Origin of the sequence: Mitsuokella jalaludinii (assembly GCF_928722185.1) — a bacterium.
Taxonomy (GTDB): domain Bacteria; phylum Bacillota; class Negativicutes; order Selenomonadales; family Selenomonadaceae; genus Mitsuokella; species Mitsuokella jalaludinii.
Genome location: NZ_CAKMXA010000001.1, coordinates 1,032,643 through 1,494,015, shown reverse-complemented (window position 1 = coordinate 1,494,015; position 461,373 = coordinate 1,032,643). Strand labels below are relative to the sequence as shown.

The window sequence follows — 461,373 nt, the reverse complement described above, 5'->3', positions numbered from 1 at the left end:
GGCATCGCGGCCTCGCTCACGCGCCACTTTGACTTCCTGAACTGATGATTGTCAGAGGAGCTTCCCGATGGGAAGCTCCTTTTTGTATATAGAAAACCCCTGGTTAGACCAGGGGCTCGATAAAGCTTTAGCGATGAGTCTTTAAAGGATTTAATAAACCTCCCTTGAAGTATGAAGTTGCGGTCCGTCAACTGCAACCAATACGACAAAGGAGGTATATCGTAATGAAAGATCACGATGTACATAGTTTATCACATACAAAATGGGAGTGTAAATATCATATTGTATTTGCCCCTAAATACAGAAGAAAGGTCTTTTATGGTCAGAAGCGGTACGAGATTGGTCAAATCTTAAGGGAACTGTGTCGGTGGAAACAGGTGAACTTGTTAGAAGCCGAGGCCTGTCCTGACCACATCCATATTTTAGTTGAGGTACCGCCAAAGATTAGCGTGTCTAATTTTATGGGCTTTTTGAAGGGGAAGAGCAGTTTGATGATTTACGAGAAATGGGGGAATATGAAGTACAAATATAGAAATCGAAGCTTTTGGTGTCGAGGGTACTATGTAAGTACGGTAGGCAAGAACGAAAAGAAAATAACGGAATACATTCAGAACCAGCTGAAGGAAGATTACATGTCGGAACAGTTGGTACTGGATATGACAGACCCGTTTACGGGTAGCCGGAAATAGTAAGCGTATGACGGACCGACAAGCGCTTTTAAGCGCAGCTGGTAAGCAGAGGCCTTATAAGGCCGTAAATATAAAACCCCCGGCTATGCCGGGGGATATTTATTATGGGAAAATCACATAGATATAGATGAAGTTTATAGAAGATGGCTATTGCTATTGACTTTTTGGCGCACAGGCCATAAAATGAAATCATCAATCCCGAGTATTTTTGTAAGGATTACGATCCGAGCATATATCTTAAGTCTTAAAGGAGAGTTTTACATATGGCTGAGAATCTTTTGGAAATCAAGGATCTCCATGCTGGTGTCGAAGGCAAGGAAATCCTCAAGGGCCTGAGTCTGTCGGTAGGCAAGGGGGAGGTGCACGTCATCCTCGGACCGAACGGCTCCGGCAAATCGACGCTGATGAACATCATCATGGGCCATCCGAAGTACGAGGTCACGTCCGGCACGATGTCCTTCGAGGGCGAGGACATCACAGGCCTCAAGACGTTCGAGCGCGCGCGCAAGGGACTGTTCCTCTCGTTCCAGACGCCGGAGGAGATCCCGGGCATCACGGTCGAGAACATGATCCGCACGTCGAAGCAGGCCATCTCTGGCGAGCGCGTCAAGATCGTCCCGTTCCGCCGCCAGCTCAAGGAGACGATGGAAGAGCTCAAGATGAAGCCGGAGTACGCGGAGCGCTACATGAATGTCGGCTTCTCGGGCGGCGAGAAGAAGCGCACGGAGATCCTGCAGCTCCTGATGCTCAACCCGAAGCTCGCACTGCTCGATGAGACGGATTCCGGCCTCGATGTCGATGCCGTGCAGATCGTTTCCGAAGGCGTCGCGAAGTTCCACAACGAGGACAACAGCTGCCTGATCATCACCCACAACACGCGCATCCTCGAGAAGCTCAAGGTCGACAAGGTCCACGTGCTCATCAACGGCGAGATTGTCGAAGAGGGTGGCCCGGAACTCATCGATGACATCAACCGCCGCGGCTTCACGCACATCCTTGACGCCCAGGCAGAAAAGTGAGGCGTGCGATGGCTGAAGAAAAATTTGTACCGAAAAAGAAGACGTACGTCGAGGACATCGAGCGTACGCTCTACGACATCAAGGATGAGGACCACTCCGTCTACAAGACGCAGAGCGGCCTGACGGAAGACATCATCCGCGATATCTCGAAGCGCAAGAACGACCCGCAGTGGATGCTCGACTTCCGCCTCAAGTCCCTCGCGGTCTACAATTCCCTGGCGCTGCCGACCTGGGGCCCGGACCTCTCGGAGCTCAACATGGACGACATCGTCACCTACGTCCAGCCGGATGCCAAGATGACGGGCAACTGGCAGGATGTGCCGACGGACATCAAGAACACGTTCGATCGCCTCGGCATCCCGGAGGCGGAGCAGAAGCAGAGTCTCGCCGGTGTCGGCGCGCAGTACGACTCGGAAGTCGTCTACCACAGCATCCAGGATGACCTCGTCAAGCAGGGCGTCATCTACACGGACATGGAGACGGCCATCCGCGAGCACGAGGATGTCGTCAAGGAGTACTTCATGACGCTCGTGCCGCCGAAGGACCACAAGTTCGCGGCGCTGCACGGTGCCGTCTGGTCTGGCGGCTCCTTCGTCTACGTGCCGGAAGGCGTCCATGTGGAGATCCCGCTGCAGTCGTACTTCCGCCTCAATGCGGCAGGTGCCGGCCAGTTCGAGCACACGCTGATCATCGTCGAGAAGAACGCGAGCCTGCACTTCATCGAGGGCTGCTCCGCACCGAAGTACAACGTCACGAACCTGCACGCTGGCTGCGTCGAGCTCTTCGTCAAGGAGGGCGCGCGCCTGCGTTACTCGACGATCGAGAACTGGTCGCGCAACATGATGAACCTCAACACGAAGCGCGCGCTCGTCGAGAAGGACGGCATCATCGAGTGGGTATCGGGCTCCTTTGGCTCGCATGTCTCGTGCCTCTACCCGTGCAGCATCCTGCACGGCGAGAATGCGCGCTGCGAGTTCACAGGCGTCACGTTCGCCTCGAAGGGCCAGAACCTCGACACGGGTGCCAGCGTCATCCACGCGGCCCCGCACACGTCGGCCAACATTAACACGCGCACGATCTCGAAGGCGGGCGGCATGGCGACGTACCGCAGCGCCGTCAAGGTCACGCGCCGCGCACCGTTTGCGAAGTGCTCGGTCAACTGCGAATCGCTGATGCTCGACAATGCGTCGCGCAGCGACACGCTGCCGGTCATGGACATCGAGGGCGATGAGGCAGATATCGGGCATGAGGCAAAGATTGGCCGCATCAGCGATGAGGCCATCTTCTACCTGACCTCCCGCGGCATCGATGAGGACGAGGCGCGTGCGATGATCGTGCGCGGCTTCGTCGAGCCGATTGCCAAGGAGCTGCCGCTCGAGTACGCCGTAGAGATGAATAACCTGGTCAACATTGAATTAGAAGGGACGATGGGCTGATATGGCAGAGCTTACGACATTCTCCCGGATACCCATGCGTACCTGGCGCTGGCTCGGCGTCAATGAGAGCAGGATTCCGGCTGATATCAATGAACATGTAAAGACGCAGAAGATCCTTGTCGAAGCGGGCAAGGAGGATGAAGTCGTGCTGACGCAGCGCGAGGGCGGCCAGTACGAGCTGCAGGTGCATATCGAGGAGGGCGCGAAGCTCCACCTCGTCAATGCCCAGCTCGTGCCGGACGATGCGCTCTACACCTGCCGCGTCAAGGTATTTGTCGGCAAGGGCGCGACCTTTGCCTACACGGTCGTCGAGGCTGGCGCGCGCCATACGGCGACGGAGCTCCACGTCGACCTCGTCGGTGATGACTCGAAGGCCGACATCTGGGGCCTCTACTTCGGCGATGGCGAGAGCGTCATCGACCTCAACTACGTCATCCGCCAGGGCGGCCGCCGCACGGATGCGAACATGCAGGTGCGCGGCGCCCTGCTCGGCAAGAGCGAGAAGATCTTCCGCGGCACGCTCGACTTCCTCGAGGGCTCGAAGGGCTCGGTCGGCCGCGAGGACGAAGAAGTCGTCCTGCTCTCCCCGAACGTCCGCAACCGCAGCGTGCCGATCATGCTCTCGCATGAGGACGATGTGGACGGCCACCATGCCGTTTCCGTCGGCAAGATGGATGAAGACAAGCTCTTCTACCTCATGAGCCGCGGCCTTGACCTCGCGGAGGCACAGCGCCTCGTCGTCGAGGCCTCGTTCAATCCGGTGCTCGACCGCATCCCGGATGCGGAGCTCAAGGCAGAGATCGATACGTATTTGCAGAGGAGACTTTCAAATGGCTGATGCACAGGAATTCTTGAAGGATTTCCCGCTTCTCAAGATGGAGATGAACGGGAAACAGATTGCTTATCTCGACAACGGCGCGACGACGCAGAAGCCGGAGCAGATCATCAAGGCTATCTGCGGCTACTACGGCGGCTGCAACGCCAATCCGCACCGTGGCGCCTACGCGCTCTCGGTCAAGGCGACGGAGATCTATGAAAATGCGCGTGCGCGCACGGCGAAGTTCATCAATGCGGCCCGCCCCGAGGAGATCATCTTCACCAAGAATGCGACGGAGGCGCTGAACCTCGTCGCCTACAGCTACGGCCTGCACAATGTCAAAGCCGGCGATGAGATTGTCATCTCGATCACGGAGCATCACAGCAACCTCGTGCCGTGGCAGTTCGTTGCCAAGACGACGGGCGCGACGCTCAAGTACATCTATCTGGAGAAAGACGGCAACCTATCGGATGAGGACATCGAGACGAAGATCACGGAGAAGACGAAGATCGTCGCCGTGACGCAGGTCTCAAATGTACTGGGCCTCAAGAACGACGTCAAGAAGATTGTCAAGAAGGCGCACAGCGTCGGCGCTGTCGCCATCGTCGACGGCTCGCAGAGCGTGGCACACATGAAGGTCGATGTCCGCGACCTCGACTGCGACTTCTTTGCGTTCTCCGGCCACAAGATGCTCTCGCCGATGGGCATCGGCGTGCTCTACGGCAAGTACGACATCCTCGACGCGATGCCACCGTTCCTGCGCGGCGGCGACATGATTGAGTACGTCGAGGAGCAGGATACGACGTACGCTGAGCTGCCGGCCAAATTCGAGGCGGGCACGCAGAACGTCGGCGGCGCAGCCGGCCTGACGGCGGCCATCGACTACCTCGAGACGATCACGTTCGACCGCATCGAGGCCATCGAGAAGGACCTCGTCGACTACGCGCTGCCGCAGCTGCGCGAGCTGCCGTACATCGAGCTCTACGGCTGCGATACGACGCGCGACAACAAGACGGGCATCATCGCCTTCAACGTCAAGGACGTCCATCCGCACGATGTGGCGAGCATCCTCGACAGCTACGGCGTCGCAGTCCGCGCCGGCCATCACTGCGCACAGCCGCTGCACCGCTACCTCGGTCAGAACGCGAGCTGCCGCGCCAGCTTCTATCTCTACAACACGCGCGAGGACATCGACCGCTGGATCGATGCACTCAAGAAGGTAAGGGGGGTCCTCGGCTATGGCGCTTGAAGACATCTACACAGAGCTCATCGGCGAGCACAGCCGCAATCCGGAGAACAAGCGTCACCTGCCGCATGCGACGTGCGCGCTCAAGGGCCACAATCCGAGCTGCGGCGATGAGATCACGCTGGAACTCCAGATCGAGGACGGCATCGTCAAGGACGCTTCCTTCACGGGCGTCGGCTGTGCCATCTCGCAGGCCTCGACGGACATCATGATTGACCTGATCCGCGGCCAGAAGGTCGAGAAGGCCAAGGAACTTGCTGAGAAGTTCATCGGCATGATCAAGCGCGAGATCACGGACGAGAGCGAGCTCGAGGAACTCGACGAGGCGCTGGCACTCCAGAACGTCTCGAACATGCCGGCCCGCGTCAAGTGCGCCGTGCTCGCATGGCACACACTCGACAATGCGCTCGAGGATGAGGAGAAGAAGTAAACTTTATCCACAGAAAACTGGGGATATCCATGGAAGGCCTGTGGATATCCCCTGTGTTTTGTGGATAACATGTGGATATATGATTTAGGTGTGTACAGCAGAAAGGAAGAGCATCATGGCAGTAAAAGAGATTTCCCCGTTTGATTTCAACGAGAGCCCGTTCCGCGTCATCGGCAAGGACTGGCTGCTCGTCACGGGCGAGTACGAGGGCAAGTCGAACGGGATGACGGCCTCGTGGGGCGGCCTTGGCATCATGTGGGGCAAGCCGGTGGCCTACATCTTCATCCGTCCGACGCGCTACACGAAGGAATTCGTCGACAAGGCAGACGGCCTGTCTCTGTCGGTATTCCCGGAGGAGTACCGCAAGATGATGAACTACTTCGGCACGGTCTCGGGCCGCGATGAGGACAAGATCAGGAAGGCCGGCCTGACGGTCCGCCACGATAACGGCCGCACGTACTTCGACGAGGCGCGCGTGACGATGCTCTGCCGCAAGCTCTACGCGCAGCCGCTCGCTTCGGAGTTCTTCATCGACAAGAGCTGCGACGAGAAGTGGTACAAGGACGACTACCACACGATGTACGTCGTCGAGATCGAGAAGCTCCTCGTCAAGGAATGAGCCGATGAGTACCGTCCGGAAAAAGGGAGGCCCGGCCTGCTGCAGCTGCCTGTCAAACCAGGAGGCGCCGGTGGCCTCCATCCTGCGCTGCAGCAACCTGACGACGGGCATGGATGACGCAGAGATTGCGGAACTTCTGGCCTCGAGCCAGGTCCGCCGCCACGTGTTTGCGCCAGGCGAGATCGTCTTCCACGACGGCGATCAGCCGCATTCCCTCTACATCCTCCTGCGCGGCGAGGTGCACATCCTCAAGGACACGTTCTCCGGCCGACGCATCTTCATCTCGGAGGTCAACGAGCCGGGCGACATGTTCGGCGAGGTCTACGAAGTGCTCAAGCGTCCCTACGACATCTACGTCGAGGCGGCGAAGGAGACGGAGCTCTTGGAGATCGGCAGCCGCTTCTTCACGCTGAGCAGTCAGGATGAATCGCCCTCGCGCAGCGCGCTGCTCGTCGAGCGCAACCTCATGCGCATCTTCGCGCGCAAGGCCTACTTCATGCACGGCCGCATCAAGGTGCTCGCGAGCGGCAGCCTGCGCGAGAAGATCGTGCGCTACCTGTTCCAGAACATGGACACAGACGGCCACGTCGAGCTCGCCGTCAGCCGCGAGTACCTCGCAGCCTACCTGGCCGTCACGCGCCCGTCGCTATCAAGAGAGCTCTCAGCGATGCAAAAGGATGGCCTGCTCAAAGTAGAGGGCAAGAATCTTCACATCCTCGACCTCGAGCGCTTCGAGGAATACCTCTGAGTCAACGGAATCCATCCGACAGAAAAGCCAGTTCCATGCATGTTTTTTACATGGAACTGGCTTCTTCTTTGTTTTTTACATCGAGCATCGATGCGTGGGGGCCGGAGGGGATGGGCGTGCAACGCTTCGCTGAGGCGTCCTGCTGAATCGATTTTTTTCCCTTAGGAATGAATCCTGCCTAAAGAGCTAAACGCGCTCCGCTTGGACGACGCTCTTTAGACAGGATTCTTGTCGGGAAAAAAATCAATTCTTGACGCAGGACGCCAACGCTCCGCTTTTGCCCGCCCATCCCCTCTGGGCCTGCAAGGCTCGTTTCGACTAGCCTGCAAGCGGGGGCATGTATTTCGCCTGCAGGCGCGGAGCGATTGCCCGCAGGGCTGTGGCCCAAGACATCCCTGCTTAGCACAGTGATGTCGGAACGCCGCGGCAGGCGGCGAAACAGCCTTGATGTGATTCGTGCCATGGGCCACATTCAGCGGCAGCGCCGAAGCCGAAATATATGCCCCCGCGCTACGCTGTTGGATGTGCGCCTCTTAACTCAGCTCAGCAGCAGGCTGTCGCTTGTCAGCTCGCTGCCGGCGGCTTTCTCGAACATGGCGAGCAGGTCCTTGACGGTCAGGTGTGCTTTTTCTTCGCCGCTGACGTCGAAGAGGATGTGTCCGTTGTACATCATGATCAGGCGGTTGCCGAGGCGCAGGGCGTCGCGCATGTTGTGGGTGATCATCAGGGTGGTCAGCTGCTGCTCGCGGACGATGCTCTCGGTCAATCCGAGGACTTTTTCGGCCGTCTTCGGGTCGAGGGCGGCTGTGTGCTCGTCGAGCAGCAGGAGCTTCGGCTTGGCCATCGTGGCCATCAAGAGGGTCAGCGCTTGGCGCTGGCCGCCGGAGAGCAGGCCGACTTTTGACTCGAGGCGGTCCTCAAGGCCGAGCTTGAGCCCTGCGAGGAGTTCGCGGAAGTGCTCGCGGTCCTTTGAGGACGAGCTCCAGCGCAAGGTCGGGCGGCGCCCGCGACGGGCGGCGATGGCGAGGTTTTCTTCGATCATCATGCCGGCCGCTGTGCCCATCATCGGGTCCTGGAAGACGCGGCCGATGAACTTGGCGCGCTTGTGCTCCGGCCACTTCGTGATGTCGGTGCCGGCAATCTCGATGGTGCCCTCGTCGACGGGATAGGTGCCCGCGATGGAGTTCATCAGCGTCGACTTGCCCGCGCCGTTGCCGCCGATGACGGTGACGAAGTCGCCTGCGTCAAGGTGGAGACTCACGTCGTGCAGGGCCAATTTCTCGGTGATCGTGCCGGGGTTGAATGTCTTAGAGATGTGCTTGATGTCGAGCATTATTTCTTCACCGCCTTCCGCAATGCGTTGAAGCGTGCCTGTATGAGTGGCAGCGAGAGCGCGATGGCGACGAGGATGGCCGTGAAGAGCTTGAGGTCATTCGGCGGCATGCCCATCTGCAGGACCGCGGCGATGACGGCGCGGTAGACGATGGAGCCGAGGATGACGGAAATCAGGCAGTTCTTGAAGCTCCTCGTGCCGAAGAGCACCTCGCCGATGATGACGGAGGCGAGACCGATGACAATCGTGCCGACGCCCATGCCGACATCGGCGAAGCCGTTGCTCTGCGCGACGAGGGCGCCGGACATGGCGACGAGGCCGTTCGAGAGCAGCAGGCCGAGCACGACCATGGCGTCGGTGTTGATGCCGTTGGCGCGGATCATGTGCGGGTTATTGCCCGTCGCGCGGACGGCGGCGCCGATCTCCGTGCCGAAGAACCAGTAGTTGAGCACGGCGACGATCAGGACGATGATGGCGCCGATGACGAGCGTCGTCATGCTCTTGTCGAGGCCGGTGAACTGCCAGATCGTGAAGATCGTGTCCTGTTGCAGGAGCGGCAGGTTTGCCTTGCCCATGATGCGCAGGTTGACCGAGTAGAGCGCGATCATCGTCAGGATGCCGGCGAGCAGCGCCGGGATCTTGAGCTTCGTGCAGAGGAAGCCTGTGACGACGCCGCCGAGCATGCCCGCGGCGCAGGCCGCGAGGATTGCCGCGATGGGGTGGTAGCCGGCCGTCAGCAGCGTGGCGGCCGTGGCTGCCCCTAGAGGGAAGCTGCCCTCGACGGTGAGGTCCGCGATGTCGAGCACGCGGAACGTCAGATAGACGCCGATGGCGAGCAGCGCCCAGAGCAGCCCCTGTGAAACAGTGGATATGACTAGATCCATGTTGTTCTCCTTACTTGCAGTGCCTCATCCGGCTCATTCGATGACGTCAGCATCCTTGAGGACATCCTCTGGGAAGGTGATGCCGAGCAGAGCAGCGTTGGCCTTGTTGACCGTGACTTTGAGGTCCTTGGCCATCTCGATCGGCATGGAAGCAGGCTTCTTGCCCTCGAGAATGTCGGCTGCCATGTGGCCCGTCTGGACGCCGAGCTTGTAGTAGTCGATGCCGTAGGTGGCGAGGCCGCCTGCCTTGACCATGTTCGGCTCACCGCAGATGACGGGGACCTTGGCGGCGTTCGTGATGTCGATGAGTGTCGGCATGGCCGAGGCGATGATGTTGTCGGTCGGCTCGTAGAAGGCGTCGACGGAGCCGATGAGGCTCTGCGCTGCCTGCTGGATGTCATTGACCGTGGAGATCGTCGCGACCTTGACCGTCAGGCCCTTTGATTCGGCGTACTCCTTCATGGCCTTGACCTGGACTTCCGAGTTGACTTCGCTCGAGCAGTAGACCGTGCCGATCGTCTTGGCGTCCGGCTTGATCTTCAGCAGCAGGTCAATCTGTTCCTTGACCGGGTTCATGTCGCTCGTGCCGGTGACGTTGCCCTTCGGTTCCTTGTTGGAGGCGACGAGTTTCGCGCCCTCATAATCGGTGATGGCCGTGCCGACGATCGGGATGTCATGCGTGGCGTTGGCCATCGTCTGCGCTGCTGGCGTCGCGATGGCGCAGATCAGGTCCATCTTCGCGCTGACGAAGCGCTGGGCGATGTTCTGGAGGTTCGACTGATCGGCCTGTGCGTTCTGGCGGTCGATCGTGATGTTCTTGCCCTCTTCGAAGCCGCGTTCCTTGAGGCCATCGACAAAGCCCTTGTTGGCGGCGTCGAGCGCATTGTGCTCGACGAGCTGGACAATGCCGATCTTGTAGGTCTTGCCGCTGCCCGAGGAAGACGACTGGTCGCTGGAGCCGCAGCCGGCCATGAGGCCGAGACTCAGCACCGCAGCAGCGCCGAGCGCCAGGAGTTTACAGCGTTTGGATACATTGGATAGTCTCATGAGGAATCCCACCTTTTCTCTGTGAATCTGTACACGCGCGTGCACGATGAATAGACTCTTATATTATACAATGTTACAGATAAAAAATCCATCGTTGTTTGTGCAAGATGGACATATTCATGACATTTATGGTTCGTACCCTCTGGCATGACTTTTGACCTAGGAATCTGAAATGTTCGATGATATAATAGAAGGAGTTTGCACGCGATACGAGCAGAAACGTGCTGCGGGGAGCGGCACAGAATACGGAGGTTTTTGTTTTGCTGGCTACAAGAGAATATCAAGATATCGAGTCGAAGGTGATGCGCGGAGAGCGCCTGACGCGGGAGGACGGCATAAGGCTCTTCCAGTGCCATGACCTCGCCTGGCTCGGCGCCCTGGCCGATCACGTGCGCCGCGAGAAGTGCGGGGACATTGTCTACTATAACGTCAACTGCCATGTCAACTTGACGAATATCTGCACCTCTCACTGCAAGTTCTGCGCTTTTGGCCGCGATGCGGACGAGAAGGGCGCCTATGCGATGACGAAGGCACAGGCCATCGCGGTCGTCGAGGACGCCATGCGCGACCCGAACCTTGCGGGGCTCCACGTCGTCTCGGGACTCCATCCGACCTGGTCGTTCGAGGATTACCTCGGCATCGTGGAGGCGCTGCACGAGCGCTTCCCGAAGCTCTACATGAAGGGCTTCACTGGTGTGGAGATCACGCATTTTGCCGAGATTTCTGGCCTGCCCGTCGAAGAGGTGCTGCGCCAGCTGCGCGACCGCGGCGGCCTGCAGGCCATTGCCGGCGGCGGTGCGGAGATCCTCTCCGACCGCGTGCGCGGCGAGCTCTGCCCCAACAAGGCCACGGCCGACGAATGGCTCACGGTGGCGCGCACGGCGCACAAGCTCGGCATCAAGTCGAATGCGTCGATGCTCTATGGCCACATCGAGACGATGGAGGAGCGCGTCGACCACCTGCTGCGCCTGCGCGAACTGCAGGATGAGACGGGCGGCTTCCAGACGTTCATCTGCTTCCCGTTCCTGCCGAAGCACACGGAGCTCGGCAAAGAGGTCAAGCAGACGAGCATGTGGGATGACCTGCGCACGATGGCCATCTCGCGCCTGATGCTCGACAACTTCAAGAACATCAAGGCGTACTGGGTCATGCTGACGGTGCCAGTCGCGCAGGTCGCACTCGGATTTGGTGCCAATGACATCGACGGCACGGTCCACAAGGAGACAATCCTGCACGATGCGGGCGCGAAGAGCCCGACTGCCCTGAGCGAAGACAGCATCATCCGCATCATCAAGGAGGCGGGGCGCACCCCGGCCGCCTGTGACTGCAATTTCAACATCCTGCGCATCATCGAATGAAAGGAGACGTCATGAAGAACATCGAAGCGGCGCGCGCGAAAGCGGCGGCAGGCGAGCGCCTGACACTCGAGGACGCGCTGGCGCTCTACGAGGACAATGACCTGCTGTTCCTGGCAGACTGCGCGCGCAGAGCCAAGGAAAAAAAGAGCGGCCGATCGGTCTACTACACCGTCAACCGCCACATCAACCTGACGAATATCTGCAGCTCGAACTGCCCGCTCTGCGCCTTCCAGGTGGAGGCGGGCGATGCACGCGGCTTTGTGATGGAGCCCGGTGACATCGAGCGCGTCCTCGAACAGGCAAAAAAGACGCCGAACTTGTCGGAGATCCACATCGTCTCGGCTTTACATCCCGATAAGCCGTTCTCGTATTATCGCGCCGTCGTGCGCCAGGTCAAGGCGGCTCTGCCGCATGTCGATGTCAAAGCCTTTACGCCGGTCGAGATCGTGAACTTTGCCAAGATGACGGGCAAGAGCATCCGCGAGGTCCTGAGCCTGCTCAAGGAGGATGGTCTCGACAGCCTGCCGGGCGGCGGTGCCGAGATCCTTTCGGACCGCGTGCGGGCGATCATCTGCCCGAAGAAGGCGACGACGGATGAGTGGATCGAGACGATGAAGGCGGCGCACAGCCTCGGCATCCGCACGAATGCCTCCATCATGTACGGCCATGTCGAGACGATCGAGGAGCGCCTGCAGCATCTCATCACGATCCGCGAGATCCAGGATGAGACGGGCGGCTTCCAGGCCTTCATGCTCTTCCCGTTCCATCCGGCTCACACGAAGCTCGGCGAGGAGTATCAGCTGCAGCGCGTCGGCTCTTGGGAGGACATGAAGATGATGGCGCTCTCGCGCCTGATCCTCGACAACATCGACCACGTCAAGGCCTTCTGGATCATGCTGACGCTGCCCGTCGCGCAGCTCGCGCTCGGCTTCGGCGCCGACGACCTCGACGGCACGATCGGCGAGGAGAAGATCATCCATGCTGCGGGCGCGCGGACGAAGACGGGCATCACGCGCACGCAGCTCGAGAAGATCATCCGCGAGGCGGGCTACGAGCCCGTCGAGCGCGATACATTCTATCAGCCAATCGGCGGCAGTGAGGTGAGAGCATGAGACTGACAGAACGAGAAGGAGAAGATCTGCTGCGCGAGGGCGACCTCATCGCCCTCGGGCGCGAGGCAGACAAGATCCGCAAGGAGCGCTTCGGCAACACGACGACCTTCATCATTGACCGCAACATCAACTACACGAATGTCTGCGTCAACGAGTGCCGCTTCTGCGCCTTTTTCCGGCGGCAGGGCAGCAAGGACGCCTACCTGCTCTCCCATGAAGAGATTCTCGAGAAGGTCCGGGAGACGGTCGAGGCTGGCGGCACGCAGGTCATGATCCAGGGCGGGCTCTACCCGGAGCTCGGCCTCGCGTATTACGAGAAGATGCTGCGCCTGATCAAGGAGGCGTATCCTTCTATCACCATCCATTCGTTCACGGCGACAGAGATCCAGCACTTCGCGCGCGAGGCGGGGCTCTCCATCCTCGAGACGCTCAAGCGGCTGCAGGCGGCTGGTCTCGACAGCCTGCCGGGCGGCGGCGCGGAGATCCTCGTTGACGAGGTGCGCCGCAAGGTCAGCCCCAAGAAGATCATGACGGACGACTGGCTGCATGTCATGGAATGCGCGCATTCCATCGGCATGGAGAGCACGGCGACGATGGTCATCGGCTTCGGCGAGACGATGGCGCAGCGCATCGAGCACATGGAGAAGGTGCGCCGCCTGCAGGACAAGACGGGCGGCTTCCGCGCCTTCATCACCTGGACGTTCCAGCCGGGGCACACAGAGCTCGGCGGCGAGAAGACCTCGAGCTGGGACTACATGCGCACGCTGGCGCTCTCGCGCCTCTACATGGACAACATCGCGCACATCCAGGGCTCGTGGGTCACGCAGGGCGAGCGCATCGGCCAGCTGACGCTCGGCTTCGGCGCCGACGACGCCGGCAGCATCATGCTCGAAGAGAATGTCGTGCGGGCAGCGGGCACGCGCTACGATATGTCGACCAAGAAGATGGTCCGCCTCATCGAAGGCGCGGGCAGAGAGGCTGCGCAGCGCGATACGGAGTACCGTATCATCAGGCGCTTCTGAGCGGATAACGCGCGTTAGGGGTGGCAAAACTCGATTTGTTTGTGGCGCGGGGCGGGGCATGCATTCCGGCTTCGTCGCGCCGCTGAATGAGCCCTATGGTGCGCCTTGCTGTTGAGGTGAGTCCGCCGCCTACCGCGGCGTTCTGACATCGGCTTTCTAGGCTAGTGCGCCATAGGCCTCAGCCCTTTGGGCTATCGCTCTGCTCCTGCAGGCGGAATGCATGCCCCGCCCTCAGTAACGGCCTGCTATCCGGCTTCGTCGCGCCGCTGAATGAGCCTTATGGTGCGCCTTGCTGTTGAGGCGAGTTTCGCCGCCTACCGCGGCGTTCTGACATCGGCTTTCTAGGCCAGTGCGCGATAGGGCTCAGCCCTTTGGGCTATCGCTCTGCTCCTGCAGGCGGAATGCATGCCCCGCCCTCAGTAACGGCCTGCTATCCGGCTTCGTCGCGCCGCTGAATGAGCCCTATGGTGCGCCTTGCTGTTGAGGCGAGTTTCGCCGCCTACTGTGGCGTTCTGACATTGGATTTCTAGGCCAGTGCGCGATAGGGCTCAGCCCTTCGGGCTATCGCTCTGCTCCTGCAGGCGGAATGCATGCCCCGCCCTCGGTAACGGCCTGCTATCCGGCTTCGTCGCGCTGATGAATGAGCTCTATGGTGCGCCTAGAAAACGGGCTGAGCTTAGGCCAGGGTGGTGTGTGCCGCCTGGAGCCGCGCAGTGACCGCCCGCAGGGCTGGGGCCCGAGGTTCTGCGGCTTCTATTGCCGTGTAAAGCGCCGCGGCAGGCGGCGAAGCAGCTTAGAAGGATACTCTGGCATGGGCCCCATTTAACGGAGCGGCGAAGCCGGCACATACCACCCCGGCCCTTTGCATAATCTGCTCCATTCAACGAATCAATCCAGCGTACTACAAAGAAAGAGAGGCATAATCATGGCAAATGAACAGCAGGCAGTGAACGCAGAGATCCCGCGTGCGGACTACGCCGTCGTCGGCGGCTCGGGCACGCTTTCGAGCAATTTTCCGGCGAACCTGCCCGACGAGGATGTGAAGATCCTCGCGGATAATCTTTATTTCGAGACGCCGTACGGCAGGAGCCCCTCGATGCGCCTCTTCTGCGTTGGCGAGAAGCGCGTGCTGACCGTGCGCATGCACGGCTGGCGCTCTGGCGTGACGCGCGCCGATGCCTCGCGGCAGGTCTTCTGGGTCTTCCGCGAAGCGGGCGTCAAGCGCATCATCTCGGAGGGCGGCGTCGGCACGGTCAACAAGCTCCTCGATTTGCGCGACTTCATCATCCCCGACGATTACCTCGACCTCTCGGTCCGCAAGGATGTCATGCTCGACGGGCGCTACCTGCTCATCATGCGCGATGCACTCTGCCCCGAGATGCGCGAGGCCCTGATTCGGGCGACGAAGAAGCGCTTTGACGGGCGCGTCTTCACGCGCGGCACCTACGCCGTGACGGACGGGCGCCACTTCGAGAGCCCCGCGGAAGTCGCGATGATGAGCGGTCATGCCGACATCGTCGGCCAGAGCATTGCACCCGAGGTCTATCTGGCGCGCGAGATCGGCGCCTGCTATGCCGGCCTCTACTTCACCGTCAATTACGGCGAGGGCATCCGCAAGGCATGGTCGCATCAGGATATGGCGGACATCTTCTACGACGACGCACCGATGATCGGCGAGATTATCCTCGAGACAATCCGCACGGTAGACGCTGACGACCGCCATTGCGAGTGCCTCTCCTTGCGCAAGGAGACACTGCTCAAGGACGTCTACAATGAGGTTTCATCGAAGGGCTGAGACTGCCGCAACAAGAGCATATGAGAAGACGAGCTGTGCATAACTCCGCGATTTTTTCGGAGTTATGCACAGCTCGTCTTGATTTTGTGGATAATTTTGTGGATAAGTCAGGCTTCCTGCGAGGCGGTGTAGAGTGCCTGTATGAACTTCTTGGTGTTGATGTGAACCTTCGAGATCTGCGGTTTCTCGTTTTGCTGGATCATGCGCATAATGCTGCAGACCTCGGCGTAGTCGAAGTAGAACGGGGCGTATTCCTCGAACTTGGGGTTCGTGTAGTCGACGACGCCCATTGAGGCGGTGCTGACCATAGCCTGGAAGACGGCGCGGCGCAGGCGCTGCTCGATAGTCTTGGCTTCTTTCTGGACGTTCTCGGCGGCGTGCTGCTCGGCGACGGCAGTGAAGATAGTCTTGAGCGAGGGGATGGCTGAGCCCTTGTTGTGCGCCTGCAGGTAGGCGATGATCTCGATCAGGTCGTCGTAGCCCGCTGAGCCGGCCACGCCGAGCTCCTTGAGCAGGGAGGCGGCCTTCTGTTGCGGCGTGACCTCCTTCTGTTGCATCATGGCGATGTCCGGGTTCAGCGTCGTCTGCAAGGTGCTCTGCAGGGTGTGGGCAAAGCGCTCGAGGCGGATGTATTCCTCGACGGACCGCATCACGCTGATGATCTCATTGCGGTTCAGGGGCTTCGTGATGTAGGCGTAGATGCCGCTCTCATAGGCTTTGCCGATGAGGTCCTTGCTGTTCACCTGCGAGATCATGATGATCTTGCCGGGGAAGTCCTGGAAGCGGCGCACGGAGGCGATGCCGTCGCAGTCCGGCATGAGCATGTCGATGAGCAGGAGGTCGATGTGGCGCGCGATGAGCTCTGCCGTCGTGATGTTTGCGGCACTCGGCAGCGAGGCGACAACTGTGCCGAGCTCGTAGTCTTCAATAATGTCCTGCAGCATATCGCGGATTGCTTCATCGTCGTCGATGAGCATGATGTTCATGATAGCGGTCCTTTCTGTTGAGATGATGCGGCGCCTGCCTTCTCTACGGCTGGCAGGTTGGCTATTGGGTGCGTCATCAGGCTGTTGAGCGGCAGCGCGATGTGGAACGTCACATTGTCCTTGCCGTCCGATGCCGCCGTGATGCTGCCGCCGAGATGTTCGGCGAGCGACTTGACGTATGTCAGTCCCACGCCGCTCGAGGCGCGGCCGTCACTGTCGTACTTCGTCGTGTAGCCGGGGCGGAAGATCTGGCGCAGGCGGCGCAGCGGGATGGAGCTGCCCGTATTCGTGACCTCGAGGTGGAGGTCACTGCCCATGCGCTTCATGGAGATGGCAATGCTGCCTCTCTCATGGATAGCCTCGATGGCGTTGGCCGTGAGGTTGTTGAGGATGGACAGGATCGTGTAGGCGTGGAGCTCCGGCAGTCTGGCGGACACATCTGTCGAGAATTCGATGCGCTTGTCGAGCTGGCGCGCGTATTTCTTCTGCGCGTGGACGATCAGGCGGCAGATCTCGGCAGGTGACAGGTAGTCGTTGAGCTTGTGCGAGTTGTTCTGGCTCGTCATCTCGCTGAGCGCGGCGTAGATGCGCTGGTTGTCCTTCTTGATGTCGTGGACCTCGCCGGCCACGCGCAGGGCCTCCTGCGTGATGCGCGTGAGTTCTGCTGGGTCGTGCAGGCTGCGCAGGTCCTCGTAGATGCCGTAGCAGTCGTGCGTGGCCGTCTCCGCCTTGTGCAGGGCCTGCCTGAGCTCGAAGACCTCCTCGTAGATGTTCGCGATCATCATCGTCAGGCGATTCTTCTCGTGCAGTTCGTGGGCGAGGTGGATTTCCGTCAGATAGAGCTGCGACAGGAAGAAGAAGCTCAAGATGAAGAAGCAGCGCAAGAAAGCGATGCCCGTGAGGCGCGCGAGCACCGGCACCGTGATGATGGCCGCCTGTGTGCCGAGGAAGAGGTCCATCGTGTAGAGCTCCGCTATGCTCGCAATCACCTCGGCGATGATGGCCCAGAAGGCGATCTTCATGGCCTGCGTCGTGATGGGCGCACGGTTGAGCTTCATGCAGGAGAAGCAGATGGCATAGGTAAAATAGTAGAAAAACGTCGGGATGTGCTGGTAGACGCCCGTCGAGAGGGGCGCACCGCCAATCGCGTCGAGCGCTCCGCGGAACAGGACGACTGCAATGCCGACGGCGAGGCCCGACACAGCCATCGGCACGTTGCGCAGCCAGAGCAGGAAGAGCAGGAACATCGGCGAGCCAAAGCTCACGCGGAACGAGCTGAACTCATTGCCGAATGGATGGATGCGCGGCTCACCGGCCAGCGGCACGATGAGCAGCATGCATATAAAGATGAAGAGTTCCCGGTGTTTACTGATCATGTTGCCTCCTCCTCAGTGAATTATGTATACTGCCCTATAGTGTATCACACGGTTCTTTTTCCTGGCAACAGTTGTACCTATCGAAATGATAAATGGACTGCATCTAAAACACTGATATTATATCACAGCCTTCCCATTTATGTTACAAGTTGTCAGTAAAAAAAAACTATTTACTCGATATTGTAGGATTCTGTCGATTTTGCTAGGCGATACGGTATATTGAATACAGTAATAAAAAGATAAGTCGTATTAATGACACAGGAGGGAATCATATGTCAAAAGAAAACAGCAGTAATTTGCTGCGTGGCCTGATCTGTGTGGCCATCGGAGCAATCATCTGGTTTATCCCAGCGCCTGCTGGGGTAGGCCCGCAGGCATGGGGCCTGCTCGCCGTCTTTGTCGCAACGATCGCCGGCTTCATCCTGCAGCCGCTGCCGCTCGGTGCCATCGCAATCATCGCCTGCGCACTCCTGCCGGTACTCGGCATCATGAAGGCTGGTCAGGCACTCGAAGGTTTCTCGAACGGCACAATCTGGCTGATCGTATCGGCCTTCATGTTTGCCACGGGCTTCATCAAGACGGGCCTCGGCAAGCGCATCGCTTACCTGCTGCTCTCGCGCTTCGGCAAGAACACGCTGAGCGTCGCCTACGTCATGAGCGCAGCAGACTTCATCATCGCACCGTTCACGCCGTCGAACACGGCTCGTGGCGGCGGCATCATTTACCCAATCGTCAACAGTGTCTCCCTTGCCCTCGGCTGTGATGCCAAGAGCGGCAAGAACAAGCGCACGGGCGCTTTCCTGATGTACAGTGCCTATGCAGCTGTCATCACCTCGGCCTGCATTTTCATGACGGGCGCATCGAACAACGTTCTCGCCAACACGCTGACGGAGCAGGCTTTTGGCCAGTCCCTGAGCTGGATGTCCTGGTTTGAGGTCAGCATCATTCCGGGTCTCCTGCTCTCCATCGTCACGCCGTATCTGCTCTACAAGATCATCAAGCCGGAACTCACGGAAACGCCGGAGACGCTGGCTCTCGCCAAGAAGGAACTCGGCGCAATGGGCGCCATGACCGGCAAGGAAAAGGTTCTCTGCGTCATCTTCATCGCCTGCCTCGTCCTCTGGGCAACGGGTAGCATCCATCACATCGATTCTGCTATCGTCGCACTGCTCGGCCTCTCGGCCATGCTCATCACGCATTGCATTGACTGGAGCGACGTCACGAAACAGCATGGCGCATGGGATGTCCTCGTATGGATGGGCGTTCTCGTCAACATGGCTGCTTATCTCTCGAAATTCGGTTTCATGAAATGGTTCGCTGCCACGATGGCAGCAGCTTGCGCCGGCATGTCCTGGATGACGATGCTCATCGTCCTCTGCGTCATCTACACGATGGCACATTACCTGCTGGCCAGCAACAGCGCACACATCGCCGCGATGTTCATCGCCTTCATGACGATTCTCGTCGCAGCAGGTGCTCCGGTCATCCCGACGGCCATCATCCTCGCAATCCTCTGCAACAGTGCATCGTTCCTGACGCACTACGGCTGTGGCGTCACGCCAATCTTCTTCGGCACCGGCTTCATGGGCCAGGGCGAGTGGTGGAAGATCGGCTTCGTCATCACGGTCATGCACATCGTGGTCTGGATGGCTCTCGGCCTGCCAATCATGGGCATCCTCGGCATGATGTAAGGTAATCCCGATATAAGTTCTGATGTAAGTTTTCGTATAAGGTAATCATTGGAGAAAGCATCCGCGTGGTGCTTTCTCTAGATTATCTGTTACAGTGTATACAAAGAAAGACATTTTTCAAAAAAGTACTTGATTGTATTTTGTATACATGATACAATGCAATCAGCAAGCGGGGAGAACGAAGCCCGCTGAACTAAATGATAACAACGTGTACAACGCGAGATGATTTCATTTCAGGCGCCGCCTGGGAAATCAGGCGGGGAAAAGAAAGGAACGTGGAAAACATGAGAAAAGAACATGATTTCATTGGTGAGCTCGAAGTACCGGATGAGGTTTACTACGGTGTTCAGACGATGCGTGCCATCGATAACTTCCACATCACGGGCCAGACGATTGACCCGGATTTCGTTCAGAGCATCGCCCGCGTCAAGAAGGCCGCTGCTATGGCGAACATGGCTACGGGCCGTCTCGACAAGAAGATTGGCGAGGCACTGATTGAAGCTGCTGATGAGATCATCGACGGCAAGCTCCTCGACCAGTTCCCGGTTGACCCAATCCAGGGCGGTGCTGGTACGTCCATCAACATGAACATGAACGAGGTTCTCTGCAACCGCGCACTCGAGATCATCGGTCAGCCGAAAGGCCGTTACGACATCATCTCCCCGAACAACCATGCCAACATGGCACAGTCCACGAATGACTCCTTCCCGACGAGCATCAAGGTCTGCCTGAGCCACAAGGCTAAGAAGCTCACGGCGGCTCTCGACCGCCTCGCTACGGAGCTCGAGAAGAAGTCCGAGGAGTACAAGGATGTCCTCAAGATGGGCCGCACGCACCTGCAGGATGCAGTTCCTATTACGCTCGGCCAGGAGATGGGCATGTACGCATCGGCTGTACGCCGCGGCATCCGTCGCATCAACCACGCTGTAGAAGAGATCCATGTCATGAACATGGGCGGCACGGCTGTCGGCACGGGCCTCAACGCAGAGCCGGCTTACATCAAGAAAGTCGCTGAGACGCTCAGCGAGGTTACGGGTGAGACGTACGTCACGGCTGACAACATGATCGACGCGACGAACAACACGGACGGCTTCTCCGATGTCTCGAGCGCAATGAAGACGACGGCGCTCGTCCTCATCAAGATGGCCAACGATTTCCGCCTCATGGCTTCTGGTCCGCGCTGCGGCCTCAATGAGCTCAAGCTGCCGAAACGTCAGCCGGGTTCTTCCATCATGCCGGGCAAAGTCAATCCGGTCATCGCAGAAGTCCTCGACCAGTCTTGCTATCAGGTCATCGGCAATGACCTCGCAGTCTCGATGGCTGTTGAGAACGGCCAGTTCGAGCTCAACGTCATGGAGCCGGTCATGGCCTTCAACATGTTCAACTCGATGACGTACATGACAAATGCGGTCAACACGTTCGTCGACAAGCTCCTCATCGGCCTCGAGCCGAACCGCGAGCAGTGCCAGAAGTGGCTCGACAACAGCGTCGGCGTTGTCACGGCTCTGCTGCCGCACATCGGCTACGAGAACTCCGCTATGCTGGCTAAGGAAGCCTACAACACGGGCAAGCCGATCCGTCAGGTCATCATGGAGAAGGGCCTCCTCTCCCGCGAGAAGATGGAGCACATCCTCTCCCCGCGCCAGATGACGACGCCGGGCATCGCAGAATAATCGGTGACTGACTTCCTATTCCAATAGAAGATCTGGATCATCCCCATAGATCGAATTTCCCCCTAGAGCAAAAGGGCTCCTGCAAGGCTGATGGCAGGAGCCCTTTTTCGTAAGAATTGTTACACACGCATAGCTGCGGTTGTGCTATGATAGAGGTGTTCCATTCATCTGTAGTTGTGTATATATCTTAAGAGGAGGAATCATCATGAAGGGATATGTTGACAAGTCGGCCTGCATCGGCTGCGGCATGTGTGCGGATACGGCACCAGAGGCTTTCCGCATCGGTGAGGATGGCCTTGCCGAGGGCTATCAGGAGATTCCCGCAGATAGCATCGATAATGCGAAAGAGGCGGAGGCAGATTGCCCCGTCGGAGCCATCCAGGTCAAGTAAAATCCATAAGATCGAGAACAGCCGCCTCAGGGCGGTTGTTTTTTTTCGATGGATTTTCTATAATAAAAAATAATGATGAATCGTCAGGAAACGAGAGGGCAGATGATATGCGGGAACAGAATGAAAAGGCTGTGCAGGCCATGCGGGCCTTTTTGAAGGCGCTTGGCCTGGACCTGGAGCAATGCGGCATGGAGCAGACACCGGAACGGGTGGCGAGGCTCTATGGAGATCTATTCGATGGCCTTGGCAAAGACCCGGCTTCCATTTGGGGAGAGCGCTTCGCCTCGGAGACAAAGGGAATCGTGGCTGTGCGCCACATCCCGTTCTATTCGGTCTGCGAGCATCATCTGCTGCCGTTCTTCGGCGAGGTCAGCCTCGCGTACCTGCCGCACGATGGGCAGGTCGCTGGCTTCAGCAAGTTCGTCAAGCTCGTCGAGTGCTTTGCGCACCGGCCGCAGCTGCAGGAGCGCATGACGGCGCAGTTGGCCGATGCCATCGCGGACGGCCTCGATGCAGAGGGTGTGCTCGTCGTCGTCGAAGCGGAGCAGCTCTGCATGACGATGCGCGACGGCATGGCCCGCGGCACGAAGACCGTCACGTCAGAATGCCTCGGGGCATTCCGCACGGACGCGGTGCTCTGCCAGCAGGCTTGGATGGTACTAGGAGGTAAACAGGATGACAGCACTGCGGAAATACACCTTTCATGATGGCAAGGAATTGGAACTGGGCAAGCGCACGCTCATCATGGGCGTGCTCAACGTGACGCCGGATTCGTTCTCGGACGGCGGCAAGTGGAACACGCATGACAAGGCACTGCGCCATATGGAGGAGATGGTGCGCGATGGTGCGGACATCATCGATATCGGCGCGGAGTCCAGCCGCCCCGGCTTCCAGGCGATGCCGGCCCAGCAGGAGATCGAGCGCCTCATGCCGTTCCTCGAAGCCGTGCTCAAGGAGTGCCCGGTGCCGATCTCTGTCGACACATTCAAGGCCGAGACGGCGCGCGAGGCCGCGAAGGCCGGCTGTCACATGCTCAATGATATCTGGGGGCTGCAGTACAAGGAGGAGCCGAGGGCGATGGCTGAGGTCGCGGCGGAAGCTGGCCTGCCGATTGTCGTCATGCACAATCAGGACGGCAAGGCGTATGCGCGCGACATCATCGAGACGATGAAAGATTTCTTCCGCCGGACGATCGAGATCGCTGACCATGCCGGCGTGCCACGCAATCACCTGATCCTCGATCCGGGCATCGGCTTCGGCAAGACGCCGGAGGGCAATCTGACGGTCCTGCGCCGCCAGCAGGAACTCCTGACGATCGACGGGGTGGAGTATCCGCTGCTCCTCGGCACGAGTCGCAAGAGCTTCATCGGCGCGGCGCTGGGGCTTCCTGTCGACGAGCGCATGGAGGCGACGGGCGCGACGTGTGTCGTCGGCATCATGAAGGGAGCAGGCATCGTGCGCGTCCATGACGTCAAGCCGATTGCGCGCATGTGCCGCATGACGGATGCCATCCTGCAGGCGGACTGAGTGGAGTGAGGTACTAGGATATGGACCGTATCGTATTAGATCACATGGAATTTTACGGCTACCACGGCTGCCTGCCGGAAGAACGCCAGCAGGGGCAGACCTTCTTTGTGGATGCCGTGCTGCATCTTGACCTCCGGGCGGCTGGCGAGCAGGACAACCTCGCGCAGACGGTCAACTACGCGGATGTATTCACGAAGATCCGCAGCATCGTCGAGGGGAAACCGGCAAACCTCATCGAGGCAGTGGCGGAGCGCATCGCCTCGATGGTCCTGCGGGAATACCCGAGCATCGTGCGCGTCGAGGTGACGGTCCACAAGCCGTCCGCGCCGATCCCGGGCCCGTTCCGGGATGTCTCGGTCAGCATCATGAGGGAGCGCGGATGAAGCCTTATACGTGCTATCTGAGCCTCGGGGCCAATCTCGGCGAGCGTGGCGAGACGCTGCGCGAGGCACTGCGCTCCTTGGCAGGGCTCTCGGGGACACATCTCGTGGCTGTCTCTCCGTTCTATGAGACAGCGCCGTGGGGAAAGCTGGATCAGCCAGCCTTCCTCAATGCGGCAGCGGCGGTGGAGACAACTCTTTCTCCGCTCGAGCTGCTCAAAGGCTGCCAGCGCATCGAGCAGCAGCTCGGGCGCGTGCGCCACGAGCACTGGGGAGCGCGCACGATCGATATCGATCTGCTCCACATCCCCGATGTCATGCTCGATGAGCCGGAGCTCAAGCTGCCGCACCCTTACCTGACACAGCGTGCCTTTGTGTTGCAGCCGCTCAAGGACATTGCGCCCGACCTCGTCATTTCGGGTGCGCCTGTGCGAGATTGGTGCCAGTCCATAGGTGACCAGGGTGTCTCGCCCGCAGCGGAGCTCGCCAATCCCTGGCCGCTCCAGATGATTGCCTGCCTGGACGCGCGGCGCGGCATCGGGTATCGCGGTGAGTTGCTCGCACATCTTCCCGAGGATATGAAGCATTTCCGCGCCCTGACCGAGGGAAATGTCGTCATCATGGGGCGCAGGACGATGGAATCGCTGCCGGGAAAAGAGCCGCTGCCCAATCGGACGAACATCGTGCTGTCGCGCACGCTCTCTGCGGCGGAGGGCTTTACCGTCTGCTGCAGCCTGCCGGCCCTTTGGCGGGAGCTCGGGCTTCTGCACCTCAAGGAGCCGCAGCGGTCGTTCTGGTGCATCGGCGGGGCGGAGCTCTATGCGGAGCTGCTTCCCTATGCAAGGGAACTCCACCTGACGCGGCTCAAGCAGTCGTATGAGGCCGATGCGTTCTTTCCGGCGTTCCCGGGTTTTGCGCTCTGCTCGTCGGATGACAGGGGGGCTTGCGCGTTCGAGCACTATGTGGCAGCAGACAGGCTGCTGAAGATGAAGATATAGAAGGAAGTTGTTAGGCGATGGAAATCTTTCACAACGATTGGGCCGAACTGCTCAATCCAGAGCTAGAAAAACCGTATTACCGCAAGCTCAGGCAATTCCTGATCGGGGAGTACCGCACACATCACATCTACCCGGACATGTACTCGATCTTCAATGCGCTTCACTACACGAGCTATGCCGATACGAAGGTGGTCATCCTCGGCCAGGACCCGTATCATGGCCCGGGGCAGGCGCATGGGCTCTCGTTCTCCGTGCTGCCCGGCGTGCAGCCGCCGCCGTCGCTGCTCAACATCTTCAAGGAGCTGGAGACAGACCTCGGCTGCAAGGTTCCGAATAACGGCTGCCTCAAGCCGTGGGCAGATCAGGGTGTACTGCTGCTCAACACGGTGCTGACCGTCCGGGAGCATCAGGCGAATTCACATCACGGGCAGGGCTGGGAAATCTTCACGGACCGCATCATCGAGCTGCTCAATGCGCGCGAGAAGCCGATGGCATTCATACTCTGGGGGACACCGGCCCGCCGCAAGAAGGCGATGATCACGAATCCGCATCACTACATCGTCGAGTCGCCGCACCCGAGCCCGCTGTCGGCTTCACGCGGCTTCTTTGGCAGTCGCCCGTTTTCCAGGGTCAATGACTTCTTGAAGCGCACAGGGCAGGAGCCGATTGACTGGCAGCTGCCGGACATTTGATTTTTCAGGAGAGCTGTCTCCTGTTTTGGAGGGAATATTGTGGGAGCAAAGGTAACGATCAAGGATGTCGCGGAACTGGCCGGCGTCTCGAAAAGCACCGTATCGCGCTATCTCAATCACGGCTACATCAGCCTGGAGAAGCAGCAGAGAGTGCGTGAGGCCATCGAGCAGACGGGGTTCAAGTCGAACTTCTTTGCCAAGCGGCTCAAGACGCAGGAGAGCAAGCTCATCGGTATCGTCCTGCCGCGCATGGATTCCGTGACCGTCGGCAAGCTGCTGTCGGGCATCAACCGCATCTTCGATCCGGCTGGCTACCAGGGGATCCTGCTCGTCAGCCATCTTTCCATCGAGAAAGAGCTCGAGAACATACAGAATCTGCAACAGCAGGGCGTCGATGGCATTCTCGTGGACTCAGTCGGCCTGACTGACAGGCATATTGAACTGGCCAAGACGACATCTGTGCCAATCGTCTACACGGGCCAGTGGAATGAGGCCGTGCCGAGCATCAAGATCGACGACTGGGCCGCCGGGCGCATGGTCGGCGCATATCTGCGGCAGATGGGACATCGTCATGCCGTCTTTGCCGGTGTCACGCAGACCGATAAGGCCGTCGGCGTTGACCGCAGACAGGGCTTCGTCGAGGCGTTCTGTGAGGACCGTCCTGAGGCGCGCGTGGATTTCGTCGAGACGGGCTTTGACTTCTTGTCGGCTTACAACAAGGGGGCAGCCATCCTGGAGCTCGCACCAACCGTCGTGGTCGGCGCGACGGACAACATCAGCCTCGGCGTCCTGCGCTATCTCCACGAGCGCGGCATCCAGGTGCCGGAGCAGATCTCCGTGGTCGGCTTTGGCGGCTACGACGTCGGAGCTGTTGTCTATCCGGCGCTGACAACTGTGGCCTTTGACTACGAGCTGCTGGGCATGAAGGCGGCACAGTACCTTCTGGACCTGCTGGCCCATCACGCGGGCGAGGAGAATATGACACTGCCGCTCTTCTTCGTCGAGCGCGAGAGCGTGCGCAACCTCACGGAAAAATACGAGACAAAGGCTCCAGCTTCGTATCTCGAACTGACCTGATATTGACAATAAAAATGGACTCTGCCATGGCAGAGTCCATTTTGGCTCAAGATAAGAGCAACTTATTTCTTGGTGAAGGTGATATGAGCCCCGACCGAGAGCGTCGGCTGAGACGGGCCCTTGACGATGATCTGGCCTGGCATCGAACCCGTTGCATTGAAGATGATCGTGCAGTGGCCTTCTTCGCGGATGTTGTCGTTGACCGCATCGCCGACTTTCTCGACCGTGTACTTCACGCCGCCCATCAGGAGCTTGTCGCCCTTCTTGATGTCTTCTTCGAGTTTGCCCGGCGTATGCTCGATGACCATGTCCGAGAGATTCGGGCGGATGCCCTCATCGAGCAGGATCGCACTCTTGTTGTTCTCGAGGAACGTGCGCGCGAGATTGCCGATAGCTGTGATCGAAACATCGTATTTAATTTCCATGATTTTCCTCCCTATATATACACAATATCCATCAAACAACGTCATAAACGCCATGAACGTCACAAGTCGATATCAACTATATTATAACATAACCAAACGCCTGTGAAGGGGTAACGGCGCTTTTTGTACCAGGTTTTCAAAAAAACGGAAAAAAATACTTGCCAAGATGCCAAGGATACGCTATAATGATTTCTGTTGACAGCGACTGGCTGAAGACACAGGGGTATCGCCAAGTTGGTAAGGCACGGGTCTCTGAATCCCGCATGCGTTGGTTCGAGTCCAGCTACCCCTGCCATATGGAGATGAGCATCGCGAAAGCGATGCTTTTTTCGTATCATGGTGAATCTCAGCACATCTGAGGCCGCATGCAAATTTTTTAAAAAAAGTTCAAGATAGCGGTTGACAAATGGCTGCGCGTCCTGTAATATAATACAAGTCGCCGCGAGACACCGGCTCAAGCGAGAACATCGCTCCTTGATTGGAAGCGCCTTGCTGGAGCGGATGACTCAGACAAAAAGAAAAATAAAAAAGTTCTTGACAGTCTGAAAGAGATGCGGTACAATAAATGAGTCGCTTGAAGCAAAGCCTTTCAAACGAAAGCGAGCTTCGAAAGACAGAGTTGTTCTTTGAAAACTAAACAATGCAACATGAATCATTTGTGATTCAAGCCAGATGTTTTTAAAACATCGATTGATTATGAACATAAGCAATCGGCAATTTCTTTACTGAACTTTGATTTTTCAAGGTTCAGGCCAAAAAGATTATTAGAGCCAATCAAGGCTTTCCTAAATTTTATGGAGAGTTTGATCCTGGCTCAGGACGAACGCTGGCGGCGTGCTTAACACATGCAAGTCGTACGAGACGATTGAAAGCTTGCTTTTGAAAGTCGAGTGGCAAACGGGTGAGTAACGCGTAGACAACCTGCCGTAAAGATGGGGACAACAGTTCGAAAGGACTGCTAATACCGAATGTTGTAGAGTTTCCGCATGGGAATCCTACTAAAGGTGGCCTCTACTTGTAAGCTATCGCTTTACGATGGGTCTGCGTCTGATTAGCTAGTTGGTGGGGTAACGGCCTACCAAGGCGACGATCAGTAGCCGGTCTGAGAGGATGAACGGCCACATTGGAACTGAGACACGGTCCAGACTCCTACGGGAGGCAGCAGTGGGGAATCTTCCGCAATGGGCGCAAGCCTGACGGAGCAACGCCGCGTGAGTGAAGAAGGGTTTCGACTCGTAAAGCTCTGTTGTCGGGGACGAATGTGGAGATGGTGAATAACCATTTCCAATGACGGTACCTGACGAGGAAGCCACGGCTAACTACGTGCCAGCAGCCGCGGTAATACGTAGGTGGCGAGCGTTGTCCGGAATTATTGGGCGTAAAGGGAGCGCAGGCGGGAAGGTAAGTCTATCTTAAAAGTGCGGGGCTCAACCCCGTGAGGGGATGGAAACTATCTTTCTTGAGTGCAGGAGAGGAAAGCGGAATTCCTAGTGTAGCGGTGAAATGCGTAGATATTAGGAGGAACACCAGTGGCGAAGGCGGCTTTCTGGACTGTAACTGACGCTGAGGCTCGAAAGCGTGGGGAGCGAACAGGATTAGATACCCTGGTAGTCCACGCCGTAAACGATGAATGCTAGGTGTAGGAGGTATCGACCCCTCCTGTGCCGGAGTTAACGCAATAAGCATTCCGCCTGGGGAGTACGGCCGCAAGGCTGAAACTCAAAGGAATTGACGGGGGCCCGCACAAGCGGTGGAGTATGTGGTTTAATTCGACGCAACGCGAAGAACCTTACCAGGGCTTGACATTGAGTGAAAGGGCTAGAGATAGTCCCCTCTCTTCGGAGACACGAAAACAGGTGGTGCATGGCTGTCGTCAGCTCGTGTCGTGAGATGTTGGGTTAAGTCCCGCAACGAGCGCAACCCCTATCCTTTGTTGCCAGCACGCAACGGTGGGAACTCAAAGGAGACTGCCGCGGACAACGCGGAGGAAGGCGGGGATGACGTCAAGTCATCATGCCCCTTATGTCCTGGGCTACACACGTACTACAATGGGATGGACAGAGAGCAGCGAAGCCGCGAGGCCAAGCGAACCCCATAAACCATCTCCCAGTTCGGATTGCAGGCTGCAACCCGCCTACATGAAGTTGGAATCGCTAGTAATCGCAGGTCAGCATACTGCGGTGAATACGTTCCCGGGCCTTGTACACACCGCCCGTCACACCACGGAAGTCATTCACACCCGAAGCCGGCAGGCTAACCGCAAGGAGGCAGCCGTCTAAGGTGGGGGCGATGACTGGGGTGAAGTCGTAACAAGGTAGCCGTATCGGAAGGTGCGGCTGGATCACCTCCTTTCTAAGGAGTAAATGGACGCAAGTCCATGACTCTGGTCGATCATCCGGCTGTTGCATTGTCTAGTTTTGAGAGAACAACCTCTCAAAACCTTATATACCATAATGGGGGCGTAGCTCAGCTGGGAGAGCACCTGCCTTGCAAGCAGGGGGTCAGGAGTTCGATTCTCCTCGTCTCCACCATTATGGGCCTATAGCTCAGCTGGTTAGAGCGCACGCCTGATAAGCGTGAGGTCAGTAGTTCAAGTCCACTTAGGCCCACCATTAAAAAACAAAAATGGTATTTGTACACTGAAAACTACACAGAAGAAATGAAATGTATCGAAATCATCGAGTCGCACGACAGTGTGAACAGAATGGTTAGAACGAACATTTTAGGATTCAAGCATAGACATCATATTTATATGAACCTATGGCATAACAAATAGTTAAGCTACAAAGGGCATATGGTGGATGCCTAGGCGTTCCGAGCCGATGAAGGACGCGATAAGCTGCGAAAAGTCATGGGGAGCCGCAAGTAGGCTTTGATCCATGAATTTCCGAATGGGGCAACCCGATACGAGTCATGTCGTATCATCCATGTGTGACATGGACGGCACACCCGGTGAACTGAAACATCTAAGTAGCCGGAGGAAGAGTAATCAAACGAGATTCCCTCAGTAGCGGCGAGCGAACAGGGAAGAGCCCAAACCGGACGTCTTCGGACGACCGGGGTTGAGGACCAGCATCAAGTCAGTCAGGGATAGTCGAACAATCTGGGAAGATTGAGCACAGACGGTGAAACTCCGGTAGACGAAATCCAGAGCTGATGGGCTGGTATCCAGAGTACCACGAGACACGTGAAACCTTGTGGGAAGCAGGGTGGACCACCATCCAAGGCAAAATACTACGGAACGACCGATAGCGCATAGTACCGTGAGGGAAAGGTGAAAAGAACCGCGGGAGCGGAGTGAAATAGAACCTGAAACCGTATGTCTACAAGCAGTCGAAGCACTTTATATGTGCGACGGCGTGCCTATTGAAGAATGAACCGGCGAGTTAATTTCAGAGGCGAGGTTAAGCGGAAAACGCGGAGCCGAAGCGAGAGCGAGTCTGAATAGGGCGTAAGTCTCTGGGATTAGACCCGAAACCACAGTGATCTATGCATGGCCAGGTTGAAGCTCAGGTAAAAATGAGTGGAGGACCGAACCCGTGAGTGTTGAAAAACTTTGGGATGAGCTGTGCATAGGGGTGAAATGCCAATCGAACGTGGAGATAGCTGGTTCTCCCCGAAATAGCTTTAGGGCTAGCCTCAGGTAACACATGGAGACGGTAGAGCACTGATCGGGTAAGGGAGCGTAAAGCTTACCGAGCCTAGTCAAACTGCGAATGGCTTCATGAGAAGAGCCTGGGAGTCAGAATGCGAGTGATAAGACCCGTATTCAAAAGGGAAACAGCCCAGACCGCCGACTAAGGTCCCGAATGCTGTACTAAGTGGAAAAGGATGTAGGACTTCCAAAACAACCAGGATGTTGGCTCAGAAGCAGCCACCATTCAAAGAGTGCGTAATAGCTCACTGGTCGAGAGGCCCTGCGCCGAAAATATCCGGGGCTCAAGTACAGAACCGAAGTCGCGGCATGCGCAAGCATGGGTAGGGGAGCGTTCCAAGTTGGTTGAAGGCGGACCGTAAGGACAGCTGGACGACTTGGAAGTGAGAATGCTGGTATGAGTAGCGAAACGATCCGTGAGAATCGGATCCACCGAAAGCCTAAGGGATCCTGAGCAACGCTCGTCGACTCAGGGTAAGTCGGGACCTAAGCCGAGGCATAAAGCATAGGCGATGGACAACAGGCGAAAATTCCTGTACTGCATGATGTTGTTTGAGGATGGAGTGACACAGCAAGGAGCTTGAGCGCGCGATTGGAAATGCGCGTCGAAGGCGGTAGGCTGTAGGAGAGGCAAATCCCTCCTGCAAGGCCGAGAACTGATAGATAGGAGCGTACTTCGGTACAATCCAAATTCAAGCGTACTACACTGTCGAGAAAAGCTTCTAACGAGACATCATGTACCCGTACCAAAACCGACACAGGTAGGCGGGGAGAGAATCCTAAGGTGCGCGGGAAAACCCTCGTTAAGGAACTCGGCAAAATGCATCCGTAACTTCGGGAGAAGGATGGCCGGAGCTGGTGAAGACCTTCGCGGTTGGAGCTGGAGCCGGCGGCAGAAGAGAAGCCCAAGCGACTGTTTACCACAAACACAGGTGCCTGCTAAAGAGAAATCTGACGTATAGGTGCTGACACCTGCCCGGTGCTGGAAGGTTAAGAGGAGAGGTTATTCGCAAGAAGAAGCTTTGAATTGAAGCCCCAGTAAACGGCGGCCGTAACTATAACGGTCCTAAGGTAGCGAAATTCCTTGTCGGGTAAGTTCCGACCCGCACGAAAGGTGTAACGACTTGGGCACTGTCTCAACGAGGGACCCGGTGAAATTGAAATACCTGTGAAGATGCAGGTTACCCGCGACTGGACAGAAAGACCCCATGGAGCTTTACTGCAGCCTGACATTGATTTTTGGCATGTAACGTACAGGATAGTTGGGAGACGGAGAAGATAGGCCCCCAGGCTTATCGGAGTCGCTGTTGGGATACCAACCTTTATGTGCTAGGGATCTAACTCGAGAAGTAACGAAGCTGAGGACAGTATCAGGTGGGCAGTTTGACTGGGGCGGTCGCCTCCGAAAGAGTAACGGAGGCGTCCAAAGGTTCCCTCAGCGCGGACAGAAATCGCGCGAAGAGTATAAAGGCAGAAGGGAGCTTGACTGCGAGACATACAGGTCGAGCAGGTACGAAAGTAGGGCTTAGTGATCCGGTGGAATGAGAGTGGAATTGCCATCGCTCAACGGATAAAAGCTACCCTGGGGATAACAGGCTAATCTCTCCCAAGAGTCCATATCGACGGGGAGGTTTGGCACCTCGATGTCGGCTCATCACATCCTGGGGCTGAAGCAGGTCCCAAGGGTTGGGCTGTTCGCCCATTAAAGTGGTACGTGAGCTGGGTTCAGAACGTCGTGAGACAGTTCGGTCCATATCCATCGCGGGCGCAAGATACATGAGGGAGACTGCTCCTAGTACGAGAGGACCGGAGTGGACGGACCGCCGGTGTACCAGTTGTTTCGCCAGAAGCACAGCTGGGTAGCTGCGTCCGGAAGGGATAAACGCTGAAAGCATCTAAGCGTGAAGCCCGTCCCGAGATGAAGTATCTCATAGCACAAGCTAGTAAGACACCTTGAAGAAGACAAGGTTGATAGGGTAGATGTGGGAGTGCCGCAAGGCATGAAGCTGACTACTACTAATATGTCGAGGGCTTAACTAGAGAACTGAAATGTTCTACAAAGTAGTTTCTTCTGTATAGTTTTGAATGTGCAAGCATTCAAATAGAATATCCGGTGATGATGCCTGAAGGGTTCCACCTGTTCCCATACCGAACACAGTAGTTAAGCATTCAGAGGCCGAAAGTACTTGTCTGGAGACGGACTGGGAGGATAGGAAGTTGCCGGTTAAGCAGGAGCTCCGCTGAGGCGGAGCTCTTTTTTGTGCACGACTATATGTTTTGGAGCGGACCTGTGTTAAAATGAAATCGGTCTATTCTTATCGTTCGCTTGTATTGTGAGGAGGATTTTTATGATCGAGGAATTCAAGAAATTCATCATGCGCGGCAATGTCCTGGACATGGCCGTCGGTATCATCATCGGTGCTGCCTTTGGCAAGATCGTCACGTCGTTCGTCAATGACATCCTGATGCCGCCCATCGGCCTTCTGTTCGGTCGCGTGGATTTTTCCAATCTGTTCCTGAACCTTTCGAGCACGCCGGCTGCGACGCTCACCGAAGCGCGTGACGCCGGTCTGCCGGTCATTGCCTACGGCTCGTTCCTCAATGCTGTCGTCGATTTCCTCATCGTTGCATTTGCGATTTTCCTGCTGATCAAGCAGGTCAACCGCCTGATGCCGAAAAAAGAGGCAAAGGCTGCGCGCCTCTGCCCGTACTGCCGTCAGGAAATCGCAGATGATGCGACGCGCTGCCCGCACTGCACGTCCGAACTTCCAGCTGAGGCAAAATAAGAGAATAAGATACGGGACAGCATGAAAAGCGACTGCAACATCCTATAGCGAGGTGTTGCAGCCGCTTTTTATGTTTTGGTTTTGCCTCATTCATCCTCCAGCTTGAGAGTGCGCAGTTTCTCCTGCTGCGCGACGCTGATGGCAATCTTGCCGTGGAGCAGGGTGATGAGCCCGGCATCGCGCAGCTTGCTGACGCCGCGGTTGACCGTCTTGACACTCGTGCCGATATCGTCGGCAATCTGCTGGCGGCTCGTGTGCAGGACGAACTGCTCGGACGGTGCGAGGTCGAGTCGCTTGACGAGGTATTCCTGCAGGCGCTGGATGCTCGGCTGGAATTTGATCTGGCCGTTCTCGTTGGAGGTCGGGTACATCTTGGAGGCGAGCAGCTGGGCGATGGCACAGGCGAAATGGTTGTCGCGGCGCATCCACTTCTTGAACGTGTCGGCCGTCATGGCGATGACTTCACATTCCGTCACGGCTTCGTTGGTGGCCGAGAAGTACTCCTGTCCGGCGAGAACCTCGAGGTCGCCGATGAGGTCGGGGACGGTCTGGTGAGCGAAGGTGTAGCGCTGCCCACTGGCGAATTCATTGCTGACGCGGGTTGTGCCCTTGGTCAGGATGTAGACGTGGTCGGCGCGTTCTCCTTTGCGCACGACGAACTCACCGGGCCGGAAGGTGCGATGGCTGATCTTGGCTCGGATGCTCTCTGGCATGAATTCAATCACTTGTTCCAGCTTCAATGAAATCTCTCCTTTATCTGCATGATGATAGCTTCTTCTCAGTCCTGTTATTCATGGTACTTTTCTCTATTATAGCCTAAAATCGCGCTGGCGAAAACTTTCTGACTCTTTACAAAAAAATATTTGGCCAGCATGGACCCCTGTCCTTTTTATATTGGCTCATTTTCGCTAAACTAGATGTATAAAGTCAAATCAAGATGATTCAGGAGGAAAGAGCATGCAGGCTTTATTCGAGGGGGTCCTTAAGGACCGCCGCTTATGGCAGAGGGAGATTTTGGCGGGCATCACGGCCTTCTTTGCCATCTCATACATCATTGTCGTCAACCCCATCATCCTGGCCGATGCGGGGATGCCCGCGGAACTCTCAGTCTTTGCGACAATCTTCTCGTCCATCATCGGCTGCCTGATCATGGCGTTTGTGGCAGATGCCCCGATTGTCCTGACACCCGGCATGGGCATCAATGCCTTCTTCACCTACACCGTCTGCGTCCAGATGGGGCTCTCCTGGCAGGAGGCCATCGCCATCTCGCTCGTATCCGGCCTGATTTTCGCCTACGTCGCCTGCACGAAGTGGCGCGACCGCATCGCGCATGCTGTGCCCAACTCGCTCAAGTGTGCAATCACGGCTGGCATCGGTCTGTTCCTCGTCGAGATTGGCCTCGAGAAGGCACAGCTGATCCGCTCGGGCGCGAACTCCATCATTGAGCTCGGCTCGCTGACGAACCCGATGGCGCTCTTGGCGCTCTTCGGCCTTGTCCTGAGCCTGGCCCTCTACCTGCGCGGTGTGACGGGGAGTTTCTTCATCGCCATCCTCGTGACGACGGCGGTGGCACAGGTTTTTGGCATTAAGGACCCGACGCCCTTAGACCTCGATTTCGCGCATATCTACGACTACCCGCAGCTCTTGTTGCAGGCAGACTTCCACAATGCGTTGAGCATCCCGTTCCTGCTCTCGGTCTTCTCGATGTCGATGATCATGATCTTTGAGACGATGGGACTGCTCGAAGGCATCCTGCCGGACCGTTCCAAGTTCTCGCGTACGTTCCGCGGCTCGGCCGTGACGACCATCATCTCGAGCCTGCTCGGTACGAGCCCGACTGTCGCAGCGGCAGAGAGCGCAGCCGGCATCGCGAGTGGTGGCCGCACGGGTCTCATGGCCCTCACGGCGGCGGTTCTCTTCGCGGTATCGCTGTTCTTCATCCCGCTGCTCTCGTACGTGCCGCAGGCGGCCATTTCCCCCGTCATCATCATCACGGGTGCGATGATGATGCAGCAGCTCCAGCACATGGACTTTCAGGATTTCTCAGAGTGGTTCCCCGCCTTTCTCGTCGTCGTGCTGATCCCGCTTTCCGGCAGCATCTCGACGGGCCTGGCCTTCGGTTTCACGGCCTACCCGCTCTTGAAGCTCATGAACGGCCGCTCGCGTGAGCTGCATGCCCTGAGCTACGGCCTCGGCTTCTTGTTCCTCATGAACCTCGTCTTCCAGGCGAGCTTCTGATATTTCTGCTATAATAGAGGCAGATATTTCTTTAGGGGGAATGAGATTGAAGCCGGCAGCATTTATCTTTGACATGGATGGCGTCATCATCGACAGCGAGCCCATCCATTCGCGCGTGAAGATGGACACGTTCCATCACTTCGACCTGCCATTTGATGAAGCAGACCTCATCCATTACATGGGGCGCACGAGCGATGAGATTTTCGGCGAGGTCATCGCAAAAGAGGGCCGCAAGGACCTGCGCGTGGAAGACCTCGTGCGCTACAAGCACGAACACTACCTCGAAGTGCTGCAGAGCGGCACGATCGCACCGATTGAAGGAGCGGTGGAGCTCATCCGCCATCTCTACGATGAGGGCATCCCTCTGGCACTGGCGACATCGTCGTGGGAGCGCGTCATGGACACGGTGCTCGATGCCTTCAAGATTCGGTCGTATTTCCGCTCAGTCATCTCGGGCAGTACATTGCCCAAGAGTAAACCGGACCCAGCCATCTACTTGTTGAGCGCCGAACGCCTCGGTGTGCCTCCGAAGGACTGCCTCGTCCTCGAGGATACGGCGGCAGGTGTGCTGGCGGCTAAGCGCGCGGGCATGCGCTGCATCGGCTTCCGAAGCCCGCATTCTGGGGCGCAGGACCTGTCCCTGGCGGATACGGTCGTCAGCCGCCTCAGCGATGTCAACGTATGAACGGACCGATAAGAAAAACAGACCATAAAAAAGCGTCACTTCCGTGTGGGAGTGACGCTTTTTGCGTTCCGAGCGGAGCAGCTCTGACGAGATGTGTTCAGTCAGCTCAGACAATCGGAAAGGAAAGGATCGTGCCGTACTGGATGTAAGCACTGGCATCGGTCGGGTTGCCGTTCAGGATGGCATCGCGGATGGCCGGGATATCCTCTTCTTTGGCATGGATGCGTCCTGCGGCGAGTTCCTCTTCAATCTTGGCGAAGAGAGCCTTGCGGGAGACCTTCAGATCGCGGAAGATCTCTTTGTTGTAGAATACGTTCATGGATTTCTGGCTCTTCTCCTCATCGCAGTTGAAGAAGATAAAGGCGTTCTTCTCTTTCATCGTGATTCCCCCTCAAAAAATAAATATGATGGCAATCCCCTTGATTTTGATGATGGATTGCATGACAGCATAATTATAGCATATTTGAGGAAATTTGTTTAATCGGAGGAAATAAATGGAATATGTTCCAGGAAAGAGATGGCCTTGAACAGGAATTTGACAAGGAGGCGCCGAAATAGTAAAGTAAAGTCGTATGGAATTATCCGAAATCATTAGCAATTCGGCGATATCAATTTATTTCGGGAGGTATACTTCATGGCTACAATCAAAAAGGAATCGTTTGGCAAATTGAGCGATGGCAGAGAGGTAGAGCTCTACACGCTGCGCAATACAAAGGGAACGGAAGTCAAGGTCACGACGTACGGCGCGAGACTTGTGGCATGGAGCGCCTATGGAAAGGACCACAAGCGCACGGATATCGTGCTCGGCTACGCAGATGGCGCTGCCTACGAGAAGGACAATACGAGCATGGGCGGCCTCGTCGGCCGCCATGCCAACCGCATCGCTGGCGGCAAGGTGACGATTGACGGCAAGACGTACCAGCTCGATCTCAACACGGGCTCTCACAATCAGAACCACATCCACGGCGGCTTCCAGGGCTTCCACCAGAAACTCTGGACGGCGGAGGAGACGGACCAGGGCGTGAAGTTCACCTATCATGCAGCCGATGGTGAGGGCGGTTATCCCGGCAATATGACGGTCCATGTCCTCTACTCGCTGTCGAACGACAATGAACTCTCCATCCGCTACGAGGCTGTCTCGGATGCCGATACGGTCTGCAACCTCACGAACCACGCTTACTTCAATCTCAACGGCTTTGCCTCGGGTCCGGTGCTCGACCAGAAGATCCAGATCTTCGCCGACAAGTACACCTGGGCCGATGCTGAATCGCTGCCGGACGGCCGCATCCTCGATGTCGCCGGCACGCCAATGGACCTGCGTCAGCCGACGCGCATCGGTGAGCACATCGACGACGATTTCGATGAGCTCGTCATGGGCCATGGTTATGACCACAACTGGGTCATCCGCGATGAGAAGTCGGTCGTCGAGACGAAGCCGAGCGACCCGAGCTGCCCGATTGACTACGTAGGCGGTGGCCTCAAAAAGGCAGCGTATGCGGAGTCGGATCAGTCGGGCTTCACGCTGACCTGCTACACGACGCAGCCGGGCGTCCAGTTCTACACGGGCAACTACCTCAACGGCGGCCTGCCGGGCAAGGATGGCGTGGAGTTCCAGCGCCGCACGGGCTTCTGCCTCGAGACGCAGTACTTCCCGAATGCCTTTGCTAACCCGAACTTCCCGCAGCCAATCCTCAAGAAGGGCGACACGTGGAAGGCACAGACGGTATACGTCCTCGGCCAGAAGGATTGAGTGACTGAGTATCACCAAAAGACCCGGAAAGGGGGATTTGAGATGAAAGATCGCTACACGATGATTTTCCCAAATTACACGATTGGTGTCGAGGCGTATGAGAAGATCCGCGAGGTCTGCCCGCGCTACGGCAAGAGCGTCGTCGTCATCGGTGGCCGCAAGGGCATCGAGGCGGCACAGGAGAAGATGGTGCGCGCGGTAGAGGGTGTGGGCCTGGAGTTCACGGGCTTCATTCACGCGGGCGGTCAGAGCTCCGACGAGAATATCGAGCGCATCAGCGAGGACTCGGCCGTGCAGGAGGCGGATATGATCTTTGCGGTGGGCGGTGGCAAGGCCATCGATACTGCAAAGGCCGTAGCCCATCGCCAGAACAAGCCGTACTTTACGTTCCCGACGGTCGCGGGCAGCTGCGCCGCAGCGGCCAGTATCGCGACGATCTATACGCCGGATGGGAAGTTCCAGGATTACCTCTACTCGACGATACCGCCGGTCCACGTATTCCTCTGCAGCCGCATCATGGCGCAGGCGCCGGTCGAATACCTGCTGCGCGGCATCGGTGATACAATGGCCAAGTACTACGAGGCAGCCATCGCTTCGCGCGGCCGCAAGCTCCAGCACCGCGACGGCATGGGCATCGCGCTCTCGCGCATGTGCTTAGACCCGCTCTATGCCTATGGCGAGCAGGCCGTTGCCGACAATCGCCGCCACGTCGTCAGCCCGGCGTTCGAGGAAGTCATCCTCGCCATCGTCATGACGAGCGGCCTCGTCTCGAACTTCGCGGCGCCAGAATTCAACGGCCACATCGCGCATCAGCTCTTTGTGGAGCTCGCCAACCTGCCGGCGGCCGAGCAGTGCCGTCAGCACGGCGGCCTCGTCGCCTACGGCATCCTGCTCCTCTTGCTCTGCGATGGGCAGGAGGAGGAGTTCAAGCGCTTCTATGCGTTTTGCCAGAGCATCGGCCTGCCGACCTGCCGCGAGGAGACCTGCGCGAGCGAGGAGGATATCCGGCGCGTCTTCCGCGCGACGGAGAAGAAGCAGGACGTGCGCATCATGCCCTACAAGGTCACGCAGGACATGCTGCATGAGGCTGCTGAGAAGATTGAGGCATATCATAGCAAACAGAAATAGGAGAGGTTGCCCATGAATATTCATGAATACCAGAGTAAGGCGATCCTGCGCTCGTACGGCGTCAATGTCCCCACTGGCAAGCCGGCATTCTCGGTCGAAGAGGCCGTGGAGAATGCCAGAGAGCTCGGCACGGATACCGTCGTCGTCAAGGCACAGATCCATGCGGGCGGCCGCGGCAAGGCCGGCGGCGTCAAGGTTGTCCACTCGCTCGAGGCTGTGGAGAAGGCAGCGGAAGAGCTCCTCGGCAAAGTCCTCATCACGCATCAGACCGGTCCTGCCGGCAAGCGTGTCAACCGCCTGCTCATTGAGGCAGGAGCAGCCATCAAGAAGGAATACTACCTTTCCTTTGTCATTGACCGCCAGACGGCGCGCATCGTCATGATGGGCTCGGAAGAGGGCGGCATGGAGATTGAGAAGGTCGCAGCGGAGATGCCGGACAAGATCCTCAGGGAGTACATCGACCCGGCCGTCGGCCTGCTGCCATTCCAGGCGAACCGCATGGCCTATGGCATGCACTTCCCGCACGATGCCGTGCGCAAGGCCACGAAGCTCATGATGAACCTCTACCGGGCTTTCGTTGGCAAGGACTGCAGCCTTGCGGAGATCAATCCGCTCGTCGTCACGGAAGACGCGGAGGTCATGGCGCTCGACGCCAAGCTCAACTTCGATGACAGCGCGCTCTTCCGTCATCCAGACCTTGAAGAGCTGCGCGATGAGACGGAGGAAGACCCGAAGGAACGCCGTGCGGCCAAGGCCGGCCTCAACTACGTCAACCTCGGCGGCGATGTCGCTTGCATGGTCAACGGCGCCGGCCTGGCGATGGCCACGGTCGACATCATCAAGTACTACGGTGGTGAGCCGGCGAACTTCCTCGATGTCGGCGGCGACTCGACGCCGGAGAAGATCGCGGAGGCCTTCCGCATCATGCTCGACGGCGGACAGGCCAAGGGCATCTTCGTCAACATCTTTGGCGGCATCAACAAGTGCGACCTCGTCGCCGAGGGCATCGTCGATGCGGCCAAGATGATCTCCGAGGATGGGAAATCCCTGCCAGTCCCCGTCGTCGTGCGGTTAGAGGGCACGAATGTGGAGCGCGGCCGCGAGATCCTCCAGGATACGCCGATCGCGAACGTCATCATGGCTCCCACCATGGAAGGCGGCGCAGAAACGATTGTCCGGCTCGTCAAAGAAGCCGACGGCAGAGCATGAGGAGGACGCGAGATGGGAATCTTAGTTCATAAAGACACGAAGGTCATCGTGCAGGGCATCACGGGCAAGGCCGCGGCCTTCCACACGCAGCAGATGATCGACTACGGCACGAAGGTCGTCGGTGGTGTGACGCCCGGCAAGGGCGGTCAGATTGCCTGCGGCGTGCCAGTGTTCAACACAGTGCGCGAGGCAGTGGAGGCGACGGGAGCCACGGCTTCGGTTATCTACGTGCCGGCGCGCTTTGCAGCGGACTCCATCATGGAGGCCGTCGACGCGGACCTCGATGTCGTCGTCTGCATCACCGAGCACATCCCGGTCCAGGATATGATCAAGGTGCGCCGCTATATGGAAGGCCATAAGACGCATCTCATCGGGCCGAACTGCCCGGGCATCCTGACGGCTGACGAGTGCAAGCTCGGCATCATCCCGGGCTACATCCACCGCAAGGGCCATGTCGGCGTCATCTCCCGTTCGGGCACGCTGACGTATGAGGCGACGTTCCAGCTGACGGCCGCTGGCATCGGCCAGACGACGGCCATCGGCATCGGCGGCGACCCCGTCAAGGGAACGGACTTCATCGACGCGCTGAAGCTCTTCAAGGAAGATCCCGAGACGCTCGCCGTGCTCATGATCGGCGAAATCGGCGGCACGGCTGAGGAAGATGCGGCGAAGTGGATTGCGGCGAACATGCCGGACAAGCCTGTGGCTGCATTCATCGCTGGCCGTCAGGCGCCTCCGGGCAAGCGCATGGGCCATGCCGGTGCCATCATATCGGGCGGCAAGGGCACGGCTGATGACAAGATCAAGGCACTGCATGCGGTCGGCATCGAGGTCGCGGACACAGTCGCCCATATCGGCGAGACCGTCGTCAAGACGCTCAAGGAGCGCGGCATCTATGATAAGTGTCATACGTGCTGATTGCATAGGAAAAGAGAGGCAGGCGAGCCTCTCTTTTTTGGTCCACAAGGTTATCCACAGCATCTGGGGAGCAGCAGCGATGCATATTGCGCATGGTAACGATTTATCCACAGTATCCACAGGAAAGTCTGTGCACAATGTGGATAAGTCTGGCGGTTGCAGTGGTTGCATGTTCACGGACAGATGGTTACAATAAGAAGTACAGCAACTTACAGATGGAGGTCTTTTCATGGAAGCATTGACACTCGAACAGGCAAAGAAGATCTTGGCGAAGCACACGACGGAAGCACATCTCTTCACGCATGCGGCGGCGGTCAGCGCCGCGATGGGTGCGATGGCCGACCACTTCGGCGCAGACAAGGAGCACTGGGAGGCCGTCGGCTATCTGCACGACGTCGACTATGAGAAATACCCGGATGAGCACTGCCTGCACGTCCGCGAGCTCCTGGAGCCAGAGGGCGTGCCCGAGGAGGACATCCGCGCCATCATCTCGCACGGCTACGGCATCACGACAGAAGAAGCCAAGCCCGAGACGGACATGGAGAAGAGCCTCTTTGCCGTCGATGAGCTCACAGGCATCGTGCAGGCCTACGCCCTCATGCGCCCGGAAGGGCTCGATGGCATGGCCGTCAAGAGCCTCAAGAAGAAATTCAAGGACAAGCGCTTCGCCGCGAAGTGCAGCCGTGACATCATCAAGCAGGGCTTCGAGATGCTCGGCATGGAGGCAGGCGAGGTCATGCAGTGCTGCATTGACGGCATGCAGGCACATAAAGAAGAGCTGGGCTTCTGAAGATACGGTCCTATACAAGAAAAGCTATGGCGGTGCAGATGCACGAGGCCATAGCTTTTCTTGTATCTGGATTCTCTTGATGAAGGGGCTCAGCGGTGCTGGCGCTTGGCGCCGGGGCCGTCGCTCGCGGTCGAGACATTGGCTTCGTCGAAGGTCTTCATCTCGTTGAGCATGAAGAGTGAGGCCCTGACAATCTGGAGGCCGCAGGCGGCTGTCAGGCCCGGCAGCTGCGCGCCGATGCCGGTGAGTGGGGGCTCGACGGGCAGCAGGAAACTGCGCAGCTCGGGCGCAATCTTCGCGGCGTAGCGCGCGACAATCTGCACGGCCTCGCTGTCGAGTACGATCATGGCGCCGTTGTGGGCGGCAGCGATCATCGCGCCGAGCAGCGAAGAGACGATGCCCTGATAGCGCGGGGGAACATGGCCGAGGAAGTCGTCGCCTCTGAAGCGCAGCGCGCCGCTCTCAGTCAGTAGCGCTTGGCGCAGGGCGCTGCTCATCGCGCCGCAAGGCTCGCCCTCGCCGTCGGTGGCCGAGAGGGCGATGACCTCGTTCATGACGGCATAGCGCTCGCCCTCCTCGCGTCCGAAGTCAAAGGCGGCCGCTGCGCGCTTGCCCGGGGACAGCTGGGCGATGGCGAGACGCGCGCCGATCAGGTCTGCCTGCGCGGCCATCGTCTCTTCCATAGCGGGCGGCACAGAGTCCTGCGCTGTGAAGCAGATCATGGCCATGCGGCTCGTCTCGATATCGGGGCGCTCATTGCCCGAGCAGCCGGCCAGCTCTGCGGCGATCTGCTCGAGGCAGCCGAGGCTGTCAACTGGCTTCGTCAGGTTGTCGATGCGCAGCTTGCAGGCCTCCATGGCCTCCCTGTCGGGCGTGGGCATCGTATTTAGGTAGAAGTCAAAGGTCTTGTCGGTCAGCTTCACTTCTTCCTCGCGCATCTCGCAGTGGTCGCTGGCAAGGCTGTCAGTGCCTGACTCCTCTCGGCGAAGCGCCTGCCAGCTGGCGATCATGCCCTCGAGGATGTTGCTCGCGATGGAGGAGCCGATGGCCTCGCCGAGGCGCAGGTCGAGGTGAAGGATGGGCTGGAGCCCGAGCGATTCGAGCATGAAGCGGTGGGATTTCTCAGAGCCAAAGTGCGAGGCCATCGTGTAGGCGATGGAGGCCGGAGCTAGCTTCTGGGCGAGCAGGGCGGCCGCGCCGCAGTTGGCGCCGTCTAATATGACGAGCTTTCGGTGGAGTGCTGCGCCGAGGATGAGGCCGGCCATGCAGCCAAACTCGAAACCGCCGACCTTGGCGAGGATGTCGATGGCGTCGTCTGGGTCGGGCCGATTGACCTGCAGGGCGCGGCGCACGACCTCGACTTTCTTCTGGAGGCGCGTGTCGGAGATATTCGTACCGCGGCCTGTGACGTCCTCGGGCGATTCCTGGCAGCAGACGGCGGCGATTGCGGCGCTCGCCGTCGTGTTGGCGATGCCCATCTCGCCGGGCAGGAACCAGTCGAAGCCCTGCTCGGCCAGGGACTTCGCGATGAGCAGGCCGACCTTGATGGAGTCAGCGGCCTGCTCACGCGTCATGGCGGGGCCCTCGGCCATGTTTCTCGTGCCGCTGGCGATGCGCGTCGTGAAGAGGCCCGGCAGGTCGTCCGTGTCGGCGGCGATGCCCATGTCGTCGATGAGGAGGTGGGCGCCGGCGTAGGCGGCAAAGGCGTTGGCCGCACCGCCCTGGCGCACTGTGTAGTTGCGAACCATCTCGAGCGTCGTCTCCTGCGGGTAGGCGCTGACGCCCTCCGCCGCGACGCCGTGGTCGGCGCAGCAGATGACGACGGCCTTGCGTGGCGGCTTAGGGTCCATCGTGCCGCTGATGTCGAGCCAGCGCAGGAAGAGGGGCGCGAGCTGGCCGAGGTCCTCTGCCGTAGCTCCCATGCTCGCGAGGTACGCATCGAGGAGCGGGCGCGCCTCGCGCGAGATCGCATGGCCCGGGGCCTCTATCCGGGTCAGGACATCTTCGAGGGAGAGGCCGGCGAGGCGGTCTTGCAACAGATTCATACGCTCGCCTCCTGTGGCACCTGCTTGAGGGAGAGGCCGATGCGGCCGCGCTTCTCGTCGACGCTGATGACCATGACGCGCAGGACCTGGCCGATGGAGACAACTTCGAGCGGGTGCTTGACGCGCCGCTTCGAGAGCTCAGAGATGTGGATGAGGCCGTCGTCGTGCAGGCCGATGTCGACGAAGGCACCGAAGTCCGTGATGTTGCGGACGGTGCCGCGCAGGATGGTGCCCGGCTTGAGGTCGGAGAGCTTGACGATGGCCTGGCGCGTCAGCGGGGTCGGCAGGTCGGCGCGTGGGTCGCGCCCCGGGCTCGCGAGGGCATCGAGGATGTCGTGGACCGTCGGCAGGCCGGCCTGAAGAGATGCGGCGAGCTCGCGCTCGCGGCGCTCATCTAAGAGGCGGCGCTTGGCTTTCATGATGGCGAGTTTATCGGGATCGTTGAGGTCCTTGAGCGCAAAGCCGAGCTTCTGCAGGATCTTCTCGGCAAGCGCGTACGACTCGGGATGGACGGGCGTGTTGTCGAGCGGCGACTTGCCGCCGTGGATGCGCAGGAAGCCTGCGCACTGTGTGAAGGCCGCCGGACCGAGGCGCGGGACTTTCAAGAGCTCGCGCCGGCTCGTGAAGACGCCGTGCTCGTTGCGGTAGGCGATGATGTTCTTGGCTGTCGTCGCATTGATGCCGGCGATGTGGCGCAGCAGGGCGGCAGAGGCCGTGTTGAGGTCGACGCCGACGTGGTTGACGGCCGCCTCGATCGTCGCGTCGAGCGTGCTCGCGAGCTCCTTCTGGTTGACGTCGTGCTGGTACTGGCCGACACCGATGGCCTGCGGGTCGATCTTGACGAGCTCGGCCAGAGGGTCTTGCACGCGGCGCGCAATGGAGACGGCGCCGCGGATGACGACGTCGTACTCGGGCAGTTCTTCCTTGGCGAGCTTGGAGGCCGAGTAGACAGAGGCGCCGGCCTCGTTGGTTATGAGGTAGTGGACATCCCTGAGCTTGTTGTCGCGGATGAGCGCGGCGGCGAACTGCTCCGTCTCGTACGAGGCCGTGCCGTTGCCAATCGAGAGCAGGGTCACGCCGTTCTCCTTGATGGAGCGCAGGACCGCCTCAGCGGCTGCCCTGCGCGCGCGGTCGCTCTGCGTGATCTGCAGGACGCCGTAGTCGAGCACGCGGCCTGTCGGATCGACGACAGCCATCTTGCAGCCGTTGCGGTAGCCGGGATCTAGGCCCATGACCGTGTGCCCGGCGAGCGGCGCCTGCAGCAGCAGTTGGCGCAGGTTGACGCCGAAGAGGTGGATGGCGTGCTTCTCGGCTTTTTCCGTCAGCTCTGCGCGGATCTCGCGTGTCAGGGAAGGAAGCAGCAGGCGCTTGTAGCCGTCCTCAATGGCGATCTGCAGGTGCTCCGACCAGATGGACTTCGGGCGGTGCAGCTGGCGCTCGATGCGCTGGCAGTTTGCCTCGTGGTCTGTCAGCAGCGTGACCTTGAGGCAGCCGAGCTTCTCGCCGCGGTTGATGGCGAGGATGCGGTGCGGCGGCAGGCGGTGGACGGGTTCCTCGTACGACTCGTACATGTGGAAGACCTGGCGGCTTTCCTCAGGGGCGTCTTTGGCAAGCTCCGTCTGCAGGCTGCCCGTCCGCGCGATGTGCTCGCGCATGGACTGGCGGACCTTCGCCTCCTCCATGACGGTCTCTGCGACGATGTCCCGCGCGCCCTGCAGGGCGTCCTCGGCAGTTTTGACCCCCTTGTCTTCCCCGCAGAAGGTGGCCGCGATCGCCTCCGGACTGCCCTGCTGGTCGCTGGCGAGCAGCATGCGGTTCGCCAGTGGCTCGAGGCCGCGTTCGCGGGCAATCTGCGCGCGCGTGCGCTTCTTCTGCTTGTAGGGCAGGTAGAGGTCCTCGAGCTCCTGCAGCTTGCGCGTCTTCTCGATGGACTGGCGCAGCTCGTCTGTCAGCTTGCCCTGCTCCTCAATCTTGGCAAGGACTTCTTCCTGGCGCTTGACGAGGCTGCGCAGGTAGGCGAGGCGCTCTTCGAGCTCTCGTAGCTGCTCGTCCTCGAGCGACCCCGTCGCCTCCTTGCGGTAGCGCGCGATGAACGGCACCGTATTGCCCTCGTCGAGCAGCTTGGCCGCCGCCTCGACCTGGTGCGGCTGTGCCTTGAGCTCAGACGCAATCAGCGGATATATGTCTTTTTCCAGCATGGAAACACCTCTTTCTCTAGGTTCCAGAATCAGTATAATCCAGTATAACACACTTGCTCTGCATCGGCAGGCAGTAGTCTCCTATTGCTACCCTTTCTATCCGTGATAGTGTATAATAAGAATTGGCCTGCTAGCGATTGCAGGCCGTTTACAGGATTTTGATCTAAGATAGGGGAAGAGACATGCAGGTATCGGTACTCGCCAGCGGCAGCAAGGGCAATGCGGTCTATGTAGAGATGGACGGCGTGCGGCTCCTGCTCGACGCGGGCATCAGCGCGACGCGCATCAAGAAGGGGCTCGCAGCCGAGGGCGTCGACGCAGCTTCGCTCGACGGCGTGCTCATCACGCACGAGCACCGCGACCACATCGCGGGCCTCGTGACGCTCTCGAAGTGGTATGAGCTGCCAATCTTCACGCGGCGCGCGACGATCGAGCACATGAGCTGCCGCGCGGCCATCCCCGCGGAGCGCTTCCACGCCATCGAGGGGGCGTTCCGCATCGGGGACCTGACGATTGACCCGTTCAACATCCCGCACGATGCGGCGGACCCCGTGGGCTACCGCATCACGGGCTCCTCGCGCTGCACGCTCGCGACCGATCTCGGCTTCGTGACGGCGAGCGTCCAGGAGGCCATCGACGGAGCTGACGTGCTCGTCCTCGAGGCCAATCACGACCCTGAGGTGCTCAAGCACGGCGACTACCCGTGGGCACTCAAGCGGCGCATTCTGTCGAACCGCGGCCATCTGGCCAATGCCGATGCCGCCTGGGCGCTCGTGCGCATGAAGAAGCGGCCCGCGCATGTCTTTCTCGCACACCTCTCAGAGAAGAACAATACGCCGGAACTCGCCGAGAACACGGTGGAGGAGATCCTGCACCGCCAGGGGCTCGATATCCCCATCTGCATGACGGCACAGGACCGGGCGGTCCACCTTCACTGAGCAGTCAATTGTTGTCTTTGCTTGTCTTTGATGGTAACGGAGGAATCTCAAAATGAAGAGCATTGTTTCGAATTTCAGCCACAAGAACCATAAACGCCTCGCCGTGCTCGTCGCGGCTGCCTTTGTCGTCTCGGCCGTCTCGTACGCCGGCTGCTCGGCCGCTTCGTCGAGCGCTGCGGCAGAGGCCGCGACGGATAGCATCTCGAGTGCGCGCAACACGCCGGCCGTGTACGCGGCCAAGACTGTCGGCCCGGCTGTCGTCGGCATCACCAACAAGGCCGTCGCGCGCGACTGGTTCGACAACCCGATCGAGACGGAGGGCGTCGGCTCGGGCGTCATCTTCAAGAGTGACGGCTACATCGTCACGAACAACCACGTCATCAACGGCGCCAAGGAGCTCATCGTCTCGCTGTCCGATGGCCGTAGCCTCAAGGGCAAGGTCGTTGGCGCGGATGAGGTCACGGACCTCGCCGTCGTCAAGATCGACGCCAAAGACCTGCCGACGGCAACGTTTGCGGACTCCGACCAGATTGTCGTCGGCGAGCCGGCCATCGCCATCGGCAACCCGATGGGCCTCGAGTTCCGGGGCAGCGTGACGAGCGGCGTGGTCAGCGCGCTCAACCGCACGCTCGACAACAGCGACAGCCGCGTCAAGCTCTTGCAGACGGATGCCGCCATCAACCCGGGCAACTCGGGCGGCGCGCTCGTCAATGCCGACGGTGAAGTCATCGGCATCAACAGCGTCAAGCTCGCGGCCAACGGCGTCGAGGGCATGGGCTTCGCCATCCCGAGCAATACCGTCCAGTCGGTCATCAAGGAGCTCATGGACAAGGGCTACGTCGCGCGCCCATACCTCGGCGTCTCGGTCTTTGACCCGGAGACGGCAGCCCGCTACGGCTACTCGCTCGCCATCGACAAGGGCGTCTACGTCTTCAAGCTCGTGCTCGGCGGCCCGAGCGACAAGGCCGGCCTGCAGCGTGGCGACATCATCCTCAAGGCCGACGGCGATGAGGTCAACAGCATCGGAGACCTGCGCGCGAAGGTCAGCGCCCACAAGGTCGGCGACACGATCACGCTGACGATCGACCGCAACAACCATGAGCGCACGGTCGATGTCACGCTCGAAGAGATGCCGCAGGATAAGAAATAAGAAGAGACCAACATGAAGATAACGATTGTCTGCGCCGGCAAGATCAAGGAGAAGTATTTAAGTGCCGGCATCGCAGAGTTCCTCAAGCGGCTCAAGCCATATGCACAGGTGGAGATCCGCGAGATACACGAGGAGAAGATGCCAGAGGATCCGTCGCCTGCGGAGAAGGAGCAGGTGCTCGCGCGAGAGGGCGAGAAGCTTCTGAAGCTCGTGCCGGGCGGCAGTTACCTCTATGTGCTCGACGTCTACGGCGCGCTCAAGTCCTCCGAGCAGCTCGCCGAGGAGATCAATGCGCTCGGCCTGCGCGGCAGGAGCAGCATCACCTTCCTGATCGGCGGGGCCTTCGGTCTCTCGAAGGAAGTGCGCGCAAAAGCTGACGCGCGCATCAGTTTCTCCCCGATGACTTTCACGCACCAGATGGTGCGCCTGCTGCTCGTCGAGCAGATCTACCGCGCGTTCAAAATCAACCGCGGTGAGAAGTACCACTGGTGAAAGGCGGTGACAGTATGAAAGGCTTTTTGTGGTTCTGGAGCGCCGTGTTCTTCTTGTTCGGCTGCGGCAGTATCGACTATCTGCTCAAGAATCCGGACTACGTTTTCCTGCCGGCCGGCATGACGGCCGTCTCTCTCGTCCTCTGCGTCTACTTCGGCTACAAGGCGAAGACGTACAGCGGTCAGGCCATTGACCGCCACCACAAGCTCGAGCTCAAGGAGTATTCAGAGGACGAGGCACAGCTCATCGAGACGAGTTGGCAGAAAGCCGTGGGCGACTACGCGCGCGTCGATGCGGCGCGCAGGACCATCCGCGACGGCGAGCTGCGCGAACAGCTCGCCGTGATGCAGCAGGTTGCTGCGAACCTGCTCGACTACCTCGAGAAGCACCCGAAGGCCATCCCGGCTGCCCGCCGCTTCATCGACACGTACCAGGACAGGGCGGCGCGACTCGCCGAGGAGTACCGCGAGCTCGAGAAGACGGGCCTCGATACGGAGCAGGTCGCCGAGACGCGCGAGAACATCAAAGATACGCTCGCTTCCTTCGACGAGGCGTATGAGAAGGAATTCGAGCGCGTCCTCAGCGACAAGCTGCTCGACATGGACGCCGAGCTTTCCGTCCTGCAGAAGACGATGGCCGCTGACGGCATCGAGAACCTGCCAAGTCATGAGGAGAAGAAGACGGCGGCATCAGTGCAGGAGAATGAGATGGAGAAGACGACCGTCCTCGCGGATGTGCGCCGCTTCTTCGACAAGCAGGAGCCAGTCGTGCACAAGGGAACGGGCCTCCAGAACCGCGGCGGCCGCAAGCATCCGCGCCGCCGCGCCTTCCGCGCGGCCAGCACGTTCCACGTCACGATGCCGGAGGAACTGCGTGGCAGCGTCCTCAAGGACAAGCTCATCATGAGCGCGCTCGCCATCTTCGGCGGCTGCATTGGCGCCCACAAGTTCTATCAGGGCAAGACGAAGTGGGGTATCCTCTACCTGCTCTTCTGGTGGACGGCCATCCCCGGCATCGTCGGCTTCTTCGAGGGCATGCGCTACCTCTTCATGTCGATGGATGATTTCTATGATATGTACTACCAAGGCAACAGGCGGTGATTTTTATGGCAAAGAATATTGATCTTTCGGATCTCATGACGCGCCATCAGGCAGAGCAGGGCACCACGACGAAGGCCATCGTGCCGGAGAAAGTCGAGCGCGAGGTCGAGGCGGCTGTGGATGCGCTCTCACCGGAGGAACTGGAGAAAGTCGAGCAGATCAAGGACAGCATCGACATGACCGACTCCGAGGCTCTCTTGACGTACGGCGCGCCCGCGCAGAAGAAGATTGCGGCGTTCTCCGACAGCGTCCTCGCGCAGGTGCGCACGAAGGACAGCGGCGAGGTCGGCCAATTGCTCGCTAGCCTCGTGACCGAGGTCAAGGAGTACGACGAGAAGAGCCAGGGCGGCTTTCTGCGCAAGGTGCCGATTCTCGGCAGCCTCGTCAGCAAGACGGACAACATCAAGCAGGGCTACGAGAAGCTCTCGGTGCAGGTCGAGCGCATCGCCGGCGCGCTCGAGCAGTCGCGCCTCAAGATGATGAAGGATGTCGTGCTCTTCGACCGCCTCTACGACGAGAACTTTGCCTACTTCAAGGAGCTGCAGCTCTACATCCGGGCCGGTGAGGAGAAGCTCGAGGAGATGCGCACGGAGACACTGCCGAAGCTCCACGCGCAGGCCGCCGCGGCCAACGACCCGATGGCTGTGCAGGTCGTCGCGGACTTCGAGGCGGGCGTCAACCGCTTCGAGAAGAAGCTGCACGACCTCAAGATCAGCAAGACGATCGCCATCCAGACGGCGCCGCAGATCCGCCTGATTCAGAACAACGACAAGGCGCTCATCGACCGCGTGCAAACAGCCATCTACTCGACGATACCGCTCTGGAAGAACCAGCTCGTCATCGCGCTCGGCCTCTCGGCCCAGCAGAAAGTCCTGCGCATGCAGCAGGCCGTCAACAACACGACGAACGAGCTCCTGAAGCGCAATGCAGAGCTGCTCAAGCAGAATTCTATCGAGACGGCGAAGGAAAACGAGCGCAGCATCGTCGATGTCGAGACGGTGCGCGAAGTCAACGAGAAGCTCATCCAGACGATCGAGGACACGGTGCGCATCCAGCAAGAAGGACGCGCTAAGCGCCAGGCCGCCGAGAAAGAGCTCGCCTCCATCGAAGACCGTCTGCGCGAGACACTCTTGCGCCACAGCGGCAGGAGCGGCCAGAGTGAAGCTGGTCAGGCGAAGCCGTGAAAAATGTGGTACAATACAGGGATGAGAAAAAACGAGAGGCGGATTGCCATCAGGCGGTGATCCCGGCTAGTTGGAGTGAACGAATGAGATGAAGATGGATAGACGTGTTTGGCTGCAGAAGCACATCCTGGCGATGGTGTACGTGATGGGCATCCTTTTTGGTGTCATGGTGCTGCGCTACGCCTGGCTGCAGCTCGTAGCGGGAGATGAGCTGTCGGAGCGCATGCGCAGCCAGGTCGGGTACGACCTGGCCATACAGTCCCCGCGCGGCACGATCACCGACCGCAATGGCCGCGAGATGGCCGTGAGCCTCATGACGAAATCGCTGTACATCGACCCGAATCACGTCTCGGACCCCGATGCACTTGCCACAGACCTCGCGCCGCTCATCAACATGCCCGAGCAGGAGATCCTCGATGATATCTCGGCAGGCGGCGGCTTCGTCTGGGTCAAGCGGCGCATGGAGCACGACGAGTACGAGGCTGTGCGCAAGATGGTCCGCGAGAAGTCGTACACGGACTGCGTCGGCTTCCGCGACGAGGCCAAGCGCTACTACCCCAACGACATCCTCGGGGCCAATGTCCTCGGCTTTGTCGGCACGGACGACAAGGGACTCGACGGCATCGAGCAGGGCCTCGACGGTCTGCTGAAGGGAGAGGTCAAGGAGAAGTACCTGACGACGGACCGCCAGAACAGGCCGATCCTCGACTCGATCTTCTCGAGCCAGCGCCAGTACAAGGGCGAGTACTGCAAGAACGTCGAGCTCACGCTCGATGCCGGCATCCAGTTCATCGTCGAGCAGGAGCTCGACCGCGCGATGGCTGAGAACAATCCGCAGGCCATCACCTGCGTCGTCATGAACCCGAAGACGGGCGAGGTCCTCGCGATGGCCTCGCGTCCGTCGTACAACCCGAACAGCTTCTACGACTACTCGCCAGAGGTCTGGAAGAACCGCGCCGTCTCCTTCATCTACGAGCCGGGTTCGACCTTCAAGTCGGTCGTCGCCGCGGCCGCCCTGCAGGAGAAAGTCGTCTCGCCGAACCAGGTCTTCGTCGACCCGGGCTACGTCATGGTTTCGGGCCGCCGCATCCAGAACTGGAGCGGCACGAGCTTCGGCACCGTCACCTTCACCGACGTCGTCAAGCAGTCGCTCAACACGGGCTTTGCGCAGGTCGGCCTGCGCCTCGGCGCGCAGAAGCTCACGGACTACGCCAAGCTCTTCGGCTTCGGAATGCCGACGGGCATCGAGCTGCCGGGCGAGGAGGGCGGCCTGCTCTTCAACCCGGATGACATGCGCGACTCGGACGTCGCGACGATGGCCATCGGCCAGAGTATCGCCGTGACGCCGCTGCAGCTCGTGACGGCCATGTCGGCCATCGCCAACGACGGCGTGCTCTTAAAGCCGCACATCGTCAAGACCATCACGAATGTCGACGGCTCCATCTACGAGGAGAAGGGCACGACAGAGGTGCGCCGCACGATTGAGTCGGCCACCGACAAGACGCTCGTCGGACTGCTCGAGCAGGTCGTCGCGAGCGGCGGCGGCAAGAAGGCAGCCGTCAAGGGCTACCGCATCGCCGGCAAGACGGGCACGGCCCAGAAGATACGCCCCGACGGCTCCGGCTACATGGAAGGCCACTACATCGCCTCGTTCTGCGGCTTCGCTCCCGTCGAGGACCCTCAGCTCACCGTGCTCGTCATGATCGACGACCCCGGCACGGGCAATTACTACGGCGGCCAGATCGCCGCGCCGGTGGCCAGCCGCATCTTCACGCAGCTCTTCCGCTACCTGCACATCGAGCCGTCGAGCGACCCGTTTGCCGGCATGGAGTCGAAGGCGAAGCCCTCGGCTAAGACGCAGAAGTCGTATTCCGGCACCGTGCCCGACGGCAAGGTCGTCGTGCCCGACTTCTCCGGCAAGAGCATGCGCGAAGCCGCCCAGCTTGCCGCCGACCGCGGCCTGAACTGCGACCCCGACGGCTCCGGCTACGCCGTCAGCCAGAGCATCGCCCCGAATACACTGGTCGACAAGGGGACAACCGTGACCGTGCAGTTCAAGTCACAATGACACATGAATCAAAAAAGCTGTTGCAGATGCAACAGCTTTTTTGATGAGCCTACTCAGTGGTAGAGCAGTTCGAGCAGGGCTTTTGTCACGGTGCCGGGCTTGATGGCGTTCATGCAGGCGTTTGACTTGTGGCGGCACTTTGTCTTGCAGCAGGCGGTGCACTCATGGGGGGAGAGGATGAAGTGGTGACCTTTTGTCAGCGGGCCGTAGATGCCCGGATGGGTCGGGCCCCAGAGGGAGAGGGTCGGCAGTCCGACGGCTTCGGCGATGTAGAGCGGGCCGGTGTCGCCGGTCAGCAGCAGGTCGGACTCGCGGAAGATGGCGGCAAGCTCCAGGAGGCTCGTCTGGCCGGCAATCGAGAGGGAGGCGCGGCCTTCCATCTCCTGCTGGGCGCGCTCGATGTAGACTTGGTCGGACGGCGCGCCGGTGAAGACGATCTGGATGTTCTCGGGCAGGTTGGCGAGCGCGCGGCCGAAGAATTCGGGCGGCCAGTTCTTGTCGGGCCATGTCGTGCGCGTGTTGACGAGCAGAAGCGGCTGCTGCGGGTCGTGCAGCGTGACCTTCTTATCCGCGAAGAACGTCTCGGCGAAGCCATCGTAGGTGTCGGGCAGCTTGAGCACGAGGCCGGGCATGAAGTCCTCGGGGCCGATGCCGAGCGGCGCGAGTGCCGTCATGTAGCGGCGTATCTTGTGGCGTTCGGGGATGTCCGGTGCCATCTCGGTCATGAAGAGGAAGTTGCCCTCATGGCGCTCGTGGATGCCGATGCGGCGCGGCGCGCGGCTCATGTGCGTCAGGATGCCCGAGAGGAAGAGCCCCTGGATGTCAAGCGCGATGTCGAATTCGTACTGGTGCAGCAGCGCGGCAGCTTCCTTGAGTGTCTGGCGGACGGTGCGCAGGTCGAGATGCGCTGCCGCCTTGTCGAACGTCCGGCGGTCCCAGACGAGCAGGCGGTCGATGTCGGGGTTGTTCTCGAGCAGGATGCTCGCCGGCGGGCTCACGAACCAGGTCACATGGCAGTCCGGCACGAGCCGCTTGAGGTTGTGGACGACGGCCGTCGAGTGCAGCACGTCGCCGATGGCGCTGAGGCGCACGACGAGGATGCGCGCGCCGTGCGGAAGTTTTTGTTCGTTCATGATGCTCTCTTTTCTGTTCGCAGTGAGTGAAATATGTTAAGATGAAAGGAATGAAATCTACTTTATCTTAGCATAGTTGCGAAGCAGAAGAAAGGCGGGAATACGGTGATCGATGAGGAGCAGATCCGGGCAGTGGCGACGGATGCCGCCTACAAGCGCGGTGTCCGCTATTTCAGGCGCGGCGCCGTCGGGCATCTGGCGCGGCAGGAGGATGGCAGGAGCTACACGGCCGTCGTCGAGGGAACGGAGGCATATCATGTCCGCATCAGCCTGACGGAGGCGGGCGATGAAGTCGAGTCGTTCCACTGCGACTGCCCGGCCGCCGCGCAGTACCTCGGCGCCTGCAAGCATGTCGTCGCCGTGCTCAAGACTGTCCAGCAGCAATCCATGGCTGGCTGTTCCTCTCAGGGAACGGATGCGGGCGGCCGCCGTCTGCTGCAGGGCTTCCAGTTGGCGGCGCAGCTGCCATCCGCTCCGCTGCAGGAGCCCGTCTACCTCGTCCCGCGCCTCTTCGTCGAGAGTGCGCCAGGCAGGGTCGAGAGCTGGCTCGAGTTCCGCATCGGCATGAGCCGCCTCTACGTCGTGCGCAATCTCATGGAGCTCCTGCAGTGCGTGATGGCGGGGGAGGACTACTCGCTTGGCCGCAATAATGTGATACACACGGCATCGCTGCGCTGGGCCGACGTCGTCTCCGAGAGGCTCTGGGCCTTCATGCAGCAGGCGTACCGCGACGAGAAGAGTCTGCTGCGCCACCAGCCGGCGCTCTCTTACATGCACGCGCTGCAGAAGAGCACGGTCTTTGAGCACAAGATGATGCACCTGACGCCGAGCCTGTTCGAGGACTTCCTCGCCATCATGGGGGAGACGTCCATCGAGCTGCACATCGACGGCAGCGAGGCCATCGCGGCCCATCTGCGCGAGGGAAAGCCCGCCATCCATCTGGAGGTCAGCCGCCTCGCTGACAGGAGCGGCCGTATCACGCTGGAGGACGGAGACCTCACGCCGCTCTCGGAGGACTGCCGCATCCTCTACCAGCACGAGGCCATCTACCGGGTGGCGGATGCGTTCGGCCGCGCGCTGCAGCCGCTCTGGCAGGCGTTTGCGCGCGCGACGAGCGTGCAGCTCTCGCATGGCGACATGACGCCGTTCTTCAGCAACATCCTGCCGGCCGTCGAGCAGGTCGCGGACGTCGATGTCGACGCGGGCTTCGAGGAGGAATTCCTGCTCGTGCCGCTCACGGCAGAGCTCTACCTCGACTACGAGGGCGAGGGCATCGCCGTGAAGCCCGTCTTCGTCTACGACCACATCCGATTCAATCCCGTCGTGCAGGCGGCGCCGGAGGCCGATGAGGGTCACCTGCTCGTGCGCGACAGCGAGGCGGAGCAGGCGCTGCTCTCCGTCTTTGCGCGCTATGGCTTCGTGAAGAAGCGCGACCAGTTCGTCCAGCTCGACGAAGAGAAGAGCTACGACTTCCTCACGCAGGGGCTCGAGGAGCTGCCAGAGCGCGTCGAGATCTTCTACGAGGCGAGCTTCGAGCGCCGGCCCGTGCGCCCCATGCCGAAGGTCACGGCCGGCGTCAGTGTCAACGACATGGACCTCCTGGAGGTCACGTTCAACATGAAGGATGTCGACTATCAAGAACTCGTCGACATCCTCGACTCCTACCGCCAGAAGAAGCGCTATCACCGCATGAAGGACAGGAGCTTCGTGACGCTCGGCGACCAGCAGCTGCGCGCCATCGCCTCGCTCGTGGAGAACGCGGGGCTGCGGCAGAAGGACCTGGCGGGCGGCAAGATAGAGCTGCCGCTCTCGGAGGCCATGTACCTCGACGGACTCGCGCGCGAAGACGAGGGCCTGCAGCTCGTGCGCAGCCGCCGCTTCCGCGAGATCGTGCGCGGCATCCGCCAGCCACAGGAGGCCGACTACGAGGTGCCGACTTCGCTGAAGCCCGTGCTGCGCGACTACCAGGTCACAGGCTTCAACTGGCTCTCAGGCCTTGCGGACCATCATCTCGGCGGCATCCTCGCAGATGACATGGGCCTTGGCAAGACACTGCAGGTCATCACCTTCCTGCTTGCCAGGAAAGCGCCCGAGGCGCCGCCCTCGCTCGTCGTCGCGCCGACCTCGCTGCTCTACAACTGGCTCGAGGAGATCGCCCGCTTCGCGCCCGCGCTTCAGGCGGTGGCTGTGGCGGGATCGAAGGCGGAGCGCCGCGCTCTGCTCGAGCAGGCGGGCGGCGTCGACGTCATCGTGACGACGTACGACACGCTCAAGCGCGACGTCGACCTCTACGCGCAGCGCCGCTTCGCCTGCATCTTCCTCGACGAGGCGCAGCACATCAAGAACCCCGCGACGCAGAGTGCGCGCGCCGTCAAGAAACTGTCGGCCGACACCTGCTTTGCGCTGACGGGCACACCCATCGAGAACACGCTGACGGAGCTCTGGTCCATCTTCGACTTCCTGATGCCGGGCTACCTCGGCAGCCAGTCGAAGTTCAAGCAGCGCTTCGAGATCCCCATCGTGCGTGCCGAGGACAAGAAAGCCGCCAAGGTGCTGCGGCAGCGCGTCATGCCCTTCATCCTGCGCCGCATGAAGAAGGATGTCTTAAAGGAGCTGCCCGACAAGGTCGAGCGCAAGCTCGTCGGTGAGATGACGCCGCAGCAGGCGAAAGTCTACCGGGCCTACTTCATGAAGAGCCAGCGCGACTTCCTGCGCGAGGTCAGCCTCGCGAGCCCCGGAGAGCAGCGCATCAAGATTCTCGCCATCCTCACGCGCCTGCGCCAGATTGCCTGCGACCCCTCGCTCTTCCTCGAGAGCTACCACGGCGGCTCAGGCAAGCTCGACATGCTCGAGGAACTCATCGCGGAGGCGCACGAGGGCGGCCATCGCCTGCTGATTTTCTCGCAGTTCACGACGATGCTCTCGCACATCGCCGAGCGCCTGCGAAAGAGGGGGCTCGCGCACTTCTACCTCGACGGCGCAACGCCGGCCCTGACGCGCATGAAGCTCGTGCGGGAGTTCAACAGGGGCGCTGTGCCGGTCTTCCTGATCTCACTCAAGGCGGGCGGCACGGGCCTCAACCTCACGGGCGCCGACATGGTCGTCCACTTCGACCCGTGGTGGAACCCCGCCGTCGAGGACCAGGCGACCGACCGCGCCTACCGCCTCGGCCAGCGCAGCAACGTCCAGGTCTTCAAGCTCATCATGAAGGGGACGGTCGAGGAGAAGATCTACGAGCTGCAGGAAAAGAAGAAGTCCCTGATTGACCAGATGATAAAGCCCGGCGAGAATTTCCTCGCCAAGCTCACCGAAGAGGAGATCCGCGCGCTTTTCCAGGGATGATCGGCCACTTGATGTGTTTTTTTTGGTGCGCATGTGTGATAGAATAAGAAAGAGCATGTAAGAAAGGTGGAGAATCCATGAACATTACGATTGGCAGTGACCACGGCGCTGTGGCACTCAAGGACGAAGTCAAGATGGTCCTGAAAGAGTACGAAGACATCAAGGTGACGGATGTCGGCACCTTCGGCACGGAGTCTGTCGACTACCCGGATATCGCCGAGAAAGTCTGCGCAGATGTGACGAGCGGCAAGGCCGATCTCGGCATCGTGCTCTGCGGCACGGGCATCGGCATCTCAATCGCGGCCAATAAGGTCAAGGGCATCCGCTGCGCCCTCTGCAACGATGTCTACTCGGCCAAGAAGGCGCGCGAGCACAACAACGCCAACGTCCTCGCGATGGGCGGCCGCGTACTCGGCTTCGGCCCGGCAGGCGAGATTGTCCGCGCGTTCGTCGAGAGCTCGTTCGAGGGCGGCCGCCATGCGCGCCGTGTCAACAAGATCATGGCAATCGAGCAGCAGTAAGCTCCCAGCCATCTGTCATCCACACAATAGGGCATGCTGCAAGAGCAGCAGAATAGGAGGAAACCCATGAGCCTGATGGACACCCTGAAACAGTCGGACCCGGAAATTGCGAAAGAGATTGACCTGGAGCTCAATCGCCAACGCACGAAGCTCGAGCTCATCGCGTCGGAGAACATCGTCTCCAAAGCCGTGATGGAAGCACAGGGCAGCGTGCTGACGAATAAATACGCCGAAGGCTACCCCGGCAAGCGCTACTACGGCGGCTGCGAGTACGTCGACGTCGTCGAGCAGCTGGCCATCGACCGTGCGAAGAAGCTCTTCGGCGCAGCCTATGCCAACGTCCAGCCGCATTCCGGCGCACAGGCCAACATGGCTGTGTTCTTCTCCCTCTTGACGCCGGGTGACACGGTCATGGGCATGAACCTCACGGACGGCGGTCACCTGACGCACGGCAGCCCGGTCAACATGAGCGGCAAGTACTTCAAGATCGTGCCGTACGGTGTCGACAAGGAGACGGAGCGCATCGACTACGACGCACTCGAGAAGCAGGCTGAAGAGTGCAAGCCGAAGCTGATCGTCGCCGGCGCCTCCGCCTATGCGCGCATCATCGACTTCCCGCGCCTCGCGGAGATTGCCCATAAGGTCGGCGCTTACCTCATGGTCGACATCGCGCACATCGCCGGCCTCGTCGCCGCCGGCCTCCATCCGAGCCCGGTCCCGTACGCCGACGTCGTCACGACGACGACCCACAAGACGCTGCGCGGCCCGCGCGGCGGCATGATCCTCTGCAAGGATGCGGAATTCGGCAAGCAGTTCAACAAGGCCGTCTTCCCCGGCATCCAGGGCGGACCGCTCATGCACGTCATCGCCGCCAAGGCCGTCGCCCTCGGCGAGGCACTGCGCCCCGAGTTCAAGGAGTACGCAGCGCAGACCATCAAGAACGCCAAGGCACTCGCTGAGACGCTGCAGCAGGACGGCTTCCGCATCGTCTCGGGCGGCACGGACAACCACCTGATGCTCGTCGACCTCACGAGCAAGGACATCACGGGCAAAGAGGCGCAGAACGTCCTCGATGAGGTCAACATCACCTCGAACCGCAATACGATCCCGTTCGAGCCGCGCTCCCCGTTCGTCACGAGCGGCATCCGCCTCGGCAGCCCGGCCCTGACGACGCGCGGCTTCAAGGAAGACGACATGCGCGAAGTCGGCAATATCATCGCGCTCGTCTTGAATGACCCGCAGAACGAAGAAAAGAAAGAGGAGGCACGCCGCCGCGTCGCCGCCCTCTGCGCGAAATATCCGCTCTATGAATAAGCACTGTGAATAACATGTGAACCATATCTGACATGGCCCCGCTCTGCGGGGCTCTGTAATGTGTAGAAAGGGGTATCTTTTATGGCTGAACCAATGAATGTCCACGTCATCGACCACCCGCTGATCCAGCACAAGCTCACGATCATGCGCATGAAAGAGACAGGTACGAAGGACTTCCGCGAGCTGCTCGAGGAGATCTCGATGCTCATGGCCTATGAGATCACGCGCGACTTCCCGCTCAAGGATGTCGAGATCGAGACGCCAATCTGCAAGTGCAAGGAGAAGATGCTTGCGGGCAAGAAAGTTGGCGTCGTGCCGATCCTGCGCGCCGGCCTCGGCATGCTCAACGGCGTCGTCAACATGATCCCGGCGGCCCGCGTCGGCCACGTCGGCATGTACCGCGACCCGAAGACGCTGAAGCCAGTCGAGTACTACTGCAAGCTGCCGGGCGATGTCGCCGAGCGCACGCTCATCGTCGTCGACCCGATGCTCGCCACGGGCGGCAGCTCGTCGGCCGCGCTCTCGCTGCTCAAGGAGAAGGGCGCGAAGCACATCATCCTCATGTGCCTCGTCGCAGCGCCGGAGGGCGTCCGCGTCATCAACCACGACCATCCAGATGTGCCGCTCTACGTCGCAGCCATCGACGAGAAGCTCAACGAGAAGGGCTACATCGTACCAGGGCTCGGCGATGCAGGCGACCGCATCTTTGGCACACTGTAATCAACACGCAAATCAAACGCAAGGGAGAAATCTATTTTGAGTAACTTAGAAGTTGGTATTGTCGGCCTGCCGAATGTCGGCAAGAGCACGCTTTTCAATGCCATCACGAAAGCCGGCGCTGAGGCCGCAAACTTCCCGTTCTGCACGATCGAGCCGAATGTCGGCGTCGTCGCCGTACCGGATCCGCGCCTCAAGGTCCTGCATGAGCTCTACAAGTCGAAGAAGACGACGCCGGCTACCGTGCGCTTCGTCGACATCGCCGGTCTCGTCAAGGGCGCATCCAAGGGCGAGGGCCTCGGCAATAAATTCCTCGAGCACATCCGCCAGGTCGACGCCGTCGCTCATGTCGTGCGCTGCTTTGTCGACCCGAACATCACGCATGTCGAGGGCGGCATCGACCCGCTGCGCGATATCGACATCATCCAGACAGAGCTCTGCCTCGCAGACCTCGAGATCGTCGAGAAGCGCATCATGAAGCTCGCCAAGATCGCGAAGTCCGGCAACAAGGAAGCAAAGGTCGAGGACGAGATCCTGCGCCGCATCAAGGCCGCGCTCGACGAGGGAACGCCGGCGCGCCAGGTCGACCTCTCCGAGGATGACCTCGAGATCATCAAGGAGATGAACCTCCTGACGCTCAAGCCGACGCTCTACGTCACGAACGTCGCCGAGGATGAAGTCGCCACGGCCTACGACGAGAACCCGTACGTCCAGCAGGTCAAGGAATACGCGGCCAAAGAGGGCGCCGAAGTCGTCGCCATCTCGGCAAAAGTCGAGTCGGAAATCGCTGAGCTCGACGAAGAAGAGGCCAAGGCTTTCCTCGAAGACCTCGGCGAGACGGAGAGCGGCCTCGACCGCCTGATCAAGGCAGCCTTCGACCTCCTGGGCCTCCAGACCTTCCTGACGGCCGGCCCGGATGAGTGCCGCGCTTGGACCATCGTCAAGGGCACGACGGCACCGAAAGCCGCCGGCAAGATCCACACGGACTTCGAGCGCGGCTTCATCCGCGCCGAGATCGTCAACTACGACGACCTCATCGCCGCCGGCAGCGTCGCCGCCGCCCGCGAGAAGGGCCAGGTCCGCGTCGAGGGCAAGGACTACGTCATGCAGGATGGCGACGTCGTCAACTTCCGCTTCAACGTGTGATGGATAGGGCGCGGGGCCTAGTTTAGTTCGTTGCGCAGGAGGGGGCCTGTATTTCGGCTTCGTCGCTCCGTTGAATGGTCCCCATGGCTTTGCGGCGCATCGTTGGCGGTTCGCCGCCTGCCGCGGCGTTCTGACATAGTGGACGGATGCTGCTTGGCATTCGGGGACCAGCCCTGCGGGCAGTCACTGCGCTCCTGCAGGCGAAATACAGGCCCCCTCCCTCTTGACTCGACTGGTTTACACAGGAGCGTAGTTGGCGTGTTTTGCGTGGCCCCGCTGCTGTGTGGTAGGTGAGACTGCTGGCCCCCTCGTGCTGCGCACATTGGGGGAGTACCCGGTATCTGACCTCGCAATATGAGAAAAGAAAAAGACTGCCGCGCTTTGCGACAGTCTTTTTGATAACAGTGTTTCAATAGAGCTCGGGGCGGCGGTCGGCGAAGACGTTGATGGTCTCGCGGATGTGGTGGCGCAGGCCAGGGCGCAGGCGGGCGGTCAGGATGGCCTCGCTTTCACCTGCTTCGACGATGGCCTCGCCCCAGGGGTCGAGGATGGCGGAGTGGCCGGCGAGGTGGTTGCCCTGCTCGTCGGTGCCGGCCTCGTTGGCCGCGATGACATAGAGCTGGTTCTCGATGGCGCGGGCGCGCGTGAGGATCTGCCAGTGGCTCAGGCGGCTGGCGGGCCAGGCGGCGGGCAGGAAGAGGACAGAGATGTCCTCGAGTGCGAGCTTGCGGATGAACTCGGGGAAGCGCATGTCATAGCAGACGGCGATGCCGCAGAGCACACCGTCGAGCCGGAAGGTCACGGCATTATCGCCCGCTGCGAAGTCCGCGCTCTCGCCGCTCGGCGTGAAGAGGTGCGCCTTGTCGTATGAGGCGACTTCCGTGCCCGTGCGGTCGAAGATGTAGCACGTGTTGTAGACCTTGCCCTCGCGCCGGTTGGCCACCGTGCCGCCGACGATGTTCACGCCGTTCTTGCGCGCGAGCTCTGCGAGCACGGCGCGCGACTGCTGGCCGTCGAGGTCCGCGTGCACGGCAATCGGCTGCGGGTAGAAGCCGAGCCGCCAGAGCTCGGGCAGCACGAGCACATCCGGCTCCTCGCGCATGGACGCTTCGACCATGCGGCGCAGCGTCTGGATATTTTCATCGGGCCGGGCGAAAGCGACCGGCATCTGCAGGATCGAGATTTTCATAGGAGGCCTCCAAATACCATGATGGAAAAACAACAATATGCCGTCGGTGACATCGTGCGCATGAAGAAAGCGCATCCGTGCGGCTCAAGCGAATGGGAAGTCCTGCGCACCGGCATGGACTTCCGGCTCAAGTGCCAGGGATGCGGCCATCTCGTTATGATGCCGCGCACGAAATTCGAGAAGATGGTCCGCGCCGTCCGCCCGAAAGAGCAGTGAGGGCGCGCCCTGTTACAATTATAGCATGATGCCTGCCGTCGTGGAATTGACATTGTCCAACTGTGCGGAAGAAATGTTGTCAGACTGTATACCGTCGAGGACAGCTTTACAGCGGCAGGAATCTGTGCTACAATCAATCTTGTTCAATGAGGAACCAAAGAGCGCCAGGAATCCTGAGGAAACTTGGACACTCATGCGGTTCTTTTTCTTTGGCCTTGTTTGAACGAGAATCATAATTGTTTTATCCCAAAGGAGGAGTTCTTCATGAAAAAGACTCTCGTATCCGCACTGACGACGGCTCTCGTCGTCGGCGCTGCCAGCACGACGTTTGCTGCTGCTAACCCGTTCTCCGATGTCCCGGCTGACCACTGGGCTTACGACGCTGTATCCCAGCTCGCAGCTGATGGCGTCATCGAAGGCTACGGCGACACGACGTTCCGCGGCAACCAGAACATCACGCGTTATGAGATGGCTCAGATGATCGCAAAGGCTATGGCAAAGAGCGATGTCTCCGCTGCCGACAAGGCCCTGATCGACAAGCTCGCTGCTGAGTTCTCCGATGAGCTCAACAACCTCGGCGTTCGCGTAAGCAACCTCGAGCGCAACGCTGACATGGTCAAGTGGACGGGCGAGGCTCGTTACACCTACACGAGCAAGCGCGATGAGGATACGAACGGCAAGAAGACGAAGGACAACGCCGACAAGCTGCAGTTCCGTCTCTATCCGACGGCTGAGGTCAACAACAACTGGCATGTCAATGCTCGTCTGACGGCTAATACGGATCTTTCCAGCGACAAGGGCGACGATGGCAATGTCAAGCTGACGTATGTTTATGCAGACGGCCAGTATGGCAACTTCAACGTCAAGCTCGGCAAGATGCCGCTGTACTCCGTTGCTGATGATGGTCTCGTACTGGATGACTTCTTCTCCGGTGCTCAGGTCAACTTCGGTAAAGACCTGAAGGCTACGCTCGAAGCTGGCCGTTGGAATCTTGAGGACGCAAACGACAACATTAAGGATGCAGCGAAGAATGATGATGCTGCTAACTATCAGGGCATTGAGCTCAACTATGGTCCGAACAAGCTCCGCCTCGGTGCTTCCTACCGTCACTTCAACAGCGCTGCTTTCACGGTTGCTGACAAGTACAATGATGGTACGTCGAAGTCGGATGATGCCAACATCTGGTCCGTCGGCGCTGGCTACAAGTTCGATCGCAACTGGGATCTCTTCGGTGCTTTCGCCCAGAACACGGAAGCCGACAACTATGACACGGCTCACAACATCCAGCTTTCCTACAAGGGTGCTGAGACGGCCAACAAGGGTACGTGGGGCGCTTATGCTGCTTACCGTTACCTCGGCGAGAACGTCGCTCTTATGCCGACATATTTTACGTTCCAGACGAACACAAAGGGCTGGGAAGTCGGTGCAGATTACGTTCCGTTCAAGAACGTCTACACGGCTATCGAGTACTTCGATGGCAAGGATCTCGCAACGGATCGCGATGCCAACACGCTGTTTGGCCGCGTAAGCTACTTCTTCTGATTTCAGCAGAAGTTACATTTCGCAATCAAAAGACCGTTCCTTCAGGAGCGGTCTTTTTTGCGCGCATAAGATGCAGAAAATTAATAGGATAGATTTGATTGCTAAGATAGAAACATATCCGGGATAATTTGTAATTTGAACAGAATTGTGTTACACTAATAACTAATTGGATGAGGTCATAAAGAAAAGAACTGAGGAAACATGGACACTCATGAACACCTTCTTCGTGAAATCAGCCAAGAATGACCAAATGTTTTATGAAGGAGGAGTTCTTTATGAAGAAGACTCTTGTATCTGCACTGACGACGGCTCTTGTTGTCGGCGCTGCTAGCACGACGTTTGCTGCTGCCAACCCGTTCTCTGATGTACCGGCTGACCATTGGGCTTATGATGCTGTATCCCAGCTCGCAGCTGATGGCGTCATCGAAGGCTACGGCGACACGACGTTCCGCGGCAACCAGAACATCACGCGTTATGAGATGGCTCAGATGATCGCCAAGGCTATGGCCAAGAGCGATGTCTCCGCAGCCGACAAGGCCCTGATCGACAAGCTCGCTGCTGAGTTCTCCGATGAACTCAACAACCTCGGTGTCCGCGTCAGCAACCTCGAGCGCAATGCCGACAACGTCAAGTGGAACGGCCAGGCTCGTTATCGTTACTGGAGTCAGCGCTATGAGAACGAGAAGGGCTCGAAAGACAAGAAAAACACGGATCAGCTCAACTTCCGCCTCGAGCCGAGCGCTGAAGTCAACAACAATTGGCATGTCAAGGCTCGTATCGATGCATTCATGAATCCGAGCAAAGACGAGACGTCGGATCTGACGGTAAAACGCGTTTGGGCACAGGGCGACTACAAGAACTTCCAGGTCAAGCTCGGCAAGATGCCGTTCTTCTCGACGGAGACGGCTGGCATGCTCTTCGATGATCAGTTCTCGGGTGCTCAGGTCACGTTCGGCAACCAGCTCAAGCTCACGGCTGAGGCTGGCCGTTGGAACCTCAACAGCGCCAACAAGCAGTCGAACCTCAACTATGCAGCTGGAAAGACGGACGACGATGCTGCCAACTATCAGGGTATCGCTCTGAACGGCACGGCTGGCAAGCTCTATGGCGGTGCTGCTTATCGTCATTTCAACAGCAACGTCTTCACGCAGACGAAGGGCTTCGAGAAGAACACGGATGAGGCCAACATCTGGTCCGTTGGCGCTGGCTACAAGTTCGACAAGAACTGGAACCTCTACGGCGCTTATGCTAAGAACGAAAAGGCTGAAGCAGATGCTACGGCACATAACATCCAGCTCAACTATAAGGGCGCACAGAAAGCCAACAAGGGTTCCTGGGGTGCTTACACGGCTTACCGTTACATGGGTCAGAACGTTGCCTTTGCTCCGACGTACGAGACGTTCCTCAATGCTGGCGTCAACAACGTCAAGGGCTGGGAAGTCGGCACGGAATACGTTCCGTTCACGAATGTCACGGCTGCCGCTTACTACTTCAACGGCAAGCAGCTGGACAACGACCAGGATGCAGAGCTGCTGTTCGGCCGCGTAAACTTCTGGTTCTGATAAGAAGCTGCAATAGCGACGATTCACTGCCTAGGCGGATCAAAAGCCTTCCACTGGCAAATGTCAGTGGAAGGCTTTTTTGTGCGCGGATTCTCAATGATAGTGATAGTTGAGCCTGTAAACTATTCTAACCAAAGTGTAATGGACTTCTAACAGCAGTGTAATTGTAATTGACTGAGTCAAGTAATATAATGATGGTGTCAAAAGGAAAGGGGCAGGGACCTCAGAGGAAACATGGAGACTCGCGATGCTCCCCGCACTCTTCCCACCAATCCAATTCACTCGATACCTTCTATATATGGTATAGAAGGAAGATGGGAGGAATTCATCATGAAAAAGACTCTTGTATCTGCATTGACGACGGCACTCGTAGTTGGTGCTGCATCCACTACATTTGCCGCAACGAACCCGTTCTCCGATGTACCGGCTGACCACTGGGCATACGATGCCGTATCCCAGCTCGCGGCTGACGGCGTCATCGAGGGCTACGGCGATTCGACATTCAAAGGCAACCAGAACATCACGCGCTATGAGATGGCACAGATGATTGCCAAGGCCATGGCCAAGACGGACGTCTCGGCCTCCGACAAGGCCCTCATTGACAAGCTCGCCGCTGAGTTCTCCGATGAGCTCAACACCCTCGGCGTCCGCGTCAGCAACCTCGAGCGCAATGCCGACAAGGTGAAATGGAACGGCGAGGCCCGCTACACCTACACGAGCACGCGCGACAAATCCAAAGCTGACAGCAAGAGCAACGACGATGAACTGCTGCTGCGCCTCGAGCCGTCGGCTGAGGTCAACAAGAACTGGCATGTCAACGCCCGCCTCGATGCGTCCACGGACCTTGCCAAGGACAGCACCGACCCGAATGGTAAACATGGTGATGAGCAGGACACGGATGTGACGCTGCAGCGCCTCTGGGCAGATGGCCAGTACGGCACGACCAACATCAAGGTCGGCAAGCTGCCGATGCAGCTCGACAGCAACCTGCTCTTCGATGATGAGATCTCCGGCGCCGCCATCACGACGGGCAAGGACCTCAAGGTCACGCTGCAGGCAGGCCGCTTCGACCTCGATGGCGATACAAACAACGATTCCATCAACGCGGCTGCTAAGGCAAAAGATGATACGGCCAATATGCAAAGCGTCGGCTTGCAGTACGGAAAGGAAAAGCTTAGCATCGGCGCTGGCTACCATCATCTGAACAGCGATGCCTTCACGGCGATGGGCAAGAGCTACAAGTCCACGCAGGATGAAGACAATGCCGACATCTGGAGCGCAAACCTCCACTACGCGTTCGACAAGAACGTCGCCCTCGGCGGCGCCTATGCCGAGAACACGAAGGCCGACGACTACAAGAAGGCCGGCACGGTCGAGCTCGACTACAAGGGCGCAGAGCCTGCGAACAAGGGCACCTGGGGCGCCTATGCCGCCTACCGCTACCTCGGCCAGAACGTAGCCCTCGATCCGTCGTACGACGGCGCCTGGGCCGGCACGAAGGGCTGGGAAGTCGGCACGGACTACACACTCTTCAAGAACACCGTCGCAAGCGTCAAGTACTTCAACGGCGAGAACATCGACAACGGCAAGGATGCCGAGAAGCTCTTCGGCCGCGTCGAATTCCACTTCTGATACACGCGAATTCCACTTCTCTCTATATGAATCAAATGAACGAGAGCAGCGTCCCTTTGGGGGCGCTGCTCTCGTTGTGCGTAAACCGCTTGCTCCCACGGATGCTGCTTTGTTGTTATTTTCTAGAGAAGTTTCTACGATAAATTGTTAATTCTTAGAATTTTCTTTAGTAAGCCTATTGCGGAGGGCAGCCGGGTATGGTACACTGAATTTAATCAAAGCGCGTTCAAAAAAGCGACAGCTAGAGGAAACATGGATACTCTGCGTCGCGATTGGATCGGCTTTGAGAAAATCACTTCTTAATCATATAGAAGGAGGAGTTTCTCATGAAGAAGACTCTTGTATCCGCTCTGACGACGGCTCTCGTCGTCGGCGCAGCAAGCACGACGTTTGCAGCTGCAAACCCGTTCTCTGATGTACCGGCTGACCATTGGGCTTACGATGCTGTAACCCAGCTCGCAGCTGACGGCGTCATCGAGGGCTATGGCGACACGACGTTCCGCGGCCAGCAGAACATCACGCGCTATGAGATGGCTCAGATGATCGCCAAGGCTATGGCAAGAACGGATGTTTCGGCATCGGACAAGGCCCTGATCGACAAACTCGCAGCAGAGTTCTCCGATGAGCTGGGCAACCTCGGCGTCCGCGTCAGCAACCTCGAGCGCAATGCCGATATGGTCAAGTGGAACGGCCAGGCTCGTTACCGTTACTGGAGCCAGCGCTATGAGAACGAGAAGGGCTCGAAAGACAAGAAAAACAAGGATCAGCTCAACTTCCGCCTTGAGCCGAGCGCTGAGGTCAACAAGAACTGGCATGTCAAGGCTCGTATCGATGCATTCATGAACCCGAGCAAAGACGAGACGTCAGATCTGACGGTAAAGCGCGTTTGGGCGCAGGGCGACTACAAGAACTTCCAGGTCAAGCTCGGCAAGATGCCGTTCTTCTCCACGGAGACGGCTGGCATGCTCTTCGATGATCAGTTCTCGGGCGCTCAGGTAACGTTCGGCAAGAACCTCAAGGCTACGCTTGAAGCAGGCCGCTGGGATCTCAACAGCGCAAACACGCAGTCGAATCTTCATGATGCGGCTGGTAAGACGGACGACGATGCTGCCAACTATCAGGGCATCGCTCTGAACGGCACGGCTGGCAAGCTCTATGGCGGCGCTGCTTACCGTCATTTCAACAGCAACGTCTTCACGCAGACGAAGGGCTTCGAGAAGAACACGGATGAGGCCAACATCTGGTCCGTTGGCGCTGGCTACAAGTTCGACAAGAACTGGAACCTCTACGGCGCTTATGCTAAGAACGAAAAGGCTGAAGCAGATGCTACGGCACATAACATCCAGCTCAACTATAAGGGCGCACAGAAAGCCAACAAGGGTTCCTGGGGTGCTTACACGGCTTACCGTTACATGGGTCAGAACGTTGCCTTTGCTCCGACGTACGAGACGTTCCTCAATGCTGGCGTCAACAACGTCAAGGGCTGGGAAGTCGGCACGGAATACGTTCCGTTCACGAATGTCACGGCTGCCGCTTACTACTTCAACGGCAAGCAGCTGGACAACGACCAGGATGCAGAGCTGCTGTTCGGCCGCGTAAACTTCTGGTTCTGATAAGAAGCTGCAATAGCGACGATTCACTGCCTAGGCGGATCAAAAGCCTTCCACTGGCAAATGTCAGTGGAAGGCTTTTTTGTGCGCGGATTCTCAATGATAGTGATAGTTGAGCCTGTAAACTATTCTAACCAAAGTGTAATGGACTTCTAACAGCAGTGTAATTGTAATTGACTGAGTCAAGTAATATAATGATGGTGTCAAAAGGAAAGGGGCAGGGACCTCAGAGGAAACATGGAGACTCGCGATGCTCCCCGCACTCTTCCCACCAATCCAATTCACTCGATACCTTCTATATATGGTATAGAAGGAAGATGGGAGGAATTCATCATGAAAAAGACTCTTGTATCTGCATTGACGACGGCACTCGTAGTTGGTGCTGCATCCACTACATTTGCCGCAACGAACCCGTTCTCCGATGTACCGGCTGACCACTGGGCATACGATGCCGTATCCCAGCTCGCGGCTGACGGCGTCATCGAGGGCTACGGCGATTCGACATTCAAAGGCAACCAGAACATCACGCGCTATGAGATGGCACAGATGATTGCCAAGGCCATGGCCAAGACGGACGTCTCGGCCTCCGACAAGGCCCTCATTGACAAGCTCGCCGCTGAGTTCTCCGATGAGCTCAACACCCTCGGCGTCCGCGTCAGCAACCTCGAGCGCAATGCCGACAAGGTGAAATGGAACGGCGAGGCCCGCTACACCTACACGAGCACGCGCGACAAATCCAAAGCTGACAGCAAGAGCAACGACGATGAACTGCTGCTGCGCCTCGAGCCGTCGGCTGAGGTCAACAAGAACTGGCATGTCAACGCCCGCCTCGATGCGTCCACGGACCTTGCCAAGGACAGCACCGACCCGAATGGTAAACATGGTGATGAGCAGGACACGGATGTGACGCTGCAGCGCCTCTGGGCAGATGGCCAGTACGGCACGACCAACATCAAGGTCGGCAAGCTGCCGATGCAGCTCGACAGCAACCTGCTCTTCGATGATGAGATCTCCGGCGCCGCCATCACGACGGGCAAGGACCTCAAGGTCACGCTGCAGGCAGGCCGCTTCGACCTCGATGGCGATACAAACAACGATTCCATCAACGCGGCTGCTAAGGCAAAAGATGATACGGCCAATATGCAAAGCGTCGGCTTGCAGTACGGAAAGGAAAAGCTTAGCATCGGCGCTGGCTACCATCATCTGAACAGCGATGCCTTCACGGCGATGGGCAAGAGCTACAAGTCCACGCAGGATGAAGACAATGCCGACATCTGGAGCGCAAACCTCCACTACGCGTTCGACAAGAACGTCGCCCTCGGCGGCGCCTATGCCGAGAACACGAAGGCCGACGACTACAAGAAGGCCGGCACGGTCGAGCTCGACTACAAGGGCGCAGAGCCTGCGAACAAGGGCACCTGGGGCGCCTATGCCGCCTACCGCTACCTCGGCCAGAACGTAGCCCTCGATCCGTCGTACGACGGCGCCTGGGCCGGCACGAAGGGCTGGGAAGTCGGCACGGACTACACACTCTTCAAGAACACCGTCGCAAGCGTCAAGTACTTCAACGGCGAGAACATCGACAACGGCAAGGATGCCGAGAAGCTCTTCGGCCGCGTCGAATTCCACTTCTGATACACGCGAATTCCACTTCTCTCTATATGAATCAAATGAACGAGAGCAGCGTCCCTTTGGGGGCGCTGCTCTCGTTGTGCGTAAACCGCTTGCTCCCACGGATGCTGCTTTGTTGTTATTTTCTAGAGAAGTTTCTACGATAAATTGTTAATTCTTAGAATTTTCTTTAGTAAGCCTATTGCGGAGGGCAGCCGGGTATGGTACACTGAATTTAATCAAAGCGCGTTCAAAATTTATACTGTCTTTTGTAATCAGAAAATTACCTATAATACAAATAAACGCAAGAATGCATAGGTTTTCGTGATGTTTCCGCAAAATACAAGAGGAATTGATATGGAACAATCTGCTACAATAAAAGTCAGATAAGTCATAACAGCGCGCTTGACCTTCTGTCATCAGGAAGAATCACAAGAATCACATTAGGGGGACTTGCAGATGAAGAATCAAAAGAAAGCAATCGTCTTGGGCCTTACGGCCACAATGCTGATGCCGGTATGCTTTAACGGTGGTACGGCAGAAGCAGCTGCTGCAGATACCGATGTAGCAGCTATGCAGGCAGAGATCAATGATTTGACGGCACGCTTGACCGATTTGGAGAACAGCTTGGCTGCTGCGAAGGAAAAGCAGGAGGCAGCCAAGAGCGAGAAGAAGGCCAAGAAAGAGGCACCGACGATCAAGTGGTCGGGTTCTACAAAGTCTGGTTACATGTATGATGAGGATAAGACCGGTAAGATCAAGGCGGAAGCGAATATTTTAGCAACGACAGTGGTGGATAAGACGTACGATGTTGGTATTGGCTTAAAATTCAAGGCAACGTCGTCTGAGCCGAAGGATGGCTACTCTTCAGAAAAGAACAAGGTCAAATTAACCGACTCCTATGTTGGTCGCTCCTTCGGCCCTGTCTATGTGAGGGCTGGTGTCCAGAAAGTATCTCTTGGTGAAGGCCTCTGGCTCTCTAAATCGAGTGTGAATCAGTTTACGGCTAACTACAAGATGACGCCGCGTGATGCGCTGTATCTCGGCTATGGTCGCGATTCTCAGGATTACTTGGCCAATGATACGAATAAAAGGTACGCCCCACCAACTCGCACGCGTCTGTTGAAATTTGCTCAGTATCAGCATGATTTCTCGAAGGATGCATATGCCGGTCTGTATGTCGGCACGCAGCAGCCAGAGCGTTACTTCGGCATCTATGGTTCGACGCCGATTGTAGGTAAGTTCGGCATTACGGCTGAATATGTACGGAATACTAATAAGGACAAACCTGCATCGGTTCAAAATAAATACGGTGCAGATATTGGTTATGGCTATGAATACTTTGGTGCCGATAAGAACACGCAGGGCTATGTGATCAGCTTGAACTATGGCAAGGCCAAGAAGAAGGGAACTTGGGATATCATTGGACAGTATCTCAATGTCGACCAGAACCTCTTCATGGATGATGGCTACTCGAGTTGGAAAGATTATATTGATGCTGCTGGCTTCAAGGGGTTTGGCTTGATCATGGATTATGCGACGAGCGATCATTCCAAACTCTCGCTGCTGCGTTACTGGGCACATACGAATCCGGATAGTGCCAATGTGGATAAAGATGGCAATTCGCTGGAGAAATCCCCGCACTATTCCACGTATCTGAAGTTCACGACGAAGTTCTAAGAAACGAATCTTTTAAAATCGAACCCACTAAAATCCATGAAGGAGGACGATGTCAGCATGAATTATTCAGGAATCAGCAAAAGAATTGCAGCTCTTACTGTTGCGGCGATGTTGTCGACGGCTGCGGCATTTGCCGCAGAGCCGGCACCAGGCGTGCAGATTCTCAAATACGATCGCCCCGCCGCTGTTTCAGAGATGCCAGCAAATTTCCGCACGGCCCAGAGTCAATATAAGACGGCAAAGGATGGGATCTACCCCTCGCGCGAAGGCCTGGATAATCTGCGCCAGTCCGGTAGCAGCTTCTTCTCCAAGAATGAATTCAAGGAACTCCTGAAGCATGTACCAGCCAAGGATCTTGTCGTCATCGATCTGCGCAATGAATCGCATGGCTACATCAATGATGATGGCATCAGCTGGTATTCGCGCTACAAAACCTTCAACAAAGGTCAATCGGCCAAGGAAATCGATCGCCGCGAGAAGAGCATGCTCGAAACGGCCAAGATGAACCAGAATGTTGATATCGCTACGCTGGACAAGCACAAGGATATTGCTTCGCAGAAGGTCGAACATGTCAATTCGGTACAGACCGAAGAACAGTTCGTCAAATCGATGGGCGTCAAGTACTATCGTGTGCCGGTCATGGACTACTCTGCACCGACCCCGGCAAATGTCGATGAATTCTTGGCCATCTACAAGAAATTGCCGAAAAATGCTTGGATTCATGTTCACTGCGAGGCCGGTGTAGGCCGCACGACGATTTTCCTCTCGCTCATGGATATGATTAAGAACGCCGACAAGCTTTCCTACGACGATATCATGACGCGCGAAGTGCTGCTTGGTGGTCAAGATGTCCGCAAGTCGGCAGAGACAACGAAGGATGCCTATAAGAAAGGGAACTATCCGAAGCGCGCTTTGTTCACGCGTCATTTCTACGAATACGTCAAGGCTAATCCACAGCTCAAGAAAACGTACACGCAGTGGACAAAGGAAAATGGATTTGAATTCTGATCAAAGGTACGGTAAAATTTGATTCGCTACGTATATAAAGCATATGTTTGCTTTAGAAGAGGAGTGAAGATTTCATGATAAGTTTCAAGAAAAAGACATTGCTCTCTGTTGCCGTTGCCGTCATGCTCGGCAGTGCACAGCTGCCGGGAACGTCATGGGCTGCCCAGGCACCAGCTGCCGTCGTGCAGGAGGTCTCCGCTGAGGCACAGGCTCCGGCTGTCGTCAAGAATCCGCCGAAACTTGCGCTGAAGATTGACCGCGCTGACGTCAACCAGCTGCCGCGCAACTTCCGCATGGGCAGCGATAAGTACGTCGGTGTGACGAAGACCGGTATCATGCCGACCCGTAAGGGCATGGACACGATGAATGTCTCGGCCTCCAGCTGTTTCTCCGAGAAAGAGCTGGAAGCAATCCTTAAGAAAGTGCCGGTAAAACCATCGCAGTTCTACGATGTGGATCTGCGCGGAGAATCGCATGGCTACCTCAATGGCACGGCTGTCAGCTGGTTCGCTAACCACGATTGGGGCAATGATGGACGCACAGAAGATATCATCATCCCGCTGGAAAAAGAGCAGCTTGCTTCGCTCAAGGACAGCACGGTCAAATCGATTTATCGCTTTGACGATAAAAAGAACGTGATTCTTTCCCCGGTTTATGTCAACTACAACAAAGTTCGCACCGAGGAAGAGATGGTCAAGCAGCATGGTGCCAATTACTTCCGCCTGACGCTGCAGGATCATTTCCGCCCGGATGATCCCGATGTCGACAAGTTCCTGGAGTTCTACAAATCCCTGCCAAAGGATGCATGGCTGCATTATCACTGCTATGCCGGCATGGGCCGTACGACTATCTTCATGGTCATGCACGATATCCTCAAGAACGCGAAGGATGTCAGCTTCGACGACATCATCCAGCGTCAGAAGCTCATCGGCATTGTCGACCTCAGTGAGATCCCGGATAAGAAAAAGAATTATGGCCGCAAGGCGTATATCGAACGCTATCAGTTCGTCCAGCATTTCTATGATTATGTAAAAGAGAATCCTGACCTCAAGACGCCGTATAGTGTCTGGGCCAAGAAGAACAAGGTCAATTCGTGGGAACCGGATTACAACGGTTACATCTGGCGCCTGGACACGAAGGACCGCAATCAGCTGCCGCGCAACTTCCGCACGATGAATTCGGCCTTCAGGACGGATGTCAATGTCAAGAAGACGGGCAAGGGCTTCACTCCGACGCCGACGCGCAAGGGCCTCGATACGCTCTACATGTCCGGCAGTGCGGAATTCTCCAATGGTGAGCTCCAGGCAATGCTGCCTGTTCTCAAGCAGCAGGCTAAGGGCCCTATCTACATCATGGACCTCCGTCAGGAGACGCATGGTGTTTTCAACGGCAATGCAGTCAGCTGGTATGGCCTGCGCGATTGGGGCAACCTCGGTAAGAACAAGGCAGAGGTCCTCAAGGATGAGAATAGCCGCCTGAACGCAGCAAGAGGTAAGAGCCTTATCGTAGCAGCGCTCGACAAGGACAAGATGCCAATTGACCCGAAACCGGTCAAGATTGAATCCGTCATGACGGAACAGCAGTTGGTCGAGAAGAATGGCCTCCATTACTATCGCATTGCGGCAACGGATCACATCTGGCCGTCGGCTGCGAATATCGATGAGTTCATCAACTTCACGCGTACGATGCCGGCAAATGCTTGGCTGCATTTCCACTGCCAGGCTGGTGCAGGTCGCACGACGGCTTACATGGCTATGTACGATATGATGAAGAACCCGGATGTCTCGCTTGGCGATATCCTCTCGCGTCAGTATCTGCTCGGCGGCAACTACGTTGCTTATGAAATCGCAGAACCGAAGCCGGATCAGTGGAAGGCTGACTACTATCACCAGAAAGCCCATATGGTAGAGAAGTTCTATCAGTATGTCCAGGAGAATCACGCCAATGGGTTCAAGACGAGCTGGAGTCAGTGGCTCGCCGCGCATCAGGATGTCTGATGCTGATGAAGCATATCCTCAAAAACCAACTTTGATTCAGCGGACAGGCCTCTTAGGCCTGTTTGCTGTATATCGCACAATAGAAGGAGGTTTATTATGGCAATCTGGGACAAATCAATCGATCGCAGGGATTTCCTGAAAACGGCTGCAGGCGCTGCTGCTGCATTTGCAGCAGCTTCTATCCTACCCAAGTAGGGATTTGCCGCACCGCGCAACATCGAGACGACGGCCATCAAATTCTCGGAGATGGAGAAATTGTCACCGACTGAGATGGCTAAGCGCTCGCCATTGCGCGAGTATGGCTATAACTGGCTCATGGACAAGGCGAATGGCCTTCAGGATGAGACGGTCAAGAAGGTTGTTTTAGAGGGCTTGAAATCTCCAAAGCCGCTGATCTTGAAGAAATACCCGGATAAGGCGAGCAAGGAAGCCTGCCGCAAGGCACTGCTGGCCGCTGGATATATCAAAGAAGAGAACACGATCGACCAGATTTTCCCCGAAGTCAAGAATAAATTGAATTTCTGGGATGCTGCCGGTGCAGGCTGGGGCGGTCATCACGCGTATCCATGCGGCCTGATCACGCATGTGGCAACGGATCTCCAGACAGGACTGAGCCTGATCGAGAATTACGAGCAATTCTTCGGCTATTCCATGAATCGTGAATTGTTGACGGAAGCGGTGCTGCTGCACGACCTGACTAAACCATGGATCCTGCAGTGGACTTCGGATCACAAGTGCCTGCCGGAGATCAAGATTGCCGGCACGGGCTGCCATCACATCCAGCAGGTCGCAGACTGCATGTACCGCGGCTTGCGTCCGGATGTTGTAGTTGCTGTGGCGGTATCCCATGATCATGCGGGCTGGCCGAGTGAAGAAAAGAAACCGGTCGGCTATATCAAGGCAGCAGCCATCATTGCTGGCAAAGATCCGATCAAAGAAGGCTATCTGGCACCGGACGGTGAGACGCTGCCACTGCCGAGACGTCCGGAATCCTTCTTGGTGCACCTCGGCGATCATGACTTCGTCCTGACCTCGGGCATTTCGTCCTGGACGCAGGAGTACTTGAAGAAAGTCGCTCTGTCGGACTATGGCCTGACAAAGGCGGACCCTGACAGCAGCAAGTTCTACAACCTGCGCAATTACGTCTACTCGCAGGCATCGGATATGCATCTCTATCAGATCCTCGTGGATCAGGGCTATGACGCATTCCGCCAGGCTGTTCTGGATATCGTTATCCCCGGCTGATCAGAAGTTTTCCCCCCCCTCCCTCAAAGATTGTAAAATTGTAAATATGTTTCTCCCAACCTCCTGAACGGAAAATTCCCCCTCCATGTTCAGGAGGTTTTTTAAACTGCAAACTATATACTAAAGTATGTATATAGTTTGCTTTATTCCGGATATCTTGCCATTCCTTCCATATTATGCTATAATTATATTATAGTATAATATGGAGGGGGGGTGAAAATCATGTATCCTGTCCAAGTGATGATTTCTTACTTTACAACTAGTTTTACGGTCATCATGCATATCGGCAGAGAGGTGACGGCTAAACAATATACAGGGGGGGTTACAAGATAGTAAAGGCATATATAAAAAAACAGGCCCAGGAATGGGTGCGTCTTGTTTCATATGGATATAAAGAAGGACAGTGTAGGCATATATTGTCCTTTTTGGCATGTTTGCATTCGTTTGTTATTTCCAATTATTGGTTACCACCTGTCTGCCATTCAGTATGGAATGACAGGAGCATGACCATGTTCGTATGAAATGTGCTGTTTGCGGCAAAGAATTTACCCCCGACCCGTATTACCCAGCGATACTGCGGATATACCTGCAGGAGGTATGCCAATCACCATGGAATCAATGACAACCGTGTCGAAGGGCCTCTTTATGCTCCCGTTATACGGGAATTTACGTGTCTGCGGTGTGGTAAACACGTGCGGGTAACAGATGGCAGAGACTGCCGTACTAAATTCTGTTCACAGCATTGTGAAAAATTATATTGGAAATATTCCAAAAAAGTATCTTCGGTAGTAATGCATCGAGAATTTACCTGCCGGGAATGTGGGAAAATCGTCATCGTTACGACCCCCAAAGACCGGCATCGGGCTTTTTGCTGTGATGATTGCCGGAAACATTGGTTTAACAGAAGTCGTAAGGTTTCGTATAACCGAGAATAGTGTGAGAAACGAATACATACTGAAAGGAGATTATCTATATGAATAAAATATACAAAGTCGTGTGGAATAAAGCAAGAAATTGCTATGTCGTAGCTTCGGAATTTGCTAAAAATCAGGGAAAAGCTTCTTCTGCGAAAAGGATATTGGCAGTATTAGTAGCCGCAGGCAGTATAGGTGGGACGATAAGCGGCGTACAAGCTGCCAATAATATAACTGAAACAAAAACACCGCCTCAAATGATAGGTTATAAACAGAAATGGGATACGGATGTTAAAAATGGAAAATTAGGTACTTCAATTGACGGGTGGCAGTACCAAGGCAATAGTTTACAATTGAATTTTTTAAAGTTTGAAAAATATACGACTCAAAAAGGTGAGAATGGATTAGCTATTCGATTAGGTGCCTATGTCGATGGTATTAATAAAAGTGGCAACCTATACTTTGTTGATACAAATACTAAAACAAGTGTATCTGTAGATGGCAACTTTAATCTTAATACAACTACTGATGATGAAACTAATGTAACAAATTATGGTATCTCCTTGAAGGATAGCGTAACAATTGGTGGAACTCATGCCGTAACTATTAATGGTACTGATGGTACTGTAACCGGTCTTACCAATACTACTTGGAATAAAGACAGCATTACTTCCGGCAGAGCTGCAACTGAAGACCAACTGCAGGCTGTAGCAACCGAAGCAGGTAAACATACCACCTTATCTAACGGCAAAAATACAACAGTGAACCCTGTGACTACTGCTGATGGTCATCTGGAATACAAGGTTGATGTGAACGATGAGCTGAAGGATATCAAATCCATCATCGGCGCAGGTGAAGGCGCAGGCAGCATTAGCTTTGCAAATGATGGCATCAAGTTTAACAACAAGGTTACCATTGACAATACCGGCAAGATTTCCGGCGTAGCAAATGGTATTGCTGATAATGACGCTGTAAACGTAAGCCAGTTGAATAAGGTAAGTGCAGCTGCTAAGACAGAGGTAGTTAAGGGTACCAACATCGCTTCTGTAGTTGCATCAAACGCAACCGACGACGGACACACAGTTTATACCGTAAATGCTAAAGGCACAAGTGTATCTGTAGATGGCAACTTTAATCTTAATACAACTACTGATGATGAAACTAATGTAACAAATTATGGTATCTCCTTGAAGGATAGCGTAACAATTGGTGGAACTCATGCCGTAACTATTAATGGTACTGATGGTACTATAACCGGTCTTACCAATACTACTTGGAATAAAGACAGCATTACTTCCGGCAGAGCTGCAACTGAAGACCAACTGCAGGCTGTAGCAACTGAAGCAGGTAAACATACCACCTTATCTAACGGCAAAAATACAACAGTGAACCCTGTGACTACTGCTGATGGTCATCTGGAATACAAGGTTGATGTGAACGATGAGCTGAAGGATATCAAATCCATCATCGGCGCAGGTGAAGGCGCAGGCAGCATTAGCTTTGCAGATGGCGGCATTAAGCTTAACAACAAGGTTACCATTAACAAGGATGGCAAGATTACTGGCGTAGCAGCAGGTGCAATTACCGAAACCTCTACCGACGCAGTAAACGGTAGCCAACTGCATGCAGTAGCAACCGAAGCAGGTAAACATACCACCTTATCTAACGGCAAAAATACAACAGTGAACCCTGTGACTACTGCTGATGGTCATCTGGAATACAAGGTTGATGTGAACGATGAGCTGAAGGATATCAAATCCATCATCGGCGCAGGTGAAGGCGCAGGCAGCATTAGCTTTGCAGATGGCGGCATTAAGCTTAACAACAAGGTTACCATTAACAAGGATGGCAAGATTACTGGCGTAGCAGCAGGCGTTGAAAAGACCGATGCTGTAAACGTAGGCCAGCTGACGGATTATGTTGCAGCTAACGATACGCATATTAAGAGTGGCAACTATGCAGTTGGCGAAGTAACTGACAGCACTGGCAATAAATCTCAGGGCGTATCTATGGATATTGTTAATAAAGAAGGTAAGGTAACCGGTACTGTAACCATTACCGACGTAGCCAAAGCAAGTGACGTAGGCGAGGTTAATAATATTGACAGCGATATTAAGAACCAAAACGGCAGCCATACTACCGTTGTTGACGCTGTAAACAACCTGAACCAGAAGCTGGACACGAAGGTTGGCGATTTGCAGTACAGCAAGGTAGAAAAAGGTGATATTGCAGATGGCGATAGCACTACTACCGCAATCGGCAAACTGGATCAAAAACTTACCGACGTAGCAGCAACTGCAGCTAAGCACACTAAAGTAGAAGGCAGCAGCAATATTATTGTTACCAACACTGCTAAAGAAGGTGAAGCAGCAAACTATAAGGTAGAGCTGAATAAAGACATAGACGTTGATACTGTAAAAGCAACTACCGTAACCACTGGCCAAACCGTAATGAACAACGATGGCTTGAAGGTTGGTAAAGACGTAAGCGTAACCGCAACTGCTGTAACCGCAGGTCAAACCTCTATCAGCAATGACGGCTTAAAGGTTAATGGCAAGACCTATGTAAGCGATAGTGGTCTGAATGCTAATGACCAAAAGATTACCAATGTAGCAGACGGCAAAGTGGAAAAAGGCTCTACCGATGCCGTTAATGGCGGTCAGCTCTATAACGAAACGAGAGTTGCAAAAGACGGCAACTTCGTCAAAAAGTCTAACACGGCTGGTGAAAACTTGTCGGCTTTGGATAACCAGGTAACGGCCAACACGGAATCTATTTACCATATGAATGGTCGTATTTCTGACCTCGATAACCGTGTCAACAAAGTCGGTGCCGGTGCTGCGGCTTTGGCAGCATTACATCCATTGGATTTTGATCCGGATGCGAAGTGGGACTTTGCGGCAGGCTATGGCAACTACCGCGGCGCCAATGCAGCTGCTGTTGGGGCATACTATCGTCCGAATGAAGACACGATGTTCTCTGTAGGCGGTACCTTTGGTAATGGCGAAAACATGGTTAATGCCGACGTAAGCTTCAAACTAGGTTCCGGAAGCAGTCATGTATCGACTTCTCGTGTAGCGATGGCGAAGGAAATTAAAGAACTGCGCGGTGAATTGGAAGCTATGAAGTCAGCCATGCTCGATGCCAATGCAGGTAAGAAGATAGATACATCCAAACTGCAGCTCTTCCCGGATGTACCGCAGAATCACTGGGCTTACGAATACGTAGCACAGCTGGCCGGCAACGGCATGATCGAAGGCTATCCGGATGGCAACTTTGCCGGAGACCGCCCGATGACGCGGTATGAATTTGCAGCTATCTTGTATCGTGCCATGACAAAAGGCGCTGTCTTGTCCGACAAGATCCTCAGCGAATTCTCGCATGAATTAGAATACTTCACTGTCGATACGATAGCAAAAGACAAAGCAGGCAATCCGACGATTCAGCGTGTTCGCATAGTCAAAGAAAACAAAAATAAATAAGCTCAACGAACCATTAAATAACGGATAGGAAAAAGAACGATGCAAAGAGAAAAATTTTCTCGATGCATCGTTCTTTTTTTGTTGGTTGCTTGTTGCCTGATTCTAATCTTTGATACATATGATATAATACCAGAAGAAATACGAATTAACATGGAAGTGTAAGTGATGAGGTATTCTATAGATTTACTTGTTCAAGGCAGGTGAGATTATAGTGAATAAGGCATACCGATACAGACTCTATCCAACAACTGAACAAAAAATTATGTTTGCCAAGACTTTCGGCTGTGTCCGATTCATCTATAATAAAATGTTGAGTGACCGCCTTGACTATTACAAGGAAACAGGCAAAAAGCTACATAACACGCCTGCGCAGTACAAGGAAGAATTCCCTTGGCTGAAAGAAGTGGATAGTTTAGCCCTTGCCAATGCCCAAATGAACCTGAATAAGGCCTATAATAACTTTTGGAATGATAGCAAGCATTTCGGCAAGCCGCGCTTCAAGTCCAAGAAGAATCGTCGTGCTTCGTATTCCACGAACAACCAGAAAGGCTCTGTCCGAATCGGGGGCCATAAGGTGAAACTGCCGAAAGTCGGTTGGGTGAAATTATGCCAACATCGTCCCTTGCCGGAGAACAGTATCATAAAGACCGTGACCATCAGCAAGACGCCATCCGGAAAGTACTATATCAGTATGCTGGTGGAGTATGAAAACCAAATACTCCCTGTCATACCGAAGACCTTCCTGGGCCTGGATTTTGCGATGCACAGCTTGTATGTGGCTTCCGATGAGGATGAGGCTAAGTATCCCGATTTCCTGCGAAAGGCAGAGAAGAGACTGGCTAAGGCACAGCGGAAGCTATCCCAAAAGCAGAAAGAAAGTCATAACAGAGAAAAACAAAGGCTGCGTGTAGCTATTCTCCATGAGAAAGTGGCCAATCAACGCCGGGATTTCCTGCATAAGAAGGCTCGCTACCTCGCAGACCGCTATGATGTCATTGGCATTGAGGATATCAGCGTCAAAGCGATGGCAAAGCGGAAAAAGGGTGGCAAGTTCAGCTTTGGCAAATCCGTAGCTGACAATGGCTGGAATATGTTCACGAACATGTTGGAATATAAATTGGCTTGGCAAGGCAAAAAGCTTATCAAGATAGACAAGTGGTATCCAAGCAGCCAACTGTGCCATGTTTGCGGATATCAGAACCACGAAACCAAGGACTTATCTGTAAGGGAATGGGATTGCCCTAAATGTGGCAGTCACCATAATCGCGATAAGAACGCTGCCATAAATATCCGAGAAGAAGCCAGGCGGATATCTGCCTGACGTAATCCATAAAATACCGTGGGTCGCACGGGAATCTACGCCTGTGGAGAGATTGTAAGCCGCCGCAACTCTTTGGAGTCCGTGGCGCTGTTCTCGTTGAAGCAGGAAGCTCCCGCCTCTATAGGCGGGAGTACGTTCACTGGCATATCTCTCAGCAGTATCTAATTTGACGAAAAAATTTATATCTGCTATAATAATCTTGTCCGAAGGGAAATCGAAGGAAGAGACTGAGGAAACATGGACACTCATGAGGAATCCTCCGATAGAACTAGGACGTAACGTTTCATTCTATTTTTTGAAGGAGGAGTTCTTTATGAAAAAGACTCTCGTATCCGCTCTGACGACGGCTCTCGTTGTTGGCGCTGCTAGCACGACGTTTGCTGCTGCAAACCCGTTCTCCGATGTACCGGCTGACCATTGGGCTTACGACGCTGTATCCCAGCTCGCAGCTGATGGCGTCATCGAAGGTTATGGCGACACGACGTTCCGTGGCAACCAGAACATCACGCGTTATGAGATGGCTCAGATGATCGCAAAGGCTATGGCTAAGAGCGATGTCTCCGCTGCTGATAAGGCCCTGATCGACAAACTCGCTGCTGAGTTCTCCGATGAGCTCAACAACCTCGGCGTCCGCGTAAGCAACCTCGAGCGCAACGCTGACATGGTTAAGTGGAACGGCAAGGCTGAGTACACGTACTACAGCCATCGCGACAAGGATGCAAACACGAAGACGAACGATGATCAGCTCCTGTTCCGCCTCGAGCCGAGCGCTGAAGTCAACAGCCATTGGCATGTAAATGCACGTCTTGATGCTTCCACGGACCTCGCAAAGGACAGCGACGATGTCGACAGTAAGCATGGTAAGGACAGCTATCAGGATACAGATGTTACGCTCAAACGCGTTTGGGCTCAGGGCAACTACGACAACTTCCAGGTCAAACTCGGTAAGTTCGCTCAGATTGATAGCGACAGCATCTTTGATACCTCGTTCTCCGGCGCTGAAGTCCAGTTCGGCAACAAGGTAACGTTCACGGCTGGTGCTGGCCGCCAGAACATGGACAACGACAGTGACTTCACGCAGAAGTTCAAAGTTGGCGAGAAGACGGCTAACTACCAGTACGCTGGCCTCGGCTATGGCGATGGCAAGTTCGTCGGCGGTGTTGACTACCATCATCTGAATTCTGATACCTTTAACTATGCTGTTAAAGGCAACAACAAGGCAAATGTCGAGGACAACGCTAACATCTGGCTCGCAAAGGCTGCTTATCGCTTCGATAAGACGAATGCCCTGAACGGCTTCTATGCCAACAACACGTCGGCTGATGACTTCGACAAGGCTTGGAGCGCTCAGTACAGCTACAAGGGTGCTGAGGCTGAGAACAAGGGCACTTGGGGTGCTTGGGCAGCTTACCGCTACCTCGGCCAGAACACGGATCTGTTCTCCACGTTCGATGTAATCCTCGCTGGTCAGAAGGGCTGGGAAGTCGGCACGAACTACGCTCCGTTCAAGAACGTTGTTGCAACGCTGCGCTATGGCAACGGTAAGGATCTCCTTACGGACAATAAGATCGAGAACCTCTTCGGCCGTATCGAGATGTTCTTCTAATCCTTCGATTAGCAGATTTTCATCGCAATCAAAAGACCTCCGTTTCGGCGGAGGCCTTTTTTGTTGCCGACATCCATGCTTGACTTTTCGATGGCGTGTAGTAAACTGAAAAGAGAATCTGACTCGGTACGAGAAAAGGGGATATTTCATGCCAAACCGTGCAGCCTGGGCGGAGATCGATCTTCGCGCCCTGAGACATAATTACGAAGAAATCAAGAAGAACATTCGCGGCGGGGCGAAGCTCTGTGCGGTCGTCAAGGCAGACGCCTACGGCCACGGTGCTCTGGCTGTCGCGCGCGTCGCGGTGGAGGCGGGGGCCTCGTATCTCGCGGTGGCGACGCTCGGCGAGGCTATCGAGCTGCGCGAGGCGGGCTTCACGACGCCGATCCTGCTCCTCGGCCTTGTGCTGCCGGACGAGGCGCGCGACATCGTCGACTACGATGTCACGCAGGTCGTCTGTGAGCTGCCGCTCGCAGAGGCCATCTCGCGCGAGGCCGTGCGCCAGCACAAGGTGGCAAAGGTGCACCTCAAGGTCGAGACAGGCATGGGCCGCATCGGCATCCGCCCTGAGGAGATCGGCGCCCTGGCCGCGGCGGTCAAGCAGCTGCCGAACATCGAGATCGAGGGCATGTTCTCCCACTTTGCGATGGCGGACAGCAAGGACAAGACGTACACGAAGGGGCAGCTCGTGAAGTTTGAGCAGGCCTTGAAGGCGGTCGAGGAGGCTGGCGTGACGCTGAAGATCCGCCATATCGCGGAGTCGGCGGCCATCCTCGAGATCCCGGAAGCCCACTACGACATGGTGCGCGCCGGCGTCATCCAGTACGGCATGTGGCCGTCGGACGAGGTCACGCATCCGATTGACATCCGCCCGGTCATGAAGGTCTGCGCCAAGGTCGTCTTTACGAAGAACCTGCATCCGGGCGAGAGCATTGGCTACGGCCGCCAGTTCATCGCCGCGCGCGAGAGCCGCATCGCGACACTGCCAATCGGCTATGCCGACGGCTACATTCGCGCTTACGGCAACGGCGGCTACGTCTCGTTCGGCGGACGCAAGGCGCCGATTGCGGGCCGCGTCTGCATGGACCAGGTCATGGTCGATGTCACGGATCTGCCGGACGTCAAGGAGGGCGACACGGCCGTGCTTTTCGGCGATGAGACGGTCACGGCCGACACGGCGGCCAAGTGGCTCAACACCATCAACTACGAGGTCACCTGCCTGATCTCGCCGCGCGTGCCGCGCGTCTATAAAGGCTGATTGATTGCATAAAAAGAGCATCCCACTGCGGGGATGCTCTTTTTATGTCATGTATGCAGCCGATGGCTTACTCGACCTGGCCCTTCCAGTAGGCGAGGTCGGCGTCATTGAGCGGCAGGTCGATCGTCTGGCCGTCCTTGTAGCTGTAGCGGAAGCGGACGGTCGTGGCCTTCTTGATGTCGTCGAGCGTGGTGGCCGGCAGGAAGACGGAAATCTCGTTCTCTTTCTGGAAGGAGCCAGCGTCCTTTTGCTTGACGGAGGCGATCAGCGGCCACTCCTTGGAGTCGGTCACGAGCGTGACCTTGGAGTCGGCCTTGGCGCCGTCGTAGCGCGTATCCCAGACGGTGAAGTGGGCGCTCGTCGCCGAGCCGTCAGAGCCGCGCAGGCCCGTGAACTCGATGCGCGCATAGGCCGAGAGACTGTCGGCCGTGCGCGTGTCGTGCGCGTGGAAGTAGAGCAGCGTGCCGAGAAAGGCCGCGACGATGATGAGCAGGATGGCGATTGCTTTTTTCATGGATAAATCTCCTTTTGTTCTTGAGTTTTCACTGCAAAAAAGCGATGGCCTCGGCCATCGCTTCTATTTCTTCGGATCTACCTGTGCGAGCTGGAAGTCAGCAATCTTATCGTATCATCCTGTTTCGTCCTTGTCAATGCGTCTTTTTTAGAAGCAAAAGAGAAATTCTTCACCAAATTACCGTAAGTTATCGTAAATAACATGAAATTTTGCAAATTGGTGCTGTGCCTGCCGCAAATGGTCATGTTTCTGTCTTTTTCGCCTGTTTCCCCCATTGTAAAAGCGCGCGAATTATTATATAGTATATCAATAGAAAAGAGGCATCGACTGGCGCGGCGGCTGTTTTCCCGCTGCTTTTCAGCCAGTTCTGCCATAATCTTTTCAGAAGGTATGATATCATTCTTTTATCGGTTGGAAGGGGATTTCAATAAAATGTTTGGTATGTCAATGGATATCGGCATCGACCTTGGCACAGCCAACGTGCTGGTCTATGTGAAGGGCAAGGGCATCGTGCTGCGCGAGCCGTCTGTCGTCGCGGTGGACAAGGACACGAACCGTGTGCTGGCCATCGGCGAGGAGGCGCGCCGCATGATCGGCCGCACGCCGGGCAACATCGTCGCCATCCGCCCGCTGCGCGAGGGCGTCATCGCGGACTACGACATCACGGAGAGCATGCTGCGCCACTTCATCGAGAAGGTCGTCGGCCGCAGTTTCGTCTTCCGCCCGCGCATCATGATCTGCATCCCGTCGGGCTGCACGATGGTCGAGCAGCGCGCGGTGCAGGAAGCTGCTGAGCAGGCCGGCGCGCGCCACACGCAGCTCATCGAGGAGCCGCTGGCGGCGGCACTCGGCGCCGGCCTCGACATCGTGGAGCCGTGCGGCTCGATGATCGTCGACATCGGCGGCGGCACGACGGACATCGCTGTCATCAGCCTCGGCGGCATCGTCAACAGCGAGTCGCTGCGCATCGCCGGCGACAAGTTCGACTCGGACATCATCGCCTATGTCAAGCGCGCGTTCAACCTCATGATCGGCGAGCGCACGGCGGAGGACATCAAGTTCAAGGTCGGCGCTGCGTATCCGGAGGCGCGCGATGAGACGCTCGACATCCGCGGCCGCGATCTCCTGACGGGCCTGCCGAAGACGGTGCAGATCACGACGAAGCAGGTGGCAGAGGCCATTGGCGCTTCTGTCTCGCGCATCGTCGAGTGCGTCAAGAAGGTCCTCGAGGAGACGCCGCCGGAGCTCTCGGCGGACATCATGGACCGCGGCATCATCCTGACGGGCGGCGGCGCGCTGCTCTTCGGCCTCGACGAGCTCATCCGCCGCGAGACGGATATCCCGACGGCACTTGCGGATGACCCGCTCTCCTGCGTCGCACTCGGCTGCGGCAAGGCGCTCGACACGTTCTCGAAGTTCGACGGCAAGGCCATGAACCTCAAGATCGGGAAATAAAGGCTGTGCTTTCCTTCCCCGCATCTGCGCATCTGCGCCGTGCGAGGAAGGTTTTTTATATGGGAAGGGGTACTATGATGAACAGGATTCTTCGGCGCGCGGCCGTGTTTGCGGCTGCGGCGCTGTTTCTGGGGCAGAGCTTCGCGATGGCGGCGGGGCTGACCTCGATGCGCTTCCACAGCGGCAGCGAGCACGACCGCGTGGTCTACGAATTCACGGATTTGCCGGCCTACACGACAGCCGTATCGGCTGACGGCCGCACGCTGACGCTTGACCTCGCCGACACTTCGTACAAGGGCTTTGCGGCCGTGCCGGCCAAGGGCAGCCGCATCGAGTCGATTGCCTACAATAAAAAGGGCAAGCACCTCATCGTGACGATGAAGCTCAAGGCGGGACTCACGTATCAGGTCCGCACGCTCAAGAACCCGACGCGGCTCTTTGTCGATGTCGTGCCGGATACGGCGGTGAGCATGCCTTCGCGCAAGCCTGCTTCGAGTAAGACGACCACCAGCAAGCCATCTTTGGGCAAGCCTGCTTCGGGCAATGCCTCTGGCATGCCGGGGGCCATCGACGGCGACTACGTACAGGAGATCGCGCCGGGCCTTACGGAACACACGTATGTATACTGGGACGACTACGGCAAGATCTCGGCTTGGCTCTTAGAGGCGGACCCCGCGCGCTACCGCCTCGTGCCGGCCCTGGCCAAGGGCAGGATACCGGGGCGTGAAGCGGTCAGCGGCATCGTCGCGAGAGCTGGCGGCATCGCGGGCATCAATGCCTCGTACTTCGCACCGGCAGGCGACATCCTCGGCGTCACGCAGATGAACGGCCAGACGGTCGGCACGACGTACTACACGCGTTCGGCCTTCGGCCTGCGCAAGGATGGCACGCCTGTCTTCGGCAAGATCTCGTATGACGGCATGGTCACGATGGGCGGCGTCAGCGTCAGCGTGGCCGGTGTCGACTGCGAGCGCGGCGCGGACAGTCTCGTCATCTACAATCGCGCTTATGGCGCTTCGACGGGTACGAATGAGTACGGCCGCGAGTACATCGTGCGCGGCGGTCGCGTCACAGACATCCGCCAGAACGATTCGCCGATCCCCGCGGACGGCGTCGTCCTCTCGGTGCACGGCACGGTGGCTGATGAGCTCGCCGGCGTGCAGGTCGGCGACCCCGTATCCATCGAGGAGAATCTCGGCGGCGGCTGGCAGGGGATGGACTTCATCATCGGCTGCGGCCCGCGCCTCGTCGCGAACGGCCGCGTCAATGTGACGGTCGATGAGGAGGACTTTCCGGCTGACATTCGCATCGGCCGCGCGCCGCGCAGCGCTGTCGGCATCACGAAGGACGGCCGCTATCTCTTGGCTGTCGTCGACGGCCGCCAGTCGCACAGCGTCGGCCTGACGCTGACGGACTGGGCGCGGCTGCTCGTGAAGTTCGGCGCGCAGGATGCGCTGAACCTCGACGGCGGCGGCTCGTCCGACCTCGTCGTGAACGGCGAGGTCCAGAACTCTCCGTCGGACGGCCAGGAGCGCCTCGTCGGCGACGCCCTGGTCCTCGTCGCGAAGTGAGACATTGGCAGCAGCTCACATTTCGCAATCGGGAATGCACAGGGCTGGACGAGTATGCTATAATGGAAACTAACAGTATTTTTCCCATTTTATTTGATTCTTGATTTTGCGTTTACGAGGTGAGTACGTTTGCATAGATTCATGAAGAAGGTCATCGCGACGGGCATCGCTGCGATGTGCTTCGCAACGGCTGCTGTGCCAGCCCATGCGATGGACCCCATTCTGCCGTTCCGGGATGTCAAGGGTGGCATGACGGGCACGGCCTATACCGTAGTGGACAGCTCGGGCGAGATCCGCAGCTTCGATGTGGACATCGTGGGCAATATGGACAATGGCAAGGGGTCGTCCCGCATGATCATGGCACGCGCACGCGGCCCCGTGATTGAGCAGGCGGGCGGCATCCTGCAGGGCATGAGCGGCAGCCCCGTCTACGTCAATGGCCGCCTCGTCGGCGCCGTGGCGGCCGGCATCAAGGAGATGACGCCATACACGTTCTTCATCACGCCAATCGAGGACATGATGAAGCTCTGGACGATGCCGGACACGAAGAACAAGACGCGCCTCAAGACGGTCAACATGCACAAGGTCGTCGAGGAGCGCAAGAAGCAGGCGGCTAAGGAGAAGGAAGAGGAGAACAAGAAGGCCGAGACAAGCGGCAATGCCATCCTCAACCGCATCATGGACGTCATCCACGAGGCTGAGGACACGTCCAAGGAGATGAAGGCCAAGCAGGAAGCAGCCGAGAAGGAAACGGCTGAGAAAGAAAAGGCCGAGGCTGAGAAAGCCAAGTCTGCTGCTGTAGAGACGGCGGATCAAGCGGCCGCCAAGGATGCGGCCAAAGCCAAGGAGGCAGCGGATGCGCCTGCCGAGGAGGCCGCGACTGCTGAAGATAAGGCAGCAGTTGACGAGGCGGCCAAAGCGTCCACTCCGGTCAAGGACGCCGCGGCCGCGAAAACGGCTGCGGCAGCTGAGGATAAGGCTCAGGCTAAGGATGAGAAAGCCCTGACGAAGCAGCCCAAGGCTGTCATGTACCTCTCGGGCTTCAGCCAGCCGGGCATCGACTTCCTGCAGAAGAATGTGCCGATCGGTCGTGATGTGACCTTCATGCCGATGGGCATCCGCACGGAAGGCGAGGGCAATACGCTCTACAACGCGAGCCTCAAGCCGGGCAGTGCCGTCGGCGTCGCCATCGTCTACGGCGATTTCGCCGTCGGCGCGACGGGCACGGTCACGGCTGTGGACGGCAAGAAGATCCTCGGCTTCGGCCATCCGTTCCTGCATCGCGGCAACGTCAACTACTTCATGACGGACGCGACGGTCGTCGGCACGATCAGCGGCCAGAGCAATGGCATGAAGATCGCGAATATCGGCAACATCATCGGCCGCATCAGCCAGGACCGCGAGACGGGCATCGCGGGCACGATCGGCGACTTTCCGACAGTCGTGCCGGTCAAGGTCCGCATCAAGGATACGACGCTCGGCCGCACGGATGATTACGGTGCGCGCATCGCCTATGACGAGGACTTCCTGCCAGAGCTCTCGGGCGGCATCGCCTATGCGGCGATGACGAAGACGTCGGACACGCTGGCCGGCAGCACGGCCAATGTCCACTTCACCATCCGCACGAATGCGGCAGAAGGCGGCAAGTTCGAGCGCAGCAACATGTTCTACAACACGGCCGACGTCGGCCAGATCGCGGTCGGCGAGCTCATGCAGGCTATGAGCATCGTCTGCTCGAATACGGAACAGGAGTCGGACATCGTCGACGTCCAGGTCGATGTGCAGATGGAGAACGGCCGCAAGACGGCGACGCTCCTCTCGGCTGTGCCCGACAAGGCGACGGTCAAGCCGGGCGATCTCGTCAAGTTCACGACGACGATCAAGCCGTACCGCCGCGACAAGGAGACGCTGCTCATCCCGTACCGCGTGCCCGTGACGGCACCTGAGGGGCCGCTGACGCTCAACATCCGCGGCGGCGGTGTCGCGCCGATCGCGCAGCTCAAGCTCCTGCAGCAGACGGGCCTCGACCTCATCGCGCAGGAAGACAAGACTGCGACGACGAAGGACAAGCTCCAGGGCCTCAAGCGCACGGGCCGCAATAACGAGATCATCATCGCGCCTGGCGCACAGGCCCAGGTGATGACGCCAGCGCAGCAGCGCAAGGCCGCACGCGAGGCGGCCAAGGCAGCCCGCGAGGCCGCGCAGCAGCGCAAGTTCTCGTTCTCGCTGAACAAGCCGAAGAACGAGAATGCAGGTGAGACGAAATTCACGACGAACTATATCATCGACAATGTCATCCATAGCACCCTGCAGGTCGAGAGAAAGTGACCGCCCCCTATTGTCAGCAGGTGAATATGATGATACACTGGAAAATGATGCTTTAAGCACAGCGGGCGAAGTGGCTGTGCTGCTATAGGAGGAAAAAGGACTTAAATGGAAAAGTTGGTTATACATGGCGGACGCCGGCTGGAGGGCCGCGTCAAGATCAGCGGGGCGAAGAATGCGGTACTGCCGATTATCGCGGCAACTCTTCTCGGACAGGATTCGCCGAGCCTTCTCGACGAAGTGCCGGCGCTTGAAGATGTGCATACGATCACGGAGGTACTGCAGAAACTCGGCGTCAAGGCAGAGTTCCGCAAGGAGACGCATCAGCTGTTTGTCGACAGCACGGTCATCGGCAGCTGCGAGGCGCCGTACGATCTCGTGCGCAAGATGCGCGCCTCCTTCCTGATCATGGGACCGCTGCTCGCTCGCTGCGGACAGGCCAAGATTTCCCTGCCGGGCGGCTGTGCCATCGGCACGCGTCCCATCGACCTCCACCTCAAGGGCTTCGAGGCTCTCGGCGCAGAGATCCGCGTCGGCCACGGCTTCATCGAGGCAGCTGCTCCGGAAGGCCTCAAGGGCGCGAAGATCTACCTCGACTTCCCGAGCGTCGGCGCGACGGAGAATATCATCATGGCGGCTTCCATGGCCGAGGGGCAGACGGTTCTCGAGAATCCGGCCCAGGAGCCGGAGATCGTGGATCTCGCAAATTACCTCAACGTCATGGGCGCGAAGATCCGCGGCGCCGGCACGAATGTCATCAAGATCGACGGTGTGCCGAAGCTCACGGGCCGCGACTACACGATCATCCCGGACCGCATCGAGGCGGGCACCTACATGGTGGCTGCTGCGATGACGCGCGGCGATGTCTACATCGAGAACGCAATCAGCGAGCACCTCAAGCCGGTCATTGCCAAGCTCAAGGAAGCCGGCGTGACGATCGAGGAGGATGTCAACGGCATCCGCGTGACGTGCGACCGCCGCACGAAGTCGGTCGACATCAAGACGATGCCGTATCCGGGCTTCCCGACGGACATGCAGGCCCAGTTCATGGCGATGATGGCCATCTCGGAGGGCACGGGCGTCGTCACGGAGACGGTCTTCGAGAATCGCTTCATGCACGTCGATGAGCTCAAGCGCATGGGCGCGAAGATCAAGATCGACGGCCGCACCTCGATCGTCGAGGGCGTGGAGAAGCTCTATGGCTGCCAGGTCAAGGCAACGGACCTGCGCGCCGGCGCAGCGATGGTCCTCGCGGGCCTCGTCGCGGAGGGTGAGACGCAGGTCGGCTACATCCACCACATCGACCGCGGCTACGACAATCTCGTCGAGAAGCTCGTCGGCCTCGGCGCGGACATCTGCCGCGTCGACCAGTAATCAAACAAGCAAGAGGCTGTTGACAAACGACAGCCCTTTTCTTTTATCTTGGATTCATAGGAGAGTTATCATGAGCATCATCGAAACGCCGCTGCAGCTGCAGCACCTTGCCCTGAAGAACCGGATCATCCGCTCGGCCGTGCACAGTTTCCTCGCAGGGGAAGACGGCTACATGACGGCGGCCGAATACAACATGTATGAGGTACTGGCGAAGAACGGCATCGGCACGATCATCACGGGCCACTGCTGCGTAGACCCGCTGGGCCGCGCCAATCCGGAACAGGTCAACATCTACGAGGACTGCTTTACGGACCAGTTCCGCAAGGCTGTCGCGATTGCCCATGCGCACGATGTGCGCTTCATCCCGCAGATCAACCACGCTGGCCCGCGTGCCATCGACAACGAGGACCTCGTCGACGTCGTCGCGCGCCCGCTCAAGAAGGGCCGCCATGCGCGCGCGCTGACGGTGGAGGAGATCCACCACATCGAGCAGTGCTTCATTGAAGCGGCAAAGCGCCTGCAGCAATCTGGCTGCGACGGCGTCCAGCTCCATGCGGCCCACTCATACCTGCTCTCGCGCTTCCTCGACCCGACGTTCAACCAGCGCGAGGACGCATACGGCGGCACCATCGAGAACCGCTTCCGCATGACGGAGGAGATCATCCGCGGCATCCAAGAGGCCTGCGGCAGGGACTTCCCGGTGCTGCTCAAGGTCAATGTCGACACGAAGGCGGAGGATGCCGAGGGCTATCACCGCGACATGGTCTGGCTGCTGCAGCGCGCGAAGGCACTCGGCGTCGAGCTCGTCGAGTTCTCGGGCGTTGACTTCATCAATCAGCCGAAGACGGCGACGCTCTACTACCTGCCGCAGATCAAGCGCCTGCACGAAGAGGTGCCCGACATGCCGCTGAGCCTCGTCGGCGGCGTGCGCTCGCTCGCGGACATGGAGACGGTCATCGAGGCGGGCATCGCGTGCGTCTCGCTCGGCCGCGCTTTGATTGCCGAGCCGGATTTCGTCACGAAGGAGCTTTCTGGCGGCGAGAAGTCCATCTGCCTCTCGTGCAGCCGTTGCTTCGTGCTGCCGCACATGCACCCCGGCATCCGCTGCGTCTGGGTCTGGAAGAAGGAACGCGCAAAAATGAAAACACTCTGAAAATTACTTCTTTCCTTTACAAGTTGACAACTATATAATCGAGTGCTAAGATACAAACTATCCATTAAGTGTTTATCGCAACGATGCGAGTGACCTTGTCGACGGCATGTATCTTGCCTGAAGACAAACGGGTCCCGTTCGCGAACATTGCGAACGGGATTTATTGTATGCTTTATTTGGGTAGGAAAGAGGGATTCATATGACAGGATTAATGCTTGTCGGTATCGCACTCGTCTGGTTCGCGTGTGCGTACTTATTCTATGGGCGCTGGCTCGCGAAGACTTGGGGCATCGACCCGAAGGCTCCGACGCCGGCTGTCCGCAAGAACGATGGCCAGGATTACTCCCCGGCCTCGCGCTTCACGGTCTTTGCACATCAGTTCTCGTCCATCACGGGCGCAGGCCCTGTGACCGGCCCAATCATCGCAGCGATGTTCGGCTGGCTGCCGGCCTTCCTCTGGATCCTGATCGGCGGCGCGTTCTTCGGCGCAGTCCAGGATTTCACGGCGCTCTACGCATCGGTCAAGAATGAAGGCAAGTCGATGGGCCTGCTGATTGAGCAGTACGTCGGCCGCACGGGACGCCGCCTGTTCCTGCTGTTCAGCTGGCTCTTCACGCTGCTCGTCATCGCAGCCTTTGCCGATATCATCGCGAAGACGTTCAACGGCTTTGGTGCCAATGGCACGCTCAACACGCCGGGCGCACAGGCCGCTACGATTTCCATGCTCTACATCGTCGTCGCTATGGGCTTCGGCATCTTCATCAGCAAGGTCAAGCCGTCCGGCGTCCTGAAGTTCATCGTTGCCGTCGTGCTCGTCATCGCGATGTTCGCGGTCGGCATGCAATTCCCGCTCTACTTCGATGTGCCGACTTGGCGCTACATCGTCTTCGGCTACTGCTTCATCGCAGCTGTCCTGCCGATGTGGCTGCTCATGGAGCCGCGCGATTACCTGAGCTCCTTCCTGCTGCTCGGCATGGTCGCCGGCGGCGTCATCGGTGTCATCGCCGCCAACCCGTCGGTCAATATGCCGGCTTTTGTCGGTTTTGAAGTCAGCGGCAAGCCGCTGTTCCCGATCCTCTTCATCACAATCGCCTGCGGCGCGGTCTCCGGTTTCCACAGCCTCGTATCTTCCGGCACGTCTTCGAAGGCCATCGCCAATGAGAAGGATATGCTGCCAGTAGGCTATGGCGCGATGCTCTGCGAGTGCATGCTCGGCGTCGTCGCGCTGGCCATTGCCTGCGCTGCTGCCTCGAATGGTGTCATGGCACAGGGCACGCCGTTCCAGATCTTTGCCGCCGGCATCAGCACGTTCTTCACGAACATCTTCGGCCTGCCGGCCGGCTTCTCCGCCTGCTTCATCACGATGTGCGTATCGGCACTCGGCATGACGACGATTGACTCCGTCGCCCGCATCGGCCGCATGTCCTTCCAGGAGATGATCAAGCCGAGCGATGGCGTCGAGGCAAGCGGTGCGCAGAAGTTCTTCATGGACAAGTACGTCTCCACGATCCTCACGCTCATCTTCGCCTATGGCCTCTGCCTCGCTGGCTACATGAATATCTGGCCGCTGTTCGGCGCAGCCAACCAGCTGCTCTCCGCACTCGTCCTGATTTCGCTCGCCGTCTTCCTCAAGATGACGAACCGCAAGGGCTGGATGCTCTACGTGCCGATGGTCTTCATGTTCATCGTCACGATGACGGCGCTCGTCATGAGCGTTTACGGCGGCATCATGAAGCTCATGGCCGGCAAGTTCCTCATCGGCGTTGACGGCCTGCAGCTCGTGCTCGCCATCGCCCTGATGACGCTCGCGTGCCTCGTCGTCAAGCACTGCGGCAAGGAGCTCCTCGACAAAGGTCAGGCTGCTCTTGGCAAATGATCGCGTTCGTTTGAACTGACTGTAATTCGATAACCCTGAGTCATAGAAAGCCCCGGCCCCGGATGATTTTCATCCAGGGCCGGGGCTTTTAGCATGTGCGCTTCTTATCTGTTGGCAAGCTTGTAGATGGCGAGGACATCCTTGCGATTGAGCGGGTGGAAGGTGCCGAGCTTCTTCGTGTCACCGGCCGTGGCGAGGTCGGCGAGGCTGTAGAGCTCGCTGTCGTTGAGCTTGGTGCCGAGGAGTTCCGGCAGGCTCACGGGCATGCCGAGGCTCTTGAAGTAGGCGACCATCTTCTCGATGCCCTGGCGGGCGCGCTCTTCCTCTGTGCCCGCGCTTGCCTCGATGCCGAAGATGCGCTCGGCGAACTGCGCAAAGCGGGCCGTGTCATCCTGGTAGACGTACTGGGCCCAGGAGCCCCAGAGCGATGTCAGCGAGGCGCCGTGCGTCGCGTCGAAGCGAGCGCTGAGCTCGTGGCCGAGTTTGTGGACGGAGAAGTCCTTGCCGCGGCTGAGTCCCGTGAAGTCGGAGTGGGAGACGCTGCCGCACCACATGATCTCGCTCATGGCATCGTAGTCCTCGCGGTCCTTGACGGCTGCCCTTGAGGCGTCCATGACGGTCTTGATGAGGTCTTCCGCCACGCGGTCGGTGAAGACGTTGGCCTCCTTGACCTTGGTGAAGTAGCGCTCGAGCGTGTGCATGATGATGTCGGAGACGCCGCAGACGAGCTGCTTCTCGGGGACGGTGAAGGTCAGTTCCGGGTTCATGAAGGCGAGGACCGGGCGGTTGAGCGGCGTGTTCAGGCCGACCTTGCGCATCGTGTCCTCGTTCGTCAGCACGGCGGAGTCGCTCGTCTCACTGCCAGCCGCTGCGAGCGTCAGCACAGAGCCGACGGGCGTCGTCTTCTCGAGCTTGGCGCGGCCACTCCAGAAATCCCAGATATCCGTGCCCGGGTTGGCCACGCCGTGGGCGATGGCCTTGGCCGAGTCGATGACGCTGCCGCCGCCGACAGCGAGGATGAAGTTCGCCCTGAAGGCGAGCGCCTCGCGGATGCCCTCGCGCACGAGCGCGACGCGCGGATTCGGCTGGACGCCGCCGAGGACCTGGAAGGCCAGGCCGCCTGACGTCAGTTGGCACTCGATGCGCGAGAGCAGGCCGCTCCTGACGACGCTGCCGCCTCCGTAGACGATGTAGACGCGGCTTGCGCCGTACGCGCGCAGCTTCTCGGCCACGCGGTCCTCGGCATGGCGGCCGAAGATGATCTCGGTCGGCATCTTGAATTCAAAACTCTGCATAAGAAAACCCCCTGTATATGTCTTGCATGGATTGTGCTCATGTGTACCTCTATTATTGGCGACGGGCAGGGGAAAATCCTGCCGCCCGCCGAAAAGAAGGGGAAATGTCTCCTGGCGGCGAACTATCCAATAGAGGATGTGATAGGAGAGGAAGTTGTACTCGGTTCTATGCACATTTGTCTTGTATACAACCATAAATTTACAATAGAGCTGGATTTTTAGGCAATTATCTGCTATGATGTAAAAGTATATGGCGAAAGAAACATAGTTACTATGCATTATTCACATATGAAGCTGTGATATCTTCAGGAGGGAATACCATGAAGTCAGAGATCACCATCAAGACGGTGCGCTGCAAGGGCTGCGGCATCTGTGCGGCGTTCTGCCCCAAGTCCGTGCTGGCGGTCAGCGAGCTCGGCAAGATACAGGTCGTCAACAAGGAGGCGTGCATCGGCTGCGGCCAGTGTGAGCTGCGCTGCCCCGATTATGCGATTTTTGTGGATAGAGTCAAGGAGGCAGCACAATGAGCAAAGCGAGATTGATGCAGGGCAATGAGGCCTGCGCAGAAGGTGCAATCGCAGCTGGCGTCAACTTCTTCGCCGGCTACCCGATCACGCCGTCCACGGAAATCGCGGAGACGATGGCGCGCCTGTTGCCGAAGCACGGCGGCAAGTTCGTCCAGATGGAAGATGAGATCGCGAGCATGGGCGCCATCCTCGGCGCGTCGCTGGCGGGCAGCAAGGTCATGGATGCGACGAGCGGCCCGGGCTTTTCCCTCAAGCAGGAGCTCATCGGCTACGCGGCCTGCGCGGAGATCCCGTGCGTGCTCGTCGATGTGCAGCGCGTCGGCCCGTCGACGGGCCAGCCGACCTCGCCATCGCAGGGTGATGTCATGCAGGCGCGCTGGGGCACGCACGGCGACCATCCTATCATCGCTCTCGCGCCGTGGAGCGTGCGCGAGACGTACGATGCGACGGTCATGGCCGTCAATTACGCGGAGCGCTTCCGCACGCCTGTCATCCTGCTCATGGACGAGGTCATCGGCCATCTGCGCGAGAAGGTCGAGCTGCCGGAGCATGTAGAGGTCTATCCGCGCCGCAAGCCGAAGAAGTCGCGTGCGGAGGGCTATGAGCCGTTTGCGCCGGATGAGGACCTCGTGCCGAATGTCGCAGACTTCGGCCAGGGCTACCGCATCCACGTGACGGGCCTGATTCACGATGACACGGGCTTCCCGTCCGGCAGCCCGGAGGTCACGGAGGCGTCCATCCGCCGCCTGCACGAGAAGATCGCGCGCGCCGGTGAGGAGATCATCCACACGGAGTCGTACTTCATGGTCGATGCCGAGTATGCCGTCGTCTCGTTCGGCGGCTCGGCGCGCACGGCCTATGAGGCGGTGCGCATGGAGCGCGAGAAGGGCCGCAAGGTCGGCATGCTGCGCCTCATGACCATCTGGCCGTTTGCCGACAAGGCCATTGAGGCGCTCTCGGCCAAGGTCAAGGGCATTCTTGTGGCAGAGCTCAACTACGGGCAGATTGTCCACGAGGTGCGCCGCGCTGCGCACAGTGACTGCAAGGTCACGCTCTGCGGCAAGTACGACATGAAATCATTTGAACCGGCGGACATCACCTCCGCCATCGAGAATATGATTGCAGGAGGTAATGTGTGATGGAACGGAGTTTTGAACAATATTTCCGCCAGAATCATCTGCCGCATCTCTGGTGTCCCGGCTGTGGCAACGGCATCGCGATGAAGTCCATCGTCCAGGCCGTCGAGAAGAAGGGCTGGTCGCAGGACAACACGGTCATCGTCTCGGGCATCGGCTGCTCGTCGCGCGCCTCGGGCTACATGGACTTTGACACATTGCACACGGCGCACGGCCGCGCCATCCCGTTCGCGACGGGCATCAAGCTCGCCAATCCGGACCTCAACGTCATCGTCATCACGGGCGACGGCGACTGCACGGCCATTGGCGGCAATCACTTCATCCACGGCTGCCGCCGCAATGTGGACCTCACGGTCATCATGTTCAACAACAACATCTACGGCATGACGGGCGGCCAGGCTTCGCCGACGACGCCTGTCGGCGCCAAGGCGACGACGGCTCCGTACGGCTCGGTCGACCGCACCTTCGATGCCTGCAAGCTTGCGGAGGCGGCCGGCGCGACGTATGTCGCGCGCTCGACGGCCTTCCACGTCCAGCACATGACGAACATGATTGCCGATGGCCTTGACAACAAGGGCTTCTCGTTCATTGAGGCGATGGTCCAGTGCCCGACGGCCTTTGGCCGCAAGAACCGCATGGGCAGCCCGGCTGACATGCTCAAGTGGATGCGCGACCACGCTGTCATGAAGGCGGCCTGGGACAAGCTGCCAGAGGAGAAGCGCGAGGACAAGTTCCCGATTGGCTGCCTCTACAGCTCGCAGGCCATCGACTACGATGCTGCATACGATCAGGTCATCGAACGCGCAGGGGGTGCTGACAAATGAGGAAACAGCTTAGATTATCCGGTTCGGGCGGACAGGGCGTCATCACGGCGGCCATCATCCTCGCGGCTGCGGCAGTCGACGAGGGCAAGGAAGCCGTCCAGTCGCAGTCATACGGCCCGGAGGCGCGCGGCGGCGCGTCGAAATCCGAGGTCATCATCGACGATGCGCCCATCTACCATCCGCACGTACTCGTGCCGGACCTCGTGCTGGCCATGACGCAGAAAGCGGCCGACAAGTACTGGAAGGACCTCAATCCCGCGGGCCTCCTGGTCCTCGATGAGCAGCTCGTCCCGAATGTGCCCGACTTCCCGCACGTCGTGCGCATCCCCATCACGAAGCTTGCCATCGAGAAAGTCGGCAAGCCGCTCTTTGCAAACATCGTCGCCCTCGGCGCCCTCGTGCGCCTCACGGGCATCGTCTCCTTCGACGCCATCAAGAAAGCCGTCGCCAACCGCGTCCCGCCGCACACCATCGACGCCAACATGAAAGCCCTCGAACTCGGCTGGGAAGCTGCAGCTGCCAAGGCTTGACCTTGATATCGCTTATCATAGAAAAAGGCCAGGACCTCTTTTGGGGTCCTGGCCTTTTTGCTGGTAAAAGTGCAGTCGTTCAGATGAACATATGGCGCATGCAGAGCACGAGGAAGCAGACGACGGCTAGGCCGAAGCTGAAGACCTCGACGCAGCGCACGGGGTAGGCGAAGTGGAGCGGGATGTCGATGACGCGCGGGATGTTGCTGGCGAGCAGGGAGATGGCGATGGAGACGTAGAGCAGGATGTTCGTCAGCGGTGCGACGTGCACTTCGGAAAAGGCGCGCAGCAGCAGGTAGAGGGAAAAGGCGATGAAGAAGTAAGCGATTTTATCTGCGTAGTGAAAGTTCATACGGGACACATCCTTCGGGATACGAGGTTGAGGCAGTGGGTAATATATGGCTGTGAATCGTCCATCACGATTTACGTCATGCGTAAATCACGTGTTATTTCTGCGCGGGCGGCGCAAAGTCCTGCTGCTTCTGCAAAATCGCAGAAGATCGTGCGCGCTCAGCAGCCACGCTGGCCGCGGTAGCGGTGCCAGATGGCAGAGCTCAGGCAGAGCAGCAGGAGGCCGGAGAAGGCGAAGACACAGTGGATGCCGAGGTATGTCGCAATGAGGCCGCCGAGCAGGGGGCCAGCCATGGAGCCTACCTGCTGTGCGGCAAACAGCATGCCGAAGATGCGCCCCTTGTAGGACGGCGGGGTGTTGCTGGCGAGCACGGCGTTGATGGACGGATGGATGCCGCAGAAGAAGAGGCCGCCGACGAACTGCATGACGGCGAACGGCAGGAGGGTATCGGGGATGCCCTGGATGATCATGGAGAGGCCGGCGCCCGCCATGCCGAGGCACATGGCGCGGAAGAAGCCACGCCGCTGTCCGAAGGTTCCCCAGAATGGCGCGGCCATGGCGCCCGCGATACCGCCGAGCGAGAAGACGAGGCCTGCGACGAAGACGATGTTCGGCATGGGGCCTGCGAGCTTGGCGACGTACGTCGTGAGGACCGGCTGCAGGATCAGGATGACCATCTGCACGAGCGTGCCGCAGAGCAGCATGTTGCGTAGCAGCGGCATGCGCCAGGGCGAGACATCCTCTTCGGGTGCCGTTTCCTGATCAGCTGCCTTCTTGGCAGTGGGCGGCTCCTTGATGATGAAGGTGAAGATCAGGAAGTTCATGAAGAGCGCGGCGGCGGCGAGGAAAAAGGAGTAGCGCATGCCGACAGCCTCGGCGAGGACGCCGCCGAGCAGCGGCCCGACGACGCCGCCTGCTGTCAGAGTGCCCTGCATGACGCCGAGGCAGAAGCCGAGCTTCTTCGGCGGCGCGTAGAGCGTCATGATGGCGAGATCCATCGGCCAGAGGCCTGAGGCGAATCCCTGGAAGAGGCGCATGAGCGTGAGCTGCCCCGGCGTCTCGACGATGCCGCCGAGGAAGTAACTGATGGAGAGCAGGAAGCTCGCACGCATGGCCATAATGCGCTTGCCCTTCGTGTCAGCCATGCGCCCCCAGATCGGTGCCATGATGGCGGAGACGAGGAATGAGGCGGAGAAGACGATGCCGGACCAGATGTTGACATCGGCCTCCGAAACGCCGAGTTCCATCGTCAGGTACATTGGCAGGAACGGGATGAGCATGGTGTAACTCGAGGACATGAAGAGGATATTGCACGTGAGAATCGCAAGGACGAGCTTCCAGTTCAAGAAAAGACCTTCTTTCTTCTATCAGGAAAATAACATCTTTCTATTCTATCATGGAGAAAGAAATAAGCAAAGACATTCTGCTGACTTGCATTTTGGGGCCAATGTGGGGATAATAAGACTAGGTTACTTCCATATATGAAGGAGGCGCTACTTATGTCAGTAAAACTTTTTGTGACAGATCTTGATGGGACGCTGCTGCCGAGCGGCAAGGATGTCCCGCGTGAAAATATAGAAGCCGTGCAGAAGGCCGTGCGCGCCGGCGTCATCGTGACGATCGCGACGGGGCGCATGTACCGGGCGGCTCTGCCCGTGGCGGAGGCGCTCGGCGTCGATGTGCCGATCATCACCTACAACGGCGCGCTCATAAAGTCGACGAAGGGCAAGGTCTACCACACGAGCTACCTGAAGCCGGAGGTCATCGAGCAGGTCGTGGATTTCTGCCAAGAGCAGGGCTGGTATCTGCAGTCGTACAGCCGCGATGAACTCTGGGTGCCGGTGCACGATGAACACGCGCAGCGCTATGAACAGGAGCAGAAGGTCGAGGGACACGTCGTCGGCTGGGACGGCCTGCGCGAACACACGCAGGAGGTCTGCAAGCTGCTGACCATTTCAGAGGACGGCCAGGAGACGGAGCGCCGTCTCGCCATCCTCAATGAGCGCTTTGGCGCGGATATCGTTGCGATGCAGTCGAACGCCCGCTACGGCGAGATCGTCAATCACGGCGTCTCGAAAGCAGAGGGGCTGCGTCGGCTTGCCGAGAGGCTTGGCATCGCCATCGAGGATACGATGGCCATCGGCGATTCGTACAACGACCTGCCGATGCTCAAGGCTGCGGGGCACAGCGTGGCGATGGGCAATGCTGTGCCGGAGGTCAAGGCGGTCTGCGACTATGAGACGGGCCGCTGCGAAGAATTCGGCTTCGCCAAGGCCATCTATGATCTGGTACTCGGAGGTGGGACAGATGAGTGAAATGGTAAAAACGGAACAGGCAAAGGAAGAGGGTTTCCGCCTCGTCATCGTGACGGGCATGTCGGGCGGCGGCAAGACGCAGGCGAGCCGCTACCTCGAGGATCTCGGCTACTTCTGCGTGGACAACCTGCCGCCGGTATTCATCCCGAAGTTTGTCGAGCTCTGCAAGCACTCCGGCGGCCATGTCCGCAAGGTCGTGCTCGTCGTCGACACGCGCAGCCGCGAGTTCTTTGACACGTTTGTCCATACGCTCAACGACATGGACAAGGACGATGTGCCCTATGAGATGCTCTTTATGGATGCATCCGACCCGGCCATCATCCGCCGCTACAAGGAGACGCGCCGCCGCCATCCGATGGCGCCGACCTCGCGCATCTCCGAAGGCATCGCGAAGGAGCGCGAGCGCCTGGCACCCGTGCGCGCGAAGGCGACGTACATCATCGACACGTCGGAACTGCGCAAGGTCGACCTGCGCGACAAGATCCACCGGCTGTTCGGCACGTCGGGCGGCGAGCAGATGAGCATCAACGTGCTGTCGTTCGGCTTCAAGTTCGGCATGCCGCTCGATGCAGACATGGTGTTCGACGTGCGCTTCCTGCCGAACCCCTTCTACATCGAATCGATGCGCCACAAGAGCGGCGCTGTGCCGGAGGTCGCGGAGTACATCGCGAAGTGGCCGGTGACAAAGGAGTTCACGCGCCTGCTCGATGAGATGATCGATTTCCTCGTGCCGCAGTACATCAAAGAGGGCAAGAGCCAGTTCGTCATCGCAGTCGGCTGCACGGGCGGCATGCACCGCAGTGTCTACATCGCCAAGCACATCTTCGATCGCCTGACGGCGCAGGGTTACTCGACGCGCCTCGAGCACCGCGACCTTATGAAGAACGATGTGCGTGAGCATGTACGTGAGGAGTGTTGAGCATGCATCTTCTGAAATGGCTCTATCCGGGCATGAAATTCAAGCGATGGCTGCTGCTATTCTCGGTCGGCGTCATGCTCGTCAGCCTCGGACTCGCCCTGGTCTTCAACTACAAGTACCTCGACTTGATCGAGGAGGCGATTTTCCGCGCGGTCTACCTCTGGAAGGGCAGCTACAACTATATGTTCACGACGCTCGTGGGCATTGCCGTCGTTGTCGTGGGCATCGGCCTCATGCTCATCGCGACGCGCTTCGTCATCCGCTCGGTCATCATGGTGCTGCTGCCGGATAATTCCGAGCGCCTCGTCGACATCATCTACGAGAAGCGCCGGCTCGGCAAGGGGCCGAACATCGCCGTCATCGGCGGAGGCCACGGCCTCTCCGTGCTCCTGCGCGGCATCAAGGCGGCGACGTCGAATGTCTCGGCTGTCGTGACGGTCGCCGATGACGGTGGCTCGTCGGGCAGGCTGCGCGAAGACCTCGGCATAATCCCGCCGGGCGACCTGCGCAACTGTCTCGTCGCGCTGGCCGACACGGAGCCGCTGATGGAAAAGCTCTTCCAGTACCGCTTCAAGGGCAAGAGCGAGCTCGCCGGCCATTCTTTCGGCAATCTCTTCATCGCGGCGATGACAGAGGTCACGGGCGATGTCGAGACGGCCCTGCGCGAGTCGTCGAAGGTCCTGGCCGTCAAGGGCGAGGTCTTGCCAGCCTCAAAGGAGCATGTGCGCCTCGACGCCATCATGGACGACGGCTCTGTCGTCGAGGGCGAGTCGCACATCCCGGAGGTCCACAAGCACATCCGCCGCGTCAAGCTCTTCCCACCGCATGTACAGCCAGTGCAGGCGGCACTCGATGCGCTGATGCATGCCGATGTCATCATCCTCGGCCCGGGCAGCCTCTATACGAGTATCATGCCAAATCTGCTCGTCGACGGCGTGGCGGAGACGCTGCGCAAGAGCAAGGCTGTCAAGATCTACATCTGCAATGTCATGACGCAGCCCGGCGAGACGGACGGCTATACGGCCTCAATGCACGCGAAGGCCATCCTCGACCACGGCGGGCAGGGTGTCATCGATTACATGCTCGTCAACAACGCGCCCATCTCGAAGGAGATGCAGGCGTATTACGCCAAGGAAGGCGCTTATCCGGTCGAAGTCGACGAGGAGGCTATCAACGCGCTCGGCATCGGCTTCCTCAAGGCGGACATCATCAATGAGTCGGATGTCATCCGCCATGATCCGCAGAAGCTTTGCCGCAATGTCATGAAGATGGTCGACGGCCTGCGCCCCGGCAATGGCAGCGACCACTATATGCGAAGCAGGCATAATTGAGAGATATCCGAATTAGTGGAATCAATAGATAGGAGGTATGACCTTGCCGTCGTTTTCAACGGAGGTCAAGAATGAGCTGGCCAGGCTGATGTATGAGGATTCCTGCTGCCGAACGGCAGAGCTCGCAGCGCTCCTGCGCATGGGGGCGACCATCACGTTCGGCATGCACCATACCTTTGGCCTCAATTTCACGACAGAGAACGCGGCCGTGGCCCGCAAGGTCCTGCAGCTCCTCAAGAGCGAGGGCGGCAGCATCCGCACGGAGATCACGGTCAGCCGCAACCGCAGGCTCAAGAAGAACAACAGCTACAGCGTCCGCGTCATGCCGGCGCCGCCTGTCGCGACACTCCTCGAGCATCTCGGCTTCCTTCACGATGCGAGCCTCAACATGGATTCCGACATGGGCATCCTGCGGAAAACATGCTGCCGCGCAGCCTATCTGCGCGGCGCCTTTTTGGGCGGGGGCAGTGTCAACCGTCCGGAGGCCAGCTATCATCTGGAGCTCGTCACGGGCAGTTACGGCCTCGGCAATCTGCTCTACACGCTGATGAAGCGCATGGATTTTCCCGTCGGCTTCACGGACCGCAAGGACTCCTACATCGTCTACCTCAAGGAGGGCGATGCGATCATCGACTTCCTGGCCATGCTGCATGCCGACAAGGCGGTGGAAGAGTTTGAGATTGCGCGCAACATCAAGGAAGTCCGCTCACAGGTCAACCGCCTCGTCAACTGTGAGACGGCGAATCTGCAGAAGGCTGTGGATGCGGCTGGCCGCCAGCTCCACGACATTGAAGTGCTGCAGCGGCGGGAGGGCGGCCTCGCCGCTCTGCCGGAACGATTGCGCGAGACGGCCGAGGCGCGTCTTGAAGAGCCCGGTGCGAGCATTGTGGAGCTCGGGGAGATGCTCGGCGTCAGCAAGTCGGGGGTCAATCACCGCTTGCGCAAACTTCATGCATTGGCCGCCGCAGCAGAAAAAGCAGAAGAAAAGGAAGGAGATTGTACGATTTGAGTCGCTTGAAAAAATGGTTACTGGGTCTCGTGTTCCTGCTCCTGGCTGTCGTCCTCTGGCTGGTGTTCTCGCCGGCACCGGATGGCATCCCGGTCCTCGAGTACCACGAAGTTGCGGAATCTGTCGATGAAGATGCCTATGCCTACAATGTGCCTCCCGAGGACTTCCGGCAGCAGCTCGACTATCTCCAGCAGCAGGGTTACACGACCATCTCGATGCTCGACTTCATGAAGGCGAAGCGCGGCAAGATGGAACTGCCGGCAAAGCCCATCATCCTGACGTTTGATGACGGCTATGAGGACAATTACACGGAGATGCTGCCCATCCTCGAGGAATACGGCATGAAGGCGACGGTCTACGTCATCACGAATCAGATCGGTCAGCCTGGCTACCTCACGTGGGATCAGCTGCGCGCGATGCAGGTGCGCGGCATCGAGATCGGCAGCCATACGGCCAACCACAATCCGCTGACCTCGATGGACGCAGCAAGGCGACTCGATGAAGTGCATCTGTCGAAGCTCCTGCTCGAGTGGAACGGCATCCATACGGTCTACGCTTTCTCCTACCCGAACGGCGCGTACGATGAGACCCTGCCGGAGCTGCTGGAGCAGAATGGCTACCTGACAGCCGTGACGGGAGATGCCGGACTCAATACGTTTGAGACGAATCCGTACCTGATGCAGCGCGTCAACATCCCGCATCCGCGCTTCGGCCTCTTCGAATTCAAGCTTCGCCTGTTGAAGGCAGAGGTATTCACGAAGCTCCGCATCCATCAACATTTGGAGAATGAATCATGAGACATTTCCATGCAAGTCAAAGAACAAGAAAGAAGAACACGCACGTGAGACGCAAGAAGAAGATTGCCGCAGGGCTGCTGGCCTGCCTGTTGTCCGGTGTATTCTTTTCGCAGAATGCACTGGCGCGCCATAAGGAAGCCGCGCCCGCACCTGCAGAAATGCAGCAGGCGGTCAAGGCGCTGGCAACTGCTGCCGACGAGAAGGACACAAAAGACACAAAAAACGCGAAGGTGACGAAAAAAGAGAAGAAGGAGCAGGCAAAGCAGAATCCTGCCATCGGCATCCAGCAGAAGGTGGCAGAAATCCTGCGGGAACACGTCGCGCAGAATGCCGGCAAGAAGCCATTCAAGTCGCATGTCATGAAGATGTGGCCCGTCGAATCAAAGGATGAGGGCGGCACGCTGCTCTTTTCGGACAGCCCCGAGTCAGTTACCGAAGACGGCATCCTCTACCAGGATACCGTCAAGGGGGAGGCGCGCATCCTCTACTATCACCTGAACAGCAGCGACTCCGACAAGAAGGTCGCTGTCGTCCTGCAGAGCGCGGACGGCCAGCCTGCTATCGTCCGCGTGACGCGCGGCGGCGCGTGCTACCCGAGCCCTGACTACCTCCACGTCGGCAAGATGACGCAGATGGCGTACTTCGAAGGGGAGGCGCACGGCGATATCTACATCGGCCGCGGCCGCCACCGCCTGTTGCAGGAGAATATGGATACGACCATCCTGCATCCCGGCGACCTCGTCTACGGCGTCTATGACTTTGCCTCAAACCGGCCGATCAAGGTGTCGGTCATCATGTACCCAGCCGATACCGACCCATACGAATTCCTCGAGCAGGCAAGGGTGCTGCCGAAGGACGAGCAGCGCCTGCGCGGCACATTCCAGGGCATGAACCGCACGCTGACTTCATCCAAGGCGTACGACCCCGCGGTGGATGGCACGGTCTACTTCCCACTGGCTGACGACATCCATGACCGCTATCGCACGGGCATCGATGCGACAGACGACAGCGCCGTCACGAACTACGGCAATTACGGTGTGCTCTACAAACTCCAGATCCCCGTCGTAAAGGGCAGCGCTGTCCAGTACTACCTGAGCCCGCTCGGCGGCATTTACGCTGGCGCCATGACGGTGGCGCAGGATGCGGTAAGGCGCCGCATGATCGAGACGCCGTATGAACGGCCGTACTTCGGCGATGCGACACCGCCGGAGTCGGATGCCACCCAGAAGGCACGCGAAGAGGGGCTGGCCATCCTGACGGAGACGACAGAGCTCACTGACCTCGGTGTCTATGAAGGCGGCCCTGTCACCTTTGAGTTCTCGCCGCCAGGCGCATCCAATCTGCCCGTCAACATCATCATGATGCCGGCTGAATGAGCATGAAATCAGGGATTCTCGAGAGAATCCCTGATTTTTTTATCTTTTTTTCAAAAAGAGTGTTGACAAATGGATGGAAACCCTGTAATATATTACAAGTCGCCGCAAGACACCGGCCGATAAGCAGCGAATGCAAGAACATCGTTCCTTGAGTGGAAACGCCTTGCAGGACATGCAGAGTGGCTGTCTTTCAGACAAAAAAGAAAAATAAAAAAGTTCTTGACAGACTGAAAGAGATGCGGTACAATAAATGAGTCGCTTGAAGCAAAGCCTTTCAAACGAAAGCGAGCTTCGAAAGACAGAGTTGTTCTTTGAAAACTAAACAATGCAACATGAATCATTTGTGATTCAAGCCAGATGTTTTTAAAACATCGATTGATTATGAACATAAGCAATCGGCAATTTCTTTACTGAACTTTGATTTTTCAAGGTTCAGGCCAAAAAGATTATTAGAGCCAATCAAGGCTTTCCTAAATTTTATGGAGAGTTTGATCCTGGCTCAGGACGAACGCTGGCGGCGTGCTTAACACATGCAAGTCGTACGAGACGATTGAAAGCTTGCTTTTGAAAGTCGAGTGGCAAACGGGTGAGTAACGCGTAGACAACCTGCCGTAAAGATGGGGACAACAGTTCGAAAGGACTGCTAATACCGAATGTTGTAGAGTTTCCGCATGGGGATCCTACTAAAGGTGGCCTCTACTTGTAAGCTATCGCTTTACGATGGGTCTGCGTCTGATTAGCTAGTTGGTGGGGTAACGGCCTACCAAGGCGACGATCAGTAGCCGGTCTGAGAGGATGAACGGCCACATTGGAACTGAGACACGGTCCAGACTCCTACGGGAGGCAGCAGTGGGGAATCTTCCGCAATGGGCGCAAGCCTGACGGAGCAACGCCGCGTGAGTGAAGAAGGGTTTCGACTCGTAAAGCTCTGTTGTCGGGGACGAATGTGGAGATGGTGAATAACCATTTTCAATGACGGTACCTGACGAGGAAGCCACGGCTAACTACGTGCCAGCAGCCGCGGTAATACGTAGGTGGCGAGCGTTGTCCGGAATTATTGGGCGTAAAGGGAGCGCAGGCGGGAAGGTAAGTCTATCTTAAAAGTGCGGGGCTCAACCCCGTGAGGGGATGGAAACTATCTTTCTTGAGTGCAGGAGAGGAAAGCGGAATTCCTAGTGTAGCGGTGAAATGCGTAGATATTAGGAGGAACACCAGTGGCGAAGGCGGCTTTCTGGACTGTAACTGACGCTGAGGCTCGAAAGCGTGGGGAGCGAACAGGATTAGATACCCTGGTAGTCCACGCCGTAAACGATGAATGCTAGGTGTAGGAGGTATCGACCCCTCCTGTGCCGGAGTTAACGCAATAAGCATTCCGCCTGGGGAGTACGGCCGCAAGGCTGAAACTCAAAGGAATTGACGGGGGCCCGCACAAGCGGTGGAGTATGTGGTTTAATTCGACGCAACGCGAAGAACCTTACCAGGGCTTGACATTGAGTGAAAGGACTAGAGATAGTTCCCTCTCTTCGGAGACACGAAAACAGGTGGTGCATGGCTGTCGTCAGCTCGTGTCGTGAGATGTTGGGTTAAGTCCCGCAACGAGCGCAACCCCTATCCTTTGTTGCCAGCACGTAATGGTGGGAACTCAAAGGAGACTGCCGCGGACAACGCGGAGGAAGGCGGGGATGACGTCAAGTCATCATGCCCCTTATGTCCTGGGCTACACACGTACTACAATGGGATGGACAGAGAGCAGCGAAGCCGCGAGGCCAAGCGAACCCCATAAACCATCTCCCAGTTCGGATTGCAGGCTGCAACCCGCCTGCATGAAGTTGGAATCGCTAGTAATCGCAGGTCAGCATACTGCGGTGAATACGTTCCCGGGCCTTGTACACACCGCCCGTCACACCACGGAAGTCATTCACACCCGAAGCCGGCAGGCTAACCGCAAGGAGGCAGCCGTCTAAGGTGGGGGCGATGACTGGGGTGAAGTCGTAACAAGGTAGCCGTATCGGAAGGTGCGGCTGGATCACCTCCTTTCTAAGGAGAACATCAATCCCGGAAGGGATTGAGAGTTCAGGTCGTTCATCTGGTCTTGCATTGTCTAGTTTTGAGGGAATAACCCTCAATGCACACTGAAAACTACACAGAAGAAATGAAATGTATCGAAATCATCGAGTCGCACGACAGTGTGAACAGAATGGTTAGAACGAACATTTTAGGATTCAAGCATAGACATCATATTTATATGAACCTATGGCATAACAAATAGTTAAGCTACAAAGGGCATATGGTGGATGCCTAGGCGTTCCGAGCCGATGAAGGACGCGATAAGCTGCGAAAAGTCATGGGGAGCCGCAAGTAGGCCTCGATCCATGGATTTCCGAATGGGGCAACCCGATACGAGTCATGTCGTATCATCCATGTGTGACATGGACGGCACACCCGGTGAACTGAAACATCTAAGTAGCCGGAGGAAGAGTAATCAAACGAGATTCCCTCAGTAGCGGCGAGCGAACAGGGAAGAGCCCAAACCGGACGTCTTCGGACGACCGGGGTTGAGGACCAGCATCAAATTAGTCAGGGATAGTCGAACAGTCTGGGAAGGCTGAGCGTAGACGGTGAAACTCCAGTAGACGAAATCCAGAGCTGATGGGCTGGTATCCAGAGTACCACGAGACACGTGAAACCTTGTGGGAAGCAGGGTGGACCACCATCCAAGGCAAAATACTACGGAACGACCGATAGCGCATAGTACCGTGAGGGAAAGGTGAAAAGAACCGCGGGAGCGGAGTGAAATAGAACCTGAAACCGTATGTCTACAAGCAGTCGAAGCACTTTATACGTGCGACGGCGTGCCTATTGAAGAATGAACCGGCGAGTTAATTTCAGAGGCGAGGTTAAGCGGGAGACGCGGAGCCGAAGCGAGAGCGAGTCTGAATAGGGCGGAAGTCTCTGGGATTAGACCCGAAACCACAGTGATCTATGCATGGCCAGGTTGAAGCTCAGGTAAAAATGAGTGGAGGACCGAACCCGTGAGTGTTGAAAAACTTTGGGATGAGCTGTGCATAGGGGTGAAATGCCAATCGAACGTGGAGATAGCTGGTTCTCCCCGAAATAGCTTTAGGGCTAGCCTCAGGTAACACATGGAGACGGTAGAGCACTGATCGGGTAAGGGAGCGTAAAGCTTACCGAGCCTAGTCAAACTGCGAATGGCTTCATGAGAAGAGCCTGGGAGTCAGAATGCGAGTGATAAGACCCGTATTCAAAAGGGAAACAGCCCAGACCGCCGACTAAGGTCCCGAATGCTGTACTAAGTGGAAAAGGATGTAGGACTTCCAAAACAACCAGGATGTTGGCTCAGAAGCAGCCACCATTCAAAGAGTGCGTAATAGCTCACTGGTCGAGAGGCCCTGCGCCGAAAATATCCGGGGCTCAAGTACAGAACCGAAGTCGCGGCATGCGGAGTGTCATCTACAGAGTAACTGAGAGGGCAGATGCGAAGGATTCAGTGTCAGATGCGAGGAAGAGGAGCGAGTCATAGCGGTGGTTATGGCGAGTGACGATGACGACGCAGATGGCAGTGAAGACGAGCAGATGCACTCAGGTGTTCTGTAGATGACACACCCATGGGTAGGGGAGCGTTCCAAGTTGGTTGAAGGCGGACCGTAAGGACAGCTGGACGACTTGGAAGTGAGAATGCTGGTATGAGTAGCGAAACGATCCGTGAGAATCGGATCCACCGAAAGCCTAAGGGATCCTGAGCAACGCTCGTCGACTCAGGGTAAGTCGGGACCTAAGCCGAGGCATAAAGCATAGGCGATGGACAACAGGCGAAAATTCCTGTACTGCATGATGTTGTTTGAGGATGGAGTGACACAGCAAGGAGCTTGAGCGCGCGATTGGAAATGCGCGTCGAAGGCGGTAGGCTGATGTAGAGGTAAATCCCTGCATCAAGGCCGAGAACTGATAGATAGGAGCGTACTTCGGTACAATCCAAATTCAAGCGTACTACACTGTCGAGAAAAGCTTCTAACGAGACATCATGTACCCGTACCAAAACCGACACAGGTAGGCGGGGAGAGAATCCTAAGGTGCGCGGGAAAACCCTCGTTAAGGAACTCGGCAAAATGCATCCGTAACTTCGGGAGAAGGATGGCCGGAGCTGGTGAAGACCTTCACGGTTGGAGCTGGAGCCGGCGGCAGAAGAGAAGCCCAAGCGACTGTTTACCACAAACACAGGTGCCTGCTAAAGAGAAATCTGACGTATAGGTGCTGACACCTGCCCGGTGCTGGAAGGTTAAGAGGAGAGGTTATTCGCAAGAAGAAGCTTTGAATTGAAGCCCCAGTAAACGGCGGCCGTAACTATAACGGTCCTAAGGTAGCGAAATTCCTTGTCGGGTAAGTTCCGACCCGCACGAAAGGTGTAACGACTTGGGCACTGTCTCAACGAGGGACCCGGTGAAATTGAAATACCTGTGAAGATGCAGGTTACCCGCGACTGGACAGAAAGACCCCATGGAGCTTTACTGCAGCCTGACATTGATTTTTGGCATGTAACGTACAGGATAGTTGGGAGACGGAGAAGATAGGCCCCCAGGCTTATCAGAGTCGCTGTTGGGATACCAACCTTTATGTGCTAGGGATCTAACTCGAGAAGTAACGAAGCTGAGGACAGTATCAGGTGGGCAGTTTGACTGGGGCGGTCGCCTCCGAAAGAGTAACGGAGGCGTCCAAAGGTTCCCTCAGCGCGGACAGAAATCGCGCGAAGAGTATAAAGGCAGAAGGGAGCTTGACTGCGAGACATACAGGTCGAGCAGGTACGAAAGTAGGGCTTAGTGATCCGGTGGAATGAGAGTGGAATTGCCATCGCTCAACGGATAAAAGCTACCCTGGGGATAACAGGCTAATCTCTCCCAAGAGTCCATATCGACGGGGAGGTTTGGCACCTCGATGTCGGCTCATCACATCCTGGGGCTGAAGCAGGTCCCAAGGGTTGGGCTGTTCGCCCATTAAAGTGGTACGTGAGCTGGGTTCAGAACGTCGTGAGACAGTTCGGTCCATATCCATCGCGGGCGCAAGATACATGAGGGAGACTGCTCCTAGTACGAGAGGACCGGAGTGGACGGACCGCCGGTGTACCAGTTGTTTCGCCAGAAGCACAGCTGGGTAGCTGCGTCCGGAAGGGATAAACGCTGAAAGCATCTAAGCGTGAAGCCCGTCCCGAGATGAAGTATCTCATAGCACAAGCTAGTAAGACACCTTGAAGAAGACAAGGTTGATAGGGTAGATGTGGAAGTGCCGCAAGGCATGAAGCTGACTACTACTAATATGTCGAGGGCTTAACTAGAGAACTGAAATGTTCGCAGAGTAATTTCTTCTGTATAGTTTTGAATGTGCAAGCATTCAAATAGAATATCCGGTGATGATGCCTGAATGGTTCCACCTGTTCCCATACCGAACACAGTAGTTAAGCATTCAGAGGCCGAAAGTACTTGTCTGGAGACGGACTGGGAGGATAGGAAGTTGCCGGTTAGGCAGGGGCTCCGCTGAGGCGGAGCCCTTTTTTGCACGGCAAGGAGATGAAAAAGATGAAAAATCTTTTTGCCAGTGCTTGACAGGCCAGGAGAATCTCTGTATAATAATGACCTGTGAGTGACACATCAGGATATATAGTTTAATTGCAGCAGTGAATTTTGACGCTCACGTTTGGTTCACTAGCTCAGTTGGCAGAGCACCTGACTTTTAATCAGGGTGTCCCGGGTTCGAATCCCGGGTGAGCCACCAATTCATGATGATCCACGATGTGCATCAATCCTTATTATGGCCCGGTAGTTTAGTTGGTTAGAATGCCGCCCTGTCACGGCGGAGGTCATGGGTTCAAGTCCCATTCGGGTCGCCATCTTGCCTCGGTAGCTCAGTCGGTAGAGCAGGGGACTGAAAATCCCCGTGTCAGTGGTTCGATTCCGCTCTGAGGCACCACTTGACATCATGCCCGCTATGCGGGCTTTTTTCGTATGTATATATCGGAGGTATTCAATGGAGGCCCTTCTCGCTTCGTTTCTCGTGGTCTTCCTGGCAGAGCTTGGGGATAAGACGCAGCTCATTGTCATGGCGTTCACGGCCAAGTACCGCTGGCAATCTGTCTTTGCCGGCATGACGATCGGCATCTTCCTCGTGCATTCGCTGGCTGTAGCTGTGGGCTCTCTGGCAGGACAGCTCATCCCGGTCCATCTCATGACGGTCATCGCATCCTGCTTGTTCATCGGCTTTGGCGTCTGGACGCTGCGCGGTGACGATGAGGAAGAAGAGGAGGCGGCAACGTCGCGCTTCGGTCCGCTGCTGACGGTCGCCATGACGTTCATCGTCGGTGAGATGGGCGACAAGACGCAGTTCGCGGCGATGACGATGGCAGCGCAGTACGATTCTTGGCCAATGGTCCTCTTGGGAGCTGTGGTCGGCATGGTGCTCGCTGACAGTCTCGGCATCCTTGCGGGGGCTTTCCTGCACCGTAAATTGCCGGCCAGGAAGATGCGCTACCTGTCGGCTGGGATCTTCCTATTCTTCGGTGTGTTGGGCCTGCTGCAGAGCGCGTTCCAGGGCGTGTTCGCGTGACCGTTTTCCTTGTATTTTCCAGATTGTGATGTATAATGAGTGTAGTTTGAGATATCGATAAAAAGAAAGGAAGACTTGCAAACATGGAACAGTTTTCGACGATGTTCTTGGAGTTCATTGCCTCGTGGGGGTACTTCGCGATTGCCATCCTCATGGCTGCGGAGAATGCCTGCATCCCGATTCCCAGTGAGCTCATCCTCGGCTTTGCGGGTTATCTGATCTTCTCGGGGCAGCTGACATTTGCAGGCGCCCTGACGGCGGGCATGGTCGGCGGCATGCTCGGCTCGATCTTTGCCTATCTCGTCGGCCATTACGGCGGACGCAGTTTCGTCGACCGCTACGGCCATTACTTCTTCATCAAGAAGTCGCATGTCGATGTCGCGCAGAACTGGTTCGACAAGTACGGCCTCAAGGCTGTCTTCTTCAGCCGCATGCTGCCGGTCGTGCGCACGTTCATCTCGCTGCCGGCAGGCTTTGCGCATGTCGACATGAAGCGCTTCCTCATCCTGACGTTTGCGGGCGCACTGCCTTGGACGGCCCTGATCCTCTACGCCGGCATGATGCTCGGCGAGAGCTGGAAGGTCCTCACGCAGATCGGCCATGAGGCGAGCATTGTCTTCGTCGTGGTCGCCGCCATCGTCATCGGCGCCCTCTACATCCGCCATAAGAAGAGAAAAAACGCGCAGGAAAGCGTTGACGCAGAGTAAACACAAAGAAAGAAAAGCCATCTCCGAGTCCATGCGGCTTGGAGATGGCTTTTTGTTGCGCGCTTCTCAGCGCAGCAGGAAGAAGAGCGCGGGGAAGATGACGGGCAGGAAGGCCGCCGTCGTGATGACGAAGGAGGCGACGGAGAGGTCGGTCGTCAGGTGGTAGAGGCGCGCGGTCAGCACGGCGTTGATGGTCGTCGGGCAGAAGGCGCAGATCAGCAGGGTGCCCTGTACAACGGGGTCGCTGACGAAGAGGTAAATTAGCACGCCGAAGATGGCCGGCGTGATCACGAAGCGCAGGGCGGTCAAGGAGCGCACTTGGCGCTCGTAGCGGCGCACTTGCCCAAAGTCAATGAGGAAGCCGACGGGCAGCATGGCAATCCAGGCGGCGATGTGGACGAGTCCCTGGAAGATGGTGCCGAGCACGGCCGGGCGAGCGATGCCGAAGGCGTTGAACAAGAGCCCCACCGCGATGCCGAGCAGGCTCATCTGATTGAGCGAGAAGAACATCTCGCAGAAGCTCTTGAAGCGGTTCGTCTTGCGGATGGCGTGCGTCTGCTTTATGTAGCAGTACTGGGCCATCGGGAAGATGACGAGCACGAGCATGATGTTCTGGCACGTGCCGATGATCTGCGTGTAGGCGAAGCCCTGCTCGGCATAGAGGATGAAGGCGCAGACGCCACCGAGCGTGCCGATGTTCGAGAGCATGGCACTCGCGACGTAGGCGCCGCGGTCGAGCCAGCTCGCATAATGCCTGGCGAAGAGCAGGCTGCCGATGGCGCCTGGCACGAGGATCAGCAGGAAGCCGAAGAGCAGGACGATCAGCAGGTTCCACGAGATCGGCAGGACCCAGAAACTCAGCAGGGCGAGGATGGTGTAGATGCAGACGACGTTGAAGCGGATGAGCTTGTTGATGGACTCGTCAGAGACGAGATGGCGCTGGTGCAGGTAGTAGCCGACGGCCAGCGGCGCGATGAGGTCGGTCAACACGAAGATCAACCGCAGATTCATAGCGTCCATGTGGTCACTTCTTTCTAGATATCGGATCGATAAATTACGTTATCACATTAATCCTAGCATGTTTGGAAGGGCTTGTAAATCGAGGGGCTTGTGTTATACTTTGCATGAGGCAATGGGGCCTCGGGAATCAGGAGGGTATTGTGCGTAATCTCGTCATTGGATCGTGTCTCTTGTCCCTGGCCGGGAGCATCTGGGGCGGCATGTTCATCGCCGTGCGGCTCGCAATCTTTGTCATCCCGCCGGTGCCGCTTGTCTGGATGCGCTACGGGACGGCGCTGCTGGCCCTGACCATCCTGATGGTCATCACGCATTCGTCCTGGCATATCGACAAGAAGGATTGCAAGCTGCTGCTCTTGTCCGCTCTTTCCGGCCAAGTGCTCTCCATCGTGACGCAGGAGACGGGTACGATGATGACTTCCGCGCAGACGGGCTCGGTCATCACGGCTGCCACGCCCGCGTTCATGGTCGTCTTCGGCTATGTCCTTCTCCATGAAAAACTCACGGCAGGGCGGATCATCTCCGTCGTTCTCGCCACGATCGGCGTTCTATTCATCGTCCTGGATCCGGATAACTTTGAGATTAATCCGCTCGGAGGACTCTCGCTGTTCGTGGCAGCCGTCACATGGGCCTTCATGTCGGTCCTCTTGAAATTCCTTTCGGAGTATCCCGTCATCACGGTGACGTTCTACAGCGTGCTCATCGCCTTCTTGACGCTGACGCCGTACGGCCTTTACTGGCTGCTGACTTCTGCGGATTACGCGGCGATGTCAGCGCCGTCCGTCTGGGGCTCGGTGCTCTACCTCGGCTTCATCTCGACGACGGCCGGTTTCTGTCTCTGGAACAAGGGGCTCCTCTATATGGATGCCTCGCTTGGCGGTCTCTTCATGTTCTTCCAGCCGACCGTCGGGACGTTCCTCGGCTGGCTGCTGCTCGCTGAGCCAGTCACGCTCTACTTCTGGATCGGCTTCACGCTGATCGCAGTCGGTGTCGTGCTCGCGCTGCGCGGAGGCAATACGACGGCTGCCGAGAAGCTCGCGCGCTGTCATCAGGACAGCGGGAAGGCCTCACACCCCGGCGGAGCCTGAATGCGATGGCACTTGAATAATGCTTGCATTCGAGCGCAGCTCGTGGTATACTAATTTAGTCGCTGAAATGCGAAGATGTAACTCTGCTCCTCGTAGTGGGGGAGCCAAAGACCAAAGAGGGAGGTGATTTCGTGAGAAAGTACGAAGTCATATTTATCGTGAAACCGATGGAAGAGGATGCAACGAACGCTGTCATCGAGAAGTTCAGCAACCTGATCCAGAACAACGGTGGTACTATCGATAAAGAAGATCGCTGGGGCAAGAAGCGTCTTGCTTATGAGATCAAGGACTGCACGGAAGGTTTCTACTGCCTGTTCAACGTTACGTGTGAGCCGGCATGCGTTGCTGAGTGCGACCGCGTCATGAAGATTACGGACGAGATCCTCAAGCACATGATCGTCAAATCCGACGAGGAGTGAGCGAGAGACTTGTAGAAGTCTTCAATTTCTTTAAGATGTACTACACCATATGGGTGTCAGGGAGGCATACCTCATGAACAAGGCAATACTGATTGGACGTCTGACTCGTGATCCTGAGGTCCGTTATACGCAGTCTGGTGTGGCTGTATGCACATTCACACTGGCTGTTGACCGCCGTTTCGCTCGCAGAGATGCCAATGATGGCCAGCCAACGGCGGATTTCATTCCCATTGTGACCTGGCGCAAGCTTGCTGAGATCTGTGGTAACAACCTGATCAAAGGCCGCCGCATCTCGGTGGAAGGCCGCATCCAGGTCAGGAACTACGAGGCACAGGACGGTTCGAAGCGTTATGTGACCGAAATCGTAGCAGATGAGATCGAGTTCCTCGATTCGAGAAACTCGGCTTCGCACGAGGGTGGTTTCGGTGGTGCTCCGGCACCGCAGCAGCCGCCGCAGTCCAAACCGACTGATGCTGGCTCGTTTGGTCCGTCTATCCCTGATGAAGAAATCCCATTTTAAGACTGGAGGGGAATTACTTTGATGAGACGTGACAGAGGCAGAAGACCTCGCAGAAAGGTCTGCTCGTTCTGCGTAGACAAGGTCGATCATATCGACTATAAAGACGTTGCAAAACTGCGCCGCTTCGTTACGGAGCGCGGCAAGATTTTACCGCGTCGTATCTCCGGCAACTGCGCTAAGCATCAGCGTCAGGTGACGGTTGCAATCAAACGCGCACGCAATATCGCACTGCTGCCGTTTACTGCAGAATAAGATGATGAAGTGCTGTACCTCGGTACAGCACTTTTTTTGTTGAGTATCCCGTATGGAAAGGGGGAACATCATGCATAGGCGCATCGAGAGTGCCATGACCATGATGACAGATCCACGTCATTTCAAACTGCGCCTCTTCATTGAAGGCAATATCATCGGCATTGCCACGGGCATGGTTATCGCATTGTTCCGCTATCTGCTGGAGCTGTCGGAGGAATACCTGCCCGTGCTCTACCGCTGGCTGCCGGAGCACATCGCCTGGATTCCCGTGTGGTTCCTGCTGCTGGCCATCTGTGGCTGGGTCCTCTACCGCATCGTGCGCAGGGACGGCATGACCTCAGGGTCAGGCATCCCGCAGATCAAGGGCATCCTGCTCGGCGAGATGGACATGAACTGGGCGCGCGTGCTCATCCTGAAGTTCATAGGTGCCGTGCTCGGCATCGGCGCGGGCATGTCGCTCGGCCGTGAGGGCCCGAGCGTCCAGCTCGGCGCCTGTCTCGGCCAGGGCCTCGGCCGTCTCACGCACCGCTCGTACGCAGAGAGCCATTACCTGCTGACGGCCGGCGCAGGTGCGGGCCTCGCGGCTGCCTTCAACGCGCCGCTGGCCGGTGTGATCTTCTGTCTGGAGGAGCTCACCAAGAACTTCTCAGCCTTCGTGCTCATGGGCGCTATCTCGGCGGCCGTCACGGCGACGACGGTCACGCAGTACTTCTTCGGCATGCAGCCTGTCTTCCACATGGGCGTCGTGCCGGTCATCGATACGGGACACATGTACATCCTGCTCATCGTGCTCGGCGCCTTCGTCGGCCTCTTGGGCCTCGCGTTCAACCCGATGCTCACGCGCTCACAGGACTTCTACAAGAAGATGCCGGCGCGCTACCGTCCTCTCGTGCCGCTCTTCTGCGCCGGCGTCCTGGGCTTCTTGCTGCCAGAGATCCTCGGCGGTGGCAGTCGCCTCGTCGATTCGCTCGTCGTGACGGACTACACGCTGGCCTTTCTCGCTCTGCTGCTCTTGGCAAAGTTCCTCTTCACGATGATCTGCTTTGGCTCAGGCGTGCCGGGCGGCATCTTCCTGCCGATGCTCGTGCTCGGTTCGGTCGGCGGCGCTGTCTTCGCCAAGATCGCGATCTTCTTCCATTGGATGCCGGAGCTCTTCGCCGTCAACTGCATCGTCTTCGGCATGGCGGCGTACTTCTCGGCTGTCGTCAAGTCGCCAATCACGGGCAGTGTCCTGATCATGGAGATGACGGGGTCCTTCGAGCACATGCTCGCGCTGATCATCGTCTCGATGACGGCCTACCTCGTCTCGGACCTCACGGGCGGGGAGCCGGTTTACGACATGCTGCTCTCTAAAAGCCTGGCCGTGCGCGATAAGATCGCGCGCCGCATCCGCCACCGCCGCATCCTCCTCGAGGTGTCAGTCGGCGTCAAGTCGGCCCTCGATGGCGCTGTCGTCGCACAGGCCGGCTGGCCGTCTGGCTGCGTGCTCGTCAATGTGCGCCGCGGCCCGCAGGAGCTCGCGCCGCGCGACGAACTCCGCCTGCAGTCAGGCGATGCGCTCTTTGTGCTGACGGATGCCGATGATACGGCGGCCCTTCAGGGCCTGGCCGCCGAGCATCCCGACCGATGAGTCGACTTCATGTGGACAAAACAGCCAAAATCCTGCATAATCTTCCATGTTTGTGATGAGATATGAGAGTTTTTTGCAGAAAGGCTTGATAATTTTTCTCTTATCTAGTACAATAATCGTACAACAAGAACAAACAATAAAAGCAAGTGTTTCATAGGAGTGGTTAATATGTTTTTGGAAGAACGTCAAGACATCATCCTGAGCATGCTGGCACGTGACGGCAAGGTCCGCGTGCGCGACCTCAGTGAGAAGTTCAAGGTCACGGAAGACTGCATCCGCAAGGATCTCGGCGCCCTCGAGAAGAAGGGCAAGCTCAAGCGCACGTACGGCGGTGCGGTCCGCATCCGCGAGAACAGCCACATGGTCGAGGTCAGCAAACACCGCAATACGGATGTCGAGGCGAAGCAGCGCATCGCGCAGGCAGCGGTCAAACTCATCCACGAGAAGGACATGGTCTTCCTCGACATCTCGATGAGCAACCTCGCCATCGCGGAGCTCCTCGTCAAGATGGAGCTCGAGGTCACGGTCGTCACGAACATGATTGATATCCTCGTTGTGCTCGCGCGCAACCCGAAGATCCGCGTCGTCTTCGCTGGCGGCAAGATCAACAAGAGCCGCGACGGCTTCTGGGGCGGTATGACGCTCGACTTCATCTCGCGCCTCAAGCCGGACATCGCCTTCGTCGGTGCAGTCGGCGTCGATGTCAAGGAGAACAGCGTCTCGACGTACGATATCGATGATGGCATCAACAAGGCAGCCATCATCCGCCACAGCAAGAAGGCATACGTCGTCGCAGAGGCGCGCAAGCTCAGCACGGACGGCAACTACAACTACACGACGCTCGACACGCTCTCGGGTCTCATCACCGATTCGGAGCCGGCGGCGGACATCCGCGCTGCGGCGGATTCGTACGGCGTGGAGATCATCCTGCCATGATGATCTCTATGCCCGCATGGCTGTCACGGTTGAATTGGAAAACTCTATATACGGGCATCCTGGAAGGACTGAAGGTATTTGCGTTTTACCTCGCAGTCCTTTCCCTTTTTCGGGGGTTTTTCATCGCCTGGATGGCTCCGTACATGGGCCCGGGCACAGGGGCTCATGATATCTTCCTCGCGCTCTGGCGCGGCTTCCGCCTCTCGATGCAGACGGCCGGTGCCCTGACGCTCGTGAGCTTTGTTCCGGGGCTGCTGCTTCATTTCTGGAAGCCGCGCTGGGGAAGACGGCTCGTGCTCGCCTTGAACGGCGTGCTGCTCTCGGCGCTCTCCATTCTCTTTGTCGCGAGCTTCCCGTTTTACCGCCAGTTCCACGCGAATTTCAACCAGATGCTCTTCACGGGAGCTAACGACGACATCTACGCGCTCTTCATCACGATGGTGCAGCAGTACTACCTGCCGGTGCGTCTGGCGGGAGCCCTGCTGCTCGCCTGCGTCCTTTGGCGCGGGCTGCGCGCGCTGCTTTCCTGCGCGTGGCTCGAGAACTGCACGGACGGGGTGCGCCTGCCCGCATTCGTGCGCTGGCTCGGACGGCTGGCTTTTCTCTGTTTGACATACATTGTCGTACTGCTCGGCATTTTCGGCGGCAGCCTGGGATGGCAGACGTCCGTCAACTGGGAGAATGCCGGCGTCACGAAGGACGACTTCCTCAATGAGGCCATCCTCGACAATGTGCAGGCCATCTACCGCGCCTACAACCTCAATGAGCGCATGCTCGCCTGCAATGGCCTCGACTTCACGACGGAGGACATCCGCAACCTGGCGGCCAAGCTCTCGGGCAAGCCGGCCGATACGGATGACCTTGATGTCTATCTGACGAAAGAGGCACAGGGGCCGCAGATCGAGCGGCCGACACAGGTCATTGTCATCCTGTCGGAGAGCTTTGCTAACTGGCCGCTGCTCGACAAGTACAAGGACATCCCCATCTCGCACGGCATGCGCAGCCTCATCGCCGAGGATGACACGGACTACTGCCCGACGTTCCTGCCGAATGGCGCGAGCACAGTCTCGGCTGTCACGGGTGTCGTGACGGACTTCGCGGACGCCAATCTCTACCTGACGACGATGCCGGAGTCGTTCGCTGCGCCGTATCCGACGGCCAGTGCGCCGCAGATGGAAAAACTCGGCTACGAGACGAATTTCTGGTATGCGGGGCCGTCGACATGGGAGCGCATCGGCGCTTTCACGCAGGCGCAGGGCTTCGAGCACTTCTACAGCCGCGGCGACTTCGGCGATGTGCCGGGCAGCGTCTGGGGCTGTGAGGACGAAGTCCTCTACGAGAAGGTGCTCGATGGCCTCGACCCTGCGACGCCGAGCTTCAATGTGCTCTTGAACGCCTCGAACCACTCGCCGTACGACCTTGACCTTGCGGCCAAGGGCTTCGACAAGGAGGCGGTGCGCGAGGCGCTTCCTGAAGACCATCAGCAGGACGAAGAGCTTCTCAAGGAACTCGGCCACTACTGGTATGCCGACCGCGAGCTCGCGAAGTTCGTCCAGGCGGTCAAGGCAAAGTGCCCGGACAGCCTCATCGTCATCGTCGGCGATCACGGTGACCGCTACAACATCGACAAGACGCCGACGATGTACGAGCGCTACGGCATCCCGTTCATCATCACGGGCAAGGGCATCCACAAGGGCACGCTGCTCCCGGATGCGGCCGGCAGTCAGATCGACATCATGCCGACCATCTACGAGCTCATCGCACCGAAGGGCTTCTCGTACATGGCCGTCGGCTCGAGCCTGACGCGCACGAATCGTCAGGGCGTCAACTACGGCTTCTTCATCACGCGCCATGCCATCGGCAAGGCAGACAACGTGCCGCTCGTGCCGGAGTCTGTCGACGGCACGGAGCCGGTGCTCGACCAGCAGGCGATGGAGGACTACATCAACGGCGTCCGCAGCGTCTCGTGGTGGCGCCCGAAGTACGGTGCCATTCTCGATGAGACGAAGCTTGAGGGGCGCCGCTGAGCCGATGAAGGGAGAAAAAACGATGATTTCACTGAAAGACTGCCAGCTCTGCCCGCGCCGCTGCGGCGTCGACCGCACGCAGCGGGCGGGCTTCTGCAGGGCAGGGGCGAAGGCGCGCATCGCGCTCGTCTCGCTGCACAAGTGGGAGGAGCCATGTCTCACAGGCGCCGATGGGCGCGGTGCGGGCACGGTATTCTTCTCGTACTGCAACCTGCGCTGCTGCTTCTGTCAGAATCACGAGATCTCGCATGAGGGCTTCGGCTATGAAGTCACGGATGAGCGGCTCGCGGCGATTTTCCTCGAGCAGCAGGCGCGCGGTGCGGCGACGCTCGACCTCGTGACGCCGACGCATTACGTGCCGGAGATCCTGCATGCACTCGAGATGGCCAGGGAGCAGGGCTTCCACCTGCCCGTCGTCTACAACTCCGGTGCCTATGAGACAGAGGAGACGATCGAGGCGCTGCGCGGCCAGGTCGACATCTTCCTGCCGGACCTGAAGTACGCCGACGAGGCGAGTGCGCGCGAGTACTCGCTCGCGCCCGATTACTTCGCCGTCGCGACAAAGGCCATCCTGCGCATGTACGATGAGGTCGGCCCGCTGCAGTTTGCGCCGGACGGCCAGCTCAAGAAGGGCGTCATCATCCGCCATCTCGTGCTGCCGGGCCACCGCCACGAGAGCATGCGCGTTCTCGACTGGATCTACAAGACCTTCGGCGATACGGTGCAGATTTCCCTGATGAACCAGTACACGCCAATGTACCGGGCGGCAGAGCACAAGGGCATGAACCGCCGCCTGACGACGTTTGAGTATCAGTCGGTCGTCGACCATGCCCTAACGCTCGGCATCACGCACTGCTACGTGCAGCAGGGCCGCACAGCCGATACGAAATTCGTGCCGCATTTCGACGGCAGCGGCGTCGAGCAGGGCTGACAGACCGCTCTGGCGGTCCTGACTTGGAATAATTTGCGATAGGGGGATCTTTTTGCTCACCGTATTCTTGTTTTGCTTCTCACTCCTGCCGATGGCCTATCTGCGCTACTATCCGTTCCGGGTCATCGCGACGCCGCGCGAGCAGCACATCCTGATTGTCGGCCATCTCATCATCTTTGCGGCTGAGTTCCTGCTCGTCGCAGCGCTCTTCATTTTGGGCTATGCGCCGATGCAAGGCAGCGTCTTCCACAAGTTGTATTTCGTATGCTACTGGCCCCACTTCCTGCTGCTCCTGTTCACGATACGTCCCTTCTGGTTCCGCCACTTCTTCGTGCTCGGATTGCAGGGCATCTACGCGGTCTTCCTCCACACGGCGACGCTCCTGCTGCTCAAACAGCTCTGGGCTCAGACGACCTACTTTGCCAGCCTGTACTTCTTATGCTACCTCGGCCTGCTGCTACTGAGCTTCCCGGGGATGATATGGCTGCTCGGCAAGCTCTTCACGCGAGAGCAACTGCTGAGAGGGAAGCCGACGGCTGCTTTCTGGAAGTACCTCAGCTTTGTGCCGCTGCTCCTCACCTATTATCAGGGGAGCATGGGCTATGCCACCTTGCTCCAGCAGATCCAGGACTTGTCGGATATCCACCTCTACATGCTGGTGAGCCGGGTCATCCTCGTCATCTCCGTGCGCAGCGGCTTCCAGCAGATCCGCTGCATGTTCCAGGCGAAGGAACGTAGCCTGAAGATGCAGGAGCAGCTCCGCGAGATTCACGACTATGCGGATACCATGCAGAAGGAGCAGCAGAAGCTCGCCATCATGCGCCACGACAGCCGCCATCAGCTGCGCATGCTGGCCGAGCTCATCGAGAGCGGCCACTGCGATGAGGCTGAGCGGCAGCTGATGGCCATGAGGAAGGAGGTGGAGAGACGATGAGCTTTGACATGATGACAGTGGGCATCACCGCGGTCTACGTCCTGATCCTGCAGCCCTTCGCGCTCTTGCAGATCTTGCCGTTCCGCCGCTTCCTGACCCGTGTGCAGAAACGGTATATCCTCATTTTCTGGTGCCTGCTCATCGTGCTGGAAGTCGGCCTCGTCACCGCGATTGTCTCATTGGACGTCTTCCCGTCGCGCCAGATTGCCTACTGGCGGCTAGGCTACCTCGTCTGGATTCCCCAGTTCGTGCTGGCCTTCTGCTTCACGCGCCGCTTCTGGGCAGGCCATATCTTCATCGCGGCCTTCCGCATCCTGTTCTCGGGCATCATCTACACGGTCACACGCGCCATCCTTCTGAACCTCTACCCGGACAGGCCGCTGCCGAGTCTCTACTTCGAGCAGATCCTGCTCTACAGCGCGCTGTCTCTTATGGCATTCCCGTTCCTCTTGCGCTTCTTCACCAATATATTCCGTCACTTCGAAGTGGCCTCGACGCGCCGTTACTGGCGCATCATCACACTGATCCCCGTGCTGCTCGCCGCCGAGTCTCTCTACCTGAGCCTGCTCGATTCCCAGGAGAAAATCCTTGACTTGTTGCTGCCGCGCCTCATGCTGCTCCTCGTCATCGTCCTGCTCATGGCCAGCATTCGCAGCGGTCAGCGCGAGGTCTACCGCGAGCTGCAGGTATTCGAAAAAGAACACGAGCTGCAGCAGCAGCTCGTGTCAACGGCGCATTATGTGAAACTGTCAGAGACGTCACGGCAGCGCATGGCTGTCCTCTACGAGAAGAAGCGGCAGCACATCGACCATTTGCTCGAGCTCGTGCGCCATCGCGACCGCGAGGGGACTCTGGCGTACATCGAGGCGCTCGGCGCGCAGTTCAGCCGCACGAAGCTGCCGCAGTACTGCAAGAACACCCTGATCAACGCGGCTCTGACGGTCTACTTTGCACGCGCCAAGGAGCTCTCCATCCCCGTGACGGCCACCATCGACCTGCCGGAAGAGCTCTTTTGCAGCAGTGACCTCTCCATCGTGCTCTCGAACCTCGTAGAGAATGCCCTGATCGCGAGCCAGAAGCAGCCGCCATCGGCGCGCCACATCGTCGTCATGACGATGTGCCCGAACGGCGTCATCAACCTCCTCGTCAAGAACCGCTTTGACAAGGCGGTCGAGTTCGACGAGGAAGACCTGCCCGTGACGCATGTCAAGGGACATGGCCTTGGCATGAAGTCCCTGGCCCGCTTCCGCGACAAGTACGGCGCCACTGTCTTCTGCCAGCAGAAAGAAGGCTGGTTCACGACCTACCTCCAGATACCGCTCCCCGCATCGTCATGACGGCATCATGCCTGCTTCACCGAGAACATGAATTGGAAGTAGAGTTCCTGGAATTCCCGGTACTTGCGCTTGCCAAGCGGAATCTCCTGCCCGGCAATCTCCACGTAGTCCGACTTGATCACGTGGACGGCGGCGAGATTGACGAGGTAGCCCTTGTTCGGCGAGGCGAACTGCCCCGGCGCGATCTTGTCGAGCGCATCCTTCATCTCCTGGCCGGACTTGCGCGTCTCGAGAACCGTGCCGTCTGCCAGGTGGACCCGCAGGATGTGGCCGCTGCTCTCGAAGTAGAGGATCTGTGCGATTTCCTCAATGCAGATGCCGCCGCCCACGAGCCGCAGCACGATTTTGGCGCTGTTGCGCTGGCGGATAAACGAGATGGCCCGGTCCATCGCCTTGTTGAACTGGCTCTGCGTGAAGGGCTTCAGCAGGTAGTCCGTGGCCTTAACCGCAAAGGCGTCCACGGCGAATTCATCGCTCGTCGTCAGGAAGATGATTTCCGTGCTGCTGTTGTACTTGCGTAGCTCGCAGGCGACCTCCGTGCCGAGGATTCCCGGCATGCAAACATCGAGCAGGACGATGTCAAAGACCGCCCCTCGTTCGATTGCATCAACGAAGGAGAAGGATTTATCAAATGTTTCATAGGACACCGTGTCGTGTTTATTTTGGAAATACGTCTCAGATGAGCGTCGGATGGATTGAATCTGGTCCGGCTGATCATCACAGATGGCGATATGCAGCATGGAGTCACATCCTTTCGAATATCTTGTCTTAATTTAAAGTATACTCGCTTTTCTGCGATACGCAAAAAAACGTCCTAAAAGGGCGGTTTTTTGACATAAACAGGCCCTGTCGCATTGCGGCAGGGCCTGTTCTTGTCGGTATATCACTGTTCCGGATTGCCGTCCGGGTCGGTGGAGAGTTTGTACTGGCCGAGCATGGTCGTCAAGTTGTCGCGGTTGAAGCGGTAAGACGTGCTCGTGAAGTCCTGGCCGGGGTCGTAGCGCTCCGACGGGGCGTTGAGGAGGCCGCAGATCGTATCGTAGAGCATGTCATTCGTGAAGTAGCGGCTCTCGTGGCTCCTGAGGGCGGCGGTGCGTCCCGGCAGGGCCGACTGGTACGAAGGCGAGAGGTAGATCCACATCGGGATGCGGACCATGTCGAAGCTGAAGACGTCCGGGTTGTGGGAGATCGTCAGGTTCTCGCCGTGGTCGGAGAAGTAGACCATCGCCTGCAGGTTGAGGTTCTTCTTGGCGTAGTCGAAGACCTGCGAGAGGATGTAGTCGGTGTAGAGTATGCTGTTTGCGTACGATGCTTCTGACGTCATTGTCGAACTGCCCTCTTCGCCCTGGAACTTGTTGAAGCTCTCCGGATAGCGGTTGTTGTAGTAGATGTGGCTGCCCATGATGTGCAGGACGATGAAGTTGTTCTTGTTGGGATCGACCTGCGTCAGGTACGGCAAGAGGGTCTCGTCGTACTTGTCGGAGAAGTTGTAGGAGTCGTCGGTCCACTCTGCGTGGTCGGCCGTCTTGGCGACGAGCGTGATGGCGCTGTCGTACTGGCCGTAGCGTCCCTGGTTGCTGAACCAGTAGGTGTCGTAGCCCGACTTCTTGGCGACGTCGAGGATGGAGGCCGAGTTGAAGAACTCCTTGTCGTTGTACTGGCTCTGCTCCGTTAGGGCGCGTTGCAGGACCGGCACGGTCTGCGACCACGAGGAGTAGGCGTTCTGGAAGAAGAGGAAGTCAGGATTTGCTTTCTGCTGGCTCTGCCACGGCGTGTCGTCGTAGGCGTAGTCATTGGTGAAGGCCTTCATGTAGTTGCGCGAGGCTGATTCGCCGATGACGACGATGACCGTGCCGGGCGATTTTGCTGCGAGTGTCTGTGTTCCCTCGATGGAGAGGCTGGCAAAGCGCTCCTCGTAGTTGAGGCTGTAGGTCTGCGTCTGCTTGACGTAGGTGTCGACGTCGTTCCAGAGGTCGGCAATCGAGGTCTGCGGCACGTACCACCAGAGTGAGACGAGCGAGCCGATGACGAGCAGTGCGAGCGCGCCCATGCGGCCTGCCGTCGAGTCTTCCTGCTCGAGGCGGCGCGCAAAGGCCATGTGGCCGCGCCAGCAGGCGTAGAGGAAGAGCGCGAGCCCCGCGATGATGAAGCAGGCGGGGACGACGCCGACGTTCGACTCGATGAAGTCGATGCTCTCGCGCCAGTTCGTCAGGTAGAGCGCCATCAGCGAGGCGGGCGAGAGGCAGTGCCAGACGATGAAGTAGTAGGCGTACTGGATGAAGGGGATGACGATGCCGAAGAGATTCAGTAGCGCCATGAAGAAGGCGATGATCTTCTCGTGCCCGAGCCGGAAGAGCGCTCCTTCAAGCGCGGTGAGCAAGAGGAAGAGCGAGGTGCCGACGAGGAAGTCGAAGCAGATCTTCGACATGTACCAGTCCTGGTGGTACGTCCAGGTGTAGAGCAGCGGGAAGGCGCTGCACCAGGCGAGCCCTGTGAAGAGGTTCGGCAGGGTAGCCCACGAGAAGAGCGGAACGCGCGTGCCGTACTGCACGAGCACGAGCGCGAGCATGACGGGCAGGAAGACGGGGATGAAGTACTCCGCGCCCATGTCCTGTCCGATGTCGATGTAGAAGGCGATCAGGCAGATGTAGTAGATGCCCGATGCCGTCAGCCAGCGGATGAGACGGTCCTGTCTCTCGGTAGAAAGTTGCATGCGATTACCTCGGTTCCAGGCTGCCTGGGGCAGCCGTCTATATAGCGGATTGAGTCGTTCCTTGATTGTCGAAAAATCCCGCTATATTTTACCTGAAATCGTGTCGTTCGTCAATTTGAGAATGCGCTGTAAACGGTGCTGGAATCTGCAGGAAGAAGCATCAGAGAGTGGTTTTCCGTCTGTCCGCGTGATTTTCGTGATTGCCAGAGGGGCGCTTCTCTGATACAATATATACCTGTCATCAAGAAACGGAACACTATATATAGGGGAGGCGCAGAGGCGCTGCACAAGATGAGCCGAAAGCTCGCGGCGCACGAACCATATGAATCTGAAGACTGTAACGAAACGTTCTGGCCACACCGTGCCATATAATCGCGAAAAGATCTACCACGCCATCGCCGGTGCCAATTCCGACGGCGGCAACACGATGTCGGAAAAGGACATCGACGAGGTGACGAGCCAGGTCGAATGGGACATCAAGGACCGCGACAACGTCAGCGTCGAGGAGATCCAGGATATCGTCGAGCAGGAGCTCATGAAGTACGACTTCTACGACATCGCGAAGAAGTACATCACCTACCGCCAGAAGCATGCGGAGCGCCGCGCGGCGCAGAAGCACCTCATGGAGTCGTACCGCGACATCTTCTTTGCGGACTCGGTCGACTCGGACCTCAAGCGCGACAATGCGAACATCAATACGGATGCCTCGATGGGCATCATGCTCAAGCTCGGCGCCGAGGGCGCGAAGCACTTCGTCGACAATTACGTGCTCGACGAGGAGTACGCTGAGGCAGACCGCGAGAACTACATCCACATCCACGACAAGGACTTCTCGCTGATCACGTTCAACTGCTGCCAGATCGACCTCTTGAAGCTCTTCCACGGCGGCTTCTCGACGGGCCACGGCTTTTTGCGCGAGCCGAACTCGATCCGCGCCTATGCGTCGCTTGCCTGCATCGCCATCCAGTCGAACCAGAATGACATGTTCGGCGGCCAGAGCATCAATGCCTTTGACTACGCGATGGCAGAGGGCGTGCGCAAGTCCTTCCGCAAGGCCATCTTCGATGAGGCACACAAGGCTCTGATTTATCGCTTCGGCATGGATCCGTTCCGCGATTACGGCGCCTTCAAGGCCGTATTCAAGGAACACCTTTCCATGGAGCACTGTCACTTCACGGAAAGCGATGACGATCCGAAGGCCAAGGAGAGCATGGACACGCTCGTCGCAGCACTCGAGGCAACGCTTGCGGATGAGTACCACAAGCCGACGACGGATGTCGTCGTCGATGCGGTCAACATCTATCACCTGGCCTGCGCCGACGTTGTCGAGGAGACGCATCAGGCGATGGAGGCACTCATCCACAACTTCAATACGCTGCACAGCCGCGCTGGCGCACAGGTGCCGTTCTCGTCCATCAACTACGGCATGGACACGTCGCCTGAGGGCCGCCTCGTCATCAGCGAGGTCCTCAACGCCATCTGGGCTGGCCTCGGCTACGGCGAGACGCCGATCTTCCCGATCTCGGTCTTCCAGCTCAAGGCGGGCGTCAACTACAACCCCGGCGATGCGAACTACGACCTCTTCCTCAAGGCGTGCAAGGTCAGCGCCAAGCGGCTGTTCCCGAACTTCGTCAACATCGACGCGCCGTACAATCTGCAGTACTACAAGCCAGGCGACTACAACAGCGTCGTCGCGACGATGGGCTGCCGCACGCGCGTCATGAGCAATGTCAACGGCCCGGAGGAGTCGGGCAGCCGCGGCAACTTCTCGTTCACGACGATCAACCTGCCGAAGCTCGCGCTCGAGGCCAAGGGCGACCTCAAGAAGTTCTGGGAGCTCTACGACCACTACATTGAACTCAGCCACGACTACCTGCTCTCGCGCCTCGCGATCATCGAGCAGAAGCACGTCTACAACTACCCGTTCCTCATGGGGCAGGGCGTCTGGATGGACAGCGAGAAGCTCAAGCCGACGGATTCCATCAAGGAAGTCCTCAAGCACGCTTCGTACTCCATCGGCTTCTGCGGCCTCGCGGAGTGCCTCAAGGCGCTCGTCGGCAAGCATCACGGCGAGAGCGAGGAGGCGCAGGAGCTCGGCCTCAAGATTGTCGGTCACCTGCGCGAGCGCACGGATGCCTACACGGAGGAAGAGCACCGCAACTGGTCGACGTTCGGCACGCCGGCTGAGTCGACGGCGGGCCAGTTCCAGCGCGCGAACCGCAAGAAGTACGGCATCATCCCGGGTGTCACGGACCGCGAGTACATGACGAACTCCAGCCACGTGCCGGTCTACTACCCGATCAAGGCCATCGACAAGATCCGCATCGAGGCGCCGTACCATGCGCTCGAGAATGCCGGCCACATTGCCTACATCGAGATGGACGGCGATCCGTCGAAGAATGTCAAGGCTTTCGAGGCTGTTGTCCGCGCCATGCACGACGCCGACATGGGCTACTTCTCGATCAACCATCCGGTCGACCGCGACCCGGTCTGCGGCTACACGGGCATCATTGAGAACGAGTGCCCGCACTGCCACCGCAAGGAAATCGAGCGCGGCCACATCGTCATCCCGCGCATGAAGACGAGCTGCTGCGAGTGATCCTGCCTGTCGCGATTGTAAACTTGTAACGCGGCGCCTCATGATGTAGAATAGAGACAGATTGTAGTTCACCATGAGGAGGAATCACCATGAAAGTCATTCACACGGATCAGGCGCCGGCAGCTGTCGGCCCGTACAGCCAGGCCATCGAGGCAAATGGTGTGCTCTACTGCTCGGGCCAGATTGCCATCAATCCGGCAGAGGGCAAGATCGTCGCCACGACGATCGAGGGGCAGGCCGAGCAGTGCTGCCGCAATGTCGAGGCCGTGCTCAAGGAAGCCGGCACGGACATGAGCCACGTCGTCAAGACGACGTGCTTCCTCGCGGAGATCGCGGATTTCAAGGCCTTCAACGAAGTCTACGCCAAGCATTTCATCTCCAAGCCGGCCAGGAGCTGCGTGGCGGTCAAGGACCTGCCAGCCGGCGCACTCTGCGAGGTAGAGGTCACGGCCGTCCTCTGAGTCAATCGGCAAGATCGTGATAAAAAAAGAGCTCTGACATTGTCAGAGCTTTTTCTTTTTGGGTTCAACCGAAGAACTGGTAGTAGAGGACGATGAAGAACAGCGCAATCGCGAGGCCGATGCTCGCGGCGCTGGCGCGTTCGACGTAGATGGCTCTCGTCTCGGAGAGTTTGGCGTGGCGGCGCACGTACGTCAGGATCAGGGAGACCGTCAGCAGGACGTACATCGCGCGGTTCATGTTATCAAAATTCCCCCAGCCGAGGAAGCAGACGAAGATGGTCAGTCCGATGAGGATCAGGATCGGATAGTCCTTGCCGACCTTCGGCTCTTTCTTCTTGTCGTCGGGTTTGTTCTTCTCGTAGAGCTTCTTCTGCAGTTTCTTATACTGATTTGCCATGGAGATTCCCTGCCTTTGTGATTTACATATATTCTCTGCCATATTATACCGTTTTGTAAACTTTTTTGCAAAAAGAATTGCAGGCGAGAAGGATGATTGTTAAAATATAAGGTGCAGTCTTATTGCTTTGTGGAAGATTGTAACCTTGTAAAGGTATCGATATCAACCATCAATCGGTACATTGCAGTACATCACATAATAAGAGAAATTCTATGTTTAGGGGGGATTGACGTGATAAGGGAACATCGCAGCAGGGAGAAGCTCGAGGGCTATTATCGCAAGTTCGTAGAAGAGGGGATACTCGACCCGAATGTCCATCCGTGGGTGGCGGAGTCGTGGATGAAGAGCCGGGAGCTCGGCATCGGCACGGAGAAGATGGATGTGTCGCGCAAACTGCCAAAGGAGGAGTTTGCCGCGCTCCAGGCGAAGAACCAGGATGCGATCGACTACCTCAGCGGTATCAGCGAGGACATCCGCGAATTCTTCCAGGAGTACAATCTGTCGCTGCTGCTCATCGATTCGGAATGCCGCGTGCTCAAGAGCTATTCGCTGCCGTTCTATCAGATGACGCCGGGCGAGATCGAGGGCGTGCGCGTCGGCGTCGAGGATGTCGGCACGTCGAGCATCAGCGTGGCTTATGCGCATCAGACGCCGTTCTGGATGTTCGGCCCGGAGATGTGGGTCAAGGAATGCCAGCTCGGCGATGCCTGCTCGGCGCCCATCAAGGTCAATGGAGAGTTCCAGTACATCATCACGCTCGTCTCGATGGAGCAGGTGCCGATGCCGCAGGATGCCATCATCGCGCTGCTCTTGACGATGAAGAACGCGCTCGAGGCACATCTCGCGGAATCGGTCCGCATCAAGGCCGAGGAGGCAATCCTCGACGCGACACCGTTTGCGGTCTATCACGTCATGCCGGGAGGCGAGGTCGCCTATGCCAATAAGCTCGGCCACACGCGCCTTGAGGGCATCGGCGCCAAGCGGCCGGATGACAAGAAGTACACGTCGAACCTCAACGATGTCATCATGAACTATCAGCACACGCCGATCTACAAGGGCTTCAACGGCGTGCCTTCGTACAATAAAGAAGTCACGTGGATCACGCCGAAGAAGACGTATGAGGACATCACGACGGTCGTGCCGCTGGAGCGAGATGCCGATCGCGCCGTCGAGTCGGTCGTCGTCGTCTCGATGCCCATCGAGGACCTGCGCACGCTCGTCGCGCATGCTGCGGGCTACACGGCGAAGTACAGCCTCAACTCGATGGTTGGCGAAGGCACGACGTTTGCGAGCGTCCGCGCGAAGGCCGCCCGCGTGGCCAAGAACAAGCACCACGTGCTGATCCAGGGCGAGGCCGGCACGGGCAAGCAGCGCATGGCGCACGGCATCCATCAGGCGAGCCCGCGCGCGGCGGGCCCGCTCATCACGCTGCGCTGCGGCGATGCGACGCCTGAGATCCTGGAGCAGGAGCTCTTCGGCACCGTCATGGGGCCGGATGCGAGCCACCAGGGCCGCCTGGAACTCGCCTCGGGCGGCACGCTCTTTCTCGATGAGATCGAGAAGATGCCGCGCTCGATTGCCGTCGCGCTGGCGAAAGCACTCAAGGAAGGCAAGACGCACCGCATCGGCGAGACGGTCGAGCGCGACATCGACGTGCGCATCATCGCCGCCTGCGACAGCGACCTCAAGCGCCTGACGGAGCGCGGCCTCTTCGCGCCGGAGCTCTATGACATCGTCTCGAAGAGCGTCGTGCGCGTACCGCCTCTGCGCAGCCGTCGCGAGGACATCCCGAAGCTGGCGGATCACATCGTCGCGGAGCTCGCGGAGCAGCATCAGATGAAGCCGAAGCGCATCCTGCCTGAGACGGATGAGCTTCTCAAGCATTACGACTGGCCGGGCAACATCAAGCAGCTGCAGAGCGTGCTTGAATATGCCTTCTTCAACACGCCGAAAGACACGATTGCACCGGAGAACATCAGCCTCATGGGCGATGTCAAGCCGGACAACAAGTGGAAGGAAGACAAAGAGGTCTTCGTCAAGGCATGGCAGGCCGCTGGCGGCAATGTCAGCCGCCTCGCGAACCTCCTCAATGTCAGCCGCGTGACACTCTACCGCTACCTCAAGAAGTACAACCTCGAGAAGAAATAAGATAAATAGGACAAAGGAGATATATCGTGCGTTTAAGAAGAAAGCCGTGGGTGGATGAAGCCATCCACGAATTCGATGATTTTGTCGTGAGCCGTGACCAGGAGATCGGCGAGGAGAAGAAGGGCAAGTGGGCGGAAATCTTTGGCCGCCAGGCGCCTCTTCATGTCGAGCTCGGCACGGGCAAGGGCGACTTCATCAGCCAGCTGGCTGAGCTCCACCCGGACATCAACTACATCGGCATCGAGATGCAGCAGGATGTGCTCTATTCGGCGGCCAAGAAGATCGCGGAGAAAGAGCTCAAGAATGTGCGCCTGCTTGTCTTTGACATCAACCACATCGAGGACATCTTCGGCGAGGGCGAAGTCGACCGCTTCTACATCAACTTCTGCGACCCGTGGCCGAAGAAGCGCCATGCGAAGCGCCGCCTCACTCACGTCGGCTTCCTCGAGAAGTACCGCCGCCTCTTGAAGAAGCCGGGCGAGCTCCACTTCAAGACGGACAATCGCCCGCTCTTCGATTTCTCGCTCGAGCAGTTTGCGGAGGCGGGCCTCAAGGTCGAGGATGTCTCGTACGACCTGCACGCCGAGAACCGCCCGGACAACATCATGACGGAGTATGAGCGCAAGTTCAGCGGCTTCGGCGAGAAGATCAACCGCTGTGAAGTCATTTTCGAGTAAGGGATGAAGGGGGCATTTCGATGCTGATCCGGAAGACGCCGTGGCGCAACGAATCAGAACCAGTCATCGTCATCATGGCTGTCCTGCTCCTGCTGGGGACCATCAACGTATTCAGCTCGAGCTTCGTCCTCGCGACGACGAGTTACAACAATCCGTATTACTTTCTCATCCGCCATGCCGTCTGGCTCGTCCTGGGCATCTTCGTCTGCTTCGCCTGCAGCCGCATCAACTACCACCGCTGGCAGAGCATCACGAAGTGGCTTCTCATTGCCACGGTCCTCGCTCTGATCCTCGTGCTGGTCATGGGCACGGTCGTCAACGGCGCGCGGCGCTGGCTCTCGTTCGCTGGCTTCAGCGTGCAGCCGGCAGAGTTTGCCAAGCTCACGGGCATCCTGATCGCCTCGCGCTTCCTGACGATGATGATGAAGCGCGAGAAGAAGATCGACCTGCTCAAGGCGCCGCCGTACTGGGTCATCTTCTTCATGGCGGCGCTCGTCGAACTTGAGCCGGACATGGGGACGGCCTGCATCGTCTTCGGTGTGCCGTTCCTCATGGCCTTCCTCGTCGGCATCCCCTGGAAACAGGTGAAGGTGCTGTTCTTCACGGGGATAGCGGGCATCGTCGGCCTGATCGTCTGGCAGCCGTACCGCCTGCTGCGCGTGAAGACGACGTACGACCCGTGGAGTGACGCGCAGGGCGTCGGCTACCAGGCCGTGCAGTCGATGTCGACGATCGGCTCGGGCGGCCTCTGGGGCATGGGCCTCGGCGAGGGCGTCAGCAAGTATGAGTACCTGCCGGAGGCCCACACCGACTTCGCCTTCGCGATCTTCGCGCAGGAGCACGGCTACCTCGGCGTCCTGCTCGTCATCGCCCTGTTCTTCATGCTGGCAATCTGCTGCTACTACATCTCGGCGCGGGCGCGCGACATCTACGGTCAGGTCCTGACGATTGGCATCATGCTGCTCGTCGTCGGCCAGGCCCTCGGCAACCTCTTCATGGTCAGCGGAACCTTCCCAGTCGTCGGCGTACCGCTGCCCTTCATCAGTTACGGCGGCTCTTCGCTGCTCGTCACGATGGCGTCCATGGGCATCTTGCTGAACATCTGTCGCCACGGCTTCCAGCTGCAGCACGATGAGCGGCAGGACGCCCGCAAGGACGTCATCCGGGAAGGCCGCGGGGGAGCGCAGGGGACGCCGCCTCTGCGCCTGGTCAAGTGAGTCTTGTTTTGACCGGGTCTTGCGCGATGTGGTACAATAAGCGGTATAGATTATCCAGCTTGACAGATGCTTTTGAGAGAGGTGCGTGCGTTTGCGAAATCAATGCGTTGTAGTATTTCTTCTGGCCTCCTTTCTCCTGCTCTTCAGCACAACGGAGGCAATGGCTTCAAATATCCTCGTCCGGCAGGGCTCCCGTGGCCCTGCCGTGCGGCAGGTGCAGACGCTGCTCATCGAGCAGGGCTGGCTGACCGGCGCGGCGGACGGCATCTGTGGCAATCAGACTGTCGCGGCCATCAAGTCTTTCCAGAAGGCGAATGGGCTCGATGATGACGGCGTCTGCGGCAATGGCACGTACTCCGTGCTCTCTGGCGGCCAGGAATACCAGCCGTCATCGGATGAGAGCGACGGCACGGTCATGTACGTCAATGCGACGGCCTACAGTGCCGATGACCCGGGCAACTCCGCCTACACGGCGCTCGGCACCCATGTGCGCCACGGCATCATCGCCGTCGACCCGAGCATTATCCCGCTCGGTACGCACGTCTACATCCCGGGCTACGGCGAGGCCGTGGCCGAAGACGTTGGCGGCGCCATCCGCGGCCACCGCATCGATGTGGCCTTCGACTCAAGAGCCGAGGCGCTGGCCTTCGGCCGCCAGGACATCGAGATTTACATACGCGATTAAGACTCGGGAAGAGCGCAGCTTTGGCTGCGCTCTTTTTGTATACACAGAGACTGTAAACAATACCTTTCTTGTGTGAACGTTTTGGCCGGAAATTCCATCTCAATGGTACAAAACCTGAGTGAATGGAAGAAAAGTCCCCTTTAGAAAAACAAAATTCAAGTTTTTGTTCCTTTTCTTTGCACAAAAGTGTTGACTATTGTAACTGTGTAAACTATAATAAGTTCATCGCAATCAAACATTGCTAGGGAGAGAAAAGGGAGGAATTCATATGAATTTCGGCAAGAAAGGTCTGAAACTCGCCAGCGTCCTCATGGGCACGATGCTCATGGGCGGCGTACTCGCAGGCTGCGGCAGCCAGGCTGACAGCAACGAGATCAAGGTCGGTGCGAACTTCGAGATGACGGGCAATGTTGCCAACTACGGTGCAGCAACGCTCGACGGCCTCAAGCTCGCAATCGATGAGATCAACGATGCGGGCGGCGTCGATGGCAAGAAAATCACGCTGGTCACGGCCGACAATAAATCCGAGGCATCAGAGGCCGTCAATGCGGCAACGAAGCTGATCTCGGATGATAAGGTATCCGTCCTCGTCGGCCCGGCTGTCACGGCGAACGTCATTGCTGAGTCGCAGGTCGCTACGGACAACAAGGTCCCCATCATCGCACCGGATGCCACGAGCCCGGACGTCACGGTAGAGAACGGCAAGGTCAAGCCGTTCGTCTTCCGCAGCTGCTTCATCGATCCGCAGCAGGGCACGGTCATGGCGAAGTTTGCTTCCGAGAACCTCAAGGCTAAGACGGCTGTCATCTACGTCGACAACAGCACGGATTACTCGAAGAGCCTCGGCAAGGTCTTCAAGGAGAAGTTCGAGGCAGCCGGCGGCAAGGTCCTCATGGAAGAAGCCTTCCTCGCCAAGGACCAGGACTTCAAGGCAACGCTGACGAAGCTCAAGACGGCTAATGCCGATGTCATCTTCGTCCCGGCTTACTATGAAGAAGTCGGCAAGATCGTCAAGCAGGCCCGCGAGCTCGGCATCACGGCCCCGATCCTCGGCACGGACGGCTGGGATGATTCGAAGGTCACGGATATCGCCGGTGCAGAAGCGCTCAACAACACGTACTTCAGCACGCATTACTCCGACAAGGACGAATCGGTAAAGCCGTTCGTCGAAGCATTCCAGAAGAAGTACGGCCATATGCCGAACGTCTTCGCAGCTCTCGGCTATGATGCCGGCAAGATGCTTGCTGATGCCATCAAGCGCGCAGGCAGCGCAGACCCGGAGAAGATCCAGAAGGCTCTCGAAGAGACGAAGGATCTCAAGGTCGGTACTGGCACGATCACGATGGACAAGAACCACAATCCGATCAAGCAGGCCGTCATCCTGCAGAACAAGGATGGCGATCGCGTGATGGTCGCGAAGATCATGCCGGAAGAGTAAGAAGCGTACACAATAGGCTAGAAGAGAAGGGGCCGCAGGGATGCGGCCTCTTACTATATGGAAGGAGCTCTCTATGGAAGTCTGGCATCAAGTCTTGCAGCAGCTCATCAATGGCATCTCGCTCGGCAGTATCTACGCACTGATCGCGCTAGGCTATACGATGATCTACGGCATCATCAAGCTCATCAACTTCGCCCATGGCGATATCTACATGGTGGGCGCATACATCGGTTTCTTCGCCATCACGCAGGCACACCTGTCTGTCGTGCCGGCACTGCTCATCTCGCTCGTCGTCACAGGATTCTTGGGCATGCTCGTCGAGCGTCTCGCCTACAAGCCGCTGCGCCATGCGCCGCGCATCTCGGTGCTCATCACGGCCATCGGCGTCTCGTTCTTCCTCGAGTACACGACGATGTACTTCGTCTCGCCGACGCCGCGCACGTTCCCGGCGATGTTCGGTGACGTGGCCGTCACGGTCGGCGGCATCGTCATCAACGGCCAGCAGATGCTGATCCTCGGCATCACGGCCGTGCTCATGGTCATCCTGACGTATATCGTCCAGAAGACGAAGACGGGCAAGGCGATGCGCGCTGCCTCCTTTGACACGGAGACGGCGGAACTCATGGGCATCAATTCGGACCGCATCATCTCGATCACGTTCGGCATCGGCTCGGCACTCGCCGCTGTCGCCGGTGTGCTCGTCGGCATCTACTACAACTCGATCGATCCGCTCATGGGCATCATGCCGGGCCTCAAGGCCTTCGTCGCAGCCGTCCTCGGCGGCATCGGCATCCTGCCGGGCGCTGTGGTCGGCGGCCTGATCCTCGGCGTCGTCGAGGCGCTCGTCTCGGGCTTCATCTCGTCGACGTTCCGCGATGCGGCTGCCTTTGCCATCTTGATCCTCGTGTTGCTCGTGCGGCCGGCCGGTATCTTTGGCAAGAACACGAAGGAAAAGGTCTAAGGAGGGGAGCATATGAAATACTTACGCAAGAATGACTGCATCATGCTCGCCTTCTCGGTTGTCCTGTTTGCAGTCCTGCAGGTCCTGATCACGGAGCGCGTCCTGAGTTCCTTCTGGCAGCTCAACCTCCTAATCATCGGCATCAACATCATCCTGGCCGCGAGCCTCAACCTCATCAATGGCTACACGGGCCAGTTCTCGCTCGGCCATGCCGGGTTCATGGCAGTCGGCGCCTATGTCGGCGTCGTGCTGACGGCCAACTTCCACATGCCGTTCGCCGTCGCGCTGATTGCGGGCGGCATCGCGGCCGGTTTTTTGGGCTTCCTCGTCGGCATCCCGACGCTGCGCCTGCGCGGCGACTACCTCGCCATCGCGACGCTGGGCCTCGGCGAGATCATCCGCATCGTCATCATGAACATCCAGTACGTCGGCGGTGCAGCTGGCTTCAAGGGCATCCCGCATCACACGACATTTGCCTGGGTCTTCTTCATCATGCTGTTCACGCTGTTCTTCATCAAGAACTTTGTCAATTCGAATCATGGCCGCGCCTGCCTGGCCATCCGCGAGAATGAGATCGCGGCGGAGTCCATGGGCGTCAACACGACGAAGTACAAAGTCATGGCCTTCACGATTGGCGCAGCGTTTGCCGGTGTGGCAGGCGGCCTCTTCGCGCACTGCTTCTACCTCATCAGCCCGGCGTCCTTCACCTTCATGCAGACGTTCAACTACCTGATCATGGTCGTCATGGGCGGCCTCGGCTCGATCACGGGCTCGATTGCCGGCGCCTTCGTCGTCACCTTCATCTCGGCCGCGCTCGCAAGCTGGCCGGAGTTCCGCATGATCATCTACGCCATCGCGCTGATCCTCTTGATGTTCTACCGTCCGCAGGGCCTCTTCGGCTACATGGAGATCACGAATATGGGCATTTTCCGCCGCATTTTCAAGAAAGGGGAGACGCCTCATGAGTGAGCTTTTACGCACCGAGAATGTCTCGGAGGTATTCGGCGGCCTCAAGGCCGTCACGGATTTTAACATCCATCTGGACCGCGGGGAACTCGTCGGTCTCATCGGCCCGAACGGTGCCGGCAAGACGACGGCCTTCAACATGCTGACGGGCGTCTATCAGCCGACGACGGGCACGATCACGTTTGAGGGCGAGAGCATCGTCGGCCTCAAGCCGTACCAGGTCACGCAGCGCGGCATCGCGCGCACGTTCCAGAACATCCGCCTGTTCTCAGAGCTCACGGTCCTCGAGAACGTCAAGATCGCCTTCCACTACCATGTCAAGTACGGCATCTTGGAGTCCGTCTTCCGCATCGGCCGTTACTTCAAGGAAGAGGAGGCCATCGAGAAAGAGGCGCACAGTCTCTTGAAGATCTTCCACCTCGATGACAAGGCGGATGAGGTGGCCAAGAACCTGCCGTACGGCGCACAGCGCCGTCTGGAGATCGCGCGAGCCCTCGCGGCGAAGCCGAAGCTCCTGCTGCTCGACGAGCCGGCTGCCGGCATGAACCCGCAGGAGACGAAGGAGCTCATGGACATGATCCGCTGGATCCGGCAGGAGTTCGGCCTGACAATCCTCCTGATCGAGCACGACATGAGCCTCGTCATGGGCATCTGCGAGCGCATCTACGTGCTGGAATACGGTGAGATCATCGCGCAAGGAACGCCGGACGAGATCAAGAAGAACCCGGAGGTCATCCGGGCATATCTCGGCGGCGAATGATCAGAATCAGATGTATGGAAAGCAGGTATGTATATGGCAGAACCCATGCTGAAAATCGATAATATAGACGTCTACTACGGCGCCATCCATGCGCTCAAGGGCATCAGCCTCGAAGTCAATGAAGGCGAGATCGTCACGCTCATCGGTGCCAACGGTGCCGGCAAGTCGACGACGCTGCGCACGATCTCAGGCCTCCTGAAGCCAAAGACGGGCAGCATCACCTTCCTGGGGCAGAGCATCGCCGGTGTCCGCGCCCATGAGATCGTCAAGAAGGGCATCTCGCAGGTGCCGGAAGGCCGCCGCGTCTTCGCGGAGATGACGGTCATGGAGAACCTCGACCTCGGCGCCTTCGTGCGCAAGGACAAGGCTGGCATCCAGCAGGACCTCAAACACGTCTTTGAGCTCTTCCCGCGCCTCGAGGAGCGCAAGAACCAGTCGGCCGGCACGCTCTCTGGCGGCGAACAGCAGATGCTCGCCATGGGCCGTGCCCTCATGAGTCGTCCGAAGCTCCTGCTGCTCGACGAGCCCTCGATGGGCCTCGCGCCGCTGCTCATCAAGGAGATCTTCAACATCATCGTCGACATCAACAAGAGCGGCACGACGGTCTTGCTCGTCGAGCAGAACGCCAACATGGCGCTCTCCATCGCAAATCGCGCCTATGTCCTCGAGACGGGGCGCATCACGCTCTCCGGCAAGGCACAGGATCTCGCGGCCAGCGAGGATGTCCGCAAGGCATACCTTGGCGGCTGAGACGCTTTATCCCTTGTATTTGCCTTCGCTGCATAGCAGGAACTCAAAGCTCTGCGGCGAATGTATCCTTATCAAGAAAATTGCAGAGGGGGATTCTGAATGTTTGTAGCAAATCGCATGGCCAAGAACCCAGTGACCGTCACGCCGGACACACCGGTCGATGAGGCGGCCTCCGCCATGAAGAAGGGCCATTTTCGCCGCTTGCCGGTCGTCGAGAACGGCAAGCTCGTCGGGTTCCTGTCCGACAAGGACATCATGCGCGTGGCACCGTCGCCCGCGACGACGCTCTCGCGCTACGAGGCGCGCTCATTGCTCGCCAAGCTCAAGATCAGGGACATCATGAGCAAGGAGGTCATCTCCGTCAATGAGGATGCGACGATCGAGGAAGCGGCGCTCATCATGTACAACAACAAGATCGGCGGCTTGCCGGTCGTCTCGAGCGTCGGCGCCGTCGTCGGCGTCATCACGGAGACGGATATCTTCAAGACGTTCGTCGATGTCATGGGCCTGCAGGAGGGTAAGACGCGCCTGACACTGCTCGTCGACAACAAGGTCGGCGTCGTCTACGATATCGCCGGCATCTTCACGGAGTGCGGTCTGTCCATCGACAGCCTCGTGACCTGCCGTCAGCCTTACGGCAAGTACGAGATCGTCGTGCGTGGCAACATCCCGAACGTCGATGAGATCTCCGAGAAGATCAAGGCAAAGGGTTACGAGATCATCCACACGGCCCGCATCGGCTGAACTTCGATACGATAGATATGACTCAACGAAGAGTCTTCCCACAAGAAGGGAAGACTCTTTTTGTTTCTTGTATACACATATACATTACAGATTTTTAGATAAATGACGAATTTTGTCTTGTCAGTGTATATGTACCATGTTATAATTTTATACATGATATGATTTGTTTTGCATAAAGTGGGAGGCGTTCAATATGAAGTTTCATTCCTTGACCAAAATGCTGACCGTGGGACTCATAGCGGTTATGACAGCAGCGCTCCTGGCCGGCTGTGGTAGTGAGAGCAGCCAGAAGAAATTCCTCAACATCGCGACGGGCGGCACGGCCGGTACGTATTATCCGATCGGCGGTGCGATGGCGGAGATCCTCAACAAGGAAATCCCGGGCATGAATGCGAGTGCACAGTCGACTGGTGCGACGGTCGCGAACATCAACATGCTCAAGGACAATTCCGTCGACCTGGCCATCGTCCAGAACGATATCACCTACTATGCCGTCAATGGAACGGAGATGTTCCAGGACAAGAAGGTCGACAACATCCGCGGCATCGCTTCGCTCTATCCGGAGACGTGCCAGTTCGTCACGCTCGACAAGTCGGGCATCAAGAGCATCAAGGAGCTCAAGGGCAAGCGCGTAGCCGTCGGTGCAGCCGGATCCGGTGCTGAGGCGAATGCCCGCCAGATCCTCGAGGCCTACGGCATCACCTACAACGACATCGATGTCCAGTACCTGTCCTTCGCAGAAGGCGCCAGCGCCCTCAAGGATGGCAACGTCGATGCAGCCTTCCTGACGGCCGGTTATCCGACCTCGTCCGTACAGGATATCGCATCTCAGAACAAGGTACGCCTGCTGCCAATCGATGCCGACAAGGCTGAGGCCCTGATCGCGAAGTATCCGTTCTACACGAAGACGACGATCCCGGCTGGCACGTATGCTGGCTTCGACGAGGACGTCCCGACTATCTCCGTCATGGCCATGCTTGTCGCGACGGACAAGGTAGACGACAAGATGGGCTACGACATCGCGAAGGCCATCTTCACGAACCTCGACCGCCTGCAGGCCGCTCATTCCGTCGGCAAGCTCATCACGAAGGACACGGCCCTCAAGGGCATGTCTCTGCCGATGAACGCCGGTGCTGAGAAGTTCTTCAAAGAGTAATCGAGTAAAAGCGTAATATAATATAAGGAAAGGCCTCTTTCGTCAGCTCATGCATGTGCGGTGTGCGATGGAGGAGGCCTTTTTGATTTTGTCTGGTGGTCTTATGCGTCGTTATCCAATCTGTCTGTGGCTGACCGTGCTCGGCTCAATCATCGCTGTGCTCTCCGTATTCCTGACGCCGTGCTTCGTCGTGCGGGCGCAGGGGGAGCGTGTGGTGATGGTCGAGGCGAGGGCGGGACTGCCCTTTTCCATCCACTTCATCCATTCGGTGCAGAAAACACCGGTGCTCGAGAATCTCGAGATCGACGATGAGAAGGATGGCTTCAATTTGCTCTCGACGAAGTACCAGTCCTTCGGCGTAGGGCTGCCGTTCCTCGCGGAGGAAGGAGACTTCCGCGAGGAAGGGGATTATTACATCTTCGATCACATGGACCGTCACTTCCGGACGCTCTCCCTGCGGACGGGGGTGGGCACGAAGCTCACGCTGACGGTCAATGGGCGGGAGTACCGCCTCTATGAGCGATATGCGCCCGGCACGCGCATCGATCTCTCCATTGTGCCATTTTACCGGGCTCTGCTCGGCTGCTGAATACTTTTCCTTCCCGAGAATAGGGAAGCAGAGAAGCAGAAAGGATGTTTTTTATGACTGAAAAGCTGGATCCAAAATCCGCAGATGACATCTTAAAGAAATACGACAAAGAATCCGACACGATGATGTACAAGGGCGTCATGGCGAAAATCGTCTCCGCCATTGCCATCACGTTCTCCGTCTTCCAGCTCTACACGGCGACGTTCGGCGTGCTCGACGCGCAACTGCAGCGAGCCGTCCATCTGGGCTTCGGCCTGGCGCTCGTCTACCTGCTGTACCCGACGCGCAAGTCGTGGTCGCGCTACAAGGTGCATCCCTTCGATGTGCTGCTCGCCGTTCTCGGCGCTGCGACGCCTGCCTACATCGTGATGGAGTATCAGCATCTCGTGCTGCGCTCGGGCACTGTCTCGGGCATTGACCTCGTCGTCGGCCTGCTGGGCATCCTGCTCGTCATCGAGGCGACGCGCCGCATCGTCGGCCTGCCGATGGTCTGCGTCGTGCTGGCCTTCCTGATCTACGCCTTTGCCGGTCCCTACATGCCGGGCGTCCTCGCGCACCGCGGGCTGACGATCGAGCAGCTCGTCGGCCACCTCTACTTCACGACAGAGGGCATCTTCGGCATCCCGCTCGGCGTCTCGTCGACGTTCATCTTCCTGTTCATCCTGTTCGGCGCTTACCTGGAGTCGACGGGCCTCGGCAAGTTCTTCATCGACCTCGCCAATGCTATCGCCGGCTGGGCCAGCGGCGGCCCGGCGAAAGTCGCCGTGCTGTCGTCCGGCCTCATGGGCACAGTTTCCGGCAGCTCCGTCGCCAACGTCGTCGGCACGGGTTCCCTGACCATCCCGATGATGAAGAAACTCGGCTACCACAAGGATTTCGCCGGAGCCGTTGAGGCGGCTGCCTCGACGGGCGGCCAGCTCATGCCGCCGGTCATGGGCGCTGCGGCCTTCCTCATGGCTGAGTTCGTCGGCGTTCCCTACATCGATATCGTCAAGGCGGCCATCGTGCCGGCCTTCCTCTACTTCGCGGGCATCTGGCTCGGCGTCCACTTCGAGGCGAAGCGCGGCAACCTCAAGGGCATCCCGCGCAGCCAGCTGCCGAAGATCGGCACGATCCTCCGTGAGCGCGGCCATCTGGCCTTGCCGCTCATCGTCATCGTCTACCTGCTCGTCTCTGGCTACACGCCGATGCGCGCAGCGCTCGTCGCCATTGTGCTGTCCATCCTCTGCTCGGCCCTGCGCAAGTCGACGCGCATGAAGCCAATCGAGATCGTCCGCGGCCTCGACCGCGGCGCGCGCAACGTGCTCTCGGTCCTCGTCGCCTGCGCCTCGGCCGGCATCATCATCGGCGTCGTGACGAAGACGGGTGTCGGACTCAAGCTGGCCTCTGGACTCCTGGACCTCTCGGGCGGCCTGCTGCTGCCGACGATGTTCTTCACGATGATCACGGCCATCATTCTCGGCATGGGCGTGCCGACGACGGCCAACTACGTCATCACCTCGACAATCGCCGCTCCGGCGCTCGTGCAGATGGGCGTGCCGGTGCTCTGTGCGCACATGTTCGTCTTCTACTTCGGCATCATCGCCGACGTCACGCCGCCTGTCGCGCTGGCGGCCTTCGCAGGGTCAGGCATCTCTGGCGGCAATCCCCTGAGGACAGGCATCAACGCCTCGAAGCTTGCCATAGCGGCCTTCATCATCCCGTACATGTTCGTCCTGTCGCCGGTGCTGCTGATGATTGAGGGCACGGCCCTTGACCTGCTGCTGACGACATTGACGGCCCTCATCGGCATGGTTGCGCTCTCGTCGGCCCTCATCGGCTACCTGGCCGATGACTGCAGCACGGTGGAGCGCCTCGTGCTCATCGCGGGTGGCCTCATGATGATCAAGCCAGGCTTCCTGACGGACATCGCAGGCTTTGCGCTGTTCGTCGTCATCCTGCTCCTGCAGCTCAAGCGCCGCAAGAGCACTGTGCAGGCCTGAATTGCTTTCTCTTTCAAATCCCATATATGCATCAAAAAAGCTGACACCATGTGTCAGCTTTTTTGATGAAGGGAAGAGGTATTGGTTGTCAGTGGACGGCATGGGCTTTCTTTTCCTGGCATTCCGGGCAGACGCCGAAGAAGTAGAGCTGGTGGTCGGAGAGCGCATAGCCCGTCTCGTCCTTGACCTGCTCGTAGACGCCTTCGGTGTTGAGTGCCGGGACGTCGTCGACGCGGCCGCAGCACGTGCAGCGGATATGCGGGTGGTGGCTCGTGTCGGCATCGTAGCGGAAGGCTTCCTCGCCGACGTTGAGTTCCTGTGCGAGCCCGAGGTCGCAGAGGATGGCGAGCGCTTTGTAGACGGTGGCCAGGCTCATCGTCGGGTAGAGCGGCTGCAGTTCTTTGTAGATCGTATCGGCATTGGGGTGTGCTTTCGTGTGGGAAAGCATGTTGTAGACGGCAAGGCGCTGCGGCGTTACCTTGAAACCGGCTTCGCGCAGACGACTGGTCAATTCAGCAGAAGTCAGCATATCATCACCTATCTCTTTCTATTCCTGTCCCGTCAAGCTGTTTTTAGGGTACAGTAATGGATAATAAATATTTGTAAGATTATTCTACCTGTTATTTAGTGTTTTGTCAACGAGTAATCGTTATTCTTTATGGATGATTCCAGAAAAGAGTTGAGAGCGACTGCCATTTGAAAAAAGTGCTTTACATTTGCGGGAATGTGTGATATCATACTTTATGTTCTTCAACGAACGTAGAAGAACACGGAGAGGTGTCCGAGTGGTCGAAGGTGCTTGACTCGAAATCAAGTGTGGTTAATAGCCACCGTGGGTTCGAATCCCACCCTCTCTGCCATTTGCAAATCAGCCCTTGCAGTCTGCAAGGGCTTTTTCGTTGCCCGCATCAGGGCATAAAAAGAACCAGACCGTCCATAGGGATGATCTGGTTCTTTTTGCTGCCTTATTCTGCTGCCTTGACGACTTCCTTGCCATCGTAGTAACCGCATTCCGGGCAAACGTGATGCGGCATCTTCGGCTCGTGGCACTGCGGGCAGGCAACGTAGCCGGGAGCCGTGAGCTTCCAGTTGGCGCGGCGCTGGTCGCGGCGGGCCTTGGAAGTCTTGCGCTTTGGTACTGCCATTTGATTTTCACCTCCGAGGTATGTGTTCCTTCAGTGAAATCCATGCAATGGGTTGATGCTGGATGGATTCATTTCACGTGAATTATGTGATTTTGACACATATATCTATGATAGCTGTTTTTCTCTCTGATGGCAAGAGAAATTTTCGCTTTCGGTGATTTTTTCTTTCGGCAGGTGAGTTTTCCGTCTTTTTTTGAAAGATATCGGATATTTTCGTGAAAATAGAGGTGTTTTCTTTCTCGCCGCGAATTATAATAGAAAGTAGCATTCCTGTTTTGGCAAGGCCAAGGCAGCAAAAAGAAACGGGTGTGATGAACATGACAGGAAATAGAGAGGTAATCACGGGCAGTGACTTCAAGCGCATGGTATCGGGTGCGTACAGCGAGTTCCTGCTGGAGTATGAGGAAATCAATGCGCTCAAGGGCGCCGGGCACATGCCGGGCACGCACATCCTGCGCACGATGGGGGCGGCCGTCATGCCGCTCTCGCATACGAAGGACGACAGCATCGGCGGGCTGGCCCGCCGCATCGCGACGGCTGCTGTCTTTGGCGCGCGCGGCAGCGCGGGCGTCGTGCTCGCGCAGATGTTCCGCGGGCTCGGCAAGGGGCTCTCGGGCAAGTACAATGCGACGTCGTCGGAGTTCGGCAAAGCGTTCCAGTACGGCATCCTCTACGCGCAGCGCGCGGTGCCGGAGCAGCCGGAGCAGCCGATCATCACGGTGGCCAAGGCCGTGGCCAAGGGCGCTTACCACGCTGTGCGCGCCAACCTGCCAATCTCGGAGATCCTGCAGGCGGCCATCGAGGCGGGCAAACAGGCCTTGACGCAGATCGGACAGGAGGATGCCGGTGCGCGCATCATGTTTACATTCCTGACGGGCTGCCTCAAGGGCCTCGACGGCAATTTCGTCTCGCCGACCATCAGCCTCTCGCTCGGCCTTGAGGCCGGGCAGCCGGGCCTGCCTGATCCGCGTCAGGATCTCGTGCGCCCGTACTGCGTGCGCTTCACGGTCTGCAACACGCGCGTCGACGTGCCGGAGTTTGAGCGTCACCTGCGCGAATACTCGAGCTTTGCGCTCGTCGAGCGCCACGAGAAGGGCATCGAGGTCCACCTGCACACGGACCACGTCGGCAAGGTTGTGGAGCAGGCCATCGGCTGGGGCCCCATCAAGAACCTCCACATCACGAACATGAGCGAAGTGCACGTGCTCAATGCGCACGGCGCCCTGATGCGCGTCGCCCTGCTCGCTGTCGCCGAGAACAAGGTGCAGGCGCGCGAGCTGCAGGAGGCTGGCGTCCACATCATCGTCAGCGGAGGCGAGAGCAACTGCCCATCGGTCGGTGAGCTCGTCAATGCGGCGCACAGTGACCTCGCTTCTTCCTACGTCATGCTGTCGTGGAGCAGGGATTTCCGCCTGGCCTTCCGCCAGGCTAAGCGCCTGCTCGGCAGCCGCGTCGAGCTCGTCCTCTGCCAGGACAAGATGCAGCAGGCCAAGGCCATCAAGGCATTTGACCCGGAGAAGGATGCCGAGGAGAATAGCTGTGCCATGCGGCAGGCAGCGGGGGCCGCAGAAGACTGAATCGATCTCTGTTGGATACAAGCGAATAAAAAGACCTGGGACATCGCTGTCTCAGGTCTTTTTTTGTGTAGCCTGCTGCGCGCTTCAGATGTGCTGCTCCAAGAAGCTGCTGAATTCTGCCTCGGGCATGGGCTTGCCGTAGAGGTAGCCCTGGCCGTGATCGCAGCCGTAGCTGCGCAGCATCTCTTCCTGCTCGCGGGTCTCGATTCCCTCACAGATGACGGTCATGCCGAGTGCGTGGCCGAGGTCGATCATGCGCGCGAGGACGGCCTGCATGCGCTTGGCACCGTTCGCGGCGAGCAGCAGCGAGCGGTCGATTTTCATGACATCGAGCGGGATGGCATTGAGGATCGTGAGATCGGAGTAGCCGCTGCCGAAGTCATCGATGGACAGGCGGAAGCCCATCTCGTGCAACTCGTGCATGACGTGGAGCGCGTGCTCGCGCATCTCCGGCGTGTCGAAGTCAAAGGCTGTCTCGGTGAGTTCGAGCTCGATGTCCTCTGCGCCGTAGTACGTCTTGAGGCGCTGCATGTAGGCGAGGTAATTCTTCTCCTGCATGTGCAGGCGCGACTGGTTGACGGATACGGGCACGATGGGCAGGCCGGTGGTGCGACGCTCTTTCACCGTCTCCATGACGTGGGTCAGCATATAGAAGTCGAGCTGTGTGATGAAGCCGTTGCTCTCGAAGCGCGGGATGAACTGGCCCGGCATCAGGAAGCCGAGCTCGCGGCTGCGCCAGCGCACGAGCGCCTCGGCGCCGATGCACTTTCTCGTCGCGAGGTCGTATTTCGGCTGGTACCAGACCTCGAACTCCTTGCGGGAAAGAGCGCCCTGCTGCAGGCTCTCGATGCGGCTCTGGAACTCGGCTTTCTGCTGCATTTCCGCGTTGTAGAAGCAGATGGGATTCGCTTCGTGCAGGGCGAGGTTGGCGTGGTTCATGGCGTCGGCGACAGAGAGGCCCGGTTTGAGCGGGCAGATGCCGATGTGGAACGCGATGTGTACGACCAGATGGCCGATGCTGATGTATTCATTCAGATGCATCAGGTGTGTAAGGGCTGTCGTGAGCTGCGTCCTGTCGTCGAACGCGTCCATGTGAAGCAGGAAGAAGACTCTGCCGGTGCTCGTGTGCACGGCAGGCAGCTTAGCCCATTCTGTCTTCTGAAGCGTCGCCTCCATGCGGCGCAACAGTTCCACGATGACATCCTGCCCGTACGTCTCGACGAGGATGTCGCGGCGGCTGATGCCGATCTCGACGATGGCGAAATGGCCCTGAGCTTCGTGTCCTTTGAGGTATTTGCTGGCTTCGTACTTGAACCAGTTCCGGTTGTACAGTCCCGTGTAGCGGTCCGTGTCGATGATGTGCTGCATCTGCTTCAGGTGATTGCGGCGCATCCGGGACTGGCGCCAGGTCAGCAGCAGCAGGACGAAGAACAGGAGCAGCAGGCCTGTGATGAAGTACTGCGGGTAAGCGTAGAAGAGTGACTGGAGGCTCCGGCGCTTGTCGAGGCCCTGATCGTAGAAGGACGCGTAGTCGAAAATGCCGGTTGGCCCGATGAAGCGAATCTCCTTGTCGAGGATGGTCAGCAGTTCTGGCTCCATCTGATCGGAGATGCCGATGGCGATGTCCTGCGAGGAGGTGACGATGCCGTCCGTGATGAGCTCTGGGAAATCCCCCTGCCAGATGTTGTACTGCGCGGATTCCTGCCGCAGGAAGGCGATGTCCGCCTGACCGTTGCTGACGGCGCGCAGGCATTCCTCAGCCGTGGCGTAGTGCCGGATCTGGCTCTTCTCATAGCGCTCTAAGAGGACGCGGTCCGTCAGGCGCTTTGATAGGCAGGCGATGCGCGGGCTCTTCGGCGCGCCGTTGCGCCGCGTGATGGTCGTGTAGTAGGACGTCAGGTAGACGGCAGAGAGGTCCATGTTGTGGGCGGCTGCCCAGCCGACATCCCAGTCGGCATTGAGAAGGATCTGAGCGCGGCCCTTGTCGAGGTCTTCCTGTGCGGCTGCATAATCCTGCTCGATGACGAGCGCGAGCTTGATGCCGAGATCCTTCTCGAGCCGGTCGGCGAGCTTCTTCATCGTGCCCTGCAGATTGCCCTCTTTGTCGACGTAGGCGAAGGGAGCTTCGCGCGCGACGACGACGGCTGAGATGACGGGGTGGCTCTTGAGGAAGCGCTGTTCCCTCTCAGTCAGCCGGAGCTCTGCGGAGCCGCGCTGGCCGTAGTAGAGCTGGTAGAGATGGCTGACGAAGTACGGCCGGTTGCCGATGAGCTGGTCGGCCGCGAGGTCGAGTTCCTGCATCAGCGCCTCATCATCCCGCCGCACGGCGAAATAGAGCTGGTTGACGCGGTGCGGCAGCAGCGTGCCATGGACATCTCTGTTGTCAGTGGCGCGTCCCATCATCAGGCGCGAGAAGCGCATGGTCTGCTCGCGCTGCGGCGTCTTGACGATGCCGGAGATGACATCGATCTCGCCGCGCTCCAGGCGGAATCGGCACTCCTCCCAGGTGCCCGGCACGAAGACGACCTCGCGCCCTGCATAGCTGCCGAGCGCCTGCATGAAGTCCGTCTCCATGCCGTAGAAATTGCCGGCCGCATCCTGTGTGATGTCCGTGCCGACATGGTGTATCCCCACGCGCAGGAGCGGCCTCGCCTGCACACTTGATACTGTGAACTGCAGGCTGAGGCCGCAAACGAGGAATGGGATGGAGATGAAAGATGCAAAGAAACGAAACGATCTTTTCTTCAATGTATTCGTATTCCTCCACGATTGTTCTGTTCTAGATCATTGCGCTTTGAAGAGCGCAGGGCTATTATACCATATCAATCGCGGAAAACATAGCAAGAATGTATACAATCGCTGGAAAATTTTAGCCGATGGTGCCGGGCTTGATGTTGACGGTCTCACCGCGCTTGACGGTGACCATCTGCACGAGGCAGCTGCGCGGTCCGACGTTGAAGAGCTCGAAGGCATCCCAGTTGGGCAGCTTCTTCTGGAGCTGCTGCTTGTCGTCGAGCTCCGTGAGGTTCTGCGCGGCGTCACGGCCGTAGCTGTCGAGGATGACGAGGAAGTACTGGCCCTCGGGGATGCCTTCGAACTTGTACTTGCCGGTCTTCTTATCCGTCTCCGTGTGATAGACCGGCGCATCCTTGGGAATCTTGCCGAAGCGGTACCAGTCATCGATTTCCTGCGAGCTGAGCGCATCGTAGTTGAAATCCTTGCCGATCAGCCAGATATCGGCCTGCTTGTCGTGGAACTTGTTCTTGGGGGCTGCGAGGTCCCAGCTGACGCCACCGGCCGATGCATCAGGAGAGGACGCAATCTTCATGCCGCGCTCAGAGCCGTGCGTGTAGACTGCGCCCGTGACCGTCCCGCAGGCGGCGCCAGCAGCAGATGCTGCCTGCGGCGCTGTGAATGCCAGGGCAAGTCCGATGGCCAGAGCGAGATAAGAACGCTTTATTTTCTTCATGGTAATGATTCCTCCATTGTATCGAATCCGATGATGTATCTTTCATTTATTTTACAGCAGGAAGCGCTTTCTTGGCAATCGTCTCAAGGCGGTTCTATCGAGATTCCGTTGCAGATTTACGTGCAGGAATAAAGGAAATCCGCTATAATATAAAGAGATTTTTTTCGTGGAATAGGAGGGGTTCATATGCGGGAAATCACGAAGTGGTTCAATGTCATGATCCAGTCGTGGAATACGATTTTCTTTGGCTTCCTGGCTTTCGGCGGCTTCTATCTGCTGACGAAGGGAAACTTCATCGCAGGGGCAATCCTGCTGCTCATCGGCTTCGGTGGAGCCTGGTTCTGCCTGCGGCAGGCGCAGAAATGGAATGAAGTCAAAAACGAAGATATTCCCGACATCAAGCAGAATATCTGGAAGCGGAAAAAGGAATAAAATTTTTTCTTGAGAAAATGCATATCTTTGACGTATAATAAGAAAAGGAATTTTCACTTATTTTTCGGAAGGAGAGCTTCTATTATGGCAAGAAAAGCAAATTATGAGGAAAAGATTGCAACCCTGCAGGAAAAGATTGCGAAGAAGCAGGAAGAGCTCAAAGGCCTGAAGGCTCAGCTTGAAGAAGTAAAGGCGAAGAAAGCGCAGCAGGACTACAAGGTGCTTGTCGAGTACATGGAACAGAATAACCTGACGGCAGAGGATGTCCTCGGTGCCATCAAGGGCTGATCATTGGGACCTTTGCGGCTCACAGGCGACTGTGAGCCTTTTTTGATGGAATCTTTCTCCTGTGGACGCGACGCATAGCATGTCTGTGCCAGGTTGTGCTATAATGAAAACGAATTGTAAACAATTTTACTGAATCAAAAAAAATTATATCCAATCCCGCCATTTGATTGGACTTCTGTATTGTGAGGAATCTTTATGACACAACATTCTCTGCGCCCGCGCGATGTCAGCGGCATCAAGGAAAAGCGCGAGCCCGTCTACCAGATCTCGACACTGCAATCGCTGATCCTCGGCAACTACTACGGCTGCCTCTACATCGAAGACCTGCTGAAGCACGGTGACACGGGCATCGGCACGTTTCACGCCGTTGCGGGCGAGCTCATCGTCATCGATGGTCACTGCTACCGCATCCTCGCGGACGGCTCGGTCCTTGAGGCGCAGCCGCTCGACACGACGCCTTTTGCGAGTATCGCCTACCTTGAGGAAGGCCATACGATCAAGTTCGGCGCGATGACGACGGCCGAGGCCCTGCGCGAGGCGCTCGATGACAGCATCGAGCTGCTCGGCCCGAACAGCATGTACGTCGTGCGCATCGACGGCTATTTCAACCGCGTGGCGGCGCGCACGGAGCTCTATCAGCACGAGCCCTACAAGCCGTTTGCCAAAGTGCTCGAGACGGATGAGCGCCGCTTTGCCTTCGAGAACATCGAGGGCTCGCTCGTCTGCTTCTACTTCCCGCCGTTCATGGACGGCGTCAACACGCCGGGCTGGCACTTCCACTTCATCAATGCGGCGCGCACCTTGGGCGGCCACGTCTTCGATGTCGACATGGTGCGCGGCACGGCGACGCTCAACAAGACAGACCGCTTCATCCTCGACCTGCCGAGCAATCAGGCCTTCCAGTACGCCGACCTCGCGAACGCCTCGAAGGAGGACATCCACAAGGTCGAGCAGGGCGGCGGCGACTGAGGCGGCATGTCTTGCATAATTCCGGCACCTCTGCTACAATAAAGGTACTATGCGGTTGTAGCTCAGTTGGATAGAGCGTCCGCCTCCTAAGCGGCAGGTCGTGAGTTCGACTCTCACCAATCGCACCATCCTGTCATCGATATCCCATCCTGCTCACAAGTGGGATGGGATTTTTGTATTGTAACAATCGTTACAGAAAAGGGCGCAGGACTTCTGCTATGATAAGGTCAATGAAACGAAAAACCAATGTGTGTTTGATATAAGGAGAGTTGATCATGGAAAATAAGATGTTTTGCTTTCAGTGTCAGGAAACGGCTGGCTGCAAGGGCTGCACGCAGGTAGGCGTCTGCGGCAAGAAGCCGGAAGTCGCAGCGATGCAGGACCTGCTCATCTACGTGACGAAAGGCCTCTCCGCTGTCACGACGCGCCTGCGCGCTGAGGGCAAGCAGGTTGCTCGCGAGGTCAACCACCTCGTGACGAAGAACCTCTTCATCACGATCACGAACGCGAACTTCGACCGCGAGGCCATCATCGAGGCCATCGAGACGACGCTGAAGGTCAAGGCTGAGTGCCTCGCAGCGCTCACGAGCCGTGAGAACCTGCCGGAAGCAGCGCTCTACAGCGACGGCCGCGACGGCTTTGACGAGAAGGCCAAGAAGGTCGGCGTCCTCGCCACGGAGAACGAGGATGTCCGCAGCCTGCGCGAGCTCACGACGTACGGCCTCAAGGGCCTCGCTGCCTATGTCAAGCACGCCAACGTCCTCAATCAGGAGAACGAGGCCATCGATGCATTCATCCAGTCGGCACTCGCGCGCCTGCTCGACGACGGCCAGACGGCTGAGCAGCTGACGGCTCTCGCACTCGAGACGGGCAAGTTCGGCGTCGACGGCATGGCTCTGCTCGATACGGCGAACACGCAGGCTTACGGTAATCCAGAAGTCACGAAGGTTGACCTCGGCGTGCGCCAGAACCCGGGCATCCTGATCTCGGGCCATGATCTGCGCGACCTCGAGATGCTGCTTGAGCAGACGGAAGGCACGGGCGTCGACGTCTACACGCACGGCGAGATGCTGCCGGCTCACTACTATCCGAAGTTCAAGCACTACAAGCACTTCGTCGGCAACTACGGCAATGCTTGGTGGAAGCAGAAGGAAGAGTTCGAAGCGTTCAACGGCCCTGTCGTCCTGACGACGAACTGCCTCGTTCCGCCGAAGGATTCCTACAAGGACCGCATCTTCACGACGGGCGCTGTCGGCTTCCCGGGCTGCCCGCACATCGAGGCAAAGGCTGACGGCACGAAGGACTTCAGCGCTGTCATTGAGATGGCCAAGAAGTGCCAGGCTCCGAAGGAGCTCGAGAAGGGCCAGATTGTCGGCGGTTTCGCACACGAGCAGGTCTTCGCCGTGGCCGACAAGGTTGTCGAGGCCGTCAAGAGCGGTGCCATCAAGAAGTTCGTCGTCATGGCTGGCTGCGATGGCCGCATGAAGAGCCGCGAGTACTACGCAGAGTTCGCCAAGGCTCTGCCGAAGGATACGGTCATCCTGACGGCTGGCTGCGCGAAGTACAAGTACATCAAGATGGACCTCGGCGACATCGGCGGCATCCCGCGCGTCCTCGATGCCGGCCAGTGCAACGACTCCTACAGTCTCGCCCTCATCGCGCTCAAGCTCAAGGAAGTCTTCGGCCTCGATGATATCAACAAGCTGCCGCTCGTCTTCAACATCGCTTGGTACGAGCAAAAGGCCGTCATCGTCCTGCTGGCCCTGCTGCACCTCGGCGTCAAGAACATCCACCTTGGACCGACGCTGCCGGCTTTCCTCTCCCCGAATGTCGCCAAGGTTCTCGTCGAGAACTTCGGCATCGGCGGCATCACGACGGTCGAGGACGACATCAAGACGATGATCGGCTGATAGCCACCCCGACATTTCCTAGCATTCTCTCAAATCCATATACACCATACACCTGCAGAGAGCTGCCATACGGCAGCTCTTTTTGCGTATCGATGTTGCTGATTTTTTTCGGCATTGTATTGTTTTTGACATAGTGATGTTGCTCTTGCAACATCACTATGCGCTTCTCATTGCTATAATACAGATAAATGAAATGATTTATATAATTTAGAGGGAATCAAGAACATTCAGGAGGGAGAGGGATGGGAATCTACGATCTGGACTTGCAGGAGTTGCCTCTCTTCGAGGGGCTCAAGGCCGACGAGGTGGACCAGTTCATCCAGGCGACGGGGGCCAAGGTCAAGCGCTACGGCAAGGAGATGCGCATCCTCAAGGCGTACGAGGCGAACAGCCGCATCGGCATCATCGCGGAGGGCGAAGCGCTCGTCATTGCGGAGGACCGCTTCGGCAATGAGTCGGTCGGGCACCGGTTGGGCCGCGGGGCGCTGTTCGGCTCGACGACGGCCATCCTGCCCGAGTACGCGAACCCGACGGCCATCGAGGCCGTCTCGGATGTCCTCGTGCTCTGGGTGCCCTACACGGCGCTCATCGTGGCCGGGCCGAGGCTCGGCCGCATCCACGGCATCGTCATGCGCAACCTGCTCGTGGCCTTCTGCCGCAAGAACGTGCTGATGATGCAGAAGCTCGAGGTGCTCTCGCAGAAGACGCTGCGCGAGCGGCTGATCCTCTACCTGCTGCAGCAGATGAGCCGCCAGCAGGCAGACTGCGTCAAGGTGCCGGGCCGCGTGCAGCTCGCCAAGGAGCTCGAGTGCAACAGGAGCGCCCTGACGCGCGAGATCGGCCTGATGAAGGAGAAGGGGCTCCTTGAATGCGGCCCGGACTGGATGAAGCTCGACGAGGCGCGGCTTCGCGAGGAGAGGTGAGTGTATGGTCAGCCTGACATTCTCGGATGTGACGAAGCGCTTCGGCGGCCGGACGGTCATCGAAGGCCTTTCGGCCACGCTTGCGGGCGGCACGGTCACGGCGGTGACGGGGGCGAACGGCAGCGGCAAGTCGACGCTCCTGAAGATGGCGGCGAAGCTCTTGCTGCCGGACGCGGGGAAAATCGTGGCCCGGGACGGTGAGCAGGAACTATGCAAGGCGTCGTACCGGTCGAGGCTCGCTATCGTCACGCCGGAATTCCACGCCTACCCGAAGCTCACGGCGCGAGAGAACCTCGATTTCTTCCTGAGCTTTCGCCGCGCAGAGGCCCTCTCGGACGCGCTCTACGAGCAGCTCTTGGAGCGCGTGGGGCTCGCGCCGGGGGCGGTGGATGGCAAGATGGTCGAGCAGTTCTCGACGGGTATGAAGAAGCGGCTGCATTTCGCGATCCTCCTGGCGTCCGAGGCGGATGTCTGGCTACTCGATGAGCCTGGTGCCAATCTCGATGCTGTGGGCCGCTCGATGGTGCGCCGGGAGGCACGCCTCGCAGCTGATGGGGGCAAGCTCGTGCTGCTCGCGACGAATGACAGAGAAGAGGAGGCGGAGGCCGATGCATGCATCTCTCTATCGGGCCGTTGAGGCGGTCTTCCGCAAGGAGGCGCGCATCTCTCTGCGCTCGCGCTCGTCGTGGCTCGTCGTCCTGATGTTCGCGCTGACGACGCTCTCGTGCGTGAGCCTGCTGATGCAGGGCGATGTGCTCTCGCCGCGCCTTGCGGCCGCCATGCTCTGGGTCATCCTGTTCTTCTCGCTGCTCTCAGGCGCGGGCCGCGGCTTTGCCGATGAGGAGCAGGCGGGGACGCTGATGGCGCTTTCGGTCTACGGCAGCTCGCAGGCTGTCCTCTTCGGCAAGGGGCTCTTCATGGCAGTCCTGCTGTTTGCGCTCTCGCTGCTCATCGTGCCCGTCTACCTCGTGCTTATGGATGTCGCGGTCTTTGCCTGGGGCCTGCTCCTCCTGACACTGCTGTCCGGGACGTACGGCATGGCGATGGCGGGCACGCTGCTCTCGGCGCTGATGGCCGGTGCCAGGGCGCAGAACGGCCTGCTCTCCATCCTGATGCTGCCGGTGCTGCTGCCAATCCTGCTGCCGGCCATCGTGCTGACGGCGGGCTGCTTCACGGGCGATGTGAATGGCTCGTACCTCGTCGGCATGTTCCTCTATGACGCGATTATGACGATTGCCGCATCTTTGCTTTTTGACTTCCTCTGGTATGAGGACTGACATGCGGATATACGATAAGGAGTTGATTGGATGAAGTCGTGTGAGAAGGGGCTCTGGGCCCTCATCCTGCTGCTGACGGCAGGCCTTCTGTATGCCGTGTTCTTCCTCGTGCCGCCGGCCGAAGGGCTCGGCAACCTCGTGCGCATCGCGTTCTTTCACATCCCCGTGGCTTGGGTTGCGGTGCTCGCCTTTCTCGTCAGCGCTTGGTATGCTCTGCGCTACCTGCGGCGGCCGGCAGAGCGCTTCGACGCCATCAGCGCGGTGTCCGCGCGTCTCGGGATTATCTTCGTCGTATTCGCGACGCTCAGCGGCGCCGTCTTCTCGAAGCTGACCTGGGGCGCGTACTGGAACTGGGACCCGCGGCAGACGACGATCTTCGTGCTGTTGCTCATCTACGCGGCATACCTGACGCTGCGCTCGGTGATCGCGGACGAGCGGCGCCGCGCGCGCGTCTCGGCCATCTACGCGCTGTTCTCGTTCCTGACCGTCCCGTTCCTCGTCTTCATCATCCCGCGGTTCTACTTCTCGCTGCATCCCGCTCCCGTCCTCAACGGCAGCGGCTCCATCGACATGGACCCCGTCATGCTGCGCGTGCTGCTGGCGTCATTGCTGGATATGACGCTCATCTACATAGCCCTGCTCTGTCATCGCGTGAAATCTGAAAGAGGTGCATCATCATGAAACGCAAGATCCTGCTCGTCGCGCTATTGCTGGCATTCGTCGGCTACGCCGGCTGGAGCTTTGCCGATTCGGTCACGCCGTACGTCGGCATCAAGGAGGCGAAGGCGGCTACATCTTCGAGTGTCCAGGTCAAGGGATTGCTGGCCAAGGATGCACCGGCTCCGCACATGGAGGGCAACGACTTCGTCTTCACACTGCAGGACGAGGAGACGGGCGAGGAACTGCTCGTGCACTACCACGGCACGAAGCCCGACCAGTTCGACGAGGCGCATCACATCGTCGCCATCGGCAAGATGCAGGGCGAGGCATTCTCCTCGGACAAGCTCCTCATCAAGTGCCCGTCGAAGTACGAGCAGCAGAAGTGAAGCGGCCTGCAGGCAATTTCGATGCAACCTGAATGCAATCCATGGGGGATTTATCGTATGATTGGAACAATATCTCTGGCAACATCTCTGTTTTTCGCCTTGTTGGCCGCGATGGCCTACGGCTATGCAATGAAGGTCGAGGAGGAGCAGGACAGGGCTCGGCGCTGGGGCCGGTGGTCGCTCTTGGGCGCGTGCCTGGCAGCTGTCGTCGCCTCTATCTATCTCTGGGCGATGATCCTCGGCGACCACTTCGAGATCGCCTATGTGGCGAGCTACTCGTCGAGAGAACTGCCGCTCATGTACAAGATCTCGGCCTTCTGGGCCGGGCAGCAGGGGTCGCTGCTCCTTTGGCTGCTCATCCACGCGCTGGCCTCGCTGTACCTCTGCGGCAGGGAGCGCATGACGGCGGCGGGGCTCACGGTCTACTCCGCCCTCGAGTCGCTGCTCGTCATCCTCGTGCTGGCCAAGAGCCCCTTCGTGGCCTCGGCGACGGCCGTGCAGGACGGCGTCGGCCTCAATCCTCTGCTGCAGGACCCGTGGATGGCCGTGCACCCGCCGATCATCTTCATCGGCTACGCGCTCTTGGCCGTGCCGTTTGCCTATGCGATGGGCGCTCTGCTCAAGGATGAGGCAAAGGGAAATTGGTTGGAATCGGCGCGCCGCTGGGCGCTGCTCGCCTGGGGCTTCCTCGGCGCCGGCGTCTTCATCGGCGGCTACTGGGCCTACAAGGTGCTCGGCTGGGGCGGCTACTGGGGCTGGGACCCCGTCGAGAACTCCTCGCTCGTGCCGTGGCTGCTCGCGGGGGCGTTTGTCCACGTACTGCACGTCGCCAAAAGGCGGCCTGCGGCGCTGTCCGTTCTGCACCTTTCTGTCATCTTCACGTTCGCGCTCGTCATCTACGGCACGTTCCTGACGCGCAGCGGCATCCTCGGCGATTTCTCGGTCCACTCGTTCAGCGGCACGAGCATCGGCATGACGCTGGCCGTCGTCAATGCCATCGTGCTCATCGGCGGCCTCGTGCTGCTCGCGCTCAAGGCGGGCAAGCTGCCGCAGGGCAAGGTCTACGAAGACTATGCGAGCCGTGAGTTCTGCCTGCTCCTGGGCGCTCTCGTGCTCGTCTTCATCGCCGCCATCATCTTCATCGGCATGTCGATGCCGCTCTTCACGCAGCTCATCGGCAAGCCGGCCGCCGTCGATACGGACTTCTATGTGCGTACGACCATGCCGCTGGCCATCGCTATGTGCCTCGTCATGGCCGTCGGCTCCTGCCTGCGCTACGGGAAGCCGGCGGAGCCGCAGGGCAAGGTCGTGCCTGCCGTACTGGCCGTGCTGGGCTTTGCACTTGCGTTTCTCGCAGGCGTGCGCTCCCCGGGGCTGCTTGTGCTCGCAGCTGTCTCCATTCTGCTCCTCGGCGAGACGCTCATCAGCTGGCGCAGCCATCTGCTGCGCTTTGGCGCGGTGATTGCGCACGGCGGCGTGGCACTCGCGCTCTTCGCGATGGTGCTCTCTGGCGGTGCCAGCCAGTCGCTCTCGCAGAAGTTCAAGACCGGCGCGAGCGCAGAGATCGCCGACCACACGGTCACGTATGAGGGCCAGGCCTTCGCCGAGGATGGCACGATGAAGTACTACTGCTACCGCGTCGACGGCAGCGAGGCGCGCGCCATGACGAAGCTCCACAAGAATGGCGAGGATGCCGCGCGCGAACCGGCCATCGCCCACACGCTCACGGGCGATATCTACATCGCGCCGACACCGCCGAAGGACACGGGCCGCATGGAGCTCCTCCTCAAGCGCGGCCGCATGGAGATGGGCGACATCTTCGCCTACCGCTATGACGACGTCACGATGGAGAACCAGCCGGACGGCACGATGCTCGTGACGGCCACGATTGCCGTGACGGACGGTGAGACGGTCGAGCACGCACAGCCGACCATCATCGCGACACGCGACGGCGGCACCTCGACGCCTGTTCCCGTCTTCGGCGGCCAGAAGCGCATCCGCCTGACGGGCATCTCCGGCAACGACTCGCAGGCGCGCCTCGAGATCCTGCCGTCGGCTGAGGAAGAAGCGCAGATTGCCGTGACGGCCTCCGTCAGCACGAAGCCCTTCATCTACCTGCTCTGGATCGGTGCCATCGCCGCCTCGCTCGGTTGCTTCTTGGCCATGCGCGCCATGCATTCATCAAAGTGAGTTATAGAAAAATAAACAATATTTAGCAAGGCGTTGCTCGGGCAACGCCTTGCTTTTTCTCATCATGATATAATGAGTGCAAATAAGGCAGAGTAAGAAAGCAGGAAGAGAGGAGGGGGAGCAGAGTGGAGTTCAAGGAATTGTTTCAGAAACACACGCTGGCCTGCCTGGCGGGCGGCTTCGTCATCGGCGTGGCGGTCTGCGGCATCGGCTCAGCGGCCATGGCCTTCTCGGGATCGCCGGCCTTCTGCGGGTCGTGCCATGCGATGAAAGGAGAGGCGGCAACCTTTGCGATGTCTTCGCATCGTGCGCTGGAATGCACGGACTGCCACCTGCCACACGACAATGCTGTGCACTACATGTTCGAGAAGGGGCGCACGGGCATGATCGACACGTATCATGAAGTGCTGCGCGACTATCCGGCGAACATAAAGATCTCGTCTGAGGGCAGACAGACGGTTAACGACAACTGCCTGCGCTGCCATCAGACGACGATGGGGAGTGTCCACGCTGACGTCGGTGTCAGTATGGATACTGGCGGCGACTGCCTCAAATGCCACAGCAGTATCGCACATGGCTCGAACCATCTCGAAGGGGGGATAAAAGTTGAGTAGGCTACAGAAGATATTGGCGGGAATCATAGCTGTCTGCGTTGTATTCTTTGGCTTTGTCGTCGTCCGCATCGTCGCGGCACCGAACGACACGAGTGTCAAGCTCGCTAAGATTCCCCAGGACAAACAGCTCGGCAAGGAAGCCTATAAGGAAGCTTATCCGCTCGAGTACAATTCGTTCATGAAGAACAATGACACTTCGCCGTCGCCGACGGGGTACGGCGGTGCCCAGGCGGAGAACTCGCACCTGACGGAACAGCCGGAGATGGTCGAGAACTTCAAGGGCTACAAGTTTGCGCTCCAGTATGATGATGACCGCGGTCACACGTACGCAGGCGAGGACTTCAAGAACACGAAGCGCCTGCCCGGCCAGAAGGGCAACTGCATCACCTGCAAGAGCTCGTACATGTACGATGTCTACTACAAGCAGAGCGGCTGGGATTACGCCTCGAAGCCGATCGACGAAGTCATGGCACCCATTGAGGACGACCAGTGGTTTGGCTGCTCGACGTGCCACGATCCGGAGACGATGGAGTTGCGCGTCTACCAGCAGGGCTTCATCGACTCGATGGCCCGCCGCGGCATCGATGTCAACAACGCTTCGCACAACGACAAGCGCGCTTACGTCTGCGCACAGTGCCACAATGAGTACTACTTCACGAAGGAAGACGGCCGCGTCAACCATCCGTTTGACAACGGGCTCGATGCGGAGTCGGAGTATGAGTTCTATCAGTCCGGTCAGGCTGGTGCCTTCAAGCAGGACTGGATCCATGCAGATTCCAAGGCCCCGATGCTCAAGGCACAGCATCCGGACTTCGAGACTTGGGCGACGAGCGTCCACGCTGACGCCGGTGTCACCTGTGTCGACTGCCATATGCCGTACATGAGAGAGAACGGCCAGAAGTACACCTCGCATTGGATGACGAACCCGCTGAAGACGACGGAAGAGTCGTGCCTCAAGTGCCACGACGAGAGCGCTGAGACGCTCAAGGCGCGCGTCCAGACGATCGGCGACAACACCTTCAAGCTCCAGCGCATCGCTGGCAAGACGGTTGCACAGGCCCACAAGACCATCAAGGCCGCCATGGATGCCGGTGCGACGGATGAACAGCTCGAAGAGCCGCGTCAGCTCGTCCGCGAAGCGCAGTGGTACTGGGATTGGGTCGCCGCTGAAAATGGCATGGGCTTCCACAATCCGGACAAGATCATGCGCACGCTCGGCCTCTCCATCGACAAGGCACATCAGTGCATCGAGAAGACGAACGCCATCATGAAGGGCAGCCTCTGATCCTTACGGCGATACCTCGGATACAACTCCTATCACATATGGGAAAGCCAGCTCGGAAGCGAGCTGGCTTTCTTATTTTTGCATATTTGACTGGTTATGATAGAATAAAAAGAAAGTATCGAATGTAAGTACGTTAGAGATGATAGGAAATGGACAAGATAAAATTCACGGAGATGCCGACGGAACACGAGGCCCGTCTCTACCTGACGACCATCGGCGAAGAGGAGATGCTGCCGGGCGGGAGCTGCGGCCCCAAGGTGCGGCCGTATTATGTGCTGCACTACGTCACGAAGGGATGCGGCAGATTCTTTGTCAACGGCATGGCATACCACCTGCAGGCGGGGCAGGGCTTCTTCATCGCGCCTGACTACGAGACGCGCTATGAGACGGATGGTGATGAGCCCTGGAGGTACATCTGGGTCGGTGCATCTGGTGAGGAGATGAAGCATCTCATGCATGACATCGGGCTCAATCAGGCGAACCCCATCTTCTCGTGCCATCAGGGGGAGCGGCTCATCCGCTGCCTCCACGACATGCTGGAGCACCGCCAGCTGACTTTGACGGACCATTACTATCGCATGAGCACACTCTACCGCTTTATCGCCATCCTCAGTGAAGAGCGTCAGGACCACCGGTCGATAGAGCGCGGCAATTCGTACGCTGCAGATGCCATGACGTATGTGCGCCATCACCTGCACGAACACATGAGCACGGCGGACATCGCCGCGACGATGGGCCTCAACCGCAGCTACCTCAGCAGCCTGTTCCGCAGCAAGACGGGCATGACGCTGCAGAAGTACATCCAGACCTGTCGCATGACGCGGGCCAAGTACCTGCTCGAGAGCACGCATCTCTCAGTCGCGAGCATCGCGGAGTCCTGCGGCTACGAGAAGGGCGAGTCGCTGAGTCGGATCTTTCGCCGCATGTACGGCATCGGCCCGGCCGATTATCGCAAGCTCTTTCTGGCAAGCCAGCAGGAGAAGCGGCGCGCGGCAAAAAATAAAAAATAAAATTGTAAAACGCAAAAAAAAAGAGCCTGCACATCGCATGCTGACTCGAATGAGGGAAAAATATAAGGGGAGATGGATGAGGGGGGAGCTGACCTTACAGCTCATTCAATCCATCTGCTTTATATGGTAGTACGTTTCGAATGAAAGGGCAAGCCAATCTTGTTGGAAGAATCCCCCCATTTGTTGGGTTGGTCACTTCTCTGTGATATTTTTGCGCAGGTAGGTGCCGCTCTTGCCGCCCGTCTTCTTGTCGAGGTGGATGGACTCAATCTCCATGCCCTTGTCGAGCGCCTTGCACATGTCGTAGATGGTCAGGAGTGCGACGCTGACGGAGTGCAGCGCTTCCATCTCGACACCCGTCTGTCCCGTGACCTTGACCGTGGCGCGCGCCTCGACGGCGCATTCTTCGGGCAGCATCGTGAAGTCGACGCTGCACTTCGCAATCGGCAGCGGGTGGCAGAGCGGGATGACAGAGCTCGTGTTCTTGGCCGCCATGATGCCGGCGATGCGGGCCGTGCCGAGTACATCGCCCTTCTTGGCCGTGCCCTGCTCGATGGCCTCGTAGACCGCCTTGTTCACGCGGATGCGCCCCGAGGCGATGGCCGTGCGGCTTGTCTCCTTCTTCTCGCTGACGTCGACCATGATGGCCTGTCCGCTCTCGTCAAAATGTGTGAGTCCGTTCTCGTATGCCATAAAAGATCATCCTTTCTCATTGCGTATTCGCTGTCTAGAATTTTACCATAAAATGCAGAAGTCAGGCTATCCGTTATCAGCAGACAGCCTGACTTTTATCGCGATATCCGTGTATCAGCACTTGATGCCGGAGCCCTTTCTCGCGTAGAAGACGTACGTGATGAGGATCGTCAGCACCGTGAAGGCGATGATGATGTAGAAGGCCGGTGTGACGCTCTGGAAGTTGGTGTACGACCAGCCGAAGATCTTCGGGATCAGGAAAGCGCCGTAGGCGGCAATCGCTGCCGTGAAGCCCGTGACGAGCGAGGCGTGGAACGGGTTGTCGAAGATGTAGGGGATCATGCGGAACGAAGCGCCGTTGATGAAGCCCGTCGTCAGGAAGAGCAGCAGGAACGCGCCGAAGAACAGCGCGAAGGCGTGCGTCTGGATGCCGAAGAGCACGACGATGCTCGCAGCGAGCATGATGAAGAGCGAGACGAGCGTGACTTTGGAGCCGCTGTTGAGGCGGTCGGCGAGCCAGCCGCCGACCGGGCGGATGCCGGCGCCGATGAACGGTCCGAGGAAGGCGGCCATCGAGAAGGAGACTTCCGGGAATTCCTTCGAGACGAGCAGGCCGAGTGCGGCGGAGAAGCCGATGAAGGAGCCGAAGCCGCAGGTGTAGATCCAGCACATGAGCCAGGTGTGCTTATTGCCGAAGATCGAGAGCATGCTCTTCGGGCTCTGCTTCGGCAGCGGCAGATTGTCCATGAACATCCAGATGAGCACGAGCGTCAGGGCTGTCGGCACCGTCCAGAAGTAGCAGACGTTCTGCACGTACATCATGCCGCTTGGCGTCTCGACGCCGGGGCCGAAGAACGAAGAGAGGTTCCAGCCGAGCAGCAGAGGCGCCGTCAGGTAGATCAGCGAGACGCCGAGGTTGCCGATGCCGGCGTTGATGCCGAGCGCAAGGCCTTTATGCGCCTTCGGGAAGAAGAAGCCGATGTTGGCCATCGAGGCGGAGAAGTTTGCGCCGGCGATGCCGATGAAGGAGACGAGCAGGACGAACGTGTCGTAAGACGTCGTCGGATCCTGCAGCGCGCGCCCGAGGCCGAAGAGCGGGAAGAGCAGCAGGGCCGTCGTGATGAAGGCCGAATTGCGGCCGCCGATGAGGCCCGGCAGGTACGTGTAGAAGAGGCGGCCCGTCGCGCCGACGAGACCCGGCAGTGCAGCGAGCGTGAAGAGCTGTTCATCGGAGAAGTGGAAGCCGGCCATGTTGAGCTTGGCGGCAATCGTCGCCCAGAGCGTCCAGACGACGAAGGAGAGCACGAGGGCCCATGTCGAGGTGTAGAGGTTCTGCTTCGCGATCCTCTCGCCGAACTTCTTCCAGAAGACGGGATCCTCCGGGGTCCAGTTCGCTAGGATCTCCTTGCGCGTGGGATTTGCCCCCAATTTTTTTGTCACAGCTGATTCTGCCATACGTTGACTCTCCTTTTCGTTGAATTTGGTATGAAACCTTGCTAAGCAATAAGGAACGATAAACTCTTTGTCACATTATAGAGGAGATACCTCAAATAATCTGTAAAAAAAATCACGCTATATGTAACAAATATCACGGCGCAGGTAAAAACTTTCCCGTATCCTGAACAGGAATACACCATCCGTGTCGCGAATCAATAACGATAAGGGATTTATCTGAGATAGAAAAGGGGAATCGATCTATGGAAGAACGGAAGACGAAGCAGCAGGACCAGATGGAGTCGCTCGTGCGCCATTTCTATGAGATACCGGGCAAGGTCGTCATGCTGCACGACGGCGAATATCTCTTCCACGAAGGGGATATGGCGCGCTACTTCTACATCGTGCGCTCGGGCCAGATCTTCATCACGAAGTACGCGATGTCGGGGCGCGTGCTCTCGCTGCGCCTCGCCTCGCGCGGCAGCATCATCGGCGAGCTGCCGCTTTACGAGAAGGAGCCGGTCTACATCTTCAACGCCGTGGCGCAGAGCGCCGCGGAGGTCTACGCGATCGAGTTCCCCGTGCTGCAGAGCTACCTCGAGAAGAAGCCGGCACTTGCCGTCAGCCTGCTCAAGATCATGGGCGCACACATGCGCAAGCAGCACTCGAAGTTCCGCGACCTCCTGCTCTACGGCAAGAAGGGCGCGCTCTACTCGACGCTCATCCGCCTGGCCAACAGCTACGGCAAGGAGATGGATGGCGGCATCCTCATATCGGTGCCGCTGACGAACCAAGAGCTGGCCAACTACTCGGCGACGGCGCGCGAGAGCCTCAACCGCATGCTCAGCGAGCTTCGCAAGAGCGACATCATCGAGTACCGCGGCCATCTGATCTTCATCAAGGACATCGACTACCTCAAAGAAGCCATCCAGTGTGAGAATTGTGGCAGGGAAATCTGCAACATTGAATGAGCTGAATCCATACTGCTGAGACGCGAAATGCGCCTCGGCAGATTTTTTTTGCGCAAAAGACGGCGGCCGTGATGTTTATCACATGAGTGGGAGATAAAATCGGATAAAATGAGATACAACAGGAGGGTGATGACGTGAGCAATATCTTTACAAAATGGAAGCATCTCATCCCGGTTGAGAAATCGGCGACGGGACATCAGCAGCTCTTTGAAGGCGGCCGTGAATGGGAAGACACCTATCGCGACCGTTGGTCTTTTGACAAGTGCGTTCACTCGACGCACGGTGTCAACTGCACGGGCTCGTGCTGCTGGAACATCTATGTCAAGAACGGGCTCGTGGCCTGGGAGAACCAGGAGCACAATTATCCGGAGACGAGCCCGGACATGCCGGACTTCGAGCCGCGCGGCTGCCCGCGCGGAGCGACGTTCTCGTGGTATCTCTACAATCCGCACCGCATCAAGTATCCGTATCTGCGCGGCGAGCTCGCTGCGCTCTGGCGCGAGGCGCGCAAGGAGCACAAGACGGCTCTTGAAGCCTGGCAGAGCATCGCCAATGATCCCGCCAAGACGAAGCGCTATAAGGAAGCGCGCGGCAAGGGTGGCTTCGTGCGCTCGAGCTGGGATGAAGTATCGGAACTCGTCGCCTCGTCGCTTCTGCACACGGCGATGAAGTACGGCCCGGACCGCAACTTCGCCTTCGCCGTCATCCCGGCGAAGTCCATGCTGTCGTACGCGGCCGGCGCGCGCTTCATGCAGCTCATGGGCGGCGCTTCGCTGTCGTTCTACGACTGGTATGCCGACCTGCCGCCTGCAAGCCCGCAGGTCTGGGGCGACCAGACGGATGTGCCGGAGTCCTCGGACTGGTTCAATGCCGGCTACATCATGACCTGGGGCTCGAACGTGCCGCTGACGCGCACGCCGGATGCCCACTTCTTGGTAGAAGCGCGCTACAAGGGCACGAAGGTCGTCTCGATTGCGCCGGACTACGCGGAGTCGACGGCTGTAGCAGACACGTGGATCTCGCTGAAGGTCGGCAGCGATGCGGCCTTTGCCATGGCGATGGGCCATGTTATCCTCAACGAGTACTACTGGGGTGAGCCGGCCGAGTTCTTCACGGAATACACGCGCCATTACACGGACTTCCCGTTCCTCGTGCAGCTTCAGAAGCGTGCCGATGGCAGCTACGAGTCGGGCCGTTTCCTCAACGGCAAGGACATGGGTCGCACGGACAAGCACGCGGAGTTCAAGCACTATGTCATCGACGAGCTCACGGGCAAGCTCGTCGTGCCGAACGGCACGATGGGCGACCGCTGGGACAACGAGAAGAAGTGGAACCTGCGCGAGGAAGACCGCGATACGGGCGCGAAGATCGTGCCGCAGCTCTCGGTCTTCGGCCAGTTCGACGAGGTCGTCGAGGTCGAGTTCCCGTACTTCGGCAATGAGCGCGAGGAGCGCGTCATCCGCCGCATGGTGCCGGCCAAGCGCGTCAAGACGAAGGCGGGCGAGATCCTCGTCACGACGGTCTACGACCTGACGCTCGCCAACTACGCCGTCGACCGCGGCCTCGGCGGCGCGTGCGCTTCCTCGTACGACGAGGATGTGCCGTACACGCCGAAATGGCAGGAGAAGTACACGGGCGTCCCGGCTGAGACTTGCATCCACACGGCCCGCGAATTCGCCGACAATGCCATCAAGACGCAGGGCAAGACGATGGTCATCATGGGCGGCGGCATCAACCACTGGTTCCACGCCGACGTCGTCTACCGCACGATCCTCAATCTCCTGCTCTTCACGGGCTCGGAGGGCCGCAATGGCGGCGGCTGGGCTCATTACGTCGGCCAGGAGAAGCTGCGTCCGGCAGAGGGCTGGGCGCGCATCATGACGGCCACGGACTGGCAGGCACCGCCGCGCCTGCAGAACTCGACGTCGTTCTACTACTTCGCGACGGACCAGTGGCGCAGCGACGAGGTCGACATGAAGGATCTCGTCTCGCCACTGACGAGCCCGCGCTACCGCCATGCGGCCGACTACAACGTCATGGCCGCTCGCCTCGGCTGGCTGCCGTCTTACCCGACGTTCAACAAGGGCGGCCAGCAGCTGACGGACGAAGCGAAGGCGAAGGGCGAGGACCTCAAGAAGTACGTCGTGCGTTCCCTCAAGGACAAGAGCCTGCAGTTCGCGGCAGAGGACCCGGATGCTCCGGAGAACTTCCCGCGCAACCTCTTCGTCTGGACGGCGAACCTGCTCGGCTCGTCTGCCAAGGGCAACGACTTCTTCAACAAGTACCTGCTCGGCACGGAGCACACGGTCTTTGCCGAGGAAGAGGGCCCGACGCGCCCGACGGAGATCAAGTGGCGCGAGCAGGAGGAGCTCCAGAAGCCGGGCGGCGCTGCCGAGGGCAAGCTCGACCTGCTCATCGACATCGACTTCCGCATGGCGGGCACGGCACTCTACTCCGATGTCGTGCTGCCGACGGCCACGTGGTACGAGAAGGACGATATCTCTTCGACGGACATGCATCCGTTTGTCCATCCGTTCCAGGCCGCTGTCGATCCGCTCTGGGAAGCTAAGAGCGACTGGGATGTCTTCCGCACGCTCGCAGAGGCCGTCTCGAAGGTCGCCAAGGAAGCCGAGCTCAAGCCGTATGAAGACCTCGTCGCCGTGCCGATCGGCCACGACAGCGAGGGCGAGACGGCTCAGCCTGAGGGCCTCGTGCGCGACTGGAGCAAGGGCGAGTGCGAGCCCATCCCGGGCAAGACGATGCCGAATCTCGTGCCGGTCAAGCGCGACTACACGAAGACGTATGAGAAGTGGATCGCGCTCGGACCGAATGTCTCCAAGAAGATGGGATCGCTGACGATGACGTGGGATTCCTCCGATGAGTACGAGGAGATTCGCACGCGCAATGGCGTCATCGAGAACAAGGACTTTGTCTCGTACGGCATGCCGTCCATCTACGACGCACGCCAGGCCGTCGAGGCCGTCATGGGCCTCTCGACGACGACGAACGGCAAGGTGGCCGTCAAGGCCTTCAAGAGCCTCAACGAGAAGACGGGCCTCAAGGGCCTCGAGCATCTGGCCAAGGACCGCGAGAACGAGCGCTTCACGTTCGATGAGATCGCTGCGCAGCCGAAGGAGACGATCACATCGCCGACGTTCACGGGCAGCAACCAGGGGCGCCGCTACACGCCATTCACGACGAACATCGAGGAGCTCGTGCCGTTCCGCACCGTCACGGGCCGCCAGTCCTTCTATCTCGACCACGAGATGATGCGCGAGTACGGCGAGGCCATGGCGACCTTCAAGCCGATCCTCGACTACCGCCCCATCAAGAATCTCTTGGGCGGCACGAAGGAGATCACGCTCAAGTACCTGACGCCGCACAACAAGTGGTCGACGCATTCGATGTACTTCGACAGCCAGCAGCTCTTGACGCTGTTCCGCGGCGGCCAGACGGTCTGGATGAGTGAGAAGGATGCCAAGGAGATCGGCGTGCGCGACAACGACTGGATCGAGCTCTACAACCACAACGGCGTCGTGACGTCCCGCGTGGCCGTCTCGCCGCGCATCCCGCAGGGCACGGTATTCATGCACCATGCCCAGGACCGCCACATCAATGTGCCGGCCTCGAAGATCACGGGCACGCGCAGCGGCACGCACAACACGCCGACGCGCATCCACATGAAGCCGACGCACATGATCGGCGGCTATGGCCAGCTCAGCTATGGCTTCAACTACTACGGCCCGACGGGCAACCAGCGCGACATGTACGTCGTCGCGCGCAAGATGCAGGGGGAGGTTGACTGGCTTGAAGATTAAAGCACAGATTTCCATGGTCATGAATCTTGATAAGTGCATTGGCTGCCATACGTGCTCCATCACTTGCAAGAATGTCTGGACCAACCGCGAAGGCGCGGAATACATGTATTTCAACAATGTCGAGACGAAGCCGGGCATCGGCTATCCGAAGAACTGGGAAGACCAGGAGAAGTGGAAGGGCGGCTGGAAGCTCGGCAAGGATGGCAAGCTCTCGCTGCGCACCGGCTCGAAGCCGGAGCGCCTGCTGAAGCTCTTCTATCATCCGGACCAGCCGGAGATGGACGATTACTACGAGCCGTGGACGTACGACTACGAGACGCTCATCCACTCCAAGCGCCGCAACCATCAGCCGATTGCCCGCCCGCGCTCGCTCATCACGGGTGAGCGCATGGAGATCAAGTGGGGCCCGAACTGGGAGGACGACCTCGCCAACGGCGAGTCGGCCCGCCAGGACGTCAACCTCAAGAAGATCTCGGAGGACATCACGCTCGAGTTCCACGACCTCTTCATGAAGTACCTGCCGCGCGTCTGCAACCACTGCCTGAATCCGGCCTGTGTCGCCGCGTGCCCGTCGGGTGCCATCTACAAGCGCGAGGAGGACGGCGTCGTACTCGTCTCGCAGGATGGCTGCCGCGGCTGGCGCCACTGCGTGCCGGCCTGCCCCTACAAGAAGGTCTACTTCAATTGGAAGACGAACAAGGCCGAGAAGTGCATCTTCTGCTTCCCGCGCCTTGAGAACGGCCTGCCGACCGTCTGCTCCGACACGTGCGTCGGACGCCTGCGCTACATGGGCGTCCTGCTCTATGACATGGACAAGGTCGTCGCCGCCGCTTCGACGCGCGATAAGGGCGAGATCTACCACCAGGTGCTCGATGTCATCGCCGACCCCAATGACCCCGAGGTCATCGAGGCTGCGCGCAGAGAGGGCATCTCGGAAGCGTGGATTAAGGCGGCTCAGGAGTCGCCCGTCTACAAGATCGTCAAGGAATGGCAGCTCGGCCTGCCGCTCCATCCGGAGTTCCGCACGCTGCCGATGGTCTGGTACGTGCCGCCTCTCTCGCCAATCACGCGCCGCATGGAGGCAAACTGCTACCTGCCGGAAGCCGATGAGATGCGCATCCCCATTGCGTACCTCGCTGAGATCCTCGCTGCGGGCAACACGTCTGTCATGACGCGCACCCTGCAGCGCCTCTTGGACATGCGCGCCGTCATGCGCGCCAAGACGACGGGCGACGACCTGCCTTCTCGCCTCGAGTTCGCGCCGGAGGTCTACGAGAAGATGTTCCGCCTGCTCGGCATCGCCAAGTACAAGGACCGCTTCAACATCCCGGCGGGCATACAGGGAAAGAGCCACGCCGAGATGCGCAAGGAGCAGGGCGGCGGCCTCTACACCTGCCCGGGTGGGGGGTGCTGATATGGCTGATGCAGCTGAAATGAAGGATTACCAGAAAGTACTGCTGCTCGCAGCCCATCTCTTCGAGTATCCCGATGCTGCCTGGTGGGCAGACCTAGAGGATTGCCGCAAGGCCCAGCGCGAGATCGAGAATGCTCAGGCCTCTTCAGTCTTCGGCGATTTCCTCGATTTCGTCGAAGAGACGGGGGCGAAGGAGTACGAGGACCTCTACGTGCGGTCCTTCGACTTCTCGCAGAACACGAATCTTTATCTGACGACGCAGGAGCGCACGGATTTCGGCAAGCAGTCGCAGGAGATGCACCACTACAAGGAGCTCTTCCTCGCAAACGGCCTCGACATGCCAAACCAGCTGCCGGATTACCTGCCGGCTCTTCTGGAGCTCTCGGCCGCCCTGCCGCCAGAGCAGGCGGGCAAGGTCCTCGGATCTATCCGCCCGCGCGTCGAGCTCCTGCGCACGCGCTTCATCGAAGCAAAGCTGCCGCATGCCTTCTTGCTCGACATCGTCTTGACAGAAACGGCAGGATTGGAGGTTAAGCCATGAATACATTCTTCTACGGCGTCCTGCCGTACATTGCCCTGACGATCTTCGTCGGCGGCACGATCGTCCGCTACACCGTCTTTGAGCGGGGCTGGACGACGAAGTCCAGTGAGTTTCTCGCCAAGAAGAGCCTCAAGTGGGCGAACCCCGTCTTCCACCTCGGCCTCCTGATGGCCTTTGGCGGCCATTTCATCGGCATCCTCGTGCCGAAGTTCGTCACGGAGGCAGCGGGGACGGATGAAGCGACATATCACATGATTTCGCTCGCGGGCGGCATCCCGGCTGCCGTCCTGTTCCTCGGCGGTTTCCTCTGGCTCATGAAGCGCCGCTTCTTCGGCACGAGCCGCATGAAGGTCAACACGAGCTCGATGGACAAGCTGCTCTATCTCGTACTGCTCCTGACCATCCTCTCGGGCACCGCGGGCACACTCTCAAACATCTCGGCCGGCTTTGATTACCGCGAGAGCATCTCGCCGTGGTTCCGCTCCGTGCTCATGCTCTCGCCGGACGTCAGCCTCATGAAGGATGTCCCCGCCATCTTCCAGTTCCACATGTTCATGTGGATGATGACGGCCATCCTCTTCCCGTTCACGCGTCTCGTGCACTGCCTGAGCCTGCCGTTCGAGTACCTCATGCGCAGCAATATCGTCTACCGCCGCAAGTGATTTTTCTTGCAGATGAAAAGCGAAGTCCAGCCGGGCTTCGCTTTTCGCTTTTCTCGGTGTAAACCTGTGCATCTGGCCTGCATGATGGTATAATGAAGGCATATTTTTGTTAGGAGATGAATATATGGAACATGAGAATACAGAGATGAAGCGGGGGCTCAAGAACCGCCATCTGCAGATGATCGCGCTCGGCGGCGCGATTGGCACAGGTCTCTTTTACGGCTCTGCCTCGACCATCGCGCTCGCGGGGCCTGCGGTGATGCTCTCGTACCTGATCGGCGGCATCGTGATTTTCCTGATCATGCGCATGCTCGGCGAGATGGCCGTCGATGAGCCGGTGTCGGGCTCCTTCAGCCACTACGCGACGAAGTACTGGGGACGCTTCCCGGGCTTCCTCTCGGGGTGGAATTATTGGTTTAACTACGTGCTCGTCTCGATGGCAGAGCTCACGGCTGTCGGCATCTACATGAACTTCTGGTTTCCCGACCTGCCGCAGTGGATTTCTTCACTCGTCTGTCTCGTGGCCATCACAGCGCTGAACCTCGTCAATGTCAAGGCATACGGCGAGGCAGAGTTCTGGATGGCACTCATCAAGATCGCGGCCATCGTCAGCATGATCCTCTTGGGTCTCGGCCTGATCTTCACGAACGGCCAGCCGTTCCCCGATAACTTCAGCAATATCTGGGAAAACGGTGGCTTCCTGCCGAACGGCCTCTGGGGGCTCGCGCTCTCGATTGCTGTCGTCATGTTCTCATTCGGCGGCATCGAGCTCATCGGCATCACGGCCGGTGAGGCCGAAGATCCGGACCACACGATCCCGCGTGCCATCAATCAGGTCATCTGGCGCATCCTGATCTTCTATGTCGGCACGATGATCGTTCTCATGGCCCTCTGGCCGTGGAACAAGGTCGGCATGGAGGCGAGTCCGTTCGTCCAGATCTTCAACAACGTCGGCATCCCGGCCGCCGCGCACATCCTGAACTTTGTCGTGCTGACGGCAGCCATCTCAGTCTACAACTCGGCCATCTACAGCAACAGCCGCATGCTCTACGGCTTGGCGGGCACGGGCGAGGCCCCTTCGTTCTTCCGCAAGCTCTCGCCGCGCGGCGTGCCCGTGCGCGGCATTCTCGTCTCGTCGGGCATCACGCTCATCGTCGTCGCGCTCAACTACTTCCTGCAGGGCCATGTCTTCATGTACCTCATGATGATTGCGACGTGCGCCGCTGTCATCAGTTGGGTGGTCATCTGTGTCACACACCTGAAGTTCCGCCGTTACTGCAGCCTGCACCATAAGGAGACGAAATTTCACGCCATCCTCTACCCGTGGGCGAACTATCTCGCACTGATTTTCCTGGCCGGCGTCATCTTCTTCATGGCCCAGATCCCCGACATGCAGCTCGCCGTGCTGTTCCTGCCAATCTGGCTGCTCGTGCTCTGGATCGGCTACTGCCAGTACAAGCGGCATAGGATTTGACCGCTGCAACATGATGTCAAAAAAAGACTGCTTCGCATGAAGCAGTCTTTTTTATTTGGCGCGCGAATCTGCTGGCCTGCCCTGTTGGGCGGCTCGCCAGGCGCGGCGGAATGTGCCTGGCGGCATGCCGATGATCTGGCGGAAGACGCGGCTGAAGTAGTTGGGGTCATCGAAGCCGACGCGCAGGGCAATCTCGGTCAGGGGCAGGTCAGTATCGATGAGCAGGGTCTGGGCTTTGCCGATGCGCCAGCGGCGCAGGTATTGAAGCGGGGCGTAGTTGGTCGTGTGCTTGAACGCATGGGAGATGTAGTCGCGGCTGGCGTGGAAATGCTGGGCAATGTCGCGGATGGAGAGGTCTTCGGCATAATGCTCTTCGATGTACGAGCGGGCGTGTTCAACCAAGAGGTTTTCTGGCTCAGCAGCTTTGACGGCCCGCTTCGAGATCTGTTGCCATACAAGATGGACGATGGTCTGGGCTGCTGCATTTGCTGCGGGATATCCGTGCGGCTTGGCGAGGCTGTGTTCAATGATGTGATAGAGGGTGCGGAGTTCTTCGGCGATGGACTGGCAGGGAATGCAGGGATGGGTGCCGGGCGGAAGCAGCGCATTGGGGCGCGCGCCGGGGCGCTGGAGTCCTGTGACGGCGATGCAGCAGGCATCCGTGAGTGAATCAAGCATCAGACTTTCATCGTGCATGATTTTACTGTCGTAGACGATGATATCGCCGGGCTGCGTATGGCATATCTCGTTGCCGACGATGTGCGTGCCGTTGCCGGAAAGCATGAAGTTGAGTTCAATGCAGTTCTCGTGCTGATGCATCGTGCGGACGCTGCGGTTCCAATGATAGAAGCCGATGAGGCGTGGTTCCTGCTGGAAGGGGGATGCTTCCTGCTGATCGATGTCGATGGAGACGGGCATGTTTTCCTCCTTTCTGGTCTGTCAGAGTCTTGATCTTGCAAAAAAAGCTCCCATGCAAACATGAAAGGGCAAGGGAGCGGAGGGGGCGGGCTTAATAGAGGCCGTTGCGGCGCAGGATGGGGATGTTGATGTGCTTGTTGAAGAAATTGATCAAAGGTCCCATGCCCAGTGCCATGACGACAGTGCCGATGCCCACGAGACTGCCGAGCAGGAAGCCGATGATGACGGCTGTGCTGTCGAGCAGGATGCGCGCATAGCGGAAGGGCAGGCGTCCGTGCGTCATATCGTCGATGATGCAGCTGAAGGCGTCGTATGGTCCCATGCCGAAGTTCAGGCACATGTAGAGCGAGACACCGAAGCAGGAGACGGCCATGCCGCTCAGCAACAGGATGATGCGGGCAGCGAGATCACTGGCCGGGACTGCGAGGACAGGGGCAAAGATGCTGTAGCTGAAGTCGGATACGGACCCCAGCAGGATGAGGTATAAGAATGTGCCGATGCGCAGGTAGCGACGGCCACAGGTCAGCATCGGGATGAGCAGCAGGACGTTGAAGATCGATACGCAGCTGCCGAAGCTCAGCCCTGTCAGCAGGCTGTAGCCGAGGTTCATGCAGGAATATGGATCGTTGCCGAAAAGGCTCAGGCGCAGCAGACTGGTCGAGCAGGCCATGCAGCTGATTGCTGCGGAAAAGAACGCACCACGCTTCAGCAGAGAGGAGGAAAGACCGGTCTGGCTGTTGCTTTTTACCTCGGCAATGAGCTTCTGATAGAGAATGAGCGGGGATGTCATCATGCTACACTCCTTCTGGGTGCACAGAAAAGATTACGTCTCAACGATGACTCTATCATACCTGTTTTTCTGGAGAAATTCCTTCACAATCTAGCAAAATGTGAAACCCGCAAAGCCTTGTCTTATCGTGTTCTTTGAAATGATTCGCTGTAAAAACTGGACATTCCTGCTTTCTGGCGGGGAGGTACAGAAAAAGCGGACAGGATGAATTCCTGTCCGCTTTGTTGTATATAGAAAACCCCTGGTTAGACCAGGGGCTCGATAAAGCTTTAGCGATGAGTCTTTAAAGGATTTAATAAACCTCCCTTGAAGTATGAAGTTGCGGTCCGTCAACTGCAACCAATACGACAAAGGAGGTATATCGTAATGAAAGATCACGATGTACATAGTTTATCACATACAAAATGGGAGTGTAAATATCATATTGTATTTGCCCCTAAATACAGAAGAAAGGTCTTTTATGGTCAGAAGCGGTACGAGATTGGTCAAATCTTAAGGGAACTGTGTCGGTGGAAACAGGTGAACTTGTTAGAAGCCGAGGCCTGTCCTGACCACATCCATATTTTAGTTGAGGTACCGCCAAAGATTAGCGTGTCTAATTTTATGGGCTTTTTGAAGGGGAAGAGCAGTTTGATGATTTACGAGAAATGGGGGAATATGAAGTACAAATATAGAAATCGAAGCTTTTGGTGTCGAGGGTACTATGTAAGTACGGTAGGCAAGAACGAAAAGAAAATAACGGAATACATTCAGAACCAGCTGAAGGAAGATTACATGTCGGAACAGTTGGTACTGGATATGACAGACCCGTTTACGGGTAGCCGGAAATAGTAAGCGTATGACGGACCGACAAGCGCTTTTAAGCGCAGCTGGTAAGCAGAGGCCTTATAAGGCCGTAAATATAAAACCCCCGGCTATGCCGGGGGATATTTATTCTCGGGGGTGAATATGCCGCTGTACTGAGATCTGAGATGGGATTACTTGGCGCGCAGCTGCGTGTAGAGGTTGACGATCTCCACAGCCATCTCTTTCATGGCCATGCCCGTCATGACGTAATCCTGTGCATGAGAGATCAGGACGTTGAACGGACCCTGGAGTTCGCCGCTGGCTTCTTTTTGCAGCAATTCCTCTGTCTGGAGTTTGTGCGCCTTCAGGAGATGCTCGTCGGCATCCTTGAGGCATTCCTCTGCCTCACCGAAGTTCCCGCGGCGGGCCTGCTTGAGTGCTTCTGCGACCTTCGCGCGACCGTCACCGGCCGCCGAGATGATTGCGAATGCCACATCTTCTGTCTTTGCCATTTATAATTCCTCCTTATTACTTCTTCAGCAGTTCATTCTCGATGCGCTCGCGTGCTGCTGGAGCCCACTCGTTCATCTTCTCGGGGAAGCCGAAGATGGAGACGCAGGCGATGTTGTCGCCGCCGACTTTCGGAGCGTCCGGCTTGAGCTGCTTGTTGGCGAAATCCATCTCGCGCAGTGTCTCGAAGATGCCGTCGAAGTCGACATCGCCCATGCCGAGGTTGAGGTGCTGGTGGACACTGACGTCCTCGCGTCCGCGCTGATTCAGAGAAGGCGGGTTGAGGATGTAGCGGCAGTCGAGCGTCTGGTTGAACGTATCGGCGAACAGGACGTGCGTGAGTTCGTCGCCGGCGTACTTGAGCATATGGCGTACATCGCCCTTGCCCTGATCGTAGAAGAAGCCGTGCGGGGAGGAGTAGACGTAGCCGAGGTTCTTGGAGCGGAAGGACTTGACCATGTCGCAGGCCTCATCGTTGAGTTCGCAGAAATCGTACGGATGCGACTGGATCTCGACGCGCAGGCCCTCGCGCTCGATGATCGGCAGCAGCTCTTCCATGGAGCGGAACCACATGCCGTTGCAGATCTCCTGCTGGTTCGGATCGCCGGAGAGCTCCGTGTTGATGACGGGGACACCCATGTTGACGGCAATCTCAATCATCTTTTTCCAGTTGGCGACGGCCATCTTGCGCTGCTCCTCAGTCGGGCCGGACCAGCGGTAGACGCAGATAAAGGATGAGATCTCGACGCCCGTCTCCTTGAGAGCCTTGCGGTATTCCTCTTCACATTCTTTGGAGAAGAGCGGATGCTTGTAGAAGGGATTGATCCGCGGATGCGGGGACTGCTCAATGTATTTGTAACCCCAGTCAGCAACCTGGTGGACGAGGTCATTGATGCTCATCTGTTTGGACAGTACATCAACATCGAATGCGATTTTCATGGTAAACCCTCCAGTTCATCAAACACGATAAAGTAATATGGATGACCCGCACAGCCTCGCGGGAGGTCTGCGCTGTTTTCTTGCTGTGCTTACAAAATACCATGGCTGAAACGAGTTGTCAAGAATGTTCCGACTACACCGTAACGCTAGTAATGGCGCGGTTTTAGCAGGATTGTACAACTATGGGAGGGGAGCGCTCGACAAGGCGGAGTTCTACAGCAGGATTGTGCAAGTTTCACCTTGAAAATTTTTTTGAAAGAAATTTTCGCGTCAAAACAATAGCGATAGATAATAAGAGAGAAGACAAGATTGTGCTATTTTGGCGCTGAGTCGGCAGTTTTTTGCCCACAACAAAGGCAACATGGTGGAATTATTTGGCGGCGTTTCGCCGTATAATGACAGTGCAAGGTCAAACAGACGACCGGGGACACGACAGGGAAAGAAAGGGAGGATTTATCCATGGCAATCCATATCACAGGCGCACCGTGCTGCTGGGGCGTCGACGATGTCAAGAATCCGTATCTGCCACCTTGGCAGAAGGTGCTCTACGAAGCAGGGCAGGCAGGCTACAAGGCCATCGAGCTTGGCCCGTACGGCTATCTGCCGCTCGACATCGACGTCGTGAGCGAAGAGCTCGCGAAGAACAACATCGGCATCGTGGCGGGCACGATCTTCGATGACCTGTTGGATGAAGGAAACTACGAGAACGTCCTTCATCAGGTCGACGATATCTGCGGCATCATCACGAAACTGCCCAAGCTGCCGACGGAGCCGGGGCAGCGTTATCCGGCGCCATATCTGACAGTCATGGACTGGGGCCACGATGAGCGCGACTACAATGCTGGACACAGCGACAGGGCGCCGCGCCTCAGCGATGAAGACTGGAACCGCATGATGAGCCACATCAAGGGCATCGCCGAAAAGGCGGCTTCGTGGGGCGTCCGGGCCGTCGTTCATCCGCATGCTGGCGGTTACATCGAATTTGCCGATGAGATCGACAAGCTCGCACGCGATATCCCGAAGGAAATTGCAGGTCTCTGCCTCGATACGGGCCATCTGCGGTATTCTGGCATGGATCCGGTCACCTGGCTGCGCAAGTACGCAGACCGTCTCGACTACATCCACTTCAAGGATATCGACGAGAAGGTCTACAACGAGGTCCTTTCGGAGCACATCCGCTTCTTCGAGGGCTGCGGCAAGGGTTCGATGTGCCCGATTGGCACGGGCATGCTCGACTATCCTGCCATCTACAAAGTGTTGACCGAAGAGATTCACTACAATGGCTACATCACCGTCGAGCAGGAGCGCGATCCGCGCAACGTCGCGACGAGCCTGCGCGATGTCAAGGCCAGCTGCGACTACCTGCACAGTCTTGGCTTTGAATGAGCCAATCGGATGGATGACGCAGGCCGGCCTGCGCATGATCCTGACAACTATAGATACTGGCCGGCATCATGAATTTTGGGATGGATTTCAAGAGTTTATTCAGACAAAGGAGCGTTTATCATGATCAATGGTGAAAAAGTACTCGATCACCCGATTCGCTGGGCTATGGTCGGCGGCGGCCGCGGCAGCCAGATCGGCTATATCCACAGGAGCGCCGCCCTGCGCGATCGTTCGTTTGAACTCGTGGCAGGCGCTTTCGATATCAATCCGGAGCGCGGCAAGGACTTCGGCATTCAGCTCGGCGTAGCGCCGGAACGCTGCTACCCGGATTACAAGACGATGCTCATGGAAGAGGCAAAGCGCAGCCCTGAGGACCGCATTGAAGCTGTGACGATTGCCGTGCCGAATGGCCTTCATTATGCGGTCTGCAAGGCTGTGCTCGAAGCCGGTTTTCATGCCGTCTGTGAGAAGCCGCTCTGCTTCACGACGGAGCAGGCAGAGGAACTCGTCCATCTGGCTGACAGCAAAGGGCTCGTCGTCGGTGTGACGTACGGCTATTCCGGCCATCAGCTCATCGAGCAGGCCCGCCAGATGGTCCTGCACGGCGACCTCGGCGAGATCCGCCTCATCAAGATGCAGTTCCCGTTCGGTGCCTACAATACGGCAGTCGAAGAGACGAATGCTGCGGCGCGCTGGCGCATGGACCCCGCTAAGGCTGGCCCGTCCTTCGTGCTCGGCGATGTCGGCACGCATCCTCTCTTCCTCGCTGAGACGATGGTTCCTGATTTCGAGATCGAGAGCCTCATGTGCACGACGAAGTCCTTCATCCCGACGCGCAAGCTTGAAGACAACGCGTTTGTCATCATGAACCTCAAGGGCGGCGCGCAGGCGACGTGCTGGGCTTCGGCCATCAACTGCGGCGCCCTGCACGGCCAGAAAGTCCGCATCGTCGGCTCGAAGGCTTCTGTCGAGTGGTACGACGAGCGCCCAAACCAGCTGACGTACGAGATCGAGGGCGAGCCGGTCCGCATCCTCGAGCGCGGCGGCGCTTACCTCTATCCTTCGGCTCGTGCGGAGGACCGCATCAGCGGCGGCCACACGGAAGGCCTCTTCGATGCGTGGTCGAACCTCTACCGCCGCTTTGCCATCGCCATGGAGAAGGCCAATAAAGGTGAGAAGGCTGACTTCTGGTATCCGGATGTCCATGCTGGTGCCGAAGGCGTCAAGTGGGTCGAGAAGTGCGTGGAATCGGCCAAGAAGGGTGCTGTCTGGGTCAAATACTGATAAAAGTGCCATATCCCCAACAAAAAGAACCGCTCATTCGAGCGGTTTTTTTGTGCATGCCCTCATATCTTGCGATATGCCTTGCGGTAGTCGCGCGGAGACATGCCGGTGATCTTGTGGAAGGCCTTGTTGAAATAGCTGGAGCTGTTGTAGCCCGTGCGGATGGCGATCTCCGTGATGGGCAGTGCCGTGTCGATGAGTAGGGTCTGTGCTTCACCGATGCGGCGGCGCGTGATGTACTGGAGCGGCGCATAGCCGTAGGCGGCCTTGAAGGCATGGGCGAGGTGGAAGCTGCTGATGTGGAATTCTCCGGCGAGTGCTGCAAGCGTGATGGTCTCGTCGTACGATGCATCGAGGCGGCTGCGCACGGCGTCCATGAGATTGTGTTCCTCGGGCGGCAGCACGATGCTGCGGCTCGTCACTTCCATGGTCAGGAGCAGCAGGGCACAGAGCAGGTGATTGATGCTCTCTTCGGGGTGGCAGCCCTTGCCCTGTGCGCCGCGGTACATGAGCTCGAGCAGATGGCAGAAGGCGGGAAAGAGCTCCTCGGTCTTCTGGACGGGAAGCACGTCCTGCGCCAAGAACTGCCCGGCGGGCAGCTCAGGCAGTCTCAGATTGCGGATGGCTCCAGAGTAGATGGAGAGATTGCGATTCGCGGGGGAGGACTCATCGTGCACGACGCCCTGACCGATCAGCAGCAGGTCGCCCTTCTGCGTGTAGTAGCGCTGCCCGTCGATGATATGGATGCCGCTGCCCTCTGTGATCAGGATGAATTCCGCGACATCCTCATGGCGGTGCATCGTGCGCGGCATCGAGGTGTACAGCGTCTCTGCGCGGTAGAGCGTCGTGAGCCGGGGCATGGCCTCGCCTGTGAAGACGGGGCGGTACTTTGTCGAGATGAATGCCATGGAACAACCTTCTTTCTGCAATGTCTTTTCTATAGTCTAGCAAGCTTTTGTGTATTTTTGAAGGAGAATCGACTGGCCGCTTGATTCCAGCAGATATCCGTGCAGAATAATACAAAAGGCAATGAAAGATAACGTTTTCTAAGACGAAACGAGACAGAAACAATGAAGTATTTTTCTGATAATTCATTTATAATATGACTTGTCAAGAAAAAGAGCGATGTTCCTGCGAGGTGGGAACGGCTAACATAATTTGAGAGGAGAAATGTAACATGGCGGAATCATCTCATCGCAAATACCTCAAGCGTGTCACAGTCGTCTCGACGTTCGGTGGCTTGCTCTTCGGTTATGACACCGGCGTCATCAACGGCGCCCTTGCCTTCATGGCCCGTCCGGATCAGTTGAACCTGACTCCGGCAGTGGAGGGCTTCGTGGCCAGTGGCCTGCTCTTCGGTGCGGCCATCGGTTCGTTCTTCGGCGGCCGTCTTTCGGATGCTGAGGGACGCCGCAAGATGCTGCTTTGCCTGGCAGTCATCTTCTTCTTCGCAGCCATCGGCTGCTCGCTGTCACCGACGGCTGGCATCCTCATCGCCTGCCGCTTCGTCCTCGGCCTGGCAGTCGGTGGTGCTTCGGTCACGGTACCTGCCTACCTGGCAGAGATGGCACCGGCCGACAGGCGCGGCCGCATGGTCACCCAGAATGAGCTCATGATCGTCACGGGCCAGCTGCTCGCCTTCATCCTCAACGCTATCCTCGGCGTCACGTTCGGCGAGGTCGGCCACATCTGGCGCTACATGCTCGCACTCGCATCCATCCCGGCTGTCGTGCTCTGGTTCGGCATGCTCGTGATGCCGGAGAGCCCGCGCTGGCTGCTGCTGCAGGGCCGTGTCAGCGATGCGATGCAGGTACTCAAGAAGATCCGCGATGAGCGCATGGCCATCGCAGAGCTCAACGAGATCCAGGACAGCATCGATTCGGAGAAGCATCTCGACAAGGCTGGTTACAAAGACCTGGCAACGCCTTGGATCCGCCGCATCGTCTTCATCGGCATGGGCGTCTCCATCTGCCAGCAGATTTCTGGCGTCAACTCCATCATGTATTACGGCACGCAGATCTTGACGCAGGCCGGCTTCTCGACGGAAGCCGCACTGATCGGCAACATCGCCAACGGCACGATCTCCGTTGCTGCCACGATCTTTGGCATGTGGCTCATGACGCGTCACGGCCGTCGTCCGCTCATCATGACGGGCCAGATCGGCACGATGGCCTGCCTCTGCGCGATCGGCGTTCTCTCGAATCTGCTCGCCGGCACCGAGATCCTGCCGTTCGTCGTCCTTTCGCTGACCGTCACCTTCCTGTTCTTCCAGCAGGGTTTCCTTTCCCCGGTCACCTGGCTGCTGCTCTCGGAGCTCTTCCCGCTGCGCATCCGCGGTATGGGCATGGGCTGCGCCGTCCTCTGCCTCTGGCTGACGAACTTCTGCATCGGCTCGGCCTTCCCGTCGCTGCTCTACTCGTTCGGCCTCTCGGCTACGTTCTTCATCTTTGCGGCCATCGGCCTTCTCGGCCTCGCCTTCGTCTACAAGTTCGTGCCGGAGACGCGTGGCCGCACGCTCGAGCAGATCGAGCATGACTTCCGCCATCACGGTGAGAAGAGCGTTCACTGCGAAGAGAAAGCTTGATCGTTCCATCTGAATCCATTGCGTGTACAGCACCCCCCTTTCCCCGCTCCGGCGGCGGGTAGGGGGTGCTTTTTATTGCAGGATATGTCAAGTCGAATCGAGAAATACTATGGTAAGATATAAATAAAGATTAAGATACGTGACAGCAGGTGGGAAAAATGGGTGTCGTTTACTACAAGCAGAATAAGAATATCCTCGAGCCGCATCTCTCGTGGGAGGGCATGCGCCTCGTCTACGTGAGCTTCAACGACAGCAAGGAGACCTTGACCCCGACGGCGGTCCACTGTCATGAGAACAATCTCGAGCTCCAGTATATATGCGGCGGACGCGGCAACATCCGGATCGGACGGCGCCTCTACGAGGTGCAGAAGGGGGATATCCTCGTCTACAATCAGGGAAAATTCCACGATGAGAGCGCGGACCCGCAGGAGGGCCTGTGGTTCTACAACTGCGGCGTGACGGGGATCTCCCTGCCCGGACAGAGCGAAGGCGTGCTCATCGAGCGGGGCATCTCGCCGCGCCTTCATGCGGGCGAGTTGTCGGAGGAGATCGAGTCTCTGTTCCGTCTCCTTTATATAGAAGTGGATCGCAATCTGCCGAAGAATGATGAGATCACGCAGGCAGTCCTGCGCGCACTCGTCGAGATCATCCTCTACCAGCTGCCGCGGGAAAAGCAGCCGCCGTCCAAGGAGAAGGAACGTCTGCTGATTGACTGCAAGGACTACATCGACTGTCATTTCACGGAAGAGCTGACGGTGGAGAAGCTGGCAGAGCGCTCGCATATGAGTGTCTCGGGCTTTGCGCATCAGTTCAAGAAGATCTTCGGATTCCCGCCCATCCAGTACATCATCCGGCGGCGCATCGGCCAGGCACAGACCTTGCTGATCACGACGGACCTCTCCATCACGGAGGTCAGCGTGCGCGTGGGCTACGACAACATCAGCTACTTCAACAATCAGTTCAAGCGCTTTGCAGGAATGTCGCCACAGAGTTACCGCAAATACAAAGTTGGAGAGCGCCAGTTCAAGAACCTCAATAAACTGGTTCCGCACCTCAACAGCTAGTCTTCAGGAGCGTTTTTGCAGAAACGTGCAAGTCATCGGACTTGCACGTTATTTTTTTGGCGAAAGGGAGCAGGAACGAGAAAGTAATATTCTGAAAACAGAGGTATACTAAAACCATCAAGTGAGAGGAAAACATCCTGAAGAATAAAGAAAAGGAGCATGAATGCGATGAAACTCAGCATGAATCAGGCAACCTGCCTGGAAAAATCCAGTCTTGAAAAGGATCTCGAGCTTTGCGAGAAATACGGCTACGACATGATCGAGCCGCGCACGATGGACGGCATCCCGAACTACCTCAAGAACCACACGATCGATGAACTCGCCGCTTGGTTCAAGAGCCACAAGGTAAAGCCGCTGGCCTTCAATACGCTCTGCTTCTTCAACAACCGCACGCCGGAGGATTACCAGAAAGTCCTGCAGGAGTTGCGCCAGATGTGCGAGTGGGGCAAGAAGATTGGCTGCAAGACGATCATCACGGTGCCGACGGTCGACCTCAAGAAGGTCACGCGCCAGGAAATCCACAAGTCGGCTGTCAAGTGCCTCAAGGAGATGGGCGAGATCGCCGCAGAATACGGCATGCGCATCTCGGTCGAGTTCATCGGCCATCCGGCTGCTTCCATCAACACGTTCGGTGAAGCTTGGTCGGTCATCGAGGACGTCGACATGGACAACGTCGGCATCACGCTCGACTGCTTCCACTTCCATGGCATGGGCTCGAAGCTCGAAGACCTCGCCAAGGCAGATGGCAAGAAGATCTTCATCGTTCACCTCAACGATACGGAGGACTTCCCGATCGGCTCGCTGCTCGATGAGGACCGCGTCTGGCCTGGCGATGGCTGCATCGACCTCGACGCTATCTTCCAGACGCTCAAGAAGATCGGCTGGCAGGAAGATGTCGTCTCGCTCGAGCTCTTCCGTCCGGAATACTACAAGATGGACCCGGAAGATGTCTATCGCATCGGCAAGGAGAAGTCCGAAGCGGTCATCAAGCGCAATTTCTGAGCTGTGTCGTTGAGTCACTGAGTCATTCAGAAGTATCATTTTTAAGATATATGAGGAGGAATCATCATGTTACATGTAGGTGTCATTGGTTGCGGTGGTATGGGCAGAAGCCACATTGATCGTCTGACGAATCGCACGCAGGGTGCAGAGGTTGTCGCCGTTGCGGATATGGTGGACGCACTCGTCGAGAAGGGTGCTGCTATCGCCGGCCCGAACTGCAAGAAGTACAAGAGCGAAGCCGACCTCATCAACGATCCGGCCGTCGATGCCGTCTTCATCGTCACGCCGGGCTTTGCCCACAAAGAAGCACTGCTCATGGCCATCAAGGCTGGCAAGCGCATCTTCTGCGAGAAACCGCTTTGCACGACGGCTGAGGATTGCCTCGAAGTCATCGATGCAGAAGTCAAATCCGGCAAACACCTGATCCAGCTCGGCTTCATGCGCCGCTACGACAAGGGCTACAACGAGGTCAAGGCTGCCCTCGATTCCGGTGAGTACGGCTCGCCGCTGCTGCTGCACTGCACGCACCGCAATCCGGAAGTACCGGACAGCTATACGACGGCCATGGCTGTCCATGATACGGCCATCCATGAGATCGATGTAACGCATTGGCTCGTCAACGACGATTTCGTCTCGGCACAGGTCATCATGCCGAAGGTCACGAAGTATGCGCACACGGAACTCGCTGATCCGCAGCTCATGATCCTGCAGACGAAGAGCGGCATTGTCGTCGAGGACGAAGTCTTCGTCAACTGCAAGTTCGGTTATGACATCAACTGCCAGGTCGTCTGCGAAGATGGCGTCATCGAGATGCCGCAGCCGCTCTATCCGACGTACCGCAAGAACGCACAGATCTCGCAGACGATCGATACGGACTGCTTCGTCCGCTTCTACGGCGCCTATGACGAAGAGGTCCAGAACTGGGTCAACGAGGCAGCTGAAGGCGTCATCGGCGGCCCGAACGCTTGGGACGGCTATCTCGCAGCTATCACGGCAGATGCCCTGGTACGCGCTCAGACGAGCGGCAAGGTCGAGACGATCACTCCGGCCAAGGAGAAACCGGCATTCTACGCCTGATTTCCCGACTACTCTTTCCCACTCCTTGAAAATTCATTTCCCCTTTTACTTGTACTGTTGTTCTCTGTTCCAAGAATCGTTTCTTTGGTCCGTCGCCCGTGAGGGCTGGCGGGCCTTTTCTTTTGGACAGAAGTCAGTGGAAATTTTAGTGCGGTTGTAGTATACTGCAAGTGAGAAATCAATGGAAATCCTTATGTTTACTTTTGAATAACGATTTATGGAGGAATTGAAACATGGAAAAACATATGCTGATCACGATTTCGCGCCAGTTCGGCAGCGGCGGCCGTGAGGTCTCGAAAATCCTGGCCAAGAAACTCGGCGTGCGCCGTTACGACAAGAAGATCGTCGAGATGGCTGCCGACAACATCGAGGAGGGCATGGACCCGAAGGAAGCCGTCGAACTTTCGTACAACACGCCGTCGAACTGCCTCGGCAACCTCGGCGATTACGGCTATGAGCGCGTAGCGCGCCATAACCGCATGTACATCGAGCAGGCCAAGGTCATCCTCGGCGTGGCGGAGAAGGAGAGCGCTGTCTTCCTCGGCCGCTGTGCAGATTACATCCTCAAGGACAAGCCGAATTGCTATTCGTTCTTCATCTATGCAGATGATGACTTCCGCGCACAGCGCGCCAAGACGGACTACAATGGGGCGACGCTTGACCAGCTCAACAAGGAAGAGAAACGCCGCAAGCAGTATTATGAGTTCTACACGGGCCAGACCTGGGGTGCTCCAGAGCACTACGACCTCATGATCAACACCTCGAACATGGCGCTCGAGGATGTAGCAGATTTCATCCTCGACTACATCAAGAAGAACCCGAGAGGCTGAGTAGTCTCTTCTCTCAGAACTGCCGCATCCTGCGGCAGTTTTTTGTGTGAGGACGCGCGGGCCAGCTTCGCTTTTCTTTCGGATTGATACGGAAGTCGGCGCAAAGGGCGGCAAACACAAGCAATAAATTTTGATTATGACAGAGACTTTTCAGAATAAATTTATTTTAGGAGTTTTTGAGGGAAATGGTTTTACTTATGCCGTTAAACAGTGTAGAATAAGGATAGACAGGGGCAAGAAAACCCCTTTGAAACAGGCCGAGACATGATGCTGCAGCGGTTCGGTGCGCGGCGGCATCTGTCTGAATAGATAGTAGGGTACTAAAAGAATAGGTGGGGATTATCACATGTTAAAGAAGACGAAAATTATCTGCACGCAGGGTCCTGCTACGGAGAGACCGGGCGTAGTCGATGCACTGATTGCAAACGGCATGAACTGTGCACGCTTTAACTTCTCCCATGGTGACCACGCAGAGCACCTCAACCGCATCAACATGGTGCGCGAGGCTGCCAAGAAGGCCGGCAAGGTCATTTCCCTGATTCTCGATACGAAGGGACCGGAGATGCGCCTCGGCGAGTTCAAGGACGGCAAGGTCATGCTCGAGAAGGGCAATCAGTTCACGCTGACGTATGAGGACATCCCGGGCGATGAGACGCATGTCTCCGTCAACCACAAAGGACTCTACACGGAAGTCAAGCCGGGTGACACGCTGCTCCTCTCTGATGGCCTCGTAGCACTCAAGGTCGATGAGATCCGCGGCAAGGACATCATCACGACGATCCAGAACAGCGGCAAGATGAGCACGAAGAAGCGCGTCGCTGCTCCGGGCGTATCCCTCGGCCTGCCGCCGATCTCGGAGCAGGATGCGAAGGACATCATCTTCGGCTGCGAGCAGGACCTCGATTTCGTCGCTGCTTCCTTTATCCAGCGTCCGGAGGACGTCCTGGCCATCCGCAAGCTCATCGAGGAGCACAATGGCCACATGGAGATCATGCCGAAGATCGAGAACCTCGAAGGCGTCAAGAACTTCGATGCGATTCTCGAAGTCTCCGACGGCATCATGGTCGCTCGCGGTGACCTCGGCGTTGAGGTTCCGGCCGAGGACGTTCCGCTGATCCAGAAAGAGATCATCCGCAAGTGCAACAAGGCTGGCAAGCCGGTCATCGTCGCTACGCAGATGCTCGACTCCATGGAGCGCAACCCGCGCCCGACGCGCGCTGAGGTCTCCGATGTCGGCAACGCTATCCTCGATGGTACGGATGCCATCATGCTCTCCGGCGAGACGGCTTCCGGCGATTACCCGGTCGAGGCTGTTTCCACGATGAACCGCATCGCTTGCCGCATCGAGGAATCCCTCGAGTACAAGAATCTCTTCGTTGAGCGCGGCTTCGAGCACAGCCAGAGCCGCACGCGCGCCGTCGCACATGCTACGGTACAGATGGCTTACGAGCTCGATGTCCCGGCTATCATCACGCCGACCGACAGCGGCTACACGACGAAGATCGTATCCCGTTACCGTCCGAAAGCAGCTATCGTTGCCTACACGCCGCATGAGAAGGTCGTCCGCCAGCTCAACCTCCGTTGGGGCGTATACCCGATCCTCGGCACGCAGTGGAAGGACGTCGACGAGATGATTGCGAACGCTGTTTCCGCAGCTGTCAAGGACGGCTTCGTGAAGCGCGGCGACACGACGATCATCACGTCCGGCATCAAGCTCCAGAGCAAGACGAGCGTCGGCAACAACACGAACATGATCCGCGTCTACAAGATCTGATTGCAGGATAGCGCATATCCTGGTCTATCTCGTTGACCGAGAAGAGGCCACCGGCAGAGCCGGTGGCCTTTTGTGTCCGCTACGGAGAGATAGGCTGTACAGCTTAAAAAAATTCTACAAAACGATTGAGAATACTGTTACAATGTGATACAATAAAGAAAGAATTGGAATAAATAAAAGGAGGAGTATCTATGGGTTGGCTGGATACGATGACGCCGAAGCCAGGTGGCAGTCGCCATTGCAGCGATGATTACATGTACATGGTACATGGCGCGTATGTCGTGGCTGAAGCAGATGACAAGACCGTTTATTTTTCCGCAAAATATTCAAGTAAGTGCTATAATGGCATTCCTCTCTCCCGCCAGAAAAGCGAGAACTCGTCAGAGATGCGGGGCAACTGAACGCTGCGGGGAAGGGAATGAGGCATACGATGCAGTAACGGACGCACAACGACAAGCATGAAGATGGCTGGAACCTCTGTGTAGCAAAGGTTTCAGCCATTTTTATTGCGGAGGGAATGCATTGTATGGTATGATAAAGGAGTAATTTATTCCGCATTTTTAAGGGGGCCAATCTTTTGCTTACCATTTTAATGATACTCGATGCGATTGTCTGCATCATCCTGATTGCATCGATCCTCGGACAGGAAGCCAAATCCGCCGGCATGGGCGGCATGGGCGGCGGTGCGGATACCGTCTTCTCGAGCAAGGCGCGCGGCATGGACGCGTTGCTCGCTCGCGTGACGGTCGTCTTCGCCATTCTGTTTGCGGTCATCACCATCGTGATTGCACGTATGACGAACTGATATGATGATGATCATCCCCTGCTCTCCGGCAGGGGAAATTTTCTTGCATAGGGGGTGCTTGCCATGATCATGGAAGGGGCAGAGCCCTTTTTCCTCCCGGGAGGCAGCACGGGAGTCCTGCTCGTCCATGGCTTTACGGGGCTGCCAGCGGAGCTCTCGATGATGGGGGAGTACTTGCAGCAGCGGGGTTGCACCGTCCTCGGCGTGCGGCTGGCTGGCCACGGTACGACAGTCGAGGACATGAGCCGCATGACGGCGGAGGACTGGCTCGATTCAGTCCGCGACGGCTATGCCATGCTCAGGGGCTCGTGCGAGCGCATCGTCGTGGCTGGTCATTCGATGGGCGGCCTGCTCGCCCTGCTGCTGGCAGCCGAGAAATCTGGCAGGGATACGGGCCTCGCCGGCGTCATCTCGATGGCGGCGCCCATCTACATCGCAGAAGAGCGCGGCATCGCACAGCTGCCGCCGCGCGAGCTCTGCCGCGGCAAGTTCGTCCCCAAGGCGAGACGGCGCCTCAGGGATGTGCCGCCTGCCGTCAACCACACGTACCGCTTCATGCCCCTCGAGGGCGTCTACGAGATGCTCGCGCTCATCGAGCGCACGAAGGCGGCCCTGCCGGGCCTCAAGCTCCCGGCGCTCATCCTGCACAGCCTCAACGACAGGACGGCGGATGCGGAGAGCGCCATCTACATCCGGGAGAATCTGGGCAGCGCGCAGAAGAGGCTCGTCTGGCTCAAATCGTCGGGCCACCTGATACCGCTCGGCGAAGAGAGGGATATCGTATTCTCGGAGTCGGCCGCTTTTATCGGGGCGCTTGCCGGCGGCGGGGCAGAAGCGGATCGATAGAACAGGCAAAGACCTGATGAGAAGAAACGGATAGACAGATTGTTGGAGAAAAGAGTATGGATTTAAAAGAACGAATTTTAGCGTACATGCATGAAGAGGCGTACCGCCCGCTGCCGGCCGAGGAGCTGGCCGACGGGATGCAGCTGACGCCGGAGGACCTCGTACAGTTCGATGCAGCGCTTGAAGAATTGGAAAAAGAGGGCGCGATCATCAAGAATCGCAGCGACCTCTACGGCATCCCGAGCCGCATGCACCTCGTCGTCGGCCGCCTCTCGATGACGGCCAAGGGCTTTGGCTTCATCATCCCGGATGTGCGCGATTCCGAAGAGGAGACGGATGTCTTCGTGCCGGGCGCAGACCTCAATACAGCCATGCACGGCGACCGCGTCGTCGCCCGCGTGACACCAGCTCAGGAGGAAGGGCGCTCGCGCGAGGGCGAGATCATCCGCATCCTCGAGCGCGCGAACGAGAAGATCGTCGGCACCTTCGAGAGCAGCAAGACGTTCGGCTTCGTGACGCCGGACAACACGAAGCTCAGCCAGGATATTTTCGTGCCCAAGAAGGCCTTCCGCGGCGCGAAGACGGGCAGCAAGGTCGTCGTCGAGATCACGAAGTGGCCGGACCGCCGCCGCAATGCGGAGGGCAAGGTCATCGAGGTGCTCGGCAAGGTCGGCGACCCGGGCGTCGACGTTCTTTCGGTCATGCGCCAGTACGACCTCTCGGAGACGTTCCCCGAGGACGTGCAGGAGGCAGCCGATAACGTGGAGCAGGAGCCCTCGCCGGAGGAGTACAGAGGCCGCCGCGACCGCCGCGACCTGCCGATCGTCACGGTCGATGGCGAGGATTCGAAGGACCTCGATGACGGCGTCTTTGCGCGCCGCAATCCGGACGGTTCCTTCTTCCTCGGCGTCTACATCGCCGATGTCAGCTGGTATGTGCGTGAGAATCAGCCGCTCGACCGCGAGGCACGCGAGCGCGGCACGAGTGTCTATCTCGTCGACCGCGTCATCCCGATGCTGCCGAAGGAGCTCAGCAATGGCATCTGCAGCCTCAACGCCGGCGTCGACCGCCTCGCGATGGCCTGTGAGATGCAGATCTCGCCGGAGGGCGAGGTCACGAGCTACGAGATCGTGCCGACTGTCATCCACGTCTACCGCCGTCTGACCTACAACATTGTCAACAAGGTCCTCGTCGACAAGGCAGAGCCGTTCCTCTCGGACAACCAGGACATCCGCGAGATGCTCGAGACGCTTGAAGCACTGCGCCATGTTCTCAAGGCCAAGCGGCATCGCCGCGGCTCCATTGATTTCGATGTGCCGGAGGTCAAGGTCAAGCTCGACGACAAGGGCCATCCCGTCGCGCTCATCAAGCGCGAGGGCTCGCTGGCGGAGTCCATCATCGAGGAGTGCATGCTGATCGCCAATGAGACGGTGGCGCGTCACATGGACACGAAGCAGCAGCCGTTCATGTACCGCGTGCACGAGCAGCCGTCGGATGAGAAGATCGAGCGCCTCAACAGCCTGCTCGGCGCCTTCGGCCTCTTCGTCCACCAGTCGGAGACGGGTGACATCAAGCCGATGGACGTCCAGCAGGTGCTCGAGAAGGTCAAGGGCAAGCCGGAGGAGCGCATCATCAGCACGGTGGCCCTGCGCTCGATGCAGCAGGCGCGCTACAGCGACATGAGCCTCGGCCACTTCGGCTTGGCCGCGCGTTACTACACGCACTTCACCTCGCCGATTCGCCGCTATCCGGATCTCATCGTGCACCGCCTGCTGCGCGAGACGTTCGCGACGGGCAGCATCCCGGCTGAGCGCCAGGCGAAGCTTCGCACGATGCTGCCGGAGATCGCCGATCACGCTTCGGAGCGCGAGCGCATCGCGATCGAAGCGGAGCGCGAGACGACGGACATGAAGAAGATCGAGTACATGGCGCAGTTCGTCGGCGAGGAGTTCACCGGCATCATCAGCGGTGTCACGGCTTTCGGCATCTTTGTCGAGCTCGACAATGGCGTCGAGGGACTCGTCCACGTCTCGACGATGGTCAACGATTACTACGAGTACCGCGAAGAGCAGTTCGCGATGGTCGGCGAGCGCACGAATAAGGCGTACCGCCTCGGCGATGAGGTCGAAGTCCTGCTCGTGCGCGCGAATGTCGAAGAGCGCAATCTCGACTTCGTGCTCAAGGACAACGGCGCCTATGACCCGCTCGCGATGAGGAATGCCGTGCGCGGCGGCCGCAATAAGGGGCCGAAGCCGGCGAAGACCGACAAGGTCGATAAGAACGACAAGAACGGCAAGGCGGACAAGGGCGGCCGCCAGGAGGTCAAGAAGCGTCCGGCACGCCGTCCCGTCGACGACATCATCGCGGATTTGCCAGCAGCAGAGGGCGAGGAGAAGCCGAAGAAGAAGCGCAGCCACGGCAAGAAGAACCGCGGCGCCTCGGGCGAGAAGCTCTCGCGCCCGGACCATGGCCGCGCCCCGCGCGAGAAGCGTGAGAAACGCGAGCGCGATCACGGCAAGGGCAGGGAGCGTTCCGGTAACCGCCAGGAGCGCCGTGACCGCGAGAACGGCCGCGGGGAGCGCGACTACCATCGCGTCACGGTGACGGGCCTCAACAGCGCCGTCTGGCCGGACCCGCCGGGATACCATGAGCGCAAGCTGCGCGAGGAGGCGCGCGCCGAGAAGGCGAAGGCCGCCCCGAAGCACCGCCCGCGCCCGCACCGCAAGACAGAGGGCGGCACGACGTCCAATAAATAAGACCAATGAAACCACTCAGGTGAGATAAATGGGAAGAAAGAATGCAGGTATCAAGACGGTCTGCGAGAACCGCAAGGCACGCCATGATTACTTCATACACGAGACATACGAAGCCGGCATCGCGCTGCAGGGAACAGAAGTGAAGTCCCTGCGCGCAGGCCGCGCCAACCTCAAGGACAGCTATGCGAGCATCCAGGATGGCGAGCTCTTCGTCGAGAATCTCCACATCAGCCCGTACGACCAGGGCAATATCTTCAACCACGATCCCCTGCGCCGCAGGAAGCTCCTGATGCACAAGGCCGAGATCGTGAAGCTCTTCGCCAAGACCCGTGAGAAGGGCTTCACGCTCGTGCCGCTCAAGATCTACTTCAAGCACGGCCGGGCCAAGATGGAGATTGCACTGGCCTCCGGTAAGCACAACTACGACAAGCGCCAGGACCTCCACGAGAAGGCCGCCAAGCGCGAGATCGAGCGCGCGCTCAAGGATCGCCAGCGCTACTGACAAAAAACTCCTGCCGCTCCGCAATGCGGGGCCGGCAGGAGTTTTTTGTCAGTAGCGCGAATTACTCAGTAAGGAAGTATGTATGTTGAGAAGAGGTGATTATCATGAAAGATATGGGGGAAAAACTTGGTCGCACGCTGGCCATCGCCTTGCTTGTCGGTGCGGGCAGCGTGATCTCGGCGGTCAGCGCTGTGCCAGATTGCTTGCAGGCCGCTGAGGCGGCATCGGCAGCGGCCGAGAGGCAGGAGCATATCCAAGAGGTTGCTGGGAATGCTCTCGTGACAGTGCGCCAGCACAATGTGGCACTCAGGGACTATCAGGGCAGGGAGCTCCATACAGGCAAATACCTTGAACTGGCCGCAAAGCCTGGGGCAAGCTATGCGCTGCGCCGGTCGCTAGCGCGCTGGAATGATGCGGAGTGCACGCGCTGGGCAGGCGACGAGAAGATGCTCAGGAATGCCGTGCACTTCACCGAGGAGAACGGCATCCCGATGTATGCGCCGTATTACATGGGCCATGCCATCGCGGGCTGGGGACGCGTCGACGATGCGGTGCTGAGTTTCTGCACGCGCACGGAGTCCTATACGGGCGGCGCGCATCCGAATCACGCCTATCAGAGCTGGAATTTGGATCTCCGGACGGGCGAGCCCATCACGCTTCGCGATATCGTCACGAGCCGAAGGGCCTTCCTGACGGCTGTGGCGGCGGCGTTTCGCGCGCAGTATCCGGGGCGCGAAGATGAGACATTCCGGCGCACGATCGACGCGCAACTTGAGTCCATCTACCCGTACCTCGACTGGGATCAGTCCACGGTCTGGATCATGTTGCCCGGAGGCGGTATCCGCGTCTACTACAGCGCCTACGAGCTCGCACCGTACGCTGCCGGCGACTTCATCCTGACGCTGATGCCCGAGGGAAATCCGGGGCTCTTCAAGGCGCGCTGATATGCGTGCATGAAAAATGAAAAAATCCCATCCATCAGATAGCAGTATCTGATGGATGGGACTTTTTTTACGGGCTCAGGCCTCGACGGCTTCGCCGCGGGAATCTTCGATCTTGCCCTGGAGGTCGTGGTCGGTCATCGCGCAGACGGCGGAGTCGGACCAGACGTTCTCGGCCGTCTCGATCATGTCGATGATCGTGTAGATCGGCAGGATGACACCCATGAGGCCGAGCGGTGCACCGAGGGAGCTCATGAGCGAGAGCGTCAGGAAGTAGCAGCCCATCGGGACGCCGGCGTTGCCGATGGCGGCGAGGACGGCGACGAAGAGCCACGTGATCATGGTGCCGATCGAGAGGTCAAAGCCGGCGTTCTGCATGACGAACAGCGACGTGACGAGGATGAAGGCTGCGCAGCCGTTCATGTTGATCGTCGTGCAGATCGGCAGGACGAAGCGCGAGACGCGCGGGTTGACCTTGAGGCGCGCTTCAGCAGAGGCTAGCGTGACAGGCAGCGTGCCGGCCGAGCTCTTCGTGAAGAGCGCGACGGCGATGGCCGGTGCCATCTTGCGGAAGACGTAGAGCGGGTTGAGGCCGCGCGCGAGCAGGAAGAGCGGGATGACGATGAAGAACTGGATGACATTGCCGCCGAGCACGACGAGCGTGTACTTGCCGAGCGCGCCGACGATGACGCCGGCTTCGATCTGCGAGGAGAGCTGTGCGGCAAAGGCGAGGATGCCAGCCGGTAGAGCCCAGAGCAGGGCGCGGATCAGCGTGAAGAGGAGTTCCTGCAGGCCGTGGATGCCTTTGAGGAGCACGGCGCGGTTCTCCGTCTTCGGCATGAAGGCGAGCGCGAGGCCGACGGCCGCGGCAATCAGCATGACGGACAGGACATTGCCGGCGAGGAACGGCTGCAGCATGTTGTTCGGGATGACCGAGAGGAAGTGGTCGTAGTAGGAGAGGGAGCCGAGCTTCTGCATCGGGACGTCCGAGGCACCGGCGCCGATGAGGTCAGCCGGCAGATTGCCCGGTGCAATCCAGAGGTAGAGGATGAGGCCGATGGAAGCGGCGGCAATCGTCGTCAGCAGCGTGTAGGTGACGGCATGCGCGAAGATGCGGCCCGTGTCCTTCTTGGCGCCGAGCGCCGAGAGCGTCGTGATGACGGCAAGCGCGATGGTCGGCACGGCGATGAACTGGAACAGGCGCGTGAAGACCGTGGCCACGAAGTTGAAGAGCTCGTTGAGCGCAGGAACCTGCAGCCAGCCGAGGATGGCGCCGACAATCAGAGCGGCGAACCAGAGGATCATCTGCTTGGCCTGCCCGCCCTTGCGCTGGCGCAGGGCCTCGTCCTTTGCGAGGTCGACGGAATCTTTATTGGGATTTGCCATGATATACCTTCTTTCTTTGATGCAATCGTGGATGATGGCTAAGTGCTTGTAAAGCATATATGATTAATATGTGATACATTATAGATGGATTGCGGCGGCCTGTCAAGAGTGAAAATCACCATTTTGGCAATCGTGCCTTTGACAGAGTGGAAATGTCATTGCTATACTGGACCATAGTATCACATGACAGAGAAAAGAGAAAGATAGAAAGAGAGGCGGATGATATGGAAGGACAGGACGAAAACAAGCAGCAGGAGAAAGTGCACAAGCGGCGCATCCACTACAGCGGGCGCTATCCGCGCCACTTCGCGGAGAAATACAAGGAGCTCAACCCGGAGAAGTACGGGGAGGAGATCGCTCACGTGCGCGCCAAGGGGAATACGCCGGCTGGCACGCACATCCCCATCATGGTCGAGGAGATCCTCGCGATTCTCGCGATAAAGCCGGGTGAGCGCGGCTTTGACGCGACGCTCGGCTACGGCGGCCACACGATGGCGATGCTCGAGAAGCTCGAGGGCAGAGGCCACCTCTACGGTGGCGATGTCGATCCGATCGAGTCGGCCAAGACGGAGGCGCGCATCCGCGCGAAGGGCTATGGACCTGAGATCTGGGAACGCCGCCTGATGAACTTCTGCGAGATCGACAAGCTAGTAGAGGAGGCCGGCCCTTTTGACTTCGTGCTAGCCGACCTCGGCGTCTCCTCCATGCAGATTGACAATCCGGAGCGCGGCTTCACCTACAAGTCGGACGGCCCGCTCGACCTGCGCCTCAACCCGCAGGCGGGCATCTCGGCAGCGGACCGCCTGCGCGAGATGACGCAGGCGGAGCTCGTCGGCATGATGCAGGAGAACGCCGATGAGCCGTATGCCGAGGAGATCGCGCGCCAGATTGTCCGCGCAGAGAAGCGTCGGCCCATCCGCACGACGCGGGAGCTCTACGCGGTGATCGAGGCGGCTCTCGAGAAGGTGCGCCTGCAGCGCGGCGCGGACGGCAGGCAGCCTGATCGACGCGACGTCATCCGCAAGAGCAGTGCCCGCGTCTTCCAGGCCCTGCGCATCGATGTCAACCACGAGTACGAAGTCCTCTACGAGTTCATGGAGAAGCTGCCGTTTGCGCTGGCACCGGGCGGGCGCGCCGCCATCCTGACGTTCCACTCGGGCGAGGACCGCATCGTCAAGAAGGCGTTCAAGGCGTTCCACCAGCAGGGCATCTACCAGGACATCGCGCGCGATGTCATCCGGCCAAGCCGCGAGGAGTGCTACAACAACAGCCGCGCGCACTCGACGAAGTTGCGCTGGGCCATCCGCGCCGAGTGAGCCGCGCTTGTGACTGGCTCACGGACTTCGCGCCTGACACTTGCTATACTGGACGGGTAAACGTCCGCATAGCGGACGATGGACGATGATGGAACCGAAAAATGAGATTGAGAAAAGCAAGAAAGAAAGCAAGAAAGGAAGTTCCTGGATGACGATGGAGAAGACAGATCTTTTGGTGATTGGCGCAGGCCCTGCGGGCATCTCAGCAGCGCTCTATGCGAGGCGCGGCGGCCTCTCTGTGACGGTTGTGACAAAGGGCATTGAGACGGGCGGCCTCTCTAAGGCGGAGAAAATCGAGAATTACTACGGCTTTGCTGAGCCTATCTCCGGCAAGGAGCTCCTGCGCCGCGGCGCGGCAGGTGCCAGACGCCTCGGCGTGGAGATCGTCGAGGAGGAGCTCTTGGCGCTCTCCTTCAACGATACGTTCGACGGCTTCAAGGCTGCCTCCCGTCAGCACGAGTGGGAGGCATCGGCCGTCGTTCTCGCTGCCGGTGCTTCGCGCCGCACGCTGCCGATACCGGGGATAGCAGAATTCGAGGGCAAGGGTGTGAGCTACTGCGCCATCTGCGATGCCTTTTTTTACCGCGGCAAGAAAGTCGCCGTCATCGGTTCGGGCGAGTATGCCGTGCATGAAGCACAGGTCTTGCTGCCGCATGCCGAGATGGTTACGCTGCTGACGAACGGCGAGCCGCTGACGGCGGAGGTGCCCGATGATGTGGCAGTATGCGATGGCAAGATCGCAGCCGCGGAAGGCGCGGGGCGCGTCGAGCGCGTGCGCTTTGCAGACGGCGAAGTGCTGCCGCTCGACGGGCTCTTCCTCGCCATCGGCACGGCGGGCAGCTCGGAGCTGGCGCGCAAGATCGGTGCCATGCTCGACGGTGCCGATGTCAAGGTGGACGTGCATCAGGCGACGAATGTGCCGGGCCTCTTTGCGGCAGGTGACTGCACGGGCGGTCTGCTGCAGGTGGCCAAGGCCGTTCATGAGGGGGCCGAGGCCGGTCTCTCCGCGCTGCGCTATGTGCGCAGCAAGCGCAATGCCAAGTGATGGCACATGATGATACGATGGTTTTACGAGAAAGAAGGATGATTTCTTGACGACAAAACGATGGCTCGGTGTCCTGGGCTTCACGATTTTCGGTATCCTGCTCTTCGCGAGCTGGCTGCTTCCGGGGCAGACGGGCTTCTGGTATGGACTCGACAGCTCGGTCTTTTTCTTCTTCAATCATTTGATCGGGCAGAGCCAGGCCCTGCTCTATCTGGTGGCCTTCACGAATCTGCGCCCGTTCGATGCAGTGGCCTTCCTCTTCATGCTGGGAATCTTCTACCACTACTACCGCCAGCAGGATGCCAAGGGCAGGCGCTGGATGCTCTGCATCGGCCTGACGATGCTCGTGACGGCTGTGATCGCGAAGCAGTTCGACATGATGCTCGGCTTTGAGCGGCCGAGCGCGACGAAGTTCTTCACCCTGCAGGGGGTGCCCGTGCTGCGTGTCTCCGAGCTCACGGGCTGGCCGGCCAAGGACTGGTCGAGCACGAGCTTTCCAGGCGACCACGGCATGATGCTCTTGATCTTCACCTTTTACATGCTGCGCTATTTCGGCAAGAAGGCCTTCGCGGCGAGCCTGTTCGTCGTCATCGTCTTCTCGATGCCGCGCATCATGTCGGGGGCACACTGGCTGACGGATGTCGTCGTCGGCTCCGGCTCCATCTGCAGCATCGTCCTGAGCTGGATGCTCCTGACACCGGCATCGGACCGCATCATTGCGCTGTTTGACCGCTATCTGCCGCATCAGGACAAGGCCAAAACGAAAAAATGAATCTTGTTTTCAGCAGTGCAGTCCACGAGGCTGCACTGCTTTTTTGCTGGATACCTATTCTGCTCAGAGGAAATCCTGTGCTATAATGAAAGGAAAGGTTTTGGAAAAGGGTGAACATACTTTGGATCAAAAGTCATATGAGCTGTTGCAGACGAGTATCGTTCAGGGCGCGGACGGACTCGGCCAATATTTAAAGAAGATTCTGAGCAAGCCAATCCTGCTGGTCACGGGGAATGGCAGGGAGTTCTATCCGGAGCGGATTCCCGTGGCGGAATCCATCCGCAAGATCCTCTGCCATATGCCATCTTTTCAAGACGAACAGTATTATTACATACATGACAGGCGCCTGCTCGTGTTGCAGGAAAGCCTGCCGCAGGAGGAGTTGCGCCTCTTCCTCTTCATCAGCCGCACGGCGGCAGAGGACATCGATGAGCTCGTTCAGAAGGTCAGGCCGGCACGCCTGGCGCTGGCGTATTTCCTGCGCAGCCAGATTGACCTCGGGAACGAGATACAGCGTGCCATTGAGGGGATACTGACGGATGCGTTCTCTGGCATACAGTACCGCCTCGAGAATCTGCTGCGTCGGAACGGCATCCATCTCGATGAGAGCCAGGCGTACCGCGTGATGCTCGTCGAGTTCGAGGACCGCTCCGTCTCGGAGATGGAGGTGGACTTCAAGGGGAGCCTCGCGCAGCTCGCGCACCGCTACACAGATGTCATCCTCTGCCCCTTGACCTGGAACGGCAGGGGCCTCGTCATCATGCCGGACGTCGACCGCATCGCCGACCAGGCGCTCTGCGAGCATGCGAAGGTCATGCAGGATCTCCTGCATGACTGGCAGCAGGATTTCTCGAAGCGCCATCAGGTCCGGCTCGACTGCGGGCTCGGCGATCCGCACGTGCTGCCGGAGATCCAGAAGAGCTATCAGGAGGCGCGCCTGGCGCTGTCCTACGGCCGGACGAAGCATGAGCACGGCTTTTTCCGCTGCTACGAGGACTGCGGCATCATCAGCAATATCTTCTCGGGCGGCGTGGAGTCAGCTTTTGCCTTCTGCCGCTCGGCGCTCGGGCGTCTGCTCGACTACGACGGCGAGAATGACGCGGATCTCTTAGTGACGCTCAAACTGCTCTTGGAGACGAACTTCAACTACTCAGCAACGGCAGCCGACCTCTTCATCCACGCCAACACGGTGCGCTACCGCTGCGAGAAGATCGAGCAGCTGCTCATGCTCGACCTCCGTGACCCCGATGTGCGCTTCAATCTCTATGCGGCCTTGCGCGTACAGGAGATCCTCGTCGACATGCACATCCTGCCAGGCGGCTACGTCGGCAGGGTGCACGAGAAGCTGCACAGCAGTGAGGCTGCCACCGGTCATTGAAGCCGCGTAAAGCCATGTGCTTTTGAACTCCGCCATTGCGAAAAAAACGTGGCGACGATATAATGAGAAGAATGACTCTACCTTGACCAGAAGGCCGAGAAGCGTGTGAAGGAGGCAATCGAGATGGGACTGCGATGGGATGCGATTTCGGGTCATGCGGGGCAGAAGGCATCTCTGCGCACGATGCTGCGCGAGGGGCGCCTGCCGCATGCCCTGCTCTTTGCGGGCCCTGACGGCATCGGCAAGCGCATGCTCGGCCATGTGCTCGCTGCGGCCATACTCTGCGACTCGCAGGAAGGCCCCTGCGGCCACTGTGAGTCCTGCCGGGCGATGCAGCTCGGCTCGCATCCCGACTACCTCGAAGTCGTGCCAGAGCAGAATGGCAAATCGGCGGCCCAGATCCGCATCGAGGCCATCCGCTCCATGCAGACGCAGGTTTCACGCTATCCCGTGCTCGCCAAGCAGCGCGTCGTCCTCATCGATGAGGCGGACCGCATGAATGAAGCGGCGCAGAATAGTCTGCTGAAGACGATCGAGGAGCCGGAAGGCCCCGTGACTTTCATCTTGGTCACGAGTGCGCGCAGTGCCCTGCTCGACACAATCCTCTCGCGCTGCATGCCCATGGCCTTCGGCATGCTCACGCCGCAGGAGATGAAGCCGGTGCTGCTGGACCGCGGCGTGCCAGAGCAGGAGGCCGCGGAACTCGCCGCTCTGTCGGATGGCAGCCCCGGGCGAGCCCTGATGCTTCACGAGCACGAAGGCCTGCACCTGCGCGGCGAGGTGCTGGAATTCTTGACGCAGCTGCCGTCCTTCGACATGGAGCGCGTCTGGTCGCTCGCCAGCGATATGGGCGCGCGCGACCGCGAGGCGCTGCGGGAATGGTTCCTGTATCTCAACATGATGCTGCGCGATCTTCTCGTCCTGGCTGAGGACGGAGGCAGCGCGCTCTTGTACCATGCGGATATCCGCGCGAAGCTCCTGGAGCTCCTGCCGCGCTATCCGGAGGACATTGTCTTCGCGCTGCTCGGAGAGCTGCGCGAGGTGCAGAAGCGCCTGCAGGCCAATGTCAATCTGCGCCTTCTGATGGAAGGCTTCTTGATCCGTGCGCGCGATATCGCGCTGCGCACGCTTTGATATATTTAGGAGGAACATATTGGAGACAATCATCGGAGTCCGCTTCAGGACAGCGGGCAAGATCTATCATTTCAGCCCCGGGCAGCTCACGATTGCCAAGGGACAGCATGTCATCGTCGAGACGGCGAGGGGCATGGAGTGCGGGCGCGTCGTCACGGGTCCCGAGGAAATCGAGCCGGCACCGGATGCCCCGCCGCTCAAGGTCATCCAGCGCATCGCGAATGCGCACGACCTGCAGCGCGTCGAGGACAACCGCAAGCATGAGAAAGAGGCGCGCGTCATCTGCAAGAAGAAGATCCGCGAGCACGGCCTTCCCATGAAACTCGTCTCGGTTGAGTACACGTTCGACCTCAACAAGATTATCTTTTACTTCACGGCGGACGGTCGCATTGACTTCCGCGACCTCGTCAAGGACCTTGCCTCTGTCTTCCGCACGCGCATCGAGCTGCGCCAGATCGGCGTGCGCGATGAGGCCAAGATGATGGGCGGCATCGGCTGCTGCGGGCGGCCGCTCTGCTGCGCGACTTTCCTAGGGGATTTCGAGCCTGTGTCCATCCGCATGGCTAAGGAGCAGAATCTCTCACTAAACCCGACGAAGATCTCGGGCATCTGCGGCCGCCTCATGTGCTGCCTCAAATACGAAAGCGACTGCTACTGCGGCCAGTGCCCGAAGCAGGTGAAGAAAATCCAACCGCCGCAGCAGGGCGGCCGCGTCGTCACGGTGGATGGGGAAGGCAAGGTCATCTCTCTCAACCAGCAGCGGCGCACGGCGACCATCCTGCTCGACAATAGCCGCACGGTTGTCGCTGCGTGGGAAGATGTCATCGAGCAGGAAGTCGAAGTCGAGAGCGCGGAGCAAAAGGCGCCTGAGGTCAAGCGGGAGCCGCGCGAAGAACGCCGCCCGTCGAAACGCGAGCGCATGGGCAGCCGCCGCCCCCGCGAGGGACGCGAGCACGGCAGCCGCAGCGGTCGCAACGGCAGCAATGGTAATGGCAGCAACGGAAGCAGCGAGCAGGCAAGAGAGCACAGCTCGCGCAGCCGCCGCAGCCGTCGCCCGCGCGAGAACCGCAGCGCTGAGCGCCAGAGCCGGCCGCACAATGCGCGCCGTCCGAGAGCGCCGCGCGAGAAGCAGGAGAGCGGGCAGCCGAAGGAGCAGGCCCGTCAGGATGCGAAGTCATGAGAGAGGCAGTGCTTCGCGAGCACGAGCGGCTCGATGACCTCATGAGGAGTGGCCGCAAGATCATCCAGGACACGCGGGAATTCTGTTTCTCGCTCGACGCGGTCCTCCTTGCGCATTTCCCGCACTACCGCTCACGCCAGCGCGTGCTGGAGCTCGGCACGGGCACGGGCGTCATCCCGCTCCTCATCGCCGATGAGGTTGCACACGTCGAAGCCGTGGAGATCAGCCCCGTCATGGCGGAGCTCGCGGCGCGCAATGTCTACATGAATGAGCTCGAGGCGCGCATCTCGGTCCGGCAGGGCGACTACCGCGAGATCCGCACGCTCTATCCCGCCGAATCCTTCGACACCGTGCTGGCCAATCCGCCGTACCGCCCCGTGGCGCACGGGCAGGTCAACAAGATGAGCGGCGTCGCGCGCGCACGCCATGAGTTCACGGCGCGGCTTGTGGACGTCGTGCGGGCTGCGCGCTACGCGCTGAAGTTCGGCGGCCGCTTCGCGATGGTCCATTTGCCAGAGCGCCTCGGCGAGATCATCGTGGCCATGCACGAGAATCAGATGGAGCCCAAGCGGCTGCGCATGGTGCAGCCGAAGGAGGGCCGGGCGCCGAACATGATGCTCATCGAAGCCGTTGTCGGCGCGGCCCCTGGAGGGCTCAAGGTCATGCCGCCGCTCATCGTGCATCGGGAAGACGGCAGCTATACGGAGGAGATCCTTGCCATCTACGGCATGCAGGATGCAGGAGAAAACAAATGAAGGAACAACAGGAAGAGAAGCGGGGCGCTGCCGCAGGCACCCTCTACCTCTGCGCGACACCAATCGGCAATCTCGAGGACATGACGTACCGCGCTGTGCGCATGCTCGGCGAGGTCGAGCTCATTGCGGCGGAGGACACGCGTCACACGCGCCAGCTTCTCACGCATTTCGACATCCACACGAAGCTCACGAGCTATCACGAGCACAATAAATTCACGAAGGGGCCGGAGCTCGTGGAATGGCTGCTGCAGGGCCACGACCTGATCTGCGTCAGCGACGCGGGCCTGCCAGGCATCTGCGACCCGGGGAGCCATCTCGCCATGCTCGCCATCGAGGCGGGCATCCGCGTCTCGCCACTTCCGGGCTGCAATGCGGGGCTTTCAGCCCTGATCTGCTCGGGGCTTGACACGACGCGTTTCACTTTCGTCGGCTTCCTGCCCAAGACGGCCAAGAAGCAGAAGGAAGTCCTAGCAGAGGTCAAAGATCACCGTGAGACGCTGATCTTCTACGAGGCGCCACACCACCTGCGCGCGACACTGCGCCAGCTCATAGCTGCCCTCGGGGGCGCACGCCGTGCTGCATTCGGTCGTGAGCTCACGAAGCGCTTCGAGGAGTTCCACCGCGGCACGCTGCAGGAACTCGCAGACTATTACGACGCGCAGGAGCCGCGCGGCGAGTACGTCCTGATCGTCGAGGGCTTCTCCGGCGAGGAGACTGAACCTGAGGTGCAGCAGAAGGACCCCGTCGCGCTCTGCCGCGAGCTCATGGCGGCAGGGCTCGGCAAGAAAGACGCCATGCGCGAGACGGCAAAGACGCTTGGCATTGCGCGTCGCGATGTCTACAACGCTTTGCTGCAGGCGGATTCGTGAGAGCGATTGGATCTGTACGGAAGACCAGGCTGCGACCTGGTCTTTTCTTTTTGATAGAAACAATTCCAGAAAACGTTTACAATAATACTTGACAATACAGCTTAGACGCGGTAAACTAGAGACAACAAGAAAAAAGAAGGTGCAAATCGGCGGGTAATCAGGTTTGCGCCATCTTTTAGGGGCTATAAGAAAACGTTTACCGAATCATATCGATCGGAGACGTACAGAGCCAAAGCAGACGAAGAGTCAAACTAAGGCGATGGAGGGTTACAAAAATGGAAATCTTAGCGACGATGAAACAGGAATTTGCAAAGCAGTTCGGCGGGGAAGCGGAGCGCAGCTACTTCTCCCCAGGCCGCGTCAATCTGATTGGCGAGCATACGGACTACAATGGCGGTCATGTTTTCCCGTGCGCCATCTCGCTCGGCACGTACGCTGTCGTCGCAGACCGCAAGGACATGACGACGCGCATCTACTCGATGAACCTTGCCGACAAGGGCATCATCGAGTTCCCGATGACGGGCCTCTCTTATGACACTGCCAAGGATTGGGCAAACTACCCGATGGGCGTCGTCGATGTATTCGAGAAGGCCGGCCACAAGGCCACGCACGGCTTCGACATCCTGATCTACGGCACACTGCCGGCAGGCGCTGGCCTTTCTTCTTCGGCTTCGCTCGAGGTGCTGACGTCGGTCATCCTCAATGAGGCATTCGGCTTCGGACTCGACATGATCGAGATGGTCAAGCTCTCGCAGAAGGCAGAGAACCAGTTCGTCGGCGTCAACTGCGGCATCATGGACCAGTTCGCTGTCGGCATGGGCAAGAAGGACTGCGCTATCCTGCTCGACTGCAACACGCTCTCGTATCGCTACAGCAAGATCGCGCTTGAGGACGCGAGCATCGTCATCACGAACACCAACAAGCCGCACAGCCTCGCTTCCTCGGCCTACAATGTCCGCCGCGCACAGTGCGAGCATGCGCTCAACGAGCTCAAGGAAGTCAAGCCGGAGCTCAAGGCACTCGGCGAGCTCGGCAATGACGAATTCAATCAGATTGCCGGCCACATCGAGGAAGTCCTCGAGCGCCATCGCGCACGCCATGCCGTCTACGAGAACAACCGTACGCTCGACGCCGTCAAGGCACTCGAGAACAATGATGTCACGGAGTTCGGCCGCCTGATGAACGAGTCGCACTTCTCGCTGCGCGACGACTACGAAGTGACGGGCAAGGAGCTTGACACGCTCGCAGAGATCGCATGGCAGCAGGAAGGTGTCATCGGCTCGCGCATGACGGGTGCAGGCTTCGGCGGCTCCACGGTCAGCCTCGTCAAGAACGATGCCATCGAGGCATTCAAGAAGAATGTCGGCGAAGCATACACGGAGAAAATCGGCTACGCGCCGAGCTTCGTCGTCGCCAGCATCTCGGACGGCACGCATCGCATCGAGGGCTGACGTAACAGGATCTTAACGAATCGGTAAAATTTTTCGGTACAATCTGCTGTATCATAAAGGAAAAAAGGAGAAGATCACATATGTCTATTCTGGTTTGTGGCGGCGCTGGCTATATTGGTTCTCATGCAGTCCATCAGCTCGTGGAGAAAGGTGAGGATGTCGTCATTGTCGACAATCTGCAGACGGGGCATCGCGATGCCCTGAATCCGAAGGCGAAGTTCTACGAGGGCGATATCCGCGACGCAGCCATCCTCGACAAGATTTTCACGGAGAACAACATCGAGGCGGTCATCCACTTCGCAGCGAACTCCCTCGTCGGCGAGAGCGTCCAGAAACCCTTGAAGTACTTCAACAACAACGTCTACGGCATGCAGGTGCTGCTCGAGGCGATGGTACGCAACAACGTCGATAAGATCGTCTTCTCGTCGACGGCTGCTGTCTACGGCGAGCCGAAGCGCGTGCCGATCATGGAAGACGATCCGACGGAGCCGACGAACCCGTACGGCGAGTCGAAGCGCACGATGGAGAAGATGATGAAGTGGGTCAGCCGCGCGAACGGCATCCGCTACGTCTCGCTGCGCTACTTCAACGCAGCCGGTGCACTCGACGATGGCTCCATCGGCGAGGACCACAACCCGGAGACGCACCTCATCCCGCTGATCCTGCAGGTCCCGCTCGGCAAGCGCGATCACATCACGGTCTTCGGCGATGACTATCCGACGCCGGACGGCACGTGCCTGCGCGACTACATCCACGTCATCGATCTTGCTGACGCTCATGTGTTGGCCCTCGAGTACCTGCGCAAGGGTGGCGAGAGCAACATCTTCAACCTCGGCAACGGCAAGGGCTTCTCGGTCAAGGAGATGATCGAGGCAGCAAAGAAGGCGACGGGCAAGGACATCAAGGTCGAGATGGGCGCACGCCGCGCCGGCGACCCGGCCCAGCTCATCGCTTCCTCGGACAAGGCCAAGAAGATCCTCGGCTGGAAGCCGCGCTATACGAACGTCGAGCAGGTCATCGGCACGGCCTGGACCTGGCACCAGAAACACCCGAACGGCTACGAGAAATAAGATAGGCAGTCTTGCAAGAGCCGAAAGGTGAAAGGAAGGAAAATCATGTCCATCAATACGGAAATCAATCGCTTGTTGAATTTTGCAAAGCAGAACATGCTGATCAACGAGGATGACTACTACTATGCGGCCAACCGCCTGCTCGACGTCCTGAAAGTCGATGCCTTTGAGCCGGAGTTCGTCGACGAGAAGCTGCCGACGGCCATGCCGATCCTCGAGAACATGCTCGATTACGCTGCCGAGAAGGGCCTGATCGAGAATACGACCGAGAATCGCGACCTCTTCGACACGCGCATCATGGACTGTGTCATGCCGCGCCCGTCGGAAGTCGTGCGCCGCTTCACGAATGACTACGCGCGCAGCCCGAAGGCCGCGACGGACGAGTTCTACAAGATGAGCATCGCGTCGAACTACATCCGCAAGGACCGCATCGACAAGAACATCGTCTGGAAGACGGCGACAGAGTACGGTGATCTCGACATCACGATCAACCTTTCGAAGCCGGAGAAGGACCCGCGCGACATCGCCAAGGCGAAGCTCGCACCGTCCTCGGGCTATCCGAAGTGCCTGCTCTGCCGCGAGAACGAAGGCTATGCCGGCCATCCGGGCCATCCGGCTCGCGAGACGCACCGCCTGATCCCGCTGCGCCTCTCGGCTCACCGCTGGTTCTTGCAATATTCCCCGTATACGTATTATAATGAGCATTGCATTGTCCTGAACCGCAAGCACGTGCCGATGAAAGTCTCGCGCAAGAGCTTCGAGAATCTCCTGGACTTCGTGACGATCTTCCCGCACTACTTCCTTGGTTCCAATGCAGATCTGCCGATTGTCGGCGGCTCCATCCTCTCGCACGACCACTATCAGGGTGGCCGCTACACCTTCGCGATGGCCAAGGCCCCAATCGAGAAGTTCTATACCTTCCCGGGCTTTGAGGACATCAAGGTAGGCCGCGTCAAATGGCCGATGTCGACGATTCGCCTGCAGGGCGAAGACCGCGAGGAGCTCGCGGACCTCGCCGAGAAGATTCTCGATGCATGGCGCAAGTACAGCGACCCGAGCGTCGAGATCCTCGCTGAGACGGACGGCACGCCGCACAACACGATCACGCCGATTGCGCGCCGCCGCGGCAATCTCTACGAGCTCGACCTCGTGCTGCGCAACAACCGCACGACGAAAGAGCACCCGCTCGGCCTCTTCCATCCGCATGCCGAAGTGCATCACATCAAGAAAGAGAACATCGGCCTCATCGAGGTCATGGGGCTCGCTGTGTTGCCGGCCCGCCTCAAGAAGGAGATGGCTCGCGTCGGCGAGGAGCTCGTCAAGGGCACGCCGGATATCTCGGGCATGACGGAGATTGCCAGCCATGCTGACTGGTACAAGATGCTCCGCGAGAAGTACCCGACGGTATCGGAGCAGGATGTCACGGGCATCCTCGAGGAGGAAATAGGCAAAGTATTCGAGACAGTTCTCACGCATGCCGGCGTCTACAAGCGCGACGCGAAGGGCATGGAGGCATTTGACCGCTTTGTTGCAACTGCTGCTAAGGATTGAGGACTCTCATCATCCAAAGAAAGCAGGGAACGACCATGGAAATGAAGAAGAAAGCCACCATCGTGGACGTCGCCAAAGAGGCTGGCGTCTCGGTTGCGACAGTGTCGCGCGTCGTCAACGGGAATTATCCGGTCAAGCCGGAGACGCGTGAGCGCGTCCAGTCTGCCATCAACGCACTGCAGTACGTGCCGAATGTGCAGGCTCGCGAGCTCAACACGCGCCATTCCTCGACGATCGGCGTCGTGGTGCCCGGCCTCTACAACATGTTCTTCGCAGAGGTCATCGACGGCATCGAGAAGTCCATGCGGCGTCAAGGGTATTCCTTGCTGCTGAACTGCGCGCAGAACGATCCGGAGCTCGAGATGGAGTGCATCAATGCGCTCGTCTCGCGCAGTGTCTCCGGCATCATCGTCATCAGCCCGAACACAGAGGGGCTGCGCGAGGAGTTCTACCGCCGCATCGTCAAGCGTGTGCCGCTCGTCTTCATCAATGGCTATCACCGCATCCCGAACGTCTCGTACGTCGCCAACGACGAGGCACTCGGCACGAGGCAGGCGCTCGAGTACTTGACAGGGCTCGGCCACAAGCACATCCTCTTTGTCCGCGGTGAGAATTCCGATTCCTATACGGTCAAGGAGCGGGCGTACCGCGCCTTCATGGCGGAGCAGGGCCTCTTCAATGAGAAAGACATCGTCGACATCGGTGAGGGCAACAACATCGATACGGTGACGTCTGCGCGCATCAAGCTCATGAAGGTGATGCCGGAGCTCGCTCCGACAGCAGTATTCTGCTGCAATGACCTCATGGCGACGGGGGCCATCCGCGCCTGCAAGCGCCTCGGCCTCCGCGTGCCGCAGGACGTTTCGGTCGTCGGCTTCGACAACATCACGCTCTCGAAGCTCGTAGACCCGCAGATCACGACGATGGACCAGAACATGTTCCAGCTCGGCAGCAACGCCGCCGCCGTGCTCGTCGAGATGATCCACGGCGGCCAGAGCAAGCGCATCACGCTCGAGAACATCCTGATCACGCGCGAGTCGACAGGCCCCTGCAAAACAGAAGCATGACAGAAGCTCTCCACTGCATAAGCGGCGGGGAGTTTTTTTATCCGCAAATATCGAGGGAAGCGACGGGGATGAGGGCACTGCCTTGATATGGTATAATGGGGTGGATGCTCTCGAGCATTCGACACGATTGACATTGACATTTCGATTGACATCCTGGAGGTTTTTATGAAGATTTCGCGTGTGATGCTGGCGGCCGCGCTCTGCGGGGCCTCGCTCTATCCCATCCCGTCCCTGATCGCGCCGGTGATGGCCCAGGCCGCCCCGGCTGCCTCGTCGAAGGCGGCCGATGCCGCGGTGCGCACGATACCGGGGCGCCCCCAGTTCCCCGAGAAGATGGCGGGCAAGGTCAACCGCCGCGCGATGGACAGCGTCAAGTGGCGTTTGGCGCCGGCTTACGAGGAACCGATGCTCGAGGCGGAGGCCGCGGCCGATACCATCACGATCATGGGCGCGGCAGAGGCGTCTGAGGAGCAGATGGTCCACTACATCGAGAAGCGCAACCCGCAGCCCAAGCTCAACTGCTCGGTCGAGGACATTGTCCGCTACTACTACGAAGAGGCCGGCCGCGAGGGCATCCGGCCGGACGTCGCCCTGTGCCAGGCCTTGAAGGAGACGGGCTTCTTTGCCTACGGCGGGGACGTCTCGCCGAAGCAGAACAACTTCTGCGGCCTCGGCGCGACGGGCAATCGCGAACCGGGCGCGAGCTTTGCGACGCCGCAGCTCGGCGTGCGCGCCCACATCCAGCATCTTATGGCCTATGCCACGCAGGAGCGGCCGCACGGTGCAATCGTCGACCCGCGCTACAAGCATGTCGTCGTCAACCGCCCCGACATCCACGGCCACATCACGAAGTGGACGGGGCTCAACGGCGTCTGGGCTGTGCCGGGCACGCGCTACGGCCAGGAGATACTCTACCTCTGGCAGCAGGCACAGGCTCCGGACGGCTCTGATGCCTCGCTGGCCGCCGCCGAGAAGAAGGTGCGCCAGATGCCGGACGAGGCGGGTTCCTACATCTACCGCGGCATCGTCTACTTCAACCGCGCCGCCTACAAGGAGGCTCAGGCGGATTTCAAGCAGGCAGCAGGCTTAAAGCCGGACTCGATGGCGGCGCACTACAACCTCGCCATCACCCAGCAGCGCGAGGGCGACCACAAGGCGGCGCTCAAGAGCTACGATGCATTGCTGAAGCTCAGCCCGGAGTTCATGCAGGCCTGGTATAACCGCGGCCTCATCGCCCTGGACCAGAAGAAAGAGAAAGAAGCGCTCGCCGACTTCCAGGAGGCGCTGCGCCTGACGCCGCAGACGGCCGATGCCAAGAACGCGCAGGCCGTCGCCTACATCCGGCAGAAGGACTACGCCAAGGCATGGCAGGCACTCGGCGAGGCAGCCGATATCAATTCGGCGAACATGAACGTGCTGGCCAACCAGTTCATCTTCGAAGCATGCCTCAAGTGAGCCGCGCTGATTCTCACGCTTATTTCCATTTGCGGGAAATTGTTCTATAATAGACACAACAGATTCGCAAGGATACTGAATTTTACGCAGGCGTTCCATTAGCGCCTGACGGGGAGGAAATCTCATGACGGAAAAGAAACCATTCTACATCACGACACCAATCTACTATCCGAGTGCCAAGCTCCACATCGGTCATGCATACTGCACGACGATCGCGGACTCGATCGCTCGTTTCCATCGCCTCATCGGCGAGGATGTCTTCTTCCTGACGGGCTCCGACGAGCACGGCCAGAAGATCCAGCAGAAGGCAGAAGAGGCAGGCGTCACGCCAATCGAGTACGTCGACAAGATCGTCGCAGGCTTCCAGAATCTCTGGAAACGCCTCAATATCAGCAACGATGACTTCATCCGCACGACACAGAAGCGCCACGAACGCGTCGTGCAGGAGATCTTCAACCGCATCTACGCGAAGGGTGATATCTACAAGGGCTCCTACAAGGGACTCTACTGCACGCCGTGCGAGAGTTACTGGACGGAGCATCAGCTCGATGAGAACGGCTGCTGCCCGGACTGCCACCGTCCGGTACAGGAAGTATCCGAAGAGGCGTACTTCTTCAAGATGAGCAAGTACGCTGACCGCGTGCTGCAGTACATCGAGGATCATCCCGACTTCATCCAGCCAGTCTCGCGCCGCAACGAGATGATCAACTTCATCAAGCAGGGTCTCGATGACCTCTGCATCTCGCGCACGTCGTTCGACTGGGGCATCCCGGTCCCCATCGACCCGAAGCACGTCATCTACGTCTGGTTTGATGCGCTGACGAACTACCTGACGCCGATCGGCTTCCTCGACGATCCGGAGAAGTTCCAGAAGTACTGGCCGGCTGACCTGCATCTCGTCGGCAAGGAGATCGTGCGCTTCCATACGATCATCTGGCCGTGCATCCTCATGGCGCTCGACCTGCCGCTGCCGAAGAAGGTCTACGGCCACGGCTGGCTCATCGTCGACGGCGACAAGATGTCGAAGTCCAAGGGCAATGTCGTCGATCCGAACGGCCTGATCGACGAGTTCGGCGCCGATGCCATCCGCTACTTCTTGCTGCGCGAGATCAACCTCGGCCAGGACGGCAACTTCTCGCGCGATGCCCTGATCCAGCGCATCAACAGCGACCTCGCGAACGACCTCGGCAACCTGCTGCACCGCACGCTCAACATGACGATCAAGTTCCAGGACGGCGTCCTGCTCGCACCGGAAGGCGAGAGTGAAGTCGACAAGTCGCTCAAGGCTGACGCCAAGGAGACGGTGGATTTCTTCAAGAAGAACATGCAGGATATGCAGCTCTCGGCCACCATCAAGAAGGTCTGGGCCTTCATCAGCCGCGCCAACAAGTACATCGACGAGACGACGCCGTGGGCGCTGGCCAAAGATCCGGAGAAGAAGCAGGAACTTGCCAATGTCATGTACAACCTGGCAGAATCCCTGCGCGTCATCAGCGTGCTGATTTCCCCGTTCATGCCAGTCACGGCGGAGCGAATCTGGAAGCAGCTCAACCTGCCGCAGGCCTTCAAGGACGTCCAGATCGAGGATATCGAGTCGTGGGGCGGCGTGCCGGCCGGCCTCAAGGTCGGTGAGCCGGAGCAGCTCTTCCCGCGCATCGAGGTAGAGAAGGAAGAGGCGGAGAAGCCTGCCAAGAAGGCAAAGCAGGAGAAAGCTGCCAAGCAGAAGAAAACAGAGAAGAAAGAAGAAGTGCCGGGCGTGATCGGTATCGAGGACTTCGGCAAGGTCGCACTGCGCGTAGCAGAAGTCGTGGCGGCAGAGCCGGTGCCGAAGGCCGACAAGCTCCTGAAGCTCCAGCTGAGCCTCGGCGAAGGCCAGCCGCAGCGCCAGGTCGTCTCGGGCATCGCTAAGTTCTACCAGCCGGATGAGCTCGTCGGCAAGCACGTCGTGCTCGTTGCCAACCTCAAGCCGGCCAAACTCCGCGGTGTCGTCTCCGAGGGAATGATCCTCGCCGCCAGCGACGGCAAGGGCCTCAAGGTGCTCGAGGTCAACATGCCAGCCGGCACCGAGGTGCGCTGATGAGCATCGAACTCGTCGACACGCACACGCATCTCAATGATGCGAAGTTCCAGGCGGATGTCAAGGAGACGGTGCAGAGAGCCAGATCCGTTGGCGTCACGCGCATGATCAACATGGGCGACACGCTCGAGTCCTCGGAGCGGGCTGTCAACCTGGCCGAGTCCTATGAGGGCCTCTACGCCGGTGTCGGCATCCATCCGGAGGAGGCCTTTGAGATGACCTCGCGCGAGGACGACATCCTTGCGGGCTGGACGGACATGCCGAAGGTCGTTGCCATCGGCGAGATCGGCCTCGACTATTACTGGGAGAAGGATGAGGATCGTCGCGCCTTGCAGCGCCGCATCTTCATCCGGCAGCTCGACCTCGCGCGCGAGCTGCACATGCCTGTCTGCATCCACGACCGCGATGCCCACGGCGATACGCTCGCCATCCTCAAGAAAGAGGGCAAGGGCATCCGTGGGGTCCTGCACTGCTACTCGGGCAGCTATGAGATGGCCAGAGAGCTCATCAAGATGGGGTGGTACATCGGTGTCGACGGCCCGCTGACGTTCAAGAACGCAGCCAAGCTGCCGGAGATCGTCAAGGCCATGCCGATGGAACGCCTGCTCGTTGAGACAGACGCCCCCTACATGGCCCCCGTACCGATGCGAGGCAAGCGGAACGAACCTGCGTATGTGCGGTTCGTCGCCGAGAAGGTCGCAGAGCTCCGCGGCATGACGCTTGACGAAGTGGCAGAGAAGACGACCGAGAATGCGGTCCAGTTATACGGCCTATAAGCGTGAAACATACATGAAACAGAAAAGTGGTGAGTAGCTCGATGAAAGAGCCGCTCACCACTTTTTCGTTCCCATTTTTCAGGTTGATTTCAGCTTTAAGTGGGACAATAAAACCATGCAGTTTGACACTGCTCTTTTTGCTATGCTATACTGAACTTGTTCTCAAAGGGTTCCCATCAAAGAAAAAGGGGGGATTGAATGAGTATAAGACGACTCATTTCCTTACACAACAAAGCAGAAAAGAAGGTCCTGGTATGCATGACGCTGGTCATCATGCTCATGATGACTTCGGGCTTCACGCGCGCAGGCGCACCCGACAATGCGCATCAGGTACAGATCCACGTCGATGGACACACGATTGAACTCAGCACGATACACAGAAATCCAGAAGCAATACTCGAACGAGCTGGCGTGAAACTCAGCGCCAAAGATTCCTACCAGTTACAGAAATTAGACGACAGAAGCACAGACATCACGATTTATCGAGCGGTTCCTGTCACGATTGACTATCAGGGACAGAAAAAAGAGGTCCTGACCAGCACTCAGACCGTAAAAGACGCCCTCGTTGAGCAGGGCTACAATCCGGACGATGTGACAGCATCGCCGGGCATGGACACGAAAATTCACAGCAATATGGACATATCGGTGGTGGACAACGCAGCAGCGCTGGAGATTGCCGAACCGGAACCAGCAAGAGAACAAGTTGAGACTTCATATGGCATGGCACCTTACAGCGCAGTCTACACGATGGAAGCGACAGCTTACCTGCCGTGGGACGGCGGTGGAGAGGGCATCACGGCCTCGGGCCTCCCGGCCCAGTACGGCATCGCAGCCGTCGATACGGATGTGATCCCGCTCGGGACGCGTCTCTACATCCCGGGCTACGGTGAGGCCATCGCCGCGGACACGGGCGGCGCCATCGTCGGCGACCGCATCGACCTCTGCATGGAGGACTACGGCCAGGCCATGGACTTCGGCCGCCGTTATGTGACGGTCTACGTCCTCGACTGAAAGCGCATACAGCACATCGATACATCGCGCATCTCGTAGATAAAGAGGAGACGACGCATGAGAATTCCTCATGAGCCGTCTCCTCTTTATTTCTGCTGCACGGGGTCAGTCTTTTTTGATGACCATCTTCGTGTGGTCGGCCTTGGCCTGCTTGATGAGGACCTTGAGGCGCTCGATGTTCTCCTTGTGGTGCTGGATCGCGAAGCCGATGCGGATGCGCTCTTCCTCGGTGAACTCAGGCTTCTCGTAGGCGTCTTCGATGCGCTTGAGGCGCGCCTCGACCTCATCTAGCTCGTCCTGCATGGGCTTGACATGCTGCAGGGCCAGGCCGTAGACTGCGCGGATCTGGTCTTCTACGTACTTGGCGTAGCTTGGCTCGCCGGAGAACTCGCCGAGCCATTTGACGAGGTGGTAGATGATGGCAAAGGGGTCCTCCGCGCGGTTGACCATGTTGAGGACATCCATCTTGATCTGCTGTTCCTGGCCGTGGGCTCTCTTGATGCTCACGGGGGCATTCTTGTCGTTGTTCTCTGCTTCTTCTGCCATGGGAGACACTTCCTTTTCTCTGTATTTCCTCTATTATACCATATGAACAGGGTGGAAGTTCTTGTCTTTATCCTTTACAAAGAGACACGTGGTCTTGCACTGATGTACATCCTGTGATAAAATAAGTATCGCTGGCTAGAAGCTAAGCGAAATCAAGAAAAAGGAAAAGGAATCAATCCATGAATTCATTCAAGAAGAGCGAACTGCTCACCATCGGCTTCATGATGTTCTCCATCTTCTTCGGTGCAGGCAACCTGATCTTCCCGCCTGCACTCGGGCAGGCGGCAGGCACGAGCACGCCACTGGCGATGCTGGGCTTCCTGACGACGGGCGTCGGCCTGCCGCTTCTGGGCATCACCGCCATCGCGCTGCAGGGCGGCCGCTACCTCGAACTCATCAACAGCAGGATGTACCCGTGGTTCGCGACGGCGCTGCTCGTTGTGCTCTATCTCTGCATCGGCCCGGTCTTCGCCGTGCCGCGCACGGGTGCCGTCTCTTTTGAGATTGGCATTCGCCCATTCCTGCAGGAAGATTCGCTGAAGATTGGGCAGGCTGTCTACACGGCTCTGTTCTTCGGCGCTTCGTACTACCTCTCGCTGAATCCCAACAAGCTCATCGACCGCGTCGGCAAGATGCTGACGCCTGTCCTGCTCGTCGTGCTGGCCGTGCTGTTTGCAAAGGCGTTCCTCTCGCCGCTGGGCACGATCCTGCCGCCCACGGGCAATTACATCGACGCGCCGTTCACGCAGGGCTTCCAGGACGGCTACCAGACGATGGACCTCTTGGCCTCAGTGGCCATCGGCACGCTCGTCGTCAATGCCGTGCGCATGCGCGGCGTGACGGATAACCGGGCCATCGGCCGCATCTGCCTGATTGCGGGCCTCATCACGGTTTCGCTGATGGCCTGCGTCTACGGCTCGCTCGCGTATCTCGGCGCGACGAGCACGATGGTGCTCGGCCACTCGCCAAACGGCGGCCAACTGCTGGCGAGCGCCGTCAGCATCTTCTTCAGCACGGCGGGCAACGGCCTCTTGGCGGCCATCATCATCCTGGCCTGCCTGACGACGAGCTGCGGCATGCTCTCAGGCGGCGCCTGGTTCTTCAACCAGCTCTTCAAGAAGCGCATCTCGTACGAGCGCCTGCTGCTCTTCTTCACGTTCTTCAGCTTCGCCGTCTCGAACGTCGGCCTGACGCAGATCATCGCGCTGGCTGTGCCGTTCCTCGTGACGATCTACCCGCTCGTCATCGTCTTCGTCATCCTCTCGCTGTTCGACCGCATGATCGGCTGGCGCAAGGGCGTCTACCGCTGGGCGCTGAACCTCACGCTGATCTTCGCCCTGATTGACGGCCTCAACGCCGCGGGCATCCACTTCCATCTGCTCAACCAGCTGTTGACGGCATACCTGCCATTCTACAGCCTGACGATGGGCTGGGTCGTGCCGGCGCTTTGCGGCACGGCCATCGGCCTCGTGCTCTCGTTTTTCCAGAGAAGACCGGCCGAGTGAGGCTTTTCTTGGAAAAGTGGACGGCTGACCTTGACAGGTTCGCAGTTATCCACAAATTCCGTGGATAATTGCTGTGTGAGCTGTGGATAAGTTGTGCGGAAATCGGCGACTTATCCACAGGGAGCTGCGCGTAACAAAAGTCACCGCGTAGCTCCTCTTTTTTTGTTACGATTGCATCAGAATATGATGATAGTACGATAGGCGACGACTGGCAAAGCGGGGGATGGACATTGAAGATGGATGTTGAGAAGAAGCGGCAGCAGGAGCAAGAGACCGTGGCGGAGATCATCGCGATCTACTGCAGGGCTCATCATGGCAGGAGAGAAGGGCTCTGCCCGCAGTGCGAATCCCTGGCCCGCTACGCAGAAGCGCGCATCGCCGCCTGCCCGCGTATGGCGGTCAAGAGCTTCTGCAGCGTCTGTCCCGTGCACTGCTACGCACCGGCGCGGCGCCAGGAGATCCAGGCCGTCATGCGCTACGGCGGCCCGCGCATGCTGCTCCATCACCCGCTGATGACCTTGCGCCACATGATGCTGGGCTGGCAGATGCGCCTGGGGCGCGTGGCTTTTTTTCGCCACTGGCGCCAGTCGAACCGCAGTGTGAAGGCGAAGTGAGTCGTGGAAAGATGTATGGTATAATGGTTTCGTTGCAAGTAATATTATGAACCGGAAAGAGAGAAAAAACTTCATGAAACCATACGAATCCTACATGATCATCAGCGACCTCGACGGCACAATCATCCCGCACGGCGGTGTCGTGTCGGAGGCGAACAAGCGAGCGATTGAATCGTTCCGCGCGGGCGGCGGCCACTTCGGCATCGCGACGGGCCGCACGCCGGAAGCGGCGGCGGGCTATCTCGGCGGCGTGGCCATCACGGCACCGAGTGTCTTCTTCAACGGTTCGATGCTCTACGACTGGCAGCACGAGCGCGTCCTTGTGACGCGGCCGCTCACAGCACAGGGGGCACCTGACCTTTGGCCGCACTTTGCCGCGTTTTGCCTCGAGCGCTTCCCAAAAGCCTGCATCGAGGTCTACACGCAGGATGATTGCCACATCATCAGCAATCCTGCAAACGATGACCCGCGCCTGCCGCACGAGCATTACCGCTACTGCCACAGTGACCTCGCGGATCTGGCCGACGTCAGGAAGATGCCGTGGCTCAAGTTCTTTGTCTGCGCCGACCCTGCAGATCTTCGCGAACTCGAGCGGGAGGCAGAAGTCTTCGGCACGGCCGCCTGCTCGCATCACTTCTACTCAGAGGCCAATTACCACGAGTTCGTTGCCAAGGGCGTCTCGAAGGGCTCGATGCTCGAGGCAATCCGCAAGATGCCCGCATTCTCGCAGACGAAGATCATCGCGCTCGGCGACTACCTCAACGACAGGGAACTATTGGAGGCCGCCGACATCGGCATCGCCTCGGGCAACGCGCACGATGAGCTCAAGGCACTTGCCGACTTCACCGGCTGTCGCGCCGAAGATGATCTGATTGTCTGGCTGCTCGAGCATTTTGACCGTTTGACGGGCAAGTGACAACAAAAATCCGCTAAATCCTAACAGCTGCGGATGGTACAAAACGAACAACCCTCCTATAATTGAAGCGTAACAGATAGAAACGCTAAGAAACAATTATAGGAGGGTTTTTTGATGGGAATCTCTTTTGACGCAACGAATCAGCAATTCCACCTCTATAACGATCGGATCAGCTATATCATGAAGGTCCTGCGCGACGGCCATCTCGGCCAGCTCTACTTCGGCGCGCGCCTGCCGGAAGACCGCGACTACGGGTATTTTGTCCACACGGATTACTACCGCCCGACCAGTGCCTATGTCTTTGACAACGAGTACGGATTCTCGCGCGAGCACCTGCGCCAGGAGTACCCGTCGTACGGCACGACGGATTTCCGCGAGGGCGCGGTGGAGATTGCACAGCCGGACGGCAGCCACATCACGGATTTTTGCTACGTCTCGCACGAGATTGTCGCAGGCAAGCCGAAGCTGCAGGGCCTGCCGGCCACGTATGTGGAGGAAGATGCGGAGGCAGATACGCTGCTGGTGACGCTGCGCGATGAGAAGACGGGCGTCGAGCTCGTGCTCTCGTACACGATCTTCCGCGACTTCGATGCGATTGCCCGCAATGCCCGTTTCGTCAACAGGGGCAATGAGACCGTGGCGCTCACGCGCGCGATGAGCCTTGCCATTGACCTTCCCGATGCGGACTACGACTTCGTCCAGTTCTCCGGCTGGTGGGGCCGCGAGCGCCAGAAGAACACGACGCACCTGCGCCCCGGCATCCAGTCCATCGGCAGCCTGCGCGGCCAGTCGGGCCATGTCCACAACCCGTTCTTCATCCTCAAGCGCCCGCAGGCGGATGAGCAGCAGGGCGAGGCTATCGGCTTCTCGCTCGTCTACAGCGGCAATTTCCTCGCGCAGGCAGAGGTCGATACGTTCGATGTCACGCGCGTGACGATGGGCATCCATCCGCAGGAATTTTGCTGGCAGCTTGCGCCTGAGGATTCGTTCCAGACGCCGGAGGCTGTCATGGTCTGGTCGGATCATGGCCTCAACGGCATGAGCCAGAACTATCATAAGCTCTACCGCACGCGCCTGGCGCGCGGTGTCTGGCGCGACAAGGTGCGCCCCATCCTCATCAACAACTGGGAGGCCACGTACTTCGATTTCGATGAGGAGAAGCTCGTGCGCATCGCCAAGACGGCGCACGATGTCGGCGTGGAACTCTTCGTCCTCGATGACGGCTGGTTCTCCACGCGCTGCGGCGAGACGAGCGGCCTTGGCGACTGGTGGCCGAACACAGATCGCCTGCCGAACGGCATCACGGGCCTCGCGGAGCGCATCAATGGCCTTGGCATGAAGTTCGGCCTCTGGGTCGAGCTCGAAATGGTCAACAAGGACAGCGAGCTCTACCGCGCGCATCCCGACTGGATCCTGCACACGGAAGGCCGCCACGCTTCGCATGGCCGCAAGCAGTACGTGCTCGACTTCTCGCGTCCGGAAGTCGTCGACTACATTCACGACTCCATCTACAAGGTCCTGAGCACGGCTAAGGTCGACTACATCAAGTGGGACATGAACCGCAGTATCACGGAGTGCGGCTCTTCGGGCTGGGGTCCTGAGCATCAGGGCGAGATTTTCCACCGTTACATCCTCGGCGTCTACAGCCTCTACGAGCGGCTGACGAGCGAATTCCCGAACATCCTGTTCGAGTCCTGCGCCTCGGGCGGCGGCCGCTTTGACCCGGGCATGTTCTACTACGCGCCGCAGTGCTGGACGAGCGATGATTCCGACGGCGGCGAGCGCCTGCGCATCCAGTACGGCACGAGCTACGCGTATCCGGTGTCGTTCATGGGCTCGCACGTCTCGATTGCGCCGAACCACCAGATCTTCCGCAATACGAGCCTCAAACTGCGCGGCGACGTGGCCTACTTCGGCACGTTCGGCTATGAGCTCGACCTCGGCAAGCTCTCAGCAAAGGAGCTCGATGAGGTCCGCGAGCAGATCCGCTTCATGAAGAAGTACCGCAAGCTCATCCAGCAGGGCACGTTCTACCGTCTCAAAGACCCGTTCACGGGCAATGCCGCAGCCTGGATGGTTGTCTCGGATGACCGCCGTCAGGCAATTGTCGGCTACTACAAGATGCTCGCACACCCGTGCACGCCGTACACTTGGATGAAGCTTGCCGGCCTCGATGAAGCGACTGACTACACGGTCCGCATTGACGACCGCGAGGAGATGGGACAGTTTACGGGTGCCGAGCTCATGCGCGCCGGACTCGATACGACGGACTTTTCTGCTGGCGAGCAGAGCCGTGAGGAGGGCAGGCACTGCACGGACTTCTGGTCGCGCTTGTTTGTCGTCGAGGCGAAGTGATTCCTTCATTGATAAAAGAGAGAGAATGAACAGAGAAAAGATTCCCCGACAATCCTGTCGGGGAATCTTTTACGTTTTGGGAAGATAGCGGCGCTGGCGCTGCCGGTATTCCTTTGGCCTCATGCCGACCCTGCGCAAGAAGGCGCGCGTGAAGGAGTCGCTTTTGGCATAGCCGCACGAGCAGGCGATGGATTCGATGGAAAACGTGGTGGTCTCGAGCAGATGCTTTGCCTTGGTGATGCGGCAGTTCTCGATGTAGACGTGCGGGGAGATCCCGAGATGTTTCTTGAAGAGTGTCGTCATGTAACTGCGGTTAAGGTTCATGTAATCGGCGAGGTCCTGGATGGTGAAGGGCTCTTCGATGTGCAGGCGGATGAATTTCGTCATGTGTGCAATGTAGGCATTGCCGTCTGTCTGCGGGAGCAGCTCGCGCTGCGCCTCTGAGAGGATGGACAGGAACTGCAGCAGCAGACCCAGGCGGTAGTAGCGGCCGGATTGCGTAAAGCTGTTGTGCTGCAGCATATCCTGGACATAGGCGGCGAGCTTCCATCCCTGCTCTTTGGTGCAGGAGAAGATGGGCTCATCCTGGCTCAGGCCGAGTGATGCGACCATCTCTGCAGCGCGCCTGCCGCTGAACGCGACCCAGCTGTACGTCCACGGCTCCGTTTGGTCGCTCTTGTAGATGGTCTGATAATCCGGCTCAATGAGGAAGCCCTGTCCGGCACACAGGTGATACGTGTGTTGGTTGACATAGAACGTCCCCTTCCCCGCAAGGATGAAGTGGATCAGGTAATAGGAACGCACGGCCGGGCCGTACGTATGGCCGGGATGTGTCACAGAATGGCCGAATGTCGTCAGGCAGAGGTCGCCTGTCTCATCGAAGGGTGTATTGCAGGTCTGTATATCTTCCATGATTCCTTCCTCCCGATTAATCTGCTTCTATTATACGTCATCCCTCAAAAGATAACAAACGATAGGAATCCATTTGCAAAGGACAAACGACTGATATTTTTTATAAAAACCATTGACAATGGACAGTGATGGTTGTATGATTGTAAACAATCTACCAAGGAATCATACGGTATACAAAATACTCAAAGGAGGACGAACTTATGAAGTTCTTAGGTAAACTCAGTGATTTCATATCGAAGTACATGGCGGTCTTTGTCATTCTCGTCGCCGTCATCGCGCTGTTCCAGCCGTGGACGTTCAAGTGGGCGGCACCGAATATCGCTGTGCTCTTGGGCATCGTCATGTTCGGCATGGGCACGACGCTGCGCCTGCGCGACTTCCGCCTGGTATTCCAGCGCCCGCGCGACGTATTCGTCGGTGCGCTGGCACAGTTTACGATCATGCCGGGCCTTGCATGGCTGCTCGCCAAGGGCTTTAACCTTCCGCCGGAGCTCGCCGCTGGCGTCATCCTCGTCGGTACCTGCCCAGGCGGCACGTCTTCGAATGTCATGACGTATCTGGCACGCGGCGACGTCGCGCTGTCCGTCTCGATGACGATGACGACGACAATCCTCGCTCCTGTCGTCACGCCGCTTTTAACCTGGTGGCTCGCCGGTGCCTGGGTTGAGATTTCCCTCTCGGCCATGATGATGTCGATCGTCAAGGTCGTCATCGTACCGATTGTCGGCGGCATCATCGTCAACTCGCTGTTCGGCAACTTCATCCAGAAGTACGTCAAGCTCCTGCCGCTGATCTCCGTTGTCGCTATTGTCCTGATCGTCGGCGGCGTCGTCGCGGTCAGCTCGCAGCGCATCATGGAGACGGGCGCTCTCATCATGCTCGTCGTCATGCTCCACAACCTGCTCGGCTATGCACTCGGCTTCGGCATCGCTAAGGCCCTGCACATGAACATGGCCAAGGCCAAGGCCATCTCCATCGAAGTCGGCATGCAGAACTCCGGCCTCGCTACTTCCCTCGCCATGATGCACTTCGGCGCAGCAGCAGCAATCCCGGGTGCAATCTTCAGTGTCTGGCACAACATCTCTGGTTCGCTTGCCGCGAACTACCTCGCCAGCCGCATGACGAAAGAGCAAGAGAAAGAGCCGGCAACGCAGGAATGACCTGCTGTTCCCCACAGTCAACGTAAATAATCCCATAAATTCACCGAAGTCAGGAAAAGCTCCCATGGTGCTGCGCGCACGTGGGAGCTTTTCTTTTGTAACAGGTACGCTATAATTAAGACAGAATAAAGAAAGCGTCAGAGAGAAAGGACAGGAGACCATGATCAAGAAACACATCTACATCCTCGCGACGGGCGGGACGATTGCCGGCAGAGCAGCGTCAGAAGAGGCGACGACAGGGTATGAGGCCGGTGCCATCGGCGTTGCAGATCTCTTGGCGGCTGTGCCGGAGATCCGCCGCTATGCAGAGGTGGAAGGCGAGCAGATTGCCGCCATTGACAGCAAGGACATGCGGGAAGTGATCTGGCTGCGCCTCGCCGCGCGTTGCAATGCGCTGCTCTCGCGTGAGGATGTCGATGGCATCGTCATCACGCACGGCACAGACACGATGGAGGAGACAGCATATTTCTTGCACCTGACGGTCCACAGCGAGAAGCCAATCGTGCTGACGGGGGCCATGCGCCCCGCGACGGCCATGAGTGCCGATGGCCCGATGAACCTCTTGCAGGCCGTGCGCGTCGCCGCCGACGATGAAGCGGCGGGCAAGGGCGTCCTGATCGTGCTTAATGGCACCATTGAGAGTGCTCGCGATGCCGTCAAGACGCATACGACGTCACTGGATACATTCCGCTCGCCGGAGATGGGAGCGCTTGGCAGCGTGCAGGACGGCGAGCCTGTCTTTTACCGGAGTCCGCTGCGCCGCCATACGGTCCATAGCGCGTTTTCCGTCAAAGGCGTCACCGCTCTGCCGCGCGTGGCCATACTCTACGCGCATGCCGACGACGACGGCTTCCTCGTTGCGGCGGCCCAAAAGGCAGGCTGTCAGGGCATCGTCTACGCGGGCATGGGCAACGGCAGCATCCCCGAGCGCGTGGAGACGGCACTTGCCGAGGCCGCCGCAGAGGGCATCGCCGTCGTGCGCAGCACGCGCAGCGCGGCCGGCCGCGTGACGAGGGCCGAGGCATCGTACGAGGCAAATGGCTTCATCGCGAGCGACACGCTGAATCCCGCGAAGGCGCGCGTCCTGCTGCAGCTCGCTCTGCTGAAGACGAGTGACACGGCCTCCATCCGCACGATGTTCTCTATTTATTGAATTGATTGGGTCGATAGGGAAGGATGATATCATGATTGATGAACACGAATGGCGCAGCGTCCTGCAGGTCGCCAAAGACGGGACTTTCTCGGCTGCTGCTAAGCATCTCTACATCTCGCAGCCATCGCTCTCGCAGTGCATCAAGAAAGTCGAGACGGAGCTCGGCGTGCGTCTCTTTGACCGCAGCCAGACACCGCTTGCGCTGACGCCGGCCGGCACCATCTACGTGCGCCAGGCGAAGGAGATCCTGCGCATCCAGCAGTCGCTCGTGCAGGAAGTCGCAGACCTCTCGGAGCTGCGCACGGGCAGCTTGACGATCGGCAGCTCGCGCACGCGGACAGCCTGCTTCCTCATCGATCCGCTCGTCGCCTTTCACCGCCAGTACCCGGGCATCCAGCTGGCCATCAAGGAAGCGCCCGTGCGTACGCTCGAGGACTACGTCGCCTCGGGTACCGTCGACTTCGCTCTGCTCTACGGCAGCTCCCTTCGTCCGGACTTTACGTCTGTCGCGCTCTGCCGCGAGCATACGATGCTGGCCGTGCCGAAGGCGCATCCGCTCGCGAGAGCTCATGCGGAGGACAAGGCTCCGGGCTTCCCGCGCATCTCGTTTGCCGCCATGTCGGGCGAGCCCTTCATCCGCCTGCAGCCGACGCGTCAGATGGCGGAGGTCTACGAGAAGCTCTGCGAGTCTTCGGGCGCAAAGCCGCAGGTGATCTTTGAGGCGAACAGCATCATCGAGGCGTCAGAGCTCTGCGCGGCGGGGCTCGGCGCGACACTCGTGACCGACATGCTCGTGCAGAGCTGGCGTTGGAAGGAGCAGGCCTTCTTCTTTGAGCTCGAGGAAGAGGTGGAGGACCGCCAGCTGCTCGCCGTCTGCAGCAAGCAGCGCCAGCTCTCCCTTGCCGCACAGCGCTTTATCGACTTCCTGCGCGCCGACTGACAGCAGCCTATAGGTTTCTCGAATAGACACTATAAGCAGAATGTATTTTCTTGATAGCTGTATTTAATGGTAGAATAGGAACATCCAATACATACATGGAATCATCTATCGGGAACTGGAGCAAACAGGAATCCTGCTTCCTATTCACTACTCGTCAACAATCGGGAGGGGACAGCAATGTCAAGGGAAATTTCGCGCCGCACCTTCATCAAGGGCGCAGCGGCAGCCGGTGTCGTCCTGGCAGCGGGATCGTACTTCACCTGGAATGGCCGGAACATACCGGAAAAAGTCCAGAAGGGTGATGTCACATACGATGTTCTGATCATCGGCAGCGGTGGTGCCGGCATGCGCGCCGCGCTCGCTGCAGCGGAGAACAAGGACCTCAAGGTTGCCGTGCTGACGAAGCTCGTGCCGACGCGTTCGGCCTCGACGATGGCACAGGGTGGCATGAACGGCGTCACGGGCGTCACGGACCCGAACGACAGCTTCGAGTCGCATGCCTTCGATACCATAAAGGGCGGCGACTACCTCTGCGACCAGGATGCCGTCGAGTACTTCGTCGAGCGCGCCGGCAAGAACATCTATGAGATGGACTACATGGGCTATCCCTACAACCGCCAGGATGACGGCCATTTCCATCAGCGCAAGATGGGCGGCCACGCCCATGCACGCGCCGCTTACTTCGAGGACCGCGCCGGCCACGCGATGGTCCACACGCTCTTTGAGCAGTGCCTTGCGCACGACATCGACTTCATCTCCGAGTGCCAGATGCTCGAGATCTCGATGGCGGGCGAGAAGAAGGACAAGCTCGCTGGCGTCGTCGCCATGGACATGCGCAGCGGCAACATCATCGGCATCCCCGCCAAGACCATCGTCATCGCGACGGGCGGCTACGGCCGCGCCTACTGGGTCCGCACGTCGAACCCGTACAGCTCGACGGGCGACGGCATCGTCGCCGGCATGAACGTCGGCATCCCGTTCAAGGACCCTGAGATGGTGCAGTTCCACCCGACGGGCCTTTCTGTCAACGGCGTCCTGCTCTCTGAGTCGAGCCGTGCTGAGGGCGCGCTGCTCGTCAACAAGGACGGCGAGCGCTTCATGAAGAAGTATGCGCCAGAGAAGATGGAACTTGCGACGCGCGACATCGTCGCCCGCGGCATCGCGACGGAGATCGAGCAGGGCCGCGGCATCGGCGAGGGTATCACGGCCGGCGTTTATCTCGACTTCACGAAGATCCCACCCGAGCGCATCCACCAGCGCCTCGGCCAGGTCGCAGACCTCGCGAAGCGCTTTGCCGGCGTTGACATCACGAAGGAGCCGGTCCTCATCAGCCCGACCTGCCACTACTCGATGGGTGGCCTCGAGATGGCCGACTTCCACACGGGCGAGACGCGCGTGCCGGGCATCTACACGGCCGGCGAGTGCAGCTGTGTCTCGGTCCACGGTGCCAACCGCCTCGGCGCCAACTCCCTCTCGGAGGTCCTCGTTTTCGGCCACACGGCCGGCGACGGCGCCGCAGCCTACGCCAAGGAGCACAAGTACGAGGGCAGCCAGGACCAGCTGACGAAGGACAGCAAGAAGTGGCTCGACTCCTTCGAAGAGGTCACCTCGCGCCCGCATGACGGCAATCGCACGGTGCCGGAAATCCGCGACGACATGGTCAAGACGATGTGGTTCAAGGCCGGCGTTTTCCGCAACGGCCCGGACCTCGAGGCAGCCGCCAAAGAGCTCTCCGTCCTCGAAGACCAGTACAAGAACTGCTACGTCGGCGACCAGTCGCACATCTACAATACGGCCTATGAGCAGTACATCGAGCTCGGCAACCTCCTGCAGATCTCGCAGGCCATCGTCCAGGGCGCCATTGCCCGCAAGGAGAGCCGCGGAGCGCACACGCGCCGCGACTTCCCGAAGCGCGACGACAAGAACTTCCTCAAGCACACGCTCGTATTCAAGGAGGACGGCAAGTACCGCTTTGAATACAAGGATGTCGTCGTCACGAAATATGAGCCGAAGGAAAGGAAGTATTGATCATGGCTACACTGAGAATCCATCGCTTCGTAGAAGGGCGCAAGTGGGTGCAGGACTACACGGTCGAGGTCACGAAGGGCATGACGGTCCTCGAGGCCTTGATCAGCATCAAGGAGCATCAGGATCCGACCCTTTCCTTCACATGCTCCTGCCGCTCGAGCATCTGCGGCGCTTGCGCCGTGCGCGTCAACGGCAATGCCGAGCTCTCTTGCGAGAAGCTCGTCGCTGACCTCATCGCGCGCTACCAGACCGAGACGCTGACAGTAGAGCCGCTCGGCAACTTCCGCGTCATCCGCGACCTCATCGTCGACTGGGATCCGAAGTACGCGCGCATTAAGAAAGTCAAGCCCGTCGTCCATCCGAAGGACGAGTTCAGCGCCGAAGATGGCTGCCGCCAGTCGCCGGCCGACTTCGACAAATACAAGAAGTACGCCGGCTGCATCCTCTGCGGCTCGTGCGTCTCGGAGTGCAACAAGAACACGCTGAACCAGAAGGACTTCCTCGATCCGTTTGCCTTCGTCAAGGCAGAGCGCATCACGGCTGACTCGCGCGACAAGGACCCGAAGGAACACCTCAAGGCTGTCCTCGACGCCGGCCTCTGGCGCTGCTTCAACTGCCAGGAATGCACGGCGAAGTGCCCGAAGCATCTCGACCCGGCCGGTGCCATCGAGAAGCTCAAGGCCGCGACGTTCAAGTACCACCTCGACGACAATGTCGGCGCGCGCCACGCCAAGGCAATCTACGACGACATCCAGGAGTCGGGCACGCTCGACGAGTCGAAGCTCAACATCAAGTCGGAGGGCTTCTTCATGGCTGGCCTGCGTGCTCCGATGGCTCTGCGCCTCATGCATGTCGGCAAGATGAACCCGCTGGAGTCGCATCCGGTCAATCCGGAGGTCAAGACCATCGCAGCCATCGTCAAGGCGGCAGAGAAAGAGGAGGAGTAAGCGATGAAATTTGCATTTTTCCCGGGCTGTGTCCTCAAGGGGGCTGCAGCCGAAGCCTATACCTCCATGCAGAAGGTATGCGAAGCGCTCGGCATCGAGCTGGAGGAGATCCCGAACTGGACGTGCTGCGGCGCCTCGCACGCGCAGGGCGTCAATGACCTCGCGGCGCTCGCTGTCAATGCGCGCAATATCTCGATTGCCGAGAACATGGGCCTGCCCATCCTGACGGTCTGCAACACTTGCACGCTGCAGCTGCGCACGGCCAAGTACCGCCTCGACCACGATGCGGCGCTCAAGGACAAGGTCAATGCCATCCTCAAGGAGGCCGGCCATCCGTACGAGTACAAGGGCACGAGCGAAATCACGCACTTCCTCTGGGTACTCGATGACCATCCGGAGCTCTTCGAGGGCAAGGTCACGGACGCCCTGCAGGGCACGAAGATCGCCGCCTACTACGGCTGCCACATCCTGCGCCCGCAGGACATCATGAGCCATGAGGACGGCAAGTACCCAGAGTCGCTGGAGCGCCTTGTCCGCCGTCTCGGCGGCACGCCGGTCTGGTTCGACGCGCACCGCAAGTGCTGCGGTTTCCACGCCCAGCTCGCTGCCGAGCACGATGTGCTGACGGTCACGGGCCAGATCGTCGATAGCGCCGGCCGCGCCCATGCCGACCTCATCGTCACACCGTGCCCGCTCTGCCAGATGCAGCTCGACATGTACGAGCCGGAAGGCCGCCAGGCTGTCCAGTCGTCCGTCGAGATCCCAATCCTTCACCTGCAGCAGCTCATCGGCCTGGCGCTCGGCATGAGTAAGAAAGACATCGGCTTCGACCGCCATGTCTCGGCGCAGGAGAAACTCAAGATCGGCTGATCCCGCACCTATACTCACACCTATAAAACAACATCACACACAAAAAGGCATGCCCCGGATTCCGGGGCATGCCTTTTTGTGTGATATTACGATTATTTTGCGAGCAGCAGGCCGACGCGCTTCTTGACCTTCGTCAGCGTCTTGTTGGCGATGTAGGTCGCGCGCTCAGCACCTTTCTTCATCTCTTCTTCGAGGTAGCTGCGGTCCTGAATGAGACGCGCGAAGTTCTCGCGGATTGGGCGCAGCTCATCGGCGACGGCCTGCCCGACGGCAGCCTTGAAATCACCGTAGCCCTTGCCGGCAAATTCGGATTCGATTTCCTCCATGGTCTTGCCCGTGATGGCCGAGTAGATCGTCATGAGGTTGCTGACGCCCGGCTTTTTATCCGGGTCAAAGCGCACGCAGGCCTCGCTGTCCGTGACGGCGCTCTTGAATTTCTTGAGGATGGTCTTCTCATCATCGAGGATTGAGATCGTGGCCTTCGGGTTCGTGTCCGACTTGCTCATCTTGCTCGTCGGATCCTGCAGGCTCATGACACGCGCGCCGGCCTTCGGGAAGTAACCCTCCGGCAGCTTGAAGACCTCGCCGTACGTGTGGTTGAAGCGCGTGGCGACATCGCGCGTGAACTCGAGGTGCTGTGTCTGGTCAGCGCCGACCGGCACGTAATCCGCCTGATAGAGCAGGATGTCGCCTGCCATCAGGGCCGGATACGTGAAGAGGCCGGCATTGATGTTGTCCGGATGCTTGGCCGACTTGTCCTTGAACTGCGTCATGCGCGAGAGCTCGCCGAACTGCGAGCAGCAGTCCATGATCCAGCCCATCTCGGCGTGGCACTTGTTGTGGCTCTGTACAAAGACAAGGCTCTTCTCGGTGTCGATGCCGCAGGCGAGCAGCAGGGCGAAGGCCTCGCGCGTCTGCTGGCGGCGTTTCTGCGGGTCAATGTGGATGGTCATGGAATGCAGGTCGGCGATGAAGTAGTAGCAGTTGTAGTCCTCCTGCATCTTCTTCCAGCTGCGGACTGCGCCGAGGTAGTTGCCGAGCGTGAAGACGCCCGTCGGCTGGATGCCGGAGAGGATGATTTTCTTGGTTTCGTTTTCCATGGTGAAGCTTCCTTTCTGTTCATCGGCTCAGCTGTCAGGAAAACAAAAATCCCTGACAGTATCTCTTATACTGCCAGGGACGAAATTCTCGCGGTGCCACCCTGTTTCATGGACGAGCCATGCACTTAGCGGAGCACAGGCATGCTCCCGGCAACTGACGCGTGCCTGACGTCGCAGCCTACTGCTCCCGGACTATTCCCGAGAGGTTCAGTGCGCCCTCAGCGACCCATTTGCCAGACTGCATGCCATCCGGATCGCAGCTCCCCGGACTCTCTGCAGGCGCTCATCTGACGTTATCCTCGCTTCAACGGTTTCATATTGTCTCTACCATACCACTGCGGCCCCTGTCTGTCAAGCGGATGGAAGCGCATCAGAATCGGTACTCTTTTGGCACGGCATTATAGCTCGTGTGCAGGAGTTCGTGTGCCTTGCCCTGGCCCGGTTCGCCGAGGAAGTCGCGGTAGAGCACCTGCAGAACGGGATTCTCGTGCGACTTGCGGACAGGCAGATTCCGGTCAATCTCGTAGAGTGCCTGCATGCGCTTCTTCTTGACGGCGTTCGTCGTGCCGACGGGCTGGCCGCCGCCGCCGATGCAGCCGCCGGGGCAGGCCATGACCTCGATGAAGTCATAGGGCGAGATGCCCTTGCGGACCTGCTCCATGAGAATCTCCGCGTTCTTGAGCGTGTGCGCGATTGCGATGTGCAGCGTATGGCCGCCAATCTCGAGCGTGCACTCCTTGATGCCCTGGAAGCCGCGCGCCTCCTGGAAGTCGAGCCGCTCGAGCGTCTTGCCCGTCAGCTTGTCGCAGACCGTGCGCAGGGCGGCCTCCATGACGCCGCCCGTCGTGCCGAAAATCGCGCCGGCGCCCGAGGCCGTGCCGAGCGGGCTGTCGAAGTCCGTCTCAGGCAGCTGGCCGAAGGAGAGGCCGACGTATTTGATGAGCTTGATGAGCTCGCGCGTCGTCAGCACGATGTCGACATCCTGCCGGCCCTCGCGGCCCATCTCCGGGCGCGCAGCCTCGAACTTCTTCGCCGTGCACGGCATGACGGACACCGTCACGATGTCCTTGGGGTCGATGCCGGCCGCTTTCGGGTAGTACGTCTTGGCGACGGCGCCGAAGATGCTCATCGGCGATTTCGTCGAGGAGAGATGGGGCAGGCAGTCGCTGTAGTGCTTCTCGACGTAGCTGACCCAGCCCGGGCAGCACGAGGTCATCATCGGCAGCACCCCGCCATGCTGCAGGCGGTCGAGGAATTCCGTGCCTTCCTCCATGATCGTGAGGTCGGCGCCGAAGTTCGTGTCGAAGACCTTGTCAAAGCCGAGGAGGTGCAGCGCCGTGACCATCTGGCCTGTCACGATGGCGCCTGGCTCCATGCCGAAGGCATCGCCGAGGGAGACGCGTACCGACGGCGCGACCTGCACGATGACGTGCTTCTTCGGATCCTGCAGCGCGTCGAGCACTTTTTCCGTATCGTCTTTCTCGACGAGCGCGCCCGTCGGGCAGACGAGGCTGCACTGACCGCAGAGGATGCAGTCCGTCGTCTCCATCGGCTTGTTGTAGGCCGTCGTGACGATGATGTCGCTGCTGCGCCCCGCATACGTCAGCGCCGCGATGCCCTGCACATCCTTGCAGGCGCGGATGCAGCGGCCGCAGCGGATGCACTTCGACGGGTCACGCACGATGGCGGGATTCGTCACGATGCGCGGCTCCTCCTTGCAGACGGACGGCAGTGAGGAGTGCTGGATGTTGAAGCGGCTGCAGAGGCGCTGCAGATCGCAGTTCTGGTTGCGCGGGCAGGAGAGGCAGTCCTTGTGGTGATTGGCGAGCATGAGCTGCAGGATGGCGACCTGCGTGTCGCGTACAATCTGCGTGTCCGTGTGGACTTCCATGCCCTCCCAGACCTCTGTCGAGCAGGCCGCGAGCAAGCGGCGCTTGCCGACTACCTCGACGGAGCAGAGGCGGCAGCGCGCCTTGATGCGCTGGTCCTCGTGGTAGCAGAGATGCGGGATATCGATGCCGAGCTCCTGCGCCGCCTGCATGATCTTCGTGCCCTTGGGCACAGCGAGCGGGATGTTGTTGATGGTCAGGTGGACCATCTCTTGTTCTTGATTCGTCATTTTTGCAGTCTCCGTACTCATGCGCGCGCTCCTCCAATATCAAAGAGATCCGGGAAAACCTTCATGGCCGACATCAGCGTGTTCTGTGCCGTCTCGCCGAGGCCGCAGAGCGAGGACATGCTCATGACGCGGGCAATCTTGATCATGATGGCGATGTCCTCGCGCGTGGCCGTCCCCGCGGCCATCTTGTCGAGGATGATCTTGATGTGGAGATTGCCCTCACGGCACGGCGTGCACTGGCCGCAGCTTTCCTCCCAGAAGAATTCCTGATTCATGCGCAGGAAATCGAGCACGCTTGTGCGCTCGTCAATGACGAGCATGCCTCCTGAGCCGACCATGACGCCGGCTGCGCGCAGGTCCTCGTAGGTGTACGGCGTGTCGAGGATGGAAGCGTCCGCAATCTTGCCCGAGGCGCCGCCAAACTGGATCAGCTGGATCTTGCGGTCGTGCTGGATGCCGCCGGCGAGGTCGTAGAGGATCTCGCGCACCGTCGTGCCGAACGGGATCTCAAAGACGCCCGGGCGGTTGACATTGCCCGCCACGCTAATGAGCTTCGTGCCGATCGACTCTCCGCTGCCGCAGGAGGCGTAGACGCCCGCATCGTCGAGCAAGAGGTGCGGCACGAGCGACAGCGTCTCGACATTGTTGAGGCAGGTCGGGCGGGCGAAGACGCCGCTGACCTTGATGAACGGCGGCTTCATGCGCGGGCGGCCCGCCTTGCCCTCAATCGAGCGGATCAGGGCGGTGCCCTCGCCGCAGACGTAGGCGCCGGCGCCTGAGTAGAGGTGGATGTCGAAGTCAAAGCCGCGGCCGAGGATGTTCGTGCCGAGGAAGCCGTAGTTCTTCGCCTGGCGAATTGCGTTCAGGAGCAGCGGGCGGTAGCAGGCGTACTCCGCGCGCATGTAGATGAAGCCGTCCGAGGCGCCTACGACGTAGGCCGCGATGATCATGGCCTCGATGAGATTGAACGGGTCGTGGCAGATGAGCTCGCGGTCCTTGAACGTCGTCGTCTCGCCCTCGTCGGCATTGCAGATGACGACCTTGCGTTCGCCGCGGACGGCGCGCGCCTGCGACCACTTGCGGCCGAGCGGGTACTCCGCGCCGCCGCGCCCCTTGATCTTGACCTTCGTCAAGAGGTCTGTGATTTTCTCCGGGTCCATCGTCACCGCCTTGCGCAGCGCCTCGAAGCCGCCGACATTCATGTAGGAACCGATCGACGAAGTGTCGTACTTGCCGAAGTTCTTGGTCAGAAAATGTACTTGCATGTGTTAACCTCCTCCAGCTCAGGGCAGGGAGCGCAACAGCGCTTCAATCTTTTCCTGCGTGTCGAGATGGTCGTAGACGTGCCCGTTGATGCGCACGGCCGGTGCGCGGTCGCAGGCGCCGATGCAGGTGACCTGCTCGAGCGTGAAGCGCCCGTCATACGTCGTCTCGCCGAGTTTGATGTCGAGCAGCTGCTCGAGTGTCGAGATCAGGCGGTGCGAATCGACGCGATTGACGCGGCAGGCCGGCGAACAGCAGACCTGGATCGGATACTTCGCGCGCGGCACCGGCGAGAGCTCGCTGTAGAACTTCAGGCAGTCAAAGATATTCGTCACGCGCATCTTGAGGCGGTCCGCGATGTAGTAAGCCGTCGTCTCCGGCACATAGTGGCGCTCGTTTAGTGCCTGCACATCGAGCAGGATGCCGACAATCTGCGTCGGGTCGCAGTCGTGGGATTCAAGCACCAGATCGATGCGCTCCTGCAGCTCACTCGGCAGAGGATATTCCTTCGTCAAGGCAGTAAGCATAGTAACCCTCCTAAAAGGCAAAAAGGTAACATACCAATACACAGAGATAACATCCTCATTATAGCGTATTTTTATGCAAAAATAAATGGAAAGGTATCTTGGAAGTGTAGCCCGGCTTACAATTTTGTGGTATAATGTACTTGCCCGAAGGTGTCTTTGTAAATAAGACCAACATTGTGGGGGGATTGAATATGGCAATCAAGAACATTGAAATGGACCGTCGTGACAGTGCGAGCTATCGCAAGATGTTGAAACGAGGAGGTTTCCTTTCTGCAAGTTACTTGTCCGTCAGTGGCTTTGACGTCAATCAGCTCAAGAAACTAGCGAAACGCGGAGAGCTCGATGCCGTGCGCTGTGCAATCGGCAAATCCATCCGCTGGTACTACCGGGAACGGCAGGCCGAATCCGCTCACCTTCGTGGCTTGGCTTGAGCCAGGCCCGTGCCAGGAGGCACGCCCACCTCAGGCCAATTGAGGCAAAGACCGGTCATCCGGTCTATTTTTTTCTGCAAGATTTGCTTTTTGTTGTTACATTTAGGAGGGAATCTTTTGACCTGGTTCACACTCATCATGATCGTCATGGTCGTCTCCGTCATCGCCTGCCTTCTCTTCACGACGCGCTACCTCTTCTCCGGCAGATCATTGCGTCGGGTGCGCATCGTCATGCTGCTGTTCGACGCCATCGGCATGGGCTGGTTCATTGGCCGCGCCATCATCTACCATCTCATATCAGGGCCGAGCCTCATCATCGAGACGGTCATCGTCGGCTTCATGACGCAGCTCATCTGCACGGCCTTTGTTCTTGTAGCAGTCATCGTCCGCTTCTTCTGGCGCCGCATGATGGCCGTGCCCGTCGACGAGAGCCGCAGGCGCCTTCTCCGTCATGCAGCCGTCTATCCCGCCGTGGCCGCTGGTCTCAGCATTTACGGCGGCTTCTGGGAACGTGAGGCGACTGTCGAGCGCAACTTCACGATTCCAGTCAAAGGGCTCGGAGCGGGGGAGGGGTACCGCCTCGCGCAGATCAGCGACGTCCATCTCGGCAGTTTCTTTTCCGTCGCCGAACTCGATTCCCTGCTGCGCCGCATTGCCGCCCAAAAGCCCGATATGCTCACCGTCACCGGCGACCTCTTTGACGACGTGACGCAGAACGAAGAAGCTGCCAGGATTCTCGATCGCTACGCCGATGCATTTCCCGACGGCATCTGGTTTGCGTTCGGCAATCACGAGCACTTCCGCGGCATCGATACCATCCGCAAGTATCTAGCCAAAACGCGCATCAACGTCCTCATCAATGAGAGCCGCAAAGTGCCCGGCAAGAACCTCTACATGCTCGGCGTCGACTACCCGATGGACCGTCCCCATTTCGAGGCACAGCGCAAGAATTACATGCAACAGGCCATCGAGAATCTGCCCGAAAACGTCCCCTCTATCCTGCTCGCCCATCACCCCGAATACATCGACGACGGAGCCGCCCATAGCATCGCCCTGACCCTGACTGGCCACACCCACGGCAGCCAGTTCGGCATCCTCGGTCAGCCGCTCTTCCCCGTATTCAAATACACCCGCGGCCTCGTCAAACTCGGCGATTCCTACGGCTACGTCCACAGCGGCAACGGCAGCTGGTTCCCCTTCCGCCTCGGCTGCCCGCCGGAGATTGCGTACTTTACCTTGACAAATGCATAAGAAAGTACAAGAAAGCGAGCATCCTGTGAGTGGGGATGCTCGCTTTTATTGGGCTGTACCTATATGTTTACCATTAAACGCCTAGGTCAAGCGGCAAATCGGAAATGTCTTTGAGGCGCTTTCCTTCAATCAGGGTTTGAAGGAGTTGTTGGGTATCTTCTGCAGCTGGTGTCTCGGCGGCTAATTCATTGACGGTATCGACGAGCTCGTAGAGTGCGAAGTGGTAGAGACAGTCGATGTCACCAGTACCGAGCGCTAAGGAGGCAAGGCGGGATGGTGTTGGCTCGCCCGTGACGACGACGATATGAGGAAGGCTGCCCTTGCGATTGCGGATAAGATTCAAGGCTTCGGTACGACTGTTTTGGGCACGGTCGCTTCGCATCGTCCATTTTGCGGATACGGAGGCATGCAAGATTGGCTTGCCTCCATTTATTTTACGGATGGCGGCAGACTTTGCTGTATGGTCATCGACAATAGCTTCTGGTGTATTGAGCTCTTCGTCTGTATAGAGATCACGATAGACAATGATGTCCGGTGCTACCATGTAATCGTTGCCGAGAGCGGCAGATAAATGAGAATCTCTCTTGACTAGTGCGTTGAGATAGGCCAGGTGCTCGTACTGTGCAAAGTCTGAGGTCTTGATGGCGTTCTTATTGCCGAGTTTCAGGATATGCCAGTTGCCTGGACGGATATGTTGCAGTTTTGGAAAGGTTGAACGCAAGAATTCCATAGTCTTCTCTTCAAAGATGCTGCCGCTTGTCTGCCCCTGGGCCTTCTGGCGTTTCATATAGGTTGTAGGTTGTTCCTGGGCAATGTCCGCGTGCAGGGTAACTTCCTGCAAGATTCTCTGGTGGATTCCTTGTGCGAGTTGTACGGATAGCTTGTTGCTCCGGTCTGCGTTGGACGGTATGCCACCTGCATCGACAGAAAGAATTGTGTCCAAGAGTTGCTTATGAAATATACTCCTCTCGTGTGAGAGTAAAACCTTGCTTACTGGCATAGAGGGCCTCCTTTATCTTTTCTCCTACTGCCTTTGCGACAGGGGGTGGGAATGCATTGCCAATCATGCGACAAGCACGTGTTTTGGTCTTGCCGAATACCCATGTATCGGGAAAACCCTGGATACGGGCAATCATGCGCGGAGTCAGCCGTGGCATGCCGGTAAATTCAGGATCAGGTGCCTTGTCCGCGATGCTCTTGCCTTCGACCTGCATCTCTGCCCAGGCACGACGGGCACGTGTAGGCCCCAGGTCCGGACCGCCATGCTTCTTGGAACCTCCGACGATGGTAGGTGCAATCTTGTCTGCCTGTTTTGCCCATTTCCTGGCACCTTTCCAGCCAGCTTCTGCCATGAGGTCTTGCAGGAGCGCGCCGACTGTCGGTGTCTGTTCAGGATGAGGCGCTGGATATGAAAATGTGAAACGGCCTGGCTCGTCATTGCGGATGCCGACAATGACAACCCGCGGCCGCAATTGTGAGACGCCGTAGTCGGACGCTTGCAGGAGCTTGATCTGCACGTCGTATCCCATGTGGGCGATGGAACGCAGTATGTATTCGCGGTATTCGCGGAATGACGGGTCAAGGAATCCACGTACGTTCTCCAGCATGATGGCTCGGGGCTCAATCTCGCGGACGAGACGCAGCGCCTCTGGGAAGAGGTCGCGCTCATCATCAGCGCCGAGTTGCTTGCCTGCAACAGAAAAAGGCGGACAAGGGACGCCGCCAGCGAACAGGTCGACGCCGTGATATGGCTTGCCGTCAAAATCATGGACATCTGCGCAGATTATAGGCCACTCTGGTCGATTCTCTTTTAAGATATCGCAGTATTCTTTTTCGTATTCTACTAATGCTACATGTACAAATCCCGCCATCGCCAGCCCGAGGGCCTGCCCGCCGGCACCTGCACAAATCTCGACACAAGTCAGCATAGTTACTCCTTTTGGTTCGTTCGTTGTCTATTTCTCCATTATATCATAAGATAGGCCTATGCGATATAAACGGCATTCAATCTGCAACTTGGCGTTGTCAAGACAGTTGCCTTGTGCGATAATGAAGAAAAAGTTGATTTTTTGAAAGGATCGGTCGTTATGCGCAAGGTACTTGTCGTGATTGATATGCAGAATGACTTCATCGATGGAGCGCTGGGGACGAAGGAGGCGCAGGTGATGCTGCCGCGGCTGGTGGAGAAGTTGGAGCGGGAGGAGGCGCTGCTGGTGTTTACGCAGGACACGCACGGCGCGGACTACCTTGAGACGCAGGAGGGGAAGAACCTGCCGGTGCCGCACTGCATCAAGCCGGAGAAGGGTTGGGAGATTGCGCCGTCGCTGAAGCCTTTTGTGGAGAAGGCGGCGGCTGTCGTGGAGAAGCCGACCTTTGGCTCGCTGGAGCTGCCGAAGGTCATCGCGGGGCTGGAGCCGGATGCGATTGAGCTTGTGGGGCTCTGCACGGACATCTGTGTGGTTGCGAATGCGATGATCCTCAAGGCGGCGTTCCCGGAGGTGCCTGTCTCTGTCGACGCGTCGTGCTGTGCTGGCGTGATGCCGCAGAGCCACGAGAATGCGTTGCAGGCGATGAAGATGTGCCAGGTTGTGGTCCACTGACCTGGTGACGAGCAGCTGGCGGGCGCAGAGATGGGCGATAGTACCTGGGACGCCAACAAGCGTGACAGATTGCCTGTTTTTTTGCTATACCTTTTACAAAGGAAGTGATACAGATGAAAAAGCAGAGTGGACAGGGAATCGTTGAATATGCGCTGATACTGGCCATGGTGGCAGGCATAGGCCTTTGTTTGTATTCTTCCAATGGGCAAGGCGGGCTGGCGGAATCCATCCGTTCTGTTTTCAATCAGACCGCAGAACTTCTGGGGAAGGAAAGCCTGTCCGTTGCGCAGTCTTCTAGTGAGATTATAGAAAGGCTGCATGATGGACGATTTGGTAAATTGACCGATTTACTTGGAGATCCACAGCAAAAGGGACAGGAGATAGAAATCTCATCTGACAGCGAGAAGGGACGGGAAATAGCCAGGAAGCTCAATATCCAGACAAAGGATGGGGATGGCTGGTATGTCAAGATTCACCCCAATGGTCACTATGTGGTGACTTATTATTCAGCTGTGGATAATAAAGGTACGACTTTCGATCAGCTGAAAGCTGCCTATAATAGAAATTCGGGGTACTACTATAATAAGGACGGAGAAAAAAACTCTAAGTATCCGCACACAATCTATGTGGATGAAGGAAATTATGATCCCCAGGGAAATGGGAAGACCTATTTTAAAACCACAGGCCATGTAGGTCCTTCGGCAGATGGGACAGGGATGAGCATCTATCCTGGCCGTTGGTGATATACTAAAGCCCTTGAGGTGGCATCCTTGTTGATTCAGGATGCATCTCAAGGGCTGTTGCTCACCAGATGGCCAGGATGAGTCCGCCTGCCGCGATCATCGCGATGGCACAGGCGTGGACAAGGCTGACTTTCTCGCCGAACAGGATGACGGCCAGGATGACGGCAAAGACGACGCTGAGCTTGTCGATCGGTGCGACCTTGGAGACGGGCCCGTACTTGAGTGCGAGGAAGTAGAAGAGCCACGAGGTTGCACCGGCGATGCCGCTCAGGGCGACGAAGAGCAGTCCCTTCTTGTCCTGCAGCACCTCTGCCATGTGCGAGAAGTTACCCTGCACGAAGACGACACCAATCAGGAACACCGCCATGATGACGGCGCGCACGGCTGTCGCGACGTTGCTGTCGATGCCCTGCAGGCCGACCTTGCCGAAGATGGAGACGAATGCCGCGCTGACGGCGGAGAGCAGTGCGTAGAAAAGCCATGGTTCCATGTCAATCATCCTTTCTTGTCTTGAAAATTATTATCTAAAAAATATGATTCTTATATGAATTATGATACAGTATCTGCCTGCAGATGGCAAGAGCGATTGTCGCCTGCCAAACGACCTCTGAGCGTCCCTCCTGTGTTAGACTGAGGACAGTCTGATACAGAAGATCATCGGGCATGGCAAGGTGGAGCTGATGGCGGCGGATTTTGGCCTGCCACGGTATAGGATCGGCGAGCATCTATGACGGCGCAAACTTCACATGTTTTTTGACACGATCCGGGCATCACTCTCTGCTATGATGGAGATGCGCAGAGAGGAGAGGATAATATGACAATCAAGGATTTCTTTTTTAAAGGCAAGAAGGGCACTGGCTCGAAGAAGCAGAAGAAGAGCATCAAGCCGACAGTCGAGGAGTTTGAGGCTCTGGGGCCGGATCCGTCGCCGAAAGCAGTGATGAAGCTGTTCTCGCGCTCGTACCATATCCTGAATGATGTGGAGCTGCAGAATGCGGACTACCCGCCGATGATGTTCGCGGAGTTCGACGATGGCGCGCAGACGCCGGATGAGCTACCGGGCGCGGTGGGCGAGTTTGGCCGCTGCGCGGACAATCCTATCCCGGTCAACGGGCCGACGGGGCAGGTCACGTATCTGTCACGGCTGCTGACGGCGGACACGGAGAGCCGCATGGCGTTCCACCGCCTCGGCTCGACAACGTCCCAGGTGCTCGACGCGATGGTGGACATCTTCGAGCTTGTCAGCGTCGACGGCACGCGCTACGACCGCCTCTACCTCGACATGTACCATCTGGGCCAGTCGCATAAGGCGCCGGAGGGCTACCGCCTCATCGGCGAGCTTACCGGCATCACCGGCACGAGCATCGGCAGCAGCCGTGACTTCCCGCTGCACATCGGGCAGGACGCCTTCGAGTACGCCTGCTCCATCTTCGGCGCGCCGGTCGTATCGTCGACGCTCAAGGACATGGACCTCGAGAAGGCGCGCGGTTTGGTCAAAGCTATGGAGAAACGGTAAACAAAAAGGAAGGGCTGATGAGCTCTTCCTTTTTTGTGTATATGGGTGTAAGATTGTGGAACTCAGTGGGCGCTGCCCAGGAGGATCAGGCGGATGCCGAGCGCGAACATGGCGAGCGAGAGCAGCATGAGGATGACTTTCGACTTTGTCTTCTTGGAGAGTTTGGCGCCGATCTGGGCGCCGATGGCGGCGCCGATGGAGATGCAGATGGCGGGAATCCAGATGATGTGGTCGAGCATGAAGTGGCTGACGACGCCGAAGGCGGAGGAGCAGGCCAGCACGAAGTGGCTCGTGGCCGTCGCGACGTGGACGGGGAAACCGAGCAAGTAGATCATCAGCGGTACGTGGATGACGCCACCGCCGATGCCGAAGATGCTCGAGATGAAGCCGACGCCGAGGCTGGCGATGATGCCGAGCGTGCGGTTGTACTGGAAGTCTTCCGACACATCCATGGCGTTGGAGACTGGCTTATGGGTGGAGTTCCAGTACATGATGATGGACATCAGCAGCAGGAAGATGCCGAAGTAGAGGTCAAGCATCGTCGTGCTGAACTTGTTGACGATCCACGAGCCGAGCACGGCGCCGGGGAGCGTGGCGATGGCGAACGGGATGGCGGCGCTGAAGAGCACACGCTTCTGGCGGATGTAGGCAAGCGTGCCGCTCATGGCGTTGGCCATGACGACGATGAGCGAGGTGCCCGCAATCTGGGCCGCCGTGTGGAAGTAGGGGTAGACGCCGCCGTCCGACAGGAACAGGATGAAGATCGGCACGCAGATGAGGCCGCCGCCGATGCCGACGAGCGTGCCGAAGGTGCCGACACCGATGCCGAGCAGCAGGAACAAGAGGATATCCATGTGGGAAAAAGACCTTCTTTCTTTGTGGTGAAGTGATGCTGATGCCATTATACCATAGAATGGGATGGGAGGTCGGACGAAAACGGTATGGTAGTCATAGCTGTGCAGTATGCAAATTTTTGTTCGACTTTTCTGTCCACTCAGCAGGGATTCTTCGGGCAAAGCGCGAATTATTCTAGCAAGATAACGATATAGGAAAGCGAGGCTGGCTATCATGAAACGTTTTATGGATGAAGATTTTCTCTTGCACTCGGAATTTGCGGAAGACCTGTATCACGAATATGCCGAGAAGCTGCCGATCCTCGACTACCACACGCACATCCCCGTGCGGGACATTGCGGAGAACCGCGTCTACCACAATCTGACGGAGGTGCTCGTCGACAATCCCGTCGCGCGGCGGCTCATGCGCGCCAATGGCGTCAAGGAGCGCTTCATCACGGGCGGCGAGGCACCGGCGCGCGAGCGCTTCCAGTACTTCGCGGAGTCGCTCGCACGGGCGGCGGGCAATCCGCTCTACACGTGGGTCCATCTCGTGCTCAAGCGCGTCTTTGACTGCCACTACGTGCTCAGCGGAGAGACGGCAGACGATGTCTGGTCGGTCTGCTCGGAGAAGTTCGCAGATGGCACGATGACAGTGCGCTCGCTCCTGGAGCAGGGCAATGTCGAGGCGGTCTTCACGGCTGACCATCCGGAAGACAACCTCAAGTGGCACCGCCAGATCAGGGAACAGGGATTCCCCGTGAAGGTGCTGCCGGTATTCCATCCCGATGCGGCGCTCGACATCGCCAATCCGGAGTGGGGCAATTACATGCTCTACGACCTCGGCCAGACGGCGGGCGTCGAGATCTCGACGATGACGGAGGTGCGCGAGGCGCTCGCGAAGCGCATCGCCTACTTTGACAGCATGGGCTGCCGCACGGCTGACCACGCCTTCCCGCGCATTGTCTACCGCGAGGCGGAGGAGTACGAGCTCGATGACATCGTCGGCCGCGTCATCAACAGCAAGGGGGCGCCGACGCAGGAAGAAGTCGAGAAGTACCAGACGGCTGTCCTGCGCTTCCTCGGCAAGAAGTACGCGGAGCGCGGTTGGGTCATGCAGCTTCACTACGGCATCCTGCGCGATATGAACAGCAAGATGGCGGCAGGGCTCGGCAGCGGTGCAGGCTTTGACTGCATCAGCGCGAGCAGCGACGGCGAGGGCCTCGCCTTGCTCCTTGACCTGCTCTCGCGCGAAGAGGCATTGCCGAAGACCGTCGTGAGCTCGATGAACCCGTCGGACCAGGTCGTCATCGGCTCGATCCTCGGTGCCTTCCAGACGGAGGATGAGGGCCATCTGCAGCTCGGCCCGTCGTGGTGGATCAACCAGACGCCGCTCGGCATCCGCGCGCAGCTCGGCTACATGGCGAGCCTCGGCATCATCGGCACGGCCATCGGCTTCTCGACGGATGCGCGCAGCGCCCTGTTCTGGCCGCGCCACGAGTACTACCGCCGCATTCTCTGCGATGTGCTCGCCTCGCTCGTCGAGGAGGGGCTCTATCCGTCCGACAAGGACGCGCTGGGCCGCCTGATCCGTGATGTCTGCTACGAGAACACCAAGAAGTACTTTGGCATCTGATGCATACACGCAGGATGCCCCGGGCCTATCCGGCATAGAAAAAGGACTGCCATCTGGCAGTCCTTATTTTTCTTCGTGGCGGAGTGGAGAGGATTCGAACCTCCGCACCGGTTACCCAGTCTAACGATTTAGCAAACCGTCCTCTTCAGCCTCTTGAGTACCACTCCATATGGCGGAGAGGGTGGGATTCGAACCCACGGTGCATTGCTGCATCACCGGTTTTCAAGACCGGCTCCTTAAACCACTCGGACACCTCTCCATATACAGTAATCCTATTATAGCAAAAACAGCACAAGTCTGTCAACTCGAAGCGGGCTGTCCGCCATTGCAGTACGAAACTAGACCTGCTATAATGAACTGAGGCATAAAAAGACCCGCCTTCTAGTTGGACGCTGTAGGCGGTTTTTTAGATAAACCTACTATAGAGGGCTGCCGCTAGGCGGTGCCACCTTATTTATCTTTATTATAATCGATTCGGGGGCTGTTGGCAATGAAAATTGCGTTTTTTGATTCGGGCATTGGCGGGCTTTCGGTGCTGCACCATGCGATGCGCGTGCTGCCAAATGAGCAGTTCGTCTTCTACGCGGATGAGGACAACGTGCCGTATGGCGTCAAGACGAGGGAAGAGGTCATGGGTTTTGTTCAGCAGGCGTTCGACTTTCTCGTCGGCTGCGATGTCAAGGCAATTGTCGTCGCCTGCAATACGGCGACGTCGGTGGCGGTCCGCGAGATGCGTCACCGCTATGATATCCCGATCATCGGCATGGAGCCGGCGGCCAAGAAGGCGCTGGACCTCGACGGCGAGCACCGCGTGCTCGTGGCGGCGACGCCAATCACGGTGCACGGCAAGAAGATGCAGATCCTCATCGATCGCTTCGATAAGGACCATCTCGTCGACCTGCTGCCACTGCCGCGCCTCGTGGAGTTCGCGGAGCGCGAGGAGTTCCGCTCGGAGGCGGTCCGTGCGTACCTTGAGCAGGAGCTCGGCCGCTTCCCGCTTGCGGATTACTCGGCGCTCGTGCTCGGCTGCACGCATTTCAACTACTTCAAGGACACGATGCGCGAGATCATGCCGGAGAACATGCACTTCGTCGACGGCAATGAGGGAACGGTGCGCGAGCTCATGCGCCAGCTCGATGCGCGTCATGGGCTCGAGAATCTGCCCCAGACGGTCGACTACTATTACTCCGGCCGTCGTGTCGAGGATGCGGCAGAGCTTGCGCGCATCGCGCGCTACATGGAGCGGCTCGACCTCGTCTACGAGATTCACTGAATTCACTGGATTTAGCGGAATGGGCAATATTCCTCTGAAAATCTTGACTTTCCCACTCTTTTGTTCTAGGCTATAGAATGTGTTTGTAAAGGAAATCACAAAGTCGATTTGGAGGAGGGGTTCTCTTGCCCATCATTACCGAGCATCATGTGAATTTTTACGATACGGATGCGATGGCTGTCGTGCATCATTCCAATTATATCCGCTGGTTCGAGACGGGACGCGTGGCATATCTGCGCAAGTACGGCATCACGCTGGGGGAGATGATGGAGGACGGCTATGTCTTCCCGATTACGGAAGTGCGGGCCAAGTATGTGTCGCCGGGCCGCTTTGACGACGACATCTGCATCGAGACGCGCCCGAAGGCACTGACCAAAGCGAAGATGGCCTTCCAGTACCGCGTCTTCAACAAGGCGACAGGCGAGCTCATGGTCACGGGCTTCACGCAGAACGTCTTCACGCATCGCGAGAGCGGCAAGATCACGCGCCTGCCGGAGAAGTACTACGCAAAGCTCCAGCAGGCCATGGCTGACGAGGCCGACTGGCAGGAAATGCAGGCAAAAGAGGCACAAGGAACTGCATCGCGCCGGAAATGAGCCGGTCATCACTTTGTTTTATTTTTGGATAGAAAGAATCAGGAGGAATCAACGTGACGGTATTATATGCAATCATTGCCCTGATCGTCGCTGCGGTCATCGTGGCGAAGTTGTATCTCTGCATCGCAGGCAAGGAGAAGATTGTCGTCAAGACGGATGCGCCTTTCGTGGTGGAATCGCAGACGGACGACGCAATCGTGATCTCGAAAAAACTGACGTTTGTCAATGAAGGCAAGCAGTGCGCCACCATCATGGACGCACTCGTGCGCCCGCAGCTGCCGTATGAGCAGTACGATGGCATCGAGGCACGTGGCAAGGCGGAGCGCGAGGGTGAACCGCGCGAGGACGATTACTTCGAGGCCGTGCTGATCCAGAAGCTCGGCGACCCGAACCACGAGGACAAGCTCAACATCTTCGCGAAGGTCAAGCTGACGCCGCGCAAGGGCATGACGCTCAAGGAAGCGCTCTCGCACATGGTCGACCTGCCGCTCGATGTCATCTGGATGGAGACGGGCCGCACGCCGTGGCATTACACGAAGGTCCGTCTGACGCTCTCCGCTGAGGAGATCGCCAAGCTCGCCGGTGTGGAACTCGTGAAGGACTGAGGGAGGAATTATCATGGCAGAAGCAAAACTCGATTTGATCCCGGTCCCGACGCGCATCCTGACCGAGAAAGACGATATTGTCGACAGCATTGAACGCTATACGAAGGGCAAGATCGGCCCGGATGACCTGCTCTGCACGGCAGAGAGTGTCGTCGCCATCACGCAGGGCCGCTTCGTGCGCCCGGAAGACCTCAAGATCACGCGTGTGGCGCAGTTCTGCTGCCGCTTCATTCCGGACTACGGCAGCCTGGCATCGCCGCACGGCATGCAGTCCTTGATGGACGTCGAGGGCAAGTGGCGTGTGGCCTTTGCGCTGTTTGCTGGCTTCCTCGGCAAGCTCGTCGGCCAGAGCGGCCTCTTCTACAAGTGGGGCGGTGAGCAGACGGCACTCATCGATGATGTAACGGGCACGATGCCGCCGTTCGACAAGTGCATCGTCTACGGCCCGAAGGACCCGAATGAGGTCGTCAAGAAGATCCAGCAGCGTCTCGGCTGCTTCGGTGCGATGATCGCGGATGTCAACGACCTCAAGCGCTCCCGCGTCGTCGGCGTGACGGACAAGGTTGATGGCCAGATGGCAGCGAAGCTGCTCATCGACAACCCGTTCGGCAATGCGAGCCAGAAGACGCCGATCTGCATCATCAAGAACTACAGACAGTATCAGGAGTCGCAGAAATAAAGACCGCTGCCCGGCAGCGGGAGAGGTGTTGTACCGCGAAAACTCGAGGTAGGCACCTCTTTTTTGTTCCAGTGCAAGATGTGAAAGAGAGGAAGGTTCATCATGACAAGAACGGATCGGCGCATGGCAGACGCCCTGCGCCCGTATGAGATACATCGTCATTTCCAGAAGTACCCGGCAGGCTCGGTGCTCATCGAGATGGGCAACACGAAGGTCATCTGCGCGGCCTCCATCGAGGACCGCGTGCCGTTTTTCCTTCGCGGTACGGGCGAGGGCTGGATCGCGGCGGAGTACTCGCTCTTGCCGAGTGCCACGGAGACGCGCACGCAGCGCGAGGCCGTGCGCGGCAAGCAGTCGGGACGCACGCAGGAAATCGAACGCCTGATTGGCAGAAGCCTGCGCTCCGTCGTCGACACGAAGGCACTCGGCGAGCGCACGATCATGATTGACTGCGATGTCATCCAGGCGGACGGCGGCACGCGCACGGCCTCCATCACGGGCGCTTTTGTTGCGCTCGTCGAGGCGTGCGCTTCGTTCTACGAGAAGGGCAAGATCTTCCCCGTCAAGGACTTCCTCTCGGCCATCAGCGTCGGCGTCAGCCACGAGGGCGAGCCGATACTCGACCTCTGCTACGAGGAGGACTCGCGGGCCATCGTCGATATGAATGTCGTCATGACGGGCGCAGGGCGCTTTGTCGAGGTACAGGGCACGGGCGAGGGCCGTCCGTTCACGCACGAGGAGCTCGGCGCACTCTTGGCGCTCGGTGAGAAGGGCTGCCGGGAGCTCATCTCGTATCAGAAGGATGTGCTCGGCGGCGAGCTCGTCTGGCTCGTCGGCCGGGAAGGCTGATTCAAAGAGGGTGAGAAGATGAAGAAGATCGTGATTGCAACGAAGAACAAGGGCAAGGTCCGCGAGATGCGCGAGGCGCTCTCGCATCTGCCCGTTGAGGTCGTATCCCTGGCGGAATTCGGCGCACTGCCCGATGCCGTGGAGGACGGCAAGACGTTTGCCGAGAACGCGCGCATCAAGGCGGCGTTCTACCAGCAGCAGACGGGCTGCGCTTGCCTCGCCGACGATTCCGGCCTGGAGGTCGAGGTGCTCGGCGGAAAGCCTGGCATCTTCTCGGCGCGCTTCGCCGGCTTCCATGCCGACGATGCGACGAACAACGAGAAATTGCTCGCAGAGCTAAGGAAAGCCGGTGTCGAGTCGTCGCCTGCTGACTACCGCTGCGCGCTCGCTTTCGTCGATGTGGATGGCACGAGCCTCGTGACGGAGGGTCGCTGCGACGGCACAGTCCGCATGGTGGCAAAGGGGGAGAACGGATTCGGTTACGACCCGTACTTCTACACCGAAGACTACCCGGGCCGCACGATGGCTGAGATCAGCTTTGAGGAGAAGGACGCGATCAGTCACCGCGGCAAGGCGCTGCGCGCGATGGTCGAGGAGTTGGAGGAGCGCTTGAGATGAAGATCGGTATCGTAAGTGACAGTCATGGCTCGACGCGTGCCATCGACCGGATGCTTTCCCATCCGGCGGCAGAGGGCGTGGCGCTCTGGCTCCATGCGGGCGACATCACGCCGGATGCAGAGTACCTGGCCATGGTGACGGAAGGGAAGGCCAAGGTCCGCTATGTTGCGGGCAACAGCGACTGGCCGGAGCCCGGTGCCCGCTACGACGACGTCGTGGAGGCGGCCGGCCACCGCATCTTCCTGACGCATGGCCACATGTACGGCGTGCGCTTCACGACGAAGATGCTCTGCGATGCAGCCGGCGAATCGGGCTGTGATATCGCCGTCTACGGCCACACGCATGTCGCAGAGATCTCGACGGGGCACATCACTGTGCTCAATCCGGGCAGTGTCGCGCGCCCGCGCGATGCGATGCAGGGTTCCTTCCTCGTCATGGAGCTCGAGCAGGGCAAAGCCCCAGCCTGCCATCTGATCCGCTTTGCATGATTTTTTTGCAACATCATCATGCATGGAGTAAATAATTCCATAATCCTATCGATAATCGTTCCCGAAATAAAATTTTTCTTGCGCGAAAGAAGGATTTTAAAGGCGAATCACTAATATAAAATCTGAGTGACAAGCATCACATTGTGGCTGATCGCAGAGAGGCAAAAAAGTGAACTCGATTCGCTTTTTTCAAGGGTTCGCGGGCTTTCAGAAATGCTTGAAAGCCGCTATAAAATGTGTTATGATGAACCACAGATGTGTGATAAGTTGTATTTATGGGAGGGATCACTTTGCGAGAACTCGACGCAAAACAAATCACGGAAACCGTTGCACAGCTGTGCAAGGAGGCGGCTTATTACCTGCCGAAAGATGTCTATGAGGGCCTCAAGAAGGGCCGCGAGACGGAGAAGTCCCCGGTTGGCCAGGCTGTACTCGACCAGATTATCAAGAATGCGGAAATCGCACGCGATGAGGATCGCCCGTACTGCCAGGATACCGGCATGACGATCGTCTTCCTCGAGGTAGGCCAGGACCTCCACATCGTCGGCGGCGACCTCGAAGAGGCAGTCAACGACGGTATCGCCAAGGGCTACACGGAAGGCTACCTGAGAAAATCGGTCGTTGCAGAGCCAATCTTCAACCGCGTCAACACCCAGAACAACACGCCGGGCGTCATCTACACGAAGATCGTTCCGGGCGACAAGCTCAAGATCACGGTTGAGCCGAAGGGCTTCGGTTCCGAGAACAAGGGCGGCATCAAGATGCTCGTACCGGCTGACGGCCTTGAGGGCGTCAAGAAGGCTGTCATGGAGATCATCCTGCATGCCAGCATGAACCCGTGCCCGCCGATGGTCGTCGGCATCGGTATCGGCGGCACGATGGACCGCGCCGCTGTCATGAGCAAGATTGCCCTGACGCGTTCGATCGACTCGCATAACCCGATGCCAGAATATGCGAAACTCGAAGACGATCTCCTCGAGCTCATCAATGAAACGGGTATTGGACCGCAGCTCGGCGGCACGACGTCCTGCCTCGGTGTCAACATCGAGTGGGGCCCGACGCACATCGCCGGCCTGCCGGTCGCTGTGACGATCTGCTGCCATGCATGCCGTCATGCAAAGCGCGTTCTTTGATCTGTCGAAAGACTGAGCAAAACTATCAGGAGGAGAGATAATCATGGCAGAACCTATTCGCATCCATACCCCGTTCACGGAAGAAGATTCCCACAAGCTCAAGATCGGCGACAGCGTTCTCATCACGGGCGAGATCTACGCTGCACGCGATGCTGCGCACAAGAAGATGTGCGAGGCACTCGCTAAAGGCGAGAAGCTGCCGATCGACTGGCACAACAAGATGGTCTATTACCTCGGACCGACTCCGGCAAAACCGGGTGATCCGATCGGCTCCTGCGGCCCGACGACTTCTGGCCGCATGGATGCCTACACGCCGACGATGCTCGAGCAGGGCATCAAGGGCATGATCGGCAAGGGCTCCCGTTCGAAGGAAGTCGTCGATTCCATGAAGAAGAACGGCGTTACGTATTTCGCTGCTGTCGGCGGTGCCGCAGCGCTCATCGCGAAGTCCGTCAAGAAGTACGAAGTTCTCGCTTACCCAGAACTCGGCCCGGAGGCACTTGCCCGCCTGACCGTTGAGGATTTCCCAGCTATTGTTGTCATCGACTGCGAAGGCAATAACCTTTACGATGTCAACCAGGAGAAGTATCGTACCCTGAAGGGTTACTGATAACGAGAGAAGATGGGAAGCTTTTGGGAGGCTCGCTTGAAGGCTTCCTTTCTTTTTCAAGAATCAACAGGAGGTATAGAATGTTCCATACAACTTTTTATCTGCGCCGTCTGCACTCGTTAGTCGGCCTGCTGGCAATCGGCATTTTCCTCTTCGAGCATATCATTACGAATGCTCGTGCACTCGGCGGTGCTGAGTCCCTCAACGGTGCTCTGGCCATGATGGAGCTCATCCCGCATCCGATCTTCCTCGGCCTGGAGATCTTCGGTGTCGCACTGCCGATCCTCTTCCATGCCATCTACGGCATCTACATCGCCCTTCAGGCGAAGAACAACCCGGGCCGCTACGGCTACGTCCGCAACTGGCAGTTCGCTCTGCAGCGCTGGACGGCATGGTTCCTCGTCATCTTCCTCATCTGGCATGTGTTCTACCTGCGCATCTTCACGAAGGCCATCAACGGCACGCCGATCTCGTATGAGCTGCTGCATACGCTCTTCACGAGCAGCCCGATCACGACGCTGCTCTACACGATCGGCATGTTCGCAGCTATCTTCCATTTCTGCAATGGTATCACGACTTTCTGCATGACCTGGGGCATCGCCAAGGGCCCGCGCATCCAGAACGTCATCAACGTTCTCTCGATGTGCCTCTGCGCATTCCTCTGCCTTGTCACGATTGCGTTCATGGCAAGCTACTTTGTCATGTAAGCCCCGATACGCTGTGTAAGAAAAGGAGAATATAAATGGCTAAGAAACCAGAAAATAAGATTATTGTCGTAGGCGGCGGCCTCTCGGGCCTCATGGCTACGCTGAAGATCTGCGAAGGCGGCGGCAAGGTTGACCTCTTCTCTTACTGCCCGGTCAAGCGTTCCCACTCCCTCTGTGCACAGGGCGGCATCAACGCCTGCATGGACACGAAGGGTGAGCATGACTCGATCTACGAGCATTTCGATGATACGGTCTACGGCGGCGACTTCCTCGCTGACCAGCTCGCTGTCAAGGGCATGGTCGAAGCTGCACCGAAGCTCATCAAGATGTTCGACCGCATGGGCGTGCCGTTCACGCGCACGGCTGAAGGTGTTCTCGACCTCCGTAACTTCGGCGGCCAGAAGAACAAGCGCACGGTCTTCGCTGGCTCCACGACGGGCCAGCAGCTCCTCTACGCTCTCGACGAGCAGGTTCGCCGTTGGGAAGTAAAGGGCGGCGTCAAGAAGTATGAGTTCTGGGAATTCATCAAGATCATCAAGAACAAAGAGGGCATCTGCCGCGGTATCGTCGCGCAGAACATGAACTCCAATGAGATCGTCTCGTTCCCGGCTGACGTTGTCATCCTCGCAACGGGCGGCCCTGGCCAGGTATACGGCCGCTGCACGGCTTCGACGATCTGCAACGGTTCGGCTGTTTCCGCTGTTTACCAGCAGGGCGCTGAGCTCGGCAACCCGGAGTTCCTCCAGATCCATCCGACGGCTATCCCGGGTTCCGACAAGAACCGCCTGATGTCCGAGGCTTGCCGCGGTGAGGGCGGCCGCGTCTGGGTTTACCGCAAGAACCCGCAGACGGGCGAAAAAGAGCGCTGGTACTTCCTCGAGGATATGTACCCGGCATACGGCAACCTCGTACCGCGTGACGTTGCATCGCGTGCCATCTACAAGGTCGTCGTCCACATGGGCCTCGGCATGCACAACCCGAACCGCGTCTACCTCGACCTCTCGCACATCCCGGCTGATTACCTCGAGCGCAAGCTCGGCGGCATCCTTGAGATGTACAGCGACTTCATGGGCCAGGATCCGCGCAAGGTCCCGATGGAGATCTTCCCGTCGATCCACTACTCGATGGGCGGCATCTGGGTCGATCGCGAGCATCACACGAACATCCCGGGCCTCCTCGCTTCCGGCGAGTGCGATTACCAGTACCACGGCGCAAACCGCCTCGGTGCAAACTCGCTGCTGTCGGCAACGTACTCGGGCACGATTTCTGGCCCAGAGTCCCTGCGCCTCGCACGCAGCGGCAAGCTCGGCTCTGCCCTGACGGCAGAAGAGCTCGAGGCTGCCCGCCAGGAGTGCGTCGCAGAGTTCGACAAGATCCGCAACATGAACGGCACGGAGAATGCGCATAAGCTCCATCATGAGCTCGGCGACATCATGTACAAGTACGTCTCCATCGAGCGCGACAACAACGGCCTCAAAGAATGCGTCAAGGAACTCAAGGAAATCCTCAAGCGCTGGGACAACATCGGCGTTACGGACCACGGCACTTGGGCAAACCAGGAAGCGATGTTCGTCCGCCAGCTGCGCAACATGATCATCTATGCGATGGCCATCACGCAGTCCGCTCTGCAGCGTGACGAGAGCCGCGGTGCTCATGCGAAGATCGTCCTGAAGTCCGATTACGATAAGATGGACGACCAGCTCAAGGAAGCCCTCACGAAGAAGTACGGCAAGTTCCACTTCGACGCTGAGACGGGCCGTGGCACGACGGATGACGGCAACGACGACCTCGTATTCTTCGAGCGCAACGATAAGAAGTTCATGCGCACGACCATCGTTACCTTCGACCAGGAGAAGGAAGAGCCGGTCGTTTCCTACCGTGAATTCGAGCACTCTCTCATCAAGCCGCGTCTGCGCAACTATGCCGTAGCTAAGAAAGAGTAAGAGGGAGGACAAATAGAAATGGCAGAACAGAAAAAAGTCAGAATCATCGTCGAGCGCCAGGACGGCCCGAAAGAGAAGCCGTACAACCAGGAGTTCGAGATCGACTATCGTCCGGGCCTCAACATCGTTGCTGCCCTGATGGAAATCCAGAAGAACCCGGTAACGGTCGACGGCAAGAAAGTCCCGCCAGTGACGTGGGAATGCAACTGCCTCGAGAAAGTCTGCGGCGCCTGCATGATGGTCATCAACGGCAAGGCTCGCCAGGCTTGCTGCACGCTCGTTGATACGCTCAAGCAGCCAATCCACCTGCAGCCGGCCCGCACGTTCCCGGTCATCCGCGACCTGCTCATCGACCGCTCCGTCATGTTCGAGAGCCTCAAGCGCATCCACGGCTGGGTCGAAGTCGACGGCACGTGGGAGGTCAAGGATGCTCCGATCCAGAACCCGTACACGGCACAGACGGCCTACGAGATCTCGCACTGCATGACCTGCGGCTGCTGCCTCGAGGCCTGCCCGAACGTCGGCCCGCAGTCCGACTTCATCGGACCGGCTCCGACGGTACAGGCTTACCTTTTCAACCTCCATCCGCTCGGAAAGTTCGACGCTCCGAAGCGCCTGAACGCACTGATGGAGAAGGGCGGCATCACGAGCTGCGGCAACAGCCAGAACTGTGTCGAAGCTTGCCCGAAGAACATCAAGCTGACGACGTATCTCGCACAGCTCAACCGCGATGTCAACAAGCAGGCCCTGAAGAATATCTTCAATCACTGAGCCTGATAAGACTGAGCAACGAGAGCCCCGCATCACGATCCTCGGATTGGGTGCGGGGCTCTTTGTATGCTCGGTGTATGCTCGGTGTACGCTCGGCGTATGCTCGGTGTGACGAGCATGCTTGATTATTTTTTTAGGATTCGCTATGATAGGAGTTATAGATTCAGACGTTACTGATTACGATTCAATGGATATATGGAGGGACGCTCATTGTCACGCGATAAATCCCAGGAGGACATCACGCTCCTCGGCAAGAAAAATGTCAAATACCACTACGATTACTGTCCGGAGATCCTCGAGACGTTCGAGAACCGTCATCCGGACAATGATTACTGGGTCAAGTTCAACTGCCCGGAGTTCACGGCGCTCTGCCCCATCACGGGTCAGCCGGACTATGCGACCATCTATATCTCGTACATCCCGGGCCGCCGGATGGTCGAGAGCAAGTCGCTGAAGCTCTACCTCGTGAGTTTCCGCAACCACGGCGATTTCCACGAGGACGTCGTCAATGTCATCATGAAGGACCTCATCCGCCTCATGGATCCGAAGTACATCGAGGTCTGGGGCAAGTTCCTGCCGCGCGGCGGCATCTCGATTGACCCGTACGCCAACTATGGCCGTCCGGATACGAAGTACGAGCGGCTGGCGGAGCACCGCTTCATGGAGCACGACCTCGTCGCCATGGATAAGGTCGACAACCGCTGAAACAGGCAGGGGAGGACGCAGATAGAGAAATGAAACGACAAAAGCGAATTGCGCTCGTCAACGACATCACTGGCTTCGGGCGCTGTTCTGTCACGGTGGAACTGCCGCTCATATCGGCCATGAAGATACAGGCCTGTCCCTTGCCGACAGCCATCCTCTCGGTCCACACGGGCTTTCCCGACCATTACCTCGACGATTACACGGAGCGCATGGCGCCGTACATCGCGAGCTGGGAGAAGAATGGGCTCGCATTCGACGGCATCTGCACGGGCTTTCTGGGGTCGGCCGAGCAGATAGCCATCGTGCTCGACTTCATCCGGCGCTTCAAGGGGGCGGGGACGCGCGTCATGGTCGACCCTGTCATGGGCGACTACGGCAAGCTCTACCCGTCGTACACGCAGGAGATGTGCGACAAGATGCGCAGCCTGCTCGGCGTAGCGGACCTCGTCACGCCGAACCTCACAGAGGCCTGCCAGCTGCTCGACATCCCGTATCCCACGGACGGGATTGTCACGGACGATGAGCTTTGCGAGATGGCAGAGGCCCTAGCGGCGCGCGGACCGAAGCAGGTCGTCATCACGGGGCTCCACGAGGGTGACACCATCAAGAACTTTCTCTACGAGGAGGGCAAAATCGCCATCGTGCGCGCGCCGAAGATTGGCGGCGACCGCAGCGGCAGCGGCGATGCCTTCGCCGCCATCGTTGCGGCGAGCCTGATCCGCGGCGAGGAGCTGGAGGCAGCCGTCCAGAAGGCCGCTTCCTTCATCAGCCGCTGTCTCGCCTATGCGCTGGAGCTCGACTTGCCATGGAATTACGGCCTGCCGTTTGAGGAGTACCTGACCGAGCTTCGCTGAGGCGTTTTCTTTTGTTTTTGGGAGGGATTTCCATGATTGTCTATGCAACGCATGCCGGCGGCAAGTACCTGCCGCTCGATGAATCCTTGCGCGTGCAGCCGAAAGGCAAGCGCAACCTTTACATCAACATCACGAACCACTGCAACTGCGCCTGCACGTTCTGCCTGCGCACGATGAAGCACATGGCCGAGCAGTCCTCGCTGTGGTTCAAGGGCAAGGAGCCGACGGTCGAGGAGGTCAAGGCCGCACTCGATACAGTTCCCTGGGATTACATCAAGGAGGTCGTCTTCTGCGGCTTCGGCGAGCCGACGATGCGCCTTGATGTGCTCTTAGAGCTCCTGCGCTACGTCAAGCAGCATCATCCGGAACTGCCGACGCGTCTCAACACGAACGGCCTCGGCGAATTGGAGAACGGCCGCGAGTTTGCTTCGGAATTCCAAGGCATCCTCGACACAGTCTCCATCAGCCTCAACGCGTCGAACGCTGAGCGCTACTTCGAGCTCACGCGCGCGAAGTTCGGCGTCCAGTCGTACGACGCGATGCTGACCTTTGCGCAGCACTGCAAGCCCTACGTGCCGAATGTCGTCCTGACGATCGTCGACCACGTCGAGGGGCCGGAGGAGATTGAGAAGTGCCGAAAAATCTGCGAGGAACGCGGCCTGACGCTGCGCGTGCGCCCGTATGAAGATTCTTGAGGCGTCGTTACGATCTTGAGTGCCTGAGCAGATATCCTGGCAATACAACCGAATCGGCACAACAAAAGCGGCTTACATTTCTCTCGTAAATGTAAGCCGCTTTATACGTAGTTAACCATAAATAATGTGATCCTTCTTCAATATTCTGTTGTCATCTAGCAAATTTCCCTCGCGAACAGGAACTTTGCAAATATCTCATCATGCTCAGCTGAAACAGTTGTGATCTCAAAATCACGTTGTGCACATCTGGTTCATCTTGGTCCGTTACCGATAACATAGGAGATACCGACTACTTCTCGATGGATTCTCGATGATTTACCGTTACCCAGGGTTGCGTTCCTTCAATCCAGTTACTGACGTTGCGCTCCAGACTTCCATTGGCATCGAGCACGACTGGCGGCCCCTGGCCATCATTACGTGCATTCCCCGCGCTATGGATATTCTTGTACTTCACCAGTGCGCTTGCTAGTCAGGATGGAGAGAAGTTCTGCTCATCATAATCTTCAATAACCATCCACATCCTTTCGTGTAAGGTTTTGAAGAGCGCCTTTTTCGGCAGGACATGCACCTTCTATCTTTCGACCTCCAGGACTACTCGGCGGTGGTTTGCTTGTCCATCTCCTCTTTACAGTTATATTATAACACGTGTGTCAGACAATTGCAATGCTTTACACAAGGCTGACAAAAATAAATTATTTCAGGTAGATTGTGTCAATTTATAGTATAATAGAGGAAAGACTTTAGGGAAAGAAGGTTCCATCTATGAAACACCTGATCATTGTCCGCGGCGGCGGCGAACTGGGCAGCGGCATTGCGCACTGCCTTCATCGCGCGGGATTCCGCGTTCTGATCCTCGAACAGAAGAAGCCGACGGCGACGCGGCGCAAGGTCACGTTCTCGGATGCCATGTACCGCGGTGAGTCGGAGGTTGAGCGCGTCAAATGCTATCGGGCCAAGAGCATCGAGGATGCGCAGAAGCGACTGAAGAAGGGGGAGATCATGATGATCGCCGATCCGGAGGCCAAGTGCGTGGCTGCCCTCAAGCCGGATGTGCTCATCGACGCCATCGTCGCCCACAAGAACCACGGCAAGGAGAAGGGCCTGGCTGAGCACACGATAGCGCTCGGGCCGGGCTTCTGCGCGGGCCGCGATGTCGATACCGTCGTGGAGACGGGACGCGGTCACAATCTCGGCCGCCTGATCTACGAAGGCTATTCTTCGAAGGACCTCGACCACGGCAATGGCACGGTCGGAGAGAACCCGAACATCGAGCATCTCGTCTTTGCCCCGGCCGACGGACGCGTCGAGATGCTGCGCACGATCTCACTGATGGTCAAGCAGGGCGAGGTCATCGGACAGCTCCACGTCAAGGACGGCGAGGCCGTCGAGATCAAGGCGACGATCGACGGCGTCCTGCGCGGCGCCATCTACGATGGCAGCAAGGTCGAGGCCGGTCAGAAGATCGCTGACATCCACCCGACGATGGGGCAGGAAGAGTGCTACACGATCTCGGACAAGGCGCGCTGCATCGGCGGCTCTGTCCTTGAGGCCGTCATGGCCTGGGAGAGCGAGAAGCCGAAGCATCGCTTCTTTGGCCACTGATTCCTGCCGGTTAGCAGATGAGGAGATGATGCGATGGGAAAGGGTGTTATCCAGTCTGTCCTGGACTTTCTCTTCCCGCCGCGCTGCCCGGTCTGCCGCGCTTACGTCGAGCAGCTCGGCGACTGGTGCCCCGCCTGCATGAAGGAGGCGCAGCAGCCTCATGCCATCCTGCTGCCCGCTCTATCGCAGCGGTTCATCGGGGCGGTATGGGCGCTCGGCATTTACCGCGGCGGCCTGCGCAGCCTGATCCATGCGCTCAAGTACAGGAAGAAGCGCAGCGCCCTGCCGTGCATTGCTTCGTTCCTGCAGGCGAGCAGCTTCGTGCTGCCTGAGGGCGTCGACGTCGCTGTGCCGGTGCCGCTGCATGAAGCGCGCTATCGCCAGCGCGGCTTCAATCAGGTCGAGCTGATTTTCGGGGAATGGCTCAGCGCACACGGCATCACCATGGAGCAGGCCCTCGTGCGCACGCGCAAGACGGAGCCACTCTACAAGATGGCGCGGCAGGAGCGGAGGAAGAGTCTTCAGGGCGCGTTCTCTCTGGCCTCAGGCGCAGACGTCCGGGGGAAGCACATCCTGCTGCTCGACGACATCCTGACGACGGGCGCGACGCTCTCTGGCTGTGCTGCTGTCCTGTGCCAAGCCGGGGCTGCGCGCGTCGATGCGCTCGTCTTTGCCAGCGACCATCGCTGAGTGGCATGGGATTCCATTCTGAGAAAACTTGGCTATTTCGGTTGTAATATTGTATACTCCTGTTGTATAATTAAAGAATCCCATTTTCAATTGGTCATTTGTTGAATTCAAGATATAAGGGGGCTTTCACTTGTTGATGAATGGTGCAGAGGCTGTGCTCACGAGCCTGAAGAATGAAGGCGTGGACGTCGTATTCGGTTACCCCGGCGGCGCGGTGCTCACGCTCTACGATGCTGTCTATAAAATGAAATTCCCGCACATCCTGACGCGCCATGAGCAGGGCGCTGTCCATGCGGCGGACGGCTATGCGCGCGCGACGGGCAAGGTCGGTGTCGTCTTTGCGACGTCCGGCCCTGGTGCGACAAACCTCGCCACGGGCATCTCGACGGCTTACACGGATTCGGTCCCGCTCGTCTGCATCACGGGACAGGTGGCGAATCCCTATATCGGCAAGGACTCGTTCCAGGAGGCCGATGTTTGCGGCATCACGACGCCAATCACGAAGCACAATTATCTCGTCAAGAAGGTCGAGGACCTGCCGCGCGTGCTCAAGGAGGCGTTCTACATCGCCCGCACAGGCCGTCCTGGCCCGGTCGTCGTCGACGTGGCCAAGGATGTCTTTGACACGAAATTCGACTACTCGTATCCGGAGGCGGTGCACCTGCGCGGCTACAGCGGTGAGAACATCGGCGACGAGAGCGAGATTGACGCTGTCGTCGAGGCCATCCGCGCGGCCAAGAAGCCGCTCGTCTTTGCGGGCGGCGGCATCATCCTCTCGGATACCTCAGAGCCAATGCGCGACATCGTGCGCCGCCTCGGTGTGCCGAGCACGACAACGCTGCTCGGCCTTGGCGCCATCCCGGCCGACGAGAAGGGCTATCTGAGCTTTGCGGGCATGCACGGCTCGTACGGTGCCAACATGGCCATTCAGGAATGCGACCTTCTACTCTGCATCGGCATGCGCTTCAGCGACCGTGTGACGGGCAAGGTCGATGAGTTCGCGCCGCACGCGAAGGTCGTCCACTTCGAGATTGACCGCGCTGAGATCAACAAGAACGTCAAGGCCGACTACAGCGTGCTCGGCGACCTCAGCTGGTCGCTGCCCCTCCTGCGCGACAAGCTCAATGCGTGCGAGGATGACTTTGCCTCTAAGTTCGCTCCGTGGCTCGAGCATGCGCTCGAGCTCGAGGCAAAGCATCCGTTCGGCTATCGCGAGGAAGGCGATGCCATCAAGCCGGGCGCACTCATCAGCAAGGTCAGCAGCCTCATGGGCCGCGATGCAATCGGCGTGACGGATGTCGGCCAGCACCAGATGTGGGCGGCACAGTTCTTCAAGGTCTACAAGCCGCGCCACTTCCTGACGTCCGGCGGCCAGGGCACGATGGGCTACGGCCTGCCGGCCGCGATGGGTGCCAAGATCGGCTGTCCGGATTCCCCTGTCGTCCTCTTCACGGGCGACGGCAGCATCATGATGAACTGCCAGGAATTCGCGACGCTTGCTGACAACGACATCGACGTCAAGGTCGTCGTCATCCGCAACGAGATCCTCGGCATGGTCGGCCAGTGGCAGCGCCTCTTCTACAACCACCACTACTCGCAGTCGGAGCTCAAGGGCAAGACGGATCTCGTCAAGCTCGCGGAGGCCATGGGCGTCAAGGGCTACCGCCTGACGAAGAAAGAGGAACTCGAGACGCGCCTGCCGGAGATCCTGGCGGAAAAGGGCGCCGTGCTCATCGATGTCGTCATCCCCGAGGAGGAAGACGTCCTGCCGATGGTGCCGGGCGGCAAGCGCCTGGACCAGATGGTTCTCGGCTATCTCTGAGATTTCGCGTAGTTGGGTGTAGGAGGAAAAAAGATGAAGAAATACCTGCTTGCCGTGCTGGTCGACAACAAACCGGGCGTCCTGACGCATGTGTCGGGCCTCATCAGCCGGCGTGCCTTCAATATCGAGAGCATCTCGGCCGGCTATACGGAAGAGCCGGATGTCACGCGCATCAACATCGTCGTCTCTGTTGAGTCGGAGGGCGAGCTGGACCAGGTCATCCAGCAGCTCAGCAAGCTCATCGACGTCATCAAGATCGTCAACCTCAGTGAGGAGGATGCGATCGAGCGCGAGCTCGTGCTCATCAAGGTCGCGGCAACGCGCGAGACGCGCAGCGATATCATCAACGTTGTCAACATCTTCCGCGCGAACATCGTCGATGTCACGCCGGAAGACATCGTCATCGAGCTCACAGGCGCACAGAGCAAGATCGACGCGCTCTGCGAGGTCCTGCAGGAGTACGGCATCATCGAGATTGCCCGCACGGGAGCCATTGCGCTCTCCCGCGGCCCAATCCCTGTCAAGAAGATGTGATTGGCTGAGAAAGCCATTCAGGATAAAGATCACGCATGCTTCATCTGAGGCATGCGTGATTTTTATATTCTTTGACAATGATTCCCATTAGTGATAAGATAAAAAAGCAAGACATCTGTCTTGTTCCAGCGATGGGCAGCACAGCCTATCAGAAACGAAAAGGAGGATGGATACGATGTTCCAGAAAACCGACTTTTGGATTGGCCTCGCAGTAGGTGCTGTGGCTGGCATCTTTGGCTACCGCTTCATGCAGGAGCGCGAGCAGCAGATGGCAGCTATGCAGCCGGCTGCACCGGCAGGCGAGATTCCTCTTGCTGAGCTCCAGCGCCAGAAAGAAGAACTCGAGGACCTCATCGCAGCCCAGCAGGCAAAGAAGAACTGATTTCTTGCAGAATGAGGGGGGAGACTGCCAAGACTTTTGGCAGTCTCTTTCTGTAAATGATATTCTGTCATACGTCAAGGGAGGAACTATCTTGAATCTCATGGGAAGTCTGCAGATCCCTACGAATAAACTGGACCTATTCATCCGTTCTGTCGAGATCGCTTCATATCTGCCTGGGCGCATCCGCCTGCGCAGCCAGAAGCTCCGGGGCAACCTGGAGCTCGAGCGCCAGGTGCAGCGTGAGCTTTGTGCGTTCCCAGAGCTCACGCGCGTGGAGACGAGCATCGTCACAGGCTCGATCCTCATCCACTATGAGCCGGAGACGCTCAGGCGGAATCCCGACCTGCGCAAGGTCGAAGAATATATCATGGCGCATGCAAGGAGGTAACTTAATGTCATACGTATCTGGTTTCATGATGGGGGCGGCAATCGGCAAGAGCATCCGGCAGATGTTCGGCGGCTCTTCCGCTGCAGCTCCATCCGACAATCCTGCTGTGGGACGTCGCGGCAGGGCAGCTAATCTGCCGCGACAGGCGGCGGCCGTTGGAGGCGCGCCGTCCTTTGCGCTCGTGTCGACGCTGCCGGGGCGCCGCCGCTACCGTGCGGCCCGCATCGCGCCGTCGATTGCGTCTCTACTGGAAGAGCGCCTCGCGGCGATGGATTTTGTCAAGTGCGTCAAAGTCAATGCGGTGAGTGGCAGCATCCTCATCGAGTTCGATGAGAAAGACAATTTGCGCGTCGATGGCCTGGCTGCCTGGATGAAAGAACACCTTTTCGCTTCTTCCGCCTTGGAGGAGGATGAGGCCGCTTCGTCGCCGGATGAGTCGCATGCCGGCAGGGTCACGCGCAGCGTGCGCAATACCGGCCGCGCGTTCTCGGCCTGGATCAACCGCCACACGGCTGGCTGGTTCGACATGAGCTCGCTCGTCTCGCTGCTCTTTGCGCTGCGCGGCCTGCGCAAGGTGCTCATGACGTATTCTTCCCCATCGGGAGCGCAGATGCTCTGGTGGGCTCTGTCGTTGATGAGAGGATGGCGTACAGTATGATGTATGGGAGCTGTTATCTTCATCTGCAGACCGCATTGCCGCGCGAAGAGAGCGCGATGCTGGCTGCAAAGATCCGCCGGTTCCGCGCGGTCCGGGCGGTGACAGTTGCGGATAAGCGCGTCCAGATATGGTATCGGGAGGCACTGCCCATCCGCGAGATCCAGAAGCTGGCCATCGCGACAGTGCGGCGCGTGCAGGAAGCCGCTGTGACGCCTTCGGAACGCCTGGCGGGATACCGCCGTGATGCGATCTTCTCACTAGCCAGCTTTGCCGGCATGGAGGTCTTGAAGCGCACGTCGCCGCAGCTCTTCTGGAGCATGAAGGTCGTGCGCAGCCTGCTGGTGCTCGCCATCGCGCGCAAGTTCATCCAGAACGGCGTGCAGGGCATGGTCAAGGAACACCGCCCGAATGCCGACACACTGACGGCTACGGCCGTCATCGCCTCGGTGCTCGCCGGCAAGCCGGAATCGAGCCTGACGCTGCTCGCCATCTCGAATGGTGCGGAGATGCTCACGAGCTATGCGGCCGAGCGCGCCCGCACGCAGATCTCTGGCTTGTTGTCCCTCGACCAGCGCTATGTCTGGCTCGTCGATGGCGAGGTGGAGCGCAAGGTGCCGGTCGAGCAGGTCAAGGCCGGCGACATCATCGCCGCGCATACGGGCGAGAAGATCGTTATCGACGGCCGCATTATCCGCGGCGATGCCGCCATCAACCAGTCATCGATCACGGGTGAATCGAATCCGGCCATGAAGCACAAGGGGATGCCCGTCTATGCGGGCTCCGTCGTTGAGGCGGGCGAGCTCGTCATCGCGGTCGAGAAGGTGGGCAAGGATACAAGCCTCGCGCATATCGTCCACCTCGTCGAGGAGGCACAGACGCGCAAGGCACCCGTGCAGAACTTCGCCGACCAGATGGCGAACTTTCTCGTGCCAATCTCATTCCTAGGTGCGGCCATCGTCTACGGCGCGACGAGAGACTGGCAGCGTGTGCTGAACCTCCTGTTCATCGACTTCTCCTGCGGCCTCAAGCTCTCGACGGCGACGGCCATCTCGGCGGCCATCGGCGCTGCGGCCAAGCGCGGCATCCTGGTCAAGGGCGGCAATTACATTGAAGCCCTGGCCGAGACGGATACGGTCGTGCTCGACAAGACGGGCACACTGACGGTCGGCGTGCCGCAGATCGCTTTCGTCAAGACGGCGGGCGGCGTGACGGAGAAGGAAACGGTGTTGCTCGCCGCTTCGGCGGAACTGCACTCGGTCCACCCGCTGGCTGTCGCCATCCAGAAGTACGTCAAGGAGCACGATTGGCAGACGCCGCACCACAAAAGCTCCAAGACCATCGTGGCGCGCGGCATGCAGGCGGAAGTCCCTGATTTTGACGGCTTCCCGGGAGGCGTCATCCGCGTCGGCAGCAAGAAATTCCTGCGGGAGAACGGCATCGCGGATGATGCGCAGCTCGATGCGGGACTGCTCGGCAAGAACCTCCTCTACGTCGCCCGCGACGAGAAGCTCATCGGCGTCATCGGCATTGAGGACCCAATCCGCCCGAAGATGAAGAAGACACTCAACCAGATGCGCCGTTATGGCATCGACGAGATCGTCATGCTGACGGGCGATAGCAAGGCCGTGGCACAGGAAGTCGCGCGCAGCATGGATATCGACTCGTACCATGCGGAGATCCTGCCGGAGGACAAGTCGAGCTACGTCAATAAGCTCAAGCAGCGCGGCACGGTCATGATGGTCGGCGACGGCATCAACGATGCGCCGGCGCTGGCCTTTGCGGATGTCGGCGTGTCGCTGGGCGGGCGCCAGACGGATATCGCGGCGGAATCGTCGGCCGTCACGATCCACTCGGAAGATCCGTCGCGCCTCATGGAGGCGCTGCAGCTCGGCCGCCGCACGATGGATCTCGTCCAGCAGAACTTCATGGCGACGATCCTCGTCAACAGCGGCGCCATGCTGCTCGGTGCGCTTGGCAAGATCAATCCGCTCTGGGCGGCTGTCATCCACAACACGGCAACCCTGGCCGTTGTGCTCAACAGCTGCCGGATCCTGCGTCCGCAGAGAAAGAGCCGGCTGCGCCGCAGGGCTGCCTGACAAAAAGCTGGGATTCCCCAGCTTTTTTGTTGCGCGATACTGGCAGAAAACTCTTGAAATAAAAATTACTTGCACTTTACGGACTTTGCCTATATACTATCTTATAGACGTTCTATTTTCTTCGTATATCTGCATTGACTGCATTGAGGGAACCGGACATCTGATGCGTTATTCTATTTTTCAGTAAGGGGATTATCTTATGGCTTTCCAGGACAAGACACTCACGTGCAAAGAATGTGGCAAGGAGTTCATCTTCACCGCCGGTGAACAGGAATTCTACGCTGAGAAGGGCTTCGAGAACGAACCGGCTCGCTGCCGTGATTGTCGCGACAAGCGCCGCCGCAGCCGCGAGGGCGGCGAGCAGCGCCAGATGTACAAGGTCGTCTGTGCAGAGTGCGGTAAAGAGACGGAAGTTCCGTTCGAACCGAAGAACGACCGCCCGGTGTACTGCCGCGATTGCTTCAGCAAGAGAAAGGCACAGCACTGAGAGGCAGTCGGTCGAAATTTTTTCGTGAGACTGGCATGATATACGCGATTATGGTATAATGAATCGCGTGAGAGCGACGAGGCCCGGATCCATTTCCGGGCCTCATTCTCTGAAAGAATCCATGAAGAGTTATGAAAAGCTTGAAAAGCTATGGAGGGAGAGGAATCTTTATGAAATTCAAGAAGTTATTCGTCCTTCTGGCAGCCTGCGTCTTTGCGACGTTTGCACTGGCTGGCTGCGGCGGCAGCAACTCGGCATCGTCGGGCAGCGGCTCGAGTGCCAAGGTGCTCAAGGTCGGTTCGTCCATCGACTTTGCGCCGTTCGAGTTCCAGGATGAAGGCCAGAAGGAATACCAGGGCTTCGATATGGACCTGATCCGTGCCATCGGCAAGGAGATGGGCTATGAGGTCGAGATCCAGAACATCGGCTTTGATGGCCTGATCCCGGCTATGCAGGCCAAGAACATCGATGTCATCATCTCGGGCATGACGATCAACGACGAGCGCAAGGAAAATGTGCTCTTCTCTGACCCGTACTACCAGTCCGGCCTGACGATGGTCGTCCGCTCGGATGAGCAGGCCATCAAGAGCTTCCAGGACCTCAAGGGCCACAAGGTCGCTGTCCAGATTGGCACGACGAGCGCTGAGGCTGTCAAGAAGCTCGGCGGCGTAGAGGTTAAGGAACTCAACACGCCGGCTGACTGCTTCATGGAGCTCAAGGGCAACGGTGTCGATGCCGTCGTCAACGACCGCCCGGTCAATGACTACTACATCACGAAGAGCGGCGAGACGGGTGTCAAGGCACTCGAAGAGAAGCTGACGGCTGAGGATTACGGCATCGCCATGGCGAAGGACAACACGGAACTGCAGTCCAAGATCAACGAAGCACTCAAGAAGCTCAAAGAGAACGGCGAGTACGACAAGATCTACGCAAAATGGTTCGGTGGTCAGAAATAATCACGGAACCTGCATAAAGAAACACCACGCTTTCGGCGTGGTGTTTTGCTTTCCTGCTGACAATGCACCGACAATCCGTTGACAGGAACAGGGGCAGGAAATATAATAGTAGACAGGTTTTTCCAATTGATGATGATGAATAATTATGAATCCCAATGGTAAGGTGAAAGCAAATGCAGTTTAACTTCGATTTGGTCGTGAATTCCTTCCCGCTCCTGCTCGTGGGCGCGGGCGTCACGATCAAGATCACAGCCCTCTCGGTAGCCCTCGGTGTGGTCATCGGCCTCTTTGTCGGCATCGCGCGCATCTCGCGCATCAAGATCCTGCGCGTCCTCGCGGCAATCTACGTCGATTTCTTCCGCGGCACGCCGCTCCTCGTGCAGATCTTCCTGGTCTACTTCGCGCTGCCGGTCATCACGGGCCAGCGTGTCGACCCGTTCGTCGCGGCCATCGGCTCCTGCGGCATCAACTCGGGTGCTTACGTGGCGGAGATCTTCCGCGCTGGCATTCAGTCGATTGACAAGGGCCAGATGGAGGCCGGCCGCTCCCTCGGCATGACCTGGGTGCAGACGATGCGCTACATCATCGTGCCGCAGGCTTTCAAGCGCGTCATCCCGCCGCTCGGCAATGAGTTCATCGCCCTGTTGAAGGACTCGTCCCTCGTCTCCGTCATCGGCTTCGAGGAACTCACGCGCCGCGGCCAGCTGATCATCGCTAAGACGTATGGTTCGCTGGAGATCTGGATCAGCGTTGCGGTCATCTACCTGGCCATGACGCTGACGATTTCCCGCTTCGTAGCATATCTGGAGAGGAGATACAAGACGGATGATCGACATTGAGAATCTGAGAAAATCATTTGGCGACGTCGAGGTGCTCAAGGGCATCGACCTCACGATCAAGGAGAAGGAAGTCGTCGTCATCATCGGCCCGTCCGGTTCGGGCAAGAGCACGCTGCTGCGCTGCATGAACTACCTCGAGGAGCCGACGTCCGGCAAGGTCAGCGTCGATGGCATCGTGCTTGACGGCGAGGCCAACATCAACAAGGTGCGCGAGGAAGTTGGCATGGTCTTCCAGCGCTTCAACCTCTTCCCGCACATGACGGTCCTCGACAACATCATGCTGGCGCCAATCAAGGTGCGCCACATCACGAAGGCGGAGGCCGAGGACACGGCGCGCAAGCTGCTCGCGCGCGTCGGCCTGGCCGACAAGGCGGATGCATACCCGAGCCAGCTCTCAGGCGGCCAGCAGCAGCGCGTCGCCATCGCACGCGCTCTGGCGATGAAGCCGAAGGTCATGCTGTTCGATGAGCCGACGTCGGCTCTCGACCCGGAGATGGTCGGCGAGGTACTCGACGTCATGCGCAAGCTCGCCGAAGAGGGCATGACGATGGTCATCGTCACGCACGAGATGGGCTTTGCCCGCGAAGTCGGCGACCGCCTGCTCTTCGTCGATGATGGACGCATCATCGAGCAGGGCGATCCGAAGGAAGTCTTCGAGCATCCGCAGGAGGAACGCACGCGCCTCTTCCTCTCGAAAGTCCTCTGATCTCGGATTCCTATGGTGTGCGATGGCCTTTGGCAACCCCGTCCCATCAAGTTGGAGGGATGATAGTCTTCTCCCAGTACAGTTGTGTTAACAGGGAACAATCTCATTGACAACCTCGTAGCGACTCAGTATAATCGAGAGTGAGTCAGGATGTTTTAGCAACCTGATAGGTTTTCGTTACGCTAGGAGGAATCATTATGGTTGGCAAGGTAAAATGGTTCAGTCCTGAGAAAGGCTACGGCTTCATCGCTCGCGAAGGCGGGGATGATGTTTTCGTTCACTTCTCTGCAATCCAGGACGAAGGGTTCAAGACGCTCAATGAGGGTCAGGATGTCGAGTTCGAGATTGTCGAAGGTGCGCGTGGCCCGCAGGCTGCCAACGTCATCAAGACGGCATAAGAACGGATGAAAAGGAGCCAGGTCCCGGTAAAGGACCTGGCTTTTCTTGTATCCTGGCATGTTCGCCTTCCCTTGCGGCCAGATCCTCAATAAAATAATTCGATTTTCCTGATTTGGAAGAAGGGTTTCCTGCGGCTTTGGCGAATACTATCAATATAAACAGAAGACGTCAGGATGAATGGATTATCTGAAGAAAGTGTAACATCCAGCGCTCTGCTTTACTCGATCACTTGTGCCGTTCGTCGGCATAGAAATAAGAAAGGGGATGTGTCGTATGGCAACATTCACTGTAAGAGGCAAGAACATCGAGATCACTCCTTCCCTGCGTGAGTACGTGGAGAAACGCGTTGGCAAAGTCACGAAATACTTTGAGTCCGTCGGCGACATCAAGGTTCTGCTGACCGTTTCGAAGGGGCGTCACATCGTAGAAGTCACTGTCCCGATCCCCGGTGGCATCCTGCTGCGCGGCGAGGAGTCGACGATGGATATGTACACGTCCATCGACCTTGTCGTCGAGAAACTCGAGCGTCAGATCCATAAACAGAAGACGAAACTCTCGCGCCGCCTGCGTTCCGGTCAGTTTAAGACGGAGGAGCTCAAGTCGAGCCCGCTGCCGGATGTACACGATGAGAGCGATACCTATAAGGTCGTTAAGACGAAACACTTCATCGTCAAGCCGATGGATGTCCAGGAAGCCATCATGGAGATGAACCTCCTGAACCACAATTTCTTCGTTTTCCGCGATTCGGAGACAGAGGCTGTCAATGTTGTCTACCGCCGCAATGATGGCAATTACGGCCTCATTGAGTCGAATAACTGATTGCATGCAGCGAGACTGAAACGAGAGGAGCCTGTTCACAGGCTCCTTTTTCCATGCCATTCACAGAGAGATAAGGACGAATGTACAAGAAAGAGGTGCCTGTCTTGCGATACATCATCATCAATGCCGACGACTTTGGCCGCCATGCGGAGATCAACCGGGCGGTGGAGCAGGGGCTTGTGCATGGCTGCCTGCGCTCGGCGACCGTCATGCCGGGCGGCGCCGCCTTTGCGGGGGCCATCGACATCGCGCGCCGCCACGAAGCGCTCGGGCTCGGTGTGCACTTCACGCTCGTAGACGGCAATCCCATCCTGCCGCCGTCAGAGATCCCTTCGCTCGTGGCAGAGGATGGCCGCTTCCTGCCCGACCACACAGCGCTTTTGAGGCGCTACCTGAAGGGCGGCGTCAACCTCGAAGAGGTGCGCCGGGAACTCGCTGCACAGCTTCGGAAGGTCGAGGCGACGGGCGTGCCCATCTCGCATGTGGACAGCCATCAGCATATGCACACGCTGCCCGGCATCATCGACATCGTGCTGGACCTCGCGGTAAGCGCGCGCATCGGGGCGGTGCGCGCGCCGCGCACGCCGCTCTTTGCCGGTGCGTTCGGCGGCCTCGGGCAGCTTGTCGGACGGCTCGGGCTCAGCACGCTGGCACAGCTCGCCGCCGTTAAGGCGCATCGCCGGGGGCTCGCGGTGACGGAGCACTTTGCGGGCATCGTGGCGGGCGAGGCCGTCAGTGAGGCGGAGCTACTCAAGCTCATCGCGCATCTGCCGCAGGGCACGACGGAGGTCATGATGCATCCGGGCACCTGCAATGAAGTGCTGCAGGAAGACAGCGGATGGCAGCATGACTTTGAAGAAGAGCTGCGCGCCATCACCTCGCCGCGCGTCATGGCGGCCTTGCGGGAAGAAGAGATCGAGCCAGTCAACTTCCGTCATCTCAAAGGCGCGGCGGCGCAAAGGGGAAATTGACTTCTAAAGGTCAGTCTGATAATATTGTAAGGTAGGTTAACTATCGGGGACTGGGCGCGCAAGAGGCGTTCCTATACGCAGTAAGGAGTGATTTGGTTGCTGGGATTCATCAAGAGATTCTTAGGTGACAATAACGATAAAGAGATTGCCCGCTATCGCAAGGTGGTCGAGAAGATCAATGCACTGGAGCCGCAGATGCAGGCTCTCACGGATGACAAGCTGACGGGATACACCAACAAGTTCCGTGAGCGCCTCGCGAATGGTGAGACGCTTGACGATATCCTGCCCGAAGCTTTTGCTGTCGTCCGCGAGGGTTCGCGCCGCGTGCTCGGCATGCGCCACTTCGACGTTCAGCTCATCGGCGGCATGTGCCTGCACGAGGGCAAGATCGCTGAGATGCGCACGGGCGAAGGCAAGACGCTCGTCGCGACGCTGCCGGTCTACCTCAACGCCCTGACGGGCGAGGGTGTCCACATGGTCACGGTCAACGACTACCTGGCCCGCCGCGACAGTGAGGACATGGGCCGCCTCTACCGCTACCTCGGACTGACGGTCGGCCTCGTCGTGCACGACATGGACTTCCCGGAGCGCAAGTTCGCGTATAGCCGCGATGTCACCTTCGGCACGAACAACGAGTTCGGCTTCGACTACCTGCGCGACAACATGGTCATCTACCCGGAGCAGATGGTCCAGCGCAAGCTCCACTACGCCATCGTCGATGAGGTCGACTCGATCCTCATCGACGAGGCGCGCACGCCTCTCATTATCTCGGGCCCTGGCGCCAAGTCGACGGACATGTATGCCGTCATGGCCAAGGCTGTCGCCGGCCTCAAGGAAGGCATCGACTACACGGTCGACGAGAAGCAGAAGACGGTCGCGCCGGCCGACAACACGATCCCGAAGGTCGAGAAGATCCTCGGCATCAACAACCTCTACGCGCCGGAGAACATCGAGCTCTCGCATTGCTTCACGGCAGCGCTGCGCGCCAAGGCCCTGATGAAGCGCGACCGCGACTACGTCGTGCGCAACGGCGAGATCATCATCGTCGATGAATTCACGGGCCGCCTCATGGAGGGCCGCCGCTACTCGGACGGCCTGCACCAGGCCATTGAGGCGAAGGAAGGTGTGAAGATCCAGCGCGAGAGCCAGACGCTCGCGACGATCACATTCCAGAACTACTTCCGCATGTACGACAAGCTCGGCGGCATGACGGGCACGGCCAAGACGGAGGAAGACGAGTTCCTCAAGATCTACAATCTGCCGGTCATCGTCGTGCCGACGAACAAGCCGGTCATCCGCAAGGACTACCCGGACCTCATCTTCAAGACGAAGCGCGCGAAGTACAAAGCTGTAGGACGCGCCGTCACCTCGCTGCACGCGAAGGGGCAGCCGGTACTCATCGGCACGACGTCGATCACGCAGTCGGAAGAGCTCAGCGCCATCCTCAAGAAGAACGGCATCCCGCACAACGTGCTCAACGCGAAATTCCACGAGAAGGAAGCCGAGATCATTGCAGGCGCCGGCCAGAAGGGCGCCGTGACGATTGCGACGAACATGGCAGGCCGCGGTACGGATATCAAGCTCGGCGAGGGCGTGCCGGAACTCGGCGGCCTCTTCATCATCGGCACAGAGCGCCATGAGTCACGCCGCATCGACAACCAGCTGCGCGGCCGCGCCGGCCGTCAGGGCGACCCGGGCGCTTCGCGCTTCTACCTGTCGCTCGAGGATGACCTGCTGCGGCTCTTCGCCTCGGACCGCATCTCGGGCATCATGGACAAGCTCGGCATGGACGAGGACGAACCGATCGAGCACAAGCTCATCACGAACTCTATCGAGCACGCGCAGAAGAAGGTCGAGGCGCGCAACTTCGACATCCGCAAGCACGTCCTCGAGTACGATGACGTCATGAACCAGCAGCGCGAGGTCATGTACGGCGAGCGCCGCAAGATCCTCTTCGGCGAGAACCTGCGCGAGAACATCATGGGCATGGTCAAGCACATCATCCGCGCGGAGATGGACCAGTACGCGAACGCGCAGCTCTACCCGGAGGAGTGGCAGCTCGATGGGCTCATCGAGGACGCGGAGAAGATCTACGCGCCGCAGGGCCGCCTCAAGAAGGAAGAGCTTGCGGCGATGAGCCGCGACGAGCTCCAGGAATGCCTCGAGAAGCTCGCCGAGGAGGGCTACCACAACCGCGAGCTGCTCTTTGGCGAGGAGAACATGCGCGAGCTCGAGAAGGTCGTCATGCTGCGCGTCGTCGACAAGAAGTGGATGGAGCACCTCGACCACATGGATATGCTGCGCGACGGCATCAACCTACGCGCTTACGGTCAGCGCAACCCGCTCGTCGAGTACAAGATCGAGGCGCTCGACATGTTCGAGGAGATGGAAGCCGACATCCAGGACCAGATCGCTTCGCTGATGTACCATGTGAGCATCATCACGCCGGAGCAGCAGCAGGAAGCCACCGCAAAGCAGGCCGCAGCACAGCAGCCTGCTGCACAGGAAGCTCCCGCTTCGGAGCAGGACAAGGCCAAGATGGAAGCGATCATCAAGAAGCAGAAGTCGCAGCTGCAGGATCACCTGCAGAACGCACAGGCTTCGCATGGTGATGAGGTCAGCGCGGCTGAAGTCAAGAAGAAGCCTGTGACGAAGGACGGCAAGAAGGTCGGACGCAACGACCCGTGCCCGTGCGGCAGCGGCAAGAAGTACAAGAACTGCTGCGGCAAAGATGAATGACGATAAATGATAGGGGAATGATGCAATGCAGCGAATGCAGCGCATCGCGATGGATATAGATCACGAAGAGGAAAGGATATTATGCTCGAAGATATCAAACCGCAGCTTGGCGAACTCAAGACGAAGCTGGACCAGATGGGCGAATCGCTCGAGGTCCCGGCGAAGGAAGAGAAGATTGCCGAGCTCGAATACAAGATGGGTGAACCGACGTTCTGGGACGATGCAGAGAAGGCCCAGAAGATCAACCAGGAACTCAATGACGTCAAGATCAGCGTCGACAAGTACAAGAACCTCGTCAGCAAGTTCGAGGATGCCCAGACACTCTGGGAGATGGGCATGGAAGAGCAGGATGAGAGCATGGAAGATGACGTCAAGGCGGAGCTCGCATCTGTTGCTGAAGGCCTCGAGGCTCTGCAGCTTGAGGTCCTGCTCTCCGGCCCGTACGATGCCAACAATGCCATTCTGACGCTGCACGCTGGTGCGGGCGGAACGGAAGCACAGGACTGGACGCAGATGCTCCTGCGCATGTACGGCCGCTGGGCGGAGCGCCACGGCTTCACGGTCGAGACGGCTGACCTGCTGCCGGGCGATGAGGCCGGCGTCAAGAGCGCAACGCTCTTCATCAAGGGCCATAATGCCTACGGCTTCCTCAAGTCGGAGAAGGGCATCCATCGCCTCGTGCGCATCTCTCCGTTTGACGCGCAGGCGCGCCGCCACACGTCGTTCGCGGCCTGCGACATCATGCCGGAGATCGATGACAATGTCGAGGTCAACATCAACATGTCGGATGTCCGCGTCGACACGTACCGCGCGTCGGGCGCTGGCGGCCAGCACATCAACAAAACGTCGTCGGCCGTCCGCATGACGCACGAGCCGACGGGCATCGTCGTGCAGTGCCAGAATGAGCGCTCCCAGCTCCAGAACCGCGAGCAGTGCCTCAAGATGCTGCGCGCGAAGCTCTTTGAGCTCGAGATGGAGAAGAAGGAAGCTGAGCTCGCGAAGCTCGAGGGCGACCAGCAGAAGATCGAGTGGGGCAGCCAGATTCGCTCCTACGTCTTCCAGCCGTACACGATGGTCAAGGACCACCGCACGAACGTCGAGACGGGCAATGTCCAGGCCGTCATGGATGGCGATATCGATATGTTCATCCGCGCCTTCCTCGCAGCGAAAGCGAATCATGAAATCTGAGTCTTGTTTGCAGAGGAGTCAGGAGCAGTGCTTCTGACTCCTTGTTCCATTGGCAGGTGATGAAATTGCGAAAAGCCTTGACTATTACGGGCTTGTTCTTCATAATATTAATCGTGCTCGGAGAGCTCTTGCTGCCGACGGTCGTCGAGAGCGCCCTAGAGAGCAGGCTCTCCCAGAAGTTCTCGACGCCGCATGTCGATGTGGAGCTCTCCGCCTCGCCGCGGCTCATGCTGCTGCTCGGGCGGACGGACAGCCTCTCGGTCACGGTCAAGGATGGCCAGGTCGGCCAGCTGCGCGTCCACGAGATGGCGCTTTCCGGCCGCAAGGCCGTGCTCGACATGAGCTCCTTCACGGCGGGACGGCTCGCGCTCGAGCAGGCCGAGGCACTCGACCTGACGGCCATGTTTGACGAGAACGGCCTGCGCGAAGCGCTGGCCCGCAAGATCAACAAAGCGGACAATGTCGAGGTGCACATCACGGATGACAACGTCCTCGTGACGGCTGATACGAACCTCTTGGGGCACAAGGCGCAGCTCTCGCTCGTCGGCCACATCGTGGCGGATGACGGGACGCTGTACTTCGACACGGACCAGTTCGACATACAGAACTCGCCTTTCGGCACGGCGCGCCTCGGTGATAGTCTCGGGCGCATCGCGCTCGTGAAGCCGGAGCAGCTGCCGCTCAAGATGCGCGTCGTCTCGGTGGACCAGCAGGAGGGCAGTGTCATCGTCCGTGCTGGTGAAGAATAATGGTTTTTGAGATAAGGTGGATTAGATGAAGGGATTCAAGTACAATCGCTGGCTCGTGCTGGTCATCGTGATCGGCCTCCTGGCGGCACTGGCCATCGGCTTCCAGCGCCATGCTGTGGAGCGCGCGAACCGCCAGGTCGACCTCGCCATCGATTACGAGGGACTGCAGGAGCTTGCGCAGCGCGAGGGACTGCCGGAGCGCGTCGTGCTCGAGAAGGCGAAAGAGGCGGGCATCACTTCGCTGGCTGTCTACGAGACAACCTTCAAGAAGCTCAACGACAACGGCAAGGCTGCGGCAATCGACGGCAGCAAGATCCTCGAGAGTTACCATGCTGGGACGCTCGAGGACCCTGCCTGGCGCCAGCTCGTGGCCTCTGGCAAGATTGACGGCAAGGAAGTCTACGTCGTCGGTCACGATCCACAGACCTATCGAGAAGTCAAGGAAGATCTCTTGCGCCGCCTCGGCAGCGACCGCGTGACGGCCCTGCAGGTCGGCGGGGAGGAAGTCCTCGCCGTAAAGGCGCACTACGATTCCTTCCTCAAGATGAACCTCGGCATGCCGACTGACGAGATGAAGGCCGTCAACGATGCGGGCTTCCACGTCCTCGCGCGCCCGAGCAACTACGAGGACTGCACACCGGACGACGTCAAGGCTGTCTTCGCGCGCCTCGATGGCTTCGATGTGTCGGAGATCGTCTTCTCCGGCCAGCAGACGCTCGGTGCGCCGAAGGCCCTGCAGACGACGATCGACGAGATGAAGGCGCGCGGCATCAACCTCGGCCTCATCGAGGCCGTCACCCAGCTGCAGTTCTACAAGCAGGATGGCATGGAGGAGCTCGCGAAGGGGCTCGGCTACGACCACGTCGCCCGCCTCTACTCCATCCCGAAGGATGAGCAGCCGAAGCTCAAGATCGACACGGCTGTCGAGCGCTGGTCCAATACGGACGAGGAGCGCAACATCCGCATCGACCTGTTGCGCATCTACGACAAGCCGTCGCCGAACATGAGCCTCATGGAAACGAACATGAAGTACTTCCAGGAGACGCATGACAAGCTCGTGGCACATGGCTATACGATCGGCAAGGCCGGCACCTTTGCGGTCTACGATGCCTCGAAGGTCCTGCGCGCGCTCGTCATGCTCGGCGTCGCGGCAGCCGTCGTGCTCTATCTCTCGCTCGTGATCCCGCGCCTCAACGCGCGCACGCGCTATCAGTACATCCTCTTCGTCGTCTTCGGTCTCCTCGCGGCTGTGCCGGTCCTCATGGGCAACGGCTCGAAGATCCGCGTCGTCGCGGCGCTCGCCAGCGCGAATGTCTTCCCGGCCATCGCGGTCATCTTCCAGCTCGACCGCGTGCGCGCCTACAAAGAGAAGGAGCGCATCGTGCTGCCGCGCCTCATCGTGACGGCGGTCATCGCGCTCTTTGTGACGGGTGCGCTCTCGTACATCGGCGCGGCGTACCTCTCGGCATCGCTCGCCGATACCCAGTACTTCCTGGAATTCAACATCTTCCGCGGCATCAAGCTGACGTTTGTCCTGCCGCTCATCCTCGTCGGCATTGCCTTCCTGCAGCGCTTCGACATCTTCGATGGGCGCATGGATGACACGGAGGGTGTCGTCGAGCAGCTCAGACGCATCCTCGACATGCCGGTCAAGGTCAAGACGTTGCTCGTCATGCTCGTCGTGCTCGTGGCCGGCGTCGTCTTCGTCGCGCGCAGCGGCCATACGTCGGGCATGCCTGTCTCGCAGACGGAGCTGCGCTTCCGCGCTTTCCTTGAGCAGGCCTTCTACGCGCGCCCGCGCACGAAGGAGCTCATGATCGGCCATCCGGCCTTCATGCTCGCCGCGATGGCGGCGCTGCGCAAATGGCCGACGATGGTGTTCTTCGCACTCGTACTCGTGGCGACCATCGGGCAGGGCTCGATGGTCGAGACGTTCGCGCACATGCGCACGCCGGTCTACATGTCGTTCATGCGCGGCATCGGGGGCATTGTCCTCGGCGCCGGCATCGGCGCTGTCGCGATGATTTTGGTGGAGCTCTGGCAGGCTATCATGGCCAGGGCCGGTAAAAAGGAGAGTAAGGCAGACTGATGGAGAGAAGGATTGTCGTATCGGGCTACTACGGCTCCAAGAATGCTGGCGATGAAGCGATGCTGGCCGCGATGCTGGAGGTCCTCGGTGATCTCGACCCAAAACTTCATATCACGGTGATCTCGGCAAGCCCTGCTGATACGAGTGCGCGCCATGGCGTCGAATCCGTCTCATGGCTCAGCCTTCCTTCTATCGTCAAAGCGCTCTGGCGCGCCGACCTGCTCATCAGCGGCGGCGGCAGCCTGCTGCAGAATGTCACGAGCCGCCGGAGCCTATACTACTATCTCGCCATCATCTTCCTGGCCGTCATCATGCGCAAGAAGGTCATGCTCTACGCACAGGGCATCGGCCCGATCATCGGCGGCCTCGCGGAGTTTGCGATGCGCGTGATCGGCAACCGCGTCGATCTCATCACGGTGCGCGACCAGGGCTCTCTTGCAGAGCTCGCGCGGCTCGGCATCACGAAGCCGAAGATCGAGTGCACGGCGGACCCGGTCCTTGCCATCCATCCGGTCGACAAGGAGGCAGGACGCGCCATCTTCCGGCGCTACCACGCCGATGGCGCGGAACCTGTCGTCGGCATCTCCGTGCGCAACTGGCAGCACGAGACGCGCTTCAAGGATGTCATGGCGGAGGTCGCGGACCGCATCGTGCGCGAGCTCTCGGCCCGCGTCGTCTTCCTTCCCATGCAGTTCCCCGAGGATGTTCATGCGGCGGAATCCATCGCGGAGCGCACACATGAGCCCTGCACAGTGCTCAAGGATGAGTACACGACGAGCGAGTTCCTCTCGCTCGTCGGCAACATGGACCTCATGCTGGCCATCCGCCTGCACGCATTGATATTCGCCGGCGTCATGGGCGTGCCGATGATCGGCGTCTCATATGACCCGAAGATTGACCGCTTCCTCTCCTCAATCGGGGAGAAGCCGGTCGGCAGCCTCGACACCGTCACGGCTGACGAGCTCATGGCCGAGATCCGCCGCAAGTGGAACGACAAGGCGGTGTTCCGCAAGCGCAATGCAGAGCTTCTGGGCAAACTCCGCGATCTGGCGGCACGCAATGCAGAGCTCGCTCTGCAGCTCATAGGACATTGAGAGAAGGGGACTCCTCGCTGAGTCCTCTTTTTCACACCACGATATACACGACAAGAAGGAGAAGCTCATGATCCATATGCGCGACGTCTCGAAAATCTACGAAAATGGAGCGGTGGCTCTCGACCATGTGAACGTCGATATCGAGGCGGGGGATTTCGTATTCATCGTCGGTGCCAGCGGCGCCGGCAAGTCGACGTTCATCAAGATGCTGTTTCGCGAGGAGCTGCCGACGAGTGGCAGCCTCTTCGTCAATGGGCGCGACGTCGTCCACATGAAGCGCAGCGAGGTGCCGTACCTGCGCCGCGGCCTCGGCGTCATCTTCCAGGACTACCGGCTGCTGCCCGACAAGACAGTCTTCGAGAACGTCGCCTTTGCGATGCAGGTCATCGAGGCGCCGCGTCGCCTCATGCAGCGCAATGTCAATGCCGTGCTCGATGTCGTCGGCCTGCGCGACAAGTTCCGCTGCTTCCCCTCGCAGCTCTCAGGCGGCGAGCAGCAGCGCGTCGCGATCGCCCGCGCCATCGTCAACGATCCGGCCATTGTCATCGCCGACGAGCCGACGGGAAATCTCGACCCGGAGACGAGCTGGGACATCATGGACATCTTCAACCGCATCAATCTCGCCGGGACGACCATCGTGATGGCCACGCACGACAAGACCATCGTCGACACGATGCAGCGCCGCGTCATCGCCATCGAGGACGGCCACATCGTGCGCGATGAGGCGAAAGGAGGCTACGGCTATGAGGCTTAAGACGGGAGAGTACTTCATCCAGGAGGTATTCCACTCGCTGCGGCGCAACAACTGGATGACGTTTGCCTCCATCGGCACGGTCGCCGTCTCGCTCTTCGTCCTCGGTGTCTTCCTGATCCTCGTGCTCAACATGAATCGCCTGGCCGGCATGCTCGAGTCGCAGGTGCAGATCAGCGTCTACCTCGAGGACCATCTGACGGACCGCGAGAAGCGCCAAATCGGCTACGACATCGAGTCGCTGCAGGGCATCGACACAGTGACTTATGTCGACCGCGAAGAGGCCAAGGCGCGCCTGGCGGAGCGTCTCGGCGACCAGAAGTACCTGCTCGACGCGCTTTCAGAGGACAACCCGCTGCCCGACGCCTTTGAGGTGACGGTCACGACGCCATCTGTCGTCGAGTCGGCGGCGGAGGCCATCGACTCGCTGCAGGGCGTGGAGGAAGCGAAGTACGGCCAGGATGTCGTCGAGCACCTCTTCGACATCACGCGGCTCATGCGTATCTTCGGTTTCGTCCTCATGGGACTCCTGGGCGGCGCGACGCTCTTCATCATCTCGAATACGATCCGCCTGACCGTCTTTGCACGGCGCAGGGAGATCGCCATCATGAAGTACGTCGGCGCGACGGACTGGTTCATCCGCTGGCCGTTCCTCTTGGAGGGCGTCGTTCTCGGCTGCATCGGCGGCTGTATCGCGGCCGTCGCCCTGCGCAGCTTCTACGCGGCGATGGCGGCCAAGATCTACAGCACACTGGCCTTCTTCCCGCTGATGCCGCAGTACCCGTTCATGAACTATGTGACGCTGGCCATTCTCTTGGCGGGCATTGTCATCGGCGCGATCGGCTCCGTCATCTCGCTCAAACGCTTCCTGCGGGTATGAGGAAGGAGTGTATGGCATGAAGGAACGATACAGCAGAGCCGCATCCCTGATGCTCGCATTCTCTCTGCTGCTCGAGCCGGTCAGTCTGGCGGCGGCCCTTTCCGATGACAAGGGCGGCTATGAGAGCCAGGCGGCGGCCAAGCTGAAGCAGAGCAACGAGCTGCAGAGCAAGATCGACAGCATCTCGGACGAGAAGCGCGTGCTCGACGAGGCAGCCGATGCCGCCATCAAGGAGCACGAGGCGCGCAAAGCGGAGCTCGACGAGACGGACGCGCGCCTCAAGCAGAATGAGGCGGAGCTCGCCTCACTGCAGCAGGACTACGAGGCGAAGCAGGTGCAGCTAGGTCGGCGCGTGCGCGACATCTACATCAACGGGCAGGTCTCGTATCTCGACGTGCTGTTCGGCGCGCATGACTTCCAGGACTTCCTCACGCGCATGGACCTCCTGAAGCGCATCATCCGCCAGGACTACGCGCTCGTGCACGGCGTGCAGGAGGTGAAAGACAGCATCGAGCTCCGGCAGGCCGAACTCTCAAAGGAGCGGATGACGCAGGCCGAGCAGGAGGAGCGGGCGCATCGCGCGCGCGCCGACATGGAGGAGAAAGTCAAGCGGCGCGAGGCGCTCATCGAGCGGCTGCGCACCGATAAGGATCTCATCGACCAGCAGTACGAGGAGCTCATGCGCGCCTCGCGGCAGGTCGGCGAGATGATACGGGAGCGCGGCATGGGCAGTGCGGCACCCTCGGGCAGCGGCGCGATGATCTGGCCGGTGTCCGGCAGCGTGACGAGTGAATTCGGCTGGCGCGTCCACCCGATCACGGGCACGCAGAAGTTCCACAGCGGCGTCGACATCGGGGCCGATTACGGCGTGCCCATCCATGCGGCGCAGAGTGGCACGGTTGAGTACGCGGGCTGGGTTTCCGGCTATGGCAACACTGTCATCATCAATCACGGCGGCGGCATCACGACGCTCTACGGGCACAATCAGTCCCTAGCGGTCAGTGCCGGGCAGAGCGTGAGCCAGGGCCAGGTCATTTCCTACTGCGGTTCGACGGGCAACTCCACGGGGCCGCACTGTCATTTCGAAGTGCGGCAGAACGGCGAGCCCGTCAGCCCGTATTCCTATCTCTAAGAGGATGTAAACATGAGCAAGAAAAAAATCATCATCGGCGTCATCGTGACGGCCGTCCTCTCGTCCTTCCTGACGATTGCCGGCCTCAGCTTCGCCTTCGGCATCCACAGCAGTGAGGTCGCGGACATCGTCCGCTTCCTCGGCGTCAAACGCTTCATCGAGACGCGCTACGTGTCGGATGTCGACGAGACGAAGCTCATGGACGGCGCCATCTCCGGCATGGTGCAGTCCCTCGGAGACCCGCACTCGATCTACATGAATGCCGACAAGTTTGAGCAGCTCAAGGAGCACACGGAGGGCGAGTTCGGCGGCATCGGCGTGACGATGGGCTTCAAGGACAGCAAGGTCACGATCATCTCCGTCCTCGACGATACGCCGGGGCAGAACGCCGGCCTCGAGGCCGGCGACGAGATCATGGCCGTCGACGGCACGCCTGTCTCGGAGATGCAGCCGGAGGAAGTTGCGATGCATATCCGCGGCGAAGTCGGCACGGATGTCGTCCTGACGATAAAGCGCGGCGACGAGACGAAGGACTACACGATAGAGCGCGCGACCATCAAGATCGATACAGCCAAGGGCACGATGCTCGAGGACGGCATGGGCTACATCCGCATCGCTTCGTTCTCGGAGAACACGGGCAAGGAGTTCAAGGCCGCCTACGAATCGCTTGCTGAACAGGGCATGAAGGGACTCATCATCGATCTGCGCGAGAACCCGGGCGGCCTCGTCACGAGCTGCGTCGAGGTTGCGAACCTTGTCGTGCCGAAGGGACCCATCGTCTCGGTTGTCGAGCGCGACGGCTCGAAGGAAGTCCATGAGTCGAAGCTCGAGGAGAGCAAGTACCCGATCGTCGTCTTGATTGACGGCAACAGCGCGAGCGCTTCGGAAATCCTCGCGGGCGCCCTGCAGGACACGGGCGCGGCGACGCTCGTCGGCACGAAGTCGTACGGCAAGGGCTCGGTGCAGGTCGTCGTGCCGATGCTTCATGACGACGGCCTCAAGCTGACCATCGCGAAGTACTACACGCCGAGCGGCCGCTGCATCGACGGCACAGGTATCGAGCCGGATGTCGAAGTGGAGCTGCCCGAGGGCGCGACGACGGACGTACAGCTCGAGAAGGCCAAGGAAGTCCTGAAGGAAAAACTCCAGTGATGTCATCGCACCTCATATATCGCATCAAAAAAGCGCAATGCCAATCGTGGCATTGCGCTTTTTATTTCTCTTGTCGCTTTCCGGTCAGTCTTTCGAACGATGCTCTTCGATGCAGCGAAGGAATGATTCGCCGTACTTCTTCATCTTGTGCTCGCCGACGCCCTTGACGGTGAGCATCTCCTCGCGCGTCTTCGGCAGGACGGCGCACATGTCCTTGAGCGTCGCGTCTGAGAAGACGACGTAGGGCGGGATGCGGTCGCGCAGCGCAATCTCCTTGCGCAGCGCACGCAGATGGTCGAAGAGTTCCGGTGCCGCGGCCTGCCGCGTGACCTCCTTCGGCACGGCCTGCATCACCTTGGCCTGGCCGCGCAGGACGGGGTAGGCGGCAGGCTGCAGCGTCAGGACGGGGTACTTGCTCTCGGTCAGGGCGAGGTAGTCCGTCGCGACGAAGCGCTGGATGAGCAGCTTGATGTCAGCGAGACTGCGCTCTTTCATGAGGCCGTAGGTGGAGAGTGAGTCGAGGTGGAGCGAGAGGATGCGCTTGTCGGTCGAGCCTTTGAGGACCTGGGCGACGAGTGTCAGGCCGAAGCGTTCGCGCATGCGGTAGACGCAGGAGAAGACCTTCTGGGCGTCGACCGTCACGTCGATCTCCTGCAGGTCCGCCTTGCAGTTGCTGCAATTTCCGCACGATGATGGCGCACCTTCCTCGCCGAAGTACTGGATGATGAAGTGGCGCAGGCACTCAGGCGTGTGGCAGTAGTCGACCATCTTCTGCAGGCGCCCGAGGTTGTGGCGCTTGCGCGCCTCGTCTTCGGTCGAGATGTCGATGAGGTACTTCTGCGTCTGCGTGTCCTGCGGCGAGAACAGCAGGATGCACTCGCCTGGCTCGCCGTCGCGCCCGGCGCGCCCCGCTTCCTGGTAGTAGGCCTCGATGTTCTTGGGCATGCTGTAGTGGATGACGAAGCGCACATTGCTCTTGTCGATGCCCATGCCGAAGGCGTTCGTCGCGACGATGACCTGCAAGTTGTCGTAGAGGAAGTCGTCCTGCACCCGCGCGCGCTCCTCGTCACTGAGTCCCGCGTGGTAGCGGCCCACGGCGAAGTGCTTGCGTAAGAGCAGGCTGTAGAGCGCATCGACATCCTTGCGCGTCGCGGCGTAGATGATGCCGGCGTCACCTGGGTGACCCTTTAGGTAGCGCTCGATGAAGGCCTTCTTGTTCTCGCCGCGGCGCACCTCGAAGTAGAGGTTGGGCCGGTCGAAGCCCGTGACGTGGACGCGCGGTTCTTGCAGGCCGAGCAGGCGCACGATGTCCGCGCGCACCTCTGGCGTCGCCGTCGCCGTGAAGGCCGCGACGAGCGGGCGGCACGGCAGCGCCTCGATGAACGGCGCGATCTCCTGGTAGCTCGGCCGGAAGTCGTGACCCCACTGCGAGAGGCAGTGGGCCTCGTCGACGGCGACCATCGAGATGGTCTGCTTGTCGATGATGTACTGGAAGTAGCTCGTGCTGAGGCGCTCCGGTGCGACGTAGACGAGCTTGTAGCGTCCCTGGGCGATGGCAGAGAGACGCGCGTCGGATTCGGCGAGGGAGAGCGAGCTGTTGATGTAGGTCGCGGGGATGCCCTGCTCGGCGAGCGCGTCGACCTGGTCCTTCATCAGGGAGATCAGTGGCGAGATGACGAGCGTGAGTCCCGGGAAGATCAGCGCGGGGATCTGGAAGCAGATGGATTTGCCTGCGCCTGTCGGCATGATGGCGAGCGCATCGTGCCCGGCGAGCAGGCTCTCGATCACGGGGACCTGAGCAGGCCGGAAATCGCGGTAGCCGTAGAAGCGGCTGAGGAGTTCGCGTGCCTGGTCAAGATACGGGTTCATGATGGCAAGTTCCTTTCTTAATTGACATTTAATCGATATATAGGATAATGATAGCAATTCTATTCTACCATATATTTGTTATATTTGTTTGATATCGATATAAAAGATAAGATCGGGAAGTACGGGAGGACAGACATGAAGAGAACATCGTGCGGCAGGGGAGCCGCATTGCTCGCCTTTGCCATGCTCATCGGGCTGCCGACGGCATCCTGCGCGGATCTCTCGCTGCAGGATGCCATCGACCTGGCCCTTGCACAGAACACGGGGCTGCGCATCACGCAGAAGGATGAGGATGTGGCAAAGGCGGCGCTCAAGCAGGCCAAGATCGACAATGGCCTGAAGATCACAGGAAATGAATCGCTCGATACGACGCTGCACCGCTCGTCCCACACGAAATCGGAGAATGGCATCGGCGTCACGGCATCGTACCCGATCTACACGAGCGGCAAGGCAGAGGCTGCAATCGACAGCAGCGAGCTCGGCCTCAAGGCAGCGGAGCTCTCGACGGAGCGCAGCCGCGAGAATCTCAAGCTCGACGTCATCAAGGCGTATTACGATGCGCTCGAGGCGCGCCGCACGGTCGATGTGCGCCAGGAGACGGTCGACAAGTACCAGGACCACTACACGAATGTCAGCCAGCTCTACGCGGCGGGCTCCAAGGCGCGCATCGATGTCATCCGCTCGTCCGTCGAGCTCAGCAATGCGGCGCAGAACCTCATCAAGGCGCAGAACAGCTACGAGGTCAACCTCGCCACACTGCGCAATTACCTCAACGTCGACCGCAGCGAGCCGTTGAACCTGACGTCGGACTTCTCCTACGACCAGTTCAACATCGACATGGACGCCTGCATCGACTACGCCTACCGGAATCGCAAGGACCTCCTCATTGATCTCTACAAGTACCAGCAGGCGGAGAACGACATCAAGGCGGCCAAGGCGGACTTCGGCCCGAGCGTGACGCTGAGCGCCGGCCCGAGCTGGTCGCATACGTTCAAGCCGTCGACGAGCTCTGATTCGGACATCACGGCGGGCGCGACGCTCTCGTGGAACTTCTGGGACAACGGGCTGACGCGCGCCAAGGTCCAGCAGGCGGAAGCGAGTCGCGACAAGGCGAAGCTCACTTTGACGAAGGATCAGGAGGACATCGACCTCTCGCTGCGCCAGGCCTACTACAACATGCGCGAGGCGGAGAAGCGGCTGAACTCCACGGGCGATGCCGTCAAGCAGGCCGAGGAGGACTACTTCATCGCGCGCGAGAAGTACCGCGCCGGCGAGGGCCTGATGCTCGACATCATCGACGCACAGGAAGCCCTCTCGACGGCACGCCTCAACTACATCAGCGCGGAGTACGACTACGCGCGCTACAAGGCGACGGTCGAGAATGCCATGGGCATCGGCCTGACGGATGGGGAGAAAGAGGCTGCGGCCAAGATGACGGCGACGGCGGTGCCGGCTGAGCAGGCGGAGCGCGCCGTGCTGCAGGAGCCCGTCGTGCCGGAGAACGCCAAGGCCAGGGTAGATAAAGAGACGAAGGGGCTTGCCAAGAAGGCAGACAAGAGGAAAGCAGCTGCAGCCGCGGCCAGCGATGCGTCCGCCGAGGTCATCCATGACCTGGCAGAAGGAGAGATTACGAAGTGAAGATAAACGGGAAAGTCAAGCTCGCCATCGCAGCGCTCGTCCTCGCGGGCTGCGCCTTCGGCGGCTACCACTACTACGAGGGACAGCAGGCGGCGAAGCAGACGGCAGCGGTTGAGACGACGAAGGCCGTCCGCATGGACATGAAGTCGACCGTCTCGGCGACAGGCACAATCCAGCCGGTCGACTCGGTCGAGGTCAGCTCCAAGATCACGGCGCGCCTCAAGAGCGTGCTCGTCAAGGAGAACGACAAGGTCACGGCCGGCCAGACCGTCGCGACGCTCGACGCCAAGGATTATGAGGCCAAGCGCGACCAGGCCCAGTATAAAGTCACGAATACGCAGGCTGAGTACGATCGCATCAGCTATCTCTACAGTATTGGCGCCGACACGCAGAAGCAGCTCGAGGACGCGCAGATGAATTACGACACGGCTGTCTCGGCCCTCGCACAGGCGGAGTCGGACGCATCGGAGACGAGCATCATCGCGCCGATTGACGGCACCGTCGTCGGCGAGCCCAAGACAGTCGGCACGATGGCTGTCGCGACGTCGGACAACCCGACGGTCATCATGCGCATCGCCGACCTTTCGCGCAAGCAGATCAAGGCGAAGGTCGATGAGACGGATATCGGCAATGTCAAAGTCGGACAGCAGGCTACGTTCACCGTCGACACGTACACCGACAAGACGTTCACAGCTCGCGTCACGAAGATCTCGCAGACGGACACGAGCAATTCCTGGGATACGAGCAGCTCGAGTTCGAGCTCGTCCTCTTCTTCTTCGGCAAGCGTCATCTACTACTACGTCACGCTCGATGTCGATGACCCCGAAGATCTGCTGCTGCCGGCCATGACGGCCCGCGTGGAGATCAACACGGCCGACACGCCGGATGCGCTGGCCGTGCCGATCTCAGTCCTCAAGACGGATGCCAACGGCTCGTACGTCGTCGTGCGCAACGCGGACGGCTCACAGGAGAACCGCTATGTGATGACGGGCATCTACAGCGATGAGTACGTCGAGATCCTCTCGGGGCTCGAGGAGGGCGAGGACATCGTCAGCACGTACACTGCGAAGAAGAAGAGCTCGAGCTCTTCTTCCGGCAGCAGGCGCGGCGGCCCCATGTTCTGAGGTGGTTCGATGACAGGAGAGAAAAAGACAGAAGAGCGGTATGCGACAATACAGCTCAACGGCATCAAGAAAATCTATCACATCGGCGGCGAGGAGCTCGCCGCGCTCAACGGCATCACGACGAATATCTACCAGGGCGAGTTCGCCGCTCTGATGGGGCCGTCCGGCTCGGGCAAGTCGACGCTCATGAACATCCTCGGCTGCCTCGACCGCCCGACGGAGGGCTCCTACAAGCTTGACGGGGAGGAGGTCGCCGGCCTCGATGACGATGCCCTCGCGAGGACGCGCAACAAGAAAATCGGGTTCGTCTTCCAGAACTTCAACCTGCTCTCGCGCATCTCGGCGCTCGAGAACGTCGCCCTGCCGCTCATCTACGCAGGCGTCGGCCACAGAGAGCGCACGGAGCGCGCCATGCACTTCCTCGAGGCCGTCGGCCTCAAGGACCGCGCCGACCACCTGCCAAATGAGCTCTCGGGCGGCCAGCGCCAGCGCGTCGCCATCGCGCGGGCGCTCGTCAACGACCCGCACATCATCATGGCCGACGAGCCGACGGGCAACCTCGACACGAAGTCGACGAAGGAGATCATGGAGATCTTCGAGTCGATGCACGAGAAGGGGCGCACGATCATCCTCGTCACGCACGAGCCGGAGATTGCCGCCTGCGCGAGCCGCCAGCTGCTCGTGCGCGACGGCCAGATCACGCGCGATGAAGGGAAGGGAGTGGTCATGGATGTTGTTTAAGGAATGCTTTGTCATGGCCATCCATGCGCTCCTTGCGAACAAGATGCGCTCGCTCCTGACGATGCTCGGCGTCATCATCGGCGTCGCCGCCGTCATCGCGCTCGTCTCCGTTGGCATGGGCGTGCGCACGGGCATCACCGCGAACTTCGAGAGCCTCGGCGCCAACACCATCACGATCATGCCGGGCTCCTCGAACCGCGGCGGCCCGCGCGGTGCGGCCGGCTCGATGCAGACGCTCAAGTACGATGACGCCAAGGCCATTGCGTCGAAGATCAAGGATGTCCGCTACGTGTCGCCGACAGTCAGCTCCTCGTACCAGGTCGTCAACGGCAACCAGAACTGGAATACGTCCGTCACGGGCGTGACGCCGGAACTCATGCAGATCCGCTCGCTGACTGTCAGCAACGGCTCGTTCATCAGCAAGGACGACATGACGAAGCGCACGCGCGTGGCTGTCATCGGCGCGACGGTCGCGGAGAACCTGTTCGGCACGGAGAACCCGGTCGGCAAGAACATTCGCATCAAGAACCAGCCGTTCAAGGTCATCGGCATCCTGGCATCGAAGGGAAGTTCCGGCTTCGGCCAGGACCAGGACGATGTCATCTACATCCCGCTGACGACGGCCCAGGAGCGCATGATGGGCATCACCTACGTGCAGTCCATCAGCCTGCAGGCGGCGGACACGCAGAAGATCGACCAGGTGCAGGAAGAGATCACGACACTCCTGCGCCAGCGCCATCGCCTGACGGGCGACAAGGAAGACGACTTCCATGTGCAGAGCACGGCCAGCATCATCGAGTCGGTCAATCAGTCGACGGGCATGATGACGGTTCTCTTGGGCGCCATCGCCAGCATCTCGCTGCTCGTCGGCGGCATCGGTATCATGAACATCATGATGGTGTCGGTGACAGAGCGCACGCGCGAGATCGGCATCCGCAAGGCGCTCGGCGCGACGTTCCAGAACATCATGATGCAGTTCATGATCGAGTCGATGGTGCTCGGCATCGTCGGCGGCCTCATCGGCATCGTCGTGGGCTGCGCTGCCTCGTACGCCATCGCGAGCACGGGGGCAGTCCAGACGACAATCACGCTGGCGCCGATCCTGCTGTCATTCTCGTTTGCCGTCGGCATCGGCCTCTTTTTCGGTATCTACCCCGCGCGCAAAGCCGCGCGTCTCGACCCGATCGAGGCACTGCGCTACGAGTGATGCATCTTTGCTACGAATATAAGAATAAATGGGTGCGCGAAAAGCCCCGCACGTTTCTGTGCGGGGCTTTTGATATGCCTGTATGAAAGAGCGATTTGCCTTATTCGATGACAGCGAGGAGGTCGCCGGAGGTGATGCGGCTGCCTGCCGCGACACAGACCTCCTTGACGATGCCGGCAATCGGCGCGGTGATCGTCGTCTCCATCTTCATGGCCTCCGTGACCATCAGCGGGTCGCCTTTCTTGACGACATCGCCCTTGGCTGCGATGAGGCGCAGGACAGAGCCAGAGAGCGTAGCGGCTACTTCGCCCGGGACAGTCGGGTCGGCCTGGCGGATGATCGCCGCGCCTTCCGAAGCGGCCTTATCGCGCATGCGGATCTCGCGCGGCATGCCGTTGACCTCGAACTGGATCTCGCGGAAGCCATCATCCGACGGCGGCGTGATGTAGTTCATGCGGATGAGGACCATCTTGCCGCCGATGCGCAGCCAGCTCTCCTCGCCCGGCTTCATGCCGAAGAAGTACGTCGGCGTGTCGAGGATGGAAAGGTCGCCGTACTGATGGTAGCGCTGGATGTAGTCCTTGTAGACCTTCGGGTAGATGCAGTAGCTCGAGCGCGCCTCTTCCGTCTCCGGCATGCGCAGGGCCTTCATGTCCTGCGTGACCTTCTCCTGGTCGATCGGGGCGGGCGGCGTCTCGAGGTGTGGCTGCTCGCCCCTGAGGATGATCTTCTGGAGCTTCTCGGGGAAGCCGCCGTAGGGGACGCCGAGCTTGCCGTCGAAGAAGTCGACGACGGATTTCGGGAAGTCCATCGTCTCGCCGCGTTCGTAGATATCTTTCTCGGTCAGGTTGTTCTGGACCATGAAGAGCGTCATGTCGCCGACGACTTTCGAGGACGGCGTGACCTTGATGACATCGCCGAACATCTCGTTGACCTTGGCGTACATGCGGCAGACTTCCGGCCATCTGTCGCCGAGGCCGACGCCCTTCGCCTGCTGGCGCAGGTTCGTGTACTGGCCGCCAGGCATCTCGTGCTGGAAGACCGTCGTGTTCGGGCTCGTCATCTTGCCGTCGACACCCGCGTAGTAGGCGCGGACGACCTGCCAGTAGCGGTCAATCGTCTCGAGTTCCTCGATGTCCATCTGTGGTTGGCGCGGGTTGTTGGAGAGCGCCTGGATGAAGGCCGTCATGGACGGCTGGCTCGTGCCGTTGGAGAGGGCGCTCGTGGCGACATCGACGATGTCGACGCCGGCCTCTGCCGCCTTGGCGTAGGTGTAGAGCGTGCAGCCGCCACCCTCGTGGCTGTGCAGGTGAATCGGCAGGTCGACGGCATCCTTGAGGGCCGAGATCAGGGTGTAGGCCGCTTCTGGCTTCAGGAGGCCGGCCATATCCTTGATGGCGATGATGTTGGCACCGGCCTTTTCCATCTCCTTGGCGAGATTCGTGTAGTACTTCAGCGTGTACTTCTGGCGGCCGTCGTCAAGGATATCGCCCGTGTAGCAGAAGGCCGTCTCCGCGAGTTTGCCCTGCTTGCGGACTTCGTCAATCGACAGCGTCATGTGGTCGAGCTGGTTCAGGCAGTCGAAGATGCGGAAGACATCGACGCCGTTCTTGGCCGCGAGGGCGAGGAACTGGCGCACGACTTCAGGCGGATAGTTCGTGTAGCCGACGGTGTTGGCGCCGCGCGTCAACATCTGGAACAGGATGTTCGGCGCAGCCTCGCGCATCTTGCGCAGGCGCTCCCACGGGTCCTCGTCGAGGAAACGGTAGGCGACATCGAACGTCGCGCCGCCCCAGTCCTCAAAGGCGTAGATCTGCGGGACCTTGCAGGCCGTGTAGTGGATGGCCTGCATGATGTCGCGCGTGCGGATGCGCGTGGCGAGCAGGGACTGATGGGCATCGCGGTACGTCGTGTCCATCAGCAGGACCTGCTTCTGGTCCTGGATCCACTTGGAGAACTTCTCGGGGCCGAGCTCCTCTAGGAGCTGGCGCGTGCCGGACGGGCAGGCTTCGTCAGCGGCATTGAGCTTCACCGGCGTATCGAAGCGCGGCTTCGGGTTTGAGCCGTTGCCGTGGAAGCCGTTGACCGTGACCTCGCCGATGTAGGCGAGCAGGCCGGCTGCCGGCTCATCGATGACCTGCGGGGCGTTGAGCAGGTCCGGATGGTGGTCGATGTAGTTGACGTTGCAGCTGCCAGCCTGGAAGTTCTTGTCGAGCAGCATGTTCTTGAGGAAGTAGATGTTCGTCTTGACGCCGCCGATGCGGAATTCATCGAGGCAGCGCAGCATGCGGTAGATTGTCTCCGGGGCGTTGTTGGCATGCGCCGTGACCTTGACGAGCAGGGAGTCGTAGTACGGCGTGATGACGGCGCCCGTGTAGGCCGTGCCGGCATCGAGGCGGATGCCAGGGCCGCCGCCGCTGCGGTAGTCGTTGATCTTGCCGGTGTCCGGCATGAAGTTGTTCTGCGGGTCCTCCGTCGTGATGCGGCACTGGATGGCCACGCCGTTGCAGGGGATGTCTTCTTGGCTCTTGATGCCGATCTCTGGGTCGGAGAGCGCATGGCCCTCGGCGACGAGGATCTGCGTCTTGACGATGTCGATGTCCGTGATGGCCTCGGTGACCGTGTGCTCGACCTGGACGCGCGGGTTGACTTCGATGAAGTAGAAGTGCTCCTCATCCTGGTCGGCGAGGAATTCGACCGTGCCGGCGTTGACGTAGTGGACATTCTTCATGATCTTCAGCGCAGCAGCGCAGATATTCTGGCGCAGCTTCTTCGGCAGCGACCATGCCGGTGCCATCTCGATGACTTTCTGGTGGCGGCGCTGGATGGAGCAGTCGCGCTCATTGAGGTGGATGACATTGCCGTGTTCATCGCCCATGATCTGCACTTCGATGTGCTTCGGGTTTAGGATGCACTTCTCGACGTAGACATCCTCATCGCCGAAGGCACGCTTGGCCTCCGAGCGCGCCTCATCGTACGCCTCTTTGAGGTCTTCCATGCGATCGACGCGGCGCATGCCGCGCCCGCCGCCGCCGTTGATGGCCTTGATCATGACCGGCAGGCCGACGCGCTCAGCGAAGGCCTTGACCTCAGCGAAATCCTTGACGGCACCGTTCGTGCCCGGGATCATCGGGATGTCGGCGCGCTCTGCCTGGATGCGCGCGTTGACCTTGTCGCCGAACATCTGCAGGTGCTCAACTTTCGGGCCGATGAAGATGATGCCCTCATCCTCGCAGCGCTTGGCCAGCTGTGCGTTCTCGGAGAGGAAGCCGTAGCCCGGATGGATGGCATCGACATCGTGCTCCTTGCAGATACGGATGATGTCCTCGATGTCGAGGTAGGCATCGACTGGCTTCTTGCCCTTGCCGACGAGATACGCTTCATCGGCGCGGCTGCGATGCAGCGACAGGACATCTTCTTTCGAGTAGACCGCGACCGTGCGGATGCCCATCTCGTGGCAGGCGCGGAAAATGCGGATGGCAATCTCGCCGCGGTTCGGCACCAAGATCTTGCGAATGTTCTTCATATAGATCCTCCTCAGACGTCATAAAGTCATATCATGCAAATGAAGCGCGTGGTTTTCCTGTTGTCGAGCGGGAAAGTTGACAACCTATCGTCAACTGAGCGCTCATTTGACTATCAACGTTATTTTTTTCACAAATGTGAATAAAAGCAAAACCGGAACGAGTCCGGTCAGCTCCTTTGCTTGCCCCTATCATACGTCAAGTTGAGAAAATAAGCAATAGTTTTCATGTATTTTAAGATAAATATAACGTATCATGTATTCAAAATCGCTGTTATTGACGATAAAAATCAGGAAATGCTTGACAAGCAGAGGGGGATTCCGTATAATAACATCATGTTAACACTTTAGCAAGATAAAGAACTGAATGAGGAGAGATGACATATGAAGTGGAAGAAGTTACTGGCATTGGGAATGGCGGCAGTCATGACGGCTGCTTTTGTGACGGGCTGCGGCGGCCAGAAGGCAGCGGACAGCGGTTCGGGCTCCGGCGACAAGGGTAAGATCATCGTCGGCCTTGACGACAATTTCCCGCCGATGGGCTTCAAGGACGAGAACAACGAGATCACGGGCTTCGATGTCGATCTTGCAAAGGAAGCGTCGAAGCGCCTGGGCCGCGAGGTCGAGTTTAAGGCCATCGACTGGTCGAGCAAGGAAGCAGAGCTCAAGAGCGGCCGCGTCAACGTCCTCTGGAATGGCCTCGACATCACCGAGAAGCGCAAAGAGAACATGCTGTTCTCCGACCCGTACATGGACAACCGCCAGATCATCTTCGTGAAGAAGGGCCGCACGGACATCACAGATGAGAAGAGCCTGGCCGGCAAGGTCGTCGGTACGCAGAGCGCTTCGACGGCTGAGGAGTACATGGACAAGACGGAATTCTTCAAGAAGGATGTCAAGGAAGTCAAGAAGTACTCGGATTTCGTAACGGCCTTCATGGACCTCGAGAATGGCCGTGTGGATGCCGTCGTCGGCGATGAGATTGTCGGCCGCTACTACATGAGCAAGCATCCGGACACCATCGATGCCGTCGATGTCGCAGTCGGCCCGGTCAGCGAGTTCGGCATCGCCTTCGCCAAGGACAACACGGCGCTGCGCGACGATGTCCAGAAGGTCCTCAACGAGATGAAGGCCGACGGCACGATCGCGAAGATTTCCGAGAAGTGGTTCGGCAAGGACATCACGAAATAATACAGCTCTCTCTCTAAAAAGGCTTGATTCGTCAAGCCTTTTTTTGTACAATGGAGAATATGTTAATACTTTGCCAGACTAAAGGAACATCCGCAAGGGAGAATTAAACGATGGATAATCTGCTCAATACGATATTACAGATGTTGGAGGGCTCCGAGATCACGCTCGAGATCTTCTTCATCACATTGGTCATCGCATTGCCGCTCGGCATGCTGGCCGCACTGGGGAGGCTCTCGAAGCTGCGGCCGCTCAGCGCCTTCATGGAGTTCTACATCTGGCTCATGCGTGGCACGCCGCTGATGCTGCAACTGCTCTTCGTCTACTTTGCGCTGCCTATGATCGGCATCCGCCTGCCGGACATCGCGGCGGCCCTCTTGGCTTTCACGCTGAACTACGCGGCGTACTTCGCGGAGATCTTCCGCGCGGGTATCCAGTCGGTGCCGAAGGGGCAGTACGAGGCCGCGAAGACGCTCGGCATGAACTACACGCAGACGATGCGTCGCATCATCCTGCCGCAGGTCATCCGCATCGTCCTGCCGCCTGTCTCGAATGAGACGATCAACCTCGTCAAGGATACGTCGCTCATCTACATCCTCGCGATGAACGACTTGCTGCGCGTTGCCCGCACGATCGTGCAGCGCGAATTTGACATGACGCCGTTCCTCATCGCCGGTATCTTCTATCTCGCGATGACGTTTGTCCTGACCTGGATGTTCAAGAGATTGGAGGCCTACTATGGCAAATACGATAAGTAATGAAGCGCAGGTCATGCTGCGCATGCACGATATCCACAAGTCGTTCGGCGACCTCGCTGTGCTCAAGGGCATCGATGTGGAGGTCCGCTGCGGCGAGGTCCTCGCGATCATCGGGCCGTCCGGCTCGGGCAAGAGCACGCTCCTGCGCTGCATCAACAAGCTCGAGACGATTGACTCGGGCTCCATCGAGATCGAGGGCGAGTTCCTGGCCGATACGGATGAGCACGGCGCGGCAGAGTACGCCGATGCCGCCAAGACGCGGGAGATCCTCTCGCACACGGGCATGGTCTTCCAGCAGTTCAACCTCTTCCCGCACATGACGGTGCTCGAGAATCTCATCGAGGCGCCCATCCAGGTCAAGGGCATGAAGAAGGCGGAGATTTTGCCGTATGCCAAGGAACTTCTGGAGAAGGTCGGCCTCGCGGACCGCGCGGATTACTATCCGTCGCAGCTCTCGGGTGGCCAGCAGCAGCGCGTGGCCATTGCGCGCGCCCTCTGCATGAAGCCCGACATCATGCTCTTCGACGAGCCGACCTCGGCGCTCGATCCGGAGCTCACGGGCGAGGTCTTGAAGACGATGCGGGAGCTCGCAGAGGAGCGCATGACGATGGTCGTCGTCACGCACGAGATGGCGTTTGCCCGCGAGGCAGCCAGCCAGGTCATCTTCATGGCCGACGGCACGATCGTCGAGCAGGGCGAGCCGGAATCGTTCTTTGCGCATCCGAAGGAGGAGCGCACGAAGGCATTCCTGCAGAACATGCTTTGAGCAGCAAAATCCATGGGGAGCGAGCAATCGCTCCTTTTTTGCGTGGGGCTGCAGACATTTTCTTGATTTTTTCAGGATTAGCGGCGATAATAAAACGTAGAATGTCTGCATGGCGCTCGGTTCGCATGGACCGCGGCACGTGCATGGAATGGGGAGGAATCTTATGAAGCGCATACTGTTCTTGTTGTCTGTCATCGCTGTCATGGTGCTGCCGATGGCAGGCGTTTCGGCGGCTGCGTCTGATTTCAGCGAGCGCGTGAGCGGTATGGCTGAGATTACGGCGGTACGCGTCAACAGCGGCTCGGATAAGATACGCATCGTCGTCGATGCGAGCAAGCCGGTCCGCTACACGACGATGACGCTGAAGAACCCCGACCGCGTCATCGTCGACATACAGGGAGCTTGGCTCTCTGCAAAGGTCAAGCGGGAGATTTCGGTGAGCAGCCGCTTTGTCAACGATATCCGCATCGGCCAGTTCAACAAGAACACGGTGCGCCTCGTCGTCGAGAATAAGGTCGGCAGCAGCAACTACAAGATATTTCCACTGAAGGGCGGCACGGTGCCGGGCCGCGTCGTGCTCGATTTCGGCAACCTGAGTGACAGCTCGAAGGCTGTGATCGCTGTGCCGGATGTGCAGAAGAAGCCGACGCCCAGCACGCAGGGAACGACATCTCCTGTGACGCAGCCTTCGGTGAAGCCGTCTGACTCTCCGAGCAGCTCGAACGCAACAAGTGCTCCGGCAGCAAAACCGGCAACAAAGCCTGAGTCAAAGCCGGCCGCAAAGCCTTCGGCTGGCGAAGATATCGACGGCCCGGCCAAGGATGCTGCTGGCACGGGCACCCAGACGGCGGATGCGGGCAAGGACACAGGCAGCAGCAATCAAAGCAATGCGCAGCCAGTCATCACAGATGACACGGATGCCGACATCGCCGCCCTGACGGGGCTCAAGGGCTGCAAAATCACGATCGATCCTGGCCATGGCGGCAACGACTCTGGCGCTATCGGCCCGACGGGCGTCATGGAGAAGAGCGTGACGCTGCGCATCGCCAATGAGCTGAGGCGCCTGCTCGTGGCAGAGGGGGCGACGGTCTACATGACGCGCACGACAGATACGGAAGTCTCGCCGAAGGGCGCGAATGCCTCGGATATAGAGGAACTGCAGGCGCGCTGTGATGTCGCGAACAACGCGAAGTCCGACATCTTCATCTCCATCCACATGGATTCGTTCTCGAGCAGCGCGGCCAAGGGCACGACGGGCTATTACTACTCGCTCGGCTCTCAGCGCTCGCGCGACCTCGCGGACAAGGTGCGCCAGGGTGTCATCGACCAGATCGGCACGCAGAGCCGCGGCACGCAGAGCAGTAACTTCTACGTCGTCAAGCACACAGACATGCCGGCGACGCTCGTCGAGGTGGCCTTCATCTCGAATCCGCAGGAAGAGCAGCTGCTCAACAGCGAAGAGGGCATCCAGAAGGCCGCGCAGGGCATCGCCGACGGCATTGCCGACTACTTTGGCTGATGACTGGCAGCTGCCAAAGCAGCGGCCGGATAACGATTTTGGACAGGGATTCAAGGCATCCCTGTCCTTTTGGCTTGAAAGAACAGAGAAAACAGAGAGAATCGAGAGAACAGAGGAGGATCTTTTTTGGAACACGATATGAGACAGACGGCTGTGGAGCCGGAGGAGAGCCTGGAGCAGATGATGCAAGAGGGCGCAGAGGCGCGCAGGAAGCAGCTGTACCGCCACAAGCTCCCAGAAGAGAGGACGCTGACGGCCATGCTGACGGCGATGACGAAGGCGGAGCTCGACGACATTCGCTTCAACCTCAATGTGACGGGGGTGAGCTCGCTGAAGAAGGCGGAGCTCGCTGAGCGCCTTTGCCCGGCCATCACGTCTTTTGCCGAGCGCTGGATGATGTCGCTCCTGGAGGATGAGTACAATCTCTTCCGCGACTTTGCTGCAAATGGCGGCCAGTCCGAGTCGCTCAGCGATGAAGACGACCGCCTCGACTACCTGCGCGGCCTCGGCTTCCTCTCCTGCGGCAAGTCGGGCGAGAAGCTCGTCTGGTATATGCCGGAGGAGGTGCTCGCGGTCTTCCGCCAGATGGACACGGAGGCCTTCCATGAAAGAGTGCTGCTGAACACGGAGGTGGCGCGCTTTGCGGCCGGCATCCTCTACGCCTGCGGCTATCTCAATTACGAGCAGCTCTTCGAGCGCATCGTCTCGTATCTCGAGGCAGATCAGGCACAGGCACTCTCCTTCATGGACTTTGTCGGCATCATGCTCAACGCTTCTTGCTGGAAGAACACGGTCGTGGCACTGCCGCAGGGCGTCAAGTACTACACGCTGATCGATGAGGACGCGCTCGAGTCTGAGCAGCTGCGCCGCTCGGACCTCGACTTTGCCGCACTCACGCGCGCAGAGGCATGGGCTGCCGGTGCGGATTCCTACACGCCGGACACGCCTGCCTGCCGGGCTCTTATCCAGTTCTTCATGCAGGAACACGGCTGCGATGTCATGAAAGCGGCCGACATCACTGGTGAGATCATCATCCTGCTCCAGAACGGCGGCACGATGCAGGAGGCTGTCGAATACCTGGAGGACCTTCGTCTCATGCAGGACGAGGACAAGGCAGAGACCATCCTCGCGCCTCTGGCCGCACTCAACAATGCGACGCGCCTCTGGCAGCTCAAGGGCCACACGCCGGAAGAACTCATGGCCATGACGGGCGAGGGGCGCGTCATCCCGTTCAATCAGGTGCACAAGGCCAAGGTCGGCCGCAATGACCCGTGCCCGTGCGGCAGCGGCAAGAAATACAAGAACTGCTGCCTGCGCAAGGATGAGCAATGAGGGACAGTCTGACAAACCGGGCCTATCCGTCCTATCGGACGAAGGCAAAGCGCTTCTTCTCGGTCCTGCTGCCGATCTTCGTCACGCAGATCGCCCTGACGGCAACGGGCTTCTTCGACACGGTCATGTCGGGCCATGTCAGTGAGCAGGACCTCGCGGGCGTTGCAGTCGGCTCGAATCTCTTCATGCCGTTCTTCGGCTCATTTCTCGGCATCATCTCGGTCCTGACGCCCATTGTCGCACAGCTCCACGGGGCGGGCAAGCGCGAGCGCATCGACTTTGTCGTGCGCCAGGGCTTTTACTGGTCGTTGGGCCTGGCGGGTGTTTTCCTGTTGCTCGGCATCTTCTTTGTGCCCGCCATCCTGGACGTTCTCGCACTGGAGCCGAAGGTCAGGCAGGTCGCCGCGGGTTATCTTCTTGCCATTGCCGTCGGCATCGTGCCGATCTTCCTCGCAGGTGTCCTGCGCAACCTCATCGATGCACATGGCTGCACGCGCCTGACGATGATCATCACGCTTGTGACGGTACCCATAAACGTCTTGGCCAACTATATCTTCATCTACGGTGCCTGGGGAATCCCCGCCTTCGGCGGCATCGGTGCGGGCATCGGCTCGGCCATCGCTTTCTCGCTGAATTTCTTGCTCAATGTGCTCGTGGTCCTGATTATTGAGCCGTTCCGCAGCTACCATGTCTTCCGCAGCCTGCCGCGGCCTGACCTTGCGGAGTGGAAGCGCGCGCTCGCACTCGGCATCCCCATCGGCAGCACGATGTTCTGCGAGATGAGCATCTTCAGTGCTGTCGGCCTCTTCATGACGGTCTACGGCACGACCGTCGTCGCGGCGCATCAGGCTGCGATGAACTTCACGACGCTCGTCTACATGATCCCGCTGTCGGCCAGCATGACGCTGACAATCCTCGTCGGCTTCGAAGTCGGCGCGCGGCGCTTTTTGGAGGCGGCCGACTACATCCGTCTCGGCAGGCTCTTGACCTTCCTGTTCGAGGGAACACTGGCCATCGTGCTCGTGCAGTTCCGCGAGACGATTGCGGCGCTTTACACCTCGAGCCCCGATGTGCAGGAACTCCTAGTCGTCTTCCTCGTCTTCGCTGTCTTCCTGCAGCTGACGGACAGCGTCGACTCGCCGTTGCAGGGTGCGCTGCGCGGCTACAAGGATGTCCATGTGACCTTCCTGCTCGCCATCATCTCGTACTGGGTCATCGGCCTGCCCGCCGGCTGGGCCATCGCCAACTTCACCGCGCTCGGCCCGTATGGCTACTGGTGCGGCCTGATCATCGGCATTGCCTTCGGCGCCATCTTCTTGTCTGTGCGTCTGCGCATGGTGCAGCGGCGCTGCCTCGAAGCGCAACAATAAGAAACCGGCCAATTTCTGGCCGGTTTTTTCTATTTTCATATAGTTTTCAGAGGCAATCAGTTGTTTTCAAGTTTCCCGTGATAGGATAGATGTGTAAGAGAAAAGAAAGAGTCTATCACGTCGTCTGGAGGGAATGCAAATGAAAGCAGGACAAGAGCTGACGGAAGTACATACAGGAACTTTGGCGCAGGCTGGAAAGAAGGCGCGCCATCTCACGCGGTCGTTCCGCAAATTCAAGCCCGAGCATCTCTCATACCGCACCATGGGGGCAGGCAAGTGGATGCGCAGCCTGACGGCCGCAGTCATGATGGTCATGGCTGTGCTGGCGCCCATCCATACGCTGCCGACGTATGCGGCGCCAATCGATCCGGAAGAGAGCCTGGCCTCGGCAGTGACGGCCTCGGATGCGGCAGATCTTCGTCAGCTGCGCGGTGACAAGAAGCTCACGCGCCGGGAGAAAAGCCGCCTGCTTGCCCTGGCGCTCTTGCGCCGTGCTGCTGCGGCAGAGCCGGATGTCACAGCGGACATGCGGACGCTGGAGCGTTCATCGGCCAAGCTGCAGGGCCTTGATTACCGCCTCAAGAGCATGGACAGTCTGGCGCGCAAGATCGTGAGCGATGCCGATGAAGACCAGGTGAGCCTTTCGGCTGCAGCTGCCGGCATCAGCGATGTCCTGCGCTACACGCTGACCTGCTCCGATGCAGATTACAGCGCGATGGTGCCGCAGGCCATGGCTTCCCTTACCGAAAAGGGCTATCGCGTCGAGAAGTTTCGCAATGCCTGGGGCGGAAAATTCTATCAGGGCGTCAATGTCCATCTCGTGAGCCCCTCCGGCGTGCGCGTCGAGCTCCAGTTCCACACGCCGCAGTCGTTTGCGGTCAAGCAGGCATCGCATGCGGTCTATGAGATCCGCCGCAATCCGGCTTCTTCCGCCGAGGAGGTCGAGGAGGCGACGCGCCTGAGCCTGGCCTACAATGCAGCAGTCATCGTCCCAGAAGGAGCGCGCGCAATCCACTGGCCAGTAGCGGCTTGATGCGCCGCCATGCGCTTCCGCAGAGCCTCTCCTGCAGGTTTACAACAGACAGGAAATGACGGATAATGGGAGAGTCGAATCATATTATCCTCGCATGAGAGGGGAGGCTTATACAATGAAACAAACAGCTGCACTCAAGGCACCTGTCACACTAGAAGAGATACTCAATGCGGTCACGCATGGCGTGGGCGCGGCACTCGCGGTAGCGGCACTCATCGGCATGCTGGTCTACTATGCCGGCGATGGCGTCTGGCACACGACGAGCTGCCTCGTCTACGGCATCTCCTTGATCCTCTTGTATCTCGCTTCGACGCTCTACCACAGTTTCACGAACCGCAAGGTCAAGTCGGTCTTCAAGGTCATCGACCATGCGGCCATCTTCGTGCTGATTGCGGGCAACTACACGCCGTTTGCGCTGATCCCGCTGCGCGGCAGCTTCGGCTGGACCATCTTCGGCCTCGTCTGGGGCATGGCGCTCGTCGGCATCGTCTTCCAGTGCTTTGCCGCGAAGCGCTTCCGCATCGTGCGCACGATCTGCTACCTCGCCATGGGCTGGTTTGCCGTCTTCATGGTCAAGCCGCTCTTGGAGACGCTGCCGCTGGAGGCCATCTGGTGGCTCGTCGCGGGCGGCCTCTGCTACTCGGTCGGTGCGATCTTCTACCTGGCGCGCCGCCTGCCGTACAGCCATGTCATCTGGCATCTCTTCGTCATGGGCGGCAGTGCCATCCACTTCTACACGGTGTTCCACTTTGTGCTGCCGCTGCCAGAAGTCGTGCGCTCGGCCATCGCGATGATCTGAGACATATCTTGAGACACGAAAAAGACCCGCTCCTCGGAGCGGGTCTTTTCTATCTTATCTGCAAAGATTATTTAGCCAGTGCGTTGACCTTGCGAGCCAGACGGGACTTTTTGCGGGCAGCAGCGTTCTTGTGATAAACCTTGTTTGCAGCGGCCTGGTCGATCGTCTTGCATGCAACCGTAAGGAGGGATTTCGCTTCATCAGCGTTTCCAGCCTCAACAGCATCGAGGACACGGCGGGAAGCAGTGCGTACACGGGACTTCTCGGCAGCGTTCTTTGCATGGCGCTTAGCGTCGGATTTCACACTCAGGATAGATGCTTTGATATTCGGCAAGTAGTTCACCCCCTTAATTAATGTCGTTACCTAAGTATAATATCATGGGTCAAATGAAAAAGCAACCATTTCTTTGCTTTTCTTGCAGGAGAAGCCTTGGGAATGGTATAATATTTTCGATTAGCACGACGTGAATATTGAAAGGAAAATGAACATGCAGAACAAGAACATCCGCAACTTTTCCATCATTGCCCATATTGACCATGGAAAATCGACGATTGCGGACCGTCTGATTGAATATACGGGGACACTTTCGAAGCGCGAGATGGAGGCGCAGGTCCTCGACAACATGGACATCGAGCGCGAGCGCGGCATCACCATCAAGTCGCAGACAGTGCGCCTGAACTACAAGGGCAAGGACGGTGAGGAGTACGAGCTCAACCTCATCGACACGCCGGGCCATGTCGACTTTACGTATGAGGTTTCGCGCAGCCTCGCGGCTTGCGAGGGCGCACTGCTCGTCGTCGATGCGGCGCAGGGTGTCGAGGCGCAGACGCTCGCCAACGTATACATGGCGCTCGAGCACGACCTCGAGATCATCCCCGTCATCAACAAAATCGACCTGCCGAGTGCCGATCCGGAACGCGTCAAAAAAGAGATTGAAGACGTCATTGGACTCGACACGTCAAATGCCGTACTGGCTTCGGCTAAGACGGGCATTGGCATCGAGGAGATCCTCGACTCGATCGTCGACTACATCCCCGCGCCGGAAGGCGATGAGAATGCGCCGCTGCAGGCCCTGATCTTCGATTCGTTCTTTGACTCCTACAAGGGCGTCATCGCCCACATCCGCGTCGTGCAGGGCCACATCAAGAAGGGCATGAAGCTCAAGCTCATGAACTCGGGCAAGGTCTTCGAGGTCACCGATGTCGGCTGCTTCAAGCCGCAGCCCGTCGACCTCGGCCATCTCGATGTCGGCGAAGTCGGCTTTGTCGCGGGCTCCCTCAAGGATGTGCGCGACGTGCGCGTCGGCGACACGATCACGTATGCGGAGAACCCTGCTGCTGAGCCGCTGCCGGGCTATCGCGGCGTCAACCCGATGGTCTACTGCGGCCTTTACCCTGTCGAGAGCTCGGACTACGACAACCTCAAGGACGCGCTCGAGAAGATGCAGATCAACGATGCGGCGCTCGTCTTTGAGCCGGAGACGTCTGTTGCACTCGGCTTCGGTTTCCGCTGCGGCTTCCTCGGCCTCTTGCACATGGATGTCATCCAGGAGCGCCTCGAGCGCGAGTACAACCTCAAGCTCATCACGACGGCACCGTCCGTCATCTATCACGTCTACAAGACGGACGGCACGATGATCAAGGTCAGCAATCCGGCCGAACTGCCGCCGCAGACGGAGATCGAGCACATCGAGGAGCCGTACGTCAAGGCGACGGTCATCGTGCCGAACGATTTCGTCGGTGCCGTCATGGAGATCTCGCAGGACAAGCGCGGCGAGTTCAAGGGCATGGACTACCTTGACACGAACCGCGTTATGATCACGTACCACATCCCGCTCAACGAGATCATTTTCGACTACTTCGACCGTTTGAAATCGGCGACGCGCGGCTACGCTTCGCTTGACTACGAGCTCGCGGACTACAAGGAGTCGAAGCTCGTCAAGGTCGACATCCTCTTGAACGGCGATCCTGTCGATGCGCTCTCGACCATTGTCCACAAAGATCGGGCGGCATCTCGCGGCCGCCAGCTCGCCGCCAAGCTCAAGGAGATCATCCCGCAGCAGATGTTCGAGATTCCGATCCAGGCGGCCATCGGCTCGAAGGTCATCGCGCGCGAGAACGTGCGCGCCCGCCGCAAGGATGTGCTCGCGAAGTGCTACGGCGGCGATATCTCGCGCAAGCGCAAGCTGCTCGAGAAGCAGAAGGAAGGCAAGAAGCGCATGAAGGCTGTCGGCAGCGTCGAAGTGCCACAGGAAGCCTTCATGGCCATCTTGAAGATCGACTGATGGAGAACACGATGAGGAAACAGCGATGGGGCCTCTACATCCACATCCCGTTCTGCCGCCAGAAGTGCTTTTACTGCGACTTCCCGTCCTTTGCCGGGCGGGAGCGCTATGAGGCAGATTACACGGACGCCCTGTGCCGCGAGCTCGCGGAGCAGGGCGTCCTTTATCGGGAGAAGTGGGGCAGGCCGCAGACCATCTACATGGGCGGCGGCACGCCGAGCGTGCTCGATGTGGCTCTGCTTGAGCAGATCTTGCAGGCCATTTCTGAAACATTTGCCTGGAAAGGCATTAACGAGGCGGAGAGGCCGGAATTCACGGTGGAGTGCAATCCGGGGACCATCGATGAAGCGAAGCTCGCTCTCCTGCGCGCGGGCGGCGTCAACCGCCTGTCCTTTGGCGTGCAGACTTTTGACGATGCACTCCTGAAACGCATCGGCCGCATCCACACGGGCGCGCAGGCGAGAGAGGCCATGGAACTCGCGCGCGCAGCGGGTTTCCGCAATGTCAGCATGGATCTCATCTACGGACTGCCGGGCGAAACGCAGGCGATGCTCGTGCATGACCTCGAGACGATGGTTTCCCTGCAGCCGGAGCACATCTCGATCTACGGACTGCAGCTTGAGGAGGGCACGGCCTTTGCCCGGATGCAGGAGATGGGGAAACTGTCTCTTCCAGATGACGACACGGTCGAAGCGATGTACGATGCGATGACATCGTTCCTGCCGCAGCACGGCTATGCGCGCTATGAGATCTCAAATTTTGCCAAGCCTGGCTTTGAGAGCCGCCACAACCTTTCGTATTGGCAAGATGTGCCGTATCTTGGCATCGGCGCGGCGGCGCATTCCTATCTCGAGGGGCAGCGCTACGAGAATGTGCGAGAGATTCCCGCTTATATCGAGGGCATCCGCAGCGGGAGCGGCGTGCGGCGGCAGGAAGAGGCGATGACGCGCGAGATTGCCATGGAAGAATTCGCTTTCCTCGCTCTGCGCACAGCAAGGGGCATCGACCGCAGGCACTTCGAGCAGAGATTCGGCGTGCCGCTCGACGCCATCTATGCAGATGCCATTGCCAAGCTCAAGCGCCAGGGGCTGCTCGCAGAGGATACAGCAGGCGTCCGGCTGACAGAGCTGGGCATGAAGTACGGCAACGTGGCCTTTGAGGAATTCCTGCTCTGACTTCTGTGATTCGAGTCACGGAATCTTTCTCTGCCAGATGGTAAGGTAGAGGTAATGAAAGGAAGCGAATGCTCATGCATGAAATCCGTCTCAAGCGCGTCTACGAAGTGCCATCGCCCGATGATGGCGTGCGCGTGCTCGTCGACCGCCTCTGGCCGCGCGGCATCCGCAAGGCCGACTTGCCCTACGATGCCTGGCCGAAGGAGATCACGCCGTCTCCGGAGCTGCGCAAACTCTACCATCGCGGCGAGATGCCCTTTGCAGGATTCCGCGAGGGCTATGCCGAAGAACTGGAGGCGAGCGAAGGCGCTGCGGCCTTTGCCGAGCGCTGCCGCAAGTGGCTCGAGACGCAGGATGTGACGCTGCTCTATGCCGCGAAGAACCAGCAGGAGAACCACGCGCAGGTGCTCGCAGCCTGGCTGCGCCAGAAGAGCGGCGCCGAAGGCGGTGCGTGAGCAAGGATAGCGATAGAAAGGACGATTCCCATGAAGAAAATCACTATGATCAAGATGCAGGGCTGCCCGTACTGCGCCAAGGCCGCGCAGGCCGTGGAGGAGCTGCGCGCTGAGCAGCCGGCCTATGCAGGTGTCGAGATCGAGATCATCGACGAGAACGAGCAGCCGGAGCTCGCCAAGGCGTATGCCAAGGACTACTACTACGTGCCGAGCCTCTTCATTGAGGGGCACAAGGTGTACGAGGCACAGCCGGGCCAGGACTATGATACGATCAAGGCTGCCGTCGTAGATGCCTTTGAACAGGCCAAGTGACTGACGGATATCCACTGAAAGATGATGGAAGATGAGACTGCCGCGCGTGCGGCAGTCTTTTTTTCGTGCGCGAGAAAAAAGTCGAAAATAATTTTGACTTTTTGACTTTTAGGTGTTGACTTTTTGTTTTTTTCGGTGTATATTCTTTATAGATTCAAAGTTAGCACTCGGATAGATAGAGTGCTAACAGAGGATGAAAACAGAAGGAAGGGGGCATGCAGATGAAGGATGAACTCGACGCGCGCAAGAAACGCGTGCTGCAGGCAATCGTCGATGATTACATCGAGTCAGCCGAGCCGGTCGGCTCGCGAACACTGGCGAGGAAGTACGACCTCGGCGTGAGTCCGGCGACCATCCGCAATGAGATGGCAGATCTCGAGATGCTAGGTTACCTCGAGCAGCTGCATACCTCCTCTGGACGCATCCCATCGTCGAAGGGATATCGCTTCTATGTAGACGGCCTGATCCCCCCGAAGCCCGTGAGTGACGAGGAGAAAGAGCTCATCAATCGCTGGTACAGGGCGCGCGTCAAGCGCATCGACGAGGTGTTCCAGGAGACAGCGCGCATCATCTCGCAGGTGACGAAGAATGTCTCTCTTGTCCTCGCGCCGCAGATGACGCAGGCGGCTTTCCGTTGCCTGCAGTTCCTGCCGCTCGACGACAGGCGCGTTATCACCGTGCTCATGACGGATGCGGGCTTCATCGAGAACAAGATTCTCGAGATGCCGAATGGCTCGAGCTTCGAGGACTTCCAGCGCATGGCCGGTGTCATCAACAAGAATCTCGCCGGCCACACGCTCTCGACCATCGACCATCCAGCGCTCGCGAAGATCCGCGATGAGATCCAGGATGAGCCGCTCTACGAATCAGCCCTCGAGGTCATCAACAGGGCGCTCGATTCGGGCAAGCGGGAGCGCCTCTACCTCGGCGGCACGACGCAGATGCTCGAGCAGCCGGAGTTCCACGATGTGGAGAAGGTCAAGGAGACCCTCCTCGTGCTCGAGAAGGAAGAGCTCATGAAGGATGTGCTGCACGCCCATATGGGCGACGGTCTCGAGGTCACGATCGGCCAGGAGAACGAGGACAGCCACTTCAAGGACAGCAGCATCATCACCGCGACGTACCATCTCGATGGTGAGCTCTTGGGCACGATCGCAGTGCTCGGACCGACGCGCATGGAATACGCGAAGGCCATGAGCCTGCTCGAATACATGAATTCCAATCTGACAGAAGTCATCAAGCGGTTCCACTGGTAGGGCCGCAGGTTTCCCGGAATAGAGTGAAGAGGTGATAGTTTTGCCATCATTTATCAAAGATGAAATGAAGAAGAAGGATGAGCAGAAGCTGGAGGAGATGCAGCAGGAGATCGACGAGGCGGAAGCCGCGCAGGAAGATGCTGCAGAGGGCTCCGAGGAAGAAGCTCCGGAAGAGGCTGCTGCAGCAGATGCGGCGATGCAGGAAGAGATTGAGGCCCTCAAGGGCCAGGTCGACGGCCTGAACAAAGACCTTCAGGAGAAGAAAGACCGCCTGCTGCGCCTCCAGGCCGATTTCGACAACTTCCGCCGCCGCTCGGCGAAGGAACGCGAAGAGATTTCCGCTGTCGTCACGCAGAATTTCTGCAAGGACATGCTGCCGCTGCTCGACAACTTCGAGCGCGCGATGGCGGCCGAGACAAAGGATGTGGAGGCCTTCCAGAAGGGCGTCGAGATGATCTTCACGCAGTTCCAGGAAATCCTCAAGAAGAACGGCCTTGAGCACATCGAGGCCGTCGGCCAGAAGTTCGACCCGAACTTCCATCAGGCCGTCATGCGGGTCGAAGACCCCGAGAAAGAGGACGACACGGTTGCCCAGGAGCTCCAGAAGGGCTACATGGTCAAGGGCCGCGTCATCCGACCGAGCATGGTCCAGGTCGTCTCCAACTGAGCGTCCTGATCGCATAAACCAGATGATTCAAGTTTTACATAAAGTTTAGGAGGATGTTACCATGTCTAAAGTAATTGGTATCGACTTAGGTACGACGAACTCTGTCGTATCCGTCATGGAAGGCGGCGAGCCGACCGTCATCACGAATCCGGAAGGCAGCCGCATCACGCCGTCTGTTGTCGGTTTCACGAAAGATGGCCAGCGCCTCGTCGGCCAGCTGGCAAAGCGCCAGGCTGTGTCGAACCCGGACCGCACGATCTCGTCCATCAAGCGCCATATGGGCGACCCGAACTACAAGGTCACGATCGACGGCAAGGATTACACGCCGCAGGAGATCTCGGCCATGATCCTGCAGAAGCTCAAGGGCGATGCAGAGGCATACCTCGGTGAGACGGTCACGCAGGCCGTCATCACGGTCCCGGCTTACTTCAACGACAGCCAGCGCCAGGCGACGAAGGACGCCGGCAAGATTGCAGGCCTCGATGTCCTGCGCATCGTCAACGAGCCGACGGCTGCAGCACTTGCCTATGGCCTCGACAAGGACAAGGATGAGACGATTCTCGTCTTCGACCTCGGCGGCGGTACGTTCGATGTCTCGATCCTCGAGCTCTCGGAAGGCACGTTTGAAGTACAGGCTACGAACGGCGATACGCACCTCGGCGGCGATGACTTCGACCAGAAGATCATCGACTGGATGGTCGGCGAGTTCAAACAGGAGAACGGCATCGACCTCTCGCAGGACAAGATGGCTGCTCAGCGCCTCAAGGAAGCTGCCGAGAAGGCAAAGATCGAGCTCTCGAGCATGACGCAGACGAACATCAACCTGCCGTTCATCACGGCCGATGCTTCGGGCCCGAAGCACCTCGACCTCACGCTGACGCGCGCAAAGTTCAATGAGCTCACGAGTGACCTCGTTGAGCGCACGATGGGCCCGACGCGCAAGGCCATGGCTGATGCAGACCTCACGGCTGACGATATCGACAAGATCATCCTCGTCGGTGGTTCTTCCCGTATCCCGGCTGTCCAGGATGCCATCCGCAATATCCTGCACAAAGAGCCGTCGAAGGGCGTCAACCCGGATGAGTGCGTATCCGTCGGTGCTGCCATCCAGGGCGGTGTCCTCGTCGGTGAAGTCAAGGACGTCCTGCTCCTCGATGTCACGCCGCTTTCCCTCGGTATCGAGACGCTCGGCGGTGTTTGCACGAAGATCATCGAGCGCAACACGACGATTCCGACCCACAAGAGCCAGATTTTCTCGACGGCTGCCGATAACCAGCCGTCTGTCGATATCCACGTCCTGCAGGGCGAGCGCGAGATGGCTGCCGGCAACAAGACGCTCGGCCGCTTCGAGCTCACGGATATTCCGCCAGCTCCGCGTGGAGTACCTAAGATCGAGGTTTCTTTCGATATCGATGCGAACGGCATCGTGCACGTCTCCGCTAAGGACCTCGGCACGGGCAAAGAGCAGAAGATCACGATCCAGTCGGACAGCGGCATGAGCAAGGAAGACATCGACCGCATGGTCAACGAAGCCAAAGCTCATGAGGCTGAGGACAAGAAGCAGAAGGAAGCCATCGACGCCAAGAACAACGCCGACAACCTCGTCTATCAGGCAGAGAAGACGATCAAGGAGCTCGGCGACAAGGCAGATGCCGGCAAGGTATCGGAAGTCAAGGCTGCTTGCGAGAAGGTCAAAGAGGCCATCAAGAGCAACGATACGGAAGCCATCAAGAAGGCAACCGAAGAGCTGCAGAAGCCGCTCTATGAGCTCAGCGCTGCTGCTTACCAGCAGGCACAGGCTTCTGGTGCACAGCAGGGTGCTCAGGCTGGTGCTGAGAATGCCCAGGGCGCTCAGCAGCAGAAGAAAGATGACGATGATGTCGTCGATGCGGACTACACGGAAGTCAAAGACGACAAGAAATAAGCAGATGATTGTTTGAAGGTTGGGAGTTATGGGGGACGCTTGACGCGGTTCCCTCTGGACTCCCAATTTTTCTGTAAGGATGGTGCAACGTGAGCGAAAAACGCGATTATTATGAAGTGCTGGGCGTTGACAAGAGCGCGGATGAAAAGGAGATCAAGCGTGCCTATAAGAAGCTGGCCCGCAAGTATCATCCAGACCTCAATCCGGACAACCCGAAAGAGGCAGAGGAGAAGTTCAAGGAGATCAATGAAGCCTACGATGTCCTGAAGGACCCGAAGAAACGCGCGCAGTACGACCAGTTTGGCGCCGGCGCCTTTGACGGCACGGGCGGCTTCAGTGGCGCTGGAGCCGGCGGCTTCGGCGGCTTTAGTGATTTCGGCGGCTTCGGCGGCGGTGGCGAAGGCGGCTTCAACGATATCTTCGACATGTTCTTCGGCGGTGCCGGTGCCCGCCATGCGCGTCAGCCGGGTCCGGAGCGCGGCAATGACCTGCGCTACGATCTCTCCATCAGCTTCGAAGACGCTGCTTTCGGCAAGAAGGTGGAGCTCGAGGTGCCGCGCACGGTCGAGTGCCCGACGTGCCACGGCTCTGGTGCCGCGGCGGGGACGAGCCCGGAGACGTGCCCGCACTGCCACGGCACGGGCCAGCAGCAGGTCGTGCGCAACACGGCCTTCGGCCGCATGATGAGCACGCAGACGTGCCAGCACTGCCACGGCACGGGCAAGATTGTCAAGACGCCGTGCAAGGACTGCCATGGCACGGGCCGCAAGCGCGAGACGTCGAAGGTCACGGTCAATATCCCGAAGGGCGTCGACCAGGGGTCGCGCGTCCGCCTGTCGGGTGCCGGCGAAGCGGGCCGCAATGGCGGCGGCTACGGCGACCTCTACGTCTACATCTTTGTCAAGCCGCACAAGCTCTACACGCGCCAGGGCAATGACGTCATCGTCGAAGTGCCGATCACCTTCGTGCAGGCCGCTCTCGGTGGCTCGGTACAGGTGCCGACGCTCGACGGTCCCGTCGACCTCAAGATCCCGGCTGGCATCCAGTCGGGCAAGGTCCTGCGCATCAAGGGACGCGGCATCCCGTTCCTGCGCGGTTCGGGCCGCGGCGACGAGCTCGTCCACATCAAGGTACTGACGCCGCAGAACCTCTCGGGGCGCCAGAAAGAGCTCCTGCGCGAGTTCGGCGAGATCAGCGGCGACAAGGTCAATCCGGAGCAGAAGAGCTTCCTCGACGACCTCAAGCGCTTCTTCAAGAAATAAAAATACGGCTTTGCGAAATACATCGCAAAGCCGTATTTTTTATTTCTCGGTCATGCCCAGACTTCTTCGGCAATCTCTTTGACAAGGGCGAGCTTGGCCCACTGCTCTTCCTCGGTGAGCTTGTTGCCAATCTCGCAGGAGGCAAAGCCACACTGCGGGCTCAGGCAGAGATCCTCGAGCGGCACGTACTTGGCCGCCTCGTGGATGCGCGCGATGATGGCAGCCTTGTCTTCGAGCTCCGGGCGCTTCGTTGTGATGAGGCCGAGCACTACTTTCTTGCCAGGGGTGACTTCCTTGAGGCATTCGAATCCGCCGGAGCGCTCGTCGTCGAACTCGAGGTAGTAGGCATTGACGTTCTCGCGCGTGAAGAGCGGGTCGGCAACCGGGTCGTAGGCGCCGCTGGCGAAGTAGACGGAGTGGTAGTTGCCGCGGCAGACATGCGTGTTGATGACGAGGTCGTCGGGGCTTCCTTCGATAGCCAGGTTGTTGACCGTCACGAACTGCTCGGCGAGCTTCTTGAGGTCAGAACCTTCGACGTAGGCGAATTTGCCGCCCTTCTTGCCACCGGCGGCGAGTACGCCCCAGGTGCAGTCGTCGAACTGCAGGTTGCGGCAGCCGGCCGCATAGAGGTCGCGGATGACGGTGCGGTAGCCTGCAGCAATCGCCTCGATGAGCGCTTCATCTGTCGCGTAGACCTTGCGCGTGCGCTCGATGTTGTCGGGCAGGATCATCTGCTGGAAGAACTGAGCCGGTGCCGGGATGGTCTGCTTGGCGACTGTGTTCTCGTCTGTGAGCGCCTGTACGAAACGGAAATGCTCGACAAACGGATGGTTCTCGGCAGAGAGCGGGCCCGTCAGCCAAGTGTCATCGATGAGAGCCGGCTCGCCGTGGAAGCAGACGCCCTTGTCGGTCTTCTGATGAGCGATACCCTGGAAGCCCCACATGAAGTCGAGGTGCCAGGTCGCGCGGCGGAACTCGCCGTCCGTGATGACGTGGTAGCCGGCCGCCTTCTGCTTGGCGACGAGCTCGCGGATGCACGTGTCTTCGACGTCTTTGAGCGCCTCTCTCGAGATGGCGTGCTCAGAGAACTCCTGGCGCGCTTCTTTGAGCGCTGCGGGGCGCAGGAAACTGCCGACGTAATCGAAGCGGAATGGTGTGGAAAGATGCTTGCTCATATGATTGCCTCCTGATAGATTGACGAGATGACTCTCGGATAACTTGTTTGTTCTCTTCTGTTCTTGTGGACCGAATCGGTTGATGGCTCTACTTTACCGCAAAAGGCGCGCGATGGAAAATACTTAAAACGGGCGCTTTGCCATAGATTCACTCTATGGCAAGATTGCGCCTGCCGTGGCATGCGTGGTATGATGGTAAGAGAAAAGGGGGATGGGCATGACACTCAATCAACTGCGCTACGTCGTCGAGGCGGCTTCGTCTGGCTCCATCACGGAAGCGGCACAGCGCCTCTTCATCACGCAGCCGAGCCTGACAGCGGCCATACACGCCCTGGAGGAGGAACTCGGTATCACGATTTTCCGGCGCACAAACAAAGGCATCACGCTGACGGTCAAGGGCGAGGAATTCCTTGCCTACGCGCGCCAGATGCTCGAGCAGGAGGCGATGATCCGCGAGCGCTACGGCAAGAAGCGCAAGAAGAAGCAGCTCTTCTGCGTCTCGTCACAGCATTACTCGTTCGCCGTCGAAGCGTTCGTCGACCTTTTGCGCGAGTACAGAGGGAGAGAATACGAATTCCACATGCGCGAGACGGAGACCTACAAGATACTCGAGGATGTCGGCGCGCTGCGCAGTGAGGTCGGCGTGCTCTACCTCAATCCGGCCAATGAGACAATCGTCCGCCGGGCCATACTCGACCACGGCCTGCGCTTCACGCCGCTCTACCGCGCGCAGCCGCATGTCTTCATCAGCAAGAGGAATCCGCTTGCGGAAAAGGAGGCTGTCCGCTTAGAGGACCTCGCAGACTACCCGCGCCTCTCGTACGAGCAGGGGGCGCACAACGCCTTCTACTACGCTGAGGAGATCCAGAGTACGCTACCTGTGCGCAAGGACATCGTTGTCACGGACCGCGCGACACTCTTCAACCTGCTCATCGGCCTCGACGGCTACACCATCTCGAGCGGCATCATCAACGAAGAGCTCAACGGCGAGGAGATCATCGCGCGGCCGCTGCTCGTCGACGACTTCATGGAGATCGGCTACCTGACACATGCGCACATCAAGCTCAGCCGCTATGCCGGCCGCTACATCGAGAAACTCTGCGAGCGCATCGGCAATGCCGTCCGCACCGAGTGACGGATAACCTTGTTTTTTACAGACATATCCCCTATAATGGAAAGACCTAGAACAAGAAAGGACGATGCGCTTTGAAATGGGCTGAAGTCAGTATCCGGACATCACATGAGGAGACGGAACTCATCGCGGAGATTTTCCACGACGTCGGTGCATCCGGCGTGGTCATTGAAGATCCAGAGGAATTCAACAGTTATATCGACAGTGGACTTTTCGACTACTCCAATCTGCCGAAGGCTGAGCAGACGAATATCGTGACGATCAAGGCGTATCTGCCTGTCGACGAAGAGCTTGACGACCGCCTGCGCACGTTCGAGCAGCGCGTCCGGGACCTCGCGAAAGTCGACGGCTTCGACGCGGGATCGTGCCCGATCGAATGGCATACGGTTCAGGATGAGGACTGGGCCGACAACTGGAAGGCCTACTTCCACACGGAGAAAGTCGGCGGCCTCATCGTCATCAAGCCGGCCTGGGAGGATTACGAGGCGAGCCCCGACGACATCGTCATCGACCTCGACCCCGGCGCGGCCTTCGGCACGGGCACGCATCCGACGACGGCCATGTGCATCCGCGAGCTCGAGTCGGCCGTCAAAGGCGGCATGCGCGTCTTCGATGTCGGCACGGGCTCCGGCGTGCTGGCTGTGACTGCTGCCAAGCTCGGAGCCGGCGAGGTCATCGCGATGGATTACGACCGCACGGCGGCCCACGTCGCGCAGGAGAATGTGGAGCGCAACCACGTCGAGGACCGCGTGACGACTGGCGTCTCTGATCTCCTGCAGTCTTTTACCGGCAAGGCGGATCTCATCATCGCCAACATCATCGCGGACATCGTCATCCGCCTCTTCGACGAACTCGATGCGCATCTGGCCGAGGGCGGCCATCTGCTGGCCTCGGGCATCATCGATGAGCGCGTGGCCGATGTGACGGAAGCGGCTCTTTCGCACGGCTTTGCCATCGACAAGGTCATCGAGGAGAGCGGCTGGGCTGCGATGGTCATCAGCCGGGGGGATGCACAGTGAGACGACTTTTCTACAAGGGCATCCTCGCGGATACCATCGAGATCGGCGGCGCGGATGCACACCATCTCATGCACGTCATGCGCGCGAAGCCTGGCCAGGAAGTCATCGTCGTCGACGATGAGAACCAGGTCGCGCGCATGGAGATGACCGCTTTTACGTCCGACACGGTGACGATGAAGCTCGTGGAGCGCCTCGATGCGGATACAGAGTCACCCATCCGGCTCGTCCTGGCCGTCTGCCTCCTGAAGGCCGACAAGATGGACTTCGTCGTGCAGAAGGCTGTCGAGCTCGGCGTTAACTGCATCGTGCCAGTCGCAAGCCACAACTGCGTCGTGCGCTACGACAGCAAGAAGGCCGCCCAGCGCCAGCAGCGCTGGCAGAAGATTGCCGACGAGGCGGCCAAGCAGTGCGGGCGCACCGCGCTCGTCGAGGTGCGGCCCATCGAGCCGCTCCAGAAATTCCTCTGCCATGCCTGGTATGAGGACGACATGGATTCGGAGTTCCTGTTCTGCTACGAGAACGAGCAGAATGTATCGGTGCGGGAGTGCCTGCAGCGCACGACGTCGGAGCGCTACCTGCTGCTCATCGGCCCTGAGGGCGGCTTCACGCTCGAAGAGGCAGAGGCTGTCATCAAGGCCGGCGGGCAGAGCGTCACGCTCGGGCCGCGCATCCTGCGCGCCGAGACGGCGGCCATTGCGGGCCTCAGCATTGTACAGTTTGAAAAAGGAGATTTAGGAAGTTGAAAGTTGCTTTGACCACACTTGGCTGTAAGGTCAATCAGTTCGAGACAGAGACGATGGAAGGCCTCTTCAAGCAGCACGGCTATGAAGTCGTGCCGTTTGACGCATGTGCTGACGTCTACGTCATTAACACGTGCTCGGTCACGAGCCTTGGCGACCGCAAGAGCCGCCAGATCATCCGCCGCGCACACCGCGAGAACCCGCAGGCCATCGTGGCCGTCTGCGGCTGCTACGCACAGGTCGCGCCAGATGAGATCCGGGCCATCGAGGGCGTGCGCGTCGTGCTCGGCACGAAGGAGCGCGCCCACATCGTTGACTACGTCGAGAAGGCCATGCATGAGGACGGCATCCAGGGCACGATCACGGACATTATGCAGGCAAAGACGTTCGAGGACATCCCGCTCTACGACAGCCCGGAGCGCACGCGCGCCTTCCTCAAGATCGAGGATGGTTGTCAGAACTTCTGCTCGTACTGCATCATCCCGTATGCGAGAGGGCCCGTGAAGTCGCGCCTGCCGGAGCACGTGCGCCGCGAGGCGGAGAAACTCGTCTCGATGGGCTTCAAGGAGATCGTGCTGACGGGCATCCACCTCGGCGCCTACGGCCGCGACCTCCCCGGCAGCATCACGCTGGCCGATGCCTGCCGTGAGGTGCTCTCCGTGCCGGGCCTCAAGCGCCTGCGCCTCGGCTCGCTCGAGTCCATCGAGCTCTCGCCGGAGCTCTTCGCACTGATCCGCGAGGACGAGCGCTTCTGCGCGCACCTCCACCTGCCGCTGCAGGCCGGCTCTGACAAGGTGCTCAAGGACATGAACCGCCATTATGACACGGCGGAGTTCGCGCGCCTCATCGAGCACGTCGAGCAGGAGGTGCCAGGCGTCGCCATCTCGACGGACATCATCGTCGGGTTCCCTGGCGAGACAGAGGAGGACTTCCAGCAAGGGCTCGACTTCGTCGAGAAGATGAACTTCGCCCGCATGCACGTCTTCCCGTATTCGCGCCGCACGGGCACACCAGCCGCCGCGCGCCGCGACCAGGTAGAGGAAGCCGTCAAGAAGGAGCGCGTGCACCGCATGCAGGCGCTCGCCGACCGCAAGTCAGAGGAGTTCCACAAGAGCTTCATCGGCCGCGAGATGCGCGTGCTGTTCGAGACGGAAAAAGACGGCATCACGGATGGCCTGACGGACAACTACATCCGCGTCTACACCGACGATACCGTCGATTGCGGCGAGATCTACACCGTGAAGATCGACAAGCTCTGGCGCGATGGCGTCTGGGCGCACTGCGTGCGCTGAGTCGCTGGTAAATATTTTTGCTTTTTTCCGTCGGGAAGAAGGTTTTCCGCTCATGGCGGCGAATATTATTATTATAGATGGGCGTTAAGCGCCCGTTTCGTGCCATTGATGCCATTCGTGGCAAAAGGAGGTGAATGAAGATGGCAGATTGTATCTTTTGCAAGATTGCACAGAAGGAGATCCCTTCCAAACTGGTCTATGAAGATGACACGGTCGTGGCGTTCCGTGACCTGGAGCCACAGGCACCGCAGCACGTTCTCGTGATCCCGAAGAAGCACGTCGAGAGCCTGCTGGCACTCGAGGAAGAGGACAAGGCTCTCGTCTCGCACATCCTCGTCGATGTCATCCCGCAGCTTGCCCAGAAGCTCGGCATTGCCGAGAAGGGCTTCCGTGTCGTGGCGAACACGGGCGAGGAAGGCGGTCAGACCGTGAAGCATCTGCATTTCCACCTCCTTGGCGGCCGCTCCATGCAATGGCCCCCAGGCTGACCCTCTGCGCAGGTCCTAAAACTTTTGGAGAGTGTTGACAGTGACTTGCGCCCTGCTGTATAATGGTGTGGTGTAATTCTAACGACACAAACTCCCATGTTAAGTGGAGGGGGGGAAAATAGATGGCAAACGAAATCAAAGTTGGTAAAAACGAATCGATCGATAGTGCTCTCCGCCGCTTCAAGCGTATGTCCCAGAAGGCTGGCACGCTTGCTGAAGTGAGAAAACGTGAACATTACGAGAAACCGAGCGTTCGCCGCAAGAAGAAGTCTGAGGCAGCTCGTAAACGCAAGTACAGAGGTTAATCCGTCATTTGCGCCAGGCGCCTGCGAGTTGAGAGATTCGCGGGTGCCTTTTTATATGAGAAGAGAGGAAGATCAATCATGTCGATCAAGGAACAGCTTACAGCTGATATGAAAGAAGCCATGAAGAGCCACGATAAGGACCGCCTGTCGGTCATCCGCTTCGTGCGCGGTGCCATCCGTCAGGCCGAGATCGATGGCGGCCACAAAGAGCTCAGCGATGAGGACGTCATCGGCGTCATCAGCAAGGAAGTCAAAATGCGCAAGGACTCCATCGAGGAGTTCAAGAAGGGCGGCCGCGAGGACCTCGTCGCGAAGACGCAGGCCGAGATCGACGTGCTCATGCCGTATCTGCCGGCACAGCTTTCCGAGGACGAGATCCGCGCTCTTGTCAAGGAAGCCGTCGAGAAGACGGGCGCTTCGTCGCCGAAGGACATGGGCAAGGTCATGGGCATGCTGATGCCGAAGGTCAAGGGACGCGCCGACGGCAAGATGGTCAACACGATTGTCCGCAGCATGCTGCAGGGCTGATTTGCAGAAGAGAGGGGCTGCCACACGAGTGGCAGCCTTTTTCGATGCGAAAATAAGGCAATCTGTGTATGGAAAAGGTTTTTGGCAAGGCGCGTCGAATCATAAAAAGAGAACACGATTACATCATCACGATCATCATCTTCATCATAGAAGGGAGGATTCTTTATGGATAGCATCACCATGCCGGTCCTGCAGGTCCTGCTGCTGGCCATCATGTTCCTGGCGATACTCGTCGAGGTCAAGACGGGCGGCACGGGTGCAGGCATCATGTTCGGACTCGTCGCGGCCGTCGTCTTCTGGGGCAGCCAGTACGTCAAAGGGGCGGCCGACCTCTTCCAGATTGGGCTCTTTCTCGGCGGCATCCTCTGCATCGTCGTCGAGATGTTGCTGCCGACTGTCGGACTCCTGGCCGGCGTCGGCGTGGCGGCCATGCTCTACAGCCTCGTGATGGCGCTCGGCGGCAATCTCGCCGCAGTGGCCGTGCTGATTTTTGCGTTGGTGGCCGCTGTCGGCGTCTTTGCGCTGATCGTCAACCAGCTGCCCTCGAGCCGTCTCTGGAAGCGTTTCGTGCTCAAGGACCAGTCGACGGCCAAGCGCGGCTATGTCAGCGCGGTGGAGAAACCGCATCTCATCGGCGAGCGCGGCAGAGTCCTGACGGAACTGCGCCCGTCCGGGTCGGCGCTCCTTGCCGGCCATCCCGTCGACGTCGTCTCAGAGGGAACCTTCATTGCGAAGGGCGAGCTCGTCCAGGTTGTCGAAGTACAGGGCAGCCGCGTCGTCGTGCGCCGCGTGGAGCAGCTCCAAGAGGCGAAGGGCAAGCCCCATCCGCAACAGTAAAGTAAGGCAGATACAATATAGGAGGCATTTTTATGGCATCCCTGATCACATCCGCATTCATTCTCGTGCTCATCGCAGCGGCCATCATGGTGTTCCTGCACTTCGTGCCGCTTGGGCTCTGGATCTCGGCACTGGCAGCCGACGTCCACGTCAGCATCATCACACTCGTCGGCATGCGCATGCGCCGCGTGCCGCCGGCCAAGATCATCCTGCCGCTCATCAAGGCCAATAAGGCGGGGCTCAATGTGCAGGTCAATCAGCTCGAGGCGCATTACCTCGCGGGCGGCAACGTCGACAAGGTCGTCGACGCGCTGATCGCGGCGCACCGCGCGCAGATTCCTCTGCCGTTCGAGCGCTCGGCTGCCATCGATCTCGCCGGCCGCGATGTGCTGGAAGCCGTGCAGATGAGCGTCAACCCGAAGGTCATCGAGACTCCGGTCGTCTCAGCCGTCGCGCGCAACGGCATCGAGCTCAAGATCAAGGCGCGCGTCACCGTGCGCGCCAACATTGACCGCCTCGTCGGCGGTGCCGGCGAGCCGACCATCATCGCGCGTGTCGGCGAGGGCATCGTCACGACAGTCGGCTCGTCGGAGAGCCACAACGACGTGCTCGCCAATCCGGACGACATCAGCAAGACGGTGCTCGGCAAGGGACTCGATGCCGGCACGGCCTTCGAGATTCTCTCCATCGATATCGCTGACGTCGACGTCGGCCGCAACATCGGCGCTGAGCTCCAGACCGATCAGGCCGAGGCCGATAAGCGCATCGCGCAGGCCAAGGCAGAGGAGCGCCGCGCGATGGCCGTGGCCAAGGAACAGGAGATGAAGGCCTACACGCAGGAGATGGAGGCAAAGGTCGTCGAGGCGCAGGCCGATGTTCCGCATGCCATGGCAGAGGCACTGCGCGAAGGCCGCCTCGGCGTCATGGACTACTACAACCTCAACAACGTGCAGGCGGACACCGATATGCGCAATGCCATCAGCACGGCCGGCGCGGACGACAAGATGCGTCCGACGCAGCCAGTGAAATGAGTGCGGCGAGCCGCGTGAAGATGCGCGGCCAGAAGGATTGAGAGAGGGGAGATCAGGATGGATTCATCCATATGGGTCATCATCTTGTTCGCCATCATGGCGATTCTCAGCGATAAACTCGGCAAGAAGAAGACGCCCAAGAGAATGCCGCCGTTCCCGCCGCGCGATGTGGACCGCACGCTGCCGCCCCCCATGCCGGAACCATGGGGAAAGGCGGAGCGCGGGGAAAAGAACGTACCCTTCGAGATTCCTGATATCAAGGGGGCCCCGCTGCCGCAGGGCATGACGGACGAAGGCGGCATCTATCGTGAGCCCGGCACGAAGATGCAGGACATGCTCGAAGCCTACCGCGAGGAGATGGCCGACAAGGCGCGCGCCGCAGCGTACGAAGCGCAGCGCCGCGCAGAAGAAGCTGCCATCCGCGCCGAGGAAGAGGCCGTCTACGCGCAGCAGGCAGGCCTTGCAAAGAAGAAGACTGCACGCCGCGCTGCCATCCTGCCGCAATTCACGCCGGATCAGGTGCAGCAGGCTGTCGTTATGGCCGAGATACTGGGAAGACCAAAGGCATACCGCCATCATTCCCCATATCGTCGGCGCTAGGCGGCCAGGCCGTACAGGAGAAGCCTTCTCAGATTTTCAGGGAAGGCTTTTCTTGTGAGTTTTTTCATGACAAATCCGCGATTCTGTAGTAGAATTATAGAATTTGCAACAAGAAAGGCAGAGTCCCTTGTAAATAAAGGGTTCTCTGCCTTTTTCTTTGCTGAAAGGTAACAGAAAGGTAACACTTTTACCAGATATTAGCGAGAATATCGGCTACTTCCTGCCCTTTGACGGGGTATAGGTGGCTGTAAATGTCCAGTGTGGTCTGGATGGATTTGTGGCCTAGGCGGTCACGTATGACGATGGGCGGCACGTTCTTCTGGATGAGCATGGACGCATGGGAGTGCCGGAGATCATGAATCTTGATGAGCGGCAGGCCCGCCTTCTCGGCTATCTTGTGGAAGTGCCTTGTCAGGTTGTAGTTGAACGGCAGAGACTCGAACAGGCGCGTGTGTGGCGTGGGGTTCGGTATCGCTTGGATATGTTCACTCAGGGCTTGGCATAGCTGGGGCGGTATGGATACCGTGCGGTTGCTGTGCGCCGTCTTTGGCGTGGTGATCTTGTCCTTGGCGTCGTAGCGGTGGTATGTCTTGGACACGGAGATCGAGCCAGCTTGCAGGTCAATGTCTTGGACGGTGAGGGCGAACGCTTCACCGACACGAAGACCAGACCAGAACAGCAGGCGGAAGAGAGTCCTATAGGGTTCTTCTCCTTCGGCGGCACGGTCGAACGCCTTGAACTGTTCTACTGTCCAGAACTGTATCGTCTGTTGGGCGGGTGCGCTCTTGACCGTCGTGCCAGCTATCTTGGCGGGGTTGCGTGGAAGGCTGTAATACTTGCACGCGAAAGACAGGACGGAAGAAAGCCGCCCGTGTAGATACTGGATGAACCTGTCCGAGAGTTCCGTGGAATCGTGCAGCTCGGTTTCCCATCGCCTGACGATGGCGGGCGTGATCTGGTTGATTGGCATGTCCTTGAAGTATGGCAGCACGCGCCGTTCTACGTTCGGGATAACAGAGTGCACGGATGATTCTTTGACGCGGTGCTTGAAGTCCTTCTTGTAGACCGCCCATAGGTTGCCGAACGTCATGCTGGGGGAGCCTGCTTCTCGCTCGATGAAGTCCCGTTCGTAGGCAAGTGCTTCCCGCTTGGTGGGAAAGCCGGACGCCTTCTTCTGCCGTCTCTTGCCCTGCCAGTCGGTGTAACGGAACATGATGAGCCAGCTTGTCTTGCCGTCCTGCAAGGTGCGTTTCTCAATGTGTGACATGTGCAGCACCTTCCCCATAGCTGGCGATGAAGTCGAGCAGGGCCGCTTTCTCGTGGTCGTAGACCTGTGTCAGGAAGGGCACAAGGTTCCGTTCCGTGGCGTACTGGTCAAGGGCCGTGTAGTAGGGAGCCTGATTCTCGGCCTTGATGGAGACAGGCAGGAAGCCGCCCGCCATGAGCTGGTAGTTCATGATCATGCGGGATGTTCTGCCGTTGCCGTCGGCGAATGGATGGATGCGCACAAACTCGGCGTGCGTCCATGCGGCAAACTCTACGGGGTGCATCCTGTCCCTGTTGGTGGGCATGTCCGCGAAGAAGAACTTGATTTGCTGGAGCATGTCATATGGCTCGGGCGGGCGGTGCGATGCGCCAATGATGCGCACGGCATGGGAACGGTAGATGCCGCCTTGCATGATGTTTTGCATCAGGATTTCATGGATGTCCTTCACGAGTTCTTCATCCAGAGGGCGGCCTTCTCGGATGAGCTGGCGTACATAGGTGAAGGCACGGTCGTGGTTCGTGACCTCGTACACCTCGCGGAGTTTCTTGCCGCCAATGGAAATGCCGTCCTCGAGCAGCACTTTCGTTTCCACAAGGGAAAGCGTGTTGCCTTCGATTTGCGTGGAGTCGTGGGCATACGTCACGTCGAAGTCGCGGTTGTAGTTGTCGAGCACGTCAGGCGGCAGTGTGCTGGCGATGCGGGACATGTCGGCCTTGAGTCGGTCAAGGGCCTTGTAGTCGAAGTCGGTCATGGTCGCGTTTCGTCCTTTCAGTGTGATATAATAAATAGCATTTAGTCTTTCTTGTGTTTGCCGTTGGCCTTCGGGTCGGCGGCTTTTTCTTTTGTCTGATCAGCGAGTGGGCTGTCAGCTTTGTCTGGTTCCTTACTGGTAGGGAAAGGGTCATGTCCTAGGAACGGCGTGAGCGGGCGGCCTTTTTGGTAGGCCAACAACATGTCCTTGTAGTGTTGGTATTGTTGCACGCCCATGAGAAGTACGGAAATGAACGCTTTATCGGCACTTGTATGCGCTTCTTCGTTGGCTTTATCTACGAAAGCGCGAAAAGTGTCAGTTGGCATCACAATGTCGAGGGTTTGTTTCTGACCTGCTGTTGCGTGTAGTATGAGATTTTCGATGAACAAGTCCTTGCTTAAGCGTTCGTATGCATCAGCAGGAATATGCAGATTGATGCTGTCTGTATCGTGCGTTGTAGTTATGCCGACGCTCTGCAACATGTACTCTGCGCGTTCGTAGAGGTCAACATGGTAGCCGAGCAAATCGTCTACGGAGACATGCAGCGCGGTGGCGATGGAAACGAGCGTGCTTGCTTGCGGTTCTCTTTTCCCTGTTTCGTAGTAACCGATTGCCGCACTGGAGATGTTGGACATATCGGCAAGTTCTTGGCGGCTGAGACCATGCGCTTCTCGTAATTGCTTGAGCTTTTTCGTGAATTGAATCAATGGGTTTGGCTCCTTCCAACAACTGTTTCATTATCATGTTGACATTCTAACACATGTTGGATATAATGGGAATAAGAAACAACAAAGTTTGCGTATTAAAACTATTGTTGTTTCACATGAAACATTGAAGGGAGTGAACCGTATGGACAAGGCAAAACTGCTTGATCTGATGGCTGAGAAGGGCCTGACACAGGCGGGGCTGGCGAATAAGGCTGGCGTGTCGCGGACGGCTGTCTGGGGCATGATGAAGAAAGGCCGCACGCCAACGATTGTAACGCTCGGCAAGATTGCCCGTGTACTTGGCGTGCGTCCGTCTGAGCTGATGGACATGTGACGGCACAAGAAAAGCCGCCCGTGGGCGGCAGTACAGAAAGAGAGGTAACGCTATGAGTATTCCGACGAGTGAGCAAGAGACGGTCGTCCAGTATGACCGCAACGGCGAGACGATGACCGTCTACACAACGGATTCAACGCAGATCACACGCCTTGATAAGATTTACCAGCGACATAAAGAACACAAGCAGGCTGGCGAGGTCGTTGCTGTGGAGTACGTCGTGGACAAGAACCTGCTGTCTTATCGGTCAAGGCGTGTCAAGCGTACCTTGTCAGACGAACAGCGGGCGGAGATGGTAGCGAGATTGAAAGCAGGGCGAGAAAAGGCCAGTCAAGCAGGGGTCTAATTTCGATTTTAAAGTCATTTCCCCTTGTAGCTACAAGAAGGAGTAAAATCCAAAGACATACGGGTACACTTACCTAGGGGCGACAATAGAAGGGCCGCTCGTAGGCTGTACAGAAAGGATGAACGATATGAACGCAACTATTGAACCGAAAGTAGATGTGAAGCACGAGGTCACGATTGACCTGTGTGACCTGTCTATTGCGATGGCAGAGGAAGAACAGGACGATGGCGAGCTGGCCATGATGCGTGCGGACGCAATTGCGAAGATCATGAATCGGTACATCGACGAGGACACGACGATTGCAATCAACAGTGTCAACCTGAGCTACACAGACCATGTTTCCGTCGATGCCTATGAGTATCATCAGAGGGATGAAGGAGGCCGTTGTACGGTGGGCCTGTCTTTCCGAGACGCAGATGATCGAGAGCTTGCCTTGTGGCTTGTGGATGCAGTAGGTAGCGAATTACACCTTGAGTTTCACAACAGTGAGCAGGTTGGCGTCGGGAAGCTGCTTGTTATCAGCTTGAAGTAAGAGCGAGGTGGGCATGATGGAACAGGTACAAAGGGCGGCACTTCCTAGCTTCATGCAGGAGCGCATGGCGGCCCTTGAGTCGGCTGGCTATGCGGTGCAAGAGACGTGCCGAGACAACGACCACTTCACGGCGGGCATGGAGAACCAGCAGGGCCGAGTGCTCGTGATTGTCGGCAAGGCCGAGACTGGCGGGCGGCATGGTGAACTCAACGTGTTCTTCGAGCGTGGCGGCTGGCGTGCACTGATCAGCAAGTTACAGGCAATGAAAGGATGACAACAATGAAACAAGAAGTGAACGAGAAAATCGACACCGAGACGGTTCGATTTGTCACGACGAAAGAAGCCATGAAAATCATGTGCTGCTCGCGTCCAGCAGCTAGTCGGGCTATCCATCTGACGAACGAGCGTTTGAAGAAGAAGGGCTGCTACACGATGCGCGGGCGTTGCAATCGTCAGGCGTTTTTCGAAACACTCGGCATCTGTTGATGCAGAAAGGATGAATGACTATGAAAAAACAGATTGTTGACCTCTCAGTGTTCTGGGAGTCGGTGGCGAAACATCATGCCGAGGAATACGAAGGTGCGCGGCGACACATCGAGAACGCAATCAATCAGGCCCTTGCTGGCGTGTCGGCGGTGGCATGGGAAGGGATGGCGATTCGTGGCGTGCGTCACATCCGCGTGGGCAATGCGTTGGAGCTGGCCTTGCTGGATGCAGACGGTGATGTGATTGCTGATTCCGAGGGCGCGCTGCTGATGTATGACAGGCTGGTTCTCAAAACATGGCCTGATGACGGCGGCCTGCTTGAGATTAAGCTGGAAAGGTTGTGACACGAATGAGCGCAAACAAAAAAGCCGTTGCAGGTGCGGGAACACCAACAGCGGCAGAAGGACAAGTTGTTTTGACCGACACTTCGTCCATATCCATTTTACCACAAAACGAGGAAGCCGCCCAGAAAATTGTGATGCTGGTGGCGAAAACATTGTGCCGCCTGTACGGTGAAGCGACGGGCCAGCAGTTGGAAGTCGTTTCCGTGAAGCGACGGCAGTATACAACAGAATGAAATTGTGGAGAGCCGGAGATGTGTGCGGCTCTCTTTTGTCTGAATATGAAAGGTGGTGACGGTATGTCAGACAACAAGAAAACCAACATGGATGAATCTGCAAAACCATATATAGATCCGCCTAAAGAGCTGTTCTATAGCAAGGATTTGACGGAGCCTGAGCTGGTGTATTACATCATGATAGTCATGCTATCCTACACAAAAGGCTATTGCTTTATGTCGAATCGTAACTTAGGGGCGATACGAGGAAAGTCAATTCGTACTATGCAGCGTATCATAGACGGACTGAGAACGAAAGGCTATGTACAGGTCAAGGTTTATGTCGACGATGAAGGGAACAGCCATCGAAACATCATACCTACAAAGCATGTCAAGTTAGTCATGGGGCATGTCAAATTTGACGTGGGGGGTGTCATGAGTGACGTAGGGGGCATGACAGATTTGTCGCCCACCCCATGTCAGAATTGGCAACATAATAACAACAAGATGAATAAGAGCGCAAATGCGGATTTGCGCAAGCGTGCATCCTATCAGCAGGATAAGACGGAGACGATGTTCAGCGAGTTCTATCAGGCATATCCGAAGAAGCGAGACAAGGCGAAGGCACGGAAGTCATTCTTCAAGATCAAGAACCTGCCTGACGTGTTCCCTCAGCTGATGAAAGGGCTAGAGCAGCAGAAGTTGTCGGCAGACTGGAAGAAGGATGGCGGCAAGTACATCCCATATCCTTCAACGTGGCTGAATGACGAGAGATGGGAGGACGAGCTGGCAACACAGGTACAGCCGCCCGCGTCCGCTTCTTCGGCGTGGGGTGGTATTCCCATGGTGTCAGACGAGACAGAAGAAGAACGGCAGGCCAGAGTTGAAGCATCGATTCGAGAAATGAAAATGCAGGATCAGGCCGATAGGTGAAAGGCGGCGACGATATGAGCGGCGAATTGTCAAGCTAAGTGCAACACCTTTGAGAAATAGACCTCATATGGTGTTTTGTAGCCAAGGCACTTCCTAGGGCGCAGGTTCAACTCATGGTACTTCCGTTGGATGTAATCCTCTGGCGTATCCGTGATGTCCTTGCCTTTCGGGAAGAACTCCCGCAGAAGCCCATTGGTATTCTCGTTGGTCCCGCGCTCCCATGGATGGTGCGGAGCAGGAAAGTAGAACGTCACACGCTTCAGTTCCTTGCTGAGTTGAGCATGTTTCGAGAATTCCTTTCCGCGATCTGGCGTGACCGAAAGATGCGGCTGCCCCGAGAGTGCTTCACACATCACCTTGTTGACGGCAGCGGCAGTCTTGCTCGCGGCCTTTCCACCAAGCAAGTACCGGCTCTTCCGGTCCACCAGCGTGACGAGGCAGGCCTTTCCTTGCTTACCCACCACCGTATCCGCTTCCCAGTGACCACGGACGGAACGGTTCGTCGCACTGGCAGGACGATCCTCGATGGGGTGCGATATGACGAACTTGCCACGATGTTCTTCGTTGCCTTTCTTGTGACGCCGTTTCCCATGATGCCGTAGTTTCCGAAGTACGAACTTCGCTGAAGCTCCTGGCGGGTTCAGCAGTCCTGCGTGGATAGCGCGGTAGATCGTCGGAACGCTGACGAGACGGCAGCCATGCTCCAACTGGATCCGTCCGACAATCTCCTCTGGCGACCAGTGGTACGCCAGGATACAGATCTGGATGTAGGAATGAAGTGGTGTATACTCCAGCCGCTTATGCGGACGACAGGCTTTCCTGCGCTGCTTGTAGAGCGCTTGCGCGGTCAACGGGCAGTACGACATAGGCTGGTCCGCAGGGGCCGCATTGCGGAGAAGCTCACGCGAGATGGTCGACTTGCTCCGGTTCAGCAGATGGGCAATCTCCGTGATGGATTTGCCCTCAGCAAGAAAAAAGAGTATCTTTTCTCGCTCAAATGGTGTAAGATGTGTGTAGTGGCACATAGGCTCTCCTTTTGTTATAGGTAGTTCTCTTCAAACACCATTATAGCAAAGAAGTCTATGTGTCATTTTAATTTGGTTGTCTAGGAGCTGTTGCACTTAGATTGTAAATCCATCGCGAAAAAACAAAGCTGTTTGACGATACAGCAGAACAAGCAATCTTAGGGGCTATTCTCTATAGCGCGGCTGATTGCATTGACAAGGTGCGGCTGACGGGCCTGAAAGAGGATGACTTTTACAAGCAGGTCAATCGAGCCTTATATCATTCCTTCTTACAGATGGCAGATGACGGGATGCACATTGACATAAAAACGGTCATGATACATCTACAGAAAGTTGGGCTTGCCGGCGAGATTACCCCGTTGTTCCTGTCTCAGCTATTGGAACAGGCAGGACCTTCCGATACGTACGAACAGCAGATACAGGAATATGCACGCACGATCAAGGACTACTCAGCACGGCGCGAGATGCAGCAAGTTGCGCGTTGCCTGCTGGCTGATTCTCAGGACATGGGGAAAGCGGTTGTTGCCATTTCTGGTAGTGTGCAAGAACGCCTGACAGCCTTGACGACGGCAGATGATGGCGCGGGCTGGCAGAGAATGACAGACAGGATGATCGACTATCTAGAATACTTCAACAACAGGCAGTGCGGCCTAGACACGGCATTAAAGACTGGCTTCGTTGACCTTGATAGGGCAATCGTCGGGCTTGGGCGTGGAGAGCTTGTTATATTGGCAGCTCGTCCTTCTATGGGCAAGACGGCCCTTGCCTTGAATATCATGGCAAACGTATGCAAGCAGGGCGGAAAGGTGCTGTTCGTCTCAGAAGAAACGCCTAAGAACAAGGTCTATGATCGCCTGATTTCCAGTATCGGGGATATAGACTACAAGCTGTTGAGAGAAGGCCGCTTAAACGAAAAAGGGGCCAACAAGGTTATCAAGCTATGCGAATCCCTTAAGGAGTTCCAGCTGGATATTTTTGACAGGCGCGTGAGTGTGGCGGAAATGAAGGCACGGGCACAGCTTACCAAAGCGAAGTTCAACGGCCTTGACTTGGTAGTGGTCGATCATATCCAGCTTACACGTGGTGATGGGCGTTACCGTGACAGGGTTCATGAAGTCGGCGAGATTGTGCATGGCCTGAAAGACCTTGCAACACGGCTGGATGTGCCAGTGCTTGCCTTGTCTCAGCTTTCACGAGCATCGGAAACGAGAGAGGATAAGCGGCCTTTGCTTTCTGATCTGCGAGAAACGGGCGACATTGAACAGGATGCAGACATAGTTCTGGGGCTGTATCGTCCTGCCTACTACACGAGGGACAAGACAGACAGGCATGTGGAGCTAGGGACACTGAAGGCCAAGGACTCAGAGTTAAAGGTCATCCCGCTTATTTGGTATGGTGAGACACAAACGTTCAGGTCGGCAGCAACGAGGATAGAATGAAATGATAGGAGTGACGAACATGAAGATGAAACGGATTGCTGGCAAGCGGGACGAGCGGCAGAAGGCCGAGGAGCTGCTGAGAGCGCGGAAGGCGTGCCGGTATCTGACACAAAGCATCAAACACATGGAGCGAATTGTAGCGGGCGGCACGGTCGAGTGGGCAGACGAGAAGGACGTTGTTCCTGCTTTCGTCGGTCTTGTGCGGTACTTTGCCTACCTAGAGAACGAGGAGCTGGACGACGAGACGAACACGGGCCTGAAAGACTTGGGGAACGTATTCCATTCCATGCTGCTGCTGGGGTCGCTGCTATCGGCTGAGAAGGTTGCACAGCTGTTCCCGCCTGAGAAGTGGTACGACGGCGCGAGATATGAATGGCAGGACTACTACACGGCACGGCAGGCAGTCGAAGCGGCTGGCGGCTGGAAGCGGTTCAAGGGGACGCGCGAGGTGCTGGATTTCTTGATGGAGATGACGAATTGGGATATTCGATTGTGCTGTCTTGCTGGTATGCATGTCATGGACGAGATGCGGGAGCGCGAGGGCAAGCAATCCTTGATAGAGTCTTTCGTTGAGCAGCAGACGGGGGAGCCGTGCTTTCTTCCGAAGCATGTAACCGAAGCAAGGGACAAGCAGGGGCGCGTCTATCTTGTTGCAGATGGCGAGGTGCTGGGCCTGAAAGCAAAGCCGCGCCGCCCGAAGTGGATGCGCAAGATCGATGGCTGGAAGGAGTGACGGCTATGAAGAAACCATTCACATGCTATGCGGTGAGCCGTGGCAGGGCCGTTGGCATTTTCGACTCGTGGGCGACGTGCGCGGCAAGCGTGCAAGATTACGGGATAGCCGCCCGTTACCGTGGCTTCTATTCGCGGCTGGATGCGGAACAATGGCTGTTGGACGAGATGGCGAAGCGGGATGAAGCACGGCAAGCACGGCGGAAGAAGCGCGGCGGCAAGGACACGGACGCAAACAACTGGCGGTTCGTTCCAGCGACTGAGCCATTGCAAGGGCCTGTCGTTCCTGAGTGGAAGCAGGAGACGAACGCGGACACTAACAAATGCTAACAGCTAAGAAATCCTAAGATTGCGACGGGCAGATGTGGCCCGTCTTTTTTTGTCTATACGCGAGGACAGCAGGCAGTAGCGGGCAGGATTATCCTCTCAGACGCGCTAGGACGCGCTACAAGGGCTGTCTATGCGCTGGCCTATGTAGTGGGCAGAGGATTCGACGGGCAGGAAGCAGGTCACACGCCTAGGACGGACGGATGAGAACGGCAGGGATGACTGAACCCATTTCCGGTAGGCAGGCACGTGATCCGCGATGGGTGAATTTCCTCACACCGGAAAACAGCATGAGAACGGGCGGCAGGCGTGGGCCAGACTTTGCCCTGTTCCTCTCACAAAAGACACTTGTCGAGAATCTGTATTAGTTCCGATAATTGATGCCTATCGAACGTAATTTGAACTAAGAAATCCGTGTGCGCTCATGCATACGACTCAATAACCGTATTCATCATAGTACACTATTGTGTAATGATGTTGCACTTAGTTTACACTATGATGCAATAATGGACAGTATTGAGAGGGCGGCAGACAGAGACAGCGGAAAAGGACTTTACACTCGTGTCTATGGGCGTCCATGCCTGCTTTTCAAAATGGCTTTAGTCGAAAGGTCAAGATTTCTGCTGATCATGATGATTTCCTGACTTTCCATACACGAGAAAAGAGTCGGCTGACATATGCTAACGTTCGCCTGCTGGCGGTGCTGGCTTGGCGGGTCATATCTTGCGTGTGTGATGGAGCAGGGCTGGCATATGCTGACATGGTACGACGCAAGGGATGAAGCATGTTGCCCTCTCAGACTTCCTAGGACAGGCTACAAGGCACGGCAGGGCAATGGCCTATGTACTTCTATGGGCAGGAGCAGACGGCAGGACAGCACGACAGGAGCGCGGGTGATCTAGCGGCAGACTGGCTGTATACGGACTGGATACGGACTGGACGAGGTGCAGCACACTAGATTGTGGCGAGGGTGCAGGAGGATAAGAATACCGTAACGATTCGTGACGGTAGTGCCGCCCGCACGCGCGAGGGGATGGGCCGCGGGGAGATTCAAAAGTACCGTTTTGGTAGGGGAGATTCAAAACTGTCGTTTTGGCAGGTATCGCCCACACGCGCAAGGGGCAAGGGATGGGCAAGACCCCAAAATTGGGGACTGATACCGAGAGGATCGCTCGTGATGCTATGCCCACAGGAGGGGACGGCGTTTCTCTCTCTCGCCGCCTAGGACGCGATTCTAGGGCCTTCAACTCGTCGGCCTATATGAGTATATGCGTCAGGGATTCGACGAGTAGAAAACAGGGAAGCTACACGGGTGAGACGAAAATAAACGCAAATGGTGGGCGGCGGTGTCGGCGGGACGGGGTCGGCATATCGGCGAGTCCCTGCAAGTCGATGCGGGCGGCTGGGAATATGGCGAGTTTTCCGAGTCCCTAAAAGGTTATTTTCCTCAGTCCGTAAAAAGGCAGATGGCAAATTGTTGGCAAGACGGACTTAGGCTGAGAATGTTCTTGCTACTTTCCAGAACTAGTGCTATGCTGAGAGCAGAAGAAAGGCTCTCTTTCACAGAAAAATTCGTTCTGTTGAAAGTAGGTGCGGGGCGTGCGAAGTTTCCCACATCGTTGAGCCTTCTTTGTGTTGTTGCAGGTTCCCGTTGACAAGTGGCTGGCAGGGGCGGACAATGAAAGCAGGTGTTCTTTGTCGAAAGGGGTGCTGACGATGCAGGAGATTATGACGGTGGATTCCATGCGGGACTACATGCGGGCGGCTGGGCAGTACGCTGCTAGGATTGCCAGCTTGACGCAGGAGATTCAGGATCTTGTCGGCGATGTGCTGCCACATTACTCAGGGTGGCACGTGTCGGGAGCGCGTGGCGGTGCGGGAGCTTCGGCGGTGGAGTCTGCTGTCACGCTGGCAGAGAAGCAAAGAAGCAAGGCCGCCCGCCTGATGCAGGAAGTCCTCAGGATGCGACGGGAGCTTGCTTTCTTGGACACGCTGGAGTGTTGGGACTGGTGCAACGTTGTCCGGTTGCACTACTTCTATGGTCTGCGCTGGCCTGAGATTGCACGGCGCGTTCATCGCTGTGAGTCTACTTGCAGGCGGTACGAGCAGGAACAGCTGGAAATGTTGTGTGATGAATGGAACGTAGCAGTGCAGAAACAGTCTGGCATTGCGCGGGCGGCTGTGGTACAATGATGGTGAGAGGACCGCTTGATTTATCGGATGTAGGGCTACCCCCACGGTTTACGGCTCCAACAATATGGCTGTCGTGGGACACCGCACCAGCGTTGGACTGTGTGGCAGCACCTAAGCCCTGGCTGCTATAAATCAAGCGGGAAGCTTCTTCGCTGAGTCGTTTCGGACGTTTGGTTCGGGGCTCGTGACATCGGACATCGGCGAGGTTCTCTTTAGAGGTCGTTGAACCTTCTACCCTCCATGGGCAATTGGAGCCCGGCGGACTGGTAGAAGTCAGCGGCCTGTTTTCATATCTGTGGTTGTTGGTGCTGGAGGGCGATACAACAGGGCTTCTGCGTGGTAACAGCGGTAACACGATGAACAGGGCCAGCGGTAACAGAATGGTAACAAAAAATGGAAAAAGACCTTCAAAATGCCCTGTTCAGAACGCTTTGAACGTGTGATAACTGTGATTGACGGCTGTTTCTGGCTGGGTTATAATTATAGAATGTGTTATGCGTCATAAATAAGGGTAAGATTTTGTAGGTGATGAATTTGTCAAACCAGATGTTTGATGTCATAAAGGGCGATCTTGAAGTACTGGAGCAGGGCCTGCAGGAGGCCGTGACTTCCACGAATGACCTGGTGACGGAAGTCGGCATGCACATCGTGACATCGGGCGGGAAGCGCATCCGTCCGGCGCTCTGCCTGCTGTCGGCTCGCGGCGGCAGAGCCTTTGACCTGCCGCATGTCCTGCCGCTGGCAGAGGCGCTTGAGCTCATCCACACGGCATCGCTGGTCCATGACGATGTCATCGATGAGGCGGATACGCGCCGCGGTGCGGCGACGGCCAATGCGCGCTGGAACAACCAGGTGGCCATCCTCTCGGGCGACTACATCTTCGCGAGAGCTTTCACACTGATTGCAGAGGAGGGCTATGATCCGTACGTCTCGAAGCGCCTGGCCGATCTCGTCTGCAACCTCAGTGTCGGCGAGATCATCCAGGACCACGCTGTTTACCAGGCTTCGCGCGGCGTGGCCGACTACTACGAGCGCATCCAGAAAAAGACGGCCGATTTCCTCGAGATCTGCTGTGAGCTCGGCGCCATGGTCGGCGGCATGGACCGCGAGGAGATGAAGAAGCTCGCGGAGTATGGCCACTGCATCGGCATGGCCTTCCAGATCACGGATGACCTCCTCGACATCGAGCAGACGGCTGAGACAATCGGCAAGCCGGCCGGCAATGACATCCGTCAGGGGATCGTGACCCTGCCCGTCATCCGGGCACTCGAGACGAGCCCCGATGCCGAGGAACTCGAGCGCATCGTCACGGACATGGAGATGACGGACGAGATGGTCGAGCGCGCATTAGAGATAGTCAAGGCGACGGACGGCGTGGACTTCGCCAAGGCGAAGGCGGACGAGTACCTTGCGCGCGCCAAGGCAGCATTGCCGGAAGGACTGCCCGACGCCATCCGCGAAGCGTATGAGATGGTAGCCGACTTTATCGGCGACCGCGATTTTTGACCGCATGGATATCGTGCTATCGTGAAACGGTAAATGGAGGGACAATATGTTTGGAATTGGTGTACCGGAGCTCGTGCTCATCCTGATCATCGGGCTCATCGTCTTTGGCCCCGGCAAGCTGCCGGAGATGGGGCGTACGCTTGGCAAGGGAATCCGTGAATTCCGCAAGGCATCGAATGCGCTGACGCAGGCGATGAACGCACCGGAACCCCCGCCGCAGGCTCAGCCAAAGCCACAGCCGCAGCCCACACCGCAGGCACAGGCACAGCAGAGCGCAGCACAGGCGCCTGCTGCAGAAGCAGCGAAGGCACAGGCAGAAGCGCCGCAGCAGACCGCACCGAAAGCGCCTGCCTATGAGGCACCGACACAGGAGAGCGTGCGCCAGCAGATCGCTGAGACGCAGGCGAAGAAGGAAGCCGCGGGCAAAGAGAAACAATCAGTCTGAAGCAGGGCGCAACTTTTTGCGCCCGTTTTTATTTCAAGGTTATGGAAGCATAAGCCAAGCCTATAGTGTCTATTGGGAAACAGACTGGCCAGCCGCTCGGGCAGCATGTATAATAGAAGCATAGTGTGGAGCCGTGTGCAGGCTCATCAGTCTTTCGTATTTGGGGAGGAAATATCATGTTTGGATTAGGTGTACCGGAACTCGTACTCATCTTGATCATCGGCCTTGTCATCTTTGGCCCGGGAAAACTGCCGGATGTCGGCAAGGCGCTCGGCAAGAGCATCCGCGAGTTCAAGTCGGCCAGCAATGACGAGGATGGGAAGAAAGACGACAAGATGATCAATGTGACGGCGGAGACGAAAGAGACGCCTGTCAAGAAAGATGAGCAGAAGTGAGCAGGATAAGAGGTACCCATGGCAGAAATGGCAGAAGAAAGACAATATGAAGAAATAGAAGCGCCGCAGCAGACGAGCGAAGCGGCAGAGACGGTGCAGGAAGTGCAGTCGGACGATGACGGTACGATGTCGCTCATCGCACATCTGACGGAACTGCGCAGCCGACTCATCAAATGTCTCATCGCTGTCGGCCTGGGCAGCTGCGTTGGATATTACTTCATCGAGGAGATCATGCATTATCTGACGCTGCCTGCGGGCAAGCTCTACTATATGCAGCCGTCTGAGGCGTTCTTCACGTACCTCAAGGTGGCTGTCGTCGCCGGCTTCCTCATGGCACTGCCCATCGTCTTTTACCAGGTATGGCGGTTCTTCCTGCCGGCCCTGACGGCCAAGGAGCGCATGGTGCTCGGCATCGTCGTGCCGACGTCGGTCGTCCTGTTTTTCTCGGGACTGGCCTTCTCGTTCTTCCTGGTCTTGCCGGCGGGCATCCGCTTCTTCATGGGCTTCGGCAATGCGGAGCTCGAGGCGCTCTTTTCCGTCAACAAGTATTTTGATTTCGTCATCACGTTCGTCCTGCCGTTTGGCTTCGTGTTCGAGCTGCCGCTCGTCATAACGATCCTCGGCAAGATGGGCATATTGACTTCGGCTATGCTCAAGAAGTATCAGCGCATCGTCATCTTCCTGTCCTTCGTCGCCGGCGCCATCATCACGCCGACGCCGGATGTCTTCACGCAGTCGATGATCGCGCTGCCGATGATTGTCCTCTACGAGGTCGGCTACTTCATCGTGCGCTTCATCCTGCGCCGGTGAATATGGAGGCGGAGTCAGCAGAGTCAACTCAGTCTGCTTAGATTGATACGATAGAGAAGGAGAGATTTTTTTGGCTTACAGAGATCTGCGCGAATTCATCGAGGCCCTCGAGAGCAAGGGCCTCTTGAAGCGCATCAAGACAGAGGTGGACCCGGATCTCGAGATCACGGAGATCACGGACCGCGTGTCCAAGATGAAGGGCGAGAAGAATGTCGCCCTGCTCTTCGAGAACGTCAAGGGTTCGAAGATGCCGGTGCTCATGAACGCCTTCGGCAGCTACGAGCGCATGGCCATGGCCCTCGGCGTCGAGAAGCTCGACGATGTCGCGGATGAGCTCCGCGAGATGATGAAGCTGCCGTACGTCTCGTTGCAGAACAAGATGAGCGTCGTCACGATGATCCCGATGATCAAGCGGGCCATCAACTTCCCGAAGTACGTCAAGCATGCGCCGTGCCAGGAAGTCGTCGAGACGGAGAACCCGGATCTCGACGAGATCCCCATCCTCAAGTGCTGGCCGGATGACGGCGGCCCGTTCGTCACCTTGCCGCTCGTCTTCACCAAGAACCCGAATACGGGCAAGCGCAACGTCGGCATGTATCGCTTACAGAAGTACGACAGCAAGACGACGGGCATGCACTGGCACATCCATAAGAACGGCGCGGAGAACTTCCGCGACATGAAGGCGCAGGGCGGCGCGTGCATCGAGGCGGCTGTCGCCATCGGCACAGACCCTGTCGTGACGTACGCGGCGACAGCACCGCTGCCGCGCGACATCGATGAGATGGTCTTCGCGGGCTTCCTGCGCCACAAGTCGGTCGAGATGGTCAAGTGCAAGACGGTTGACATCGAGGTGCCGGCCACGGCAGAGATCATCCTCGAGGGCTACGTCCGCACGGATGAGATGCGCCGCGAGGGCCCGTTCGGCGACCACACGGGCTACTACTCCCTCGCCGACGACTACCCAGTCTTCCACGTCACGGCCATCACGCACCGCAAGGATGCCATCTACTCGGCAACCGTCGTCGGCAAGCCGCCGATGGAGGACTGCTTCCTCGCCAAGGCGACGGAGCGCATCTTCCTGCCGCTCCTGCAGCAGATGCAGCCGGAGATCATCGACATCAACATGCCGCTCGAGGGCGTCTTCCACGACTGCTGCATCGTCTCCATCAAGAAGTCGTACCCGATGCAGGCGCGCAAGGTCATGCATGCGCTCTGGGGCATGGGTCAGATGATGAACGTCAAGATGATCATCGTCGTCGACGCACATGTCGATGTCCAGGACATCAGCGAAGTGGCCTGGCGCGTCTTCAACAACATCGACGCGAAGCACGATCTCGAGATCGTCGAGGGCCCTCTCGACGTGCTCGACCACTCCTCGCCGATGGCGAAGTGGGGCGCGAAGCTCGGCGTCGATGCGACGAAGACCTGGCCGGAAGAGGGGCACAGCCGCGAATGGCCGGATGAGATCGCGATGTCGGAGGACATCAAGGCGAAGGTCGATGCGAAGTGGAAGGAGCTTGGACTCGAGTGATCTCTATCAAAGCACACATCAACAACGTCGCCCTGCACCACACGATCTTCGACCTGCCGTTCGCCTTCATGGGGGCGGTGCTCGCTGCGGGCGGCCATCCGCGTCTCATCGACCTCTTCTGGATCGCGATGGCCATCACGACGGGCCGCGCCGCGGCGATGGCCATCGACAATCTCGCCGACCTCAAGTACGACAAGCAGCAGCCGCGCATGGCCTACCGCGCGATGGTTGCAGGACGCATCTCGAAGCGCGAGGCGCTCGTCTTCATCGTCATCTGCCTTGTGCTCATGGTGCTCTCAGTCCTGCAGCTGCAGCCGATCTGCATCTACCTGCTGCCCGTGGCGGCCATCCCGTTCATCATCTACCCGTTCATGAAGCGCGTGACGGGCTGGGTCCACATGTTCCTTGGCCTCGCCATCGCCATGGCGCCGGCGGGTGGCTGGGTCGGCGTCAGCGGCACGGTCACGGCGCCGCTCATCGTGCTCTGTCTGGCCGTCGCGCTCTGGATCGGGGCGTTTGATGCGATGTACGGCGCGCAGGATGAGGAATTTGACCGCAGTCAGGGGCTCCACTCGCTGGCCGTCAGCTACGGCGCAGCCGGGGCCTTCCGCATCGCCGTCGCCGCGCATATCATCTGCATCGCCTGCTTCGCGGCGGTCGGCTTTATGATGCACCTCTCGGCGCTCTACTTCGTTGGTGTATTCATCGCCGCTGCGACGCTCTGTTACCAGCATCGCATCGTGAGCCCAACTGATTTTTCCCGCGTGACGCAGCGGTACTTCATGCGCAATGGCATCGTTTCGGTGGCCATCTTTGCCTGTACCTGGATGAGTTTCTATATCTGACCGATAGTCTTGACGTTGTTTTTTCAGAGATAGAGAGATAGGAAAGGTGATTCTATGACAGCTCGTATTTTGGAGGGCAAGGTCTTTGCCCAGGCGTTCCGCGAGGACGCGCAGAAGAAGGCAGCCGCTCTGCAGGAGAAGTACGGCGTGCAGCCGGGCCTTGCCGTTATCATCGTCGGCTCGAATCCTGCCTCGCAGGTCTACGTGCGCAACAAGCACAAGTCGTGCGAGGCGCTCGGCATCTACTCCGAAGTCATTGAGATGCCCGAGACGACGACAAAAGACGAGCTCATCGCGAAGATCGATGCGCTCAACGCGGACGCGAAGATCCACGGCATCCTCGTGCAGCTGCCGCTGCCCGAGCAGATTGCCGCGCACGAGTCGGAGATCCTCGAGCGCATCCGCCCGGAGAAGGACGTCGACGGCTTCCATCCCGTCAACGTCGGCCGCCTCGTGACGGGAGAGCCGGGACTTGTGCCCTGCACGCCGTTCGGCTGCCTGCGCATGCTCGAGCTCGCCGGCATCCCGATTGACGGTCAGCGCGCCGTCATCATCGGCCGCAGCAACATCGTCGGCAAGCCGATGCTCCATCTGCTGCTCGGCAAGAATGCGACTGTCACGATCTGCCACAGTCACACGAAGGACCTGCCGGCCATCACGCGCGAGGCCGACATCCTCGTCGCAGCCGTCGGCCGCCCGAAGTTCGTCACGGCTGACATGGTCAAGCCGGGCGCGACAGTCATCGATGTCGGCATCAACCGCATCGCGCCGAAGAAGCTCGTCGGCGACGTCGACTTCGAATCCGTCAAGGAAGTCGCCGGCGCCATCACGCCAGTGCCGGGCGGCGTCGGACTCTTGACCGTCGCCATGCTCATGGAAAATGTTGTCCGCGCCGCAGAGATGCAGCTTCAGGCATAACATGAATATAGAAAGTGTTTCTCAGAGATTGCAGGAGGTACAGAAATGAAAACCGATGTTGAGATTGCACAGGAAGCCGAGATGCGCCCCATCCAGGAGATTGCGGAAAAGCTTGGCATTTCCGATGACGAACTGGAACTTTACGGCAAGTACAAGGCAAAAGTCGCGCTCTCTGCCTGGGAGCGCGTCAAGGAGCAGCCGAACGGCAAGCTCATCCTCGTGACGGCCATCAACCCGACGCCGGCAGGCGAGGGCAAGACGACGACGAGTGTCGGCCTTGCGGACGCCTTCCACCGCCAGGGCCGGAAGGTCGCCGTCGCACTGCGCGAGCCGTCGCTCGGCCCGTGTTTCGGCCTCAAGGGCGGCGCTGCCGGCGGCGGCTACGCGCAGGTCGTGCCGATGGAGGACATCAATCTGCACTTCACGGGCGATTTCCACGCCATCACGACGGCCCACAACCTGCTCGCCGCTGTCATCGACAACCACATCCAGCAGGGCAATGCGCTCGACATCGATGTGCGCCGCATCACCTGGAAGCGCGTGCTCGATCTCAATGACCGCGCGCTGCGCCACGTCGTCATCGGCCTCGGCGGCAAGGCCCACGGCACGCCGCGCGAGACGGGTTTCGACATCACGGTCGCTTCGGAGATGATGGCCATCCTCTGCCTCGCGAAGGACCTCGAGGATATGAAGCAGCGCCTCGGCGAGATCGTCATCGGCTACAGCCGCGAAGGCCGCGCCATCCGCGCGAAAGAGCTCAATGTCACGGGCGCGCTGACGCTGCTCTTCAAGGATGCCATCAAGCCGAACCTCGTGCAGACACTCGAAGGCACACCGGCCTTCATCCACGGCGGCCCGTTCGCGAATATCGCACATGGCTGCAACAGCGTCATGGCGACGAAGTTCGCGCTGAAGTTCGCCGATTACGTCGTCACGGAGGCAGGCTTCGGCGCGGACCTCGGCGCCGAGAAGTTCCTCGATATCAAGTGCCGCTTCGCCGGCCTGAAGCCGGATGCCGTCGTCATCGTCGCGACGGTCCGCGCGCTCAAGATGCACGGCGGCCTCGACAAAAAGGAACTCGGCAAGGTCGACATGGCAGCGCTCGAGAAGGGCATCGCCAACCTCACGAAGCACATCGAGAACATCCAGAAGTTCGGCCTGCCGGCTGTCGTCGCCATCAATGCCTTCCCGACGGACACGAAGGAAGAGCTCGACTTCGTCGAGAAGAAGTGCAACGAGCTCGGCGCCGAAGTCGCGCTGTCGGAGGTCTGGGCTAAGGGCGGCGAAGGCGGCCTGGAGCTTGCCGACAAGGTCATCGCGGCGACAGAGAAACCGAACGACTTCCACTTCATCTACGATGTCAATGAGAGCATCCCTGAAAAGATCGAGAAGATCACGAAGGAGATCTACGGCGGCGATGGCGTCGACTTCACGCCGGCTGCCAAGAAACAGCTCAAGGAGATCGAGGAGCTCGGCTTCGACAAGATGCCGGTCTGCATGGCCAAGACGCAGTACTCGCTGTCGGACGATGCGACGAAGATCGGCCGTCCGACGGGCTTCCGCATCACGGTCAAGGAACTGCGCGTGAGCGCCGGCGCCGGCTTCATCGTCGCCCTGACGGGCAACATCCTGACGATGCCGGGCCTGCCGAAGCATCCGGCTGCCGAGAACATGGACATCGACGTCAACGGCAAGATCACAGGACTGTTCTGATGATTGGATCATGACGCCACAGCTGCTGTCATGGATAAGAGCCACTGCATTTTCGCGATGCAGTGGCTTTTCTGTTACAAGGTTCTCTTCTGTAATGAGGATTATTCTTTTGCATGATGTTTACAACTTGACAAGCGTGCGAGCTTGCGGTATGATATCCATACAGATTCAGTATAGTACATATGAATATGCGATATAAGTGCAATGGCGCACGCGTCGTGACAAGGGCAGACCTGTCAGAGGTCTGCCTTTTTATATGGTCTTGTATGCTGCCATCATCTTGTAAAGGGAGGAATCATCATGAAAAAAAATCTGAGCCGCATGGGGCTGCCCGTAGGCTTCCTCGTGCTCATCCTGCTGCTGTTGATACCGACACCGCCGGAACTCTCGACGGCAGGCCACCGCATGCTGGCCATCCTCGTGTTCTCCGTCATCATCTGGATGACGGAAGCTGTCGCCTATCCGGTCTCAGCGGGCATCATCATGTCGCTCATGGCCTTCCTGCTCGGCACGGCGCCTAATATGGTCAATCCGTCGAAGATGCTTGGCACGTCGGGCGCGCTCAAGATGGCCCTGGGCGGCTTTTCGAGCACGGCGTTGGCGCTCGTCGGTGCGGCGCTGCTGATTGCAGCGGCGATGATGAAGACGGGGCTCGACAAGCGCATCGCGCTCTTCGTGCTCTCGAAGATCGGCGCGAAGACGCATCACGTGCTGGCCGGTGTCATCTGCGTCGGCTTCGTCCTGAGCTTCTTCGTGCCGAGTACGACGGCCCGCGTCTCGTGCATGGTGCCGATCGTCATGGGCATCATCGCCGTCTTCGGCGTGCCGCGCAAGAGCAAGTTCGCCGCCATCATGCTGATCGCCGTCGCACAGGCCGACAGCATCTGGAACGTCGGCATCAAGACGGCTGCTGCACAGAACATGGTCGCACTCGGCTTCATCGAGAAGCAGCTCGGCACGACGATCAGCTGGCTCGACTGGTTCATCGCGGCCGCACCGTTCGCCATCATCATGAGCGTCATCCTCTACTTCGTCCTCCTGAAGCTCATGCCGCCGGAGATGGATGAAGTGCCGGGCGGCAAGGAGAAGATCGCACAGGAGCTCGCGGCGCTCGGCCCGATGAAGGCGGATGAGAAGAAGCTCATGTTCATCTCCGTCGTCCTGCTCTTCTTCTGGGCGACGGAGAAGATCGTGCACCCGTTTGACACCTCCTCGACGACGATCGTCGCCGTCACCTTGATGATGATGCCGGGCATCGGCATCATGACCTGGAAGGAAGTCCAGGAGCGCATCAACTGGGGCACGCTGCTGCTCTTCGGCGTCGGCATCAGCCTCGGCTCGGCCATCCTCTCGACGAAGGCGGGTGAGTGGATTGCCCATGTCATCGTCGAGTACTTCGGCCTCTACGATGCGACGGCGACGTTCATCATCGCCATCCTCGCGCTCTTCCTCATCCTCATCCATCTCGGCTTCGCCAGTGCGACGGCCCTGTCCTCGGCGATGATCCCGATCTGCATCTCTGTCCTGCAGGGCGCTTCGGAGAACATGACGCTCAATGTCGTCGGCATGGTCATGATCCTGCAGTACACGATCTGCTTCGGCTTTATCCTGCCGGTCAATGCGCCGCAGAACATGATCGCCTACAGCACAGATACGTTTGAGGTCAAGGACTTCATCAAGACGGGCATCCCGCTGACGATTTTCGCTTACCTGACCATCCTGCTCTTGACGAATACGTATTGGAAATGGCTCGGCCTCGTCCTCTGAGGTGCGATCTGTTCGTTTTTGAAGGCTGCCGCTTTGCGGCGGCCTTTTTGCGTGTCGGCATACTTGCAAAATACTGGCAAAGACTTTACAATATGATTGATATATGGTGCTTTTTTTGAAAAATACACTTCGGAGGACATATATGAAACGTATCTCAGTAGAACTCGTTCCACGTGACGAGGACGCTTTGCGCCAGGAGCTCGCCTTGCTCGGCAAGTTCCAGGACAAGGTCGATGTCATCAACATCCCCGACCTCCTGCGCTTCCCGATACGGAGCTGGCAGGGCGCCGCTGTCGCCAAGGAGTATTTCCCCGCTTCGATGCCGCACATCCGCGCAATGGATATCGACCTCGACAAGGAGCTCGCGATGAAGGACTATTTGCGCGCACACGATATCCGCGAGGTCCTCGTCATCGAGGGCGACCCGCCGCAGGACATGATGCATGAGGTCTACCCGACGAACAGCGTCGATGTCATCTGGAAGTTCCGCAAGGAGATGCCGGAGGTCAAGGTCTACGCCGGCATCGATCAGTACCGCGGCTCCATGGCGCAGGAGCTCTATCGCATCAAGCGCAAGCTGCAGGCAGGTGCCGCTGGCTTCTTCACACAGCCGTTCTTCGACATACGGTATCTCTCGGTCTACGCCGACATGCTGCAGGGCCTCGAGGTCTACTGGGGTATATCGCCCGTCATGAGCGCGCGCTCGCAGAGCTACTGGGAGCGCAAGAATCACGTCGTCTTCCCGCATGCCTTCGAGCCGACACTCGACTGGAGCATCGGCTTTGCGAAAGAAGTCATGGACTTCGCCGAGCGCGAGGACGCCAATGTCTACCTGATGCCGATCAAGACGAACCTCGAGGCGTACCTCGCGGGCGTTCTTGCCTGATTTATAGATAGGAGAGTTGTTATGTTCAAGATCTTGAGAAAAGAGGAATGGTCGCCGAATGTCTATGCGATGGACATCGAAGCACCGCGCGTGGCGAAGAAAGCACAGGCAGGGCAGTTCATCGTCCTGCGCGTCAATGAGGAAGGTGAGCGCATCCCCTTGACGATTGCGGATTATGACCGTGAGACGGGCAAGATCCTCATCGTGTTCCAGGCCATCGGCGCCTCGACGATGGAGCTCGCCGCCCTCGAGGCGGGTGACACCATCCTCGATTTCGTCGGGCCGCTCGGCCGTCCGTCGGAAATCGCAAAGCTCGACGGCACGATGGTCGTCGTCGGCGGCGGCATCGGCGTCGCGCCGACATATCCGATCGCGCGCGCGATGAAGGAAGCCGGCAACAAGGTCATCGCGATCATGGGCGCGAAGACGAAGGACATCCTGATCATGGAGGATGAGATGAAGGCCGTGACGGACGAGGTCCTCGTGACGACAGATGACGGCTCGTACGGCATCAAGGGGTTCGTCACGAACGCCGTGCAGGCGCTCGTCGACCGCGGCGAGAAGATTGCGCAGATCACGGCTATCGGCCCGGTCATCATGATGAAGAGCGTCGCCGATGCGACACGCGACCTCGGCATCCACACGGTCGTCTCGCTCAATCCGATCATGGTCGACGGCACGGGCATGTGCGGCGGCTGCCGCGTGACGGTCGGCGAGGAGACGAAGTTCGCCTGCGTCGACGGCCCGGAATTCGACGGCCATCTTGTCGACTTCAAGGGGCTCATGAGCCGCCAGCGCATGTATCGCGACAAAGAAGCGGTCGAGAAAGATCACGTCTGTCACATCGGACTGGGAGGAGATAAATAATGGCACTGATTCTCGAGAAACACAAGATGCCGGTACAGGACCCGGAAGTTCGTGCCCATAACTTTGAGGAAGTCGCTCTCGGCTACGACGAGGAGACGGCAGTGGCCGAGGCAGAGCGCTGCCTGCACTGCAAGGTACCACAGTGCCGCAAGGGCTGCCCTGTCTCCATCGACATCCCGACCTTCATCGGCAAGATCAAGGAGCGCGACTTCGACGGCGCCATCGCGACGATCAAGGAGTCGAATGCCCTGCCGGCCATCTGCGGCCGCGTCTGCCCACAGGAAAATCAGTGCGAGAAGCACTGCATCCTCGCGAAGCGCGGGGAGTCCGTCGCCATCGGCCGCCTTGAACGCTTCGTGGCTGACCGCGAGCTCGCTGCCGATAAAGAGGTCAAGCCAGTCGAGCGCGCAGCCGATGCGCAGAAAGTCGCCGTCATCGGTGCCGGCCCGTCCGGCCTCTCGTGCGCCGGCGACCTTGCAAAGAAAGGCTACGATGTGACGATCTTCGAGGCCCTGCACAAGGCGGGCGGCGTGCTGTCGTACGGTATCCCTGAGTTCCGCCTGCCGAAGGATACGGTCGTCAAGAAGGAGATCGAGAACATCGAGAAGCTCGGCGTCAAGATCGAGCTTGACTCGGTAGCCGGCCGCCTCTACACGGTCGATGAGCTCATGCAGGAAGAGGGCTTTGACGCCGTCTTCATCGGCACGGGCGCCGGCCTGCCGCGCTTCCAGGGCATTCCGGGCGAGAGCTTCAACGGCGTCTACTCGGCCAATGAATTCCTCACGCGCTGCAATCTCATGAAGGCCTACAAGTTCCCGGAATACGCGACGCCGATCCAGGTTGGCCGCCATGTTGCCGTCGTCGGCGGCGGCAATGTCGCGATGGATGCTGCCCGCACGGCGCTGCGCCTCGGCGCGGAGAAGGTCTCCATCATCTACCGCCGCAGTGAGGCGGAGATTCCGGCGCGCGCGGAAGAAGTTGAGCACGCCAAGGAAGAGGGCATCGACTTCCAGCTGCTGACGAACCCTGTCGAAGTGCTCGGCGATGAGAACGGCTGGGTCAAGGGCCTGCGCTGCATCCGCATGGAACTCGGTGAGCCCGACGCTTCGGGCCGACGCCGCCCGATCCCCATCGAGGGCTCGGAGTTTGACATGGAGATGGATACGGTCATCATCGCCATCGGCACGGGACCGAACCCGATCATCGCACACACGACACCTGGGCTCAAGACGACGAAGCGCGGCAACATCGAGGCCGACGAAGAGACGTGCGCGACGTCGAAGGAAGGCGTCTTTGCCGGCGGCGACATCGTCACGGGCGCAGCGACGGTCATCCTCGCGATGGGTGCCGGCCGCAAGGCTGCTGCCGCCATCGACGAATACCTCAAGAGCAAGAGAAAATGATGGACTTCACGGCAATAGACTTTGAGACGGCCACGGGTGCGCGGGATTCTGCCTGCAGTGTGGCTGTCGTGACCATCCGCGCGGGCGTGATGGTGGATTCATACTACACCTTGATCCAACCGCCCCAGAACCGGTACAGCTACTTCAACACGCAGATTCACGGGCTGTCAGAGGCCGATACGGCAGATGCCGCCGATTTTGCCGGCATCTGGCCGGAACTCGAGGCGCATCTTGCAGGGCAGCTCGTCGTCGCGCACAACGCGAAGTTTGACATGGGCGTCCTGCGCGCCTGCCTCACGCATCACGGTCTGCAGGCTCCGGTGTTCTCGTACTGCGATACCGTCGCGATTGCGCGCCGGGCCTGGCCAAACTTGGCCAACCACAAGCTCGGCACGGTCGGCGCATACCTCAACCTGCACTTCCGCCACCACGACGCCCTCGAGGATGCCAAGGCCTGTGCGGCTATCCCCATCTGCGCGGGGCGTGAGCTTGCGGATACGAGCATGGAGGCGCTCGCGCTCCATCTCGGCGTGCGCATTGTGCCGTTCCAGGCGCCTCAGGCAGTTCATGGCGGGCTCTTTGGCTGACGGTGTGTCGATATACTGGAGGATAGAGGAGGGAGTTCGATGATCCTTGTCAGTGCATGCCTTTTAGGGCACAAGGTCAAGTACAACGGCGGCAGCAACGATGACGCGCTGCTGCAGGCCTGTAGTGCGCGTGGACGCTTTGTCGCAGTCTGTCCGGAGTGCTTTGCGATGCTGCCCGTGCCGCGTCCGCCAATGGAGATCCAGTACGGCACGGGGCGCAAGCTCCTTGAGGGCAGGGCGCGGGCTGTCGACGCGACGGGCCGTGACCTGACTTCCTCCCTGCTGCTCGGCGCCCAGAAGATCCTGCGGATTGCCGAGGCGTATCGCGCAGAGGTGGCCATCCTCAAGGATGGCAGCCCGTCCTGTGGCGTCCATCGCATCTACGATGGCAGTTTCTCAGGCCGGAAGATACGCGGCGCCGGTGTGGCGACAGAGCTGCTGCGCCAGCACGGGCTGACCGTCTACTCGGAGTTCGACATGACCGAGGCGCGGCTGCAGCAATTGATTGAAGAAGACATCCGACGCGATTCCATCCGGGATTGACTGTCGATGACCGCTAGGGTCACGGATCAGCGCCATCTGGCCTGCTTATTGGCAGGTCAGATGGCGCTTTTTGATTTGTTTGATTGTTAGAAAATATGATTTTATAAAGAAAATAAATGTAAACGCTTGCAGAAACCGTTGCCACATGTTATGCTAAAAACAGTTTCAATATGAAACAAGAAGAAGGCATCGCGGGGGAATATGAGGAAACATGGACACTCATAAAAGAGCGATGCGAAACAATCACTTTTAGGGGGAGTTCAATATGAAGAAGACTCTGGTATCCGCACTCACTACGGCACTCGTTGTCGGCGCTGCAAGCACGACGTTCGCAGCTGCCAATCCGTTCTCGGATGTCCCGGCAGACCACTGGGCATACGATGCAGTATCGCAGCTCGCAGCTGACGGCATCATCGAAGGTTACGGCGACACGACGTTCCGCGGCAACCAGAACATCACGCGCTACGAGATGGCTCAGATGGTCGCGAAGGCCATGGCCAAGAGCGATGTCTCCGCTGCCGACAAGGCTTTGATCGACAAGCTCGCCGCTGAGTTTTCCGATGAGCTGAACAACCTCGGCGTCCGCGTGGCAAATCTCGAGCGCAATGCCGACAAGGTCAAGTGGAACGGCCTCGTCGAGTACACGTATACGAGCACGCGCCACGATGCAGGTACGACAGACAAAGAGCGCAAACTGAATGACAACGATCTTACGTTCCGTCTCGAGCCAAAAGCTGAGGTCAACAAGAACTGGGATGTTCATGCTCGCCTTGATGCAGATACCAAGCTTGATTCCGATAAGGGTGGCCTCTATGATGGTAAGGTTGAGCTCAAACGTGTCTGGGCTGAAGGTCACTATGACAACTTTAATGTCAAACTCGGCAAGCTGCCGAATGCCATCAACCTGCTCTCCACGACGGATGACCCGTACTCCGGCGCTGCTGTGACGTTTGGCAATGACCTCAAGGTCACGCTTGAAGCTGGCCGCCTTGATGCGACGCAGTTCATTGATATGGGGCGCGATATCAAAGGACAGTGGAAAGATAACATCTTTAAAGATGACGATGATACGGTTAACTTCCAGGCCATCAACCTCGGCTACGCCAAGGACAAGTTCTACGGCAACACGGGCTATGAGCATATGGATGGTGCAACGCTCGACACGGATAAACTCGTAAAGCCGTACACGAATGACAACGATAAGGAGTACAAGGCCAACATCTGGTTTGCAAACGCTGGCTACCGCTTCGACCACAACAGCTTCTTCAAGGCAGAGTACGCGAAGAACACGAAGGCTGACAACTACGACGATGCCTACAGCTTCGAGTACGACTACAAGGGCGCACAGCAGCAGAACAAGGGCAGCTGGGGCATGTACCTCGCTTACCGCAACCTCGGCCAGTACGCAGCTCCGTGGTCGACGTACGGCGATGGTGTCGATGGCGGCCAGAAGGGCTGGGAGGTCGGCACGGGCTACACGCTGTTCAAGAACGTACAGCTCTTCGCCAAGTACTTCAACGGCAAGGACATCGCAGCTGACAAAGATGCCGAGAAGCTCTTCGGCCGTGTCGATGTATTCTTCTGATACAGGCTTCCTGTGACGATAAAGAGACAGCTCCTAGCGGGCTGTCTTTTTTTGTGGGAAACCGCATAAAAAATGCTTGCATTCTATCAGATCATCCAGTATAATAATACAAGTCGATACGTGAGTATCCGATTATTCCTCATTCCTCGATAGCTCAGCCGGTAGAGCACCTGACTGTTAATCAGGCTGTCGCAGGTTCGAATCCTGCTCGAGGAGCCAATGGCGCCATCGTCAAGCGGTTAAGACACCGCCCTTTCACGGCGGGTTCATGGGTTCGAATCCCATTGGCGTCACCATTCGGGCGATTAGCTCAGCTGGGAGAGCGCTTGCCTTACAAGCAAGATGTCAGCAGTTCGATCCTGTTATCGCCCACCATCTTAGAAACATAGCTGCCGCAAGGCAGCTTTTTTTGTTAAGCAAAGCAGGGGGTGTATCATGAACACGGAGAAACGGCGCGAAGCGTTGATGAAGCGCCTGCGGGAAGCCAGCCAGCCATTGACGGGCACGAAGCTCGCGCGCACACTCGGCGTCAGCCGCCAGATCATCGTCGGCGATATCAGCATCTTGCGCGCAGAGGGCGCGCAGATCTTCGCGACGCCGCGCGGCTACATCATGCCAGAGGATGCGAAAGACCACGATATCAAGGCGACAATCGTCTGCCGCCACAATGCGGCTGATATGGAGAAAGAGCTGCAGGCCGTCGTCGACAACGGCGGCGCGGTGCTCGATGTCATCGTCGAGCATCCCGTCTACGGCGCGATACGAGGCGATCTCTTCGTCGAGAGCCGCCGCGATGTCCGGCGTTTCTTGACGAAGATGCAGAAGTGCCAGGCCAATCCCCTGCTCGTCGTGACGGGCGGCATCCACATGCACACGATACGCGTGCCCGATGAGGATGCACTCAAGGCCATCGAGCATGACCTCAGGGACCTGGGCATCCTCGTCGATGAATCGGACCATGAAGGAGAGAACTGATACGGTCTGTAATCCTTGGATGAACAATTGCAACGCTGGATAGATGTGTAGTATAATAGAAACATTGATTCTATCGGGATTTTTATGGGAATCCCTGAGATAAAGGAGATGAGTGGTGTGAAGGAACTGCTCAAGGAAATGCACAGCTGGATGGATGCCTACATGAAGTCCTTCCATACCGATGATGAGGAGGTCATGCAGGGCATCCGCATCAAGGAGCTTCACACGGGATATGTGACCTCGATTGCGGTGCAGCTTGCGAAGCACCTGCAGCTTTCGGAGCACGATGCCCAGCTTGCTGAGATCATGGGCCTCTTCCACGATGTCGGGCGCTTCCGCCAGTACAGCCTCTACAAGACGTTCAACGATGCCGAGTCGGAAGACCATGCCGACCTCGGCCTCAAGGTCTTGTCGGAGCTCGATTTCATGAAGAAACTCGCGCCTGGAGACGAAGCGCTCGTGCGCTTTGCCATCGGCCGCCACAACAAGAAGGAGATCGGCCCTGCGCCGAGCGAGAAGGCACTGCTCTTCGCGAAGCTCCTGCGCGATGCCGACAAGCTCGACATCTACCGCGTGCTCTCGCCGTTCTTGGGCCCTGAGGGCGCGGACAAGGCGCCGAAGTTCATCGCCTCGGATGCGAGTCAGCTCGTCAGTCCCGATTTCATCGAGGCGTTCAAAGAAGGGCGGCAGGCGGATTACCGCAAGCTGCGCACGCATGGTGATCGCAAGCTCGTGCGCCTGCTCTGGGTCTATGACATCAACTTCAGCTGGACGCTCCGCGAGATTGTCAAGCGCGGCTACATCGACCGCATCATCCACTACCTGCCGGACCAGCCGGGCATGGCGGAGGGCATCGCGCGCCTGCGCGCCTATGTGGAGAAGCGGTGTTCGCAGATGGACGAAGTGAAGTGCTGATATCATAGAGGATGGCACAGCAGGCATGCATAGATAACCGGTAGTAGTAGATTCCTTTTCGGCAGAGTTCAGCAGAGAAGGATAGAGATAAGGAGAGGATCCAGATGGCAGAAAAGATCACGATGACGCCGAATTTCATTCAGAACATGATCGAAGAAGACCTCAAGAACGGCAAGTACACGGAGGGCATCCACACGCGCTTCCCGCCGGAGCCGAATGGCTACCTGCACATCGGCCATGCGAAGTCGATCTGCCTGAACTTCGGCCTGGCAGAGTACAACCACGGTCTCTGCAACCTGCGCTTCGATGACACGAATCCGACGAAGGAGGATACGGAGTACGTCGACTCCATCCAGGAGGACATCCGCTGGCTCGGCTTCAGCTGGGGCAACCGCAAGTTCTATGCGTCGGACTACTTCGATAAGCTCTACGACTTCGCGGTCACGCTGATCAAGAAGGGGCTCGCCTACGTCGATGACCTCTCTGCTGAGGAGATCAAGGCGTACCGCGGCACGCTGACGGAGCCGGGCAAGGAGAGCCCGTACCGCAACCGCAGCGTCGAGGAGAATCTCGACCTCTTCGCGCGCATGAAGGCGGGCGAATTTGCCGACGGCACGAAAGTGCTGCGCGCGAAGATCGACATGGCGTCGCCGAACCTCGTCATGCGCGACACGGTCATCTACCGCATCGCACACGTCAAGCATCACCGTACGGGAGACAAGTGGTGCATCTACCCGATGTACGACTTTGCCCATCCGCTTTCCGATGCCATCGAGGGCATCACGCACTCCGTCTGCACGCTGGAATTTGAGGAGCACCGCCCGTTCTACGACTGGCTGCTCGACTCCCTGGACTTTGATCCGAACACGCGTCCGCGCCAGATCGAGTTCGCGCGCCTCAATCTCACGAACACGGTGACGAGCAAGAGGAAGCTCCGCCAGCTCGTCGAAGAGGGCTATGTGCGCGGTTGGGATGACCCGCGCATGCCGACCATCTCTGGTCTGCGCCGCCGCGGCTACACGCCGGCCGCCATCCGCAACTTCTGCAAGGAGATCGGTGTGGCAAAGGCCGACAGCATCGTCGATGTCTCCATGCTCGAGCACGAAGTGCGTGCGGACCTCAATGAGAATGCAGACCGCGTCATGGCGGTGCTCCACCCGCTGAAAGTCGTCATCACGAATTATCCGGAGGACAAGGAAGAGTGGCTGCTTGCCGACAACAATCCGGTTCATGGTGGCCATCGTTTCGTGCCGTTTTCCCGCACGCTCTACATCGAGCAGGAGGACTTCATGGAAGAGCCGCCCAAGAAGTACTTCCGCCTCAAGCCGGGTGGAGAGGTACGCCTCAAGCACGCCTACATCATCAAGTGCGAGGAAGTCGTCAAGGACGCAGAGGGCAATGTCGTCGAGCTCCACTGCACGGCAGACCTTGACTCCAAGACGGGCGGCAAGACGGCCGGCCGCAAGGTCAAGGGCACGATCCACTGGGTGGCCGAGAAGACGGCCCTTCCGGCAGAAGTGCGCCTCTATGACTATCTCATCGAGACGGATGAGAACGGCAATGTACCGAAGGACTTCATCGCGGCGCTCAACAAGGATTCGCTCGAAGTCATCGACAATGCGTGGATCGAGCCGTCCGTGAAGCTCACGGCTGCTGGCACGCACTACCAGTTCCTGCGCGTCGGCTACTTCGTCGTCGACCCGGATACGACGCCTGACCACCTCGTGTTCAACCGCGTCGTCGGCCTGCGCGACAGCTGGGCAAAAGTCAACAAGTAATCCTGTATTCTGCAGAAGGTGAACACATGTCAAAGATACCCAAGAATCTGTCCGACAAGGACATGTTCAAAGATTATGTAGAAGATACATCGATAGAAGACCGCTTCCGCGCGGCCGAGAAGAAAGCGGAGAAGAAGGCGAAGGAGTCGGTGGAAGCACCTGCCGACTTCCTGCGCGCCGGCTTCACGCCGCAGCTCACGGAGGAACTTGCCCGGGCGCTCTTGCAGCTCAAGATGGAGCTCTACCGCGAGGATGTCAAGAATTATACCTTCCAGATCAAGCGCGATGGGGAGAAAATCGTGCTGATCCCGAAGTATAAGAAATAAAGGGAAGTTTTTTAGGGAAAGAAGTGGATTCTATTGGTTAGCACAACGACAGCAGCCGTCGTCATCTTCGTGGCTGCTTACGCGTTGATCATTTCGGAAAAGGTTCATCGCACGATTGTCGGCATCGTCGGCGCCATGCTCATGATCCTGTTTGGTGTGCTCGATCAGGAGACGGCCATCCGTCACATTGATTTCAACACACTGGGCCTACTCATGGGCATGATGATCATCGTCAACATCACGAGCGAGACGGGACTCTTCAACTTCCTGGCCATCTGGTCGGCCAAGAAGGTCAAGGCGCGCCCGATTGCTCTGCTCGTCGCGCTCTCAGCGCTGACGATGGTCTGCTCGGCATTCCTCGACAACGTCACGACGGTCCTTCTGACCGTGCCAATCACGTTCAGCATCACGGCGCAGCTCAAGGTTGACGTCAAGCCGTACCTGATCTCGCAGATCCTGTCTTCGAATATCGGCGGCACGGCGACGCTGATCGGCGACCCGCCGAACATCATGATCGGCAGCGCTGTCGGCCTGAACTTCGTGGACTTCCTTGCGAACCTCTCGGGCATCGCGGTCCTGATCTTCATCCTCGTAGAACTCGTGCTCATCGCGATCTATGGCAAGGAGCTCCACACGCAGCCGGATCTCCAGGAGAAGGTCATGCGCCTCAATGCCAAGAGCCAGATCGCCAATCCGAAGCTGTTGAAGAAATGTCTCTTCGTCATCGCGCTGACCATCGGTCTCTTCGTCGTGCACGGCTATCTCGGCTTGCAGACGGCAACGGCTGCGCTTTCAGGCGCCGGCCTCCTGCTCCTCATCACTTACACGCGCAATGAGGGCATGATCACGAAGGTTCTCTCGAAGATTGAGTGGACGGCCATCTTCTTCTTCGCTGGCCTCTTCGTCCTCGTCGGCGCTCTCGTCGAGACGGGCGTCATCAAGGTGCTCGCCGCTGAGGCCATCAAGCTGACGAATGGCAGTGTCAATGCGACGGCTATGCTGATTCTCTGGATGAGCGCCTTTGCCTCGGCCTTCATCGACAACATCCCGTTCGTTGCGACGCTGATCCCGCTGATCCAGGATATGGGTCAGATGGGGCTCTCGAACCTCGACCCGATGTGGTGGTCGCTGGCCCTCGGTGCCTGCCTCGGCGGCAACGGCACGCTGATCGGTGCGAGCGCAAATGTCGTCGTCGCTTCGATGGCGGCACAGCGCGGCAAGCAGATCTCCTTCCTGGGCTTCATGAAGATCGCCTTCCCAATCATGATCATGACGATCGCGATCTCGAGCGTCTACGTCTGGATCCGCTATCTGCTCTGATCTTTGCTGAGTTATACACAAAATCCCCATCATCCTCTGTGGATGATGGGGATTCTTTGCATTGGTGTGATGGATTAGATCTTGCTCTTGCCGACCTTGTCGAACGTCTCGAGGATCGAGGCTTCCGGCACACGGTCAAGCCAGCTGACGGCCCAGATGGCGATCGTGGAGAACAGGAAGCCCGGCACGATCTCGTAGAGACCGAAGAGTGCGTACTGCTTCCAGACGAGGACGGTGACACCGCCGACGATGATGCCGACGAGCACGCCGTACTTTGTCGTGTGGCGCCAGAAGAGGCTCATCAGGAGAGCCGGCCCGAAGGCGGCGCCGAAGCCGGCCCAGGCGTAGGACACCATGTCGAGGATGAAGTTGTTCGGGTTGAGCCCGAGGAAAATCGCGAGGCTCGCGATGACGAGGACGCTCGCGCGAGAGATCCAGACGAGCTCCTTCTGCTCGGCGTCCTTGCGCAGCAGCGTGCGGTAGAAGTCCTGTGCGAAGGCAGAGGCCGCGACGAGGAGCTGCGAAGAGGCCGTGCTCATGATGGCCGCGAGGACGGCCGAGAGGATGAGGCCCGTGGCGATTGGCGGGAAGAGCTCGTTTGTCATGACGAGGAAGACCGTCTCAGATGCCGTTCCCTCGAGCGGCGTCGTCAGGTAGACGCGACCGACCATGCCGACGGCGACAGCCGCAGCGAGCGAGAGGATGACCCAGGTCATGGCGATGTGCGTGGCCTGCTTGACTTCCTTCGAGGTACGGATGGCCATGAAGCGCACGAGGATGTGCGGCTGGCCAAAGTAGCCGATGCCCCAGGCGAGCAGCGAGATGAGCTCGATGGCGTTCATCGTGGAGCCGTCCGGCTTCGTCAGCGGCTCGAGCATCGTGCTCTGCACGTGCTGGATGGCCGTGACGGTCGACTCGAAGCCGCCGCACTGCATCGCAGCGCAGATCGGCACGACGAGGATGGCGAAGAACATCATGACGCCCTGGATGAAGTCCGTGCGCGAGACGGCGAGGAAGCCGCCGACGAGCGTGTAGAAGACGACGGAGCCGGCACCGATGAAGATGGCGTACTCATAGGGGATGCCGAAGACCGTCTCGAAGAGGCGGCCCGCCGAGACGAAGCCCGACGAGGTGTAGATGACGAAGAAGATCAGGATGAAGATGGCCGGCACGATGCGCAGCAGGCCGCTCTTGTCGTGGAAGCGGTTCTGCAGGAACTCCGGCAGCGTCAGGGAGTTGTTGGCGAGCTCCGTGTACTTGCGCAGGCGCGCGGCGACGAAGTGCCAGTTGGCCCAGGTGCCGATGGCGATGCCGATGGCAATCCAGCCGGCGTTGAGGCCGGCGAGATAAGCGTAGCCCGGCACACCCATGAGCATCCAGCCGCTCATATCTGAGGCTTCGGCGGAGAGTGACGTGACCCAGGCACCGAGCTTGCGGTTGCCGAGGAAGTAGTCACTCATGTTGCGTGTGCGGCGGTAGTAATACACGCCGATGGCCATCATGAAACCGATGTAGAGCACAAACGTGTTGATGATGGCAAGATCATGAGTCAAAATGAATCCCCCATTTCCTTTTTCGCGGAATTAAGTTTACAAGAATAGTTCAATTATATGGGAAGACGGCAGGGTATTGCAATACTTATTTGTATAGAAGGTATAAAAATAAGACATTGTGTGCGTTTTTTTTGCGAAAATCGATAAAAATGCTTGCAATCGCATGGTATATCCCGTATAATACATAAGGTTTGAACGCAGGTGGTGGCCCGGACGTGCGCAAGGCGGGGCCAAGGTCAACTGCGCTCTTTTGCTGTGCACAGATTTTGTTGAATGAGTTGAGATATCGGATGAATCCATATGGGGGGCATTTCCATGAAGAAATACGATGTGGCGATTGTCGGCGGCGGCCCCGCCGGCGTCATGGCAGCTTATGAACTGGTGGAGAAGAAGCCGGGACTCCACGTCATCGTCTTCGAGAGCGGCAAGGACATCTACCACCGCGTCTGCCCGATCTCGGCGGGCAAGGTCAAGAGCTGCATCGGCTGCAAGCCGTGCAGCATCATGCGCGGCTTCGGCGGTGCCGGTGCGTTCTCGGATGGCAAGTACAACTTCACGACGAAGTTCGGCGGCTGGCTCAACGAGTATCTGCCGGACGAGGAGGTCATGGAGCTCATCGACTACGTCGACAAGATCAACATGAAGCACGGCGCACCATCGCAGGTCTTCTCGACGAAGAACTCCGACATCGGCCGCCTGGCCCTGCAGCACGACCTGCATCTCCTGAGCGCCAGCGTGCGCCATCTCGGGACAGAGAACAATCTGCGCATGCTCGAGCAGACGTACGAGTACCTGAAGGAGAAGGTGGAGTTCCGCTTTGAGTGTCCCGTCGCCCACATCGAGTCGGACGGCCAGGGCGACAATATGCTCGAGCTCGCAAATGGCGAGAAAATCGAGGCGGACTTCCTCGTCATCGCGCCGGGCCGCGCTGGAGCGGAGTGGTTCTCCAATGAGTGCAACCGTCTCGGCATCGAGCAGGAGAACAATCGCGTCGACGTCGGCGTGCGCGTCGAGGTGCCGGATGAGGTATGGAACGATATCACGAGCCAGGTCTACGAGGCAAAGCTGCTCTACCGTACGAAGCAGTACGGCGACTTTGTGCGCACGTTCTGCATGAACCCGCATGGCCACGTCGTCATGGAGAACACGGACGGCATCGTGACGGTCAACGGTCATTCGTACAGTGATCCAAAGCTCCAGAGCCATAATACGAACTTCGCGCTGCTCGTCTCGAATCACTTCACGGAGCCCTTCAAGGCGCCGCATCAGTACGGCAAGCGCATCGCGTCGTTCTCAAACATGCTCGGCGGCGGCATCATCGTGCAGCGCTACGGCGATCTCATCAAGGGCCGCCGCACGAATGCGCACCGACTGAGCAAGAGTTTCACGAAGCCGACGCTCGCGGCGACGCCGGGCGATCTCTCGCTCGTGCTGCCGAAGCGTCACCTCGACAACATCATCGAGATGATCCAGGCGCTCAACTACGTGGCGCCGGGCATGACGAACGATGACACGCTGCTCTACGGCGTCGAGGTCAAGTTCTACAGCGCCCGCGTCGTCCTGACAAACCAGCTCGAGACGAAGCTGCGCAATGTCTTCGCGACGGGCGACGGCGCCGGCGTCACGCGTGGCCTCTCGCAGGCCGGCGCCAGCGGTGTCTACGTGGCGCGCCAGATTCTCGCGCGCATGTGACGCAAGATGGGATATGCCAGGAAGGCGCTCTGCAGGCGCCTCCTGGCATAAAATTTTTAGTTGGCAAGGCTCGACGGTTTGGTCTATAATGATATACAATGTATAGAAAGGGGCAGGCGGATGAGTGAGAAGAAACCGGTCATCGTGAAGGTCAGGGGCTCCTGGCAGGATGCGCAGGGGCAGAAGGACAGCGTCCGCACCATTGCGAAGGGCCATCATTATTTCCATCGCGGCAAGCACTACGTGATCTATGAAGATGATGCTGTGCAAGACGGCAAAGACGGTTCGGAAGGCTCGAGAGTCTCGACCGTCCTCAAGATCGGCGGCGGTACGATGACGCTCTTGCGCAAGGGCGCTCTTGAACAGGAGCAGCGCTTCGAGAAGGGGCGCGAGCATACGAGCATCTACCGCACGCCGTACGGCAACATCGACCTCTCCGTCCGCACGGAGGCGCTGTCCGTCGATTACGGCGAAGTGGCGGGGCGCATCGACATCCGTTACGGTCTCTGGGTCAACGGAGCCTTCCAGAGCCAGAACCGCCTGCATATCGAGATCGAAGAAGACCATGGCCTCTGAGCTTCTCGGGGACCTTTGGCCGGACTGTTGGCGTGCCGGATGTGCGCGCAGGAATAGGAGGAACACTTTTGGAAATCAAAGACATATTGACAGGGGCCATTGAACAGGCCGCTAAAGATGCCATCCAGGAAGGCGCTCTGCCGGAAGGCCAGCTGCCTCAGATCGTCCTGGAGGTGCCGCCAACGAAAGAGTTCGGCGACTTTGCGACAAACTTCGCCATGCAGTCGGCCCGCGTCTTCCATCGGAATCCGCGCCAGATTGCCGAAGAACTCGCCAAGCGCATCAAGGGAGACTGGCTCGATCACACGCAGATCGCAGGGCCGGGTTTCCTGAACTTCTACCTCAAGGGCAATGTGCTCTACGATTCCTTCCAGAAGATCCTGGAGGCCGGGGAGTCTTTCGGCAACCTGCCGAAGCTCGATCATCCGAAGATCCAGGTCGAGTACGTCAGCGCCAATCCGACAGGCCTGCTGCACGTCGGCCATGGCCGTGGCGCAGCTGCCGGCTCGGCTCTCGTGAACCTGCTGCGCGCAGCTGGTTATCCGGTCGAGAGCGAGTACTACATCAACGATGCCGGCAACCAGATGAACAACCTCGCGCGCTCCGTCAATGCGCGCTACCTCGAGCTGCTCGGCCAGGAGGTCACGTTCCCGGAGGACGGCTACCACGGCCAGGACATCATCGACACGGCGCAGCGCATCATCGACCGCGACGGCGACAAGTACCTCGCGCTCAGTGAGGAAGATCGCCTCGATATCTTCAAGGACCTCGCCTACCACGAGAAGCTGGCCATCCTCAAGGAGGACCTCGAGCGCTTCCACGTGACGTTCGACAAGTGGTTCAGCGAGCGCACGCTCCACCCGGATGCGGTGCGCAAGGTTGTCGAGATTCTCAAGGAGAAGGGCGATATCTACGAGAAGGACGGTGCCCTCTGGCTCAAATCGACGGCGTACGGCGACGACAAGGATCGCGTCGTCATCCGCGACAACGGCGTGCCGACGTATCTCGCGGCCGATATCGCCTATCACCACAACAAGTACGAGCGCGGCTTTGACCGCCTCATCAACATCTGGGGCGCCGATCATCACGGCTACGTCTGCCGCGTCAAGGCTGCCATGCAGGCGCTCGGCCACAATCCGGAGAAGCTCACCGTGCTGCTCTTGCAGATGGTCAGCCTCTACCGCGGCGGCGAGCTCGTCAAGATGAGCAAGCGCACGGGCCAGAGCGTCACCTTGAATGAGCTCATGGAAGAAGTCGGCACAGACGCCGCACGCTATTTCTTCCTCATGCGCTCGCTCGACAGCCAGCTCGACTTTGACCTCGACCTCGCCAAGAAGAAGTCGAACGACAACCCGGTCTACTACATCCAGTATGCGCACGCCCGCATCTGCAGCATCTTCCGCCAGGCGCAGGAGACAAAGCTTGTGCTCGGCAAGGCACCGAAGCTCGACCTCTTGACGGATGAGAGTGAAGTCGCCCTGATCAAGAAGATCGAGGAGTACCCGGAAGAGGTCAAGAAGGCTGCTGACGACTACGCGCCGCAGCGCATCGCGCGCTACAGCTACGACCTTGCGGCGCTGTTCCACAGCTTCTACAACAAGTGCCGCATTATGGGCGTCGACCACGACCTCGCGGAGGCACGCCTCGCGCTCGTCACGGTCACAGCGCATGTCATCCGCCACAGCCTCGGCATCCTCGGCGTATCGGCACCGGAACACATGTGAGTTTGGATTGATTACGCATTTTGCGAAGGGAGATATAGAAATGGATTTTCTGAAAAGCTCGGAAGTTGATGTAGCGTACTACATCTTGACGCAGTCGGGGGAGAAAATGTACTACAAGGATCTCGTCCTCGACGTTATCGAGAAGACGCACAAGCCGGTGCAGTCGCTGTCGGCTGCCATCTCGGAAGTCTACACGCTCATCAACATGGACAGCCGCTTCCACTATGAAGGCGAAGGCCAGTGGGGGCTGACGGAATGGAATCCGCCAGAGGTCAAGCGCTCCCATTCCAGCCGCTCGACGTCTGGCTCGAGCAAGGCCGCAGCCAAGGCCAGCAGCAACCGCAAGAAGAAACTCGAGAGCATCCAGGAATAATCGATGGATTGACATCCCCATGCGATTCGGGGTAGAATAGTCAACATGTGTTTCAAAGAACAAGCAGGAGGCAGTTCCATGGCAAAGTATATTTTCGTTACCGGTGGCGTTGTTTCTTCTCTGGGCAAGGGCATCACGGCCGCATCGCTCGGCCGTCTCCTCAAGAGCCGGGGAATCAAGGTCACGATCCAGAAATTCGATCCGTATATCAACATCGATCCGGGCACGATGAGTCCTTACCAGCACGGCGAGGTCTTTGTCACGGATGATGGTGCGGAGACGGACCTCGATCTCGGCCACTACGAGCGCTTCATTGACATCAACCTGACGAAGAACTCCAACATCACGACGGGCAAGGTCTACTGGTCGGTCCTCAACAAGGAGCGCAAGGGCGAGTACCTCGGCTCGACGGTGCAGGTCATCCCGCACATCACGAACGAGATCAAGCAGAAGGTCTACGACGTGGCAAAGGCTGACGGCGCTGATGTCGTCATCACGGAGATCGGCGGCACGGTCGGCGATATCGAGAGCCAACCGTTCCTCGAGGCCATCCGCCAGGTCAAGAAGGAAGTCGGCCCGAACGATACGCTCTACATCCATGTCACGCTCCTGCCGTACATCTCGGCAGCTGGCGAGCTCAAGACGAAGCCGACGCAGCACAGCGTCAAGGAGCTGCGCGCCATCGGCATCCAGCCGGACATCCTCGTCTGCCGCACGGAGAAGACGATCTCCAAGGAGATGAAGGACAAGATTGCCATGTTCTGCGACGTGCAGCCGGAAGCTGTCATCGAGAACCGTACCGCGTCGACAATCTACGAAGTTCCGTTGATGATGCAGAAGGAAGGTCTCGACAAGATCGCGCTCAAGAAGCTCAACATGGACTACGGTCCGGCTGACATGAGCGAGTGGGAGAAGATGGTCTATAAGATCAACCACCCGCAGAAGCGCGTCAAGATCGCCGTCGTCGGCAAGTATGTCGAGCTGCCGGACGCCTACATCTCCGTGACGGAGGCCCTGCATCACGGCGGCATTGCCAATGATGCGCAGGTCAAGATCAACTGGGTCAACGCAGAGGAAATCGAAGAGAATCCGGATATGGACCTCGATGAAGTCTTCGTGGGCTGCAAGGGCATCCTCGTGCCGGGCGGCTTCGGCAGCCGCGGCGTCGAGGGCAAGATTAAGGCCATCCAGTACGCGCGCGAGCACAAGATCCCGTTCCTTGGCCTCTGCCTCGGCATGCAGTGCGCCGTCATCGAGTTTGCCCGCCATGTCTGCGGCATGGAGGATGCGCATTCGACAGAGTTCGATCCGGAGACGACGCATCCTGTCATCTCGCTGATGGAATCGCAGCAGGGCATCGAGAAGAAGGGCGGCACGATGCGCCTCGGTTCGTATCCCTGCACGCTCGCCAATGGCACGCATGCAAAGGAAGCGTACGGCACGAACCTCATCCATGAGCGTCATCGCCATCGTTTCGAGTTCAACAATGAATTCCGCGGCGCCCTGCAGGAGAAGGGACTGGTCATCGCCGGCACTCTGCCGGATGACAGCCTCGTCGAGATGATCGAGGTCAAGGATCATCCGTGGTTCGTCGCCACGCAGGCACATCCGGAGCTCAAGTCGCGCCCGAACAACCCGCATCCGCTGTTCCGCGACTTCCTCAAGGCCGCTCTTGCTCAGTAAAACAGCATGACGATAGAGAAGACCCGCATTGCCGGGTCTTTTTGACGTGAATCGCATGGAATGGCATGATGCACCGAATGACATGAAGGATGATTGTATGAATGCATTATTTACCGCGATGCTGCAGGACGGAGCCCTGCAGCGCCTGCGGGAGAACACGCAGGGCGAGCCGCGCGAAGCCCTGATCTACGGGCTCGGCGGCTCACAGAAGCACGCCGCTGTCGCTGCCTGCTACGCTTCAATGCCGCAGATGATGGCCATCATCTGCCACTCGTCGGAGACGCTCTCCGATTGGAAGGAGGACCTCAGGCTGCTGCTCCCGAAGGTCACCATCGTCGAACTGCCGGAGGTCGATACGTTTGACGTCAAGGCGGCGGCCAAGAGCCAGGAGCGGGCCGCCAGGCGCATGGAGGTGCTTGGCCGCCTCGTGCGCGGCGAGCATGTCATCGTGCTCGCGCGCACGGAAGCAGCCGTGCAGAAGGGCATGGGCCGCAATGAATTCATGCGGCTCTCGCTCTCGCTGCGCATGGGCGACGTCCTGCCGCGCGAGGACCTCTTGGAGCGCCTCGTCGACCTTGGCTACGAGCACGCGGAGGAGGTCGAGCGCGTCGGACAGTTCAGCGTGCGCGGCGGCATCGTCGACATCTTTGCCATCAATGCGGCTGAGCCGGTGCGCGTCGAGTACTTCGACGACGAGATCGACTCGCTGCGTGAATTCGACCTCGACTCGAAGCGCTCGACCAAGAACATCGGCGCGGCGACCATCATGCCGCTGGCACAGACGGACGATTCGGGCCGGCCAGAACTCTTCCTCTCGTACCTCGAGGGGAAGGGGACTGTCTTCTTCGATGAGCCGACGCGCGTCCGCGACACGATCCGCACGATGGTGCGCGAGAACCCGGACATCAAGGGCAAGATCTTCAGCTGGGAGGAACTCTTGGAAGCCGCGCGCGCCAACCGCGTCGTCTACCTGGCACTCCTCTTGCAGCAGGTGCCGGGCGCTGTGCCCGTTGAGACGATCGGCGTGACGGCAACGACGATGACGCCGTTCCGTCGCCAGATGGACCTCTTGGAGAACGAGGCCAATCGCTGGCTCGCGCAGAAGCAGCGCGTGCTCGTGCTGCTCGGCGATAGGGAGAAGGCGAACAGCCTGCGTGAGTTCTTCGCGCACCGCCGCATCCCGTCTCTCATCGAGGGCGCAGCAGAGCCTCTCCATGACAATGCCATCAACATCCGCCGCGGGGCCCTGCTCACGGGCTTCGAGATGGCGTCCGCGCGCCTCGTCGTCGTGACGGAGAAGGACATCTTCGGCCGCCACAAGCGCCACACGGCTGTCCGCAAGCACAGCGACTACGGCGAGAAGATCTCGCATTTTCGCGACATCAAGCCGGGCGACTACGTCGTGCACGAGAGCCACGGTATCGGCAAGTACCTCGGCGTCGAGACGCTCGATGTCGGCGGCATCCACAAGGACTACCTGCACATCCAGTACGCGGGCGACGACAAGCTCTTCGTGCCGACGGACCAGGTCGGCCTCTTGCAGAAGTACATCGGCTCGGAGGGCGATGTGCCGCGCCTGCACCGCATGGGCGGCACGGAGTGGGTCAAGGCCAAGGCGCGCGCCAAGAAGTCGGTCGAGGACATCGCGCAGAAGCTCATCGAGATCTACGCGAAGCGCAAGGAGGCCAAAGGCCATGCCTTCCCGCCGGACGATGTGAGCCAGCGCGAGTTCGAGGACGCATTCCCCTACGAGGAGACGGAAGACCAGTTGCGCGCCATCGCGGAAATCAAGGCGGACATGGAGAAAGAGAAGCCCATGGACCGCTTGCTCTGCGGCGACGTCGGCTTCGGCAAGACGGAAGTCGCCATACGTGCGGCTTACAAGGCGGCCATGGACGGCAAGCAGGTGGCCGTGCTCGTGCCGACGACCGTCCTCGCGCAGCAGCATTACCAGACGTTTACGACGCGCTTCAACGGCTTTGCGCCGGTCATCGATGTCATCTGCCGCTTCCGCACGGCGAAGCAGCAGAAGGAGACCATCGAGAAGGTGCGCCTCGGCCGGGTGGACATCCTCATCGGCACGCATGCCATCCTCAACCAGAACAAGGTCAAGTGGAAGGACCTTGGTCTCTTGATCGTCGACGAGGAACAGCGCTTCGGCGTTAAGCAGAAGGACAAGATCCGCAAGCTCGCCGCCGGCATCGACGTCCTGACGCTCTCGGCAACGCCGATACCGCGCACGCTCCACATGTCGCTCGTCGGCGCGCGCGATATGAGCATCATCGAGACGCCGCCGGCCGAGCGCTTCCCCGTGCAGACGTACGTTGTCGAGAACAACGACACGATCCTCGCGAACGCCATCAAGCGTGAGATGAGGCGCGGCGGGCAGGTCTACTTCATCTACAATCGCGTTGACACCATCGACCGCATGCGCGACCACATCGAATCGCTCGTGCCCGAGGCGCGGATCCAGACGGCACATGGCCAGATGCCCGAGGAACTGCTCGAGCACGTCATGATGGACTTCTACGAGGGCGATTACGACATCCTGCTCGCGACGAGCATCGTCGAGAACGGCCTCGACGTCGCCAATGCCAACACGATCATCGTCTACAACGCCGACCACTTCGGCCTGTCGCAGCTCTATCAGATGCGAGGGCGCGTCGGCCGCTCGCATCACATGGCCTTTGCGTACTTTGTCTATCAGGCGGACAAGATCCTGACGGAGACGGCCGAGAAGCGCCTGCAAGCCATGAAGGAGTTCGCCGAGCTCGGCGCGGGCTTCAAGATCGCCATGCGCGACCTCGAGATACGCGGCGCGGGCAATCTGCTCGGTGCCCAGCAGCACGGTCACATTGCCAGCGTCGGCTTCGAGATGTACTGCAAGCTCCTCGAAGAGGCCGTAGAGCGATTGCAGAGCGGCAAGGCGCCTGAGGAAGCACCGCCGGAGCCTGTCATCGACCTGCAGACGGAAGCCTACATCGATGGCGGCTTCATCACAGACGCCATGCACAAGATCGAGATCTACCAGCGCATCGCGGCCATCCGCAGCAATGAGGAGCTACGGAGCCTGCTCGATGAGCTCATCGACCGCTTCGGCGACCCGACGAAGCCGGTCATGCACCTCTTGGAGGTCGCGCGCATCAAGAACTACGCGCGCGACCTCGGCATCCGTGCCATCAAGGAGATGCCGCTGGCGCTTGACATCTACTTCCTGCCAGAAAAACGCATGCCGGCCAAGGGGATGCTCGCACTTGCCAACCTCTTTGGCAAGCGCATGCGGAGCCTGCCTGAAAAGAACGGGCTGCGCTTTGCGCTCAGTGACCGATACAAGAAGAACATCACGAATTTCGTCACGCGCGTGCTCATGATCGCTGCCGGTGACGATGAGGCGCTCGAGGCAAAGGCCAGGGAAAAGGCCGGCGCCATCAAGAAGAGTCAGAAGGGAAAGGAAAGAGAGACAGAATGAAACAGCCAAAGATCACCGTAGTCGGACTTGGCCCGGGCCGCTTCGGCCTCATTACATTGGAATCCTGGCAGACTATGCAGGCGGCAGAGCATCTCGTACTGCGCACGCGCATCCATCCGACCGTCGCAGAGATCGAGAAGCGCGGCCTGACGTTCTCGTCATACGACGGCTTCTACGAAGAAGCGCCGGATTTTGAGACGCTCTACCGTCATATCGCTGAAGATCTGCTGCGGCGCGCAACTGAGCAGGGCGACCTCGTCTACGCCGTGCCCGGCAGCCCGCTCGTCGCCGAGCGCACCGTCGTGCTGCTGCGCGAACTCGCGAAGGAGACGGATACCGCCGTCGACATCCTGCCCGGCATGAGCTTCGTCGAGGTCATGTACACGCGCCTCGGCATCGACCCCATCGAGGGCCTGACGATACTCGATGCAGAGGATGTCAGCACGCTCAAGGAGCGCCCGGCCCAGTCGCTCGTCATCACGCAGGTCTACGATTCCATCATCGCCTCGGACACGAAGCTCATGCTCATGGAGTTCTATCCCGACGAGTACGAGGTCACCTACATCCACAATCTCGCCCTGCCCGACGAATCCATCCGGAAGATTCCGCTCTACGAGCTCGACCGCCAGAAGGATGTCGACCATCTGACGAGTCTCTTTGTGCCAGCACAATGAGCCGAAACGCGCCTGTTCGCGGTTATTTTTCCGAAAACCCTTGATTTTTCAAGGGTTTTCTGCTAAATTTTGATAAGCAGGCAGGATATTCGCGGCAGGCCGCGAATATCTGTCACATAAGCAAAACCATTATTTAAGGAGGCTACAATCGTGAATAAAGCTGAATTGATAGCTAGCGTTGCTGAAAAAGCAGGTCTGACGAAGAAAGACGCAGAGAAGGCTGTGGTCGCTATCTTCGATAGCATCCAGCAGGCTATGGTTGAGGGCGATAAAGTACAGGTGATTGGCTTCGGTACGTTTGAAGTCAAGGAGCGTTCTGCTCGCGCAGGCCGCAACCCGCGCACGAACGAGACGATCCAGATCCCGGCTTCGAAGAATCCGGTGTTCAAGGCTGGCAAGGCCCTGAAAGATGCAGTTAACGCATAATCTGGCTTGTGTACGAGAGGCTGGGTTCCTTCGGGAGCCCGGCTTCTTCTTGTATTGGAGGGATAGGCTTGGATCTCGGTTTATCGTCAAAGGTTGTCCTGCTCACGGGCGGCACTTCCGGCATCGGACTGGAAGCGGCGCGTGAATTCCTGCAGGAAGGTGCCAGTGTCTGCCTGATGGGGCGCTCCGAGGAGCGCGGCCGTGAGGCAGCGGCACGCCTCGCGCAGGAGGCCGGGGCAGAGCGAATCTGCTTCCTGCAGGGGGATGTGAAGAGCGTCGAGGACTGCGGCCGCGTGGTCAAAGGGACGGTGGCGCGCTTTGGCCGCCTCGATGTGCTCGTCAATTCGGCGGGCATCTATCGGGAAGGGGCGCTTGAGGACCTCGGGGAAGAGGAACTCGACGATATCCTCGCCTGCAATGTCAAGGGCGTCTTCCACATGACGAAGGCCGCTCTGCCTGCGCTCAAGGCCGCGCGCGGCGCTGTCGTCAACGTGTCGTCTGACGCAGGTGTCCACGGCAACTACTTCTGTACGGCTTACTGCGCGAGCAAAGGCGCTGTCGTGCTCTTCACGCGCGCGCTCGCACTCGAGGTGGCCGCCTTCGGCGTGCGCGTCAATGCCATCGCACCAGGCGACATCATGACGCCTCTGACAGAGGCGCAGCTCGGTACGGGGGAAAGGCGTGAAGCGAACCTCAGGGAGATGGCTGCTGTCTATCCGCTCGGCCGCATCGGCACGGCGCAGGAAGCGGCTTCACTCATCGTCTTCCTCGCCTCGGCGCGCGCGTCTTTCGTGACGGGCGCCATCTACGGGATTGACGGAGGCCTGACTGCCTGATGCATAAGATACTGATACTCACGGCCTCGATTGGTTCGGGGCACATCAAGGCGGCCGAGGCCATCGAGACGGAACTGCGCCGCCTGCTGCCCGATGCCGAGATCACGACGGTCGACTTCATGGCGCGCCGCATCTCGCGCATCCACTGGTTCATGAAGAAATTCTACCTGGCGATGCTGGCCTTCGTGCCGAACCTCTACGACGTTTTCTATAAGCTCTCGGGCGGTTCCTCGGGCGGCACGCTCGTCCAGAACGCCTTTGCCTGGGTCATGATGCCGGTCATGAAGCGACTCGTGCGCCGCTACGAGCCGGATCTCGTGCTCTGCACGCACCCGTTTCCCGAGGGCGCGGCCTCTCTCCTGCGCCGCCGTCAGCGGGAATCATACCGGCTCGCGACAGTCATGACGGACTACTCCCTGCACCAGATCTGGCTCTATCCGGCCGTCGACCGCTACTACATGGCGACGGAGGAGATGCGCATGGGCATGATCAGCCATGGCTTTGCCGTCAACACGCTCGAGGTGCCCGGCATCCCTGTCGCGAGTGTCCTGCAGGAGATGAAGGACAAAGCCACTGTGCGGCGCGCGCTGGCTATACCGGAGGGGCAGCCAGCCGTCCTCTTGATGGGCGGCGGCCTCGGCCTCGGCGGCATCGAGTCGAACCTGCGCGACCTCGAGGAGATCGAAGCGCGCCTGACCATCCTCGTCGTGGCCGGGCGCAATCAACGCCTGATGGAGCGCGTGCAGGACATGGCGGACGCCTCGCATCATCAGGTGCTCGTCTGGGGTTACACGGATCAGGTACACTTCCTCATGCGGGCGGCTGACCTCTTGATCACGAAGCCTGGGGCGCTGACCATCAGCGAGGCGTTCGTGCTCGGCCTGCCGATGCTGCTGCACGATCCCATCCCGGGGCCTGAGACGGAGAACGCCATCTATGCGACGCAGCACGGGGCGGCTGTCTGGCTCCATCCGCGCGAGGACCTCGCGCGGTCTGTCCGGAAACTCCTGGACGGCGATTCACTCGCTGCGATGAGCCGGGCCGCCGTTTCTTGTGCGCGCCCCGATGCCGCGCCGTCCATTGCCGAAGATCTGAAGGATTTGCTGTTGAGAAGGAGTTGATTTCATGAAGCAAAGAATAAAGCAGAGGAAGGGCCTCTTCAACTGGTTCACGATCCTCTTGGTCATCATCATCGGTTATTTTGCCGTGATCCTCGTCAAGCAGCAGATCTACCTGAACCAGGTCAGCGCCGATCAGGCTGCGGCAGAGGAGCGCCTCGCGACGGCAAGGGCTGAGCACGAGCGCCTTGTCAAGGAGAAGGATGACCTCAACCGCCTCGATTACATCGAGAAGATCGCGCGCGAGGAGCTCGGCATGACGCGCAGGGGAGAACTGCCGTACAGCTCAGGGAAATCCGTAGGCTCGCGTTGACTGAAATCGCGTTCTTTCCTTGACACTGCTGAGCGCGCAAGGTTATAATAAAGCGTGTATTTTCCATCACGACTTAAGGAGGAAGAATTAATTTGTCCATTGAAGTTGGCAATGTAGTTGAGGGTGTTGTCACGGGCATCACGAATTTCGGTGCTTTCGTAGAATTGCCGGAAGGCAAGACCGGTCTCATCCATATCTCTGAGGTAGCGGATGTCTATGTCAAGGATGTCCACGATTTCCTCTCCGAACATGACAAGGTGAAGGTTAAGGTATTGAGCATCGATGATCGCGGCAAGATTGCCCTTTCCATCAAGCAGCTTCAGGAGAAGAAGCCAGAAGCACAGGCTCCGGCAGGGAATTCTTCCTTCCGCCCGCAGCGCCAGAGCCGCGGACCGCGGGATTTCCGCCGCGGTGGCCGCTACAGCAATTCCACGGCCTCGTTTGAAGACAAGCTCTCGAAGTTTCTCAAGGACAGTGACGAGCGCCTGACGGACCTGCGCCGCAAGACGGATTCGAAGCGCGGAGGCCGTGGCTCCCGCCGCTCGGATTGATCATTTGAAATCGGAATGATACAAGCACTCTTGACGGGGTGCTTTTGTTCTTTATGTTGAAGGCAGATGGCTCTATGGGCTTTATGATTGAAGAAGCATTGCGCTACGCCAGGGCGCAGGGACTCCTGCACCGCGGCATGCACGTGCTCGTGGCCTGCTCCGGCGGGCCGGACTCCCTGGCCCTGCTCGACATCCTGCTGCGGCTGCGCGGGCGTCTTCGCCTCGCCCTGACTGTGGCGCACTTCGAGCACGGCATACGCGGCGCCTCATCGGAAGGCGATGCATCATTTGTCGCCGCGTTCTGCAAGGAGCGCGGCGTGCCCTGCTTCATCGGGCACGGTGATGTGCCCTCTGCTGCGCGCGCGCAGGGCAAGTCGCTCGAGCTTGCGGCGCGCGAACTGCGTTACGCGTTCTTTTGGCAGACGATGGCGCGCGTCGGCGCGGATGTCCTCGCGACGGCTCATCACGCCGATGACCAGGCCGAGACGGTGCTCATGCGCATCCTGCGCGGCACGGGGCTCGACGGCCTTTCTGCCATGAAGCCGCGCGAGGGAAAGAAGATCCGCCCGCTGCTCTTTGCGCGGCGAGCGGAGATCCTCGCTTACTGCGGGGCGCGCGGCCTTGAGCCGCGCCACGATGCGACGAACGATCTCCCTGATTGCACGCGCAACGTGCTGCGCCTCAAGGTGCTGCCGTACCTGCAGCAGTCATGCAATCCAGAAGTCGCGCGTGCGCTCTGCCATCTCGCTGAGCTCGCACGCGCCGACTGCGATTACCTCGAGCAGCAGCTCGATGCAATCTGGCCCTATCTGACGCGCGAGGAAGAGGGACAGCGCAAGATCATGCTCGCCTCGCTGCGCCGCCAGCATCCGGCCATGCAGCGCCGCGCGCTGCGCCGCCTCTATCGGGAGGCGGCGGGGAGCGGCAGGGACCTCAGCTTCATCCATGTGGAAGAGCTGCGCCAGCTGGCGATCTCTGAGCAGCCGAACGGCAAGGTGCTGGCACTTTCCGGCGGGTATCGGGCCTGCTTCTCGTACGACAGGCTCTTCCTGCGGCAATCCTCCGAGGAGGTCTCGGAGGCGCCGGCGGACCTTGCCGTCCGGCCGGAGATACCGGGCGTGACCGAAGTGGGCGGTCTCGTCATCGAGGCGGAGTTCTGCCGGGAGCGGCCTGCACCTGCCGGGCCCGGCGCCTTCTACCTCGATGCCGACGTCCTCGCGCGCGGCCCGCTCGTCTTCCGCCACCGGCGGCCCGGCGACTTCATCGAGCTTCCTGCTGGGCGCAAGAAACTCAAGGACGTCCTCATCGACGACAAGGTCCCGCGCGAAGAGCGCAGCCGGCTGCTGCTGCTGGCGAACGGCCAGGAGATTCTCTGGATCGCAGGCAGGCGGCGCACGAGCCATTATCCGGTCACCGACCGAACAAAGAGAATCCTGTATTTCCAAATAAAAGAAAAGAGGCACACAAATGACTAAAGACATGAATGCGGATATCGAGAAAGTCGTCTTCTCGGAAGAGGAGCTCAAGAAGCGCATCGCAGAGCTCGGCAAAGAGATCACGGAAGATTACAAGGACGTGAAGGAGACGATCTACTGCGTCGGCATCCTCAAGGGCGCCGTCGTCTTCTACACGGACCTCGTGCGCAACATCAATCTGCCGGTCCATTTCGACTTCATGATCGCTTCGAGCTACGGCAACGGCACGGAGTCGAGCGGCTCGGTGAAGATCCTCAAGGATCTCGATTACGATGTAGAAGGAAAACACCTGATCATCATCGAAGATATCATCGATTCGGGCACGACGATGAATTACCTCATGAAGTATTTCCGCGAGCGCAAGCCGAAGAGCGTCAAGCTCTGCTCGCTGCTCTCGAAGCCGTCGCGCCGCACGGTCGATGTGAACATCGACTACTGCGGTTATACGGTCCCCGACGAATTCCTCGTGGGCTATGGCCTCGATTATGCGGAGAAATACCGCAATCTGCCGTACATCGGTGTGCTCAAGCCTGAGATCTACGAATAAGGGCCAGCTGCTCCTGGAGCAAAAGCTCTGAGACAAAGGAGGACAATGGATTGAATAAGTTTCTACGCAATGTAGGGTTCTATCTGCTCATCATCCTGGTGGCAATCTCCGTCATCGACTACTTCTCGACGAAGAACACGAACCGCCAGGAAGTGGAGTACACGCAGTTCCTGCAGCAGGTAGACAAGGGCGATGTGTCGAAAGTCGTGATCATCCAGAACACGATCCACGGCACGCTCGCAGATGGCACGGAGTTCACGACCATCACGCCGGATGCCCCGAATAATGACCCGGACCTCTACCAGAAGCTCTCGGCGAAGGGGATCGACATCGCGGCGGAGAATCCGCCGGAGCCGCCATGGTGGTCGCAGATGTTCTCGTCTGTCATCCCCATCCTGCTGCTCATCGGCGTCTGGTTCTTCATCATGCAGCAGACGCAGGGCGGCGGCGGACGCGTCATGTCGTTCGGCAAGAGCCGCGCGCGCATGAGCGGCGCCGACAAGATCAAGGTCACGTTCCGCGATGTCGCCGGTGCGGATGAGGCGAAGCAGGAGCTCGAAGAGGTCGTCGAGTTCCTCAAGCACCCGAAGAAGTTCAACGAGCTTGGCGCCCGCATCCCGAAGGGCGTCCTGCTCTTCGGCCCTCCGGGCACCGGTAAGACGCTGCTTGCACGCGCTGTCGCAGGCGAGGCGGGTGTACCGTTCTTCTCGATTTCGGGCTCGGACTTCGTCGAGATGTTCGTCGGTGTCGGCGCTTCGCGTGTCCGCGACCTCTTCGAGCAGGCGAAGAAGAATGCGCCGTGCATCGTCTTCATCGATGAGATCGATGCAGTCGGACGCCAGCGCGGCGCTGGCGTCGGTGGCGGCCACGATGAGCGCGAGCAGACGCTCAACCAGCTGCTCGTCGAGATGGACGGCTTTGCGGCCAACGAGGGCATCATCATCATCGCGGCGACGAACCGCCCGGATATCCTCGACCCGGCGCTCCTGCGCCCGGGCCGCTTCGACCGCCAGATTGTCGTCGATAAGCCCGATGTGCGCGGCCGTCTGGCCATCCTCAAGGTCCACACGAAGGGCAAGCCGATGGCAAAGGATGTCGACCTCGATATCATCGCGCGCCGCACGCCGGGCTTTACGGGTGCGGACCTCTCGAACCTCGTCAATGAGGCGGCACTGCTCGCCGCCCGCCGCGACAAGCACAAGGTCAGCATGACGGAGATGGAAGAAGCCATCGAGCGCGTCATCGCAGGTCCGGAGCGCAAGTCGCACGTCATGAGCGAAGAAGAGAAGCGCCTGACGGCATACCATGAGGGCGGCCATACGCTCGTCGGCATGATGCTCAAGCACGCCGATCCTGTCCACAAGGTCACGATCATCCCGCGCGGCCGCGCAGGCGGCTACACGCTGATGCTGCCGAAGGAAGACCGCAACTACGCAACGCGCTCCGAGCTCCTCGACCGCCTCAAGGTCGCGATGGGCGGCCGCGTCGCGGAAGAAGTCGTGCTCAAGGAGATCTCCACGGGCGCTTCGCAGGATATCCAGCAGGCATCGCGCATCGTGCGCAGCATGATCATGCAGTACGGCATGAGCGATGTGCTCGGACCTGTCGCCTACGGCGAGAGCCAGAACCATCAGGTATTCCTCGGCCGTGACATCAACCATCAGCGCAACTACTCGGAAGAAGTGGCCAGCGAGATCGACAAGGAAGTCCGCAAGTACATGGAAGAGGCGTACGAAGCTTGCCGCAAGATCATCACGGAGAACCGCGACAAGCTCGAGCTCATCGCGCAGGCGCTCATGGAGCGCGAGACACTGACGGCCAAGGAACTCGAAGAGCTCCTGACGACGGGAAGCATCACCGATCCGGACGACAAGGACGAGGACGACAAGCCGCAGTCCGGCACGCCGGCCGTGACGCCGCTGCCCGTAGAGCAGGCAGAGAAGCCTGAGGCAGTGGCAAAAGAGACGGAGAAGGAATCGGAAGAGGAACACGAGAAGGAAGCCGAACCGAAATTCAACGTCACGCATTACGACAAATAAGAAGATGCAGCAAAAGCAGGGCTGTTCTCGCAAGAGAATCCCTGCTTTTTTTATACCCCGCTACGGTGTATAATATAGTGGTGTTACAATGAGGAGGTGGCGTTTTTGCGCTCAAAGATATTAGACTTGCTCAGAGAAGCAGGCGATTCCTACCTTTCTGGTGAGGAGATGGCGAAGCGCCTGGGCGTTTCGCGCACGGCGGTCTGGAAGCACATCCAGGAGCTGCGCCGCGATGGCTATGACATCGTCAGCCACTCGCGCAGCGGCTATTCCCTGCAGAGTGCGCCGGACACACTTCGCCCGGAAGAAATCAAGAATGGCCTCCGCACGAGGCGCATCGGCAGGGAGATCCGCTTCTATCCGACCGTCGATTCGACAAACCTCGAGGCGAAGCGGCTCGCACAGCAGGGCGCGCCGGACGGCCTCATCGTCGTCGCTGAGGAACAGGGCAAGGGGCGCGGCCGCCTCGAGCGCTCGTTCTTCTCACCGGCGGGCAAGGGAATCTGGTTCTCGGTCATCCTGCGCCCCGACTTCCTGCCGCAGGAAGCGCCGAAGTGTACGCTGCTGTCGGCCGTCGCTGTCGCGCAGGCCGCAGAGGATTTCGGCATGAAGGTCGGCATCAAGTGGCCGAACGATGTGCTTGCAGATGGCAGGAAGCTCGTGGGCATCCTGACCGAGATGAGCGCCGAGATGGAGCGCATCCACTACGTCATCATCGGCACGGGCATCAACGTCAACATCGCCGAAGAGGATTTCCCCGAGGACCTGCGCGACAAGGCGACTTCACTCTCGCAGGTGAAGGGCGAGGAGATTCCGCGCGCGGCGTTTTTCCGCGCCGTCTTGGAGCACATGGATGCGCTCTACGACTCCATCCTGCGCGAGGGCTTCGCAGAGGTATTCTCCTTGTGGCGCCGCTACAGCATCACGCTGGGGCAGATGGTGCGCGTCATCGATGCGCGCGGCGGCGAGAATGCCTTTACGGGCAAGGCCGTCGATATCGATGAGGACGGCGCGCTGCTCGTCGATACGGCAGCGGGACGCCGGCGCGTCCTCGCGGGCGACGTCTCCATCCGCCCGCAGCAGGACTGAGACAGGCTTTTACAACAGGAGGATTATATTTGTTATTAGTTCTAGATAATCGGCAACGTTTATGACTGTATCTGAATAACGCGAAACCCCTATGGTTACTAGGTTTGTAGCCGTAGGGGTTTTATGGTATCTATGGAATTTAGTGCTTGTTTCTGGCATCTAAGCACTTATTAAGCACCAAATTGCCCATCATATCGGCTGCTTTACGGTCGTTGGCTTCGACATAGTGGGTATAGGTGTTGAGCGTTGTCATCGGTGAAGAATGTCCTAGGCGATGTGAAACGGTCTTTATGTCAACACCATGCGCTAACAACTGAGTTGCATGGAAATGTCGAAGGTCATATAGCCGTAGTTTCGTATAGCCTAGTTCATTAAACACTCTGCGGGCATTCTTTTCGATTGTAGCGGGCGGCACGAATGACATCTTGCGCCCAAAGAACACGTACTGGCTTTTCTTCGGTATCTCGTTGATTATCTCTAGTACATCGTGTTCAACAGGCACGACACGTACAGAAGAATCGGTCTTGAGGGTATCAGATATTTCATAGTTGGTTTCCCCTCTCGTCACCGTGTTCAACACATTGATCGTGTTGTTCGTCATGTTGATGTTCTCCCATCGCAAGGCACATGCTTCACCAACACGAATCCCTGATGACATGATAAGAAGCATTATATGGTACAGATACAGGTAATGGGCGTGTTCTTGTACGTATGTCAGGATGTTCCGCATATCGTCGACTGAGGGCAAAACCTTCATCGTCTGAGTGTGTCGCATACTTCCCCTATAGCGGAAATATGGAACTTCATTGATATAGCCTTGTTTTTTAGCGTATATGAACAAGGACTTGATTTTAGCGCATCGCCCATTCATTGTTGTTTCGGCAACTTCTTCACGGTCGAGTATATCGTCTATGTCTGCGCCTGTAATCAGGTCGACTTTTTTGCCGTACAATGGGGAAAGACAGGTATTAAAGATACTCTGCATAGTCCTTCGTGTTGAGGTCTTTATGCCTGACGTTCGGAAATACTCAACAATCAGCTCTTTCAATGTGATATGCTTCACGGTCTTGTTGTCGTATTCTTGTAGCATCTCACGCGCTTCTCTCATAGAGTTGACGATGCGGCTACGTCGTTTCTGTTTCTTCTTGCCGTTCTCATCATAGGTATAGCCGACTGTTACCGTGACTTTGTAACGCTTGTCAGGGAGCTGCTTAATACTCCCAAGGGCAGCACGTTGACGCATGAAATCACCCCCGCTTACTCATGATTCTCTACAATGTCATCAATGTCAGGTAGTATGTCAACCACTCTCAGCTCTTTGTGGTTCTCAAATATCGCCATAGCGTACTCGTCAATGATAATCTCACGGATACCGCTCTCTAAATCGTGTGAGCTTTTCCGTGCTCTTTCATAGATAGACATCAATTCATCATGACTCATGTTTACAGATGGAGCAAAATTATAGTTGCTACTAGTAAATACTGTAACATTGATACGAGAATCCCCTAGCTCTTTTATAGCAATGGGCATGATTTTTTGTAGATGATTCTTGATTTTCGTATAGCTTATTGGCGTATGCATCAATATAACATCAGTAGAGACGCCGAACAAGTCTGCAAGTCTCACGACATTATCAAGGCGCGGTTCTCGTTTCCCTTGTTCATAAGCGGAATAGGCTTGTAGGGTAATCCCTAGTTTCTCGGCTGCTTCTTTTCGGGTCATGCCAATGTTGCGCCGTAGTTGAGTAATGTTCTCAGCAAAGTTCATGTTGAATCCCCCTTTTTTGCGTATTATAGCATCTGAGGGATTAAAAATCAACGATATAGTTGCGCGATTGTATGGCGGGTGCTATAATAACCATAGCAAAAACCAACTAATGGTATAAAAATAAACTGCTAGTTGGTTAAGTAATAGCCATAGAAAGGGGGATAAACATAGCAATCTAGTATGTATTAAGGGTAAGGATGTGGTCTTTTGAGGAAACAGAAAGAGGGATTCTATGCGGTAACATTGTTAGCACCGTCAACTAATTGCACAAAGGATAATATGACACGGTATAAAGGTATCCTGTTCAAGCACATGAAACGTTATGCGAAGAGCAACGGATTGCAGTTTGAAGTCTACGGCTGTTTTACCAATGCTCACGTATCGAATCATACGATAGGAACGCCGCACTTTCACTTTGTTGTGTATGGTGTTGGCGCGTCTACTATCGCACAAGAGATGCGGGCGGCATGGTTGAAGCGTTGGCCTAATGCCAAGGGGGTTTCAGATGGCAGCAAGGTGCATGAGAAAGGCAGGGTTTATGACTTGTACGATGAAAAGGAAGGTGGATGGCTAGGGTATATCAAGAAGAACTATCGAATGGCTGCTGATGGTCTGCATGGATGGGCGTGTTGTTCGTTCGGATTGAGTAGAAAAACAAGGGAACAACAAGAGAAGCTATTGTGTCTGCGATGGGATGAGTCAGAGCAGAAACAAGAGACGGCAGAGAAGCGCACGGCATACAGGCAGAAACGCAAGGAAAAGGATATGTTGTACGCCGTTGAGGATGACAGCTTTGATGAGTTTGAACTGTAAGGAAGTCTACATAGTATTCCATTGTAACTCATTGTAATACAATAGATATACTATGTAGATATATAATTCAAATAGCACTTAACACTAGGTATACCAAGGCTTCACAGATTTCAAAACGGTACTTTTTTGGCAAAACTGTCGTTTTAGCATGTTTGGCATGTGAGACAGGGAAAACCTTGTCATTTTAATTAAAAACTGTTCTCAACTATTGTGTAGCAAGGAAAGGAAGCATGGTACATATGGAAAGTAAACTTGAAGCAATCGTGAAAATCTTGAACCTTATCGCCAAAGAGGACGATGAATACAGTGATGTTTTATTCATGTTAGCCAATGAATTGGACGGTATCGCCTATGAGATAGCCAATAAATCAGACGATGAGGACGATAAACCACTCTATGAAATGGATGAGATAGGCTATAGCTACGATAAATCAGATGATTGTGAGTAAATCGAGTGATATTTGATATTTATAGCGATACATACCCACAATAATTGACATTCATGCAAAACCATCACCCTGAAATAAGGGAATGGTATACGCATGGTTTTGATGTAACAGAATAGAACGTGCAGGGGAGTCTCGTTTTGTGACTCCCTTGTTTTGTTTAGTTCCGTCATTTGGGGTGACTGAAATTGTCATCCCTCTAAAAAACGCGATTTTAGGCCATTGAAAACAGCAAGGTATACAATCACATGCGTCGACGATTGGACAAGGACTAGGTATACAATTTTATATAGTGAGTAGGAAATAATCGAATCTATGCAGCGGCAAGGTATACAATCACATGCATTGACGATTGGAAGGGGAGTATTTGCCCAAGCGGTGGGGAATTAGACAAGAACTATCGTATTCTATGCGGGCGGCAATGGGTCTACTTAAAAATAAGGATACCATTGTAATTGAGAATAGACTGATAACATGTATACAGAGTCATCAAAACTTTTGAGTATTGATTATGAAATTGATGTGTAGTAAAATAAGGGTATAGAGGTTAATCAAAACTTATGGTCATAACTATGAAGGGGGAAATGGTCATGAAGTACGGATATGCAAGGGTGAGCACAAGAGGTCAGGCGACGCATGGCAATAGCTTAGAGGAACAAGTCAGCAGGCTCAAGGAAGAAGGTTGCGAAACTATCGTTGAAGAACAGTATACTGGCACGACAACAAACAGGCCAAAGTTCTCAAAGATGATTGATGAACTAAAGCAGGGGGATACACTTGTAGTCACGAAGCTGGATAGGTTTGCACGTTCAGCAGCAGAGGGAAGCAATGTTATTAAAGAACTGCAAGGGCGTGGCGTTAAGGTTCATGTCTTAAACATGGGGGTGATTGATGATTCTAGCGCAGGTCACTTGATTGCTAGTATCTTGTTCTCGTTTGCAGAGTTTGAACGCGACATGATTGTAGAGCGCACGCAAGAAGGTAAGGCAAGAGCGAGGACTAAGGCAGGATTCCATGAAGGTAGGCCAAAGAAGTTCAGCAAAGAGCGTGTTGATAATGCTATCGGGTTGCTCTTGCAGGGTAACAGTTATAAGAGGGTGTCTGATATGACTGGAATCAGCACGGCAACATTAACGCGAGCGATGCGTTCTTATAAGGCTGAACAGATGAAATAACGGATATAACAATAGCCGCCCGCAATGGACGGCTTTTTTGTTGTGCATGATGAAGAATATGAACGTCTACATTGTCATCTACGAGCAGCAGAGAGACAAGGTATACAATGACATGCAAGAAGCATTGCACGGTAGTGTCAAGATTCTTTCGCAAATTCATTTCATCCGCCAGTAAATATCGGCATCAGATGTATGGATTTTCCTCGTCAGCTGGCTGCTCAATTTCCATCTTGAATAGATGCTCCATGTCCATATAGCGTTTTGAGCCCCATTCTGAGGCGGCAACATGGCGAAGTCTGGCACAGACGAGCATCAGCGCACTGTTGCCATCAGGAAATGCACCAATGGCCCTTGTACGGCGGCGTATCTCGCGATTTACTCGTTCCGTCAAGTTATTCGTGCGGATCCGACTCCAATGCTCAGTAGGAAAATCCATGTAAGTCAAAGTTTCGCCAACGCTTTCCTCAACCTTCTTGGCTGCGGACAAGAGCTTCATTTCGCGGAGCTTGGCTGCAATGGACGCCGCCTTTTCCTGAGCTGCTTCTTTGCTCTCCTGCGCATGGATTGCTTTGAGCATCAAGGTAACCTGCTTCATCTTAGTCTTTGGCGTCACCGTGAAGACGTTCCGGTAAAAATGGACCGTGCATCGTTGGTATTTGGCCTCAGGAAAGACCACAGGGATGCTTTCCAGCATGCCCAAGCATTTATCGCCGACAATAAGGCGCACGCCCGCAAGGCCGCGGCCCTTAAGCCAGGTGAAAAAGTTCAGCCAGCTTTCTTTGTCCTCTTTCATGCCCTCTGACGCGCCGAGAATCTCACGGAATCCGTCTTTGTTGACGCCAATAGCGACCAAAACGGATACATTCTGAATCTCACCACCCCAGCAGCGCTTGAGGTAAATGCCATCGACGTAAACATACGGGTATTCGCCCGTCAAGGGGCGTTGACGCCATTCTTCGATGTGCTTATACGCCTTCTGGTTGAGGTTGCTGATGGTGCCGGAAGAGACCTTCGTGCCCCAAAGCGTTTCGGTGATGTCCTCGACACGGCGCACGGATACGCCGGCCAGGTACATCTCAATAAGGGCTTCCTCGACCGAGCATTCACGGCGTTTGTAGCGTTCGATGATGGCCGTCTCGAACTGGATGCCCTTGAGTTTGGGCACGCGCAGCTTGACTTCACCGGAAGTCGTGCCGAAATTCCGCTCGTAATGACCGGAACGGTAGCCCTTACGGTCTCCCGTTCGCTCATACTTACCAGCACGGACGAGTTCGTCCGCCTCGTGGTCGAGCAGGGCATTCAGCGTTTCTTCTACGCTGTCACGTACGAGATCCTTTAAATTATTCTTTATAAGATCCTCGTTAAGTTGTATAATGTTACCAGACATGGTCTATTGCCTCCTTACGAATTTTGTGTGGTAACTTAATTGTACTAGCGGCAATAGACTATGTCTATTTTTTATGAAATTGAATTTGCGAAATATATTTTACCTTATCCATTGCACAAGGCATAGGACACGAATGAGAGAGTCAGCGACATATTGTCTTTGAGTTATCACAGTCCAAGATTGGCGTAAAATTGCACCGATGTTCTCAACAAAAAACCCCCACTCGTCAGCAGGGGTTTGGCATGAAGTTGAAGGGTAAGACAACATGCAATCTATGTGAAACGTCAATGTTTCTTTACATACAAATCATATCACATTACTATGTATTTGTCAATGGGGGTGGGTGCTAAAACCTATGCCAATCAAGGGAACGTTCTGCTGATTCGTCGCTGCATGGTACTGACATCAAATGCGCGGCATATTGAAATATTTAGCGCAACCAAAAACGCCCCACTCAATAGAGCAGGGCATTAATGGTTTCTCTTTCTTTTCCAGTTCTTATTATATCACATATATAAGATATATGTCAAGTATCATTATCAATAAGGTACTATTTGATTAAAAATCATCGAAGTTGTTGCGCGATTGTATGGCGGGTGCTATAATAACCATAAAGACATTGATGCAAAATAAACGAATTGTACCATTGAGAAAAATGAGTTGTTGTGGATGTAAGAAAGGCGTGTTACAATAATGGACAAGATTTACACCGTTGAAGAAGTCGCTGAGATTCTCAAGATTCCAAAGTCAACCGCATACGAGTATGTGAGAAAGCATGTCATTCCGTCATTCAAGATTGGCAAGCATGTCCGCATCCGTAGTATCGACCTTGATAAAAGTATCGAGAGAGTCATGTGTTAAGCACTTTTAAGCACTGTGTTAGCAAGATAAACTTAGTATTTACAAGGCTTAGAGGATTTTACATGTTACTAGTTCTAGATATCGGCAACACGAATATTGCCATGGGTACCTATGAAGGCAAGGAACTCCAGAAACACTGGCGCATCTCGACGGACCGCCAGAAGACGGGCGACGAGTACGGCATGCTCATCAACAGCCTGTTCCACTATCAGGGCATCGAGATGGCCGACATCCATGCCATCATCATCTCGTCTGTCGTGCCGCCGCTCGTCGTGCCATTCATCAAGATGTGCGAGCGCTATTTCCACCTGCGCCCGCTGATCGTCGGGCCCGGCATCAAGACGGGCATCCGCCTCCACTACGAGAACCCGCGCTCCATCGGCGCGGACCGGATCGTCAATGTCGTCGGCGCCTACGAGCAGTACGGCGGCCCGCTGATTGTCATCGACATCGGCACGGCGACGACCTTCGATGTCGTGGCGAAGAACGGCGACTTCCTGGGCGGCGTCATCGCGCCGGGCATCGGCACGAGCTCGGAGGCGCTCTTCCAGCGCGCAGCCCAGCTGCCGCGCATCGAGCTCGTGCCGCCGAAGAACATCATCTGCCGCAATACAATCCAGGGCATGCAGGCGGGCATCATCTTCGGCTACGTCGGCCAGATTGACGAGATCGCGCGCCGCATCAAGCGGGAGATGCGCGAGAACGGCGTGGAGGAAGAGGTCAAGGTCATCGCGACGGGCGGGCTCGCGCGCATGATCTCGAAGGAATCTGCCACGATCGACAAGATTGACCACTTCCTGACGCTCACGGGCCTGCGCGTACTCTACGAGCGCAACCAGAAAGGACATCCCCATGAAGATCGGTGAGTACAGCTTCAAGGCGCCGGTATTCCTCGCGCCGATGGCCGGCGTGACGGATACGGCCTACCGCATCATCGCGCACGATATGGGCTGCCCGCTCTGCTTTGCTGAGATGGTGTCGTCGCAGGGCATCCACTTCCGCAATGAGCGCACGCTCGCCATGCTGCAGTCGGAGCCGGAGGAACGCCCGCTGGCCATGCAGATCTTCGCCAATACGCCGGAGATGGCGGCGGAGGCGGCTGCCTTTGTCGAATCGCTCGGCACGGCCGACATCATCGACTTCAACATGGGCTGTCCTGCACCGAAGATTGTCAAGAACGGGGAGGGCTCGGCCCTGATGCGCGATCCCGAGAAGGCCTACGCGATCCTCTCGGCCATCCGCAAGGCCGTCAAGATGCCCGTGACCGTCAAGATGCGCAAGGGCTGGGATGACAGCTCAGTCAATGTCGTCGAGATAGCGAAGCTCGCGGAAGTGGCCGGCGTCGATGCTATCGCTGTGCACGGCCGCACGCGCGAGCAGTTCTATACGGGCCGTGCAGACTGGGAGATCATCGGCGCCGTCAAGCGCGCCGTCAAGGTGCCCGTCATCGCCAATGGCGATGTGCGCACCTTTGATGACCTCGACAGGATCCGCGAGGTCACGGGCTGCGACGGCGTCATGATCGGCCGCGCTGCGCAGGGGAATCCCTGGATCTTCCGCCAGTTCACGCATTACCTTGAGACGGGCGAGCGCCTGCCGGGGCCGACGATGCAGGAGCGCGCAGCAGTCATCATGCGCCATCTCGATCTGCTGCTCAAGTACAAGGGCGACTACGTCGGCCCGCGCGAGATGCGCAAGCATGCGACCTGGTACACGCGCGGCATCGTGCACGGCGCCGTCCTGCGCGACCGCTTCAACAAGGCGGTGACGCGCGAGGATTTTGCGGAAATCCTCGATGAATACTTCCGTTGAACTTGAATTGAACTTGAAAGGAAGGATTGCATATGGCAAGAGAAGAAAAGGCGTCCGTCTGGTCCTCGTATACCGAGGCCGATAGAGAGGCGCTTGAGAAACTGGCTGCAGGATACCGCGACTTCCTCTCCACCTGCAAGACAGAGCGCGAGAGCGTCGTGGAGGCTGTGCGCCAGGCAAAGGCCGCAGGCTACCGCGACCTTTGCGATGTACTGCAGGCGGGGGAGAAGCTCAAGGCCGGCGACAAGGTCTACGCTGTCAACATGAAGAAGAGCATCGTGCTGTTCCAGATCGGTGAAGACCCGCTTGAGAAGGGCCTCGCCATCCTCGGCGCGCACATCGATACGTGCCGCCTCGACGTCAAGCAGAACCCGCTCTACGAAGACGGCGGCCTCGCTTACCTCGACACGCATTACTACGGCGGCATCAAGAAGTACCAGTGGGTCACGCTGCCGCTCGCTCTGCACGGCGTCGTCGTCAAGAAAGATGGCACGGTCGTCGAGATCCGCATCGGCGAGGAAGAGGGCGCCCCCGTCTTCTGCGTGACGGACCTCCTGATCCATCTCTCGCAGGAACAGATGAAGAAGAACGCGGCCAAGGTCATCGAGGGCGAAGACCTCGACATCCTCGTCGGCAATTACCCGCTCAAGGATGGCGAGAAGGAGTCGGTCAAGGCCGGCGTGCTGAAGCTCATCGAGGAGCAGTACGGCATCGAAGAAGAGGATTTCCTCTCGGCTGAGCTCGTCCTCGTGCCAGCCGGCCGTGCGCGCGACCTCGGCTTCGACCGCAGCATGATCCTAGCCTACGGACAGGACGACCGCGTCTGCGCCTACACGAGCCTCGTGGCCATGCTTGAGAGCAGTGCTCCGCGCAAGCGCACCTCCTGCTGCCTGCTCGTCGACAAGGAAGAGATTGGCAGTGTCGGCGCGACGGGCATGCAGTCGCATTTCTTCGAGAACATCCTCGCCGAGCTCATGAACGCCTGCGGCCAGTACAGTGAGCTCGGCCTGCGCCGCTGCCTCGCCAATTCGAAGATGCTCTCATCTGATGTCTCCAGTGCCTACGATGCACTCTACGCCAGCGCTTACGACAAGAAGAACGTCGCCTACCTCGGGCGCGGCATGGTCTTCAACAAGTTCACGGGGGCGCGCGGCAAGTCGGGCTCCAACGATGCCAATGCCGAATACCTCGGCGAGATCCGCCGCATGCTCGAGAAGCACGATGTCCACTTCCAGCTCGCTGAGCTCGGCCGCGTCGATCTCGGCGGCGGCGGCACGATTGCCTACATCATGAGCCTCTACGGCATGCAGGTCATCGACAGCGGCGTCGGCGTCCTCTCGATGCACGCCCCGTGGGAAGCGACGAGCAAGGTCGACATCTACGAGACGAAGAAGGGCTACATGGCCTTCCTGGCAGAGGCGTGAGCCTTCCCGCAGGAGAATTGAACACAGAAACGACAAAACGACCACATCGTCTGATGTGGTCGTTTTTCTTGGACATGAAGATTGGAAAGAAGAAAAAGAATGGAAAATATATGTTGAGAAAGAGAAGTCAGCTTGATGCTCAGTCTTCGATTGCCGTTTCGAGTGCGATCTTGATCATGTCGTTGAACGACGTCTGGCGCTCTTCCGTCGTGCAGCCTTCACCCGTCAGCAGATGGTCGCTGACCGTGAAGAGGGCGAGTGCCTGGACATGTGCCTCAGCTGCGAGCGTGTAGAGGGCAGCTGCTTCCATCTCGACGGCGAGGATGCCGTACTTGCGGAGTTTGTCGTTGTCGATCTCCTCGTCGTAGAAACGGTCGACCGAGATGATGTTGCCGACGGTAGCCTTGAGGTCGAGCTTCTTCGTGTTGGCGACTGCCTTCGAGAGCAGGTCGTAGTCGGCAATCGGGCAGAAGTTGATCGAGCCGCCGAAGATATTGCGGATGATCGAGGAGTCCGTGCTGGCTGCCTGTGCGATCAGCACGTCGCGCAGGTGGACATCTGGGTGCATGGCACCGCAGGTGCCGACGCGGAAGAGCTTCTTGCAGCCGAATTCATGGATGAGCTCGTGCACGTAGATGGAGATGGACGGGATGCCCATGCCCGTGCCCTGGACCGATACGGGAACGCCCTTGTAGGTGCCCGTGAAGCCGAGGATGTTGCGGACAGAGGTGTACTGCTTCGGATTGTCGAGGAAGTTCTCGGCGATGAACTTGGCGCGCAGCGGGTCGCCCGGCAGCAGGATGCGCTCAGCGATCTCGCCCTTCTCGGCAGCGATATGTGGTGTGCTCATGGTGTTTCCCTCTTTCTTTCTTGATGATGGACAACGTGATTTCTTTTCTGAAGATTTTAAATCGTATACGTACATTATAGTGAAATGCGCGGGAAAAGAAAAGGCCAAATGTCCAGGCTTGCGGGGAAAACGTGAGAAAACACGTATTTTCGGGATAGATTAGGAGCTGATTTGACAGATACGTGCTAAAGTGCTATAATTCGCTGTGTTGATATAAGTTGTCAGGACAATCGCGGCAGCCCTCGAGGCTGATGAGGAAAGTCCGGGCTCCACAGGGCAGTGTGCTGGATAACGTCCAGCGAGGGTGACCTCAGGGAAAGTGCCATAGAGATTTAGACCGCCTGACTCGTCAGGTAAGGGTGGAAAGGTGCGGTAAGAGCGCACCAGCAGTCAGGTGACTGGCTGGCTTCGGTAAACCCCACATGGAGCAAGACCAAATAGGGAAGGGATGATGCGGCCCGCGGAACCTTCCGGGTTGAGTCGCTTGAGCCGGCAGGCAACTGCCGTGCCTAGATAAATGATTGTCACCGCGTGAGCGGAACAGAACTCGGCTTATTGACGACTTATAACATCTGCAAGCAATGAGGCTGCCCCTTCTGGCAGCCTGTTTTCATATCTGAGGTTAATCTGAAAAGAACCTGAAAGAAATGAGAACGAACGAGCTTGAAAACAGAAGGAAGCACTTTTTATGATTTAACTTCTCGAAGTACGACGACTCCTGTCGTATGATTATAAATCAAATGGGCGCAAAAAGAATAAGCTGAGTCCAGCCCAGGAGCGGGGGAACCAAGTTTTTTGGGGTGAACGTCTGGCTCACGGTGTCAGGCCGAGCGGTCTTCATGGTGAAATAGGCGAGGGTGGTCTTCTCTACCCTAACCCGGCAGCTAACCTCGTAAGCGAAGAGAGAGAGGAGTGGCTTTTTGAGTAAAGCAATGCGTATCATTTTCGCAGTATCCATGATCCTTATGTGCTGGTTTTCGGTGGCGGGGGCTTCAGCTTTTCGCGTCGGAGATCAGGGCAGCGATGTAGCAGAAATCCAGGGCCAGCTGGCCAATCTGGGCTACGACGTCACGGCAGACGGTGCCTATGGCCCCGCCACGGTCGAGGCAGTCAAGAGCTTCCAGATGACGCAGGGCATCAACGCAGACGGACTTGTCGGTCCTTCCACGTATGCCGCTCTGCTCGGCAAATCGATGCCGGCAGTCAGCTCCACGACGAACTCCATCGCACGCCGCGTCGTATCGGATTCCATGAACTACCTTGGTGTCCCGTACGTCTTCGGCGGCACGACGCCGAACGGTTTCGACTGCTCGGGTTACGTCCGCTATGTATTCGCCAATGCCGGTGTCTACCTGCCGCGCACGGCTGATGCACAGTATGAGGTCGGCTACTCGGTTTCCACGAGCGAGCTCGTGCCGGGCGACCTCGTCTTCTTCTCGACGTATGAGCCGGGTCCGTCGCACGTCGGCATCTATCTTGGCGATGGTGATTTCATCAACGCATCGTCGAGCCAGGGTGTATCAGTTGCATCCCTGTACAGTTCCTATTGGGGTTCCTGCTATATCGGTGCCCGTCGCGTCATGTAATCTTTTCGGAGAGGGGCAAGCGTCTCTCTCCCTTTTTTTTACGTTTTTACCGGATTTTACGGATTTTACCGAAGGGGTGGAACCATGGGGGATCTCTTTCTTCTGTTCCTGATCATCCTGATGTTTGCCTTTGCTTACTGGGATGAACTTTTCACGGAATGACAACGGGCCGTCTGCTTGGGCAGATGGCCTTTCTTGTCATCACATCAGTGTGTATTTTTTCTGAAACTTTACGCCGAGAGGTTGCATATTATCCGATTTTTGGGTAAGATGATATAACGTATAGACCAGGAAGAAGGCGATGCTATGGATGCAAGGCAGGATTTCTATCTGGCGGCACTCGCGCAGTGCCCGGGACTCGGCAGCCGCAGGCTCGGCCCGTTGTTACAGACAGGCCTGGATGCCGTGAGCCTCTGGCAGATGCCGGCTCTTGAGATGAGCAGGCTCGTCAAGATGCCGCAGGGGCTCGTCAGCACGATTGACGCATTCCGCAGGGACCATCCCGATATGCCGGAAGCGCTGGCGGATATCTGTGAGCAGCGCGGCGTCCATCTCTGCACGCTGCAGGATGAGGATTACCCGTATTTATTGAAGGAAATCTTTTCGCCGCCGCCCGTGCTCTACTGCCGCGGGACGCTCATGCCAAAGGAGCGCCGCGTCGCGATCGTCGGCTCGAGGCGCCTGAGCCCTTACGGTGAGGCGCTGGCGCTCGAGTTCGGCGAGCAGCTGGCCGCTGCGGGCCTGACGGTCGTCAGCGGTGCAGCGCGCGGCATCGATACGAGGTCGCATCGCGGTGCGCTCAAGACAGGCCGCACGGTCGCCGTGCTCGGCTGCGGCATCGATGTGGCGTATCCGGCTGAAAATCGCCGTCTGCTCGCGCAGATTGCGGAGAGCGGCGCGGTCATCTCGGAGTACGCGCCGGGCGTCCAGCCGCTGCCGGCCTTCTTTCCCGCGCGCAACCGCATCATCAGCGGTCTGTCTGAGGGGACGCTCGTCGTCGAGGCGGCCGCGAGGAGCGGCTCGCTGATTACAGCGGAACTCGCCCTTAGCGAAGGGCGCGAGGTCTATGCACTGCCGGGCAGCGTCTTCTCTAAGATGAGTGAGGGCTGCCACCACCTGATCCAGCAGGGAGCGAGGCTTGTGACGAAGCCTGGCGATATCCTCGAGGACATGGGGCTCGTGCAGAAGGTCACGGCCAAGAAGCAGAAGAGCATGACGCCGGACGAGCGCAGGGTCTATCAGGTCCTGTCCTTCGACCGCGCGCTGAGCGCCGACGAGATCCTCATGAGCCTGCCGGATGGAGAGATGCCGAATCTGTCCTTCACGCTCCTGCAGATGGAGCTCAAGGGACTGATCATAGAAAATGAACTGCATGCCTACAGGCGTGCTGAGAGGGAGTGACGGTTTGGCTGCAACAAAAGCAAGTACGGCACCAAAAGCAAAGACAAGAACCAAGACGAAGACAAAGAGAACGCTCGTCGTTGTCGAGTCTCCGGCCAAGGCCAAGACCATCGAGAAATATCTGGGAAAGAAGTACATGGTGCGCGCTTCCATGGGTCATCTGCGCGATCTGCCGAAGAGCCAGTTCGGCATCGACATCGAGAATGACTTCGCGCCGAAGTACATCAACATACGCGGCAAGGGCGATCTCATCAAGGCGCTCAAGAAGGACGCGAAGCATGCCGACAAGATTTATCTGGCAAGCGATCCGGACCGCGAAGGAGAGGCAATCGCCTGGCATCTGGCGTTCATCCTAGGACTTGACCCGTCATCGGATTGCCGCATCGTCTTCAACGAGATCACGAAGCCGGCCATCCAGGAGGCCGTCAAGCACCCGCGCGCCATCAACCTCGATCAGGTCGACGCGCAGCAGGCGCGCCGCATGCTCGACCGCATCGTCGGCTACAAGCTGTCGCCTCTTCTGTGGCGCAAGGTGCGCAAGGGCCTGTCGGCCGGCCGCGTGCAGTCGGTGACAGTCCGACTGATTTGCGACCGCGAGAAGGAGATCCAGGCGTTCCATTCGGATGAGTATTGGACGGTCGGGCTCAAGTTGCGCAAGGAGAGATCGGCGATGTTCCAGGCCGACCTCGTGCAGATCGACGGCAAGCGCCTCGCTGTCACCGATGAGGAGGGCAAGAAGATTGCCCTGCACAATGAGAGCGAAGCGATGGCCGTCACGGAAGACCTCGCCAAGCAAGCGCTGACGGTTGCATCCGTGCGGCGCAGTGAGCGCAGGCGCAAGCCCGCGGCGCCGTTTACGACGAGCTCCTTGCAGCAGGATGCCGCGCGCAAGCTCGGCTTCACCTCGCGCAAGACGATGATGCTCGCGCAGCAGCTCTACGAGGGCATTGAGCTCGGTCGCCACGGCTCGACCGGTCTCATCACCTACATGCGCACGGACTCGACGCGCATCTCGGAGCTCGCGCAGCAGGAGGCGAAGTCGTTCCTGCTCGAAGCGTTCGGCCCGGAATTCGTGCCAGAGAAGGCCAACGTCTACGTGACGGGCAAGAAAGCGCAGGATGCGCATGAGGCCATCCGCCCGACGAGCCTCGTCCACACGCCGGAGAGCCTCGAGAAGTACCTCAACAAGGACCAGCTCAAGCTTTACACGCTCGTCTGGCAGCGCTTTGCCGCCAGCCAGATGACGCCGGCCATCTACGACACGATGGCAATCGCCATCAAGGCCGGCGACCGCTATGACCTGCGCGCCAACGGTTCCCGCCTCAAGTTCGCCGGTTTCACGAAAGTCTACGCCGGTGCTGAGACGACGAAGAAGGAAAAAGACGTCCTCTTGCCGGAGCTTGAAGAAGGCGATGTCCTGAACATCGCCAAGACGCTGCCGCAGCAGCACTTCACAGAGCCGCCGCCGCGCTATAACGATGCCTCGCTCGTCAAGACGCTCGAGGAGAAGGAGATCGGCCGCCCGAGCACGTACGCGCCGATCATCGAGACGATCCAGGCGCGCGGTTACGTCCAGCGCATCGACAAGCACTTCCAGCCGACGGAGCTCGGCTTCGTCGTCGTCGACATGCTCGAGGAGTACTTCAAGGACATCGTCGATGTCAAGTTCACGGCCAATCTCGAGAACGAGCTCGATGAGATCGCCGAGGGCAAGGTCCACAAGAACCAGCTGCTGCGGGAGTTCTACGGTCCGTTCGAGCAGACGCTCGAGAAGGCCGACGAGGCCATCGGCCACGTCGAACTGCCCGTCGAGGTGTCGGACGTCCGCTGCGAGCACTGCGGCCGCCTGATGGTCATCAAGCAGGGACGCTACGGCAAGTTCCTCGCCTGCCCGGGCTTCCCGGAATGCCGCAACACGAAGCCGCTCTTGAAAGATACAGGTGTCAAGTGTCCGAAGTGCGGCGGCAAGATCGTCGAGCGCCGCACGCGCCGCGGGCGCACATTCTATGGCTGCGAGAACTATCCGGACTGTGATTACACGACTTGGGATACGCCGCAACAGCAGAAGTGCGAGAAATGCGGTGCCTTCCTCTTGAAGCATCACTTCAAGAACGGACGCGGCATGCTCTACTGCAGCAATGATGCTTGCGAGACGCGCATCAACCACCCGATCAACAAGGAACTCGAGAAGATGCGCGAGCGCGCCGAAGCCAAGCGGAAGCGCGAAGCGGAGAAGATGGCGGCAGAGGCCGAGAAGAAGGAGAATCCATGAAGAAAGTCATCATAGTCGGCGCTGGCCTGGCTGGCAGCGAGGCCGCCTGGCAGGCGGCCAAGCAGGGCGCGGAAGTCACGCTCTACGAGATGCGTCCCGAAAAGTCGACGCCGGCGCATAAGACGGCCGGCTTTGCCGAGCTCGTCTGCAGCAATTCGCTGCGCGGTGCCGGCCTGGAGAATGCGGTCGGCGTGCTCAAGGAAGAGATGCGCCGCCTCGGTTCCATCATCATGGAGGCAGCCGATGCGACGCGCGTCCCTGCCGGCGGTGCGCTCGCTGTCGACCGCCATGGCTTCAGTGACTACGTGACGGAAAAAGTCACGAATCACCCGCACATCACCGTGGTGCACGAAGAAGTGCCGAAGATCCCGATGGAGGAAGATGCAGTGACCGTCGTGGCGAGCGGCCCGCTGACGGCCGGCAGCCTGGCGGAGGACATCGCAGCGCGCACGGGCAACGATTCGCTGTACTTCTACGATGCGGCCGCCCCAATCGTCAGCCTCGAGTCCGTCGACATGACAAAGGCGTACCGCGCCTCGCGCTACGGCAAGGGTGAGGCAGCCTACATCAACTGCCCGATGACGAAGGAGGAGTACGAGGCGTTCTGGCACGAGCTCGTGACGGCGGAGAAGGCGCCGACGAAGGACTTCGAGAAGGAGAAGTTCTTCGAGGGCTGCATGCCGGTCGAGGTCATGGCGAGCCGCGGCATCGACACGCTGCTCTACGGCCCGCTGAAGCCCGTCGGACTCGAGCACCCCGTGACGGGGGTGCGCCCCTATGCCGTCGTGCAGCTGCGCCAGGACAATGCGGGCGCGACGCTCTACAACATCGTCGGCTTCCAGACGCATCTCAAGTGGCCGGAACAGCGCCGCGTCTTCGGCATGATCCCCGGCCTCGAGCACGCGGAGTTCCTGCGCTACGGCGTCATGCACCGCAACACCTTCCTGAACTCGCCGCGCCACATGCGCCCGACGCTGCAGCTTCGAGGCGAGGACCATCTGCTCTTTGCCGGTCAGATGACGGGCGTTGAGGGCTACATCGAGTCGGCCTCGTCGGGCCTTGTCGCCGGCGTCAATGCGGCGCGCATCGCGCGCGGCGAGCAGCCGCTCGTCTTCCCGGAGGAGAGCTGCCACGGCGCGCTCTGCCACTACATCACGACGAGCGAGGCCAAGCACTTCCAGCCGATGAATGTCAACTTCGGCATCCTGCCGCCCGTTGAGATGCGCGATGCCAATGGGCGCCGCATCCGCGACAAGAAACAGAAGAAACAGCTGCTAGCCGAGAAAGCTCTGGCAGCGATCGAGGCGTTCAAGCCGCAGATCTTTGGCTGCTGATAAAAGCGATTACCCAGAAATGAGGGATTATATATGAGTACAGAATTACAGTTCCATGCGACGACCATCTGTGCCGTGCGCAAGGATGGCAAGACGGCCATCGCAGGCGACGGCCAGGTGACGTTCGGCCAGAACACGATCATGAAGTCGACGGCCCGTAAGGTCCGCCGCATCTACCACGGCCGCGTGCTGGCCGGCTTTGCCGGCTCCGTTGCCGATGCGTTCACGCTGTTCGAGAAATTCGAGGCCAAGCTCGAGACCTATAACGGCAACTTGCAGCGTGCGGCTGTCGAGCTTGCTAAGGAGTGGCGCACCGACAAGATGATGGGCAAGCTCGAGGCCCTGCTGCTCGTGGCCGACAAGAGCACGCTCCTGATGCTATCCGGCAACGGCGAGGTCATCGAGCCGGACGGCGATGTCGCTGCCATCGGCTCGGGCGGCTTCTTCGCCCTCTCGGCAGCGCGCGCCCTCGTCAAGCACACCGACATGGAGGCGAAGGACATCGCGAAGGAGGCGCTGTCGATCGCAGCCGATATCTGCGTCTACACGAATCACAATATCAGAGTGGAGGAACTTGACTGATGGAGAACCGTATCGAAAGTATCGGCGTCAACGAACAGACGCCGCGCGAGATCGTAGAAGAGCTTGACCGCTATATCGTCGGACAGGATGAGGCGAAGCGCTCTGTGGCCATCGCCCTGCGCAACCGCTGGCGCAGCCGTCAGCTCACGGGAGCCATGAAGGAAGAGGTCATCCCGAAGAACATCATGATGATCGGCTCGACGGGCGTCGGCAAGACGGAGATCGCCCGCCGCCTCGCGAAGCTCGTCCGCGCACCGTTCATCAAGGTCGAGGCGACGAAGTTCACGGAGGTCGGCTACGTCGGCCGCGATGTCGAATCGATCATCCGTGACCTGACCGAGGCCGCTGTGCGCATGATCCGCCAGGAGCGCCTCGAAGACGTGCAGGACAAGGCGAAAGAGCAGGCAGAAGAGCGCATCCTCGATGTCTTTGTGCCAGAGCCGAAGAAATCACAGAACCCGCTCGGCCGCCTCTTCGGCGGCGATGACGAGGAAGAGAAGGACAAGCCGGCGGACGAGCCGAAGAAGTATCAGGCCGGCCGCGAATGGGTCCGCAAGCGCCTGGAGAAGGGCGAGCTCGAAGACGAGCTCATCGAGATCGATGTCGAGGAGTCGCGCCGTCCGATGGTCGGCATGTTCTCGGGCTCGAGCCTCGAAGGCATGGGCGACAACCTGCAGGATATGATCGGCAACATCATGCCGAAGCGCCACAAGAAGCGCAAAGTCACGGTCGCGCAGGCCCGCAAGATCTTCACGCAGGAAGAGGCCGGCAAGCTCATCGATATGGAAGCTGTTGCGGAAGAGGCTGTCAAGGTCACGGAGTACAGCGGCATCGTCTTCCTCGATGAGATTGATAAAGTCGCGGTCAAGGGCAACAGCTCGGGTGCTGACGTCTCGCGCGAAGGCGTGCAGCGCGACATCCTGCCAATCGTCGAAGGCTCGCAGGTCTCGACGAAGTACGGCCCGGTCCGCACGGACCACATCCTCTTCATCGCAGCCGGCGCCTTCCACATGGCGAAGCCTTCGGACCTCATCCCGGAGCTCCAGGGCCGCTTCCCAATCCGCGTCGAGCTCAAGTCGCTGCGCAAGGAGGATTTCGAGCGCATCCTGACGGAGCCGCAGAACGCCCTTATCAAGCAGTACGAAGCGCTGCTTGCGACGGAGGGGCTCGCGCTATCCTTCAAGCCGGATGCCATCAGCCGCATCGCCGAGCTCGCCTGCGACGTCAATGAGCAGGCCGAAGATATCGGCGCCCGCCGCCTGCACACGCTGCTCGAGAAAGTCCTCGAGGACATCAGCTTCCGCGCGCCGGAGCTCACCGACAAGGATGTCGTCATCGACGCCGACTACGTCAACGAGCGCCTGGCCGACATCGTGATCAACCGCGACCTCTCGCAGTTCATCCTCTGATACAGGTCCGTCAGGTAAGCAGGGTACAGGATTGCCTGTATCCTGCTTGCTTTTTATTGCGGTGCGCATCTCATTGGCCAGAATTCGCGAAAAAAATAAAAAAATCAGCAGATTCTCTTTGACTATTTTGAAAAGTATGATAAACTAAAGGTGTTCAAAGATAAAACTTTCGGAATTCATTCGTCAAGAGATCAAAGGAGCGTATACCATGGCATCTTTACTAGAAAAAACCCGCAAGATCAATCGTCTGCTTCAGCGTTCTGAAAATGTAGAATATGATGGCATCTCGCGTGTCCTCAGCAATGTCCTGAATGCAAATGTCTATATCACCAACAAGAAGGGCAAGATTTACGGCTATGCCTTTGTCGACGATTTTGAATGCGATCTCATGATCGACAAGGTCATCGACCAGGGCGAGTTCCCGAAGCACTATGTCAACTGGCTCATGCGCATGGATGAGACGTGTGCCAACCTGCGCTCGAAGACGGGCATGTGCGCCTATGAAGAGAATACGAAGTGCCTCTTCAACGGCAAGAACACGACGGTTGTGCCGATCTACGGCGTCGGCGAGCGCATCGGCACGCTGATCGTCGCCAAGTATGACGAAGAGTTCGATGACGATGACCTGCTGCTCTGCGAGTACGGCGCGACGGTCGTCGGCATGGAGATGCTGCGCGACCACGCCGAGAAGATTGAGATTGAGGCGCGCAAGAAAGCGACGGTCCAGATTGCCATCAACACGCTGTCCTTCTCGGAACGCAAGGCTGCTTATGCCATTCTCTCGGCACTCGACAGCACGGAAGGCCTGCTCGTCGCCTCGAAGATCGCGGACCAGGTCAAGATCACGCGCTCGGTCATCGTCAATGCCCTGCGCAAGTTCGAGTCGGCCGGCGTCATCTCGTCGAAGTCGCTCGGCATGAAGGGCACCTACATCAAGGTCCTCAATGAGTACCTGCTCGACGAGGTCCAGAAGCTCCGCAACGAGTGAACACACATGCGATAGGCAACGAAAAAGAGGAACCCGCCTGGGTTCCTCTTTTTCGTTGCCTGAGGATGTTCAGGCATTCGAGAGCTGCTTGAATGCCTCGAGCTTCTTGAGGGCGGCGCCCGACGCGATCATCTGGCGGGCAACCTCGATGCCCTCGGCGATGTCTTTCGCCTTGCCGCCCACGTAGATCGCGGCACCGGCATTGAGCAGGACGATGTCGGTCTTCGGTCCCTGGGCACCCTTGAGGATGGCGAGCGTGACGGCTGCGTTCTCAGCCGGATCACCGCCGCGGATGTCGTCCTTCGTGCAGCGCGTGAAGCCAAAGTCCTCCGGCTTCAGCGTGTAGCGGCGATACCAGCCGTCCTTGAATTCGCAGACGCTCGTCGGAGCGCTCATCGAGAACTCGTCGAGGCAGTCCTGGCCGTAGATGACCATGCCGCTCTTGACGCCGAGCGTCAGGAGGACATTGGCGAGCGGCTCGAGCAGGTACTCATCGTAGACGCCGAGGATCATGCGCGTCGGATGTGCCGGGTTCGTCAGAGGGCCGAGGATGTTGAAGACGGTGCGGATGCCGAGTTCCTTGCGGATGGCGCCGACGTACTTCATCGAGGCGTGATACTTCTGGGCGAACATGAAGCAGATGCCAATCTTCTTGAGCTCCTCGACGACTTTAGCGGGCGGCTGGTCGAGGTTGACGCCGAGCGCTTCGAGGCAGTCGGCGGCACCGCACTTCGAGGAAGCGGCGCGGTTGCCGTGCTTGGCGACTTTGACGCCTGCTGCGGCGATGATCATGGCCGCAGTCGTCGAGATGTTGATGCTGTGCGCGTGGTCGCCGCCCGTGCCGACGATGTCGAGCACATCCATCGCATGCTCGACCTTGAGCGCATGGTCGCGCATGGCCATGGCCGAGCCCGATATCTCATCGATTGTCTCTGCCTTCGTGCTCTTCGTCGAGAGCGCCGCGAGGTAGGCGGCATTCTGGACCTGTGTCGTCTCGCCGTTCATGATCTCATTCATGACGGTGTAGGCTTCGTCGTAAGTGAGATCCTGTTTGCTGACGATCTTCTCAATGGCTTCTTTGATCATAGGAAACCCTCCTGTAGGCAATGATTCGTATGATAGCGTGATGATAAAAGATTCGGCATGACTAACGTTAGCATCCAATTGTAAAGTTGTCAACGTCTCTTCCGCCCTCCTGACGCAATGCCTCCAAAATTTTTGGCGGATGCGTTGACAAGGCAGCGATAAGTCATTATAATAGTAAAGTACGTAATAACGGGATGTAGCGCAGTTTGGTAGCGCGCCTGCTTTGGGAGCAGGATGTCGCAGGTTCGAATCCTGTCATCCCGACCATCCATATGCGTCTGTAGCTCAGCTGGATAGAGCAACGGCCTTCTAAGCCGTGGGTCGCGGGTTCGAATCTTGCCAGACGCACCATTTGAGAGAGATGCTCCGGTTCGCCGGAGCTTTTTTGTTGGGCTTTTCCACCTGAGCGTGAAGTTTGTCTTGCTATCGGGGATTATCTGTGTTATACTAGACATATGTGAATTGTATAGGGGAATTTTAGGCGGAGTCTGTTCAAATAGAGGCTCCGTCTATTTTATTGCAGGCACATGGGGAAGAAGGAAGAACGCCATTCATCAAGGAGGAACTTTATGGAAACACTAGCTGCCATTATCTTTGTGCTGATGTACATGCTGATCGTCTCAGAGAAGGTCCATCGCACGATCGTCGCCATGATGGGCGCCATCATCATGATCATTGCAGGCATCATGCCGGTGGACACGGCCCTGCATCACATCGACTTCAACACGCTCGGCCTGCTCATCGGCATGATGATCCTCGTCAGCGTCACGGCCAAGACGGGGCTCTTCGATTACGTTGCCATCAAGACGGCGAAGGCCGCGAAGGCGCAGCCGCGCCGCCTGCTCATCTACCTCGGCATCATCACGGCTGTCTTCTCGGCTTTCCTCGACAATGTGACGACGGTCCTCTTGATGGTCCCCGTCACCTTCGCCATCACCAATAAGCTGCACATCCCTGTCGTGCCGTTCCTGCTCACGCAGATCCTCGCCTCGAATGTCGGCGGCACGGCCACGCTGATCGGCGACCCGCCGAACATCATGATCGGCAGTGCCGTCAAGGAACTGACCTTTGTCGCCTTCATCGAGAACCTCACGCCGGTCGTCATCCTCTGCATGGTGGCAGTCCTCTTCGTCATGAACGTCCTCTACCGCAAGCAGATGGTCACGAAGCCGGAGCTGCAGGCGGAGATCATGCAGATGGATGAGACGAAATCTCTGAAGGACCGCAAGCTGCTCGCGCGCTCGCTCTTCGTGCTCGGCCTGACGATCCTCGGCTTTTTCACGCATTCCTTCACGCATATCGAGTCGTCTGTCGTCGCTCTCTTCGGCGCCTTCCTGCTGCTGTTCCTCGAGGGCGGCAGTCAGCACGCCGTCGATTTCTCGATGCGCAAGGTCGAGTGGGCGACGATCTTCTTCTTCATCGGCCTCTTCGTCGCAGTCGGCGGCCTCAGCGAGACGGGCGTTATCCGCGACCTCGCGACGAAGGCCGTGGCACTCACGGAAGGCGATGTGACGAAGACGTCGCTGCTCGTTCTCTGGCTCTCGGCACTCGTCTCCTCGGTCCTCGACAACATCCCGTTCGTCGCGACGATGATCCCCTTGATCCAGAACATGGGCGCGATGGGGGTAGACAATCTCGAGCCGGTCTGGTGGAGCCTCTCTCTTGGCGCCTGCCTCGGCGGCAACGGTACGCTCGTCGGTGCTTCGGCAAACCTCATCGTCGCTGGCATGGCGGCGGACCGCGGCGTCAAGATCTCGTTCCTGAACTACTTCAAGATCAGCTTCCCGATCATGATCATGACGATTGCGATCTCGACAATCTACGTCTACCTGCGCTATCTGCTCTGACCGGTATCGGAGCGGGAACGGATACAGATACGGCATATGAGCCGGCCCTCTCGGGGGCCGACTTTTGCATGCAGGGAAGTTTTGGCAGCTGGCAGGATTTCTGGACTGCAGCAAGAATAGATAAAGTAGTAAACATTTTTTTGTTTGGAGGGGTTTTCTTGTCTAAGTTTGGTGGACGTGGATATGGCATGTGTATCCTGTTCGTGATCATCGGTGCAATCCTCGGCGGCATACTCGGTGAGCTCTTGAAGAATGTGCCGTCGCTAGAAGGCGTCATGCCCTACCTCGTGACGACGTTCCCGGTCTTCGATATGGCACCTGTGACAATCGACCTCTACGTGATCCGGCTGACGGTCGGCCTCGCCTTCATGCCCAATCTCATGAGCATGCTCGGCATCGTCGTGGCCATCGCTCTCTACCGCCGCTACTGAGATCGCATTGAGATGATTTGAGAAAGGAAGGATACCATGTTCATTCTGGCATCTGCGTCGCCGCGCCGCAGGGAACTCCTGCAGCAGATCGACGCCAGCTTTGAAGTGAAGGTCAGTTCCGTGGAAGAAGTGACTGGCGGCAATCTGGCACCTGCTGAGATCGTAGTGGAAAATGCCGTCCGCAAGGCAAAGGCTGTGGCAGAGGCTTTCCCGGGGGATGCCGTGCTCGGGGCCGACACCATCGTCTTCCTAGACGGCAGAGTGTATGGCAAGCCGAAGGACGGCGAAGAGGCAAAGGCGATGCTGCGGGCGCTGGCTGGCAGGGAGCATGAGGTCGCGACGGGCATCGCCTGGGTCCATGCGGGCGAGGTCTTCACGGATGTCGAGACGACGCGCGTCTTCTTTGCCCCGCTGACGGAGGAAGCAATCGATGCGTACGTGAAGACAGGAGAGCCGCTCGACAAGGCGGGTGCCTATGCCATCCAGGGCCGGGCGGCGCAGTTCATCGAGTCGATTGAGGGCTCGTTCTCCAACGTCGTGGGGCTTCCCCTCTACGCAGTCTGCCGGCTTGCCGGAAAGGCAGGCGTGAATCTCTATGACAATCATGGTTCGAGATCTACCGATGGAGGAGCGACCGCGTGAGAAGCTCATCGCCTACGGGCCGGAGTCACTGAGCAATGCGGAACTTCTCGCTGTGCTGCTGCACACGGGGACGCGGGAGCAGTCGGTCCTGCACCTCGCGGAATCCGTGCTCGGCAAATTCAAGGAGCGGGGCATCACGTCCATCGTGCACACGACGGTGGCTGACCTCGCGGGCATCCACGGCATCGGCCCGTCAAAGGCCGCGAGCATCCTGGCTGCTGTCGAGCTCGGCCGGCGTCTCGCGAAGAAGGCGGCTGAGAAGGTCCACATTGTCCATGGCCCCGAGGATGCGGCGCACTTTGCCATGCCGCACCTCTGCTATGAGCAGAAGGAGCACTTTGCCGTGCTGTTGCTCAACACGAAGAACCACATCCTCGGCCTGCGCGATGTCTCGATAGGCAGTCTGTCGGCTTCCGTCGTGCACCCGCGCGAGGTATTCGCGATGGCCATCCGCTACGCGGCCGCCTCGATGATCTTGGTGCACAACCATCCGAGCGGGGACCCGAATCCGAGCCGCGAGGACATCGCTATCACAGACAGGCTCGTCAAGGCGGGGCGGATTCTCGACATTCCTGTCCTCGACCACATCATCCTCGGGGACAATCGCTTCCTGAGTCTGAAGGAAAAAGGCATGATTTCCTGAATAATTCTTGACGTTCCTCTATTTTGCCGTTACAATCCAGTATGAGATGTGGTACAATGATATGTATTGTTTCGATAAGGAAATTCTGAAGGGAGTTTATCAGTAAAATGTGGAGTCTTTTTGGTGGTTTATCTCACGATATGGGTATTGACCTCGGCACGGCCAATACGCTCGTCCATGTGAAAGGCAGGGGGATTGTCCTGCGCGAGCCTTCTGTTGTCGCCATAAAGAGTGATACGGGAGACGTCTTGGCTGTCGGTGATGAGGCCAAGCAGATGATCGGCCGCACGCCGGGCAACATCGTCGCGATCCGTCCGATGAAGGACGGCGTCATCGCGGACTTCGATGTGACGCAGGCCATGCTCAAGTATTTCATCCGCAAGGCGATGAACACGAAGTCGTTCGTGCGCCCGCGCGTCGTCGTAGGCGTTCCTTCCGGTGTGACGGAAGTCGAGAAGCGTGCTGTCATCGACGCAGCACAGCAGGCCGGTGCGCGCGAAGCATACCTCATCGAGGAGCCGATGGCTGCTGCCATCGGTGCTGGCCTGCCGGTCGAAGAGGCGACGGGCAATATGGTCGTCGATATCGGCGGCGGTACGACGGAGATCGCCGTCATCTCGCTCGGCGGCATCGTCACGAGCCGCTCCATCCGCATCGGCGGCGATGAGATGGATTCGGCCATCGTCCAGTACATCAAGCGCATGTACAACCTCATGATTGGCGAGCGCACGGCTGAGGAGATCAAGATCAACATCGGCACGGCCATTGTGACGCCGGAGACGGACACGTCGATGGACATCCGCGGCCGTGACCTCGTCAGCGGCCTGCCGAAGACGATCACGATCCAGGCCAAGGAAATCCGCGAGGCTCTCGGCGAGCCAATCTACAAGATCGTCGATGCCGTCAAGGCGACGCTCGAGAAGACGCCGCCAGAACTCGCAGCCGATGTCATGGATCACGGCATCATGATGACGGGTGGCGGCGCACTCCTCAAGAACCTTGACCAGCTGCTTGCCCATGAGACGGGCATGCCGGTCCTCGTGGCCGAAGATCCCCTGTCCTGTGTCGGTGAAGGCACGGGCAAGTCGCTTGAGAACATCGAGCTCCTCAAGCGCGTCGTCATGACTTCAAAGAAGCTGAGACAGTGATGAGTGGAAAGTACAGAAGGAACAACAACAAGGGGACGGGCAAGAAGATCCTGATCCTGATCTTCGTGCTCATCAGCCTCTTCTGCATCATCTTCTTCGCGGCGCGCGGGCGCTTCAAGGTCCCCGTCGCCCAGCAGGTCGTGTCCGTTGTGCTCACGCCGTTCCAGGGTGCGATCTCATGGGTCGGCAGCCAGCTCAACTACGTGACGAGCAACATCTGGGAGCTCGCCACGATGCACGAGCAGAACAAGATGTTGCGCAATGAAGTCGAGCAGCTGCGCATCCAGAACCTCCACGCGAGTGAGTACGGTGCGGAGAACCAGCGCCTGCGCGCACTGCTCGGCTACAAGCAGACGGCGACGCAGTTCGACCTCGTCGCCGCCAGGGTCATCGGCCGCGAGTCGGCCACTTGGTCGAGCGTCATCGAGATCAATCGCGGCACGCGTGACGGCGTTGACGTCGACATGGCCGTCGTGACGGAGAAAGGGCTCGTCGGCCATGTCATCGAGGCTGGCCCGACGTCAGCAAAGGTCCAGCTCCTGCTCGACCCGCGCTCGTCGGTCGGCACGCTTGTCCAGCGCGCCGACTCCCGCGTCGCCGGCATTGTCGAGGGTGATATGGACAACCCGACCATGCCGCGCATGGTCAACATCCCGAAGACGTCTGATGTCGATGAGGGCGATGTCGTCGTGACCTCCGGCTTCGGCGGGATCTACCCGAAGGGGCTCAACGTCGGCACTGTCGCAGAGATGCGCAACGATGAGGGCGGCCTCCTGAAGATCGCTGTGCTCGAACCGGCCGTCGACTTCCAGAAACTCGAGGATGTCATGGTCATCACGGCTTCCCGCGAAGCTCCGCCCGAGCCTTTAAAGACGCCAATGCAGACGCCGGGCACGGAGACGGATCCGGCAGCCCAGGCGGCGGAACAGGCCGCTGCTGCAAATGGCGATGCGGACAGCTCGTCTGATTCTTCCAGCTCGTCTAGCTCGGATGGCAGCGCGGACAGCGGGGAGGGGAGCGCACAATGAAGAATGCAGGCGCAACCGCGCTACTCGTCATCATCCTCTACGCGCTCCAGACTTCCATCTTGCCGCTCATCGCTTACCACGGCGTGACGGCTGATCTCATGCTGCTCTTCGTCACCTCGACGGCGTTCCTCAAGGGCGCGCGCGTCGGCGCGCTCTCGGGCTTTGCCGTCGGCGTGCTGCAGGACATCGCGAGTGGGACGTTCTTGGGCGTGAATGCGTTCACGCGCGTCCTCATCGGCTTCTGCGTCGGCAAGTTCTCCGACCAGGTCTTCAAGGAGCAGGTCTTCCTGCCGGTATTCGCGTCTTTGCTGGTGACGACAGTGAACTATTTTATTTTGGCGTTACTTATGATATTATTAGGGTATCGCTTTAATCTGATGGGCCACATGCAGTACACGCTGCTGCCGATGCTCATCTATCAGCTGGCATTCGCTTACCCGGTCCATCGTCTGGCCTACGAGCTAGACAAGCGGTACGGGAAGAAAGCATGACAGCAGCCTCTCTGGGGCAGCAGACGTTTTGGCAATGATTAAGGCACCTTGCGGGGTGCCTTTCGTTATGGGAGAGATTCGATTTTGGATAATGATGAAATCAACAGCAGATTACGGACATTGATGATCATATCGGTCCTGGTCATTGCCGTTCTCATCGGGCGGGCTGCCTACCTGCAGATCTACCAGGGGGAGTACTACGCGGGCCTCGCGGACGGCAACCGCATCCGCATTGTGCCGTCGATGGCGCCGCGCGGCACGTTCTACGACCGCAACGGCGAGTTGCTCGTCACGAATCGCCCGGGCTTCTCCGTTTCACTTCTGCCGCTGACAGCGCCGATCTCGGACGATGTCATCGCGCGTCTCTCAGATCTCCTGAAGGTGCCGACGGACGAGATCAAGACGAAGATTGCCGGTCACAGCGGCTTCAATCCCATCCGCATCAAGACGGATGTCACGCCGGACATTGTCTCGATCATCGAGGAGCAGAAGAGCCAGTACCCTGGTGTCGTCATCGAGGTCACGCCGATCCGCGACTACATCCTCAAGCAGGAAGGCGCGCACACCTTTGGCTACGTCAGTGAGATTAACGACACCGAGCTCGAGAAGATGAAGGACGAGGGCTACAAGTCCGGCGACATCATCGGCAAATTCGGCATCGAGAAGATCTACGACAAGGAGCTGCGCGGCGAGAACGGTGGCCAGCAGGTCGAGGTCGACGTGTCGGGCAAGCCCGTGCAGATTCTCGGCCGCAAGGAGCCGGTGCCGGGCGATGACCTCGAGCTCACGATCGACATCAAACTACAGCAGGCGGCCGAGAAGGCCGTTGACGAACAGCTCACGCAGATCGGCGCCCATGCAGCGGCCGCCGTCGTCATGAATCCGCAGACGGGCGAGATTCTCGCGATGGTCAGCCGCCCGGCCTTCGACCCGAACCTCTTTGCGCACGGCATCTCGTCGAAGGACTGGAATCAGCTCAACAACAATCCGTATCACCCGATGGACAACAAGACCATCACGGGTGAGTATCCGCCGGGCTCGACTTTCAAGATTGTCACGGGTACAGCTGCCCTGACGGAGGGCGTCGTCACGCCGGACGAGCAGATCTTCGACTCTGGCCACCACTGGATCATCCCGAAGGGCAACGCCGACGGCGAGGCGCTCGGCTGGCTGAATTTCCGCTCGGCCCTCGCGCACTCGGATAACGTCTACTTCTACGAGATGGGCAACCGCCTCGGCATCGACCGCCTCGAAAAGTATGCGCGCATGTTCGGTCTGGGCGCGAAGACGGGCATCGACCTGCCGTACGAGGCATCGGGGCTCGTCGCCAACCGCCGCTACAAGGAGAAGAACTTTGATGACGGCGAATGGTATCTGTCGGAGACATTTGATGCGGCCATCGGCCAGGGCTTCAACCTTGTGACGCCGCTGCAGGCGGCCATGGTCATGGGCGAGATCGCAGCCGACGGCAAGCGCTACAAGCCGCATGTCGTCAACCGCATCATCGCGCCGGACGGCAGTGTCGTTAAGGACTTCCAGCCGGAACTCCTGTCGCAGCTCGATGTTCCGGAAGAGGATATCAAGCTCGTCCAGGACGGCCTGCACGATGTCACGAAGTACGGCACGGCAGCTTCGAGCTTCCGTGGCTTCACGGTCGACATCGCCGGCAAGACGGGTACGGCCGAGAACTCACAGGGACGCGATCACGGCTGGTTCGTCGCCTACGGCCCGTTCGACAATCCGAATGTCGTCGTGGCCGTCATCGTCGAGAACGGCGGCTACGGTTCCCAGTCGGCCGTGCCGATCGGGCGCAAGATCCTCGAGGCAGCCTTTGGCCTCAACCAGGACGGCGGCGATAAGAAGTGATGAGCGGTCGTAAGGTCATGAAGGTCGTAAGATAGAGAGGAGAATCGGCAGTCATTATGCATGATGAGATTGTGAAGATCAAGGGCGGGAGAAAAGGGCTGCAGCTGAGTTTTGCAGAGGGCGCCTCTTTTGATGACATCTGGAAGCACATCGAGCAGAAGCTCGAGTCCGGCTCCGGCTTTTTCCTGCGCGGCACACTCGTGCTCGTGCCGCGTGAGCGCTTCCTCAAGGAGGAGTTTGCAAGGCTCCAGAAGCTCTTCCACGAGCATGGTCTGATCTGCAGGACGATGGGGGAAGAGCCTGAGGAAGAGCCATCAGCTCCGGCCGCCAAGAAGCAGAAGGCCGCGTCACCTGCTGCCCGCAAGAAGGACCCGCATGTGCAGGAGATGGTCGTGGTCAACCGCACGCTGCGCGGCGGCCAGGAGATCCGCACGGAGAGCTCCGTGCTCGTCTGCGGCAACGTCAATCCCGGCGCGCAGATCATCGCAGGCGGCAGCATCGACATCCGCGGCACGTGCCGCGGCCTCGTGCATGCCGGCGCGTCAGGCGATACGGATTCCTTTATCATCGCCGATCACCTGATGCCGACGCAGATCCGCATCGCGAATCTCATCGCGCGCTCGCCGGACCACATGGAGATGACGGAGCGCGCCGAGCGCGCTTCGATAAAAGATGGGCAGATTGTCATCGAACCGATAGAAAGGTAGGAATAAGGGGTATGAGCAAAGTTTATGTAATCACTTCGGGCAAGGGCGGTGTCGGCAAGACGACGACGACGGCAAACCTCGGCGTCGGCCTCGCCATGCGCGGCAAGAAAGTCGTTCTCGTCGACACGGATACGGGCCTGCGCAATCTCGATCTGCTCCTCGGCCTCGAGAACCGCATCATGTACGACCTCATCGATGTGGCAGAAGGCCGCGTGCCCTGCAAGAAGGCCCTCGTGCGCCACAAGAAGTATGAGAGCCTCTTCCTGCTGCCGACCTCCCAGGTCAAGGACAAGACGAGCGTCAACCCAGAGCAGCTCGTCAAGCTCTGCGAGGACCTGCGCAAGGAGTTCGACTTCATCCTCATCGACTGCCCCGCCGGTATCGAGCAGGGCTTCAAGACGGCCATCGCCGCCGCTGACACGGCCATCGTCGTGACGATGCCGGAAATCTCGGCTGTCCGCGATGCCGACAAGATCATCGGTGAGCTCTCGCGCGCCGACAAGGAGGACATCAAGCTCATCGTCAACCGCATCCGCCCGCAGATGGTCGAGAGCGGTGACATGCTCGACATGAACGATATCAACGACATCCTCTCGATCGAGTGCATCGGCCAGGTGCCGGACGACGAGATGGTCGTCACGAGCACCAATAAGGGCGAGCCTTGCATCACGATGGAGCACTCGCTTGCAGGACAGGCCTACCGCAACATTGTTGGCCGCATCTGCGGCGAGGACATCCCCTTCATGGAATTCCCGAAGGAGGGCTTCTTCCAGAGGCTCAAGCGCCGCGTATTTGGAGCATAAGGAGGGAAAGGCATGCTGGATTTGGTCAAGAAGATTTTTGGCAAGAAAGAGAGATCGGGGCAGATCGCGCATGACCGCCTCAAGGTTGTGCTGATCCATGACCGCGCCAATGTCTCGCCAGAAGTCATGGACAACCTCAAGAATGACATCATCAAAGTCATCTCGAATTACATGGATATCAATCAGAAGGATATGGATATCTCGCTTGAGAACGACGACAACTCCGTCGCCCTCGTCGCGAATATCCCGGTCAACCGCATGAAGCATGATGCGGGGAAGAAGTGAGAAGACGTACGGAATGATGAACAAACGTTATCTGCGCCGGACGGATTACATCCTCATTGCTGCGACGGCGGCCATCATCGTCATGAGCCTCGTCATCATCGGCAGTGCGACGCACATCAATACACCGAGTGAGGAACGCTACTGGTTTGTCCAGCGTCAGGGCATCTTTGCGCTCGTGAACGTCGCACTGGCGGCCTTCCTCATGAATTTTGACTACAAGGTCCTCGAAGGGTACGGCAACAAGCTCTACATCTTCAACCTGGTCCTGCTCGTGGCCGTCATGCTTGTCGGACAGTCGGCTCTTGGCGCCCAGCGCTGGATCACGATCGGCCCGATCAGCATCCAGCCGTCTGAGTTCTCGAAGCTCATCATGATCATCTCGATCGCGACGATGCTCGACAATAAGGTCGGCCACCTCAACACGATACACGATCTCCTGCCCGTCGCGGCCTACGTCGGCGTGCCGTTCCTCTTGGTCCTCAAGCAGCCAGACCTCGGAACCTCGCTCGTATTCATGGCCATCTTCTTCGGCATGGTCTACGTCGCCGGCATCAACAGGAAGCTGCTCCTGGGCATCTTCGCTGCGGGCATCGCGGCCTTCCCAATCTTCTGGCACTTCCTCAAGGATTACCAGAAGATGCGCCTGACGGTCTTCATGAACCCGAACGTCGACCCCTTGGGCTCTGGCTACCACATCATCCAGTCCAAGATTGCCATCGGCTCGGGCATGCTGTTCGGCAAGGGACTCTTCGGCGGCACGCAGAGCCAGCTGAACTTCCTGCCGGAGAACCACACGGACTTCATCTTTGCCGTCGTCGGCGAGGAGCTCGGCTTCATTGGCGTGACGTTCCTGCTGCTCTTATACCTCATCGTGCTCTGGCGCGGTGTCGTGACGGCGCGCGATGCTGGCGACACGTTCGGCCGCCTGTTGGCCACGGGCATCACCTCGATGCTGGCTTTCCACGTGCTCGTCAACGTCGGCATGACGATGGGCATCATGCCGGTCACGGGCATCCCGCTCCCGCTCATGAGCTACGGTGTCAGCTCGCTGACGACGAACATCATGTCCATCGCCATCCTGCTCAACATCGAGCGGCGCAAACAAAAACTTGTCTTTTAGATGGGCCAGAAGGCCCGGCCTTCCCTGTTTCGGTCCCGAGAGAGGGGAGGCTTTTTTTGAGATACGGAGGAAATCAATCAATGGTACGACTCGAACACGAAGTGCTGCAGTCCGTCCTGAAGCCGGCGCGCTACACGGGCGGCGAATGGAATGCCGTCATCAAAGACCACGCGGATGTGGACTGCACCTGGGCGCTGGCCCTGCCGGATGTCTACGAGGTCGGCATGAGCAACCTCGGCCTCGCCATCCTGTACGAAGTGCTCAATCGCCGCGAGGACATCGCGGCAGAGCGCGTCTACGCGCCCTGGACGGACATGGAAGAAGAGATGCGCAAGCGCAAGATGCCGCTCTTCTCGCTCGAGACGAAGACGGAGATCTCAGCCTTCGACTTCGTCGGCTTCTCGCTCCAGTACGAGATGATCTACACGAATGTGCTCAACATGCTCGACCTTGCGGGCATCCCGCTCTTCGCGAAGGACCGCGGCGAAGCGATGCCGTTTGTCGTCGGCGGTGGCCCGTGCGTCTATAACGTCGAGCCGATTGCTGACTTCTTCGACTTCTTCATCGTCGGCGAGGGCGAAGAGGTCATCGTCGAGGTGTCAGACGCTTTCATGGCCTGGAAGAGAGAGGGGCGTCCGGGCGGCCGCAAGGGCTTTTTGCAGCGTTTGCTCGATGTTCCGGGCATCTACGTGCCGTCTTTCTACGAGCCGGAGTACGACGAAGAGGGCAACTACCGGGCCCTGCGCCCGCTTGTTGAGGCGGCCAAGCCCGTCATCTACAAGCGCGTCATCCGTGATATGAACGATGCTATCTCGGTCGAGCATCCCGTCGTGCCGTACATGGACATCGTGCACAACCGCATCATGCTCGAGCTCTTCCGCGGCTGCTCGCGCGGCTGCCGCTTCTGCCAGGCGGGCATCTGCTATCGCCCGGCCCGCGAGCGCACGGAGGAGAACCTGCGTAAGATGGCCCGCGGCCTCGTCGATGCGACGGGCTACGACGAGATGAGCCTGACCTCGCTGTCGTCGGCCGACTACTCCTGCCTCGGCCGACTCGTCGATGACCTCATGGCGGACTTCCGCGACGAGAAGGTCAGCTTCTCGCTGCCGTCCCTGCGCATCGACAGCTTCTCCATCGACCTCGCCCACAAGATGCAGCAGGTGAGGAAGTCTGGCCTGACCTTCGCGCCGGAAGCGGGCACGCAGCGCCTGCGCGACGTCATCAACAAGGGCGTGACGGAGGAGAATCTCATGAAGGCCTGCGGCGCCGCCTTCCGTCAGGGCTGGAAGCAGGTCAAGCTCTACTTTATGATGGGCCTGCCGACGGAGACGGACGAGGATGTCATCGGCATTGCCGAGCTCGCCAAGAAGGTCGTCGACCTCTACACCGAGATCAAGGGCAAGCGCGGCTGCAAGGTCACGATCTCCGTCGCCTGCTTCGTGCCGAAGCCGTACACGCCGTTCCAGTGGTTCGGCCAGCTGCCCATCGAGGAGTTCCAGCGCCGCCAGCAGCTCCTCAAGGAGCACATCACGGACCGCGCCATCACCTTCAACTACCATGATGCGCGCCTCTCTGTCATCGAGGGCGTCTTCGCGCGCGGCGACCGCCGTCTCGCCAAGGTGCTTCATCAGGCTTGGCAGGATGGCGCGAAGTTCGACGGCTGGTCGGACCTCTACCGCGACGATGTCTGGCACGAGGCCTTCCGCAAGTGCGGCATCGACATGGGTTACTACAACATGCGCACGCGCAACTTCAACGAGCCGCTGCCGTGGCTCGTCACCTCGCCAGGCGTCAACCAGGAGTTCCTGCTGCGCGAGTGGCATCACGCGATGAACGCGAGCCTGACGGAAGACTGCCGCCGCGGCCGCTGCACGGCCTGCGGCATCTGCCCGAACCTCGGCGTGCACGTCATTGACTACAAGAAGCAGGAAGACGCGCGCCTCGAACAGGAAAATCAGGAAGCGCAAAGCGAGCAGGAAAAGGGAGCTGACGCAGCGAAACAGGAGAGCAAGCAGGTTCCCACGCATGACCCGAAGGGCCCCGGCCGCCCGCGCACGCTCTACGCATGGCGCGCCGAGATCACTAAGGGAGAGGAATTGCGCTACGTCTCGCATCTCGACTACGCGAACCTCTTCCTGCGCGCCTTTGACCGCGCCAAGCTGCCGATGGCCTATTCTGAGGGCTTCAACCCGCACATGAAGGTGGCCTTCGCCTCGGCGCTCTCGCTCGGTGTCACGAGCGCCTCGGAGTACATGGACTTCGAGCTCACGAAGCCCTTATGCCAGCCCGAAATCTTCGACCGCCTGCAGAAGGAACTGCCGCCGGGCGCCAAGCTCTTGAAGCTGCGCGAGATCCGCGGCAAGCACACGGCCCTGATGTCGGAGGCCGACGAGGCCATCTACACCCTGCGCGTGCCGTTTGCTGGCACCGAGGCGCAGGCAAAGGCGAGCATCGGCGCCTACAACAGGGCAGAGGAGGCCGTCTGGCACCGCGTGACGCCGAAGAAGACGCGCGACATCGAGACGAAGCAGTACATGAAGGAGCCGGTGGCCTTCCACATGGAAGATGGTGAGCTCCAGCTGACGATGGACATCGTCATCACGCAGTCGGGCAGCGTCAAGCCACTCGAAGTCCTCTCGCTGATCGCCAAGGACTTCGAGCTCGCCGTAAATCCGGCTGCGGCCCGCATCGAGCGCCAGGGCATCTTCGGCCACGGCAAGAAGCTCATTGATCTTGCCTGAGCACAGGCATTCACATCTGGGAATGAAACATCAAGGATTGGAGTGAGGTGACGTTATGAGATCCATCATCGTGAATATGGTGCCAGAGGAGACTTGCATGGCCGTACTCGAAGACGGCGAGCTGCAGGCGGTGGAGATGGAGCGTTCCTCGCATTCGCATCTCGTCGGCAACATCTACAAGGGGCGCGTGCAGAACGTCCTGCCGGGCATGCAGGCCGCCTTTGTCGACATCGGCACCGGGAAGAACGCCTTCCTGTACATCGGCGACGGCCTGCCACACGAGACAATCGAGTCCATGCCGCAGAACGCGCGCATCCACATCGGGCAGAGCCTGCCCATCCAGATTGTCAAGGACGCCATCGGCACGAAGGGGCCGCGCGCGACGATGCACATCTCCCTGCCGGGGCGCAACGTCGTCCTGATGCCGACAGCCGCCTACATCGGCATGTCGCGGCGCATTGAGGACGAGGCGGAGCGTGCGCGCCTGCACGCGATCGCTGAGCGCATCTGCCCCAAGGGCATGGGGCTCATCATCCGCACGGTCGCCGCGGGCCAGAGCGAGGAGAACCTCGCCGCTGACGTGCGCTACCTCGTGCGGCTCTGGGAGTCCATCCTCGCGCGCTACAGGCTCAAGTCGAAGGGCTCCGCGCTCCTCTACCGCGACGCTGACCTCCTCATACGCCTTGTGCGCGACCGCTTCAGCGCAGATGTCGATGAGCTCGTCATCGACGACAAAGCGGCCTACCAGCGCGTCTGCAGCCTCGTCGAGGCTATCTCGCCGGAGCTCGTCGGCCGCATCCGCTATTACGAGGCGAAGACGCCGATATTCAAGGCGTACCACATCGAGGAGGAGATCGATAAGCTCGGTGCCCGCGAGGTCGAGCTCAAATCGGGCGGCTTCCTCGTCATCGATAAGACAGAAGCCCTGACCGTCATTGACGTCAACACGGGCAAGTACGTCGGCAAGACGAATCTCGGCGACACTGTCTACCAGACGAACCTCGAGGCCGCTGCCGAGATCCTCAAGCAGATTCGCCTGCGCGACATCGGCGGCATCATCATCGTCGACTTCATCGACATGGAGAAAGAGTCGCAGAAAGAAGAGCTGCTCGCCTACATGCGCGGGCAGGTCAAGCACGACCGCACGAAGACGAATATCGTCGATATCACGAGCCTCGGGCTCGTCGAGATCACGCGCAAGAAGACGCGCCAGAACATCGACAGCATCGTCTACAGCGAGTGCCCCATCTGCCACGGCCGCGGCCGCATCGAGTCGCCCGAGACCGTCGCCATCCGCATCAGCCGCGACATCCGCCGCATGGAACGCAAGTCCCACGCGCGCGAGGGCTATGAGATCGAAGTCCATGAGACTGTCGCCGAAGAGCTCCAGGCAAACCAGCTCATGATGAACCTCGCCGCCGAGTTCGGCACCGACATCAAAGTCACCGTCAAGCCCGGCATGCATCCAGAGAACTACACCATCTTGCAGCAGAGCTGAAGTGAGATAAAGAAGACTTCGCCTGACTCCGCTTGGAGTTGAGCGGAGTCTTCTTTGCGTGCAAAAGGTACGCGCATGAATAGAATATTTTTTAATGTATAAAAAGACATAATCTTTTATTGACGTGGCAATTGCAATTCCGTATAATAGAGGCATAGTTGCATCGGAGTCATAAAGAATGGCTTGTTTGCTCGACATCATAGGGGGGTTGATGATTTGTATCCAATGAAATTACAGGCACCGCTCAAGGATTACATCTGGGGCGGCACGAAGCTCAAGACGGACTACGGCAAGAAGACGGATCTCGAGAAAGTCTCAGAGTCGTGGGAACTCGCCTGCCACAAGGATGGCATGAGCATCATCGAGAATGGTCCGGAGGCGGGCCTCACGCTCAAGTCGTATCTCGATGAGGCGGGCCCCGCTGTCCTCGGCGAGCACGCGAAGAAGTTCCCGTACTTCCCGCTGCTCATCAAGCTCATCGATGCGAAGGACAACCTCTCGGTGCAGGTCCATCCGGACAACGATTACGCGATGCGCGCCGAGGGGGAGTACGGCAAGACGGAGATGTGGTACATCGTCGACTGCGAGCCGGGCGCCACGCTGATCTATGGCTTCAAGCACGCCGTCTCGAAGGAGGAATTCGAGAAGCGCATCGCCGATAACACGCTGCTCGAGGTCTGCAACCAGATACCCGTTCACAAGGGGGATGTCTTTTTCATCGCCTCGGGCACGCTGCACGCCATCGGCAAGGGCATCATCATCTGCGAGATTCAGCAGAATTCCAACACGACGTACCGCGTCTACGACTACGGCCGCCTCGGCAAGGACGGCAAGCCGCGTGAGCTCCACGTCAAGAAGGCCATCGACGTCACGAACCTCGAGCCGGTCAAGGAGCGCCCGCGTCTCGATGCACCCATCGATATCTTTGTGGATACCCAGGCCCGTCTGCTCGCATCGTGCGAGTACTTCACCGTCTATGAGCTCGAGATTGACGGCACGAGCCATCTGACGGCTGGCGAGGATTCGTTCCAGAGCTTCACGGTGCTCGACGGCAGCGTGCAGCTGCAGGCCGGTGATGTGGAGCTGACCTTCAAGAAGGGGGAGACTTCTTTCCTGCCTGCTGGCCTCGGTGCCTACACGCTGATGGGCAAGGCACGCCTGGTCCTCAGCAAGATATAAAATAGGATTTGCTTTTGGGACACTTTTTCCGCAGTGAAAAGGTGTCTTTTATATAATTTGTTATAAATACAAAAGATATATTTTATAGTTGACATTAGTTAGATGCTTTATTATAATAATAAATACGATGAAACAGAAAAAATGTTTATTGAGAGGATGTTGAGTATGGCAATTCTAGCTTTTGACGTCGGTGGCAGCAGCGTGAAGTACGCTGTCGTGCAGGAAGATGGAACGGTTGAGGATAAGGGCTCGTTCAAGACGCCATCTGACCTCGAGGGATTCTACGAGGGGCTCAGGCAGACGAAGGCGAAACTCAAAAAGGGGCATGCTTTCAGCGGCGCAGCCTTCTCCATGCCCGGTGCAGTGGACGATGCCCGTGGCGTCATCGGTGGTTCGAGCGCTATCCCGTACATCCATGACTTTGACATCAAGTCAGCGATGGCAGATGTGCTCGGATTGCCCGTCGCGATGGAGAACGATGCGAACTGCGCGGCGCTCGGCGAGACTTGGATTGGCATCGCCAAGGACTGCAAGGATGTCGCGTTTTTCGTCATCGGCAGTGGCGTCGGCGGCGCCATCGTCAAGGATGGCCGCGTTCACCACGGCGCGCATCTCCACGGCGGTGAATTCGGCTACATGGTCGGCGACGATGGTGCCACAATACTCAGCACCGCTGGCTCGACAGAGAATATCGCGCGTCTCTGCGAGCGACTGAAAGGTCTTCCAGACCACAGCCTCGATGGGCGCAAGGTCTTTGCACTGGCCGGAGAGGGTGATGCGGAGGCGGCAAAGGCTGTCAAGCAGATGATAGAGTCTCTGGCACGCGCCATCTACAACATCCAGTACTCGTACGACCCGGAATGCTTCGTCATCGGCGGCGGCATCAGTGCCCGCGAGGACTTCGTTCCTGCCATCCAGGAAGCAATCGATGCGATCTTGGAGCGCGTTAAGGTCGCCAGAATCCGCCCCGACGTCCGCACGGCTGAGTTTGGCAACGATGCGAACCTCATCGGCGCGGTGCGCCACTTCCTGCAGACGAAATGACCTTAGGGGGGTGGATGTCCCATAGCGGCTCCTCATTTTGAGGGGCCGCTGTTTTATATCTTTTTCTTGATAAAATAATAAATATGTTATATAATAAAAAGTAAAAGACATGATTTATTGTAGAGGAATGTGTGTTATGGTAAAATACCAGGAAATAGCAAATGAGTTGCGCAATCAGATTCAGGAGGGTGTCTATAAGGCAGGGGAACAGCTTGCGTTGGAGCGCGAGATGTGTGAGCAGTACGGCGTCAGCCGTATTACGATCAAGAAGGCTGTTGACCAGCTTGTCAAGGATGGCCTTGTTGTCAAGCGGCGCGGATCGGGCACCTTCGTCAAGAGCCTTGCGAGTGAGGATGTCCACGATATCAGCATGGCCAACCAGTTCTCAGGTTTCTCGAAGGTATTCGAAGGGCATGAGATTGCGACGAAGGTCGTGCGCTTTGACATCATCCATCCGACGGCAGAGGTCGCGGAGAAGCTCAACATCACGACGGATGACTTCGTCTATGATATCGTGCGCCTGCGCCAGGTGGACGGGGATCCCGTCGTCATCGAGTATACGAACATGCCGATCGAGCTGATTCCAGGCATCAAGCGCGAGGTGCTCGAAAACTCGATTTACCGCTATATCGAGGAACAGCTTCATTTCAAGATCCAGTCGGCACACCGCTTCATCCGCGCCCTTCTGCCAACGCCTGAGGAGGAGGAGTTGCTCCATATCGATCATGGAACGATGCCGATATTGGAGGTCGAGCAGATTGCATTCCTCGACGATGGGCGTGCCTTTGAGTACTCCAAGGCACACCATCGCGGAGACAAACAGGTATTCCGGGTCGTCAGCATTCGCTGAACGCAGCCTGAACAAACAGAAGAGAGCAGCCGAGAGGGTTGCTCTTTTCTACGAGATGCCGGGCCGCCGCATGAATCCGTACCGCGGCTGGGAGATCTATCCGAAGGTGATCTACGATGTCGCCATCAACGTGCGCGACAACTACGGCAACATCCCGTGGTACATCTCTGAGAACGGTATGGGCGTAGAGGGAGAGGAAACGTTCATCGACGACGACGGCATCGTGGCTGATGACTACCGCATCGACTTCATCCGCGAGCATCTCGAATGGCTCCACAAGGGCATCGAAGAGGGCTCGAACTGCTTCGGCTATCACCTCTGGACGCCGATTGACTGCTGGTCCTGGTCGAATGCCTACAAGAACCGCTACGGACTCATTGCACTCGATCTTGTCACGCAGAAGAAGACCATCAAGAAGTCCGGCCGTTGGTTCTGTGAAGTCGCTGCACAGAATGGGTTCTGAATCGCACGCTCTTGATTGTTTTTGTTGATTCCTGCAAGAAGCCCCCGGCTCACGAAAGACGTGAGCCGGGGGCTTCTCTGTCTGCACCAACCGTGCAAGGATTCACTGTGGTTCTGCTGCAGCGTCTTCTGCGATATCTGTCGCGACGTCTTCTTCAGGCAGAGCGAGGTAGTTGCGGATGGCCGCGATCTCGTCGGCGATGAAGAGGGCGGGCGGCGATTCGCGGATCATGACGGCCTGCAGCATGCGGCTCTGCTCTTCCTGGTCGTCGGTCTTCAGGTTGGCCGGGTCGGCCGCTGCGCGCGTCAGCGCAATGGCGCGGTGCTGGGCTTCGGCATAGGCGTGTGCCTTGCGCACGAGTTCGATGGACTGGTCGTAGCAGGTATCATTGAGGGCGAGCGGCGGCGTTCGGCTCGCGATGCGCGTATCGAGCGCTTGGCTGTCCTTCTCGAGCTGCGAGAGGCGCAGGTAGGCCGTCTGGATGCTGATGATGTCTGCCTTGAAGTCCGCAAGGATCTTGTGGTAGCGCTGCCAGTTGCGGTCGAGGTCCTCGATGTCCTTCTGATAATCCTTGTACCATCCGGCGAAGATCTGCTGCTGCTGCTGGCGCTCCTCGCGCATCTCCTGACTGATGACGGCATCGCCATTGCGGTGCGGCGAAGGCCAGGCGAAGAAGACGATGGCACTGGCCGCGCAGAGCACGAAGAAGAAGGCAAAGAAGATCTTGCGGCTGGGGATGTAGTGGTAGAGCAGTGCGAGCAGCACGACTGCGATGGCCGCGCCTATGTAGATGAGCATGTTCCCACCTCCGGAAATTCAGATTTTTGTCTTATACTGCACATAATGCTATTCTAGCAAATGCTTGCCGGAAAGACAATGGCGCGGCCTTGCAGGGAAGCAGGGAACGCGTTATACTGAGATTCGTTAAGGATGTGATAATTTGAAGCAAAAGTTTTGGAAGAATTTCTGGCATCTCTTCCGCGGATACTGGAATTCAGAGGAGAAGTGGAAAGCGAGGGGGCTCCTGGCCTTCGTCATTGGCCTGAATTTCGCGTCGGTCTATCTGCTCGTCCGCCTCAATAGTTGGTATAATGTCTTTTATAACGCACTGCAGCAGTATCAGGCGGAATCTTTCTGGCCGCTCATCGGGGAGTTCACGGGGCTTGCCTTCCTCTACATCATCCTCGCGGTCTACGCAATCTATCTGCGCCAGATGCTCCAGATCAAGTGGAGGACCTGGATGACGAACCGTTACCTCGACGACTGGATGAAGGGCCAGGTCTACTACCGCCTGCAGGTCCTGCGCAGCGATACGGATAACCCGGACCAGCGAATCAGCGAGGACATCAACCAGTTTGTCTCGCTGACGCTGCAATTGCTCATCGGCATGCTCAAGCAGATCACGACGCTCGGTGCCTTCGGCGTCGTGCTCTGGAATCTCTCAGGCGCCTTCACCGTGCCAATCGGCGGCCACGAGTTCGTCATCTACGGCTATATGTTCTGGTTCTCGCTGCTCTACTCGGTGCTCGGCACGATCGGCGTCCACTTCGTCGGCCGCAAGCTCATCGGGCTCAACTTTGACCAGCAGCGCTACGAGGCGGATTTCCGTTTCAACATGATGCGCGTGCGCGAAAACAGCGAGAGCATTGCCTTCTATCGCGGCGAGCAGCCGGAATCTGTCGGCTTTGCAGAGCGCTTCGCGAAGGTCATCAAGAATTACTGGCAGCTCATGCGCCGGACGAAGCTCCTGAACTTCTATGTCAATGGCTACGGCCAGTTGGCCATCATCGTGCCACTCGTCATGGCGGCGCCGCAGTACTTCGCCGGTGTCATGACGCTCGGCGGCCTCATGCAGACGTCCTCGGCCTTCGGCCGCGTGCAGGATGCGCTCTCGTACTTCGTTTCGGTCTACGATACGATCGCACAGCTCGCTGCAGTCATCCGTCGTCTTTCGGGCTTCACGCGCCATATGGAAGGCGCTTCGGACATCGAGGATAAAGTGACGCGCGAGACAGCCGCTGGCAGTGCGCTCATCGTGCGCGACTTTGACGTCAAGCTGCCGGATGGCCGCGTGCTGCTTGCTGACTGCAACCTGACCATCAAGGAAGGGGAGCGCCTCTTGATCACGGGCGCCTCCGGCTGCGGCAAGAGCACGCTTCTGCGCACGCTCGCTGGTATCTGGCCGTATGGCCAGGGCAGGATTGAGATTCCGGAAAAGAGTCGCATCCTCTTCCTGCCGCAGCGCCCCTATCTGCCGCTCGGCAGTCTGCGCCGGGCGCTCTACTATCCGCTGAGTGCCTCGGGGCCTGAGGAGAACCTCAAGGAAGTCCTGCGCAAGGTCGGCCTGGCGGACTTTATCCCGCGCCTCGATGATATCGACGACTGGAGCCGCATCCTCTCGCTCGGCGAGCAGCAGCGCCTTGCCTTTGCCCGCGTCTTGCTCGTCAAGCCCGACTGGGTCTTCCTCGACGAAGCGACGTCGGCCCTCGACGAGCCGCGCGAGCAGGAGATGTACGAGCTCATGCGCAGGGAACTGCCGCATACCGGCATCATCAGCGTCGGCCACCGCTCCACGCTCTTTGCCCAGCATGAAGAAGAACTCCACTTAAGTGGTGACGGCAGCTGGCAGTGCCGTCCTGTCACAGCCTGATATAGAGAGAACGAGCAATTCTGTTCCTTCATTCTGGAGGAGCAGGGTTGCTCGTTTTTCATGCATTCGTGTGATTTTCTGATGTTCAGAAAATCAGGTTGATGTGGTTGTCGGCGAGATACGACTGCCATTCGCTGGATGGTTTTTCGTCCGTCACGAGGGTGTCGATGTGGGAGAAGTCGTCGCATTTGACAAAGGCGGTCCTGTCGAACTTGGAGTGGTCGATGAGCAGCACAGCTTTGCGGGCTTGGCGGATCATGACGCTCTTGATGCGCCCCTCGCTGTCGTTTGACTCCATGATGCCCTTCTCGCGGTCGATGCCCTTGCAGCTGATGAAGGTGAAGTCGACGTAGTATTTCTCGAGCGTCTGGCTTGCAATCGTGCCGGTCAGGGCGCAGGAACTCTCGCGCATCGTGCCGCCCGTGCAGATCATCTTGAACCCGCTGCCCATGAAGTCGTTCATGAGGCGGATGGAATTGGTGATGACGGTGATGTCGCGCTGTCCTTTGAGACGCTGCAGCAGAGCCTGGCAGGTCGTACTGGAATCCATCATGATGGTGTCGCCGTCCTGGATCAGGCGAGCGGCCTTCTCGGCGATGGCGAGCTTGCTCTCGCTGTTGATGGCACTGCGACGCTTGTAGGAGAGGTCTTCGCTCGTGCTCTCCGTGATGACGGCGCCGCCGTAGCTGCGCCGCAGGAGATCCTGCCCCTCGAGTTTCTCAAGGTCGCGTCGTATGGTCTCTTCTGTCACCTTGAAGGTCTGCGCGAGGTCAGAGACGTATACTTTCCGATTCAGGCGGATTTTCTCCATGATCCGCTGTCTTCGTTCTAATCCTAACATGAAATTCCCCCTTTTGAGTGGACTCATTTGGACAAATGTCGGTTTATTTGTTCTTTATTCTTTATTATACGTTGTTTTGGGGCATAATACAATAAAACAAAGCAAAATACATGTGTGATATTGTTTGTTGCAGGTGGAGTTGAGAGTGCGCAGGGCCAGCATCAATGCTTTCTACTGATTTTCAGATGGCCGTAGTAAAATAATAAAATTACAGGGGGCATGACAGTCGATGAAGCGCAGGGATTTTATTCGGAATATGATGATCATGGGGATGGGACTAGCTCTAGCACCGGAAGTCATCGCCAAACAGGTTGCAGAAGCAGCTTGGCAGGATGGCGGCAACGTGCTGCCGGGCGTCGCCATCCGCCAGACGCATCTTTCTTTTCGATCCCTGACGAATCGGCGTGTGACGGACGCAATCATCGTGCACCATATTGGCAACACGAATGATGATGTGTCGGCCGAGACGGTCCACCAATGGCATCTGGCCAATGGCTGGGCGGGCATCGGCTATCACTTCTTGATCCGCAAGGACGGTTCCATTGAACAGGGGCGGCCGATGGACACGGTCGGTGCGCACTGCTACGGGGAGAACGAACACACAGTCGGGGTCAACATCGTCGGGAATTTTGAAGATTACATGCCGGAAGATGCGCAGGTGGCCTCCGCGAAGCGGCTGCTCGCTGCGCTCTGCCGCAATTACGGCTTTGCTCCATCGCGCTCGACGATTTTCGGCCATCGTGACTTCAATGCGACGGCCTGCCCCGGTCAGAATCTCTACGACATGCTGCCCGATATCATTCGCGGAGCAGCGGCACTCTACTGACCGATGCATGCGGGATGGGAAAATGCAGACAGGACCTGCTGGCCATTTTGGCTGGTACGGTCTTTTTATTTTTTTTCTAAAAAAAGTGCGAAAAATTGCGATTTACATGAAGGATTTTTTTCGTTTTCATAGAACCTACATAATATACAAAGAAGTTTTCTGGATGGATCGGGAAATCAGGGGGCGGCAGGCGCAACTGTTCCCTTGGATTTTCTCGAATTAACGGAAAACTTGCGGTTTTCTCATGGTTTTTCACAGAAAGCAAGGTGACTGCGATTAGTTTCATAAATATTACGTAATTCATTGATAAATAAAATGGTATTGCAATCATTGATAAAAGAGGTATACTGACAGAGTACCATCTTTTTTTGACAGTGCACGATCGGCAAGAGCGGCGTATTGATGTAAGGGGAGGCTGTTCTTGCTGAGTATATCCAAGGGGGATTTTGTATGAGAAAGACAGAATGCTTAGCAATGATACTGGCTGGCGGACAGGGAAGCCGCCTTGGCGCTTTGACGAAGAAGATTGCAAAGCCGGCCGTCCCGTTCGGCGGGAAGTACCGCATCATTGACTTTCCACTCAGTAACTGCGCCAATTCCGGCATCGACAAGGTCGGTGTACTGACGCAGTACCGTCCGCTCGAGCTTCACAATTACCTGGCTTCCGGCAGTGCCTGGGATCTCGATAAGAAAGAGGGCGGTGTCTTCATTCTGCCGCCGTATGCACGCGAGAAAGGTGCGGACTGGTATCGCGGCACGGCAGATGCCATCTACCAGAACCTGAACTTCATCGACTTGGCAGACCCGGAGTACGTCCTGATCCTCTCGGGCGACCACATCTACACGATGGATTATTCCTGGATGCTCGATGCCCACAAGGCCAATAAGGCTGAGGCCACGATCGGTGTCATCGAAGTCCCGTGGGATGAGGCCCCGCGCTTCGGCATCATGAACACGGACAAGACGGGCCGCATCGAGGAATTCGAGGAGAAGCCGGCTAAGCCGAAGAGCAACCTCGCTTCAATGGGCATCTACATCTTCAACAAGGACTTCCTCAAGAAGTACCTCGAAGAGGATGCGAAGGATGAGACGTCGAGCCATGACTTCGGCAAGAACATCATCCCGAAGATGCTTGCCGATAAGGCACGTCTCTACTCGTACGCTTTCGATGGCTATTGGAAAGATGTCGGAACGATTGAGAGCCTCTGGCAGGCAAACATGGACCTCTTGCAGGATCAGCCGCCGTTTGAGCTCAATGGCGATTGGAAGATCTATTCCTCGAATCCCTCGATGCCGCCGCATTATGTAGGCCCTGATGCCACGGTCAAGAACTCGATGGTCAGCGAGGGCTCGATGATTCTCGGCGATGTCGAGAATTCGGTCATCTTCCCAGGCGTCCGCATCGGCAAGGGCGCAAAGGTGCGCAATTCGGTCATCATGCCGTCGACAGTCGTGCGTGAGAATGCTGTCGTCGACTATGCGATCCTCGCACAGAATTGCGAGATCGGCGAAGGAGCAAAGGTGATGGGTGAGAAGGGTGCCATCACGGTCGTCGCAGATGGCGAGACGATTGTCGCAACAGCGGCAGGCAGCAAGCAGGCCGGCTAAGATTGTCAGCTCAACCTCATAGATACAACAGAACACAGACCAGAAGATCGGAGTGAATCAAATTGAAAACAGTAATGGGGATCATCAATCTTCAGGAGGACAATAGCCTCATCCGAGAGCTGACCGACCGTCGCGTCGTCGAATCGCTGCCGTTTGCCGGCCGCTATCGCCTCATCGATTTTGCACTGTCGAGCATGGTGAACTCGGGCGTCCAGAATGTCGGCGTCATGCTGCCGGACAAACCGCGTTCCGTCCTCGATCATCTGCGTTCCGGTAAGGATTGGGATCTGGCCCGCCGCCATGACGGCCTCTTCTACCTGCCGGCTCCGCATGACGAGGAATCGCGCCGCCGCGGTGACCTTCGCAACTTCTACTACAATCTCGACTTCTTCGAGCACAGCTCGCAGAAATACGTCCTGCTTGCAGGCGGCAGCTTCGTCTACAACATCAACTTCAACGAGCTGTTGCGCTTCCACCAGAACACGAATGCCGACATCACGATGGTCTACTACACGGCCTCGCACGAAGCTGCGGGCCGCAGCACTGTCATCGAGACGGCTGAGAACGGGCTCGTCGAGGACATCGCCGAGAAGCCGGCCATCTACGATGGCTCGAAAGTCTCGATGAATGTCTTCCTCATGGAGAAGCGCATCTTCGTCGAGATGATCCGCTACAGCTACGAGCATGGCGGCCAGGATCTGCTGCTCGACGGCATCATCCGCCGTTCGGACGAGTACAGCATCTATGCTTATGAGCATGATGGCTATGTCGCACATGTTGATTCGACGGCTTCGTACTACAAGGCAAACATGGACATCCTCAATCCTTCTGTATGGGAAGAGCTCTTCATGGGCGAGAATTCCATCTACACGAAGGTCAAGGATGAAGTCCCTGTGCAGTACAAGGACACTGCCGTTGTCAAGAATTCGCTGATTGCCAATGGCTGCATCATCCGCGGTGAAGTCGAGAACAGCATCCTGTTCCGCGGCGTCACCATCGAGAAGGGTGTCAAGGTCAAGAATTCTATTATCATGCAGAAGTGCGACGTGCAGGAGAATTCCCTGCTCGAAAATGTCATCTGTGATAAGAACGTAGTGATCACGAAGGAGAAGTGGCTCAAGGGAGCTCAGAACTATCCGCTGATCGTTGCGAAAAATGTGGTGATCTAAGATTGAGACAAGCCGTTGTAAATAGAAATGCGCTGGCAGGTATGGGCTGGCACCTCATTTACGACGGCTTTTCTTTTATAAATCAAGTAAGTCAAAGCCAAGGGGAGTGTTTTTTTTGGCACGAGAAACAAAGGAACAGAAACAGAAGAGCCGCGAGTTTGACAAGCTCAAGGAGAATCTGAAACTTCGTTTTGTCAGCACGGCACATCTGATGTATGGCCGTGAGATCAAGGACCTCACGGAGAATGAGGTTTACCAGACGGTGGCTGCTACCGCAAAGCAGTTCATCTCCGACAACTGGATCAAGACAAACAAGACGTATGCAGAGCGCCAGGAGAAGCAGATCTACTATTTCTCCATCGAATTCCTGCTCGGCCGCCTGCTCAAGTCGAATCTCATCAATCTCGGCATCGAAGAGGCCGTCAAGGAAGTCCTGGAGGACTTCGATCTCAGCCTCGTCAAGACGTTCGATGAAGAGCCAGACGCAGGCCTCGGCAACGGCGGCCTCGGCCGCCTTGCCGCCTGCTTTATCGACTCGATGGCAGCACACCGCCTGCCGGGCCACGGCTGCAGCATCCGCTACCAGTACGGCCTGTTCGAGCAGAAGATCATCGAGGGCAACCAGGTCGAGATCCCGGACAACTGGCTCAAGAACGGCTTTGCCTGGGAGTACCGCAAGCCGGATAAGGCCATCGATGTCAAGTTCAACGGCAATGCCTACATGAAGAAGATGCCGGACGGCAGACTCAAGCTCGTCTACGAGAATCCGATGACGGTCATGGCTGTGCCTTACGACGTGCCGATCGTCGGTTATCACAACAACACGGTCAACACACTTCGCCTCTGGAATGCAGAGGTCAACCGCGACTTCTCCGACTACGGCCGCCTGACGCAGGAACAGATGCGCCAGAAGAACGAGTACCGCAACTTCGTCGAGAGCATCACGCGCTACCTCTATCCGGATGACAGCACCTACGATGGCCGTCGCCTGCGCCTTATACAGGAGTACTTCTTCGTCTCGGCCGGTGTCCAGAGCATCGTCCGTCACTACAAGAAGGTCGGCATGGACATCCATGACTTCGCCCAGAAGATCGCCATCCACATCAACGACACGCATCCGGCACTCTGCGTCGCCGAGCTCATGCGCATCCTCGTCGATGAGGAGGGTCTCGAGTGGAATGAGGCATGGGCCATTACGAAGAACACGATTGCCTACACGAACCACACGATCATGCCGGAGGCACTCGAGAAGTGGCCAATCGACATGTTCAAGCCGCTGCTGCCGCGCATCTACATGATCATCGACGAGATCAACCGCCGCTGGCTCATCGATGTGCGCGACCGCTATCCGAATAACGAGCAGAAAGTCCACGAGCTCTCCATCATCCAGGACGGCATGGTCCACATGGCCCGTCTGTCGATTGTCGGCTCGCACAGCGTCAACGGTGTCGCGAAGATCCACACGGACATCCTCAAGTCCACGACACTGCACGACTTCTACGAGTACAACCCGCGCATGTTCAACAACAAGACGAACGGCATCACGCACCGCCGCTGGCTCATGGGCGCAAACCCGGAGCTCTCGGACCTCATCGATGCGACCATCGGCAGCCGCCGCTGGCATCGTCATCCGGAGCAGCTCGACCTGCTCAACGACTACGTTGAGGATAAGCCGTTCCTTGAGAAGCTCGGCGCCATCAAGCACCTGCGCAAGGAAGGACTCGCGAAGTACGTCAAAGAGCACAATGGCATCGATGTCGATCCGGACAGCATCTTCGACATCCAGGTCAAGCGCATCCATTCATACAAGCGCCAGCTCATGAACATCCTGCACATCATGTACCAGTATCACAAGCTCAAGACGGATTCGGACTTCGACATGCTGCCGACGACGTACTTCTTCGGCGGCAAGGCTGCACCGGGCTACTACATCGCGAAGGAGACGATCCGCCTGATCAATGCCGTCGCGGACAAGGTCAACAACGATGCGAGTATCAAGGGCAAGATCAAGGTCGTATTCATCGAGAACTTCGGCGTCTCCATCGGCGAGATTGTCTATCCGGCGGCCGATGTCAGTGAGCAGATCTCCACGGCTTCGAAGGAAGCTTCGGGCACGGGCAACATGAAGTTCATGATGAACGGCGCCATCACGCTCGGCACGCTCGACGGCGCGAACGTCGAGATCCGCGAAGCGGTCGGTGGCGACGCGAACTGTGTGATCTTCGGCCTCAAGGCAGAGGAAGTTCTCAACTACTATGCGACGGGCACGTATTCTGCCTGGGATGAGTACAATACGAATGAGAACGTGCGCCTCGTCGTCAACCAGCTGACGGACGGCACGTACGGCAATTTCCAGTCACTGTCGGACTACCTGATCCGCGCAAACGATGAGTTCTTCATCCTCAAGGATTTCAATGCCTATGCTGACGCGCATGTCGAGATCATGAAGCGCTACCAGAAGCGCTTCCAGTGGCTGAAGTCCTCGGCCATCAACATCGCGAACTCGGGCGTCTTCTCGTCCGACCGCACGATCGATGAGTACGCAAATGAAATCTGGCAGGTCAAGCCGGTCATGATCCCGTAAGCTGTGAATCGCAGGGGCTATGCCCCTGCCCGATTCCAAGGGGATACACAGAGGGGGATTATTGTGAAAACATCAGAATTAAGCGAGTTCGACCTCTATCTCTTCCATCAGGGGACGAATTATCATGCATATGAGATGCTCGGCGCTCATTTTGTCGAGAGCGACGGCAAGAAGGGCGTGCGCTTTGCTGTCTGGGCACCGCATGCGAAGTCCATCAGCGTCGTCGGTGACTTCAATGAGTGGGATACGCGCATCAATCCGATGACGCGCGGCCGCGACGGCGAGATCTGGGAGGTATTCGTCCCAGGTATCGAGGAAGGCGCCATCTACAAGTATGCGATCGAGCCGCAGTGGGGAGGGCCGCGCATCATGAAGGCCGACCCGTACGGCTTCTATGCGGAGAAAAAGCCGAACACGGCATCGCGCGTCTACGACCTCTCGAAGTACGAGTGGAAGGATGGCGACTGGTTCGAGCAGAAGAAGAAGGAATCATCCTATGAGCGCCCGATGCTGACGTATGAAGTGCATGCAGGCTCCTGGCGCCGCACGAAGGATGGAGAGTACCTGTCCTATCGCGACCTCGCGGATCAGCTCATCGACTACGTCAAGAAGATGAACTACACGCACATCGAGTTCATGCCGCTCTGCGAGCATCCCTTCGATGGCTCGTGGGGCTACCAGATCACGGGTTATTACGCCGTGACGAGTCGCTTCGGCACACCGGACGACTTCCGCTATCTTGTGGACAAGGCGCATGAGAACGGCATCGCCGTCATCATGGACTGGGTCCCGGGCCATTTCTGCAAGGATGAGCAGGGCTTGCGCCACTTCGATGGCCAGACGCTCTACGAGTCCGACAACGAGCAGCTTGCCGAGAACTGGGAGTGGGGCACGACAAACTTCGACTACGGCCGCACGGAGGTCCAGAGCTTCCTGATCTCGAACGCGATGTTCTGGTTCGAGGAGTTCCACATCGACGGTCTGCGCATCGATGCAGTCGCGAATATGCTCTACCTCAACTATGGCCGCAAGGACGGCGAGTGGACGCCGAACAAGTACGGCGACACGGGCAACCTCGAGGCCATGGACTTCCTCAAGAAACTCAATGAGAGCATCTTCAAGTACCATCCGCAGGCCTTGATGATTGCCGAGGAATCGACGGCCTGGCCGCTGATCTCGAAGCCTGTCTACATGGGTGGCATGGGCTTCAACTACAAGTGGAACATGGGCTGGATGAACGACATGCTCAAGTACATGTCGCTCGACCCGATTTATCGCAAGTGGAACCACGACAAGGTCACGTTCTCCTTCATGTATGCGTTCAGCGAGAACTTCGTGCTGCCGCTCTCGCACGATGAGGTCGTGCACGGCAAGTGTTCGCTGATCAGCAAGATGCCTGGCGATTACTGGCAGAAGTTTGCCGGCCTGCGCACGTTCTTCGCGTACTGGATCGCACATCCAGGCAAGAAGCTGCTGTTCATGGGTGGCGAGTTCGGCCAGTTCATCGAGTGGAATTACGATGACAGCCTCGACTGGCATCTGCCGCAGCAGTATCCGATGCACAAGAAGATGCTCGAGTACAGCCGCGCGCTCAACAAGTTCTACTGCGACCACAAGGCGCTCTGGCAGGTCGACTTCGACTGGAATGGCTTCCAGTGGATCGATTGCAACGACAACGAGAACAGCGTCGTCTCCTTCATCCGAAAGGCGGAGGACCCGTCCGACTACATCGTCGCCGTCTGCAACTTCACGCCGGAGGTCCGCCACGATTACCGCATCGGCGTGCCGGAGAAAGGCAGTTACATCGAGGTGTTCAACTCGGATGATGAGGCCTTCGGCGGCAGCGGTGTCAAGAATGAGGGCGAGATCAAGACGGAGGATGTCAAGTGGCATGACCGCGATCAGTCCATCCTCTTGACCATCCCGCCGATGGCGACCATCTACCTGCGCCACAAGGGACAAGTGGCATCTGGCCGGAATTCTTTTGACGAGGCTCCGGCGGAGCTCGAGGTCAGAGGCCATGAAGAGAAAAGTTCTGCCGACAAGGCAGAAGCCGCCGAAGCAATGCCGAAGAAGACGGTGAAGAGACGTACGGTTGCGAAGAAAGCAGAGCCTTCGGAAGGGGCTCCTGCGGACAAGCCGAAGCGCCGCGGCCGTCCTCGCATGACGGAGGAAGAGAAGGCTGCCGCCAAGGCCAAGAGAGAGGCCGAAAAGGCCGCCAAGGCCGCAGCAGAGGGCGAGGCTGCGCCGAAGAAGGCGCGACGCCGTCGCTCTACGGCCGCCAAGACGACGGCAAAGAAGACGACACGCAAGACAACGGCCAAGAAGACCGCCAGCAAGACGGCAAAAGCCGCAGCCGGTGAATCCTGATCTTGTTCAGTTCCTGTTATCGATATTGCAATGTACACTATGAGGGGGATTCTGGAATGAAAGTTCTATATGTTGCTTCTGAGGCTGTGCCTTTTGCCAAGACGGGCGGCCTTGCCGATGTGGCTGGCTCGCTGCCGAAGGCTCTCAAGGCCGAGGGCGTCGATGTCCGCGTCATCATGCCGAAATTCGGCAAGATCCCGGAGAAGTTCCGCGATGCGATGGAGCATGTCTACGACGGGGAGATCCCTGTCGCCTGGCGTTCCAAGTTCGTTGGCCTCGACAAGCTCGAGCACGACGGCGTTACGTACTACTTTGTCGACAACGAAGAGTACTTCAAGCGCGAGGGCTTCTACGGCTATGACGATGATGCAGAGCGCTTCTCGTTCTTCTGCCGCGCCGTCCTGAACCTGCTGCCCGCCATGGACTTTTGGCCGGATGTCATCCATACGAATGACTGGCACTCTGGCCTCGTCAATGTTCTGCTGAAGATCGAGCACCAGGGCGATGAGCGTTACGAGAACATCCGCACGCTCTACACGATCCACAATCTCAAGTATCAGGGCGTCTTCCCGAAGAACGTCATGAGCGATGTACTCGGCCTTGACTGGAAGTACTTCAACAACGGCGACCTCGAGTTCTACGATGCCGTCAACTTCATGAAGGGTGGCCTGATTTACGCCGACTACATCTCGACGGTCAGCAAGACGTACGCCAAGGAGATCCAGTACGAGTACTTCGGCGAGCATCTCGACGGCCTGCTGCGCAGCCGCCAAGACACGCTCTTCGGCATTGTCAACGGCATTGACTATGATGTCTACAACCCGAGCAAGGACAAGAACCTCTACGAGGGCTACGATGTCACGACGCTCGACCGCAAGGCCGACAACAAGGTCCTCTTGCAGAAGGACCTCGGGCTGCCAATCAGCCGCCGCACGCCGATGGTCGCCATGGTCACGCGTCTCGTCGCTGCGAAGGGCCTTGACCTCGTCGTGCGCATGATGGACGAGATCCTGCAGCATGAGGATATCCAGTTCGTCCTGCTGGGAACGGGCGACAAGGCGTATGAGGATTGGTTCAAGGGCCTGGCTTGGCGCTTCCCGAAGAAGGTTTCGGCCAATATCTACTTCTCGAACCAGCTCGCACAGCGCATTTACGCGGCCTCGGATATCTTCCTGATGCCGTCGAATTACGAACCGTGCGGCATCGGCCAGCTCATCGCGCTGCGCTACGGCTCTGTGCCGGTCGTGCGCGAGACGGGCGGTCTCAAGGACACGATCATCCCGTACGACAAGTACACGAAGCAGGGCAATGGCTTCCGCTTCGCCGACTACAATGCGCATGAGATGATGTATGCCCTCAAGCGCGCCCTGAGCGCCTATGAGAACTATGAGGAATGGAAGCAGATCGTGGAGAATGCCATGAATTCGGATTACAGCTGGAAGGAATCGGCTCGCGAATACAAGGCACTCTATGAGAAGCTGACTGGCTCGGAAGCATGAGAGAAAATAGAAAATAGAGCAAGTAAGTGAGAAGGAGGGCGGCAGATGATGCCGCCTTTCTTGTTGGGAAGGAGGAGTTTTCATGCTGACACAGGATCAAGTCTGGCATGATTCTCAGGATATCAACTACCGATCGCCCGTCGGGGCGGCTGAAGCGGGATCAAAGGTCAGGATGGGGCTGCGCCTGCGCACGAAGGAGGGCATCCGGCAGGTCATCCTGCGCTGCTGGCAGGACCAGACAGGGGAGCATCTGATTCCCTTGGAGACGCAGGACGACCCGTTTCAGGAGGAGCATTTCTACAGCGGTTGGCTGCCGCTGCCAGAAAAGGGAGGCCTCGTCTGGTATTACTTCATCATCTCGATGGAGGACGGTACCTGGTACTACGGCAACAATCCAGAACAACTCGGCGGCATGGGCACGCTCTACGACCATGTGCCGCCATCGTTCCAGATCGCGGTATTCAACAAGGGGGCCAAGACGCCGGACTGGTTCAAGCACGCTGTCATGTACCAGATCTTCCCGGACCGCTTCTCGCGCGACGGCAATGCCATCATCGAGAAGAGGGGCGCGGTCTTCCATGCCAGCTGGCAGGATGATCCGTGCTACTACAAGGACCCGGACACGAAGGAGATCGTCGCCTACGACTTCTTCGGCGGCAATCTCAAGGGCATCGAGAAGAAACTCGACTACCTCAAGGGCCTTGGCATCTCGGTCATCTACCTGAACCCGGTATTCGAGTCGGAGAGCAACCATCACTACGACACGGGCGACTACCACAAGATCGACCCAATCCTCGGCTCGAATGAAGACTTCCGCCATCTCGTCGATGTGGCAAAGGCCAAGGGCATCCGCATCATCATCGATGGCGTCTTCAGCCACACGGGCAGCAACAGCCGCTACTTCAACCGCGAGGGCCAGTACGACACGATAGGCGCCTTCCAGTCACCGGATTCCCCTTATTTTGAGTGGTATAACTTCCGCAATTTCCCTTACGAATACGAGAGCTGGTGGAATTTCTCCACGCTGCCTGACGTCAAGGAGACGACGCCTTCCTACATGGACTTCATCATCTACGACAAGGACAGCGTGCTGCACCACTGGATGAAGGAAGGCATTGCTGGCTGGCGCCTCGATGTCATCGACGAGCTGCCGGCGGCCTTCTCGCAGTCGTTCTTTGCAGAGCTCAAGAAGACAGATCCCGATGCCGTCATGATCGGCGAGGTCTGGGAGGATGCGTCGCACAAAGTCGCCTACGGCGTGCCGCGCGAATACCTCTGCGGGCAGGAGATGGATTCGGCGATGAACTACCCGTTCCGCCAGATCCTCTTTGACTTCCTGCTCGGCCGCACAGACGCGAAGATGAGCCTGCGCCGCTTCGAGAGCCTGCGCGAGAATTACCCGCGCGAGAACTTCTATGCGATGATGAACCTCATCGGCAGCCACGATGTGGAACGCGCCGTCACGGTGCTCGGTGAGGAGCCGTTCTACGACGGCATGCCGGCCATCGAGCAGTCGCGCGCGCACCTGTCGGACGACCAGTACAACCTCGGCATGGCGCGCCTCTTCATGGCGGCGCTCTGGCAGATGACATATCCGGGCGTGCCGTGCATCTACTACGGCGATGAGATCGCGATGCAGGGCTTCAAGGACCCGTACAACCGCCGCCCCTACAACTGGGCGAATGGCGACACGTACGTCAGGAGCCGCTATGAGCGCATGATCCGCGTGCGCAACGAGCACACGGCCCTGCAGACGGGCGAGCTGTTGCCGCTCTATGCGGAGGACGATGTCATGGCCTTCGCGCGCCTCGTGCGCGGCGGCCGCGATGTTTTCGGCGAGCCAGCGAAGGACGAGTGTTTCATCTCGCTCTTCAACAGGAGTCTCAAGGAGACGAAGACGGTCACGTTGCAGGTCGGCGACTTTGCGGACGGCGTCTTCGCTGATGCCTTCCACCCGGAGACGCGCTTCACAGTCGAGAACGGCCAGCTGACCGTCGATATCCTGCCGCTCAAGGGTTTCCTGCTGCAGAACATACCGCCAGAGCACCACTACAAGCATGAGGCCGGTGTCCTGCTGCATCCGACGTCGCTGCCGTCAAAGTACGGCGTCGGCGATTTCGGCAAAGAAGCTTATCGCTTCGTCGACTTCCTCGCTAAGGCGGGCCAGCACGTCTGGCAGATCCTTCCGCTCGGCCCGGTCGGTTACAGCTATTCGCCGTACCAGTCGCCTTCAGCCTTTGCGGGCAACCCGCTGCTCATCGACATCGATGTGCTCATCGAGAGGGGCTGGCTCAGCAAGCAGGAGGCCAAGGTCACCTATGCCGACTTCGATTCGTCGGCTGACTTCGAGCAGGCGCGCGTCTTCAAGAACAAGTGCCTGCGCAAGGCACATGCAGCTTTCCAGCGCGATGCAGCAGCACAGCCGGACTACGAAGCCTTCTGCCGCGATGAGGCAGACTGGCTCGATGATTACGCGCTTTTTGAGGCAGCCAAGAAGGAATACGACAACAAGGGCTGGATGGACTGGCCGGAGAACGTCAAGAAACGGGAGCCGGCGGCAATCGCATCGCTGAAGAGCCGCTTGGAGGAAGACATCGCACTGCAGAAGTTCATGCAGTACATCTTCCACCGCCAGTGGCAGCACCTGCACGATTACGCAAAGGAGAAGGGCATCCGCATCATGGGCGATATGCCGATCTTCCTCGCGCAGGACAGCGCCGATGTCTGGGCCAACCAGCAGCTCTTCGACCTCAATCCGGACGGCACGGCCCATACGGTCGCCGGTGTACCGCCCGATTACTTCAGCGCGACGGGGCAGCTCTGGGGCAACCCGCAGTATGACTGGCAGGCCATGAAGGCGGAGAATTACACGTGGTGGAAGAAGCGCTTCCACAAGCTCTACTCGATGGTGGACATCGTGCGCATCGATCACTTCCGCGGCTTTGAGTCGTACTGGGAAGTCGACGGCAAGGCGAAGAACGCCATCCAGGGGCGCTGGCTGCCGGGACCTGGCAAGCCGTTCTTCGACGAGGTGCGCCGCGCGCTCGGCAGCCTGCCCATCGTGGCAGAGGACCTCGGCATCATCACGCCGGAGGTCGAGAAGCTCCGCGATGACTGCGGCTTCCCGGGCATGAAGGTGCTCGAGTTCACGCTCTATCTCAACCACCAGCACCGCCTGAGCACCGTTGTGCCGGAGAACAGCATCGTCTATACGGGCACGCACGACAACAACACGATCGTCGGCTGGCTCAAGGACGAGATCTCACCGTCGCTGCGCAAGGCCATTGCCGATCTCGTGCGCGCCGATGTGCGCAAGCCGGAGGAGATTGCACGCCATCTCATCGGCTTTGCCTATGCGTCGAACGCGCGCCTCGCCGTCATCCCGATGCAGGACCTCCTACAGCTTGACGGCAGTGCCCGCATGAACACACCGGGCACTTCGGACGGCAACTGGAAGTGGTGCATGCGCCCGGGCGACCTCGAGAAAGTTGATGCGGCGAAGCTCCATGCGCTCGCCGTCCGCACGGGCCGCGCCTGATCGATCGACTGGCCACTTCACTGTGGGAATGAGATGAATGACAGCTCTATCTTGAAAAAGATGGAGCTGTCATTTTTGTTTTTCATGTTTTTGTGGTATCCTAGTATCGTATTGTTTTTCAGCAATCTGGATACCTGCAGGAATAGAGGTGTTTTTCATGATCGATATACCAGCGAACTGGATGGAGAAGATCCAGAACGTCGATTGGTCGAAAGTACGGGAATCCGTCAAGGATTATGGCCCAGCCATCAAGGTGCTGCAGCAGACCTGGTCGAAAGAATCCCTGCTCGAGATCAGCCAGGGCAAGCTCTTCGTGCCGGATTCGGTCATCAATGAAGCCATTGCCAAGAAGATCCCGGAGGGCAGCTCCGTCACGGGCGTGACAATCAAGTCGCATGCGAACGGACGCCTCGACATCCGGGCGGAGACGAAGAGAGTCGGCCCCGTCGAGCTGTCGGGCGAGATCCAGGAGTTCGTCCACGAGGGCGACAAGTCGTACATGAAGTACCGCGTGCGCAGCCGCAACATCCCGGAGCATGGCTTGATGTCGTGGATTTTCTCACGCGTCTCGCTTGCCATGGCAGAACGCATGGTGGGCCATGTGGAGCTTTCCGATGACCTGCCGATATCCATCCGCCACAATACGGTCACCGTTGACTACAGCAAGGTGCTCGCCGAGTCGGACTTCGGCAAGACAGAGTACCAGGGCCACAAGCTCATGGACATGCTGGAAATCGAGGGCGCCAAGCCGAAAGACGGCGGCATCGAGTTCGACACGAAGCTCAATGTCCCCGACGATGTCAAGAAGGCGCTGGTGGCCGTGCTGGCCGACCAGATGGAATAAAAAAGATGGAATGAGATAAGAGGGGAGCGATTCTTTGAGAAAGCAGATTGTAGCACTCGCAGCAGTGTTCTGTACACTCGCCGTGACGCTCACTGGCATGCCAGAGGCCGCGGCGCACCACAAGAATGAACAGAAAGTAGAGAAGATCCTCTACATCCCGCACGACAACCGCCCAATCTCGGACAAGCAGACGGCGGAAGTCATCAGCAAGCTCGGCTATGAAGTCGTCGTGCCGCCCGACAACATGCTCGGCAGCCGCACGGATCTCGGTCACCCCGATGAGCTCTGGAACTGGCTCAAGCAGAATGCGCAGGATGCCGATGCTGCCGTCATCTCGTCGGACTCGATGCTCTACGGCAGCCTCGTCGGCTCGCGCAAGCACGAGTACAGCAAGAAAGAGGTGCTCGAGCGCGCCGACCGCTTCCAGTCGTTCCGCAAGGAGCACCCGAAGATGGAGCTCTACGTCTTCGGTTCGATCATGCGCACGCCGCGCTCCGGTGAGGCGTCGGGCCATGAGGAGCCGGGCTACTACCGCAACTACGGCGCGGATATCTTCCGCTACACCGTCCTCAAGGACAAGGAGGAGATGGAGGGCCTGACGCGCCGCGAGAAGAAGGAGTACGACTTCCTGCAGCGCCTGATCCCAAAGGCATCGCTCGCGGACTGGATGGGCCGCCGCGAGAAGAACTTTGCGGCCAACGAGAAGATGATCGACCTGACGCGCAAGAATGCCTTCAACTACTTCGTGCTGGGCCGCGATGACAATGCGCCGTATTCGCAGACGCACCTCGAGAGCCGCCACCTCGCCGCAGCGGGCCAGGACCTCGGCAAGACGCGCTTCCAGGCCATGGCGGGCATCGATGAGATCGGCATGCTGTTGCTCACGCGTGCCGTCAATGACATGCGCCGCGATGTGCCGTTCGTCTACGTCCGCTACAACTGGGGCAAGGGCGAGTTCACGGTCCCGTCGTACTCCGATGAGAAGATCGGCGATTCAATCGCGGCGGCCATCACGGCTGCTGGCGGCATGCAGGTCAAGTCTCCTGAGAAGGCTGACCTCGTGCTGACGGTCAACACGAATCCGAACGGCAAGACGTACGAGGCCAATGACCGCGCCAATGACGGCACGCCGCGCGAGGGCACGAAGTACTTCGCCGATATCGTCAGCGACTACGTTGGCAAGGGCTACCCTGTCGCTATTGCCGATATCGCCTACGCGAACGGCTCTGACAATGCTCTGATGGACGAGCTGCGCGACCGCGGCCTGCTCTTCAAGCTGCGCGCCTATGCGGGCTGGAACACGCCGACGAACAGCACGGGCTTCGTCATCGGCGAGGGCATGATGGCCGAGCACATGAAGGATGAGGCCGTCGATGACCTGTTGCTCACGCGCTACCTCGACGATTGGGCCTATCAGGCCAACGTGCGCAATACGATTGCCCGTCAGCTGACCTGGCTGCGCGGCGACGGCGTCTACGGCAGCCTCGACTCGAAGATGGGGGCCGTGGCGACGCGCTCCGAGCGCATGCTCACGCGCTTCGTCGAGGAAAATCTGCCGCCGATCGACTCGCTCGCCTACATCGAAGTGCGTTTCCCGTGGAACCGCATGTTCGAGTCCGACATCATCCACACGGCGGATGAGCCGGTCGACATCTCCTACTTCCCCAAGAAGTGAGAGATGCGACGCGGAGCTATGAGATAAAAGAAAGACCTGCCGGGAGCTTTGCTTCCAGCAGGTCTTTTTTGTGCCACTCAAGAGCGGCGCTTTGCGGCCGTGACGATCTCGGGGCCGAGCGCCTGGCAGCGCTCGATGTCGCTGTCCGCGACATCTGCGTCGGTGTAGATGGCGCGGATGTTCTCGTAGGGGAAAATCAGCTCGGACGCATCGCGGTGGAATTTCACAGACTCCGTCAGCACGATGATGCCGCGAGCCTGGGCGGCCATGGCCTGCGCCGCTTCGATGCGCAGGTGGTCGCTGCTCTTGACGCCGCGCTCGTCCATGCCGTCGATGCCGAGGAAGAACTTGTCCACCTTGAAGTTGCGGGCGCAGAGGCCGACGAGCGGGCCGACCATGACCTGCGCTTCATTCTGGTAGCTGCCGCCGAGCAGAATGATGCGGGCCGAGCGCATCTTGCGCACGAAGCTCGCGATGAAGGCGGAATTCGTGATGATGGTGATGTGGCAGTCGCGCGCACAGAGTTCCTCGGCGAGCAGCGTGCAACAGCTGCCTGACTCGATCATGACCGTCTCGCCGGGCTGGACGCAGCGCGCTGCCCGCTCGGCGATGCGGCGCTTGTTCTCGTAGTGGAAGGAGAGATGATGGCCGATGTCGTCGCTCGCCACCATGCAGGCAAAGCCGTGCTCGCGCTTCAGGAGGCCTTGATGGGCGAGCATGTTGAGGTCCTTGCGTATCGTGACCTCGGATACACCGAGCTTTGCGGAGAGTTCCGTAACGGCCAGGCGCCCGTTCTGGCAGATGAGATCGAGGAGTTTCATATGACGGGGGTGCATCAGATTCGTTCCTTTCGTCAATATTTGTCAACAACACAAAACTCCCCCTGCCGCAGGCAAGGGGAGCTCTTTCAGGCAATGCAATCAGGCGTTCTCTTTGCGGAATTTCTCCATGAAATCCGCAAGGGCAACAGCGCCTTCGTACGGCATCGCGTTGTAGATCGAAGCGCGCATGCCGCCGACGCTGCGGTGACCCTTGACACCGCTGAGCTGATGCGTGAGCGCCTCAGCGATGAACTTCTTCTCGAGTTCCTCACTCGGCAGGCGGAAGGTGACGTTCATGAAGGAACGGCTATCCTTGTCAGCATGACCGCGGTAGAAGCCGTTGGAGCTATCGATGGCGTCGTAGACGACCTTGGCCTTGCGCTCGTTGCGGCGTGCCATTTCCTCGAGGCCGCCCTGCGATTTGATCCAGGCAGCGACCTTGCCGACCATGTAGATGCAGAAGGCTGGGGGAGTGTTGTAGAGCGAATCCTTCTTGTAGAACGTGCTGTAGCGGAACATCGTCGGCAGGGACTCAGGGCTGTTTTCGAGCAGGCTCTTCTTGGCGACGACGAGTACGACACCGGCCGGGCCGAGGTTCTTCTGGACACCGGCGTAGATGAAGTCGAACTTGTGGAAGTCAATCGGGCGCGAGAGCATGTCGGAGGACATGTCGGCGAAGAGCGGCACGCCGTTCGTTTCCGGGATGTAGTGGTACTCTGTGCCGTAGATCGTGTTGTTGTAGCAGACATGGACGTAGGCAGCGTTCGGGTCAATCTTGAGCTCAGACTGCTGCGGCACATGGTGGTAGCCCGTCTCCTTGCTCGAGGCGACGATTTCGCCGACTCCGAGATGCTCGGCCTCTTTGTAGGCTTTTTCGGCGAAGCTGCCGGAGAGCACATAGCTGCCTGGATGCTCTTTCGTTGCGAAGTTCAGCGGGATCATCGCGAACTGCTGGCTGGCGCCGCCCTGGCAGAAGAGCACTTCGTAGTCATCGCCGAGCCCCATGAGCTCCTTGATGTCCTGCTTTGCCTTCTCGTGGACAGCGGCGTACTGCGGTGCGCGGTGGCTGATCTCCAGGATGGACATCCCGCTGTTGTTGAAGTTCAGGAACTCTGCCTGTGCTTCCTTGAGTACCTCGAGCGGCAGCGTTGCCGGACCCGGATTGAAATTGTAGACGCGACCTGCTTCCATGAAAAAAACCTCCCAAAACGTATAGAATCTTGGTATTCCTTGATATCCCTGGCGGGTGATTCGCTGCTTTCCAGCTTTTGAAGCGCCGGATTCCTCATATTGTCCATTCATTGTGGACAAGCGGCGTTTTTTATATTCTAGCGCGAAAAAAACAGAAAAGCAAGCAGAAAAATAAAAACTGTTTTTTCGGAGCAGACACTTGACGGCTGAAAATGGATGGCCTATAATACACTTATGCACGAAAAATGCACAATACGAAAAGGCGAAGATGGGGAAGCCGAGATGAAGACCCTTCAAGAGAGCTGGCGTCAGGTGCGAGCCAGCAGGGAACATCGAGGTTCCGCCCCGGAGCAGCTGATGAAAGTCAGACGGGCATGCCCGTTACAGCATCGAGAGAGAGGCTTTGCCTCACTTGGGTGGCACCACGGAATCGAGCGTTTCGTCCCAAATCGGGACGGGCGCTTTTTTTGTTGATGGACAAGGAGAGAAGAATCATGAAGGTATTAGCAGCAGATGGTATTTCGCCGAAAGGCATTGAGCTCTTGCAGAAGGACTTCGAGGTTGTCGTCAAGGATAAGCTTCCGGCAGAGGAACTGCTCGAGATCATCCCGGACTTCGATGCGCTGATCGTGCGCTCGGCCTCGAAGGTCACGGCAGAGGTCATCGCGCGCGCCGAGAAGCTCAAGATCATCGGCCGCGCCGGTGTCGGCGTCGACAACATCGATATCCCGGCTGCGACGGCCAAGGGTATCATCGTCATCAACTCCCCGGGCGGCAACACGATCGCGGCAACGGAGCACACGATGGCCATGATGCTCGCGATGTCGCGCAACATCCCGATCGCGAATGAGACGATGCACAAGGGCGAGTGGAACCGCAAGAAGTACGTCGGCGTCGAGCTGCGCGGCAAGACGCTCGGTGTCATCGGCATGGGCCGCATCGGCTCGGGCGTGGCCAAGCGCGCGATGGCTTTCGACATGAACGTGCTCGCCTACGATCCGTATATTAATGAAGAGCGCGCGAAGGCGCTCGGAGTCAAGATTGCGACGTTCGATGAGGTCATCGAGAACTCCGATTTCATCACGGTACACATGCCGCTGACGAAGGACACGAAGGGCATGATCGCGATGGAGCAGATGAAGAAGATGAAGCCGGGTGTCCGCCTCGTCAACTGCGCGCGCGGCGGCATCATCGACGAGGCAGACCTCGCTGAGGCGCTCAAGCAGGGCATTGTCGCAGCAGCTGCCATCGATGTCTACACGAGCGAGCCGCCTGCCGAGAAGGGCAATCCTTTGCTCGAGGCACCGAACATCGTGCTGACGCCGCATCTCGGCGCTTCGACGGTCGAGGCGCAGATCGGTGTATCGGTCGATGTCGCCAAGGGCATCATCGCGGCGCTGCACGGTGAACCCGTCGCGACGGCCGTCAACATGGCGCCTGTCTCCCCGCAGGTCATGCGCGTTATCGCGCCGTACCTCACGCTGGCCGAGCGCCTCGGCGGCACGGTCGTCGGCCTCGCCGACGGTCCAATCGAGTCGGTTGAAGTCACCTACAACGGCGAGATCACGGAGGTCAACACGGGCCTCCTGACGACGGCCGTCATCAAGGGCCTTCTCAATCCTGTCATGGAGAACGAGGTCAACTACGTCAATGCACCGGGCCTCGCCAAAGAGCGCGGCATCAAGGTGTCGGAACGCAAGGACCGCGCATCTGAGGACTTCGCCAACCTCATCACGGTCGACGTCGTCGCCGGCGGCCAGAAGCTCTCCGTACAGGGCACGCTGTTCGGCACGCAGGGCCGCATCGTCCGCATCAATGACTTCCGCGTCGATGTCGATCCGCATGCGCGCATCCTGATCTGTCCGCACATCAATCGCCCGGGCGTCATCGGCACGGTTGGCACGCTGCTCGGCGGCAATGGCGTCAACATCTCGGCCATGCAGGTCGGCACGACGGAAGAAGAGGGCAAGAACCTCATGGTCCTGACGGTCGACAATGACATCCCGGCCGCTCTCTTAGAGACGGTCAAGGCGCTCGACGGCATCTTCGATGCCAAGCTCGTCAACTTCTATGAGATCTGAGCTTGCGCCCTATATATAGGAAGACAAGGAAAGCCTGTTGCATCTGCAACAGGCTTTTTTATTTCGTGATGATTCTTGTCTCTACGTTATCTCAGTGGAGTTCCAGCTCTGTCTCGCCGCGGATCTTGCCGGGCAGGAAGAGGGAGAGGATGAGGGCAGCAAGGACGGGCAGGAGCCAGGCGAGGCTGCTCTCGTGGAGCGGCAGGCTCTTTATGACAGCACCGGCCCAGTCAATCCCTGCGAATTGGTGCAGGATGTCAAGGGCTGAGATCAGGGCGGCCACAGCGACCGTCAGGCGCATGCCGAAGCGGGAGAGCGCGGCGAATTTGTTGAGGATCGTCATCAGGACGATCGTGATAGCGATCGGGTAGATGAAGAGCAGGATGGGCAGTGAGACTTTGATGATCTGGTTGAGCCCGAGATTGGCGAGCAGCAAGCTGACGAGGCTGACGAGCGTCGCGTATCGCTGGTACGACATGACGGGGAACTCCTCATAGAAGAACGTCGAGACGGCGGCAATGAGGCCGACTGTCGTCGTGAAGCAGGTCAGCGTGACCATGACGGCGAGGAAGTACATGCCAGCCGGTCCGAAGAGCTGGAGCGAGGACTGGGAGAGCACGTAGGCGCCGAGGTTGATGTGCGAGTCGCCGTAGACTTCTGGCGGGATTGGGAAGTGATTGCCGAGCAGCGCCAGCCCGAGGTAGAGCGAACCCATGAGGACGGCGACGGCGAGGCCGGCCATCCATACACTCGTGTAGTGCTCGCGTTCAGAGCGGAAGTGGATGCGGCGCATCTCGTTGAGCGCGAGGATGCAGAAGGCGAACGAGGCGAGCGTGTCCATCGTGTTGTATCCCTCGATGAAACCTGTGCCGAAGGCCGAGGCGCTGTACTTGCCGAGAGGTGCGGGGAGGCTCGTCGAGGTGTAGGCAAAGAGGCCTGTGATCATCAGGACGACGATGAGCACGGCGAACATCGGCGTCAGGACCTTGCCGAGGCGTGCGAGCAGCTTCGTCGGCGTGATGGCCAGCCACCAGGCGAAGGCGAAGTAGAGGATGGTGAAGATGGCGAGCGGCAGGGCGCCGTCACCCGTGATCGGCAGGACGCCGATGGAGAACGATGTGGCCGCCGTGCGCGGGATGGCCATGAGCGGGCCAATCGAGAGATAGATGAGGGAGAGTAGCAGCAATGAGAACAGCGGTGAGATCTTGCGGTTCATCTCGGCGCGGAAGCCGCCGGGGTTGAACGTGCCGATGATCAGCGCGATGACCGGCATGCCGATGCCAGAGAGCAGGAAGCCGAGGATTGCAGGTGCGAACATGCCGCCTGACATGAAGCCGAGCGATGGCGGGAAAATCAGATTGCCAGCGCCGAAGAACATGCCGAAGAGCAAGAGCCCAATCTGCAGGCCGTGCTTGAACATAGGAAAGACTCCTTTCGTATTGATGGGATGCGTATATGTGTTTGTCATGGGCATGACTCATCCATTCTAAGTGCTTTTCTCAGAAATGTCAATTCTGCATGGACAAATTTGTTTTTTCTGCCTCTATCCACTCTGATTTCCCCAAAAATGTACACAGCAATATCCTGTATCATGTATACAGATATAAAATAATCACGCTATTAAAGAAACATATCTAAAGTATACATGCATACAATTTGCAATACATGTAAACCTGCGCTATAATAAATCCACGGATGGAGGAATGACGTATGTATATGAAAGATATGCTTGTAATGAGAATAAAGTTGATTGCACTGAGTCAGATTCGCAATATTGAAGATTCTGTAAAACGGAATCCGATGGCGTATCGAAAAGACACAATGGAATACTGTGAGGCGATGTACGATATCATTGCGAGCATGTCGAAAGAGCGCCTGACGCGCATCGTCGTTCCGATTTACGAGAACTACGAGGAGATGGGCATGGCCGATGACTGCTATGTGGCCGATTCACTCATGATGATCGTCCTCGCACTCTATCAGAACGAGATCGGGGAAGAGACGATCTACGACATCGGCTGGACGAGCTACCTCGAAGATTACTTCCGCGTGCGCGCTGCCATTGCCTGAGTCATGGCGCGGCCGCCATCCTTTGCCATCATTTTGATTCCGAAAACTCCTGCTGAGGCAGGAGTTTTTTTCGTTGAGGGCGAATGTTCTTAACAGGGATACACTCGTCTGCAATCCAATTGCCAGAGTCAAAGGAGGCGATTATCTTGCCGATGTACCGGAAATCGATGCTGATCCTGCTGCTGATCGTCCTGGCAGTGGCCGGGGGCACCTACTATGGCTGCTACATGCAGGAGAAGGAGAGCATCCAGCTCGATGCAGCCTCGCAGGCTGTCAGTCAGGAAGACCGCGCGGAGATCACGGTGTATGTGACGGGGGCCATCAACAAGCCCGGCGTCGTGACCGTCAGGGAGGGCGCGCGCATGGCGGATGCGGTCAAGGCCTGCGGCGGACTGCTGCCGACAGCTGACGGCGAGAAGGTCAACATGGCGCAGGTGCTCAAGGACGGACAGCAGGTCCGCGTGCCGGAGAAGCAGGCGGGGAGCTCTGCTTTGCCGGCAAATACCGGCAAGGCCTCCTCTGCAGTCAAGACGAAGGCGGACGGCCCCATCAATATCAACACGGCCAGCGCGGAGGAGCTCGATGCGCTGCCTGGCATCGGCCCCGCCATGGCCAAGCGCATCATCGAGTACCGCGAGACGGAGGGAGCTTTCACCGCAATCGAGGACATCAAGAAAGTCAAGGGCATCGGTGAGGCGAAATTCGAGAAGATGAAGGACAAGATCTGCCTTTAATATCGGGAGGGTATCATGAAGACAGGACAGTATCCCGTACTCTTCCTCGCCGCTGTGCTGCTCGTGCTGGCACTTGGCATTGAGCTGTCGCTTGCACAGTCGTTCTCCATCCGCTGGGGAGGGGCTGCTCTGGCTGCCTTGCTGCTTGCATCTTTGCTCCTGCTATGGCGCGGGAACCGTCTCTGCGCCATCATGGTGCTGCTGCTCTTCTTCGCACTCGGCATCGTCCGGCTGCAGGCGGCGCTCTTTCTGCCGCCGGCGGACATCTCGTATTTCGCGGGGGCGGGCGCAGAGGTCAAGGTCAGCGGCACGATCGACGATGAGCCGCGCTGGACGCAGGCGGTGCTGCCGGATGGCAGCCGCATCTACAAGGTCCGCTATCTCGTGGCGGTGGAGCAGGTCAGGCGCCCGGGCGGCGACTGGCAGAAGGCCGCAGGGAAGTGCTATCTCTACGCGAGGGCGCCCGTCATGCCGGATAAGGTCGCTCGCATCGGCGATGCTGTGACGGCCTCGGGCAGGGTGCGCCTGCCGCGCGGCTACCAGAATCCCGGCCAGCTTGACACAGCTCTCCTCTTGCGCTCCGACGGCATCACGGCGAGCGTCGTGGCGGGCAAGGGCGGCGCGAAGACCGAGGCACGCGAAGGCCATGCATTCCGGCGCTTCATTGCCGGGATCCGCGAACATTACAGGACGGGCATGGAGCGCGCCATGCCGAAGGAAGATGCCGCGGCCGTCTTTGCCATGCTGTTCGGCGGCTATCAAGGGCTCTCTGAGGACCTCGTCGCGGACTTCCAGGCGACGGGCATCGTGCACATCCTCTCGGTGTCGGGCTCGCACATCAGCCTCATTGCGGCTGTCATGGCCTGGCTGGCCGCGGCGCTGCGCCTGCCGCGCACCGTCTCTGCTGCGCTCGTGCTCTCCTGCATCGCCCTCTACAGCATCCTGGCGGGCTGCGTGCCGCCTGTCATCCGCTCGGCCATCATGGGCGGACTGGCCTTCCTGGCCCTGGCGCTCGGGCGCGAGCGCGAATCGCGCTGTGTCCTGCTGCTGACGGGCATTTTCATGCTGCTCTGGAACCCGCTGCTGCTCTTCCACATCAGCTTCGAGCTGTCATATCTGGCGACGGCCGGGCTCTTGTTCCTCGCGCCTGTTTTCCGGGCATGGCTGCGCGCGAGGGGCATGCCAGATGTCCTAGCGATGGGCCTCGCCATCACCCTTTCAGCGCAGCTCGCGACGCTTCCTGTGCTCGCCTGGTACTTCGGGCAGGTGTCGCTTTCGGCACTGCTCGCTAATCTGCTCGTCGTGCCCATCCTGGAGCTCATCATCATCCTCGGGCTCTTTGCGGGGCTCGTGGCCTTCCTGCTGCCGCTTCTCGGCCATGTCGTCTTCGCTTTGACGAGTTTGCTGCTGGGATTGGCGGCGGAGCTCGCACACGTACTCGCGAGTCTCCCAGGCGGCATCTTCTACCTCTCGGCGATGGGCTGGCCTGCTGTCGTGCTCTACTACTTCGCGTTGGGCACTCTGCTGCTGACAGAAGAGCAGCGGGAATGGCTGCGGACCCGCCTTGTGCCCTGGCGACGGCCGGCGTTCGCGCTGTTTCTCGCGTTGGCGGCTGCTGTCGCAGTCTACCGTGCAGTCACGCCGGAGCGCCTCGCGGTCCACTTCCTCGATGTGGGACAGGGCGATGCGGCGCTCGTCGTGACGCCGAGGGGGCGGGCTCTGCTCATTGATACGGGCGGCACGCGCAATGGCAGCTTCGATATCGGCGCGCGCGTCGATGTGCCGTATCTCCTGCATCACGGCATCCGGGAGGTCGAGGCTGTCTTCCTGACGCACGCGCACGAGGACCACGCACAAGGCTGCGGTGCCATCCTGCAGAAGATGCCGGTCGGCCATGTATACACGGCGGACGAGGGCACGGCCGCCTATGCGCGCAGCATGGGGATAGGCGATGCCGACCCTTTGCTGCAGAAGTTCAGCCGGGCGCAGGAGGGCGATGCTTTGACCATAGACGGCGTCAAGGTGGAGGTGCTGTTTGCCCCGCCTGCGCCGGAGGGCGGCGGCACGGGCAATGAAGTCTCAAACGTCTACCGCGTTTCCTACGGCAGGGCGCAGTTCCTCTTCACGGGCGACCTCGTCAAGGAACAGGAGGCAAAGCTATTGGAGACGGGCAAAGACGTGCGGGCAGCGGTCCTCAAGGCCGGCCACCACGGCTCCGCGACATCGAGCTCGCTGGCATTCCTTCAGACTGTCAAGCCGCGCTACGGTGTCTTCTGTGTGGGCTTCGAGAATTCCTTTGGCCACCCGAAGGAAGAGGTCCTGCGCCGCTATGAGCAGCAGGGCATCGAGATCCTGCGCACGGACCAGGCAGGGGCCATCGTCTTTGAGACGGACGGAGAGAAGATGTGGGTGAGGACGCATGTCAAGCAGTCGTGACGTATTGGCAGATCTTGAGGTGATCGTATGGAATTTGCAGAACTGAATCCGGCGCAGCGCGAGGCGGTGGAGAACCTGTCGGACAACATCCTCTTGCTCGCGCCCGCTGGTACGGGCAAGACGAATACGCTGGCCTGCCGCATCGCCAACATACTGGCGGCAGAGCGGGCCGAGCCGGAGGAGATTCTCTGCCTGACTTTCACGAACAAGGCGTGCCGTGAGATGAAGGAGCGCATCGTCCTGCGCGCCGGCGAGGCCGGGCGGCGCGTGCTCGTCCGGACGTTCCATGGCTTCTGCTACGACGTCATCAAGACGGAGGCCAAGCGCCACTCGGATATCTTCGCGGACTTCACGATCTTCGATGAGGCGGACTGCCTCGCCATCATCCGAGATCTCCTGTCCGAGGATTGGCCCGTGCGCTCCGTCCAATCCTTGATTGCTCTCTTGAAGGAAGCGCGGACGGCGTACGGCCTCCAGACGGATGATGCTGAGGCCGACTACAAGGCTGCCCTGCAGAGATTATTGGCAGAAGACCCCGCTGCTGTCCGGAAGCTTGCCGTCACAGAGCACTACCAGTTCTACCGCCAGCTCTTCGAAGCGTGGCAGGCCTGGGGCCCGACAATCGCGGCGCGTTACGATGCGCGCCTCCACGATGTGCACGGCCTCGACTTCACGGATCTCATCGTGCAGGCCGAAGCGCTCTTTGCTCAGGCGGATATCGCCATCAAGTGGGCGCGCCGCTTCCTCTACATCAACATCGACGAGGTGCAGGACACGAGCGAGCTCGAGTACCGCATCCTCTCGCGCATCTTCGGCAGCAGCCGCCTGCTGCTCTGCGGCGATTACTTCCAGACCATCTACGAGTGGCGCGGCTCGCATCCCGAGGTCGTCCTGCGCGCCTATCAGCGCGACTGGCATCCGCGCCGCATCGTGCTGACGGAGAACTACCGCTCGACGCAGGTCCTCTTGAGCGCGTCCTTCGCGTGGCTGAAGAACCGCTTCCCCGAGCGCGTCTCGGCGCTCTACCCCGAGGGCATCCATGCGGTCAGCGCTGAGCACGGCCTGCCCATCGTGCTGAAGGGCGCGATGAGCTTCGCGGAGGAAGCACAGTGGATCTACTACAAGATCCAACAGCTGCCGGTGGAGGATTACGGGCGCGTCTGCATCCTGACGCGCAGCAACCGCTACAATAAAGACCTGTCGCTCTACTTCCGCAACCTTGGTTGCCATCTGGCGGAGGGCGAGCGCCTGCCCTTCATGCTACTCGATGAGCTCAAGTTCTTCCGGCGGCAGGAGGTCAAGGACGCGCTGGCCTTCCTGCGGCTCGTCGTCAACCCGCACGATGCGGCGAGCTTCGTGCGCATTCTCAACCGCTTCGGCAGGGGCATCGGCCCGGGCACGATACGCAAGATCTCGCACGAGTCGTATCGCCGGGCTGGCATCCGCATCACGGATTACCTCGACGAGGATGCGCGGCGCACGGGCGACCCGTTCGCAGTGCTTGTAGAGGCGTTCGAGGCGGAGGATATCGTCGTCTTCGACGTCGAGGCGACGGGTGTCGACCCGACGCGCGATGAGATCATCCAGATTGCCGGCCTGCGTCTCGGCCGGGACGGGAAGGCAAAGGCTGAGTTCAAGCGCCTCTTGAAGGCACGCCGCTCTGTTGGAGACAGCTACAAGGTGCACAAGATCAGCGACGCATTACTGCAGCAGGAAGGCCAGGAGCCGGAGGAAGTCCTGCGCGAGTTCTGCGCCTTTGCCGCGGGCAGCGTCATCGTCGGCCACAACGTCACGTATGACCTCAGCATCCTCGGCAGCGAGCTCGCGCGGCTCGGCCTGCCGCCACTCGCGTACCGGCGTTACTACGACACGCTCGACATCTTTCGCCGCTTCTACCCGAACCTGCCGAACCACAAGCTCGAGTACCTCGGCGAATTCTGTCATGTCTCGCACCGCTCTACACACGATGCAATGGACGATGTCTGCGCGACGGCCGAGATCCTCGTCTACGCCATCGAGAAGGATATACGCCCGCATGCCAGAGAGCGCAAGGAATTCATGGAGAAGTGGCAGGATGTATTCAACGAGCTCGCGGGACACATCAGCTCCATCCGGCGCGAGGCCGTGAGGATGCGCCCCTGGCAGCTGCTCGCCAAGATCGTCGTGGACATCGGCATCGATGATTACTACCGCAGGCGCGGGGAGGCGCAGCGTATCGAGAACCTTCGCGACCTCTTCCGGCAGGCGCGCGCGATGGACGACAGCGAGGCGCGCCCATTCGACGCCTTGATGCGCTTCCTCAACTACGTGACACTCTCCAACACGAACCTCGACGCCATGACGAAGCGGCAGCAGATCCCCATCGTCACCGTGCATCAGGCAAAGGGCGCGGAGTTCGACTACGTCTTCGTCGCGGGCCTGCAGGAGGGGACGTTCCCGGGACTCCAGGCAGAGAAGAACGACAGCCTCGATGAGGAAGCGCGCCTCTTCTACGTCGCCATCACGCGTCCGAAGCGCCAGCTCTTCCTGTCCTGGTGCCAGACGCAATACGGCCACTACACGCACATGAGCCGTTTCCTGCTCGACCTGCCGCGCGAGTTCGTGCAGAATGAGTGAGATGTTGGAATTATACTTCTTTTTGAAATACTATATACATTGCCGCGCTCGTATAGTATAATTTTTTTAGATGGCTATGACTGTAACGTTGTAAGCCTGAATGGGGATTTTCGATTTGGAAAGGAAGGGTTAGTTTTGGCTGATATGAAACAGTATGTTGAGGATGTGCTCGCGAGCATCGAGCAGAAGGATCCAGAGCAGAAGATGTTCCACGACACGGTATCCGAGGTATTCTCGAGCATTGTCCCAGTCCTGGAAGTGCATCCGGAGTACAGGGAGAACAAGATCCTGGAGCGCATGGTCGAGCCAGAGCGCACCGTCTCCTTCCGCGTGGTCTGGCAGGACGACAAGGGCGAGGTCCAGGTCAACCGCGGCTACCGCGTCCAGATGTCGAGCGCGATGGGCCCCTACAAGGGCGGCCTGCGCTTCCATCCGAGCGTCACGCTCGATGTCCTGAAGTTCCTGGCCTTCGAGCAGGTCTACAAGAATGCCCTGACGGGACTGCCAATCGGCGGCGCCAAGGGTGGCTCGGACTTTGACCCGCACGGGCGCAGCGACAATGAGGTCATGCACTTCTGCCAGAGTTTCATGACGGAGCTCTGCCGCCACATTGGCCCGAATGTCGACGTGCCGGCCGGGGACATCGGCGTCGGCGGCCGCGAGATCGGCTATCTCTTCGGCCAGTACAAGCGCATCCGCGACAGCTACGACGCCGGCGTGCTGACGGGCAAGCGCGTCGATTACTGGGGTTCTCTTGCGCGCACGGAAGCGACGGGCTACGGCCTGCTGTACTTCGTCAAGAATATGCTCGATGCCAAGGGCATTGACCTTGCAGGCAAGACGATTGTCGTCTCTGGCTCGGGCAATGTCGCGACGTATGCCATCGAGAAGGCGCAGGAGTACGGCGCGAAGGTCGTCACTTGCTCCGACTCGAACGGCTACATCTACGACCCGGAAGGCATCGACCTCGCCGCTGTCAAGGAGATCAAGCAGGTGCGCCGCGGCCGCATCAAGGAGTACGTCGAGAAGCATCCGCAGGCTGAGTACCACGAGGGCTGCCGCGGTGTCTGGACGGTCAAGTGCGACATCGCGCTGCCGTGCGCGACGCAGGGCGAGATCGACCTCGCGAGCGCCAAGGCGCTCGTCGCCAACGGTGTTACAGCTGTCGGCGAGGGCGCGAACATGCCGTCCTCGCTCGACGCCATCGCCTACTTCCAGCAGCAAAAGGTCCTCTTCGCGCCAGCCAAGGCTGCAAATGCCGGCGGTGTCGCTGTCTCAGCCCTCGAGATGGCGCAGAACTCGGAGCGCCTGCAGTGGACGTTCGAGGAAGTCGATGGCCGCCTCAAGGCTATCATGAAGAACATCTACGAGAGCGCTCGCAAGAATGCCGAGAAATACGCAGACCCCGACGACCTTGTCGCCGGTGCGAATATCACAGCCTTCGTGCGCGTCGCCGATGTCATGCTGGCTCAGGGGCTTGTCTGACCGAGAGCTTTCCCGATACGGACGGGCACAAAAGCGCCGCTTCATCTTTTGGTGGAGCGGCGTTCTTTTATGCTATAATGCTATCAGGAAGAAAGACTTTGGAAAGGGGCGTTGCTGGTGAAATTCGGCGAGTTCATGGCGGCCATCCGCAAGGGGGAGCTGCCGCATGTATTCCTGCTGAGCGGCGAGGAGCCGTACTACATCGATAAGGCGAAGGGGGCCCTGCTCGGGAGGCTCTTCCCGGACGGCGTCGGCATGGAGGATGCGCTGCAGAAGGTCAATGGCGACATGGCGCTCGCAGACCTGCTCGCGAGCATCGAAGCGGCGCCATTCTTTGCCGACAAGAATGTCATCGCCCTTTCGGGGACGAATCTCTTCCGGGAGAACAAGGCGCCTGCTGATACCAAGGAGCTCGAGGCGCTCTGCCATCAGCTCGGCAACATGCCGCCCTACAGCTACTTGATCTTCGTCGCGCCCTACAAGGCGGACAAGCGGCGAAAGCTCTACAAGGCATTGTCAAAAAATGGCCTTGTGCTCGAGGCGGAGCCCTTGCGCGCCTGGAACATCCAGGACTGGCTGCAGGACAAGCTGCGCGCCATCCACAAGGAGATGGACCGCGATGCTTACGCCTACTTTGCTGGAGCTGTCAGCATGATGCAGCAGATCTCGCTCTCGTACCTCGATAAGGAGTTCGACAAGCTCGCGCTCTTCAGCGAGGGGCGGCGCATCACGAAGGCGGAGCTCGTCGAAGTCTTCTCGGGCCTGCCGGAAGTCTCGGTCTTTGCGCTCATGGATGCCATCAGCGCGCGCGACAGCAAGAAGGCCCTGATGCTGCTGCACCGTCAATTGGCAGACGGCACGTACTTCACCGTGCTGCTGGCCCTGCTGACGCGCCACGTGCGCCAGCTCTGGCAGGCGAAGGTGCTCATGAAGAGGGGCGTGCGCGGCAAGGCGCTCGCCAAGCCACTGGAGCTCAATCCCTTCATCGCCGAGAAACTCGGGCGGGCGGCCGCTGCCTTCAAGGAGGATACCTTGAAGTGCGCGATGCTGCGGCTCATCGATGCCGACTATCTGCTCAAGACGGGACAGGCCGGCAATGAGATGCTCGAAGAGGCTGTCATCACGCTCTGCAGGAGATGAAAAACGCCATGGACTGCTGTGTGCGGCAATCCATGGCGTTTCTATACACAAAATCATTTTTTCTGAGGGAACGGCGCAAAGACCGTGCAGATGGCGGCGAGCGGCAGTGTCAGCGAGGAGACGAGCAGCGCCGGCGTCAGGCCAATCTGGTCGCCGAGGGCGGCGGTGATGGCCGTGCCGAGGCTGCCGAGGCCGAACGAGAAGCCGAGCATCATGCCCGAAGCCATGCCCTCACTGCCGGGCATGGCGCGCTGTGCCCAGACGAGAGAACTCGGCTGCGGCGCGAGCAGCAGGGCCCCTGTGAGGAAGAGTGCGATGAGTGACAGCGGCTCCGTGCCAGGATGCAGGTAGAAGTAGACCGTCGGGAAGATTGCGAGGGTCAGTGCGATGATGATGATGCGCTTGTGGGCGATGCGGTCGCCGAGGTAGCCGCCGACGAGCCCGCCAACCGTGCAGCCGACGAGGAAGAACGTCAGGAGCGTGCCTGACAGGATGCCCGAGTAGCCGTGGCTGACGAGCAGCAGGGGCAGGAGCGTCGACATCGAGACATGCGTGCAGCAGCGCAGGCCCATTGCGACGTTGAGGCGCAGGATGGCAGCATTGTGGAAAACTTCGCGCAGGTGGAAGACCTTGCCCTTGGCTTGCTCCGCGACTGTCGAGAAGCGCGTCAGGCCGCTCTTGAGGCAGACGAAGGCGAAGAGGAAGGCGGGCACCATGAGCCACGGAAGCTCTGCCATCGAGAAGCGGTCGAGGAAGGCGATGACGATGATCGGCGCGAGCGCGTAGCCGAGGTTGCCGCCCGCGATGTAGTACGACATCGAGCGGCCCTGGCGTTCCGACGGCGCCGTCTTGGCGACGAGCGTCGAGCCGAGCGGGTGGAAGGCCGAGACGGAGAGCCCCGTGAGGGCAATGATGGTGAAGAGCATCGCCTTCGTCGAGATCAGGCCAATCGAGCAGATGCAGATGGCGCCGAACGGGATGACCGGTATGAGGATGCGGCTGAGGTTGTGGCGGTCCATGACGTAGCCGAAGACGGGCTGCATCATGTTGCTCGTGATGGACAGGACCATGACAAGAAGGCCGCTGACCGTCAGCGAGATGCCGAGTTGCGGCATGATGATCGGCAGCAGGATCGGCAGGAAATTGCAGTAGAAATCATTGAGGAAGTGGCCTGTGCTCAGTAGCCAGGTGCCGTCTTTTTTCATACAGATACCTCCTTAACGGGACTGCCCGCCCATGGCCGCGAGCAGGCGTCTGATGGGCAGCAGGCGCAGGATGATGCAGCAGATCACGAACTCCGGGATGAGATACGTCGCGTTGAAGACGAGCGAGTAGGCGAGCGGGTTCATCCCCTCCGGTGCGTACGAGGCGAAGAAGACGACGCCGGACACCACATGGCAGAGGAAGCGCGCGAGAAACGCGAGCGCCGTACCGCGATAGAGATGGCCGCTCCAGAGGCCTGCGAGGCCCATCGCCATGTACGGCAGCGGGTAGTCGAAGAGCACCTGCACTGGATGGACGATGAAGGGGTCCTGGATGATGTTGATGAGGCCGTAGAGGAAGCCGGCGAGCGCGCCGATGCCGGGCCCATAGCGGTACGAGAGCAGGAGCAGCGGGACCATGGCACCGAGCGTGACACTGCCGCCCTGCGGCATGTGGAAGATGCGAATCTGATGGAGTACGATGGTCAGTGCGAGCATCAGCGCGATGTCGATGATCGTGCGCGTTGTCAGGCGGATGTGGCGCGTGTAGAGCCCGCCGAGGATCAGCACGAGCGTGCCGAGCATGGCAAAGCCTGCTGTCGGCGAGGCGAGAAGTTCAGTCATGATAACACTTCTTTCTAATATTAATGTGAGACGATTTACAACGACTCTCATTGTAACAAAGGTTACTGTGAAATACAAGGCGTTGTGCTACGATACAGAGAGTGAAAGAGGAGGATACGAACATGGGAAAATGGGCCGTTATTTATTCGTCAGTTACGGGCAATACGAGGACAATCGCAGAGGCAATCGCAGAGCAGGCAGGAGACGCCGATGTCTTTTGCGTGCAGGATGCGCCGGAGGACCTCTCGAGCTATGAGGTGGTGGCACTCGGCTACTGGCTCCGCCTCGGGCAGCCGGACCCGCTGATGCTCAAGTATCTGCCAAAGGTCCGCGATGCACAGGTCGTGTTCTTCCAGACGCATGGCACGTCACCGACGAGCGAGCACGCCATCACGAGCTTCGCGCGTGCTGGATACAATCTCGGCCCCGGCTGCACGATCCTCGGCACGTTCGGCTGCCGCGGCAAGATCAACCCTGCGATGCTCGCCAAGCGCAAGAACGCAGGTCCAGACGACCCGCACGGCGGTCCCCAGAGCATGGAGCGTTGGAAACTCGCCTCCACGCATCCCGATGCACAGGACATTGCCGACGCTAAGGATCTTGTCGATCGCATGAAGCACAAGATGGCCATGCGCGAGCGGTTCCTGGCAAAGAAGGCAGCCAAGCTGGCGGCTTTGCGGCAAAAAAAGACAGATAAAGATTAATCGCATAATTTGGCTCCTTTAGCGGGCCTATTTTTTTTGGAAGAAATAAAATAGAAAAGACGAATCATTCATCAAGAGATGTAGATAATTACAAAAACGTGTAGTATAATAAATTAAAACAAAATGTGCTTAAAGTTGACAGTATCATCTGTAAAGGTAGCTATTGCATCTGAACGTGTATCATGAGAGAGGGTTGAGGAATGTGTATCGGTTGACTTTTTCGTGCCATTGTGGCAGACGGCAATGAGGTGGGCAGCCATACCGACCATCATATGCCAATGCTGCGCGTGGATGAGAAGGGAAGAAGCTATATTGTGGAAGACGATGCAACGTATCGCCAGAACGTCCGATCCTCGTATGAGAAATTGTTCAATACCATCGGTGATATGAAGATTGAGGGGGGCAGCCGCTATGGCCTTACGCGGCTCCTACGTCCGCCAGAATTGGCAGTCAGCCGTCCGGGCTGTGCCGTTGCATTAGACGAGGGGTTCACTTACTTGGTCAGCGGCTCAGGCAGTGCCGAGGACTATGGCTCTGTTTCCATGGAGTCACTTGAGGGCATCATGGACCACATCGTCCACAAGCGCAACGGCGATGTGCGCCGCGGCGCCATCATGATTATGCATATGAGTGGAACGGCCACGCGCACGCCGTATGCACTTGATTTGCTGCTGACGAAGAATGATCAACGTCCGGAAGGCGACCCGAAGAAGTTCAAGGTCGGGCTGCTCGGAGATTATCTTATAGATGGCTACGACCAACGCATGGTGACACCGAAGGATATGCGTGAGAAGCGGATTGATTTTTAATAGTTGATATCTATATCAGGTCTAGGAAATATTATTCTTGTCAATATTTCCTAGACCTTGTTTTTATGAATAAAATCATTTTTAGCACGGTTATTGTCTTCTCTGTGACAATATGGTAGCATATGAGGTAGTTTCTGCGAAAAATGTTACATTTGGATGCCATTTGTATACACTATTTGGAAAAGAGGTGCTCAATAGGGCATGGAATCAACGAATGTATCGGATGAGGTGCTCAATCTCATGCCGGGGGCTGTGGCTCTGTTCCGGGCGGATGAAAGCATTTTTTGTGCCAATGAAGCGATGCAAGATCTGTATGACTGTCAGTCACAGAGGGAGTTCTTTGAGCTGACGGGGGCATCGTTCCGCGGCATGGTCTTGCCAGAGCATTACGAGTCCATTGCCATGATGGTGGAGAAGGCGATGCAACACGGCAGTGCTCTGCAGGGGGGCCTGCCGGTCAGTTACTCGTATCTTTCCTTCTGCATCTGCACGAAGACGGGCCGGTTCCGCTCGGTCGAGGGTTCGATACGCCGTGTCTGCCACCGCGGCGTATGGCTCTGGTCGCTCTTGCTCGTCGATGTCTACGCGCGCTTTCTCGCGGTGGAGCGCGATGCCCTGACGAATCTCATGGGCAGGCACCTCTTTTTTTTCCAAGGTGTCGGAGCGCGAGGAAGCTGACCGCGCTGAAGGCGTCTACGGCAGGGACGCGCTGGCGTACTTCAATCTGACGAACTTCAAGCAGTACAATGGACGTACGGTGCGGAGGGCGGCGATGATTTCCTGTGCAAGATCGCGGCGGTCCTGCGGCACACCTTTCCCGATGCGCCACTGGCCCGCATGTCGTCGGATATCTTCATGGCCTTGGTGCCGGCAGGCGATGCGCAGAGCCGCATTGAGGAGGCCGTGCAGGAAGTCAATGGCCTGCTCGAGGGGGAGAACACGTACCTGCACGCGGGCATACGCTACTTCTCGCCACAGGAGCGCGTGCCGGTCAGCATGGCCTGCGAGCAGGCGAAGGCGGCCTGTGATTCCATCAAGAAGGAGCGCAGCCGCGCCTACTGCATCTTCTCAGAGCATCTCCGGCAGGAATTGGAGATTCGCTCCTATGTCATCTCCCACATCGACGAGGCCGTCGAGAACGGCTACATCGAGATCTACTACCAGCCAGTCGTGCGCACGTTGACGGGGAAACTCGCAGGCATGGAGGCCTTGGCGCGCTGGCGTGACCCGGTTTACGGATTCCTGCGCCCCGATCAGTTCATCCCGGTGCTCGAGGAGGAGCGCCTCATCGACAAGCTCGACCGCTATGTCATACGGGAATGTGGGCGCCAGCTCCGCAGGCAGATCGATGCACATCGGCCCATCGTGCCGATCTCGTTCAATGTGTCGCGCATGGATTTCCAGCTCATGGATGTCCTTTCAGAGATCGAGGCGGTCGTCCGGGAGAATGAGCTGCCGCGCGATTACCTGCGCATCGAGATCACGGAGACGGCCATGGTGCAGGACAGCGACAAGATCTTGAAGATGATTGACCGCTTCCGCGGCAATGGCTATTCAGTTTGGCTCGATGATTTTGGCAGCGGCTACTCTTCCCTGAATGTGCTCAAGGATTACCATTTCGATGAGCTCAAGATCGACATGGAGTTCCTGCGCGCCTTCAATGACACGAGTCGCAAGATTATCACATCGGTTGTCATGATGGCCAAGGCCATCGGCATCCACACATTGGCAGAGGGTGTCGAGACGAGGGAGCAGGTGAGGTTCCTTCGCAGCATCGGCTGCGAGAAGATACAGGGCTATCATTACGGGCGCCCGATGCCGTATGACGAGCTGCTCGTGCATTGCCAGGAGCGTCATCTGCGCGCAGAGACGCGCGAGGAAGCGCGCATCTATGAGAAGGCAGGCCTCTTCAATGTCATCATGGCTTCGCCGGTGGCCCTGTTCCTCGACGATGGCCGGAATCTGTACATGGCCTACGAGAACGACGCTTATCGGAAGGTCATGAAGGGCGTGGGCATCTCGGGGCGGCGCGCCGTCAACTGGATCATCCATTCGCTCGATGACGCGCGGAAGGAGAGGTTGCGCGCCTATGCCGACCGCGTGACGCGCAACCGTCCCTGCAAGGTGTCGGAGACGTTCCTGCTGGACGGCAGGCGCCTGCGCGTCCGCGCCAAGACCCTGGCCGGCCTGCCGGGCTTCCACATCCACATGGCGGAGATCGTGGACCTCACGCGCGATGCCGACTCCCTTTGAGCGAAGCGAGCGGGCAACAAAAAAACTTCCCGGGATGGGAAGTTTTTTTGTTGCCCGTTCAGTTGTCCTGGCTGGCGGTGTCCTTTTCTTTGGCTGCTTCGCGCTTGCGCGTGAGGTAGGCGTCCATGGCCTTGGCGACGTGCTTGGCATCCTTGACGACTTCGACGACGTTGGCCGGGCCGAGGACGACGTCGCCGCCGGAGAAGACGCCCTCGCGTGTCGTAGCGCCGTTCTCGTCGACTTCGACGAGGCCGCGGTTGTCGACCTCGAGGCCCGTCGTCGTACGGACGATCTTGTCCTTCGGGGCCTGGCTGACGGCAATGATCGTGCTGTCGGCGGGGTAGAGCTGCGGCTCATCTTCGCTGAGCAGGTTGCCGTCTGCATCGAAGTGGCGCTCGTAGAGCATCGGGCCGTCCTTCGTGATGGCGGCGACGCCCTTGCAGAGATCAAACTCGACGCCGTCTGCCTGTGCGTACTCGTACTCGCGGATGCTCGCGCGGACTTCATTGCGGCGCGCGTAGACGGTGACGAAGCGGCTGCCCTTGCGGATGGCTGTGCGGGCGGCATCCATCGCGGAATTGCCCGAGCCGATGACGGCGACGCGGTCGCCGAGCTGGTAGACATCCGGGTTCTGCAGGTAGTCGACGGCGTAGTGGCAGTTGCCGAGGCTCTCGCCGCGCACGCCGAGGCCACGCGGACGCCAGACGCCGGAGCCGATGAAGACAGCATCGTAGCCGTCTTTGAACAGGGTATCGAGCGTCAGGATGCTGCCGATCGTCGTGTTCGGGCGGATGTGGATGCCGAGCTCGACGAGCTTCTTCTGGTAGCGGTTGAGGATGTCGAGCGGCAGGCGGAAGGACGGGATGCCGTAGCGCATCATGCCGCCGAGCTTGCTCTTGCGCTCGAAGATTGTCACATCGTAGCCGAGCTGGGCGAGCTTGACGCTGACCGTGATGCCGGCCGGGCCCGCGCCGATGATGGCGACATTCTGTCCCTTGGGCGGCTCGTGTTCCATGATGACCTTGTCGAGGTAGATGTCGGAGATGTAATGTTCGATGCTCGAGATCTGCACCGGAGCACCCTTGCGCCCCTGGATGCAGTTGCCTTCGCACTGCTTCTCGTGGTCGCAGACGAGGGGGCAGACGATGCTCATCGGGTTGTTGATGAAGAGCATCTCGCCTGCTTCATTGATCTGTCCGTCGAGGAAGAGCCGGATCATCTCGGGGATATTCGTCTGAGCCGGGCAGCCTTTGAGGCGGCAGAGCGGCTTCTTGCACTGGAGGCAGCGGCGTGCCTCATTGATGACATGGATGGCCATGCACTATCACCTATTCCTTTTGTTGTACCGTTCCCATTTTCGGGGAGTGACTGTGTATTTCCTTTATTGTAACCGAAACTTTTCGGAGAGACAAGTTTCAGTTATATTCTCAATATTACGTCATTATTAAATATTAACAGTTAACCAGTTGACAATAAATAAGGGGAATGCTATGATAGACGAGGTAATGCGCATCATGCAAGGAATATCTTCCCATCATGCATGGCGCAGGGTAAGACAAATGAAAGGCAGCCGGAATAGCCGACCGGCTGTCTTTCTCCATGTTTTGCACCGGGGGGGTGCAAAACATGAAAGAAAGGGGACGATCCGTCTGTGTTAGAAGGAATCTGTATTGCGGTGGCCCTTATCGGTCTCATGTATTTTGCTTACCGCGGCTGGTCGATCATCCTGATCGCACCAATTTTTGCAGGTGTTGCAGCGCTTGCGAGTATTTTCGGCGTCCTGCCGACGTACAGTGAGCTCTACATGACACGCATGGCTGAGTACACGAAGTCATACTACCCGATCTTCCTGTTCGGTGCAGTCTTTGCGCGCCTGATGGAGAAGGGCGGCCTGGCTTCCTCAGTTGCGGCGAAAATCGTCGATGTGCTCGGCGAGAAGCGCGCTGTTCTCGCAGTCCTCCTGGGCTGCGGCGCACTGACATACGGCGGTCTTTCCGTCTTTGTCGTCGCCTTCGTCATGTATCCATTTGGTGCGGTTGTCTTCCGCAAGGCAGACATCCCAAAGCGCCTGCTGCCAGCAACGCTCTGGGTCGGCATCTTCTCCTTCGCGATGGTCGCCCTGCCAGGCACCCCGCAGATCCAGAACATCATCCCGTCCTCGTACTTCTCGACGAGTACGTGGTCGGCGCCAATCATTGGCCTCTTCGCCTCGTTCCTGTTCCTGCTGATCGGCTGGGGCTGGGTGACGCGCCGTGCGAAAATCCTCAAGGCGCGCGGCGAGGGGTATGGCCGCCACTTCGAAGGCGGCCCGCACCACAAGCCGAGCCCGAAGATCCACATCCCGTGGTACTGGGCTCTGCTGCCGCTCGTCATGGTCATCGTGATCAATATCATCCTCTCGAACCCGTTCAAATGGGAATGGGGCTTCCATTGGGATCCTGAGGCGCTCTCGGCCTTCCTGCCGCTCAAGCTCAGCCTGCTGGCGGCGAATGTCGGCAAGGTATCGGCCATCTGGTCCATCACGGTCGCGCTCATCATCAGCAGCATTGCGGCAGCCTTCATCGGCCGCAAGCGCTTCATCGTCATGGACGGCTTCCTGGCACCGATCAACTACGCGGCCATCTCGTCGGCGACAGCTGTCCTCAATGTCGCATCGGGCTACGCCTTCGGCTGCGTCATCACGAGCCTGCCGGGCTTTGTCCCTGTCACGCAGGCGCTCATCGGCATCGCGGACTCGTTCGGCCCACTGCTCTCGGCCGTCATCACGACGAACATCATGGCTGGCATCACGGGCTCCGCTTCGGGCGGCCTGACGATCGCGCTCTCGATGCTCGGTGACCAGTGGGCAGCCATGGCACAGGCCGCTGGCATCCCACTCGAGGTCCTGCACCGCATCGTCGCCATCGCCTCGGTCGGCATCGATCCGGTCCCGCACTGCGGCGCGCTCGTCACGCTGCTCGCGATCTGCGGCCTCACGCATCACGATTCGTACTTCGATATCGCGGTCATCATGGGACTCAAGTTCTTCGTCCCATTCCTCTGCATCCTGTTCTACATGGTAACGGGACTTGCCTGAGGCGGGAAAACATCATACAATAGAGACAGGCATGCATACGCGTGCCTGTTTTTTCTCGTCTTTTTGGCGATAGCACGACTGCACGATTGATAGGAGGATTTATTCATGCATTTACGCGGGAATCTCATGCTCCTGCTGGCTGCGTTCATCTGGGGCACGACGTTTGTTGCGCAGATGGTCGGCATGGACGGGCTCGGTCCGTTCACCTATGCCGCAGCACGCTACATCTTAGGTCTATTGTTCCTCGCGGGGCTCTGGTATGCCTGGCGCGGTTCGCGCGAGGGCGCAAAGCGCGCCGGCACGTACCGACCGGGCTGGAAGGCCGGTCTCGGCGCCGGCTGCATCATGATGGTCGCCACCTCGCTGCAGCAGGTGGCCATGCTCTACACGACGGCCGGCAAGACGGCCTTCATCACGGCGCTCTACATCATCTTCGTGCCGCTCGGCGCGGTGCTGCTCGGAAAGCGCATCCATCCGGAGAACTGGGTCGGCGCGGCGATGGCTTTGCTTGGCCTCTACTTTCTCTCGATACACGGAGCCGTCTCGCTGAGCTTCGGCGATGGCCTCGTCTTCATCAGCGCGCTGTTCTGGACGGGCCACATCCTCTTCATCGACCGCTTCGCGAGCCTCGTCGATCCCATCGAGCTCTCGCTCACACAGGTCGGCGTCTGCGCAGCGGGCAGCCTCATCGCGGCACTTGGCTTTGAGACAGTGGCCGTGCAGCCTGTCCTCAACGCCTGGTTTGCCATCTTCTACGGCGGCGTCATGTCGGCGGGCGTGGCCTTTACGCTGCAGATCTTGGGGCAGAAGTACGCGGAGCCGGGGCAGGCGGCCATCATCATGAGTTTCGAGGCTGTCTTCGGCGTGCTCTCGAGCTGGCTGCTGCTCGGGGAGCGCATGACGGCCGTCCAGATTCTCGGCTGCGCCCTGATGCTCGCGGGAATGATCGTGACGCAGGTGCGTCCGTTGCTGGAAGATCGTCACCGTGCATCTTGAAAAACAAGGTGCTTCATTGTATAATCGTATTCATCAGCAGAAGATGCATATCTGCTCGGAATCATTATTGTCATGAAGTGTCACGATTTAAGATAAGGAAGTGTTATATTTGAAACTCGATAGCCTGAAGATCGTCCTGGCCTGCCTGGCCGTACTCCTCTTCCATTGATCCGCTATAGAGAAAAAGCAAGGGAGCAGAGCCGCGTGTGACGGCCCTGCTCTTTTCGGTGAAATGCCCTATATTTTCATCGGGGGCAGGAAATTGTTTTTGAGATGGCGAAATAATTCTCAGAGATTTTTGATGTGAGAGGAGTAGGAGCGCATGGCAGCAGAAGAAACGTTAATCATAAAGCCGAAAGTGAAGATCAAGGTATTCGGTGTTGGCGGTGGCGGCAACAGCGTCCTGATGCGCATGGGCCATCATAAAGAACTCGACATCGATCTGGTCGCCATCAATACCGATGCCAAGCAGCTCGCGCGCGTGGCAGAAGAAGGCGTCGAGACGCTGCAGATTGGCGAGGACCTGACGAAGGGACGCGGCACGGGCGGCAACATCGCGCTCGGCGAGAAGGCGGCCCTCGACGCAAAGGATAAGATCCGCGAAGCGATGAACGGCGCAGATCTCGTCTTTGTCACGGCCGGCCTCGGCGGTGGTACTGGCACAGGGGCGGCGCCTGTCGTCGCCAAGATCGCGCACGACCTCGGGACGCTCTCGGTCGGCGTCGTCACGCTGCCGTTCAGCTTCGAGGGCAGCCGCAAGAAGCGCCTGGCCAATGAGGGCCTCGCGAAGATGCAGGCCCAGATGGACGCGCTGATCCTCGTGGCCAATGACAACCTCATGAAACTGCCGGAGAACCGCCACATGACGCTCGTCAAGGCGTTCTCCTGCGCCGATGGCATCCTGCAGCAGGCCATCAACTGCGTGGCAGAGCTGATCCTGACGACGGGCGTCATCAACGTCGACTTCGCGGATGTCACGACGATCTTCCGCCAGAGTGCGTCGAGCGATGCCCTGCTCGGCATCGGGCGCAGCTCGCGCAGCGCGGTAGAGGCCGTCAAGCAGGCCGTTGACAGCCCGCTGATCAGCAAGAGCCTCGACGGCGCGCGCGGCATCATCCTGAACTTGACGGGCGACAAGACGCTGAGCCTCTACGATGTCGATGAGGCGACGCGCTACATCTACGAGCATACGGACCCCGAGGTCAACATCATCCTCGGCACGGTCATCGACAATTCCCTCGGCGGCGATGTGCGCGCCACGATCATCGCGACGGACTTCACGGACGGCGTCATGGTCAAGAACACCGCGCAGGCAGAGGAGAAGCCCGCCAAGGCGAGTGCGCAGCAGCCTGTACAGCAGGCCGCGCCGAAGCGCGACTCATTCACGCTGGAGCCGCCGAGTTTCATGCGGCAGCAGTCGGAGCCCGCGAAGCCCGCGTCAAATGGCGCCTTTGCCTTCCCGGCATTCCGCCTGACGCCTGACGATAAAGATCAGAAATGAGAACTACCAGAAATAAGAAATAAATAGAAAGGAACAGATATCTTGAGTAAATTAGGTCGCTTTTCCCGCACGGAGTTACTGCTCGGCGAGGTCGGCATGGAGAAGCTGGCAAACAGCACAGTGGCCATCTTTGGCGTCGGCGGCGTCGGCTCGTTTGTGGCAGAGGGGCTCGCGCGAGCCGGCGTCGGCCATCTCGTGCTCATCGACAATGACCTCATCTGCCTGACGAACATCAACCGCCAGATCCATGCGACGTCGAAGACGGTCGGCAAGAAGAAGACGGAGACGATGAAGGAGCGCATCCTCGACATCAACCCGAAGGCTGTTGTCGATACGATTGAGGACTTCTACCTGCCCGAGCAGGCCGAGCGCTTCTTCACGATGCCTTACGACTACGTTGTCGATGCCATCGACACGGTGACGGGCAAGATCGACCTCGTCCTGCAGTGCCGCGACCGCCACATCCCGATCATCTGCAGCATGGGCGCCGGCAACAAGCTGGACCCGACGAAATTCGAGGTCACGGACATCTACAAGACGAGCGTGGATCCCTTGGCGCGCGTCATGCGCAAGAAGCTCAAGGAGAACCGCGTCAAGAAGCTCAAGGTCGTCTATTCCAAGGAAAAGCCCCTGCGTGTCCGCCAGAGCGGCTGCGGCAAGAACTGCATCTGCCCGCCGGGCAGCGCGCGCAACTGTGATATGCGCCGCGCTGTCCCGGGCAGCATCTCGTTCGTGCCGTCTGTTGTCGGCCTCATCATCGCCGGCGAAGTCGTGCGCGACCTCACGGGGGCGAAAGTGGAGGTTTCGGCATGAATATTTCCGTACTCGGCTGTGGCCGCTGGGGCTCCTTCCATGCCTGGTATGCCGATCACATCGGCCATGCGGTGACGCTCTGGGGGCGCAAGGGCTCCCGTCATCTCGCTGCCCTGGTGGAACAGCGCAAGAATGAATACCTGACGCTGCCCGATTCGGTGCAGCTGACAGATGACCTTGCGGGGGCAGTCGCTTCAGCAGACATCCTCGTCATCTCTATAAGCTCCCAGCAGCTGCGCTCCTTTTGCAGGGATCTCGTGGCACTTGGCATCGACCTCTCTGGCAAGCGCTTCGTGCTCTGCATGAAAGGGCTCGAGATCGGCACGGGCAAGCGCTTGACGACGGTCTTCTACGAGGAGCTCGGCTCGTCGATGCGCGTGGCAGTCTGGGTCGGCCCGGGACACGTGCAGGATTTCGTGCGCGGCATCCCGAACTGCATGGTCATCGCGGCGCGCGAGATGAAGCTCACGCGCGAGCTCGTCGATGCGTTCTCGAGCCCTTTGATCCGCTTCTACTATGGAGAGGACCTTCTGGGCACGGAGATCGGCGCGGCCTCGAAGAATGTCATCGGCCTGGCCGCTGGCATGCTCGACGGCTTCGGCTACAGCAGCCTCAAGGGTGCCCTGATGGCACGCGGCACGCACGAGCTCTCGCGCCTCATCGAGGCGATGGGCGGTGACCGCATGACAGTCTACGGCCTTTCGCATCTCGGCGACTACGAGGCGACGCTCTTCTCGCCACACAGCAATAACCGCCGCTTTGGCGAGGACCTCATCACGGGCAAGCCCTTCGCGAAGCTGGCAGAGGGCGTCTACACAGTGGAGGCGCTCATGGACCTCTCGCGTGAGTTCCACGTCGAATTGCCGATCTGCGCGACAGTCTACGCGATCATTCACGACCACAAGGACCCAAAAGAACAGCTCATGCAGCTCTTCATGCGCGCGACGAAATCGGAGTGACGGCGGCACGATCTGGTCCTGCGGTGAAAATAGTTGATAGAGCATAATATTTTTAACTGTTTTTTTGGGAAATCTTAAGATTGCAGGTGTAAGCTCACAGTGTAGATTGCAAAAGAGAGCCCCAAGAGGAGGAAGTAAGGATGAGAAGACAGATTTCCAAGATGCTCATGGCCTGCGTGATGGCCATGACGCTCATGGTCGTCTCGGCTGCCAGCGCCTTTGCGGCGGGCACGGGGATGGACTGGAGCGGTGACAGCAAGATCACGGTACAGGGCATGGGCGTAGCTCCGACGTATGCCGTCAATGCCATCCAGGCGCGCATGCTCGCACGCCGCGCTGCTGTCGTCGATGCCTACCGCCAGCTCGCTGAGATGGTCAAGGGCGTCAACGTTGATTCGGAGACGACGGTCGAGAACATGATGGTGACGAGCGATGTCACGAAGACGAAGGTCACAGCCCTCATCCAGGGTGCGCGCATTGTCTCGGAGCAGGCCGTCGATGGCGGCGGCTACACGGTCACGATGGAGATGTCTGTCTTTGGCGCTTCGAACTCCCTCGCGACGGCCGTCCTGCCGACGAACACGGTGCCGACGAGCTTCCCGGCTCCCGATGCATCCGTGCCGGCCAGCACGCCGTCTTCCGTACAGGTCAACGTCCAGGTGACACCGGGTACGACGCAGACGCCTGCAACGACGATCCCGTCCGTCACGACGCCGTCGCATCAGGGCTCTTCCGCTGCAGCGGCTCCGGCTGGCCAGGCCATTGGCGGCTACACAGGCCTGATCGTGGACTGCCGCGGCCTCGGCCTCAAGCCGGTCATGTCCCCGGTCATCAAGAACGCCAACGGTGAGCCGATTTACGGCTACAAGAACCTCGACTCGGCTACGGTCATCGCGAACGGCATGGCCAGCTACACGACGGATCTCAGCAAGGCGTCCCGCGCCGGTTCGAACCCGCTCGTTGTCAAGGCAGTCGGCCTTGACAACCACAACGGCAACCCGATCCTCTCGGTCGCTGATGCCAACCGCGTCCTCATCGAGAACGGCGCTTCGGGCTTCCTCGACCGCACGAATGTCGTCTTTGTCCGCTGAGTCAAGCGTCATCTGTCAGGTCCCATCATGGGGCCTGATTTTTTTGCATATGCTTATTGACGATGCGAAGCTGTTGTGATAAAATAAAAATTTTACTTTTTGGATTATTTGTGGTACAATGAGAACGTAGATGTGTTGACTTAGCTGGTGGTTGGCTCGTGTGTAGAGGAGGGGTGCTCTTGTTACAGATAGGAGATAAGGTCGTCTATCCGATGCATGGTGCTGGTGTGATATCCGGCATCGAGAATTGTGAAGTCCTCGGAGAGGGCAAGTCCTACTATGTCCTCGAGATGCCGTTGGGCAACATGAAGGTCATGATCCCGACGGACAATGCCGAAAATATCGGCTTGCGGGACATCATCCCGCAGCAGAAGGTCGATGAGGTGCGCGAAGTGCTCGAGAAGGAGCCGGAGAAGCCGAAGGGCAGCTGGAATAAGCGCTTCCATGCCAATCTGGAGCGCATGAAGAGCGGCGATATCTGCGATGTGGCCGCTGTGGCGCGCAATCTCATCCTGCAGGACCGCCGCCGCCATATCTCATCGGGAGAGCGCCGCTTGCTCGATCTCGCGAAGCAGATCCTCGTGAGCGAGCTCGTCTACGCCTGCAATAAGACGCCGAAGGAGATCGAGAA

The 461,373-nt window shown here is 58.5% G+C and carries 407 protein-coding genes, 15 tRNA genes, 6 rRNA genes, 1 other RNA gene, 1 pseudogene and 1 riboswitch (2 of these 431 cut by a window edge); of the genes and pseudogenes, 364 read left to right on the top strand and 66 right to left on the bottom strand.

Going from position 1 to position 461,373, the window contains the following annotated elements:
• The 9 genes from QDI87_RS07045 to QDI87_RS07005 form a co-directional block, all read left to right on the top strand.
• On the top strand, nucleotides 1-45 hold the end of the coding sequence (locus tag QDI87_RS07045) for a Cof-type HAD-IIB family hydrolase (RefSeq protein WP_055160412.1). It extends 780 nt beyond the left edge of the window; the window shows 45 of its 825 coding nt (coding positions 781-825); its start codon lies off the left edge, out of view; its stop codon occupies nucleotides 43-45.
• A gap of 179 nt (nucleotides 46-224) precedes the next feature.
• Nucleotides 225-689, top strand: a complete 465-nt coding sequence (gene tnpA / locus QDI87_RS07040; protein WP_055161056.1) for an IS200/IS605 family transposase — start codon at nucleotides 225-227, stop codon at nucleotides 687-689.
• A 263-nt stretch (nucleotides 690-952) separates the two neighbouring features.
• Nucleotides 953-1,708, top strand: a complete 756-nt coding sequence (sufC, locus tag QDI87_RS07035; RefSeq protein ID WP_270528695.1) for a Fe-S cluster assembly ATPase SufC — start codon at nucleotides 953-955, stop codon at nucleotides 1,706-1,708.
• A gap of 8 nt (nucleotides 1,709-1,716) precedes the next feature.
• The gene (sufB, locus tag QDI87_RS07030) at nucleotides 1,717-3,144 is read left to right on the top strand and encodes a Fe-S cluster assembly protein SufB (RefSeq protein WP_270528696.1); all 1,428 of its coding nucleotides are present in this window, start codon (nucleotides 1,717-1,719) and stop codon (nucleotides 3,142-3,144) included.
• 1 nt (nucleotide 3,145) lies between these two features.
• Nucleotides 3,146-3,982 (top strand): SufD family Fe-S cluster assembly protein, encoded by an 837-nt coding sequence (locus QDI87_RS07025; RefSeq protein ID WP_278742672.1) that lies wholly within the window; start codon nucleotides 3,146-3,148, stop codon nucleotides 3,980-3,982.
• A complete protein-coding gene (locus QDI87_RS07020; RefSeq protein ID WP_278742669.1) occupies nucleotides 3,975-5,210 on the top strand; it encodes a cysteine desulfurase in 1,236 nt (411 codons plus the stop codon). The genes QDI87_RS07025 and QDI87_RS07020 overlap by 8 nt, the downstream gene beginning before the upstream one ends.
• Nucleotides 5,200-5,637: a Fe-S cluster assembly sulfur transfer protein SufU gene (gene sufU / locus QDI87_RS07015; RefSeq protein ID WP_036378448.1), complete on the top strand. Its 438-nt coding sequence runs from the start codon at nucleotides 5,200-5,202 to the stop codon at nucleotides 5,635-5,637. The genes QDI87_RS07020 and sufU overlap by 11 nt, the downstream gene beginning before the upstream one ends.
• Before the next feature lie 115 nt (nucleotides 5,638-5,752).
• Nucleotides 5,753-6,256, top strand: coding sequence for a flavin reductase family protein (locus QDI87_RS07010; RefSeq protein WP_055160398.1), 504 nt, complete (start codon nucleotides 5,753-5,755; stop codon nucleotides 6,254-6,256).
• Nucleotides 6,257-6,260: 4 nt separating this feature from the next.
• Complete coding sequence (locus tag QDI87_RS07005) at nucleotides 6,261-7,004, top strand: Crp/Fnr family transcriptional regulator (RefSeq protein ID WP_244881846.1); 744 nt, start codon at nucleotides 6,261-6,263, stop codon at nucleotides 7,002-7,004.
• Between the two features lie 538 nt (nucleotides 7,005-7,542).
• Here QDI87_RS07005 and QDI87_RS07000 read toward each other — a convergent pair.
• From QDI87_RS07000 to QDI87_RS06990, 3 genes are read right to left on the bottom strand one after another with little or no spacing between them, the layout of a single operon-like run.
• On the bottom strand, nucleotides 7,543-8,337 hold the full coding sequence (locus QDI87_RS07000; protein WP_036378446.1) for an ABC transporter ATP-binding protein: 795 nt from the start codon (nucleotides 8,335-8,337) through the stop codon (nucleotides 7,543-7,545).
• Nucleotides 8,337-9,221 (bottom strand): ABC transporter permease, encoded by an 885-nt coding sequence (locus QDI87_RS06995; protein ID WP_055160392.1) that lies wholly within the window; start codon nucleotides 9,219-9,221, stop codon nucleotides 8,337-8,339. The genes QDI87_RS07000 and QDI87_RS06995 overlap by 1 nt, the downstream gene beginning before the upstream one ends.
• A 33-nt stretch (nucleotides 9,222-9,254) precedes the next feature.
• Entirely contained in the window at nucleotides 9,255-10,268 is a 1,014-nt protein-coding gene (locus QDI87_RS06990) for an ABC transporter substrate-binding protein (protein WP_055160389.1), read from the bottom strand.
• A 260-nt stretch (nucleotides 10,269-10,528) separates the two neighbouring features.
• On the opposite strand from QDI87_RS06990, the gene mqnE reads away from it, so the two are divergent.
• From mqnE to QDI87_RS06970, 4 genes are all read left to right on the top strand, one after another.
• Complete coding sequence (gene mqnE, locus QDI87_RS06985) at nucleotides 10,529-11,626, top strand: aminofutalosine synthase MqnE (RefSeq protein ID WP_278742638.1); 1,098 nt, start codon at nucleotides 10,529-10,531, stop codon at nucleotides 11,624-11,626.
• A gap of 11 nt (nucleotides 11,627-11,637) precedes the next feature.
• A complete protein-coding gene (locus QDI87_RS06980; RefSeq protein WP_278742636.1) occupies nucleotides 11,638-12,738 on the top strand; it encodes a radical SAM protein in 1,101 nt (366 codons plus the stop codon).
• On the top strand, nucleotides 12,735-13,760 hold the full coding sequence (gene mqnC / locus QDI87_RS06975) for a cyclic dehypoxanthinyl futalosine synthase (protein WP_036378441.1): 1,026 nt from the start codon (nucleotides 12,735-12,737) through the stop codon (nucleotides 13,758-13,760). Before QDI87_RS06980 ends, mqnC begins: the two co-directional genes overlap by 4 nt.
• Before the next feature lie 925 nt (nucleotides 13,761-14,685).
• Nucleotides 14,686-15,555, top strand: a complete 870-nt coding sequence (locus QDI87_RS06970; RefSeq protein WP_278742635.1) for an MTAP family purine nucleoside phosphorylase — start codon at nucleotides 14,686-14,688, stop codon at nucleotides 15,553-15,555.
• Nucleotides 15,556-15,662: 107 nt separating this feature from the next.
• Here the strand turns inward: QDI87_RS06970 and QDI87_RS06965 are convergent, their stop codons facing one another.
• Entirely contained in the window at nucleotides 15,663-16,541 is an 879-nt protein-coding gene (locus QDI87_RS06965; protein WP_036378651.1) for a response regulator, read from the bottom strand.
• Nucleotides 16,538-17,917 (bottom strand): sensor histidine kinase, encoded by a 1,380-nt coding sequence (locus QDI87_RS06960; RefSeq protein ID WP_278742634.1) that lies wholly within the window; start codon nucleotides 17,915-17,917, stop codon nucleotides 16,538-16,540. The genes QDI87_RS06965 and QDI87_RS06960 overlap by 4 nt, the downstream gene beginning before the upstream one ends.
• 272 nt (nucleotides 17,918-18,189) lie before the next feature.
• Here QDI87_RS06960 and QDI87_RS06955 point away from each other — a divergent pair, with 272 nt between their 5' ends.
• From QDI87_RS06955 to QDI87_RS06915, 9 genes are all read left to right on the top strand, one after another.
• Nucleotides 18,190-19,608 carry a DASS family sodium-coupled anion symporter gene (locus QDI87_RS06955; protein ID WP_055160370.1) on the top strand — a complete coding sequence of 473 codons (1,419 nt, stop codon included), beginning with the start codon at nucleotides 18,190-18,192 and terminating at the stop codon, nucleotides 19,606-19,608.
• Nucleotides 19,609-19,892: 284 nt separating this feature from the next.
• The gene (locus QDI87_RS06950; protein WP_036378647.1) at nucleotides 19,893-21,281 is read left to right on the top strand and encodes an aspartate ammonia-lyase; all 1,389 of its coding nucleotides are present in this window, start codon (nucleotides 19,893-19,895) and stop codon (nucleotides 21,279-21,281) included.
• A gap of 205 nt (nucleotides 21,282-21,486) precedes the next feature.
• Entirely contained in the window at nucleotides 21,487-21,672 is a 186-nt protein-coding gene (locus QDI87_RS06945) for a ferredoxin (protein ID WP_036378646.1), read from the top strand.
• 107 nt (nucleotides 21,673-21,779) lie between these two features.
• Nucleotides 21,780-22,379: a GTP cyclohydrolase I gene (folE, locus tag QDI87_RS06940; RefSeq protein WP_055160367.1), complete on the top strand. Its 600-nt coding sequence runs from the start codon at nucleotides 21,780-21,782 to the stop codon at nucleotides 22,377-22,379.
• A complete protein-coding gene (gene folP / locus QDI87_RS06935) occupies nucleotides 22,348-23,199 on the top strand; it encodes a dihydropteroate synthase (protein ID WP_278742632.1) in 852 nt (283 codons plus the stop codon). The genes folE and folP overlap by 32 nt, the downstream gene beginning before the upstream one ends.
• Nucleotides 23,200-23,219: 20 nt before the next feature.
• Nucleotides 23,220-23,582 carry a dihydroneopterin aldolase gene (gene folB / locus QDI87_RS06930; RefSeq protein WP_278742630.1) on the top strand — a complete coding sequence of 121 codons (363 nt, stop codon included), beginning with the start codon at nucleotides 23,220-23,222 and terminating at the stop codon, nucleotides 23,580-23,582.
• A complete protein-coding gene (gene folK, locus QDI87_RS06925; RefSeq protein ID WP_278742628.1) occupies nucleotides 23,579-24,577 on the top strand; it encodes a 2-amino-4-hydroxy-6-hydroxymethyldihydropteridine diphosphokinase in 999 nt (332 codons plus the stop codon). Before folB ends, folK begins: the two co-directional genes overlap by 4 nt.
• Nucleotides 24,578-24,594: 17 nt before the next feature.
• Entirely contained in the window at nucleotides 24,595-25,269 is a 675-nt protein-coding gene (locus QDI87_RS06920; protein WP_055160355.1) for a uracil-DNA glycosylase, read from the top strand.
• Nucleotides 25,270-25,308: 39 nt separating this feature from the next.
• Nucleotides 25,309-26,346, top strand: coding sequence for a LacI family DNA-binding transcriptional regulator (locus QDI87_RS06915; protein ID WP_036378636.1), 1,038 nt, complete (start codon nucleotides 25,309-25,311; stop codon nucleotides 26,344-26,346).
• Between the two features lie 62 nt (nucleotides 26,347-26,408).
• Here QDI87_RS06915 and QDI87_RS06910 read toward each other — a convergent pair whose 3' ends face one another.
• Complete coding sequence (locus tag QDI87_RS06910; protein WP_081828486.1) at nucleotides 26,409-26,771, bottom strand: PTS glucitol/sorbitol transporter subunit IIA; 363 nt, start codon at nucleotides 26,769-26,771, stop codon at nucleotides 26,409-26,411.
• 219 nt (nucleotides 26,772-26,990) lie between these two features.
• Between QDI87_RS06910 and QDI87_RS06905 the strand changes: the two genes are divergently transcribed.
• The 7 genes from QDI87_RS06905 (at nucleotide 26,991) to mscL (ending at nucleotide 33,212) form a co-directional block, all read left to right on the top strand.
• A tRNA-Gln gene (locus tag QDI87_RS06905) sits at nucleotides 26,991-27,066 on the top strand.
• Between the two features lie 496 nt (nucleotides 27,067-27,562).
• A 16S ribosomal RNA gene (locus QDI87_RS06900) occupies nucleotides 27,563-29,123 on the top strand.
• A 103-nt stretch (nucleotides 29,124-29,226) separates the two neighbouring features.
• Nucleotides 29,227-29,302, top strand: a tRNA-Ala gene (locus QDI87_RS06895).
• Nucleotides 29,303-29,306: 4 nt separating this feature from the next.
• Nucleotides 29,307-29,383 (top strand) — tRNA-Ile (locus QDI87_RS06890).
• A 162-nt stretch (nucleotides 29,384-29,545) separates the two neighbouring features.
• A 23S ribosomal RNA gene (locus QDI87_RS06885) occupies nucleotides 29,546-32,466 on the top strand.
• Nucleotides 32,467-32,535: 69 nt separating this feature from the next.
• A 5S ribosomal RNA gene (rrf, locus tag QDI87_RS06880) occupies nucleotides 32,536-32,652 on the top strand.
• The 16S, 23S and 5S rRNA genes sit together here with 3 tRNA genes alongside, the layout of an rRNA operon.
• A gap of 122 nt (nucleotides 32,653-32,774) precedes the next feature.
• Complete coding sequence (mscL, locus tag QDI87_RS06875; RefSeq protein ID WP_255240928.1) at nucleotides 32,775-33,212, top strand: large conductance mechanosensitive channel protein MscL; 438 nt, start codon at nucleotides 32,775-32,777, stop codon at nucleotides 33,210-33,212.
• 86 nt (nucleotides 33,213-33,298) lie between these two features.
• On the opposite strand, the gene QDI87_RS06870 is transcribed toward mscL, so the two are convergent.
• A complete protein-coding gene (locus QDI87_RS06870) occupies nucleotides 33,299-33,952 on the bottom strand; it encodes a Crp/Fnr family transcriptional regulator (protein ID WP_005843089.1) in 654 nt (217 codons plus the stop codon).
• A gap of 217 nt (nucleotides 33,953-34,169) precedes the next feature.
• Here QDI87_RS06870 and QDI87_RS06865 point away from each other — a divergent pair, with 217 nt between their 5' ends.
• Entirely contained in the window at nucleotides 34,170-35,450 is a 1,281-nt protein-coding gene (locus tag QDI87_RS06865; protein ID WP_036378930.1) for an NCS2 family permease, read from the top strand.
• A 40-nt stretch (nucleotides 35,451-35,490) separates the two neighbouring features.
• The gene (locus QDI87_RS06860; RefSeq protein ID WP_036378928.1) at nucleotides 35,491-36,135 is read left to right on the top strand and encodes an HAD family hydrolase; all 645 of its coding nucleotides are present in this window, start codon (nucleotides 35,491-35,493) and stop codon (nucleotides 36,133-36,135) included.
• A 106-nt stretch (nucleotides 36,136-36,241) separates the two neighbouring features.
• On the opposite strand, the gene QDI87_RS06855 is transcribed toward QDI87_RS06860, so the two are convergent.
• Nucleotides 36,242-36,514, bottom strand: a complete 273-nt coding sequence (locus QDI87_RS06855) for a hypothetical protein (protein WP_005843084.1) — start codon at nucleotides 36,512-36,514, stop codon at nucleotides 36,242-36,244.
• A 255-nt stretch (nucleotides 36,515-36,769) separates the two neighbouring features.
• Between QDI87_RS06855 and QDI87_RS06850 the strand changes: the two genes are divergently transcribed.
• The 5 genes from QDI87_RS06850 (at nucleotide 36,770) to QDI87_RS06830 (ending at nucleotide 41,930) form a co-directional block, all read left to right on the top strand.
• Entirely contained in the window at nucleotides 36,770-37,885 is a 1,116-nt protein-coding gene (locus QDI87_RS06850) for an aldose epimerase family protein (RefSeq protein ID WP_055162317.1), read from the top strand.
• A gap of 42 nt (nucleotides 37,886-37,927) precedes the next feature.
• Nucleotides 37,928-39,013 (top strand): iron-containing alcohol dehydrogenase family protein, encoded by a 1,086-nt coding sequence (locus QDI87_RS06845; RefSeq protein WP_036378536.1) that lies wholly within the window; start codon nucleotides 37,928-37,930, stop codon nucleotides 39,011-39,013.
• A 12-nt stretch (nucleotides 39,014-39,025) separates the two neighbouring features.
• Entirely contained in the window at nucleotides 39,026-40,222 is a 1,197-nt protein-coding gene (sucC, locus tag QDI87_RS06840) for an ADP-forming succinate--CoA ligase subunit beta (RefSeq protein WP_036378537.1), read from the top strand.
• A 12-nt stretch (nucleotides 40,223-40,234) separates the two neighbouring features.
• Nucleotides 40,235-41,140 (top strand): succinate--CoA ligase subunit alpha, encoded by a 906-nt coding sequence (gene sucD, locus QDI87_RS06835; protein WP_036378538.1) that lies wholly within the window; start codon nucleotides 40,235-40,237, stop codon nucleotides 41,138-41,140.
• Between the two features lie 229 nt (nucleotides 41,141-41,369).
• Complete coding sequence (locus QDI87_RS06830) at nucleotides 41,370-41,930, top strand: HD domain-containing protein (RefSeq protein WP_278742622.1); 561 nt, start codon at nucleotides 41,370-41,372, stop codon at nucleotides 41,928-41,930.
• An 89-nt stretch (nucleotides 41,931-42,019) separates the two neighbouring features.
• On the opposite strand, the gene cobT is transcribed toward QDI87_RS06830, so the two are convergent.
• Together cobT and QDI87_RS06820 are read right to left on the bottom strand one after the other, a co-directional pair.
• Nucleotides 42,020-43,975: a nicotinate-nucleotide--dimethylbenzimidazole phosphoribosyltransferase gene (cobT, locus tag QDI87_RS06825; protein ID WP_278742620.1), complete on the bottom strand. Its 1,956-nt coding sequence runs from the start codon at nucleotides 43,973-43,975 to the stop codon at nucleotides 42,020-42,022.
• Nucleotides 43,972-46,173 (bottom strand): Tex family protein, encoded by a 2,202-nt coding sequence (locus QDI87_RS06820; RefSeq protein ID WP_278742618.1) that lies wholly within the window; start codon nucleotides 46,171-46,173, stop codon nucleotides 43,972-43,974. Before QDI87_RS06820 ends, cobT begins: the two co-directional genes overlap by 4 nt.
• Nucleotides 46,174-46,355: 182 nt before the next feature.
• Between QDI87_RS06820 and QDI87_RS06815 the strand changes: the two genes are divergently transcribed.
• The 6 genes from QDI87_RS06815 to QDI87_RS06790 all read left to right on the top strand — a co-directional run bounded on the left by QDI87_RS06815 (nucleotide 46,356) and on the right by QDI87_RS06790 (nucleotide 53,105).
• Complete coding sequence (locus QDI87_RS06815; RefSeq protein WP_036378543.1) at nucleotides 46,356-47,111, top strand: MBL fold metallo-hydrolase; 756 nt, start codon at nucleotides 46,356-46,358, stop codon at nucleotides 47,109-47,111.
• A 52-nt stretch (nucleotides 47,112-47,163) separates the two neighbouring features.
• Entirely contained in the window at nucleotides 47,164-48,261 is a 1,098-nt protein-coding gene (locus QDI87_RS06810; protein ID WP_051652289.1) for a S1C family serine protease, read from the top strand.
• Between the two features lie 12 nt (nucleotides 48,262-48,273).
• Nucleotides 48,274-48,753 carry a 23S rRNA (pseudouridine(1915)-N(3))-methyltransferase RlmH gene (rlmH, locus tag QDI87_RS06805; protein WP_226867988.1) on the top strand — a complete coding sequence of 160 codons (480 nt, stop codon included), beginning with the start codon at nucleotides 48,274-48,276 and terminating at the stop codon, nucleotides 48,751-48,753.
• A gap of 14 nt (nucleotides 48,754-48,767) precedes the next feature.
• Complete coding sequence (locus QDI87_RS06800) at nucleotides 48,768-49,853, top strand: 5-bromo-4-chloroindolyl phosphate hydrolysis family protein (RefSeq protein WP_226867989.1); 1,086 nt, start codon at nucleotides 48,768-48,770, stop codon at nucleotides 49,851-49,853.
• Nucleotides 49,854-49,858: 5 nt separating this feature from the next.
• Nucleotides 49,859-51,037: a toxic anion resistance protein gene (locus tag QDI87_RS06795; RefSeq protein WP_278742616.1), complete on the top strand. Its 1,179-nt coding sequence runs from the start codon at nucleotides 49,859-49,861 to the stop codon at nucleotides 51,035-51,037.
• 133 nt (nucleotides 51,038-51,170) lie between these two features.
• The gene (locus QDI87_RS06790; RefSeq protein WP_423791165.1) at nucleotides 51,171-53,105 is read left to right on the top strand and encodes a penicillin-binding protein; all 1,935 of its coding nucleotides are present in this window, start codon (nucleotides 51,171-51,173) and stop codon (nucleotides 53,103-53,105) included.
• Nucleotides 53,106-53,158: 53 nt separating this feature from the next.
• Here the strand turns inward: QDI87_RS06790 and QDI87_RS06785 are convergent, their stop codons facing one another.
• Nucleotides 53,159-54,238, bottom strand: a complete 1,080-nt coding sequence (locus tag QDI87_RS06785; RefSeq protein ID WP_278742612.1) for a glycosyltransferase family 9 protein — start codon at nucleotides 54,236-54,238, stop codon at nucleotides 53,159-53,161.
• 105 nt (nucleotides 54,239-54,343) lie between these two features.
• Between QDI87_RS06785 and QDI87_RS06780 the strand changes: the two genes are divergently transcribed.
• The 5 genes from QDI87_RS06780 to ychF all read left to right on the top strand — a co-directional run bounded on the left by QDI87_RS06780 (nucleotide 54,344) and on the right by ychF (nucleotide 61,278).
• A complete protein-coding gene (locus QDI87_RS06780; RefSeq protein WP_278742610.1) occupies nucleotides 54,344-57,580 on the top strand; it encodes a DEAD/DEAH box helicase in 3,237 nt (1,078 codons plus the stop codon).
• 77 nt (nucleotides 57,581-57,657) lie between these two features.
• A complete protein-coding gene (gene rpiB / locus QDI87_RS06775; protein WP_036378665.1) occupies nucleotides 57,658-58,101 on the top strand; it encodes a ribose 5-phosphate isomerase B in 444 nt (147 codons plus the stop codon).
• Between the two features lie 66 nt (nucleotides 58,102-58,167).
• Nucleotides 58,168-59,415, top strand: a complete 1,248-nt coding sequence (gene glyA, locus QDI87_RS06770) for a serine hydroxymethyltransferase (protein WP_036378666.1) — start codon at nucleotides 58,168-58,170, stop codon at nucleotides 59,413-59,415.
• A 93-nt stretch (nucleotides 59,416-59,508) separates the two neighbouring features.
• Nucleotides 59,509-60,135, top strand: coding sequence for a uracil phosphoribosyltransferase (upp, locus tag QDI87_RS06765; RefSeq protein WP_155948159.1), 627 nt, complete (start codon nucleotides 59,509-59,511; stop codon nucleotides 60,133-60,135).
• 36 nt (nucleotides 60,136-60,171) lie between these two features.
• Nucleotides 60,172-61,278: a redox-regulated ATPase YchF gene (gene ychF, locus QDI87_RS06760; RefSeq protein ID WP_036378670.1), complete on the top strand. Its 1,107-nt coding sequence runs from the start codon at nucleotides 60,172-60,174 to the stop codon at nucleotides 61,276-61,278.
• A gap of 409 nt (nucleotides 61,279-61,687) precedes the next feature.
• Here the strand turns inward: ychF and QDI87_RS06755 are convergent, their stop codons facing one another.
• Nucleotides 61,688-62,467 (bottom strand): carbon-nitrogen family hydrolase, encoded by a 780-nt coding sequence (locus QDI87_RS06755; protein WP_278742607.1) that lies wholly within the window; start codon nucleotides 62,465-62,467, stop codon nucleotides 61,688-61,690.
• Nucleotides 62,468-62,485: 18 nt separating this feature from the next.
• Here QDI87_RS06755 and QDI87_RS06750 point away from each other — a divergent pair, with 18 nt between their 5' ends.
• The 15 genes from QDI87_RS06750 to alr all read left to right on the top strand — a co-directional run bounded on the left by QDI87_RS06750 (nucleotide 62,486) and on the right by alr (nucleotide 85,151).
• On the top strand, nucleotides 62,486-62,683 hold the full coding sequence (locus tag QDI87_RS06750) for a DUF951 domain-containing protein (RefSeq protein ID WP_036378672.1): 198 nt from the start codon (nucleotides 62,486-62,488) through the stop codon (nucleotides 62,681-62,683).
• A gap of 264 nt (nucleotides 62,684-62,947) precedes the next feature.
• The gene (locus QDI87_RS06745) at nucleotides 62,948-64,225 is read left to right on the top strand and encodes an S-layer homology domain-containing protein (RefSeq protein ID WP_255240921.1); all 1,278 of its coding nucleotides are present in this window, start codon (nucleotides 62,948-62,950) and stop codon (nucleotides 64,223-64,225) included.
• 275 nt (nucleotides 64,226-64,500) lie between these two features.
• A complete protein-coding gene (locus QDI87_RS06740) occupies nucleotides 64,501-65,787 on the top strand; it encodes an S-layer homology domain-containing protein (protein ID WP_278521168.1) in 1,287 nt (428 codons plus the stop codon).
• A gap of 330 nt (nucleotides 65,788-66,117) precedes the next feature.
• Nucleotides 66,118-67,419, top strand: coding sequence for a putative porin (locus QDI87_RS06735; RefSeq protein WP_278742602.1), 1,302 nt, complete (start codon nucleotides 66,118-66,120; stop codon nucleotides 67,417-67,419).
• A gap of 326 nt (nucleotides 67,420-67,745) precedes the next feature.
• A complete protein-coding gene (locus tag QDI87_RS06730; RefSeq protein WP_278742604.1) occupies nucleotides 67,746-69,032 on the top strand; it encodes an S-layer homology domain-containing protein in 1,287 nt (428 codons plus the stop codon).
• Between the two features lie 330 nt (nucleotides 69,033-69,362).
• Nucleotides 69,363-70,664, top strand: a complete 1,302-nt coding sequence (locus QDI87_RS06725) for a putative porin (protein WP_278742602.1) — start codon at nucleotides 69,363-69,365, stop codon at nucleotides 70,662-70,664.
• Nucleotides 70,665-71,099: 435 nt separating this feature from the next.
• Nucleotides 71,100-72,320 (top strand): hypothetical protein, encoded by a 1,221-nt coding sequence (locus tag QDI87_RS06720; RefSeq protein ID WP_278742599.1) that lies wholly within the window; start codon nucleotides 71,100-71,102, stop codon nucleotides 72,318-72,320.
• A gap of 57 nt (nucleotides 72,321-72,377) precedes the next feature.
• A complete protein-coding gene (locus tag QDI87_RS06715; protein WP_278742597.1) occupies nucleotides 72,378-73,328 on the top strand; it encodes a fused DSP-PTPase phosphatase/NAD kinase-like protein in 951 nt (316 codons plus the stop codon).
• A 74-nt stretch (nucleotides 73,329-73,402) separates the two neighbouring features.
• Nucleotides 73,403-75,325 carry a hypothetical protein gene (locus QDI87_RS06710; protein ID WP_278742596.1) on the top strand — a complete coding sequence of 641 codons (1,923 nt, stop codon included), beginning with the start codon at nucleotides 73,403-73,405 and terminating at the stop codon, nucleotides 75,323-75,325.
• A 96-nt stretch (nucleotides 75,326-75,421) separates the two neighbouring features.
• A complete protein-coding gene (locus QDI87_RS06705; protein WP_072003603.1) occupies nucleotides 75,422-75,520 on the top strand; it encodes a twin-arginine translocation signal domain-containing protein in 99 nt (32 codons plus the stop codon).
• A 60-nt stretch (nucleotides 75,521-75,580) separates the two neighbouring features.
• A complete protein-coding gene (locus QDI87_RS06700) occupies nucleotides 75,581-76,570 on the top strand; it encodes a hypothetical protein (protein WP_255241063.1) in 990 nt (329 codons plus the stop codon).
• Nucleotides 76,571-77,543: 973 nt separating this feature from the next.
• Nucleotides 77,544-80,966 carry an ESPR-type extended signal peptide-containing protein gene (locus tag QDI87_RS06695; protein WP_341460088.1) on the top strand — a complete coding sequence of 1,141 codons (3,423 nt, stop codon included), beginning with the start codon at nucleotides 77,544-77,546 and terminating at the stop codon, nucleotides 80,964-80,966.
• Between the two features lie 211 nt (nucleotides 80,967-81,177).
• Nucleotides 81,178-82,287 (top strand): RNA-guided endonuclease TnpB family protein, encoded by a 1,110-nt coding sequence (locus QDI87_RS06685; RefSeq protein WP_278742594.1) that lies wholly within the window; start codon nucleotides 81,178-81,180, stop codon nucleotides 82,285-82,287.
• A gap of 313 nt (nucleotides 82,288-82,600) precedes the next feature.
• Nucleotides 82,601-83,893 (top strand): S-layer homology domain-containing protein, encoded by a 1,293-nt coding sequence (locus QDI87_RS06680; RefSeq protein WP_278742592.1) that lies wholly within the window; start codon nucleotides 82,601-82,603, stop codon nucleotides 83,891-83,893.
• Nucleotides 83,894-84,041: 148 nt separating this feature from the next.
• Complete coding sequence (alr, locus tag QDI87_RS06675; RefSeq protein WP_036378467.1) at nucleotides 84,042-85,151, top strand: alanine racemase; 1,110 nt, start codon at nucleotides 84,042-84,044, stop codon at nucleotides 85,149-85,151.
• Nucleotides 85,152-85,218: 67 nt separating this feature from the next.
• Here the strand turns inward: alr and QDI87_RS06670 are convergent, their stop codons facing one another.
• Entirely contained in the window at nucleotides 85,219-85,665 is a 447-nt protein-coding gene (locus QDI87_RS06670; RefSeq protein WP_036378468.1) for a hypothetical protein, read from the bottom strand.
• A 432-nt stretch (nucleotides 85,666-86,097) separates the two neighbouring features.
• Between QDI87_RS06670 and QDI87_RS06665 the strand changes: the two genes are divergently transcribed.
• The 6 genes from QDI87_RS06665 to QDI87_RS06640 all read left to right on the top strand — a co-directional run bounded on the left by QDI87_RS06665 (nucleotide 86,098) and on the right by QDI87_RS06640 (nucleotide 95,419).
• Nucleotides 86,098-87,120 carry a rod shape-determining protein gene (locus tag QDI87_RS06665; RefSeq protein ID WP_036378469.1) on the top strand — a complete coding sequence of 341 codons (1,023 nt, stop codon included), beginning with the start codon at nucleotides 86,098-86,100 and terminating at the stop codon, nucleotides 87,118-87,120.
• Nucleotides 87,121-87,197: 77 nt separating this feature from the next.
• Nucleotides 87,198-88,691, top strand: coding sequence for a phosphodiester glycosidase family protein (locus tag QDI87_RS06660; protein WP_072003594.1), 1,494 nt, complete (start codon nucleotides 87,198-87,200; stop codon nucleotides 88,689-88,691).
• Nucleotides 88,692-88,832: 141 nt separating this feature from the next.
• Nucleotides 88,833-91,019 (top strand): SpoIVB peptidase S55 domain-containing protein, encoded by a 2,187-nt coding sequence (locus QDI87_RS06655; protein ID WP_415950292.1) that lies wholly within the window; start codon nucleotides 88,833-88,835, stop codon nucleotides 91,017-91,019.
• Between the two features lie 105 nt (nucleotides 91,020-91,124).
• Entirely contained in the window at nucleotides 91,125-92,390 is a 1,266-nt protein-coding gene (gene murA, locus QDI87_RS06650; protein ID WP_036378472.1) for a UDP-N-acetylglucosamine 1-carboxyvinyltransferase, read from the top strand.
• 70 nt (nucleotides 92,391-92,460) lie between these two features.
• Entirely contained in the window at nucleotides 92,461-93,543 is a 1,083-nt protein-coding gene (locus QDI87_RS06645; RefSeq protein ID WP_278742587.1) for an NADH:flavin oxidoreductase, read from the top strand.
• A 199-nt stretch (nucleotides 93,544-93,742) separates the two neighbouring features.
• Nucleotides 93,743-95,419 carry a carbon starvation CstA family protein gene (locus tag QDI87_RS06640; protein ID WP_036378474.1) on the top strand — a complete coding sequence of 559 codons (1,677 nt, stop codon included), beginning with the start codon at nucleotides 93,743-93,745 and terminating at the stop codon, nucleotides 95,417-95,419.
• 104 nt (nucleotides 95,420-95,523) lie between these two features.
• Here the strand turns inward: QDI87_RS06640 and QDI87_RS06635 are convergent, their stop codons facing one another.
• Nucleotides 95,524-96,714: an iron-containing alcohol dehydrogenase gene (locus tag QDI87_RS06635; RefSeq protein ID WP_055162763.1), complete on the bottom strand. Its 1,191-nt coding sequence runs from the start codon at nucleotides 96,712-96,714 to the stop codon at nucleotides 95,524-95,526.
• Nucleotides 96,715-97,034: 320 nt separating this feature from the next.
• Here QDI87_RS06635 and QDI87_RS06630 point away from each other — a divergent pair, with 320 nt between their 5' ends.
• Genes QDI87_RS06630 through QDI87_RS06615 form a run of 4 tightly spaced genes read left to right on the top strand, consistent with a single transcriptional unit; the run spans nucleotide 97,035 to nucleotide 99,731 of the window.
• Nucleotides 97,035-97,241, top strand: a complete 207-nt coding sequence (locus QDI87_RS06630) for a 4Fe-4S binding protein (RefSeq protein WP_036378476.1) — start codon at nucleotides 97,035-97,037, stop codon at nucleotides 97,239-97,241.
• Nucleotides 97,238-98,380 (top strand): 2-oxoacid:acceptor oxidoreductase subunit alpha, encoded by a 1,143-nt coding sequence (locus QDI87_RS06625; protein WP_278742585.1) that lies wholly within the window; start codon nucleotides 97,238-97,240, stop codon nucleotides 98,378-98,380. Before QDI87_RS06630 ends, QDI87_RS06625 begins: the two co-directional genes overlap by 4 nt.
• The gene (locus tag QDI87_RS06620; protein WP_278742583.1) at nucleotides 98,380-99,201 is read left to right on the top strand and encodes a 2-oxoacid:ferredoxin oxidoreductase subunit beta; all 822 of its coding nucleotides are present in this window, start codon (nucleotides 98,380-98,382) and stop codon (nucleotides 99,199-99,201) included. The genes QDI87_RS06625 and QDI87_RS06620 overlap by 1 nt, the downstream gene beginning before the upstream one ends.
• On the top strand, nucleotides 99,198-99,731 hold the full coding sequence (locus QDI87_RS06615) for a 2-oxoacid:acceptor oxidoreductase family protein (RefSeq protein ID WP_055162755.1): 534 nt from the start codon (nucleotides 99,198-99,200) through the stop codon (nucleotides 99,729-99,731). The genes QDI87_RS06620 and QDI87_RS06615 overlap by 4 nt, the downstream gene beginning before the upstream one ends.
• 79 nt (nucleotides 99,732-99,810) lie before the next feature.
• On the opposite strand, the gene QDI87_RS06610 is transcribed toward QDI87_RS06615, so the two are convergent.
• Together QDI87_RS06610 and QDI87_RS06605 are read right to left on the bottom strand one after the other, a co-directional pair.
• Nucleotides 99,811-100,083, bottom strand: a complete 273-nt coding sequence (locus QDI87_RS06610) for a hypothetical protein (protein WP_036378480.1) — start codon at nucleotides 100,081-100,083, stop codon at nucleotides 99,811-99,813.
• A 158-nt stretch (nucleotides 100,084-100,241) separates the two neighbouring features.
• Nucleotides 100,242-101,429, bottom strand: a complete 1,188-nt coding sequence (locus tag QDI87_RS06605) for an MFS transporter (protein WP_055162752.1) — start codon at nucleotides 101,427-101,429, stop codon at nucleotides 100,242-100,244.
• A gap of 153 nt (nucleotides 101,430-101,582) precedes the next feature.
• Between QDI87_RS06605 and QDI87_RS06600 the strand changes: the two genes are divergently transcribed.
• The 14 genes from QDI87_RS06600 (at nucleotide 101,583) to QDI87_RS06535 (ending at nucleotide 115,149) form a co-directional block, all read left to right on the top strand.
• The gene (locus QDI87_RS06600) at nucleotides 101,583-102,398 is read left to right on the top strand and encodes an HAD family hydrolase (protein ID WP_278742581.1); all 816 of its coding nucleotides are present in this window, start codon (nucleotides 101,583-101,585) and stop codon (nucleotides 102,396-102,398) included.
• Nucleotides 102,391-103,317, top strand: coding sequence for an RNase adapter RapZ (rapZ, locus tag QDI87_RS06595; protein WP_082427758.1), 927 nt, complete (start codon nucleotides 102,391-102,393; stop codon nucleotides 103,315-103,317). Before QDI87_RS06600 ends, rapZ begins: the two co-directional genes overlap by 8 nt.
• A gap of 2 nt (nucleotides 103,318-103,319) precedes the next feature.
• Nucleotides 103,320-104,648 carry a gluconeogenesis factor YvcK family protein gene (locus QDI87_RS06590; RefSeq protein ID WP_278742579.1) on the top strand — a complete coding sequence of 443 codons (1,329 nt, stop codon included), beginning with the start codon at nucleotides 103,320-103,322 and terminating at the stop codon, nucleotides 104,646-104,648.
• 37 nt (nucleotides 104,649-104,685) lie between these two features.
• The gene (gene whiA / locus QDI87_RS06585; RefSeq protein WP_278742577.1) at nucleotides 104,686-105,657 is read left to right on the top strand and encodes a DNA-binding protein WhiA; all 972 of its coding nucleotides are present in this window, start codon (nucleotides 104,686-104,688) and stop codon (nucleotides 105,655-105,657) included.
• Nucleotides 105,654-106,454, top strand: coding sequence for a polysaccharide deacetylase family protein (locus QDI87_RS06580; protein ID WP_036378486.1), 801 nt, complete (start codon nucleotides 105,654-105,656; stop codon nucleotides 106,452-106,454). Before whiA ends, QDI87_RS06580 begins: the two co-directional genes overlap by 4 nt.
• Nucleotides 106,455-106,498: 44 nt before the next feature.
• Nucleotides 106,499-107,830 carry a copper amine oxidase gene (locus tag QDI87_RS06575; protein WP_341460087.1) on the top strand — a complete coding sequence of 444 codons (1,332 nt, stop codon included), beginning with the start codon at nucleotides 106,499-106,501 and terminating at the stop codon, nucleotides 107,828-107,830.
• A gap of 476 nt (nucleotides 107,831-108,306) precedes the next feature.
• Nucleotides 108,307-109,867: ribosomal RNA gene (locus tag QDI87_RS06570) — 16S ribosomal RNA — on the top strand.
• Between the two features lie 230 nt (nucleotides 109,868-110,097).
• A 23S ribosomal RNA gene (locus QDI87_RS06565) occupies nucleotides 110,098-113,177 on the top strand.
• Nucleotides 113,178-113,245: 68 nt separating this feature from the next.
• A 5S ribosomal RNA gene (rrf, locus tag QDI87_RS06560) occupies nucleotides 113,246-113,362 on the top strand.
• Nucleotides 113,363-113,538: 176 nt separating this feature from the next.
• A tRNA-Lys gene (locus QDI87_RS06555) sits at nucleotides 113,539-113,614 on the top strand.
• Between the two features lie 38 nt (nucleotides 113,615-113,652).
• A tRNA-Asp gene (locus tag QDI87_RS06550) sits at nucleotides 113,653-113,729 on the top strand.
• A 4-nt stretch (nucleotides 113,730-113,733) separates the two neighbouring features.
• Nucleotides 113,734-113,809 (top strand) — tRNA-Phe (locus QDI87_RS06545).
• A 57-nt stretch (nucleotides 113,810-113,866) separates the two neighbouring features.
• A complete protein-coding gene (locus QDI87_RS06540) occupies nucleotides 113,867-114,442 on the top strand; it encodes a TMEM165/GDT1 family protein (protein ID WP_036374368.1) in 576 nt (191 codons plus the stop codon).
• 83 nt (nucleotides 114,443-114,525) lie between these two features.
• Entirely contained in the window at nucleotides 114,526-115,149 is a 624-nt protein-coding gene (locus tag QDI87_RS06535) for a DedA family protein (RefSeq protein WP_036374366.1), read from the top strand.
• Nucleotides 115,150-115,215: 66 nt separating this feature from the next.
• Here the strand turns inward: QDI87_RS06535 and QDI87_RS06530 are convergent, their stop codons facing one another.
• Nucleotides 115,216-116,169 (bottom strand): AEC family transporter, encoded by a 954-nt coding sequence (locus tag QDI87_RS06530; RefSeq protein ID WP_278742574.1) that lies wholly within the window; start codon nucleotides 116,167-116,169, stop codon nucleotides 115,216-115,218.
• Between the two features lie 140 nt (nucleotides 116,170-116,309).
• On the opposite strand from QDI87_RS06530, the gene QDI87_RS06525 reads away from it, so the two are divergent.
• The 10 genes from QDI87_RS06525 (at nucleotide 116,310) to QDI87_RS06480 (ending at nucleotide 126,240) form a co-directional block, all read left to right on the top strand.
• Nucleotides 116,310-117,254: a DMT family transporter gene (locus tag QDI87_RS06525; protein WP_051652138.1), complete on the top strand. Its 945-nt coding sequence runs from the start codon at nucleotides 116,310-116,312 to the stop codon at nucleotides 117,252-117,254.
• A 131-nt stretch (nucleotides 117,255-117,385) separates the two neighbouring features.
• Nucleotides 117,386-117,673 carry a 30S ribosomal protein S6 gene (rpsF, locus tag QDI87_RS06520; protein ID WP_036374361.1) on the top strand — a complete coding sequence of 96 codons (288 nt, stop codon included), beginning with the start codon at nucleotides 117,386-117,388 and terminating at the stop codon, nucleotides 117,671-117,673.
• Between the two features lie 73 nt (nucleotides 117,674-117,746).
• Nucleotides 117,747-118,193, top strand: a complete 447-nt coding sequence (locus tag QDI87_RS06515) for a single-stranded DNA-binding protein (RefSeq protein ID WP_036374550.1) — start codon at nucleotides 117,747-117,749, stop codon at nucleotides 118,191-118,193.
• 21 nt (nucleotides 118,194-118,214) lie between these two features.
• Complete coding sequence (rpsR, locus tag QDI87_RS06510; RefSeq protein WP_199497607.1) at nucleotides 118,215-118,445, top strand: 30S ribosomal protein S18; 231 nt, start codon at nucleotides 118,215-118,217, stop codon at nucleotides 118,443-118,445.
• Nucleotides 118,446-118,515: 70 nt separating this feature from the next.
• Nucleotides 118,516-120,075 carry a ClC family H(+)/Cl(-) exchange transporter gene (locus QDI87_RS06505; protein WP_036374358.1) on the top strand — a complete coding sequence of 520 codons (1,560 nt, stop codon included), beginning with the start codon at nucleotides 118,516-118,518 and terminating at the stop codon, nucleotides 120,073-120,075.
• A 168-nt stretch (nucleotides 120,076-120,243) separates the two neighbouring features.
• The gene (locus QDI87_RS06500; protein ID WP_036374355.1) at nucleotides 120,244-121,011 is read left to right on the top strand and encodes a DeoR/GlpR family DNA-binding transcription regulator; all 768 of its coding nucleotides are present in this window, start codon (nucleotides 120,244-120,246) and stop codon (nucleotides 121,009-121,011) included.
• A gap of 131 nt (nucleotides 121,012-121,142) precedes the next feature.
• On the top strand, nucleotides 121,143-123,038 hold the full coding sequence (locus tag QDI87_RS06495) for an LTA synthase family protein (protein ID WP_423791163.1): 1,896 nt from the start codon (nucleotides 121,143-121,145) through the stop codon (nucleotides 123,036-123,038).
• 22 nt (nucleotides 123,039-123,060) lie between these two features.
• Nucleotides 123,061-123,969, top strand: coding sequence for a radical SAM protein (locus QDI87_RS06490; protein ID WP_278742568.1), 909 nt, complete (start codon nucleotides 123,061-123,063; stop codon nucleotides 123,967-123,969).
• A gap of 52 nt (nucleotides 123,970-124,021) precedes the next feature.
• Complete coding sequence (locus QDI87_RS06485) at nucleotides 124,022-124,903, top strand: hypothetical protein (protein WP_278742567.1); 882 nt, start codon at nucleotides 124,022-124,024, stop codon at nucleotides 124,901-124,903.
• The gene (locus QDI87_RS06480) at nucleotides 124,900-126,240 is read left to right on the top strand and encodes a GHKL domain-containing protein (RefSeq protein WP_278742564.1); all 1,341 of its coding nucleotides are present in this window, start codon (nucleotides 124,900-124,902) and stop codon (nucleotides 126,238-126,240) included. Before QDI87_RS06485 ends, QDI87_RS06480 begins: the two co-directional genes overlap by 4 nt.
• A 5-nt stretch (nucleotides 126,241-126,245) precedes the next feature.
• Here QDI87_RS06480 and QDI87_RS06475 read toward each other — a convergent pair whose 3' ends face one another.
• Nucleotides 126,246-126,980 carry a LytR/AlgR family response regulator transcription factor gene (locus tag QDI87_RS06475; protein WP_278742562.1) on the bottom strand — a complete coding sequence of 245 codons (735 nt, stop codon included), beginning with the start codon at nucleotides 126,978-126,980 and terminating at the stop codon, nucleotides 126,246-126,248.
• Nucleotides 126,981-127,123: 143 nt separating this feature from the next.
• The gene (locus QDI87_RS06470) at nucleotides 127,124-128,953 is read right to left on the bottom strand and encodes a phosphoethanolamine transferase (protein ID WP_036374350.1); all 1,830 of its coding nucleotides are present in this window, start codon (nucleotides 128,951-128,953) and stop codon (nucleotides 127,124-127,126) included.
• Nucleotides 128,954-129,275: 322 nt separating this feature from the next.
• Here QDI87_RS06470 and QDI87_RS06465 point away from each other — a divergent pair, with 322 nt between their 5' ends.
• Nucleotides 129,276-131,552: an anaerobic ribonucleoside triphosphate reductase gene (locus QDI87_RS06465; protein ID WP_036374348.1), complete on the top strand. Its 2,277-nt coding sequence runs from the start codon at nucleotides 129,276-129,278 to the stop codon at nucleotides 131,550-131,552.
• 89 nt (nucleotides 131,553-131,641) lie between these two features.
• Nucleotides 131,642-132,013 carry a Rid family detoxifying hydrolase gene (locus QDI87_RS06460; protein ID WP_036374346.1) on the top strand — a complete coding sequence of 124 codons (372 nt, stop codon included), beginning with the start codon at nucleotides 131,642-131,644 and terminating at the stop codon, nucleotides 132,011-132,013.
• A gap of 64 nt (nucleotides 132,014-132,077) precedes the next feature.
• On the opposite strand, the gene QDI87_RS06455 is transcribed toward QDI87_RS06460, so the two are convergent.
• Nucleotides 132,078-132,410, bottom strand: a complete 333-nt coding sequence (locus tag QDI87_RS06455; protein ID WP_036374344.1) for a hypothetical protein — start codon at nucleotides 132,408-132,410, stop codon at nucleotides 132,078-132,080.
• Nucleotides 132,411-132,641: 231 nt separating this feature from the next.
• Between QDI87_RS06455 and QDI87_RS06450 the strand changes: the two genes are divergently transcribed.
• The 13 genes from QDI87_RS06450 (at nucleotide 132,642) to QDI87_RS06390 (ending at nucleotide 146,483) form a co-directional block, all read left to right on the top strand.
• On the top strand, nucleotides 132,642-134,558 hold the full coding sequence (locus tag QDI87_RS06450) for a sigma 54-interacting transcriptional regulator (protein ID WP_036374343.1): 1,917 nt from the start codon (nucleotides 132,642-132,644) through the stop codon (nucleotides 134,556-134,558).
• A gap of 26 nt (nucleotides 134,559-134,584) precedes the next feature.
• Entirely contained in the window at nucleotides 134,585-135,235 is a 651-nt protein-coding gene (trmB, locus tag QDI87_RS06445; protein WP_036374341.1) for a tRNA (guanosine(46)-N7)-methyltransferase TrmB, read from the top strand.
• A 20-nt stretch (nucleotides 135,236-135,255) separates the two neighbouring features.
• Entirely contained in the window at nucleotides 135,256-136,452 is a 1,197-nt protein-coding gene (gene ftsW, locus QDI87_RS06440) for a putative lipid II flippase FtsW (protein ID WP_036374339.1), read from the top strand.
• Nucleotides 136,453-136,612: 160 nt separating this feature from the next.
• Complete coding sequence (locus QDI87_RS06435; protein ID WP_081828382.1) at nucleotides 136,613-137,137, top strand: 3D domain-containing protein; 525 nt, start codon at nucleotides 136,613-136,615, stop codon at nucleotides 137,135-137,137.
• 268 nt (nucleotides 137,138-137,405) lie between these two features.
• Complete coding sequence (locus QDI87_RS06430; RefSeq protein ID WP_036374338.1) at nucleotides 137,406-138,575, top strand: ABC transporter substrate-binding protein; 1,170 nt, start codon at nucleotides 137,406-137,408, stop codon at nucleotides 138,573-138,575.
• A 73-nt stretch (nucleotides 138,576-138,648) separates the two neighbouring features.
• Nucleotides 138,649-139,536: a branched-chain amino acid ABC transporter permease gene (locus tag QDI87_RS06425; protein WP_036374336.1), complete on the top strand. Its 888-nt coding sequence runs from the start codon at nucleotides 138,649-138,651 to the stop codon at nucleotides 139,534-139,536.
• Nucleotides 139,537-139,548: 12 nt separating this feature from the next.
• Complete coding sequence (locus tag QDI87_RS06420) at nucleotides 139,549-140,505, top strand: branched-chain amino acid ABC transporter permease (protein ID WP_036374334.1); 957 nt, start codon at nucleotides 139,549-139,551, stop codon at nucleotides 140,503-140,505.
• Nucleotides 140,498-141,262, top strand: coding sequence for an ABC transporter ATP-binding protein (locus QDI87_RS06415; RefSeq protein WP_036374332.1), 765 nt, complete (start codon nucleotides 140,498-140,500; stop codon nucleotides 141,260-141,262). The genes QDI87_RS06420 and QDI87_RS06415 overlap by 8 nt, the downstream gene beginning before the upstream one ends.
• A gap of 45 nt (nucleotides 141,263-141,307) precedes the next feature.
• The gene (locus tag QDI87_RS06410) at nucleotides 141,308-142,012 is read left to right on the top strand and encodes an ABC transporter ATP-binding protein (protein ID WP_081828385.1); all 705 of its coding nucleotides are present in this window, start codon (nucleotides 141,308-141,310) and stop codon (nucleotides 142,010-142,012) included.
• 99 nt (nucleotides 142,013-142,111) lie between these two features.
• On the top strand, nucleotides 142,112-142,756 hold the full coding sequence (locus QDI87_RS06405; RefSeq protein ID WP_036374329.1) for a CBS domain-containing protein: 645 nt from the start codon (nucleotides 142,112-142,114) through the stop codon (nucleotides 142,754-142,756).
• A 193-nt stretch (nucleotides 142,757-142,949) separates the two neighbouring features.
• Nucleotides 142,950-143,912: a TAXI family TRAP transporter solute-binding subunit gene (locus QDI87_RS06400; protein WP_036374327.1), complete on the top strand. Its 963-nt coding sequence runs from the start codon at nucleotides 142,950-142,952 to the stop codon at nucleotides 143,910-143,912.
• Between the two features lie 103 nt (nucleotides 143,913-144,015).
• The gene (locus tag QDI87_RS06395) at nucleotides 144,016-144,501 is read left to right on the top strand and encodes a DUF1850 domain-containing protein (RefSeq protein WP_302997116.1); all 486 of its coding nucleotides are present in this window, start codon (nucleotides 144,016-144,018) and stop codon (nucleotides 144,499-144,501) included.
• A 44-nt stretch (nucleotides 144,502-144,545) separates the two neighbouring features.
• Entirely contained in the window at nucleotides 144,546-146,483 is a 1,938-nt protein-coding gene (locus tag QDI87_RS06390; protein WP_404810288.1) for a TRAP transporter permease, read from the top strand.
• Nucleotides 146,484-146,571: 88 nt separating this feature from the next.
• Here the strand turns inward: QDI87_RS06390 and QDI87_RS06385 are convergent, their stop codons facing one another.
• A complete protein-coding gene (locus QDI87_RS06385; protein WP_036374322.1) occupies nucleotides 146,572-147,012 on the bottom strand; it encodes a Fur family transcriptional regulator in 441 nt (146 codons plus the stop codon).
• 242 nt (nucleotides 147,013-147,254) lie between these two features.
• Between QDI87_RS06385 and QDI87_RS06380 the strand changes: the two genes are divergently transcribed.
• Nucleotides 147,255-147,343 (top strand) — tRNA-Ser (locus tag QDI87_RS06380).
• A gap of 105 nt (nucleotides 147,344-147,448) precedes the next feature.
• Here QDI87_RS06380 and rpmF read toward each other — a convergent pair.
• A complete protein-coding gene (gene rpmF, locus QDI87_RS06375; protein ID WP_036374320.1) occupies nucleotides 147,449-147,628 on the bottom strand; it encodes a 50S ribosomal protein L32 in 180 nt (59 codons plus the stop codon).
• 317 nt (nucleotides 147,629-147,945) lie between these two features.
• Between rpmF and QDI87_RS06370 the strand changes: the two genes are divergently transcribed.
• On the top strand, nucleotides 147,946-149,205 hold the full coding sequence (locus QDI87_RS06370) for a DAK2 domain-containing protein (RefSeq protein ID WP_036374536.1): 1,260 nt from the start codon (nucleotides 147,946-147,948) through the stop codon (nucleotides 149,203-149,205).
• 84 nt (nucleotides 149,206-149,289) lie between these two features.
• Here the strand turns inward: QDI87_RS06370 and QDI87_RS06365 are convergent, their stop codons facing one another.
• Both QDI87_RS06365 and QDI87_RS06360 read right to left on the bottom strand, forming a co-directional pair.
• Nucleotides 149,290-151,953 (bottom strand): EAL domain-containing protein, encoded by a 2,664-nt coding sequence (locus QDI87_RS06365; protein ID WP_278742551.1) that lies wholly within the window; start codon nucleotides 151,951-151,953, stop codon nucleotides 149,290-149,292.
• Nucleotides 151,954-152,074: 121 nt separating this feature from the next.
• Nucleotides 152,075-152,674 (bottom strand): hypothetical protein, encoded by a 600-nt coding sequence (locus tag QDI87_RS06360; RefSeq protein WP_278742547.1) that lies wholly within the window; start codon nucleotides 152,672-152,674, stop codon nucleotides 152,075-152,077.
• Nucleotides 152,675-152,860: 186 nt separating this feature from the next.
• On the opposite strand from QDI87_RS06360, the gene QDI87_RS06355 reads away from it, so the two are divergent.
• The 14 genes from QDI87_RS06355 to QDI87_RS06290 all read left to right on the top strand — a co-directional run bounded on the left by QDI87_RS06355 (nucleotide 152,861) and on the right by QDI87_RS06290 (nucleotide 164,618).
• The gene (locus QDI87_RS06355; RefSeq protein ID WP_278742545.1) at nucleotides 152,861-153,106 is read left to right on the top strand and encodes a hypothetical protein; all 246 of its coding nucleotides are present in this window, start codon (nucleotides 152,861-152,863) and stop codon (nucleotides 153,104-153,106) included.
• An 84-nt stretch (nucleotides 153,107-153,190) separates the two neighbouring features.
• Nucleotides 153,191-153,394 (top strand): protein kinase, encoded by a 204-nt coding sequence (locus tag QDI87_RS06350; protein ID WP_036374308.1) that lies wholly within the window; start codon nucleotides 153,191-153,193, stop codon nucleotides 153,392-153,394.
• A gap of 195 nt (nucleotides 153,395-153,589) precedes the next feature.
• The gene (gene budA / locus QDI87_RS06345) at nucleotides 153,590-154,363 is read left to right on the top strand and encodes an acetolactate decarboxylase (protein WP_051652137.1); all 774 of its coding nucleotides are present in this window, start codon (nucleotides 153,590-153,592) and stop codon (nucleotides 154,361-154,363) included.
• Nucleotides 154,364-154,414: 51 nt separating this feature from the next.
• Nucleotides 154,415-154,491 (top strand) — tRNA-Arg (locus QDI87_RS06340).
• A gap of 147 nt (nucleotides 154,492-154,638) precedes the next feature.
• A complete protein-coding gene (gene hcp / locus QDI87_RS06335; RefSeq protein WP_036374305.1) occupies nucleotides 154,639-156,273 on the top strand; it encodes a hydroxylamine reductase in 1,635 nt (544 codons plus the stop codon).
• Nucleotides 156,274-156,515: 242 nt separating this feature from the next.
• A complete protein-coding gene (locus QDI87_RS06330; RefSeq protein WP_036374303.1) occupies nucleotides 156,516-157,196 on the top strand; it encodes a Crp/Fnr family transcriptional regulator in 681 nt (226 codons plus the stop codon).
• A 4-nt stretch (nucleotides 157,197-157,200) separates the two neighbouring features.
• The gene (locus QDI87_RS06325; RefSeq protein ID WP_036374300.1) at nucleotides 157,201-157,833 is read left to right on the top strand and encodes an ABC transporter ATP-binding protein; all 633 of its coding nucleotides are present in this window, start codon (nucleotides 157,201-157,203) and stop codon (nucleotides 157,831-157,833) included.
• Nucleotides 157,805-158,473: a heme exporter protein CcmB gene (locus QDI87_RS06320; RefSeq protein WP_036374298.1), complete on the top strand. Its 669-nt coding sequence runs from the start codon at nucleotides 157,805-157,807 to the stop codon at nucleotides 158,471-158,473. Before QDI87_RS06325 ends, QDI87_RS06320 begins: the two co-directional genes overlap by 29 nt.
• Nucleotides 158,474-158,503: 30 nt before the next feature.
• Nucleotides 158,504-159,154 carry a cytochrome c biogenesis protein gene (locus QDI87_RS06315; RefSeq protein WP_036374296.1) on the top strand — a complete coding sequence of 217 codons (651 nt, stop codon included), beginning with the start codon at nucleotides 158,504-158,506 and terminating at the stop codon, nucleotides 159,152-159,154.
• Nucleotides 159,151-159,519: a cytochrome c maturation protein CcmE gene (locus QDI87_RS06310; RefSeq protein ID WP_036374293.1), complete on the top strand. Its 369-nt coding sequence runs from the start codon at nucleotides 159,151-159,153 to the stop codon at nucleotides 159,517-159,519. Before QDI87_RS06315 ends, QDI87_RS06310 begins: the two co-directional genes overlap by 4 nt.
• Before the next feature lie 57 nt (nucleotides 159,520-159,576).
• Nucleotides 159,577-161,709 (top strand): heme lyase CcmF/NrfE family subunit, encoded by a 2,133-nt coding sequence (locus tag QDI87_RS06305; protein WP_278742540.1) that lies wholly within the window; start codon nucleotides 159,577-159,579, stop codon nucleotides 161,707-161,709.
• A 125-nt stretch (nucleotides 161,710-161,834) separates the two neighbouring features.
• Complete coding sequence (locus QDI87_RS06300; protein WP_036374287.1) at nucleotides 161,835-162,323, top strand: cytochrome c3 family protein; 489 nt, start codon at nucleotides 161,835-161,837, stop codon at nucleotides 162,321-162,323.
• Nucleotides 162,316-163,608, top strand: a complete 1,293-nt coding sequence (locus QDI87_RS06295) for an ammonia-forming cytochrome c nitrite reductase subunit c552 (protein ID WP_278742538.1) — start codon at nucleotides 162,316-162,318, stop codon at nucleotides 163,606-163,608. The genes QDI87_RS06300 and QDI87_RS06295 overlap by 8 nt, the downstream gene beginning before the upstream one ends.
• Before the next feature lie 149 nt (nucleotides 163,609-163,757).
• Nucleotides 163,758-164,618, top strand: a complete 861-nt coding sequence (locus tag QDI87_RS06290; protein ID WP_036374281.1) for an AraC family transcriptional regulator — start codon at nucleotides 163,758-163,760, stop codon at nucleotides 164,616-164,618.
• A 192-nt stretch (nucleotides 164,619-164,810) separates the two neighbouring features.
• On the opposite strand, the gene moaC is transcribed toward QDI87_RS06290, so the two are convergent.
• Both moaC and QDI87_RS06280 read right to left on the bottom strand, forming a co-directional pair.
• The gene (gene moaC / locus QDI87_RS06285) at nucleotides 164,811-165,311 is read right to left on the bottom strand and encodes a cyclic pyranopterin monophosphate synthase MoaC (protein WP_036374278.1); all 501 of its coding nucleotides are present in this window, start codon (nucleotides 165,309-165,311) and stop codon (nucleotides 164,811-164,813) included.
• A 114-nt stretch (nucleotides 165,312-165,425) separates the two neighbouring features.
• Nucleotides 165,426-166,766 carry an MFS transporter gene (locus QDI87_RS06280; RefSeq protein ID WP_036374275.1) on the bottom strand — a complete coding sequence of 447 codons (1,341 nt, stop codon included), beginning with the start codon at nucleotides 166,764-166,766 and terminating at the stop codon, nucleotides 165,426-165,428.
• A 242-nt stretch (nucleotides 166,767-167,008) separates the two neighbouring features.
• Here QDI87_RS06280 and QDI87_RS06275 point away from each other — a divergent pair, with 242 nt between their 5' ends.
• The 6 genes from QDI87_RS06275 to QDI87_RS06250 all read left to right on the top strand — a co-directional run bounded on the left by QDI87_RS06275 (nucleotide 167,009) and on the right by QDI87_RS06250 (nucleotide 175,625).
• The gene (locus QDI87_RS06275) at nucleotides 167,009-167,716 is read left to right on the top strand and encodes a Crp/Fnr family transcriptional regulator (protein ID WP_081828381.1); all 708 of its coding nucleotides are present in this window, start codon (nucleotides 167,009-167,011) and stop codon (nucleotides 167,714-167,716) included.
• 134 nt (nucleotides 167,717-167,850) lie between these two features.
• A complete protein-coding gene (locus QDI87_RS06270) occupies nucleotides 167,851-171,534 on the top strand; it encodes a nitrate reductase subunit alpha (protein WP_036374272.1) in 3,684 nt (1,227 codons plus the stop codon).
• Entirely contained in the window at nucleotides 171,524-172,948 is a 1,425-nt protein-coding gene (gene narH, locus QDI87_RS06265; protein WP_036374269.1) for a nitrate reductase subunit beta, read from the top strand. Before QDI87_RS06270 ends, narH begins: the two co-directional genes overlap by 11 nt.
• Before the next feature lies 1 nt (nucleotide 172,949).
• Nucleotides 172,950-173,489, top strand: a complete 540-nt coding sequence (gene narJ / locus QDI87_RS06260) for a nitrate reductase molybdenum cofactor assembly chaperone (protein WP_244881890.1) — start codon at nucleotides 172,950-172,952, stop codon at nucleotides 173,487-173,489.
• On the top strand, nucleotides 173,486-174,151 hold the full coding sequence (narI, locus tag QDI87_RS06255; RefSeq protein WP_036374266.1) for a respiratory nitrate reductase subunit gamma: 666 nt from the start codon (nucleotides 173,486-173,488) through the stop codon (nucleotides 174,149-174,151). Before narJ ends, narI begins: the two co-directional genes overlap by 4 nt.
• 124 nt (nucleotides 174,152-174,275) lie before the next feature.
• Nucleotides 174,276-175,625, top strand: a complete 1,350-nt coding sequence (locus QDI87_RS06250; protein ID WP_036374262.1) for an amino acid permease — start codon at nucleotides 174,276-174,278, stop codon at nucleotides 175,623-175,625.
• A gap of 51 nt (nucleotides 175,626-175,676) precedes the next feature.
• Here QDI87_RS06250 and QDI87_RS06245 read toward each other — a convergent pair whose 3' ends face one another.
• Both QDI87_RS06245 and QDI87_RS06240 read right to left on the bottom strand, forming a co-directional pair.
• Complete coding sequence (locus tag QDI87_RS06245; RefSeq protein ID WP_036374258.1) at nucleotides 175,677-176,543, bottom strand: helix-turn-helix transcriptional regulator; 867 nt, start codon at nucleotides 176,541-176,543, stop codon at nucleotides 175,677-175,679.
• Between the two features lie 91 nt (nucleotides 176,544-176,634).
• Nucleotides 176,635-177,336, bottom strand: a complete 702-nt coding sequence (locus QDI87_RS06240; RefSeq protein WP_051652136.1) for a YczE/YyaS/YitT family protein — start codon at nucleotides 177,334-177,336, stop codon at nucleotides 176,635-176,637.
• A 363-nt stretch (nucleotides 177,337-177,699) separates the two neighbouring features.
• Between QDI87_RS06240 and tnpA (QDI87_RS06235) the strand changes: the two genes are divergently transcribed.
• Nucleotides 177,700-178,164, top strand: coding sequence for an IS200/IS605 family transposase (gene tnpA / locus QDI87_RS06235; protein ID WP_055161056.1), 465 nt, complete (start codon nucleotides 177,700-177,702; stop codon nucleotides 178,162-178,164).
• Nucleotides 178,165-178,310: 146 nt separating this feature from the next.
• On the opposite strand, the gene QDI87_RS06230 is transcribed toward tnpA (QDI87_RS06235), so the two are convergent.
• Together QDI87_RS06230 and QDI87_RS06225 are read right to left on the bottom strand one after the other, a co-directional pair.
• Complete coding sequence (locus QDI87_RS06230; protein ID WP_036374255.1) at nucleotides 178,311-178,631, bottom strand: PTS lactose/cellobiose transporter subunit IIA; 321 nt, start codon at nucleotides 178,629-178,631, stop codon at nucleotides 178,311-178,313.
• A gap of 16 nt (nucleotides 178,632-178,647) precedes the next feature.
• Nucleotides 178,648-179,568 carry a sugar phosphate isomerase/epimerase family protein gene (locus QDI87_RS06225; RefSeq protein WP_036374251.1) on the bottom strand — a complete coding sequence of 307 codons (921 nt, stop codon included), beginning with the start codon at nucleotides 179,566-179,568 and terminating at the stop codon, nucleotides 178,648-178,650.
• Between the two features lie 459 nt (nucleotides 179,569-180,027).
• On the opposite strand from QDI87_RS06225, the gene QDI87_RS06220 reads away from it, so the two are divergent.
• Nucleotides 180,028-180,954 carry a TIM barrel protein gene (locus tag QDI87_RS06220; RefSeq protein ID WP_036374249.1) on the top strand — a complete coding sequence of 309 codons (927 nt, stop codon included), beginning with the start codon at nucleotides 180,028-180,030 and terminating at the stop codon, nucleotides 180,952-180,954.
• Between the two features lie 120 nt (nucleotides 180,955-181,074).
• Entirely contained in the window at nucleotides 181,075-182,238 is a 1,164-nt protein-coding gene (locus QDI87_RS06215) for a Gfo/Idh/MocA family protein (protein WP_036374246.1), read from the top strand.
• Nucleotides 182,239-182,300: 62 nt separating this feature from the next.
• Here the strand turns inward: QDI87_RS06215 and QDI87_RS06210 are convergent, their stop codons facing one another.
• Nucleotides 182,301-183,146, bottom strand: coding sequence for a helix-turn-helix transcriptional regulator (locus tag QDI87_RS06210; protein WP_036374242.1), 846 nt, complete (start codon nucleotides 183,144-183,146; stop codon nucleotides 182,301-182,303).
• Between the two features lie 269 nt (nucleotides 183,147-183,415).
• On the opposite strand from QDI87_RS06210, the gene QDI87_RS06205 reads away from it, so the two are divergent.
• The 12 genes from QDI87_RS06205 (at nucleotide 183,416) to QDI87_RS06150 (ending at nucleotide 196,422) form a co-directional block, all read left to right on the top strand.
• Nucleotides 183,416-184,822, top strand: coding sequence for a sugar porter family MFS transporter (locus QDI87_RS06205; RefSeq protein WP_036374240.1), 1,407 nt, complete (start codon nucleotides 183,416-183,418; stop codon nucleotides 184,820-184,822).
• A 158-nt stretch (nucleotides 184,823-184,980) separates the two neighbouring features.
• Nucleotides 184,981-185,886, top strand: coding sequence for an AraC family transcriptional regulator (locus QDI87_RS06200; RefSeq protein ID WP_051652135.1), 906 nt, complete (start codon nucleotides 184,981-184,983; stop codon nucleotides 185,884-185,886).
• Nucleotides 185,887-186,054: 168 nt separating this feature from the next.
• The gene (locus QDI87_RS06195; protein ID WP_036374521.1) at nucleotides 186,055-186,888 is read left to right on the top strand and encodes a sugar phosphate isomerase/epimerase family protein; all 834 of its coding nucleotides are present in this window, start codon (nucleotides 186,055-186,057) and stop codon (nucleotides 186,886-186,888) included.
• Nucleotides 186,889-186,954: 66 nt separating this feature from the next.
• Nucleotides 186,955-187,965: a Gfo/Idh/MocA family protein gene (locus tag QDI87_RS06190; RefSeq protein ID WP_036374237.1), complete on the top strand. Its 1,011-nt coding sequence runs from the start codon at nucleotides 186,955-186,957 to the stop codon at nucleotides 187,963-187,965.
• Nucleotides 187,966-188,198: 233 nt separating this feature from the next.
• Nucleotides 188,199-188,795: an AAA family ATPase gene (locus tag QDI87_RS06185; RefSeq protein WP_036374234.1), complete on the top strand. Its 597-nt coding sequence runs from the start codon at nucleotides 188,199-188,201 to the stop codon at nucleotides 188,793-188,795.
• A 346-nt stretch (nucleotides 188,796-189,141) separates the two neighbouring features.
• On the top strand, nucleotides 189,142-190,569 hold the full coding sequence (gene pyk / locus QDI87_RS06180; protein WP_036374230.1) for a pyruvate kinase: 1,428 nt from the start codon (nucleotides 189,142-189,144) through the stop codon (nucleotides 190,567-190,569).
• A 191-nt stretch (nucleotides 190,570-190,760) separates the two neighbouring features.
• Nucleotides 190,761-190,970, top strand: coding sequence for a hypothetical protein (locus tag QDI87_RS06175; RefSeq protein WP_036374228.1), 210 nt, complete (start codon nucleotides 190,761-190,763; stop codon nucleotides 190,968-190,970).
• 191 nt (nucleotides 190,971-191,161) lie between these two features.
• Complete coding sequence (gene secG, locus QDI87_RS06170; protein WP_005841344.1) at nucleotides 191,162-191,374, top strand: preprotein translocase subunit SecG; 213 nt, start codon at nucleotides 191,162-191,164, stop codon at nucleotides 191,372-191,374.
• 63 nt (nucleotides 191,375-191,437) lie between these two features.
• Nucleotides 191,438-192,220, top strand: coding sequence for an alpha/beta hydrolase (locus QDI87_RS06165; RefSeq protein WP_036374224.1), 783 nt, complete (start codon nucleotides 191,438-191,440; stop codon nucleotides 192,218-192,220).
• A 56-nt stretch (nucleotides 192,221-192,276) separates the two neighbouring features.
• Nucleotides 192,277-194,976, top strand: a complete 2,700-nt coding sequence (rnr, locus tag QDI87_RS06160) for a ribonuclease R (RefSeq protein ID WP_036374222.1) — start codon at nucleotides 192,277-192,279, stop codon at nucleotides 194,974-194,976.
• Between the two features lie 28 nt (nucleotides 194,977-195,004).
• On the top strand, nucleotides 195,005-195,478 hold the full coding sequence (gene smpB, locus QDI87_RS06155) for an SsrA-binding protein SmpB (protein WP_036374220.1): 474 nt from the start codon (nucleotides 195,005-195,007) through the stop codon (nucleotides 195,476-195,478).
• A 104-nt stretch (nucleotides 195,479-195,582) separates the two neighbouring features.
• Nucleotides 195,583-196,422 carry an RsiV family protein gene (locus QDI87_RS06150; RefSeq protein WP_278742529.1) on the top strand — a complete coding sequence of 280 codons (840 nt, stop codon included), beginning with the start codon at nucleotides 195,583-195,585 and terminating at the stop codon, nucleotides 196,420-196,422.
• Nucleotides 196,423-196,497: 75 nt separating this feature from the next.
• On the opposite strand, the gene QDI87_RS06145 is transcribed toward QDI87_RS06150, so the two are convergent.
• Nucleotides 196,498-197,805, bottom strand: a complete 1,308-nt coding sequence (locus QDI87_RS06145; RefSeq protein WP_270527736.1) for a dicarboxylate/amino acid:cation symporter — start codon at nucleotides 197,803-197,805, stop codon at nucleotides 196,498-196,500.
• Between the two features lie 224 nt (nucleotides 197,806-198,029).
• Here QDI87_RS06145 and rsmH point away from each other — a divergent pair, with 224 nt between their 5' ends.
• From rsmH to QDI87_RS06065, 16 genes are all read left to right on the top strand, one after another.
• Complete coding sequence (gene rsmH / locus QDI87_RS06140) at nucleotides 198,030-199,121, top strand: 16S rRNA (cytosine(1402)-N(4))-methyltransferase RsmH (protein WP_270527737.1); 1,092 nt, start codon at nucleotides 198,030-198,032, stop codon at nucleotides 199,119-199,121.
• A 148-nt stretch (nucleotides 199,122-199,269) separates the two neighbouring features.
• Nucleotides 199,270-200,166 (top strand): NAD(P)/FAD-dependent oxidoreductase, encoded by an 897-nt coding sequence (locus QDI87_RS06135; RefSeq protein WP_081828380.1) that lies wholly within the window; start codon nucleotides 199,270-199,272, stop codon nucleotides 200,164-200,166.
• 46 nt (nucleotides 200,167-200,212) lie between these two features.
• Nucleotides 200,213-200,938, top strand: coding sequence for a phosphatase PAP2 family protein (locus QDI87_RS06130; RefSeq protein ID WP_248617133.1), 726 nt, complete (start codon nucleotides 200,213-200,215; stop codon nucleotides 200,936-200,938).
• Nucleotides 200,939-201,059: 121 nt separating this feature from the next.
• Entirely contained in the window at nucleotides 201,060-202,316 is a 1,257-nt protein-coding gene (locus tag QDI87_RS06125) for a PucR family transcriptional regulator (RefSeq protein ID WP_036374212.1), read from the top strand.
• A 123-nt stretch (nucleotides 202,317-202,439) separates the two neighbouring features.
• Nucleotides 202,440-203,450: a DNA polymerase III subunit delta' gene (holB, locus tag QDI87_RS06120; protein ID WP_051652147.1), complete on the top strand. Its 1,011-nt coding sequence runs from the start codon at nucleotides 202,440-202,442 to the stop codon at nucleotides 203,448-203,450.
• A 19-nt stretch (nucleotides 203,451-203,469) separates the two neighbouring features.
• Nucleotides 203,470-204,630 carry a PSP1 domain-containing protein gene (locus QDI87_RS06115; protein WP_278742526.1) on the top strand — a complete coding sequence of 387 codons (1,161 nt, stop codon included), beginning with the start codon at nucleotides 203,470-203,472 and terminating at the stop codon, nucleotides 204,628-204,630.
• Complete coding sequence (locus tag QDI87_RS06110; protein ID WP_036374207.1) at nucleotides 204,627-205,385, top strand: tRNA1(Val) (adenine(37)-N6)-methyltransferase; 759 nt, start codon at nucleotides 204,627-204,629, stop codon at nucleotides 205,383-205,385. Before QDI87_RS06115 ends, QDI87_RS06110 begins: the two co-directional genes overlap by 4 nt.
• Nucleotides 205,382-206,254: a 16S rRNA (cytidine(1402)-2'-O)-methyltransferase gene (gene rsmI / locus QDI87_RS06105; RefSeq protein ID WP_270527743.1), complete on the top strand. Its 873-nt coding sequence runs from the start codon at nucleotides 205,382-205,384 to the stop codon at nucleotides 206,252-206,254. The genes QDI87_RS06110 and rsmI overlap by 4 nt, the downstream gene beginning before the upstream one ends.
• Before the next feature lie 275 nt (nucleotides 206,255-206,529).
• Nucleotides 206,530-207,705, top strand: a complete 1,176-nt coding sequence (locus QDI87_RS06100) for a galactokinase (RefSeq protein WP_036374202.1) — start codon at nucleotides 206,530-206,532, stop codon at nucleotides 207,703-207,705.
• Nucleotides 207,706-207,785: 80 nt separating this feature from the next.
• Nucleotides 207,786-208,775, top strand: coding sequence for a UDP-glucose 4-epimerase GalE (gene galE / locus QDI87_RS06095; protein ID WP_278742524.1), 990 nt, complete (start codon nucleotides 207,786-207,788; stop codon nucleotides 208,773-208,775).
• A 45-nt stretch (nucleotides 208,776-208,820) separates the two neighbouring features.
• Nucleotides 208,821-210,326 carry a UDP-glucose--hexose-1-phosphate uridylyltransferase gene (galT, locus tag QDI87_RS06090; protein ID WP_036374196.1) on the top strand — a complete coding sequence of 502 codons (1,506 nt, stop codon included), beginning with the start codon at nucleotides 208,821-208,823 and terminating at the stop codon, nucleotides 210,324-210,326.
• A 35-nt stretch (nucleotides 210,327-210,361) separates the two neighbouring features.
• The gene (locus tag QDI87_RS06085) at nucleotides 210,362-211,393 is read left to right on the top strand and encodes a LacI family DNA-binding transcriptional regulator (RefSeq protein WP_036374193.1); all 1,032 of its coding nucleotides are present in this window, start codon (nucleotides 210,362-210,364) and stop codon (nucleotides 211,391-211,393) included.
• 165 nt (nucleotides 211,394-211,558) lie between these two features.
• Nucleotides 211,559-212,848: a glucosaminidase domain-containing protein gene (locus tag QDI87_RS06080; protein WP_226867815.1), complete on the top strand. Its 1,290-nt coding sequence runs from the start codon at nucleotides 211,559-211,561 to the stop codon at nucleotides 212,846-212,848.
• A 124-nt stretch (nucleotides 212,849-212,972) separates the two neighbouring features.
• Nucleotides 212,973-214,925: a methionine--tRNA ligase gene (gene metG, locus QDI87_RS06075; protein WP_270527748.1), complete on the top strand. Its 1,953-nt coding sequence runs from the start codon at nucleotides 212,973-212,975 to the stop codon at nucleotides 214,923-214,925.
• Nucleotides 214,925-215,701, top strand: coding sequence for a TatD family hydrolase (locus tag QDI87_RS06070; protein ID WP_278742523.1), 777 nt, complete (start codon nucleotides 214,925-214,927; stop codon nucleotides 215,699-215,701). The genes metG and QDI87_RS06070 overlap by 1 nt, the downstream gene beginning before the upstream one ends.
• Before the next feature lie 198 nt (nucleotides 215,702-215,899).
• A complete protein-coding gene (locus QDI87_RS06065; RefSeq protein ID WP_036374180.1) occupies nucleotides 215,900-216,712 on the top strand; it encodes a G5 and 3D domain-containing protein in 813 nt (270 codons plus the stop codon).
• A 105-nt stretch (nucleotides 216,713-216,817) separates the two neighbouring features.
• Here QDI87_RS06065 and QDI87_RS06060 read toward each other — a convergent pair whose 3' ends face one another.
• Complete coding sequence (locus QDI87_RS06060) at nucleotides 216,818-217,258, bottom strand: hypothetical protein (RefSeq protein ID WP_278742521.1); 441 nt, start codon at nucleotides 217,256-217,258, stop codon at nucleotides 216,818-216,820.
• A 179-nt stretch (nucleotides 217,259-217,437) separates the two neighbouring features.
• Between QDI87_RS06060 and brnQ (QDI87_RS06055) the strand changes: the two genes are divergently transcribed.
• The 4 genes from brnQ (QDI87_RS06055) (at nucleotide 217,438) to QDI87_RS06040 (ending at nucleotide 222,648) form a co-directional block, all read left to right on the top strand.
• Nucleotides 217,438-218,763: a branched-chain amino acid transport system II carrier protein gene (gene brnQ / locus QDI87_RS06055; protein ID WP_226867819.1), complete on the top strand. Its 1,326-nt coding sequence runs from the start codon at nucleotides 217,438-217,440 to the stop codon at nucleotides 218,761-218,763.
• A gap of 236 nt (nucleotides 218,764-218,999) precedes the next feature.
• Entirely contained in the window at nucleotides 219,000-219,377 is a 378-nt protein-coding gene (locus tag QDI87_RS06050) for a nitrous oxide-stimulated promoter family protein (RefSeq protein ID WP_278743375.1), read from the top strand.
• A 73-nt stretch (nucleotides 219,378-219,450) separates the two neighbouring features.
• On the top strand, nucleotides 219,451-220,293 hold the full coding sequence (locus QDI87_RS06045; RefSeq protein WP_278742519.1) for an HAD hydrolase family protein: 843 nt from the start codon (nucleotides 219,451-219,453) through the stop codon (nucleotides 220,291-220,293).
• A 114-nt stretch (nucleotides 220,294-220,407) separates the two neighbouring features.
• Nucleotides 220,408-222,648 (top strand): alpha-galactosidase, encoded by a 2,241-nt coding sequence (locus QDI87_RS06040; RefSeq protein ID WP_278742517.1) that lies wholly within the window; start codon nucleotides 220,408-220,410, stop codon nucleotides 222,646-222,648.
• Nucleotides 222,649-222,717: 69 nt separating this feature from the next.
• Here the strand turns inward: QDI87_RS06040 and QDI87_RS06035 are convergent, their stop codons facing one another.
• Nucleotides 222,718-223,560 carry an AraC family transcriptional regulator gene (locus tag QDI87_RS06035; RefSeq protein ID WP_036374170.1) on the bottom strand — a complete coding sequence of 281 codons (843 nt, stop codon included), beginning with the start codon at nucleotides 223,558-223,560 and terminating at the stop codon, nucleotides 222,718-222,720.
• Nucleotides 223,561-223,760: 200 nt separating this feature from the next.
• Between QDI87_RS06035 and QDI87_RS06030 the strand changes: the two genes are divergently transcribed.
• The 6 genes from QDI87_RS06030 (at nucleotide 223,761) to QDI87_RS06005 (ending at nucleotide 230,658) form a co-directional block, all read left to right on the top strand.
• On the top strand, nucleotides 223,761-224,720 hold the full coding sequence (locus tag QDI87_RS06030) for a bile acid:sodium symporter family protein (RefSeq protein WP_278742515.1): 960 nt from the start codon (nucleotides 223,761-223,763) through the stop codon (nucleotides 224,718-224,720).
• A gap of 160 nt (nucleotides 224,721-224,880) precedes the next feature.
• Entirely contained in the window at nucleotides 224,881-225,873 is a 993-nt protein-coding gene (locus tag QDI87_RS06025; RefSeq protein WP_303696184.1) for an asparaginase, read from the top strand.
• Nucleotides 225,874-225,904: 31 nt separating this feature from the next.
• Nucleotides 225,905-226,813, top strand: a complete 909-nt coding sequence (locus tag QDI87_RS06020) for a LysR family transcriptional regulator (protein WP_036374165.1) — start codon at nucleotides 225,905-225,907, stop codon at nucleotides 226,811-226,813.
• Nucleotides 226,814-226,990: 177 nt separating this feature from the next.
• Complete coding sequence (locus QDI87_RS06015; RefSeq protein WP_036374163.1) at nucleotides 226,991-228,841, top strand: FAD-dependent oxidoreductase; 1,851 nt, start codon at nucleotides 226,991-226,993, stop codon at nucleotides 228,839-228,841.
• A gap of 2 nt (nucleotides 228,842-228,843) precedes the next feature.
• Nucleotides 228,844-229,788 carry a succinate dehydrogenase/fumarate reductase iron-sulfur subunit gene (locus tag QDI87_RS06010; RefSeq protein ID WP_303696180.1) on the top strand — a complete coding sequence of 315 codons (945 nt, stop codon included), beginning with the start codon at nucleotides 228,844-228,846 and terminating at the stop codon, nucleotides 229,786-229,788.
• A 3-nt stretch (nucleotides 229,789-229,791) separates the two neighbouring features.
• A complete protein-coding gene (locus tag QDI87_RS06005) occupies nucleotides 229,792-230,658 on the top strand; it encodes a CoB--CoM heterodisulfide reductase iron-sulfur subunit B family protein (protein ID WP_036374160.1) in 867 nt (288 codons plus the stop codon).
• A gap of 92 nt (nucleotides 230,659-230,750) precedes the next feature.
• On the opposite strand, the gene trpS is transcribed toward QDI87_RS06005, so the two are convergent.
• The 4 genes from trpS to QDI87_RS05985 form a co-directional block, all read right to left on the bottom strand.
• Nucleotides 230,751-231,758, bottom strand: coding sequence for a tryptophan--tRNA ligase (gene trpS / locus QDI87_RS06000; RefSeq protein ID WP_036374157.1), 1,008 nt, complete (start codon nucleotides 231,756-231,758; stop codon nucleotides 230,751-230,753).
• Nucleotides 231,759-232,128: 370 nt separating this feature from the next.
• On the bottom strand, nucleotides 232,129-233,877 hold the full coding sequence (locus tag QDI87_RS05995; protein ID WP_036374495.1) for an NADH-dependent [FeFe] hydrogenase, group A6: 1,749 nt from the start codon (nucleotides 233,875-233,877) through the stop codon (nucleotides 232,129-232,131).
• A 17-nt stretch (nucleotides 233,878-233,894) separates the two neighbouring features.
• On the bottom strand, nucleotides 233,895-235,142 hold the full coding sequence (locus QDI87_RS05990; RefSeq protein ID WP_036374156.1) for a complex I 51 kDa subunit family protein: 1,248 nt from the start codon (nucleotides 235,140-235,142) through the stop codon (nucleotides 233,895-233,897).
• An 18-nt stretch (nucleotides 235,143-235,160) separates the two neighbouring features.
• Nucleotides 235,161-235,667, bottom strand: a complete 507-nt coding sequence (locus QDI87_RS05985) for an NAD(P)H-dependent oxidoreductase subunit E (RefSeq protein ID WP_036374152.1) — start codon at nucleotides 235,665-235,667, stop codon at nucleotides 235,161-235,163.
• Nucleotides 235,668-235,858: 191 nt separating this feature from the next.
• Here QDI87_RS05985 and QDI87_RS05980 point away from each other — a divergent pair, with 191 nt between their 5' ends.
• Nucleotides 235,859-236,098: a hypothetical protein gene (locus QDI87_RS05980; protein WP_005841398.1), complete on the top strand. Its 240-nt coding sequence runs from the start codon at nucleotides 235,859-235,861 to the stop codon at nucleotides 236,096-236,098.
• Nucleotides 236,099-236,215: 117 nt separating this feature from the next.
• Entirely contained in the window at nucleotides 236,216-237,349 is a 1,134-nt protein-coding gene (locus tag QDI87_RS05975) for a metallophosphoesterase (RefSeq protein ID WP_244881825.1), read from the top strand.
• Between the two features lie 73 nt (nucleotides 237,350-237,422).
• Here the strand turns inward: QDI87_RS05975 and QDI87_RS05970 are convergent, their stop codons facing one another.
• Together QDI87_RS05970 and QDI87_RS05965 are read right to left on the bottom strand one after the other, a co-directional pair.
• Entirely contained in the window at nucleotides 237,423-238,349 is a 927-nt protein-coding gene (locus QDI87_RS05970; protein ID WP_036374149.1) for an NgoMIV family type II restriction endonuclease, read from the bottom strand.
• Nucleotides 238,300-239,277 (bottom strand): DNA cytosine methyltransferase, encoded by a 978-nt coding sequence (locus QDI87_RS05965; protein ID WP_036374489.1) that lies wholly within the window; start codon nucleotides 239,275-239,277, stop codon nucleotides 238,300-238,302. Before QDI87_RS05965 ends, QDI87_RS05970 begins: the two co-directional genes overlap by 50 nt.
• Nucleotides 239,278-239,436: 159 nt before the next feature.
• Here QDI87_RS05965 and QDI87_RS05960 point away from each other — a divergent pair, with 159 nt between their 5' ends.
• Both QDI87_RS05960 and QDI87_RS05955 read left to right on the top strand, forming a co-directional pair.
• Nucleotides 239,437-239,949: a cysteine hydrolase family protein gene (locus QDI87_RS05960; RefSeq protein ID WP_036374146.1), complete on the top strand. Its 513-nt coding sequence runs from the start codon at nucleotides 239,437-239,439 to the stop codon at nucleotides 239,947-239,949.
• A 113-nt stretch (nucleotides 239,950-240,062) separates the two neighbouring features.
• The gene (locus QDI87_RS05955) at nucleotides 240,063-240,692 is read left to right on the top strand and encodes a Flp family type IVb pilin (RefSeq protein ID WP_036374144.1); all 630 of its coding nucleotides are present in this window, start codon (nucleotides 240,063-240,065) and stop codon (nucleotides 240,690-240,692) included.
• Nucleotides 240,693-240,753: 61 nt separating this feature from the next.
• Here QDI87_RS05955 and QDI87_RS05950 read toward each other — a convergent pair whose 3' ends face one another.
• Complete coding sequence (locus QDI87_RS05950) at nucleotides 240,754-241,182, bottom strand: EamA family transporter (RefSeq protein WP_036374141.1); 429 nt, start codon at nucleotides 241,180-241,182, stop codon at nucleotides 240,754-240,756.
• 324 nt (nucleotides 241,183-241,506) lie between these two features.
• Between QDI87_RS05950 and QDI87_RS05945 the strand changes: the two genes are divergently transcribed.
• The gene (locus QDI87_RS05945; RefSeq protein WP_278742508.1) at nucleotides 241,507-242,208 is read left to right on the top strand and encodes a hypothetical protein; all 702 of its coding nucleotides are present in this window, start codon (nucleotides 241,507-241,509) and stop codon (nucleotides 242,206-242,208) included.
• 62 nt (nucleotides 242,209-242,270) lie between these two features.
• Here the strand turns inward: QDI87_RS05945 and QDI87_RS05940 are convergent, their stop codons facing one another.
• Nucleotides 242,271-243,062: a sulfite exporter TauE/SafE family protein gene (locus QDI87_RS05940; RefSeq protein WP_278742506.1), complete on the bottom strand. Its 792-nt coding sequence runs from the start codon at nucleotides 243,060-243,062 to the stop codon at nucleotides 242,271-242,273.
• 214 nt (nucleotides 243,063-243,276) lie between these two features.
• On the opposite strand from QDI87_RS05940, the gene uxaC reads away from it, so the two are divergent.
• Nucleotides 243,277-244,677, top strand: coding sequence for a glucuronate isomerase (uxaC, locus tag QDI87_RS05935; protein ID WP_036374133.1), 1,401 nt, complete (start codon nucleotides 243,277-243,279; stop codon nucleotides 244,675-244,677).
• Nucleotides 244,678-244,753: 76 nt separating this feature from the next.
• On the opposite strand, the gene QDI87_RS05930 is transcribed toward uxaC, so the two are convergent.
• Nucleotides 244,754-244,844, bottom strand: a tRNA-Ser gene (locus tag QDI87_RS05930).
• Between the two features lie 3 nt (nucleotides 244,845-244,847).
• Nucleotides 244,848-244,936 (bottom strand) — tRNA-Ser (locus tag QDI87_RS05925).
• Between the two features lie 231 nt (nucleotides 244,937-245,167).
• On the opposite strand from QDI87_RS05925, the gene murI reads away from it, so the two are divergent.
• The 39 genes from murI to QDI87_RS05730 all read left to right on the top strand — a co-directional run bounded on the left by murI (nucleotide 245,168) and on the right by QDI87_RS05730 (nucleotide 282,326).
• The gene (gene murI, locus QDI87_RS05920) at nucleotides 245,168-245,950 is read left to right on the top strand and encodes a glutamate racemase (protein ID WP_036374131.1); all 783 of its coding nucleotides are present in this window, start codon (nucleotides 245,168-245,170) and stop codon (nucleotides 245,948-245,950) included.
• A 125-nt stretch (nucleotides 245,951-246,075) separates the two neighbouring features.
• Nucleotides 246,076-246,546: an acyl-CoA thioesterase gene (locus QDI87_RS05915; protein WP_051652131.1), complete on the top strand. Its 471-nt coding sequence runs from the start codon at nucleotides 246,076-246,078 to the stop codon at nucleotides 246,544-246,546.
• Between the two features lie 53 nt (nucleotides 246,547-246,599).
• Nucleotides 246,600-247,151 carry a hypothetical protein gene (locus QDI87_RS05910; protein ID WP_081828378.1) on the top strand — a complete coding sequence of 184 codons (552 nt, stop codon included), beginning with the start codon at nucleotides 246,600-246,602 and terminating at the stop codon, nucleotides 247,149-247,151.
• 13 nt (nucleotides 247,152-247,164) lie between these two features.
• The gene (locus QDI87_RS05905; RefSeq protein ID WP_036374127.1) at nucleotides 247,165-247,830 is read left to right on the top strand and encodes a F420-0--gamma-glutamyl ligase; all 666 of its coding nucleotides are present in this window, start codon (nucleotides 247,165-247,167) and stop codon (nucleotides 247,828-247,830) included.
• 102 nt (nucleotides 247,831-247,932) lie between these two features.
• Nucleotides 247,933-248,679 (top strand): ribonuclease PH, encoded by a 747-nt coding sequence (gene rph, locus QDI87_RS05900; protein ID WP_036374125.1) that lies wholly within the window; start codon nucleotides 247,933-247,935, stop codon nucleotides 248,677-248,679.
• A gap of 18 nt (nucleotides 248,680-248,697) precedes the next feature.
• Nucleotides 248,698-249,297, top strand: coding sequence for an XTP/dITP diphosphatase (locus QDI87_RS05895; protein ID WP_036374122.1), 600 nt, complete (start codon nucleotides 248,698-248,700; stop codon nucleotides 249,295-249,297).
• Nucleotides 249,294-249,785 (top strand): YfcE family phosphodiesterase, encoded by a 492-nt coding sequence (locus QDI87_RS05890; protein WP_036374120.1) that lies wholly within the window; start codon nucleotides 249,294-249,296, stop codon nucleotides 249,783-249,785. The genes QDI87_RS05895 and QDI87_RS05890 overlap by 4 nt, the downstream gene beginning before the upstream one ends.
• 290 nt (nucleotides 249,786-250,075) lie before the next feature.
• Nucleotides 250,076-250,918, top strand: a complete 843-nt coding sequence (locus tag QDI87_RS05885) for a fumarate hydratase (RefSeq protein WP_036374117.1) — start codon at nucleotides 250,076-250,078, stop codon at nucleotides 250,916-250,918.
• A 43-nt stretch (nucleotides 250,919-250,961) separates the two neighbouring features.
• Nucleotides 250,962-251,528: a Fe-S-containing hydro-lyase gene (locus QDI87_RS05880; protein ID WP_036374114.1), complete on the top strand. Its 567-nt coding sequence runs from the start codon at nucleotides 250,962-250,964 to the stop codon at nucleotides 251,526-251,528.
• 80 nt (nucleotides 251,529-251,608) lie between these two features.
• Nucleotides 251,609-252,235 carry a succinate dehydrogenase gene (locus QDI87_RS05875; RefSeq protein WP_036374111.1) on the top strand — a complete coding sequence of 209 codons (627 nt, stop codon included), beginning with the start codon at nucleotides 251,609-251,611 and terminating at the stop codon, nucleotides 252,233-252,235.
• Between the two features lie 35 nt (nucleotides 252,236-252,270).
• On the top strand, nucleotides 252,271-254,178 hold the full coding sequence (gene sdhA, locus QDI87_RS05870; protein WP_036374108.1) for a succinate dehydrogenase flavoprotein subunit: 1,908 nt from the start codon (nucleotides 252,271-252,273) through the stop codon (nucleotides 254,176-254,178).
• Between the two features lie 18 nt (nucleotides 254,179-254,196).
• Nucleotides 254,197-254,949 (top strand): succinate dehydrogenase iron-sulfur subunit, encoded by a 753-nt coding sequence (sdhB, locus tag QDI87_RS05865; protein ID WP_005841427.1) that lies wholly within the window; start codon nucleotides 254,197-254,199, stop codon nucleotides 254,947-254,949.
• Nucleotides 254,950-255,159: 210 nt separating this feature from the next.
• Complete coding sequence (gene queF, locus QDI87_RS05860) at nucleotides 255,160-255,654, top strand: preQ(1) synthase (RefSeq protein ID WP_036374105.1); 495 nt, start codon at nucleotides 255,160-255,162, stop codon at nucleotides 255,652-255,654.
• Between the two features lie 29 nt (nucleotides 255,655-255,683).
• Nucleotides 255,684-256,508: a pyridoxamine kinase gene (locus QDI87_RS05855; RefSeq protein ID WP_036374103.1), complete on the top strand. Its 825-nt coding sequence runs from the start codon at nucleotides 255,684-255,686 to the stop codon at nucleotides 256,506-256,508.
• Nucleotides 256,509-256,540: 32 nt separating this feature from the next.
• A complete protein-coding gene (locus QDI87_RS05850) occupies nucleotides 256,541-257,203 on the top strand; it encodes a TatD family nuclease-associated radical SAM protein (RefSeq protein WP_036374102.1) in 663 nt (220 codons plus the stop codon).
• Between the two features lie 762 nt (nucleotides 257,204-257,965).
• Nucleotides 257,966-258,805 (top strand): selenium-dependent molybdenum cofactor biosynthesis protein YqeB, encoded by an 840-nt coding sequence (yqeB, locus tag QDI87_RS05845; protein ID WP_036374099.1) that lies wholly within the window; start codon nucleotides 257,966-257,968, stop codon nucleotides 258,803-258,805.
• A gap of 33 nt (nucleotides 258,806-258,838) precedes the next feature.
• Nucleotides 258,839-259,495, top strand: a complete 657-nt coding sequence (locus QDI87_RS05840) for a ComF family protein (RefSeq protein ID WP_051652130.1) — start codon at nucleotides 258,839-258,841, stop codon at nucleotides 259,493-259,495.
• A gap of 136 nt (nucleotides 259,496-259,631) precedes the next feature.
• Nucleotides 259,632-261,317, top strand: coding sequence for a biosynthetic-type acetolactate synthase large subunit (gene ilvB, locus QDI87_RS05835; RefSeq protein ID WP_036374097.1), 1,686 nt, complete (start codon nucleotides 259,632-259,634; stop codon nucleotides 261,315-261,317).
• Between the two features lie 33 nt (nucleotides 261,318-261,350).
• Nucleotides 261,351-261,851: an acetolactate synthase small subunit gene (gene ilvN, locus QDI87_RS05830; RefSeq protein WP_036374094.1), complete on the top strand. Its 501-nt coding sequence runs from the start codon at nucleotides 261,351-261,353 to the stop codon at nucleotides 261,849-261,851.
• 175 nt (nucleotides 261,852-262,026) lie between these two features.
• On the top strand, nucleotides 262,027-262,233 hold the full coding sequence (locus QDI87_RS05825; protein ID WP_036374092.1) for a hypothetical protein: 207 nt from the start codon (nucleotides 262,027-262,029) through the stop codon (nucleotides 262,231-262,233).
• A 100-nt stretch (nucleotides 262,234-262,333) separates the two neighbouring features.
• A complete protein-coding gene (locus QDI87_RS05820; protein WP_404810287.1) occupies nucleotides 262,334-262,621 on the top strand; it encodes an HMA2 domain-containing protein in 288 nt (95 codons plus the stop codon).
• A gap of 4 nt (nucleotides 262,622-262,625) precedes the next feature.
• Nucleotides 262,626-263,279: an HMA2 domain-containing protein gene (locus QDI87_RS05815; protein ID WP_036374086.1), complete on the top strand. Its 654-nt coding sequence runs from the start codon at nucleotides 262,626-262,628 to the stop codon at nucleotides 263,277-263,279.
• A complete protein-coding gene (locus QDI87_RS05810) occupies nucleotides 263,276-265,375 on the top strand; it encodes a heavy metal translocating P-type ATPase (protein WP_036374083.1) in 2,100 nt (699 codons plus the stop codon). The genes QDI87_RS05815 and QDI87_RS05810 overlap by 4 nt, the downstream gene beginning before the upstream one ends.
• A 199-nt stretch (nucleotides 265,376-265,574) precedes the next feature.
• Nucleotides 265,575-265,862 carry a zinc-ribbon domain containing protein gene (locus tag QDI87_RS05805; protein ID WP_036374080.1) on the top strand — a complete coding sequence of 96 codons (288 nt, stop codon included), beginning with the start codon at nucleotides 265,575-265,577 and terminating at the stop codon, nucleotides 265,860-265,862.
• A gap of 170 nt (nucleotides 265,863-266,032) precedes the next feature.
• Nucleotides 266,033-266,818 carry a basic amino acid ABC transporter substrate-binding protein gene (locus QDI87_RS05800; RefSeq protein WP_036374077.1) on the top strand — a complete coding sequence of 262 codons (786 nt, stop codon included), beginning with the start codon at nucleotides 266,033-266,035 and terminating at the stop codon, nucleotides 266,816-266,818.
• 173 nt (nucleotides 266,819-266,991) lie between these two features.
• Nucleotides 266,992-267,657 (top strand): amino acid ABC transporter permease, encoded by a 666-nt coding sequence (locus QDI87_RS05795; protein WP_036374074.1) that lies wholly within the window; start codon nucleotides 266,992-266,994, stop codon nucleotides 267,655-267,657.
• The gene (locus tag QDI87_RS05790; protein WP_036374071.1) at nucleotides 267,644-268,363 is read left to right on the top strand and encodes an amino acid ABC transporter ATP-binding protein; all 720 of its coding nucleotides are present in this window, start codon (nucleotides 267,644-267,646) and stop codon (nucleotides 268,361-268,363) included. The genes QDI87_RS05795 and QDI87_RS05790 overlap by 14 nt, the downstream gene beginning before the upstream one ends.
• Nucleotides 268,364-268,560: 197 nt before the next feature.
• Nucleotides 268,561-268,761 carry a cold shock domain-containing protein gene (locus tag QDI87_RS05785; protein WP_005841449.1) on the top strand — a complete coding sequence of 67 codons (201 nt, stop codon included), beginning with the start codon at nucleotides 268,561-268,563 and terminating at the stop codon, nucleotides 268,759-268,761.
• Nucleotides 268,762-269,035: 274 nt separating this feature from the next.
• Nucleotides 269,036-269,581 (top strand): ribosome hibernation-promoting factor, HPF/YfiA family, encoded by a 546-nt coding sequence (gene hpf / locus QDI87_RS05780; protein WP_036374065.1) that lies wholly within the window; start codon nucleotides 269,036-269,038, stop codon nucleotides 269,579-269,581.
• A gap of 104 nt (nucleotides 269,582-269,685) precedes the next feature.
• The gene (locus tag QDI87_RS05775; protein ID WP_036374479.1) at nucleotides 269,686-270,552 is read left to right on the top strand and encodes a ChbG/HpnK family deacetylase; all 867 of its coding nucleotides are present in this window, start codon (nucleotides 269,686-269,688) and stop codon (nucleotides 270,550-270,552) included.
• 96 nt (nucleotides 270,553-270,648) lie between these two features.
• Nucleotides 270,649-273,291 (top strand): preprotein translocase subunit SecA, encoded by a 2,643-nt coding sequence (secA, locus tag QDI87_RS05770; RefSeq protein ID WP_211248162.1) that lies wholly within the window; start codon nucleotides 270,649-270,651, stop codon nucleotides 273,289-273,291.
• 81 nt (nucleotides 273,292-273,372) lie between these two features.
• Nucleotides 273,373-274,479 carry a peptide chain release factor 2 gene (gene prfB, locus QDI87_RS05765; protein ID WP_036374059.1) on the top strand — a complete coding sequence of 369 codons (1,107 nt, stop codon included), beginning with the start codon at nucleotides 273,373-273,375 and terminating at the stop codon, nucleotides 274,477-274,479.
• Nucleotides 274,480-274,544: 65 nt separating this feature from the next.
• Nucleotides 274,545-275,228: an LmeA family phospholipid-binding protein gene (locus QDI87_RS05760; protein WP_172674649.1), complete on the top strand. Its 684-nt coding sequence runs from the start codon at nucleotides 274,545-274,547 to the stop codon at nucleotides 275,226-275,228.
• Nucleotides 275,229-275,253: 25 nt separating this feature from the next.
• Entirely contained in the window at nucleotides 275,254-277,317 is a 2,064-nt protein-coding gene (locus tag QDI87_RS05755; RefSeq protein ID WP_036374053.1) for a DUF5693 family protein, read from the top strand.
• The gene (csaB, locus tag QDI87_RS05750) at nucleotides 277,317-278,411 is read left to right on the top strand and encodes a polysaccharide pyruvyl transferase CsaB (RefSeq protein WP_036374050.1); all 1,095 of its coding nucleotides are present in this window, start codon (nucleotides 277,317-277,319) and stop codon (nucleotides 278,409-278,411) included. The genes QDI87_RS05755 and csaB overlap by 1 nt, the downstream gene beginning before the upstream one ends.
• A gap of 67 nt (nucleotides 278,412-278,478) precedes the next feature.
• Nucleotides 278,479-279,165 carry a cell division ATP-binding protein FtsE gene (gene ftsE, locus QDI87_RS05745; protein WP_036374047.1) on the top strand — a complete coding sequence of 229 codons (687 nt, stop codon included), beginning with the start codon at nucleotides 278,479-278,481 and terminating at the stop codon, nucleotides 279,163-279,165.
• Entirely contained in the window at nucleotides 279,155-280,042 is an 888-nt protein-coding gene (gene ftsX / locus QDI87_RS05740) for a permease-like cell division protein FtsX (protein WP_036374045.1), read from the top strand. Before ftsE ends, ftsX begins: the two co-directional genes overlap by 11 nt.
• Nucleotides 280,043-280,058: 16 nt before the next feature.
• Nucleotides 280,059-281,174: a murein hydrolase activator EnvC family protein gene (locus QDI87_RS05735; protein ID WP_036374043.1), complete on the top strand. Its 1,116-nt coding sequence runs from the start codon at nucleotides 280,059-280,061 to the stop codon at nucleotides 281,172-281,174.
• Between the two features lie 12 nt (nucleotides 281,175-281,186).
• Complete coding sequence (locus QDI87_RS05730) at nucleotides 281,187-282,326, top strand: S41 family peptidase (protein WP_036374041.1); 1,140 nt, start codon at nucleotides 281,187-281,189, stop codon at nucleotides 282,324-282,326.
• A gap of 84 nt (nucleotides 282,327-282,410) precedes the next feature.
• Here QDI87_RS05730 and recQ read toward each other — a convergent pair whose 3' ends face one another.
• A complete protein-coding gene (gene recQ, locus QDI87_RS05725) occupies nucleotides 282,411-284,195 on the bottom strand; it encodes a DNA helicase RecQ (protein ID WP_036374038.1) in 1,785 nt (594 codons plus the stop codon).
• Nucleotides 284,196-284,330: 135 nt separating this feature from the next.
• Here recQ and QDI87_RS05720 point away from each other — a divergent pair, with 135 nt between their 5' ends.
• From QDI87_RS05720 to QDI87_RS05705, 4 genes are read left to right on the top strand one after another with little or no spacing between them, the layout of a single operon-like run.
• On the top strand, nucleotides 284,331-285,833 hold the full coding sequence (locus QDI87_RS05720; RefSeq protein ID WP_036374034.1) for a TolC family protein: 1,503 nt from the start codon (nucleotides 284,331-284,333) through the stop codon (nucleotides 285,831-285,833).
• Nucleotides 285,834-285,835: 2 nt separating this feature from the next.
• Nucleotides 285,836-286,957 carry an efflux RND transporter periplasmic adaptor subunit gene (locus QDI87_RS05715; RefSeq protein WP_423791164.1) on the top strand — a complete coding sequence of 374 codons (1,122 nt, stop codon included), beginning with the start codon at nucleotides 285,836-285,838 and terminating at the stop codon, nucleotides 286,955-286,957.
• A 9-nt stretch (nucleotides 286,958-286,966) separates the two neighbouring features.
• Entirely contained in the window at nucleotides 286,967-287,698 is a 732-nt protein-coding gene (locus QDI87_RS05710) for an ABC transporter ATP-binding protein (RefSeq protein WP_036374029.1), read from the top strand.
• The gene (locus tag QDI87_RS05705) at nucleotides 287,688-288,905 is read left to right on the top strand and encodes an ABC transporter permease (protein ID WP_036374026.1); all 1,218 of its coding nucleotides are present in this window, start codon (nucleotides 287,688-287,690) and stop codon (nucleotides 288,903-288,905) included. Before QDI87_RS05710 ends, QDI87_RS05705 begins: the two co-directional genes overlap by 11 nt.
• Before the next feature lie 100 nt (nucleotides 288,906-289,005).
• On the opposite strand, the gene QDI87_RS05700 is transcribed toward QDI87_RS05705, so the two are convergent.
• Nucleotides 289,006-292,431 carry a pyruvate carboxylase gene (locus tag QDI87_RS05700; protein ID WP_036374023.1) on the bottom strand — a complete coding sequence of 1,142 codons (3,426 nt, stop codon included), beginning with the start codon at nucleotides 292,429-292,431 and terminating at the stop codon, nucleotides 289,006-289,008.
• A 381-nt stretch (nucleotides 292,432-292,812) separates the two neighbouring features.
• On the opposite strand from QDI87_RS05700, the gene QDI87_RS05695 reads away from it, so the two are divergent.
• From QDI87_RS05695 to trhA, 8 genes are all read left to right on the top strand, one after another.
• Nucleotides 292,813-293,619 (top strand): amino acid ABC transporter substrate-binding protein, encoded by an 807-nt coding sequence (locus tag QDI87_RS05695; protein ID WP_036374020.1) that lies wholly within the window; start codon nucleotides 292,813-292,815, stop codon nucleotides 293,617-293,619.
• Nucleotides 293,620-293,729: 110 nt separating this feature from the next.
• Nucleotides 293,730-294,374, top strand: a complete 645-nt coding sequence (locus QDI87_RS05690) for an amino acid ABC transporter permease (RefSeq protein ID WP_036374016.1) — start codon at nucleotides 293,730-293,732, stop codon at nucleotides 294,372-294,374.
• Nucleotides 294,355-295,140, top strand: a complete 786-nt coding sequence (locus tag QDI87_RS05685; protein ID WP_036374014.1) for an amino acid ABC transporter ATP-binding protein — start codon at nucleotides 294,355-294,357, stop codon at nucleotides 295,138-295,140. The genes QDI87_RS05690 and QDI87_RS05685 overlap by 20 nt, the downstream gene beginning before the upstream one ends.
• Nucleotides 295,141-295,303: 163 nt before the next feature.
• On the top strand, nucleotides 295,304-296,659 hold the full coding sequence (locus QDI87_RS05680; protein ID WP_278742494.1) for an N-acetylmuramoyl-L-alanine amidase: 1,356 nt from the start codon (nucleotides 295,304-295,306) through the stop codon (nucleotides 296,657-296,659).
• 126 nt (nucleotides 296,660-296,785) lie between these two features.
• Nucleotides 296,786-297,991 carry a YecA family protein gene (locus QDI87_RS11760; protein ID WP_423791162.1) on the top strand — a complete coding sequence of 402 codons (1,206 nt, stop codon included), beginning with the start codon at nucleotides 296,786-296,788 and terminating at the stop codon, nucleotides 297,989-297,991.
• Complete coding sequence (locus QDI87_RS05670; RefSeq protein ID WP_278742493.1) at nucleotides 297,988-299,361, top strand: MATE family efflux transporter; 1,374 nt, start codon at nucleotides 297,988-297,990, stop codon at nucleotides 299,359-299,361. The genes QDI87_RS11760 and QDI87_RS05670 overlap by 4 nt, the downstream gene beginning before the upstream one ends.
• Nucleotides 299,362-299,500: 139 nt before the next feature.
• The gene (locus tag QDI87_RS05665) at nucleotides 299,501-300,394 is read left to right on the top strand and encodes a hypothetical protein (RefSeq protein WP_148485413.1); all 894 of its coding nucleotides are present in this window, start codon (nucleotides 299,501-299,503) and stop codon (nucleotides 300,392-300,394) included.
• A 115-nt stretch (nucleotides 300,395-300,509) separates the two neighbouring features.
• Entirely contained in the window at nucleotides 300,510-301,193 is a 684-nt protein-coding gene (gene trhA, locus QDI87_RS05660; RefSeq protein ID WP_051652128.1) for a PAQR family membrane homeostasis protein TrhA, read from the top strand.
• A 67-nt stretch (nucleotides 301,194-301,260) separates the two neighbouring features.
• Here trhA and rpsT read toward each other — a convergent pair whose 3' ends face one another.
• Complete coding sequence (gene rpsT / locus QDI87_RS05655; RefSeq protein WP_036374005.1) at nucleotides 301,261-301,527, bottom strand: 30S ribosomal protein S20; 267 nt, start codon at nucleotides 301,525-301,527, stop codon at nucleotides 301,261-301,263.
• A gap of 154 nt (nucleotides 301,528-301,681) precedes the next feature.
• Here rpsT and lepA point away from each other — a divergent pair, with 154 nt between their 5' ends.
• From lepA to dnaJ, 8 genes are all read left to right on the top strand, one after another.
• Nucleotides 301,682-303,478 carry a translation elongation factor 4 gene (lepA, locus tag QDI87_RS05650; protein WP_036374002.1) on the top strand — a complete coding sequence of 599 codons (1,797 nt, stop codon included), beginning with the start codon at nucleotides 301,682-301,684 and terminating at the stop codon, nucleotides 303,476-303,478.
• Nucleotides 303,479-303,489: 11 nt separating this feature from the next.
• Nucleotides 303,490-304,653 carry a radical SAM family heme chaperone HemW gene (gene hemW, locus QDI87_RS05645; RefSeq protein WP_036374468.1) on the top strand — a complete coding sequence of 388 codons (1,164 nt, stop codon included), beginning with the start codon at nucleotides 303,490-303,492 and terminating at the stop codon, nucleotides 304,651-304,653.
• Between the two features lie 74 nt (nucleotides 304,654-304,727).
• On the top strand, nucleotides 304,728-305,108 hold the full coding sequence (locus QDI87_RS05640; RefSeq protein ID WP_081828384.1) for a DUF488 domain-containing protein: 381 nt from the start codon (nucleotides 304,728-304,730) through the stop codon (nucleotides 305,106-305,108).
• Between the two features lie 30 nt (nucleotides 305,109-305,138).
• Nucleotides 305,139-305,420, top strand: a complete 282-nt coding sequence (locus QDI87_RS05635) for a glutaredoxin family protein (RefSeq protein ID WP_036373996.1) — start codon at nucleotides 305,139-305,141, stop codon at nucleotides 305,418-305,420.
• A 221-nt stretch (nucleotides 305,421-305,641) separates the two neighbouring features.
• Nucleotides 305,642-306,676 (top strand): heat-inducible transcriptional repressor HrcA, encoded by a 1,035-nt coding sequence (hrcA, locus tag QDI87_RS05630; RefSeq protein ID WP_036374465.1) that lies wholly within the window; start codon nucleotides 305,642-305,644, stop codon nucleotides 306,674-306,676.
• A gap of 40 nt (nucleotides 306,677-306,716) precedes the next feature.
• Nucleotides 306,717-307,343, top strand: coding sequence for a nucleotide exchange factor GrpE (gene grpE / locus QDI87_RS05625; protein ID WP_303695878.1), 627 nt, complete (start codon nucleotides 306,717-306,719; stop codon nucleotides 307,341-307,343).
• 61 nt (nucleotides 307,344-307,404) lie between these two features.
• Nucleotides 307,405-309,267 (top strand): molecular chaperone DnaK, encoded by a 1,863-nt coding sequence (dnaK, locus tag QDI87_RS05620; protein ID WP_036373994.1) that lies wholly within the window; start codon nucleotides 307,405-307,407, stop codon nucleotides 309,265-309,267.
• An 89-nt stretch (nucleotides 309,268-309,356) separates the two neighbouring features.
• Nucleotides 309,357-310,529 (top strand): molecular chaperone DnaJ, encoded by a 1,173-nt coding sequence (gene dnaJ / locus QDI87_RS05615; RefSeq protein ID WP_036373991.1) that lies wholly within the window; start codon nucleotides 309,357-309,359, stop codon nucleotides 310,527-310,529.
• Nucleotides 310,530-310,579: 50 nt separating this feature from the next.
• Here the strand turns inward: dnaJ and QDI87_RS05610 are convergent, their stop codons facing one another.
• Nucleotides 310,580-311,704, bottom strand: coding sequence for a 5-methyltetrahydropteroyltriglutamate--homocysteine S-methyltransferase (locus QDI87_RS05610; protein WP_278742490.1), 1,125 nt, complete (start codon nucleotides 311,702-311,704; stop codon nucleotides 310,580-310,582).
• Between the two features lie 217 nt (nucleotides 311,705-311,921).
• Here QDI87_RS05610 and QDI87_RS05605 point away from each other — a divergent pair, with 217 nt between their 5' ends.
• The 10 genes from QDI87_RS05605 (at nucleotide 311,922) to QDI87_RS05560 (ending at nucleotide 319,676) form a co-directional block, all read left to right on the top strand.
• Nucleotides 311,922-312,839 carry a LysR family transcriptional regulator gene (locus QDI87_RS05605; RefSeq protein ID WP_055160284.1) on the top strand — a complete coding sequence of 306 codons (918 nt, stop codon included), beginning with the start codon at nucleotides 311,922-311,924 and terminating at the stop codon, nucleotides 312,837-312,839.
• A gap of 71 nt (nucleotides 312,840-312,910) precedes the next feature.
• The gene (gene prmA, locus QDI87_RS05600) at nucleotides 312,911-313,855 is read left to right on the top strand and encodes a 50S ribosomal protein L11 methyltransferase (RefSeq protein ID WP_036373987.1); all 945 of its coding nucleotides are present in this window, start codon (nucleotides 312,911-312,913) and stop codon (nucleotides 313,853-313,855) included.
• Nucleotides 313,852-314,598 (top strand): 16S rRNA (uracil(1498)-N(3))-methyltransferase, encoded by a 747-nt coding sequence (locus QDI87_RS05595; RefSeq protein WP_036373986.1) that lies wholly within the window; start codon nucleotides 313,852-313,854, stop codon nucleotides 314,596-314,598. The genes prmA and QDI87_RS05595 overlap by 4 nt, the downstream gene beginning before the upstream one ends.
• Nucleotides 314,595-315,887, top strand: coding sequence for a tRNA (N(6)-L-threonylcarbamoyladenosine(37)-C(2))-methylthiotransferase MtaB (gene mtaB / locus QDI87_RS05590; RefSeq protein ID WP_278742487.1), 1,293 nt, complete (start codon nucleotides 314,595-314,597; stop codon nucleotides 315,885-315,887). The genes QDI87_RS05595 and mtaB overlap by 4 nt, the downstream gene beginning before the upstream one ends.
• A 140-nt stretch (nucleotides 315,888-316,027) precedes the next feature.
• Entirely contained in the window at nucleotides 316,028-316,375 is a 348-nt protein-coding gene (locus tag QDI87_RS05585; protein ID WP_036373982.1) for a histidine triad nucleotide-binding protein, read from the top strand.
• Between the two features lie 122 nt (nucleotides 316,376-316,497).
• Nucleotides 316,498-316,680 (top strand): 30S ribosomal protein S21, encoded by a 183-nt coding sequence (rpsU, locus tag QDI87_RS05580; RefSeq protein WP_005841552.1) that lies wholly within the window; start codon nucleotides 316,498-316,500, stop codon nucleotides 316,678-316,680.
• A gap of 78 nt (nucleotides 316,681-316,758) precedes the next feature.
• Nucleotides 316,759-317,208, top strand: a complete 450-nt coding sequence (locus tag QDI87_RS05575; RefSeq protein ID WP_036373979.1) for a GatB/YqeY domain-containing protein — start codon at nucleotides 316,759-316,761, stop codon at nucleotides 317,206-317,208.
• Nucleotides 317,209-317,373: 165 nt separating this feature from the next.
• The gene (locus tag QDI87_RS05570; RefSeq protein ID WP_055159905.1) at nucleotides 317,374-318,045 is read left to right on the top strand and encodes an NfeD family protein; all 672 of its coding nucleotides are present in this window, start codon (nucleotides 317,374-317,376) and stop codon (nucleotides 318,043-318,045) included.
• A 32-nt stretch (nucleotides 318,046-318,077) separates the two neighbouring features.
• The gene (gene floA / locus QDI87_RS05565) at nucleotides 318,078-319,076 is read left to right on the top strand and encodes a flotillin-like protein FloA (protein WP_055159907.1); all 999 of its coding nucleotides are present in this window, start codon (nucleotides 318,078-318,080) and stop codon (nucleotides 319,074-319,076) included.
• A gap of 57 nt (nucleotides 319,077-319,133) precedes the next feature.
• Nucleotides 319,134-319,676 (top strand): hypothetical protein, encoded by a 543-nt coding sequence (locus tag QDI87_RS05560; protein ID WP_055159909.1) that lies wholly within the window; start codon nucleotides 319,134-319,136, stop codon nucleotides 319,674-319,676.
• Nucleotides 319,677-319,863: 187 nt separating this feature from the next.
• Here QDI87_RS05560 and QDI87_RS05555 read toward each other — a convergent pair whose 3' ends face one another.
• Genes QDI87_RS05555 through QDI87_RS05545 form a run of 3 tightly spaced genes read right to left on the bottom strand, consistent with a single transcriptional unit; the run spans nucleotide 319,864 to nucleotide 322,401 of the window.
• Nucleotides 319,864-320,943, bottom strand: a complete 1,080-nt coding sequence (locus QDI87_RS05555; protein WP_036374453.1) for a site-specific integrase — start codon at nucleotides 320,941-320,943, stop codon at nucleotides 319,864-319,866.
• The gene (locus tag QDI87_RS05550; protein WP_036373973.1) at nucleotides 320,930-321,694 is read right to left on the bottom strand and encodes a Fic family protein; all 765 of its coding nucleotides are present in this window, start codon (nucleotides 321,692-321,694) and stop codon (nucleotides 320,930-320,932) included. The genes QDI87_RS05555 and QDI87_RS05550 overlap by 14 nt, the downstream gene beginning before the upstream one ends.
• A 41-nt stretch (nucleotides 321,695-321,735) precedes the next feature.
• Entirely contained in the window at nucleotides 321,736-322,401 is a 666-nt protein-coding gene (locus QDI87_RS05545; protein WP_051652125.1) for a helix-turn-helix domain-containing protein, read from the bottom strand.
• 142 nt (nucleotides 322,402-322,543) lie between these two features.
• On the opposite strand from QDI87_RS05545, the gene QDI87_RS05540 reads away from it, so the two are divergent.
• The 8 genes from QDI87_RS05540 (at nucleotide 322,544) to QDI87_RS05505 (ending at nucleotide 325,588) form a co-directional block, all read left to right on the top strand.
• Nucleotides 322,544-322,735, top strand: coding sequence for a helix-turn-helix domain-containing protein (locus tag QDI87_RS05540; protein WP_036373970.1), 192 nt, complete (start codon nucleotides 322,544-322,546; stop codon nucleotides 322,733-322,735).
• Nucleotides 322,736-322,787: 52 nt separating this feature from the next.
• Nucleotides 322,788-323,081, top strand: coding sequence for a hypothetical protein (locus tag QDI87_RS05535; protein ID WP_036373967.1), 294 nt, complete (start codon nucleotides 322,788-322,790; stop codon nucleotides 323,079-323,081).
• A 127-nt stretch (nucleotides 323,082-323,208) separates the two neighbouring features.
• Nucleotides 323,209-323,613: a hypothetical protein gene (locus QDI87_RS05530; protein WP_155948025.1), complete on the top strand. Its 405-nt coding sequence runs from the start codon at nucleotides 323,209-323,211 to the stop codon at nucleotides 323,611-323,613.
• Nucleotides 323,614-323,626: 13 nt separating this feature from the next.
• Nucleotides 323,627-323,887: a hypothetical protein gene (locus QDI87_RS05525; protein ID WP_036373961.1), complete on the top strand. Its 261-nt coding sequence runs from the start codon at nucleotides 323,627-323,629 to the stop codon at nucleotides 323,885-323,887.
• 5 nt (nucleotides 323,888-323,892) lie between these two features.
• On the top strand, nucleotides 323,893-324,099 hold the full coding sequence (locus QDI87_RS05520; RefSeq protein WP_036373958.1) for a hypothetical protein: 207 nt from the start codon (nucleotides 323,893-323,895) through the stop codon (nucleotides 324,097-324,099).
• Nucleotides 324,100-324,119: 20 nt separating this feature from the next.
• Nucleotides 324,120-324,443: a hypothetical protein gene (locus tag QDI87_RS05515; protein WP_155948024.1), complete on the top strand. Its 324-nt coding sequence runs from the start codon at nucleotides 324,120-324,122 to the stop codon at nucleotides 324,441-324,443.
• Between the two features lie 5 nt (nucleotides 324,444-324,448).
• On the top strand, nucleotides 324,449-324,676 hold the full coding sequence (locus QDI87_RS05510; protein ID WP_155948023.1) for a hypothetical protein: 228 nt from the start codon (nucleotides 324,449-324,451) through the stop codon (nucleotides 324,674-324,676).
• A gap of 63 nt (nucleotides 324,677-324,739) precedes the next feature.
• Nucleotides 324,740-325,588 carry a helix-turn-helix domain-containing protein gene (locus QDI87_RS05505; RefSeq protein ID WP_162177181.1) on the top strand — a complete coding sequence of 283 codons (849 nt, stop codon included), beginning with the start codon at nucleotides 324,740-324,742 and terminating at the stop codon, nucleotides 325,586-325,588.
• Between the two features lie 29 nt (nucleotides 325,589-325,617).
• Here the strand turns inward: QDI87_RS05505 and QDI87_RS05500 are convergent, their stop codons facing one another.
• A complete protein-coding gene (locus tag QDI87_RS05500; RefSeq protein WP_278742482.1) occupies nucleotides 325,618-326,613 on the bottom strand; it encodes an IS30 family transposase in 996 nt (331 codons plus the stop codon).
• A gap of 107 nt (nucleotides 326,614-326,720) precedes the next feature.
• Between QDI87_RS05500 and QDI87_RS05495 the strand changes: the two genes are divergently transcribed.
• From QDI87_RS05495 to QDI87_RS05365, 27 genes are all read left to right on the top strand, one after another.
• On the top strand, nucleotides 326,721-328,052 hold the full coding sequence (locus QDI87_RS05495; RefSeq protein ID WP_341460095.1) for a replicative DNA helicase: 1,332 nt from the start codon (nucleotides 326,721-326,723) through the stop codon (nucleotides 328,050-328,052).
• Nucleotides 328,053-328,071: 19 nt separating this feature from the next.
• A complete protein-coding gene (locus QDI87_RS05490; RefSeq protein WP_278742481.1) occupies nucleotides 328,072-328,785 on the top strand; it encodes a hypothetical protein in 714 nt (237 codons plus the stop codon).
• A gap of 5 nt (nucleotides 328,786-328,790) precedes the next feature.
• Nucleotides 328,791-329,114 (top strand): RNase H1/viroplasmin domain-containing protein, encoded by a 324-nt coding sequence (locus tag QDI87_RS05485; protein WP_278742479.1) that lies wholly within the window; start codon nucleotides 328,791-328,793, stop codon nucleotides 329,112-329,114.
• Between the two features lie 1,713 nt (nucleotides 329,115-330,827).
• Nucleotides 330,828-331,304: a hypothetical protein gene (locus QDI87_RS05480; protein WP_155948022.1), complete on the top strand. Its 477-nt coding sequence runs from the start codon at nucleotides 330,828-330,830 to the stop codon at nucleotides 331,302-331,304.
• A 546-nt stretch (nucleotides 331,305-331,850) separates the two neighbouring features.
• A complete protein-coding gene (locus QDI87_RS05475; protein ID WP_036373941.1) occupies nucleotides 331,851-332,810 on the top strand; it encodes a polyprenyl synthetase family protein in 960 nt (319 codons plus the stop codon).
• A gap of 46 nt (nucleotides 332,811-332,856) precedes the next feature.
• Nucleotides 332,857-333,255, top strand: a complete 399-nt coding sequence (tatA, locus tag QDI87_RS05470) for a twin-arginine translocase TatA/TatE family subunit (protein ID WP_036373939.1) — start codon at nucleotides 332,857-332,859, stop codon at nucleotides 333,253-333,255.
• A gap of 176 nt (nucleotides 333,256-333,431) precedes the next feature.
• Complete coding sequence (locus QDI87_RS05465) at nucleotides 333,432-333,650, top strand: twin-arginine translocase TatA/TatE family subunit (protein ID WP_036373937.1); 219 nt, start codon at nucleotides 333,432-333,434, stop codon at nucleotides 333,648-333,650.
• A gap of 18 nt (nucleotides 333,651-333,668) precedes the next feature.
• Nucleotides 333,669-334,460: a twin-arginine translocase subunit TatC gene (gene tatC / locus QDI87_RS05460; protein ID WP_036373935.1), complete on the top strand. Its 792-nt coding sequence runs from the start codon at nucleotides 333,669-333,671 to the stop codon at nucleotides 334,458-334,460.
• A 70-nt stretch (nucleotides 334,461-334,530) separates the two neighbouring features.
• The gene (locus QDI87_RS05455) at nucleotides 334,531-335,991 is read left to right on the top strand and encodes a menaquinone biosynthesis decarboxylase (RefSeq protein ID WP_036373933.1); all 1,461 of its coding nucleotides are present in this window, start codon (nucleotides 334,531-334,533) and stop codon (nucleotides 335,989-335,991) included.
• Nucleotides 335,988-336,836, top strand: a complete 849-nt coding sequence (locus tag QDI87_RS05450) for a 4-hydroxybenzoate octaprenyltransferase (protein ID WP_148485416.1) — start codon at nucleotides 335,988-335,990, stop codon at nucleotides 336,834-336,836. Before QDI87_RS05455 ends, QDI87_RS05450 begins: the two co-directional genes overlap by 4 nt.
• A gap of 54 nt (nucleotides 336,837-336,890) precedes the next feature.
• On the top strand, nucleotides 336,891-337,754 hold the full coding sequence (gene folD / locus QDI87_RS05445) for a bifunctional methylenetetrahydrofolate dehydrogenase/methenyltetrahydrofolate cyclohydrolase FolD (RefSeq protein WP_055159946.1): 864 nt from the start codon (nucleotides 336,891-336,893) through the stop codon (nucleotides 337,752-337,754).
• Nucleotides 337,755-337,799: 45 nt separating this feature from the next.
• Nucleotides 337,800-339,467 (top strand): formate--tetrahydrofolate ligase, encoded by a 1,668-nt coding sequence (locus tag QDI87_RS05440; protein ID WP_055159948.1) that lies wholly within the window; start codon nucleotides 337,800-337,802, stop codon nucleotides 339,465-339,467.
• Between the two features lie 300 nt (nucleotides 339,468-339,767).
• Complete coding sequence (locus QDI87_RS05435) at nucleotides 339,768-341,234, top strand: DASS family sodium-coupled anion symporter (protein ID WP_270527807.1); 1,467 nt, start codon at nucleotides 339,768-339,770, stop codon at nucleotides 341,232-341,234.
• A gap of 142 nt (nucleotides 341,235-341,376) precedes the next feature.
• On the top strand, nucleotides 341,377-342,120 hold the full coding sequence (locus QDI87_RS05430) for a methylenetetrahydrofolate reductase (RefSeq protein WP_055159952.1): 744 nt from the start codon (nucleotides 341,377-341,379) through the stop codon (nucleotides 342,118-342,120).
• A gap of 21 nt (nucleotides 342,121-342,141) precedes the next feature.
• Complete coding sequence (locus QDI87_RS05425; protein WP_036373917.1) at nucleotides 342,142-342,987, top strand: sulfide/dihydroorotate dehydrogenase-like FAD/NAD-binding protein; 846 nt, start codon at nucleotides 342,142-342,144, stop codon at nucleotides 342,985-342,987.
• Nucleotides 342,987-344,390 (top strand): NADPH-dependent glutamate synthase, encoded by a 1,404-nt coding sequence (gene gltA / locus QDI87_RS05420; protein WP_036373915.1) that lies wholly within the window; start codon nucleotides 342,987-342,989, stop codon nucleotides 344,388-344,390. The genes QDI87_RS05425 and gltA overlap by 1 nt, the downstream gene beginning before the upstream one ends.
• Nucleotides 344,387-344,977 (top strand): 3'-5' exonuclease, encoded by a 591-nt coding sequence (locus tag QDI87_RS05415; RefSeq protein WP_036373913.1) that lies wholly within the window; start codon nucleotides 344,387-344,389, stop codon nucleotides 344,975-344,977. The genes gltA and QDI87_RS05415 overlap by 4 nt, the downstream gene beginning before the upstream one ends.
• 39 nt (nucleotides 344,978-345,016) lie before the next feature.
• A complete protein-coding gene (locus tag QDI87_RS05410) occupies nucleotides 345,017-345,520 on the top strand; it encodes a DUF523 domain-containing protein (RefSeq protein ID WP_036373911.1) in 504 nt (167 codons plus the stop codon).
• 265 nt (nucleotides 345,521-345,785) lie between these two features.
• Nucleotides 345,786-347,105, top strand: coding sequence for an S-layer homology domain-containing protein (locus QDI87_RS05405; protein WP_036373903.1), 1,320 nt, complete (start codon nucleotides 345,786-345,788; stop codon nucleotides 347,103-347,105).
• A 143-nt stretch (nucleotides 347,106-347,248) separates the two neighbouring features.
• A tRNA-Asn gene (locus tag QDI87_RS05400) sits at nucleotides 347,249-347,324 on the top strand.
• Between the two features lie 2 nt (nucleotides 347,325-347,326).
• Nucleotides 347,327-347,401: transfer RNA gene (locus QDI87_RS05395), tRNA-Glu, on the top strand.
• 3 nt (nucleotides 347,402-347,404) lie between these two features.
• A tRNA-Val gene (locus QDI87_RS05390) sits at nucleotides 347,405-347,480 on the top strand.
• Nucleotides 347,481-347,540: 60 nt separating this feature from the next.
• Complete coding sequence (locus QDI87_RS05385; protein ID WP_036373900.1) at nucleotides 347,541-348,080, top strand: transcription repressor NadR; 540 nt, start codon at nucleotides 347,541-347,543, stop codon at nucleotides 348,078-348,080.
• Between the two features lie 117 nt (nucleotides 348,081-348,197).
• Entirely contained in the window at nucleotides 348,198-348,995 is a 798-nt protein-coding gene (locus QDI87_RS05380) for an HD domain-containing protein (RefSeq protein ID WP_036373897.1), read from the top strand.
• Between the two features lie 104 nt (nucleotides 348,996-349,099).
• A complete protein-coding gene (locus QDI87_RS05375) occupies nucleotides 349,100-350,773 on the top strand; it encodes a glutamine--tRNA ligase/YqeY domain fusion protein (protein ID WP_036373894.1) in 1,674 nt (557 codons plus the stop codon).
• Between the two features lie 26 nt (nucleotides 350,774-350,799).
• Nucleotides 350,800-351,099 (top strand): hypothetical protein, encoded by a 300-nt coding sequence (locus QDI87_RS05370; RefSeq protein WP_036373891.1) that lies wholly within the window; start codon nucleotides 350,800-350,802, stop codon nucleotides 351,097-351,099.
• A gap of 33 nt (nucleotides 351,100-351,132) precedes the next feature.
• Nucleotides 351,133-352,419, top strand: coding sequence for an ArsB/NhaD family transporter (locus tag QDI87_RS05365; RefSeq protein ID WP_278742472.1), 1,287 nt, complete (start codon nucleotides 351,133-351,135; stop codon nucleotides 352,417-352,419).
• 74 nt (nucleotides 352,420-352,493) lie between these two features.
• Here QDI87_RS05365 and putP read toward each other — a convergent pair whose 3' ends face one another.
• Entirely contained in the window at nucleotides 352,494-353,972 is a 1,479-nt protein-coding gene (putP, locus tag QDI87_RS05360; protein ID WP_036373885.1) for a sodium/proline symporter PutP, read from the bottom strand.
• A gap of 315 nt (nucleotides 353,973-354,287) precedes the next feature.
• Between putP and QDI87_RS05355 the strand changes: the two genes are divergently transcribed.
• The 16 genes from QDI87_RS05355 to QDI87_RS05280 all read left to right on the top strand — a co-directional run bounded on the left by QDI87_RS05355 (nucleotide 354,288) and on the right by QDI87_RS05280 (nucleotide 372,557).
• Nucleotides 354,288-355,664 (top strand): NAD(P)/FAD-dependent oxidoreductase, encoded by a 1,377-nt coding sequence (locus tag QDI87_RS05355; RefSeq protein ID WP_278742469.1) that lies wholly within the window; start codon nucleotides 354,288-354,290, stop codon nucleotides 355,662-355,664.
• 120 nt (nucleotides 355,665-355,784) lie between these two features.
• Nucleotides 355,785-356,240, top strand: coding sequence for a DUF1934 domain-containing protein (locus tag QDI87_RS05350; protein WP_278742468.1), 456 nt, complete (start codon nucleotides 355,785-355,787; stop codon nucleotides 356,238-356,240).
• A gap of 68 nt (nucleotides 356,241-356,308) precedes the next feature.
• Nucleotides 356,309-357,964 (top strand): arginine--tRNA ligase, encoded by a 1,656-nt coding sequence (argS, locus tag QDI87_RS05345; protein WP_278742467.1) that lies wholly within the window; start codon nucleotides 356,309-356,311, stop codon nucleotides 357,962-357,964.
• 40 nt (nucleotides 357,965-358,004) lie between these two features.
• The gene (gene rpoE, locus QDI87_RS05340; RefSeq protein ID WP_036373872.1) at nucleotides 358,005-358,337 is read left to right on the top strand and encodes a DNA-directed RNA polymerase subunit delta; all 333 of its coding nucleotides are present in this window, start codon (nucleotides 358,005-358,007) and stop codon (nucleotides 358,335-358,337) included.
• A 78-nt stretch (nucleotides 358,338-358,415) separates the two neighbouring features.
• Nucleotides 358,416-360,020, top strand: a complete 1,605-nt coding sequence (locus QDI87_RS05335; RefSeq protein ID WP_278742465.1) for a CTP synthase — start codon at nucleotides 358,416-358,418, stop codon at nucleotides 360,018-360,020.
• Nucleotides 360,021-360,117: 97 nt separating this feature from the next.
• Nucleotides 360,118-363,489: a transcription-repair coupling factor gene (gene mfd, locus QDI87_RS05330; RefSeq protein WP_278742462.1), complete on the top strand. Its 3,372-nt coding sequence runs from the start codon at nucleotides 360,118-360,120 to the stop codon at nucleotides 363,487-363,489.
• Nucleotides 363,486-364,163, top strand: a complete 678-nt coding sequence (locus tag QDI87_RS05325) for an SAM-dependent methyltransferase (protein ID WP_278742460.1) — start codon at nucleotides 363,486-363,488, stop codon at nucleotides 364,161-364,163. The genes mfd and QDI87_RS05325 overlap by 4 nt, the downstream gene beginning before the upstream one ends.
• Before the next feature lie 150 nt (nucleotides 364,164-364,313).
• Nucleotides 364,314-364,589 (top strand): HU family DNA-binding protein, encoded by a 276-nt coding sequence (locus QDI87_RS05320; RefSeq protein ID WP_036373864.1) that lies wholly within the window; start codon nucleotides 364,314-364,316, stop codon nucleotides 364,587-364,589.
• A 68-nt stretch (nucleotides 364,590-364,657) separates the two neighbouring features.
• Entirely contained in the window at nucleotides 364,658-365,425 is a 768-nt protein-coding gene (locus QDI87_RS05315; RefSeq protein WP_278742458.1) for an SDR family NAD(P)-dependent oxidoreductase, read from the top strand.
• A complete protein-coding gene (locus QDI87_RS05310; RefSeq protein WP_278742456.1) occupies nucleotides 365,425-366,546 on the top strand; it encodes an MGDG synthase family glycosyltransferase in 1,122 nt (373 codons plus the stop codon). Before QDI87_RS05315 ends, QDI87_RS05310 begins: the two co-directional genes overlap by 1 nt.
• A 4-nt stretch (nucleotides 366,547-366,550) precedes the next feature.
• Nucleotides 366,551-366,856: an FtsB family cell division protein gene (locus QDI87_RS05305; protein ID WP_036373856.1), complete on the top strand. Its 306-nt coding sequence runs from the start codon at nucleotides 366,551-366,553 to the stop codon at nucleotides 366,854-366,856.
• A gap of 92 nt (nucleotides 366,857-366,948) precedes the next feature.
• Nucleotides 366,949-367,407, top strand: coding sequence for a S1 domain-containing RNA-binding protein (locus tag QDI87_RS05300; RefSeq protein ID WP_036373854.1), 459 nt, complete (start codon nucleotides 366,949-366,951; stop codon nucleotides 367,405-367,407).
• Nucleotides 367,408-367,481: 74 nt separating this feature from the next.
• Nucleotides 367,482-368,882, top strand: a complete 1,401-nt coding sequence (tilS, locus tag QDI87_RS05295) for a tRNA lysidine(34) synthetase TilS (protein ID WP_278742454.1) — start codon at nucleotides 367,482-367,484, stop codon at nucleotides 368,880-368,882.
• A 4-nt stretch (nucleotides 368,883-368,886) separates the two neighbouring features.
• A complete protein-coding gene (hpt, locus tag QDI87_RS05290; protein ID WP_036374441.1) occupies nucleotides 368,887-369,429 on the top strand; it encodes a hypoxanthine phosphoribosyltransferase in 543 nt (180 codons plus the stop codon).
• 50 nt (nucleotides 369,430-369,479) lie between these two features.
• Complete coding sequence (gene ftsH / locus QDI87_RS05285; protein ID WP_278742452.1) at nucleotides 369,480-371,468, top strand: ATP-dependent zinc metalloprotease FtsH; 1,989 nt, start codon at nucleotides 369,480-369,482, stop codon at nucleotides 371,466-371,468.
• A 105-nt stretch (nucleotides 371,469-371,573) separates the two neighbouring features.
• Complete coding sequence (locus QDI87_RS05280; RefSeq protein WP_278742450.1) at nucleotides 371,574-372,557, top strand: biotin--[acetyl-CoA-carboxylase] ligase; 984 nt, start codon at nucleotides 371,574-371,576, stop codon at nucleotides 372,555-372,557.
• Between the two features lie 139 nt (nucleotides 372,558-372,696).
• Here the strand turns inward: QDI87_RS05280 and QDI87_RS05275 are convergent, their stop codons facing one another.
• Nucleotides 372,697-373,800, bottom strand: a complete 1,104-nt coding sequence (locus tag QDI87_RS05275; RefSeq protein ID WP_278742449.1) for a tyrosine-type recombinase/integrase — start codon at nucleotides 373,798-373,800, stop codon at nucleotides 372,697-372,699.
• Nucleotides 373,801-373,814: 14 nt separating this feature from the next.
• On the bottom strand, nucleotides 373,815-374,324 hold the full coding sequence (locus QDI87_RS05270; protein ID WP_278742447.1) for a helix-turn-helix domain-containing protein: 510 nt from the start codon (nucleotides 374,322-374,324) through the stop codon (nucleotides 373,815-373,817).
• A 207-nt stretch (nucleotides 374,325-374,531) separates the two neighbouring features.
• On the opposite strand from QDI87_RS05270, the gene QDI87_RS05265 reads away from it, so the two are divergent.
• The 3 genes from QDI87_RS05265 (at nucleotide 374,532) to QDI87_RS05255 (ending at nucleotide 376,758) form a co-directional block, all read left to right on the top strand.
• Nucleotides 374,532-375,137 (top strand): hypothetical protein, encoded by a 606-nt coding sequence (locus QDI87_RS05265; RefSeq protein ID WP_278742446.1) that lies wholly within the window; start codon nucleotides 374,532-374,534, stop codon nucleotides 375,135-375,137.
• A 239-nt stretch (nucleotides 375,138-375,376) separates the two neighbouring features.
• Complete coding sequence (locus QDI87_RS05260) at nucleotides 375,377-375,586, top strand: hypothetical protein (protein WP_278742444.1); 210 nt, start codon at nucleotides 375,377-375,379, stop codon at nucleotides 375,584-375,586.
• Nucleotides 375,587-376,173: 587 nt separating this feature from the next.
• A complete protein-coding gene (locus QDI87_RS05255; protein ID WP_278742442.1) occupies nucleotides 376,174-376,758 on the top strand; it encodes a recombinase family protein in 585 nt (194 codons plus the stop codon).
• A gap of 184 nt (nucleotides 376,759-376,942) precedes the next feature.
• Here the strand turns inward: QDI87_RS05255 and QDI87_RS05250 are convergent, their stop codons facing one another.
• Nucleotides 376,943-378,145, bottom strand: a complete 1,203-nt coding sequence (locus QDI87_RS05250) for an IS256 family transposase (protein ID WP_278742051.1) — start codon at nucleotides 378,143-378,145, stop codon at nucleotides 376,943-376,945.
• A 693-nt stretch (nucleotides 378,146-378,838) separates the two neighbouring features.
• On the opposite strand from QDI87_RS05250, the gene QDI87_RS05245 reads away from it, so the two are divergent.
• The 4 genes from QDI87_RS05245 (at nucleotide 378,839) to QDI87_RS05230 (ending at nucleotide 382,242) form a co-directional block, all read left to right on the top strand.
• Entirely contained in the window at nucleotides 378,839-379,006 is a 168-nt protein-coding gene (locus tag QDI87_RS05245) for a helix-turn-helix domain-containing protein (RefSeq protein ID WP_278742440.1), read from the top strand.
• Nucleotides 379,007-379,068: 62 nt separating this feature from the next.
• Nucleotides 379,069-379,872 carry a type III pantothenate kinase gene (locus tag QDI87_RS05240; protein WP_036373841.1) on the top strand — a complete coding sequence of 268 codons (804 nt, stop codon included), beginning with the start codon at nucleotides 379,069-379,071 and terminating at the stop codon, nucleotides 379,870-379,872.
• Complete coding sequence (gene dusB / locus QDI87_RS05235) at nucleotides 379,859-380,818, top strand: tRNA dihydrouridine synthase DusB (protein ID WP_278742438.1); 960 nt, start codon at nucleotides 379,859-379,861, stop codon at nucleotides 380,816-380,818. The genes QDI87_RS05240 and dusB overlap by 14 nt, the downstream gene beginning before the upstream one ends.
• 32 nt (nucleotides 380,819-380,850) lie before the next feature.
• Nucleotides 380,851-382,242, top strand: coding sequence for an aminopeptidase (locus QDI87_RS05230; RefSeq protein ID WP_036373835.1), 1,392 nt, complete (start codon nucleotides 380,851-380,853; stop codon nucleotides 382,240-382,242).
• A gap of 139 nt (nucleotides 382,243-382,381) precedes the next feature.
• On the opposite strand, the gene deoD is transcribed toward QDI87_RS05230, so the two are convergent.
• Complete coding sequence (gene deoD / locus QDI87_RS05225) at nucleotides 382,382-383,092, bottom strand: purine-nucleoside phosphorylase (protein WP_036373831.1); 711 nt, start codon at nucleotides 383,090-383,092, stop codon at nucleotides 382,382-382,384.
• A gap of 214 nt (nucleotides 383,093-383,306) precedes the next feature.
• Between deoD and rnpB the strand changes: the two genes are divergently transcribed.
• The 8 genes from rnpB (at nucleotide 383,307) to codY (ending at nucleotide 392,664) form a co-directional block, all read left to right on the top strand.
• Nucleotides 383,307-383,662: RNase P RNA component class A (gene rnpB, locus QDI87_RS05220), an RNA gene on the top strand.
• Nucleotides 383,663-383,840: 178 nt separating this feature from the next.
• Nucleotides 383,841-384,007, top strand: a riboswitch (cyclic di-AMP (ydaO/yuaA leader).
• Nucleotides 384,008-384,024: 17 nt separating this feature from the next.
• On the top strand, nucleotides 384,025-384,678 hold the full coding sequence (locus QDI87_RS05215) for a C40 family peptidase (RefSeq protein ID WP_288270992.1): 654 nt from the start codon (nucleotides 384,025-384,027) through the stop codon (nucleotides 384,676-384,678).
• A 306-nt stretch (nucleotides 384,679-384,984) separates the two neighbouring features.
• Complete coding sequence (dprA, locus tag QDI87_RS05210; protein ID WP_036373822.1) at nucleotides 384,985-386,079, top strand: DNA-processing protein DprA; 1,095 nt, start codon at nucleotides 384,985-384,987, stop codon at nucleotides 386,077-386,079.
• Nucleotides 386,042-388,351, top strand: coding sequence for a type I DNA topoisomerase (gene topA, locus QDI87_RS05205; RefSeq protein ID WP_072003555.1), 2,310 nt, complete (start codon nucleotides 386,042-386,044; stop codon nucleotides 388,349-388,351). Before dprA ends, topA begins: the two co-directional genes overlap by 38 nt.
• Nucleotides 388,348-389,685, top strand: a complete 1,338-nt coding sequence (gene trmFO / locus QDI87_RS05200) for a methylenetetrahydrofolate--tRNA-(uracil(54)-C(5))-methyltransferase (FADH(2)-oxidizing) TrmFO (RefSeq protein WP_036373816.1) — start codon at nucleotides 388,348-388,350, stop codon at nucleotides 389,683-389,685. Before topA ends, trmFO begins: the two co-directional genes overlap by 4 nt.
• Nucleotides 389,686-389,718: 33 nt before the next feature.
• Nucleotides 389,719-390,267 carry an ATP-dependent protease subunit HslV gene (gene hslV / locus QDI87_RS05195; RefSeq protein ID WP_036373813.1) on the top strand — a complete coding sequence of 183 codons (549 nt, stop codon included), beginning with the start codon at nucleotides 389,719-389,721 and terminating at the stop codon, nucleotides 390,265-390,267.
• Complete coding sequence (hslU, locus tag QDI87_RS05190) at nucleotides 390,267-391,676, top strand: ATP-dependent protease ATPase subunit HslU (RefSeq protein WP_036373809.1); 1,410 nt, start codon at nucleotides 390,267-390,269, stop codon at nucleotides 391,674-391,676. The genes hslV and hslU overlap by 1 nt, the downstream gene beginning before the upstream one ends.
• 208 nt (nucleotides 391,677-391,884) lie before the next feature.
• A complete protein-coding gene (gene codY, locus QDI87_RS05185) occupies nucleotides 391,885-392,664 on the top strand; it encodes a GTP-sensing pleiotropic transcriptional regulator CodY (RefSeq protein ID WP_036373807.1) in 780 nt (259 codons plus the stop codon).
• 69 nt (nucleotides 392,665-392,733) lie between these two features.
• Here codY and trpD read toward each other — a convergent pair whose 3' ends face one another.
• Nucleotides 392,734-393,750: an anthranilate phosphoribosyltransferase gene (gene trpD / locus QDI87_RS05180; protein WP_036373804.1), complete on the bottom strand. Its 1,017-nt coding sequence runs from the start codon at nucleotides 393,748-393,750 to the stop codon at nucleotides 392,734-392,736.
• Between the two features lie 190 nt (nucleotides 393,751-393,940).
• On the opposite strand from trpD, the gene QDI87_RS05175 reads away from it, so the two are divergent.
• The 20 genes from QDI87_RS05175 (at nucleotide 393,941) to QDI87_RS05080 (ending at nucleotide 412,536) form a co-directional block, all read left to right on the top strand.
• Nucleotides 393,941-394,017, top strand: a tRNA-Pro gene (locus QDI87_RS05175).
• A gap of 7 nt (nucleotides 394,018-394,024) precedes the next feature.
• A tRNA-Arg gene (locus tag QDI87_RS05170) sits at nucleotides 394,025-394,101 on the top strand.
• A 218-nt stretch (nucleotides 394,102-394,319) separates the two neighbouring features.
• On the top strand, nucleotides 394,320-395,597 hold the full coding sequence (locus QDI87_RS05165; RefSeq protein ID WP_036373801.1) for a sodium:proton antiporter: 1,278 nt from the start codon (nucleotides 394,320-394,322) through the stop codon (nucleotides 395,595-395,597).
• A gap of 188 nt (nucleotides 395,598-395,785) precedes the next feature.
• A complete protein-coding gene (locus QDI87_RS05160) occupies nucleotides 395,786-396,028 on the top strand; it encodes a DUF4321 domain-containing protein (protein WP_036373798.1) in 243 nt (80 codons plus the stop codon).
• Nucleotides 396,029-396,064: 36 nt separating this feature from the next.
• Nucleotides 396,065-396,670, top strand: coding sequence for a Maf family protein (locus QDI87_RS05155; protein ID WP_036373795.1), 606 nt, complete (start codon nucleotides 396,065-396,067; stop codon nucleotides 396,668-396,670).
• Nucleotides 396,624-397,313, top strand: a complete 690-nt coding sequence (gene radC / locus QDI87_RS05150) for a RadC family protein (protein WP_036373792.1) — start codon at nucleotides 396,624-396,626, stop codon at nucleotides 397,311-397,313. The genes QDI87_RS05155 and radC overlap by 47 nt, the downstream gene beginning before the upstream one ends.
• A 107-nt stretch (nucleotides 397,314-397,420) precedes the next feature.
• Complete coding sequence (locus QDI87_RS05145; protein WP_036373789.1) at nucleotides 397,421-398,461, top strand: rod shape-determining protein; 1,041 nt, start codon at nucleotides 397,421-397,423, stop codon at nucleotides 398,459-398,461.
• Nucleotides 398,461-399,489: a rod shape-determining protein MreC gene (mreC, locus tag QDI87_RS05140; protein WP_278742423.1), complete on the top strand. Its 1,029-nt coding sequence runs from the start codon at nucleotides 398,461-398,463 to the stop codon at nucleotides 399,487-399,489. Before QDI87_RS05145 ends, mreC begins: the two co-directional genes overlap by 1 nt.
• Complete coding sequence (gene mreD / locus QDI87_RS05135) at nucleotides 399,486-399,980, top strand: rod shape-determining protein MreD (protein ID WP_270527830.1); 495 nt, start codon at nucleotides 399,486-399,488, stop codon at nucleotides 399,978-399,980. The genes mreC and mreD overlap by 4 nt, the downstream gene beginning before the upstream one ends.
• 81 nt (nucleotides 399,981-400,061) lie before the next feature.
• Nucleotides 400,062-401,846 (top strand): penicillin-binding protein 2, encoded by a 1,785-nt coding sequence (gene mrdA / locus QDI87_RS05130; RefSeq protein WP_270527933.1) that lies wholly within the window; start codon nucleotides 400,062-400,064, stop codon nucleotides 401,844-401,846.
• Between the two features lie 56 nt (nucleotides 401,847-401,902).
• Nucleotides 401,903-402,553: a septum site-determining protein MinC gene (gene minC, locus QDI87_RS05125; RefSeq protein WP_278742419.1), complete on the top strand. Its 651-nt coding sequence runs from the start codon at nucleotides 401,903-401,905 to the stop codon at nucleotides 402,551-402,553.
• A gap of 11 nt (nucleotides 402,554-402,564) precedes the next feature.
• Nucleotides 402,565-403,356 (top strand): septum site-determining protein MinD, encoded by a 792-nt coding sequence (gene minD, locus QDI87_RS05120; protein WP_226867342.1) that lies wholly within the window; start codon nucleotides 402,565-402,567, stop codon nucleotides 403,354-403,356.
• Between the two features lie 12 nt (nucleotides 403,357-403,368).
• The gene (minE, locus tag QDI87_RS05115; RefSeq protein WP_036373774.1) at nucleotides 403,369-403,641 is read left to right on the top strand and encodes a cell division topological specificity factor MinE; all 273 of its coding nucleotides are present in this window, start codon (nucleotides 403,369-403,371) and stop codon (nucleotides 403,639-403,641) included.
• Nucleotides 403,642-403,654: 13 nt separating this feature from the next.
• A complete protein-coding gene (rodA, locus tag QDI87_RS05110; protein WP_036373771.1) occupies nucleotides 403,655-404,761 on the top strand; it encodes a rod shape-determining protein RodA in 1,107 nt (368 codons plus the stop codon).
• Between the two features lie 80 nt (nucleotides 404,762-404,841).
• Nucleotides 404,842-407,502: a TIGR03960 family B12-binding radical SAM protein gene (locus tag QDI87_RS05105; RefSeq protein ID WP_278742415.1), complete on the top strand. Its 2,661-nt coding sequence runs from the start codon at nucleotides 404,842-404,844 to the stop codon at nucleotides 407,500-407,502.
• Between the two features lie 55 nt (nucleotides 407,503-407,557).
• Nucleotides 407,558-409,000, top strand: coding sequence for an Rne/Rng family ribonuclease (locus tag QDI87_RS05100; protein ID WP_278742414.1), 1,443 nt, complete (start codon nucleotides 407,558-407,560; stop codon nucleotides 408,998-409,000).
• 225 nt (nucleotides 409,001-409,225) lie between these two features.
• On the top strand, nucleotides 409,226-410,179 hold the full coding sequence (locus QDI87_RS05095) for a type I phosphomannose isomerase catalytic subunit (RefSeq protein WP_278742412.1): 954 nt from the start codon (nucleotides 409,226-409,228) through the stop codon (nucleotides 410,177-410,179).
• Nucleotides 410,180-410,344: 165 nt separating this feature from the next.
• Nucleotides 410,345-411,223: an ROK family protein gene (locus tag QDI87_RS05090; protein WP_036373759.1), complete on the top strand. Its 879-nt coding sequence runs from the start codon at nucleotides 410,345-410,347 to the stop codon at nucleotides 411,221-411,223.
• A gap of 109 nt (nucleotides 411,224-411,332) precedes the next feature.
• A complete protein-coding gene (locus QDI87_RS05085; RefSeq protein ID WP_341460086.1) occupies nucleotides 411,333-412,073 on the top strand; it encodes a GntR family transcriptional regulator in 741 nt (246 codons plus the stop codon).
• Between the two features lie 70 nt (nucleotides 412,074-412,143).
• On the top strand, nucleotides 412,144-412,536 hold the full coding sequence (locus QDI87_RS05080) for a family 1 glycosylhydrolase (protein ID WP_278742406.1): 393 nt from the start codon (nucleotides 412,144-412,146) through the stop codon (nucleotides 412,534-412,536).
• Nucleotides 412,537-412,638: 102 nt separating this feature from the next.
• Here the strand turns inward: QDI87_RS05080 and QDI87_RS05075 are convergent, their stop codons facing one another.
• Nucleotides 412,639-413,334, bottom strand: a complete 696-nt coding sequence (locus QDI87_RS05075; RefSeq protein WP_278742404.1) for a hypothetical protein — start codon at nucleotides 413,332-413,334, stop codon at nucleotides 412,639-412,641.
• 142 nt (nucleotides 413,335-413,476) lie between these two features.
• Between QDI87_RS05075 and QDI87_RS05070 the strand changes: the two genes are divergently transcribed.
• Nucleotides 413,477-415,186: an ABC transporter ATP-binding protein/permease gene (locus QDI87_RS05070; RefSeq protein WP_278742402.1), complete on the top strand. Its 1,710-nt coding sequence runs from the start codon at nucleotides 413,477-413,479 to the stop codon at nucleotides 415,184-415,186.
• A gap of 85 nt (nucleotides 415,187-415,271) precedes the next feature.
• Here QDI87_RS05070 and QDI87_RS05065 read toward each other — a convergent pair whose 3' ends face one another.
• Nucleotides 415,272-416,027 (bottom strand): DeoR/GlpR family DNA-binding transcription regulator, encoded by a 756-nt coding sequence (locus QDI87_RS05065; protein WP_278742401.1) that lies wholly within the window; start codon nucleotides 416,025-416,027, stop codon nucleotides 415,272-415,274.
• Between the two features lie 271 nt (nucleotides 416,028-416,298).
• Between QDI87_RS05065 and QDI87_RS05060 the strand changes: the two genes are divergently transcribed.
• The 9 genes from QDI87_RS05060 to QDI87_RS05020 all read left to right on the top strand — a co-directional run bounded on the left by QDI87_RS05060 (nucleotide 416,299) and on the right by QDI87_RS05020 (nucleotide 432,140).
• Nucleotides 416,299-416,853, top strand: coding sequence for an N-acetylmuramoyl-L-alanine amidase (locus tag QDI87_RS05060; RefSeq protein WP_341460085.1), 555 nt, complete (start codon nucleotides 416,299-416,301; stop codon nucleotides 416,851-416,853).
• Between the two features lie 450 nt (nucleotides 416,854-417,303).
• Nucleotides 417,304-418,461, top strand: coding sequence for a glucose-1-phosphate adenylyltransferase (locus QDI87_RS05055; RefSeq protein WP_278742399.1), 1,158 nt, complete (start codon nucleotides 417,304-417,306; stop codon nucleotides 418,459-418,461).
• Nucleotides 418,462-418,523: 62 nt separating this feature from the next.
• Nucleotides 418,524-419,630, top strand: a complete 1,107-nt coding sequence (gene glgD, locus QDI87_RS05050; RefSeq protein WP_270527843.1) for a glucose-1-phosphate adenylyltransferase subunit GlgD — start codon at nucleotides 418,524-418,526, stop codon at nucleotides 419,628-419,630.
• 115 nt (nucleotides 419,631-419,745) lie between these two features.
• Complete coding sequence (locus QDI87_RS05045; protein ID WP_055159976.1) at nucleotides 419,746-422,214, top strand: glycogen/starch/alpha-glucan phosphorylase; 2,469 nt, start codon at nucleotides 419,746-419,748, stop codon at nucleotides 422,212-422,214.
• A gap of 63 nt (nucleotides 422,215-422,277) precedes the next feature.
• The gene (gene glgB / locus QDI87_RS05040) at nucleotides 422,278-424,584 is read left to right on the top strand and encodes a 1,4-alpha-glucan branching protein GlgB (protein WP_278742397.1); all 2,307 of its coding nucleotides are present in this window, start codon (nucleotides 422,278-422,280) and stop codon (nucleotides 424,582-424,584) included.
• A gap of 56 nt (nucleotides 424,585-424,640) precedes the next feature.
• Nucleotides 424,641-426,083: a glycogen synthase GlgA gene (glgA, locus tag QDI87_RS05035; protein WP_278742396.1), complete on the top strand. Its 1,443-nt coding sequence runs from the start codon at nucleotides 424,641-424,643 to the stop codon at nucleotides 426,081-426,083.
• Between the two features lie 82 nt (nucleotides 426,084-426,165).
• Nucleotides 426,166-429,621, top strand: coding sequence for a 4-alpha-glucanotransferase (malQ, locus tag QDI87_RS05030; protein WP_278742394.1), 3,456 nt, complete (start codon nucleotides 426,166-426,168; stop codon nucleotides 429,619-429,621).
• 157 nt (nucleotides 429,622-429,778) lie between these two features.
• The gene (locus QDI87_RS05025; protein ID WP_278742393.1) at nucleotides 429,779-430,465 is read left to right on the top strand and encodes a hypothetical protein; all 687 of its coding nucleotides are present in this window, start codon (nucleotides 429,779-429,781) and stop codon (nucleotides 430,463-430,465) included.
• Nucleotides 430,466-430,562: 97 nt separating this feature from the next.
• Complete coding sequence (locus QDI87_RS05020) at nucleotides 430,563-432,140, top strand: DUF4127 family protein (RefSeq protein ID WP_278743373.1); 1,578 nt, start codon at nucleotides 430,563-430,565, stop codon at nucleotides 432,138-432,140.
• A gap of 77 nt (nucleotides 432,141-432,217) precedes the next feature.
• Here QDI87_RS05020 and QDI87_RS05015 read toward each other — a convergent pair whose 3' ends face one another.
• A complete protein-coding gene (locus QDI87_RS05015) occupies nucleotides 432,218-432,961 on the bottom strand; it encodes a DeoR/GlpR family DNA-binding transcription regulator (RefSeq protein WP_226867909.1) in 744 nt (247 codons plus the stop codon).
• 99 nt (nucleotides 432,962-433,060) lie between these two features.
• Nucleotides 433,061-434,152 (bottom strand): 3-phosphoserine/phosphohydroxythreonine transaminase, encoded by a 1,092-nt coding sequence (gene serC, locus QDI87_RS05010; RefSeq protein ID WP_270527848.1) that lies wholly within the window; start codon nucleotides 434,150-434,152, stop codon nucleotides 433,061-433,063.
• A gap of 494 nt (nucleotides 434,153-434,646) precedes the next feature.
• On the opposite strand from serC, the gene serA reads away from it, so the two are divergent.
• Nucleotides 434,647-436,233 (top strand): phosphoglycerate dehydrogenase, encoded by a 1,587-nt coding sequence (gene serA, locus QDI87_RS05005; RefSeq protein WP_036373718.1) that lies wholly within the window; start codon nucleotides 434,647-434,649, stop codon nucleotides 436,231-436,233.
• Between the two features lie 91 nt (nucleotides 436,234-436,324).
• Here serA and brnQ (QDI87_RS05000) read toward each other — a convergent pair whose 3' ends face one another.
• A complete protein-coding gene (brnQ, locus tag QDI87_RS05000) occupies nucleotides 436,325-437,653 on the bottom strand; it encodes a branched-chain amino acid transport system II carrier protein (RefSeq protein WP_278742390.1) in 1,329 nt (442 codons plus the stop codon).
• A 419-nt stretch (nucleotides 437,654-438,072) separates the two neighbouring features.
• Here brnQ (QDI87_RS05000) and QDI87_RS04995 point away from each other — a divergent pair, with 419 nt between their 5' ends.
• From QDI87_RS04995 to holA, 6 genes are all read left to right on the top strand, one after another.
• On the top strand, nucleotides 438,073-438,303 hold the full coding sequence (locus QDI87_RS04995; RefSeq protein WP_036373713.1) for a hypothetical protein: 231 nt from the start codon (nucleotides 438,073-438,075) through the stop codon (nucleotides 438,301-438,303).
• A 146-nt stretch (nucleotides 438,304-438,449) separates the two neighbouring features.
• Nucleotides 438,450-439,037 (top strand): helix-hairpin-helix domain-containing protein, encoded by a 588-nt coding sequence (locus QDI87_RS04990; protein WP_036373711.1) that lies wholly within the window; start codon nucleotides 438,450-438,452, stop codon nucleotides 439,035-439,037.
• A 15-nt stretch (nucleotides 439,038-439,052) separates the two neighbouring features.
• Nucleotides 439,053-441,473 (top strand): DNA internalization-related competence protein ComEC/Rec2, encoded by a 2,421-nt coding sequence (locus tag QDI87_RS04985; protein ID WP_278742387.1) that lies wholly within the window; start codon nucleotides 439,053-439,055, stop codon nucleotides 441,471-441,473.
• Nucleotides 441,474-441,500: 27 nt separating this feature from the next.
• Nucleotides 441,501-444,089 (top strand): 3'-5' exonuclease, encoded by a 2,589-nt coding sequence (locus QDI87_RS04980; protein WP_036373706.1) that lies wholly within the window; start codon nucleotides 441,501-441,503, stop codon nucleotides 444,087-444,089.
• A 135-nt stretch (nucleotides 444,090-444,224) separates the two neighbouring features.
• Entirely contained in the window at nucleotides 444,225-445,574 is a 1,350-nt protein-coding gene (gene gdhA, locus QDI87_RS04975; RefSeq protein ID WP_036373702.1) for an NADP-specific glutamate dehydrogenase, read from the top strand.
• Between the two features lie 117 nt (nucleotides 445,575-445,691).
• Nucleotides 445,692-446,714 (top strand): DNA polymerase III subunit delta, encoded by a 1,023-nt coding sequence (gene holA / locus QDI87_RS04970; RefSeq protein WP_036374431.1) that lies wholly within the window; start codon nucleotides 445,692-445,694, stop codon nucleotides 446,712-446,714.
• Between the two features lie 53 nt (nucleotides 446,715-446,767).
• Here the strand turns inward: holA and QDI87_RS04965 are convergent, their stop codons facing one another.
• Both QDI87_RS04965 and thiT read right to left on the bottom strand, forming a co-directional pair.
• Nucleotides 446,768-447,919 (bottom strand): MFS transporter, encoded by a 1,152-nt coding sequence (locus QDI87_RS04965; protein ID WP_036373699.1) that lies wholly within the window; start codon nucleotides 447,917-447,919, stop codon nucleotides 446,768-446,770.
• A gap of 12 nt (nucleotides 447,920-447,931) precedes the next feature.
• Entirely contained in the window at nucleotides 447,932-448,540 is a 609-nt protein-coding gene (gene thiT / locus QDI87_RS04960; protein ID WP_244881828.1) for an energy-coupled thiamine transporter ThiT, read from the bottom strand.
• 122 nt (nucleotides 448,541-448,662) lie between these two features.
• On the opposite strand from thiT, the gene QDI87_RS04955 reads away from it, so the two are divergent.
• The 5 genes and pseudogenes from QDI87_RS04955 (at nucleotide 448,663) to QDI87_RS04935 (ending at nucleotide 452,306) form a co-directional block, all read left to right on the top strand.
• On the top strand, nucleotides 448,663-449,244 hold the full coding sequence (locus QDI87_RS04955) for a flavodoxin family protein (protein ID WP_036373694.1): 582 nt from the start codon (nucleotides 448,663-448,665) through the stop codon (nucleotides 449,242-449,244).
• Nucleotides 449,245-449,558: 314 nt separating this feature from the next.
• Nucleotides 449,559-450,053, top strand: a complete 495-nt coding sequence (locus QDI87_RS04950) for a hypothetical protein (RefSeq protein ID WP_255240382.1) — start codon at nucleotides 449,559-449,561, stop codon at nucleotides 450,051-450,053.
• Between the two features lie 201 nt (nucleotides 450,054-450,254).
• A complete protein-coding gene (locus tag QDI87_RS04945; RefSeq protein ID WP_036373688.1) occupies nucleotides 450,255-450,731 on the top strand; it encodes a hypothetical protein in 477 nt (158 codons plus the stop codon).
• Between the two features lie 51 nt (nucleotides 450,732-450,782).
• Nucleotides 450,783-451,088, top strand: a pseudogene (locus tag QDI87_RS04940) (diguanylate cyclase domain-containing protein); the annotation flags it as partial.
• A gap of 54 nt (nucleotides 451,089-451,142) precedes the next feature.
• Nucleotides 451,143-452,306, top strand: a complete 1,164-nt coding sequence (locus QDI87_RS04935) for an EAL domain-containing protein (protein ID WP_255241109.1) — start codon at nucleotides 451,143-451,145, stop codon at nucleotides 452,304-452,306.
• A gap of 58 nt (nucleotides 452,307-452,364) precedes the next feature.
• On the opposite strand, the gene QDI87_RS04930 is transcribed toward QDI87_RS04935, so the two are convergent.
• The gene (locus QDI87_RS04930; RefSeq protein ID WP_278742382.1) at nucleotides 452,365-453,624 is read right to left on the bottom strand and encodes an NAD(P)-dependent oxidoreductase; all 1,260 of its coding nucleotides are present in this window, start codon (nucleotides 453,622-453,624) and stop codon (nucleotides 452,365-452,367) included.
• 375 nt (nucleotides 453,625-453,999) lie between these two features.
• On the opposite strand from QDI87_RS04930, the gene QDI87_RS04925 reads away from it, so the two are divergent.
• From QDI87_RS04925 to QDI87_RS04895, 7 genes are all read left to right on the top strand, one after another.
• On the top strand, nucleotides 454,000-455,382 hold the full coding sequence (locus tag QDI87_RS04925) for a GntP family permease (protein WP_051652119.1): 1,383 nt from the start codon (nucleotides 454,000-454,002) through the stop codon (nucleotides 455,380-455,382).
• 105 nt (nucleotides 455,383-455,487) lie between these two features.
• Entirely contained in the window at nucleotides 455,488-456,378 is an 891-nt protein-coding gene (locus QDI87_RS04920) for a DMT family transporter (RefSeq protein WP_036373678.1), read from the top strand.
• A 322-nt stretch (nucleotides 456,379-456,700) separates the two neighbouring features.
• Complete coding sequence (gene ftsZ / locus QDI87_RS04915; protein WP_036373676.1) at nucleotides 456,701-457,879, top strand: cell division protein FtsZ; 1,179 nt, start codon at nucleotides 456,701-456,703, stop codon at nucleotides 457,877-457,879.
• Nucleotides 457,880-457,975: 96 nt separating this feature from the next.
• Nucleotides 457,976-458,692, top strand: a complete 717-nt coding sequence (locus QDI87_RS04910) for a tRNA threonylcarbamoyladenosine dehydratase (RefSeq protein WP_055160302.1) — start codon at nucleotides 457,976-457,978, stop codon at nucleotides 458,690-458,692.
• On the top strand, nucleotides 458,689-459,651 hold the full coding sequence (locus tag QDI87_RS04905) for an NAD(P)H-dependent glycerol-3-phosphate dehydrogenase (protein ID WP_036373669.1): 963 nt from the start codon (nucleotides 458,689-458,691) through the stop codon (nucleotides 459,649-459,651). Before QDI87_RS04910 ends, QDI87_RS04905 begins: the two co-directional genes overlap by 4 nt.
• A 140-nt stretch (nucleotides 459,652-459,791) precedes the next feature.
• Nucleotides 459,792-460,742 (top strand): LPP20 family lipoprotein, encoded by a 951-nt coding sequence (locus QDI87_RS04900; RefSeq protein WP_081828372.1) that lies wholly within the window; start codon nucleotides 459,792-459,794, stop codon nucleotides 460,740-460,742.
• Nucleotides 460,743-460,921: 179 nt separating this feature from the next.
• Nucleotides 460,922-461,373, top strand: partial view of a CarD family transcriptional regulator gene (locus QDI87_RS04895; protein ID WP_036373667.1) — the 5' portion only. Its footprint extends 43 nt past the window's final position; only the first 452 of its 495 coding nucleotides appear in the window; the start codon lies at nucleotides 460,922-460,924; its stop codon lies off the right edge, out of view.

What these genes read in the sequence shown, in the direction of transcription:
- QDI87_RS06350 (WP_036374308.1), top strand. Translation starts at nt 153,191, where the DNA reads ATGGCAAGAAAAGCAAATTATGAGGAAAAGATTGCAACCCTGCAGGAA.
- QDI87_RS05785 (WP_005841449.1), top strand. Translation starts at nt 268,561, where the DNA reads ATGGTTGGCAAGGTAAAATGGTTCAGTCCTGAGAAAGGCTACGGCTTC.
- hcp (WP_036374305.1), top strand. Translation starts at nt 154,639, where the DNA reads ATGGAAAATAAGATGTTTTGCTTTCAGTGTCAGGAAACGGCTGGCTGC.
- rpiB (WP_036378665.1), top strand. Translation starts at nt 57,658, where the DNA reads ATGAACATTACGATTGGCAGTGACCACGGCGCTGTGGCACTCAAGGAC.
- rodA (WP_036373771.1), top strand. Translation starts at nt 403,655, where the DNA reads ATGATGAACAAACGTTATCTGCGCCGGACGGATTACATCCTCATTGCT.
- QDI87_RS06070 (WP_278742523.1), top strand. Translation starts at nt 214,925, where the DNA reads ATGAGCATCGAACTCGTCGACACGCACACGCATCTCAATGATGCGAAG.
- sdhB (WP_005841427.1), top strand. Translation starts at nt 254,197, where the DNA reads ATGGCAGAACAGAAAAAAGTCAGAATCATCGTCGAGCGCCAGGACGGC.
- QDI87_RS06735 (WP_278742602.1), top strand. Translation starts at nt 66,118, where the DNA reads ATGAAAAAGACTCTTGTATCTGCATTGACGACGGCACTCGTAGTTGGT.
- QDI87_RS06600 (WP_278742581.1), top strand. Translation starts at nt 101,583, where the DNA reads ATGTCAGTAAAACTTTTTGTGACAGATCTTGATGGGACGCTGCTGCCG.
- QDI87_RS05215 (WP_288270992.1), top strand. Translation starts at nt 384,025, where the DNA reads ATGCGTATCATTTTCGCAGTATCCATGATCCTTATGTGCTGGTTTTCG.
- QDI87_RS05965 (WP_036374489.1), bottom strand. Translation starts at nt 239,277, where the DNA reads ATGCTGACTTGTGTCGAGATTTGTGCAGGTGCCGGCGGGCAGGCCCTC.
- QDI87_RS05100 (WP_278742414.1), top strand. Translation starts at nt 407,558, where the DNA reads ATGAGATCCATCATCGTGAATATGGTGCCAGAGGAGACTTGCATGGCC.
- folP (WP_278742632.1), top strand. Translation starts at nt 22,348, where the DNA reads ATGACAGCACTGCGGAAATACACCTTTCATGATGGCAAGGAATTGGAA.
- QDI87_RS06955 (WP_055160370.1), top strand. Translation starts at nt 18,190, where the DNA reads ATGTCAAAAGAAAACAGCAGTAATTTGCTGCGTGGCCTGATCTGTGTG.
- trmFO (WP_036373816.1), top strand. Translation starts at nt 388,348, where the DNA reads ATGAAGAAAGTCATCATAGTCGGCGCTGGCCTGGCTGGCAGCGAGGCC.
- tnpA (WP_055161056.1), top strand. Translation starts at nt 225, where the DNA reads ATGAAAGATCACGATGTACATAGTTTATCACATACAAAATGGGAGTGT.
- QDI87_RS05690 (WP_036374016.1), top strand. Translation starts at nt 293,730, where the DNA reads ATGGATAATCTGCTCAATACGATATTACAGATGTTGGAGGGCTCCGAG.
- sufC (WP_270528695.1), top strand. Translation starts at nt 953, where the DNA reads ATGGCTGAGAATCTTTTGGAAATCAAGGATCTCCATGCTGGTGTCGAA.
- QDI87_RS06240 (WP_051652136.1), bottom strand. Translation starts at nt 177,336, where the DNA reads ATGATGACATCCCCGCTCATTCTCTATCAGAAGCTCATTGCCGAGGTA.
- QDI87_RS05355 (WP_278742469.1), top strand. Translation starts at nt 354,288, where the DNA reads ATGAAGAAATACGATGTGGCGATTGTCGGCGGCGGCCCCGCCGGCGTC.
- malQ (WP_278742394.1), top strand. Translation starts at nt 426,166, where the DNA reads ATGCTGACACAGGATCAAGTCTGGCATGATTCTCAGGATATCAACTAC.
- QDI87_RS05905 (WP_036374127.1), top strand. Translation starts at nt 247,165, where the DNA reads ATGGCAGAAGCAAAACTCGATTTGATCCCGGTCCCGACGCGCATCCTG.
- QDI87_RS06355 (WP_278742545.1), top strand. Translation starts at nt 152,861, where the DNA reads ATGCGGGAAATCACGAAGTGGTTCAATGTCATGATCCAGTCGTGGAAT.
- dusB (WP_278742438.1), top strand. Translation starts at nt 379,859, where the DNA reads ATGAAGATCGGTGAGTACAGCTTCAAGGCGCCGGTATTCCTCGCGCCG.
- QDI87_RS05720 (WP_036374034.1), top strand. Translation starts at nt 284,331, where the DNA reads ATGAAGAGAACATCGTGCGGCAGGGGAGCCGCATTGCTCGCCTTTGCC.
- QDI87_RS05165 (WP_036373801.1), top strand. Translation starts at nt 394,320, where the DNA reads ATGGAAACACTAGCTGCCATTATCTTTGTGCTGATGTACATGCTGATC.
- QDI87_RS05465 (WP_036373937.1), top strand. Translation starts at nt 333,432, where the DNA reads ATGTTTGGATTAGGTGTACCGGAACTCGTACTCATCTTGATCATCGGC.
- QDI87_RS06085 (WP_036374193.1), top strand. Translation starts at nt 210,362, where the DNA reads ATGGAAATGAAGAAGAAAGCCACCATCGTGGACGTCGCCAAAGAGGCT.
- QDI87_RS06030 (WP_278742515.1), top strand. Translation starts at nt 223,761, where the DNA reads ATGAAGTTCTTAGGTAAACTCAGTGATTTCATATCGAAGTACATGGCG.
- QDI87_RS05245 (WP_278742440.1), top strand. Translation starts at nt 378,839, where the DNA reads ATGGACAAGATTTACACCGTTGAAGAAGTCGCTGAGATTCTCAAGATT.
- QDI87_RS06990 (WP_055160389.1), bottom strand. Translation starts at nt 10,268, where the DNA reads ATGAGACTATCCAATGTATCCAAACGCTGTAAACTCCTGGCGCTCGGC.
- murA (WP_036378472.1), top strand. Translation starts at nt 91,125, where the DNA reads ATGGAAAAGTTGGTTATACATGGCGGACGCCGGCTGGAGGGCCGCGTC.
- trpS (WP_036374157.1), bottom strand. Translation starts at nt 231,758, where the DNA reads ATGGAAAACGAAACCAAGAAAATCATCCTCTCCGGCATCCAGCCGACG.
- QDI87_RS06625 (WP_278742585.1), top strand. Translation starts at nt 97,238, where the DNA reads ATGAGCAAAGCGAGATTGATGCAGGGCAATGAGGCCTGCGCAGAAGGT.
- tatA (WP_036373939.1), top strand. Translation starts at nt 332,857, where the DNA reads ATGTTTGGAATTGGTGTACCGGAGCTCGTGCTCATCCTGATCATCGGG.
- QDI87_RS06810 (WP_051652289.1), top strand. Translation starts at nt 47,164, where the DNA reads ATGAAGAGCATTGTTTCGAATTTCAGCCACAAGAACCATAAACGCCTC.
- QDI87_RS06800 (WP_226867989.1), top strand. Translation starts at nt 48,768, where the DNA reads ATGAAAGGCTTTTTGTGGTTCTGGAGCGCCGTGTTCTTCTTGTTCGGC.
- QDI87_RS05955 (WP_036374144.1), top strand. Translation starts at nt 240,063, where the DNA reads ATGAAAAAGCAGAGTGGACAGGGAATCGTTGAATATGCGCTGATACTG.
- QDI87_RS06815 (WP_036378543.1), top strand. Translation starts at nt 46,356, where the DNA reads ATGCAGGTATCGGTACTCGCCAGCGGCAGCAAGGGCAATGCGGTCTAT.
- QDI87_RS05105 (WP_278742415.1), top strand. Translation starts at nt 404,842, where the DNA reads ATGGTACGACTCGAACACGAAGTGCTGCAGTCCGTCCTGAAGCCGGCG.
- QDI87_RS05685 (WP_036374014.1), top strand. Translation starts at nt 294,355, where the DNA reads ATGGCAAATACGATAAGTAATGAAGCGCAGGTCATGCTGCGCATGCAC.
- QDI87_RS06500 (WP_036374355.1), top strand. Translation starts at nt 120,244, where the DNA reads ATGTTTTTGGAAGAACGTCAAGACATCATCCTGAGCATGCTGGCACGT.
- QDI87_RS05440 (WP_055159948.1), top strand. Translation starts at nt 337,800, where the DNA reads ATGAAAACCGATGTTGAGATTGCACAGGAAGCCGAGATGCGCCCCATC.
- QDI87_RS06060 (WP_278742521.1), bottom strand. Translation starts at nt 217,258, where the DNA reads ATGGCAGAAGAAGCAGAGAACAACGACAAGAATGCCCCCGTGAGCATC.
- QDI87_RS05405 (WP_036373903.1), top strand. Translation starts at nt 345,786, where the DNA reads ATGAAGAAGACTCTGGTATCCGCACTCACTACGGCACTCGTTGTCGGC.
- QDI87_RS05155 (WP_036373795.1), top strand. Translation starts at nt 396,065, where the DNA reads ATGTTCATTCTGGCATCTGCGTCGCCGCGCCGCAGGGAACTCCTGCAG.
- QDI87_RS05855 (WP_036374103.1), top strand. Translation starts at nt 255,684, where the DNA reads ATGAAACGACAAAAGCGAATTGCGCTCGTCAACGACATCACTGGCTTC.
- QDI87_RS06305 (WP_278742540.1), top strand. Translation starts at nt 159,577, where the DNA reads ATGATTGGAACAATATCTCTGGCAACATCTCTGTTTTTCGCCTTGTTG.
- QDI87_RS05240 (WP_036373841.1), top strand. Translation starts at nt 379,069, where the DNA reads ATGTTACTAGTTCTAGATATCGGCAACACGAATATTGCCATGGGTACC.
- QDI87_RS06250 (WP_036374262.1), top strand. Translation starts at nt 174,276, where the DNA reads ATGGAACATGAGAATACAGAGATGAAGCGGGGGCTCAAGAACCGCCAT.
- QDI87_RS04965 (WP_036373699.1), bottom strand. Translation starts at nt 447,919, where the DNA reads ATGAAAAAAGACGGCACCTGGCTACTGAGCACAGGCCACTTCCTCAAT.
- mscL (WP_255240928.1), top strand. Translation starts at nt 32,775, where the DNA reads ATGATCGAGGAATTCAAGAAATTCATCATGCGCGGCAATGTCCTGGAC.
- galE (WP_278742524.1), top strand. Translation starts at nt 207,786, where the DNA reads ATGTCTATTCTGGTTTGTGGCGGCGCTGGCTATATTGGTTCTCATGCA.
- glgA (WP_278742396.1), top strand. Translation starts at nt 424,641, where the DNA reads ATGAAAGTTCTATATGTTGCTTCTGAGGCTGTGCCTTTTGCCAAGACG.
- QDI87_RS05540 (WP_036373970.1), top strand. Translation starts at nt 322,544, where the DNA reads ATGGACAAGGCAAAACTGCTTGATCTGATGGCTGAGAAGGGCCTGACA.
- narJ (WP_244881890.1), top strand. Translation starts at nt 172,950, where the DNA reads ATGGCTGATGCAGCTGAAATGAAGGATTACCAGAAAGTACTGCTGCTC.
- QDI87_RS05015 (WP_226867909.1), bottom strand. Translation starts at nt 432,961, where the DNA reads ATGAAACTCCTCGATCTCATCTGCCAGAACGGGCGCCTGGCCGTTACG.
- QDI87_RS05815 (WP_036374086.1), top strand. Translation starts at nt 262,626, where the DNA reads ATGTCATACGTATCTGGTTTCATGATGGGGGCGGCAATCGGCAAGAGC.
- QDI87_RS05640 (WP_081828384.1), top strand. Translation starts at nt 304,728, where the DNA reads ATGCATGAAATCCGTCTCAAGCGCGTCTACGAAGTGCCATCGCCCGAT.
- QDI87_RS05310 (WP_278742456.1), top strand. Translation starts at nt 365,425, where the DNA reads ATGCATAAGATACTGATACTCACGGCCTCGATTGGTTCGGGGCACATC.
- cobT (WP_278742620.1), bottom strand. Translation starts at nt 43,975, where the DNA reads ATGAATCTGTTGCAAGACCGCCTCGCCGGCCTCTCCCTCGAAGATGTC.
- QDI87_RS06715 (WP_278742597.1), top strand. Translation starts at nt 72,378, where the DNA reads ATGAATTATTCAGGAATCAGCAAAAGAATTGCAGCTCTTACTGTTGCG.
- deoD (WP_036373831.1), bottom strand. Translation starts at nt 383,092, where the DNA reads ATGAGCACACCACATATCGCTGCCGAGAAGGGCGAGATCGCTGAGCGC.
- QDI87_RS06505 (WP_036374358.1), top strand. Translation starts at nt 118,516, where the DNA reads ATGCATAGGCGCATCGAGAGTGCCATGACCATGATGACAGATCCACGT.
- QDI87_RS06750 (WP_036378672.1), top strand. Translation starts at nt 62,486, where the DNA reads ATGATGGAAAAACAACAATATGCCGTCGGTGACATCGTGCGCATGAAG.
- brnQ (WP_226867819.1), top strand. Translation starts at nt 217,438, where the DNA reads ATGAATTCATTCAAGAAGAGCGAACTGCTCACCATCGGCTTCATGATG.
- QDI87_RS05825 (WP_036374092.1), top strand. Translation starts at nt 262,027, where the DNA reads ATGTTCCAGAAAACCGACTTTTGGATTGGCCTCGCAGTAGGTGCTGTG.
- QDI87_RS06620 (WP_278742583.1), top strand. Translation starts at nt 98,380, where the DNA reads ATGGAACGGAGTTTTGAACAATATTTCCGCCAGAATCATCTGCCGCAT.
- QDI87_RS05080 (WP_278742406.1), top strand. Translation starts at nt 412,144, where the DNA reads ATGAATCCGTACCGCGGCTGGGAGATCTATCCGAAGGTGATCTACGAT.
- QDI87_RS06100 (WP_036374202.1), top strand. Translation starts at nt 206,530, where the DNA reads ATGGAAATCTTAGCGACGATGAAACAGGAATTTGCAAAGCAGTTCGGC.
- hpt (WP_036374441.1), top strand. Translation starts at nt 368,887, where the DNA reads ATGAATGCGGATATCGAGAAAGTCGTCTTCTCGGAAGAGGAGCTCAAG.
- dprA (WP_036373822.1), top strand. Translation starts at nt 384,985, where the DNA reads ATGGATGCAAGGCAGGATTTCTATCTGGCGGCACTCGCGCAGTGCCCG.
- QDI87_RS06910 (WP_081828486.1), bottom strand. Translation starts at nt 26,771, where the DNA reads ATGGAAATTAAATACGATGTTTCGATCACAGCTATCGGCAATCTCGCG.
- QDI87_RS05230 (WP_036373835.1), top strand. Translation starts at nt 380,851, where the DNA reads ATGGCAAGAGAAGAAAAGGCGTCCGTCTGGTCCTCGTATACCGAGGCC.
- QDI87_RS07020 (WP_278742669.1), top strand. Translation starts at nt 3,975, where the DNA reads ATGGCTGATGCACAGGAATTCTTGAAGGATTTCCCGCTTCTCAAGATG.
- ftsZ (WP_036373676.1), top strand. Translation starts at nt 456,701, where the DNA reads ATGGCAGCAGAAGAAACGTTAATCATAAAGCCGAAAGTGAAGATCAAG.
- QDI87_RS05995 (WP_036374495.1), bottom strand. Translation starts at nt 233,877, where the DNA reads ATGACGAATCAAGAACAAGAGATGGTCCACCTGACCATCAACAACATC.
- QDI87_RS05575 (WP_036373979.1), top strand. Translation starts at nt 316,759, where the DNA reads ATGTCGATCAAGGAACAGCTTACAGCTGATATGAAAGAAGCCATGAAG.
- QDI87_RS05850 (WP_036374102.1), top strand. Translation starts at nt 256,541, where the DNA reads ATGATTGTCTATGCAACGCATGCCGGCGGCAAGTACCTGCCGCTCGAT.
- QDI87_RS06795 (WP_278742616.1), top strand. Translation starts at nt 49,859, where the DNA reads ATGGCAAAGAATATTGATCTTTCGGATCTCATGACGCGCCATCAGGCA.
- glyA (WP_036378666.1), top strand. Translation starts at nt 58,168, where the DNA reads ATGAGCCTGATGGACACCCTGAAACAGTCGGACCCGGAAATTGCGAAA.
- QDI87_RS06035 (WP_036374170.1), bottom strand. Translation starts at nt 223,560, where the DNA reads ATGGAAGATATACAGACCTGCAATACACCCTTCGATGAGACAGGCGAC.
- QDI87_RS06710 (WP_278742596.1), top strand. Translation starts at nt 73,403, where the DNA reads ATGATAAGTTTCAAGAAAAAGACATTGCTCTCTGTTGCCGTTGCCGTC.
- QDI87_RS06190 (WP_036374237.1), top strand. Translation starts at nt 186,955, where the DNA reads ATGTTACATGTAGGTGTCATTGGTTGCGGTGGTATGGGCAGAAGCCAC.
- QDI87_RS06540 (WP_036374368.1), top strand. Translation starts at nt 113,867, where the DNA reads ATGGAGGCCCTTCTCGCTTCGTTTCTCGTGGTCTTCCTGGCAGAGCTT.
- QDI87_RS04910 (WP_055160302.1), top strand. Translation starts at nt 457,976, where the DNA reads ATGGAGAAGCTGGCAAACAGCACAGTGGCCATCTTTGGCGTCGGCGGC.
- QDI87_RS06220 (WP_036374249.1), top strand. Translation starts at nt 180,028, where the DNA reads ATGGCAATCCATATCACAGGCGCACCGTGCTGCTGGGGCGTCGACGAT.
- QDI87_RS06325 (WP_036374300.1), top strand. Translation starts at nt 157,201, where the DNA reads ATGGTCAGCCTGACATTCTCGGATGTGACGAAGCGCTTCGGCGGCCGG.
- QDI87_RS05095 (WP_278742412.1), top strand. Translation starts at nt 409,226, where the DNA reads ATGAAATTACAGGCACCGCTCAAGGATTACATCTGGGGCGGCACGAAG.
- QDI87_RS05550 (WP_036373973.1), bottom strand. Translation starts at nt 321,694, where the DNA reads ATGACCGACTTCGACTACAAGGCCCTTGACCGACTCAAGGCCGACATG.
- QDI87_RS05665 (WP_148485413.1), top strand. Translation starts at nt 299,501, where the DNA reads ATGAAAGCAGGACAAGAGCTGACGGAAGTACATACAGGAACTTTGGCG.
- QDI87_RS06430 (WP_036374338.1), top strand. Translation starts at nt 137,406, where the DNA reads ATGAATTTCGGCAAGAAAGGTCTGAAACTCGCCAGCGTCCTCATGGGC.
- rsmH (WP_270527737.1), top strand. Translation starts at nt 198,030, where the DNA reads ATGGAAGGACAGGACGAAAACAAGCAGCAGGAGAAAGTGCACAAGCGG.
- serC (WP_270527848.1), bottom strand. Translation starts at nt 434,152, where the DNA reads ATGGAAGCAGGTCGCGTCTACAATTTCAATCCGGGTCCGGCAACGCTG.
- sufB (WP_270528696.1), top strand. Translation starts at nt 1,717, where the DNA reads ATGGCTGAAGAAAAATTTGTACCGAAAAAGAAGACGTACGTCGAGGAC.
- QDI87_RS05705 (WP_036374026.1), top strand. Translation starts at nt 287,688, where the DNA reads ATGTTGTTTAAGGAATGCTTTGTCATGGCCATCCATGCGCTCCTTGCG.
- hemW (WP_036374468.1), top strand. Translation starts at nt 303,490, where the DNA reads ATGAGGAAACAGCGATGGGGCCTCTACATCCACATCCCGTTCTGCCGC.
- QDI87_RS06820 (WP_278742618.1), bottom strand. Translation starts at nt 46,173, where the DNA reads ATGCTGGAAAAAGACATATATCCGCTGATTGCGTCTGAGCTCAAGGCA.
- QDI87_RS06010 (WP_303696180.1), top strand. Translation starts at nt 228,844, where the DNA reads ATGGCTACACTGAGAATCCATCGCTTCGTAGAAGGGCGCAAGTGGGTG.
- QDI87_RS05065 (WP_278742401.1), bottom strand. Translation starts at nt 416,027, where the DNA reads ATGTTAGGATTAGAACGAAGACAGCGGATCATGGAGAAAATCCGCCTG.
- QDI87_RS05805 (WP_036374080.1), top strand. Translation starts at nt 265,575, where the DNA reads ATGGCTTTCCAGGACAAGACACTCACGTGCAAAGAATGTGGCAAGGAG.
- QDI87_RS06065 (WP_036374180.1), top strand. Translation starts at nt 215,900, where the DNA reads ATGAGTATAAGACGACTCATTTCCTTACACAACAAAGCAGAAAAGAAG.
- QDI87_RS06045 (WP_278742519.1), top strand. Translation starts at nt 219,451, where the DNA reads ATGAAACCATACGAATCCTACATGATCATCAGCGACCTCGACGGCACA.
- QDI87_RS05570 (WP_055159905.1), top strand. Translation starts at nt 317,374, where the DNA reads ATGGATAGCATCACCATGCCGGTCCTGCAGGTCCTGCTGCTGGCCATC.
- tnpA (WP_055161056.1), top strand. Translation starts at nt 177,700, where the DNA reads ATGAAAGATCACGATGTACATAGTTTATCACATACAAAATGGGAGTGT.
- QDI87_RS05560 (WP_055159909.1), top strand. Translation starts at nt 319,134, where the DNA reads ATGGATTCATCCATATGGGTCATCATCTTGTTCGCCATCATGGCGATT.
- QDI87_RS06040 (WP_278742517.1), top strand. Translation starts at nt 220,408, where the DNA reads ATGGGAATCTCTTTTGACGCAACGAATCAGCAATTCCACCTCTATAAC.
- QDI87_RS06150 (WP_278742529.1), top strand. Translation starts at nt 195,583, where the DNA reads ATGAAAGATATGGGGGAAAAACTTGGTCGCACGCTGGCCATCGCCTTG.
- QDI87_RS06215 (WP_036374246.1), top strand. Translation starts at nt 181,075, where the DNA reads ATGATCAATGGTGAAAAAGTACTCGATCACCCGATTCGCTGGGCTATG.
- QDI87_RS05425 (WP_036373917.1), top strand. Translation starts at nt 342,142, where the DNA reads ATGTTCAAGATCTTGAGAAAAGAGGAATGGTCGCCGAATGTCTATGCG.
- whiA (WP_278742577.1), top strand. Translation starts at nt 104,686, where the DNA reads ATGACCTTGCCGTCGTTTTCAACGGAGGTCAAGAATGAGCTGGCCAGG.
- narI (WP_036374266.1), top strand. Translation starts at nt 173,486, where the DNA reads ATGAATACATTCTTCTACGGCGTCCTGCCGTACATTGCCCTGACGATC.
- QDI87_RS05840 (WP_051652130.1), top strand. Translation starts at nt 258,839, where the DNA reads ATGGGAAAGGGTGTTATCCAGTCTGTCCTGGACTTTCTCTTCCCGCCG.
- QDI87_RS07005 (WP_244881846.1), top strand. Translation starts at nt 6,261, where the DNA reads ATGAGTACCGTCCGGAAAAAGGGAGGCCCGGCCTGCTGCAGCTGCCTG.
- QDI87_RS06290 (WP_036374281.1), top strand. Translation starts at nt 163,758, where the DNA reads ATGGACAAGATAAAATTCACGGAGATGCCGACGGAACACGAGGCCCGT.
- QDI87_RS06460 (WP_036374346.1), top strand. Translation starts at nt 131,642, where the DNA reads ATGAAAGTCATTCACACGGATCAGGCGCCGGCAGCTGTCGGCCCGTAC.
- dnaK (WP_036373994.1), top strand. Translation starts at nt 307,405, where the DNA reads ATGTCTAAAGTAATTGGTATCGACTTAGGTACGACGAACTCTGTCGTA.
- QDI87_RS05490 (WP_278742481.1), top strand. Translation starts at nt 328,072, where the DNA reads ATGAAGATGAAACGGATTGCTGGCAAGCGGGACGAGCGGCAGAAGGCC.
- codY (WP_036373807.1), top strand. Translation starts at nt 391,885, where the DNA reads ATGGCATCTTTACTAGAAAAAACCCGCAAGATCAATCGTCTGCTTCAG.
- QDI87_RS05275 (WP_278742449.1), bottom strand. Translation starts at nt 373,800, where the DNA reads ATGCGTCAACGTGCTGCCCTTGGGAGTATTAAGCAGCTCCCTGACAAG.
- QDI87_RS06785 (WP_278742612.1), bottom strand. Translation starts at nt 54,238, where the DNA reads ATGAACGAACAAAAACTTCCGCACGGCGCGCGCATCCTCGTCGTGCGC.
- QDI87_RS06855 (WP_005843084.1), bottom strand. Translation starts at nt 36,514, where the DNA reads ATGAAAGAGAAGAACGCCTTTATCTTCTTCAACTGCGATGAGGAGAAG.
- QDI87_RS05820 (WP_404810287.1), top strand. Translation starts at nt 262,334, where the DNA reads ATGGGAAGTCTGCAGATCCCTACGAATAAACTGGACCTATTCATCCGT.
- QDI87_RS05075 (WP_278742404.1), bottom strand. Translation starts at nt 413,334, where the DNA reads ATGCTCATCTACATAGGCGCGGCCATCGCAGTCGTGCTGCTCGCACTG.
- QDI87_RS07025 (WP_278742672.1), top strand. Translation starts at nt 3,146, where the DNA reads ATGGCAGAGCTTACGACATTCTCCCGGATACCCATGCGTACCTGGCGC.
- QDI87_RS06745 (WP_255240921.1), top strand. Translation starts at nt 62,948, where the DNA reads ATGAAAAAGACTCTCGTATCCGCACTGACGACGGCTCTCGTCGTCGGC.
- QDI87_RS06185 (WP_036374234.1), top strand. Translation starts at nt 188,199, where the DNA reads ATGGAAAAACATATGCTGATCACGATTTCGCGCCAGTTCGGCAGCGGC.
- hslU (WP_036373809.1), top strand. Translation starts at nt 390,267, where the DNA reads ATGGAGAACCGTATCGAAAGTATCGGCGTCAACGAACAGACGCCGCGC.
- QDI87_RS06950 (WP_036378647.1), top strand. Translation starts at nt 19,893, where the DNA reads ATGAGAAAAGAACATGATTTCATTGGTGAGCTCGAAGTACCGGATGAG.
- QDI87_RS05990 (WP_036374156.1), bottom strand. Translation starts at nt 235,142, where the DNA reads ATGCAAGTACATTTTCTGACCAAGAACTTCGGCAAGTACGACACTTCG.
- QDI87_RS05060 (WP_341460085.1), top strand. Translation starts at nt 416,299, where the DNA reads ATGGGACTAGCTCTAGCACCGGAAGTCATCGCCAAACAGGTTGCAGAA.
- rpmF (WP_036374320.1), bottom strand. Translation starts at nt 147,628, where the DNA reads ATGGCAGTACCAAAGCGCAAGACTTCCAAGGCCCGCCGCGACCAGCGC.
- QDI87_RS05635 (WP_036373996.1), top strand. Translation starts at nt 305,139, where the DNA reads ATGAAGAAAATCACTATGATCAAGATGCAGGGCTGCCCGTACTGCGCC.
- QDI87_RS06980 (WP_278742636.1), top strand. Translation starts at nt 11,638, where the DNA reads ATGAAGAACATCGAAGCGGCGCGCGCGAAAGCGGCGGCAGGCGAGCGC.
- budA (WP_051652137.1), top strand. Translation starts at nt 153,590, where the DNA reads ATGACACAACATTCTCTGCGCCCGCGCGATGTCAGCGGCATCAAGGAA.
- gltA (WP_036373915.1), top strand. Translation starts at nt 342,987, where the DNA reads ATGGCACTGATTCTCGAGAAACACAAGATGCCGGTACAGGACCCGGAA.
- radC (WP_036373792.1), top strand. Translation starts at nt 396,624, where the DNA reads ATGACAATCATGGTTCGAGATCTACCGATGGAGGAGCGACCGCGTGAG.
- rlmH (WP_226867988.1), top strand. Translation starts at nt 48,274, where the DNA reads ATGAAGATAACGATTGTCTGCGCCGGCAAGATCAAGGAGAAGTATTTA.
- QDI87_RS06680 (WP_278742592.1), top strand. Translation starts at nt 82,601, where the DNA reads ATGAAAAAGACTCTCGTATCCGCTCTGACGACGGCTCTCGTTGTTGGC.
- QDI87_RS05090 (WP_036373759.1), top strand. Translation starts at nt 410,345, where the DNA reads ATGGCAATTCTAGCTTTTGACGTCGGTGGCAGCAGCGTGAAGTACGCT.
- trpD (WP_036373804.1), bottom strand. Translation starts at nt 393,750, where the DNA reads ATGATCAAAGAAGCCATTGAGAAGATCGTCAGCAAACAGGATCTCACT.
- rpsU (WP_005841552.1), top strand. Translation starts at nt 316,498, where the DNA reads ATGGCAAACGAAATCAAAGTTGGTAAAAACGAATCGATCGATAGTGCT.
- QDI87_RS06275 (WP_081828381.1), top strand. Translation starts at nt 167,009, where the DNA reads ATGGAAGAACGGAAGACGAAGCAGCAGGACCAGATGGAGTCGCTCGTG.
- QDI87_RS04930 (WP_278742382.1), bottom strand. Translation starts at nt 453,624, where the DNA reads ATGGCCATCCATGTCATCAATGAGGCACGCCGCTGCCTCCAGTGCAAG.
- tatC (WP_036373935.1), top strand. Translation starts at nt 333,669, where the DNA reads ATGGCAGAAATGGCAGAAGAAAGACAATATGAAGAAATAGAAGCGCCG.
- QDI87_RS05710 (WP_036374029.1), top strand. Translation starts at nt 286,967, where the DNA reads ATGACAGGAGAGAAAAAGACAGAAGAGCGGTATGCGACAATACAGCTC.
- rsmI (WP_270527743.1), top strand. Translation starts at nt 205,382, where the DNA reads ATGAAGGAACAACAGGAAGAGAAGCGGGGCGCTGCCGCAGGCACCCTC.
- QDI87_RS05500 (WP_278742482.1), bottom strand. Translation starts at nt 326,613, where the DNA reads ATGTGCCACTACACACATCTTACACCATTTGAGCGAGAAAAGATACTC.
- tilS (WP_278742454.1), top strand. Translation starts at nt 367,482, where the DNA reads ATGGGCTTTATGATTGAAGAAGCATTGCGCTACGCCAGGGCGCAGGGA.
- QDI87_RS06610 (WP_036378480.1), bottom strand. Translation starts at nt 100,083, where the DNA reads ATGAACTTTCACTACGCAGATAAAATCGCTTACTTCTTCATCGCCTTT.
- QDI87_RS05435 (WP_270527807.1), top strand. Translation starts at nt 339,768, where the DNA reads ATGAAAAAAAATCTGAGCCGCATGGGGCTGCCCGTAGGCTTCCTCGTG.
- QDI87_RS06495 (WP_423791163.1), top strand. Translation starts at nt 121,143, where the DNA reads ATGGCTCCGTACATGGGCCCGGGCACAGGGGCTCATGATATCTTCCTC.
- secG (WP_005841344.1), top strand. Translation starts at nt 191,162, where the DNA reads ATGATACTCGATGCGATTGTCTGCATCATCCTGATTGCATCGATCCTC.
- QDI87_RS05800 (WP_036374077.1), top strand. Translation starts at nt 266,033, where the DNA reads ATGAAATTCAAGAAGTTATTCGTCCTTCTGGCAGCCTGCGTCTTTGCG.
- sucD (WP_036378538.1), top strand. Translation starts at nt 40,235, where the DNA reads ATGGGAATCTTAGTTCATAAAGACACGAAGGTCATCGTGCAGGGCATC.
- mqnC (WP_036378441.1), top strand. Translation starts at nt 12,735, where the DNA reads ATGAGACTGACAGAACGAGAAGGAGAAGATCTGCTGCGCGAGGGCGAC.
- QDI87_RS04920 (WP_036373678.1), top strand. Translation starts at nt 455,488, where the DNA reads ATGCATTTACGCGGGAATCTCATGCTCCTGCTGGCTGCGTTCATCTGG.
- QDI87_RS06480 (WP_278742564.1), top strand. Translation starts at nt 124,900, where the DNA reads ATGAGCTTTGACATGATGACAGTGGGCATCACCGCGGTCTACGTCCTG.
- QDI87_RS05480 (WP_155948022.1), top strand. Translation starts at nt 330,828, where the DNA reads ATGCAGGAGATTATGACGGTGGATTCCATGCGGGACTACATGCGGGCG.
- QDI87_RS05025 (WP_278742393.1), top strand. Translation starts at nt 429,779, where the DNA reads ATGATCGATATACCAGCGAACTGGATGGAGAAGATCCAGAACGTCGAT.
- QDI87_RS05555 (WP_036374453.1), bottom strand. Translation starts at nt 320,943, where the DNA reads ATGTCACACATTGAGAAACGCACCTTGCAGGACGGCAAGACAAGCTGG.
- QDI87_RS06020 (WP_036374165.1), top strand. Translation starts at nt 225,905, where the DNA reads ATGATTGATGAACACGAATGGCGCAGCGTCCTGCAGGTCGCCAAAGAC.
- QDI87_RS06405 (WP_036374329.1), top strand. Translation starts at nt 142,112, where the DNA reads ATGTTTGTAGCAAATCGCATGGCCAAGAACCCAGTGACCGTCACGCCG.
- sdhA (WP_036374108.1), top strand. Translation starts at nt 252,271, where the DNA reads ATGGCTAAGAAACCAGAAAATAAGATTATTGTCGTAGGCGGCGGCCTC.
- QDI87_RS06475 (WP_278742562.1), bottom strand. Translation starts at nt 126,980, where the DNA reads ATGCTGCATATCGCCATCTGTGATGATCAGCCGGACCAGATTCAATCC.
- hpf (WP_036374065.1), top strand. Translation starts at nt 269,036, where the DNA reads ATGGCAACATTCACTGTAAGAGGCAAGAACATCGAGATCACTCCTTCC.
- QDI87_RS05525 (WP_036373961.1), top strand. Translation starts at nt 323,627, where the DNA reads ATGATGGAACAGGTACAAAGGGCGGCACTTCCTAGCTTCATGCAGGAG.
- QDI87_RS06720 (WP_278742599.1), top strand. Translation starts at nt 71,100, where the DNA reads ATGAAGAATCAAAAGAAAGCAATCGTCTTGGGCCTTACGGCCACAATG.
- QDI87_RS05880 (WP_036374114.1), top strand. Translation starts at nt 250,962, where the DNA reads ATGGCAGAACCTATTCGCATCCATACCCCGTTCACGGAAGAAGATTCC.
- QDI87_RS06395 (WP_302997116.1), top strand. Translation starts at nt 144,016, where the DNA reads ATGCGTCGTTATCCAATCTGTCTGTGGCTGACCGTGCTCGGCTCAATC.
- ilvN (WP_036374094.1), top strand. Translation starts at nt 261,351, where the DNA reads ATGAAGAAATACCTGCTTGCCGTGCTGGTCGACAACAAACCGGGCGTC.
- QDI87_RS05515 (WP_155948024.1), top strand. Translation starts at nt 324,120, where the DNA reads ATGAAAAAACAGATTGTTGACCTCTCAGTGTTCTGGGAGTCGGTGGCG.
- QDI87_RS06200 (WP_051652135.1), top strand. Translation starts at nt 184,981, where the DNA reads ATGGGTGTCGTTTACTACAAGCAGAATAAGAATATCCTCGAGCCGCAT.
- QDI87_RS06635 (WP_055162763.1), bottom strand. Translation starts at nt 96,714, where the DNA reads ATGCAGAGTTTTGAATTCAAGATGCCGACCGAGATCATCTTCGGCCGC.
- QDI87_RS05485 (WP_278742479.1), top strand. Translation starts at nt 328,791, where the DNA reads ATGAAGAAACCATTCACATGCTATGCGGTGAGCCGTGGCAGGGCCGTT.
- ftsX (WP_036374045.1), top strand. Translation starts at nt 279,155, where the DNA reads ATGAGGCTTAAGACGGGAGAGTACTTCATCCAGGAGGTATTCCACTCG.
- QDI87_RS06110 (WP_036374207.1), top strand. Translation starts at nt 204,627, where the DNA reads ATGAGAGAGGCAGTGCTTCGCGAGCACGAGCGGCTCGATGACCTCATG.
- moaC (WP_036374278.1), bottom strand. Translation starts at nt 165,311, where the DNA reads ATGGCATACGAGAACGGACTCACACATTTTGACGAGAGCGGACAGGCC.
- QDI87_RS06245 (WP_036374258.1), bottom strand. Translation starts at nt 176,543, where the DNA reads ATGCCCGTCTCCATCGACATCGATCAGCAGGAAGCATCCCCCTTCCAG.
- QDI87_RS05980 (WP_005841398.1), top strand. Translation starts at nt 235,859, where the DNA reads ATGGCAATCAAGAACATTGAAATGGACCGTCGTGACAGTGCGAGCTAT.
- QDI87_RS06960 (WP_278742634.1), bottom strand. Translation starts at nt 17,917, where the DNA reads ATGATCAGTAAACACCGGGAACTCTTCATCTTTATATGCATGCTGCTC.
- QDI87_RS04995 (WP_036373713.1), top strand. Translation starts at nt 438,073, where the DNA reads ATGTACGATATCATTGCGAGCATGTCGAAAGAGCGCCTGACGCGCATC.
- QDI87_RS05270 (WP_278742447.1), bottom strand. Translation starts at nt 374,324, where the DNA reads ATGAACTTTGCTGAGAACATTACTCAACTACGGCGCAACATTGGCATG.
- QDI87_RS05410 (WP_036373911.1), top strand. Translation starts at nt 345,017, where the DNA reads ATGATCCTTGTCAGTGCATGCCTTTTAGGGCACAAGGTCAAGTACAAC.
- ilvB (WP_036374097.1), top strand. Translation starts at nt 259,632, where the DNA reads ATGAATGGTGCAGAGGCTGTGCTCACGAGCCTGAAGAATGAAGGCGTG.
- QDI87_RS06280 (WP_036374275.1), bottom strand. Translation starts at nt 166,766, where the DNA reads ATGGCAGAATCAGCTGTGACAAAAAAATTGGGGGCAAATCCCACGCGC.
- QDI87_RS06005 (WP_036374160.1), top strand. Translation starts at nt 229,792, where the DNA reads ATGAAATTTGCATTTTTCCCGGGCTGTGTCCTCAAGGGGGCTGCAGCC.
- QDI87_RS06590 (WP_278742579.1), top strand. Translation starts at nt 103,320, where the DNA reads ATGCATCTTCTGAAATGGCTCTATCCGGGCATGAAATTCAAGCGATGG.
- QDI87_RS06670 (WP_036378468.1), bottom strand. Translation starts at nt 85,665, where the DNA reads ATGAAAAAAGCAATCGCCATCCTGCTCATCATCGTCGCGGCCTTTCTC.
- thiT (WP_244881828.1), bottom strand. Translation starts at nt 448,540, where the DNA reads ATGACTGAACTTCTCGCCTCGCCGACAGCAGGCTTTGCCATGCTCGGC.
- QDI87_RS06845 (WP_036378536.1), top strand. Translation starts at nt 37,928, where the DNA reads ATGAAAGATCGCTACACGATGATTTTCCCAAATTACACGATTGGTGTC.
- QDI87_RS05055 (WP_278742399.1), top strand. Translation starts at nt 417,304, where the DNA reads ATGAGAAAGACAGAATGCTTAGCAATGATACTGGCTGGCGGACAGGGA.
- QDI87_RS06425 (WP_036374336.1), top strand. Translation starts at nt 138,649, where the DNA reads ATGGAAGTCTGGCATCAAGTCTTGCAGCAGCTCATCAATGGCATCTCG.
- QDI87_RS05585 (WP_036373982.1), top strand. Translation starts at nt 316,028, where the DNA reads ATGGCAGATTGTATCTTTTGCAAGATTGCACAGAAGGAGATCCCTTCC.
- QDI87_RS06330 (WP_036374303.1), top strand. Translation starts at nt 156,516, where the DNA reads ATGGGAATCTACGATCTGGACTTGCAGGAGTTGCCTCTCTTCGAGGGG.
- QDI87_RS07000 (WP_036378446.1), bottom strand. Translation starts at nt 8,337, where the DNA reads ATGCTCGACATCAAGCACATCTCTAAGACATTCAACCCCGGCACGATC.
- QDI87_RS04980 (WP_036373706.1), top strand. Translation starts at nt 441,501, where the DNA reads ATGGAATTTGCAGAACTGAATCCGGCGCAGCGCGAGGCGGTGGAGAAC.
- rpsR (WP_199497607.1), top strand. Translation starts at nt 118,215, where the DNA reads ATGAGACGTGACAGAGGCAGAAGACCTCGCAGAAAGGTCTGCTCGTTC.
- QDI87_RS06025 (WP_303696184.1), top strand. Translation starts at nt 224,881, where the DNA reads ATGATCAAGAAACACATCTACATCCTCGCGACGGGCGGGACGATTGCC.
- QDI87_RS06135 (WP_081828380.1), top strand. Translation starts at nt 199,270, where the DNA reads ATGACGATGGAGAAGACAGATCTTTTGGTGATTGGCGCAGGCCCTGCG.
- QDI87_RS05970 (WP_036374149.1), bottom strand. Translation starts at nt 238,349, where the DNA reads ATGCCAGTAAGCAAGGTTTTACTCTCACACGAGAGGAGTATATTTCAT.
- rpoE (WP_036373872.1), top strand. Translation starts at nt 358,005, where the DNA reads ATGGATTTTCTGAAAAGCTCGGAAGTTGATGTAGCGTACTACATCTTG.
- yqeB (WP_036374099.1), top strand. Translation starts at nt 257,966, where the DNA reads ATGAAACACCTGATCATTGTCCGCGGCGGCGGCGAACTGGGCAGCGGC.
- QDI87_RS04985 (WP_278742387.1), top strand. Translation starts at nt 439,053, where the DNA reads ATGAAGACAGGACAGTATCCCGTACTCTTCCTCGCCGCTGTGCTGCTC.
- QDI87_RS05535 (WP_036373967.1), top strand. Translation starts at nt 322,788, where the DNA reads ATGAGTATTCCGACGAGTGAGCAAGAGACGGTCGTCCAGTATGACCGC.
- QDI87_RS05730 (WP_036374041.1), top strand. Translation starts at nt 281,187, where the DNA reads ATGAGCAAGAAAAAAATCATCATCGGCGTCATCGTGACGGCCGTCCTC.
- QDI87_RS05510 (WP_155948023.1), top strand. Translation starts at nt 324,449, where the DNA reads ATGAGCGCAAACAAAAAAGCCGTTGCAGGTGCGGGAACACCAACAGCG.
- QDI87_RS05940 (WP_278742506.1), bottom strand. Translation starts at nt 243,062, where the DNA reads ATGGATATCCTCTTGTTCCTGCTGCTCGGCATCGGTGTCGGCACCTTC.
- QDI87_RS06360 (WP_278742547.1), bottom strand. Translation starts at nt 152,674, where the DNA reads ATGAAGAAAATAAAGCGTTCTTATCTCGCTCTGGCCATCGGACTTGCC.
- galT (WP_036374196.1), top strand. Translation starts at nt 208,821, where the DNA reads ATGTCCATCAATACGGAAATCAATCGCTTGTTGAATTTTGCAAAGCAG.
- QDI87_RS06420 (WP_036374334.1), top strand. Translation starts at nt 139,549, where the DNA reads ATGAAATACTTACGCAAGAATGACTGCATCATGCTCGCCTTCTCGGTT.
- QDI87_RS06175 (WP_036374228.1), top strand. Translation starts at nt 190,761, where the DNA reads ATGGGTTGGCTGGATACGATGACGCCGAAGCCAGGTGGCAGTCGCCAT.
- QDI87_RS07010 (WP_055160398.1), top strand. Translation starts at nt 5,753, where the DNA reads ATGGCAGTAAAAGAGATTTCCCCGTTTGATTTCAACGAGAGCCCGTTC.
- mreC (WP_278742423.1), top strand. Translation starts at nt 398,461, where the DNA reads ATGAGTGGAAAGTACAGAAGGAACAACAACAAGGGGACGGGCAAGAAG.
- minC (WP_278742419.1), top strand. Translation starts at nt 401,903, where the DNA reads ATGCATGATGAGATTGTGAAGATCAAGGGCGGGAGAAAAGGGCTGCAG.
- mfd (WP_278742462.1), top strand. Translation starts at nt 360,118, where the DNA reads ATGAATGCATTATTTACCGCGATGCTGCAGGACGGAGCCCTGCAGCGC.
- QDI87_RS06400 (WP_036374327.1), top strand. Translation starts at nt 142,950, where the DNA reads ATGAAGTTTCATTCCTTGACCAAAATGCTGACCGTGGGACTCATAGCG.
- QDI87_RS06860 (WP_036378928.1), top strand. Translation starts at nt 35,491, where the DNA reads ATGAGATTGAAGCCGGCAGCATTTATCTTTGACATGGATGGCGTCATC.
- QDI87_RS05875 (WP_036374111.1), top strand. Translation starts at nt 251,609, where the DNA reads ATGTTCCATACAACTTTTTATCTGCGCCGTCTGCACTCGTTAGTCGGC.
- QDI87_RS06390 (WP_404810288.1), top strand. Translation starts at nt 144,546, where the DNA reads ATGTTTTTTATGACTGAAAAGCTGGATCCAAAATCCGCAGATGACATC.
- QDI87_RS05430 (WP_055159952.1), top strand. Translation starts at nt 341,377, where the DNA reads ATGAAACGTATCTCAGTAGAACTCGTTCCACGTGACGAGGACGCTTTG.
- lepA (WP_036374002.1), top strand. Translation starts at nt 301,682, where the DNA reads ATGCAGAACAAGAACATCCGCAACTTTTCCATCATTGCCCATATTGAC.
- QDI87_RS05695 (WP_036374020.1), top strand. Translation starts at nt 292,813, where the DNA reads ATGAAGTGGAAGAAGTTACTGGCATTGGGAATGGCGGCAGTCATGACG.
- holB (WP_051652147.1), top strand. Translation starts at nt 202,440, where the DNA reads ATGGGACTGCGATGGGATGCGATTTCGGGTCATGCGGGGCAGAAGGCA.
- QDI87_RS06195 (WP_036374521.1), top strand. Translation starts at nt 186,055, where the DNA reads ATGAAACTCAGCATGAATCAGGCAACCTGCCTGGAAAAATCCAGTCTT.
- QDI87_RS05350 (WP_278742468.1), top strand. Translation starts at nt 355,785, where the DNA reads ATGAGTGAGAAGAAACCGGTCATCGTGAAGGTCAGGGGCTCCTGGCAG.
- folE (WP_055160367.1), top strand. Translation starts at nt 21,780, where the DNA reads ATGCGGGAACAGAATGAAAAGGCTGTGCAGGCCATGCGGGCCTTTTTG.
- QDI87_RS06455 (WP_036374344.1), bottom strand. Translation starts at nt 132,410, where the DNA reads ATGGCAAATCAGTATAAGAAACTGCAGAAGAAGCTCTACGAGAAGAAC.
- folB (WP_278742630.1), top strand. Translation starts at nt 23,220, where the DNA reads ATGGACCGTATCGTATTAGATCACATGGAATTTTACGGCTACCACGGC.
- QDI87_RS06165 (WP_036374224.1), top strand. Translation starts at nt 191,438, where the DNA reads ATGATCATGGAAGGGGCAGAGCCCTTTTTCCTCCCGGGAGGCAGCACG.
- QDI87_RS05260 (WP_278742444.1), top strand. Translation starts at nt 375,377, where the DNA reads ATGGAAAGTAAACTTGAAGCAATCGTGAAAATCTTGAACCTTATCGCC.
- QDI87_RS05795 (WP_036374074.1), top strand. Translation starts at nt 266,992, where the DNA reads ATGCAGTTTAACTTCGATTTGGTCGTGAATTCCTTCCCGCTCCTGCTC.
- QDI87_RS05790 (WP_036374071.1), top strand. Translation starts at nt 267,644, where the DNA reads ATGATCGACATTGAGAATCTGAGAAAATCATTTGGCGACGTCGAGGTG.
- QDI87_RS06755 (WP_278742607.1), bottom strand. Translation starts at nt 62,467, where the DNA reads ATGAAAATCTCGATCCTGCAGATGCCGGTCGCTTTCGCCCGGCCCGAT.
- QDI87_RS05945 (WP_278742508.1), top strand. Translation starts at nt 241,507, where the DNA reads ATGACAATCAAGGATTTCTTTTTTAAAGGCAAGAAGGGCACTGGCTCG.
- QDI87_RS06230 (WP_036374255.1), bottom strand. Translation starts at nt 178,631, where the DNA reads ATGGCAAAGACAGAAGATGTGGCATTCGCAATCATCTCGGCGGCCGGT.
- QDI87_RS06145 (WP_270527736.1), bottom strand. Translation starts at nt 197,805, where the DNA reads ATGGCAAATCCCAATAAAGATTCCGTCGACCTCGCAAAGGACGAGGCC.
- QDI87_RS05700 (WP_036374023.1), bottom strand. Translation starts at nt 292,431, where the DNA reads ATGAAGAACATTCGCAAGATCTTGGTGCCGAACCGCGGCGAGATTGCC.
- QDI87_RS05520 (WP_036373958.1), top strand. Translation starts at nt 323,893, where the DNA reads ATGAAACAAGAAGTGAACGAGAAAATCGACACCGAGACGGTTCGATTT.
- QDI87_RS05810 (WP_036374083.1), top strand. Translation starts at nt 263,276, where the DNA reads ATGATGTATGGGAGCTGTTATCTTCATCTGCAGACCGCATTGCCGCGC.
- QDI87_RS05475 (WP_036373941.1), top strand. Translation starts at nt 331,851, where the DNA reads ATGTTTGATGTCATAAAGGGCGATCTTGAAGTACTGGAGCAGGGCCTG.
- QDI87_RS06655 (WP_415950292.1), top strand. Translation starts at nt 88,833, where the DNA reads ATGAAGAAGGTCATCGCGACGGGCATCGCTGCGATGTGCTTCGCAACG.
- minD (WP_226867342.1), top strand. Translation starts at nt 402,565, where the DNA reads ATGAGCAAAGTTTATGTAATCACTTCGGGCAAGGGCGGTGTCGGCAAG.
- QDI87_RS05610 (WP_278742490.1), bottom strand. Translation starts at nt 311,704, where the DNA reads ATGAGCAAGCATCTTTCCACACCATTCCGCTTCGATTACGTCGGCAGT.
- QDI87_RS06640 (WP_036378474.1), top strand. Translation starts at nt 93,743, where the DNA reads ATGACAGGATTAATGCTTGTCGGTATCGCACTCGTCTGGTTCGCGTGT.
- QDI87_RS06995 (WP_055160392.1), bottom strand. Translation starts at nt 9,221, where the DNA reads ATGGATCTAGTCATATCCACTGTTTCACAGGGGCTGCTCTGGGCGCTG.
- rapZ (WP_082427758.1), top strand. Translation starts at nt 102,391, where the DNA reads ATGAGTGAAATGGTAAAAACGGAACAGGCAAAGGAAGAGGGTTTCCGC.
- QDI87_RS06725 (WP_278742602.1), top strand. Translation starts at nt 69,363, where the DNA reads ATGAAAAAGACTCTTGTATCTGCATTGACGACGGCACTCGTAGTTGGT.
- QDI87_RS05385 (WP_036373900.1), top strand. Translation starts at nt 347,541, where the DNA reads ATGAACACGGAGAAACGGCGCGAAGCGTTGATGAAGCGCCTGCGGGAA.
- QDI87_RS06315 (WP_036374296.1), top strand. Translation starts at nt 158,504, where the DNA reads ATGAAGTCGTGTGAGAAGGGGCTCTGGGCCCTCATCCTGCTGCTGACG.
- pyk (WP_036374230.1), top strand. Translation starts at nt 189,142, where the DNA reads ATGTTAAAGAAGACGAAAATTATCTGCACGCAGGGTCCTGCTACGGAG.
- QDI87_RS06080 (WP_226867815.1), top strand. Translation starts at nt 211,559, where the DNA reads ATGAAGATTTCGCGTGTGATGCTGGCGGCCGCGCTCTGCGGGGCCTCG.
- QDI87_RS05605 (WP_055160284.1), top strand. Translation starts at nt 311,922, where the DNA reads ATGACACTCAATCAACTGCGCTACGTCGTCGAGGCGGCTTCGTCTGGC.
- QDI87_RS04955 (WP_036373694.1), top strand. Translation starts at nt 448,663, where the DNA reads ATGGGAAAATGGGCCGTTATTTATTCGTCAGTTACGGGCAATACGAGG.
- recQ (WP_036374038.1), bottom strand. Translation starts at nt 284,195, where the DNA reads ATGAACCCGTATCTTGACCAGGCACGCGAACTCCTCAGCCGCTTCTAC.
- QDI87_RS06415 (WP_036374332.1), top strand. Translation starts at nt 140,498, where the DNA reads ATGAGTGAGCTTTTACGCACCGAGAATGTCTCGGAGGTATTCGGCGGC.
- csaB (WP_036374050.1), top strand. Translation starts at nt 277,317, where the DNA reads ATGGAGAGAAGGATTGTCGTATCGGGCTACTACGGCTCCAAGAATGCT.
- hslV (WP_036373813.1), top strand. Translation starts at nt 389,719, where the DNA reads ATGAGTACAGAATTACAGTTCCATGCGACGACCATCTGTGCCGTGCGC.
- QDI87_RS06320 (WP_036374298.1), top strand. Translation starts at nt 157,805, where the DNA reads ATGCATGCATCTCTCTATCGGGCCGTTGAGGCGGTCTTCCGCAAGGAG.
- QDI87_RS05530 (WP_155948025.1), top strand. Translation starts at nt 323,209, where the DNA reads ATGAACGCAACTATTGAACCGAAAGTAGATGTGAAGCACGAGGTCACG.
- QDI87_RS05370 (WP_036373891.1), top strand. Translation starts at nt 350,800, where the DNA reads ATGTCAAAGATACCCAAGAATCTGTCCGACAAGGACATGTTCAAAGAT.
- QDI87_RS05950 (WP_036374141.1), bottom strand. Translation starts at nt 241,182, where the DNA reads ATGGAACCATGGCTTTTCTACGCACTGCTCTCCGCCGTCAGCGCGGCA.
- QDI87_RS06790 (WP_423791165.1), top strand. Translation starts at nt 51,171, where the DNA reads ATGGTGTACGTGATGGGCATCCTTTTTGGTGTCATGGTGCTGCGCTAC.
- ftsE (WP_036374047.1), top strand. Translation starts at nt 278,479, where the DNA reads ATGATCCATATGCGCGACGTCTCGAAAATCTACGAAAATGGAGCGGTG.
- hrcA (WP_036374465.1), top strand. Translation starts at nt 305,642, where the DNA reads ATGAAGGATGAACTCGACGCGCGCAAGAAACGCGTGCTGCAGGCAATC.
- QDI87_RS05505 (WP_162177181.1), top strand. Translation starts at nt 324,740, where the DNA reads ATGTCAGACAACAAGAAAACCAACATGGATGAATCTGCAAAACCATAT.
- QDI87_RS06370 (WP_036374536.1), top strand. Translation starts at nt 147,946, where the DNA reads ATGACAGGAAATAGAGAGGTAATCACGGGCAGTGACTTCAAGCGCATG.
- prfB (WP_036374059.1), top strand. Translation starts at nt 273,373, where the DNA reads ATGCTCGAAGATATCAAACCGCAGCTTGGCGAACTCAAGACGAAGCTG.
- QDI87_RS05020 (WP_278743373.1), top strand. Translation starts at nt 430,563, where the DNA reads ATGCCAGAGGCCGCGGCGCACCACAAGAATGAACAGAAAGTAGAGAAG.
- QDI87_RS05895 (WP_036374122.1), top strand. Translation starts at nt 248,698, where the DNA reads ATGAAGAAGATCGTGATTGCAACGAAGAACAAGGGCAAGGTCCGCGAG.
- metG (WP_270527748.1), top strand. Translation starts at nt 212,973, where the DNA reads ATGACGGAAAAGAAACCATTCTACATCACGACACCAATCTACTATCCG.
- QDI87_RS05335 (WP_278742465.1), top strand. Translation starts at nt 358,416, where the DNA reads ATGGCAAAGTATATTTTCGTTACCGGTGGCGTTGTTTCTTCTCTGGGC.
- QDI87_RS05085 (WP_341460086.1), top strand. Translation starts at nt 411,333, where the DNA reads ATGATTTATTGTAGAGGAATGTGTGTTATGGTAAAATACCAGGAAATA.
- QDI87_RS06740 (WP_278521168.1), top strand. Translation starts at nt 64,501, where the DNA reads ATGAAGAAGACTCTTGTATCTGCACTGACGACGGCTCTTGTTGTCGGC.
- QDI87_RS05985 (WP_036374152.1), bottom strand. Translation starts at nt 235,667, where the DNA reads ATGCTTACTGCCTTGACGAAGGAATATCCTCTGCCGAGTGAGCTGCAG.
- QDI87_RS05375 (WP_036373894.1), top strand. Translation starts at nt 349,100, where the DNA reads ATGGCAGAAAAGATCACGATGACGCCGAATTTCATTCAGAACATGATC.
- QDI87_RS05890 (WP_036374120.1), top strand. Translation starts at nt 249,294, where the DNA reads ATGAAGATCGGTATCGTAAGTGACAGTCATGGCTCGACGCGTGCCATC.
- QDI87_RS05680 (WP_278742494.1), top strand. Translation starts at nt 295,304, where the DNA reads ATGAAGCGCATACTGTTCTTGTTGTCTGTCATCGCTGTCATGGTGCTG.
- QDI87_RS06830 (WP_278742622.1), top strand. Translation starts at nt 41,370, where the DNA reads ATGGAAGCATTGACACTCGAACAGGCAAAGAAGATCTTGGCGAAGCAC.
- QDI87_RS04905 (WP_036373669.1), top strand. Translation starts at nt 458,689, where the DNA reads ATGAATATTTCCGTACTCGGCTGTGGCCGCTGGGGCTCCTTCCATGCC.
- folK (WP_278742628.1), top strand. Translation starts at nt 23,579, where the DNA reads ATGAAGCCTTATACGTGCTATCTGAGCCTCGGGGCCAATCTCGGCGAG.
- QDI87_RS06705 (WP_072003603.1), top strand. Translation starts at nt 75,422, where the DNA reads ATGGCAATCTGGGACAAATCAATCGATCGCAGGGATTTCCTGAAAACG.
- folD (WP_055159946.1), top strand. Translation starts at nt 336,891, where the DNA reads ATGACAGCTCGTATTTTGGAGGGCAAGGTCTTTGCCCAGGCGTTCCGC.
- QDI87_RS05755 (WP_036374053.1), top strand. Translation starts at nt 275,254, where the DNA reads ATGAAGGGATTCAAGTACAATCGCTGGCTCGTGCTGGTCATCGTGATC.
- QDI87_RS06470 (WP_036374350.1), bottom strand. Translation starts at nt 128,953, where the DNA reads ATGCAACTTTCTACCGAGAGACAGGACCGTCTCATCCGCTGGCTGACG.
- QDI87_RS06225 (WP_036374251.1), bottom strand. Translation starts at nt 179,568, where the DNA reads ATGAAAATCGCATTCGATGTTGATGTACTGTCCAAACAGATGAGCATC.
- QDI87_RS04900 (WP_081828372.1), top strand. Translation starts at nt 459,792, where the DNA reads ATGAGAAGACAGATTTCCAAGATGCTCATGGCCTGCGTGATGGCCATG.
- QDI87_RS05670 (WP_278742493.1), top strand. Translation starts at nt 297,988, where the DNA reads ATGAGGGACAGTCTGACAAACCGGGCCTATCCGTCCTATCGGACGAAG.
- QDI87_RS06850 (WP_055162317.1), top strand. Translation starts at nt 36,770, where the DNA reads ATGGCTACAATCAAAAAGGAATCGTTTGGCAAATTGAGCGATGGCAGA.
- QDI87_RS06660 (WP_072003594.1), top strand. Translation starts at nt 87,198, where the DNA reads ATGAACAGGATTCTTCGGCGCGCGGCCGTGTTTGCGGCTGCGGCGCTG.
- QDI87_RS05160 (WP_036373798.1), top strand. Translation starts at nt 395,786, where the DNA reads ATGTGTATCCTGTTCGTGATCATCGGTGCAATCCTCGGCGGCATACTC.
- QDI87_RS06515 (WP_036374550.1), top strand. Translation starts at nt 117,747, where the DNA reads ATGAACAAGGCAATACTGATTGGACGTCTGACTCGTGATCCTGAGGTC.
- QDI87_RS04945 (WP_036373688.1), top strand. Translation starts at nt 450,255, where the DNA reads ATGGAATCAACGAATGTATCGGATGAGGTGCTCAATCTCATGCCGGGG.
- QDI87_RS06665 (WP_036378469.1), top strand. Translation starts at nt 86,098, where the DNA reads ATGTTTGGTATGTCAATGGATATCGGCATCGACCTTGGCACAGCCAAC.
- QDI87_RS06530 (WP_278742574.1), bottom strand. Translation starts at nt 116,169, where the DNA reads ATGGACGCTATGAATCTGCGGTTGATCTTCGTGTTGACCGACCTCATC.
- QDI87_RS06730 (WP_278742604.1), top strand. Translation starts at nt 67,746, where the DNA reads ATGAAGAAGACTCTTGTATCCGCTCTGACGACGGCTCTCGTCGTCGGC.
- QDI87_RS06920 (WP_055160355.1), top strand. Translation starts at nt 24,595, where the DNA reads ATGGAAATCTTTCACAACGATTGGGCCGAACTGCTCAATCCAGAGCTA.
- rph (WP_036374125.1), top strand. Translation starts at nt 247,933, where the DNA reads ATGACAAGAACGGATCGGCGCATGGCAGACGCCCTGCGCCCGTATGAG.
- QDI87_RS05305 (WP_036373856.1), top strand. Translation starts at nt 366,551, where the DNA reads ATGAAGCAAAGAATAAAGCAGAGGAAGGGCCTCTTCAACTGGTTCACG.
- QDI87_RS06865 (WP_036378930.1), top strand. Translation starts at nt 34,170, where the DNA reads ATGCAGGCTTTATTCGAGGGGGTCCTTAAGGACCGCCGCTTATGGCAG.
- rnr (WP_036374222.1), top strand. Translation starts at nt 192,277, where the DNA reads ATGGATTTAAAAGAACGAATTTTAGCGTACATGCATGAAGAGGCGTAC.
- mreD (WP_270527830.1), top strand. Translation starts at nt 399,486, where the DNA reads ATGAAGAATGCAGGCGCAACCGCGCTACTCGTCATCATCCTCTACGCG.
- topA (WP_072003555.1), top strand. Translation starts at nt 386,042, where the DNA reads ATGAACTGCATGCCTACAGGCGTGCTGAGAGGGAGTGACGGTTTGGCT.
- QDI87_RS06535 (WP_036374366.1), top strand. Translation starts at nt 114,526, where the DNA reads ATGGAACAGTTTTCGACGATGTTCTTGGAGTTCATTGCCTCGTGGGGG.
- QDI87_RS06945 (WP_036378646.1), top strand. Translation starts at nt 21,487, where the DNA reads ATGAAGGGATATGTTGACAAGTCGGCCTGCATCGGCTGCGGCATGTGT.
- QDI87_RS05735 (WP_036374043.1), top strand. Translation starts at nt 280,059, where the DNA reads ATGAAGGAACGATACAGCAGAGCCGCATCCCTGATGCTCGCATTCTCT.
- minE (WP_036373774.1), top strand. Translation starts at nt 403,369, where the DNA reads ATGCTGGATTTGGTCAAGAAGATTTTTGGCAAGAAAGAGAGATCGGGG.
- QDI87_RS05250 (WP_278742051.1), bottom strand. Translation starts at nt 378,145, where the DNA reads ATGTCTGGTAACATTATACAACTTAACGAGGATCTTATAAAGAATAAT.
- QDI87_RS06205 (WP_036374240.1), top strand. Translation starts at nt 183,416, where the DNA reads ATGGCGGAATCATCTCATCGCAAATACCTCAAGCGTGTCACAGTCGTC.
- smpB (WP_036374220.1), top strand. Translation starts at nt 195,005, where the DNA reads ATGGGAAGAAAGAATGCAGGTATCAAGACGGTCTGCGAGAACCGCAAG.
- murI (WP_036374131.1), top strand. Translation starts at nt 245,168, where the DNA reads ATGAAAATTGCGTTTTTTGATTCGGGCATTGGCGGGCTTTCGGTGCTG.
- trhA (WP_051652128.1), top strand. Translation starts at nt 300,510, where the DNA reads ATGAAACAAACAGCTGCACTCAAGGCACCTGTCACACTAGAAGAGATA.
- QDI87_RS06465 (WP_036374348.1), top strand. Translation starts at nt 129,276, where the DNA reads ATGAATCTGAAGACTGTAACGAAACGTTCTGGCCACACCGTGCCATAT.
- QDI87_RS04925 (WP_051652119.1), top strand. Translation starts at nt 454,000, where the DNA reads ATGTATTTTGCTTACCGCGGCTGGTCGATCATCCTGATCGCACCAATT.
- ftsW (WP_036374339.1), top strand. Translation starts at nt 135,256, where the DNA reads ATGCTGATCCGGAAGACGCCGTGGCGCAACGAATCAGAACCAGTCATC.
- QDI87_RS06965 (WP_036378651.1), bottom strand. Translation starts at nt 16,541, where the DNA reads ATGAACATCATGCTCATCGACGACGATGAAGCAATCCGCGATATGCTG.
- QDI87_RS06435 (WP_081828382.1), top strand. Translation starts at nt 136,613, where the DNA reads ATGGCTTCAAATATCCTCGTCCGGCAGGGCTCCCGTGGCCCTGCCGTG.
- QDI87_RS06615 (WP_055162755.1), top strand. Translation starts at nt 99,198, where the DNA reads ATGAGGAAACAGCTTAGATTATCCGGTTCGGGCGGACAGGGCGTCATC.
- QDI87_RS06310 (WP_036374293.1), top strand. Translation starts at nt 159,151, where the DNA reads ATGAAACGCAAGATCCTGCTCGTCGCGCTATTGCTGGCATTCGTCGGC.
- QDI87_RS06050 (WP_278743375.1), top strand. Translation starts at nt 219,000, where the DNA reads ATGGATGTTGAGAAGAAGCGGCAGCAGGAGCAAGAGACCGTGGCGGAG.
- QDI87_RS05960 (WP_036374146.1), top strand. Translation starts at nt 239,437, where the DNA reads ATGCGCAAGGTACTTGTCGTGATTGATATGCAGAATGACTTCATCGAT.
- QDI87_RS06970 (WP_278742635.1), top strand. Translation starts at nt 14,686, where the DNA reads ATGGCAAATGAACAGCAGGCAGTGAACGCAGAGATCCCGCGTGCGGAC.
- serA (WP_036373718.1), top strand. Translation starts at nt 434,647, where the DNA reads ATGAAGGTATTAGCAGCAGATGGTATTTCGCCGAAAGGCATTGAGCTC.
- alr (WP_036378467.1), top strand. Translation starts at nt 84,042, where the DNA reads ATGCCAAACCGTGCAGCCTGGGCGGAGATCGATCTTCGCGCCCTGAGA.
- brnQ (WP_278742390.1), bottom strand. Translation starts at nt 437,653, where the DNA reads ATGTTCAAGCACGGCCTGCAGATTGGGCTCTTGCTCTTCGGCATGTTC.
- QDI87_RS05415 (WP_036373913.1), top strand. Translation starts at nt 344,387, where the DNA reads ATGATGGACTTCACGGCAATAGACTTTGAGACGGCCACGGGTGCGCGG.
- QDI87_RS06645 (WP_278742587.1), top strand. Translation starts at nt 92,461, where the DNA reads ATGAGCATCATCGAAACGCCGCTGCAGCTGCAGCACCTTGCCCTGAAG.
- QDI87_RS06410 (WP_081828385.1), top strand. Translation starts at nt 141,308, where the DNA reads ATGCTGAAAATCGATAATATAGACGTCTACTACGGCGCCATCCATGCG.
- uxaC (WP_036374133.1), top strand. Translation starts at nt 243,277, where the DNA reads ATGAAACGTTTTATGGATGAAGATTTTCTCTTGCACTCGGAATTTGCG.
- QDI87_RS06695 (WP_341460088.1), top strand. Translation starts at nt 77,544, where the DNA reads ATGAATAAAATATACAAAGTCGTGTGGAATAAAGCAAGAAATTGCTAT.
- QDI87_RS06630 (WP_036378476.1), top strand. Translation starts at nt 97,035, where the DNA reads ATGAAGTCAGAGATCACCATCAAGACGGTGCGCTGCAAGGGCTGCGGC.
- QDI87_RS05255 (WP_278742442.1), top strand. Translation starts at nt 376,174, where the DNA reads ATGAAGTACGGATATGCAAGGGTGAGCACAAGAGGTCAGGCGACGCAT.
- QDI87_RS06210 (WP_036374242.1), bottom strand. Translation starts at nt 183,146, where the DNA reads ATGGCATTCATCTCGACAAAGTACCGCCCCGTCTTCACAGGCGAGGCC.
- QDI87_RS06015 (WP_036374163.1), top strand. Translation starts at nt 226,991, where the DNA reads ATGTCAAGGGAAATTTCGCGCCGCACCTTCATCAAGGGCGCAGCGGCA.
- sufU (WP_036378448.1), top strand. Translation starts at nt 5,200, where the DNA reads ATGGCGCTTGAAGACATCTACACAGAGCTCATCGGCGAGCACAGCCGC.
- QDI87_RS05325 (WP_278742460.1), top strand. Translation starts at nt 363,486, where the DNA reads ATGAAACAGCCAAAGATCACCGTAGTCGGACTTGGCCCGGGCCGCTTC.
- QDI87_RS06385 (WP_036374322.1), bottom strand. Translation starts at nt 147,012, where the DNA reads ATGCTGACTTCTGCTGAATTGACCAGTCGTCTGCGCGAAGCCGGTTTC.
- upp (WP_155948159.1), top strand. Translation starts at nt 59,509, where the DNA reads ATGAATGTCCACGTCATCGACCACCCGCTGATCCAGCACAAGCTCACG.
- QDI87_RS06490 (WP_278742568.1), top strand. Translation starts at nt 123,061, where the DNA reads ATGATTTCACTGAAAGACTGCCAGCTCTGCCCGCGCCGCTGCGGCGTC.
- floA (WP_055159907.1), top strand. Translation starts at nt 318,078, where the DNA reads ATGGCATCCCTGATCACATCCGCATTCATTCTCGTGCTCATCGCAGCG.
- QDI87_RS05145 (WP_036373789.1), top strand. Translation starts at nt 397,421, where the DNA reads ATGTGGAGTCTTTTTGGTGGTTTATCTCACGATATGGGTATTGACCTC.
- sucC (WP_036378537.1), top strand. Translation starts at nt 39,026, where the DNA reads ATGAATATTCATGAATACCAGAGTAAGGCGATCCTGCGCTCGTACGGC.